This window comes from Psychrobacter sp. TWP2-1-2 (genome assembly GCF_049896785.1).
In the GTDB taxonomy this organism is placed as follows: Bacteria; Pseudomonadota; Gammaproteobacteria; order Pseudomonadales; family Moraxellaceae; genus Psychrobacter.
In genome coordinates this window covers 1-368,655 of record NZ_JAFCVA010000002.1, presented here as the reverse complement: position 1 = coordinate 368,655, position 368,655 = coordinate 1, and the positions used below count along the sequence as shown (strand labels likewise).

At 42.8% G+C, this 368,655-nt stretch carries 314 protein-coding genes, 2 tRNA genes, 1 rRNA gene and 1 pseudogene; 196 read left to right on the top strand and 122 right to left on the bottom strand.

Translation table 11 applies throughout. The features are described from left to right. From rrf to ACP7AE_RS03470, 6 genes are all read left to right on the top strand, one after another. A 5S ribosomal RNA gene (gene rrf, locus ACP7AE_RS03495) occupies positions 1-110 on the top strand; the annotation flags it as partial. Between the two features lie 369 nt (positions 111-479). Then, complete coding sequence (locus ACP7AE_RS03490; protein ID WP_426241351.1) at positions 480-1,541, top strand: TRAP transporter substrate-binding protein; 1,062 nt, start codon at positions 480-482, stop codon at positions 1,539-1,541. Between the two features lie 17 nt (positions 1,542-1,558). After that, on the top strand, positions 1,559-2,086 hold the full coding sequence (locus tag ACP7AE_RS03485) for a TRAP transporter small permease (RefSeq protein ID WP_426241349.1): 528 nt from the start codon (positions 1,559-1,561) through the stop codon (positions 2,084-2,086). Further along, a complete protein-coding gene (locus tag ACP7AE_RS03480) occupies positions 2,083-3,372 on the top strand; it encodes a TRAP transporter large permease (protein WP_045448043.1) in 1,290 nt (429 codons plus the stop codon). The genes ACP7AE_RS03485 and ACP7AE_RS03480 overlap by 4 nt, the downstream gene beginning before the upstream one ends. A 323-nt stretch (positions 3,373-3,695) precedes the next feature. Further along, complete coding sequence (locus tag ACP7AE_RS03475) at positions 3,696-4,745, top strand: 5'-nucleotidase (protein ID WP_055125847.1); 1,050 nt, start codon at positions 3,696-3,698, stop codon at positions 4,743-4,745. A 40-nt stretch (positions 4,746-4,785) separates the two neighbouring features. Further along, a complete protein-coding gene (locus ACP7AE_RS03470) occupies positions 4,786-5,391 on the top strand; it encodes a rhomboid family intramembrane serine protease (protein ID WP_045448040.1) in 606 nt (201 codons plus the stop codon). A gap of 84 nt (positions 5,392-5,475) precedes the next feature. Here ACP7AE_RS03470 and ACP7AE_RS03465 read toward each other — a convergent pair whose 3' ends face one another. The 3 genes from ACP7AE_RS03465 to ACP7AE_RS03455 form a co-directional block, all read right to left on the bottom strand. Beyond that, the gene (locus ACP7AE_RS03465; protein WP_201540772.1) at positions 5,476-6,021 is read right to left on the bottom strand and encodes a hypothetical protein; all 546 of its coding nucleotides are present in this window, start codon (positions 6,019-6,021) and stop codon (positions 5,476-5,478) included. 359 nt (positions 6,022-6,380) lie between these two features. Then, positions 6,381-8,249 (bottom strand): sodium:solute symporter family protein, encoded by a 1,869-nt coding sequence (locus ACP7AE_RS03460; protein ID WP_201540773.1) that lies wholly within the window; start codon positions 8,247-8,249, stop codon positions 6,381-6,383. Positions 8,250-8,253: 4 nt separating this feature from the next. Next, positions 8,254-8,514: a DUF4212 domain-containing protein gene (locus ACP7AE_RS03455; RefSeq protein ID WP_045448034.1), complete on the bottom strand. Its 261-nt coding sequence runs from the start codon at positions 8,512-8,514 to the stop codon at positions 8,254-8,256. Between the two features lie 1,109 nt (positions 8,515-9,623). Between ACP7AE_RS03455 and ACP7AE_RS03450 the strand changes: the two genes are divergently transcribed. Next, entirely contained in the window at positions 9,624-11,120 is a 1,497-nt protein-coding gene (locus ACP7AE_RS03450) for an alanine/glycine:cation symporter family protein (RefSeq protein ID WP_060491926.1), read from the top strand. A 113-nt stretch (positions 11,121-11,233) separates the two neighbouring features. Here the strand turns inward: ACP7AE_RS03450 and ACP7AE_RS03445 are convergent, their stop codons facing one another. Then, on the bottom strand, positions 11,234-12,871 hold the full coding sequence (locus ACP7AE_RS03445) for an electron transfer flavoprotein-ubiquinone oxidoreductase (protein WP_426241374.1): 1,638 nt from the start codon (positions 12,869-12,871) through the stop codon (positions 11,234-11,236). 613 nt (positions 12,872-13,484) lie between these two features. Here ACP7AE_RS03445 and ACP7AE_RS03440 point away from each other — a divergent pair. The 4 genes from ACP7AE_RS03440 (at position 13,485) to ACP7AE_RS03425 (ending at position 17,199) form a co-directional block, all read left to right on the top strand. After that, entirely contained in the window at positions 13,485-14,180 is a 696-nt protein-coding gene (locus ACP7AE_RS03440) for a DUF1285 domain-containing protein (RefSeq protein ID WP_426241345.1), read from the top strand. 267 nt (positions 14,181-14,447) lie between these two features. After that, complete coding sequence (murI, locus tag ACP7AE_RS03435) at positions 14,448-15,455, top strand: glutamate racemase (protein WP_426241343.1); 1,008 nt, start codon at positions 14,448-14,450, stop codon at positions 15,453-15,455. Positions 15,456-15,619: 164 nt separating this feature from the next. Continuing rightward, complete coding sequence (locus tag ACP7AE_RS03430; protein ID WP_426241341.1) at positions 15,620-16,618, top strand: DUF4062 domain-containing protein; 999 nt, start codon at positions 15,620-15,622, stop codon at positions 16,616-16,618. A 281-nt stretch (positions 16,619-16,899) separates the two neighbouring features. Next, complete coding sequence (locus ACP7AE_RS03425) at positions 16,900-17,199, top strand: hypothetical protein (RefSeq protein WP_372815828.1); 300 nt, start codon at positions 16,900-16,902, stop codon at positions 17,197-17,199. 137 nt (positions 17,200-17,336) lie between these two features. Here ACP7AE_RS03425 and ACP7AE_RS03420 read toward each other — a convergent pair whose 3' ends face one another. The 4 genes from ACP7AE_RS03420 to msrA all read right to left on the bottom strand — a co-directional run bounded on the left by ACP7AE_RS03420 (position 17,337) and on the right by msrA (position 21,189). Further along, positions 17,337-18,818, bottom strand: a complete 1,482-nt coding sequence (locus ACP7AE_RS03420) for a lytic murein transglycosylase (protein ID WP_426241339.1) — start codon at positions 18,816-18,818, stop codon at positions 17,337-17,339. A 231-nt stretch (positions 18,819-19,049) separates the two neighbouring features. Continuing rightward, positions 19,050-19,763 (bottom strand): DUF1499 domain-containing protein, encoded by a 714-nt coding sequence (locus ACP7AE_RS03415; RefSeq protein ID WP_426241337.1) that lies wholly within the window; start codon positions 19,761-19,763, stop codon positions 19,050-19,052. An 81-nt stretch (positions 19,764-19,844) separates the two neighbouring features. Next, positions 19,845-20,498, bottom strand: a complete 654-nt coding sequence (tmpT, locus tag ACP7AE_RS03410) for a thiopurine S-methyltransferase (protein WP_426241335.1) — start codon at positions 20,496-20,498, stop codon at positions 19,845-19,847. 169 nt (positions 20,499-20,667) lie between these two features. Continuing rightward, complete coding sequence (gene msrA, locus ACP7AE_RS03405; RefSeq protein WP_426241333.1) at positions 20,668-21,189, bottom strand: peptide-methionine (S)-S-oxide reductase MsrA; 522 nt, start codon at positions 21,187-21,189, stop codon at positions 20,668-20,670. A gap of 203 nt (positions 21,190-21,392) precedes the next feature. On the opposite strand from msrA, the gene cmoA reads away from it, so the two are divergent. From cmoA to ACP7AE_RS03390, 3 genes are read left to right on the top strand one after another with little or no spacing between them, the layout of a single operon-like run. After that, on the top strand, positions 21,393-22,193 hold the full coding sequence (gene cmoA, locus ACP7AE_RS03400; RefSeq protein ID WP_426241331.1) for a carboxy-S-adenosyl-L-methionine synthase CmoA: 801 nt from the start codon (positions 21,393-21,395) through the stop codon (positions 22,191-22,193). Between the two features lie 48 nt (positions 22,194-22,241). Then, entirely contained in the window at positions 22,242-23,303 is a 1,062-nt protein-coding gene (gene cmoB, locus ACP7AE_RS03395) for a tRNA 5-methoxyuridine(34)/uridine 5-oxyacetic acid(34) synthase CmoB (protein ID WP_201540781.1), read from the top strand. 37 nt (positions 23,304-23,340) lie between these two features. Further along, a complete protein-coding gene (locus tag ACP7AE_RS03390; RefSeq protein ID WP_426241328.1) occupies positions 23,341-24,474 on the top strand; it encodes a DUF1176 domain-containing protein in 1,134 nt (377 codons plus the stop codon). 156 nt (positions 24,475-24,630) lie between these two features. Here ACP7AE_RS03390 and ACP7AE_RS03385 read toward each other — a convergent pair whose 3' ends face one another. Next, a complete protein-coding gene (locus ACP7AE_RS03385) occupies positions 24,631-24,849 on the bottom strand; it encodes a DUF2788 domain-containing protein (RefSeq protein WP_045448016.1) in 219 nt (72 codons plus the stop codon). A 723-nt stretch (positions 24,850-25,572) separates the two neighbouring features. Between ACP7AE_RS03385 and argS the strand changes: the two genes are divergently transcribed. The 3 genes from argS to ACP7AE_RS03370 all read left to right on the top strand — a co-directional run bounded on the left by argS (position 25,573) and on the right by ACP7AE_RS03370 (position 29,560). Then, positions 25,573-27,402, top strand: a complete 1,830-nt coding sequence (gene argS / locus ACP7AE_RS03380; protein WP_201540783.1) for an arginine--tRNA ligase — start codon at positions 25,573-25,575, stop codon at positions 27,400-27,402. 102 nt (positions 27,403-27,504) lie between these two features. Beyond that, complete coding sequence (locus ACP7AE_RS03375) at positions 27,505-28,320, top strand: SPOR domain-containing protein (protein WP_109592480.1); 816 nt, start codon at positions 27,505-27,507, stop codon at positions 28,318-28,320. Between the two features lie 145 nt (positions 28,321-28,465). Beyond that, on the top strand, positions 28,466-29,560 hold the full coding sequence (locus ACP7AE_RS03370) for a PTS transporter subunit IIC (protein WP_265089327.1): 1,095 nt from the start codon (positions 28,466-28,468) through the stop codon (positions 29,558-29,560). A 102-nt stretch (positions 29,561-29,662) separates the two neighbouring features. Here the strand turns inward: ACP7AE_RS03370 and ACP7AE_RS03365 are convergent, their stop codons facing one another. From ACP7AE_RS03365 to rdgB, 6 genes are all read right to left on the bottom strand, one after another. Then, complete coding sequence (locus ACP7AE_RS03365; RefSeq protein WP_201540785.1) at positions 29,663-30,613, bottom strand: c-type cytochrome; 951 nt, start codon at positions 30,611-30,613, stop codon at positions 29,663-29,665. Between the two features lie 329 nt (positions 30,614-30,942). Next, on the bottom strand, positions 30,943-31,953 hold the full coding sequence (locus ACP7AE_RS03360; protein ID WP_201540675.1) for an SDR family NAD(P)-dependent oxidoreductase: 1,011 nt from the start codon (positions 31,951-31,953) through the stop codon (positions 30,943-30,945). 225 nt (positions 31,954-32,178) lie between these two features. Then, positions 32,179-33,492, bottom strand: a complete 1,314-nt coding sequence (gene clpX, locus ACP7AE_RS03355) for an ATP-dependent protease ATP-binding subunit ClpX (protein ID WP_087814795.1) — start codon at positions 33,490-33,492, stop codon at positions 32,179-32,181. Between the two features lie 115 nt (positions 33,493-33,607). Then, positions 33,608-34,237, bottom strand: a complete 630-nt coding sequence (clpP, locus tag ACP7AE_RS03350) for an ATP-dependent Clp endopeptidase proteolytic subunit ClpP (protein WP_045448048.1) — start codon at positions 34,235-34,237, stop codon at positions 33,608-33,610. A 523-nt stretch (positions 34,238-34,760) separates the two neighbouring features. Beyond that, entirely contained in the window at positions 34,761-36,104 is a 1,344-nt protein-coding gene (tig, locus tag ACP7AE_RS03345; protein WP_193008522.1) for a trigger factor, read from the bottom strand. Positions 36,105-36,617: 513 nt separating this feature from the next. Then, positions 36,618-37,271, bottom strand: coding sequence for an RdgB/HAM1 family non-canonical purine NTP pyrophosphatase (gene rdgB / locus ACP7AE_RS03340; protein WP_426241324.1), 654 nt, complete (start codon positions 37,269-37,271; stop codon positions 36,618-36,620). Positions 37,272-37,828: 557 nt separating this feature from the next. Between rdgB and ACP7AE_RS03335 the strand changes: the two genes are divergently transcribed. Continuing rightward, positions 37,829-38,458 carry a superoxide dismutase gene (locus ACP7AE_RS03335; protein WP_426241322.1) on the top strand — a complete coding sequence of 210 codons (630 nt, stop codon included), beginning with the start codon at positions 37,829-37,831 and terminating at the stop codon, positions 38,456-38,458. 105 nt (positions 38,459-38,563) lie between these two features. Here the strand turns inward: ACP7AE_RS03335 and ACP7AE_RS03330 are convergent, their stop codons facing one another. The 3 genes from ACP7AE_RS03330 to ACP7AE_RS03320 form a co-directional block, all read right to left on the bottom strand. Next, positions 38,564-39,136: a DUF4145 domain-containing protein gene (locus tag ACP7AE_RS03330; RefSeq protein ID WP_426241372.1), complete on the bottom strand. Its 573-nt coding sequence runs from the start codon at positions 39,134-39,136 to the stop codon at positions 38,564-38,566. 348 nt (positions 39,137-39,484) lie between these two features. Then, positions 39,485-40,303 carry a DUF72 domain-containing protein gene (locus ACP7AE_RS03325; protein WP_426241320.1) on the bottom strand — a complete coding sequence of 273 codons (819 nt, stop codon included), beginning with the start codon at positions 40,301-40,303 and terminating at the stop codon, positions 39,485-39,487. Positions 40,304-40,344: 41 nt separating this feature from the next. Continuing rightward, positions 40,345-41,448 (bottom strand): polyprenyl synthetase family protein, encoded by a 1,104-nt coding sequence (locus ACP7AE_RS03320; protein ID WP_201540671.1) that lies wholly within the window; start codon positions 41,446-41,448, stop codon positions 40,345-40,347. A 772-nt stretch (positions 41,449-42,220) separates the two neighbouring features. On the opposite strand from ACP7AE_RS03320, the gene fadB reads away from it, so the two are divergent. From fadB to ACP7AE_RS03285, 7 genes are all read left to right on the top strand, one after another. Further along, on the top strand, positions 42,221-44,380 hold the full coding sequence (gene fadB, locus ACP7AE_RS03315) for a fatty acid oxidation complex subunit alpha FadB (RefSeq protein WP_426241318.1): 2,160 nt from the start codon (positions 42,221-42,223) through the stop codon (positions 44,378-44,380). A gap of 247 nt (positions 44,381-44,627) precedes the next feature. Then, the gene (fadA, locus tag ACP7AE_RS03310) at positions 44,628-45,800 is read left to right on the top strand and encodes an acetyl-CoA C-acyltransferase FadA (RefSeq protein ID WP_201540669.1); all 1,173 of its coding nucleotides are present in this window, start codon (positions 44,628-44,630) and stop codon (positions 45,798-45,800) included. A 125-nt stretch (positions 45,801-45,925) separates the two neighbouring features. Continuing rightward, positions 45,926-46,855 carry a hypothetical protein gene (locus ACP7AE_RS03305; RefSeq protein ID WP_201540668.1) on the top strand — a complete coding sequence of 310 codons (930 nt, stop codon included), beginning with the start codon at positions 45,926-45,928 and terminating at the stop codon, positions 46,853-46,855. A 17-nt stretch (positions 46,856-46,872) separates the two neighbouring features. After that, positions 46,873-48,573 (top strand): rhomboid family intramembrane serine protease, encoded by a 1,701-nt coding sequence (locus ACP7AE_RS03300; protein WP_426241315.1) that lies wholly within the window; start codon positions 46,873-46,875, stop codon positions 48,571-48,573. A gap of 202 nt (positions 48,574-48,775) precedes the next feature. Further along, on the top strand, positions 48,776-49,351 hold the full coding sequence (locus ACP7AE_RS03295) for an isochorismatase family protein (protein WP_201554866.1): 576 nt from the start codon (positions 48,776-48,778) through the stop codon (positions 49,349-49,351). 181 nt (positions 49,352-49,532) lie between these two features. Then, entirely contained in the window at positions 49,533-50,162 is a 630-nt protein-coding gene (locus ACP7AE_RS03290; RefSeq protein ID WP_426241312.1) for an HD domain-containing protein, read from the top strand. Positions 50,163-50,277: 115 nt separating this feature from the next. Beyond that, positions 50,278-50,883, top strand: a complete 606-nt coding sequence (locus tag ACP7AE_RS03285; RefSeq protein ID WP_426241310.1) for a DUF1287 domain-containing protein — start codon at positions 50,278-50,280, stop codon at positions 50,881-50,883. Between the two features lie 287 nt (positions 50,884-51,170). Here the strand turns inward: ACP7AE_RS03285 and asd are convergent, their stop codons facing one another. Further along, positions 51,171-52,007, bottom strand: a complete 837-nt coding sequence (gene asd, locus ACP7AE_RS03280; RefSeq protein ID WP_201502575.1) for an archaetidylserine decarboxylase — start codon at positions 52,005-52,007, stop codon at positions 51,171-51,173. Between the two features lie 112 nt (positions 52,008-52,119). Between asd and dtd the strand changes: the two genes are divergently transcribed. From dtd to phoR, 3 genes are all read left to right on the top strand, one after another. Then, complete coding sequence (gene dtd / locus ACP7AE_RS03275) at positions 52,120-52,575, top strand: D-aminoacyl-tRNA deacylase (RefSeq protein ID WP_201540665.1); 456 nt, start codon at positions 52,120-52,122, stop codon at positions 52,573-52,575. A 156-nt stretch (positions 52,576-52,731) separates the two neighbouring features. Beyond that, entirely contained in the window at positions 52,732-53,436 is a 705-nt protein-coding gene (phoB, locus tag ACP7AE_RS03270) for a phosphate regulon transcriptional regulator PhoB (RefSeq protein WP_055125876.1), read from the top strand. 80 nt (positions 53,437-53,516) lie between these two features. Continuing rightward, positions 53,517-54,620 carry a phosphate regulon sensor histidine kinase PhoR gene (gene phoR, locus ACP7AE_RS03265; RefSeq protein ID WP_426241307.1) on the top strand — a complete coding sequence of 368 codons (1,104 nt, stop codon included), beginning with the start codon at positions 53,517-53,519 and terminating at the stop codon, positions 54,618-54,620. On the opposite strand, the gene ACP7AE_RS03260 is transcribed toward phoR, so the two are convergent. After that, positions 54,617-55,219, bottom strand: a complete 603-nt coding sequence (locus tag ACP7AE_RS03260; protein WP_426241305.1) for a M23 family metallopeptidase — start codon at positions 55,217-55,219, stop codon at positions 54,617-54,619. The genes phoR and ACP7AE_RS03260 overlap by 4 nt on opposite strands. A gap of 208 nt (positions 55,220-55,427) precedes the next feature. Between ACP7AE_RS03260 and ACP7AE_RS03255 the strand changes: the two genes are divergently transcribed. After that, positions 55,428-56,138 (top strand): putative quorum-sensing-regulated virulence factor, encoded by a 711-nt coding sequence (locus ACP7AE_RS03255; protein WP_426241303.1) that lies wholly within the window; start codon positions 55,428-55,430, stop codon positions 56,136-56,138. 10 nt (positions 56,139-56,148) lie between these two features. On the opposite strand, the gene ACP7AE_RS03250 is transcribed toward ACP7AE_RS03255, so the two are convergent. Then, on the bottom strand, positions 56,149-57,036 hold the full coding sequence (locus ACP7AE_RS03250) for an alpha/beta fold hydrolase (protein ID WP_426241301.1): 888 nt from the start codon (positions 57,034-57,036) through the stop codon (positions 56,149-56,151). A gap of 286 nt (positions 57,037-57,322) precedes the next feature. Here ACP7AE_RS03250 and ACP7AE_RS03245 point away from each other — a divergent pair, with 286 nt between their 5' ends. Continuing rightward, positions 57,323-58,000 carry a TIGR00730 family Rossman fold protein gene (locus ACP7AE_RS03245; RefSeq protein ID WP_426241299.1) on the top strand — a complete coding sequence of 226 codons (678 nt, stop codon included), beginning with the start codon at positions 57,323-57,325 and terminating at the stop codon, positions 57,998-58,000. Between the two features lie 119 nt (positions 58,001-58,119). Here ACP7AE_RS03245 and ACP7AE_RS03240 read toward each other — a convergent pair whose 3' ends face one another. Beyond that, the gene (locus ACP7AE_RS03240) at positions 58,120-59,736 is read right to left on the bottom strand and encodes an FAD-dependent oxidoreductase (RefSeq protein ID WP_426241297.1); all 1,617 of its coding nucleotides are present in this window, start codon (positions 59,734-59,736) and stop codon (positions 58,120-58,122) included. Positions 59,737-60,227: 491 nt separating this feature from the next. Between ACP7AE_RS03240 and ACP7AE_RS03235 the strand changes: the two genes are divergently transcribed. Beyond that, a complete protein-coding gene (locus tag ACP7AE_RS03235; protein ID WP_426241295.1) occupies positions 60,228-60,662 on the top strand; it encodes a COG4315 family predicted lipoprotein in 435 nt (144 codons plus the stop codon). A gap of 109 nt (positions 60,663-60,771) precedes the next feature. Here the strand turns inward: ACP7AE_RS03235 and ACP7AE_RS03230 are convergent, their stop codons facing one another. Continuing rightward, positions 60,772-61,860, bottom strand: coding sequence for a hypothetical protein (locus ACP7AE_RS03230; protein ID WP_426241293.1), 1,089 nt, complete (start codon positions 61,858-61,860; stop codon positions 60,772-60,774). Between the two features lie 218 nt (positions 61,861-62,078). Then, the gene (locus ACP7AE_RS03225) at positions 62,079-62,702 is read right to left on the bottom strand and encodes a YceI family protein (protein WP_193008921.1); all 624 of its coding nucleotides are present in this window, start codon (positions 62,700-62,702) and stop codon (positions 62,079-62,081) included. Positions 62,703-63,181: 479 nt separating this feature from the next. On the opposite strand from ACP7AE_RS03225, the gene ACP7AE_RS03220 reads away from it, so the two are divergent. Continuing rightward, positions 63,182-63,463, top strand: coding sequence for a type B 50S ribosomal protein L31 (locus ACP7AE_RS03220; protein WP_011281173.1), 282 nt, complete (start codon positions 63,182-63,184; stop codon positions 63,461-63,463). A 140-nt stretch (positions 63,464-63,603) separates the two neighbouring features. Here ACP7AE_RS03220 and ACP7AE_RS03215 read toward each other — a convergent pair whose 3' ends face one another. The 4 genes from ACP7AE_RS03215 to ACP7AE_RS03200 all read right to left on the bottom strand — a co-directional run bounded on the left by ACP7AE_RS03215 (position 63,604) and on the right by ACP7AE_RS03200 (position 68,167). Continuing rightward, positions 63,604-64,446: an SGNH/GDSL hydrolase family protein gene (locus tag ACP7AE_RS03215; RefSeq protein ID WP_426241290.1), complete on the bottom strand. Its 843-nt coding sequence runs from the start codon at positions 64,444-64,446 to the stop codon at positions 63,604-63,606. Between the two features lie 4 nt (positions 64,447-64,450). Continuing rightward, positions 64,451-65,848: a nicotinate phosphoribosyltransferase gene (locus ACP7AE_RS03210; protein WP_201540658.1), complete on the bottom strand. Its 1,398-nt coding sequence runs from the start codon at positions 65,846-65,848 to the stop codon at positions 64,451-64,453. 132 nt (positions 65,849-65,980) lie between these two features. Further along, positions 65,981-67,030 carry a bifunctional nicotinamide-nucleotide adenylyltransferase/Nudix hydroxylase gene (locus ACP7AE_RS03205; RefSeq protein WP_426241288.1) on the bottom strand — a complete coding sequence of 350 codons (1,050 nt, stop codon included), beginning with the start codon at positions 67,028-67,030 and terminating at the stop codon, positions 65,981-65,983. Between the two features lie 177 nt (positions 67,031-67,207). After that, positions 67,208-68,167 (bottom strand): alpha/beta fold hydrolase, encoded by a 960-nt coding sequence (locus ACP7AE_RS03200; protein WP_201540656.1) that lies wholly within the window; start codon positions 68,165-68,167, stop codon positions 67,208-67,210. 859 nt (positions 68,168-69,026) lie between these two features. On the opposite strand from ACP7AE_RS03200, the gene nfuA reads away from it, so the two are divergent. Together nfuA and ACP7AE_RS03190 are read left to right on the top strand one after the other, a co-directional pair. Beyond that, entirely contained in the window at positions 69,027-69,710 is a 684-nt protein-coding gene (gene nfuA, locus ACP7AE_RS03195) for a Fe-S biogenesis protein NfuA (protein ID WP_045455268.1), read from the top strand. Between the two features lie 206 nt (positions 69,711-69,916). Beyond that, entirely contained in the window at positions 69,917-71,239 is a 1,323-nt protein-coding gene (locus tag ACP7AE_RS03190; protein ID WP_201540655.1) for an O-acetylhomoserine aminocarboxypropyltransferase/cysteine synthase family protein, read from the top strand. 140 nt (positions 71,240-71,379) lie between these two features. On the opposite strand, the gene ACP7AE_RS03185 is transcribed toward ACP7AE_RS03190, so the two are convergent. Continuing rightward, complete coding sequence (locus tag ACP7AE_RS03185; protein ID WP_198330257.1) at positions 71,380-72,399, bottom strand: adenosine kinase; 1,020 nt, start codon at positions 72,397-72,399, stop codon at positions 71,380-71,382. Positions 72,400-72,453: 54 nt separating this feature from the next. Continuing rightward, positions 72,454-73,422 carry a 16S rRNA (cytidine(1402)-2'-O)-methyltransferase gene (gene rsmI / locus ACP7AE_RS03180; protein WP_201540654.1) on the bottom strand — a complete coding sequence of 323 codons (969 nt, stop codon included), beginning with the start codon at positions 73,420-73,422 and terminating at the stop codon, positions 72,454-72,456. 135 nt (positions 73,423-73,557) lie between these two features. On the opposite strand from rsmI, the gene ACP7AE_RS03175 reads away from it, so the two are divergent. The 8 genes from ACP7AE_RS03175 (at position 73,558) to hisC (ending at position 81,771) form a co-directional block, all read left to right on the top strand. Next, positions 73,558-74,043 carry a YraN family protein gene (locus ACP7AE_RS03175; RefSeq protein ID WP_201540653.1) on the top strand — a complete coding sequence of 162 codons (486 nt, stop codon included), beginning with the start codon at positions 73,558-73,560 and terminating at the stop codon, positions 74,041-74,043. 216 nt (positions 74,044-74,259) lie between these two features. Next, positions 74,260-75,099, top strand: coding sequence for a BON domain-containing protein (locus ACP7AE_RS03170; protein ID WP_201540652.1), 840 nt, complete (start codon positions 74,260-74,262; stop codon positions 75,097-75,099). 275 nt (positions 75,100-75,374) lie between these two features. Continuing rightward, positions 75,375-76,382: an alpha/beta hydrolase gene (locus tag ACP7AE_RS03165; RefSeq protein ID WP_426241287.1), complete on the top strand. Its 1,008-nt coding sequence runs from the start codon at positions 75,375-75,377 to the stop codon at positions 76,380-76,382. Between the two features lie 122 nt (positions 76,383-76,504). Beyond that, positions 76,505-76,756, top strand: a complete 252-nt coding sequence (locus ACP7AE_RS03160) for a BolA family protein (protein WP_010200621.1) — start codon at positions 76,505-76,507, stop codon at positions 76,754-76,756. 105 nt (positions 76,757-76,861) lie between these two features. Continuing rightward, the gene (murA, locus tag ACP7AE_RS03155; RefSeq protein ID WP_201540651.1) at positions 76,862-78,130 is read left to right on the top strand and encodes a UDP-N-acetylglucosamine 1-carboxyvinyltransferase; all 1,269 of its coding nucleotides are present in this window, start codon (positions 76,862-76,864) and stop codon (positions 78,128-78,130) included. A 147-nt stretch (positions 78,131-78,277) separates the two neighbouring features. Further along, positions 78,278-78,973: an ATP phosphoribosyltransferase gene (gene hisG / locus ACP7AE_RS03150; RefSeq protein ID WP_045447985.1), complete on the top strand. Its 696-nt coding sequence runs from the start codon at positions 78,278-78,280 to the stop codon at positions 78,971-78,973. 289 nt (positions 78,974-79,262) lie between these two features. Beyond that, positions 79,263-80,558 (top strand): histidinol dehydrogenase, encoded by a 1,296-nt coding sequence (gene hisD / locus ACP7AE_RS03145; RefSeq protein ID WP_201540650.1) that lies wholly within the window; start codon positions 79,263-79,265, stop codon positions 80,556-80,558. A gap of 79 nt (positions 80,559-80,637) precedes the next feature. After that, complete coding sequence (gene hisC, locus ACP7AE_RS03140) at positions 80,638-81,771, top strand: histidinol-phosphate transaminase (RefSeq protein ID WP_426241286.1); 1,134 nt, start codon at positions 80,638-80,640, stop codon at positions 81,769-81,771. Between the two features lie 124 nt (positions 81,772-81,895). Here the strand turns inward: hisC and ACP7AE_RS03135 are convergent, their stop codons facing one another. Together ACP7AE_RS03135 and ACP7AE_RS03130 are read right to left on the bottom strand one after the other, a co-directional pair. After that, positions 81,896-83,548: an anthranilate synthase component I family protein gene (locus ACP7AE_RS03135; RefSeq protein ID WP_426241285.1), complete on the bottom strand. Its 1,653-nt coding sequence runs from the start codon at positions 83,546-83,548 to the stop codon at positions 81,896-81,898. Positions 83,549-83,586: 38 nt separating this feature from the next. Continuing rightward, a complete protein-coding gene (locus ACP7AE_RS03130; RefSeq protein ID WP_426241284.1) occupies positions 83,587-84,822 on the bottom strand; it encodes a beta-ketoacyl-ACP synthase II in 1,236 nt (411 codons plus the stop codon). A 496-nt stretch (positions 84,823-85,318) separates the two neighbouring features. On the opposite strand from ACP7AE_RS03130, the gene ACP7AE_RS03125 reads away from it, so the two are divergent. From ACP7AE_RS03125 to ACP7AE_RS03055, 15 genes are all read left to right on the top strand, one after another. After that, positions 85,319-86,503, top strand: a complete 1,185-nt coding sequence (locus ACP7AE_RS03125) for an EcsC family protein (protein ID WP_426241283.1) — start codon at positions 85,319-85,321, stop codon at positions 86,501-86,503. Positions 86,504-86,961: 458 nt separating this feature from the next. Then, positions 86,962-87,336 carry a 30S ribosomal protein S12 gene (gene rpsL / locus ACP7AE_RS03120; protein ID WP_011281154.1) on the top strand — a complete coding sequence of 125 codons (375 nt, stop codon included), beginning with the start codon at positions 86,962-86,964 and terminating at the stop codon, positions 87,334-87,336. Positions 87,337-87,542: 206 nt separating this feature from the next. Continuing rightward, the gene (gene rpsG / locus ACP7AE_RS03115) at positions 87,543-88,016 is read left to right on the top strand and encodes a 30S ribosomal protein S7 (RefSeq protein WP_021814163.1); all 474 of its coding nucleotides are present in this window, start codon (positions 87,543-87,545) and stop codon (positions 88,014-88,016) included. A 345-nt stretch (positions 88,017-88,361) separates the two neighbouring features. After that, positions 88,362-90,488, top strand: coding sequence for an elongation factor G (gene fusA, locus ACP7AE_RS03110; protein WP_055125899.1), 2,127 nt, complete (start codon positions 88,362-88,364; stop codon positions 90,486-90,488). A 224-nt stretch (positions 90,489-90,712) separates the two neighbouring features. Then, positions 90,713-91,903 (top strand): elongation factor Tu, encoded by a 1,191-nt coding sequence (gene tuf, locus ACP7AE_RS03105; protein WP_055124836.1) that lies wholly within the window; start codon positions 90,713-90,715, stop codon positions 91,901-91,903. 379 nt (positions 91,904-92,282) lie between these two features. Beyond that, positions 92,283-92,358, top strand: a tRNA-Trp gene (locus tag ACP7AE_RS03100). Between the two features lie 51 nt (positions 92,359-92,409). After that, entirely contained in the window at positions 92,410-92,898 is a 489-nt protein-coding gene (secE, locus tag ACP7AE_RS03095) for a preprotein translocase subunit SecE (RefSeq protein WP_083475710.1), read from the top strand. A gap of 57 nt (positions 92,899-92,955) precedes the next feature. Further along, positions 92,956-93,486: a transcription termination/antitermination protein NusG gene (gene nusG / locus ACP7AE_RS03090; protein WP_045443893.1), complete on the top strand. Its 531-nt coding sequence runs from the start codon at positions 92,956-92,958 to the stop codon at positions 93,484-93,486. A 93-nt stretch (positions 93,487-93,579) separates the two neighbouring features. Further along, positions 93,580-94,011 carry a 50S ribosomal protein L11 gene (rplK, locus tag ACP7AE_RS03085; RefSeq protein WP_010201717.1) on the top strand — a complete coding sequence of 144 codons (432 nt, stop codon included), beginning with the start codon at positions 93,580-93,582 and terminating at the stop codon, positions 94,009-94,011. Next, complete coding sequence (rplA, locus tag ACP7AE_RS03080; protein ID WP_045443901.1) at positions 94,012-94,713, top strand: 50S ribosomal protein L1; 702 nt, start codon at positions 94,012-94,014, stop codon at positions 94,711-94,713. A 446-nt stretch (positions 94,714-95,159) separates the two neighbouring features. Next, the gene (gene rplJ, locus ACP7AE_RS03075) at positions 95,160-95,687 is read left to right on the top strand and encodes a 50S ribosomal protein L10 (RefSeq protein WP_426241282.1); all 528 of its coding nucleotides are present in this window, start codon (positions 95,160-95,162) and stop codon (positions 95,685-95,687) included. Between the two features lie 126 nt (positions 95,688-95,813). Beyond that, complete coding sequence (gene rplL, locus ACP7AE_RS03070; protein WP_011514491.1) at positions 95,814-96,185, top strand: 50S ribosomal protein L7/L12; 372 nt, start codon at positions 95,814-95,816, stop codon at positions 96,183-96,185. A 791-nt stretch (positions 96,186-96,976) separates the two neighbouring features. Next, the gene (rpoB, locus tag ACP7AE_RS03065; protein ID WP_087814768.1) at positions 96,977-101,095 is read left to right on the top strand and encodes a DNA-directed RNA polymerase subunit beta; all 4,119 of its coding nucleotides are present in this window, start codon (positions 96,977-96,979) and stop codon (positions 101,093-101,095) included. Between the two features lie 188 nt (positions 101,096-101,283). Continuing rightward, positions 101,284-105,516, top strand: a complete 4,233-nt coding sequence (gene rpoC, locus ACP7AE_RS03060; protein WP_055124834.1) for a DNA-directed RNA polymerase subunit beta' — start codon at positions 101,284-101,286, stop codon at positions 105,514-105,516. 165 nt (positions 105,517-105,681) lie between these two features. After that, positions 105,682-106,203: a DUF6586 family protein gene (locus ACP7AE_RS03055; protein ID WP_045443911.1), complete on the top strand. Its 522-nt coding sequence runs from the start codon at positions 105,682-105,684 to the stop codon at positions 106,201-106,203. Between the two features lie 185 nt (positions 106,204-106,388). On the opposite strand, the gene ACP7AE_RS03050 is transcribed toward ACP7AE_RS03055, so the two are convergent. Beyond that, positions 106,389-109,046 carry a penicillin-binding protein 1A gene (locus ACP7AE_RS03050; protein ID WP_426241281.1) on the bottom strand — a complete coding sequence of 886 codons (2,658 nt, stop codon included), beginning with the start codon at positions 109,044-109,046 and terminating at the stop codon, positions 106,389-106,391. Positions 109,047-109,239: 193 nt separating this feature from the next. Here ACP7AE_RS03050 and ACP7AE_RS03045 point away from each other — a divergent pair, with 193 nt between their 5' ends. The 10 genes from ACP7AE_RS03045 (at position 109,240) to ACP7AE_RS03000 (ending at position 126,139) form a co-directional block, all read left to right on the top strand. Then, a complete protein-coding gene (locus tag ACP7AE_RS03045; protein ID WP_426241280.1) occupies positions 109,240-110,295 on the top strand; it encodes a pilus assembly protein PilM in 1,056 nt (351 codons plus the stop codon). Next, positions 110,295-110,894 carry a PilN domain-containing protein gene (locus ACP7AE_RS03040; RefSeq protein ID WP_426241279.1) on the top strand — a complete coding sequence of 200 codons (600 nt, stop codon included), beginning with the start codon at positions 110,295-110,297 and terminating at the stop codon, positions 110,892-110,894. The genes ACP7AE_RS03045 and ACP7AE_RS03040 overlap by 1 nt, the downstream gene beginning before the upstream one ends. After that, a complete protein-coding gene (gene pilQ / locus ACP7AE_RS03035; RefSeq protein ID WP_426241278.1) occupies positions 110,878-113,136 on the top strand; it encodes a type IV pilus secretin PilQ in 2,259 nt (752 codons plus the stop codon). Before ACP7AE_RS03040 ends, pilQ begins: the two co-directional genes overlap by 17 nt. A gap of 164 nt (positions 113,137-113,300) precedes the next feature. Beyond that, the gene (gene aroK / locus ACP7AE_RS03030; RefSeq protein WP_045453412.1) at positions 113,301-113,861 is read left to right on the top strand and encodes a shikimate kinase AroK; all 561 of its coding nucleotides are present in this window, start codon (positions 113,301-113,303) and stop codon (positions 113,859-113,861) included. 119 nt (positions 113,862-113,980) lie between these two features. Beyond that, positions 113,981-115,090 (top strand): 3-dehydroquinate synthase, encoded by a 1,110-nt coding sequence (gene aroB, locus ACP7AE_RS03025; protein ID WP_426241277.1) that lies wholly within the window; start codon positions 113,981-113,983, stop codon positions 115,088-115,090. A 129-nt stretch (positions 115,091-115,219) separates the two neighbouring features. Then, a complete protein-coding gene (locus tag ACP7AE_RS03020; protein ID WP_201540161.1) occupies positions 115,220-116,293 on the top strand; it encodes a hypothetical protein in 1,074 nt (357 codons plus the stop codon). 901 nt (positions 116,294-117,194) lie between these two features. Beyond that, on the top strand, positions 117,195-121,658 hold the full coding sequence (gene gltB, locus ACP7AE_RS03015) for a glutamate synthase large subunit (RefSeq protein ID WP_201540160.1): 4,464 nt from the start codon (positions 117,195-117,197) through the stop codon (positions 121,656-121,658). Positions 121,659-121,838: 180 nt separating this feature from the next. Then, positions 121,839-123,260, top strand: coding sequence for a glutamate synthase subunit beta (locus ACP7AE_RS03010; protein WP_060491863.1), 1,422 nt, complete (start codon positions 121,839-121,841; stop codon positions 123,258-123,260). 162 nt (positions 123,261-123,422) lie between these two features. Beyond that, positions 123,423-124,658: an FUSC family protein gene (locus ACP7AE_RS03005; RefSeq protein WP_426241276.1), complete on the top strand. Its 1,236-nt coding sequence runs from the start codon at positions 123,423-123,425 to the stop codon at positions 124,656-124,658. A 245-nt stretch (positions 124,659-124,903) separates the two neighbouring features. Beyond that, on the top strand, positions 124,904-126,139 hold the full coding sequence (locus ACP7AE_RS03000; RefSeq protein ID WP_201540158.1) for an FUSC family protein: 1,236 nt from the start codon (positions 124,904-124,906) through the stop codon (positions 126,137-126,139). Positions 126,140-126,341: 202 nt separating this feature from the next. On the opposite strand, the gene ACP7AE_RS02995 is transcribed toward ACP7AE_RS03000, so the two are convergent. Then, the gene (locus ACP7AE_RS02995; RefSeq protein ID WP_201540157.1) at positions 126,342-127,463 is read right to left on the bottom strand and encodes an ABC transporter substrate-binding protein; all 1,122 of its coding nucleotides are present in this window, start codon (positions 127,461-127,463) and stop codon (positions 126,342-126,344) included. A gap of 425 nt (positions 127,464-127,888) precedes the next feature. On the opposite strand from ACP7AE_RS02995, the gene ACP7AE_RS02990 reads away from it, so the two are divergent. Next, the gene (locus ACP7AE_RS02990; RefSeq protein WP_201540156.1) at positions 127,889-128,152 is read left to right on the top strand and encodes a hypothetical protein; all 264 of its coding nucleotides are present in this window, start codon (positions 127,889-127,891) and stop codon (positions 128,150-128,152) included. A gap of 75 nt (positions 128,153-128,227) precedes the next feature. Here the strand turns inward: ACP7AE_RS02990 and ACP7AE_RS02985 are convergent, their stop codons facing one another. After that, complete coding sequence (locus ACP7AE_RS02985; RefSeq protein ID WP_227676485.1) at positions 128,228-129,058, bottom strand: Cof-type HAD-IIB family hydrolase; 831 nt, start codon at positions 129,056-129,058, stop codon at positions 128,228-128,230. Between the two features lie 300 nt (positions 129,059-129,358). Between ACP7AE_RS02985 and ACP7AE_RS02980 the strand changes: the two genes are divergently transcribed. Both ACP7AE_RS02980 and ACP7AE_RS02975 read left to right on the top strand, forming a co-directional pair. Next, entirely contained in the window at positions 129,359-129,874 is a 516-nt protein-coding gene (locus ACP7AE_RS02980) for a hypothetical protein (protein WP_201540155.1), read from the top strand. Positions 129,875-130,251: 377 nt separating this feature from the next. Then, entirely contained in the window at positions 130,252-130,731 is a 480-nt protein-coding gene (locus ACP7AE_RS02975; protein ID WP_045453424.1) for a BLUF domain-containing protein, read from the top strand. Positions 130,732-130,813: 82 nt separating this feature from the next. Here ACP7AE_RS02975 and ACP7AE_RS02970 read toward each other — a convergent pair whose 3' ends face one another. Then, positions 130,814-131,821, bottom strand: a complete 1,008-nt coding sequence (locus ACP7AE_RS02970; RefSeq protein ID WP_201540154.1) for an NYN domain-containing protein — start codon at positions 131,819-131,821, stop codon at positions 130,814-130,816. A gap of 45 nt (positions 131,822-131,866) precedes the next feature. Beyond that, entirely contained in the window at positions 131,867-134,173 is a 2,307-nt protein-coding gene (parC, locus tag ACP7AE_RS02965) for a DNA topoisomerase IV subunit A (protein ID WP_426241275.1), read from the bottom strand. A 571-nt stretch (positions 134,174-134,744) separates the two neighbouring features. Here parC and ACP7AE_RS02960 point away from each other — a divergent pair. From ACP7AE_RS02960 to ACP7AE_RS02940, 5 genes are all read left to right on the top strand, one after another. Next, positions 134,745-136,472 carry an AMP-binding protein gene (locus ACP7AE_RS02960; protein WP_426241274.1) on the top strand — a complete coding sequence of 576 codons (1,728 nt, stop codon included), beginning with the start codon at positions 134,745-134,747 and terminating at the stop codon, positions 136,470-136,472. Positions 136,473-137,125: 653 nt separating this feature from the next. Beyond that, entirely contained in the window at positions 137,126-138,853 is a 1,728-nt protein-coding gene (locus tag ACP7AE_RS02955; RefSeq protein ID WP_426241370.1) for an AMP-binding protein, read from the top strand. 241 nt (positions 138,854-139,094) lie between these two features. Beyond that, positions 139,095-139,811, top strand: a complete 717-nt coding sequence (gene rph, locus ACP7AE_RS02950) for a ribonuclease PH (RefSeq protein ID WP_201540151.1) — start codon at positions 139,095-139,097, stop codon at positions 139,809-139,811. Positions 139,812-139,888: 77 nt separating this feature from the next. After that, positions 139,889-140,380, top strand: coding sequence for a hypothetical protein (locus tag ACP7AE_RS02945; RefSeq protein ID WP_426241273.1), 492 nt, complete (start codon positions 139,889-139,891; stop codon positions 140,378-140,380). A gap of 365 nt (positions 140,381-140,745) precedes the next feature. Next, positions 140,746-141,516 carry a hypothetical protein gene (locus ACP7AE_RS02940; protein ID WP_045453448.1) on the top strand — a complete coding sequence of 257 codons (771 nt, stop codon included), beginning with the start codon at positions 140,746-140,748 and terminating at the stop codon, positions 141,514-141,516. Between the two features lie 114 nt (positions 141,517-141,630). On the opposite strand, the gene hemJ is transcribed toward ACP7AE_RS02940, so the two are convergent. The 6 genes from hemJ to serB form a co-directional block, all read right to left on the bottom strand. Further along, positions 141,631-142,065, bottom strand: coding sequence for a protoporphyrinogen oxidase HemJ (hemJ, locus tag ACP7AE_RS02935; RefSeq protein WP_045453451.1), 435 nt, complete (start codon positions 142,063-142,065; stop codon positions 141,631-141,633). Between the two features lie 89 nt (positions 142,066-142,154). Then, on the bottom strand, positions 142,155-143,189 hold the full coding sequence (bioB, locus tag ACP7AE_RS02930) for a biotin synthase BioB (RefSeq protein WP_426138235.1): 1,035 nt from the start codon (positions 143,187-143,189) through the stop codon (positions 142,155-142,157). A 356-nt stretch (positions 143,190-143,545) separates the two neighbouring features. Further along, positions 143,546-144,055: an SCP2 sterol-binding domain-containing protein gene (locus ACP7AE_RS02925; RefSeq protein WP_404643401.1), complete on the bottom strand. Its 510-nt coding sequence runs from the start codon at positions 144,053-144,055 to the stop codon at positions 143,546-143,548. A gap of 402 nt (positions 144,056-144,457) precedes the next feature. Further along, positions 144,458-144,859, bottom strand: a complete 402-nt coding sequence (aciT, locus tag ACP7AE_RS02920) for an AciT family ciprofloxacin tolerance protein (protein ID WP_372815566.1) — start codon at positions 144,857-144,859, stop codon at positions 144,458-144,460. Between the two features lie 239 nt (positions 144,860-145,098). Next, positions 145,099-146,094: a DUF368 domain-containing protein gene (locus tag ACP7AE_RS02915; RefSeq protein WP_426241272.1), complete on the bottom strand. Its 996-nt coding sequence runs from the start codon at positions 146,092-146,094 to the stop codon at positions 145,099-145,101. Between the two features lie 176 nt (positions 146,095-146,270). Then, the gene (gene serB / locus ACP7AE_RS02910) at positions 146,271-147,461 is read right to left on the bottom strand and encodes a phosphoserine phosphatase SerB (protein ID WP_426241271.1); all 1,191 of its coding nucleotides are present in this window, start codon (positions 147,459-147,461) and stop codon (positions 146,271-146,273) included. A gap of 494 nt (positions 147,462-147,955) precedes the next feature. Here serB and ACP7AE_RS02905 point away from each other — a divergent pair, with 494 nt between their 5' ends. From ACP7AE_RS02905 to ACP7AE_RS02875, 7 genes are all read left to right on the top strand, one after another. Further along, on the top strand, positions 147,956-149,422 hold the full coding sequence (locus ACP7AE_RS02905; RefSeq protein WP_426241270.1) for a hypothetical protein: 1,467 nt from the start codon (positions 147,956-147,958) through the stop codon (positions 149,420-149,422). A gap of 184 nt (positions 149,423-149,606) precedes the next feature. Further along, a complete protein-coding gene (locus ACP7AE_RS02900) occupies positions 149,607-149,843 on the top strand; it encodes a PA3496 family putative envelope integrity protein (protein ID WP_045443968.1) in 237 nt (78 codons plus the stop codon). 283 nt (positions 149,844-150,126) lie between these two features. Beyond that, positions 150,127-150,684: a YecA family protein gene (locus tag ACP7AE_RS02895; RefSeq protein ID WP_055124803.1), complete on the top strand. Its 558-nt coding sequence runs from the start codon at positions 150,127-150,129 to the stop codon at positions 150,682-150,684. An 85-nt stretch (positions 150,685-150,769) separates the two neighbouring features. Continuing rightward, a complete protein-coding gene (locus ACP7AE_RS02890; RefSeq protein ID WP_426241269.1) occupies positions 150,770-151,216 on the top strand; it encodes a YbjQ family protein in 447 nt (148 codons plus the stop codon). 60 nt (positions 151,217-151,276) lie between these two features. After that, on the top strand, positions 151,277-151,741 hold the full coding sequence (locus ACP7AE_RS02885; protein ID WP_201540143.1) for a YbjQ family protein: 465 nt from the start codon (positions 151,277-151,279) through the stop codon (positions 151,739-151,741). Positions 151,742-151,873: 132 nt separating this feature from the next. Then, positions 151,874-152,068, top strand: coding sequence for a hypothetical protein (locus tag ACP7AE_RS02880; protein ID WP_201540142.1), 195 nt, complete (start codon positions 151,874-151,876; stop codon positions 152,066-152,068). Between the two features lie 288 nt (positions 152,069-152,356). Continuing rightward, positions 152,357-153,280, top strand: a complete 924-nt coding sequence (locus ACP7AE_RS02875) for a bile acid:sodium symporter family protein (protein WP_201540141.1) — start codon at positions 152,357-152,359, stop codon at positions 153,278-153,280. Positions 153,281-153,393: 113 nt separating this feature from the next. On the opposite strand, the gene ACP7AE_RS02870 is transcribed toward ACP7AE_RS02875, so the two are convergent. Further along, positions 153,394-154,497, bottom strand: a complete 1,104-nt coding sequence (locus ACP7AE_RS02870) for a formate/nitrite transporter family protein (protein ID WP_426241268.1) — start codon at positions 154,495-154,497, stop codon at positions 153,394-153,396. A 317-nt stretch (positions 154,498-154,814) separates the two neighbouring features. Here ACP7AE_RS02870 and ACP7AE_RS02865 point away from each other — a divergent pair, with 317 nt between their 5' ends. The 7 genes from ACP7AE_RS02865 to ACP7AE_RS02835 all read left to right on the top strand — a co-directional run bounded on the left by ACP7AE_RS02865 (position 154,815) and on the right by ACP7AE_RS02835 (position 163,775). Continuing rightward, positions 154,815-157,748, top strand: a complete 2,934-nt coding sequence (locus tag ACP7AE_RS02865; RefSeq protein WP_426241267.1) for a valine--tRNA ligase — start codon at positions 154,815-154,817, stop codon at positions 157,746-157,748. A 226-nt stretch (positions 157,749-157,974) separates the two neighbouring features. Further along, entirely contained in the window at positions 157,975-159,033 is a 1,059-nt protein-coding gene (locus ACP7AE_RS02860) for an AAA family ATPase (protein WP_404643383.1), read from the top strand. Then, on the top strand, positions 159,026-160,723 hold the full coding sequence (locus ACP7AE_RS02855) for a hypothetical protein (RefSeq protein ID WP_426241266.1): 1,698 nt from the start codon (positions 159,026-159,028) through the stop codon (positions 160,721-160,723). Before ACP7AE_RS02860 ends, ACP7AE_RS02855 begins: the two co-directional genes overlap by 8 nt. After that, on the top strand, positions 160,716-161,123 hold the full coding sequence (locus ACP7AE_RS02850) for a hypothetical protein (RefSeq protein WP_426241265.1): 408 nt from the start codon (positions 160,716-160,718) through the stop codon (positions 161,121-161,123). The genes ACP7AE_RS02855 and ACP7AE_RS02850 overlap by 8 nt, the downstream gene beginning before the upstream one ends. Positions 161,124-161,305: 182 nt before the next feature. Beyond that, entirely contained in the window at positions 161,306-162,601 is a 1,296-nt protein-coding gene (locus ACP7AE_RS02845; protein WP_426241264.1) for a VWA domain-containing protein, read from the top strand. Between the two features lie 297 nt (positions 162,602-162,898). Further along, positions 162,899-163,321, top strand: coding sequence for a YbaN family protein (locus tag ACP7AE_RS02840; RefSeq protein ID WP_087813547.1), 423 nt, complete (start codon positions 162,899-162,901; stop codon positions 163,319-163,321). Positions 163,322-163,565: 244 nt separating this feature from the next. Then, positions 163,566-163,775 (top strand): cold-shock protein, encoded by a 210-nt coding sequence (locus ACP7AE_RS02835; protein ID WP_045453470.1) that lies wholly within the window; start codon positions 163,566-163,568, stop codon positions 163,773-163,775. Between the two features lie 180 nt (positions 163,776-163,955). Here ACP7AE_RS02835 and ACP7AE_RS02830 read toward each other — a convergent pair whose 3' ends face one another. Beyond that, positions 163,956-165,038 carry a YeiH family protein gene (locus ACP7AE_RS02830; protein WP_426241263.1) on the bottom strand — a complete coding sequence of 361 codons (1,083 nt, stop codon included), beginning with the start codon at positions 165,036-165,038 and terminating at the stop codon, positions 163,956-163,958. 233 nt (positions 165,039-165,271) lie between these two features. Between ACP7AE_RS02830 and ACP7AE_RS02825 the strand changes: the two genes are divergently transcribed. After that, on the top strand, positions 165,272-166,207 hold the full coding sequence (locus ACP7AE_RS02825) for a LysR substrate-binding domain-containing protein (RefSeq protein WP_426241262.1): 936 nt from the start codon (positions 165,272-165,274) through the stop codon (positions 166,205-166,207). 148 nt (positions 166,208-166,355) lie between these two features. On the opposite strand, the gene ACP7AE_RS02820 is transcribed toward ACP7AE_RS02825, so the two are convergent. Further along, positions 166,356-166,817, bottom strand: a complete 462-nt coding sequence (locus ACP7AE_RS02820; protein WP_045453475.1) for a universal stress protein — start codon at positions 166,815-166,817, stop codon at positions 166,356-166,358. A 437-nt stretch (positions 166,818-167,254) separates the two neighbouring features. Here ACP7AE_RS02820 and ACP7AE_RS02815 point away from each other — a divergent pair, with 437 nt between their 5' ends. Then, the gene (locus tag ACP7AE_RS02815) at positions 167,255-170,332 is read left to right on the top strand and encodes an insulinase family protein (RefSeq protein ID WP_426241261.1); all 3,078 of its coding nucleotides are present in this window, start codon (positions 167,255-167,257) and stop codon (positions 170,330-170,332) included. A gap of 101 nt (positions 170,333-170,433) precedes the next feature. Here the strand turns inward: ACP7AE_RS02815 and ACP7AE_RS02810 are convergent, their stop codons facing one another. Then, positions 170,434-171,762, bottom strand: coding sequence for a serine hydrolase (locus ACP7AE_RS02810; RefSeq protein WP_426241260.1), 1,329 nt, complete (start codon positions 171,760-171,762; stop codon positions 170,434-170,436). A 161-nt stretch (positions 171,763-171,923) separates the two neighbouring features. Then, on the bottom strand, positions 171,924-172,487 hold the full coding sequence (locus ACP7AE_RS02805; protein WP_045453478.1) for an NUDIX hydrolase: 564 nt from the start codon (positions 172,485-172,487) through the stop codon (positions 171,924-171,926). Positions 172,488-173,092: 605 nt separating this feature from the next. Here ACP7AE_RS02805 and ACP7AE_RS02800 point away from each other — a divergent pair. Next, a complete protein-coding gene (locus ACP7AE_RS02800) occupies positions 173,093-173,827 on the top strand; it encodes an NUDIX hydrolase (RefSeq protein WP_426241259.1) in 735 nt (244 codons plus the stop codon). 66 nt (positions 173,828-173,893) lie between these two features. Here the strand turns inward: ACP7AE_RS02800 and ACP7AE_RS02795 are convergent, their stop codons facing one another. From ACP7AE_RS02795 to nhaA, 3 genes are all read right to left on the bottom strand, one after another. Beyond that, positions 173,894-175,255, bottom strand: a complete 1,362-nt coding sequence (locus ACP7AE_RS02795) for an oxygenase MpaB family protein (RefSeq protein WP_426241258.1) — start codon at positions 175,253-175,255, stop codon at positions 173,894-173,896. A gap of 92 nt (positions 175,256-175,347) precedes the next feature. Next, the gene (locus ACP7AE_RS02790; RefSeq protein ID WP_426241257.1) at positions 175,348-175,932 is read right to left on the bottom strand and encodes a DUF2799 domain-containing protein; all 585 of its coding nucleotides are present in this window, start codon (positions 175,930-175,932) and stop codon (positions 175,348-175,350) included. 149 nt (positions 175,933-176,081) lie between these two features. Continuing rightward, complete coding sequence (gene nhaA / locus ACP7AE_RS02785) at positions 176,082-177,284, bottom strand: Na+/H+ antiporter NhaA (protein ID WP_045444001.1); 1,203 nt, start codon at positions 177,282-177,284, stop codon at positions 176,082-176,084. A 484-nt stretch (positions 177,285-177,768) separates the two neighbouring features. Between nhaA and ACP7AE_RS02780 the strand changes: the two genes are divergently transcribed. Further along, entirely contained in the window at positions 177,769-178,524 is a 756-nt protein-coding gene (locus tag ACP7AE_RS02780; RefSeq protein ID WP_045453480.1) for a TSUP family transporter, read from the top strand. 105 nt (positions 178,525-178,629) lie between these two features. Here the strand turns inward: ACP7AE_RS02780 and ACP7AE_RS02775 are convergent, their stop codons facing one another. The 3 genes from ACP7AE_RS02775 to radC all read right to left on the bottom strand — a co-directional run bounded on the left by ACP7AE_RS02775 (position 178,630) and on the right by radC (position 184,882). Continuing rightward, on the bottom strand, positions 178,630-180,006 hold the full coding sequence (locus ACP7AE_RS02775) for a dicarboxylate/amino acid:cation symporter (protein ID WP_045444003.1): 1,377 nt from the start codon (positions 180,004-180,006) through the stop codon (positions 178,630-178,632). Between the two features lie 884 nt (positions 180,007-180,890). Next, entirely contained in the window at positions 180,891-183,836 is a 2,946-nt protein-coding gene (locus tag ACP7AE_RS02770) for an acyl-CoA dehydrogenase (protein ID WP_426241256.1), read from the bottom strand. Positions 183,837-184,198: 362 nt separating this feature from the next. Continuing rightward, positions 184,199-184,882 carry a RadC family protein gene (gene radC, locus ACP7AE_RS02765; RefSeq protein WP_426241255.1) on the bottom strand — a complete coding sequence of 228 codons (684 nt, stop codon included), beginning with the start codon at positions 184,880-184,882 and terminating at the stop codon, positions 184,199-184,201. A gap of 130 nt (positions 184,883-185,012) precedes the next feature. Between radC and coaBC the strand changes: the two genes are divergently transcribed. Both coaBC and ACP7AE_RS02755 read left to right on the top strand, forming a co-directional pair. Further along, positions 185,013-186,398: a bifunctional phosphopantothenoylcysteine decarboxylase/phosphopantothenate--cysteine ligase CoaBC gene (gene coaBC / locus ACP7AE_RS02760; RefSeq protein WP_426241254.1), complete on the top strand. Its 1,386-nt coding sequence runs from the start codon at positions 185,013-185,015 to the stop codon at positions 186,396-186,398. Between the two features lie 97 nt (positions 186,399-186,495). Then, a complete protein-coding gene (locus ACP7AE_RS02755; protein WP_426241253.1) occupies positions 186,496-187,284 on the top strand; it encodes a TSUP family transporter in 789 nt (262 codons plus the stop codon). Positions 187,285-187,314: 30 nt separating this feature from the next. Here ACP7AE_RS02755 and ACP7AE_RS02750 read toward each other — a convergent pair whose 3' ends face one another. The 4 genes from ACP7AE_RS02750 to ACP7AE_RS02735 all read right to left on the bottom strand — a co-directional run bounded on the left by ACP7AE_RS02750 (position 187,315) and on the right by ACP7AE_RS02735 (position 190,771). After that, positions 187,315-187,521 carry a DUF2905 domain-containing protein gene (locus ACP7AE_RS02750; RefSeq protein WP_200661771.1) on the bottom strand — a complete coding sequence of 69 codons (207 nt, stop codon included), beginning with the start codon at positions 187,519-187,521 and terminating at the stop codon, positions 187,315-187,317. Positions 187,522-187,587: 66 nt separating this feature from the next. Then, complete coding sequence (locus ACP7AE_RS02745; RefSeq protein WP_426241252.1) at positions 187,588-188,505, bottom strand: histone deacetylase family protein; 918 nt, start codon at positions 188,503-188,505, stop codon at positions 187,588-187,590. Positions 188,506-188,642: 137 nt separating this feature from the next. After that, positions 188,643-189,662 (bottom strand): YbjN domain-containing protein, encoded by a 1,020-nt coding sequence (locus ACP7AE_RS02740; protein ID WP_426241251.1) that lies wholly within the window; start codon positions 189,660-189,662, stop codon positions 188,643-188,645. A gap of 71 nt (positions 189,663-189,733) precedes the next feature. Continuing rightward, a complete protein-coding gene (locus tag ACP7AE_RS02735) occupies positions 189,734-190,771 on the bottom strand; it encodes a hypothetical protein (protein ID WP_426241250.1) in 1,038 nt (345 codons plus the stop codon). Positions 190,772-190,904: 133 nt separating this feature from the next. On the opposite strand from ACP7AE_RS02735, the gene ccmA reads away from it, so the two are divergent. From ccmA to ccmE, 5 genes are all read left to right on the top strand, one after another. After that, positions 190,905-191,534, top strand: coding sequence for a heme ABC exporter ATP-binding protein CcmA (gene ccmA, locus ACP7AE_RS02730; RefSeq protein ID WP_201560535.1), 630 nt, complete (start codon positions 190,905-190,907; stop codon positions 191,532-191,534). A gap of 139 nt (positions 191,535-191,673) precedes the next feature. Next, a complete protein-coding gene (locus tag ACP7AE_RS02725) occupies positions 191,674-192,330 on the top strand; it encodes a heme exporter protein CcmB (RefSeq protein ID WP_426241368.1) in 657 nt (218 codons plus the stop codon). 241 nt (positions 192,331-192,571) lie between these two features. Then, a complete protein-coding gene (gene ccmC, locus ACP7AE_RS02720; RefSeq protein ID WP_201582032.1) occupies positions 192,572-193,360 on the top strand; it encodes a heme ABC transporter permease CcmC in 789 nt (262 codons plus the stop codon). Between the two features lie 44 nt (positions 193,361-193,404). Further along, positions 193,405-193,626: a heme exporter protein CcmD gene (gene ccmD / locus ACP7AE_RS02715; protein ID WP_045444018.1), complete on the top strand. Its 222-nt coding sequence runs from the start codon at positions 193,405-193,407 to the stop codon at positions 193,624-193,626. A gap of 271 nt (positions 193,627-193,897) precedes the next feature. Further along, positions 193,898-194,398, top strand: coding sequence for a cytochrome c maturation protein CcmE (gene ccmE / locus ACP7AE_RS02710; protein ID WP_045453493.1), 501 nt, complete (start codon positions 193,898-193,900; stop codon positions 194,396-194,398). A 105-nt stretch (positions 194,399-194,503) separates the two neighbouring features. On the opposite strand, the gene ACP7AE_RS02705 is transcribed toward ccmE, so the two are convergent. The 7 genes from ACP7AE_RS02705 to ACP7AE_RS02675 all read right to left on the bottom strand — a co-directional run bounded on the left by ACP7AE_RS02705 (position 194,504) and on the right by ACP7AE_RS02675 (position 203,425). Next, on the bottom strand, positions 194,504-195,352 hold the full coding sequence (locus ACP7AE_RS02705) for an aldo/keto reductase (protein ID WP_426241249.1): 849 nt from the start codon (positions 195,350-195,352) through the stop codon (positions 194,504-194,506). A gap of 301 nt (positions 195,353-195,653) precedes the next feature. Continuing rightward, complete coding sequence (locus ACP7AE_RS02700) at positions 195,654-196,613, bottom strand: MetQ/NlpA family ABC transporter substrate-binding protein (protein WP_201540118.1); 960 nt, start codon at positions 196,611-196,613, stop codon at positions 195,654-195,656. A 219-nt stretch (positions 196,614-196,832) separates the two neighbouring features. Continuing rightward, entirely contained in the window at positions 196,833-197,519 is a 687-nt protein-coding gene (locus tag ACP7AE_RS02695; RefSeq protein WP_426241248.1) for a methionine ABC transporter permease, read from the bottom strand. A 19-nt stretch (positions 197,520-197,538) separates the two neighbouring features. Beyond that, positions 197,539-198,309, bottom strand: a complete 771-nt coding sequence (locus ACP7AE_RS02690; RefSeq protein WP_055124775.1) for a methionine ABC transporter ATP-binding protein — start codon at positions 198,307-198,309, stop codon at positions 197,539-197,541. Between the two features lie 511 nt (positions 198,310-198,820). Next, on the bottom strand, positions 198,821-201,010 hold the full coding sequence (locus tag ACP7AE_RS02685) for an ATP-binding protein (protein ID WP_426241247.1): 2,190 nt from the start codon (positions 201,008-201,010) through the stop codon (positions 198,821-198,823). A 102-nt stretch (positions 201,011-201,112) separates the two neighbouring features. After that, on the bottom strand, positions 201,113-201,835 hold the full coding sequence (locus tag ACP7AE_RS02680) for a response regulator transcription factor (protein ID WP_045444030.1): 723 nt from the start codon (positions 201,833-201,835) through the stop codon (positions 201,113-201,115). Between the two features lie 297 nt (positions 201,836-202,132). Continuing rightward, positions 202,133-203,425, bottom strand: a complete 1,293-nt coding sequence (locus tag ACP7AE_RS02675) for an efflux RND transporter periplasmic adaptor subunit (RefSeq protein WP_426241246.1) — start codon at positions 203,423-203,425, stop codon at positions 202,133-202,135. 689 nt (positions 203,426-204,114) lie between these two features. Between ACP7AE_RS02675 and pilG the strand changes: the two genes are divergently transcribed. The 9 genes and pseudogenes from pilG (at position 204,115) to ACP7AE_RS02630 (ending at position 217,488) form a co-directional block, all read left to right on the top strand. Next, complete coding sequence (gene pilG / locus ACP7AE_RS02670) at positions 204,115-204,492, top strand: twitching motility response regulator PilG (RefSeq protein ID WP_045453505.1); 378 nt, start codon at positions 204,115-204,117, stop codon at positions 204,490-204,492. 282 nt (positions 204,493-204,774) lie between these two features. Then, on the top strand, positions 204,775-205,137 hold the full coding sequence (locus ACP7AE_RS02665) for a response regulator (protein WP_045444033.1): 363 nt from the start codon (positions 204,775-204,777) through the stop codon (positions 205,135-205,137). 3 nt (positions 205,138-205,140) lie between these two features. Beyond that, positions 205,141-205,671 carry a chemotaxis protein CheW gene (locus ACP7AE_RS02660; protein ID WP_426241245.1) on the top strand — a complete coding sequence of 177 codons (531 nt, stop codon included), beginning with the start codon at positions 205,141-205,143 and terminating at the stop codon, positions 205,669-205,671. A 516-nt stretch (positions 205,672-206,187) separates the two neighbouring features. Further along, a pseudogene (locus ACP7AE_RS02655) lies at positions 206,188-207,261 on the top strand (methyl-accepting chemotaxis protein); the annotation flags it as partial. Positions 207,262-207,406: 145 nt separating this feature from the next. After that, positions 207,407-208,348 (top strand): CheR family methyltransferase, encoded by a 942-nt coding sequence (locus ACP7AE_RS02650; protein ID WP_426241366.1) that lies wholly within the window; start codon positions 207,407-207,409, stop codon positions 208,346-208,348. A gap of 30 nt (positions 208,349-208,378) precedes the next feature. Continuing rightward, positions 208,379-215,287: an Hpt domain-containing protein gene (locus ACP7AE_RS02645; RefSeq protein WP_426241244.1), complete on the top strand. Its 6,909-nt coding sequence runs from the start codon at positions 208,379-208,381 to the stop codon at positions 215,285-215,287. Next, entirely contained in the window at positions 215,277-216,281 is a 1,005-nt protein-coding gene (locus ACP7AE_RS02640) for a chemotaxis protein CheB (RefSeq protein WP_201540113.1), read from the top strand. The genes ACP7AE_RS02645 and ACP7AE_RS02640 overlap by 11 nt, the downstream gene beginning before the upstream one ends. Positions 216,282-216,298: 17 nt before the next feature. Further along, complete coding sequence (locus tag ACP7AE_RS02635) at positions 216,299-216,814, top strand: hypothetical protein (protein ID WP_426241243.1); 516 nt, start codon at positions 216,299-216,301, stop codon at positions 216,812-216,814. 146 nt (positions 216,815-216,960) lie between these two features. Next, the gene (locus tag ACP7AE_RS02630) at positions 216,961-217,488 is read left to right on the top strand and encodes a cytochrome b (protein ID WP_201614870.1); all 528 of its coding nucleotides are present in this window, start codon (positions 216,961-216,963) and stop codon (positions 217,486-217,488) included. A 109-nt stretch (positions 217,489-217,597) separates the two neighbouring features. On the opposite strand, the gene minE is transcribed toward ACP7AE_RS02630, so the two are convergent. The 5 genes from minE to ACP7AE_RS02605 all read right to left on the bottom strand — a co-directional run bounded on the left by minE (position 217,598) and on the right by ACP7AE_RS02605 (position 222,481). Continuing rightward, entirely contained in the window at positions 217,598-217,888 is a 291-nt protein-coding gene (gene minE / locus ACP7AE_RS02625; RefSeq protein ID WP_055124765.1) for a cell division topological specificity factor MinE, read from the bottom strand. Next, complete coding sequence (gene minD / locus ACP7AE_RS02620) at positions 217,888-218,703, bottom strand: septum site-determining protein MinD (protein WP_045444058.1); 816 nt, start codon at positions 218,701-218,703, stop codon at positions 217,888-217,890. Before minD ends, minE begins: the two co-directional genes overlap by 1 nt. Positions 218,704-219,153: 450 nt before the next feature. After that, positions 219,154-220,002, bottom strand: coding sequence for a septum site-determining protein MinC (gene minC / locus ACP7AE_RS02615; RefSeq protein ID WP_201600631.1), 849 nt, complete (start codon positions 220,000-220,002; stop codon positions 219,154-219,156). 126 nt (positions 220,003-220,128) lie between these two features. After that, the gene (locus tag ACP7AE_RS02610; RefSeq protein ID WP_426241364.1) at positions 220,129-221,157 is read right to left on the bottom strand and encodes a hypothetical protein; all 1,029 of its coding nucleotides are present in this window, start codon (positions 221,155-221,157) and stop codon (positions 220,129-220,131) included. A 361-nt stretch (positions 221,158-221,518) separates the two neighbouring features. After that, on the bottom strand, positions 221,519-222,481 hold the full coding sequence (locus ACP7AE_RS02605) for an acyltransferase (protein ID WP_426241242.1): 963 nt from the start codon (positions 222,479-222,481) through the stop codon (positions 221,519-221,521). 351 nt (positions 222,482-222,832) lie between these two features. Between ACP7AE_RS02605 and ACP7AE_RS02600 the strand changes: the two genes are divergently transcribed. The 7 genes from ACP7AE_RS02600 to ACP7AE_RS02570 all read left to right on the top strand — a co-directional run bounded on the left by ACP7AE_RS02600 (position 222,833) and on the right by ACP7AE_RS02570 (position 231,666). Beyond that, positions 222,833-223,486, top strand: a complete 654-nt coding sequence (locus tag ACP7AE_RS02600) for an OmpA family protein (RefSeq protein WP_055124860.1) — start codon at positions 222,833-222,835, stop codon at positions 223,484-223,486. 490 nt (positions 223,487-223,976) lie between these two features. After that, a complete protein-coding gene (locus tag ACP7AE_RS02595) occupies positions 223,977-225,437 on the top strand; it encodes an imelysin family protein (RefSeq protein WP_426241241.1) in 1,461 nt (486 codons plus the stop codon). Positions 225,438-225,725: 288 nt separating this feature from the next. Next, a complete protein-coding gene (locus ACP7AE_RS02590; RefSeq protein WP_426241240.1) occupies positions 225,726-227,393 on the top strand; it encodes a di-heme oxidoredictase family protein in 1,668 nt (555 codons plus the stop codon). Between the two features lie 148 nt (positions 227,394-227,541). Further along, positions 227,542-228,690 carry an imelysin family protein gene (locus tag ACP7AE_RS02585; RefSeq protein WP_201540108.1) on the top strand — a complete coding sequence of 383 codons (1,149 nt, stop codon included), beginning with the start codon at positions 227,542-227,544 and terminating at the stop codon, positions 228,688-228,690. A 3-nt stretch (positions 228,691-228,693) separates the two neighbouring features. After that, complete coding sequence (locus ACP7AE_RS02580; protein ID WP_201540107.1) at positions 228,694-230,235, top strand: DUF1513 domain-containing protein; 1,542 nt, start codon at positions 228,694-228,696, stop codon at positions 230,233-230,235. A gap of 2 nt (positions 230,236-230,237) precedes the next feature. Further along, positions 230,238-230,906, top strand: coding sequence for a M48 family metallopeptidase (locus ACP7AE_RS02575; RefSeq protein ID WP_201540106.1), 669 nt, complete (start codon positions 230,238-230,240; stop codon positions 230,904-230,906). A gap of 154 nt (positions 230,907-231,060) precedes the next feature. Next, on the top strand, positions 231,061-231,666 hold the full coding sequence (locus ACP7AE_RS02570; RefSeq protein ID WP_201540105.1) for a methyltransferase domain-containing protein: 606 nt from the start codon (positions 231,061-231,063) through the stop codon (positions 231,664-231,666). On the opposite strand, the gene ACP7AE_RS02565 is transcribed toward ACP7AE_RS02570, so the two are convergent. Continuing rightward, positions 231,644-232,327, bottom strand: a complete 684-nt coding sequence (locus tag ACP7AE_RS02565; protein WP_426241239.1) for an HD domain-containing protein — start codon at positions 232,325-232,327, stop codon at positions 231,644-231,646. The genes ACP7AE_RS02570 and ACP7AE_RS02565 overlap by 23 nt on opposite strands. A gap of 45 nt (positions 232,328-232,372) precedes the next feature. Beyond that, positions 232,373-233,281, bottom strand: a complete 909-nt coding sequence (locus ACP7AE_RS02560) for a hydrogen peroxide-inducible genes activator (protein ID WP_426241238.1) — start codon at positions 233,279-233,281, stop codon at positions 232,373-232,375. 352 nt (positions 233,282-233,633) lie between these two features. On the opposite strand from ACP7AE_RS02560, the gene ahpC reads away from it, so the two are divergent. Next, positions 233,634-234,200, top strand: a complete 567-nt coding sequence (gene ahpC / locus ACP7AE_RS02555; protein WP_045453533.1) for an alkyl hydroperoxide reductase subunit C — start codon at positions 233,634-233,636, stop codon at positions 234,198-234,200. A gap of 173 nt (positions 234,201-234,373) precedes the next feature. Here the strand turns inward: ahpC and ACP7AE_RS02550 are convergent, their stop codons facing one another. Then, entirely contained in the window at positions 234,374-234,622 is a 249-nt protein-coding gene (locus ACP7AE_RS02550; RefSeq protein WP_045444089.1) for a YdcH family protein, read from the bottom strand. A gap of 502 nt (positions 234,623-235,124) precedes the next feature. On the opposite strand from ACP7AE_RS02550, the gene ahpF reads away from it, so the two are divergent. The 3 genes from ahpF (at position 235,125) to ACP7AE_RS02535 (ending at position 238,588) form a co-directional block, all read left to right on the top strand. Beyond that, positions 235,125-236,702: an alkyl hydroperoxide reductase subunit F gene (gene ahpF / locus ACP7AE_RS02545; RefSeq protein ID WP_426241237.1), complete on the top strand. Its 1,578-nt coding sequence runs from the start codon at positions 235,125-235,127 to the stop codon at positions 236,700-236,702. Between the two features lie 130 nt (positions 236,703-236,832). Continuing rightward, the gene (locus ACP7AE_RS02540) at positions 236,833-237,678 is read left to right on the top strand and encodes a hypothetical protein (protein WP_426241236.1); all 846 of its coding nucleotides are present in this window, start codon (positions 236,833-236,835) and stop codon (positions 237,676-237,678) included. An 88-nt stretch (positions 237,679-237,766) separates the two neighbouring features. Next, the gene (locus ACP7AE_RS02535) at positions 237,767-238,588 is read left to right on the top strand and encodes a hypothetical protein (protein ID WP_426241235.1); all 822 of its coding nucleotides are present in this window, start codon (positions 237,767-237,769) and stop codon (positions 238,586-238,588) included. Between the two features lie 16 nt (positions 238,589-238,604). Here the strand turns inward: ACP7AE_RS02535 and ACP7AE_RS02530 are convergent, their stop codons facing one another. From ACP7AE_RS02530 to ACP7AE_RS02510, 5 genes are all read right to left on the bottom strand, one after another. Beyond that, entirely contained in the window at positions 238,605-239,351 is a 747-nt protein-coding gene (locus tag ACP7AE_RS02530) for a glutathione S-transferase family protein (RefSeq protein ID WP_426241234.1), read from the bottom strand. 153 nt (positions 239,352-239,504) lie between these two features. Continuing rightward, complete coding sequence (locus ACP7AE_RS02525; RefSeq protein ID WP_198330184.1) at positions 239,505-239,837, bottom strand: TIGR01244 family sulfur transferase; 333 nt, start codon at positions 239,835-239,837, stop codon at positions 239,505-239,507. Positions 239,838-239,918: 81 nt separating this feature from the next. Continuing rightward, a complete protein-coding gene (locus ACP7AE_RS02520) occupies positions 239,919-240,245 on the bottom strand; it encodes a beta-lactamase hydrolase domain-containing protein (RefSeq protein WP_060491797.1) in 327 nt (108 codons plus the stop codon). A 217-nt stretch (positions 240,246-240,462) separates the two neighbouring features. Further along, entirely contained in the window at positions 240,463-242,172 is a 1,710-nt protein-coding gene (locus ACP7AE_RS02515) for a SulP family inorganic anion transporter (RefSeq protein WP_426241233.1), read from the bottom strand. A gap of 238 nt (positions 242,173-242,410) precedes the next feature. After that, positions 242,411-242,779 carry an ArsR/SmtB family transcription factor gene (locus tag ACP7AE_RS02510; RefSeq protein WP_319020723.1) on the bottom strand — a complete coding sequence of 123 codons (369 nt, stop codon included), beginning with the start codon at positions 242,777-242,779 and terminating at the stop codon, positions 242,411-242,413. A gap of 279 nt (positions 242,780-243,058) precedes the next feature. Between ACP7AE_RS02510 and ACP7AE_RS02505 the strand changes: the two genes are divergently transcribed. The 3 genes from ACP7AE_RS02505 to trxC all read left to right on the top strand — a co-directional run bounded on the left by ACP7AE_RS02505 (position 243,059) and on the right by trxC (position 244,987). Continuing rightward, positions 243,059-243,931: an MBL fold metallo-hydrolase gene (locus tag ACP7AE_RS02505; protein ID WP_055124748.1), complete on the top strand. Its 873-nt coding sequence runs from the start codon at positions 243,059-243,061 to the stop codon at positions 243,929-243,931. 344 nt (positions 243,932-244,275) lie between these two features. Next, entirely contained in the window at positions 244,276-244,452 is a 177-nt protein-coding gene (locus ACP7AE_RS02500) for a YgaP family membrane protein (protein ID WP_426241362.1), read from the top strand. Positions 244,453-244,549: 97 nt separating this feature from the next. Then, positions 244,550-244,987, top strand: a complete 438-nt coding sequence (gene trxC, locus ACP7AE_RS02495; protein ID WP_426241232.1) for a thioredoxin TrxC — start codon at positions 244,550-244,552, stop codon at positions 244,985-244,987. 160 nt (positions 244,988-245,147) lie between these two features. Here the strand turns inward: trxC and ACP7AE_RS02490 are convergent, their stop codons facing one another. From ACP7AE_RS02490 to ACP7AE_RS02475, 4 genes are all read right to left on the bottom strand, one after another. Beyond that, positions 245,148-245,549 (bottom strand): hypothetical protein, encoded by a 402-nt coding sequence (locus ACP7AE_RS02490; RefSeq protein WP_201540095.1) that lies wholly within the window; start codon positions 245,547-245,549, stop codon positions 245,148-245,150. Between the two features lie 147 nt (positions 245,550-245,696). After that, positions 245,697-246,056, bottom strand: a complete 360-nt coding sequence (locus ACP7AE_RS02485) for a SirB2 family protein (protein ID WP_060491792.1) — start codon at positions 246,054-246,056, stop codon at positions 245,697-245,699. A gap of 92 nt (positions 246,057-246,148) precedes the next feature. Next, positions 246,149-246,472 carry a BolA family protein gene (locus tag ACP7AE_RS02480; protein ID WP_201540094.1) on the bottom strand — a complete coding sequence of 108 codons (324 nt, stop codon included), beginning with the start codon at positions 246,470-246,472 and terminating at the stop codon, positions 246,149-246,151. A 369-nt stretch (positions 246,473-246,841) separates the two neighbouring features. Then, positions 246,842-247,654, bottom strand: a complete 813-nt coding sequence (locus ACP7AE_RS02475; protein WP_045453551.1) for a M48 family metallopeptidase — start codon at positions 247,652-247,654, stop codon at positions 246,842-246,844. Between the two features lie 671 nt (positions 247,655-248,325). Here ACP7AE_RS02475 and ACP7AE_RS02470 point away from each other — a divergent pair. Beyond that, positions 248,326-248,400: transfer RNA gene (locus ACP7AE_RS02470), tRNA-Gly, on the top strand. Between the two features lie 289 nt (positions 248,401-248,689). After that, positions 248,690-249,481, top strand: coding sequence for a glucose 1-dehydrogenase (locus ACP7AE_RS02465; RefSeq protein WP_201540093.1), 792 nt, complete (start codon positions 248,690-248,692; stop codon positions 249,479-249,481). Between the two features lie 215 nt (positions 249,482-249,696). Here ACP7AE_RS02465 and ACP7AE_RS02460 read toward each other — a convergent pair whose 3' ends face one another. Continuing rightward, a complete protein-coding gene (locus ACP7AE_RS02460) occupies positions 249,697-250,932 on the bottom strand; it encodes an amidohydrolase family protein (RefSeq protein WP_426241231.1) in 1,236 nt (411 codons plus the stop codon). 431 nt (positions 250,933-251,363) lie between these two features. Between ACP7AE_RS02460 and ACP7AE_RS02455 the strand changes: the two genes are divergently transcribed. The 5 genes from ACP7AE_RS02455 to ACP7AE_RS02435 all read left to right on the top strand — a co-directional run bounded on the left by ACP7AE_RS02455 (position 251,364) and on the right by ACP7AE_RS02435 (position 253,603). Next, positions 251,364-251,723 (top strand): roadblock/LC7 domain-containing protein, encoded by a 360-nt coding sequence (locus tag ACP7AE_RS02455; protein ID WP_426241230.1) that lies wholly within the window; start codon positions 251,364-251,366, stop codon positions 251,721-251,723. Positions 251,724-251,911: 188 nt separating this feature from the next. Further along, the gene (locus ACP7AE_RS02450) at positions 251,912-252,289 is read left to right on the top strand and encodes a BLUF domain-containing protein (protein ID WP_426241229.1); all 378 of its coding nucleotides are present in this window, start codon (positions 251,912-251,914) and stop codon (positions 252,287-252,289) included. Positions 252,290-252,367: 78 nt separating this feature from the next. Further along, positions 252,368-252,640, top strand: a complete 273-nt coding sequence (locus ACP7AE_RS02445; protein ID WP_426241228.1) for a hypothetical protein — start codon at positions 252,368-252,370, stop codon at positions 252,638-252,640. Positions 252,641-252,644: 4 nt separating this feature from the next. After that, a complete protein-coding gene (locus tag ACP7AE_RS02440) occupies positions 252,645-253,178 on the top strand; it encodes a GTP-binding protein (protein WP_426241227.1) in 534 nt (177 codons plus the stop codon). A gap of 8 nt (positions 253,179-253,186) precedes the next feature. After that, a complete protein-coding gene (locus ACP7AE_RS02435) occupies positions 253,187-253,603 on the top strand; it encodes a roadblock/LC7 domain-containing protein (RefSeq protein ID WP_140412966.1) in 417 nt (138 codons plus the stop codon). 910 nt (positions 253,604-254,513) lie between these two features. Here ACP7AE_RS02435 and ACP7AE_RS02430 read toward each other — a convergent pair. From ACP7AE_RS02430 to nadR, 3 genes are all read right to left on the bottom strand, one after another. Beyond that, the gene (locus tag ACP7AE_RS02430; protein ID WP_426241226.1) at positions 254,514-254,966 is read right to left on the bottom strand and encodes a DUF962 domain-containing protein; all 453 of its coding nucleotides are present in this window, start codon (positions 254,964-254,966) and stop codon (positions 254,514-254,516) included. 195 nt (positions 254,967-255,161) lie between these two features. Then, positions 255,162-255,893, bottom strand: a complete 732-nt coding sequence (gene pnuC, locus ACP7AE_RS02425) for a nicotinamide riboside transporter PnuC (RefSeq protein ID WP_426241225.1) — start codon at positions 255,891-255,893, stop codon at positions 255,162-255,164. Positions 255,894-255,991: 98 nt separating this feature from the next. Further along, complete coding sequence (gene nadR / locus ACP7AE_RS02420; RefSeq protein ID WP_201540087.1) at positions 255,992-257,032, bottom strand: multifunctional transcriptional regulator/nicotinamide-nucleotide adenylyltransferase/ribosylnicotinamide kinase NadR; 1,041 nt, start codon at positions 257,030-257,032, stop codon at positions 255,992-255,994. A gap of 564 nt (positions 257,033-257,596) precedes the next feature. On the opposite strand from nadR, the gene ACP7AE_RS02415 reads away from it, so the two are divergent. From ACP7AE_RS02415 to ACP7AE_RS02400, 4 genes are all read left to right on the top strand, one after another. After that, the gene (locus tag ACP7AE_RS02415; RefSeq protein ID WP_045454060.1) at positions 257,597-257,809 is read left to right on the top strand and encodes a PspC domain-containing protein; all 213 of its coding nucleotides are present in this window, start codon (positions 257,597-257,599) and stop codon (positions 257,807-257,809) included. Positions 257,810-258,311: 502 nt separating this feature from the next. Then, positions 258,312-259,301 carry a glycine--tRNA ligase subunit alpha gene (gene glyQ / locus ACP7AE_RS02410; RefSeq protein ID WP_426241360.1) on the top strand — a complete coding sequence of 330 codons (990 nt, stop codon included), beginning with the start codon at positions 258,312-258,314 and terminating at the stop codon, positions 259,299-259,301. A gap of 9 nt (positions 259,302-259,310) precedes the next feature. Further along, positions 259,311-261,404, top strand: a complete 2,094-nt coding sequence (gene glyS / locus ACP7AE_RS02405; RefSeq protein WP_426241224.1) for a glycine--tRNA ligase subunit beta — start codon at positions 259,311-259,313, stop codon at positions 261,402-261,404. Positions 261,405-261,761: 357 nt separating this feature from the next. Continuing rightward, the gene (locus ACP7AE_RS02400) at positions 261,762-262,058 is read left to right on the top strand and encodes a hypothetical protein (protein ID WP_227676468.1); all 297 of its coding nucleotides are present in this window, start codon (positions 261,762-261,764) and stop codon (positions 262,056-262,058) included. 82 nt (positions 262,059-262,140) lie between these two features. Here ACP7AE_RS02400 and ACP7AE_RS02395 read toward each other — a convergent pair whose 3' ends face one another. Continuing rightward, the gene (locus ACP7AE_RS02395) at positions 262,141-262,572 is read right to left on the bottom strand and encodes a cell division protein ZapA (RefSeq protein WP_201540086.1); all 432 of its coding nucleotides are present in this window, start codon (positions 262,570-262,572) and stop codon (positions 262,141-262,143) included. A gap of 116 nt (positions 262,573-262,688) precedes the next feature. Then, positions 262,689-263,129, bottom strand: coding sequence for a hypothetical protein (locus tag ACP7AE_RS02390; RefSeq protein ID WP_201540085.1), 441 nt, complete (start codon positions 263,127-263,129; stop codon positions 262,689-262,691). A gap of 232 nt (positions 263,130-263,361) precedes the next feature. Here ACP7AE_RS02390 and ACP7AE_RS02385 point away from each other — a divergent pair, with 232 nt between their 5' ends. From ACP7AE_RS02385 to ACP7AE_RS02365, 5 genes are all read left to right on the top strand, one after another. Further along, positions 263,362-264,015 (top strand): UPF0149 family protein, encoded by a 654-nt coding sequence (locus ACP7AE_RS02385; RefSeq protein WP_055124733.1) that lies wholly within the window; start codon positions 263,362-263,364, stop codon positions 264,013-264,015. 296 nt (positions 264,016-264,311) lie between these two features. Beyond that, entirely contained in the window at positions 264,312-264,797 is a 486-nt protein-coding gene (locus ACP7AE_RS02380; RefSeq protein ID WP_426241223.1) for a nucleoside deaminase, read from the top strand. 135 nt (positions 264,798-264,932) lie between these two features. Further along, the gene (argE, locus tag ACP7AE_RS02375; protein WP_426241222.1) at positions 264,933-266,153 is read left to right on the top strand and encodes an acetylornithine deacetylase; all 1,221 of its coding nucleotides are present in this window, start codon (positions 264,933-264,935) and stop codon (positions 266,151-266,153) included. Positions 266,154-266,275: 122 nt separating this feature from the next. Further along, a complete protein-coding gene (locus ACP7AE_RS02370; RefSeq protein ID WP_426241221.1) occupies positions 266,276-267,010 on the top strand; it encodes a LysE family translocator in 735 nt (244 codons plus the stop codon). 131 nt (positions 267,011-267,141) lie between these two features. Then, complete coding sequence (locus ACP7AE_RS02365; protein ID WP_109591749.1) at positions 267,142-267,639, top strand: GNAT family N-acetyltransferase; 498 nt, start codon at positions 267,142-267,144, stop codon at positions 267,637-267,639. A gap of 185 nt (positions 267,640-267,824) precedes the next feature. Here ACP7AE_RS02365 and miaB read toward each other — a convergent pair whose 3' ends face one another. Beyond that, entirely contained in the window at positions 267,825-269,315 is a 1,491-nt protein-coding gene (gene miaB / locus ACP7AE_RS02360) for a tRNA (N6-isopentenyl adenosine(37)-C2)-methylthiotransferase MiaB (protein ID WP_426241220.1), read from the bottom strand. 387 nt (positions 269,316-269,702) lie between these two features. On the opposite strand from miaB, the gene ACP7AE_RS02355 reads away from it, so the two are divergent. The 5 genes from ACP7AE_RS02355 to ACP7AE_RS02335 all read left to right on the top strand — a co-directional run bounded on the left by ACP7AE_RS02355 (position 269,703) and on the right by ACP7AE_RS02335 (position 274,982). Further along, the gene (locus ACP7AE_RS02355; RefSeq protein ID WP_426241219.1) at positions 269,703-271,841 is read left to right on the top strand and encodes a transglycosylase SLT domain-containing protein; all 2,139 of its coding nucleotides are present in this window, start codon (positions 269,703-269,705) and stop codon (positions 271,839-271,841) included. 519 nt (positions 271,842-272,360) lie between these two features. Further along, complete coding sequence (locus ACP7AE_RS02350) at positions 272,361-272,522, top strand: hypothetical protein (protein ID WP_426241218.1); 162 nt, start codon at positions 272,361-272,363, stop codon at positions 272,520-272,522. A gap of 7 nt (positions 272,523-272,529) precedes the next feature. Continuing rightward, on the top strand, positions 272,530-273,171 hold the full coding sequence (locus ACP7AE_RS02345; RefSeq protein WP_055124727.1) for a hypothetical protein: 642 nt from the start codon (positions 272,530-272,532) through the stop codon (positions 273,169-273,171). Positions 273,172-273,542: 371 nt separating this feature from the next. After that, on the top strand, positions 273,543-274,532 hold the full coding sequence (locus ACP7AE_RS02340; RefSeq protein WP_426241217.1) for a malate dehydrogenase: 990 nt from the start codon (positions 273,543-273,545) through the stop codon (positions 274,530-274,532). Positions 274,533-274,742: 210 nt separating this feature from the next. Next, positions 274,743-274,982, top strand: coding sequence for a DUF2789 domain-containing protein (locus tag ACP7AE_RS02335; RefSeq protein ID WP_045444148.1), 240 nt, complete (start codon positions 274,743-274,745; stop codon positions 274,980-274,982). 114 nt (positions 274,983-275,096) lie between these two features. Here the strand turns inward: ACP7AE_RS02335 and ribF are convergent, their stop codons facing one another. Beyond that, a complete protein-coding gene (gene ribF, locus ACP7AE_RS02330) occupies positions 275,097-276,137 on the bottom strand; it encodes a riboflavin biosynthesis protein RibF (RefSeq protein ID WP_426241216.1) in 1,041 nt (346 codons plus the stop codon). Positions 276,138-276,407: 270 nt separating this feature from the next. Between ribF and ACP7AE_RS02325 the strand changes: the two genes are divergently transcribed. Beyond that, positions 276,408-277,007, top strand: coding sequence for a GNAT family N-acetyltransferase (locus tag ACP7AE_RS02325; RefSeq protein WP_426241215.1), 600 nt, complete (start codon positions 276,408-276,410; stop codon positions 277,005-277,007). A gap of 117 nt (positions 277,008-277,124) precedes the next feature. On the opposite strand, the gene ACP7AE_RS02320 is transcribed toward ACP7AE_RS02325, so the two are convergent. The 3 genes from ACP7AE_RS02320 to ampD form a co-directional block, all read right to left on the bottom strand. After that, complete coding sequence (locus tag ACP7AE_RS02320; RefSeq protein ID WP_426241214.1) at positions 277,125-277,754, bottom strand: hypothetical protein; 630 nt, start codon at positions 277,752-277,754, stop codon at positions 277,125-277,127. A gap of 111 nt (positions 277,755-277,865) precedes the next feature. Further along, the gene (murJ, locus tag ACP7AE_RS02315; protein ID WP_426241213.1) at positions 277,866-279,416 is read right to left on the bottom strand and encodes a murein biosynthesis integral membrane protein MurJ; all 1,551 of its coding nucleotides are present in this window, start codon (positions 279,414-279,416) and stop codon (positions 277,866-277,868) included. Between the two features lie 187 nt (positions 279,417-279,603). Further along, positions 279,604-280,191: a 1,6-anhydro-N-acetylmuramyl-L-alanine amidase AmpD gene (ampD, locus tag ACP7AE_RS02310; RefSeq protein ID WP_426241212.1), complete on the bottom strand. Its 588-nt coding sequence runs from the start codon at positions 280,189-280,191 to the stop codon at positions 279,604-279,606. Between the two features lie 232 nt (positions 280,192-280,423). Between ampD and ACP7AE_RS02305 the strand changes: the two genes are divergently transcribed. The 12 genes from ACP7AE_RS02305 (at position 280,424) to lpxC (ending at position 295,867) form a co-directional block, all read left to right on the top strand. Next, the gene (locus ACP7AE_RS02305) at positions 280,424-282,526 is read left to right on the top strand and encodes a DUF4105 domain-containing protein (protein ID WP_426241211.1); all 2,103 of its coding nucleotides are present in this window, start codon (positions 280,424-280,426) and stop codon (positions 282,524-282,526) included. A gap of 83 nt (positions 282,527-282,609) precedes the next feature. Next, complete coding sequence (locus ACP7AE_RS02300) at positions 282,610-283,461, top strand: SDR family oxidoreductase (RefSeq protein WP_426241210.1); 852 nt, start codon at positions 282,610-282,612, stop codon at positions 283,459-283,461. 57 nt (positions 283,462-283,518) lie between these two features. Continuing rightward, entirely contained in the window at positions 283,519-284,517 is a 999-nt protein-coding gene (locus ACP7AE_RS02295; protein WP_426241209.1) for a hypothetical protein, read from the top strand. A 61-nt stretch (positions 284,518-284,578) separates the two neighbouring features. Continuing rightward, positions 284,579-285,301 carry an orotate phosphoribosyltransferase gene (gene pyrE, locus ACP7AE_RS02290; RefSeq protein ID WP_420825197.1) on the top strand — a complete coding sequence of 241 codons (723 nt, stop codon included), beginning with the start codon at positions 284,579-284,581 and terminating at the stop codon, positions 285,299-285,301. Between the two features lie 58 nt (positions 285,302-285,359). Then, complete coding sequence (gene gshB / locus ACP7AE_RS02285; RefSeq protein ID WP_201540482.1) at positions 285,360-286,343, top strand: glutathione synthase; 984 nt, start codon at positions 285,360-285,362, stop codon at positions 286,341-286,343. 338 nt (positions 286,344-286,681) lie between these two features. Next, entirely contained in the window at positions 286,682-287,767 is a 1,086-nt protein-coding gene (murG, locus tag ACP7AE_RS02280; RefSeq protein ID WP_426241208.1) for an undecaprenyldiphospho-muramoylpentapeptide beta-N-acetylglucosaminyltransferase, read from the top strand. Positions 287,768-287,849: 82 nt separating this feature from the next. After that, entirely contained in the window at positions 287,850-289,289 is a 1,440-nt protein-coding gene (murC, locus tag ACP7AE_RS02275; protein WP_426241207.1) for a UDP-N-acetylmuramate--L-alanine ligase, read from the top strand. A 26-nt stretch (positions 289,290-289,315) separates the two neighbouring features. Beyond that, entirely contained in the window at positions 289,316-290,323 is a 1,008-nt protein-coding gene (locus ACP7AE_RS02270) for a D-alanine--D-alanine ligase (RefSeq protein WP_201540479.1), read from the top strand. A gap of 544 nt (positions 290,324-290,867) precedes the next feature. Further along, positions 290,868-291,662: a cell division protein FtsQ/DivIB gene (locus ACP7AE_RS02265; RefSeq protein WP_426241206.1), complete on the top strand. Its 795-nt coding sequence runs from the start codon at positions 290,868-290,870 to the stop codon at positions 291,660-291,662. A 180-nt stretch (positions 291,663-291,842) separates the two neighbouring features. Next, positions 291,843-293,135, top strand: coding sequence for a cell division protein FtsA (ftsA, locus tag ACP7AE_RS02260; protein WP_426241205.1), 1,293 nt, complete (start codon positions 291,843-291,845; stop codon positions 293,133-293,135). A 235-nt stretch (positions 293,136-293,370) separates the two neighbouring features. Beyond that, positions 293,371-294,576: a cell division protein FtsZ gene (gene ftsZ, locus ACP7AE_RS02255; protein WP_045454113.1), complete on the top strand. Its 1,206-nt coding sequence runs from the start codon at positions 293,371-293,373 to the stop codon at positions 294,574-294,576. A gap of 373 nt (positions 294,577-294,949) precedes the next feature. Beyond that, positions 294,950-295,867 carry a UDP-3-O-acyl-N-acetylglucosamine deacetylase gene (gene lpxC, locus ACP7AE_RS02250; RefSeq protein ID WP_426241204.1) on the top strand — a complete coding sequence of 306 codons (918 nt, stop codon included), beginning with the start codon at positions 294,950-294,952 and terminating at the stop codon, positions 295,865-295,867. Between the two features lie 298 nt (positions 295,868-296,165). On the opposite strand, the gene ACP7AE_RS02245 is transcribed toward lpxC, so the two are convergent. Continuing rightward, complete coding sequence (locus ACP7AE_RS02245) at positions 296,166-296,681, bottom strand: hypothetical protein (RefSeq protein ID WP_426241203.1); 516 nt, start codon at positions 296,679-296,681, stop codon at positions 296,166-296,168. 262 nt (positions 296,682-296,943) lie between these two features. On the opposite strand from ACP7AE_RS02245, the gene ACP7AE_RS02240 reads away from it, so the two are divergent. Next, entirely contained in the window at positions 296,944-297,672 is a 729-nt protein-coding gene (locus ACP7AE_RS02240) for a CHAP domain-containing protein (protein ID WP_045444182.1), read from the top strand. 114 nt (positions 297,673-297,786) lie between these two features. Here the strand turns inward: ACP7AE_RS02240 and ACP7AE_RS02235 are convergent, their stop codons facing one another. Together ACP7AE_RS02235 and ACP7AE_RS02230 are read right to left on the bottom strand one after the other, a co-directional pair. Beyond that, on the bottom strand, positions 297,787-298,515 hold the full coding sequence (locus tag ACP7AE_RS02235; protein WP_426241202.1) for a hypothetical protein: 729 nt from the start codon (positions 298,513-298,515) through the stop codon (positions 297,787-297,789). 223 nt (positions 298,516-298,738) lie between these two features. Further along, complete coding sequence (locus ACP7AE_RS02230) at positions 298,739-299,047, bottom strand: YhbY family RNA-binding protein (protein WP_045444184.1); 309 nt, start codon at positions 299,045-299,047, stop codon at positions 298,739-298,741. Positions 299,048-299,390: 343 nt separating this feature from the next. Here ACP7AE_RS02230 and ACP7AE_RS02225 point away from each other — a divergent pair, with 343 nt between their 5' ends. The 7 genes from ACP7AE_RS02225 to ACP7AE_RS02195 all read left to right on the top strand — a co-directional run bounded on the left by ACP7AE_RS02225 (position 299,391) and on the right by ACP7AE_RS02195 (position 307,053). Continuing rightward, entirely contained in the window at positions 299,391-300,023 is a 633-nt protein-coding gene (locus ACP7AE_RS02225) for an RlmE family RNA methyltransferase (RefSeq protein ID WP_045444188.1), read from the top strand. 401 nt (positions 300,024-300,424) lie between these two features. Further along, positions 300,425-302,320 carry an ATP-dependent zinc metalloprotease FtsH gene (ftsH, locus tag ACP7AE_RS02220; protein WP_320158775.1) on the top strand — a complete coding sequence of 632 codons (1,896 nt, stop codon included), beginning with the start codon at positions 300,425-300,427 and terminating at the stop codon, positions 302,318-302,320. Positions 302,321-302,508: 188 nt separating this feature from the next. Further along, positions 302,509-303,405 carry a dihydropteroate synthase gene (gene folP, locus ACP7AE_RS02215; RefSeq protein WP_426241201.1) on the top strand — a complete coding sequence of 299 codons (897 nt, stop codon included), beginning with the start codon at positions 302,509-302,511 and terminating at the stop codon, positions 303,403-303,405. Positions 303,406-303,434: 29 nt separating this feature from the next. Next, positions 303,435-303,716: a succinate dehydrogenase assembly factor 2 gene (locus ACP7AE_RS02210; RefSeq protein WP_201540475.1), complete on the top strand. Its 282-nt coding sequence runs from the start codon at positions 303,435-303,437 to the stop codon at positions 303,714-303,716. Positions 303,717-303,808: 92 nt separating this feature from the next. Then, entirely contained in the window at positions 303,809-304,252 is a 444-nt protein-coding gene (locus ACP7AE_RS02205; protein ID WP_201540474.1) for a protein YgfX, read from the top strand. A gap of 301 nt (positions 304,253-304,553) precedes the next feature. Further along, positions 304,554-305,288, top strand: coding sequence for a YidB family protein (locus ACP7AE_RS02200; protein ID WP_201540473.1), 735 nt, complete (start codon positions 304,554-304,556; stop codon positions 305,286-305,288). Positions 305,289-305,595: 307 nt separating this feature from the next. Next, complete coding sequence (locus tag ACP7AE_RS02195; protein ID WP_426241200.1) at positions 305,596-307,053, top strand: anion permease; 1,458 nt, start codon at positions 305,596-305,598, stop codon at positions 307,051-307,053. 63 nt (positions 307,054-307,116) lie between these two features. Here the strand turns inward: ACP7AE_RS02195 and ACP7AE_RS02190 are convergent, their stop codons facing one another. The 3 genes from ACP7AE_RS02190 to trmB form a co-directional block, all read right to left on the bottom strand. Continuing rightward, positions 307,117-308,226, bottom strand: a complete 1,110-nt coding sequence (locus ACP7AE_RS02190; RefSeq protein WP_426241199.1) for a regulatory protein RecX — start codon at positions 308,224-308,226, stop codon at positions 307,117-307,119. 57 nt (positions 308,227-308,283) lie between these two features. Then, positions 308,284-309,336 carry a recombinase RecA gene (recA, locus tag ACP7AE_RS02185; RefSeq protein WP_055124705.1) on the bottom strand — a complete coding sequence of 351 codons (1,053 nt, stop codon included), beginning with the start codon at positions 309,334-309,336 and terminating at the stop codon, positions 308,284-308,286. Between the two features lie 1,030 nt (positions 309,337-310,366). Beyond that, on the bottom strand, positions 310,367-311,218 hold the full coding sequence (gene trmB, locus ACP7AE_RS02180; protein ID WP_201540470.1) for a tRNA (guanosine(46)-N7)-methyltransferase TrmB: 852 nt from the start codon (positions 311,216-311,218) through the stop codon (positions 310,367-310,369). Between the two features lie 298 nt (positions 311,219-311,516). On the opposite strand from trmB, the gene ACP7AE_RS02175 reads away from it, so the two are divergent. Further along, positions 311,517-312,446 (top strand): pilin, encoded by a 930-nt coding sequence (locus ACP7AE_RS02175; RefSeq protein WP_201540469.1) that lies wholly within the window; start codon positions 311,517-311,519, stop codon positions 312,444-312,446. Positions 312,447-312,525: 79 nt separating this feature from the next. On the opposite strand, the gene ACP7AE_RS02170 is transcribed toward ACP7AE_RS02175, so the two are convergent. From ACP7AE_RS02170 to gmk, 8 genes are all read right to left on the bottom strand, one after another. Beyond that, a complete protein-coding gene (locus ACP7AE_RS02170) occupies positions 312,526-314,412 on the bottom strand; it encodes a monovalent cation:proton antiporter-2 (CPA2) family protein (RefSeq protein ID WP_055124702.1) in 1,887 nt (628 codons plus the stop codon). Positions 314,413-314,487: 75 nt separating this feature from the next. Beyond that, entirely contained in the window at positions 314,488-315,192 is a 705-nt protein-coding gene (locus ACP7AE_RS02165; protein WP_426241198.1) for a hypothetical protein, read from the bottom strand. A gap of 590 nt (positions 315,193-315,782) precedes the next feature. Further along, the gene (locus ACP7AE_RS02160; protein WP_426241197.1) at positions 315,783-316,973 is read right to left on the bottom strand and encodes a cation diffusion facilitator family transporter; all 1,191 of its coding nucleotides are present in this window, start codon (positions 316,971-316,973) and stop codon (positions 315,783-315,785) included. 258 nt (positions 316,974-317,231) lie between these two features. Next, complete coding sequence (locus ACP7AE_RS02155; RefSeq protein ID WP_426241196.1) at positions 317,232-319,517, bottom strand: primosomal protein N'; 2,286 nt, start codon at positions 319,515-319,517, stop codon at positions 317,232-317,234. A 249-nt stretch (positions 319,518-319,766) separates the two neighbouring features. Continuing rightward, positions 319,767-320,147 (bottom strand): RidA family protein, encoded by a 381-nt coding sequence (locus ACP7AE_RS02150; protein WP_426241195.1) that lies wholly within the window; start codon positions 320,145-320,147, stop codon positions 319,767-319,769. A 238-nt stretch (positions 320,148-320,385) separates the two neighbouring features. Further along, positions 320,386-322,584: a RelA/SpoT family protein gene (locus ACP7AE_RS02145; protein ID WP_045444214.1), complete on the bottom strand. Its 2,199-nt coding sequence runs from the start codon at positions 322,582-322,584 to the stop codon at positions 320,386-320,388. 412 nt (positions 322,585-322,996) lie between these two features. Beyond that, positions 322,997-323,257 carry a DNA-directed RNA polymerase subunit omega gene (gene rpoZ / locus ACP7AE_RS02140; RefSeq protein WP_045444217.1) on the bottom strand — a complete coding sequence of 87 codons (261 nt, stop codon included), beginning with the start codon at positions 323,255-323,257 and terminating at the stop codon, positions 322,997-322,999. 197 nt (positions 323,258-323,454) lie between these two features. Then, positions 323,455-324,081, bottom strand: a complete 627-nt coding sequence (gmk, locus tag ACP7AE_RS02135) for a guanylate kinase (protein ID WP_045454143.1) — start codon at positions 324,079-324,081, stop codon at positions 323,455-323,457. A 482-nt stretch (positions 324,082-324,563) separates the two neighbouring features. On the opposite strand from gmk, the gene ispH reads away from it, so the two are divergent. From ispH to ACP7AE_RS02075, 12 genes are all read left to right on the top strand, one after another. Continuing rightward, positions 324,564-325,520: a 4-hydroxy-3-methylbut-2-enyl diphosphate reductase gene (ispH, locus tag ACP7AE_RS02130; protein WP_045444223.1), complete on the top strand. Its 957-nt coding sequence runs from the start codon at positions 324,564-324,566 to the stop codon at positions 325,518-325,520. A 52-nt stretch (positions 325,521-325,572) separates the two neighbouring features. Continuing rightward, a complete protein-coding gene (locus ACP7AE_RS02125) occupies positions 325,573-325,818 on the top strand; it encodes a hypothetical protein (RefSeq protein WP_087815097.1) in 246 nt (81 codons plus the stop codon). Positions 325,819-325,832: 14 nt separating this feature from the next. Next, positions 325,833-326,651 (top strand): thioesterase family protein, encoded by an 819-nt coding sequence (locus ACP7AE_RS02120; protein ID WP_426241194.1) that lies wholly within the window; start codon positions 325,833-325,835, stop codon positions 326,649-326,651. A gap of 412 nt (positions 326,652-327,063) precedes the next feature. Beyond that, a complete protein-coding gene (locus ACP7AE_RS02115; protein ID WP_426241358.1) occupies positions 327,064-328,584 on the top strand; it encodes a catalase in 1,521 nt (506 codons plus the stop codon). A 257-nt stretch (positions 328,585-328,841) separates the two neighbouring features. Continuing rightward, complete coding sequence (gene htpG, locus ACP7AE_RS02110; RefSeq protein WP_426241193.1) at positions 328,842-330,887, top strand: molecular chaperone HtpG; 2,046 nt, start codon at positions 328,842-328,844, stop codon at positions 330,885-330,887. Between the two features lie 346 nt (positions 330,888-331,233). Continuing rightward, entirely contained in the window at positions 331,234-332,715 is a 1,482-nt protein-coding gene (locus ACP7AE_RS02105; protein ID WP_426241192.1) for a C13 family peptidase, read from the top strand. A gap of 228 nt (positions 332,716-332,943) precedes the next feature. Further along, a complete protein-coding gene (fghA, locus tag ACP7AE_RS02100) occupies positions 332,944-333,834 on the top strand; it encodes an S-formylglutathione hydrolase (RefSeq protein ID WP_426241191.1) in 891 nt (296 codons plus the stop codon). Positions 333,835-334,090: 256 nt separating this feature from the next. Then, positions 334,091-334,372, top strand: a complete 282-nt coding sequence (locus ACP7AE_RS02095) for a TIGR03643 family protein (RefSeq protein WP_426241356.1) — start codon at positions 334,091-334,093, stop codon at positions 334,370-334,372. Between the two features lie 111 nt (positions 334,373-334,483). After that, entirely contained in the window at positions 334,484-335,176 is a 693-nt protein-coding gene (gene rpe / locus ACP7AE_RS02090; RefSeq protein ID WP_055124691.1) for a ribulose-phosphate 3-epimerase, read from the top strand. A 120-nt stretch (positions 335,177-335,296) separates the two neighbouring features. After that, positions 335,297-335,674 carry a hypothetical protein gene (locus tag ACP7AE_RS02085; RefSeq protein ID WP_227676610.1) on the top strand — a complete coding sequence of 126 codons (378 nt, stop codon included), beginning with the start codon at positions 335,297-335,299 and terminating at the stop codon, positions 335,672-335,674. A gap of 120 nt (positions 335,675-335,794) precedes the next feature. Continuing rightward, complete coding sequence (locus ACP7AE_RS02080) at positions 335,795-336,106, top strand: hypothetical protein (RefSeq protein WP_426241190.1); 312 nt, start codon at positions 335,795-335,797, stop codon at positions 336,104-336,106. 185 nt (positions 336,107-336,291) lie between these two features. Continuing rightward, positions 336,292-336,603: a hypothetical protein gene (locus ACP7AE_RS02075; RefSeq protein WP_045444246.1), complete on the top strand. Its 312-nt coding sequence runs from the start codon at positions 336,292-336,294 to the stop codon at positions 336,601-336,603. A gap of 164 nt (positions 336,604-336,767) precedes the next feature. Here the strand turns inward: ACP7AE_RS02075 and rpmG are convergent, their stop codons facing one another. Further along, on the bottom strand, positions 336,768-336,923 hold the full coding sequence (gene rpmG, locus ACP7AE_RS02070) for a 50S ribosomal protein L33 (RefSeq protein WP_045444249.1): 156 nt from the start codon (positions 336,921-336,923) through the stop codon (positions 336,768-336,770). A 133-nt stretch (positions 336,924-337,056) separates the two neighbouring features. Then, positions 337,057-337,293 (bottom strand): 50S ribosomal protein L28, encoded by a 237-nt coding sequence (rpmB, locus tag ACP7AE_RS02065; RefSeq protein WP_010201401.1) that lies wholly within the window; start codon positions 337,291-337,293, stop codon positions 337,057-337,059. 485 nt (positions 337,294-337,778) lie between these two features. On the opposite strand from rpmB, the gene ACP7AE_RS02060 reads away from it, so the two are divergent. Together ACP7AE_RS02060 and purU are read left to right on the top strand one after the other, a co-directional pair. Then, entirely contained in the window at positions 337,779-339,866 is a 2,088-nt protein-coding gene (locus ACP7AE_RS02060; protein WP_201540460.1) for a hypothetical protein, read from the top strand. Between the two features lie 192 nt (positions 339,867-340,058). After that, a complete protein-coding gene (gene purU, locus ACP7AE_RS02055) occupies positions 340,059-340,988 on the top strand; it encodes a formyltetrahydrofolate deformylase (RefSeq protein WP_227676607.1) in 930 nt (309 codons plus the stop codon). Positions 340,989-341,110: 122 nt separating this feature from the next. On the opposite strand, the gene ACP7AE_RS02050 is transcribed toward purU, so the two are convergent. After that, entirely contained in the window at positions 341,111-341,902 is a 792-nt protein-coding gene (locus tag ACP7AE_RS02050; RefSeq protein ID WP_055124689.1) for a cytochrome C assembly family protein, read from the bottom strand. A gap of 473 nt (positions 341,903-342,375) precedes the next feature. Between ACP7AE_RS02050 and ffh the strand changes: the two genes are divergently transcribed. The 7 genes from ffh to ACP7AE_RS02015 all read left to right on the top strand — a co-directional run bounded on the left by ffh (position 342,376) and on the right by ACP7AE_RS02015 (position 348,813). Then, a complete protein-coding gene (gene ffh, locus ACP7AE_RS02045; protein WP_426241189.1) occupies positions 342,376-343,926 on the top strand; it encodes a signal recognition particle protein in 1,551 nt (516 codons plus the stop codon). A 204-nt stretch (positions 343,927-344,130) separates the two neighbouring features. Next, complete coding sequence (gene tsaB / locus ACP7AE_RS02040; protein ID WP_426241354.1) at positions 344,131-344,814, top strand: tRNA (adenosine(37)-N6)-threonylcarbamoyltransferase complex dimerization subunit type 1 TsaB; 684 nt, start codon at positions 344,131-344,133, stop codon at positions 344,812-344,814. A 96-nt stretch (positions 344,815-344,910) separates the two neighbouring features. After that, positions 344,911-345,753, top strand: coding sequence for an undecaprenyl-diphosphate phosphatase (locus ACP7AE_RS02035; protein WP_109589588.1), 843 nt, complete (start codon positions 344,911-344,913; stop codon positions 345,751-345,753). Between the two features lie 46 nt (positions 345,754-345,799). Further along, a complete protein-coding gene (locus ACP7AE_RS02030; protein WP_426241188.1) occupies positions 345,800-346,720 on the top strand; it encodes a class I SAM-dependent methyltransferase in 921 nt (306 codons plus the stop codon). Between the two features lie 158 nt (positions 346,721-346,878). Next, positions 346,879-347,121, top strand: coding sequence for a hypothetical protein (locus tag ACP7AE_RS02025; protein ID WP_045444258.1), 243 nt, complete (start codon positions 346,879-346,881; stop codon positions 347,119-347,121). A gap of 107 nt (positions 347,122-347,228) precedes the next feature. Further along, the gene (ubiA, locus tag ACP7AE_RS02020; RefSeq protein ID WP_426241187.1) at positions 347,229-348,146 is read left to right on the top strand and encodes a 4-hydroxybenzoate octaprenyltransferase; all 918 of its coding nucleotides are present in this window, start codon (positions 347,229-347,231) and stop codon (positions 348,144-348,146) included. Next, the gene (locus tag ACP7AE_RS02015; protein ID WP_426241186.1) at positions 348,139-348,813 is read left to right on the top strand and encodes a DUF4112 domain-containing protein; all 675 of its coding nucleotides are present in this window, start codon (positions 348,139-348,141) and stop codon (positions 348,811-348,813) included. Before ubiA ends, ACP7AE_RS02015 begins: the two co-directional genes overlap by 8 nt. A gap of 119 nt (positions 348,814-348,932) precedes the next feature. On the opposite strand, the gene ACP7AE_RS02010 is transcribed toward ACP7AE_RS02015, so the two are convergent. Continuing rightward, on the bottom strand, positions 348,933-349,556 hold the full coding sequence (locus ACP7AE_RS02010; RefSeq protein ID WP_426241185.1) for a hypothetical protein: 624 nt from the start codon (positions 349,554-349,556) through the stop codon (positions 348,933-348,935). Between the two features lie 135 nt (positions 349,557-349,691). Then, positions 349,692-350,324, bottom strand: a complete 633-nt coding sequence (locus ACP7AE_RS02005; RefSeq protein WP_426241184.1) for a hypothetical protein — start codon at positions 350,322-350,324, stop codon at positions 349,692-349,694. 195 nt (positions 350,325-350,519) lie between these two features. On the opposite strand from ACP7AE_RS02005, the gene yiaA reads away from it, so the two are divergent. Continuing rightward, a complete protein-coding gene (gene yiaA, locus ACP7AE_RS02000) occupies positions 350,520-351,077 on the top strand; it encodes an inner membrane protein YiaA (protein ID WP_055124683.1) in 558 nt (185 codons plus the stop codon). A gap of 17 nt (positions 351,078-351,094) precedes the next feature. On the opposite strand, the gene mnmD is transcribed toward yiaA, so the two are convergent. The 4 genes from mnmD to ispZ all read right to left on the bottom strand — a co-directional run bounded on the left by mnmD (position 351,095) and on the right by ispZ (position 354,767). Then, on the bottom strand, positions 351,095-353,266 hold the full coding sequence (gene mnmD, locus ACP7AE_RS01995) for a tRNA (5-methylaminomethyl-2-thiouridine)(34)-methyltransferase MnmD (RefSeq protein WP_426241183.1): 2,172 nt from the start codon (positions 353,264-353,266) through the stop codon (positions 351,095-351,097). A 44-nt stretch (positions 353,267-353,310) separates the two neighbouring features. Then, positions 353,311-353,685 (bottom strand): hypothetical protein, encoded by a 375-nt coding sequence (locus ACP7AE_RS01990; RefSeq protein WP_426241182.1) that lies wholly within the window; start codon positions 353,683-353,685, stop codon positions 353,311-353,313. Between the two features lie 62 nt (positions 353,686-353,747). Beyond that, positions 353,748-354,077 (bottom strand): YciI family protein, encoded by a 330-nt coding sequence (locus tag ACP7AE_RS01985; protein ID WP_109589571.1) that lies wholly within the window; start codon positions 354,075-354,077, stop codon positions 353,748-353,750. Between the two features lie 138 nt (positions 354,078-354,215). Beyond that, on the bottom strand, positions 354,216-354,767 hold the full coding sequence (gene ispZ / locus ACP7AE_RS01980; protein ID WP_045444273.1) for a septation protein IspZ: 552 nt from the start codon (positions 354,765-354,767) through the stop codon (positions 354,216-354,218). Between the two features lie 214 nt (positions 354,768-354,981). On the opposite strand from ispZ, the gene ACP7AE_RS01975 reads away from it, so the two are divergent. Then, positions 354,982-355,863, top strand: a complete 882-nt coding sequence (locus ACP7AE_RS01975) for a PHP domain-containing protein (RefSeq protein ID WP_426241181.1) — start codon at positions 354,982-354,984, stop codon at positions 355,861-355,863. 362 nt (positions 355,864-356,225) lie between these two features. Beyond that, positions 356,226-357,683, top strand: a complete 1,458-nt coding sequence (locus ACP7AE_RS01970; RefSeq protein WP_426241180.1) for a diguanylate cyclase — start codon at positions 356,226-356,228, stop codon at positions 357,681-357,683. A gap of 32 nt (positions 357,684-357,715) precedes the next feature. Here the strand turns inward: ACP7AE_RS01970 and truD are convergent, their stop codons facing one another. Further along, entirely contained in the window at positions 357,716-358,972 is a 1,257-nt protein-coding gene (gene truD / locus ACP7AE_RS01965; protein ID WP_426241179.1) for a tRNA pseudouridine(13) synthase TruD, read from the bottom strand. A 267-nt stretch (positions 358,973-359,239) separates the two neighbouring features. Between truD and ACP7AE_RS01960 the strand changes: the two genes are divergently transcribed. Continuing rightward, entirely contained in the window at positions 359,240-360,892 is a 1,653-nt protein-coding gene (locus tag ACP7AE_RS01960; protein ID WP_426241178.1) for an FAD-dependent oxidoreductase, read from the top strand. 90 nt (positions 360,893-360,982) lie between these two features. Beyond that, complete coding sequence (locus tag ACP7AE_RS01955; protein ID WP_426241177.1) at positions 360,983-361,594, top strand: GNAT family N-acetyltransferase; 612 nt, start codon at positions 360,983-360,985, stop codon at positions 361,592-361,594. A 30-nt stretch (positions 361,595-361,624) separates the two neighbouring features. On the opposite strand, the gene ACP7AE_RS01950 is transcribed toward ACP7AE_RS01955, so the two are convergent. Then, the gene (locus ACP7AE_RS01950) at positions 361,625-361,822 is read right to left on the bottom strand and encodes a hypothetical protein (protein ID WP_238048556.1); all 198 of its coding nucleotides are present in this window, start codon (positions 361,820-361,822) and stop codon (positions 361,625-361,627) included. Positions 361,823-362,033: 211 nt separating this feature from the next. Here ACP7AE_RS01950 and ACP7AE_RS01945 point away from each other — a divergent pair, with 211 nt between their 5' ends. Together ACP7AE_RS01945 and ACP7AE_RS01940 are read left to right on the top strand one after the other, a co-directional pair. Further along, on the top strand, positions 362,034-362,402 hold the full coding sequence (locus tag ACP7AE_RS01945; RefSeq protein WP_201540452.1) for a hypothetical protein: 369 nt from the start codon (positions 362,034-362,036) through the stop codon (positions 362,400-362,402). Positions 362,403-362,450: 48 nt separating this feature from the next. After that, complete coding sequence (locus ACP7AE_RS01940) at positions 362,451-362,918, top strand: DUF4870 domain-containing protein (protein WP_404643176.1); 468 nt, start codon at positions 362,451-362,453, stop codon at positions 362,916-362,918. 118 nt (positions 362,919-363,036) lie between these two features. On the opposite strand, the gene gorA is transcribed toward ACP7AE_RS01940, so the two are convergent. The 3 genes from gorA to ACP7AE_RS01925 form a co-directional block, all read right to left on the bottom strand. Next, the gene (gorA, locus tag ACP7AE_RS01935; RefSeq protein ID WP_426241176.1) at positions 363,037-364,392 is read right to left on the bottom strand and encodes a glutathione-disulfide reductase; all 1,356 of its coding nucleotides are present in this window, start codon (positions 364,390-364,392) and stop codon (positions 363,037-363,039) included. 231 nt (positions 364,393-364,623) lie between these two features. Further along, complete coding sequence (locus ACP7AE_RS01930; RefSeq protein ID WP_055124673.1) at positions 364,624-365,076, bottom strand: threonine/serine exporter family protein; 453 nt, start codon at positions 365,074-365,076, stop codon at positions 364,624-364,626. 1 nt (position 365,077) lies between these two features. Continuing rightward, positions 365,078-365,866 carry a threonine/serine ThrE exporter family protein gene (locus ACP7AE_RS01925; RefSeq protein ID WP_045444295.1) on the bottom strand — a complete coding sequence of 263 codons (789 nt, stop codon included), beginning with the start codon at positions 365,864-365,866 and terminating at the stop codon, positions 365,078-365,080. 523 nt (positions 365,867-366,389) lie between these two features. Here ACP7AE_RS01925 and ACP7AE_RS01920 point away from each other — a divergent pair. Together ACP7AE_RS01920 and ACP7AE_RS01915 are read left to right on the top strand one after the other, a co-directional pair. Continuing rightward, positions 366,390-367,247, top strand: coding sequence for a M48 family metallopeptidase (locus tag ACP7AE_RS01920; RefSeq protein WP_426241175.1), 858 nt, complete (start codon positions 366,390-366,392; stop codon positions 367,245-367,247). A gap of 81 nt (positions 367,248-367,328) precedes the next feature. Further along, positions 367,329-367,577 carry a DUF503 family protein gene (locus ACP7AE_RS01915; RefSeq protein WP_372860117.1) on the top strand — a complete coding sequence of 83 codons (249 nt, stop codon included), beginning with the start codon at positions 367,329-367,331 and terminating at the stop codon, positions 367,575-367,577. A gap of 95 nt (positions 367,578-367,672) precedes the next feature. Here the strand turns inward: ACP7AE_RS01915 and ACP7AE_RS01910 are convergent. After that, on the bottom strand, positions 367,673-368,655 hold a 983-nt coding region (locus tag ACP7AE_RS01910; protein ID WP_426241174.1), incomplete at its 5' end, for a hypothetical protein.

Here is a 368,655-nt window from a genome sequence, read left to right as displayed (position 1 = left end):
CGACAATAGCATGATGGCACCACCTGATCCCTTCCCGAACTCAGAAGTGAAACATCATTGCGCCAATGGTAGTGTGGATTCGTCCATGTGAGAGTAGGTCATCGTCAGCTCTCTATTCTAAAGAAAAACCCCCTCCGCTTTCGCGGAGGGGGTTTTCTTTGCGCGCGGTTTGAGAAGATAGTATAAAATTATACTTAGTCTAACCTGTTTTTATAATTCACACTCTATAAGTGCGTTTTCTATTTGAATTGACGAGTTTTCTTGTTTAATTGCTATGCAATTTTATGAATATATTTTCTAGCTTTGCCATCAAAATGATTTGACTTATATCATTATAGCTGCTAATTTTAAACTAGATTTTTATTACAGGCATGTAAAAGACATATTTCAAACTTGTAAATTATTACATCTGGTATAGATTGGATTATTTACCAGTGATGTATTACTCCTATTTTCACAATTATCAAAAGGAATTGATAATGGAGCTAGCTCCTCTTTTTTCAATTGGTGCCTTAGCGGCTGTTAGTCTTTTAGGCTGCTCTAACCAATCTGCTAACACGACTGATGACTCATCAGTAAACTCTCAAGAAATCACCGTTTTACGCTTCTCTCACTTTTGGCCAGCAACCTCTTCTATTAGCACGGAGGTTTTTGAACCTTGGGCAAAGCAAATAGAGACAGATTCTAATGGTCGCTTAAAAGTAGAGTTGTATCCTTCCGCGGGTCTTGCTAAAGCAGATGTTACGTACGAATCTGCTGCTAAAGGTACGATAGATATTGGTTCACAAGCACATGGGTATACCAGTGGTCGTTTTCCTTTAACTCAAATCACTGAACTTCCTGGTTTATCAAACTCAGCGACTCAAATGGGTTGTATGCTTCAGACTCTTTATGAGGATGGCACGCTTGCTAGTGAGTATGAAGACTCACATCTACTATTTATGTATGGCGCTGGGCCTGGCTCACTGCATACTACGGATAAGTTGATTCGGACTCCTGAAGACATGAAAGGCATGCGCATCCGCCGCCCTTCTGCGGTCGCGGGTGATATTATCGAAAGTGCTGGGGCGTCACCAGTAGGATTGCCTGCTAATGATATGTATACCTCGCTACAGCGCGGCGTCGTCGATGGGTTGAGTTTTCCCTGGGAGGCCGTAACAGCGTTCAAAATTGATGAAATCACCAAATATCATACCAACATTCCTTTTTATAGTTCGGCGCTGATGGTTACTATGAATAAGGATAAATATAACAACTTACCTGATGATTTAAAGCAAGTGTTGGATAAAAACTCAGGAATGGCATTGGCTAATAAAGTTGGTGAAGTGTTTGATAAGCATGATCAAATGGCCATTCAAGCTGCTAAAGCTAAAGGCGATGAGATCGTTGAAATTCCTGATCCATTGAATGATCCTGATTGGAAAGGACCACTTGAAAAGGGTACTAAAAAATATCTAAGTGATGTCAATGCTTTGGGTTTAGATGCTGATAGTGTCTATGAGAAAGCAAAAGCTGCCAGTGCTGCTTGCAAAGTGGTATAACCCATTGGAGGTGTCACATGGCATTTTTAGTAAAAATCAGTATTCTAATCTCTAGATTATGCCAGTTTATTGGTGGTATCAGTCTTATTATTATTGTTCTCACAACGATGCTCGATGTGACTGCTCGTTATATTTTCAAGCTGACTGGTGGTGAGTTTGGCTTTACTGTTAAAGGCAGTGTAGAGATCGTCTCTTACTTCATGCTCTTTGCTTTACTTGCTGCCTTTGGCTCTTTCGTCGAACGCTCACAAATCATCGTTGATGTCTTTACCCAAAAAATGCCGCAAGCCATTAAAGGTTATATGATGGGCGTCTTTATGATGGGCTTTTTTATCATTGGTATCGTTTTTGTTTGGGGGCTTTATGAGAGTGCTGTTGATGCCATAGAATACGGTAAAGTCACTCAAGATCTTAGATTGTCAATGATGCCCATCTATGCATTTAGTGCATTTTTAAGTCTCTTACTTGCCATTCGCTCATTAATCGAATCCATTAATATCTTTAAAACGGGCGAGTTCTTTGACGCCGAGGAGACAGGCGCATGAGTCCAGAAATTATTGGAGCTATCGGCTTAATCGTCATGATCCTGCTTGTTGTCCTGCGAGTTCCAGTGGCGCTTGCCATGTTAGGTGTTGGATTGGTTGGTTTTGGCGCAGTGACGGCGCCCAGTGGTGCATTACAAATGCTCAAAGACATCCCAGTCGATGTCTTGGCAAAGTATGACTTTAGTGCGATTCCCTTATTTATTTTAATGGGAGTTTTTGCCACTCATTCAGGGATGGCAGGGAAATTATTTGAAGCTACCCGAACTATTTTTGGTGGAGTGAGGGGTAGTTTGGGTATCGCTGGCATAGGATCGTCTGGTATTTTTGCTTCTATCTCAGGCTCATCCTTAGCCACAGCATCCACTATGACCAAGGTTGCGCTGCCACAAATGGAGAAGTATGGTTATCAACCAGGTTTTGCCTGTGGTATTTTAGCAGCGGGTGGCACGTTAGGTATTATGATTCCGCCTAGCATTGCGCTACTGGTTTATGCCATCTTAACCCAGCAGTCAGTCGGTGACATGTTCATCGCTGGTTTCTTGCCTGGGATTTTGGGCATGGTGATGTATTCAATCACTGTTATGATTATGGTACGCTGGAAGCCGCATTTAGCGCGTCGCGGTGAGCCTACTTCTTGGAAAGCCAAGCTGCTGTCATTGACGGGACTCATACCATTTAGCTTTATTTTCATTGTGATTATCGCTGGTATTTTCTTTGGGTTATTTACTCCGACAGAAGGAGCGGCAGTCGGTGCGTTTGTTTCTTGGGCTTATGCTTTTGCCAAAGGCATGCGTATAAAAGGTCTAAAGCAATCTTTGATTGAAACGCTTGCATTATCAGCGGTGGTATTCTTTATGCTGCTGGGTGCAGAAGCCTTGGGTTACTTTATCTCCGTTTCACGCTTGTCTTATACGCTAGCGACTTGGATTGGTACATTAGCAGTTAGCCCGATGATTGTACTGATCTGTATCTTAATCATGTACTTCCTCTTAGGGTTGTTCATGGATGCTTTGGCGATGCTGGTCATTACTATTCCAGTGGTATATCCAATCATTGTGGCGTTAGGGTTTGATCCCGTATGGTTTGGTATCATCGCTGTATTGACAGTAGAGCTTGGACTGATTACGCCGCCGATGGGTATGAATATATTTGTGATTAAGGCAATGGCACCGCATATTAAGCTGTCTGATATGTTTCGCGGGGTCGCACCGTTCATTGTCTCTGATTTGATTAGACTGGTTATTTTGGTCGCCTTTCCAGCGATATCTTTAGTGCTGCTAACGTAAGCGCTATTGATAAAAGTAAGCTTAGAAAATCATAGCTTCGTCGTTCATTTGTATTGTTCATTAATAGAGCCATATTGTTTTCATAGCAATATGGCTTTTTTATGATAAAAGAAAAAATCGGCGTAATAATTCTATGGTTAAATTATTCCACATAAAGTTACATTATGAGACACTTTCTGAGCGGTCATTTTGATTACTTAAAAAGTAGTTTTTATACTAAATGACATTATACGTGGATAACTTTTCTTATCATTCTAAGGGCTTGTGAATGTAGTAAACTGGTTGGCATTTCCGAATAGATAACTTTATAAGTAGAGAAAATCATGGCAGTCGATTTTAGTAATACGCTCATCGTCGCGATTTCTGCAACGGCACTTTTTGATTTAACCGAATCAGAAAATTATTTGCTAGAGCTGCTAGAGCAGAGACCTGTAAGCGCCATAAAAGAGTTTCGAGACTATATGACCAAGCGTGAAAACGATGCTCTCAGTATAGGTGCTGGTTACCCATTAATTAAAGCTCTATTAAATCTGAATAATTATTGCAATGATGGCATGCAAGATTTAGAGGTTGAGACACCTTTGGTGGAAGTGGTCATTGTTTCAAAGAGTAGTCCAGATACGGGCATTCAAGTCCTCAATGCAATTCTTGAACATGAGCTGACTATCTCACGCTCGGCATTTATTTCAGGCAGTCCTGTTGCTCCTTATATTAAAGACTTCAATGTCGATCTATTTTTGACGACCAATCGCGAAGATGCCCAGCAAGTGGCTGATGCCAATATCTGCGCTTGTGCGATACTCGACGCAACCCCCGTCAATACCTATGAGTTAGATACCGATCAGCTACGTATTGCTTTTGATGGTGATGCGGTGCTGTTTGATGATTCAGGTGAACTGCTGTACAAGCAAAAAGGACTGCGTGCTTTTCACGATCGCGAAATACAGATGCGTGATTTACCGATTGAAAAAGGCCCCTATGCTGAACTGTTGATTAAACTATCAAATTTACAGGAACGTCTACCCGCTGGTCTCAAGTATTCTCCCATAAAGATTGCATTGGTGACAGCTCGCAACGCACCCGCTGATCTGCGTGCGATTAAGACATTGCGAGAGTGGGGCGTCAATGTTGATATGGCGTTTTTCTTAGGAGGTTTAGAAAAAACAGCTGTACTTAGAACGTTTGCACCTCATATCTTTTTTGATGATTCTATCAAGCATATCGATGCCGCTCGTCGTTTTGTACCCACCGCTTTAGTGCCTTATCACTCGACGTCGTTATTACATAGTGACAGTTATTTGATGACTGACAAAGAGGCTGCATTGTTAGATTTTACGCCTGTAACACGCTCCACTGCTACGCTGAGTCATTAAAATATCGCTAAAAACATGGATTAAAAGAATAGGGCATTATATGAATTGGCAGCAACTGCTTAGCTTGATTATGATACGAATAAAGCAGGTTATAGGCTTATATGCTTTTGTATTAATACCGATGTGGGGCATGTTTTTTTTAAATGAAGTGGCATTATTTGGCATGTGGAATATCTTTGGAATTGTGCCTCGTGCCTTGGATGTGGGCAGCATGATTGGAGTATTTGCATCATGGACGATGCATGGCAATTTTTCACATTTGCTTGGTAACACCTTGACGTTATTACAAATTTTATTTTTGTTTGGATTGTTTGAAAAGAATGCTTATCGAACAGTGATTAAGCTCATTATCGCATCTGGATTGGTTACTTGGATCATTGGCTCGCCATTGTCAATTCATGTTGGCGCATCAGGGTTATGCTTTGCGATGCTTGGCTATATGATAGGCGGTGCTGTATTTGCGCGGCGTTGGGGTTATTTGATTGCCTGTATTGTCATGGGTACTGGCTATTGGTTGACAATCAAGCAAGGATTGATGCCGCAACAAGGTATCTCGTTTGCGGCGCACTTTGGTGGTCTATGCGCTGGATTGCTGTTAGGCGCTAATTCAAAGCATACTTATACCGCAACTTCTCAGCGCAATTGAATACATGACTATAATATAAGCCGTCTTAAACCCCTTAGTAATCAGATATTTTAGCAGGGTTTTATTTGCATATTTATGAGGAGGTTAGCTTTTACCAGTACAAATACTAATGAACAACGGGTCATCTGTTGCCAACTCTCGCCATGCTGTTGTTTGCTTGACATGTTCATCAATCGTTAGCTTACTGTCTTTTTCGGGTATGACATAATCGGCACGTGCAGGAATACGACAGTCTATAACTTGTGGTACTTTCTGCACACTTCTGCGTCTTTCAAACAGATATAAATTAACCAAATATACATCTGGATTGTCTACCTGTACGCTAGCGTTGGCGGTATCGGCAGCGATAAAACGTAATATTTGCGGCTTGATATAAGACCATGGGCGAAACCACTCGGTGCTTTTTGCTACTTTGACGACTTGCACGCCTGCTGGTAACTTGCTCACTTGCTGACCATACCAGTTATACTCTTGGTGTATTTGAAAGGCAAACATACCAATCGCAGCAAAAAAAGGAATAAGCCACTTTGGTGCACGTTTGCCAGCCAGTTTACTGAGGTGAGTTATAATGAGTGCCAGACCAGCCATGCCAAATGCGGCAGCAATGGTAGCGATAAACTCAAAAAGCATAAAATCTTCCTTAATGCGTTAGGCACTTTTAATTAAGCGCTTTTAACTAGGGCGTGTCCTCATTTTAAAAACGGTCATAAAAATGAGATAAATTGCCGTCAAACAAGGAAAGTAGCGAAAATAATATCGAAATATTGATAAGCTATTGACGATGTTTGGCAAAATTTAGCCATTTTTAGCCCATTTAGAGGGTAATCGATTTAATTGAGAACACGCCCTAAGCATAGTTAATAAAGTATATTCAATAAAGCAAAAATCTAACATTTTTTATAATAAATAAGAGATAAAAAAATCACTCACAAGCAGCTACTGCCTGTGAGTGATATATAGTAACTGAAGATATATTCTCATTTATACACTTAGTGGTCGACTGCACCGCCTGCGCCACGTGGAGAGCGGACACTTTCAACCAACTCTTGAATGTGTAATGGTGGGGGAGCAGTAGCATAAGAGACAGCAAACGCTACGATAAAGTTAAGCAATGCCCCAATCGCACCAAATGATAGTGGTGAGATACCAAACAACCAATACTCTGCCGTATCAGGGAAGTTCGCTGTACCGCTAATGAAGAACCAACCTTTAAAGACAAAGATATAAACAAGGATACTAATCAGACCTGTTAGCATACCAGCGATGGCACCAACATTATTGATCCGTTTAGAGAAAATACCCATCATTAGTGCAGGGAAGAGCGATGCACCAGCGATACCGAATGCTAATGCGACTACCTGTGCGGCAAACCCTGGTGGATTTATTCCTAACCAAGTAGCAACTACAATCGCAACACCCATCGTAATACGCGCAACTCTCAATTCGCCTTTATCAGTAATGTTTGGATTAAGGTTTCGTTTAATCAAGTCATGACTGATCGCTGACGAAATAGCGAGTAGTAGGCCTGCGGCTGTTGAGAGCGCTGCTGCCAAACCACCTGCGGCGATAAGACCAATAACCCATGGTGGAAGATTCGCAATTTCTGGGTTAGCTAATACTAAGATATCGGCATTGACATCCAGCTCATTACCCTTCCAGCCTGCTGCGGTGAAGCGTCCATCAAGTTCTAGATCCTGTGCGACACGTGCAGTCTCTACGGCTGCAGTGGCAGCGGCTACATCGCCACCATCCGCTTGTGCAGCACTCAAGGCAAGCTCAGCGGCACCAAGACCACTGTCGTTGTACATTTGGATACGACCATCATTATTAAGATCATTATATTTAATAAGACCGGTATCTTCCCATGTCTTCATCCAGTCTGGACGTTGATCATAGTTTATAGGTGCTTCTGCTACCCCTTGTGGATAAATCGTATCAATCAGGTTTAAACGTGCCATTGCACCTACGGCAGGAGCAGTGAAGTATAATAGCGAGATAAATACCAATGTCCAACCAGCTGTCCAACGCGCATCAGCGACTTTAGGGACGGTGAAGAAGCGGATAATAACGTGTGGTAGACCTGCTGTACCGATCATGAGTGATAAGGTAAATAGCACCATGTTTAGTTTGTTAGGAACGTCAGCGGTATAAGCCGTGAAACCCAAATCAGTAACCACCTGATCTAGCTTAGTTAAGATAGGAACCCCTGCTTCCACATGGTTTGAAAACAAGCCCAAACCTGGAATTGGATTGCCTGTTAACTCAAGTGAGATGAAAACAGCAGGAATGGTATATGCAATCATTAGAACCACATACTGCGCTACCTGCGTATAAGTAATCCCTTTCATACCACCAAGTACAGCATAGAAGAAGACAACAACCGCAGCAATCAGTAGACCAGTAGTGTTTTCAACTTCCAAGAAGCGTGAGAAGGCAACACCGGCACCTGTCATCTGACCGATAACGTATGTGGTTGAGGCGATAATCAAACAAACTACGGCAATCATTGCTGCCGTTTTTGAATAAAAACGGTCACCGATGAAGTCAGGTACCGTAAATTTACCAAATTTACGTAAATAAGGCGCTAGGAGCATTGCCAGTAGTACATAACCACCTGTCCAACCCATCAAATAAGTTGATGCGCCATAACCGCCAGCGGCAAGAATACCTGCCATCGAAATAAATGACGCAGCACTCATCCAGTCAGCAGCCGTTGCCATACCGTTGACGACAGGGTGAACACCGCCGCCTGCTACGTAGAATTCACTCGTTGTGCCAGCACGTGCCCAAATTGCAATACCGAAGTATAGAGCGAAAGATAGACCTACAAAAATAATATTAATCGTAAATTGACTCATGGGGCTATTCCTCGTCTACGCCGTATTGTTTATCTAACTTATTCATACGCCAAGCGTAGAAGAAAATTAAAACGATAAATACCCCAATGGATCCTTGCTGAGCAAACCAAAAGCCCAAGTCGGTACCACCGATTTTAATACCTGCTAAGAGAGGACGTAACAAAATCCCAAACCCGTATGAGCATAGTGCCCAAATAAATAGGCTACCTAAAATGAGACGGACATTGGCACGCCAATAACCGGATGGATCGTTGTGGTTTTCCATAGGACAACTCCTTTTGCCTAACATAAAAACAAGATTACTGATTTGAGCCTGACAAGTTATTTTGCTTTAGCATGTATCACATGATGGAAGACAGTTCGATACGTTGTCTATAAACGAATCCTAAAATCAGTTTATAGGCTGATAAAGCAGAATGACCAACCAGTAGTAAGTAACCCAATATTATCGAAAAAAAAGCAGATTTCTATCAGTTAAAACACTGCGAAAAATACTTTTCTGTGGTTCGATTTTGCTAAAGATGACATTGTAAAATATGGCTGTGGGTCGACTATAACCTAAACATCTAACAAGATTTATGGGCTATAGAATGACTGGATTTATAGTACATAGAGATGAGGATTTATGGAGGAGGGTCGTTATTGATTGACAGTCCTCTGTCTTATTATGCTCATCATCCCTGATGATATTGTATTAATATTTCAACTTATTATTCATGCCAATAAGTATTGCAAGAAATATTTATGAACTTATTGGGAATATATACAATATTGACTTAATTAACAATAAATAAATTTTATTTACTTTATGTAACTAAATGTTTGCTTTATGGAAACCATGGTCAACTTATGTTAGAGAGACCAGCTAAAAAAAAGGCCGTTGCTCAGGTGCTGTGCTAAAACCTTATTTATATTAAGGATTTAGTTTTATGGAGGTATTAGAGCATTATTAGCAATAAAAGTCATTCATTCTATAAATATAGCCAATACTTTACTCAATAAATATTATGGCAGTGACTATTTTTTTTGGAATGGTGTTTATATGAATACGTTTTAAAATCTATCTGTTATACCTAGTCTCAAAAGTTTTCTTCAATATTTCATATAAAAAATATTTTTTTGATCTTTATCTAAACAACTTACAAAAGTTCGTAATTATTTAATTTTATAATAGAGGTTTGAAATAGTTAAATAATCTTTAGTCAGTTAAAATGTAGCGACAGGATGTTAGTGATTTACTTTGCCAGTATATTGATCAGGTATTCAATGTTTCATGAGTAGGCAGAGGGATTAGTAAGCATTTTTAAATATCATTAATCACATCAATCCATAAAATATACTAGCAGTATAAAATGTAAGTGAGAGGATAGCAGTATGGGTGAAGGGATAGCAGGTTGGTTTAATAGCATCGTCAATTATGGTGTCAGTATTATTTGGGGCAACAATGATTGGCTAATTGCAAGTAACCCTTGGTATGGATTACTGATGTTCGTACTGATTGGTGCGGGTCTTTATTTTACCATTGCCACACGTTTTATTCAGTTTCGCCACTTTGGGCATATGTGGCAGCTATTGCGTGTGTCCAATCAAGGGCGTAAAGATGGCGGTATCAGCTCATTTGAGGCGCTGATGACGTCATTGGCGGCGCGGGTCGGTACAGGTAACTTGGCAGGGGTTGCAATCGCGATTTACCTTGGCGGTCCGGGTGCCGTGTTTTGGATGTGGATGACTGCGATCGTCGGTATGTCGACCAGTTTTATCGAATCAACATTAGCACAAGCCTATAAAGTGCCGCACAATGACAATGTTTACCGCGGTGGACCGGCTTATTATATCGAAAAAGGTCTTGGTCAGCGCTGGCTAGCGATATTTTTCTCATTATGCTTATTAGTAGCGTTCGGCTTAGCCTTTAATGGCGTGCAGTCAAATACCATCGCACAAGCGACCAACGAAGCATTTGGGGTCCCAACGTGGATGACAGGCTTGGTATTGGTTGTATTAGTGGCGCCAGTGGTATTCGGTGGTTTACGCTCGGTTGCTCGTATTGCGGGTAAAATCGTACCCGTGATGGCGATTCTTTATATCCTATTAGCCTTGTTCATTATCGTGACGAATTTTAGTCAATTCCCAGCGGCGATTGTGTTAATTGTTAAATCGGCATTTGGTTTTGAGCAAGCAGCAGGCGGGGTGATTGGTTATGGTATTGCTCAGGCAATGATTAACGGTATCAAGCGCGGTCTGTTTTCAAATGAGGCGGGTATGGGTTCAGCGCCTAATGCGGCGGCAACGGCGAAGAGTCATCCCGATCATCCAGCGGTGCAAGGATTTATGCAAATGCTGGGTGTATTTATGGATACGCTTGTCATTTGTACGGCAACGGCGTCGATTATTATTTTGTCCGGTGTGGTCGATCCTAGTGTTGAGCAAGAAGGTATTCAGCTGACTCAGTTGGCTCTGTCGCAGTATGTGGGTGATATGGGCGTGATTTTCGTTGCGATTGCTATTTTCTTCTTCTCTTTCACCTCTATCATTGCCAATTATAGCTATGGTGAGTCAAATCTTGAATTCATCTCTGGTGCCAAAAACGCCAAAGTCATGATCATGATATTCCGCTTTATGGTACTTGGCATGGTATTTGTGGGTGCTATTGCCAGTCTTCCTGCCATATGGAACTTCGCTGACTTATCAATGGGTCTAATGGCGCTCGTTAACTTAGTGGCTATTTTAATCTTGTCACCCGTAGCACTGCGCATATTGCGTGATTACGAGCGTCAGATTAAAGAAGGTAAAACTGGCGATCAAATTAAGTTTAATCCTGATGACTTTGTGAAGCTGAAAAACGAAGCCAATCGTGATGCATGGACAGATTAATCTCACCTGATTAAAGATAAACTTGTCTCATGTTTCGAAGTTAAAAAAACCGCCCTTATGAATTCATAAGAGCGGTTTTTAGTATCAGCGAGTAATCCTAATATTGTTTATATTTACATATTAGGATAGTTAGGGCCACCGCCACCTTCTGGCGTTACCCAAGTGATATTCTGTGAAGGATCTTTGATATCACAAGTTTTACAATGCACACAGTTTTGCGCATTGATCACAAACTTAGCTCCTTCGGCATCTTTTACTATTTCATATACACCGGCTGGGCAGTATAAACGAGCAGGCTCAGCATATAGCGGTAAGTTAATTGAAACAGGTACCGTTGGATCAGTCAGTTTCAAATGTACCGGCTGGTCTTCTGCATGGTTGGTATTAGAGATAAATACCGATGACAGCTTGTCAAATACCAGTTTACCATCAGGCTTGAGGTAGGTTGGCTGAAAAGCATGATTGGCACGCTCTAACTGATCATAATCTGGCAGGCTGTCATGTAAGGTAAGCGGCATTTTACCTTTTAATAAGTTGTGCTCGATAAAGGTAAAAGCACCGCCCATAAACAGACCCATGCGATGTATTGCAGGCGAGAAGTTGCGTGACTCATAGTTGTCTTGATACAACCACGACTCTTTATACATGGTGGTATAAGCAACGACTTCATCATGCTGACGATCAGCTTGTAGTGCCTCAAAAATGGCTTCGGCGGCTAGCATGCCTGACTTCATCGATGTGTGTGTGCCTTTGATTTTAGCAGGGTTCAAGAATCCAGCATTATCACCAACCAAGACACCACCTGGGAAAGTAAATTTCGGTAGAGAGTTTAAGCCACCCTTGGTCAAAGCACGTGCGCCATAAGAGATACGCTTGCCGCCTTCCAATACGTTTTTGATGACGGGATGGGTCTTTAGGCGCTGCATCTCATCGAATGGCGACATATATGGGTTGTGGTAAGACAAGTCAGCGACAAGACCAAAGCTTACTTGGTTATTTTCATCGAAGTATAACCACCAGCCACCAGTAGAGCCTGTTTCGGTCAATGGCCAGCCAAGACCGTGCATGACCACGCCTTGCTCGTGTTTCTCAGGGGCTACGTCCCACAGCTCTTTTAGACCGATACCATAATGCTGAGGATCTGAGTCTTTATCAAGATCAAAACGGCTGATTAAGCGCTTACCTAAATGACCACGGCTGCCTTCGGCAAAAATAGTGTATTTAGCAAGTAGCTCATAACCTGGCTCAAAGCTAGGCTTGGCTTCGCCATTGGCAGCCACACCCATATCGCCCGTTAAGACACCACGTACAGAACCATCATCGTTATATAAAATATCATCTGCAGGGAAGCCTGGGAACATCATGACTTCAAGCTCTTCAGCTTGTACCGCCAACCAGCGCACCACATTGCCCAATGAGACAATATAGTTGCCATTGTTGTGCATCGGTCCTGGAATCAACGAGTCAGGTACTTTAGTAGAGCGCGTGGCTGAGTTTAAATAATAAAAGCGATCTTCGGTCGCTGGCACATTAAGCGGCGCGCCTTTTTCTTTCCAATCTGGTATCAGCTCGTTCAAAGCGCGCGGTTCGATGACAGCACCTGATAAGGTATGCGCACCAAACTCAGAACCTTTTTCGACCACACAAACCATAAACTCATCATTACCAGCAGCGATAGCGAGCTGACGCAGGCGGATAGCAGCAGATAGCCCAGCAGGTCCACCACCGACGATGATAACGTCAAATTCCATGGACTCACGTTCAATCTCAGGCTCTGCCGCGACAGCTTCTACTACTGGCTCTGGCGCTTTGTCGATAGCGACTGTTTCAGCTGGCACTTCTTGGGTCACAACGGCTGACTCTGCTTTATCTAGATTTGCCGTCTCTGTCGCTACTGATGGGTCAGTATTCACAGTGTCACTATCAATGACTGGCTTTTGATTGTCTTGCTCTTGCATACCTACTCCTAAACTTTTAGTGGCTTATCTCAGGGCATCATTAGCTTAACAATTGAACAATAGACTTGCGGCGCTAACATTACTCAGACATATGGCTGCCCGATAAAAACTGTCTTTGCGACATCAATTGACCATGTTACTGTTGAGATCCATGTATTTAAGGATATCAACACATCACGTAAAATGTGTCATTAACACAACACCCACTTGACCATTTCAATAAAAAATCGTTACTCATTATAAAAGAAAAGTCCTACAAACACGATACGCATTTATGAGTATCGATGTTAAGGTAAGATTGAACTAATGAGGGTGCTAAGATGATATGTTTTCATCATACCCGAAACTAAAATTTATAGTAATAATAGATTTGCCAAACTTTGAATGCTAAGTAAAGGATTATAAGATGAATAACAATAATGAAGACATAATTCAAAACGATGAATCGGCAGCTAAACCGCCAAAAGACGTGCCATCTGAGCTAAGTAATATGGATTCGCTCAGTCAGTATCTAAAGTCTACCGTAGGCAAACGTGAGGGACGTGCCATCCCACCATTGGATAAATGGCACCCAAAAGATGTGGCCGATATGGATCTGGTCATAAAGGCAAATGGCGAGTGGTGGCATGAAGGAGGGCAAATGACCAGAGAGTCATTGGTGAGCTTATTTGCGACTATTTTATGGAAAGAAGACAATAATGGCATCATTGAATATTTTTTGAAGACGCCAGTACAGAAAATCCGTATCCAAGTTGAAGATGCCCCTTTATTAATCAATGACGTCGGTATCGTCAACGAAGGCAATAACCGTTGGTTAGAATTTACCACGACGACTGGCGATGTGGTGCGTTTAGATGATGAGCACACCATCACATTAAAGGCGTATAATCCTACAGACAATGATACGATTGATCGGCAGACAGCAATGGATATGCAGGTACGTCCTTATATGCCCGTTAGAAATGGTTTGGACGCACTTATTGGGCGTAATACTTTTTATCACTTGACCGAAATTGGCGAATTGACAGAGCAAAATGGTGAGACGATACTGACATTACAAAGTGGCGGAAAATCCTATGAGCTGTCGATGCCAGACAGTTAACGCAAGGGCTCAAAACTATGTGTCCGTCAAATAATTTACGGTTTAGATATAGTCAATCCCATATAAATCAGATACGGTATCAGGTTCGCTTAGTCTACTATTTGTAGTACTTTTGCTTGCCCTCATTGTATCCAAATTATATTGAACCGACTATAGCGATAAATCACCAGATAATTACTGTAGTATGCCAAACAGCAAACAGCAAACAGCAAATAGCAAACAGCTTAAAGATGACGATATGTATATAAAAATGGTAGTAGAGTAGTGATGGATATTGCTGCAAGTAATAGCTTAAATAGGGTGAAAATGCGCTTAGATAGCCTTGATGGTAAACATGTTGAGCATGTCGATAGTGCAACTAATGCTAAAGCTGACATCCATAAAACGAATATTGGCACAGTTGTAAATAATAAAAAGCGCAATGCGCCAATTGGATTGTTTGACTCTGGTGTCGGTGGACTGTCTGTTTATCTACATTTGGCACAGCAGTTGCCTGCCGAGCGTTATGTCTATTATGCAGACACCTTAAATGTGCCTTATGGTAATCGTGATAGCGCCGATATTGAAGCGTTGACTTTAACAGCCGTTGATTGGCTGTATGAGCAGGGCTGCAAGCTCATTGTTATTGCTTGTAATAGCGCCTCAGCCTATGCTTTGGGAACAGCCAGACGGCGTTATCCGCAGCTACCTATCGTCGGATTAGTCCCGGCGCTAAAGCCCGCCATATCAGCGAGCAAAATTGGTCGCGTGGTCGTTTTAGCGACTAAGGCTACCTTGAATGGCACATTGCTTAATGAGGTCATCGATCACTTTGCTAAACCCAACAATATGGTAGTGACCAAATATTTTGATCCGCAATTGGTACCTTGGGTCGAGGCAGGAATGCCAGAGCAGGACGATACTGCTTTAAGATTACGCCAGCAGCTCACATTATTTGCTCATGATGGCGTTGATCAATTGGTACTAGGCTGTACGCACTATCCGTTTTTCAAAACGTTTTTGTTAGATGAGATTGCTCAGCAGCAATTGGCGATGCAGGTCGTTGATTCTGGACAAGCGATTGCTGAGCGAGTTAAGCAGCTATTGGCTGCAAACCAGCTGTCTGCATTGGTTGACAATACCTCAGATGGTCATTGTTTAGAAACAACTGACAAAACAAAAGTTGTCACTCGACCGCCATTGATTTTTTATGCGACTAAGTTCGATGATAAACTAGGTACTTTAATAGCGCGTTTGCTTGGCAAAGACGCCATCTTGCAATACTATTCTAAATAGGCACAGCTAAAGGTATTTATACAAACCCATAACCATAATATTGATATAATCAAAATAAATTGAGCTTATTTTTATAAGATTATGCTAGGCTGTGCAAAACAAGATATTTGTGCTCTATTTTATATCATATTATTCTATGTCATGACCTAAGCTTAGAGGTGATTGTGCCAGACCGTCGCTATCATATTCATATCATATGCGCTGACAATGATCAATTGTTGGTCTTGGACAGCTTGGCGATATTTTTTCAGTCGCGGGCTTTCTTGACCTATGATGTGTCGAGCCAATTGCCAAAAGCATCGCTATATGGTCGACAATGTATCGACTCCTGCGATTATGCACTGATGCTCATTGGAGACAGTTATGGCACCGTGCAAAGGAATGGCGTTAGCCAAATGCATTTGAGCTATTTGAATGCCAAAGCCAAGCTCAAACCGTTACTCATCTTAATCAAAAATCATCATCCAGATGCGAGTATCAGTCGTCAACTGCAAGAATTTATTAAGTCGGTGACCCGGCAAGACAACAAAATATATTATTATGATACAGAAACGGATATTGAGCCATTGCTCGTGCAAGCTTACTATAACGCAGTGACCAATCATCAGGTCGTTGGTGGATGGCTGAGAGCTAATGAGGAAATGATTAAATTTAGCAAGCAAACCGTGGCGGAACGGTTTGCAGATCTATTGTCTACTGACAAAACGCTAAAGAAAAATAGCCCACCTGCTGATGAATTCGTCTCTGATGATGTGAGTAAGCCTATTATATTGTTAGAAGCTTTTGATATTCAATATAGTGCTCAAGCTTATGCAGGTGGCAACCTAACCGATGTTACCAGACCCTTGACCTTAACATGGCAAGAGATATTGATCGCCTTGATGAAAATACCAGCGACCTTTTCGAGCTATGGCTTGCAAAATGCTGTGAATCGCTTAATAGCGTCAAAAGCTGAGCAAGACATCAAAAAAGAGATGCCGAATGTCCATGCAGTCTCGCGCTGCCAAATTTCACAAGATGATTTGAACCAGCTACAACGTCAGCTAGTGGGTGCAAACTGGATCCAGCTCACAACCTATGGCACTCGTGTCTCGCAAGAACTTTGGAAGTTGACCTTTCACGCAAAAAATTTATTGAACGAAGTCCATCATAACTCCCAATGATTCGCACTCTACGCTAATAATTAATATTCCTGCCTTCCTCATTTCAAAATAGTCAGTAGCCTATCTGCTGTAAAGAGCAGACGTATGGCTGTGACTACGTTTTGTAATACAAAGCATACGCGTCAACGGTTGTGAATCCATTTAAGACTGGTAATATTGAGACTAATCAGAGATTGATAATAAATACATTATTTATATTAAAATTACTGACGTATATATTGTATACATATAAATCGAATGTATATAAATCGCATAATAATACTGACTAAGGAGAGCACCTGATGAGTAACGCTAAGAACGATGCATTAAAAAAAGAGCTTGATGGCTTAGAAGAATCTATGCATGCTGCCGAGCAGTTTCATACACTAGAAGAGCAAGTAGCGGACATGAAACGTCGCGGTATCGACCCTAGCCAAGCTTACAAAGACTTGGACAGAAAAGAAGAAGATGCTGATTGGGGCGATGCTACTTGGAAAGAAAACGGCAAGTGGGAGCCAAAAACGCCTGCTGATCTAGATGAAAAGGCACGTGAGAACTGGGATGGTGAAAATGGTAAACCGAACCCACCACCGATCGTTTAAGTTAAAAATTGACTAAAAAATAAAGAATACATCCTATGAAAAAAGCCACGTTATTATTAACGTGGCTTTTTTTGTGTGCTTAATCTAGGGCGTGCTTAGTATAGTATGTGTTTAACCTAAGATACATCCGCAGAATACTAAGAACCTTCGTCAACACGAACGAGCTTCACCACACCGTCGCTACCAATGACACGGCGATAGCGTGTGTTACCAGAGGTAGGTGATTGTGCAGAAGGCTGCGTCGAGTAAGTATTAGGAGTACTCGTTTGCTGCTGAATCAGCTGTCCCATGCGATCAGCAGAGGCAGGGTTTAAAGGCTGGCTATTCGACGGCTGTCCGTATTGATTGCCGTATTGCGTGCTTTTCGGGGCTGTGTTTCCAGCATCTCCAATGATTGCACGGTAGAATTTCTGTCCTGCGCGGCCATCCGCTGGCAAGATACCACGACTAGATTGGTATTGCTGAATCGCGATACGGGTATTGTCGCCAATAATGCCATCAACACCACCAATATCGTAACCCGCATTCAATAACGCCTGCTGGATATCTTTGGCTTGCTGGCGACTGATACCAGGGTCATCGGTAGGCCATGCTGTGACAAAGTCAGTTTTGCTGCTGTCCTCTTTGGTGATTAAGTCTGATAAATGGGCGATTGCCAATGCATAATTTTCTGACGCATTATAAGAGTAAAACGTATCAAAGTTTTTACCGACCAAGAAAGCAGGACCATCTTTGCCAGCGGGTAATAATAACCCAGCGCTACTCAAATCGTTTGGCAATGGACTGCCATTGGCGAGCGTGATACCTTGATTGCGCCAGTGGCTAATAGACTTCTTGTTTTTACGATCAGACGCTGCCCAAAATCCACTGGGCAGCTTGACTTCGTAACCCCAAGGCTCGCCCGTGCGATAGCCACGATTGTCCAAGAAGTTGGCGGTAGAGGCTAGCGCGTCAGGCACACTGTTGACCAAGTCGCGGCGACCATCGCCATCAAAATCAACTGCTAGCTCTAAAAAGGTACTTGGCATAAATTGCGTTTGCCCAAAAGCGCCTGCCCATGAGCCGGTCATATCACTTGGCGCGATATCACCGTTTTGGACGATTTTTAGCGCATTGGCATATTCACCTTGGAAGTAGCTCTGACGGCGATCAAAACAAGACAGCGTCGCTAAAGACTCAAACAAAGGTTTTTTGCCCAATGTCTGCCCAAAGTTTGACTCAACGCCCCATACACCTAGTACGTGCTCGGCTTTGACGCCATAGCGTGATTCAATTTGACGGAGCGTATCCGCCCATTGGCGCTTGGCACGGATGCCATCTTCTACACGCTCTTTATCGACCAGTGAAGATAAATAATCCCAAACGTCTTTTTGAAATTCTGGCTGATAATTCAATGACTGAATCACGCTAGGATCAGGCTGGCTAGGGCGATAGTTATTAAAAGTAGAGCTATCGACGCCGCGAAATTTGCTAGAGTTTTTCAAACCGTCTAAGCATTGTTGAAACTCGGCATTAGATAAGTCTGGCGCTGGTGGTTTGGCTGCTTGAGCAGTGCTAGCAAAACTCAGCCCAACAGCAAGGCTAAGTAGCGATAAAGTAGAAACTGGAGTCAAACGCATGAAAATATCCTATAAACGCTGAAATAGTTATTAAAAGAGAAAGCAAAGCGGATTGGTGCAGTATGGACTTAGAGTAACCAATCTCATGGGTAAAGAAAAGGTATCGAAGTAAGCTGTTACTATAAATTGACGGTGGCGTGAGGTTGAGAGAGGGTTTTAAGGTAGATAGGCTAAAATGGATAAAGTGCTAAAAAAATCCAATTAATCACTTTTACTTCTCTCGAAACCTAATCACTCCCCTAAAACCCTATCCAACTCTTCAATCAACTTATGAATCCGCGCCGCATTTTTGCCCAAATCGCTCCCACCAACCCGTGACTTGCTACGAATATCTACTAGACGTTCACTACTGTTATCCGTGATACGCACGACAACATCATCTTTAAAACCGAACCAAGCAGTCGTATCGGTCGCTTCAATGACGCCTTTATCCGCATCGATATTGACAAGCTCCCAACCTAAATTATCGATGGCTTGTTTGGTTGCCCCAACCAACTCAGATTTTGACTGGCTATAGCGTAAAGTTTGTAATTCAGGGTAGGCGGCGCGCTGCTGCGTTGCAGTCTCTACACCTGCATACTCAACTGGGTTTGGTGCATCAGCGCGCAGTGGGGCAATGGCCACAAATGCAGGTGGATTCACTAGGTCGGTTGAAATATCGTGAATGGGCGGTACATTTTTGGCGGTATTCATCATGCTTAGTGGAATAGCAATGGCAGTGATAGCAAGCGCTGCCGATGGTAATGCGCTACCAAGGCTAGCCGTGTCTCGTTTAAATAAAAGCTGTATGCCTAATAGGACCAATGTTGCGATACCGGCAAATACACCAAGCTTAAACCCTGCAAACGCAGTCGCTAAATCGACTAAGCCAAACTTGTACAGCGGACCTGCGAGTGTGACTAGCAAAATAGAGATTAAACTTATCAGCCCAACTAATATTTTCATTCAATTTCTCCATCATAATTTAGTACTGATTAATCACTACGCAAACGGCTCTATTAACGACTCATTTCATTTATTAACCACTCATTTCAACAGCCAAACATGCTCCGTGACCATTAGCTCAGGTGCCGATCCTATAGAAGTAGGTTCACTCGTCAGTTCGCTGATATGATAGTTATCGCCATAATATTGCTGTATTTGCTCGCTACTGATAGAGAACGGCGGTCCCGCTTTTTTGCTTTGGTCATAAGTGAGAGTGATGATAAATTGTGGTGCATTAGCACTGAGCTGGTACATTTGCGCACTATATTGCACACGCATATCAGCCGGTAGCGCAATCAATGCGGCTTTGTCATATACGGCATTTACAGATCCAATATCCTCAGTCGTTAATGCAAAAATATCAGCAACCCATAAGGTAATGATTTGTCCTGACAACTGACCTTGATAGTATTTAATGGCTGGATTATCTAGATACTGGTGCACAGTAGGGGAGATATTCTGCTCAGTAAAGAATTCTTGTACCGCTGTTTCCACCAATTCAACGCCTACAACGTCGTAGCCTTGCGCTGCCAGCCAAGCCATATCAATCGATTTACCGCAAAGAGGGACAAAGACACGGCTACCAGCTGGCACGTTTAATTGTTTAAAGTAGCTCATTAATAAGGGATTCACTGCAGACTGATTAAAGCCAATACGTTTCTCTTGCCAGCGGCTGTGCCAAAATTCAGCGTTCATACCTTAGCCTTTATTCGTTGAGGGTTATATTTGAGTTGTTTCTATCATAACTGTTTGAGTGAGAATGCTAAAGATGTTAAAAAGCCAAACGCTCATACAATAAGCGTTTGGCTATAATGAAATGCTTAGATAATCTTTTTTCAAATGAAAATTATCTTCATTTTGTGGTTTAGCTCACCATATATTGACTAAACTCTTTACGCAATTTGGCAAGCTTTGGTGGTATGGCAAAGTTACAATACCCTTGTCCTGGATTCTTATTAAAGAAATCCTGATGGGTCTCTTCTGCTTGATAAAACTCAACAGCTGGATGTACTTCAGTGACCACATTGACGCCCATATCGCGCAGTTTGTTGATAGTGCGGTCAATCGTTGGTTTCTGATTTTCTTCGGTATAAAAAACCACGCTGCGGTACTGGCTGCCGACGTCATTGCCTTGACGATCCATTGTGGTGGGATCATGGGTGGCAAAGAAAACATCAAGTATCACTTCTAACGGGACGATAGAGTCATCGAACTCAATTTTGATCACTTCAACATGCCCTGTATTGCCACCACAGACCGCTTCGTAATTGGCAGAAACAGCGTCACCGCCCATGTAGCCTGAGACGACAGATTGCACACCTTTTACGGATAAAAATACCGATTCGGTACACCAAAAACAGCCACCGCCTAAAATAATGGTTTGCATAATCTTTCCTATTTTTATAACTATAAAATGCGAGCCAAGTGTTTTTTACTTAGCAATACGTATTTAGCTTAGCAGGGCATCTGACTGCGATAAGTAACAAACAGTAATGTTATAATGGGCTTTTGCTACGTCGTGCCGCTTTCAGCTAATAATGACAAGCAAGACCATCAATTATCTCCTAATTTAAGTTCTATCATCACAAAATGAGTCGCACCATGAGTCAATCTAAGCCTGCTATTGTTAAACACGACACCCTATTTGACAAACCGTTTACCACGCCACTCGATAAAGCGGCACGCTTCTCTTTTGATGAGCAAGTGGTGGCTTGTTTCCCTGATATGATTCGTCGCAGTGTGCCCGGTTATGGTCAGGTGCTAGCGATGCTGCCCATATTTGCCCGACGCCATTGTAAGTATCGTCAACAGAGCGATAGTGGTCAGCGCGTCAGTCGAGTGTATGATTTGGGCTGTTCACTTGGCGCAGCAAGTATGACGTTGGCGGGTGAGTTTGAGCCGCAAGATTTGCAGATTAAAGCGATTGATATCTCACCAGCGATGACGACCGAAGCGACCACGCTACTGAGTGAAAACTATCCTGAGCATGACATCGAAGTGATTACCGCTGATATTCGCGATGTCGAGCTTGAACCGTGCGATATGGTGATTTTGAACTTAACCTTACAATTTTTACCCGCCGCCGATAGAGTCGCAGTATTAGAGAAAATTTATGCAGCGTTAAGTGAAGGCGGGATGCTGGTATTAACTGAAAAAACCCATGCTTTTGATGAGCAATATGATGCGTGGTTGGTTGAGCGTTATTATGATTTTAAACGTGCCAATGGTTATAGCGAGATGGAAATCAGCGGCAAACGTAATGCACTAGAGAACGTGCTTATTACTGATACCTTAGACGAGCATCATGTACGGTTAGATCAAGTTGGCTTTAAACGTCATCTCACGTGGTTTCAGTTTTTAAACTTCGTCTCTATTGTGGCGTTTAAATAATCCTTATTTTTAACACAGTTTTTTTGATCAATACGGTAATCTGCTTTTATGCTTAACGACACTATCACCCACGCCGAACGCGCATTATATTTAACCTTGTTGGAGTTAGCACAGCAGCAGCCGAGTGCTTATGAATGGCTTACGCGCTTGCCAACATGGTTAAATGATATCAAGGACAAAGCCAACTACGCGCATGCACCTGCTTATCAAGCGTCAGTCGCTCGTTTGCCAGAATTAACCGTCAATAATGTCGATCTGAACAGTGATGTCCTGACGATTGAGGCAAATCTTAGTGAGTCTCAGCGCAAACAAACAATGGCACTATTAAAGCAGCTGATGCCATGGCGCAAAGGGCCTTTTCAAATTGGTGGTCAGCTCGAAAATCAAATTGATAGTGGTCAGAATGAAGACCAACAAGCCGCGCCAATATTGATTGATACCGAATGGCACAGTGATTGGAAGTGGCAACGGGTCACACCGCATTTGGGTAATTTAAAAGGTCGTCGCGTATTGGATGTGGGCGGTGGCTCTGGCTATCACGGCTGGCGTATGGCTGGCGCTGGCGCGGATACGGTCATTATCATTGATCCGTCTTGCTTGTTTTATCATCAGTTTATGGCGATTCGTCATTTTGTCGGGGCTGCTGATAGCTATAAAACGCATTATATCCCCGTACCACTTGAAGCATTGCCCGAGCATAGCCAATTATTTGACACCGTATTTAGTATGGGTGTGCTCTATCATCGCCAATCGCCGTTTGAGCATTTACAACAGCTTAAAGGGCAGTTGGTCAAAGGCGGTGAATTGGTGCTTGAAACCTTGGTTATCGAAGGTGATGCCAATACCGTACTGGTGCCACATGACCGCTATGCCCAGATGAATAATGTGTATTTTTTACCATCAGTCGCGGCATTGACAGGCTGGCTAGAAAAAGCAGGATTCTCAGAGGTACGTTGTGTCGATGTGGCAACGACTTATATCGATGAGCAGCGTAAAACGGAATGGATGACTTATCATTCGCTGGCCGACTTCTTAGATCCTAATGATGCTAGCAAAACGCTTGAAGGCTATCCTGCGCCGATGCGTGCGACTTTGATTGCAAAAAAGTAGCGCGTGGGTACTGTATTACTCATAGGGAATATGGACAGTGAAAAAATTAACGATTTTGCTCAGCGCTATGATAGGCTTGCTGCCATTGACGTCCATATCAGCTCATGCTGCCTATGGTACGCCATTTGAAGGGTGGGGCTTTGTGCAGGATGATTGGCAAGTGGTTTGTGATAATACATTGACTTGTCGCGCAGCAGGTTATGCAGATGAGAGTATGTTCGATACGCCAGCTTCTATTTTATTAACTGTCATACCAAAAAAAGCCTTGCCGATTGCCCAAATTCAGTTTTTATCAGAAACCTCAGACAAAACCTACCATAGTGCTGAACTGTGGTTAAATGGCAAAAACCAAGGCGTGCTACAACCAGATGCTGATGGTTCTGCGTACGATTTAACCGCCAAGCAAACGCAACACCTTATTAACCATGCGCGTCAAAATACTAGGATAGAGATAAGAGTAGGTAGTGATCGCTGGACAATTAGTGACAAAGGTATGGGTGCGGTATTGCTCAAACTTGATGAGGTGCAAGGCAGAGTAGGCAAGCCAATAGCATTGGTGAGTAAAAACCACACAAGTAAGCAAACACCGAAATCCGCTAAGCCAAAGCCAATCATCAAAAAGGCATTCTCGTATTCAGAAAAAGACAATAAGAAACTATCTGCATCAAAACAGGCGTACTTTCAGGTCAATATAAACCAGTGGGTAAATATTGATGATGAGCAGTTAATGGGCTCAGATGAGGTGATGGGAGACTGTGAACTTGTAAATTCCAAAAGTGAAGCTTCTATAAACTTTGCAAAATATGCTAGCAACAGTGCTAGTTGGGATTTTACCCCTATTGATGATAATCATACGCTTGCCAGTCATCTTTGTTGGCAAGGTGCCTATAATGAAAGCTATGGATATTGGCTTATAGACAACGCAAACCCTCATATTTCGCAGCTAATCACCACCGCAGGCAATGACTATTCTGATGGCGAGATTTGGGCAACACATAAAGATCGAGGCTTGGGTGATTGCTGGAATCATGCGATATGGGTTTGGAATGGTCAAACATTTGCCAAATCAGAAGATTCCAGCTCAGGAATGTGTCGCGGTTTTGCTGGTGGTGCGTGGGATTTACCAACTTACGTGAGTGAAGTCGTAAAAAATGATAGCAAGGCTCAGTGAGTGATATTTTGGTAGGAATGATTGACACACTGTAAAGTGAAGCCGTCATGAGCCATGTATTTTTTAATTGATTATTTAACCGCTTATTTATCAGTGATAGGCGAGTTATTTATCACCTATCATTGACAGTGAGGACACGGCCTAGTCATATAAAAATTATATCAACCACCTTTTAAAAGCGACTTCCAACAATAGCTTGAGTAAGAAGCCCACAAACCCTGCGCCTAGTGCTAAGAAAATCCAAAATGTACCCGCGCGCCCAGCTTGAGATTCTTTAGAGATGTCCCACATAATAAAAAATAAGAAGGCGATGAATATGGGTAGTAAAACATACAATCCCCAACTGGTAACCGTACTGGCAGCAATAGCAAACATGGCATAATCCTATAAAGTAGTAACGCCGTCTTTATTTATTTCTATTATGGATCTTTTGATAATAATTGCCTTCAAAATGAAGTATTACCATTCATGATATAAGCAGTAATCCATAAAATAAGTCAGAAAAAAGCAGGCAGCAATACAAACCGTTATTATAACGCGGAAGCGAGCAGGTATAAACTGCTGCTAAGTAGGAGACAACAGTAACGCTACAATTTGCAGGGCTGACTGATCGGTGACAGCGCTAAATCCTGATCTATTTAAAATATTTTAATCTGACTTATCGTGAATGAAAGCACAGGCAACGCGTCTGTTAGGGCGTGTCTTCAAATAAATCGATTAACCTCTAAATGGGCTAAAAATGGCTAAATTTTGCCAAACATCGTCAAATAGCTTACCAATATCTCGATATTATTTGCGCTATTTTCCTTACTTTACAGCAATTTATCTCCTTTTTATCACCATTTTTAAAATGAGGGCACGCCCTAGTCACCTAAATTATCAGTGTTAACTGTCATAACCGTAAGATTTTAGTGCTAATTTTGGTGCAAATGGTGCAATGCAGGGCAAAGATTGTTATATTTACAGGTTACTTATCTTTTTTGTATTATTTTATCCCCTGCAATGTCGGTCGCTATTATAATAGGCAGTTATTGGCTGCTCGCATTCGCCACATTTTTATACCGTTTTTGTTGTTTATTTAATTGAGTTCAAATCCTTATGTCACAAGCCCAAATTGATACACTTGCATCACTATTTAACGATGCGATTCAAACCCTACAAGCAGATGGCACGTTACCAAGCGATTGGCAAAATAATAGCCAAATCACCCGTACTAAAGACTTAAGCCATGGTGATTTCGCCAGTAATATCGCGCTGACAGCGGCCAAAGCTGCCAAGGTCAATCCACGACAGCTTGCCGAAAAAATCGTCAATGCGCTGCCTGAAAACCAAGACATTCGCCAAGTGGAAATCGCAGGTCCAGGCTTTATTAACGTGTTCTTAAATGCGGAAGCCAAATTTGCGGTATTAGATGATATCTTTGCCTTGCAAGATCGCTTTGGTTTAAGCGATCAGTTTGACGGGCAAAAAATTCAGGTTGAGTTTGTCTCTGCCAATCCAACGTCAAGTTTGCACGTTGGGCACGGTCGCGGTGCAGCGTTCGGTATGAGCGTGGCAAACCTGCTGGAAGCGATTGGTTATGACGTCACGCGTGAATATTATGTCAATGACGCCGGTCGTCAAATGGATATCTTGGCGACCAGTACCTATTTGCGTTATCTGGAAATCAATGGCGAGCAAATAATCTTCCCAGTCAATGGTTATCAAGGTGATTATGTCAGTGACATCGCCCAAACGTTAAAAGCGCAACATGGTGATCATTACGTTCATAGCTTTGCAGCAATCGCCAAAGATGTGCCAGCAGATGCTGAGTTTGAGATTAATGCGGACGGCGAAAAAACACTGCTATCAGGTGACAAAGAAGCGCATATTGATGGCCTAATTGCCAACAGTAAAGCCTTGCTTGGTGAGGGCTATGAGCTGTTTTTAAATGCGGCATTGAGCAGTATTTTAGCCGATATCAAAGATGACTTAAATGACTTTGGTGTGCGCTACGAGTGCTGGTTTAGCGAACGGTCTATTGACAGCGAGATTGAGCCAGTCTTGCAAACCTTAGATGAAAAAGGCTACCTATACGAAAAAGACGGTAATATTTGGTTCAAATCAACCGATTTTGGTGATGAAAAAGACCGTGTTGTGCGCCGTGCCAATGGTCAATCTACTTATTTTGCTTCTGATATTGCGTATCACAAAAACAAATTTGATCGTGGTTTTGATAAAGTGGTCAATGTTTGGGGTGCCGATCACCATGGTTATGTACCACGCGTAAAAGCCGCTTTATTGGCGCTTGGTATTGATGCTGAGCGTTTAGATGTGGTGCTTGTGCAATTTGTTGCACTATGGCGTGGTAGTGAAAAAGTGCAAATGTCCTCGCGTTCAGGTCAATTTGTCACCCTGCGTGATTTACGTACCGAAGTTGGTAACGACGCCGCGCGTTTTTATTATGTCGCCCGTAAGCCTGAAGTGCATATTGATTTTGATTTGGAGCTGGCTAAATCACAAAGCAAAGACAATCAAGTGTATTACATTCAATACGCGCATGCCCGTGTTTGTCGAGTGTTAGAAAAGCTACAAAACAGTGGTCTTGTGGTAGACGATGCGATTGGTTTAGAACATCAAGACTTACTTAGCGCACCAAACGAAGACGAGCTGATTAAATTATTAGCAGGATATCCAGCGACATTATTACGCGCTGCGACGGGTTATGAGCCACATGTCTTGACCAACTATCTTAAAGAGTTGGCAGCGCTATTTCATGGTTGGTATGACAGCAATCGCATTTTGCCAGTGAGTTTGACGTCAGGTGAGACACCAAGCTCGGATGAGATGGAATTGATGCAAGCCCGTTTGCGTCTGTCTAAAGCCGTACGTCAAGTATTGGCCAATGGTCTTAGTTTGTTAGGGTTGTCGGCACCATCTAGCATGTAGTTTTTTTCTAGTATATAGTAACTTTCTAACATGTAGTATGAGTATAGATGACTGCCAGCCATAATTTGATGATAGTTAGATTCAGTAGGGAGAACCAGATCCATGCTAGCCAAAAAACCTAAAGGTGCGACTGAAAAACGCAAAACAAGTAGCGTATCAGGCTTATTGTGGATGTTTGTCGGGGCTGTATTGACCCTTATGATAGGGGTGTTTATATACTTGTCACCATTATTTGATTTCAGTCCCGCTGACAGCACCGCTGGTAATGATCCTGATCGTCAGGTACAGCCACGTGTCGACACTGATACTGATAATGGTGATTATGAGTTCTATGATATTTTGCCCAATCAAGAGATGGCGACTATTCCTGATGAAGATATTGCTGAGACAGGCAATGATCGCATAGGGGATATCAGTGCCTTTGAGCCTGATGTGGTGGTGACTCAACCTGAAGATGGCTCAGCCAGTCGCAATGATGATACTGGTAACTTTGGTATCTCTGAAAATACGGTTATTGCGCCCAGTCGTGGTAATAACGCTGCTACCAGTAATAGCGGCGATGACATTGTGATCGTTGAAGAAGACGCGACCTATGATGGATCGACGCCTGCTAGTAGCAATAATACGTCCACCAATAATGCAGGCGCAGGTACTGCTAGCGTTCAGGCTGCAAAACCTGCGGCAACTTACATTTTGCAGATCAACAGCTTCGGTGATGCGGATGAAGCAGATCGCCGCCGTGCTCAAGTGTTGATGGCAGGTGTAGACGCTCGCGTGGTCAAGAATACGACGGGTAATGGTTTGCCAATCTATCAAGTTATTTCTCGCCCGATGAATAACCGCCAAGCAGTAACCACTGCTCAGCAGCGCCTACAGAATAATGGTATTGACTCCATCATCGTTGAACAGCGTCGTTAAGTTGCGCTGTTTAATGACAGTTATAGTTCTTTATGAATAATAAAAAAAGCGTCGCAATGACGTTTTTTTTATCTCTGATTTTTAGCAAAGTTATTTTTCTGTTGGTTTATTACCTTTCATCAAAAATTTTATAAAGAGCATGGCTATGACTGTCTCTCATTTAGCAACACCGCCTACTGGCTTCATTAAAGCATTTTTCCAAAAGTATTTTATTGATGCGTTTACTGGCATGGCTTTAGGGCTATTTGTCACATTGATTGCTGGTCTAATCATCTCGCAAATCGGTGGCTGGTTAGATTTGCCCGCATTGGTTGCGGTGGGCAAGCTTGCCTCAGTACTAATGGGTGCGGGTATCGGAGTAGGGATCGCCTATTACCTTAAAGCACCGACGCTCGTCATGCTCAGCTGCTTGGTGGCGGGTATGCTTGGCGCACACTCTGAAGCATTAATAGCAGGGACGTTATTTACGCCCCAAGTAGGTGGACCTGCGACCTTTGCCGCGTTACCGGGCAATCCGATAGGGGCGTATTTGACCTCGGTATTTGCTTATCGTGCTGGTACTTGGGTTGCTGGCAAAACCAAGCTTGATATTCTATTGGTTCCTTTATTGGTATGCGCGGTAGCATTAGCAGTTTGCGCACTATTGAATCCACCTATCGTCGCTACGGTCGCTGCCATTGGTCAAGGTATTCAAGCGGCCACTGAGTTACAGCCTCTGTTAATGGGTATTGTGATTGCAGTGGTGGTGGGTATTTTATTGACATTGCCAACGTCCAGCGCTGCTATTTGTATCGCAATTGGGCTTGGCGGCGTAGCAGGCGGGGCAGCAGTGGTAGGCTGTGCAGCACACATGATTGGCTTTGCCGTTGCAAGCTTTAAAGACAACGGCATTAGTGGCGTGATATCTCAAGGTCTGGGTACCAGTATGCTACAGATTCCTAATGTGTTAAAAAAACCGCTGGTGTTGTTGCCTGCTGTGATTGCCAGCGCCATCGTTGGTCCTATTGCGACAGTAGGTTTTGGACTGGCATGTACGGCAACGGGTGCGGGTATGGGTACCGCCGGATTGGTCGGCGTATTTGGAGTGATTGAAGCGTCACAAGACATCATGAGTACGGGTCAATTATGGACAGCGATTATCCTGTTGATGTTTGTATTACCTGCCCTAATTGCAGGGGTGGTCGCTCATGTGATGCGCCGCATGGGCTGGCTAGTTGATGGTGATATGAAATTGCCTTAAATTAAAGATAAAGGACGCAAATTATCCTAACTATCAATAATAAAAAAGCCCAGCTATTTAAGTAGTTGGGCTTTTTATGGTAACTTTTAAAGGTGCTTAAAACTAGCGGCGTACATCTTTAGGGGCATCACCATTGGGCCAGTCTTTGTCTTTGTTGGCTTTGATAGGTCGCGGCAGATGGGTAAAGTAAGCGGCAATATCGACCGCTTCTTGGTCACTAAGCGAGTTACCTTGACCAAATGGCATTTTGCCTTTGATAAAGGCCGCTGCTGTATAAGTTCGTGCCATACCTGCGCCATCGTTAAAGGACTTGTCTCCGGCTACTGCTGGATAGATATAAGTGCCATCGTCGTTATATTGACCTTCGCCATTTTCACCATGGCAAACGCTACATTTTTCAGCAAACAGCTTTTTGCCATTGTCCGTATTTGGCTCTAAAGTTTTGTCTACCTTAACAAAACCGCGACCTTCAGGCGAGACGCCATAAGGCAAACCCTGTGATAACCAGCTCATATAAGACACCATCGCATTCATATCATCTGAACCTAGGTCAAGCGCTTTGCCATTCATTGAGCGTTCAAAACAGCCATTGATGCGCTCTTGTATTGAATTCACGCGACCAGCACGTGAACGATAAATAGGATAAATGCCCGGCATGCCATTCCAAGGCGCCGCGTAGGCCTCTGAGCCATTACCCAAGTGACAGCTGGTACAGTTCAACTGGTTGCCGACATTGTCAGGCATCTCTCTATAAGTATGATTGGCGATTTGTAAGCCGCGACGTACTGCTGCGCCAAACTCATCATCTGGAATAGTGGATTCATCTGGCATGCTAACGCTCAGTTTGGCGCTTGGATTTGCAGCCATCTCGTCTTTAATTTCTGAGGCACGTGCCTCAAGTGACTTAACGCGGGCTAATGCTTCAGCTTCTGCGACACGGTCGACAGCCTTGGTATCTGATTCACTACAGCCTGACAGGCTAACTGCACCAATAGCAAAGATAGCAGCCAGTAGAACGGAGGAAGAGGGTTTGACCTTTAAAAGTATTTTCATTGGAATATCCTTATTATCAAAAATAATATGTAATAATATATTTTTATGATAATTTAGCTGTCAAAATGACAGAAGTAATCTTAATTTTTGTGCAAAAAATCTGAATGAGTCATCAATCTGTAAGTTGCTAGAAACATAATTGTACCAAATATTAAATAATTAAAGTATATAAATAGATAAAGTGTTTTGGCTTTAGAGGGACATGAATCAATTTCATACCGTATGAAGAACCATATTGAAAGACAGTGTTGAAATACTCGCCACAAAAAAGCGCTTAAATATTATCAATATTTAAGCGCTTTTTTGTGGGCAAATACTCTTAAAACATACTATTTTGGCGTGCTTGATTTTTTATGGCGGCGTGGTTTGAGCTTACGAGAGAGCGTATGGACATCGTTCAATATTTGGCTGTATGTCGCTGGAAAGACACGCTGTACCGCGTCGATTATTTTGGCATCATTGCCAATAAGACAGCGCGGTTGATTGGTCGCGGCAGCCTGCAAAATAATCAAAGCGGCATTGCCTGCATCAAATTTCAGGAATTTATTAAAGCTCTGAATGGCTTTGGGGCCAGTACGCATGCCAATATCATTGATGCTGTCATTGCCACGGGCACTATTGGCAATATTGGTTTTAATCCCGCCGGGATGGATGCAGGTCGCTGACACGCCGCAGCGCTGAATATCTAACTCTTGACGCAAGCTTTCAGTAAAGCCGCGTACAGCAAATTTACTGGCGTTATACGCAGATTGTGACGGCTGTGCGGTCAAGCCAAACAGGCTTGAGATATTAATGATGTGACCATGCTCGTTAAATTGGCGTGTTCTGTTTTTTTTGCTGCCATTCGTCGATTCGCTTTGTTTGACACTATTTTTAATCAATGGCAAAAATGCTTTAGTGCCATAGACCACACCCCAAAAATTGATGTCCATCACCCATTCAAGCTCGCTAATGCTACTGCCTTCTACGGTCGAATATAGCGCAACGCCTGCATTATTAAAGATGAAGTTCACTTTGCCATGGTCTGCCATGACGCTATCTGCCCACGCTTCCACGGCTTTATAGTCTGAGACATCAAGTACTGTCATGGTCGCTTTGATGTCATAACCGACGAGCAATTCTTTGGTCTGTGCCAGTTGCACCGCGTTGATATCAGAGAGCGCCACGTGGCAGCCCATCTTTGCCAAATGAATAGCCAACTCGCGCCCCATACCAGAGCCAGCACCCGTAATAGCCGCGACATGATTATGATAATAAGGGGCAATATCTTGGTCTGTCGTGGTATGAAAAGGCAAGTGTTGACATAATGAGGTTGCGATAGAAGTGACATTGTTAAGCATGATAAACAGTCCTTTGTTTCATCAGTGATAGGTGTTGGTAGCACATTTACCTTAGCATGCTTTGTGGTTTTAGCTATGAACGATTGATAGACGCCGCTGTCACTTTATCCATACATTGGCTGTCATAAAAAGATCATAAGTGAGCAGCCATAAAAAAACGTCTAGCATAAGATATGCTAGACGCCTTTACTTCAATGACAGTTTTAATAAAGCTGATAACAACCGTTAAGCGTCGATTGCTATTTGCTCTGAGTCGTCGGTAGAAAAGATGATTTCAGGTGTTTTACCTTCATTAATCACTTGCTCATCGACGATAACAGTCTTGGCGTTTTTCATCGAAGGCAACTCATACATAGTCTCAAGGAGCGCATTCTCAACGATAGAGCGCAGTCCGCGAGCACCAGTCTTACGCGCCATGGCTTTTTTGGCAATCGCATCGAGCGCTTCTTTGGTAAAGCTAATGTCAGCGCCTTCCATATCGAATAGATACTTATATTGCTTAACCAAGGCGTTTTTTGGTTCCGTCAATATCTGAACTAATGCGTCCTCGTCCAGCTCTGTGAGTGCAGCGAGAACAGGAAGACGACCGATGAGCTCAGGAATAAGCCCAAATTTGATCAAATCTTCAGGCTCTACTTGTTGCAGTAATTCTGAGCTGCGTTTGCTATCATCTTTTGAGCTGACATCCGCATTAAAGCCGATACCGCCTTTTTCTGTACGCTGCTGAATAACCGCATCAAGACCGGCAAACGCCCCGCCGACGATGATTAAGATATTACTCGTATCAACTTGGATCAGCTCTTGCTGTGGATGTTTGCGCCCACCATGTGGCGGAATGGCAGCGACCGTACCTTCGATAAGCTTTAGCAACGCTTGCTGTACGCCTTCGCCTGACACATCACGGGTGATAGACGGGTTGTCGCCTTTTTTACTGATTTTATCAATCTCATCGATATAGATAATACCTTGCTCTGCTTTACTGACATCATAATCTGATGCTTGCAAAAGTTTTTGCACGATGTTTTCGACATCTTCACCGACATAACCTGCTTCGGTCAAGGTCGTCGCATCGGCCATTGCAAAAGGCACATCCAGTAGACGCGCCAAGGTTTGCGCCAGCAAGGTCTTACCAGAACCCGTTGGGCCAATCAGCAAGATATTGCTCTTAGCCAACTCAACCATGGCATCGTCAGCTCCAATCTTCGCTTTTTTGCTGTCATTGGCTAAGGTTTGGCTAACTTTTAGACGCTTATAATGGTTATAGACGGCAACTGCTAGTGCTTTTTTAGCAGCGTCTTGTCCAATGACGTATTCGTCAAGCTTAGCACGCAGCTCTTTTGGCGTTGGTAGTTTTTTATTGACCCAAGACGTATCAATGTCGCTGTCATCATCGCCATCTTCAGCGCTGTCAGCGATTAAATCGGTACATAGCTCAATACATTCATTACAGATATTGGCATCGTCAGCGGCAATCAGCTGCTGTACATCGCTTTTGGCTTTGCCGCAAAACGAGCAATGCGGGGTGTTATCTTCTGCCATAAAAGGCGCTCCTAAAATTTAAAACTTACAAATATTTTGATTTTTTACATCAAAGCCAAAACGTATAACGCTCAGGCTTTTGATGCCCATCAAAGCTTTTGCTCTTATGCGGTAATTATAAAGAAGTAGGGCGGCGCTCTAATACTTCATCAACCAAACCGTACTCTTTGGCTTCTTTCGCATCTAACCAAAAGTCACGCTCAACGTCTTTTTCGATTTTCTCTAATGGTTGACCAGTACGTTCTGCCAAAATCTCATTTAAACGGGCACGCGTTTTTAGAATTTCACGCGCATTAATTTCGATATCGGTTGCTTGACCTTGCGCGCCGCCTGACGGCTGATGAATCATGACACGAGCATTGGCAAGAGAGTAACGCTTGCCTTTTTGACCAGCCGCAAGCAAGAACGAGCCCATGCTATAAGCGCCGCCCATACAGATGGTCGATACCTCAGGTTTGATGAAGTTCATGGTATCAAAGATTGCCAAGCCTGCACTCACTGAGCCGCCTGGTGAATTGATATACAAGTGAATATCTTTGTCTGGGTTTTCTGCTTCTAAAAATAGCAACTGTGCAACAATCAGATTGGCCATGTGGTCTTCGACTTGACCGGTCAAAAAGATAACGCGCTCACGCAATAGACGCGAGAAAATATCAAACGAGCGTTCACCACGAGAGGATTGTTCAACGACCATTGGCACTAATGCTGCATGCGCAGCTTGAGGGGCACTTTGGGTATATTGCATGCCTTGTGCGTCATTGTGCGCACTCATCAGCATATCAAAATGTGGGTTGGCAGTGATGCGATCATAATCTGTCATAAAGATGTCCTGTTTATAAGTACATAAAATAAAGGGATTGAAGCTAGCGAGCGGTTACGCTTGTATGGCTGCTCATCATGCTAGATGTTGCCGCTTTTTAATAATATTCGCTGGCTGAAATAATAAGCGCCAGATATCGCTAAAAATAATTGAGCTAATGGTAACTTTTTTATTGAGGCAATAGTAACTTTTTCATGTGAAAAATAATTTTCTATTTATAACATGAGTGCTATTAATAAAATGATTGACTCACTATTAATAAGGCGTCTGTAACCATTTATCAAGGGGCTTGGTTATAAACTGTCCATAAAGATAGCATATAAATCCCCAATAAAAATGCCCTAACACATATGTTAGAGCATTGCGTTAGAGCATTATGTTAGAGCATGTTTAGATTGAGATTAGCAATTTGCCATTGAATGGCAAATTGCTAAGTTATCTCACTAAATTACATGCCTTGCTGCTGTTGTTGCTGTGCAGCTAATAGGTCTTGGTAGCTAACTTCTTTGTCAGTTACTTTGCCTTGCTCGATTAGATAATCAACTACTTGGTCTTCTAATACCACAGACTCAATGTTCGCGCGCTGCTGCTTGTCATTGGTGTAATACTCGATTACTTCGCTTGGATCTTCGTAGTTTTCAGCGGCTTCTTTGATGAAGGTTTCAACGCGTTCTTGATCGACTTCTAAGCCTTTGGTATCGATAACACGAGCAACGATGATGCCAAGACGGGCAGCACGTAGCGCTTGCTCTTCAAATAGCTCATTTGGTAGCATGTCTTTATCGAAGCTATCAGCATTGGCACCGAACTGCTGAGAAAAACGTTGCATCATCATATTGCGCTGACGCTCGATTTCTTGCTCTAGCATAGCGTTTGGTACGTCAAATTCATTCTTTTCTAGCAATGCATCAAAAGTCGCTTGCTTAACTTGGCTACGAGCCGCGTTTTTGATTTCGCGTTCCATGTTTTTGCGTACGTCTTCTTTCAACTTCTCAACGCCGCCTTCTTTCACACCGAACAGCTCAAGGAACTCTTCGTTGATTTCTGGTAGCTTAGATTTTTCAACCAATTTTACATTGATTTTGAACTGAGCTTCTTTACCCGCTAAGTTTTCAGCTTGGTAGTCTTCTGGGAAAGTGACGTCGATAACTTTCTCTTCGCCAGCTTTCATGCCTTTGATACCCGCTTCAAAACCAGGAATCATCTGGTTGCTACCGATAACCAGTTTGAAGTCTTCAGCAGAACCGCCTTCGAATTTTTCGCCATCGATAGAGCCTTCAAAGTCAAAAGTTACTTGATTGCCTTTGTCCGCTTTACCTTTTTTCTCAACGAATTCCTCACGTTGCTTTTGAAGGTTTTCGATCATAGTGTCGACGTCTTCTTCGCTTACTTTAGCCGTGTGACGCTCAACTTCGATCTCATCGATACCTTGCACGTCTACTTCTGGGAAGATTTCAACAGTGGCTTGATAAACCAAGAAATCGTCTTCAAGTTTTACGTCGTCGATGTTAGGCATACCAACCGCGCGGATGTCTTCAGATTTGATCGCTTCAAAAACGGTATCACGGATCACATCGTTGATGACTTCTTGTTGAATGCCAGCACCGTACTGAGAGCGGATATGTGACATAGGGACGTTACCTTTACGGAAACCGTCAATCTTGGCAGTTTTCGCAACTTGGCGAATACGACCTTCGACTTTGTTTTGAATTTTTTCGACAGGTACTTTAACTGTCAATTGGGTTTCTTTATTAGATAGCTTGTTGGTTGTGACTTGTAAATCTGTAGCCATGTTAATTACACCTTTAGGATTAAATAGTACGTTTGATTAAATAGTACTTAGGGTTAAATGGTAATAGACAAACCGTGCCTCAAATTACGGGCGTGTACCATGGGTTGCCGTTGGAATAAATAGGGGATAGCGATAGCGCGCAATGTCAAAGTCAGTACCTTGAGCAATCGCCTTTGGTCACCACTGGCGCTGACTGGTACTAAAATGTGAAACGGTTATCTTAGTAATAGGCGCTATCAGATATCAATCATAAACCGTTAATGCACCGCATAATAACGCTTTTTGGTGAATTATACAGACAAATAACGGCTTTCAACAAAATTTTAAAAGTAGAACAGTATAATCTATCTGTTTATTAAAGTAAAAATTATCTCTTTATCGTCAATTCACTTTGAATCTGCTACATCGTCAATCTCGCTTAAAGTACGATTTGTACCTCTGCGCTAGACTTTCTTGTATCAGCATTAATAGCTAAAGGGCTAAATTGAATCGACTATAAGATTTAAGGGTTATCTACAACGGCAACTGCGCCAATAATTGCTGAATCGCCTGACCACGATGACTAATGCTATTTTTATCAGCAGCACTTAAGCTCGCGGCGCTAGCTTGTAACTCTGGCAACCAAAATAGCGGGTCATAACCAAAACCGCCGTCACCATGCGTTGTCTCTAAAATCTCACCCTGCCATAGACCTTGCGCGATAATAGGTAGCGGATCATCAGCATGACGAACCATCGCCAGTACGCAAACAAATAACCCTTTAATAGGTTTGTTAGCTTGCGCATCACGGATAGGCTGCAAGTCAGCGATGAGCTTGATGTTGTTTTTACCATCGTTACCATGCTCACCAGCATAGCGAGCAGAGTAGATGCCCGGTGCGTTACCTAATACAGGCACACACAGTCCTGAGTCGTCAGCAATCGCAGGCAGTCCGCTGATACGGCTGGCATGTCGCGCTTTGATAATAGCGTTTTCTACGAAGCTTAGCCCGTCTTCGATGGCGTCGTCAATATTGAGCTGACCTTGCGGGATGATCGTCACACCCAAATCTGCCTCGGCAAACAGCCTTTTAAACTCAGCCAGTTTGCCTTTATTATTACTGGCGAGCACCCATTGATTATCAAGGGTCGATTGGGTAGAGGATCGTGAGGTATTCGTGGTGCTCATAGGGTTATTCCGTTATGTCATTATTAAGAATATGGTTAGTGAAAGTATCATTATTGAAAGTATGGTCAGTTTTTAAATTATAGCGGTATCTTAATGCCAATTTTATCAGTTTATCAGTCAGCTAAGTGCCTAGCACGATTGGCATGGTAAGGCATTCTGCGCTTAGTCTATAGACAACCAAAGGCTATACTAACAGTGTTATCCATAACATTTGGTAACTGATATTTGTCGCCACTGTTGCTATAATACCCGCCAAGCTACCGTGAATGATATCTTATGGCTTGTGAATATTAAGTTAATAAATGCTTATGAAGTCAAGCACTTGGCTTTTGAGCAAACTGTAACAAAAGTAAGTTAATTTTGGATTCATAATAATACGTGATACTGTGTTAAACAATAAACGGTATTAAGCAATAACATTCATTTCAAACAATAAACTCAGCCAATTTAGTCCGCCATTTTATCGTGTTTTTTATCATGTAAAAATAGCGTAAAATTCAGTTTCTATAATGAGTTTTTATCAAATGACGGCTAAAAACAGCAAGGATAAAATAACTATGTCAAACATTACTTTACCAGAGCTACCATACGCAAAAGATGCACTAGAGCCACACATCAGTGCCGAGACGCTAGAATATCATCACGACAAGCATCACAATGCTTACGTGACTAAGCTCAACGAATTGCTACCAGGTTCTGGTCTAGAAGACAAAACATTGCCAGAAATCATCGTGGCAACCGCTAAAGATGACAGCAAGCAAGGTATGTTTAACCAAGCAGCCCAAGTATGGAACCACACGTTCTACTGGAACTGCATGACGCCAACCAATGGCGGCGGCGAACCTACTGGCGATCTAAAAGCTAAAATCGAAGAAGACTTCGGTAGCTACGACAAGTTCCGTGAAGAGTTCAAAAACGCAGCATTGACTCAGTTCGGTTCAGGTTGGGCATGGCTAGTCGCTGATAAAGTCGGTGGCAAATTGTCTATCGCCAAAACTGCTAACGCTGACACGCCACTTGCACATGACCAAATCGCGGTATTGACTTGTGACGTGTGGGAACATGCGTACTATATCGATTATCGTAACCGTCGTCCTGATTATGTCGACACGTTCCTAGACAATCTAGTGAACTGGGACTACGCAAACGCAAAATATAAAGGTCAAGATGCTGGTGTTGAAGAGTAATCTTTAACGACTAAGTATTTGATTAATAAAAAAGGAGGCTGAAAGGCGTCCTTTTTTATTTGGTTAAGTTGATATCTTTTCAAAGTGCTTTCAGTAAATTATTCACTATAATATAAAATGTTGAAGGTCATGTTTTGAGTGTTCGTATTTATCTACCTTTCCCTTCTTAATATTTGTAATTGTGCCAGCATCAATCTGTTTTATAAGTTCAGCTTCCAAGTCAGGCAATGAGTTTTTTATTCGGCGAATATCGCTGCCAAATATACCCATAATTGGCACTTCATCCCCTGAGTTAAAATGTTCAAGTTTCTTGTTCAATATCTTTTCGAATTGCATAAACTCTGTTATTAATGTATCGATATTACCTTGTATTTGTTCTTCAAGAATATAAACACTTAAAAGCATATGTTCGACTATCTTTAAAGCAGCTGATAGTTGAATTGTATTGGGTTTTTTGATCTTATGAGCAGCGTCATTTCCCATAAATCTGATTCCATGTAGTCGTTCAGCATCTCTACGAGAAATATAACCTGCAGTCGCTAACTTAGATATCTTAATTTCGAGGTCTCGGCCAGTAACCTTCAAATCATTACAGACTGCTTCAACTGTTCCTCTTAATCCTAATCCTGCAAGAATAAGAGCTTCTTCCTGAAAAGCTAGGAGTACTTCCTTATATATTTGTCTAACTGTAACTGGCAGATGGTATTCGCCATCTAAAGAACGATGATCTTTGATGAATCGAGGGTAAACAGTAATGGAAGTTGGAACTTCCCATTCATTTTGAGAAATTTGAAAAGCATGTTAAATCTCTTCAAGTACGTCTCTAAAAGATTTAGTGTCACACCCAAGGCACTCAAGAATTTGATAAGTTTGATCATACTCGTAGTCCTCTCGGAAAGAATCTATTTGCTCAGCAAGTATGTTGTGGTTGGTAGATTGCCCACAACTGCGACAATAACTTCTGACTTTTTTATTTGACATTTTTTAAAGACCCATTTAGTAAAATCGTTTTATAGTTTATAAATATCATAGAATCTCAAACCCAAACTTACCCAACGCTTCTCTAAGCATCGCAATATTATAATAAGCATGGGCGTTGACGGTATTCTGAAAAAAAATATATAGCGTATCAAAATGCTGACGCTGATTAGCAATCGCTTGCGCCCAGTCCTGCATTTCTGTCTCGCTATAGCGATAATCATGCCGGTCAGCGGCGCTCATCGCATCCCACCAGTTCAGATTATTACCGTGCATCCGCAGATAGCCAGTACGCTCAGTAAATATCAGCCGTGATGGTGGTAGACCGTTGACTTTCGGATAATCGACGCTACACCAAATCAAACCTTGCTTGACGAAGCTATCGACCACTTGCGGGGTATGCCAGCCGTTATGACGAAGCTCGACCGCTAATGGATAATCTTGAAACCAACTAACGAGATTTGCTAGATAGAGTCGATGCTCACGGGTACGATCAAAGCCATGGGGAAATTGTAATAGTAAAGGCGCTAGAGCATTGGCTTCGATAAGCGGGGATAGGGCATTTAAAAACGCTTGCGCATGTTCAGCAGTGCCCTTACGTGCATGAGTGAAGTCTTGATGCAGCTTGACCGCAAACTTCAATTCACTATTTGCTTGCACATAAGCTTTATCAACCATCCCAGCAAAGGCTTTTTGTCCGATAGGCGCGTAAAAGGTGCTATTAATCTCCACCGCGCCATATTGCTTGGCGTATTCGCGTAAGAAGTCCGTTTTCTTTGTGCCAGTTGGATACAGCGTACCAAGCAAGTCGGTATCGCTATAGCCACCAGTGCCAAGATAAATACGCGGGATAGGGTTACTGTCCATGTTGACCACTCATTACCGTTCTTTGATGGTTAAATTTTTGGCTATTTTTTACGTGCCCATAGCCATTCTATTAATGCCAGTAAAGCATCATTGTTTGCGTCATTACCAAGCTCGCTACTGCTTGGTTTATGATGACTGAGTTCACGAATGATGGCTGCACGTCCATCATTAAATAGTGATTGCGCGTAGCTAGTCGCCTGCTCAACGCCCATCAATTTCACATAGGTAGATTTGTCTAATTTTTCATCGCTGCCAGCAGGTTTGCCAAGGGTATCAGTAGAGGTCGTGACGTCTAAAATATCGTCTTGAACCTGAAAGGCGAGACCAATATGCTGGGCGCACTCCTGCAAGGCCATGCGCTGCGGAGCGGTTGCACCAGCACAGATACCGCCCATAAGCATAGCTGCTTCAATCAATGCGCCTGTTTTATCACGGTGGATAGCTTCTAGATCGCCTTGTGAAATATTAGCACTAGCCTCAGCATTCAGGTCAAGCATTTGACCAGAAACCATACGCCGTGCACGTGGCGCAAATATTGCGATAAGCTGGCTGGCGATGGCTGAATCAAAGGGTGCAAAAGTGGGCAGCTCTGCGGTCAATACTTCAAAGGCGAGCGTCTGTAATACGTCACCAGCGAGTAGGGCGGTCGATTCTTCAAAGACGATATGAGCCGTTGGCTGACCACGGCGCAGCTCATCATCGTCCATACAGGGCAAATCATCATGTACCAATGAATAAGTATGCAGCAGCTCCACCGCTAATGCCGCACGGCGCGCCATATCATAATCGGATTCGTTTTCTAACAGAGCTTCCAAACCATCAGCGTTAGCCATACTGTTTTTATTGTCAGTGCTTTTATCTGTATTTTCATTGGCATTAGCATTGCTTTGATTGACACTATCAAAGGCACTGGCAACCAATAGTGGACGCACCAATTTACCTTGACCGGTCATCACATAACGACAGGCATCAACCAAGGGGCTTGGCAGGTTGGCATACGCAAACAGCACGTCGATATCTTGTGCAAGTTGCGCCCGCACGGCGCTATGAAATTGCTCGGTGTTGTTATTAAAGCTAGTAAAAGATACAAGTCTTGAAGGCATAAGGCTTTCAGGTATAAAGCTTGGCGTAGAGGAAACAGTCATAACCCAACCATTTATCAGGTGAATAATAAAAATATCGCTAGTGTAGCATGATAGATTATATAGCTTATGGGCTGAACATCATCAATGCCATATTTTTGGCAGCTTACTGTTAAAAATTCGATTAAGTACACCGAAATAATGCAACAAGCCCTCGTTACGTATTGGTGATTTAACTTAGTCAGTGGATATGTTTTGATAAAGAATCACGTTAAGCGTGTGACGGCGTGTGACGATAAGCATCTGTCATTATAATCTTTAAAAGACGAATTTTTAGTATACAATTTCAGTATACAAACCGTCACTTAAAGCACATTACTAGTCAGGTAAAGGGCTGCTGCTGATTTAAGAGTGACTTGTGAGTATGGTATTAGCTTGTGACAGTTAGGGGCATAATCCCCTACACTAATTGGCGTAAAAATGATCTGATGATTTAGGGCTAGAGGTTTGCGTGCTTATTTCAGCGAAAAATTTGCTCAAATCTCAGTCCATATTTTTAATGTTAGTATGTTCAATATCAGTACTGGTAACAATATATATAAATGAAGCGCCGTATTCACTTGTGCTAACGCGGTAATATTAAGCATAAAAAATGAATATATAACCATGAGCGCTGGATAATAAAGACATCTTCAATGCTTACTCTATACTGACTTTATAACACAGTATATTGGCAGTGTTATTACTCGTTTTTCTAACAATAACTGGCTATGACCTTTAATTTTAAAACTTTTAATTTTAAAACTAGCTTTCGTTATATAGCAAGGAGTTCCAAATGGTATACCAAGGAAATCGCATCACGGTGACAATGCTAGAGGATGGCATCGCCAATATGCAGTACAACGCCGAAAATGAGAGCGTGAACAAGTTTGATGCTGAAACCAATAAGCAATTTGGTGAAGCGGTTACTGCTTTAGAAAAAGCCGACGACGTCAAAGGTTTAATCGTGACCTCAGGCAAAGGCGTCTTTATCGCTGGTGCTGATATCACAGAATTCGTTGGCTCTTTTAAAAAGCCAGAAAGCGAGATTAAAGATTGGGTCGTAGGTATCAATGACGCCTTTAACCGCTTTGAAGACCTGCCTTTCCCGAAAGTAGCGGCCATCAATGGCGCGGCGCTTGGCGGTGGTTGTGAGATGACTTTGGTTTGTGAATACCGCGTCATGAGCGACAAAGCCATCATCGGTCTACCAGAAACCCAACTGGGTATCTTCCCAGGTTTTGGTGGTACGGTTCGTAGTACGCGTGTGATTGGTATCGATAATGCGCTTGAGCTGATTGCGACTGGTACACCAAAGAAACCACTTGATGCCCTAAAACTGGGCTTGGTTGATGCGACCGTTGCTGCTGATGACTTGCAAGATGCTGCCATTGATTTGGTCAAAAAATGTATCTCAGGTGAGCTTGATTGGAAAGCGAAGCGTGAAGAGAAACTCGTTCCTGTTAAGCTAAATCAGCTTGAGCAAGCGATGGCATTTAACAGCGCAAAAGGTATGATCTTTGCTAAAGCCAATCCTAAGCAATATCCTGCGCCAGCACTTGCTATCGCTGCGATGGAAAAACACGTTAATTTACCACGTGATAAAGCGATTGAAGTAGAAGCGGCTGGTTTTGCAAAAGCGGCGAAAACGCCACAAGCAGAAAGCTTGGTTGGTTTGTTCTTAAGCGATCAGTTGGTTAAAAAATTAGCTAAGCAGCACAGCAAAAAAGCACATGAAATCAATGAAGCCGCAGTATTGGGCGCTGGTATCATGGGTGGTGGTATCGCTTATCAAGCAGCGAGTAAAGGCTTGCCAATCATTATGAAAGACATCAAGTCTGAGCAATTAGACCTTGGTATGGGCGAAGCCAGCAAGTTACTTGGCAAAATGGTCGATCGCGGCAAAATGACCCCAACTAAAATGGGCGAAACGTTAAGCCGTATCCGTCCCACTTTGAATTATGGCGATTTTGCTGAAACTGATATCGTTATCGAAGCGGTCGTAGAAAATCCAAATGTGAAGCGTGCGGTACTAAAAGAAGTAGAAGGTCTAGTAAAAGACGACTGTATCCTAGCGTCAAACACCTCAACCATCTCTATTACTTTCTTGGCTGAAGCACTTGAGCGTCCAGAAAACTTCGTTGGTATGCATTTCTTTAACCCAGTACACCGTATGCCATTGGTTGAAGTTATCCGCGGTGAGAAATCCTCTGAAGAAGCGATTGCGACTACCGTTGCGCTAGCGTCTAAAATGGGTAAAGTGCCTGTTGTGGTTAATGACTGCCCAGGTTTCTTAGTGAACCGTGTGTTGTTCCCATACTTTGGTGCCTTTGATTTGCTCCTCAAGCAAGGCGCTGATTTTGCTCATGTCGATAAAGTCATGGAAAAATTCGGCTGGCCGATGGGTCCTGCTTATCTAATCGACGTGGTTGGTTTGGATACGGGCGTACATGGCGCAGAAGTCATGGCAGAAGGTTTCCCTGATCGCATGAAGCCTGATTATAAAGGCGCAATTGAGCTTTTATATGAAAACAAACGCCTAGGTCAGAAAAACGGCGTTGGTTTCTACAAGTATGAAATGGACAAACGTGGCAAGCCAAAGAAAGTCGCTGATGAAGCCACTTATGAGCTATTAAAAACCACGACTGATAGCGACAAGCAAACGTTTGAAGATCAAGCGATTATTGACCGCACTATGCTGGCCTTCTGTAATGAAACTGTACGTTGCCTAGAAGACAATATCGTCAGCACGCCATCTGAAGCCGATATGGCGATGATTATGGGTGTTGGTTTCCCGCCATTCCGCGGTGGTCCTTGCCGTTATATCGACCAAATGGGTCTAGATAACTACTTGGCACTGTGTGAAAAATACGCATACCTTGGCAAAGCCTATGAAGCCCCGCAAAAGATTCGCGACATGGCAGCAGCAGGCGAGACCTTTTACGCCACCGCGTAATGGGTAGTCATTACTAGGATGAAGTGCCGTACGTTTACTATTTAGGCTGAGAAAAATTAGTTTATCACTACTCTTTAGTAGCAAGGTTCTTTAATAGTAGACGTACGATTATAGTTAGTTTTATTTAATGCTAGTACAAGGAAATCGAGCGCAGAGGTACGTATTGTACTTCAAGTGAGATTGACGAAGTAATAGCATTGAAATGGGCTGACTACACTGACAATAAAAATTGAAAAGGAAGTATAGTATGACAATTTTAAGTCCAAAAGACGTGGTCATCGTAGATGGCGTACGCTCAGCGATGGGTAAAACCAAAAACGGTATGTTCCGTCATGTCCGCGCTGATAGCATGTCTGCTGAATTGGTTCGTGCATTGGTTGAACGTAATGACTTTGACCCACGTGACGTCGAAGACATCATTTGGGGCTGTGTCAATCAGACCTTAGAGCAAGGCTTGAACATCGGTCGTAACATCGGTCTGCTAGCTGGTATTCCAAAAACTGCTGGTGGCCAAACAGTCAACCGTCTGTGTGGTTCTTCTATGCAGGCGCTTCACACTGCAGCGGCTCAAATCATGACCAACCAAGGTGATGTGTTCATCATTGGTGGTGTTGAGCATATGGGTCACGTCGGCATGATGCATGGCGTTGACCTTAATCCTGAAGCATCAAAGCACTATGCAAAAGCCTCAAACATGATGGGCTTGACCGCTGAAATGCTAGGTCGTATGAATAACATCACCCGTGAAGAGCAAGATGCCTTTGGTCTTGAGTCGCATCGCCGTGCATGGGCTGCGACTACTGAAGGTCGTTTTGATAATGAAATTATCGGTATCGAAGGTCATGACGAAGCAGGTCGCCTGCAACTATGTACCGTTGATGAAGTGATTCGCCCTGATGCGACGATGGAGCAAATGCAAAAGCTACGTCCAGCCTTTGATCCAGTAGGTGGTACCGTGACTGCTGCTACCTCATCTGCATTATCTGATGGCGCATCAGCGATGCTAATCATGAGCGCGCAAAAAGCCAAAGAGCTAGGTCTAAAGCCACGTGCGCGTATTCGTAGCATGGCGGTTGCTGGTTGTGATGCTGCTATCATGGGCTATGGTCCAGTACCTGCAACGCAAAAAGCATTGAAGCGCGCTGGCATGAGCATGGATGATATGCAAACTATTGAGCTAAACGAAGCATTTGCAGCGCAGGGCTTATCAGTACTAAAAGCCTTAAACTTGACGGACAAGCAAGACATCGTCAACATTAATGGTGGCGCGATTGCATTAGGTCATCCACTAGGGTGTTCAGGTGCTCGTATCACGGTTACTTTGCTAAACGCCATGGAGCAGTCAGATACTGAAATTGGGCTTGCGACGATGTGTATCGGTCTTGGTCAAGGTATCGCGACTATTATTGAGCGTGTTTAAGTTTCAGCTAAGCTAATATTTGTTGATTAATATGTTTTAATATCTTGTAAGATGAGCGCCTCTAACTTAATGTTGGAGGCGCTTTTTTTTTGGTTTAAGTCATAGTAATGAAAGGTAGAGTATAAATGGCACATCATAAATCGTCAGATAAGAGGCGCTTAGATTTAGAGGTGTTTAAGTTAAAAATGCGCTATATCTTTCTTCCTTTTTTAGGTTTTAGTATTGGCGCCATTTTATTCTACAACATCATAAGATGGATGTTAGACATCTGTCTAGGGATATGGCCTCTAAAAGATACGGTCTGGAACTTAATTATCCCAATAATTATCAGTGTTACTTTAGTGCTTGTCATAATGCGATCAAGGATTAGACTGCTACGATTTGAATTATTTGATGATAATAGCGCTAATGTATTTTACTTGGTGATGATACTTGCTTTATTTCCGCCTATATCAATCAGTCAAGCTTACTTATATGAAGCAGCATATGACATTATTGATATAAGTAATATAAGTGATATTAAATTATATCCAAAACAAAAATACTTCCAATTTGATAATAAAAGTATTGAGAAACAAGGGGTTGTTTCTTACTTCAATGCTAGGGAGATGGGGAAATCTAGACAAGAGTTAAAAATATACTTATATTTTGCCACTCCTTTTTATGGAGATAAAGATATCTGGTGGGGACAGGCTTTTACTAAGGTTATTGATAATGATCTTGAAGAAAAAGAGAAAGTTCAACAAATAGAAAATTTTAAAAAGATTTCTAGACAACAATATGCAAATGAAGAGATATCTACTGCTGATTATTTTGAAAAATTGCAAAACTCAGATACTAAGTATGGTTATTTAGAAGCGATTAGATTGTCAGGTCAGCAACATATTAATGACCCAATAATACTTGTATCTCAGTTGAGCACACTTAACGAAAAAACATATAAAGAGTTAGCAAAATTCTTTAGGTTTTTTATCATTGGCATGTTTATTTGCTTACTATTAGTCTTAAAAGCAACGATTGATAAAAAAGCATTTCAACAGTTTAAGGTACGCTAGATTTGTGGTGATAGGGCATGGATAATAATAAGCAAAGCCAGTACAGGTATAAGAATAAAAACAGAAGCAGAAACAAAAAAAGAGTAAGCAAAAGAGATAAGCAGAAGCGAACGCAAAGCCTAAGCGCTAAAGAATCGATCAAACTAAAACTAAAGCAAGTATTCTTGCCATATTTAGGTCTTAGTATCCTGACCATTCTACTTTTCAGTGCTTTACGTTGGTTGCTAGATATTTATCTAGATATTCTACCTTTAAAGGAAGGCTATTGGGATTTTGGTATTCCTTTTCTCTTATCTGTTTTAGTCGTTAGTATTTGGATGTGGCCGAGGTATGAGCTTCTGACTTTAAAGTGGGTTAAGCGTAGTAGTTTAGGCTACTTTTTTATAACGATGGTTTTAGCATTAGTGATACCGCTCGTTCTCAGCCAAAACTATTTGTCTAAGGCTGCCTACGAAGTCATTGAAGTAAATAGCTTGAATGATATTCGTCATTATCCAAAGCAAAAGTATTTCAGAGTAAATGATTTTGAGCCACTCAAATTAGAGAGCGTTTCTTATATAGAAACACAAGTAATCAGTGGACGAAATTTTGACTCAACATTGCATATTGATTATTACATTGCGACGCCATTTATAGCCGCTGAGAATATTTGGCTAGGTTCTAGCTACCACACGAAATACGATAATCGTGCAGACCAAAGTATTAAAGACAGTCAATATTCAGCGTTTATTAACGACTCGCGCCATAAGTACGAAGCCAAAGACCTCTCTAATATCAGCTACTTTAAGAAACTTAAATCATCAAATGGCAGAAATGCTTACTTACACACGATTTCTACGGCTAATAGGCAATCTAATTTGCCACACTTGGTATTGATGCCTGAAACAGGATTACTTACTGACAGTTTAGATCGTGATTTTGTTTGGGGATTTGGTTCGTTTTTTATTGGTATGGTGCTGTGCTTGTTGCTCGTTCTCGCAGCAGAGTTTGATAGTCAAGAAAAGAAAAGTACGCAAAAACATATACAAAAACAAAAGCCCGTAAAAAAACGAGCACCAGTAAGTGATCTATCAAAGAGCCTAGTAGTTTGGTTTAGAAGTAATAAAGAGCGACCTGCGACGTTAATGTTAATACTGACCTGTATAGGTGCATTTATACTGACCGTATTCATGGGTATGGATATCATTGATTCTTTATCTAGACAGGTAAATAGTGTAGGTGGGTTGACGATGGACGCGCTGCAAGCTGGTAAGTATTGGCGAGTAGTGACAGCACTTTTTGTACACGCAGGGATTATGCATTTAGTAATGAGTCTGGGGATGCTTTTTGCGACAGGTTATATTTTGGAAAAAGTATTGGGTCCTATACGTTTTACGATTACCTTTTTTATATGTGGTATTTTCGCTAATGTTTTAGGGGTGCTATATTTTGATATGGACATGGCAGGTGTTTGGGGTACTACATTTGGCTTGTTTGGTATCGCGATACCGTTGGTGGCCTTTAAGGTTTTTAATAAAAAATATCGAGAGCTATTCGGCGGTACTATCGCTGCGATATTAATCATTACTTTAAACAGCATGTTCTTTGCTTTCATAAACACGCTCAGTTACATGGCGTATTATCTTTTAACCTTATGTTTTGGTATTGTTTTCGGTGTGGTCATGGTTATGACTCAAAAACAGTCTTTATTAAGGAATGCTAGACGCCATAATATATAGTTATTGGCTACTCTTCATTAAGAAACTATATCAAGCAGTATGAATCAAACGTGATGAATTGTTATTAATCATTATTAGAGACTATCTCCATTGACGCCCTCAGCAAACTATGACTAAATAAGAGTAAGGCTCATAAAGACAATATCAATGATAAAATTAACATAGCCTTTAACAATAAAGTCAGCCGTACAAGGAGTGTGCCATGTCTACTATGATTACCGACCGTACCTATCGAATTGCTCGCGAAAATACCCAAGCGATGATAATCGATGTTCAAGAACGCTTAACACCGCATATTTATGACCATGAAAACATCGTCAAAAAAACAGTGACGCTTATTAAAGGTCTGCAAGCACTGAATATTCCTATCATGCTCAATGAACAGTATAAAAAAGGGCTCGGCGACACGCTACCTGAAATACGCGAGGTATTAGAAGGCGATAACGCCAAAAGCTTTGAAAAGGTCACTTTTAGTGCTTGTGATAATGATGATTCGTGGCATTATTTAGCGCAGCAAAATCGAAGTATTGTTTTGCTATTTGGCGTAGAAACACATGTCTGTGTACTACAAACAGCGCTTGATTTGCTAGATAATGGTATGCAGCCCGTCATCATTGGTGATGCGGTCGGCTCACGCTTCCCATATGATAAAAAGCAAGCAATACGCCGTATTCGCCGTGCTGGTGGCGTGATTACCACGGTTGAAACCATTCTGTTTGAGTTATGCCGAAGTAGTAAAGACCCTGCTTTTAAAACCATCAGTAACTTGATTAAATAGTTCTTTTACTCAAGATAAAGCCGATAGCGCTTACTCACATAAGCGCTATTTTTTTATAGTAGTGTTCATTAGCTATAGGTTGGCATGCTCTTTTATAGCGCTCATAAAATGTATAATACTTGCTTATGCGTAAAGATAAAATGAAGCGCTATATCTTCGTAGAAAAATTAAGAGAAAATTTATGCCATCAACCAAACCCCTTTTATTAACCAACCCAACGCTTGCCTCAAACATTGACATAGATCATGTCACTCATTTCTTATTAGAGCTTGATGCGCTTAAACGTATCAGTCGTCGTAGCTATGTGACGCATACCACACGCAAAGAAAACTCTGCCGAACATTCATGGCATTTAGCGATGGCGTGCTGGTCTATCGCTGAACAGTTTGAGCTAGATGTCAATCATGAAAAACTACTCAAGATGGCATTGGTACATGACTTGGGTGAGATTGACGCAGGCGATACGTTTTTATTCGCAAATAGTCGTAGCGAGGCGCACATTGAAGAACGCGCTGGTATTGCCAGGTTACAACGTGAGCGTGGCAATGGCATCATGGATTTAAATGAGATTTGGGAAGAGCAGGAGACGGGTAGCAGCAATGAAAGTCAGCTGCTCAGAGTGGTTGATCGCTTATTGCCGTTTTTATTGAATTTAAATACCAATGGAAAAACGTGGATTGATGCTAACGTCACGTGCTCGCAAGTGACTACAGTACTTGCTTTTATCAAAGACAGCTTTCCTCCCATTCATGATTGGCTATCAAAAAATATCGACTATGCGACCCAGCAAGGGTGGTTGATTGATGCTTAAATAGAGCCATTATTTTGCCGTTTACATGTTTGCAAATATTCATCTTTTTCAACTAGTAAAGCATTTAGAATTAGCTAAATGAGCGATTAAGTACATTATATAGAGAGATTATTAAATGAGAATTACTGGTACTTATAAGGTTTTTGCTAAATCGCTCGTCTTTGTTAGCCTATTAACTTTGGCGCAACTAACTCAGGCCGCCGCACCTATTAGTAATGGTGATAAACTGGCGCACGATGCCAAAAAACAGATCGGCATTACCACCAGCTATGATCCTGCTTACCGCAAGTTGGATTTTCCGCGTGGCGATGTACCGATAGAAACTGGCGTCTGTACCGATGTTATGGTCCGTGCTTATCGCTTGCAAAATATAGATCTACAGCAATTAGTCAACCATGATATGAAGTCAAATTGGTCGGCTTATCCAAAGACTTGGGGGCTGAAATCAACCGATAAGAATATCGATCATCGCCGAGTGCCCAATCTTGAAGTGTTTTTTGCGCGTCACGCAAAGACATTATCGACGACTGATAAAGCCAGTTTTCAAGCAGGCGATGTGGTGACGTGGCGACTACCGAATGGTAATCTGCCGCATACAGGTATCGTCTCTGATAAAGTCGCTGCGGATGGTACACCGCTGATTATTCACAATATCGGACGCGGTACGCAAGAAGAAAATATCTTATTTGCTTATCCTATTCTCAAACACTTTCGTTATTAACTACTTTCATTATTAACTAGAGGGTGTCATCAATTAGATTGTGAGGCTTAAAATGAGAAAAATTGTAGATAAACAAGGAAGAAATTGCCGTTAATATGAATATATTGACAAGATTTCTGACGATGTTTAGCAAAATTTAGCCATTTTAAGACCACTAAATGTATTCATGTGCTAATTGATGACACGCCCTAATATGTTGCGATAAGATAATTACCCACAATAAAAAGCTCAGTTAAGCATAAATTAGGATGCTGAACTGAGCTTTTTTGAGTCGTTAAATCGCTTGCCTATTGAGTATTAGCGACACCCAGTAGTTGTCCCATTTTTACCACACTATCGGCTTTCATACTGTCTTGCCAATCTGCTTTTGCGCCTTTTGGTAGAATGACAATTGCGGTTGAGCCTAAATAAAAACGACCCAGCTCATCGCCTTTTTCAAAGCTCATATTGTGCTCAGCTTCTTGAATATCATCAGTGCGGGCAATTTTACCAGTCGCCACTGTTTCGATACCAGCGACAATCATCGCCCCAACCATCACCACCGCTGCTTTGCCATATGCTGTATCAAACAGACAAACCAAGCGTTCATTACGCGCAAATAAGTCTGGCACGTTCGCCGCTGTAGTATTGTTGACCGAAAACAGCGTACCCGGTACATAACGGGTTTTGGTCAGAGTACCAGCGAAGGGCATATGGACACGGTGATAGTTACTGGGCGCAAGATAAACCGTTGCAAAACTCCCATCCGCAAAATAGCGGCCATCTTCACTGTCAGCAAGCAGTTGACCAACGTCATAATAGCGACCTTTTGCTTGGAGCAATTTATGGTCGTCAATTTGACCCAACTGCGAGATAATACCATCGGCAGGACTGACGATACCATGAGGCGTCATGTCGATAGGGCGCGCGTCTTCTTTTAGCTCACGAGTAAAAAAATCGTTAAAGCTCTCATAGGCGTTGAGACTTTGGCGCTCATACTCGTCCAAGCTGACGTTATAGGCTTTAGCAAAGCTACGGATAAACGTGCGTTTAACATAAGGATGGCGGCTAGCGGCTAGACGCCCAGCAACTTTACTCAGTTGCTGCTGCGGGACAAGCTGTTGTAAAGTAGTGAATACATTCATAATGAGGCTACCAAAATAGGGTGTGATGTAATAATTAATAAGCAAGAGAATGGCCGTATTTTATCATGGACGGCGTATTATTGTATGGGCATAATTGGTAAGGAATCCGTAAATGAAAGCACTTATACAGCGCGTACGCCGTGCTAGTGTCACCGTCGATGCGCAGTGTGTTGGTACGATTGAGCAAGGCATATTGGCTTATATTGGTTTAGGGCCTGATGACGACCTAACAAGCGCCCAGCGCATGGTAGATAAAATCCTCACCTATCGTATTTTTGACAATGATGATGACCCTGCCAAGTACGGCAAACTGGATAAAAATGTCCAGCAAGTTGGTGGCGGACTATTATTGGTATCACAGTTTACGCTAATGGCAAAAACAGACAAGGGTCGTCGCCCTGACTTTGGTGGTGCGATGGTACCTGATGCGGCGCAAGCGTTGTTTGCGCAATTGGTCGCCTATGCCAACACGCAACATCCAAACGTGGCAACGGGTCAGTTTGGTGCCAATATGCAAGTGTCGAGCGTCAATGACGGGCCATTGAATTTCTTGTTAGAAATAAATTGAGTAAACTCAGCATTAGCCGTCACGAGACCTATGAAGCGCTTAAAAGTTGAATGTCATTAAACTGTCATAATTACCCCGTTTAATAGGGAGCAGCAGGCGAGCATTTATCGCCTTTTTTGTCAGCTAAATGTTGTCCTCTAACACTGAGAATGCCGTATGTATAATGAGCAAATTTTGATTGTTGAAGATGAACCTGCGATTCGTGAAATGATCGTCATGACGCTAGAGATGGCGGGATTTGATAGTCTGCAGGCAGCGGATGTATCTGAGGCGCACCAACAAGTGGTCGATCACCGACCTGCGCTGATTTTGCTAGATTGGATGCTACCCGGCGATAAAAGTGGCATTGATTTTTGCCGATTGCTCAAAAACGATGAGCTACTCGCTGAGATACCAGTCATTATGTTGACGGCTAAAAGTGAAGAGGACAGCAAGGTGCATGGCCTCGATGCTGGTGCTGATGATTATATGACCAAGCCTTTTTCGACACGTGAGTTAATATCCAGAATCAAAGCAGTATTGCGGCGTAGTAACGCGCTCAGTAGCGATAAACCTATCGAAATCGGCAATCTGAGCCTTGATCCCAAAAGTCAGCGAGTGACAGCGGCTGGTAAAGTGGTTGATGTCGGGCCTACGGAGTATCGATTACTGGCATTTTTTATGAGTCATCCAGAGCGTGCCTATACGCGGACGCAGCTGCTAGACCAAGTATGGGGCGGTAATGTATATATCGAAGATAGAACCATTGATGTGCATATCAAACGTTTACGGACATTACTACGACCACATCAATGTGATACGTTGATACAGACAGTACGCGGGACAGGCTATCGATTTTCTAGCTTTATTGAACCAATTTAACGGACGGTTTTTATTCGCTATAAAAGCAGTATGTTAATCGCAGCACAGTGAAAAACGGCGAATAGTGATAAGGATGATGGATGAACACCCTAATATCGGCTCAAGGCGACCAACAAAATAAGTCACTGCTAGCAACTCAGCAGAATACAACGGATCAACTCAAAAAAATTAGAAGCGCACTACGCGCATTGCGTGATGCGGTGGTTTTGCTCAATGACGATGATGGGCTTGAATGGTGGAATCAGGCTGCCGAAGATTTAATGTTGTTACAGTTGTCAGATAAAGGTAAGTGCATCTTTGACTTTATCAGTGCGCCTGAATTTCGTCAGTATTATCAGGCGACGACTAACCCTAACGATGGTGCTCAGGATGGTGTACACATTGTCTCGTGGCGCGCGCCCAAGCGTTATTTAAAGTGTGAGCTCACGCCTTTTGGCGATGAGAAGCTGCTCATTATTTATGATGTGACGCGCTTGCATCATTTAGAGGAGATGCGCCGCGATTTTGTGGCGAATGTCTCGCATGAGTTACGCACACCGTTGACCGTCATGATGGGTTATCTAGAAAATTTTTCGGATCAGCCAGATATGCCGCCGCATTGGAAGCGCGGATTTGAGCTGATGAGCCAACAGACTGCGCGTATGAATAGAATTGTGAATGACTTATTGCTGTTATCTCGCATCGAAATCGAAGAAACCCATGAGCTCAGTTATATTGACATGACCAAGCTGCTGACCCATGTTTATGATGATGCGCAAGCGTACAATCAAGAGTATGGGCATACCATTCACTTGCAGATAGATACTTATGACGGACTGTATGGCTCAGAGATGTATCTAAATAGTGCGCTTTCTAATCTGGTGATTAATGCCATCAAATACACGCCCAAGGGCGGTAATATCGCCATTAGCTGGACAAAAACGTCAGAAGGTTGCCGATTTGCCGTCGAAGACAACGGTATTGGTATTGCACCTGAGCATATCGCACGGTTGACGGAGCGCTTTTATCGTATTGATAAAGGTCGTAGTCGGGCGACTGGCGGCACAGGGCTAGGTTTGGCAATCGTTAAACACGTTTTATATCAGCATGAAGCCAATTTGCAAATTGGATCAGTAGAAGGGGTAGGCTCGACGTTCAGCATGGTATTTCCAGCTGCCCACATTAGATCAGCTGCGATACCCTAATTTTTTTGTAAAAGTGGATAGGGGTTCACTGCACTGCCGCTGATATAAATACCATAATGCACATGTGGCGGCGTACCTTTTGCATTGCCACTGTCGCCGACGTAGCCGATGATATCGCCGGCATTAACCCAGTCGTTTGGACTAATATCTGCATAATCTTCTAAATGCGCATAATAATGCCCTGCGCCTCCTGGTCCAACCACGACCACCACACGACCGCCTAACGTATTTTCACCAACTTTGCTGACGATGCCTTGTGTCGTGGCTCGTATTGGTGTGCCTCGTGCGGCAAAGATATCGATACCTTCATGACTGCGACCTTGACTGCGTGCAGCGCCCCACGTATCTGTTAGATGTTGTTCTGGGAGTGGACTGAGTAAGCTATTTTCCGTCGGTAGTTCTTGCTGTAATAAACTGAGCTGTTGCCATTTTGCTATCACAAATGACTGAGTTTGTTGGCTGATACTGGGTAAGAGCCTATCAAATACAAATAATAGCATCAACAATATAGCCGCTTTAATGAGCACACTGAGTACACGGCTTAAAAAAGTTAGCCTTTTCTTTGGCTTTGATTGCGGGTTACTGCTATCTGCTAGCATCGATCTCTCTTTAGTTTTTTAAATTAGTTTTCCTTATTATTATATAAGTGAAGTCGTCTATTCTTTGTATGCCATTGTTATCTCTAGTTTTTATCCCCATAAATATATCGTTTCTTTTAAAGTTTACGTATTTTTAAAACGTTACATAAAATACCAATGTTGCTATCTATTGTTGTTATCTATTATTGTTATCTATGGCTGAATCTTTATGACTGACACTGCGCTGATTATCGATACCGAAACCGATCAAGGTCGTGATCCGCGTCCGATTCAAGTGGCGACTATTAATGTAGTGACGGGTTTTGAGTGGATGAAGTATTTTAATAGTGGTCGCTCGATATCGCCAGTTGTCATTAGAATTCATGGTATCACCGATGAGGATGTCGCTGGTCTTGAGCGCTTTGATTTAGAGGCGTTTGAGTTGCCACAGTATTTGATTGGTCATAACGTCCGCTTTGATTGGCGGGTTATTGGCAGTCCGTCTACTAAGTTGATATGTACGGTTCGGCTGGCACGTGTGGCTTTTCCAGAGTGGAGTGCTTATGGTCAGTCCAAATGTATCGAGCAATTATTAGGCAAAGAGGAAGCAAGCAGGATGACGATTGCCGCTCATGATGCGCTGGGTGATGCACGTATGTGTTATCTGCTTTATCAGGCGTGTTGTGAGCGCCTAGCCATTGCACCGACGGATTTTGCTGCTGTCCATGCTATCGCCAATAAAGCCAATCCAGTGAGCAAAATGCCCTTTGGCAAACATAAAGGCACGCTGATTAAAGACGTGCCTATCAGCTACGTGAAATGGATGCTGGGTAATATCCATAATATGCAGCCGTCGCTTTATTCTGCCTTAACCAAGCGTGTCAAAGTAGAACAGGCAGAAAACATGAAAGAATCAATAAACGAATCCGTAGTTAAATAGGCTCTGAAGTCTATTGATTCTTTAGCCAATCAACTGCCATTTGCCAAAGCTGCGGTGCTTTAGCACTGGTTCTGCTACTAAAATAGCGCATATGACCGATGCTGTTTAGACCAAAGTTTTTGGGATCTAAAAACTGCTTTTCGACTGGCATTTTAGTAAAAACACGAATCATATCATCCATATTTTTGCTATTGGCAATGTCATCATCACTAAACCCCAGCCATAATGATGGCATAGTCATGTCATCATAAAAGTGCGTTTGTATACTTTTGCCAAAGGCTGTTTTGATATAGCCTGCGCCATTACACCATTCGCGCCACTGCCGAGACACGCCCCGTGGTAGCGGTTCGCCCATACCAATTTTATCTGACGGCGTGTACCCTAACGTCAAGTTGGCGAGTGGAATAAAGGCATCCATAAAACCCATCGCCTTGAGTTTATAGGGCATGCTCATATTTTTAATACGACCTGATGAGCAGGCGACATTAAATACCGAAGTAAGCGCCTTATAATTTGGCATCAAACCTAGCAGCTGACCGCCTGCACTATGACCAATTAAATGATAAGTGGCGTCGGCAAATTCATCTTGCAATGCATCAAGGACGGCTGGCATATCATGGCGACCCCAGCTAATCAGCGATGCATCGCATTTAGCCAATGCAGACGACAGCGATTCACCGATGCCTTCATTGTCAAAGGTTAGTACACCAAAGCCATTTTCTGCTAAGTGAGTGGCAAAATTGTGATAAAACTGGCGTTTGATACCGGTCGCTGGCGCGATCATGACCGCTGCTTTCACCTCATTTTTAGGACGATAGACAGTCGCTGCCAATGCCTGATTGCGCTCAGTCATGATACTCAGTGAATAAATATCCGTCTGACACTGTTTATTTTCCATGCTTTAACCTTCATATTGTTAGGGTTCTATGCGGTGTGGAGTGGTTATTTATTTGCAATTATTTATCAATAATCTGCTCTTAAAATGTAGTCATTACGTAGTGATAAACCGCTTAAATTAGCTGATAGCCACCTGATAGCATCGCTTATGTTAAGATAAATGCTGGCAAGCAAGGCGTTCAATTGTGACTTTCAAGTTCTATGCTATTTATCTGGGGTGGTATTATCCATTAGGGTTTTAACGAGTATTTAACAAAAACAATCGATATAAAAATTAAGGAAGCTATATGCAAATGAAAATTAACAATGACACTTATGAAGTCATTACCAGTCAAGACATTACCAATATTGAAAAAGCAGTGGATAAATCAACGTTAACGATGCCGTTGGTAGCGGTTTATTGTGGTTCGCGTTTGGGCAATAATGAAGTCTACGAGCAGGCAGCTCGCGAGCTGGGTAGTGCGCTTGCCGACAATGGCATGGGTTTGGTCTACGGCGGCGCGAGCATCGGGCTGATGGGTGCCGTTGCAGATGAGGTGATTCAAGGCGGCGCGCAAGCGGTCGGTGTGATTCCAACGTTTATGCTCAAACATGAGATTGCTCATGAGCAGCTGACTCGCCTGCATTTGACAGATACCATGCACACTCGCAAAACCGTGATGGCGGAGTATGCAGATGCTTTTATTACCTTGCCGGGCGGGCTTGGTACTTTAGAGGAAATTATGGAAATCGCCACGTGGCGTCAGCTATATCAACATGAAAAACCGATGATTATTCTGAATATCAATGGTTTCTATGATCGTATGATCGAGCACTTAACATATACGGCTGACCAAGGTTTTATGAAGCAAGAAGATTTGGAACGTTTGGTGGTATGTAACACGATTAACGAAGCCATTGACCTATTAAAAACAGTCGTAAAAATAGACGATGCAGTCGATACCGAAAAAATGGCTGGTAGTTAAGAGCACATATTTTTATTTATAAATGCTTTTATCTATAAATGCTTTATCCATAAGAAAGGAGAGAAAGGCTGATTGTTAGCCGTTCTCTCCTTTTTTTTCAATTTTTAATAGAACGTTTGTTAAATCTCAGTAGCACTTGAATCATTATCAACGTTTAAATCATCTAAAGGTGTCTCATCAATACCGTGATTCACATCAGCCATAGCTAATGGAAAGCCGCGTTGCTCAGCGAGTGTGCGCGCGACTTCATCAATTGCCACGCTATCGTGTTTTGTCAAATACGCCCAATTATGAGCATAACGATTGCGGTTGGCTGGCGTGTCATGATCGATTAAGCCAAGTTCAGTCAATTCATCAACGATTTGATCGGCAGCAATCAAAGTCGAGGATGCTTTGACGTTTTCCGCACGAGCATAGCGAATATTAGAGTATAAGCTGACATCAGCCACTCGCAGCGTATCGTCCTCACCGGGAATTTGCTGCCCACCATATAGCGCGTTACCGACCGTACGTGCGCTATGGAAGGTCGGTACAAACTCCGCTACATAATCAATCGCTTGCTGACTACGCGCTTGTAACGGTGCTTTATCCCAGCCATCTTCGATGTAGTGCACATACTGTGGCGGCAGCTTAGGTTGGGCGCTGTCTTTGCTAGAGGCGACCAAGCCATCATCGAATAGCGTGATAAATTTGCTCATGCCATGTATTTGAAAATAACCACCGGGATAAGGCGTGAGTTGAGCCATGCCTTCTGGTGTGCCGCGACTGCCATAAACGATAATCTCCGGTATCTGTCCGCCAGTATCATCCCAATGGGTAATATAAGACGATTTAAACTCGACCATACGCGTGACTTTGACCCCGACCATATCATCGATGACGCCAGTACGAAAACCGCAAGCGTTGATTAAGTAATCCACTTCGATAGATTCGGTTGTATTTTTGGTCTCAGATTCGGTTGCAAGCTTAGTTTCAGAGCTGGCAGCTCGCTGATAATCAATACGCCATTTAGTGACGTGGTGGTCTGCGTTTGAGCAATTTTCACAATCAACAGGCATTACTTGCTTAACTTGTGTATCGGTAAAGACGTGTGCATGCTCATAATCGGCTAATGCCAATTGCGCAGAGGCCGCCAAGCGAAAAATATTCCAGCCGTACTCTTGCACGACAATCAGTGGAAACTTGACTTTATTCAAGTCCAAATACTTAGCGACTGGTATCATCCATTCATCAACTGACCGCGGCACAGTGACTTGTTCACGTTCTGACAGCGCAATGAGTTGCTCATGACTATAAAGCTGATAATAGTTTTCAGGTTCGCCCAACACTTTGTTATTAGCATCTTCGGCGATAAGCTTACGATACGCATCAGTCAAGATATCAAGACGTGGTAGCAAATCTTCTGGCAAGCCCTCATCGCGAGTTGGTACGGCAAATACTGTTGGGCGAACATCGATAGTATAAGGATAAAGGCGCAATATATCGATACATTGTTTTAGGAGAGCCACACAATCTTCATCAGGAATCTCGCGGTATAGATTGCCGCCAGCATGCAAGTGACACATCGGTGGACCATCAATTAGCGATTTGTTTTTTTCAAATACGTAAGTTTCAAGCCCCAATGCCGCTAAGCGGATAGCAATGGTTGCTCCTGCCGTACCACCACCAAGAATACCGACGCGTTTGGCAGAGTGCGCTTGGTTTTCCACTGGGTTTTTAATGAAAGAGTGAGTCATTGTCGTTGTTATATCCTTAATAGCAGTTACAGCAGGTCATGCTCGGTGTATTTGTTAAATGTTTTATTTTAAAATTTTTGTCCTAATGGATGTTGTTCTAAGCCGTTTATAACTATTGATATGCGTGCAAAGGACGTCAAGTTCAATATGCATATGAAGCCGCAAGGGTCATATTTGTCATTGTGTAGTAATTCTTAAGCTGTATAGGGTATTCTACGAAAAATGACAACCAATATGACGGCAAATACGTAAGTAGATAGGTGAGTTTTGTCAATGAATGGCTATGCCAGTTTACCCAATTTGCAAATACATAAGCTTTTGTAAATTTATATATGGATAGAAACGACTGCGCTGTTGCATATGCTATATTAAAACTGCTTGAAGTCAGCGATAGGTTTTTTTGCTGCTTAAATAGTCTGACGATGAGAAAAATCCAAATAGAAATTTATGATGACAATCATAATCACAATCAAAATGACAAGGAAGTTATTATGAAACGTATGCTTATATTATCGGCTCTCACTGGTGTTTTAACGCTTACTGGTTGTACTACGTTAAACAATGTATTCGGCAATGATGATTCTGGCATGCATGATGTACAAGCCACCAATAAAAATACCGCGCCAGTCGCGAGTAAAAACGGCATGTTAGTCGATGCAAGCAATCACATGACCTTATATACCTTTGACAAAGATGGGATCAACAAATCAGAGTGTGGGAGTGCCTGTCTAATTGCTTGGCCAGCATTTATGGCACCGAGTAATGCCAAAGCGTCAGGGCAGTTTGCAGCGTTTCAGCGCGAAGATGGCAAGTATCAATGGGCGGTAAATGGTAAACCGTTATATTTCTATGCAAATGATACCAAGGTCGGCGATAAAGATGGCGACAATAAACTGGGCGTTTGGCATATCGTCAAAACCAAGTAAAGTAACCCTATTACGTAGTGAAGTTAAAGACGATTAGCATCAAAAAAGTAGCCATCGTAATGGCTGCTTTTTTATTGGCTTGACTGATTAGAATAGTAAAATAACGCGATCAAATATCTGCCAAAGCTTCAGCTTGTTCAGTCTCCAAGATAGTTTCTTTAGTAGGCTCTTTTCTATATAAAGGGAAAAAGTCGGAGCGTAAATCATTTTCGGTGAACCAGCTATCAGCGACTAATGCTGCGTATTTTGCTGGATTAACGACGAGTCTATAAGTTTTGAATAATAACTCTTGTGAGCTAAACCCTTTTTTATACTCGTATAAAGAATCGAGATTAGAGCCTACGCCGCCGCCAAGATGCAGTAATTTATAATGATTGGTTCGGCCCCAATCACGAGCCACATGGGTAATGAGTTTGGAAGGTTGTAGATGGGTATAGGCGTTGAGCGTGCCTCCGAGATGAAATTGCATAATGCCCGATTCTTTGCAGATCGTGTAGATAGAGGAACCAATGGCTTTATTATCCTGATAGGCAGTTATCAGTAGTATTCTGTCTTGCAGATTTTCGAGCAAATTAAAAAAGTAATCATCATCAAAGAAGTAGTACTGATCTGCCTTCACCTGCGCCATCGTTTCTTTGTAAATATTGGAAAACATCACTGCATTCTCTCTGGTTAAACGCTCAATTTTTGTCACGACATCCATTTTTAAGGCTTTTTTAATGCCTCTACGATGACGATTTTGAGTCTCGCTCCAGTGCTCCTCTTCAGATTTACCCAAGTCAGACATCAATGTCAATCCATGAGTGAGTGCTTTGCCGACCGTTGGTAGCCACTCTTTATTGATGATTGGATGCAGTCGCATGAATAAAGACACACAGCCTTTTGCTAAGAGAAAACCCCTTACTTCTGCCAATATTATGTCTAATTCGGCATCAGTGAGAGACTTATCCATGACAGGACCGCCGTAACCATAAGTAGAAGTCGCATCCCAATGCTCTGAGTCGAGTTCTCTTATAATAAGAGGTAAAAAGATTTTTTTATTGTTATAAGTGGCAATCACTCCTTGAGGAGTGCCTTTATCGACAATAGCTGACGCAGCAATCCAACCAGATAAGTGATAAATATCAAAGTGATAATCAGCGATGTTTTTATCCCAGTCTTTATTTATCTCGGCAAAGTCTACCTGTACTGTATCCATCTTTCTGCTCCCTCAGTGTTATGTTTTATATTCGTAAATCCGTATATATGAATATAACAATAAAAACTGAGGTTAACAAGCAAATAGAAAGTATTTATGCGATTTATTGAATATATATAAATGTCGAGTGAGTTGATTCATTATTGTCAAAAAAGCAGCCATTATGATGGCTGCTTTTTTTAGAGTATGTAGAGATTTGTGCTTGGCTAAAATTAGACTTATTTAGATTTTTTGTTGGTTTGCGCTTTTTTCTCTATCAACTCACCATCGATTTGGATCGGGACATTGGTGGTAATGCCATCTGCGAAAGCTGTCATACCATAGGCTGCGCGATCAATATTACCCGTTGCACGGAAGCCAATAACTGGCTCTTTGGTAAGAGGGCTGTTGGCGATTTTATTCAAAGTCACATCCAAAGTTAATGGTTTGGTTTGACCCAGCATAGTAAAGTCACCTGTGACCTTGGCTTGTTGCGGATTTATAAATTTTACGCTGGTTGATTTAAAGGTCATGGTTGGATATTTGGCGACGTTAAAAAATTCAGCCTTTTTTAAATGCTCATCACGTGCATCCCAATTGGTGTCAATGCTATCGGTTGCAATGGTGAAGCTCATATTGGTTTTACTGGGTGCTTTAACATCGTAATTTACGACCCCTTTGACGTCGTTAAAATGACCCATGGTGGTCGAAAATCCTAAGTGATTGACAGAAAATCCCACACGGGTATGCGAGTCGTCTAATTGCCATTGATTAGGTAATGCCGCACCTGCAACAGTAGTGAGTGCCAGTGCTGAGCTGATAAGCAGGGCTTTTGCGCTATTCTTCATAACAGTATTTATCATTATATTGTCCTTATTGAGTGTTTATAAATAGTGGGTGCTTGATTAATGAGACGAAATAAGACGGTATCCATCATCATCATCATCATCATTGACAAGTGATGAATATCAAAAATAAATTATTAAATAAATCTAAACTTAAAATGTCTATTGGTTATTTTAATTTATTTAATATTATACTAATATAGCGTATGCCTCTCAACAAAATAGAGATTTTGGTCACAACTTATCACATATATCACTCACAACTGCTGCTTGCGTCTAGCGGTAAAAACCGTTAAAATCGCGGTTTGATTTTCCCGCTGGGGAAAGGCTAAGTGAGCAGAGGAATGGTGTTGGGTGCTGGAATAAGCCAGTGACGCAGCTGCCATACTTATCAATGTCCCTTAGTGCCTCAGTTACGTATGTCATGACTTGTTTGACACATCGTCTAAGATGGTGTTCAAGAGCGCTATACATACATCGGACATAGAGAGTTTATTATGCGTAAAGATATCCATCCTAATTACCAAGAAGTTTTATTCCATGACACTAACGCTGACGTGTTTTTCTTAACTCGTTCAACCGTTAAAACCAAAACCACTCGTGAATACGAAGGGTCAGAATATCCATACTACCCACTTGATATCTCAAGTGCGTCGCATCCATTCTATACTGGCGAACAACGCAAAACTTCTACTGAAGGCCGTGTTGCTAGCTTCAACAAACGCTTTGGTGCATTTGGTGGCCGTAAGAAAGCTGCTGATACTGACGCTGCAGAATAATTCACACGTATTGCGTGATATTATTTTGAGCATGTGTTTTTTCAAACATGCACAGCTATAGTATTAAGAACATAAAAAAACCGCTGACTATTCAGCGGTTTTTTTTATTTAGATTTTTAGAATTAATGGCTCAATGGTTTTTAATCAGTCAACTCAGCATCGGAAGGGTTCAGTAACTGTATAATCAACTCTGACAATTGCTGCGCCCAATAGCCATACATGAGGCTGCTAGGATGAAAACCGTCACTGGCAAACATCACTTTGATATCGATGGGTGACCCGTTTGAATGCTCTGCTATCATTCTTGGAAAGTCAGTGGCCATATAAGTGACACTATCATGAGCGGCGCAAACTTGCTGCAACGTGTTATCAAGGATAGAGGCTTTAGCACCCAAAAAATTACTTAGCGGAGCAGGTATCGCAGGCATTTGTGCCATCGGCGGCAGGCTTAAAAAAATCAACTCTCGCACGCCAAATTTACGCTGAGCGATAGCGATAATACTTTCAATTTGCTGTTGCCATTTATCCACAGAGACTTTAGATGTGGTGTCGTTGACGCCGACACTCAGTACCATCACATCAACAGGCTGGCTAGGCGCGGGTAGAACATAAAGCCTACGCAAGATATCAAAGCTGGTATGCCCCGTCGTCGCTTGCAATGACCAGTTCAGTATATCAAACTGATTTTGGATAGCAGACTGCTGCGTCAAAACAGGAATTAAGTTACCGACAAGCGCCTCTTGCTGCGTCTCACTACCGACGCCAGCCGCCGCCGAATCGCCAACGACCATTAGGTTTAATGTCCGCTTGTGCGCTTCTTTTGGCGACTCAATCGCGTCATTTAATTGAACTTGCCCGTGCCTTTCACCATTTGGCTCAGGTAGACGTACCGTATCACGCTTAATTTTGCGCCCTTGATAAAAATAAATAGGAGCAAGCAGTACATCTCTTGCCACCGAGGCGATTTTATTGCTATTTATCATATTACTACCATCCTGCACGCTCCCGAATAGTGGTGAGATTGTCTTCAATTAATAATTTACCATCGACATAAATATCACGCAGTAGGTTATCTGCGTCTGCAGATAGGTCTTCAGCCTTGATGGTTTTTAGCTGTCCATTGCTGTTTTTGACCAGCGCCAAACGTCCCTTCTTTGAGCGTTTTGAGCGGCTGGTAATAGGGTCTTTATAGATGTCTGTCCATGTGCCATCGATAGAGATAGCACTGGCTTTCATCGCCCAGCTCATGGTGTCGCGGTTGACTTGTTGTAATAGACCACCGCCCATACCAAATGTCACATTCTCTGCGCTAAAGCCTGCTTTCATGATCACCTCAATGATCTTAGTTAAGCTTTGTGGGCTTATGCCATCCCCTTGGATGACACGTACATAATCAGGCAGCACTTTATAGCCTTTACTATTAATTGTTGTTCCAAATTTTACTGCCAAGCGCTCTAAGGCTTCGCGAACCACTTTGGCAGGCTCACCACTATCGGGTCGGATAACCAAAGTCCCGCCCATATTTTTTACATCATCTTTTAAGCTGCCGCCCCAGATATTATCAATGGCGTTCCATAAGTCATAGCTGTCAGAGACCACTGAGAAGCTTTTACCAGCGCCGCCAAACTGCTCAATCATATTGGCAAAAGCAGCGGTTTCGCCATCACGACCCCATGCGGTCATAGTGCTATGCTCAGCGGCAGGAATAGAAAAGGCTGGCATGTCCTTATCCATGTGGTACCAGCGGCTGGCAGCCACCAACGCTGTCATCGAATCGGTACCAGAAAAGTTCACCAAATGCGCTAAGCTGCCGAGCGCGACAGACTCTTGACTAGATGCCCCGCGCGAGCCGAAATCGTGCAAACGAAAAGTGAGTGATTCGGTATTGTCTGCTGATTTTTCTAACGCTTGACGAATGATGCCTTTGCAATAATGCGAGACACTAGCGACGGTTGATGGATACCAGATGGCACGAAGCAAGGCAGTCTCGATATAGCTTGGCAACCAATAAAACTCAGGATCGGTATTGATAACTTGGCAGACGACGTTGGACACGGGTACGATGCTACCCTCAGGTATGGCTTCGATGCGCAGTGGTAAATAACCGCCATGTTTATCAACCAAACGTTCCCAGCCAGCACGGTTAAAAGTCAAACCGTGTGCTTGAATGACCATTTCGGCTTCATCAATGTCTTGATGAGTGATTGGCGTGCTTAGATATTCTTTAATAAAGGCTTGCAAGCCAAAGAACACCACATCGTAGTCACCTTTACGCGCCTCAATGTAGCTGGACAGATACTCACTACCTTTTGGGTATTGCACCCAATGTGAGGTTTTGTAGCTGTCACTATTTAGAATTAAATTATTTAAATTGCTGGTATACATCACAGAACTCCTCTGCTTTGAGTTGCCGTAGCTGCGTTAATGAAAGAACAGTTACGGCGGTTAGCCCTTGCTGTCTATCAGCTTGGGCGTGGAAAATTGTTAATGAAAAATCGGATAATCGTCTGATAAAACCTACAAACCAACCATTTTAGTAATAATTGCATAATGGTCTTCAAACATCATGGTAGCGTCAAGCTCAGCGAGTGGTAACCAAAAAGCCGTGGCTGCATCGTCGCCGCCTTTCACTTTTGGCAAGCCTTTTGGGTCATTTTTAAGTTGAAAATAAAAGGCTTGGGTAATCGTACGACCACGTGCTGAGCGATATGGGTCGTCAAAGGTATGCTGACTATGACAAGAGCCGCGCAATACTGGCTCAGGGACTTTAAGGCGAGTCTCCTCACGGAGCTCACGGATACAGGCGTCAAATAGTGTCTCTTTTGGGTTTAAAAACCCACCCGGCAGTGCCCACAATCCGCGCCCTGGCATACTACGACGCTCAACCAATAGAATATGTCCTGACTGGACAATTAGGGCATCTGCTGTCATAAAGGTTGGTGGATAAGGCGCTGATTCCCACTGTCTTTTATATTTATCAATAAAGTCCGCTTCTTCGTGCAGATTTTGATATTCGTCTGTCTTTTTGAAATCATTCAGAACCTTGCGCGTCGATTCAGGCGTGCGTTCAGGAGTCGGGGTCGCGCCCATTAGATAGCTATCACGAATTGGGGTGGCGGATAGATTGTGATAGCTCGGTACTGAGACGGACGCCCAGTTGGGGAATAGTGATAAATAATATGAGGAGCTGTCTTTGGAATGACCAATCAAGCCGATATCAGTTTGCAAATCACCAGTGATAGACTTCACGCCTGCTTGCACGTACTGTAGCCAGCGTGTGTCGTTGTAGAGTGCATCATCTAGAGCAACGCAGTGAATACGTGCTGCTGCTTCTGCTGAATATGCGCCTTTAATCATGGCAGCACGCTCAGCGACGCTGAATGGATTGCGTAAACTACGCGGTAAGTTAGCAGAGCCGATCAACATAATGACATTATCAGCACGCTTCAATGCTTCGTCAATGACCGCTTTATGTCCACGATGGAAGGGCTGGAAACGCCCGATAAAAACCAAATAACGATAGTGTTTATTATCTTTAGCTGAACTTTGCTCTGATGATTCGCTCATATACGCCACTTTCCTACTACGGATATTTCATTGGTTAAAATTTATTGAGTAAAAAGTAATGACGCCAATACTGACACAGCCTATCACTCGCTGACAAGTATAAAGATGTTTAGAGGTGTGCGGTTTCTGATTATAGTTCGTACCATGCTGTAGTTAGGCTACAACCGCACCGCTATTTTAACGGGCGTGCTGCTCAATCCACGCGGTAACTGTTGGCCAAATCTCTGTCGCCGCATTGCGACTGATCATAATGCGGCTGTGCGTATAATCGTCCAAATCCCCATGGCTGAGCGAGTATTCTCGAAAAATATTGGCAGGGTTTTTAAAGGGTTCAAAAAACAGCTGACAACCACGAGTAGGGGAGATGAAATTGTCGCCTTTTGCGCTGATAGCATAGATAGGTATCGTGATTTTTGGCATCTGTTGCCGGTAGTCTAAAGGTGCATCATCAGCGGCGAATGTATCCATGCTGGCTGTATTAAATGTACGTTGCTTAAGAAAACTGCTGTTAAAGTTTTTTTGTAGATTCCAGTCGTACCACTGGTTCATCATATGATAGCTTTCATTAAAAGGCCCTAGCTTGATTTTTTTAGCAGGGATATAGCCAACCAGCCGCGTGAATAATTTTGCTACAAGAATTTTAGTATGATTTATCGGATTTATTGCAGCGCCATAAGCTTGGCAGGCAAACATGCTGGCGCTATTAATCTTATCGATATAGCAGGGATACTGGATCAAAAACATCGTTAAGCCAACCCCGCCGCCGCTATGGGTGACGCAATGTAGATTATCGAGTTTTAATTCCTCAAAAAGGTAGCGAAAAGTCGCTTCATAGTCATAGGTTGCAACCGTTTCGAAATTGAATTTTTCTTTGGGTATTGAGCTTGCGCCATGACCGCGCCATTCCATGATGTAGCAATGATGACCGAGGCGGGCTAGATACTCAGCGATTTTCAAACAGGTTTGTTTGTCCGAAAACGTGCCGTGCGTCAAAAATATGTTTTGCGATTTTATGGCAAAGGTATTGGTGGTAGGGGTATCGCTCTTTGTTTCGTCTTTTGTATTATCCACAATCTTCCAAACGGCTACTTGTTCATCGTCTTTGGTCGTTACTAGATTCAGTGTTTGTGTCATCATAAGATTGATTCAACTAAAATATGAAATTTCTGCTAGCTCAAATGTAATGTTTAACAATGAAAATTATAGTAATAAATATAAAGATGCTAAAAAATTGCGTTATAAAATAACGTTTGAACATCCTCTTTTCTTCGATATCTAAGCGATCTCTATAGTCAATATAAAAGAATATCAACTGGAGTAATGGATTACGAAAAAATACCAACGCTACATGAATTTTGATATAGCGAGACATAATTTCTTTTACAGCTTTGGTATAGTCAACACCCTCCGGTACTAAAAGCGCGACGACTATAATAAGGGCAACAAGAATGCCTAATATAATAATCAATAAGTAAACCTATAAAAAGATATTTATGACAATACACTTTACCTTGTAAATAGATCTAAAACTAGCGCTAGAAAATAGCAAACATGATAAGTGCTTTGGTTGTATGGTTTCACACAGTGTTAGACATGCCGTAGCATTCGGAAGAAAGTAGGTGGTTAGTTAGTGTTCTAGGTGCTTGATAATCACGGTAGCTGTCTTTATATAGTAGGGGATATATCAATCATTAGATAAGCGCTATTTATCGTAACTATTTCGTCATTGTTAATAAAGCATTGATAAAACCGATAGCAGTCATTTGTGAGCATTTTGGTTTAATTCACAGTAGCGCAGTCGGAATTGTCGTCTGAGTACGTTATAATAGCTGCTATAAATTGAGCAAAATGTTATAACAACGGCAGTCCGTATTTTAAGACAACAGACCGTAATGATTGATAACCCGCATAACTTATACCCGCTACCTAATTTTAAATTCACGACACAGTAGCCATGACAGATATAGCGTTTGTGTCATAACGCATAGGACATATTATGAGTGAGCACAACCAAGCTGAGAGCCAACTAGACCAGTCAGCAGACTATGAATCAGCGCTAGATACTGAGCAAACTGTAGCAAAAAGCAATATTACTATTACTGAGTCAGCCCAAAGCTACTTAGCAGATTTGTTATCCAAGCAGGATACCGATGGTATCGGCGTGCGTATTTTCGTTGAGCATCCAGGTACGCCGCGTGCAGAGTGCTGTATGGCTTATAACCAACCGGGCGAAGAGGATAGCGCTGACCTGCGTTTTACGTATGACAGTTTTTCTGCCTTTATCGAAGCGGCGTCAGTTCCTTATTTAGAAGATGCGGTGATTGATTATAATAAAGACCGTTTTGGTGGTCAGCTGACCTTCCGTGCACCAAATTCTAAAGTGCCTAAAGTGGGTGCGGATGCCAGTGTCGAAGAGCGTATCAACTACGTATTGCAGTCAGAGATTAATCCCGGCTTAGCGGCGCATGGTGGCGACGTACAGTTGCTTGAACTGATTGATGAAGAAGGCGTTGGTCTGACTGCGGTATTGAAGTTTGGTGGTGGTTGCCAAGGCTGTTCAGCCGTTGACATGACCTTACGTCAAGGCGTTGAAGTGCAGCTGAAACAACAAATTCCAGAGCTGACCCAAGTGATTGATGAAACCGATCATACCCGTACCGAAAACGCTTACTATAAATAGAAATCTCAGTAAAAGCAAAAGCGTTAAGTAATATCTGAAGAGTTATTTTAATTAAAAAGCCAAGTTTTGATGAACTTGGCTTTTTTTATTGCTATGATTTGGTAGATTGTTTTTTAGCTGAATTTTCAGTGACATATTGTTGATTAATAATTTGTTGATTAGTCATTTATTGATTAATAGCTTTTATCGAAATAAAGGAATATATGATGAGTGATGAACAAGCAGCCCAGCAAACAGCCCAAAAATCAGCGACTCCTCAACGTCTTGAAACCTTGGCTATTCATGCCGGTTATAGCGTTGAGCCAACGACCAAAGCGGTCGCAGTGCCGATTTATCACACCAGCTCGTACGCCTTTGATAACACTCAGCATGGTGCTGATTTGTTTGATCTAAAAGTTGCAGGTAATATCTATACCCGTATTATGAACCCGACCAATGCCGTGTTAGAGGAACGTGTCGCGGCGCTCGAAGGTGGTATCGGTGCCCTTGCCGTAGCATCTGGCATGGCAGCCATCACTTATGCAATTCAAACCATCTGTGAAGCGGGCGATAATATCGTTGCTGTGTCGACCTTGTATGGTGGTACTTATAATTTATTTGCCCATGCGTTGCCACGTCAAGGCATCGAAGTGCGATTCTTCGATCATAAAGACCCTGAAGCGATTCGTAATCTAATCGATGATAAGACGAAGATGGTCTTTGCCGAAAGCATCGGTAATCCATTGGGCAATATCGTAGATATTCAGGCATTAAGTGATATTGCTCATGAATATGGTGTGCCAGTCGTGATTGATAGTACGGTTGCCACGCCTGCGTTATGTCGTCCTTTTGAGTTTGGTGCGGATATCGTGATTCATTCATTGACCAAATATATGAGTGGTACAGGTACGTCGATTGGTGGGGCGATTGTCGATAGTGGTAAATTCGCATGGGGCGACTATCCTGAGCGTTTTCCGTTATTAAACACGCCAGATCATAGTTATCACGGTGTGAACTTTGTCAAAGACGTGGGCGCAGCGGCATTTATCGCTCGTGCTCGCGTGGCGCCACTACGTAATACGGGCGCGGCACTTAGCCCATTGAATGCCTTTGGTATTTTGCAGGGCATGGAGACATTGAGTCTACGTATGGAGCGTCATGTGCAAAACGCCCAAGCCGTCGCAGAATATCTACGTGACCATAACAAGGTTGCTTGGGTAAAGTATGCGGGTTTACCGGATCATCCTGAGCACGAGCTTGCCAAAAAATACATGAAAGGTACGCCATCTGCTATTTTGACCTTTGGAGTCAAAGGTGGTCTAGAAGCAGGTGCGCGCTTTATCGATGCGCTGCAATTGATTACTCGTTTGGTCAATATAGGTGATGCCAAATCACTAGCCTGTCATCCAGCGACGACCACGCATCGCCAGCTTAATGAGCAAGAGCTCGAAAATGCAGGTGTAAGCACTGATATGGTACGTCTATCAATTGGTATCGAGCACATCGAAGATATCAAAGCGGATCTTGCGCAAGCATTAGCCTCGGCTTAGTATTAAACGCTTTCTATTGAACTGAACCATGTGAACTGAGCAATGTGAACTGAATAATTTGTCTCATTGCCGATAATAAAAAAGCCCATATCAATCGATATGGGCTTTTTTTATTATCGGCAATGACAGATTTTTATAAGTTAAGCAGATAGTACACGCTTTGCAATATCTCTATAATCTTGTGAGGCCAATCGTGGTCCAAACTGTTGAATCACCTGCGCCGCCACTTCGCTGGCAAGACGACCACATTCAGGCAAGCTATAGTGCTGCGACAACGCGTATAAAAATGCTCCTGCGTAATTATCACCGGCACCGTTGGTATCAATGACATTAGTAACGATTGGTGTAGCAACTTCATAAATCTCAATCTCTGATTTGTCATCAGCTTTATGGGCGATCGTTGCACCATTGGCACCATCAGTGACGACTGCCGTCTGGCAATACTCAAGCAGTGCGCGTGCGGCTGCCTTGACTTGTTTTTTGTCCGTAAAGAGTTTGGCTTCCTCACTATTACAGAATATCACTGCCACTTTATTGCCCAGCATATTGAGTAAACCGTCTTTGGCAAACTTCACCACGGCAGGATCAGCAAAACTTACGGCAATTTTTGCAGAATGAATCCCTGCTTGATGACGCAACTGAGTCATGGCAGGCTGAATACTCTCAGTCATGGCCAAGTAGCCTTCTATATATAACCAGTCAGCTTGTGTCAGCGCATCAAAATCGACATTTTCTGCGGTGATTTCGCTTGAAGTACCGAGATAAGTTTGCATGGTGCGCTCGCCATCTTCGGTCACTGCGACCACACATGAACCCGTTACTCCGCCTGCATGGATAGATTTCTCTGAAGTTGCAACACCTGCTTCATGTAAGTCTTTGAGATAAAACTCGCCTTGTTGATCGTCACCGACGCGGCACGCATAAAATGGCTTGCCGCCTAAACTTGCAAAGGTGTACATCGTATTGGCCGCTGAGCCACCACCAGCCTGCTTTGATGGTGCAATTTCTGCCAGTTTAAAATACGCCAATAATTGCTGTTGCTCGTCGATACCGGCCAGCGTCATATTACCTTTGGTCAAATCAGTCTCTTCTAGCGCCGCATCTGACAATACATATTCATGGTCAACCAATGCGTTGCCTATCGCCATTACATTGTACATTGCTCACTTCTCCTCAATAGTTTTATAACTGTCTTTAATATGAATATCCAAAAATTATTCAGCTTGTAGCTCAAGTAAGCGCTGATATAGCGCATTCTTTTTGACGCCAGTAATGTCAGCGCCCAATGCAGCGGCTTTTTTAACCGATAAGTCCTCAAGTAAGCGCTGCAATAATTTATCATGAATACTGATGTCATCCGCATCCTGCGCCACATTCACGCCAGCGACGACCACGACTATCTCACCGCGCTGTTGATTGTCATCAGCTTTGACAAATTCTACCAAATCCCCAAGAGTGCTTTTATGGACAGTCTCAAAGGTCTTAGTCAATTCACGGCAAAAAGTGACTTCACGATCTGCGCCAAATATAGTCGCCATGTCTTCTAAACTGGCGATAATACGGTGCGGTGCTTCATAAAATATCAACGTTTCAGTACGTGAGTTTAATGCTGCTAATTGCTTTTGGCGACCGTGGGTTTTGGCAGGTAAAAACCCAATAAAGCTAAAGCGGTCTGAGGGCAATCCTGCGACTGACAGTGCGGCAATGGCAGCAGAGGCACCAATGATAGGAGAGACTCTAACGCCAGCCGCATGAGCAGCCTGTACCAGTTGATAACCTGGATCACTGATGAGTGGCGTACCGGCATCACTAATCAAAGCAACCGAATGACCTTGCCCGATCATCTCGATAATTTTGGGTGTTTGAATGGCACTATTGTGTTCATGATATGCCCAAAGCTTGTTATGACCTTTTTGCTTGGTCGCGATATCAGCGTCTGTCACGTTACTATCGGTATTATTTTTAGTGTTAGGAGCTTCTGACTCTTTTTCGTCGTCGGCTTTACTGCCTTTGGTATCAATGCCAAAATGCGACAATAGCTTACCTGAGGTACGGGTGTCTTCACAGGCAATGATGGCGACTTGTTTTAAAACATCGATGGCATGCGGCGTCATATCGCTCATATTGCCAATCGGCGTGGCAACGATATATAGACAAGCTGGCATCGCGGTAGGGCTAGACATGAAAACCTCGGAGTATTAAAAGCGGGAATTAAAATATAATGTGGCGCGCTGACTGACAAAACTGGTCAAAAATAGGGCTTAAGCAAAGCATAAAACACCATACCAGCATCTGCACGCGAAAGTGGCTAGTTTAGCATGATGTGCTATGATAATTCTGAAATGTTAACGAGACCCATCGACCTTATGTGCAGTCATAAACCTTTGAACCTCACTTCACCAAAGCAGCGCCAAGGCAGTCTGTTCGAGCAGCAGGCGTGTGAGTTTTTACAATCGCAAGGATTGATTTTGATTGCCCAAAATTGGCAGCAGCCCAAAGTGGGTGAGCTGGATTTGATTATGCTGGAGACAGGTTCAGCATGGTCGACATTGGTATTCATTGAGGTGCGTCAACGGCAGCGTTCAGGTTTTGGTGGTGCTGCACTGAGCGTGACGGCAAGCAAACAACGTAAAGTGATTAAAACGGCGCAATATTTTTTGCAACAGCATCCTGAGTATGAGGATTATGACTGCCGGTTCGATGTTATCGCTTATGATACGGTAGGTACTCATATTAAGACCAGTGGTCAAAACATAGCAAATCAACCACAATGGCTCAAAGGTGCTTTTATAGCAGATACGTGATAATAGGATGTAAAAGCAATCCAACTAGAAGGTAGTAAGTACTTATCATCGAGTGAGCGTTACCAAAAACCTAACCGCTGATAGTAAAAATTAAGTAAAGTAGCTAAGTTGTTATTAACTGAATTAACAGTTGTCAAAACAAACGTTACTAGATTAAAACTGGCTCAATCAATTGACTTTATACTATCGTCACACTCATGTTCTAAGAGGTAAATCATGACACGGATGCATTTGCGCACTGCTATTTTTGGCTCATCAAGCCGCACCGCGATAGGCGTTATGCTAATGACCAGCATCGTCACTACGGGCTGTACCACCAATTATTTGACCAACAGTACAGAAGGTACGTATGGTGTGCCGATGACAGAGCGTACCATTCCGCAGAGACTACTGGATCGCAGTATCGAACATACCGTCAAAATCAATGTTTATGGGTTAAAAGAAGACCTGCAACAAACCAGTCGTATGGGTATTGATAGCTTTAATAGTGAAGTGTTATTGACAGGCGAAGTACCCACTGAGGCCATCAAAGTAGAAGTCGAAAAAGTCGTCAGCTCTATGCCAGATGTGCGTCATGTCTATAATGAGCTAAACGTCAGCGCGTCTAAAGGCTATAGCTCGACGGTTCATGATGGCTATATCACCTCAAAGCTGCTGGCAAAAGTCGCCGCGAGTGATGGCGTCAAAGCCTCACAGATCAAAGCCGTGACCAATGATGGTGTGGTTTATATCATGGGACGTATGACACCGACTCAGCAGAGTCACCTAATCGATATCGCCAATAGCACCGTTGGTGTGACTGAGCTGGTGCTGCTGACGACCGTCGTTGATGACAGGGGCGTAAAGATAAGTAAAGACGACATTATGTCTGAAAATAACTTGGTAAATCCTGCTTCAGCGCCAGTCGTTGTGGACGGGGTAGCTGCTGCTAGCGTTAATAATTCTGAAGCGCCAGCGTCCGTTGCTACATCGACTCCTATCGTCGTGACCGAAGATGGCACAACCGTTGAGCAACCGTCATCAAGCCCATATATAGACCTGTATCAAGATCAGTAAAAAGTATTCTAAAATACAGCTGTTATTTATTAATAAAACAAAAAAACAGTGGCTAAATAGCTTGTAGGGTAAGCTATTTGCCCCGTCAGTTTAAACCGTGTTTAATGACAAGAAACCTAAACACTGTTAACAGGAAAAACACGAGAACGTCTGAGCCAGCCAGTAAGATATAAAAGCGAATAGTAGATAAGACAGGATTAGTGCTTATTTTATAAAAGGGCTATCGCAGTGCTGTTAATTTTGATCCATGTATAAATATAATAGGGATACTGGCAATGAAGGATGCAAATAAGCGCTTAGAATATAATAAAAGCCGTCAAAAAATAAATAATGAAAGCATGATTAATAATACTGCTAGCAAAGTAGGCATTCTAAAATTCACAGGTGTCGCCGCCTTAGCACTGGGTAGCGTTGCCCTAGCCACCCAGAATGCGCAAGCCTTATCGCCACTGGCTATCGTCAATGGCATTACTGCTAGTGGCGGCGTTGGCGTCAGCAAAAACATTCTCTATGGTGATGAGCCCGATCAAGATTTGGATATTTATTATCCCAAGCCATTAGCACAAGCGATGAAAGCCCAAAGCGCTATCAATGATGGTGCGATTAATGATAGCTATCCGATGGTGGTGTTTGTCCACGGTGGCTCGTGGGAGAGTGGTAATAAAGAACAGTATGCCTTTGTTGGTCAGAGTTTGGCGCAAGCAGGTTATGTCACCGCCGTAATTAATTATCGTAAAGCGCCTGAGCATGTGTACCCTGATTATGTCAAAGATACGGCGCAAGCGATTGCTTGGAGTATCAATAATGCTCCGAGCTTACATGCTGATCCTAAACGCTTGGCGGTAATTGGACATTCTGCTGGTGCATTTAACGCAGTTGCAGCGGTCGCCAATGAAGATTTTTTAGCGCCTTATGGTATTAAGCCAGAGGATATTACTGCGGTCGTGGGTATTGCTGGTCCTTATAGTTATGACTTCCGCAAATTTGATAGCGCCACCGCCTTTGCTGCTGATGCTACGCCAGATGACGTCATGCCAGACCGTCAAATCAAAGGCGAGCAGCCCCCGTATTTATTGTTGACTGCCGAAAAAGACAAAGTGGTATATGCGACCAATACGATTAAAATGACCAAAGCGTTGCAAGAGGCGGGCGTCACCGTAGAAAACGGTGAAATAAAAGGTGCCAGTCATGTGACCAGTATTGGTGCGATGGCACCGCCGCTACGTTGGGTCAATGATGTACGCGCGCAAGTACTGACGTACTTGGATAAAATGCTCAAATAATGGATGGCAATCAGAAGTTAGGTGCAGTTGCGTAAGACAGTACTGTAAGATGCTTAAACTCTTGTTATAATGTCGTCACTTTAAATCTATACCCTATCTGACACTTTAAGGCAGAATATTCTATGAGCATGAACGCTGACGATTTGATTGCATTTTTACAGACTCACTTCCCAGACGCTTTTATTCAAGCTGCCAATCAAGGTAATAAGTTTGATGTACGCGTGGTTGATGCCAGTTTTGAAGGTAAGCGTGCCGTGCAACGTCAGCAGGCGATTTATGCATTAGTCAATGATAAGATCGCCAGTGGCGATATTCATGCGCTCAATATTCAAGCGCTGACGCCTGCTGAATGGGATGTTCAATCCAAAGGCTAGACCGTTATACATATGATTGGGCTTATTAGACTGGCTATTATATTGGCTGGGTGTGATTGGTCTGATTTTCACTATTTTAATACTCATCGTTAGGTTGTCACTTCTATGGATCAATTTTTAATCACTGGTAGTAGTCGTATCGCAGGGGAAGTTACTATCTCAGGCGCCAAAAATGCTGCTTTGCCGTTACTTGCCGCTATGATATTGGCCGAGACGCCAACGACATTGCACAATGTGCCATCGTTACAAGATGTGCGGACGTTGATTGAATTGATCGGTGGTATGGGTATCAAAATCCAAAAGCAGGACGATACTGTCACCTGCGATACCAAGAATATCGATAATTTCTATGCACCGTATGATTTAGTAAAGACCATGCGCGCATCGATTTTAGTGCTTGGACCATTGCTGGCACGTTTTGGTGAGGCAGAAGTGTCATTGCCTGGCGGCTGTGCCATTGGTTCACGTCCTGTTGACCAACACCTAAAAGCCTTTGAAGCGATGGGTGCTGAAATTAGTGTCGAAAATGGTTACGTAAAAGCACAAGCGCCAAAAGGTGGTAAGCTGATTGGTTGTAACTACTCTTTTGATATGATTACCGTGGGCGGTACTGAAAACGTCATTATGGCAGCCGCACTTGCCAAAGGTACGACCGTTTTAGGTAATTGTGCCCTTGAGCCAGAAGTCGTTGATTTGGCCAATATGTTGGTCGCGATGGGTGCTAAAATCAGCGGTATCGGCACTTCGATTATGACCATCGAAGGCGTTGAGCGCTTACACGGTTGTGAGTATTCGGTTGTACCGGATCGTATCGAAACAGGCTCATACCTTGCTGGCGCACTCATGACGCGTGGCGATGTGTTGACTAAAAACACCTCTGCGCTATTACTAACACCTGTGTTAGAAAAATTCGAAGATATGGGTGCCATTATTACCACTGGTGATGGTTGGATTCGTGCGCAGATGAAAGGTCGCCCTAAAGCGGTTGATATCCGTACTCAGCCGCATCCAGGTTTCCCGACCGATATGCAAGCGCAGGTCATGGCTATTGCGTGTTTGGCGGATGGTACGAGTACCTTTATCGAAAATATCTTTGAAAACCGCTACATGCATGTCCCTGAGCTTAATCGTCTAGGTGCTTCTATCCAAGTAGATGGTCATACGGCCGTAGTAAAAGGCGTCGAAAACTTCACCGCTGCCCCTGTGATGGCGACTGATTTACGTGCGTCTATGTCATTGGTGATGGCAGCGGCAACTGCTGAAGGTGAAAGTTTAATCGACCGCATTTATCATATCGATCGTGGCTATGAGCATGTCGAAGAAAAGCTGCGTGCGCTTGGGGTCAATATCGAACGTATCAATACTAATGACTAATATCGATTTGCTTATCAAATCCATGACCTAAATGATTGATACGATTGGCATTGATATGAATAGCTTAGCAATCTACCATTATTAGTAACCTACCACTAAAAGCCCCCTTCAGCGGGGGTGTTAACTGCACATGGACATTATGTCATTATGACTGAAGCAAGCAATAGCCTACCAAATGATGGTTTATTAAATGAAGTAAATGATGAGTTTTCAGGTTTAACACTGGCCTTATCAAAAGGTCGTATTCTAGAAGAGACCATGCCACTGCTACGCGCAGCTGGTGTTGAGTTATTAGAAGATCCTGAAGCCTCACGCAAACTTATTTTTCCAACCTCAAACCCCAATGTGCGTGTATTGATTTTGCGTGCCAGTGATGTGCCAACCTACGTTGAACATGGCGCGGCTGACTTTGGGGTGGCGGGTAAAGATGTGTTGCTTGAGCATGGTGCCAACCATGTCTATGAGTTACTTGATTTGCAAATTGCTCAGTGTAAGTTGATGACAGCTGGCGTAAAAGATGCGCCGCTACCCAATCGTCGCCTACGTATTGCGACCAAATACGTCAATGTTGCCCGCGCTTACTTTGCCAGCCAAGGTCAGCAAGTAGATGTGATTAAACTGTATGGCTCTATGGAGCTTGCGCCGTTGGTTGGATTGGGTGATTTGATCGTCGATGTGGTTGATACAGGTAATACGTTGCGCGCCAACGGTCTTGAAGCACGCGATCATATTTGCGATGTGTCCTCACGCCTTATCGTCAATCAAGTGAGCTACAAGCGTAAATTTGCGTTACTTGAGCCGATTTTAGATAGCTTTAAAAACAGTATTGCCAGCGCTTCATAAATTAATTCCTAATGAATCAATGCTTTATCAAACGATACTAATCATTGGTAATCTCAAGCATTGTCATACAAATTTTTAAACCAGTTTAGCGCTATAAGATAGATATAGCGTGCTAAACTGGTTTTGTTGTATTTGCTTGCCAGAAAGTATGAGGTTAGTATAATCTGAACAAACTAAATATATAAAAACTGGTATATCAGCCATCACAATTATTATTAATACTCAAGACCCCTCATTTTTACATCGCTAATTTTCAGCAGTCTTTTATGCTCAGATATAGGATTAAGTCATGCGCCAACTAAGTACCCAAGATGCCGATTTTGACAGTCAATTGACAGAGTTACTTGCCTTTGAAACCGTCAATGATGTCGATTTGTTAAAGACCGTTGATGATATCATCGCGCAAGTTCGGCATGATGGCGATCGCGTCGTACTGGCGTTAACCCAGCAATTCGATCAGCATCCAGCGACGACAATGCAAGAGCTAGAGCTGTCTAAAGAGACGCTTGCTGAAGCGTTTGCGAATCTTGATGATACAGTAAAATCCGCATTGACCACCGCAGCAACGCGTGTGCAGACCTTTCATGAGCGCCAAGTACAAGAGACTTGGCAGTATGAAGATGAGCTTGGTAATCGCTTGGGTCAAAAAGTCACTGCACTTGATCGAGTAGGCATCTATGTCCCTGGTGGTTTGGCCTCTTATCCATCTTCTGTATTGATGAATGCCATTCCTGCCAAAGTGGCGGGTGTTAAAGAGGTCATCATGGTGGTGCCAGCACCAAAAGGCGTGCTCAATCCATTGGTGCTAGCCGCCGCACATTTGGCACAAGTCGACCGTGTCTTTACCATCGGCGGTGCGCAAGCGGTTGCTGCCTTGGCATATGGTACCGAAACGATTCCAGCGGTGGATAAAATCACTGGCCCTGGTAATAAATATGTTGCTGCCGCCAAGCGCGCAGTATTTGGTCAAGTTGGGATTGATATGATTGCTGGTCCTTCTGAAGTATTGGTCTATGCAGAGGGCGAGGCGCAAGATCGCGCCGATTGGTTGGCGATGGATTTATTGTCACAAGCTGAACATGACCGTATCGCTCAAGCTATCTTTGTCACGACCAGTGAACAGCAGCTTGCAGACGTAGCGGCTGAAATTGAAAAAGCGCTGGCAGAGTTGCCAAAAGCCGATATCGCCCGCGATTCGCTAAAAAATCGTGGCGCGCTTATACTGGTTAAAGACCGCGTTGAAGGTATGGCGGTGATTAATAGGGTTGCGCCTGAGCATTTAGAGTTGTCAGTTGATCATCCTGATGCGCTACTCAACGATATTCGTCATGCAGGTGCTATTTTCATGGGACGTCACACGCCTGAGGCGATTGGTGACTACTGTGCAGGACCCAATCACGTGTTGCCAACCTCTGGCACTGCGCGTTTCTCTTCACCGCTTGGCGTTTATGATTTCCAGAAGAAATCCTCTATTATTTATTGTACTGAAGCTGGTAGTAAGCCATTGGCTGAGACCGCAGATATTTTAGCGCAACGTGAGGACTTAGAAGCCCATGCGCGCTCAGCCCGTTATCGTTATCAGTAACGTGGCTTAATGATTACTTTTGAATTGTACTTTTGAGATTTATATTTAATAATTTATGTGGCTAATAGTAGGATAACTTATGAGTGAGTTAAAGATAGACACCAGACTTTGGTCATCTAAAGCGCGTAATTTGTCACCTTACGTTCCTGGTGAGCAGCCTCAGCATGAAAATTTATGCAAATTAAATACCAATGAAAACCCATTCCCACCGTCACCGAAAGTAGGCGAGGCAATCGCAAAAGTCCTAGAGCAGCAAGCGGATGATCTGCGTTTATATCCAGCGCCTGAGTCTGATGATTTGCGTGCCGCATTGGCACAACTCTATGATATTGATATCAACCAAGTGTTTGTTGGCAATGGCTCTGATGAAGTATTGGCGCTAGTATTTGCCAGCTTTTTTCTAAAAGAGCGACCTGTTTTAGCACCCGATATCAGCTATAGTTTCTATCCAGTCTATGCGCAGACCTTTGGTATCGAGCTGGTACAAATCGCCTTGGAAGAAGATTTTAGTATTGATCCTGATGCTTATCGCCAGCCTTGTAGCGGCATCATCATTGCCAATCCAAATGCCCCAACTGGACTGCTATTATCGCTTGCCGATATTCGCAAGCTGGCTAGTGAGCACTCAAATTCAGTGATTGTGATTGATGAGGCTTATATTGATTTTGCGCAGGCAGCTGATGGCAGTTCAGATACAGAAATTTCAGCAGTGAGTTTAATCAATGAGTTTGACAACATTCTTGTGACCCAAACCTTTTCAAAGTCACGTTCGCTTGCTGGATTACGCGTTGGTATGGCTTTTGGTAATGCCTCATTGATTGAAGCCTTAACCCGTATGAAAAACAGCTTTAATAGCTATCCACTGGATAAGCTGGCGCAAGTAGGGGCAACTGCCAGTGTATTGGATGTTGAGTATTTTACCCAGACTTGCCAGCAAGTCATCGACTTACGCCACTCTCTGACAGCAGAGCTGAAAGCGTTAGGTTTTGATGTGTTGCCATCGCATGCCAACTTTGTTTTTGCCCGTCCTAAAGACGGTAATGCTAATACGGTAGCGAATGCGTTACGTGAGCAAGGCATCATCGTCCGTCATTTTGACAAGCCACGCATCAATGAGTATTTGCGTATCACTACCGGTACAGCAGAGCAAAACAACCGTTTGATAGATGCTCTAGAGATGTTGCAAAAAGAGGCTGAAATCATTGCTGATTAATATCTGGTTCGCGATTTAAATCTTTATAATTGCATCACGATGCTTGTATTGATCAAAAAGCCTGCCAACATTGTGTTGAGCAGGCTTTTTGATGGACTTCTTTGGTCGTACTTTTAGAACGACCTTAAGGATATTTATGGATATTTTCTTGAGTTAAAACGCTTAATAGATTACCGACTTTATCCAAACATTCTTGGTATTCAGCATGGCAATCAGAGGCGACAGTGATACCACCGCCTGCCCATAAGCTGATATGTCTTTTTTGATCCAACTCATTATGTGATGAAGTGTTAGCTTGCAGCGTACGAATGAGCACATTCCATTGACCACTACCATCAAAGTTCATATAGCCCAATGTGCCGCAATAAGCACCGCGCGGTGCAGTTTCTAGCTCAGATATAATTTCAACCGCTCGCTTTTTTGGTGTGCCAGTAATCGAGCCAGCAGGCAAACTACCAAACAAAACGGCGAGTGGGTGAGTGTCCGTCTGTAATTCTGCGGTAATGGTGCTGACCATATGGTGCACATTGCTAAAACTCTCAATTGCGAATAACTGCGGCACTTTTACGCTGCCTATCTTGGCATATTTACCCAAGTCATTACGCAATAAATCGACAATCATCACATTTTCGGCGCGATCCTTTTCACTATCAGTCAGTTGCTGTTTATAAGCATGGTCTTGTTGAATATTAGTGCTGCGCGGCATGGTCCCTTTGATGGGCTTAGTGATGATATGGTGCTTGCCAGTATCGATATCCTTGGTAAATGTAAAAAACAACTCAGGCGAGCAGCTCAATAATTCAAACGGATGCTGGGACGTATTATTTTTGATTTCACGGTTAAAGGGATTAACCGCTAAGTATCCAGCAAAAGGTGCTCGGGTATTACGATGTAAAGCAGGTAAGTAATCAATCAGCATCGGCAAAGCGCTATTATCGCTAGGGTTATGATCAAAAAAACCTTGCCATTCTTGGGTTAGGTTGATTTGATAACAGTCGCCTTGCTGTAGATATTTTTGGGTTTGATTGAATGCTTGTTGATAGTCTTGTTTGCGCCATCGTGACTTTAATACTAAAGGAGCAGGCAGTGGTGATGCTGTCAGTTGCGTTTTATTGAGACAGTTATCAGCCAGATTTTTATCTACTATATCTAAATAAGAGACAAGTGCCTTGATAATTTTATTTTTTTGCTGATTATCAGAGTCGTTAGCAGTTGCCTTTATCGTTAATTTCCAACCCGTGTTGCCATGATTTTTCTCAGGTGCTAAGTAAATATCATAATGTCCTAATACGGCACAAGGCTGTGCTGCTCGCTCAATTTTGGCGGCCGGGCTTAGCTCATGAGCCGCAATATCATAACCAATAAAACCTATCAGACCATGATGATAACTTGGTTTTTCATTTAAATCTCTTACTGATTCTGAGTTTTCATTATCAATCTCATAAGTTTGACTATAACTGATTAATTCATCTTGCCAGTCGTTATAACTCATATGAGTGATATCATTGTGGACGGCGTCACGGCAGGTTTTTGTGACTTGATAAAGGGCTGCTTGTTCGTTCGAATTTGACGTGTTTTCAGCGCAATCATAAACAGACCAGCTTACTTTTGGCAATAAGCCAATCACCGGTCGGCCATCATTGTTGAGCCAAACCAATTGCCAGTTTGCCTTAGTATCTTGTGCGATTAAATACTGCTGTAGCAGCGGCATAAGTTCTGCAGCCGATAGGTCACCAAAACGCCAGCTAGGTTTAGTAGCTGGCGATGGATCAGACATTATTTGCTCAGTTTTGAGAGGATGTGCTGCGAGCATAGTTAGGCGTCAAACTTTTTAATGATTAATGTGGCATTAGTACCGCCAAAGCCAAAGCTGTTGCTCATTAGTGTCTCAAGCTTGGCTTCACGCATTTCGGTGACAATATCAAAGCCTTCAGCCGCAGGGTCTAAATTATCAACATTGATACTGGGCGCAATGAAGCCTTCTTGTAGCATCAATAAGCAATAGATTAATTCTTGCGCACCAACGGCACCAAGGCTATGACCTGTCATAGATTTAGTAGAGCTGATCGCAGGTACTTGACTGATATCATCGCCAAATGCTTTAGCAATGGCTTTAAGCTCAGTGATGTCACCAAGTGGCGTACTAGTACCGTGGCTATTGATATAGTCGACAGTTTGCAAACCAGCTTCGGCCAGTGCTTGCTGCATACAGCGCACGGCACCTTCACCACTTGGTGCAACCATTTCAGCACCATCAGAGCTGGCACCATAACCGACGATTTCAGCCAGTATATTGGCACCACGTGCTTGGGCATGCTCTAGACTTTCAACCACGACCATCGCACCACCAGCAGCAATCACAAAGCCATCACGATCTTTATCATAAGCTCTTGAGGCGCGCTGCGGTGTCTCATTATACTGCGTACTGACTGCACCCATGGCATCAAACATACAAGATTGTGTCCAGTGTTCCGCTTCGCTACCACCCGCGAGTATCACATCTGCTTTGCCTAACTGAATAAGTTCAGCCGCATGACCGATGCAATGGGTTGAGGTGGCACAAGCAGAGGTGAGCGAGTATGATACGCCTTGGATTTTTAGACCTGTTGCCAGTGCCGCTGATACTGAGCTGCCCATCGTTTTTGGCACAGCCATCGCGCCGACACCGCGCAGACCTTTGTCCCGCATGGCATCTATGGCATTGACAATATTCTCTGTCGATGCGCCGCCAGAGCTTGCGACCACGCCCACGCGTGGATTATTATTGATGGTTTCAAGCGACAAACCAGACTGCTCAATGGCATTTAAAGCACTGACATAAGCGTATAGACTGGCATCACTAAAAAACCGCTTCAACTTACGATCGATACCACTGGTATCAAGCGTCGACTGGTCGATACTACCGCTAACGTGTGATTTAAACCCATGCTCAGCATAAGCCTCATTAAATGTAAAGCCAGACTGCCCTTGCTTTAGAGCGGTAGTAACCGTGGCTAAATCATGTCCGATACAAGAGACGATCCCTGCTCCAGTGATAACAACGCGGCGCATATTCTATTCCTTATGAGTAACGATTTTTCACAATTATTTTTAATAATCGTTTTTAAGTATGTATTTCTATTATTTAATATTAGGATGTATTGAGCGTTAAAGTCTCATTTTACAATCATTGTGATGATCATAGTAAAACTATACGCTTGGTAACTGATTATCTATAAATAACTGACTACTTATAAATAGAAGTACAAGTGTACTGTGAGTTATGGCACATGATAACGTATCGAGCGTCCAAAATCTTTGTACCAGTGCAAAATAACGACAAAATCGCGCTTGCTATCTAAAGCCATCTAAAAAGACTATTTGATTGAAGACAGCTTATCTGATGGTATCAATCATACATCAAGTGATACTTTTGGATACAAAATTTGTGATTGCGATAACATTGTTCGCACTGACATCGATTCTAGTGATTGACTAGAATGGCACATCTATTATTATAAATCGCTTACAATAAAACAAAATTACTCATCACATTAAGGACATCACGATGGCGAAGCGTAGCACTCTCTCTAAAGGTATCACTACCGTTGGCTCTTTTACTCGCAATAATCTAGAGCGCATGGGCGCTATGATTGATAGTATGAACGCTAAGACGGGAAAACCGCATCAATACAAAGCAGTCAACTTAGGCGATGAAGACTATCAGCAGGACTTGTTCCGTGAGCAAACGTTAAAAGCCACTCAGCAATTGTTAGGGCCACGTTTTGCCACTTATGGTAAATATGCCAAAAAAGTAGTGCCAAACAGTTTTTTTCAGTCGACGGTCGATGGCGCTTTTGCACAAGTGGCAAATCTTGCTTCTAACTGGAGTCAGATTGATTTACCTAATGAGCATCGTTTCGCCAATATCGCAAGCTTAGATGATGAAGAGCGTTATGCATTAGCCACTGATATCGCCAATCAAAATCGTGCATTGGCAACGATAGGGGGCTTAACAGGTTTGGCTGGGCTTCCTGGTCTGCTGGCTGATACGCTTTGGCTTTTATTGGTATCATTACGTACCGTCTATCAGTTGGGTGCTGTCTACAATAAACCACTCACAGGTAAGCAAGGCGTCAAGATGGCTTATGAGCTGCTAGCAAATGCTGATCTGAGCAAGATGCAAGAAAAACAAGCATTGCTAGCAGGTATTGGTATCGGCAAAGGCTTATTGGATAATGCCCAAAGCAGTGGTCTACACAATGAGCTAAAAAACCTAGGTCTAAAGGATAAAAACGTCAACTTTTATGCAGAACAAGTTGACAGCATTGCCAGCCAGGTCGGTATTGACTTGGATAAAATCAATTTAACGTGGATACGCAAATTCTTACCATTTACCGCTGTTATCGTTGGTATGCGCTACAACAGCCAGCTCATTGATGAAGTGATTGGCGTGGCTCAAGCGACTTTTGCCCCAGAAGCCAAACTTGCCAATCGCGCAATCACTGATGATAGCGGTAATGAAGCTAAGGTAAACAAAACAGCTGACAATGACAAGCAGCAAGATGCTGAGAAAGAGTCAAGCAAGGATACCGATAGCAAGAAAGATACTGATGAAGAAAAAAACAACCATCAAGAAACTGATGAAAAGGTCGTAAAAAAAACGCAGAAAGACGACAATGACAAGCAAGGCAGTCAGAACAAATCCTCTGACAGCAAATCAAACAAGACGGCTAACAAGAAAAGCAAATAAGAACGCCTAAATAATCAGACTTACCTGTTTTCTTTCTTCAGCCAGCTTGCATCATAGAAGGATTATGAGCTGGATATCTACTACCAATTTTGGCGATAGTGTCTTCTTTCTCTTGAAAAACAAGATAATATCGCCATTTAGTACTTATAAATTGCTATTTATTTATAGTCAAACACCTTATTTAAATCGTTCGTGACGCTACTTTCGATATACTGTATGACAATCTACTTTTTAGCTGATTTTTAACTAAAAATAGATAAAGTGTTATAGTAGTAGGGTGAATGCATATCTATCAAATGTTGTAAAGTGCAATCACGCATAAGTGGTTGAAATAGCAGCAACAACTCTTTATAATACACTGTCCTAAAAATGGGTGTACCAAAATCTGTCATTAAAGTCAGATGGATGGTGCGTTTCCCCATTTTTTTGTTTTATACCAAACGGGAGAAGGATGCCTCATGGCAACAACTAACCAATTGATTCGTAAAGGTCGCAAAACCATCAAGGAAAAGTCAAAAGTTCCTGCGTTGGAAGCGTGCCCACAACGTCGTGGTGTATGTACTCGCGTATATACTACTACCCCTAAAAAACCTAACTCAGCCATGCGTAAAGTATGTCGTGTACGTTTGACTTCAGGCTATGAAGTATCAAGCTACATCGGCGGCGAAGGTCATAACCTACAAGAGCACAGTGTTGTTCTTATCCGTGGCGGTCGTGTAAAAGATCTACCAGGTGTACGTTATCACACCGTTCGTGGTGCATTAGATTGCGCAGGCGTAAAAGACCGTAAGCAAGGTCGCTCTAAATATGGTGCTAAGAAGCCTAAAGTTTAATAACTAATCGTTATTAGCTAAGCTTTTTTATACCAAACATTAACTGTGCATGGGTCTGGTGTTGACAGTATTATTAAATTAGTAATTCACTGTTAAAACATACCGCCGTGCAGTAAGGCTGACTGACAACTCGATATAACGCCATCCAATATTAATTGGTGCGAGATTGTGAATGTCAGACACTCCTGAAGAAAAGGATTATTATTATGCCAAGACGTCGCGTCGTTGCTACCCGTGAGATCCTACCGGATCCTAAGTTTGGTAGCCAAACTGTTGCAAAATTCATCAACCATGTAATGAGTCATGGTAAAAAATCTACTGCTGAGCGTATCGTTTACGGTGCACTTGAAACAGTAAGCGAAAAACGTAAAATCGAAGATCCAGTATCTTTCTTCGAAGAAGTTTTAGAAAATGTACGCCCAATGGTAGAAGTGAAAGCTCGCCGCGTTGGTGGTGCAACCTACCAAGTACCAATGGAAGTACGCCCCTCCCGTCGTACTGCCTTGGCTATGCGTTGGTTAGCTGAAGCTGCTGCTAAGCGTTCTGAAAAATCAATGGCTTTGCGTTTGGCTGGCGAATTGAATGATGCTGCTGATGGCAAAGGCGCTGCTATGAAAAAGCGTGACGAAGTTCACCGCATGGCAGATGCTAACAAAGCGTTCTCTCATTACCGCTTCTAAGCTACTGTCTATTAGTAGTAGCTTTAGATTAGCTGGCTGAAGTCAGCTAATCTTACATTGTTATTTATTCTATTGATTGCCGCCATCGTTTATCTTGTTGTAAGTAGTTTTTGACTATCAACAGCGAGATGGCGGACATCTATCAAGATGTCTCTCTTAATTAAGCATGCTTGTCACAAGAGAGCATCCCAAATCTGATGCCGCACTATTCTTAGTATTTGCTCTTTTTTTGTCCGTATTAGGCTCAATAATCAGTAAGTAATATGAAGCTGACCGCTTTGTCATAGAGTATGAGGTAGAGACACAATACATTATTATATACACGACTTTTCCTAGGAAAACACTATGGCTCGTAAAACTCCCCTAAAACGCTATCGCAACATTGGTATCTCAGCGCACATCGATGCTGGTAAGACAACCACTACTGAGCGTGTTTTATTTTATACCGGTGTTAGTCACAAACTTGGTGAAGTACATGATGGCGCAGCCACTATGGACTGGATGGAGCAAGAACAAGAGCGCGGTATTACTATTACCTCAGCAGCGACGACTTGTTTTTGGTCAGGTATGGCAAAACAGTTTGACGAACATCGTATCAACATCATTGACACCCCAGGTCACGTTGACTTCACGATCGAAGTTGAACGTTCTATGCGTGTACTTGATGGCGCTTGCATGGTTTACTGTGCAGTAGGCGGCGTTCAGCCACAGTCTGAGACCGTATGGCGTCAGGCTAACAAATATAAGGTTCCACGTCTTGCATTTGTAAACAAAATGGATCGCGTTGGCGCTGATTTCTATCGTGTCATTGAGCAGATCAAAACTCGTCTAGGTGGTAATCCTGTGCCATTGGTTATTCCAATTGGTAAAGAAGATGATTTCGAAGGCGTTATCGATCTAGTTACGATGAAAGCTCTTTATTGGGATGAAGCATCTCAAGGTATGGAGTTTGAAGAGCGCGAAATCCCAGCTGAATTACAAGAAAAAGCAGAAGAGTATCGTGAGATTCTTGTAGAAAATGCGGCTGAAGCAACAGAAGAATTGATGAATGAGTATCTAGAAAATGGCGAGTTGTCTGTGGAGCAGATCAACGTTGCTATTCGTCAATTGACTATTGATAACCAAATCATTCCATTACTTTGTGGTACTGCCTTTAAAAACAAAGGTGTACAAAAGATGTTGGATGCGGTTATTCAGTATCTTCCAGCACCAATGGATGTACCTGCTATTAAAGGTATCCTTGATGACAAAGATGAAACTGAAGGCACTCGTGAAGCGTCAGATGAAGCGCCATTCTCAGCTTTAGCATTTAAAATCATGAATGACAAATTCGTTGGTAACTTAACCTTCGTTCGTGTTTATTCAGGTGTTTTAACGCAAGGTAGCAGCGTTTATAACCCAGTTAAAATGAAGCGTGAGCGCGTTGGTCGTATCGTACAGATGATGGCTAACTCTCAAGAAGAGTTGCAAGAAATCCGTACTGGTGATATCGCTGCATTGGTCGGCATGAAAGATGTAACGACTGGTGACACGCTATGTGATGAGCAAAATGTTATCACGCTTGAGCGCATGGAATTCCCAGATCCAGTTATCAGCCTAGCGGTTGAACCTAAGACCAAAGCTGACCAAGAAAGAATGTCAATCGCTTTAGGTCGTTTGGCGAAAGAAGATCCATCGTTCCGTGTACACACTGACGAAGAATCTGGTCAGACAATCATCAGTGGTATGGGTGAGTTGCATCTAGAGATTCTTGTGGATCGTATGAAGCGTGAGTTTAACGTTGAAGCGAACATCGGTGCGCCGCAGGTTGCTTATCGTGAAACGATCCGTAACACGGTTGAGCAAGAAGGCAAATTCGTACGTCAGACGGGTGGTCGTGGTAAATTCGGTCACGTTTGGTTACGTCTTGAGCCACTTGATCCAGCGGGCGATACTGAATATGAATTCGCTGAAGAAGTTGTTGGTGGTACTGTACCGAAAGAATTCCATGGTGCTGTTGATAAAGGTATCCGAGAACGCATGAAAAATGGCGTACTTGCTGGTTATCCAGTGGTTGGCGTAAAAGCGACCTTGTATGACGGTTCTTACCATGACGTCGACTCGGATGAGCTATCATTTAAGATGGCTGGTTCTATGGCATTCAGAAAAGGCTTCATGGCAGCAGATCCAGCGCTACTTGAGCCAATCATGAAAGTTGAAGTTGAAACGCCTGAAGATTATATGGGCGATATCATGGGCGATCTTAACCGTCGTCGTGGTTTAGTACAGGGCATGGAAGACCTACCTGGCGGTACTAAGCAGATCCGTGCCGAAGTACCATTAGCAGAAATGTTTGGTTATGCCACACAAATGCGCTCAATGTCACAAGGCCGTGCTACTTATTCAATGGAATTCCAAAAGTACGCTGAGATTCCAAAATCAGTTGCTGCTGACATCATCTCTAAATTCAACAATAAAGATGATGACGAGTAAGTAATCGTCTATTAAATATGACAATGTAGCTATTATCTCTATGTTGTCGTAGAAGAATACGCCAATAATTGGTTAAAAGACTTGTTATTGGCGGTGATTTTCTTATAATATCTGCACATTAGTATGTGTACCCTTTTAACAATTATCTTAATGTGGTCAAGATCGTCTTTGTTATCGTATTTATACGAGCTTAGCATTTGACCCCAAAAAAAGAGGAAATACCCATGGCAAAGGCCAAGTTTGAACGCGTAAAGCCACACGTCAACGTCGGTACAATCGGACACGTTGACCACGGTAAAACAACCCTAACAGCTGCCATCGCAACTGTAGCAGCAATCACTTCAGGTGGCGAAGCCAAAGACTACGCGTCTATTGACTCAGCACCAGAAGAAAAAGCACGTGGCATCACCATTAACACCTCACACGTAGAATATGACACTCCAGCACGTCACTACGCTCACGTCGATTGCCCAGGTCACGCCGATTATGTTAAAAACATGATCACTGGTGCTGCTCAGATGGACGGCGCAATCCTAGTCGTATCAGCAACTGACGGCCCAATGCCACAAACCCGTGAGCACATCCTGCTTTCACGTCAGGTTGGCGTACCGTACATCATCGTATTCATGAACAAATGTGATGTTGTTGATGACGAAGAATTGCTAGAACTCGTAGAAATGGAAGTTCGTGAACTTCTTAATGACTACGACTTCCCAGGTGATGATACCCCAATCATCCATGGTTCAGCCACTGAAGCCCTAAAAGGCTCACAAGAAAAATACGGCCAACCAGCGGTTGTAGAACTTCTTAACGTTCTTGACACCTACATCCCAGAGCCAGAGCGTGACGTTGACAAAGCATTCCTAATGCCAATCGAAGACGTATTCTCAATCTCAGGCCGTGGTACTGTAGTAACAGGTCGTGTTGAATCTGGTATCGTACGCGTAGGCGACGAAATCGAAATTGTCGGTATCCGTGACACTCAAAAAACCACCTGTACTGGTGTAGAGATGTTCCGTAAACTGCTTGACGAAGGTCGTGCAGGCGAAAACTGTGGCGTACTACTACGTGGTACTAAGCGTGAAGACGTACAACGTGGCCAAGTACTAGCTAAGCCAGGTTCAATCACGCCTCACACCAAGTTTGACGCTGAAGTTTATGTATTGTCAAAAGAAGAGGGTGGTCGTCATACACCATTCCTAAACGGCTATCGTCCACAGTTCTACTTCCGTACTACTGACGTAACTGGCGCAATCCAATTACAAGACGGAACAGAGATGGTAATGCCTGGTGATAACGTTGAGATGGGCGTAGAGCTTATCCACCCAATCGCTATGGACAAAGGTCTTCGCTTCGCTATTCGTGAAGGCGGCCGTACTGTAGGTGCTGGTGTTGTTGCTAACGTACTAAACTAATCTGTCATTCTCAGTAATGAGATTGTGAGTTAGTCATGAAAAAGCCATCCTTAATCAAGGGTGGCTTTTTTTAGATCAAATGATCAGGAAATATGGTTATTCTTCGATAGTATGAACACACCTTTCGTTGTCTTAGCAACATGATTAGCCAGTTATACCTATAACGTTTATAATTTACTTTCCAATCTATTGTAATTCTAAGCGGAGCTTGCTATATTAACGCTGCTTCTTATTAGCCGCTTATATTTTCACTTTGTTAAAGTAATGATGATTTAGTAGCACATTCAAATAAGAGCAAAACTAGGTAAAAGTAATAATTTTATCGCTAAAGGCTTGCATTTTATATCAAATATTGTATAATGCTGTCCTTTACACCCATAGGCGATTGGCTCAATTGGTAGAGCATCGGTCTCCAAAACCGAGGGTTGTAGGTTCGAGTCCTACATCGCCTGCCATCTTCTTATCACATCTTTGTTATACCTCACCATCTCCGAAGCGAGTTCTTTATGAGCAATGATCAAGATAACCTCGAGACTAAGTTATCTGATGCCAAGGCGGGTGCTGGTGGAATGCTGTCTAAAGGTAAGCACATCTCAGCGGGCAATCAAACAACTGCTGTTGAAGTGGCTAAAACAGGTTCAATAAAAGATGTGGTACTGTGGCTACTTGCCGCAGCAGTATTAATCGGGGCGACGTTAGTTAATCAGTATTTACCTGGCTATTGGCAACCTGCCAATGATGTCTGGGTACGTATTGGTATTATCGTTGCCCTTATTGTATTTGCCTTAGTATGCTTGGCATTAACGCATCAAGGCCGCGCTTTTAAAATATTATTGAAAGACGCTGCTGTTGAATTGCGCCGAGTGACATGGCCAGGTAAAGATGAAACGTTTCAATATACCTGGCAGGTCATTGTCATGATTGCCATTGTTGGTTTTCTGGTTTGGTTATTAGATAACTTTTTCAATTGGTTCGTTGGCATCTTTATTGGTTAGTCGCACGTATTAGTGAGTCTTACCCCAAAATTTACTTATAATGATCAGGAGCGTGATATGCGTTGGTATATTGTCCAAGCGTTTTCAGGATATGAAAAGCAAGTACAGCGTTCATTAACTGATCGTATTAATCGTAGTGACTTTGCTGAATCATTCGGTGACGTATTGGTTCCTACTGAAGAAGTCGTCGAAATGAAAGACGGCAAAAAGCGTAAGAGTGAGCGTAAGTTCTTTCCAGGTTATGTATTGATCCAGATGGAAATGAACGACAATACTTGGCATATCGTTAAAGAGTGCCCACGTATTATGGGTTTCATCGGTGGTACACCTGAAACACCAGCTCCAATTACGCAAGTAGAAGCAGATCGTATTTTAAACCGTTTGAATCAGACTGAAACCGACCCACGTCCTAAGACTCTATTTGAGCCGGGCGAAGAGCTGTTGGTTATCGATGGTCCATTTACTGACTTTAAAGGGTTGGTAGAAAAAGTGGATTACGAGAAGTCTAAACTACATTTAACGGTAAACGTATTTAATCGACCGACTCAGGTCGAGCTTGAATTTAGTAAAGTTGAAAAGCTAGACTAAATCAGCAAAAAAGTTCATCAACCGGGGAGCTGTTAATCAATCACGTATATATACAATATTGATTTGGCGCTATTACCCATTTAGGAGAGAATCATGGCTAAGAAGATTGATGGTTACATCAAACTACAAGTCCCTGCAGGCAAAGCAAATCCTTCACCACCGATTGGTCCAGCATTGGGTCAAAAAGGCGTGAACATCATGGCGTTCTGTAAAGAATTTAACGCTGCGACCTCAAACCAAGAGCCGGGTCTACCGATTCCTACTGAGATCACTGTATATAGCGATAAGTCTTTTACTTTCATCATGAAGTCACCACCAGCTGCATACTTACTACGTAAGGCTGCTGGTATCGCTAAAGGTTCTGGTACACCAAATACCGCTAAAGTCGGTAAAGTTGACCGCGCACAACTAGAAGACATCGTTAAGACCAAAGATGCAGATTTAACTGCTGCTGATCTTGATGCTGCTGTTCGTACCATCGCTGGTACTGCACGTTCAATGGGTATTACCGTGGAGGGTGTGTAAATGAGCAAGCTAACCAAACGTCAAAAAGAAATTCAAAGCCGTATCGTACATGAAAAGCAGTATACAGTTGAAGAAGCGGTTCAAATCCTAAACGATTTACCACCTCTTAAATTCAAAGAGTCAATTGATATTGCGATTAACTTGGGTGTTGACCCACGTAAATCTGATCAAGTGGTTCGTGGCGCTACCAACCTACCTGCTGGTACTGGTAAAACCAAACGCGTTGCTGTATTTGCTCAAGGTGCTGCTGCTGAAGCCGCCAAAGAAGCTGGTGCAGATATCGTTGGTTTTGAAGACCTAGCAGAATCAATCAAAGCTGGTAACATGGACTTTGATATCGTTATTGCTGCTCCTGATGCAATGCGTGTTGTTGGTCAACTAGGTACTATCTTAGGTCCACGTGGTCTAATGCCTAACCCTAAAGTCGGTACGGTTACGCCTAACGTTGCTGAAGCGGTTACTAACGCTAAAGCCGGTCAAGCACAGTATCGTGTAGACAAAGCAGGTATCATCCACACGACTATCGGTCAAGTTGGTTTTACTGCTGAGCAAGTAATCCAGAATGCTGAAGCACTGATTGCAGATTTAAGACGTGCTAAGCCTGCTACTTCTAAAGGTACTTTCATTAAGAAAATTACCTTGTCTAGCACGATGGGTCCTGGTCTAAGTATTGATCCAGTTCCATATCGCACAGCAAAATAATTAGATATGTGCCTTTATTTGACGATTTTAAATAAAGGCTGCAAAAATATTTTACAGAATTAGGTCAGCGTAGCAAACGCTATGCTGTCTAAGACCGTAGGTAGAAAGCGGTTTTACGTTTTTATTAATTGTTTTCGGATCATTAGTAATAACAACGAGCTGCTTTTGTTAATCGACGAAAGATGAAAATCTTAGTTGTCCTACGCAGACGGTGACCCACCCAGTTGTTGATAAGAGCCGATAGTTCAATCTATCACTTGATGTCATTCTGATAACGGTGCCGTAATCAGTCGTTATGAGTAAATTTATTTTTAATAAATATGCTGATAACGTGTCGTATCAAGTCAGTCTAAGCGATTCGTTTAATTATTGAATGCCAATGCTTAAAAGCTTAGGTTTAAATGATTAAATATTCAGCTGATTGATAAGATTAAAGGAGTCAACTTATGGCATTAACGCTAGAGCAAAAACAACAAGTTGTGGCTGAAGTGTCTGAAGTTGCTGCTAATGCTTACTCAGCAGTAGCTGCCGAATATCATGGTATTGGTGTTGCAAAGCTTACTAAGCTGCGCGAACAAGCCCGTGAAAAAGGCGTCGTTTTGAAAGTGGTAAAAAATACCCTAGCAAAACGTGCGTTTGAAGGCACTAAGTTTGAGAGCATGTCAGACCGTATGACTGGTCCATTACTTTTGGCTTTCTCTATGGAAGATTTGGGATCTGCTGCTCGAGTTGTTTTCGAGTTCAGTAAAGATCACAAAGCTTTAGAGACCAAATTGGTATCAGTTGGTGGTGTTGTTTATGGTCCAGAAGAGCTAGAGCGCGTATCGAAGCTACCAACTCGCGACGAAGCAATCTCTATCTTGATGGCTACTATGAATGCACCAGTTACCAAGCTTGTTCAAACTATGAACGCTATTCCTAGTAAGCTTGTTCGCACGGTAGCAGCAATCAAAGACGCAAAAGAAGCTGCTTAATTGCTTGTTTTAACGTAACTTTGACATCGCCGATTGCACTTTATTGCCAACACTATTTGAAAATTTGGCAAGCAATCCAAGCGATTTTAAAATCAATTAATTTTTATCAGATAACGGAGAGTTCTCATGGCACTATCTAAAGATGACGTGTTAAACGCAATCGCTGAAATGTCAGTAATGGATATCGTTGAATTAATCAGCGCTATGGAAGAAAAATTTGGCGTAACAGCTGCTGTTGCTGCTGCACCTGCTGCTGCTGGCCCTGCTGCTGCTGCTGCTGAAGAAAAAGACGAGTTTGACGTAGTTCTTGCCAGCTTTGGCGAGAAGAAAGTTGGCGTAATTAAAGCCGTACGTGAAGCTACTGGTCTTGGCTTGAAAGAAGCGAAAGATTTGGTTGAAAGCGCTCCAGCTCCAATCAAAGAAGGCGTTAACAAAGCTGAAGCTGAAGAGTTGAAAAAGAAACTTGAAGAAGCTGGTGCAACTGTTGAACTAAAATAAGCTTCGCTTATCTTAGTGTTGTACAAAAAAAGCTGGTAATGCCTTGCATTGCCAGCTTTTTTTTACTATAATTCGTAGCTTGACCTTTTGTGTCTGCCAACAGTCGTATGCAACATCACGGTGGATACCCATCAAAAGGACAGACGATATACATGCAAGCACACATGCCAGTTTTTGAAATCAGTTAATTTAAGCTAAACGTCCAGTGATGTTTGGCATTTTTTTGTGTCTGCATGCTTTCCCATTAACACTATAGTTTATACTGATTCTAAAAGTTATAGTTACCCCGATTATTATTAATTCTGAAAAGCTATTAAGTTTAGGTTGTCCGTTTCGCAGGGTATTACTGTCAGTAGTTAGGCTTATAGACGGTACATATCAGCGACGATATTAGTTTTGATAGAATTGTTGGTTTTGAAAGAGCCGGTTTTTTGAAAGAAAAATGACTAAGTACAATCAGTTTTGATAGCAGATAACTTGGAAATACCCTTGAACGAGTCATTTTTTCTTACCTCTATGAGTAAGTTTTGCTTAAAAAGCAATATGTTTTAGATGATGTGATATTGAATTTGGTTGTCTGAGTGGTCATATAGACTGACTTAGATACCGATCATAAAATGAAAGTAAGGGTGCTAAGTAAGCACTGATAGCAGAAGTAGTAATTGACAAAAGATATCAACTGAACACGATTACCTGTTTTATATTATCGTTTACGTCGCCAAGTTTGCATCGTATTTATGCACGCTGGCCACGCTTTTAATTTGTTTCCACGTTTACTGTAAGGACTCTCGATGGCATATTCTTATACTGAAAAAAAGCGTATTCGCAAAAGTTTTGCTGAATTGCCCACTGTAATGGACATTCCCTATTTACTGTCTATTCAAGTAGATTCTTACGAGCAATTTTTGCAAGAGCACAAAAAGCCAAAAGCTCGTGAGAATACTGGTTTGCAAGCTGCGTATTCCTCTATTTTCCCAATTGAGAGTCACTCTGGTAACGCAGAGCTACAATTCGTTGAATATTATTTAGGCACGCCTGAATTTGACGAGCGTGAGTGTATCTTGCGTGGCTCAACATTTGCTGCGCCTATGCGTGTCAAAATCCGTTTGATCATCAAAGACAAAGACAGCAAAGATAAAGACAGCAAAGCGGCTATTAAAGATATCCGTGAGCAAAGCGTCTATATGGGCGAGATGCCGTTGATGACAGCTAACGGTACTTTTATTATCAATGGTACTGAGCGTGTTATCGTATCTCAGCTACATCGTTCACCTGGTGTGTTCTTTGATCATGATAAAGGTAAGTCGCATTCAAGTGGTAAAGTGCTTTATAACGCGCGTATCATTCCTTACCGTGGTTCATGGTTAGATTTTGAATTTGATGCTAAAGACTTAGTTTTTGCTCGTATTGACCGTCGTCGTAAGCTATTGGCTTCAATTATTCTACGTGCGCTTGGTCTAACAACGTCTGAAATCTTAGATTTGTTCTTTGATAAAGTAGCCGTATATAAAGGTGAAGAGCAGTTCGAGATTGATCTGGTTGCTGATCGCTTGCGCGGTGAGATGGCTCAGTTCGACATCGTATCACCAGAAGGTGATGTCATCGTAGAGCAGGGCAAGCGTATTAATGCACGCCGTATTCGTCAGCTTGAAGAAGCAGGTATGACGAAGATTGCGATACCTGATGAATATCTTTATGAGCGTATTTTAGCTGAAGATATCGTGGTGAATGACGAAGTTATCGCTAAAGCGAATACTCTAATTGACCATGAATTATTGGTTAAATTAAGTGCATTTGAAGCCAGCGAGTCTATCAAAGAATTCAGCATTCTATTCACCAATGATATCGATCAAGGCAGTTATATTGCGGACACTTTGCGTGCTGATAGTACGTCAAGCCGTGAAGAAGCATTGATTGAAATCTATAAAGTCATGCGTCCAGGTGAGCCACCAACGGTTGAGACCGCTGAAAAACTATTTGACAGTATGTTCTTCAACGCTGATCGTTATGACTTATCGAACGTCGGTCGTATGAAGTTTAACCGTCGTTTAGGGTTAGAGTTTGATAATACTGATGATCCAGACATTCAACGCGCTCGTAGCGTATTGACCAACGCCGATATCGTTAATGTCCTAAAAGAATTGATTGAGATTCGTAACGGTCGCGGTGAAGTCGATGATATCGATCACTTGGGTAACCGCCGTATTCGTTCGGTCGGCGAGATGGCAGAAAACCAATTCCGTGTTGGTCTAGTACGTGTTGAGCGTGCAGTCAAAGAGCGTTTAAGCTCAGCGGAATCTGATAACTTGTCACCACAAGATTTGATTAACTCAAAGCCAGTAGCGGCTGCGGTTAAAGAATTCTTTGGTTCAAGCCAGTTGTCACAGTTTATGGATCAGAACAATCCATTGTCAGAAGTGACGCATAAACGCCGTGTATCAGCTTTAGGACCCGGTGGTCTGACCCGTGAACGTGCAGGCTTTGAAGTACGTGACGTACATGATACCCATTATGGCCGTGTATGTCCGATTGAAACTCCTGAAGGTCCAAACATTGGTTTGATTAACTCACTAGCAACCTTTGCTAAAACCAACAGCTTTGGCTTCTTAGAAACGCCATATCGCCGTGTGGTTGATGGTAAAGTAACGGATGTCATTGAGTATCTATCAGCGATTGAAGAAGTAGGTACGGTCATTGCACAGGCTGATTCACCAGTAACCGCAGAAGGCGCGTTATCTGATGAAATGGTCAGTGTCCGTAGCTATGGTGAATTCGTGCGTATGCCGCCAGAAAAAGTGACGCATATGGATGTGTCGCCAAGTCAGGTTGTATCGGTAGCTGCTGGTCTAATTCCATTCCTAGAGCATGATGATGCTAACCGAGCGCTTATGGGCTCGAACATGCAGCGTCAGGCAGTTCCTACGCTACGTGCTGATAAGCCGTTAGTAGGTACGGGTATGGAGCGTCACGTTGCGCGTGACTCAGGTGTTTGTGTGATCGCTAAGCGTGGTGGTGTGATCGAAGACGTTGACGCCTCACGTGTTGTGGTTCGTGTCAATGAAGATGAGATGATTGCTGGTGAAGCTGGTATTGATATCTATAACCTCGTTAAATACACGCGTTCTAACCAAAATACTTGTATCAACCAACGTATTATCGTCAACCAAGGTGATGCTATTGCTGTAGGTGATATCTTAGCTGATGGTCCATCAACGGATCTTGGCGAGTTGGCATTGGGTCAGAATATCCGCATCGCATTTATGCCGTGGAATGGTTACAACTTCGAAGATTCAATCTTGTTATCTGAAAAAGTGGTGAAAGAAGATCGTTTTACCACCATTCATATTCAAGAATTGACCTGTGTGGCACGTGATACCAAGCTTGGAACAGAAGAAATTACTGCTGATATTCCAAACGTTGGTGAAGCGGCGCTATCAAGTCTTGATGAAGCAGGTATCGTTTATATCGGTGCTGAAGTTGATGCGGGTGATATCTTAGTTGGTAAAGTGACGCCAAAAGGTGAAACACAACTGACGCCAGAAGAGAAATTGCTCCGGGCTATCTTTGGTGAAAAAGCGGCTGATGTTAAAGACACGTCACTACGTGTACCAACATCAAGCAAAGGTACGGTTATTGACGTACAAGTCTTTACCCGTGATGGTGTGGAAAAAGATGCGCGTGCAAGAGCGATTGAAAAGTCTCAGCTTGATAGCTATCGTAAAGATTTAAAAGAAGAGCTACGTATCTTTGAAGAAGCGGCTCGTGGTCGTATTGGTAATCTGCTAGATGGTCAAAAAGTCAGCGGTGGTTCTGGTCTAAAAGCCGGTACAGTGATGGCATTGGCTGATATGAAAGATATGAGCCTTGAGACTTTGCTTGATATTCAGCCTGTTGAAGAAGAAATCTCTGAGCGTCTAACGCAAATCGCTGAGTATTTGGTTGATAAGCAAAAAGATATCGATGTGAAGTTTGCTGAGAAAAAACGCAAATTAACCGCTGGTGATGACCTACAACATGGCGTACAAAAAATCGTTAAAGTATATCTAGCGGTTAAGCGTCGTATTCAGCCTGGTGATAAAATGGCGGGTCGTCATGGTAACAAAGGTGTGGTATCGCGCATTATGCCAGTTGAAGATATGCCTTATGATGAAAATGGTAATACCGTTGACATCGTCTTGAACCCACTTGGTGTACCATCTCGTATGAACATCGGTCAGGTTCTAGAAACGCATTTGGGTATGGCAGCGAAAGGCTTGGGTGAGAAGATCGATGGTATGCTCAAATCGCAAGCAGCGATCAAAGATTTACGTGACTTCTTAGACAAAATCTATAACCAAGTCGGCGGTGAGCAAGTTGATCTTGATAGCTTGAGTGATGATGACATCATGGCGCTAGCAGATAACTTGCGCGCTGGTGTACCAATGGGCACAGCAGTATTTGACGGCGCAAGAGAAAGCCAAGTTAAAGACCTGCTAGAGCTTGCTGGTATGGATCGCGATGGTCAACAGACGTTGTATGATGGTCGTACTGGTCAGAAGTTTGACCGTAAAGTAACCGTTGGCTACATGTACATGCTGAAACTTAACCATTTGGTTGATGACAAAATGCATGCACGTTCAACTGGTTCTTATTCACTTGTGACACAGCAGCCACTCGGCGGTAAAGCTCAGTTTGGTGGTCAGCGCTTCGGTGAGATGGAAGTCTGGGCACTAGAAGCTTACGGCGCGACTTATACGCTACAAGAGATGCTGACTGTGAAGTCGGATGACGTTGAAGGCCGTACGCGTATGTACAAAAACATCGTTGATGGTGAGCAGTATATGGATCCAGGTATGCCTGAATCGTTTAACGTACTGACCAAAGAAATCAAATCATTGGGTATTAATATTGAGTTAAAACAAACCCATTAAGCACGGCTGATTGAGACTATCGTTAATATGGTCTCAGTTGATTATTATCCTTAGTGGTCAACCTAAAAGCAGTATGCGCATCGCTGCTGCTTTTAGTGATTTGTCTCAACCCTATTCATTGCCTTCATTCATCTTATTTGCGTCAATAATACGCTATCAGATGATTATAAAGATAACGGAGAAGCAACTTGAAAGATTTACTCGATATCATGCAAAGCCCTACCGGCAACGGTAATCAAGAGTTTGATAGCATTCAAATTACTTTAGCCTCACCTGACGTCATTAAGTCATGGTCGCATGGCGAAGTGAAAAAGCCTGAAACTATTAACTATCGTACGTTTAAGCCTGAACGTGATGGTCTATTCTGTGCCAAAATCTTTGGTCCAGTAAAAGACTTTGAATGTTTATGTGGTAAATATAAGCGCCGTAAGTTCCAAGGCGTTATCTGTGAAAAATGTGGCGTAGAAGTGACGACTGCGAAAGTACGTCGTGATCGTATGGGTCATATTGACTTAGCCAGCCCAGTGGCGCACATTTGGTTCTTAAAATCATTACCAAGCCGCATCGGTCTATTGCTAGACATGACGCTACGTGATATCGAGCGCGTTCTGTATTTTGAAAGCTATATTGTTACTGAGCCAGGTTTGACTTCTCTAGAGAAGTATCAACTGCTCGATGATGAAGACTATTATAAAGCCCTTGAAGAATTTGGCGATGAGTTCACTGCCAAAATGGGTGCTGAAGCGGTTCAAGACCTATTGAAAGATATCGATTTAGATCTTGAAATCGATGATTTGCGCGAAGCGATTCCGCAAACTGGTTCTGAAACCAAGCTTAAAAAGATGTCTAAGCGTCTTAAATTATTAGAAGCCTTCCGTGATTCTAATAACAAGCCTGAGTGGATGGTGATGAACATCTTGCCAGTACTACCACCAGATTTGCGTCCGCTAGTACCACTCGAAGGTGGTCGTTTTGCGACGTCAGATCTAAACGATCTATATCGCCGTGTGATCAACCGTAATAACCGTCTAAAGCGTCTGCTTGAGCTGAGCGCCCCTGATATCATCGTACGTAACGAAAAGCGTATGTTGCAAGAATCAGTTGATGCCTTGCTTGATAACGGTCGTCGCGGTCGTGCGATCACTGGTAGTAACAAGCGTCCATTGAAGTCTTTGGCAGATATGATCAAAGGTAAGCAAGGTCGTTTCCGTCAAAACTTACTTGGCAAACGTGTTGACTACTCTGGTCGTTCGGTGATCGTTGTTGGTCCAACGCTACGTCTACATCAGTGCGGTTTACCAAAGAAAATGGCACTTGAATTGTTCAAACCATTTACTTATAACAAATTATTGTCTCATGGTTTAGCGACCACGATTAAAGCTGCCAAAAAGATGGTAGAGCGTGAAGAGCCGCAAGTGTGGGATATGCTGGCCATGGTTATCCGTGAGCATCCAGTGCTTCTTAACCGTGCACCAACGCTTCACCGTTTGGGCTTGCAAGCATTTGAGCCAGTACTAATCGAAGGTAAAGCAATCCAATTGCATCCGCTCGTTTGTACCGCGTTTAACGCCGATTTTGATGGTGACCAAATGGCCGTTCACGTGCCATTGACCCTAGAAGCACAGCTTGAATCACGTGCGCTAATGATGTCTACCAATAACATCTTGTCGCCTGCGAACGGTGATCCAATCATCGTACCGTCACAGGATGTTGTATTGGGCTTGTACTACATCAGTCGCTCGTCTATCAATGCCAAAGGCGAGGGCATGATTTTTGCCACCGTTAATGAAGCATTGCGTGCGATTGGTTCAAACGATTTGCATGTAAACGCTAAAATCAAAGTGCGTGTTACTGAGACGCATATTGATGAAGATGGCAATGAGACTAAAGAAATCAGCTTAAAAGAAACGGTTGCAGGTCGTTTATTGATCTGGAACATCATGCCTAAAGGTATGTCTTTTGATGAATGTAACCAAGAGATGACGAAGAAAAACATCTCTCGTTTGATTAACTCTTGCTACCGTAAAGTTGGCGTTAAAGAAAGTGTCATGTTTGCTGACCAATTGATGTATCTTGGTTTTGCCCAAGCGACATTGTCTGGTGTGTCTATCGGTATTGATGACATGGTCATTCCACCACTGAAAAAGCAAATCATCGAAGTGGCAGAAGGCGAAGTTCGCGAAATCGAAGATCAATTCGAGCAAGGTTTTGTGACCGCTGGTGAGCGCTATAACAAAGTGGTTGATATCTGGTCACGTACCAATGACAAAGTCGCTAAAGCGATGATGGACAATTTGGCGACAGATAAAATCATGAACGCCAAAGGTGAAGAAGAAGAACAGAAGTCATTCAACTCTATCTTTATCATGTCAGATTCTGGTGCTCGTGGTAGTGCGGCTCAGATTCGTCAGTTGGCTGGTATGCGTGGTTTGATGGCTAAGCCAGATGGTTCAATTATCGAAACGCCAATTAAAGCAAACTTCCGTGAAGGCTTGACCGTACTTCAGTACTTTATTTCAACGCATGGTGCACGTAAAGGTCTTGCGGATACGGCACTGAAAACGGCTAACTCAGGTTACTTGACGCGTCGTTTGGTTGATGTGGCACAAGATTTGGTTATTACCAGTGATGACTGTGGTACTGAGCAAGGCTTGCTCATGAAACCACATATTCAAGGTGGTGAAATCATTGAGAAGTTAGGCGAGCTAGTGCTAGGTCGTGTGACGGCTCGTGATGTGACTTATAACGATGATGCTGATAAGGTATTGATTCCAGCAGGTACTTTGATCGATGAGCATTGGGTAAACGTGCTTGATAACAATGCGATTGATGATATCTGGGTACGCTCAGTTATTACTTGTAATGTTGAGCATGGTGTTTGTTCACAGTGTTATGGTCGTGATTTGGCTCGTGGTCATAAAGTGAATATCGGCGAGTCAGTCGGTGTTATGGCGGCACAGTCTATCGGTGAACCAGGTACTCAGTTAACGATGCGTACATTCCACGTGGGCGGGGCAGCAAGCTCAGCATCAGTGGATAACAGCATCTCAGTTCGTAGTGCTGGTCAAGCGCATTTCGAAAACATGAAAACGGTTCAACATACCGATGGTCACTTAGTCATCGTATCGCGTTCAGCTGAAATCGCCTTGACCGATGAGCTTGGTCGTGAGCGTGAACGCTACAAAGTACCTTATGGTTCTAGCGTGCTTGTGAAACACGAAGATCAGGTTGATGCTGGTCAAACCATCGCTAAATGGGATCCGCACACGCATCCTATTATCACAGAATTTGCTGGTACTGCACGCTTCAGTGAGATTACTGATGGCTTAACTGCTACCGTAAAAGTTGATGATGCGACTGGTATGAGCTCATTTGAGATTCTTGCTACTCGTGACCGTTCAAGTTCAGCAAAAGACTTACGTCCTGCGATTATCTTGAACACTGATGAAGGTAAAGAAGTGGTTTACTTCTTACCAGCTGAAACCATCATTCGCGTCAGCGATGGTGAAAAAGTAGCAGCCGGTTCGATTTTGGGTCGTGTACCACAAGCCTCTTCAGGTACCAAAGATATTACCGGTGGTCTACCGCGTGTTGCTGACTTGTTCGAAGCACGTCGTCCAAAAGATCATGCCATCATGGCAGAAATGACAGGTGTGGTTAGCTTTGGTAAAGAGACTAAAGGTAAAAATCGCTTTATTATCACCAATGAAGATGGTGAGATTCATGAAGAGCTAATCCCGAAATGGCGTCAAATTAACGTCTTTGAAAATGAAACGGTAGCACGTGGTGAAGTGATCGCTGATGGTCCACAGAATCCACATGATATCTTGCGTTTGAAAGGTCAGACTGCACTTGCTGATTACATCGTTAACGAAGTACAGGACGTTTATCGCTTGCAGGGTGTAAAAATCAACGATAAGCACATCGAAGTGATTATTCGTCAGATGCTGCGTAAAGTTGAGATTACCGATGGCGGCGATTCAAACCACTTCAAAGGCGATCAGGCAGAGTACTCTGATATCAAAGCATTGAATGCGAAGCTGGAAGCGGAAGATAAATTCCCAGTACAGTTTGAGCGTCAATTACTAGGTATCACCAAAGCAAGTCTGGCAACAGAAAGCTTTATCTCAGCAGCATCGTTCCAGGAGACGACCCGTGTACTAACTGCGGCTGCCGTGACTGGTAAAGTGGATGAGCTACGTGGTCTGAAAGAGAACGTCGTTGTTGGTCGCTTGATTCCTGCTGGTACTGGTCTTGCTTATCATAAAGCACGCAAAGAGAAAGCGGAGCAAAAACTGCTAGATAAAGATCTTAAAGCAGGGTTTGACAATGCAGCATTTGATATGTCAGCGAGCACGGATAGTAAAGACTTTGCAAGCTTTGATGAAGCCTTTGCACAAGAGCTTAATCAGGATAATTAATAGTATTAAGCGTCTTTGATTTATTGCACACACAAAAAAGCCAGCCTAAGTTGCTGGCTTTTTTGTGTGTGCAATAAATTGAGAAATGCATGGTACTGTTATCTAAAAAAATAGTACACTGGAAAATATGCCCTAATTTACACTTCATATAAGGATAAGTCGCAAATGGCAGGTAAAACCCGCGTTGCCAAATATCAAGCAGATCGAACCAATCAAAAACTGTATTTCTGTCGTCTATCCTGCCAAGCAGCGGGAAGTACCGATGATAAGCAGCTATACCAAGCCCATTGTGAAACTGCTATTTTTCATCTATACGGTGCCTTTCTCGCATTCACCCAAGAGCTAGGTTATTTTTATAGTTTAAACATGAGCGCACCAACATTGTCAGATATTGAGCAAGCATTGAGCGAGCGTACCCAAGTATCGCCTGAGATTCAGCGGTTACAGCAGTTACAACAGCAGGGTTTTTTGGCCAATATAGAGCGTGCGTATCAGCGTTGTCTGTACGCCGTGCCACCAGATACTATCGTAGATCAAACACCAAGCAATACTGCCTCACCTGATCTTATTGTTAACGTTGTGACCTTGTCGAATCAATGGCTGCCAGATGAGACGACCATACGAGAATGGCGTCAGCAGTTTTTAGAGCTGATTGAGCAACTACGTGCTGGTATGGTTGAGTTCTAAAAATAGTTATTAAAATTTTATCTCATTTTTATCACCATTTTTAAAATGAAGACATGTCCTAGTTGACTGATGACTGTCCTTTAATAGAGTGGTATTGAGCAAAGTATTGAGTATAAAAAAGGCTTATTTAGCGAGTGCCAAATAAGCCTTTTTTTGCGTCATAAGTTTATATTATTAATGGTTGTCTACTCTGGTATCGGTGGCATGCGCTCAACGGGTGTTACCGATAAAGGGTTTTGCGGCACGCTATCATTACTACGACTGTTACTAGGTTTGGCTGCTTGAGAGCTAGTTTGTGCTTCAACAGGCTCAGCTGGTGGTGATTTACGCTGTTGAGCCTGCGTCTTAACTGGTTTTTCTGATTCGCTGCTATCCGTATCTTCATCATCGGCCAGAATACCATCATCAGTCATTTCTATAGTTTTTTGCTTTTGTTTTTTCGATTTGGCGCGGTTATTGATAGACACCCATTGATGAGGCGTGTCTTTAAGTTGGGCTTTCATAAAATCCATCCAAACGGGTAGAGCTGCCACACCACCATATTCGCGACGACCCATGGTTGATGGTTGATCAAAACCCATCCACACGACAGTTGCATTGGTAGGATGAAAACCTGCAAACCAAGCGTCTTTTGCTTCATTGGTGGTACCTGTCTTGCCACCAATATCATCACGACCTAAAGCCTTTGCTCGTACTGCCGTACCACGCTGTACGACGTCACGTAAGATATCTGCCATCTCAAAAGCGACTCTGGGTTGTAAGATTCGAGGTGCTTGCTTAGCCACTGCATATTGAACCGCTGGCGCTTTTAAGCGATCGGCCTGTGGGCTAGCATCATAAACCTTTAGATTTAGCGCTTTACCGCTTTGTTCAATGTTATCAATATCATCATTGTTCTCTAAATTTTGTTCTTTAACCGTCACTTCATCATCGATAGCACTGTCTTCATTTTCAATTGACTTCTTATAATCTTCGAGGAGATTTCTATTGAGGTCTTCAAGTTTTTCATTGAAGCAGGTGGCACACGCTTGGCGTGGGTTTGCCTGAAAAAGGAGGTTATTATTATAATTATAAATTTGTTCGATAAAATACGGCTGTACACGGTGACCACCATTCGCGAACGTAGCATACGCTGTTGCCATTTGTAACGGTGTTGCTTGTCCTGCACCTAACGCTAACGACAAAGTCGTCGGTAGCTTTTCCTTATCAAGTCCAAATTCATCTAATAGGTCGCGCGTATCAGAGATACCAATGGCTTGTAAGAGACGAATAGAGACTAAGTTACGAGATAAATACAGTCCACGGCGTAAAGTGATTTCGCCTAAAAAACGTTGATCAGAATTTTTCGGTTTCCAGTCACCCACTTGAATCGGTCGATCTGAAACAATGCTATCTGGGCGATAGCCTTTTTCTAGAGCAGCGGTATAGACAAGCGGTTTAATGGTTGAGCCTGGTTGACGCCAGCCTTGTAGAGCACGATTGAATTTACTGTGATTAAAGTCAAAGCCACCGACCAATGCTTTAACAGCGCCAGTTTCTGGATTCAAGGAGACCAGACTTCCTTGTAGTTTGGGAATTTGTCCCAGCTGCCAATTACCATTCGCGGTCGGTATCAAACGAATGATATCGTTTTTATTGACAATTTGGCGGGCGTTGTCAGGAAAGTAACCGATACGATTGGCAGAAATATACTTGCGTGCCCAGCTCATCCCAGACCAACCAACGGTCACATTCTCACCAGAAGGCATTGTCGCCTCAAAACTGCGAGCATTAACCTTGGTGACTTTGGCAGGAGTCATATTGCTATAGCGTCGGAAATTTTCTAGCGGTTCATCATTTGCTTCAGCCCCGCGCCAACCATGACGATGTTCGTAAGCCACTAAACCTGTCAGTACCGCCGCTTCCGCATCTGTTTGTGCTTTGCTATCAACGGTAAGGCGTACCCGCCATCCACTATGCATCACTTGCTCACCATAGCGATCAACTAAGGTAGAGCGTGTCATTTCTGCCAAATACGGCATATTGACGTCGAGCTTCTCTTTATAGAGGTTAATGCCTACTGGTGAGCTGATCGCTTCGTCGCGTTGTGCTTTAGTGATATAGCCTAACTCGTGCATGCGTCCAATGATCCAGTTGCGGCGAGTGAGGGCGCGACTTGGATTGGCAACAGGATTATATTTAGAAGGGGCTTTGGGTAGACCTGCCAACATTGCTGTTTCAGCAATAGTGAGGTTTTCTAGGGATTTACTATAGTACTTTTTGGCCGCGGCGCGGATACCATAAGCGCCTTCGCCTAGATAGATTTTGTTAACATAAAGCGTCAAGATATCATTTTTACTGAGCTCATCTTCTATTTTACGTGCTAAAAATAGCTCGACCAATTTGCGATTTAAGGTGCGCTCTGGACTTAAGAAGTAGTTTTTGGCAACCTGCATGGTAATGGTAGAGCCGCCCGTTTGGCTGTCGTCGTCAGTCACTACTTCTGTCACTGCGCGACCAAGACCTTTAATACTAATACCGCTGTGCTGAAAAAAGGACGCATCTTCTGCTGCTAAAAAAGCATGAGTCAAATTTTCAGGAATATCTTCAAAAGTAACGGGTAAAGATAAACGGTTACCATATTGGCCAATGAGTTTGTCATCACTACTATATATCTGTAATGGCATCTCTAAATTTGCTGTTTTAATCTCTTGAATGCTAGGCAGGGTAGGCGATAAATACATCGCCATCCCATAAAAACCAATGGGCACAGCAAGTGCTAAGATAACTGCCAATGCCAAGCAGGCAATAACAAGCCCCACCAAAAAGTGAATGAGACGGGCGGTAGCATTTTTTTTGGTCATAAGAAGACTTATCAATTAAAATTTGCAACAGATAAAACATTATACCTTGAACAAAATCAGCAGGTCATAATAAATGTGTAAGTTGACCTTAATAACCTGTTTAAATGCTTGAATCTATCTGTTAAGTAAAGTATTGTACTGAATTATTACAAATAACTATCAGATTGTACACTTAATATAAGGTATAGAGTTTGTGAGGCTATTTACTTCCAAAAGTCAGAGTTTAATTGGTGTGGATATCTGTGCCACTTCAGTAAAGTTGGTTGACATACAGCGCCAACAGGGCATGTTTCATCTAAAATCTTATGGTATTGAAAGACTGCCAGAAGGTATAGTCGTCGATAAACTTCTTGTAGATACTGAAGCGGTTGGTCATATTATTGCTAACTTAGCTAAACGTTGTCATGTCGCTGGTAGTAGTGCTGCAACTGCCGTGTCAGGGTCAGCAGTAATCACTAAAATTATTGATATGGATGCTGCGCTAAGCGACGTTGAGCGTGAAGCGCAGATACGTTTAGATGCTGATCAATACATACCTTATCCATTAGAAGACGTCAACCTAGACTTTGAAGTTTTAGGGCCTTCTTTAGCAAGTGATGACATGGTGCAAGTCTTACTTGCCGCATCACGCTCGGAGAATGTTGACCAAAGAGTTGATGCCTTAACCTTTGGTGGTCTTCAAACGAAGGTCATGGATATTGAATCCCATGCGATAGAGCGTGCTTTTGGACTCATGGTAAATAACTTACCAAATGCCCCTGAGTTAGTGGCTTTGATAGATATTGGTCATAATCAAACGACTTTATATATCGCTAAGAACGGTGAGTTTATCTATAGCCGTGAACAACTATTTGGTGGTGTTCAGTTGACAGAAGCGATACAAAATCGTTATGGACTATCTGCTGAAGAAGCGGCTATCAGTAAGCGTGAGCGTACCTTACCAGATGACTACTACTTTGATGTATTGACGCCTTTCATTGAGAATACCATTCAACAAATTACTCGCTCATTGCAATTTTACTTCTCTTCAAGCCAATACAGTAGTATCGATCATGTGGTTCTTGCTGGTGGTAGTAGCTCTATTGCTGGTCTTGCTGGCATGGCACAGCAAAAACTTGGGGTGACTGTTAGTATTGCCAACCCTTTTATCAATATGACTATTGCACCAAATATCGATAATGAGCAACTGGCCATTGATGCACCAAGTTTAATGGCTGCATGCGGTCTTGCGTTAAGGAGCTTCGACTAATGGCTCGTATTAACCTATTACCTTGGCGCCAAGAAGAGCGCGAGCGTCGCAATAAAGAATTTCTCACGTTAGTAGTGGCAGTGACTTTGCTTACTTTATTGGCTGCATTTGCTTCATGGAGCTACTTTAACAACGAGCTTGATGAACAACTTGATGCGAACGCATTGATTGAAAAAGAAAATGCGCTTTTAGATACGGCTTTGACTGAAATTGATAGTCTGGAGCAGCGCCGTGAGGATATTATTTCACGTATGCAAGTCATTCAAGACTTGCAGGGTCGACGTCCTGTGCCTGTTCGTTTATGGGATGATCTAGCTAAAGCCATCCCGCCGGCACTCTATTTGAATAACCTCAAACGTGAAGGCGATGTTTTGACGCTGACAGGTCGAGCTGATAATCCTAATATTGTATCAAGTTTGATTCGTAATCTTGATGATAGTAAATGGATGGGTGATTCAGCCGTTAGTAATATCCAACAAAATATCAGTGCTTATGAATCTGCACCAGTGCTTAATAATACGGTCACCGCTGGCGAACAACCGCGTATCTTCTGCTTTTGCCATTTCAGCATTGGCAATCAGCATGGTAGCAGTGAGTAATAGTGCCCATGCCGCACAGCGCATTAACGAAGTTTCTGTGGTACAAACTGCACCAGCAGTGACGCAAATGCGTTTGGGATTTGACGGTTTACCAGTGTTACCTGCTGCCTATCAGCTTGATAACCCTAGCCGTTTGGTACTAGATTTTGAAAAAGTGCAGAATGGACTTGCTAGTCGCTTTAATGAATACAATATTGGTATGATTGATAAGGTCACGACGTTGAATAGTGACAGTACCACGCGCCTGATTGTTGAGCTAAAACAGGCAGGTAACTATACGACATCGATTGAAGGTAACGATTTACTATTGACCATTACTGATCCTAATCGTCCAGTAATGACCAATGATCCTATCCAAGACGTACTCAATGACAATAATGCGATCACGACGACAGCAGTCGTTACACCGATTGTAGAAACCAGTAGTGCACCGGCAGTCAATATAGCCAGTAAAACGGTAGTTAAAAATCAAGTGCCTGCTGATACCATGGTGGTCAGAGTTAACCCATTATTAAGCCCACAACTTGCTGCATCGCAAGTGAGTAAGCAATATAGCTATGATGGTTTGAGTGCCGTCAATTTTGCCGCAGTAAATGATGGTGGTGGCAACGTTAGCATCGCACTTACCAATGAAGCCATTCCAGTTGATGTCCAACGTCAAGGCAACAAGCTAGTGGTACGCTTAACGGGTAGCACCGTGCCAAGAAATTTATTGCGCCGTTTGAATATTAATAGTGGTCTGGTTGATAGTTTTGATACTAAAAACCAAGGTCAAAATGGTGTAATTACTATTAATGTCAAAGAAGATTATGAGTATCAGGCTTATCAATCAGGAAATCAGCTGAATATTAATATCAGAAAACCTGAGCTACTACGTGAGCCAACACTTGAAGAAAAAGTCTATAGCGGTGAAGCGCTATCTATGGAGTTTCAAGACGTTGAGATTCGCAGTGTCTTAGATATCCTAGCGCAGTTCACAGAAATGAATATTGTGGCTAGTGATTCAGTCGCGGGCAATATCACCTTACGTTTGATTAATGTCCCATGGGATCAAGCGCTAGATATTATTCTAAAGAGTAAAAATCTTGGTAAGCGTGAAAATGGCAATGTCATTTTGGTTGCGCCTTCTACCGAGCTTGCTGAGCAAGAAGCACGTGAGCTTGAAGCACAGCAAGCGGTTGAGTCTTTTGCGCCATTACGCACAGAATATATTCGTCTTAGCTATGCAAAAGCGCCAGATGTTTTGACACTTATTTCTCAAGGCAGTGGCTCATCAGGTGGCAGCAATGCAAATGCTGCTGATAACAATACCTTATTGTCTAATCGTGGAACGGTAACGGTAGATGAGCGTACCAATACCTTAATTATTAAAGATGTGGCTGACAGTATCGAGAATATCCATAAGTTGATTGGTAAAATTGATATTCCAGTCCGTCAGGTCATGATTGAAGCGCGTATTGTGAGTGCCACTGATAGCTTTAGTAAAGAGATTGGGGTTCGTTGGGGTATCTTGTCAAATGGTGCCGCCAACAACCGTAATTTATTGGTCGGTGGTAGTAATCAAACGCTATGGGATTTAAAAGACTTCGATGTAGAAACGACGACGGTAAATGGTCAAACAGTTTCTTATCCTTCATACGATATTACTCGTCCTGATAACTTAAACGTCGATTTAGGGGTTGCCAACCCTGCTGGTAGTATTGCCTTTGGCTTGCTTAGCATGTCAGATGTGATGCTTGATCTTGAATTGTCAGCACTGCAAGCGGATAATCGCGGTGAAGTGATTTCTACCCCGAAGATTCTGACAGCAGACAAGCAAACGGCGAAAGTCTCTTCAGGGACGCAGATTCCTTATCAAGAAGCGTCTGCCAGTGGAGCAACTACCACTAGCTTTAAAGAAGCAGCATTGAGTTTAGAGGCCACACCAAATATCACCCCAGATGGTAAAATCGGCTTGCAATTGTTAATCACTAACGGTACGCCGACCATAATTAACAATCAGGTTGCTATTGCTGAAGATTCTATTTCGACCAATGTTATTGTTGAAGATGGTCAAACGGTTGTGTTGGGTGGTGTCTTTAAGAATCGTACCAGCAATGGTGTCGATAAAGTACCGTTCTTAGGAGACCTGCCTTATATTGGTCGCGCTTTCCGTAAAGACGTGCGTAGTAATTCGAAAGAAGAGTTATTGATATTTATCACGCCAAAATTAATCAATGATGGTATTAGCCGCTTGGATTAATCCTTTATTGATTGGTTTTCGCTCAAAAGAAGCAAGCATCAACGCTTGCTTTTTTTATGGGAAAATTTTCATATTGATTGAATTTTACTAACAATAATCAACGCTCATTACTAGCCAGAATATCAATGACGTTGTATCATAGCTAATTTAGCTGAGTAAGTATTATGGTGGAGGAATTGCCGTCGGTGTTTTTAGTAGGGCCGATGGGAGCAGGGAAGACAACCATCGGTAAATTGCTGGCTAAGCAGTTGGGGCGCACCTTTGTAGACAGCGATTGGTACATTGAATCGCAGACAGGGGCTGACATAGCTTGGATATTCGCTAAAGAAGGCGAGGCGGGCTTCCGTGAGCGTGAAACGCGCGCCATCGATGAGTTGACTCAAAAAGACCAAATCGTCTTAGCGACTGGTGGTGGCGCTGTGATGTGTGCTGAAAACAGAGCGTTTTTGCATCAGCGTGGTATCGTGGTTTATTTGAATGCGCCAGTTGATGTGCAAATGGCTCGCACGGCTAAAGACAAATCACGACCACTGTTACAGCAGCCAAATCCTAGAAAAATCTTGCAAGATTTATATAGTACCCGTGATCCCTTATATCGCCAAGTCGCTCATATTATTATGCCAACTGGTCATACTTATCCCCGTCATATGGTCAATCAGCTCTTACAGCAACTAGAGTCATTTACTGACTCGACTGCTATAGCACCAGAAGATAAAGAAAATTAACCATAATGATAAACTTTATCAAGGCGTGTCCTCATTTAAAAATGGCGATAAAAATCAGGACGCGCCCTAGTTAAGCTCAGCTACTTTTATCTCATTCAAAATTGCTTAGGGAGTGTTTAATGGCAACGCCACTGTTTCATGACGGTTTAACGGTTCATACGCAAAGCCATGACTATCCAATCGTCATTACTGAAAAAGCAGCGATAGAGCACAACAGTATGGCAAAGCTGATCACACCTTATATTCGTGGTCGCCAAGTATTGATTGTCACTAATGATACTGTTGCGCCTTTATACCTAAATGCTTTAGAGAAAGAGTTAACAGATCAGTTCACTGTGCGTGTTTGCGTATTGCCAGATGGTGAGCAATATAAGCATCAGAGCAGTATCAATCAAATTTACGATGTATTGATGGCAGCGCATTTTAATCGTGACGTTACGCTTATTGCTTTAGGTGGTGGCGTTATTGGTGATATGACGGGCTTTGCTGCAGCAAGCTTTATGCGTGGTGTAAATTTTATCCAGATTCCAACCACGCTACTGTCACAAGTGGATTCGAGCGTTGGTGGTAAGACGGGCATCAATCACCCTCAAGGCAAAAACATGATTGGCGCTTTTTGGCAGCCGCAAATGGTACTTGCTGATATGAGTACGCTCAAGACTTTGCCAGCGCGCGAGTTGTCAGCCGGGTTGGCTGAGGTCATTAAATACGCGCTCATTATGGATATCACGTTTTTAGATTGGCTGGAAGTCAATCTGCCAGCGATGATGGATTTGGATTTAGCGGTACTTGGTGATGCCGTAAAACGCTGCTGTCAGTATAAAGCCGATATCGTCGCGCAAGATGAAAGAGAGTCAGGCGTGCGAGCATTGTTAAACTTCGGTCATACTTTTGGTCATGTCATTGAAACACATGAAGGCTATGGTAATTGGCTACATGGTGAGGCAGTCGCTGCTGGCATGGTACAAGCCGCAGAGTTATCGCAAAGAATGGGTTGGTTAACGGCCGAAGACGTTGCTCGTATTAAGCGTATTTTAACATTAGCAAATTTGCCTATCACCCCGCCACGCATTGATACACAAACGGCGCTAAGCTTGATGGGACATGATAAAAAAGTGAAACACGGACAAATCCGCCTGATTTTGTTAAAATCACTAGGTCAGGCCGTATTGACCAATGATTTCGATGAAGATCTTTTGCACGAGGTATTATTACAACACCTCGTATAATCTCTTAAAGCTTTAGTGCTCGTGAATACTCACTGAACGCAACGGTTTAAAGCAGACTTGCTCGCCGCCATTCTACTTACTGCGCATCTCTTGAATGCGGTCAACTTTATTTTCACCAAGGATACTCCCATGGCAGCTTCAAGATCGACGCCGCGTACCGCTAGCCAGTCATATCGCCGTCAAGCATTGATTTGGCTGATAATGACCTTGCTTTTGGGTGTGGTCACGGCTCTGATTTGGATGTTTAGTCAAACGCCAGCGATGGGTGCCAAAATTGAAAATGCCCCCATATCAGCACCGCAACCATTGAGTGCTGAGCTTGAGCAGCCCTTAAAAATAGAGTCGTTACACGAGCTTGATACCGACGTGCAGCCCATTAGTTTTGATACGACGGTACGTGATTTGCGCAATTATCCTGCTGAGTTTAAAGACAAACGTTATTTGTTGGCGAATAAAGGTAAATGGACAGTGCAGGTGATGAATGTCGCCGAAAACGATGTGATTGTCAGTTATCTAGAAGGACGCGCAGACCGTAATAAATTTGCTTATTTCCGTTATCTTGACGATGAAAATCAAGTTCGCTATATGTTAACTTATGGGCTCATGAGTAGTCCACAAGAAGCGGTTGGCGCGGCAAAACTGATAGACTTTAAGTTGCCAGCCAATGTGCGTGTGTTGCCAGAAGAGATCAATCGCTATGTCGGTATCATTGATAATTATGAACGCCCTGATCCAGTTAAAGATTTGAGCACCAGACGCACACGTTCTGTTGATTTAAAACCGACTAAGCGCGAAGTGCCAGTGCGCCAACCACTGCCAGAAACGGATAATGGGGACAATGCTGGTCGTAGCAGTCAAGAAACTGCCAGTAACAGCGACAATGAAAGTATCCGTCAGTCAGCGGACACCTCTGATACTTTATCGGTCACTGAAGAGCGTATTGTTGGCAATGAAGAGGAAGTCTCATCTCTCACCACGCCTAAAAATGAAGGTAGTGGAACTAAGTCTGAACCAGAGAATAAAAAACCAGCGACATCAGGCACTGAAAATACCACTAAAAAACCCCCAGTAGTCGCAACACCAAAGCCGCCAAGTAGTACCAGTAGCACAAATTCTGGCGCAAACGCTACTAGCAAGAATACCAATCCTCCTAAGAGCAATAACGACAGCATAAAAACACTGATAGAAGACAAAAGTAATTAGAGTGTGTTTGTCCTTTGACCATATCGTTGATAGTTATGTTACCACTATGACTAAAAAACCCCACTGACAAGCTGGTTAGTGGGGTTTTTTGTGGAGCATCATAAAGCATATAATTAGTGCTAAAAATACATTTCCAAAAGAAGTTGATCTTAATTAAGTATCTCAACTAAGCCTTGTCACAGATACTATGTATCAAAATTTGCATAGAACATTTAATCATCCTATAACCAATAGTAATAAGTTCTCTTACAAAATATGGTGGGTGAATCGATAGAAAAGACTAGATTTTTTGTCCGTCATTAACTAATATAACTGTGGGCGACGCTCTGTATAGTTATCGTAAAAATTGTTTTTTAACAATGAATTGGTAAACTTCTATCATTTAAAAGATACGTTACTAAAATTTTTTGTCTCAAGCGTTGTCACTTGCTATCTATAATTAAGCTATCGCAAGTGGCGCAACCTCTCTTATTATCGCTCTCTTTAGAGTGAATGAAGCGCTTGATTACAGAGCGTCAGATATTCAAAATTAATCAAATGCACGGTTATTACATGCGTAGTCAATCAGTCTGGATTGCTAGGCATGGTGTGATAACAAGTGACACTCAAGATAGCGACATTGCGTTATTGATGATTAGGTAACGGGTATACAGGGCTGTATGTCATTGCCAAGGGCGACCGTTTACTATCTTTTAACATGTTAATGATCTATTGAAACATCATTCAATGACTGGGAGTGCCAGAGCTTTCACCTTAGTCTCAAAGTATGATGTCTATGAGCGTCACACCATTTATTAATTCGGATATACGAATATTAATTATTAGCCCGTTCTGCTTACGGTCTTCAGTTTATGATCTGCATTGGATGCATAAATTGCCCGTTCACCTAAAAGGACTAGCCATGTCAATGATTTCCTCGCAAACCCACCTGGCCACGCCAGATGATTTTTCTGATAACTGTGGTTTTGGTTTGATCGCTCATATTGAGGGACAAGCCAGCCATGATTTGGTAAAAACTGCTATTCATAGTCTAAGCTGTATGACCCATCGCGGCGGTGTTGCTGCTGATGGTAGAACGGGTGATGGTTGTGGTCTACTACTGGCGACGCCTATTGAGTTTTTTAGAGGCATTGCTGCTGAGCAAGGGTTCACGATTACTGAAAACTTTGCAGTTGGTATGATCTTTGTCAATTTAGATGAGACAAAAGCTCGTGATAGCCAGCAAGTGCTTAGCGATGAGATTGTCGCCCAAGGACTAGAGGTTGCTGGCTGGCGTGATGTGCCGCTTGATTTGAGCATCGTCGGTGACATTGGCCGTGAGACTTTACCTGATTTCAAACAAGTGTTTGTCAACGCACCCGATGATTTGGCAGCGGATGACTTTAACCGTAAACTGTTTGTCGCACGCAAAAAAGCAGAGCAGCGCTTGGCTGATGATGAGCTGTTTTATGTGTGCTCATTAAGCTGTCAGACGATCATTTATAAAGGTTTGGTGATGCCATCAGACTTGCCAGCATTTTTCTTGGATTTACAAGATGCGCGTTTGGCATCGCATATCGTGGTATTTCATCAACGTTTCTCCACCAATACCTTGCCGCGTTGGCCCTTGGCGCAGCCGTTTCGTTATCTTGCCCACAATGGCGAGTTGAACACCATCACAGGCAATCGCAACTGGTCTGAGGCACGGACGCCAAAACTAAAATCAGACAAACTGCCCAATTTGAATGAATTGACGCCACTGGTGAACAGTACGGGCTCTGACTCATCAAGCTTAGATAATATGCTTGAAGTCCTCATGTCAGGTGGTATGAATCTATTCCATGCGATGTCGATTCTCGTGCCACCTGCTTGGCAGAATGTCGATAGCATGGATATGGATTTGCGCGCCTTTTATGAGTTTTATTCGCAGCACATGGAAGCGTGGGATGGTCCAGCAGGTTTGGTGATTCAAGATGGACGCTATGCGGTCTGTATGCTTGATCGTAATGGTCTACGCCCATCGCGCTGGGTGACAACTAAGAACGGCTATATCACCGTTGCTTCTGAAGTTGGTGTGTGGGATTACTCGCCAAAAGATGTGTTGGCAAAAGGACGCGTTGGCCCTGGTCAAATGCTCGTTATTGATACTTTAACGGGTCAAATTTTAGATACTAAAGCGATTGCGACGTTACTGAAAAAAGCCCATCCGTACCGTAAATGGCTGCGTGAAGAAGCAACCCGTATCCGTGATGATGAGCGTTTAGAGGAAGAGTTAGCAGCGCAAACATGCCGTGGTAATGAGCTAAAAACACTGCAAAAAATGTATCACATCACCAATGAAGAGCGTACTGAAATTATCCGCCCCAACGCCGAAAATGGTCAAGAACCTGTCGGTTCAATGGGTGATGATACGCCTATGGCAGTGCTGTCGCAGCAAATCCGCCATGTCGGTGACTTTTTCCGCCAGCAGTTCGCACAGGTGACCAATCCACCGATTGATCCATTGCGTGAATCTATCGTGATGTCATTGCAGACCTGCCTCGGTGCTGAAACTAACGTGTTTGCGCCATCAGCGCGAGATGCACACCGTATTATCTTATCGTCGCCTGTACTGTCAGCCAGCAAGATGCAGCAGCTTGAGACCTTGGGTGATCCAGCCTTTAAAATGGCGCGTATTGATTTAAACTATGATCGCACCCTTGAGTTATCAGAAGCCATCATGGCTATCTGCGAGCAAGTGGCTAACAGCATCCGAGCGGGTCACACTTTGATTGTGTTGTCTGATAAACACATCGATGCCGATAAAGTACCAGCCAACGCCATCATGGTAACGGGTGCGGTGCATCATTATTTGATTGGTCAAGGTATTCGTACTGATGCTAATTTAATCATTGAGACTGGTTTGGCGCGCGACTCGCATCAAGTGGCAGTATTGATTGGTTTTGGTGCGACCTGCATTTATCCTTACTTGGCTTATGATGTTATTGATGACTTAGTAGCGACTGGCGAGCTGCTTGGCGATCCGATTCAAGCGCGGGTTAATTTCCGTAAAGGCTTGGATAAAGGCTTGCTAAAAATCTTATCAAAAATGGGCATCTCGACCATTGTCTCTTATCGCGGTGCGCAGTTATTTGAAGCAGTGGGTCTCTCTGAAGAGGTGGTGAGCCTGTGTTTCAAAGGCGTACAGAGTCGTATTAAAGGTGCGACCTTTGCTGACTTAGCTGCCGATCAAGCACAGCTAGCGGCGAATGCTTTCAAGCGCCGCGCGGCACTCGATCAAGGTGGCTTGCTGAAGTTTGTCTTCAATAAAGAATATCATGCCTTTAATCCAGATGTCATTAATAGCCTACATACCGCAGTTCGTACGGGCGATTATGACAATTATCGTCATTATGCCGATTTGGTTAATAGCCGTCCTGTGGCGACCTTGCGTGATTTATTGCTATTAAAAACAGATAACTCTATCGATGTGAATGACGTAGAGGATATCTCATCCATTCTGACGCGCTTTGACTCGGCGGGCATGTCGTTGGGGGCATTGTCACCCGAAGCCCATGAAGCGATTGCCATGGCGATGAATACCATCGGTGGACGTTCAAACTCTGGTGAGGGCGGTGAAGATCCAGTACGTTATGGCACGCTGCGCAACTCAAAGATCAAACAAATTGCCTCGGGTCGTTTTGGCGTCACCCCAGCGTATTTGCGTTCAGCAGAAGTGATGCAAATCAAAGTTGCACAGGGTGCCAAGCCGGGTGAGGGAGGTCAGCTGCCGGGTGGCAAAGTCAATGCTTTGATTGCGCGCTTACGTTATTCTGTACCGGGTGTGACGTTGATTTCACCGCCGCCGCATCACGATATTTATTCTATCGAAGATTTGGCGCAGCTGATTTTTGATTTAAAACAAGTCAATCCAGATGCCTTGGTATCGGTGAAACTAGTCTCACGTCCGGGCGTTGGTACTATCGCGACTGGCGTGGCAAAAGCCTATGCCGATTTAATCACTATCTCAGGCTATGATGGCGGCACAGCAGCCTCTCCGCTATCGTCTATCCATCATGCAGGCTCACCATGGGAGCTAGGACTGGCTGAGACCCACCAATCACTACGAGTAAATGGCTTGCGTCATAAAGTTCGTATTCAAACTGATGGTGGTCTAAAGACTGGTCTTGATGTGGTAAAAGCCGCTATTCTTGGGGCAGAAAGCTTTGGCTTTGGTACCACGCCAATGATTGCCGTTGGTTGTAAATACCTACGCATTTGCCATCTTAATAATTGCCCGACTGGGGTTGCGACGCAAAAAGCCAAGCTACGTGATGAGCATTTCATTGGTGAAGCAGAGATGCTCATTAACTTCTTTAAATTTGTAGCAACTGAAACGCGCGAATGGCTTGCCGCCCTTGGTGTGCGTAGTATGGAAGAGTTGGTCGGACGGACTGACTTGCTTGAAGTATTAGAAGGCAACACGGATAAGCAGCGTCATTTGGATTTAACGCCATTATTATTTAGCCATCCGGCCAGTAGTGGTAAAGCCCAAACCTGTCAGGTTGAGCGTAATGAGCCGTTTGATAAAGGCTTACTCGCTGAACAGATGATTAGTGATATGCTGCTCAATATTCGTCAAGGTAATGGCGGCGATTATAGCTATTATGTCGGTAACTGTGATCGCTCTATCGGCGCGCGTATCTCTGGTGAGATTGCGCAAGTATGGGGCAACCTTGGCATGAGTGATATGCCAATTAAGCTGCATCTGACTGGTACTGCTGGGCAGAGTTTAGGCGTCTGGAATGCAGGTGGTCTAAATATTGAGCTAGAAGGCGATGCCAATGACTATGTAGGCAAAGGCATGGCTGGCGGTGAGATTGTTATTTATCCACCAAAAGACTCAAGCTTTACGGCGCAAGAGACCGCCATCATTGGTAATACCTGCTTATATGGTGCAACGGGCGGCAAACTATATGCAGCTGGTACTGCTGGCGAACGCTTTGGGGTGCGTAACTCTGGCGCGCACGCAGTCATCGAAGGCACAGGCGATCATTGCTGTGAATATATGACAGGCGGTATTGTCACTATTCTTGGGCGTACGGGTCTCAACTTTGGGGCAGGTATGACAGGTGGCTTCGCTTATGTGCTTGATATGGAAGGTGATTTCTTTGACCGTTGTAACCATGAGCTGATTGATCTTAACCGTATCTCAAGTGAGCAAACCGAAGAGCATCGTATCCATTTGCAGCAAGTGATTGAAGCGCATGTTAATAAAACAGGCAGCGCGTGGGGTCAGACGATATTGGCTGACTTTGAGCACTATGTTCGTAAGTTTTATTTGGTGAAGCCTAAAGCGGCAAACATTGCGAGCCTTCTCAAAACCACCATGGCTGACCCACAATAGCTTTGCTTGGATTATCCAATGTTCCGCTTTTAAAAGCCTTTTAACTCAAAGGTTTTCAGCAGGTAAGTGACGGTCACGATATAAACCTCTTAATTTTGCGATAAATGAGACATCGTTGACTGTCACCGCCCACTTTAAAAAAGCTTGATATAAAAAGCCTCATATTAAAGAGACAATACCATGGCAAAACGCTTAGAAAATAGTTTTCAGTTTTTAGATGTACCACGGCTTGAGCCGACCAAAAAAGACATCGCCACGCGCTCAACGGAATTTGTTGAAATTTATAAACCGTTTGAGAGTGAAGCCGTTGCGCAGCAGTCGCACCGCTGTCTAGAGTGTGGTAACCCTTATTGTGAATGGAAGTGCCCTGTACATAACTACATTCCTAACTGGCTCAAATTGGCCACCGAAGGGCAGATATTTCAAGCGGCTGAATTGTGTCACCGCACCAATACGTTGCCTGAGGTCTGCGGCCGCGTCTGTCCACAAGATCGCTTATGTGAAGGCGCTTGTACCTTAAACGATGGTTTTGGCGCTGTGACCATTGGTAATGTCGAAAAGTACATCAACGATACCGCCTTTGCACTTGGCTGGCGTCCGGATATGTCTGATGTGGTTTGGACAGATAAAAAAGTCGCGATCATCGGTGCAGGGCCAGCAGGTTTGGGCTGTGCGGATATACTCGTTAGAAACGGCGTGAAACCAGTTGTGTTTGATAAGCGTCCTGAAATTGGTGGTTTACTGACTTTTGGTATTCCAGAATTCAAAATGGAAAAGGACGTCATGCGTAACCGCCGTGTCATCTTTGAAGGCATGGGCATGGAGTTTCGTCTTGAGACAGAAATCGGTACTGACATTAGTATTGATGAACTGTTAAGCGAGTACGATGCGGTATTTATGGGCATGGGTACTTACACTTATATGCGTGGCGGCTTTGCTGGTGAAGAGCTTGTCGGTGTTCATGATGCGCTAGATTACCTGATTGCCAACGTCAATCGCTGCAACGATTGGGAAAAAAATCCTGAAGAATATATCGACTTTAAGGGTAAAAGAGTGGTGGTGCTAGGTGGTGGCGATACTGCGATGGATTGTAACCGTACCAGTATTCGCCAAGGCGCTGAGCAAGTAGTCTGTGCCTATCGCCGTGACGAAGAGAACATGCCAGGTTCGCGCCGCGAAGTGGTCAATGCTCGAGAGGAAGGCGTTGAGTTTCTATTCAATCGTCAACCGACAGAAATCATTGGCTTAAATGGTAAAGTGAATGGCGTGAAAGTCGTCACGACTCATTTGGGTGCGCCAGACAACCGTGGTCGTCAGCGTCCTGAGCCAATTCCTAATTCAGAAGAAATTATCCCATGTGATGCTGTGATTATGGCTTTTGGTTTCCGTCCTAGCCCTGCTGACTGGTTTGAGTCTCAGCAAGTGGCAATGGACAGCTCTGGTCGCGTGCTAGCAGCGGAAAAGCAAACCTTTAAATTCCAAACCAAAAACCCCAAGATATTTGCTGGTGGTGATATGGTACGTGGTTCTGATTTGGTCGTGACTGCGATTTGGGAAGGTCGTGAGGCCGCTGAAGGTATTTTGGACTTCTTAGAGGTATAATGGTTTTGGTTTACATCCAATTATTGACCACTCTATTTCGATCTCAAACGTCTTTTGCCTTTTAACAGGTAAGAGACGTTTTTTTTGATATCAGCAGTACATGATGGTTCGATATTACTTTTCATTGACTATATATTCTTCAATTAATAAGAGTACCTGTGCGTGAAACCAAAAATTTGGCAACGATTTACTGCACCATTCATTGAACCTTATGCGCGCTATCAGTACGCTGATATCTTGCATGCCATACGTATCGGTGCAGCCATCGTACTTGCGATGTTAGCCAATCAAATAAGCCGTTTTCCACATGGGGAATGGACGACGATTACTGTCTTTATTATTTTAGGATTGCTACAGTATCAAGGCGCTATTTATACCAAAGCCAAAGAGCGAGTACTAGGGACGGTTTTGGGTATTGTAGTGGCATTTGCAATCTTATGGTTCAATAAAGGGACGGGTGCTTGGTTAGGGATAGAGTACCTGCTTATTGGTATCATTAGTGGGATTATTGGTTATTTTTCGGTCAGGCGGCTAGGGTATACTGGATTACTCACTGGCATTACTATGCTGATGATCGTCTCTAATTTGAATCAAGTTAATATGGCGCAAGATGGTGTCTATCGTGCACTCAATATCTTAATCGGTACAGGTATTGCGGTCATGGTGACAGTGATCTTACCTCTAATGTCGACGTTGATGTGGCGATTTTTATTAGCAAATAATTTAGAAGCCTGTAGTACGCTTTATGCCGGTGTCGGACATCATATCGATGCTGAAATAGTGGCTCCCAAGTCGCTTGTCTATACTAGGGCGACAAGCTCAGCTAGCCTGTCTTATCCTCAAAGTAGCGCTATTGCAGATATGCCTGTTAATAAAGCGTTGATAAAATCGCTGCAGCAAATAAACAAGCGACTACTCGCAGTACGTCCACATATCGCTGCAACAGCAAGCGAGTCCGGCATTCATAAAGAGACGATAGAAACGATTCAGCGTATCCATCGCAATATCATCGGTACCATCGATTTATTGCTCAGTGCAGCACCGCGTTTGGCGAATATCGATATCGATGATGATAATCATACACTACTGATTCACTATCAACACGAGCTCACCCAAGCAATGCAGCATATCGCAGCAGTACTACGCAGTCCAAGCGATCAGACTTTTCGACCGATTACGCGTATTGCGCTATCAGAATATCCTAGCGTACAGTATGCAACGTTTGAGTGGCAGGGATATTTTTGGTTGACGCAAACGTTGCAAGCACAACTGCAACAGTTAAGTGATCTGCTACAAACGACCAAACCGCAGTGGTATGCCGCTTCTGGTCTGCGCTATCAAAGGCGTGAACAGCGTAGAATGAAAGAGCAGGGGGGCGAGTCCGATTTACACTTGTAAATATAGGAGATGCTGGCAAGTATTTGTGAGCACCCTTCAGCATTACCAATAGCCAAATGCGATGTTGTTAGGGTGTTTTTTTGTCGTTATGTGCTAGCATGTTCTGACCTTCAGCGTCTTTTATCTTTTAATAGGTAAAAGGCGTTATTTTTTGGTCATGACTTTATCAGCGCTTTATCAGTGGTTAAGCTAGTAGCTAGAATTTAACCGATTTTTTCTTCCTTCACTTATAAGAGATACCCTGCGTGAAACCGACTTTTTGGCAACGATTTACCGCCCCATTTGTAGAGCCTTATGCCCGTTATCAGCATGCAGATGTTTTGCATGCCATACGTTTGGGTGTGGCTGTACTTATTGCGCTCTTGTTAAATGAGTTTACGCACTTGCCGCATGGTGAGTGGACGACCATTACTGTGTTTGTGATTTTGGGTTTGTTGCAATATCAAGGGGCGATTTATACCAAGGCTAAAGAGCGGATATTGGGTACTTTGCTTGGGGTGGTGGTGGGACTTAGCTTCTTATGGCTGATTAAAGATATCGGTGGCTGGCTGTGGTTGTATTATGGGCTGATTGGCATTATCAGTGGCATCATCGGTTATGTGGCGGTCAAGCAATTGGGCTATATCGGTCTGCTGACAGGTATTACCATGCTGATGATTGTGTCGAGTCCTGACCACAGCAATATTGCCCAAGATGGCTTATATCGCGCGTTCAATATTTTGCTTGGTGCAGGAGTAGCGGTGGCCGCGACGTTAATTTTACCGCTTAAATCGACGTTGATGTGGCGGTTTTTGTTGGCCAGTAATCTTGAGACGTGCAGCAATTTGTATGCAGGGGTTGGCAATCATATTGATGCGGAAGTGTTAGTGCCCAAGCCGTTTAAGTATAGTCAGGCGACCAGTTCGGCCAGTATTATTTATCCATCGAACAGTTCTATACCAGATACACCCGTCAACAAGTCCTTGGTGAAAGCATTACAAAAAATTAATAAGCGTTTGCTTGCCGTGCGTCCGCATATCGCAGCGACAGCTAGCGAATCGGGTATTGAAAAGGAAACACTAGAGACTATTCAGCGTACCCATCGTAATATTATTGGTACGATTGATTTACTGTTAAGTGCCGCACCGCGTTTGGCTAATATTGAGATTGATGATGAAAACCATATTCTGCTTATTCATTATCAGCACGAATTGACGCAAGCGATGCAGCATATGGCGGCGGTATTACGTAGTCCAAATGATGAAGTATTTCGACCGATTACGCGTATCGCGGTATCAGAATATCCAAGTGTAGAAAACTTAGGCTTTGAGTGGCAAGGCTATTTTTGGCTGACCCAAACCTTACAAGTACAGTTGCAGCGGCTCAGTGATTTATTGCAAACGACTAAGCCGCAATGGTTTGCCGCCTCCGGTCTGCGCTATCAACGCCGCGAGCAGCGCCGTATCGAGCATAAAGGTAGTGAAACCGATTTGCACTTATAAATTAGTAAATCCTATATAAATCAGATACGGTGTCAGGCTCGCTTAGTCTACTATTTGTAGTAATTTTGCTCGCCTTCCTTGTATCCAAATTGTATTGAACCGACTATAAAAGTTAAATAACAGCCAAATAAAGAATAAATAAAAAACGCTGACGTTATTAAGTCAACGTTTTCTTGCGGTAACAGCTATCAACAAACAGTGATTAACGACCAGTTTTTAGCTTATCCCAATACTGCTGATAGACTTGCAATGCTTCATCGCCCACATCTTCTTGGAATTCCGCTTTTGCCAGTACGTCTTTGCTCGGATAGATGGTTGGATTGTTGCGCACTTCTTCTGGCATCATCTCACGCGCAGCCATATTAGGCGACGCATAACCAATCTCTTCGCTGACGATTTTAGAGTTCTCAGGACGCAGCAAGTAGTCAATAAACTTATGGGCTGCATCGACTTGTTTGGCGTTTTTCGGAATCACAAAATTATCCATCCACAAGATAGCGCCTTCAGTTGGATATTTATAAACCAAGCTGGTCAAGCCTTCGTTGTTGGCGATAATTGCCTCGCCATTCCAACTCATACCAACCGTGGTTTCGCCTTCCATATAAGGCATACGCGAGGCATCCGAGTTAAAGGTCTTCACATTTGGCATCAAGGTCGTGAGCTTCTCATAAGCGGCTTTGATTTCGTCAGGATTTTTACTATTACCTGAATGCCCAAGGGTCAATAGCGCCATGCCAAACACTTCGCGCATATCGTTCATCAGCATCACTTGCCCTTTATACTCAGGACGCCATAAATCGTTCCAGCTATTTACGGTTGCAGGATCGACCTTGTCACCATTAATGGCAAGACCGGTGCTGCCCCACATATAAGGAATCGAATATTTGTTCTCTGGATCGACCTTGGTATTGGTAAAAGACGTATCAAGATTCTTAAAATTGCTCAATTTGGATTTATCGAGCTCTTGCAGCAAGTCTTCTTTGGCCATTTTTTCGACATAATATGTTGATGGGATGGCTAAGTCATATTGGCTAGAGTCATCGAGCAATTTAAGCTTGGCGTACATAGCTTCGTTAGAATCAAAGGTGGTGTAATTGACCCGAATGCCTGTCTCTTCAGTAAAGCCATCGAGAATCTCTTGCGGCATATACTCTGACCAGTTATACAGATTGAGCGTTTCAGCACTCGCCGCTGTACCATCAGCCGCCGTATTGTCTGACTTACTACAGCTAGCAAGTGCTAGCCCAACAGCCATGGCTAATAGTGCTTTTGGTAGTATATGAGCGCGACGAGCAATGTTGTGGGGCGATGATAAATGAGTCAAAATATCTCTCCTAAATAAGAATGATGCAAATGAGTAAAAAGTTAAATGATAGATAATGGAAGCTAAATACTAAATACTAAATACTAAATACTAAATACTAAATACTGAATATAAGTTATCGAGCCAGTTGTGAAACTATTATGGCTATGATTGTTAAGAATTTAAAGGGCAAGGAAGAAGTTCGTTCTTCATAATATTGCTAAAAGTGGCACTGATAAATGGCTGAAGAATCTATAAAAGCACAAATATGAGATTTACTGCTGAATTTGAGTAAGATAATAAGCGTAAATAATCATGCTATGATGAGAGCTGCTTTACCCTTAAGGCATGAGTTTACAACGTGGTTTTTATAAGATGCAAAGATTACTGATAAAATAAAAACAATCGAATGTTAATTAAATGGTTCGAATTAAAAGAGGCAAAAGATGAATAATCGTAAACGTGCTGGACTGATTACTGCTGTGCTTGGCATCGTCGCCTTTATGGCTATGTTTAACGCTGGCTCGCCGACACCTATCGTTAATTGGCCGGTTGAAACGTACATGGGTTTGGCATTTACGATTGGCTGGTTGAGTAATGTGCCTGTTTGGTTGGCCTATGTGCTGGCAGCGGTGGTGCTTATTTTGATTGTTGTCGGATTTTATAAAATCGGTAGTTGGGTTTATAGTTTAATGACGAAGCGTGGTTAGATTTTGCTAGGACGTGTCCTTATTTTAAAAATGAGGACACGTCCTAGAGAAATAGCAATTTGCAAAGTCTGATTATTAAGACGCAATATGAAATTGCTCAAGCACCGACTGAATACCGCGCTCCTCAATCGTACCCGTGACGAAGTCTGCACGCGCAATCAATTCTTGCTTGGCATCACCCATCGCCACCGCATAGCCGACCAAGTCAAACATCTCTAAATCATTCATTCCATCACCGAACGCCATACACTCACTGGCATCTACCCCATAATATTGACAGACATCTTTAATGCCTCGCGCCTTGGATGCCTCTATCGGTAAGATATCTGCGCCGATCTGATGCCAATGGACGAGCTTTAACTCGTACTGGGCAAAATCGACGTCCTGCATTTTCTCTTGTTGATTGTTAAAAAATACTGAGCATTGATAGACGGTATTCCCTTTATGGTATTCAGGGTCAACGATAGAGTTTGGCGTGATGGCATTAAACTCGCGCAAGCGCTCATTTTCACCTGACCATGCGATATGGGTGGCAGAGTCAAACTTATGAATCAACTCGCTCTGTTGGCACAGACGCACGATGGTATCCGTTTGCTCAGCGGACAACGGATAGTGGCTAATCCGACCCTTTTTATCAAAACTATACTGTCCATTCATACAAATAATCGCATCTAAGACATCAGCTTCGAGCAAGGCTAAAATATCTGCTGGCAATATGGCTTTGGAGCGTCCCGTTGAAATCACCAGCTTAATATCAGTACCTGCAAGCTGCTCAAGGGTCGCTTTGTTGTGTTCGGCAATGATGCCATTGCGGCTCAAGGTATCATCGATGTCAAAAAAGATGATCTTGGGTGTCGGAGTCTTGATAGTCATACTTTCTTTGGCGATTTTGTCTTCGATAAACATGATGATCCTATTGTTTTTTAGTCGTTTCAATACCAATGATTTAGATACTACTACAACACACCCAAAGAGATAAATACCTATAGAGTAACCTGCGATGATGCAAATTTTGCTACGAATGCAGTATTCGCTTTGCTAGCGGTGCGATTGATTTGCGCTTATTCGAAGGGTTAACAAAAATCTTAAACGATATAATTAACTTAAGAGTGGCTATTTATTATAAGGTTAAGATTAACGATCAATATCAGTTAACAAAATGATGAACGGTTTCTATCAGTGTATCCGCTATCTAAAGGAGCTAGTATGAAAATTTTTATCTTAAAATCAGTCACCACTTTGACGGCATTGGCAACATTGGCACTATCTTCCAATGCCTTTGCAATAGATGTTAAGTTTAACGATGCTGCTTGGAATGGCAAAAAAATACCTGAAGGGCAGCAGTGTCTAAACTATGATGGCAAAAATCCAGCCACGCCGAGCATGACGGTCTCAAACATTCCGATGGGTGCGGAGAGCTTGGTTTTCGTTTACAGCGATGTGAGCAATAAACGTATGCAACATGGTGGACATGGCATTGTAGAGTTTGCCCTACCAGAAGGTGCTACGAGTGCTGAGATTCCACGTGTGTTTGGGCACACTTATGAAGTGCCAGTCGGGCTTGAGATGATCGCGGAATATCGTAGCCGTGCAGGGGAAGCGGGAGGGGCGTATAAACCACCTTGTTCAGGTGGCAAAAACCATCTGTATACGGTAGATGTGCAGGCATGGCAAGGCGATAGTGTGCTTGCTGAGACAACGGTTGAGATGGGTCGGTATTGATGCCTTGGTCGTTTTAATGAGCGTAAAAAATCCGTCTATACCGCGTGTATAGACGGATTTTTGGTAAGAGTAATTGATGTTTGCAACGTCTGAGCCATGAGTAAGCGTGGGTCAGTCGTATGTTAGGGTTGAGACCGTGCTATAGGAAAATAAAGATTAGGCTTGTTAATTATTAGAATAATGATATCGCAGTCATTGTGCCAAGTTTTATAGTACAATTGTACTCCGAGAAGTGTCAGCGTCCTAACTCATTAAAATTCCAATGCTTATTTATAGAAATACAATGATGCTAGATGACAAAAAACCACTAAGAAAAAATTTTTTATTGATTATACTTTATCTTAAATTAGATCAGGTTTTTATAAATAAGGTTTCTCATGACTATAGCGACAAGCCATACTCCAGAAAGCAAAAAAATAAATGGCGAGCATATTCTTATCAACATGATATATATCGCCAAAAATGTCGACCTAGATTCGGGAATCGAGCTAACTCGCGCACTTGAGTATTGGCGAAGGTATTTTGAAGAAAACAATATAGCTTCAGCTTTAGTCATTAGTGAAGGTTATTTCGTTCAAAGTTTTCAAGGGACAAGGCCCGCTATCAATATTGCCTTAGAAAAAATACTTGACGAGCATTCAACCATTTTTCCCAATATTGTTAATATAGAGGAAATAGAGTCGCGTCAATGGAATGGGTTTTTAGTGAAACATCTAACATCAAGCGCTGAAGATGAAGAGTATGCCCTCAAAAGCTTCTCAGCAGGTTCTGACTATAATCCCTATCTAATGACAAGTGCTCAGATTAAAAGCTTTTTGTCAGCGATTTTTAAAGATGCTGAATCCAATAAGCCTTAGATAAGTTCTCTATTCTGATTAACGTAAAGAAGCTGTCTATACCTTGTGTATAGGCGGCTTCTTTATAGGAAGCAGCTTTGTTTCATGCACTGATACTGACAAGACTTTTATCACGGTTGAAGTTAATGTACTTTGGGTCAATGACCAAAATCTTCTGTTCAATTTCATGTTCTGAAAGATGGATTAGTATTTTATGGTGAATAATCTGAGATTTTAGCTGCTCAGTAAGCTCAGATAGATTAACCCAGTTTTTATTCACACCTTGCTTCCTAACCATCTTATCAACGGTTGTGCGAACTATTTCAATGAAGATGGGAAAGTTGAATTTTCTGACAAACATATGACTATCTTCAACCTTGCATTCAAACTTTATCAGTTTTTTTAATAAACCTGATAAAGTTGTACGTCCGTAAGTTCGGGTATCAAAATCCGGTCTGACATTGTTGATGTATTTTCCTACTACTGCTAAACTTGCCCAACCTTCATCATCAGAATTATCTTTAATGGCTTTATAAATTAAATTGAGAGTAGGTATGTCAATCTCGGTATTTTCGTTATCAATGGAGTTTGCTTGTAAAGTTGCTGTCTTCCTATCGATTTTGATTGTATCCGAATGAACTTGATAGGATGAATTATCTGCGATTAAAGTTTTACTTTCAGGCTCAGGTAATAAGTTTTCGACGTAAATGAATTTATCACAGGCATTTACAAATGACTTAACCGTACTTTGTCTGCCAAATCCATACACCAATAAACCGCTTTCACGGATACGAGATGCGAGTGGGGTAAAGTCGCTATCACTTGATACGATACAAAAACCATCTAAATCTCCTGCATATAATATATCCATAGCATCAATCACCAACCTCATGTCTGTAGCATCTTTTTGAGTTACATAGGCAAACTGCTGTACAGGCGTAATAGCGTTAGGTAAAAGCTTATCCCTCCATGATAGTAGTGCCTCGATACTCCAGTCCCCATAAATACGCTTCACACTAGCAATACCATATTTAGCAATTTCTTCTAGGATAGGTTCAATATGACGATGTGATGAATTATCAGCGTCAATTAGCACGGCAAATTTTTTCATTCTTACTTTCTCATTTCAATATATATTCAATGGTCTTTATGCGTCTCAACCAACCTCAACACTCGTCACATTCTGAAAGCCTCTTGGTAGCTGACCACCACGATTGCCGCGCACACCCGTATAGTTAGCCAAATCATTTGGCTTGAGTGTCACATGGCGTTTGCCAGCGGTAATAATTAGGCTGTCTTGCTGACTGAGTGGCGTGATTGTAAGCACTTCTTCGCCGTCTTTTAATTTGATAAGTTTATTACCTTTACCGCGTGCCTGTTCAGGCAAATCATCGAGGGAAAATATCAGTAAGTATCCAGCATTGGTCACGACGGCGATATGGTCAGGCGCTACCTTTGCATGGGTATTGTCACCGTCAGTATTGGCAGTCGTTTCTACTGGCGCATCGATACGCGCAACAGGGAGCAAACGACTATCAGCCGCTAGGTTAATGATGTTTTTACCTGCTTTTTGATTGCTATCGAGATTGCCGATGGTGTTGATAAAGCCATAACCTGCGGAGCTAGCGAGGATGATGCGCTGATTGTCAGCACCCGTTAATAGCTGCTCAAAGCTGGCACCTGCTGGTGGTTTTAACACACTGGTCAGAGGATCGCCTTGACCACGAGCCGATGCGAGATTGTGCGCATCAATACTATAGCTGCGTCCAGTGCTATCGAGCACGTAGATTTTCTCATTGGATTTGCCACGGACGTGCGCTTGATAGCTGTCACCTGAACGATAACTCATGCCAGCGGCATCGACGTCATGACCTTTGGCAGCACGAATCCAACCTGCCCTTGATAGGATGGCAGTGATCGGTTCGCTCGGTACGAGATCAGACTCTTTTAACGCTTGGGCTTCCTCGCGTTCTGCCAATGGTGACACGCGCTCATTACCATGCTCCTTCATATCGGCTGTCAGCTCATCGATCATAAGCGCGGTCAAGCTATCCGGATTATCGAGATACTCTTGTAATATCGCGCGTTCAGCAGCCAGCTCATCTTGCTCGCGGCGCAGTTCAATCTCCTCTAACTTTGCCAATTGGCGCAAGCGAATGTCCAAGATAGCGTTCGCTTGAATATCAGTGAGGTCATAATCTTGCATTAACGATAATTTTGGATCGTCCTCTTCGCGAATAATGCGAATGACTTCATCGATATTAAGATAAGCAATCAGCAAACCTGCGAGGATATGTAAGCGCTTGTCGATTTTATCAAGGCGATATTGCAGACGACGGGTGACAACTGAGCGGCGACAGACCAGCCATTCATCAAGAATTTCTTTTAGGTTTTTAACCTGCGGCTTACCGTTTAGGCCAATCATATTCATATTGACGCGGTAATTGCTTTCTAGATCCGTACTGGCAAACAGATGGCTCATGACGCGAGCCACATCGACTCGAGTTGATTTGAGCTCAAGTACGATACGGCAAGCGTTTTCATGATCTGACTCATCATGGATATCAGTAATCCACGGCAACTTTTTGTCCGTCATCAGCTTGGCGATCTGCTCTTGAATTTTGTTGCCGGATACTTGGTAAGGCAGCGCATCGATGATGACGAGATTTTTCTCTTTCGGGTCGACATGATAGGTGGCACGCATTTTATAGCTACCGCGTCCAGTCTCATACATCGCTTGTAAGTCTTTCTTACTGGTTATGATTTCAGCAGGGGTTGGCAGATCAGGTGCTGGTATTGATTGCGTGAGCTGCTTCACCGACAGCTCGGGATTTTTGAGCAAACGAATCGCTGCACGTACCACCTCATTAAGATTATGTGGCGGAATGTCTGTTGCCATACCGACTGCGATACCCGTTGTACCATTTAATAGTATGTTAGGCAGGCGGGCAGGGAGGGTGGTTGGCTCTTGCATCGTACCGTCAAAGTTGTCTTGCCAATCGACCGTGCCTTGTCCTAACTCTGCAAGTAAAGTATTGGCATAAGCCGACATTTTGGCTTCGGTATAACGCATGGCGGCAAAGGATTTTGGATCATCAGGACTACCCCAGTTACCTTGACCCGTAATGAGCGGATAGCGATAGCTGAACGGCTGTGCCATTAGAACCATCGCCTCATAACAAGCACTATCACCATGCGGATGGTATTTACCCAACACATCACCAACGGTACGCGCAGATTTTTTCGCCTTTGCCGTTGATTTTAGCCCCAGCTCACTCATGGCGTAAATAATGCGGCGCTGTACAGGCTTTAGACCGTCAGCGATATTTGGCAGCGCCCGATCCATGATGACGTACATCGCATAGTTGAGATAGGCCTGCTCAGTGAACTCTGCGACTGAGCGAGTATCCATCGGTTCAGTGGGAATAATAGGGTCAATCGTATGATCAATAACATCGGACATAAAATAGGGTTCACTTATCAGTTTTAATAGGTATATATAATTGGTGCAAGCGTACAAATAGGATAGCGCTATCGTAAAGGATATTGGCAAAATTAAAAAGGCATAAGTCAGAATAGACGACAGGTCGTGACGTGCTAAATAATGATAAAAAGGGTACACAGCGTAACTTTGTGACCTTAACAGAACTTGCTACTGCCCTTGATAGTAAAGGTAAAAAATAGTTAACGATAAAACACTATAAAGAGTATTAATGAATAAATGTTCGCTAATAAATCGCTGAAAAATTATCGATTATCGATACTAAGGTTCTGATAACTATGACATTATTGACCGTCAAGACAGTTTGCGAACTCAAGTAGCAATCTTTTATATTGAGTAGTCTGTATAAAGTGTGTATGTTAATGAACAGAGGGCTATTTACCGCTATATTGTTTGCTCATCACCATATGATTGCCTCACAGCCAAGCTTGCCATTACGATGACAAGCCTGCGCTCTGAGTTTTTATATTTTTATCACACTGTGATTCGCATGGGTTGACGGTAGCGTACTATTACTAGGAGAGAAAAGATTATGGAAAATCACAGTAACCTAATTCGTCGTAACGATAAAGTATGGGTCAAAACTTACGAAAAGCTTGGTATTCAATACGACATTGATATGCCAGCCGCTAATACTTCTTTAATCGATATATTTGAGCAGAATTTTACGAAGCACGCTGGCAAGACAGCGTTTGTCTGTATGGATGCAAAACTCTCCTACGAAGATTTAGATCGTTATAGCAAACAAATTGCTGCCTACTTGCAATCACTTGGGTTAAAAAAAGGCGATAAAGTCGGCGTCATGATGCCAAATATTTTGCAGCTACCAGTTGCCGTATTGGGTGTGCTGCGTGCTGGCATGACCTTGGTTAACGTTAACCCGCTTTACACCTCAAAAGAGCTTGAGCATCAGCTAACCGACTCTGATACCAAAGCGCTATTTATTTTAGAGAACTTCGCTAAAACATATGAAGACATTGGTAAAGACTTGGTTGACCATGTCGTCGTGACGTCGATGGGTGATTTGATGAGTCCATTGAAAGGCTTTATCGTCAATATGGTCGTGCGTCACGTGAAGAAGCTTGTACCTGACTATAACCTTAAAACCAGCACCAACTTCAAAACAGCGCTGAATCGCTTCCCAGCCAAAAATTACAAACGTCCAGATAACATCTGCCTTGATGACATTGCCGTTTTGCAATATACCGGTGGTACGACCGGTGTCGCTAAAGGCGCAATGCTCACGCATGGTAATTTAGTTGCCAACCTGATTCAATGTGATACCTATCTTGGCGATGCTTTTGATAAGTTTGAAGGTATGGATGAGCAGCCAGTTATCATGACCGCCTTGCCGCTATATCATATTTTCTCGTTTACCGTTTGCGGCATGTTTGGTTTATATCGTGGTTGTATTGGGTTACTGGTACCAAACCCACGTGACGGTGCAAGCTTAATCAAAGCTTACAAAGATTATCCACCAGCATTTTTCCCAGCAGTTAATACGCTGTTTAATGCGTTGGCAAATAGTGATCCATTTAAAGCCTTAGATCATAGCAAGCTTGAGATGTCGATGGGTGGCGGCATGGCAGTATTAAAAGACACCGCTGACAAATGGCAAAAAATTACTGGTAATGTGATCGTACAAGGCTATGGTCTGTCAGAGACGTCTCCTGTGGCGTCAGCAAACCCAGAAGGTACGGGTGAATTCTCAGGCAATATTGGTCTGCCGATGCCAGCGACAGACATGGCTATCTTGGATGAAGAAGGTAATGAGGTCGCACTGGGTGAGCGCGGCGAGATTTGTGTTCGTGGTCCGCAGGTTATGAAGGGCTACTGGAAACGTGATGATGCCACCGCTGAAGTTATGACGTCTGACGGTTATTTCCGTACGGGTGATATCGGCGTGATGGATGAAGAAGGCTACTTTAAAATCGTTGATCGTAAAAAGAATATGATTTTGGTATCAGGCTTTAACGTCTATCCAAACGAAGTAGAAGATGTGATGTCAGGTCATCCAAAGATTTTGGAGTGCGGCGTCATTGGTATCGAAGATGAAAAGAGCGGTGAAGTACCAAAGATTTATGTCGTGCGTAGTGATGACAGTTTGACTAAAGAAGAAGTGCTTGCTTATAGCAAAGAGAATTTAACTGGTTATAAGCGTCCTCGTTATGTTGAGTTCATCGATGAATTACCAAAATCAAATGTCGGTAAGATTTTGCACAAAGATTTGCGCGTGCTGGAAGAAAAGAACCACGGTTAATCAGCTAGCTTTCAGCGCCAGAGTATTTTTATGAGTGTCTGCTACTGTTTGTTAGGCACTCGTAAAGCCATCATGATAAGTCACTACGATACTAATGATAAAAATGAACGCTACAAACTAACGCTACGAACTAAATCTGAAAGAAACTATCAAGATGCTAAGTCGTCGTGATAGTGGTGGTTGTGATACTGGGTGTCGTGATCCAAAAATGGTAAGGTTGCTGGTATGCTGCCTTATCATTTTTTGTATTTATTGCTTTTTTTGTCGCTATGACCCAGTCAGGTAGAGATAGAGAATTTTTAGCAAAACTGCTATAGTGCTTACCGACATACTTGTCTATTTATCGACGAGATGACGTTAGTTTTGCGCTATATCTCTGATAAAACTATCAGGGATAAAGGGGTTTTTAATTCGGAAATGACGAGTTATTGTGCTATTTATTAAGGACTTAACGTTGCGCTTTGATTGACAAAGCTTGTGAATGATAAACATTTTTTGTTACCACGTTTTTTATTCACAAGCTTCTGCTGTCATTGATCAATCACAAAAAATAATGGTGTTTTCATTAGATTATTCTACGTTTTTAACGGTAACATTTAGGGAAAATTATGACCGACAGTATCAATAAAGAGACCACAAACGATAACGCTGCAATGAATAATAAAGACAGCGTATTTCCTACTATGCCGACGATAGATAGTGACAGCCCATGGTTGAAAACTTATGAGCGTTATGGCATTGATGCGACTATCGATATGCCTGATGACAATACCTCTTTACTTGATGTGTTTGAGCGTAACTTTAGCCGTTATGGGAAAAAAACGGCCTATATTTGTATGGGTGCATCGATTAGTTTTAAGGAATTGGATTTATACAGTCGCCAAATTGCCAGTTACTTACAATCATTAGGCTTGGTAACAGGTGATAAAGTTGGGGTGATGATGCCCAACCTCCTGCAATATCCAGTGGTTGCTTTGGGGATCATCCGTGCAGGTATGGTGTTGGTCAACGTCAACCCTTTATATACCAGCCGAGAATTATCGCATCAGCTGCATGATAGTGGCACCAAAGCCCTATTCATCGTAGAGAACTTTGCGAACACCTATCAAGAGGCAGAAGACAAAGGTCAGGTTGAGCATGTCATCGTTTGTAAGATTGGCGATATGCTAGGAACAGTGAAAGGAGCCGTCGTTAACCTCGTTGCGCGCCATGTCAAAAAAATGATACCGGCTTATAGTCTGCCAAACAGCGTGAGTTTTAAGCACGCTTTAAATGCAGTATCAGCCAGCAAATATAAGCGCCCTGATTTGAATTTAAGCGACGTGGCATTGTTGCAATATACTGGCGGTACGACAGGGGTTGCCAAAGGTGCAATGCTGTCCCACGGTAACTTAGTTGCCAATATGCTACAGATTAGTGCATTGATGGACAGTGCATTTGATGATGATGTTGATGCCAATGATGTCATCCTGACGGCACTACCGCTATATCATGTATTCTCATTTATGGTCTGCGGCATGTATGGCATGTACCGAGGTTATGCAGGCTTGCTTATCCCAAACCCTCGTGATTTGGATGGTTTGATTAAAGAGATGGCCAAATACAAACCCGCCTTTATCCCTGCGGTGAATACTTTGTTCAACGGTCTAGTACACAAAGACGGCTTTGCAGACTTAGATTTCTCTAACCTAAAAGCGTCTATCGGTGGCGGTATGTCTGTCTTGCCAAGCGTGGCAAAAGAGTGGCATAAAATCACTGGTCTGCCTATCGTGGAAGGTTATGGTTTGTCAGAAACTTCACCAGTGGCTGCTTTTAACCCGATGACCATTGCTGAATTCACGGGTAAAATTGGTATCCCTGCCTCTAGCACCGATATAATACTAATCGATGATGATGAAAATGAAGTCGCATTGGGTGATCGCGGCGAGATTTGTGTCAAAGGGCCGCAGGTGATGATAGGTTATCAAAATCGTCCAGAGGAAACAGCTGAAACGTTTACTGCCAATGGCTTTCTGAAAACTGGCGATATCGGTATTATGGACGAAAAAGGATTTATCAAAATCGTTGATCGCAAAAAAGACATGATTTTGGTCTCTGGTTTTAACGTTTATCCGAACGAAATTGAAGAAGCCATGAGCGAGCATCCAGCTGTGGTAGAATGCGGCGCTATCGGTATTCCAAACGATGACCGCGGTGAAGAGCCCAAGTTGTTTGTGGTCAAAAAAGGCGATGTGACTGAGCAAGAGTTGCTTGATTTTGGCAAAAAGCAACTGACTGGTTACAAGCGTCCGCGTCACATACAGTTCGTCGATGAATTACCAAAATCAAACGTGGGTAAAATCCTGCGTAAAGAATTGCGTAAGATGGAAGGGTTAGAATAAAGTTGGTGCTATTTCTTTGTTAAGCCAATGACTGGCTCAAGTAGCGGCGCAATAGCTCGAACGAATCTTGCTATTGCGCCGCTGCCACGTTAGGATATCTCAATATTTACGTCTGCTATGGCATCCAATCATTATTTATTTTAGCTTGTTAATAGTTTGCTAGATAAATGGTGGTTAGCCACATAATGACAGACACCTCATTTTATGACACCGCCTTTAAAACATTGTACTAGGGATTTTTATGCGTATTGACAATCGTGAGCTTGACCAACTTCGCTCGATCAGCTTTGAGCGCCATTATACTAAGCATGCCGAAGGGTCAGTGTTAGTCAGCTTTGGTGATACCAAAGTATTGTGTACCGCTAGTGTTGAATCTGGCGTACCGCGTTGGCTCAAAGGTAAAGGCAAAGGTTGGATCACTGCTGAGTATGGCATGCTGCCACGCGCGACCAATACTCGTAACCAACGTGAAGCGGCACGTGGTAAACAATCAGGTCGTACCCAAGAAATCCAGCGTTTGATTGGTCGTAGCTTACGAGCGATGATTGACCTGAGTAAGCTGGGTGAAAATACCATTTATCTTGATTGTGATGTTTTGCAAGCCGATGGCGGTACTCGTACTGCTAGTGTGACGGGGGCTGCTATTGCGCTTATCGATGCATTAGAAAGTATCCAAAAAAGCAAAAAACTCAAGGCAGATCCACTGATTGGTTTGGTCGCTGCGGTCTCTGTTGGTATGAAAGACGGCAAAGCGTATCTAGATTTAAACTACGAAGAAGATGCCAGCTGTGATACCGATTTGAATGTGGTTATGACCCAAAAAAGCGAATTTATTGAGCTACAAGGAACAGCGGAAGAAAAGCCATTTACTCGTGCTCAAGCCGACGATATGCTAATTCTTGCCGAAAAAGGCATCGCTGAGCTGATTGCTATGCAAAAAACAGCCTTGGGTTGGTAGTCCTATTGATGACTACTTGCTCATCGTATTTTCAGTAAACTTTTACTTTCTTATTACTCTGTAACAGGTAGTCATGCATGCTCAAGCTGACCGACGATGGTGCCAAAATCACGCTACAAGATCAGCCAAAAACGACTGATGATGGCATGTTTTGGTTTGGCTCAGCATTATTAATAGGAGCAGTGGCGGTTGCTTTGGCAATGAGTCTGCTGCCTGAGCGCTTGGCTATAGGGGCATTGGCGCTACTGATTATTGGTAGCTTTATCTTTAATCGAAAACGCCAACAACATAAAAAAGCCATGGCTGGCGTTATCAGTAGCGGCATCTTGTGGCTGCGTGCGGGTGAGCTGGTGCATGACAATCAAGGTAAGCGTCAGCATATTCAGTTCACCGACGGTGATAAAATCATGCTTATTGGTGAGCAATTACAGATTGTTGATTGTGATGATATACGCAAATACCATATTAGCGGCTTTGATAGTATCCAAGAGGCAACCGCTGCCAAAGCTATTTTGCAAGGTCAAGCATTGGGCAAGCGCCATGTGAATATCAAAATGAGTAACGATTAGCTTATTTCTTAGCCGATTATCTACTGGATTGGGCTATAAAAAACCTAAGTGGCTTTCTCTGAGCAGTATTTTATTTCAGCAATCTTCTATCTCAGATAATATTTTATCTGCTCAGTACTCTATCTACGCAGTATTTAATCTAAACACTGCTTATTCTATTTCCTTTTTATTTAGCGCCAGCTCTTTATCTTTCTTCTACGTGCTCTTCTTATCTAACCATTAGTCTGCGTTTTTATACCTTTTATCGGCTATTTGAGCCGAATAATGCTTGCAGCGTCATGTCTAAATGGTTTATAAGTAAGATTAGAACATCCTATTATTATGGTTTATGTTGTCATTTATATTTTATTGACAAGGAGTTGGTCATGTCGCGTTTGCCTGTGTCATTGTCTATGTCGTCGTCGGTCACCGCGTCGTGCAGTCTTTTATTGTTTACCGTTGGCTTAGTAGGTCAGGCCCATGCCGATAGTATGAGTGCGCTGATCGCCCAAAAATCTGTGCAATCTGATTTTAGTGCTCGCTATACACCTTCATACTCAGCGGTGCCCTCTGCGAAAGTCAGTACACGTTCTACCATTCAACGTGCAGGAACTTATCGCTCAAATTCTTCCAGTACTCCACCAGCGACTCAGACATCCTATCGTTATCCTGAAGTAGCACGTCAAGCGCCTGCGGTACTCCCTGCATTTTTATCGGGTAATTATGATAATGTCGATAGTGAGTATTTACCGTTACTAAGCAGTGCGGAGATGCAGAGCAGTCTGGCCGCCCGTGAAGTGGTTAGCACCGCACGCAAGATGGCGCTGAACGAGCGCGCGATCATTCAAGGTGGCTGCTGGGACTATCTCAATGCCGTGTTTAAACGCGCCGGAGTGACACGCGATACCATTCATAAAGGTACTTATGGTCAAGGTCCTTATGCCAATAGTGGCGAGATTGAAGTTGGGGATTGGCTCTATTATATCAATCATGGCTATAATGGCGTCGAGCATAGTGGACTGTTCGTCGGCTGGGTTGATGAGCGCGCAAAGCAAGCACTGATCCTCAGCTATGCGGGCGAAAACCGCCGCGAACCTGCGCGTTACCGTGTTTATGATTTGAGTAATGTCTATCAAATCATGCGTCCTAGTGTTTAAGCTTTCATATTTATGATGTCCTAAAAAAGCGTCCGTTATTTTAATAAATAACGGACGCTTTTAGTTTAGAGGTATTCAGATTTAAAAATTAGTTATGAACATATTTATTGGAATTTAGAAGGGCTTTACTACTACTAAGATGACGATAATGACCAAAGCAAACACTGGTACTTCGTTAAACCAGCGCCAAAATTTATGCGTCTTATAATGCGGATTATCCATTAGCTTTTTACGATAAAAGCCACAAGCACCGTGATAGCCAGAGAGTAGCACCACTAATAATAGCTTGACGTGCAACCAGCCTTGGGTTTTATACACCTCCCAGCCTAGCCCCAACATCCATAGACCGAAGACCCATGTGGCTATCATCGATGGCGTCATAATACCGCGATAGAGCTTGCGCTCCATAATAGCAAAGCGTTCGTGGCTGATGCTGTCGTCACTCATCGCATGATAGACAAACAAGCGTGGTAAATAAAATATCGCAGCAAACCAGCAGACCATCGATATAATATGCGCCGCTTTAATCCAATTGAAATAATCTGCCATCACATTCTCTCTTACGATTTAATATTTTATCATCAATAATGTCGGCAAGCTTAGCGCAGATTATCCAATAATGGTAGCGATAAAAAACGCTACTCTGCCATCACCACTTGCGATTGATGACCGCTCATCGCATCCATTACAGGCAATACTTTGGGCGCTCTTGGCGCGGCAAATTGCTTTGTTAGACCAAGCTCACGCATGAGTCTGTCATCGCCTGATTGGCTTGCATTGCCAGTAGTCAGCAGTTTATCGCCATAAAAAAATGAGTTGGCACCTGCCATAAAGGCCAAGGCTTGCTCAGAGTCGGATAGGCTTTCGCGGCCAGCAGACAAACGCACGTAGCTGGTCGGGCAGCAAATACGTGCTACGGCAATAGTACGAATCCACTCAATCACTGACAGTTGACCTTCTGCCAATACTTTATCACCAATTGGTGTACCTGCAATAGGGACGAGCAAGTTGACCGGAATTGACTCTGGCGCTTTGGGCATTTTTAGCAGCTCATGTACCCAATCAATACGGTCATCACGGCTTTCGCCCATACCGACGATATTGCCACTACAAACATTGATGCCTGAGTTGCGCACGTTGTCTATTGTATCTAAGCGCTCGTCATAGCTTCGCGTGCTGACGACTTGCTCATAATAACGACGTGAGGTATCTAGATTATGATTGTAATAATCGAGTCCAGCATCCGCCAGTTGAGTCGCTTGATTGGTATCTAGCATACCAAGGGTCATACAGGTTTCAAGTCCCAAGGCCTTGACTTCTTTAATCAGCTCAACCACATAGGGCATGTCTTTGGCGCTTGGATGTTTCCATGCTGCACCCATACAAAAGCGTGACGAGCCACTGGCTTTGGCACGTTTGGCCGCAGCAATGACTTTATCGACCTCTATGCGCTTCTCTGCTTGTAATTTAGTCGTGTCGCGGTGGTGACCTGACTGTGAGCAATAGCCACAATCTTCGGGGCAGTTACCTGTTTTGATCGACAACAAAGTACTGATTTGTACTTCATTGGCAGTGAAGTGCGCCCGATGTATCGTTTGCGCTTGCAACAACAAATCCATCAATGGCAAATCAAACAGTTCGGCGATTTCTTCGCGGCTATGCTTACGGGTCATTTGTTGGCTGGCGGTGGCATACGTTGTTAAGTTGTTTAAAAAGTCATTGTTCAAGCCGCTGTGGCTGTTATTTTTATTATTGAACGTGTCAGTGGGGCTACTGGCATTAGGCTCTGAGATGTTAAGTAATCCTGCCATCATATAATTCCTTTTATAATAGTTTTTGAAACAATCATTTTGAAGAGAATAGTGGTTAAAAGAGTTGTGTGTAAAGCCATAAAATTTTAGATAATAAAAAAGGCTGCGATATAGTATACCGCAACCTTTTTAGAAAATCAGAACACTGCGAAAGAGTAAAGTAACTGAGCGCTAAACAATCGTGATCTGTTTTCTTTATTTACGTCGCTCTATTTACGTTATGACTTACCAAGTTTGTGCTTAGCAACCCCAATCCAATGATTGGCAAGTTTTTGTGCTTTATAAGCATAAGGCTTGGCTTTTTGGATATAAGGTTTACATTCTTCTGGAACAGCTGGCACGATATGCTTAGCAAGCTTATTGAACCACATCATTAGGCTGTAATCGCCTTCGATGCTGAGGTTACCTTCTTGTACAGCAGTCATAAAGGCAGGAAGATTGCCTTTGGTCAAAAGCTTAACACCTGTCATCGAATCTTTGAAATTGATGGTGAGGTCTGCTTTTTCAGCATGACCACTGTATTGGCTGAAGCTACCATTATCAAAGACAAAATAACGGGCGATATCCGCTTCAGTGCTGGCAAGCTCAATCGTCACATTGCGATCAGCGAATAGTGCTTTCACATCTTCGTTATCACTATCAGCAAGCATGGACAAACGATAGCCAATCACAGCCAATAGCACATCTAACGGATCAGATTTAATATCTAATACAGGAACAGTAAACATAATCGAACTCCTAAAGAATGAGACGCAAAATAATGCGTACTTTATAACAATTTTTGTGACAAATATATAACTAGATTATAAACGATAGAGAGGTTGCTATTCTTTAGGAGTTACGTAGAGAGCGTTAAGTATCTTGTAACATCCAATGACGTCATCTTGATTAAAACCAGTTGTTAATATTTATAAAAATGACAGTAGAAAAGAGAATAGCAACGAAAATGAATGCTCGCACTACCTATGCTAGATTGAGCGAATTTGACGGCAGGTTAATCGTAATTTTTGGACGAGATACAGTCGGATAAAGATAATGTAATACAGGTTATATACAAGGCAAGTGAAAGGACCGTAAGTAGAAAATGAGCCAACCTAACAGCGTCGCTCATTGATATAGACGCGACTCTATCAGTGGAAGCGCGGTTGGTAGTCGTCATCATAAACAGGCGTGTGCTCGATATAGCGTGCTGCTTCCAATTGACGCTGCTGCTGAACGGATTGACTGACATCCTCGTAACGTAGTGCCCGATACAGCACCCAGCCCGCTAAAGGCAACCAACTGATGCCCATGGCGATGATATAGCTGTGCCATTCTGACAGCTCTGATAGCATGGGACGACCCGCCACAATGCTTTGAATCGCCTCAACCGCTAGCCAATATGCCATACCACCAAATAGATACCAGAGCAGCCAGCGCTGTGAGGATAAGGCAAGCGCTAAAATCAAGCCTGCCAGCAAGCTATAACCAAGCAGTGCCGCCGTGCTCCACGTTTCTATACCAATAACTGAAAATATAGTCAGTAACATCATTCATCTCGCTATTCATAAGGTGAATTCCAATAGGGTCATTATGAAAGTTTGGGGAACAAAGCTAAAGAGGGGACAGGCGACTTTGCGACAACCGTTGACGTTTGGTTTTTTAGCACATTTTGATGGTTTTGTATGGCAGAATTTGAGCTTAAGCGCCGCAAGGATGGGCGCTTATTATTAAGAGTGTATAGGAGGGTTTTTGGGTTTTAAAAAGAGACTGATGCAGGTTTAAGGTAGGGTTAAGCGCGATTGCTACGAGTGCCCCACCAAGACAATAGTGAGACTAAAATCGCGCCTAGCAGCATCAGTCCTACAGTGGTTAGCCAATGTGGACCGGTAGGATATTGCCATGGCATCACGTTGTTGATCGCGTTACTATTAAGCGCGCCTAACGCATCTACTTTCCATGGCCATACTTTCACAAGCGAGCCTGCGATAAAACCTGTGAGCAAGGCCAAAGTTGCCTGATAGTAGCGAGACAATAGCCATTTAAGTGCGCGAGTAAATAATAACAATCCCGTTGCCATACCCGCAATGACCGTGAAGATTATCGTAAAGTTAAGGCTATGTACGGCTTCTAATACTGCGTCATAAGCACCTAATAGTAATAAGATAAAAGACCCAGATATACCGGGCAGTATCATGGCACAAATAGCGACTGCGCCAGCAAAAAACAAATAAGGCAAGCTTGGTGTGGTCGTGAGCAATGGTAAGCTGCTAATGACCACAGCGGCAACAAGACCAGTCACGAATAGTGCTACCCGCCCTATATTCCAACGCTGAATCTCACTCAATAATATAAATACCGTTGCGACAACCAGTCCAAAAAAGAACGACCAAATAAATAACGGTTGATTATCCAATAGATGCTTGATAATACCTGCTAAAGTAGTAAAACTGGTGGCGATTCCCAATAACAAGAACAACAAAAAAGTGGCATCAACTTGTCGCCACACCGCAACCAAACCTTTGATTCCGCCTTCCTGTCGAAATATCTGCCAGAGATTGGGGCCGATGCTACTCAGGGCGTTAATCAAGCGCTCATAAATACCAGCAATCAGCGCAATGGTGCCACCAGAGACACCCGGTACGATATCCGCTGCCCCCATGGCCATTCCTCTGATATAAACGCCAAATAGCTGCTTTGGACTATCGGAGGATGCAGCAGTGCTGCTCTTATCCAGTGGTTGTGGCGCTGACGGCTCATTTTGCCGCGGTGATGGTGATGCCGTCATGGACAATCCTTTTTTATTTAAAAACACAGTGAAAGTTAATGCGATGCTGCTAAGTATGCTAGGACAGTGATACGAAAATTGAATGTCGCAATGTCGCAATGTAATAAGACATAAAAGCCAGATTAATGTTAAAAACACTAACCTAGCTCCATGATATGGTGTTACGAGTGTAGTCGTTACTCCGTGGGCGCAAGTGCTGGATAGCCAAGGGCATAAAATATGCCTTCAAGCCCTGTGACATTGATGGCGGCATCAGCACGTGCTTGCACAATGGGCTTGGCGTGATAGGCGACGCCTAGGTCAGCAATGGCCATCATCGGTAAATCATTGGCGCCGTCACCGATACAGACCACTTGTGACATCTCGATGCCTAAGCGCTCCGCAGTATGCTCAACGATCGCTGCTTTTTTGGCACCATTGACGATGGGCAGCTGTACATGGCCAGTGACTTCCCCTTCATCGATATCTAGGGCGTTGGCGTGAACTTCGTCAATGCCTAATTGCTCAGCGATGTAGCGCGCAAAGTAGGTAAAGCCGCCTGATACCAGTACGGTATGGTAGCCCAAGGCTTTTAGTGCACTGATGGTAGTGCGAGCGCCCATTGATAGCGTTAGGCGGCTGCAGATATCATCTAGCACATCGGTCGAGATGCCTTTTAGTAACGCTACACGCTGGGCAAAAGATTCATCAAAATCCATTTCACCGCGCATTGCCGCTTCCGTAATGGCTTCGACTTCTTCGCCGATCCCCGCTGTTTTTGCCAACTCAACGATGACTTCTTGCTCGATTAAGGTGGAATCCATATCAAAGCAGGCAAGCTTGTGGGTACGTAGCATATGACCGACTGATAAAATGTGGCAATCAACAATATCCAAGCGTTTAGCACTACTCGCTTGATGACTATCGTTATAAGCTTCGGTTAAGTCATGACGCAAGCGCGTGGTCAGCTGATCATCAATGATGTGAGCTGCTGCGGTCTTTTTGCCAGGATGCATGAGCGTATCAGTGACTGGTACCAACAAATAGCGGAATACTTGGGCTTGGGTAAAAGGCAAGCGCTGTGCGTTTGCTGCTGTTGGCTCTGTATCAGAAACGGTAATATTGACAAAACTGGCATCAGTATCTTCAGCGACGGTGACCAAATGCCAGCTTGGCTGTTCATCGACCCATGATTGCACATACTGGTGGATATCAAGCGTCGATACTTTGGTCGGTAGCACAACAATAAGAGCAAAAACTGGAAGGGACTGTAGCGCATCAAAATCTTGTAAGTTCGTGTTATCTGGTAACAGTGACGCAATAGAGTCAACGGCTTGTTGCCATGCTTTGCTGTCTTTTGGTAACGAGTAAGATGTATTGTGTGGCATGGCTCAATGGTCCCTTGTATGCTCATATAAGATTGGGAATAATAGCAGCTTTACTCGGCAGCGCCTATAGATGACGCGCAAAGTATCACCGTCGATTAAAGATGGCAGCAATCGTTGAAAAATCATTTGAAATTGAATGTGATTATTATGATAAATTTATAAATCAACTAACGCTATAAGACTTATTATGGTGATATAGTAGATAAGATAAGCGGACTGTATTGATGATGATATCTACAACAATGCTCTCAGTCGCCGCTTACCAAATGTGCCGTAGATTATCCTGAGTATTAGTATTTGAGACAGCAGTTTTTAAGTAACCAAATCTTGTTGTAAATGCTATTTTAGGCAACAACAGAGGTGTCGGGTTATGGTACTTAAATTCAATACATACTTATTAAGATGCGTACTATTATAGTTTTTTTAAATTCGCCAAAAAATGAGGGATAGCCTTGTTTTTTTAATTTCTCTTATCCAAAAAAGTTTACCATATCATGACGTATTTAGCGCCGCGGCAAGGGTTGTTTGCCATTATTCTTCTGGTTAGTTTTTGTTTGCAGACGTTGTTATTGGTCATCAGCACCGATCAACAGCTGAGCAAAAGTCGTGCGTTAAAAGGCGAGCAGATGGTCGCCCAGCTGATTGATGAAGCAAGGTTGTCTTTAGAAAATAAAGACCGTGTCAGCTTAAGTGTCATTGCCAATCGCTATACCAGCGAGCAAGACGTGACGCGCATATTGATTAAAGACAATAACGACGACATCTTGGTGCCTGTTGGCAATGCGCCCATGCAGCAAGGTGATACCATTCGTCAGATTGCCACCAATGGCGATTCGGTGATTGGCAGTGTGTCGTTGACATTAAAAGATATTAGCAAAGGCGAGATTATCGCTATGCAATGGCCGTTCGTCATCGGTACGATGCTGCTGCATTTGTTGCTTTGGCTGGTTTATGGTTACCTTGCCCGTCCAACCAAAGAGCAAATTAACGCGCTTAGCCGCGATATTCAAGATTTGCATCGTGAGCAGTATATGCAAATCGATCAGCGCAGTTATGATCGGGAGTTTGAACGCCGTACCACGAATACGGATAGAGAAACATCGGAGCATTCTGGAGAGAGTGCAACGGACAGTCAGCCAGCCAATGCACACAAATTGGATGTACATAGTGAAGTAAACCAGTATTTAAGAACGCAACAAAATCAAGCGGCAACTGATACCACTGGCTCTGATAGTCAGCCTATCGATAGTACGACTGAAGAGCGAGCGGAGCATGATGCAGCAAATGGTGCTGCCCAAGATGAGATAAGCCGCGCTCCTAAATCTGGTAGCGCCTCTCGGTTGTCTGCCACCCGCTCATTTGACAGTGTGAGAGTTCAGATTGTATTCCATGACGAGTTCAATATGCTTGAGCGTCTGGCACCGGCTCAGCGTTTACCTTATTTGGCATTATGTACGCAGCTATTAAACCAAGCGGTGACCGAGTTACTCAAGCAGCCATTGTTGTTGGGTGTCAGCGCGATGAACGAGCCGCGTTTCGATGACACGGGTGCTAGCGTGTTGTTAAAGGCGGACAATAGCCATGCCAAAGTGGCGTTAGCAGGTGTGATGCTTGGCAAGCTGTATCTGATGCTTAACAAAATCATCCATGACAAGCACATTGAGCTAAGTCGCTTTGCACTACCTGCTAAAGCAGGTGTCAGCGATGATGCACAGGCGCAAGCAATGACGCAATTATTACACAGCGTCGGCAAAAAAGAGCAAATGCTGATTTTGTTACCCAATGCAGGTCTCAAGCAAATCAGCCACCATGTGCAGGTGCAGAGTATCATGCGCCCAACCACGGTTTATGAGCGTGAATGTGCGGTGTTCGATGGTGGCAACGATTCGATGATTCAACGCTTAGCAGATGTGCGCAATGCGGTATTGATGATTGAAAGCGCAGATGAGTCGGCTATTTAATGCTGCTTATATTCGCTTATTACTATACAATTGTCTGAGATATTGTCTCTGTCGTTACCTTTAAACAGCCTAAAAATAAGGCAGTAATAATAAAAAGCATTGACAACGTGAAGTAGAGACTTTATAAGGCATATATATATTAATGTATTCTTAATACCCTTGCTAAAAATTATAGGAGTTTGTCATGAGTGACGCTGATATTGACGACGATTTTGATGATGATTTTGTCGACGATGATGATGCAAAGATGGTGGAAGAGGCCGAGACGAGCGTGCGTACGCGCTTAAGTAGTCTTGAGAAGCGTCGACTGATCGATAATCTGCTAGAAGAGAAGCGTTTGGCCAAAGAGCTAAAGGATGATCTAGACGATATAGACAATTTCGATGAAGATGGCGATGATTGGGATGATGACGATCTTTAGTTTTTAAACTTAAGTCATAGCCTAATGTGAAAGTGCTCAGTCATTTAAGCCGACTAAAGCCTTTTAATAACGGCATATTAGCTGACAGTGTAATGCTAATGATATCGCGATCGTTACTTTTTGACGGTTGCTCGCCACCCGCTCTATGCAATGATTCTTATTTTATAAAGATGGTTTGGGTGCTTTACCGAAACCATTTTTACCTTCAAATTATCCACTATTCTGCACTTAACCGATCGTTTATGGCGACAGCCGCACTCTATCTTTCAAGGACAATTACATCATGAGTAACCAATTAAGCTTCGATGAATTACTAGACTATTTGGACAATCAAGAGAGCCCATTTGTGCTTGATAGTGTCGCCGCGCATGGTTTTTTGACAGCGACAGTTATTGGGCGTCCATTACCGAATTGGCTGGATGCACTGTTTGAAGGCCATGTTAGTGAAATCCCAGAAAACGTCATCGACGGTATCCAGCGCTGGCGCGATTCTATTATCGCTGAGCTAAAAAACGAGACGCCTATTGAGCTACCGTTTGGTGAAGATGCGGGTGATGAAGAAGTGGCTGTCGATTTTTCAGATGAATCAGATATCGTTGCTTGGTCAATTGGCTTTGTTGATGCGATGTATGGCGATGAAGCCAGCGATTGGTTTGAAGATGAAGAAACGGCTGAAGATGTGGCTGTCTTGACCTTACCAATGATTTTGCTAAGCGGTATCGATGATGAAGATCCAGAGCTTGCAGAGATGCGTAAAGATGAAGACAAGCTGGCACAAATGGCCAATAGCATCGAAGGCAATTTGACTGAGTTATTTTTATTGTTCCATACCAACGATTAGCCTTTTTTATCAATATAGGGACAGCGTGGTTTGGTCTATATCCAAGTTGACGCTGTCTATATAACGTCACCGATAAGGTCGTATTATGACTGTGCAACTCTCCAATCTTGAGCATTTGCCCAACTATCAAATCACCGAACGTTTGGATGTGGTGTACGGCAGCACCGTGCGCTCAAAACACGTCGGCAAAGACTTGTTTGCTGGACTAAAAAATATTGTCGGTGGTGAGTTAACGGCTTATACCGAGCTGTTAGAAGAGTCACGCCAAGAGGCGATCGATCGGATGATTGTCAAAGCAGAAGCTTTGGGTGCAGATGCAGTTGTGGGCTTGCGCTTTTCGACCTCTAGCATCGCGCAGGGAGCCTCTGAATTGTTTGTCTATGGCACTGCTGTCAAAGCCATACCGATGCCGCAGCAAGTTTATCAAACCCCACCAAGCGACTCTTATCATCAGTCTGGTCAACAGCCAAATCTACAAAATTCTGCACTGACAGCGACCGATGACTTGCCACGTTTCAACCCTTTTGGTTAGCTAACCAAATCTTAAAGCATCGATGCTTTTTTCTGATAAGTTTATGACAAGAGACGTGCCATGAATAATTCCCTTACCCAAATGCTTATCAATTACGCACCGTTTATTTTATTATTCGCTGCTGGTTGGTTTTTTGGGTCGCGTCATGAGCGCCAACATCTCGCGCAGTTAAGCATTGCAGAGCAAGAATTAAGCCATATTATGGTCTCAAGCGAGCGCTTTTATGTGCCAAAACTTGTTGCCAATACTGAAGGCGAGCTGGTGCTTGGCAGCGTGGTTATTGCCCAAGATTATTTCAAAATGATTATCGCTCGGGTATTGAGCATTTTTGGCAAAAACTTGACCACTTACGAGACCTTACTCGACCGTGCCCGCCGCGAAGCTCTGGTACGTATGCGTACCGAAGCACAAGCCAAAGGCTATAACCATATCTACGGCTTACGTCTAGAAGTTAGCAATATCAATCAATTGGGCAGCATGGTTGAAGCCATCGCTTATGGCACTGCAGTGAAAAGCCGTGAGTAACTCTAAAGCGCAATGAATCACTCAGAATTAATATAATCAATATCTATGATTGAATGCTAGTCATGCGTTTTGATTGTCCCTCATCTATACCGTTTCTTACTTACCTCACCTGTTATTTATAAAGAATAAACCATGCTTCTTCTACAGATTATCGCTGGATTTATAATCCTTTATATCGTCATAAAAGTCGCCAGTTGGTTTGGAAGTAGCGACAATTCGCCAGTTTCTTTGGATTCTTCTTGGGATCAGGATAATCTTGACGATAGCGATGGTAGTGATTCAAGCAGCAGCGACTCAAGTAGCGGTGATTCAGGTGGTGGTGATTGAAGGTTGTTGTTCAATGATATTTCATCGTTCTCTAAACCCAAAAACCATATTTGACTGATGAGTCGTTGAATAAAGCAAATAAGGGCGACTTTACCCCTATATACTTGCCTTTATCATGTCTTATTTTTTGCTGTTTTTTAGTTGATTGTCGGTGCTCAACGGCTATTGATTATGAGGACACGCCTTAGCAAGGATTGCTAATCAGGCGTCATTTAATCAGCATGCTCGGTCTAAAAATTCATCTATAAAATGAACCTATAAACAGCTCTTATCTACAAGGATGTAGTTATGGAAGGTCTTGCAATAGTCACGTTAGTCAATTCAGTTATCATTCCTATTTGTCTGTTTTTAATCATGATGGGCATGGGTCTGACCCTCGTCACCAACGATTTTAAACGGGTTTTAAAATATCCAAAAGCAGTCGGCATTGGCTTGACCAATCAGTTGATACTGTTACCTATCATTGGCTTTGCCTTGGCCAATATCATGCCATTACGCCCAGAGTATGCCGTCGGGGTTATGCTCCTCGTATTGTGTCCGGGTGGCACTACCTCAAATTTATTTACCTATTTAGCTAAAGGCGATGTGGCGCTGTCGGTGACGATGACCGCGATTGCGAGCGTGATTACCGTCTTTACCATTCCCATTGTGCTGAGCTTTTCATTGATTTATTTTATGGGCAGCGGTAGTGAGTTTGAGTTACCGGTAGTAAAAACGATGCTGACTTTGGTGGTGCTGACGATAGTGCCTATTAGTGTCGGTATGCTGATTAAACGCTATGCACCAACCGTTGCCGATCGTTCACAAGTCTATGTGTCTCGATTTGGGGTGATATTTTTAACGTTTTTAGTGCTATTTTTGGGCTATGTGCAACGCGATATCATTGTCGACGCCTTTATCGCTACTGGTCCCGTATCGGTATTATTAAACCTCTCAACCATGGCGCTCGGTTTTTATAGTAGTAAATGGTTCGGTCTCAACTGGGCGCAAAGAACCTCGGTGACGCTAGAAGTCGGTCTACAAAACAGTACCTTATCGATATTTATGGCATTGACGCTATTGTCTAACTACGACATGTCGATGATGCCAGCCATTTATACCTTGGTGATGTTCTTAAGCGCGGGAATTTTGGTGCGTATATTTAGTGCTCAACACGATAAGCTGAGAAAATCTGAAATAGAAAATAGCGTGTTGGCAGCGCGTATGCTGTAGATGCTGAAAACCCATAACAGGTTTAAACATTGAACCTTGTTATGGGGAATAGGTGAGTTATCTATTTATAGCATTTAGCATTTAGCATTAACCAATACCAATACCAATACCAATCAAGGTCGGTGGGTATTTATACTGCTTCTAGCTTCCGCTTGTTCACTAGCCGTTTGTTCTTTTACTTTTTCGATTTGAAATAAGAAGGTACGGTTTTTGAGTACCGCCACAAACACCACGCCGCCGACGGTATTGCCCACCAATATCACTACTAAAAACAGTAAATAACGCCCCAAGCTGACGGTATTGCCATATAGCAAGGCAGAAAAAATCTCAATGTTGCCCACGATACTGTGGTGCAATCCTAAAAAACCAATACTGCCAGTAATAAGCGTTACCAAAACGATGCGGCTAAGGGTGTCGCGTGCTGAGGTCACAAGCCAAGCGGTGACGCCCATCATCCAGCCTGCCAAGATGGCACTACCAAATATGACCCACCACCTAAACCCTAAAATGTGTTCGGCATAAGTGTCGATGTCGCTCACGCTAAACAGCTGCATATTTAAACCCAAACCTATCATCAATGCGGCAAACAAACAGCCGCCAACGATGTTACCAGCGATGACAATGCCCCAAAGGCGTAGTAATTTATGCAGCGGTTCAATTTTGTTAAGCACAGGTAGGCTTAATAGTGAGGTTTGTTCGGTGAATAATAGCGACTGACCAATGACGACGATGATAAAGCCAATTGGGTAAAGTAGGGAGGCGAGCACGATTGCGTATTGGCTTGGTAGTACGCCACTCAACAGTGCAAAAGCCGATAACATCATAAAGAAGCTAATGCCAATCTCAAGCCCAGCGGTAAAGGCACTGGTAAATAGCGAGCCAAGTGAGCGCTCAAAGGTTTCTTTGGCATCCATCACTTGCTCAACCAAGATACTGGCATAGCTTTTTGCTTGACTCAAGTTATCATCATTGGCGACTTTTTTGATGGTTTCTTTATCTGCTTCGCTCATATCTTCAGAGAAATCTTCGTCTTCTAAACTTTCTGTCGCCTCGGTATCATCTGGAATCGCAGTCTTGCTAACGTCTTTATCTTCAGTAACAGATGGTTGATAAACGCTATCATCAATCAAGAGCTTATCGTCTCTATCATTAGCGTCAGATTCATCAGCTTGAGAGTGGCTGCTATTGTGATAGGTGTGCTCGGTATCTTTGGACACGGTCGGCTCGCTGTTTATAAGATCATGATTTTAGGATAAAGACGCCATTTATATGCTAGTGATGTTATAGAATATACCTCATAGCATGAACCATATTTTATAACATCACTAGCATTTATTTTGTTGGAGTCTCATTCGATTGGGGACGTTTATGGACTTTTGCGTTTATTAATGGGGCAATGCCACTCTGCAAGTCTGATAAATTGCCTTAGCATCTAACAAAATCTGCCTATCTGCGTTAAAATCACTCTATTCATGATTTTCCTAATTTTTATATTCGCTTTAATCACATTCAATCAATAAAAGATAATGCCATTATGAGTAACCACAACCTCACTACATCTATTCAAGCGGCCCTAAGCCAGTTAGAGAATGCTTACAACCCTGCAGAAGTCGAAGCGGGTATGTATCAAGGCTGGGAAGAAAGCGGCTATTTTAAGCCGACCTTTGATAAAGAAGAGTCGTTCTCTATCGCCTTGCCACCACCGAATGTCACTGGCTCGCTGCACATGGGTCATGGCTTTAACAACGCAATCATGGATGCGCTGACCCGTTATCACCGCATGGATGGTGACAATACGCTATGGCAACCGGGTACGGATCATGCCGGTATCGCGACCCAAATGGTTGTTGAGCGTCGTTTGGAGGCGCAAGGTATTAAGCGCCGTGACATGACGCGTGAAGATTTCGTCGATAAAGTGTGGGAATGGAAAGAAGAGTCGGGCGGCAATATCACCAGCCAAATTCGCCGTTTGGGCAGCTCGGTTGATTGGTCGCGTGAGCGCTTTACCATGGATGATGGTCTGTCCAACGCGGTAAAAGAAGTGTTCGTACGCCTGTTTGATGATGGACTTATCTATCGCGGTAAGCGTTTGGTGAATTGGGATCCAAAATTCCAAACCGCGCTGTCTGATTTAGAAGTTGAAAACCATGACGAAAAAGGCAGCTTGTGGCATTTCCGCTATCATTTCACGGATAAAGACCTAACGACTCAAGATGGTAAAAACTATCTGGTGGTAGCGACTACGCGTCCTGAGACTTTGCTTGGTGATACTGCTGTTGCGGTCAATCCTAGCGATGAGCGTTATGCACATTTAGTTGGTAAAACCATTACTCTGCCAATTACGGGTCGCGTCGTGCCTATCGTCGCTGATGATTATGTCGAAAAAGACTTTGGTACGGGCTGCGTAAAAATCACCCCAGCACATGATTTCAACGATTACGAATTGGGTCGTCGTCATAGCTTGCCATTGATTAATATCCTTGATGAGCGCGCCAATATTTTGCCAGCGATGGAAGTTTATCCTGATCTGCAAACACGTGAGCCAGAGCTAGAAACTACACCTAGTGAGTATGCTGGTTTAGAACGTTTTGCCGCGCGTAAGTTCCTCGTGGCGCAAGCAGGCGAGCAGGGCTGGCTAGAAGACATCGAGGACTACGCACTCAAAGCCCCACGTGCTGAGCGTGGCGGTACGATCGTTGAGCCATGGTTGACCGATCAGTGGTATGTCGCTGTGAAAGAATTGGCCAAGCCTGCGATTGACGCAGTAGAAGACGGTAGCATCGAGTTCGTCCCTGCGCAGTATAAAAACATGTATATGGCGTGGATGACCGATCTACAAGACTGGTGTATCAGCCGTCAACTGTGGTGGGGACATCGTATCCCTGCGTGGTATGACGATGCGACAGGTGAGGTTTATGTCGCCCGTGATGAAGCTGAAGTACGTAGCAAGTACAATCTAAGCGATGATGTCGTACTACGCCAAGATGATGACGTACTCGATACATGGTTCAGCTCAGGTCTATGGACGTTCAGTACGCTTGACTGGGCAGACGTCAACGCCGATCCACGCGTGATGGACACCTTCCACCCAACCAGCGTGCTCGTGACAGGTTTTGACATTATCTTCTTTTGGGTGGCCCGCATGATCATGATGACCATGCACTTCGTGAAAAACGAAGACGGTACGCCGCAAGTACCGTTTAAGACCGTCTATGTGCATGGTCTGGTCCGTGATGGTAATGGTCAAAAAATGTCAAAATCAAAAGGTAACGTTTTAGATCCGATTGACCTAATCGACGGTATTGATCTGGAAGCTTTGGTCGAAAAACGCACCAGCAATATGATGAATCCGAAAGACGCGGCCAAAATCGAAAAGCAAACGCGTAAAGAGTTCCCAGAAGGCATCCCAGCCTTTGGTACGGATGCATTGCGCTTTACCTTCACGTCCTTAGCCAGTACCGGTCGCGATATCAACTTTGATCTAAAGCGTGTCGAGGGCTATCGCAACTTCTGTAATAAAATTTGGAACGCCAGCCGTTTTGTACTTATGAACTGCGTCGATAGCGAAGGTGATGCCAAGCCTATCGATCAAGCGGCAAACCCTGACGTTTGGGAATTACCAGAAAAATGGATCATGAGCCGTCTGAACTCTACCGTTGCCGATATCCATCAGCATTTTGCCCAGTATCGTCTCGATATGGTCAGCCAAGATATCTATGAGTTCATCTGGAATGAGTACTGTGATTGGTATGTTGAGCTTGCCAAAGCCAGTCTAAATGATGACTCGGTATCGGATGAGCGTAAAGCGCAAATCCGCTATGTACTGCTGCACGTGCTAGAGACGGCGCTACGCTTTAGCCATCCAATCATGCCGTATCTGACGGAGCAAATCTGGCAGACAGTGGCACCGCTACTGGGTCGAAAAAACACCGACAGCATCGTGGTCGCTGACTATCCAAAAACGGATGCCGCACAAATCAGTGAGCAGGTTGAGGCGGATATGGCGTGGCTACAAGAGCTAATCGCTAGCGTCCGTAACATCCGTGGTGAGATGAAACTGGGCAACGCGGTACGTCTGCCCGTACTACTACAAAATATCTCTGCTGATGAAGATGCGCGTCTATCACGCATCAAAAACCAGTTCAAAGCGCTGGCCAAAGTCGAGAGCTTAGAGATCGTCAAAGAAGGCGATGAGGTGCCACTGTCATCATCAAGTATGGTCGGTCAGCTACGGGTACTCGTACCGATGAAAGGTCTGATCGATCCAACGGCTGAGCTAGCACGTCTGGGTAAGTCATATGATAAGTTGAAAGGTCAAGCCGAAGGCATCGCGCGTAAGCTAGGTAATGAAGGTTTTGTCAGTAAAGCGCCTGCGGAAGTGGTCGATGCTGAAAAAGCGAAACTGGCTGAGCTAGAAGGGCAGTTGACGGCGATGACAGCGCAGATGGAGCAGTTAAAGGCGTTGTAGCATTACCTAGATAGTAGCTCTATTTTTTATTTTGCGTCTACTCTATTAGTTAGTTTATACGCATAGAGCAAAACAAAAGTTTATGATACATTAGATCTCTTGGCAAAAGTACCAGTTTATTGACTTCCACTATCGGAGTTATGAGGGCTGCAATGACTTATGCAAGAGGTCTATTAATATACACCTTATTCTTAAAAATATTACTATGCAATTTAGAGAAAATACCATGAGTTCTAAACCTATTCAAAAAATTATATTTGGCAGTCCTGGTACTGGCAAGAGTCATATGATTGATAAAGAAATTATACCTAATGAATTGAAAATTAATATTGATAAGAATCCTGAGAACGTAGTAAAAGCTGTTTTTCATCCAGAATATACCCATGGTGACTTTATGGGAAAGTTGCTACCAATGACCAAATCAGGTCAAGTAGAATACAATTTTTATGAAGGACACTTTTTAAGAGCCCTAAGTCAAGCATATAAGAATATCCTCAAGGTATATAATAAACAAGGTGATAGAATAGAAGATACAGAAGTAGAAAATGTTGTATTGGTAATCGATGAAATTAACAGAGGTAATTCATCATCTATTTTTGGCTCAGTCTTTCAACTTCTTGATAGAGACGATGAGGGTTGGTCAAACTATAACACCAATATCAATGGTGTAATGTTTTTCAAGCTACTTGAGCTTATAGGTTTCACGTTCTCATATGACAAAAATCAAGAGATTGATGAGTACAAATTAAGGCCGTACGATGGCGTAAAAAAATTAGAAACGTTGCAAGAAAAAATATCATTCCTAAATTTTGATTTAATTAATAAAACAATAAGGATTCCACCGAACCTTTCCATTGTTGCTACTATGAATACGTCAGATAGTTCCATATATTATATGGACACCGCTTTTAAAAGACGTTGGGATTGGGAGTTTATCAATATTGACTCAAACTCGATAAAAGTCTCAGGAGTAGCTTTTAGCAATAGAACCGATTGGGATAGATTTATAACAAAATTAAATAATTTTATTAAATCTAATCACAACTATATTAGAGGAATAGAAGATAAGCAAGTTGGAAAGTATTTTATAAAAGATGAGGTGATACTCAAGTCTAGCATCCAAACTAAACTCATGTTCTTTATTTGGGATAGTGTTTTTACAAGAGATAAAAAACCCCTTTTGGAACTTTTAAATATTAAAAATAAAGATGATCTTGTAACGTTTGGAGATTTTGCAGAAAGAGTAGATGATTTTATTAAAGAGATTGAGAAACCTAATGTTTAACTTCAATGAGCTGAAGGTAATCAAAGGCAATGAGTCTGAAAATCGTAATTATGGCTCATTCGTCGGAATAAGGAAAGATAGCTGTACTCAAGAAATGATTTTTAATCTACCGAGAGGTTTCGATGATTTCGATATAAACTACGAAAATATTAAAAAAATATTTTTCGGCATGTACAAAACTTTTAAAAAGTTCATAAAAAGTAGAAAAAATTTATATAATATCTCTGATTATAAGCCACAATCGAAAGACAACATGAACACGGATAGAAATAATTCCTATCGGTTTACTGATACAAATAATAATGAAATTATAATGTATAGTAAGATTGACATGATTGATAAGATAATGTCTGTTCAGAACCTATTGGATTTAGATGCTTTAATTCAGGAGGTTGGTTTGTTAGAGGACATAGATTATTCGGATATAGATAATCTAGTTAATAATGGAGTGTTTTTAAAGAACAATAGTATCATAATTGATTTTATGCATGGTACAAGAAATGCTATACATAGTATACCAAGCGAGATTATTGAGATATATTGTTATATTTATAATGAGGTTTTAGTCGAGTTAGAATACGAAGTTGACGAAAAAGTAAAGGATATTTCATATAATTTCTCTTATCAATATCTAACTAGCGAGCAAAGTTTATTTAATGAAAATAATTATGAGTCTACAATAAAAATACTTAAAGATCGTTTGGATATAACTCATAGAAATACTTCATATAAAAATAATTCCTATTGGATTGTATATGAGGCCGTAGAAAACTTCTTATATGGCAGCCTAGAATTTGACGAAAATGAAGGGCAAGGATTTTGGGGTATTAATAATTTTTATCAAATATGGGAGGATATGTGTAATTCATTTTTTATTAAAAATATTGAAAAGGATAAAATACTATATTGTGACTCTGCTCTCAGATTGGAAAATAAAGTTGATAATTTAAAAAGAGAAAATTTCGGCGGTTTTAATATACTAATAGATAGTAATTTTGACAATAATTTCAATATCAAATTCAATAAAAACGAAAGATGGATGAGACCTGACCTTATTGTTCATAAGAGCAATAATTCAATTATAAAGTCATTAATTGATAATGGCATTATTTCATACGAATTTGAAAAATCGAAAAACTTGCTCATGAATAGTCTTATAAAAGTTAGACTGAATCATAAGAAAGTATATGATGATGTTCCAAGCTATGAGTTTCAGAATAAAGTTTTTGACTATATAATAAATAAATTTCAAGGTATGAGTCATAGAAACCCTAGAAAAGGAATATCTAAAAAATATCATAGCTTAGCAGTAAAGAAAGTAAATTCTAAACTATATTATTTTAATGGAATAACGGAAAAAGACTTCTTATTAGAATGGAATGGTATTGTAGAAGATACTATTAGAAAAGAGTCTAATCATGACATATATTGTATAGATTGGAAATATCTGCCAATAAGTTTCTTTGATAAAGATTCTAAAGATTTAAAATCAAACATAGTAAAGCAACTAACATATGAGTTCTGCTTAAAAAATAATGCCTACTGCAAAGATAAGAAGATAAAAAGCCAATTTATACTACCTTCCTATAAAACTACTGAATCAGTAATTGATATCTATAGCGAGATTGATGAAATTGAAGTATGTATGTTGAATTTTGATAAAGTCCAGAGTGTATACCTCTATGAGTAAAAAAGAATTTCGAAGTGACTATATTATAGATTTTAAATCTAATTTAAAAGATATTAAGATCAAAAAATATATAGAAAAATCAGTTAAGAGCTTCTTAAAAAAACATGAGATTTATGACTATTTACTTATTAGTCCTGAGAATCAAATAACTCATAAAGACTTCAAAGTAGTAGATTTTAGTTATTTCTATGAAAGTATAGTATTTGATTTTTCAAAAGAAAATGACATACTAAATATGAAGACTAAGGTTTGTATTACTTTTGACAAACGCTTATGTAATATTTATGATGACCATACAAATAGGTATTATAATACACTTTCAATTGGTGGTTCTAACGTTGCCTACTATATTCTATTTACTTTAGATGAGATTTATGACTATATTTATTATGATGTTTGAAATATTTTCATAATTATATATTTACAGCTAATTTATAACTTACGCTTAACCTTAGAACTCTGAAAAAATTAACAATAGTTCTAGAGTTAAAAAATCGCCGCAGCAAACACTATGGCGGTTTTTTATTGCCAGTAATTAGTCTATTATCTTTAAAAGAATAAAACTCTCATGTAAGGAACACCATGAACCATCTCACCGTCGGACAACGCGCGCCTTTAGGCAATCTTGCTATTGACGACACCGCACCCATCACGCTCAAGTTCACTCGCCAAAGCCCAATCGAGATGGACATCAGCTGCTTTGCCTTAGACGCAGCGGGCAAACTGATCAATGATGATTATATGGTGTTTTATAATCAGCCAACCTCACCATGCGGGCAAATCAAGCTCACTCATTACGAGTCACAGCCAACGGCGAGTAAGGGCATCCAAGCCGAGTTTGAAGTTGATTTATCCAAACTGGCTGCGAATATAGACAGCTTGTTTTTTGTATTATCAGCTGACACGCCGCTCAATCAAATTCAATCGTTAGAGATTGGCATTTGGCAGCAGTCACAAAAGGCACAGGCAGCGTATCAAGCAGCAGACTTTGCCCAGCAGCAAGCCAGTATGCTGATGCAGCTTTATCGCAAGGGTGGCGTTTGGCGAGTATCTAACGTCGCGCAAGGCTTTAATGGTGGACTTGCCGCCATCGTGCAACATTTCGGTGGTGACGTAGAAGAGAGCAGCTCGACAACAGCTGACGTAACCGCTACGCCAGTCCAAGCAAAACCGTCGTTAGAGAAGGTCATGCTAGACAAAGCCCCCAAACTGGTCAATCTAGCCAAAAAAGCCACCATATCACTTGAGAAACGCCAATTGCAGCAATTAACCGCAAAAGTAGCACTGGTGTTAGACGCGTCAGGCTCAATGAACAGACAGTACAAAAAAGGTCGCGTGCAAGAGGTGGTCAATCGCATATTGCCATTGGCAGTGAACTTCGATGACGACCAAGCGCTAGACTGTTGGGCGTTTGCCCGAGACCCGCAGTATTTGGGCGAGATTGGGCTGAGCAACTATGACGGTTTCATTAACAACGCTCATGGCGGCTGGCGCAAATGGGCACTTGGCCCACGCATCAACAATGAAGCAGAGGTCATGAAAGCCGTGACGGAATTTTACCAAAAAGACGGCTTGGATGTGCCTGTATACGTGCTATTTATCAGTGATGGTGGGGTGAATGATAATCGCGGTATCACGAGAGTCATGACGGAAGCCGCGAAACTGCCGATATTTTGGCAATTTGTGGGCTTAGGTGGTCGTGGTTATGGCATTCTCAAAAAACTAGACGACATGACAGGGCGCGTGATTGATAATTGCGACTTTTTTGAACTCGATGACTTGGACGATATCAGCGAAGAAGCCTTGTATGAAAATATGCTAGAAGAGTTTCCAATGTGGCTAAAAGAAGCCAAGCAACTTGGTATCGTAACGAAATAAACCAATCAGACACTTGTCACTAAAACTAAAAGCCGCCCATAGTCTAGACTGTGAGCGGTTTTTTAGTGCTAAAAATTCAGTCAAAGATTGTCAACGCACTTACCCAACCACTAACCAAACATACCTATTGATAGCAAAAACCTCGTAAAAATAGCCTTGTACCGTTTTAAGTGATATTGCATGCTTAGCTACCTATATAGGTAGGCAGTTCTATAAATGATTATCTGGTTTAACAATCTAGCTGTCTAATCTTTATTAAATATTAGCCTCTACATATCATTCAATGACAGTATTTTTATGAGCCAACACAAAAAAGCTTTTTATTATCGACCCAAAACCAATCAGCATAACAGCCCAACGGTGCGTTGGACGTTTGTCATATTGGGTTGGCTATTTTTTGTATTAGGGATTATCGGCGTGTTACTGCCAGTCATGCCGACTGCGCCTTTTATATTACTGGCGGCAGGTTGCTGGGCACGTAGTTCCAGGCGCTTTCATTTTTGGCTGATCAATCATAAATACTTTGGGAAATTTGTCCGCGATTGGGAAAATAATCATGCGGTGCCACTCTATGCCAAGTGGTTAGCGACAATAATGATGACTATTTCAACAACGATGTTATTTTTTAATATTCCCGCCGATATGATATGGATGGCATGGCTGGTAGCCGTGGTCTGTACTGGGGTAGCGGTCTATTTGTTCCGTTTGCCAAATGCCTAAAATACGTTGATTTTCAGGTCAAAAATCATAAAAAACGGGCTTTAGTTACATGAAAGCTAAGATAAGACTTGCGAAATCAGGATGTTCCCCCTATAATACGTCCAAGCTTAAGAGCAGTTCTGCACCAAATCATTACCTCGTAGTATTAGTTATAATCCTTCGTTTTAATATTTATCGTTCAGTAGCTATTTGCAAGCGTTATCGGTCACTAGGCCATTAATAAATTTAAAAGTAGGATTATATTATGTCAGACGTTCAAAAAGGTACAGTTAAGTGGTTCAACGAAGCTAAAGGCTTTGGTTTTATCGCTCCAGAAACTGGCGCAGACGTTTTTGCTCATTACAGCGAAATCACTGGTTCAGGCTTCAAAACTTTAGCTGAAGGCCAAGAAGTTGAGTTCACTGTAACTCAAGGTCAAAAAGGCCCACAAGCCCATAACATCGTTGCTATCTAATTTGTCTTTATAGACACTTAGAGCAAGATGAAAAAAAAGCGAACCTTCGGGTTCGTTTTTTTTCGTCTAAAATTTGGTGTAGATTACTCATAAAAAAGCCTACTTACTATGTTAATAGTCGTAGGCTTTGTTGATTCTGCATAAATTTATAGTGGGCAAGCTATCATAGGAATGAGCGTCTTATAAAAAACTGATACCTATATTTATTAGACCACCGCCAACGATCAACCAAGCAAACATAATCGCCCCCAAGATAAGGGGTTTAACGCCAGCTTGTTTAATAGCGCCCAAATGCGTGGTTAGACCTAGCGCAAACATCGCCATGGTAAGCAGCACGTCGTCTAGCATCACCATACTACGCTCAAAGCTTGCGGTCATCGGTACCCAAGTGTGTAGTAAGACGATGGCAATAAATATAAAGGCAAACCAAGGCACTTTGACTTGTTGGACGCGATTCATAAACGATGGTTTTTTGCCATTGTCGCTGCTACCTTTGGTTAGGGCAAACGATAAAATAAGTAAAAAAGGAGCAAGCATCATGACGCGTATCATCTTGGTAACAACCGCTGTGTCACCCACTTCGGGACTGACGGCGTTACCAGCGACGACGACTTGCGCCACTTCATGAATGGTGGAACCCGTATAAATCCCGTACTGCTGAGCATTTAGCCAAGGTTGCAACCAACCAAGATGGTATAAAAACGGATAGAGCAGCATCGCAACCGTACCAAAGACCACCACTGTCGCCACGGCAATAGTGACTTTGTGTGCTTCCGCTTTGACCACAGGCTCTGCTGCAATAACCGCGGCGGCACCGCAAATACTCGCACCTGACCCAATTAATAGCGTCGTTTGTTTATCGACTTTTAACCATCGGATACCTATCCAATAGGTGAGTAAAAAGGTCGATGTCAATACTAAGGCATCGCTCATCACCGCAGACAGTCCGACACTTGATACTTGCGTTAAGGTCAGCTTAAAGCCATAAAACATGATGGCGAGGCGCAATATTTGACCTTTGGCAAATGCCACGCCGACATTTAAGCGCTCAGCAAGGTTAGGATAGACCGTATTGCCCAATACCATACCAAGGAGAATGGCTAAAGTGAGAGAAGATAAGCCAACGATACGTCCATTTGTCCATGTGTTGACACTAGTATTGAGCCACAAACAAAACAAGCTGCCAATCAGCACGACGATGAGCCCTGCTAAATGGCGGCTGCGCGGGAGATAGTTATTTACTGATTGGGTCAAGGCGTACATGACTGACTGTCCTATTATGTATTATCTATAATCGAAATAAGCATAAGCTTATGAATAGACATTATAAGGCAGACCAATCTATAATAAAAACAGATTAATTAGATAAAAACTATCGATTTTTTAGGTTAGTAAAAGTCTTTGGGCTAAAAAGATGGGTTTTTAGATCAGGGAAGATTTTAAAAATAACAGGTGGTTTTTAGATTGTATCAATAAGATGGGGTATCAGAGAAATTATGAAGAAAGCCATGCAGGTATTACCAAAGATTACCCTCAAGCAATTATCAGTGTTTGTCAGTATTTATCAAACGGGTAGTACCAGCCGTGCCAGTGAAGCGCTGCATTTGTCGCAGTCGGCGGTCAGTAGTGCGCTGACAGAATTAGAAGCAAGGCTACAAATGCCATTGTTTGAGCGCGTCGGGCGTAGGCTTAATCAGCACCCCAATGCCCATCCTATTTATATACAGGCACAAGCTATCCTAGGGCAGGCCTTAACTCTAGAGCATTATCATAAGCATCAAGCAGGGCAGATTCATATCGGTGCTAGTACCACGATCGGCAATTATGTGCTGCCACCGCTGCTTGCCAAGCTATATGCGACGCTACCCGATGCCCATATCGATATGTATATCGCCAATACTCAAGAAGTGGTCAGCGAAGTTGAGCAATTAAATATTGATATTGCGCTCGTAGAGGGTATGCCGCGTCCAACAGATATGAAGGTGATCGAGCAGCGTGCGTGGCGGACAGATACCTTGATGATCTTTACCAAGCGCGATAGCAAATGGTTGACAGACATGGCAGCGTATAACGATGCGGATAATTGCTACGAGCTTAGCATTGCACAACTTGCAAAGCTGCCGTTATTGGTACGAGAAGCAGGGTCAGGTACACGGCAAATTATCGACGAGCAGCTGCTCAAGCATTTGTCTGATGCAGAAATCGTGATGGCGATTCAGCAGTCGGAAGCTATTAAGCATATGGTGAGTGCAGATATTGGTCTTGGCTGTTTATCACAGCATGTCATTCAGGCAGAGCTGACAGCAGGAGCGCTGGTACAGGTGAAAGTCGCGGGCATCGATTTGTCACGAACTTGGTGGCTAGTGTGGCATAAAGCCCGCCATCAAAGCCCGATTTGGCAAAGCTTTATTGATATTTTGACAGCAGATTAATTTTAGTGATAAATATAGAGGTCTTAGCGAGAATATGTACTATTTTAGTTAGTAATAAAAAAGCGCAATGTCAGACAATGCGCTTTTTTTAATGAGCTTTTTTAATAGCTTTAACTAACTTGGAAACAACGTTAAGTCTTTTTTTAAACTACTTATTAACGGGCTTATCCAGTCTCACGACTAAGCTATCGCATGGGACATTAGGCAAGATATTATCTGCCGTCGCGCCACTGAGCCACGCTGCGATACCATGGCGTTCGTGACGACCAATGACTAGTAAATCAACATCATGCTTATGACAATAGTTGACGATACCTTCACTGTTAGAGATGGCAGTGGTCACTTCAGAATTCACCGCATGTAGGTCATTACGCTCCAAAAACTGTGCCAGTTTGGCACGCGCTTCTTGACAGCGTTCATCATCAATTTCGTCATATAAGCTGGAGGCTGGCACCAATTCATAGCCGAAGCCGACCATGGTATCTTTGACGATATGTAATACCGATAACTTGGCGTTAGGACGATTCTCGACGATACGTTTGGCCTTTTGGGCGACCACATCAGCATCGGACATTAAGTCGGTGACCAATAAAATATGTTCGTAACTCATGAGCGGCTCCTTGTGACAGATGATTCTAACTATAGCATTACTGATGGCTGCTGTTAAGTAAGCTTTGAGTTCGCTTTGTGAAAATCCGACATTCTGCCATATTGGTCATCTTTATCACTACAGTATCTTGACTTATGAAGGTGCGAACCCCATCTAATTCCGTTAGGCAAATTCTTTTTAATTTATACCAGTGCATTGCTGTCACTTAAAATGATGCACGGGTACATGCCATTAAATTTGAATATTACTCATAGGTTAATCACAATAATACTCACAATATTTTTATATAAATAGCATATAAAAAACACCCTACGATAAGTATTACATATACTATTTATCTATTGTTTACTCCGATTTTATTTTATCGCCACTGGCTAGATTTAGTCATTAATCGCATATTATTCTAAATAAAATTAGAGCAATCCATAAGGAAAATTATGACCGACACGTTATCTACTACTGATCTAACTTTGCATCCTGCCTTTGAGCTGATTGAGCATCGCCATATCGATGCATTGTCGATGGACGTATTGATAAGCCAGCACGTCAAAACAGGCGCGATGCATTACCACTTGGCACATCCGAGTGACGAAAATGCCTTTTTGGTGGGCTTTCGAACTCAGCCAATGGATTCAAAAGGCGAGGCGCATATTTTAGAGCACGTGGCTTTATGTGGCTCTGAGAAGTTCCCCGTCCGTGACCCGTTTTTCTCAATGATTAAGCGTTCGCTCAATACTTTTATGAATGCGATGACCGCTGCCGATTGGACGGCATATCCGTATGCGACGCAAAATAAAAACGACTACTTTAATTTGCTAGCCGTTTATCTGGATGCATCGTTTTTTCCGAATATTCATCCGCTGGATTTTGCCCAAGAAGGTATCCGTGTTGAGTTAGACGAAAATGACAAGCCGCAATTTAAGGGTATCGTTTTTAATGAAATGAAAGGCGCAATGAGTGGCGAGATTGACCAGTTGTATCATACGGTCGCCCATCATTTATTCCCAACGACGACCTATCACTATAATTCGGGCGGCGATCCTGCCGATATCCCTGACTTGACCCATACTGAGCTGGTTGAGTTTCATCAGAGCCATTATCATCCGTCAAACAGCGTGATTATGAGCTTTGGTAATATTCCAGTCGCTGAAACCCAAGCCAAAATCCATGAAGATGCCTTGATTCAGTTTGAAGCGGGTAAAAAACACGTCTCACGTCCTGAAAAACGCCTGTCTGCACCGATTAGTGCGGTTGATACTTATACGGCTGACGAAGCAGGGCCTGACCAAACGCATCATGTGATTGCATGGTTATTACCATCGATTACTGATCCCAAGCAGCGTTTGGCATTGCGTTTATTAGAAGGCGTGTTGGTTGAGCATGCTGGTTCGCCGCTGCGTGCGTATCTAGATAGCCATCCACTCGGTAAAGCGCCAAGTCCGCTACTAGGGCTGGATGACAGTCATTATGAAATGGTCTTTTATACCGGTCTGCGCGGTTCAAACCCTGAACACGCCGAAGCGGTAGAGCAGGGCATTATTGATTTGCTTAAAGAGGTCGCGAGCCAACCGATTGATGATGAAACCATTGAGACGATTCTGCACCAAATCGAGATTGATCAGCGCCATATCGGCGGCGATAGCATGCCCTATGGTCTAAATCTCATGCTAGAAGGCTTTAGCACTGCTATTCATGACGGTAATCCTATCGATGTATGGGAAGTTGATGAGCATTTACAATGGCTGCGTGAACAAGTAAAAGATGCGCAATGGTTACCGAATTTAATCAAGCAGCATTTGCTTGATAATCAGCACCGTGTCCGTGTCACTCTGACGCCTGATAGTGAAAAAACCGCCCGTTTGGCAGCAGCTGAGCAGGCTCGTCTTGATACCATCGAAATGGATTTGACCGCTGATGATAAAGCTATCTTAAAACAACAAGCGTTAGATTTGACAGCGCGCCAAGCAGCGCCTGATGATTTAAGCTTATTACCAAAAGTGGGTTTAGAAGACGTACCGACTGATATTAGCTTTAAGCAAGGCACGCAAAAGCAGATTAATTTGAGCGGCAAAGAAAGTACGTTATTTGAATATGAAGCAGGCACCAACGGCTTATATTATTATCAAATAATTGTACCGTTGACTGATGCGATTGGTAATGAGAATACAAGCGAGCTGCCCGTTAATGAAGTCATTAATCATCCGCTATTGCCTATTTATTTAAGCTTATTGTCAGAGCTAGGTACAGATTCTCTTAGTGCCCATGAAATGCAGGCCAAACAAGCGGCGCATTCATCAGGGGTGACGGCGCGTATCAGCCAACGTACCAATGTCGATGACAGCCAAGCGATTAGCAGCTATTTCGTCGTGGCAACGCGCGCGCTGAATCGTAAACCTGAAGCGATTGATTTGCTCAAAGAAGTCATGGAACACAGTATCTTTAGTGAGCATGATCGTATCAAAGAAATCTTGCAGCAGCGTCAAGCAGGCTGGCAGTCAAACCTTGCCGGTTCTGGACATTCTTATGCCATGCAAACCGCCAGCCGTGGTATGAGTCGTCAAGCGCAATTAGAGTACGTGCGCAGTGGTCTGCCAGCATTGAACGCGCTAAAAGATTTCTTAACCCATGCCAGTAGCGATGATTCACAGTGGGATAAATTAGCAACCAGTTTGATGGACTTACATCAGCGTTTGATCAGCTTGCCTAAATACGCAGTCATTATTTGCGAAGCGGAGCAAACTGAACGCTTAAGCAATTTAATCGTTGATAGCTGGAAAGACAGCCAAGCGCCAAAAATTGCAGCGCAGTTAAAAAATTCTGATGCGAGCATCGACGCCAATATCCCAAGCGAGTTTGCTGAATTGCAACTTGATACGGCGTTAAATGGTGAGAAAGACGCGGTCGAAGCGCTAGAAAGTGATGTGGCGCTCGATGTTGAAGACTTAGCGTGGCTAGTGCCAACCAACGTCTATCATAATGCCAGCGCTTATACCGTACCAGCGGCTGATCATCCAGATACGGCAGCCTTGATGGTATTAGCGCCTTATCTACGCAATGGTTATCTGCATAGCGCTATTCGTGAGCGCGGCGGTGCTTATGGCGGCGGTGCGGGCTACGATGCCAATGCCTGTGCCTTTAAGTTCTTTAGCTACCGTGACCCGCAGTGTGCTGAAACTTTTGCGCACTTCGATGCCAGTATCGAGTGGCTATTGAATGGGCCGCAAACGGACGAGCAGTTAGAAGAAGCCATCTTAGGTATTATCTCAGGAATGGATAAGCCAGGCTCTCCAGCAGGGGAGGCGGTTAAAGCCTGCTTTGCAGATTTGCATCATCGCGGCGTCGACTGGCAACGTAAAATGCGTGCCTCAATACTGGCCGTGACTGTGGCTGACTTGCAGCGCGTTGCTAAGCAATACCTGCAAGGTCAAAAGCATGTACGTGCAGTACTCGCGCCTTATGATAAAGAAGCAGCAGTACAAGAGTTAGGCTTTAACGTTTGTAAAATTAAAAGTTAATCTTCTTCAAGTCTGCTGATTTAATCGTTATATAAAAAACAGCCGCTTTCACTAAAACTGGAAGCGGCTGTTCTTATTGCTTGATAGTGTTTTTTACAGGTTTACTTTCTAATTAAGTAATTTGCCACCGCTTTATAAGCTGGTAGCGAGGTAGGGTCGATTTTACCGTTACTAGCATCCGGATATGACGCAAAACGAACGATGACCATATCGGCTGCTGGATCCACATAGACCGTTTGACCGTGGACGCCGCGTGCCGCATAGATGGGCGTGGGGTTATTAAATAACCACCACATACTTGTGTAGCTACCGTTAGTCAGCTGCTTATAATCGGCTTTCGCAAAAGCTTCTTTATCGCCACCCGCTTCGATATTATCAACGACCGCAGCTGGGAATAAGCGCTCACCATTAATCTCGCCTTTATTGAGCATCAAGCTACCAATGCGTGCCATATCATGCAAGCCTGCACTAAGACCGCCGCCAGCAAACGGCGTACCTTTAGCATCGACCGTCATATAGGCGCTTTGTTCAGCGCCGATTTTTTGCCAGATGCGCTCCGAGAGTAATTCATTCACCGCTTTACCAGTCGTACGCGAAATAATCCAACCTAGCGCGTCGCTATTAATGGTTCGATAGTTGAAAGCTTCCCCATGTTCGCCGTTCTTCTTAACTGTTTGCAGGTACTCAAAGTAACCATTGGGTCCGTTATAATCTTTTGGTTTTGGTAATGGGCTTGCCGCTTCTGAATACTTCCAGATATCGGCATTAGGATCGGCATAGTCTTCGCTATAATCGAGCGCTGTGGTCATGTCCATGACTTGGCGTACGGTTGCATCACCAAAACCACTGTTCTTGAGCTCTGGAATGATAGACGCCACCAAAGCTTTATCGTCAAGCTTACCTTCGGTCACGAGGATTTCTGCTAACAGCCCAGTCATTGATTTGGTCATCGACATCGCCGCATGATTGCCCAGCTCATTGAGGCAGCCGTTTTGGCGCTCGTATACCACCTTGCCATGATGCATGACCATAATGCCGTCAGTATAATTGGCATCCAGTGATTGCTTCCAAGTCATCGGGCGCTTACTGTCAGTAGGCATAAAGGTGATGGCATCGATATTTTTATCTAACGCATAGCTGAGCTTGGAAGGCGCACCGATACCGCGACTGACGTCAGTGGTGGGCATCAATTCACGGATATGACAGACCGTCCAGCGCAGCTTGGGAAAACTAAAAAAATTAGAGGAAGGTTGAGTAATCAGTTTATCGGCAGGCGGCGGAAAACCTTGCATCCAGCCAAGCGTTTGTGGGTCGGATTGTTTGGCGGTTAACCGTGCATCTTCCGCATGGCTGGTAATACTTATACTGGTTAGAGTCATGGCGATGGTCAGTGGTAGTAGCGGTAAAGAGCGTTGCAATAAAGTCAGCATAATATTCTCGCAAGTCGGCTTAAACGATTGACTTCAGACAATAAAAAACCATTGATAGGTGGCTATATTCAAAACTTAGCATAAGACTTATCAATGGTTTTTACCAACCACTTTTGTAAAGCAGTCAATTTTTTATAAGGTTATTTTTTATATGCTTAGGGCTAGTAGCGCTTGATCGCTTGGTCTTTACCGATGATATCCTGATGAATAGGGAAATTTTCATGATTATCGTATTGCTTGCGGTCAGCAAAGTAGCTTTTTAGGGTGCGACGTACCGCTTCAAAGGCAAGTTTGTCCCATGGAATGTCTTCTTCGGTAAATAACGCACAATCAAGACTTTCAGAGCCGATGCCATAAGCACCGTCTTTTAACTCAGTGATATAGATGCTATAGATTTGCCCGATATCAGGAATATCATATAAGCAATATAAATGCGGATTGATGACGACCGCTTCGGCTTCTTCAAAGCTTTCACGAGCGGCCCCTTCTGCCATGGTTTCGCCATTTTCCATAAAGCCAGCTGGTAGTGTCCATAAGCCATACTGTGGCTCGATCGCGCGGCGACATAGCAGTACCCGATGCTTATGCACAACGAGTGAGCCACAAATCACTTTTGGATTTTCATAGTGAATATAGTGGCAATTGGGGCATACCAAGCGTGGGATATTATCAGTGGCTGGTATTTTACGTTCTGCTTCATGACCGCATTGTAAACAATAGCGCATATCAACTGCCTTATTTAATGATAAATCTACATGATAAATAGAAATGAGAAAAAGGATTGTCGTTCTTTGAAGAATTATGATTCTTATTTTATAAAATAGTATGACTTTAGCTTATCAGATGTTAGGTGATCATAGTTGTTAATCCTAAGATAACACAAATTCTCATCACACTGGCAGTGATAATAACAAGCACACAGGTTTGCGCAACTGCTTACGGCTACGGTTGCTATTAATGAATGTATCAGCAGGCAAAGCAGGACAGTCACATAAAGTATATGCAGTCACGATAAGATTGCGCTAGGCTAGACTCACGCTAACTATTGAATGATAGCTTTACCAACAACAAGAGTAATGGCTGCCGCGACTGGTGTTGTTGTAAGTAAGGGCAACCAGGTAAGGGCAACCAGCAAAGCGAGCGCATCTATCAGAGTAAGGGGTATTAAAAAATGCCACTTTACGTCGCCAAGCATGACGATGAATGAATGGAGGCCAGCATGTAGATGCGATACGCGTAGCAATAACTCTGGCGCAAGCGTTGTACACATTGCGAGAGATAAGCTCCACTATCCGATGCTTAATTCTAATAAAAATATAGGGCAATAATCATGTTACTTCCCCCGCAGTCGCTACGTTTTGATGAGTTTTCAGTTGCTGTGCCGGACTTTATTCGTTATCCCACCATTAGAACGTTGGCGGAACGGGTGCAGCATGAGACCTTAAATGCCGTCACCAGTCCTGCGCTGTATGATGCTAGCACTTCTCGTAGCACTCGCATTCTAGATAGCTTGTATCAAACACCCATTGCCGATGCCTCGGTATTGGTTGCCATTACCCATGAACGCCATCCAAAACTGCTACTGACACGCCGCGCTGCGCACATGAACAGCCATGCTGGCGAGGTCTCTTGCGTTGGTGGTAAACATGACGCAGGCGACGGTAATAATGTCGTCACCGCTTTGCGTGAAGCCTGTGAAGAGACGGCACTACAACCTAATAAAGTCCAGCTAATTGGTCAATTGCCCATTCAAACCTCTAAAAGTGGTATGAGTGTGCGTCCTATTGTGGCGCTGATTGCGCCAGATTTATTATTAGTCCCTGAGCTTGGCGAAATCTCGCGCATTTTTTGGGCAGATTTTGAAACCTTGCTGACTCAGCCTACTGTCGAGTATACGGTAGAATATGCAATGCAAGATAAGATCGCGACCATTCTCACGCCTAGCTGGCAAGTGGATGGTGAAACGGTTTGGGGTCTGACAGGACGAGTCATTGCCAGTCTGTTAGAAACAGGCTTTGATCGCCAGCTTGAGTGGTATTATCGTATCCAAAATACGCGAAATTAATCCGTAAGGCGACTGACGTCTAATCCTTATTCATTTTTTTATCTACTATGCTTTATTTATAATCCCCTACTTATAATATTCGTCATTTTTCTTCAGCCACCAGTTCATATTATCTTGGCGTTTGGCGCGGAAGGCTTCTAGTTTTTCAGCCACACTTTGATTGTGCTGACGTGCCGTATCGAGCGCAAAGAGAATCGGCACTGACGATAAGACACCAAAGCGGATTTTTGATTTTGGCAAATCCAGCCCGTCGCCGATATCATCGCCGACCAAAGTACGGGTCACGCTAGCATTGACCATCTCAACAAAACGCCCCCGTCGATTGTCTTCGCCCATCAGCTGACGTGGCAAATCATGCAGAGCCTTGGCTAATGGTTGCCCCATTTTAAAATCAAGTTGCTGAATTGACAAATAGGTATAAAGCCATTCCCAACAGGCGGTTTCATCTTTTGGCAGGCGATCTAAGTCAACCCCCATCCAATAACTGGCAAGATTCCATAGATGCAGAATACCTGCCGCTTCTTCAGTGCTGATGCGTGCGCCAAGCAGCCGTAACCCGCGCATAATCAACAATGAAAACTGCAAATGAGTAGCAATCATATCGGTTTGATTGATAGGAAGACCCCAATAATCAGTATTCCAGCTGCCATCTGAGTTGTGATGTTGGTCGGCATCTGGTATGACGCCTTTAGCAGCATTGCCTTTACCTTTGAGCAAGTTTTGCCGTACTAAGGTATGAATTTGCCGCACTTTGATTGATTGCCGCCAACCTTCTGAGCCAATCGCCAATACTTGCTCGATAGACTGACGTTGATTATGGGCGTTTGTATTCGGCTTATGTAATGGGGGATGTTCAGAGACGGCTAGGATATAAGCGTAAGTACGCATCAGGCGCGGCAGGGCATCGTGCATCAATGCGCCTGTCTGAATGAGCGGCAGGGAGAGGGCAGGAATGCTGTAGCCTGCCATCAGGGCAACATTACGTAGTAGCCAAATCAGCATCAGAGGATAGCGTCGATAGGCAACCGCACCGATTTGGGCAAGCTTGGGATCGAACCAAGTAGGATGACTGCTAAATTGCTCGGTTAAGGCATTAAATGCAGGGTTATTTGTGAGATTAGCATCGAATTTACTGCTATCGCTGATAATAAATTGCTGTAGGGGCTTTGCAAAACGAATGCCGTCAGCGGCCAATGTATCTGCCAGTGAATCGCCAATATCGTAGCCTGCGACTATTTCATTTAATAAATCTTGCGAGATAACGAAGTCTTTTGGCAATAAATAACGCTTGATGCGCTTTAAGACTTGCAAGTCGCTATGGTCATCAATCGCGGTCGTCCGTCCGTGACGCTGATAAGGTTTTATTGAGGATTGTTGGTGATTCAAAGTATCAGCCGTCTGTTTATCAGTTATGTTGATTGAATCCATATTTATTAAATGCCTCTTTACCAAATGCCTTCTTACCAAATGCTTTCTTACCAAATATTTTCCTATTAGATTATTTCACAAGGCCAATAGTATTAATAGCTATTTGACTGGTTTAGAGCTTCTAATTGTCTTTGCGTGGTGTTCATACGGCGCTTGGCTTTACGCAGCTCGTCGGCTAATGACAGTAGGCGCGCGCGTGCTTCTTTTTCATTAGCAAAGTTTAACATCGCCCCACTTTCTAGCTTATCAAATTCTTCTTGGTAGGTTTCTATGAGGCGCTTGTCTTTGTCTAACTGACTTTCTAATGCGTAATAGTCTAAGCCTTTTTGATTAGCAGTTTGTAGTGTATTCGCCAAGGTTAAGGGGCAGACATTATTGAGCTGACGTCCGCGCCGACCGACATTGTAAGCATTACTGGTCGTGCAGTATTGCTTAAGCCCCAGCTGGCGACCGCGCTCCCATGCCAGATAGTTGGGGGCAACACTGGCCTTGGCACAGGCTTTGGCATGTGATGCAAGGCGGTCTGATGGGTAACCTGCCACGCCATCGTTGTAGCCAATAGCCTGCCAGTCACCAACAAGGCACTCCTGCTTAGAGAGCGTGGCACAGCTTGATAGTAAAACAATGCTACCAAGGAGCGCTAAGCTTAACGAAGGCCGCGGTACAAACTGTCGCATGATTATCTCTTCTATGGCTATTGATGCAAGTGCTGATATAGTTAATGCAAAATACTTTTAATGAACCATGCTCGGCTGCCAAAGTACGTGAACTATAAAATAATAAGCCACTGATAAGCTAAATCGCCTTTAAGTAGCTTATCTTCTTATTAATGAGGGCGAGTCAGATCGACTGAGGTGCCGCTTACATTGTCTTTCAAGCTGACTTTGAGCATGAGATAACCTGCGATACCAGAGACGATTGAGCCCATAATAATACCTAAGCGCTCATCAAATAAGGCTGTTTCACCAGCAAATGCCAGACCGCCAATGAACAGACTCATGGTAAAACCAACACCACAGAGTAAGGCTGCACCGTAAATCTGCTTATAATTCATGCCTCTTGGCATGGTTGAGATACCAAGCTTAAAGATTAACCAGCACATGATCATCACGCCCAGTTGCTTACCGATGAATAGACCGGCCGCAATACCAAGCGGTACTGAATGGAACAGCTCAGCGAAGCCTGCACCTTTGAGAGATATGCCTGAGTTGGCAAATGCGAATAATGGCAAGATACCGAAGGCAACGGTGTTATGTAAATCGTGCTCTAGCTCTTCTAGCGGTGAGTGCTCAGGATCAGTACGGTCAAACATAGGAATAAATAGTGCTAAGACCACGCCAGCCAAGGTGGCATGGATGCCAGATTTGAGTACCGCAATCCACATGATCACACCGATCAGCAGATAAGGCGTGATGCTAGTGACGTTGCGACGATTAAGAAGATATAAGAAGGGTAGACATAGACCTGCCACTGCCAATGACTCTAATGACAAATCACTGGTATAGAATAAAGCGATGATTAAAATGGCGCCAATATCATCAAAAATAGCAATTGATACTAAAAATACTTTTAAAGAGTTGGGAACGCGGTTGCCTAATAAGCTCAAAATACCTAGGGCAAAAGCAATATCGGTCGCGGCTGGAATTGCCCATCCTTTCCAAAACTCAGGCTCGTTATAGTTAAAGAGTAGATAGACAATCGCTGGCATTATCATGCCACCGAGTGCCGCACCAGCTGGCAAGATGATTTGCTTAACGTTAGACAGCTCACCGATCAACACTTCACGCTTTAGCTCAAGTCCCACTAAGAAAAAGAAAATCGCCATCAAACCGTCATTAATCCAGTGATGAGCGTCTTTAGCGATAGCGAACTCACCGATTTGAATGGCAACGGGTGCGTGAATAAAGCCCTCATACCACACATTGAGAGGGGAGTTGGCAATAATCATTGCAGCAATGGCAGCCAATGCTAGGACGATACCGCCCGCTGCCTCAAATTCAAAAAATGCTTTAATCCTGCGTATTGCCATATCATCCTCATTTGCTAAACACGAATTACAAATTAATCCAATAACCTCAAATATCTATGACACGACTCATAAAGACATGATAGACAGCAACAGTTTCTCATACTCTTATTGATATAGACAACCAAAAGTTATAAGTACCGCCTGTCACATTAATAATAGCGATACTATAAAGTCGATAGAGCAGACAAAAGCGTGATCAGTCGTTACATACTTTTAATCAATCGCTGTTTATTTTAGATACTTATTAGGCCGTTAGACAAATCTAGCAGACTTTTTTACGTTTTTGGCTTTTTTTAGCGTTTTATCTTTATAATGATTGGCATTTTGTGATGTTCTGTCACAGCTTTAATACATATCAGCAGTACTATCAGCTACTGAATAGCAAATTTGATAGCAACATTGCTACTAATATCTTATTTCCAGTTCTTAAAGCCAGTTTTTAGAACTTCCTCATTTTCCATCATAAAATTTACAGGTCAGCGTCATGGACTTATCGCTTTCGTTAGAGGTTATATTAATGCTTACCGCTGTGGCAGCGTTGGCAGGCTTTATTGATGCTATCGCTGGTGGTGGCGGTTTATTGACCATCCCCGCCATGTTACTTGCCAATATCCCACCAGTGCTAACGCTCGGTACCAATAAGCTACAAGCTGCTTCAGGTGCGCTAGCAGCCTCTATTACGATGATTAGAAAAGGGGTGGTCAAACCGCAACGTATCAAAGTAGCTATCGTTGGCGCTTTTATCGGTTCTGTTCTCGGCACTATCGCTGTACAGATGTCGCCGCCGGATCTGCTTGAGACACTGATTCCGTTTTTGATTGCGGCTATCGGGATTTATACCTTGTTTGCGCCTCGACTTGGCGAAGTAGAAGCTGCGCCGCGTATCTCAGAAGGCAAATGGCAAAAAGTGGTTGCACCATTAATTGGTTTTTATGATGGCTATATTGGACCAGGCACAGGGATGTTTTTTGCGCTCGGCAACGTGGCGTTGCGTGGTCGGCAAATTATCGAAGCGACAGGGGCAGCAAAGGTATTGAATTTATCGACCAATATTGGTTCGTTAATATTCTTTATTTTGGGCGGTAATGTCTTGTGGAAAGTAGGGCTTGCCATGATGGTAGGACAAACGATAGGCGCGTATTTTGGCTCTCATATGGTGGTCAAGGGCGGTAGTAAGCTGATTCGTCCAATGATTGTAGTGGTATGCTTGGCGATGGTAACCAAATACGTTTTTGGTTGATTGCTTTTCATTAAGTAAATGTGTTTAGTAAAGCAAAAAAACCTCAGCCAATATGACTGAGGTTTTTTATGTATCGTGAATAAATTATCAAAATCTATTCAATGCCTAGCGGCGACGATCGATATCATCGTACTCACTGCCCATGATCCCATCACTAAAGACTTCAGAGAATTCACGCTCATTGTCTTCATCAATGTGACCATCAAACACGTCTTTTGCCCCAGCGTTAGGATCGTTATAAATAGCCAAATCCATTTTGCCTTCTGATTTTGCCACAATAGCCGTCACAGCAGCATCGCCACCGACGTTCACTGCGGTACGTAACATATCGAGGATACGATCCACGCCTAAGATAAGACCGATGCCTTCGATAGGTAGACCGACTTGGGCAAATACCATTGATAGCATAATCAGACCAACACCCGGTACACCAGCAGTACCGACGGAAGCCAAAACGGACATTAGAATGACAGTTAGATACTCAGTCACGCCCAAGTCAATACCATAGATATTGGCAATGAAGATGGTCGCAGTACCTTGCATGATGGCGGTACCATCCATGTTGATGGTCGCACCAAAAGGCACCGTAAACGAAGCAACTGAGTTATTAACGCCCATGCGCTTGGTGACCGTACGCAAGGTAATAGGAATCGTCGCGTTCGAGCTTGACGTACTAAAAGCAAAAATCTGAACTTCACGCATTTTTGCCAAAAAGGTTTTGATGGATAAGCCTGAAGAGACTTTGAGTACAATCATCATAGTGACAAAGAAATGGAATGCCAATGAGCCGACCAATACCGCCACATAACCCAGCAGTGACCAAATCAAGTCTAAACCCAGCTCTGCCATTGCTTTGGTCAATAGCGCAAATACACCATAAGGTGCAAGATTCATAATGATGGTCACCATTTTTAAGATGACTTCATTGATTAATTCTAAGCTCTGCACTAAGCCTTTGGCAGGTTTACCCACCATCAAGATACTAACACCGATCAAAATAGCAAAGAAAATAATCGATAACATATCACCATTTGCCATCGCGCTGATGGGGTTTGATGGGATAATATTAGAGAACACATCAAGCAGTGGCGGTGCTGATGCTGCTTCAAATGCCGCTTCGGTTTCGATATTCATGCCTTTACCGATACCAAATAGCACGCCAAGCCCAATCGCTGTTGCGATAGCCAGAGCTGTTGTCATCATATAAATAAGAAATGTCTTGGTGCCGATGCGACCAAGCAAACGAATATCCCCAATACCGCAAACACCGCAAATCAGTGAGATCAGCACCAAAGGCACGACTAGCATTTTGAGTGAGTTGACAAATAGCTTGCCGACAATGGCGAGGAAGCCATTGGTAATGTACGTATGAATGAAACCGCCTTCAGCGTTCAGTCCTGAATAGTTTATAAACAATCCCAGTATGATACCGAGTACCATAGCGACAATAATCTTGCCGGTCAGTCCCATATTTTTCCACATAACTTATATCCTTTGTGTACGTGCCCCAGTAGCGAATAGATAGGCTGCTCACATCAATGTGATTGTTGCCATTATTATCACCGCTCTTGCTACGTCTATTAAATTCTTTCAACTTCCACTTAGTGTCACGTTTTCGGGGCACAATATAAAATAATTGTTAAGGATACTGCAACGTTTTTTTATGACTAAGGTAATATAAATCAATAGTTAAGTTGTCTGCGCCGAATTTTTCGCGAGTAAAGTAGGTAAATGACAAGGCATATTGACCAATATTAAGGCGTGTTGAACATTCAAAAATAGATACTGCTGATCGCCAAAACTGTTTCAGACAAGGCGTAAAACAACGGTAATGCTCATGCCTTAATTAGTTTTATAACATATTTTTTATATGGAGCTGGGAGAATTTAGTATTATTTCCAATCTTAATAGAGGGAGACAGGGCTGTTTTTTGCCATTTCATTGTTAAAAGTAGACGCTTAGAATAACTAAACTGACTATTTTTAATGTTGAGCTGCCTAAAAAACAGTCTCTGTCAGTGCCATGGTTGAATCATCAAACATGCCTTAATGGTTAAAAACGGCGATTTATAACTAAAAAAAGACTGCTCAAATTGGGCAGTCTTTTCTAAGTGAATGATCAGAATGTATCGTGCAAGGCTTCTATAGTCATTCCACTATAAAAGTATTACTGCGTTAACCTCGCTTGAAGTATTAAATATACATCTACACTCGGTTGCCTTGTACTACTTTTAAATTGAATCGACTATAGCAGCCTTAACATCTATTGTTTTTTAAATATTTTAAGCCTGATTCTTTTGTGCCTTGTTATTTCAAAGCCTATTGTTTCAAAGCTTGTCATTTCGAGAATTATCAAAGCTTTTGACTTTAGACTTTGTCACTTTCATCACGGCGTAGACCATCCTGCCATTTAGGATCAGTAGCGGCAGGTTTGTCTATATCATCCTTCACATTTTCTGCATCTTCAGATATTTCAGAAGGCTCTAGGTCGTCAGCATTATGTTGATTCAGACGATGGTTGTTACTCATGCGTTCACTTAAGTGTGACTCTGCATCACGGTGGCGATGATCTAGTGCTTCCACCTCAGGCTCAGACTCATCAAAGTCGGTCTGTGCACGTACCTCCTCAATGGTATCTTGCTCTTTGACCATTTCTACATCACCGTCACTCTCATAACCATGATTGGGGTTGGCATCGCCAGTGGGTTTGTCTGTACTGACGGGCGTAGCCAAATCATTAGAGTCTACATCATTTTCAGCTGTCATATTTGTCGCAATACCATTTCTGGCTTGCGCGTCATTTTTCAATTGCGCATAATCCGTTAGCTTATAAACTGCATTCTCTAAACTGTGCGGATTGGTGCGTTCTTGCGCTTTAGATAAATGCTTATCGAAGACATCGGTCAATAACGAATCAAAGCGGATGGCGTTATATTGAATAAGGACTTCAGCCTCTTCTTCGGTAATGTCACCATTTTGGCTGGCATAGACCACATGATCTTCAAAGGTAAGACCTTCAAAGCTATCTTTATGCTCAGCCTTTTTAAATTTCTGCCATAAAGGTTCAACGTCAAGCAGCGTTTGATAAGCGTGTTCCATGCGTCCGGTGACATCATCAGGCTCAGTATTGTAATACACCATGGTTTTAAGATAATCGCGGAATGGATTGGCTTCAAAATCATCCATAAAGGTATCGCCCAATTGGCGTTTTAGCTCATCGCTGACCGGCGCAAAGATACGCCCACTTGGGAAAGTGACAAAGCTGACTAAGCTTGCCGCCATACGATTTGGGAAGTTGGCAAATAAAGACAAGAACGCTTCTTGAATGGTATAAAGGCTATTTTTTAGGGCCACTTCTGCATGTAAACGTTCGGCTTTAGATTTAGAGCCATATTCATAAAATTGTAAAATCGCTGTACAGATAAATAGATGCGAATGGATATCGGCTAAGCGCCCAGAGAGCATCTCTTTACGTTTTAAATCGCCGGCTAATAAGCCTAAAGACATATCGGCGGTTAGGGCAAAGCCTGCGCTTAAACGGTTGATGTCTTTATAATAAGGACGAGTAAAGCCATCGGCAAAACTTGGCGCATGATTGCTGCCACCGACATAACCTGCGACAAAGGCCTTGGCACCGCGATTAAAGGTATAGCCTAAATGTTTAAAGAATAAATTATCAAACTGCTTGAGCGCACCTTCTTTATCATCACTTTGCAATAATTGCAGCTCATCAAATAGATAAGGATGACAACGCATTGCCCCTTGACCAAAAATCATCAATGAGCGCGTTAAGATATTCGCCCCTTCAACAGTGATAGAGACGGGAATGGCTTGATAGGGAATCGCTAAAAAGTTACGTGGTCCCATCTGCACCGCACGACCGCCAACCACATCCATGCCATCATTGACCACCATACGCATGGTTTCGGTGGCATAGTATTTTGCCATTGCCGTCATCACCGATGGCGTACCACCTTGGTTCAAGCCACAGGTGACTAGATGACGAAAGGCCTCGAGCATATAAGTGTTACTGGCCATGCGACTGGTGGCATCTTGCACGCCTTCAAATTTACCGACAGATATTTTAAATTGCTCACGTACTTTCGCAAATGCGCCAACGGTCAAATAGGTGACTTCACTGGCAGAGGTCGATAGCGCTGGCAAGGAGATACCGCGTCCAACGCCCAAGCATTCCATCAGCATACGCCAACCGCGACCGGCATTTTCAACGCCGCCGATAATATAATCTAGCGGGATAAAGACGTCTTTACCATCGACTGTACCATTCATAAATGGCGAGCCGATTGGATTATGACGCGGACCGGTAACAACCCCTTTATGGCTAGCAGGAACGAGCGCACAAGTGATACCGTAATCGGTCTTATCAGGATTGCCAAGCAAACCTTCAGGATCGTGCATCTTGAATGCTAACCCCACGACCGTGGCGATAGGTGCAAGGGTAATCCAGCGCTTAGAAAAGTTCATACGCAAACCGAGCACTTGCTCGCCCTCATGCGCACCATAACAAACCACCCCTGTATCTGGAATCGCACCAGCATCGGAGCCCGCTTCAGAACCCGTCAAACCAAAGCAAGGGATTTCCTCGCCTTTGGCAAGACCTGGTAGCCAGCGTTGTTTTTGCTCATCGGTACCGTAATGCATCAGCAGCTCACCGGGGCCGAGCGAGTTTGGCACCATGCAAGTAACGGCGGCGGTTGGTGAGCGCGAAGCAATTTTACTCATCACCCGACTTTGAGCATACGAGCTAAATTCTAAACCGCCATATTCTTTCGGAATGATTAAACCCAAAAAGCCATTGGCTTTGATAAATTGCCACGCTTCAGGCGACAGCTCTTTGTCTTCATGCTGAATCTTCCATTCATCAAGCATGGCGCAAAGTACTTCTACTTCATTATCAATAAAGCTTTGCTCTTCTGCCGACAGCTCTGGATAGGGATATTGAGCAAAAGTATCCCAGTCAGGCGCACCCATGAATAGCTCTTTTTCCCACCAGCTGGTACCGGCATCGAGGGCTTCACGTTCAGTGTCGCTCATGCTTGGCATCGCACCGCCCAAGGCTTTATAAACAGGCTTAGTAATCAATGATTGGCGCAGCGGCGCGATGAGCAATACTAAGCATAGTAGCGCTAACGGTATGCCTAAGATGAGCGACCATGGACTGATAAAGGCGGTGACAAGGACGGTCACTAGGGCGACGATACTACCGGTGACACGGGATAAAGATAATAAAAAGATGGCCAAGACCATGGCTAACTGAATGATTACTGCCAAAATAAATAAGCCGATGGCCATGACTGTCTCCTTTATAACGCTGAATGCACAAGCGTAAAATTTAAATGAATAAAAACTGATGGAATAATTCTAATTGTTATTTTATTTTTCCATCAGATTTGTTATGCGATAAGTTAATGTATACGACAAAATAAATGCCTATTTTGTACTTCTTTTCTAGCAGTTTTTAAAATTAATAAGGGTAAACCCACTATCAAATAAATCTATCAATAGTAGGTCTATCAAGAACTGCCACAGCAAAAATAAAGTTAACTACCAATATGAAACAGTTGTTTATAACTATCAAGAGCCAAAATGCTACGCTGTGTCGATTATATGTATCAAGATTTTCTCATATAGGCAAAAACAACAGTCGTAATTAATTATCCAAAAGGCGCTAAGCCGCTTTCTGCATAAGATAGTGTCTCATTGCGTCCAACAATGATGTGGTCTACCAAGGATAAATCGATTAAATCGCAGGCTTTCTTTAGCTCGTAGGTTAATAAGTTGTCGGCCGTTGAAGGGGTTGCATTGGTATGCGGGTGGTTATGAGCGACGATAAGCTGACTGGCAGCATGGCTCAACGCATGACGTAAGACGTGTTTGATACAAACCGAGCAAGAAGAAATGCCGCCGGTAAACAGTATCTCAAAATTGATTAGGTTTAACGCATTATCCAGACACAGCACGGCAAAGACTTCACGATGCTCACCGCGCAGCTGGGTGCTGATATAGTCTTTGACCATTTGCGAGCGTCCAAGGGCGTGACCTGTCTTAAGTTGACTGTCCAAATAGCGCGTGCCCATCTCAAGCGATGCCAGTATCTGGGCGTATTTTGCAGGACCAATACCATGACAAGCAAGTACCGTCTCTTGCGGCGCGGCCAACAGCTCAGCTAAGCTGCCAAAATGGTCTATCAAATGGCGGGCAAGCTCAATGGCCGATTGCGACTGGGTGCCTGTGCGCAAAAATATCGCTAATATCTCAGCATCAGATAAATGAGCCGCACCAAATTTCAGCAGTTTTTCACGCGGTCTATCATCTTCATGCCAGTCTTTAATTGCCATTGTCACTCCTTGAGAATGGGGATAAGTGTCAGATAACTGAGATAAATCTACAAAACTTCCCCTAACTTATCGCATAATTGTTACTATAAGCGCAATTTTTATCTTTCATTTTTTTATTGATGCCATGCTTATGTCAAATATTGTGCTTGCTATCACCGGCGGTATCGCCGCTTATAAATCTGCTATGTTTGCCCGTCTACTCATCAAGGCGGGCTTTGATGTGCGCGTCATTATGACCTCGGGCGCACAAGCGTTTATCACGCCTCTTACCTTGCAGGCTTTGACGGGCAATGAGGTACATATCTCATTACTTGATGAGCAAGCAGAAGCGGGGATGGGTCATATCGAGCTTGCTAAATGGGCAGATTTAATTATCATTGCACCTGCCTCAGCCAATACTTTGGCACGGCTTGCGATGGGTATGGCAGATGATTTATTGACCACCGTATGCCTTGCAACGACAGCGCCGGTCATTATTGCGCCAGCGATGAACCAGCAAATGTGGGCGCATCCAGCAGTGAATCTAAATGTGCAGACTCTGCGCGATATGAATTACCAAATTATCCAACCAGCCAGCGGCGAGCAGGCGTGCGGTGATGTCGGAGCAGGGCGCTTGCCTGAGCCTGAAGAGTTATTAGCCGAAGTGCTACTGTTTAATGCCATGCAAACCACGCCGCAGTTATTGGCAGGTAAACGCGTGGTGATTACTGCAGGTCCGACGGTAGAAGCCATCGATCCGGTGCGTTATTTATCCAATCATTCTTCAGGGAAAATGGGCTTTGCCTTAGCGCGTGCTTGTGTGGTCGCTGGTGCAGAGGTTGTTTTGATTGCTGGTGGCAAAGTTGCGCTGCCAACACCGCTCAATGTCACGCGCATTGATGTCCTGTCAGCTAAAGACATGCTTGTAGCAGCGCAGCAATGTGTCGATGGTACGCATATCGCGCTACAGTATCTGACTGAAGAAGATCATGACCATTCTCACGATCATTCTCATGAACACAGCCACGACCATGCTCATCAGCATGGCGATTGTGATTGCGGTGAAGCGCATCAACATGAACATGCTGAGATTATCACCAATGACAGCGTAAAAGTTGCTGATATCTTTATTGCTACCGCCGCAGTTGCTGATTATCGTACTGAAGAAGCGGCGCCGCAAAAAATCAAAAAAACGCAAGATGCCATGACGCTAAGCTTGGTTAAAAACCCTGATATCCTAGCGACGATTTCGCTTGCCCATCCTGAGCTGTTTGTCGTTGGTTTTGCAGCAGAAACGCAAGATGTCGAGCACTATGCGCGTGGCAAGCTAGTATCTAAAGATTTGGATTTAATCGCTTGTAATGACGTCTCACGCGCAGATATTGGTTTTGCCAGTGATGATAATGCCATGCAAGTGTTTTTCTCAGAGCGTTATGAGCACGATAGCGTGATACTTGAGAAAGCGAGCAAAGATGAGATAGCCAAGCAGTTGGCTACTATTATTGGCGAAATAATTTGGCAACGTCATCAATCATAACCAATCATAAGAAACCGCCTCGTTATGCTGTTTCTACTGTCGTCGATATCTGTCGTCGATATCTGTTGTCAATATCGCTATTAGGTCGTAAGTTTCTATGACGAATATGATGGATAACGATAGCACCCAGACGTTATTACTGATAGCAATCTTTGCGCTAGCATCATTGCTGCATGGTATTAGCGGACTGGGTGTGACGTTAGTAACCACCACCGCGCTTGCCAGTATCTATCCGTTACCCCATGCTATCGTTCTAGTGATTTTTCCCTCATTATTACTTAATGCCATGACTTGGCTAGCGGGTGGCGGGCGTACTATTTGGCAAAATTTCATCTATTACGGCAGGCGCTATTGGTTGTTGGCACTCACCAGCCTGCTCGGTAGTATGCTTGGTGCAAAATTGTTGCTGTGGGTCGATAGCGCTTATATATTATTGGTATTGGCAGCGGTTATTGGCTTTTATGTCGTCAGTAGCTTGCTCGGTAAGCAAATTCGTCTGCCCAATACCAAGCCTGTGCTGATTATCGTTGGTCTGAGTGCTGGGATTATTGGCGGTGCGACCAATGCCATGTCGACCATATTAATGATGTATTTACTGTCCGCAAGTGACGATAAGCATACCATCGCTAAAGTCGGCAACATGTGCTATTTCTTGGGTAAAATTGCCCAGATTATTGTCTTGCGTGAGCCTATCATGGCGCTCAGTCACGGTGAGTGGCAGCTGATTACTCTGCTTAGTGTTCTATCTATCGCCGCGCTGTTAGTTGGTATTCGCTTGCGCCGCTACTTGCCACAAGCACGCTTTCGCCAGCTTATTTTACTGATTCTCATCGTGCTAGGTATTCGTGTGGGTTGGCAGGGGATAACGGCGTTGCTATCAATCTAGCGATCGAATAAGTTTACCGATCGAATAAATTTACCGATTAAACAAATTTAACAGTATGGTGGCAACGATACTGATGATAATCATGGTGACGACTGGAAAATATATTCTGGTATTGCCTGAAGTGTGTTTGATATCGCCTGGCATATTGCCTATCCATGAAAACGCATTTGGAAACAGCAGCCAAATAACGCCGATAATAACCAGCAAAATGCCTATACCTATCAATATTTTTGCCATCTACACTCTCGCTAATCTCTCTAATTTTCTTACGTTATTTTGTCGCGCCTTTTTCTCAGTTGCACATTACTCAATCAATTCTGCAAAAAACAGCTGTTGTGCCAAACGAAATGTATTGCAGTGCGCTTCGACCACATCTTCGATATCTTCTGAATAGCCGCCGCCCATGACGATAGCCACGGGAATATTGGCCGCTTTAGCTTGTTGTAGGACAAACTCATCACGCGCTTTACAACCCTCTATCGTCAGACTAAGTTTGCCCAATTTATCAGTTGCAAGTACATCGACCGCAGATTGGTAAAAGATCATATCTGGCGCAAATTCATTGATTAAGCGCGGCAGCGTATCCTCTAATATCTGTAAGTATTCTACATCACCCGTATCATTATCCAGTTCGATATCTAAGTCTGATACTTGTTTGCGAAATGGGTAGTTTTTCGCGCCATGCATACTAAAGACAAAAACGCGCGGCTCATCCGCCATGATACTGGCATTGCCGTTACCTTGATGGACGTCTAAATCAACTATTAAGATTCTTTGCGCCTGTCCACGATTTAATAATAAATTGCTGGCGATACAAACATCATTAAAAACACAAAATCTCTCACCATGATTGGCAAAGGCATGATGGGTGCCACCAGCGACATTCATCGCCACGCCATATTGCTGGGCGAATAACGCACATTCATAAGTGGCATGGGCAATATAACGCCCGCGCTCTACCAATTCTGGCGTCATCTCAAAGCCAATGGCGCGCGCCTCTTTGCGTGGTAAGGTCTGGGTCTTAAGCTGCTGCCAATAGTCCGCTGTATGGGTGGTTAAAATCTCCTCTTCACTTAGACGTTTCGGAGCAAAAAAATTCTCATTATTGATAGTTCCTTCAGCCAATAAGCGCTCAGGAATCATGGTGTATTTTTGCATGGGAAAGCGGTGCTTTTCGGGTACGGAATAACGAAAAATGTCAGAGTAAGCAATTTTTAGCATAATATTAAATGGTTTCTATTTGAGAGAGTTTTTAAGACTAAAGGGTTTTCATGGCTTTGAAAGTAAGATTTTGAAAATAGGCTTTTGAAAATAGGATACTAATAAGAAACTTTAAAAGCTGCAGATATCCAATTTGATTATTGAACAAATTGCGTGGGTAAGAAAAAAGTTCGCGCATCCTCTTGTTGATGTAGCGTCATCAGTAAGTCTTGCAATTCTGTAGCAGGATTTTGATTGTTGACCAAGTCACTAAATATCTCGTAAGTAACCGTGGTCATCGCGATGACGCTTTGTAGTAAATGCTCAATGGTGTTTTCATCCATGCCGACCGCTTCGACATCGATGGCGTTTTTGTAGCGTATCTCGCCATCATTGATATCCATCTCAAGATTGCCAATTAGCATGTCGTAATTGATCTGGGTAATCAGTAGCATGGCGGCGCTTTGATGGCTTTCGGGTATCAAAAACGGCAAAATACCGTAGACTGCCAGTAAGTTGCTTTTTTCTTGCACACGAAACAGATAGCCACAGTCAAGCTTTTTATTACGCATCCTCAAAGACAAATGGTGTGATTGCTGGCTGTCAATATTTTTATTGCCACTCGTTCTAGGTCGATAATGGTTATAGTGCCATTGTTGCTCGTCAAAATACTGCTTAAGATAATTGACAATCGGGGTGTCATCATCACTATTTTGCTTTGTCATACCTTCGATATCATTATCAAAATAAGCATCAGTATCAGTATCAGTATCAGTATCAGTATCAGTGCTGCTATCTAACCTACTATCAATGTTGCTACTAAGGCTGTTATAAATGACGTCATCGAAACGGTCATCAAAGCTGTGGTTTATGTTGTGATTTGAATTACGGTTTAAGTCAGGGTTAGAGCCGCTGACATCCGTATTCTCATTGTCATTATGATCATTGTCATTATGATCATTGTCATTATTATCACTGTCTTTAGGACGAGTTTGAATACTATCTTTCTCATTTTTTGAAGGATGAGAGTTATTGTTATCCTGTTCTGTTATGTCTAAATCTGAACCCAAATCTAAGTCTTTAGCCGCCTTGATATCATCAATGACAGCCTGCACAGCCGATATGTTAAGCAGCTGTTTAATTCTTTGCCATAAGCTGAGTTTAGGAGATTGGCTCATAGGATAGTAGGCTAACTAATAAAAGGTGAAATTTAAAAACTAAATCATAAATCGTACGTTACAACAGCAGATTAATCGCTGCCAAATACCAATCCTGCTTTGATACTAGGCTGGGCGTAAAACGCCTGCAGCATATCTGTTATATGCGCCGTAACCCATGAGCTTTCAAGGGCGTCAGTGACGACAGGGAGCAGGGCAGTACTCAATTGCGTTATTGCCTGCTCATCGATATGTAGGCTTGCCGCGATATTGGCCATGCTATCGGCTTGATGGTTGGTATACCAGGTATCGACGCCCGCTGCCACAAGGCTGTGCAAATAAGGCGATAGGCGCAAACGGTTATAGCTTTGTTGGATGCTGTTTTCAATATGCTTAATACTGCTATCGTTAGGCTCATCACGTAAATAAGTTTGGATTTCGCTAATCGGCTTCTCTTTGATGCGCCCCCAACCGGTGACCAATAAGCGCGCAACCTCTTCGTTGGTTAAATGCGCTTGGGCGTTGGCTTCTGCTTTATGCGCTAAATCTTTAATATTGCGATGCAGGTACGTCTGCAATTTTTCATCAAGATTGCGATTGGTTGCTTTTTCAAACGAGCTACGTCCAAACTTCATCAGTTTACCGGCAGCACCGGCTTTATCTAGCGTGGATTCCATAAAGTCATTAATGGCATGATATAGCGTTTGGGTTAGCAAATCGGCAAAAGTCTCGTTGCCGACCAATGTATGAATCAAGATATTGCGTTGCTGATCGTGGCTACCAACATAATTGGCAAGGGTTTCAACTTGAGTGTCATCCACCAGCTCAGACAACGGCACATTGTCATTGACTGGATGATAAATAATCGTATGCAGGATATCGCGAATATCTTTACGTATCACATCAGTCATCGGTTTATTGAGTAGCCAGTCATTAATCAGCTGTTGCAAATTATCGGCGCTGACATATTTATTTAATGGCTGTGCAGCAAACCATTGCCATGCCTGCATAGACAGCGGTTCAGCTTGCATGCGTAGCCATTGCTGCATAAAGGCAACTTGTGCCTCGATTAAGCCATCTATGGTTAGCGCTGGCATATCTAAATTTTGGTTATCTTTTGAAGTCTGCATAGGTTTTGAGGTCATAATAATCGACAATTTGTTATACTGTGTGGGTGGGGTAAGCATAAAGTATTATGCCATGAACGTCATCTGTGTTTGTGATGAATATTGACTGCCGCTTAATAAATAATGAGAGGTTTTGATGACAGCTCTGAATACCGCCTTACTTGCGCTTGATGAGCTGACCGTTCAGCGCGGCGAAACCCCTCTATGTGAAGGGGTAGTACTCAATCTGGCAGCTGGTAGCATTTGCCATTTAATTGGTGCCAATGGTACTGGTAAGACCACTTTACTGATGCAGCTGGCTGGGTTATTGCCAGTGTTAAGCGGTGAGGTTTATTATCAAGGAGCAGCGAATTTACCTATTCAGCCTTTGTACGTGTCGCACCAGTTGGGTATACATCCAAATCTAACGGTCGCGCAAAACCTGACCTTTCTGCTAAATTTATATGGGATTAGCCCAAGCGTTACTGATATTGATGATGCCCTCACTTGGGTAGGATTACAAGGCTTTGAGACGATTAGCTCAAGCCATTTATCTGCTGGGCAAACCCGCCGCATTACCCTTGCAAGGTTATATTTATTGACCCCTGAGGTAACACCATTATGGCTACTTGATGAGCCTTTTACTGCCCTTGATGTCGATATGGTAGCGCGAATGGAAGACAGATTGCGCGATTTTGCCCATGAAGGCGGCGCTATATTAATGACCAGTCATCAGGCCGTTGGTGTTGCCAATCAAGTGCTCGATTTGTCCGATTATATGGTTTGAATACTAGTTTGCATACTCTCAGTATAAGTGTTCCAAGCATCCGTAGAAGAGCAAATAAATGATAGAAATAGACGGTTCAGTACAAACAGTGAATAAAAGCTCAAATACTGACTTAGCTGCGGTGCGCGGTATCAGCTTTATGCAGTTATGGCGGCGCGAGTGGCAAGTCAAACAGCAAGGCGCCGTGCAGTGGCTTTATCCGCTAGTGCTGTTTTTGGTCATTATCACCTTATTTCCGCTAGCAGTGGGTAGCGAGCCTGCGCTATTGCAACGCCTTGGCGTGTCGGCGGTGTGGATTGCCGCTCTGTTGTCACTGGTCATGGGTGTCGATGGTTTGTTTAAGCCTGCCCTTGATAATGGCACGCTGGCGCAATTGGTCGTTGCCAAAGCGTCATTGCCCTTATGGGTGTTGATCCGTTTGGTTATCCATTGGATTTTTAGTAGTGGTATTGTGGCAGCGCTTAGTTTACTTGCCGTGCCATTGTTTCAGCTTAGTTGGTTTGAGGCGTGGATATTGATGGCTTCTATTGTGATGGGCAGTCCGATGTTGTTGATGCTGTCAGCGGTCGCGAGTAGTTTGACGCTGTCATTAAAGAATGGTGCGGTGCTAGTGCCTTTGATTGCTTTGCCGATGCAGTTACCAGTGTTGATTTTTGCCACAGGAGCGGTTGATTTATTTGCCACTGGTCTCAATGGCTTACCGATACTGGCTTTATTATTAGCAGGTAGTATTATCTCGGTTTTGGTGATGCCATGGGTGATTGCCATGACGTTAAAAATGGCGTGGCTGAATTAGAAACGACATAATTTATGTACAACTCTCTGTATTGAGAGTTTGTAATAGAAAAGGCTATAAAAAACCTTTGTATTAACAGCATGTTGAAAACTGGCAATTTTGCTATAATAGTCAGTTAACTAAGCAAACAATCACTTGTAGATTCTATCCAGTGTTTAACGCCGGCAGGTTAACAGGTAGTCGCGCCCATGATGCGCTATATCGGTTACAACCAATACGCTGTGCCAATAGGTTTATTCCCATGCCCAACTTGAATAACGTCTCATCTCCTAGCTTGTGGCAGCGCATCTGGCAAGGCTTTTTGACCACTGTGGGTACCAAGCAGTTTTTTCGCATTTTTTCGCCTTGGGTCAAGTGGTTAGCCATATTAGCCAGTATTTGCCTGTTGATCGGTAGTATCTGGGGTCTCGCTTTTGCGCCGCCTGATTATCTGCAGGGCAATAGCTACCGCATTATCTTTATTCACGTACCCGCTGCCAGTATCGCTATTTCCATCTATTTTGCCTTAGCAGTGCTCGGAGTCATTTTTTTAGTTTGGAAAATAAAAACGGCTAGCTTAGTGGCACAAGCGCTTGCTCCGCTAGGATTCTTGCTCTGTGTGATTAGCTTAATCACGGGCTCTATTTGGGCGAAACCCACTTGGGGTACTTACTGGGTTTGGGATGCACGTTTGACCTCTATGCTCATCTTGGCGTTTCTGTATGCGGGCGTGATGGCGTTATTTGCCGCGTTTGAGCATACTGCCAATCGTGGTAAAGCCGCCGCCATTTTGTCTATTGTTGGCGCAGTAAATCTGCCCATTATCAAGTATTCGGTACAGTGGTGGAACACCTTGCATCAAGGCTCGACCTTTACTTTGACCGCCGCACCTAAAATGTCTGCAGATATGTGGATGCCGTTACTACTAATGATTATCGGTAGTTACTTATTAGTGGCAACATTAGCGATTTATCGTACCAATACCCTTATCTTGTATCGTGATCAAGGCAAAGCGTGGGTCAAAGAATATATTCGCGGGCAAGCTAAATGATGGTCATGACTGTCGCCAAAAGAAATCACGGCTAGGAAAATATTATGCAGCCTTACTTTTATAGCGTATCTGAATTTCTTGCCATGGGTAAGCATGGCGTGTTCGTTTGGTCATGCTGGGCAATTACCGTTGGCATGATGCTGGCTTTTGTTATTTATAGTCGTAGACAACGACAGGCTTTAATCAAGCAGTTGACCATTCAGCAAGCGCGGCAAGCACAGCGTACTGCTAAAACAACCATGCCTGTCACCAAGCAGCCTAATTAGCTAGTAGGTTCGTCCTATCTAGCGTTAGCCGTTAATTTTTAGCCACTCAATCTGCAACTTAGCACCTGATAAAGAGGTGACTGCCACAGAGGTTATAGGGCTTATTGATTTGTCCGAAAAATGCTACCATATAGCCATTAGAAGAGTACGATTAGAAAGACATTTTTAGAACGTTTTTCTAATGGTAGTTTCTTCAAATTTTTCTGTTTTATATATTTGTATGGCATTGACTATAGTTTATAAAACAGTGACTCATTAATGAGGTAGTGGTATGAACGCAGTTCGTCGCAAAAAACTGATGTGGGTTATGTTTACGCTTGCAGGAGCGGCGATAGCCGTGGTATTGGTTCTTTATGCCATTGGGCAACAGACCGATTACTACTTTGATGCTACCGCGATTGCACAAGGTGAAGCACCACAAGATAAGCGTATTCGAGCAGGCGGTATGGTCGTTGCGGGTAGTGTCCAGCGCGCAGAAGACAATCCACTAAACGTTGAGTTTGCCATTACTGACTTTCAATCGACCGTACCTGTGACTTATCAAGGTATTTTGCCAGATTTATTTGCTGAAAACTCAGGTGTCGTCGCGACAGGTAAGATGCAGGGTGATACTTTTGTCGCTGGAGAAGTCTTGGCGAAACATGATGAAAATTACATGCCGCCAGAAGTGGCCAAATCGATGAAAGAAAACAACCGTAGCGGTGTAGTGCCTCCTTCTGAGCAATATAATCCTGCTGAAAAGGTACATGAGACGGATACTCTACAGCAGTAATTATATAGTCCATACCATAGTAAAAGAGCCGCTAATAATATATTAGCGGCTCTTTTTTTACACGAATTTTGGTACTAGTAAGTTTTGGTAGTTATTTCCAAGCATTTAGTCGTCCCATTCAGGAGAGTAATCTGGATGCTTAATTTTGCGCCCATCAGCACGTGCTAAGCTGCTGATTTTCTCAATATCATCCGCACTTAATTGTACTTTTATAGCGTCTAAGTTGCCTTGCAAATGATCAGGGTTAGACGTTTTCGGAATAGCGATACGATGCTTGTCTGCCAGAATCCAAGCCAATGATATCTGTGCTGGCGTGACATTATGTTTGTCAGCGATTTCTTTAATAATCTCATTATCGAATACATCCCCGCGTGCAAGTGGTGAATAAGCTTCGAGTAGAATGTGGTGATTGTTCAAAAAAGTCTGCAAGGTTTTTTGCTTGATGAAAGGATGAAACTCAACCTGATTGACCACAATCGGTACATCAGCATATTTCTCAGCTTCAATGATATTGGCAATATTAAAGTTAGATACACCGATATGGCGCGTCAAACCTTGTTTTTGTAGTTCGCACAAGGCAGGAATGGTTTCAGATAAAGGAACACGGTCATCAGGCCAGTGCAATAGTAGCAAATCAATATAATCAGTATCTAAGTCTGCTAAAGAGCGTTTGGCGGCGGCAATCAATTCCTCAGGCTCAAACTTCATGTCATCAGGAAAAATCTTTGTGGTCAAAAAGAACTTATCACGAGATACCCCTGATTGTTTGATACCTTGACCCACTTCTTTTTCATTACCATAAGCTTGAGCGGTATCGATATGCTCGTAACCCATTTTCAACGCTTGACTGACGACATCAACACAATCTTGACCGGTCGATTGCCATGTACCAAGCCCTAGTACAGGAATATTTGCTTGTCCAGCGGTACGAATATTATAAGTTTTAGCACGCATCTTATTATCCTTGTTATTTATGTATTTATTGATAGAGCATCGAATCATCAATATTCTGATCACCCTCTCTATTTGACCTACCCACTATAGAAAAAATTGGCAGCAAGTAAAAGGGCACGTGACGCTTTCCTACAAAGGACAAACAGGCTGTAACGTCATTTTTAGTAACTGATAGACAGCAGCGCGCGGTTAAAAAATAAAAATCGTAAAATCGAGCCCATAAAAAACGCCCATCACTATCTAGCAATGGGCGTTTACAAGCGGGACGAAGACGATATTTAAGTGTTTTTGGCTTAAGAGCTTATTGAGCAGCCGCTTCTACAGGTGCAGGTTTTGTTGCGGTATCCGTGTGCGCACTGTGATCAGAGCCCCAGATTTTTGGGTACTTATAACCAGGGAAAGTTTCATGAGCATACTTTTTAAAGGCTTCTGAATTATATGCATTGGTCACATCTTCGACCCATTTTTTGCCAGCATCTGCTGATTTGATGGCTGACCAGTTGACATAAGCAAAGCTAGGCTCTTGAAATAGTGCTTCAGTCAGCTTGATACCAGCATCCGTGGCATAGTTGCCATTGATGACGGCAAAGTCGACTTCATCACGAGCACGTGGCAATTGAGCGGCTTCTAACTCAATGATTTCAATGTCGTATTTGCTGTTATCAGCGATGTCAGTTTTTGATGCCGTTAGTGGGTCAATATTGTCTTTTAGCTTGATCCAGCCAAGATCATCCATCATCACCAGCGCACGAGCAAAGTTACTTGGATCATTTGGTGCAGAGACTCTCATGCCTTTATAGACATCATCAAGCGTGGTCTTTTTACCTGAGTAAATGCCAAGTGGGGCAGTAGGTACTTGGAAAACTTCTACTAGATCAAGATTGTTTTCTTTTTTGAAGGTATCAAGATAAGGCTTATGCTGGAAGATGTTGATGTCCAAATCACCTTCAGCCAAGGCAAGGTTTGGGCGTACATAGTCAGTAAAAGCAATCAGCTCAACTTCGTAACCTTGCGCTTCCAGTGAGCTTTTCACTTGGTTGCGCACCATATCGGCGAAGTCACCTTCGGTGGTACCGATGACGATTTTGGTATGCTCAGGATCGATATCGCTAGCGGCAGTTTCTGCTGTTGAGCCTTCAGTAACAGGCTCTTTAGTCGCTTCTGGTGCTGATGAGTTGTTGCAACCAACCAAGACTAGGCTTGATACGCCAACGGCCGCAAATGCAGTCGCTAACTGACGGCTGATATCTGTTAATTTCATGGAACTTCCTTAATAAGAGGGATGGGATGGAGGGCAAACGCTGGCCATTAAAAAAGCAACATTAGGGATAGTAATGCTGCTAAGTTAACGACTGTTAAGTTAGTATCAAAATTAAAGGGTCTCAGTAACAAAGTCAAGCATTTTGCTTAGGATGAATCGGCATTAAACCTTGAGTATTATTCATATTAGCGTTGACTGGCTTTGTCTAAGTCTTTTTTTCTATCGTTTATCCAAACGGTTAGCCAACCAATTACCTGATGCTTGAATGGAGACAACCATGACTGATAGGACAATAACGATAAAAATCATCACCTCCGTTTGATAGCGATAGTAGCCATAACGAATGGCCAAATCCCCCAGACCACCGCCGCCAATCATGCCCGCCGCTGCTGAATAAGAGAGCAGGCTGATACAGAGAATCGTCACGGACAATACCAGTCCTGAGCGTGCTTCATTGAGTAAGACTGTAATAATGGTCAAGGGACGTGCGCCCATAGACTCGGTCGCCTCAATGATACCGCGTGGCACTTCACGTAAGTTTTGCTCGACCAAACGGGCAAAATAAAACGAACCTGCAATGGCGAGTACCAATGAGGCCGCAATCGGTCCAATACCCGTGCCAACGATAGCCTTCGTAAATGGGCTCATGGCAATCATCAAAATGACAAATGGGAAAGCGCGCATAAAGTTGGTGATACCACCAAGCAGACCATACAATGTTTTGTTTTGCAAAAACTGTCGATCACTGGATAAAAACAAAAATACGCCAAACAACCCACCGATGACAATCGCCACCGTCGTTGAGATGCCAAGCATAATAAATGTATCAATAAACGCGTTTACAATCTCTTTGCGCAGGGCAAACAGCTTGTCTATCGAGGCGGATAATTCACTACCAGTTAACATATTTATTTCTCCTGCCTCATTAGTCTTCGTGCACTAAGCCTTTGCCAATCGGGGTGGTCGCTTGAATCAGACCGTCTCTCACATCTGCAACTTCCAAGAGTTGACCTTGATGCAGTAATGCGGCGCGATCACATAGCCTACGGATGACACTCATCTCATGAGTCACAATCACAATGGTGACGCCAAGTTGTTCGTTGATATCGCGTAGACAAGTCAACAAGCTGCGGGTCGTCGCAGGATCAAGCGCACTGGTTGGCTCATCAGCCAATAATACTTTAGGACTGGGGGCAATCGCTCGGGCAATACCGACACGCTGTTTTTGTCCGCCTGACAGCTGCGCAGGGTAGTGACCAGCGCGGTCTGTTAGATCAACAATCTCTAGGCAATCCATGACTCGTTTATGAATGTCGCGGCTCGGATATCCTGAAACAGTTAAATTAAAGGCCACGTTGTCAAAAACAGTACGATTGGACATCAGATTAAACTGCTGAAAAATCATACCAATATTATGCCGAGCGATACGCAATTCACTGGCAGACAAAGTGGTCAAGTCAGTGCCATCAACGATGACTTGACCAGCATCTGGACGCTCAAGCATATTGATTAGGCGTAGCAAAGTAGACTTACCGGCACCCGAGTATCCCATTAGGCCGAAGATTTCGCCTTGCTGGACAGATAACGAGGTCGGTTCAACGGCAGTAAACCAATGTGGTTTGCCATCTTTGTCTTTGATTGATCGGTCGCTTAAAAAACTCTTGGTCACATTGTTTAAGACAATCATGTCATTCATGGAGGGCTCAAAATTCAATAATTTTTTTAATAGTCACAAACGCGCTGTCGGGCCTCTTTAACAATGTAAGAAGCCAATTAAGAAACAACCGTTAATAACCCTATAATAAGGGGCGCTAATATAGCATATTATCGAGCACTTTGGATATGAACATCCGTGACAGGCTTATGATTAATAGCTATTAGTAAGAGGGGTTTTGTAGAATGTGAGTCGAGACGATCCAGTAGAATGAAGTGTCTGTTCATAGCACCTTATATAGTCATTCCACTATAAAAGTATTACGGCGTTAACCTCGCTTGAAGTATTAAATATACATCTATACTCGGTTGCCTTGTACTACTTTTAAATTGAATCGACTATAGCATCGCTGACTAGGTCGTGTCCTCATTTTAAAAATAGTGATAAAAATGAGATAAATTGCCGTCGAATAAGGAAAATAGCGCAAATAATATCGAGACATTGATACGCTATTTGACGATGTTTGGCAAAATTTAGCCATTTTTAGCCCATTCTAGTCATGCTGGTGATAATGTGGGTCGTGCTTGACTGGTATAACAACTAAAAACCTAGTATGTCCATTCAACGTATCAGTAATAATGCGCCCCTGATGGGCGGTAACGATTTGTGATACTAGCGATAAGCCTAGTCCAGAGCCTTTATTTTTTTGTTGCAATCGCACAAATGGGCTAAATACTTCTTCACGTTTGTCTTCTGGAATACCCGTGCCTTCATCAATCACTGCCAATACTGCATATTTCGGTAATGGGCGTACAGGATCGGTCTTGGCTTTTTTTAGATGCTTGGCAAACAAGCCTTCTTTGCGCGGTGTACTGAGTACTTCCGTAGGATTTTGAGTGTTATTTTGAGCATCACCCTTGTCGCGTGTATTGCCACCTTTATTTATTATGGCACCTTTGGATTTAGGAATTGCATCATTCAAGGCAGTACTCTTAGCGTCATTGATAACTGCAGACGGCTCTTCAGTGTCAGGAACTGCTTTCCAAACCATCTTTTTAATTTTGTCAGTCAAATCATTGGTAAAGTTATGATAATTAGCAATCAATGAGGATGCGCTGGTGCTTCCAACGGTATCGTTACTGTTGACTAAGTTTGTCGAAGTGCTTGAGTCCGTTTGAACACTATCCACATCAGTAGATTCTGTTAAGGTTGCACAGGTCTCAATAGAGTCAATGTCGCTGTTGGTATTAATATCAGCCTTATCGATTTTAGTCTCTATATTTACATTGGTATCGGTATCGGTATCAGTATCAGAATTGAGATCATGCTCAACCGCAATATTTTCTCCGTTTCTATATATCGGTGGGGCTGGCAACACGATAATGGCATCCGTTGCTTCAGATTTAACTTTACCAGTACTATGAGAAGAATCGTTTGAGTGTGTATGACTATGCGCAATATGATTGTGCGTATTGTCTTCATTAACCTCGATTGGTTCGTGATAGGAGTCAAAATCAGAGCTATTATAATCGGCAAAGCTACTGCAGAGTATCGTTTGTAGCAGGTAATCAGGTATGGTATCTGCTTCATCAATAGTTTGCACGCCATACAATAGTACCGTCACGGGTGGCTTGCCGTGTAGCATGGCATTGGTTAACAAGTTGCGAATCAAATGGGTCAACATCGATGATTGACCATCGATCACAATATGTTCACCAATGAGCGTCGCTTCAGGATAATGTTGCCGCTCTTGATTCACCAGATCATATAAGTCTAAGCTTTCAACTTGCTGCAAGGCATGACCGGCGTCTAAACGACTCACCAATAAGATACTCTCTACCAAATCATTGAGCCCCGACAAATCGCGGTTAATCGCTTGCGCACGTTTATCAAACTTTGCTTTGGTATCAGCTGGTAGCGCCCCTGCGAGCATATCCATCATCTCAATCTGTAAGCGAATACGAGTAATGGGGGTACGTAGCTCATGAGAAGCATGTGCTAAGAGCAGGTTATTGGCATCGATAAGGTGTTCGATTTTTTGTGCTGCTTGATTAAATCCACGCGCTAGTGAGGCGATCTCATCGTTACCACGAGCATTCACCCGTACGGTAAAATCACCATCACCCAGTTGCGCCATCTGCTGGCTCATCTGATTGATGCGCCAAGTGATGGTACGAGCAATCCACCATAGGACACCTGCCATAATAAGTAACAATAGTAGTGTGCCAGTAAATAAATTCAGCGCAGAGGAGAGTACTGGTTTTTTAGGCGGTAAGCGTGATTCATACAAAAGCGTATAGCCGGTGCTGCTATAAACCTGAGCTTGCTTGGTAGGGGAGGTGTCTGCTAGAGAGGGAAAAACGCGTGAAAATAAAGAGGGCGGTGCGGGCAACTCCAACGGCAAATCGCTGTTATCCGTTTGCATTAGCAATCGACCTTCGCTGTCATACAAGCCCATCTTTGCCTGTAACGACTCATCAAAGATATCAAAGCTCTTTTTGACCACTGCTAGCATAAAGCGCGCTTGCAAGCGATTGTCCTCGCTAACAGAGATATTCAGCTCATGCAAGAAAGGGTCTATTTGTCCTAAAATCTGAGTGGCCAATACTTCTGATCGAATACTTGCATCTTTATCGTGCACAAGTTGCGTCAACAGCACCATCGCCACTGCAAATAAAATAAGTGCCAGCATGACACTGGCAAATAACTTGGCAAATACCGAACGAAATCCCAACTGCTGCATTAAACCATCTCTACTATCAGCCGTTTATATCGACTCATGCTTCTAATTTGCATAAACAAATCAAAAGTATGGTTTTTATCGATTAATTTGCCGCTTTTGTGATCAAACCTGATCAGTGGCAAATTGATAACCAACACCGCGTACCGTAATAATACGTTTTGGCTGGCGTGGGTTGTCTTCAATTAAAGCACGCAGACGCGAGATGTGAACATCAATGGCGCGATCGATATTATCTGAGCTGTCATCATTGGGCATGGCTTGCCACAGTTGCTCGCGATTCAATACTTTACCAGAATGGGTGGCAAAGTAATGCAATAATTGAAACTGATGCGTCGTTAAACGAACAGGCTCATCGTCGATGGTCACTTCATGGCTGTCAGGGAACACGCTCAAACGACCAAAGGTCAAGCTGTCAGACTGGCTATCTGCTTGATTGGGCTGCTCATGACGGCGAATAACAGCACGGATTCGAGCGAGAAGCTCACGTGGCTCAAAAGGCTTAGATATATAATCGTCAGCACCCATCTCAAGACCTAGCACGCGATCGGTGGTATCACCTTTCGCGGTCAACATGATAATTGGCACTTTATTGGTCATGTTGTTTTTATTGCCGCGAATTTTTTGACAAACTTGCATACCATCCATGTCAGGCAGCATTAAGTCAAGTACGACCAAATCAATGTCACGCTCTTTGGCATCCAATAAATCAAGCCCTTCTTGACCAAGCCCTGCATGATGGACGTCATAATAATTCATGGTCAGGTAATCGCTGATTAACTCAGCTAGATCAGGATCATCTTCGATTAATAAAATCTGCTTGCTCATGGGTTATCCTCTAGTTGTTGTTATGGTTGGCCAAACGTTTCATCTGTTTTGATATTTTATATCACGATAAATACATCGCTGATTTTAGGATCTTAAACAGTTAAACGATTAAGCCTCTAGGTTCTCAAACTTTCTAAGATTTCTCAAACTTTCAAGATATCGAGTCATTTAATACCAATGATTCAGAATACTCGGTTAATGCTATATATCATACGGCCATATTGCCTAATTACGCAGTTACAAAACAAGAGAGGCTTTGTTAATGTTTCTACACAATGTAACTGTCGGCATGCATAGCTATGAGACATTGACTTTTTTACCTTTAGCATCAGCCGGTAAATCAGCCAAACAAATCAAACTGTCGTTGCTAATACCTGCAATTAAATACTGCTTTGTGATAGGGTCATATTCGACTACTTCAATAGGCTGGCGTGTCAGGCGCTGATCCTGTCCAATAATCCACACGTTAGCAGTCAACGGTGACAGAGGCTTATATGGTGACGTTTGTAATTCTGTCAAGTCAACATCGTGCAACGCGCGCTTAGGTACGATAGTGCCCACATCTATTTGACCATAATTAACCCGCCCCGTGACTTTCATATCTGGCAATAACTTGTCTCGACTTGCTTCATTGTCAATGACGTTAACATAGACCAACAGCTTTTTCGGCTGGCTGGTCGCTGTCAGTTTACTGACTTGTCCTGTGAACTGTTCCGACATACCTTCAGCTGTGAAATTGACAGTCTGACCAACCGAAAGTTGCGGTTCTGCTTGAATAGGTAGGGTCGCGATAAAGTGTAATTTAGTTTCATCGCTAATCTGTAATAAAGGCGTGCGCGCCTCTAGTCTTTGACCTGCTTTGATATATAAGTTTTTTACACGGCCAGAAAAACTGGCACGCACAGTGATCAAATTATACTGATTCTGCTGCGGTTTTGAGCTCGCCGTGCTATTAGCGCTGGTTTGGTCATTGTTTTTAGGATTGCCGACTGCGTTTTTAGGAGCGCCCACTGTGGCTTTTGCTGCTGCCTCTTCTTTGTTAGCAATTGGATCGTTTTTAGTGGTTGTTGCACCATTTTCTGCTGTAGGTTGATTGGGTTTTGAGCTAGCGTCCGTTTTTTGTGAGTGTGTTTGTTTTACATCAACCGCATCGTTCGTCATCTCAGAATCTGGGGCAACGCTGTTCGATGCCGAAGATTGCTCCTTGGCTGGGTTGGATGTATCTGCTGTTTTGCTTTCTGATTGCACGCGTCGAACAATAAGCAGCGGCATATCTTTTTCTACCCATTGACCCTCAGTAACCAGTATTTCTTCGACGTTAATGGGGTATGCAGCGATAAGCTTAGTCTGTTTGATAGGTTCGATCTTACCTTGTAAACCAAGACTGGGCTGATAACGTGAAGGTTTTATGCTTAATATATGATCTGGCGTCATGGTCACACTATCGTCGGTAATGACAATAGGGGTATCTACAGTCTCACTGTTTTCTGCAGTCACAGGCTCATTGGTAGGCGGTGATGGCTGACAGGCAGCAAGAAGAAAAGCACTCAGTAGATAGGTGCTATTTTTTAAAAATTTAGAAGCCGTCATAGCAGTCACCATAGTAGTCATCGTTTTATTATATAGTGAATTGCAACTGGGTGAAATAAGTGCAGAAAACTTAATAAACCGCTGACATTAAGGCTGATAAATCCAGTCATTAGCTAAGCTAGGAGTGATAGCAAGTCTGAACAAATTTTTATATTACTGACCAGTTCGAATATTGGCTCACTCATAACTGGAAATTAGTCGATAACTGTGCTAAAACAAACATAACAAAATACAATGATACATTTTTATTACAAAATAAAATTATTCAGCAATGTGCCAAGCGTTTCTATATAATGCAGAAATATCATAAGGTTGATGGTTCTTCTACTTCGGGCTTACCTCTTTTATCGTCAAGGTCATCAGTAATAAAAGGTACTTTACCTTGTTTTAGACCAAATACGGTTGCAGTGGACGATAATAAAAGCAAAATAAGTCGTCTAAAAAGCCATAGATTTGGCGCAATTTAGTAAGCTTATTAATTAGAAAGTGCGTATAGTAGCCCATGTTGACGCTCTGTTTGACAGGCAGATACTGGCAGATGATATGTTGACTGTCATAACATATGGTAATGCAAATTTAGCGTCTCATATCAGTCCAACAATGAATGATATGACAAGTTGAAATAACCGTTAAATTTTTGCATTGATGGATAGTATTAAGAATAAATAGTCGTTTATAGGACACTGATAATGGAAAATAATTTTGATGGTTTAAAAGTAATGGTGATTGATGATTCAAAAACCATTCGCCGTACCGCAGAGACTTTATTACAAAAAGCGGGTTGCGAAGTTGTGACCGCCATTGATGGTTTTGATGCTTTAGCAAAAATTGTCGATAACAATCCAGATATTATTTTTGTCGACATCATGATGCCGCGTTTGGATGGCTATCAGACTTGTGCGCTAATAAAAAACAACCCTGATTATGCCAGCAAACCTGTGATTATGTTGTCGTCTAAAGATGGCTTATTTGATAAAGCGCGTGGTCGTATCGTGGGTTCAGATGAGTATCTGACCAAGCCATTTAGTAAAGATGAGCTGTTCGAGGCAATTAATCAGTACCGCTAATATAAATAAGTCCACTTGTAGACATATCATTAAATATTGTCTTACAAGTTGGTATGATTTATGCATTGCTATGCTTTATATAGAATCAGATAAATTAGGCTAGGCATTACGGTTAAGAGATTTAGTATTGATAAAATATTACTAATAACTGCTCAATATTTAATCGAAACTGTTAAGAGAATTGCCCTGCCATTCATGGTTGGCGTGCTACTTTCAGTCGGATTGTCTCAATAATATAACAACATATCCTTATGGATACTTTCGAAAATAAAGGAAATTCCTATGACTACAGTTTTAGTCATTGACGACTCACCATCTGAGATGGCGAAATTTCGCGACATGCTTGCCAGACATAATTTTAAAGTATTAGAGGCGATAAATGGTGAGCAAGGTTGCCAGATGGCCATTGATCACTTACCAGATGTCATTTTAATGGACGTGGTTATGCCTGAGATGAACGGTTTTCAGGCCACTCGCAAAATTACTCGAGGTAAGACCACCGCGCATATTCCAGTGATTATGATCAGTACCAAAAATCAGGAAACCGATCGAGTTTGGGGAAAACGCCAAGGCGCTAAAGAGTATATGGCAAAGCCCGTTGACGAAAATGGATTGGTTAATATCATTCGTAAAGTAATGGAGTAGATTGTGGCTTCCAGAGGGTTTATTGAGCTTCTGCGTTTAGCAGACTTGGCACGCGCGCGCAAAAGTGGTCGCCGCGGTGGACAAGAGTATGACTGGCAAGGTGTGGTATTCGAGATTGGCGGACAGCGGTTAGTTTCACCGATGGGTCAAGTATCAGAAGTATTGGCCATGCCAGAGTATACCAGCTTGCCTCTAGTGAAGCCTTGGATGCTAGGCATCGCCAATATTCGCGGACGCCTATTGCCAATCACCGATTTGTCTCAGTTTCTACAGGTTCCTAGTCGTTTAACGCAAATGAGCCAACGAAAAGTCATTGTCATTGAACATGACAATCTCTTTTCAGGACTGTTAGTGGATCAAGTTATTGGGATTGAACAATTTACGCATGATCAATACCGTGCAGAAGCTATAGAGCCTAATTCGCCCTTTGCTCCTTATAATCACGGTAAGTTCTTTAAAAATGAGCAAGATTGGTATGTTTTTATGCCAAGCCTGCTCGCACAAGACCTGCAGTATACCGATGCTGCAATATAGCAGTCGATAACAGCTATCTGGCTGCTATAACGATGACGAAATAATAGCGAATGACATGATACGGTTGGGTGTCAGTATTCATACAGGCTTTGCTAATCACTGTTGTTTTTATAACAATAAGATTGTCAAAGTCAGTCACGATGAGACTTTGATGATTGTTTGAAAGGAATACGTACGATGAGTGATGTTATAAAGAAACCTGTAGCTGGTACGACCAATACAACAGATGGCAAGGACGCTAATAGCAAGTGGAAGTTATTGTTAGGGTTTTTTGTGCTAATAAGTGTGGCCTGCCTGATTTGGCTGGTCAATTCGTTATCGTCAGTAAGTCAGTACTTGGCTGATTTTAATCAATCCGTTACTTTACCAGCGATTATATTTGTCGTAGGGGTATTAGGCATCCTCTTTGCTCTGTATCAGTTACTGAAGCAGCGTGGGGGATCAGAGCGTCTACTCATTGAAAAAGAAACCTTGCGTCGTCGTCAGGAAGCAGAAGCGGAATCTGAGCGAGCGCGTCAAATTCAAGAAGAAAACGAACGTAACCAGATTGCTATTCTACGTCTACTTGATGAATTGGGTGATTTAGCAGAAGGTGATTTGACGGTTAATGCCACCGTATCAGAAGATTTTACTGGGGCAATTGCTGACTCAGTGAACTTTGCGATTGACCAATTACGTCAATTGGTTTTGGTTATTAACAACACGGCTGACCGCGTTTCGCAGTCTTCAGACCAAACACAGATGAATGCAGTCGAACTTGCTGAAGCATCTGAGCACCAAGCACAAGAAATTGCTGGTGTATCAGCGGCTATTAATGAGATGACAGTATCGATTGACCAAGTTTCGAACAACGCTTCAGAATCGGCGACTGTTGCTCAGCGCTCAGTAGCCATCTCTCATAATGGAGCGGAAGTTGTACAGCGCTCTATTGAAGGTATGAACGTGATTCGTGATCAGATTCAAGAGACCTCAAAACGTATTAAGCGTCTGGGTGAGTCTTCGCAAGAAATTGGTGATATCGTTGGTTTAATTAATGATATTGCTGACCAGACCAACGTTTTGGCATTGAATGCTGCTATTCAGGCATCGATGGCAGGTGAGGCCGGTCGAGGCTTTGCGGTCGTTGCTGATGAAGTCCAACGTCTTGCTGAGCGTTCAGCTAACGCTACCAAACAGATTGAAACCTTGGTGAAAACCATTCAGGCAGATACCAACGAAGCAGTTATGTCAATGGAATCGACGACCTCTGAAGTTGTGCGCGGTGCACGCTTGGCAAAAGATGCTGGTGAAGCCCTAGAAGAAGTGCAGAGCGTTTCTAATACCTTGGCTGACTTGATTCAAAACATCTCAAACGCCGCTTTGCAGCAGGCCGAGTCAGCTGGCCACATCTCTCATACGATGAATATTATTCAAGATATTACCTCACAGACCTCTTCTGGCACAATGGCAACCGCGCGCTCTATTGGTGAGCTGAGCGAAATGGCTGCAGCATTGCAAGAGTCAGTCACTGGTTTTAAAGTATCGAACGATGATGAGCTACTAGAAAACGAGATGTTGGATAGCGAAGAAGCGTTATCAGCAAGTGTGTAATGACAAGTGTTAACGTCAAGTAGGTGTGAGACCACTGACCGTTTTTAAATTAATGTGTTAATAATATACTGTGCAGATACGATGATTTGCAGCAGTGACTATAGCAGGTGACGTGAATAATTTTACTCAACCAGACAGCAATTCTATCAAAGCAATCAAGCCCTCGTTGATTAAAGGTTTGCTGCAGGCAGACAGTTTTGATGTGCAGCAGTGGCAGCGATATATAGAACAAGAGATTGGTTTCGTTCTACCCAATGTCCAGCTGCAATGGTTGATAAATGCGATTGAACACACGGCATTATCACATGGATTGACAGTTGAAAAGCTGTGGTGTCAACTACCAAAAAACGATGAAGTACGCCAGCAGTTATTGGATAAAGTACTGATTCACGAAAGTCGTTTTTTTCGTCATATGCCTTCTATCGATTTTGTCACAAAGTGTGCATTACAGCATCAGCGCCAGCAGCTTACTGCCACTAGTACTGATCGTGGTCACGACAATGATGCTAATGATTTATTTCGCATTTGGAGTGTTGGTTGTGCCAGTGGACAAGAAACATGGTCATTGGCGATGAGCTTGGCTTCTGAACAATTGATTAATTATACGATATTGGGTACAGATGTCAGCCAACAAGCCATTACAAAAGCACGACTAGGGCAGTATGATAAGCGGCAGCAGTCGTTAATTCCAGACCTGTGCCAGCAGTTCGTTCAGCCATGGCGAGCTAAGTGTGATATCAGTCAATCGCATTTTTATAAGGTGTCTACCGCAAAAAAGGCGATGACTGGCACTCAGACCGACTGGCAGATTGCGCCAACGTTACGACGCTATGTTAGCTTCGCTTTACACAATATTATTGAGCAAAAACCACCCACTTCGCACCTTCAGCATGTCATTATCTGTCAAAATATGCTGCTATATTTTCGCAAGTTTGATCAGCGTGATATTTTGGCAAGGCTATCAGAGCAGTGTGCGTTAGGTGGATATATTATATTGGCTCCAGGTGAGGCGTTGTTTTGGCGTCCTTCAAATATGCGCCGTATTGCGCACCCACAGGTTAATGTGTGGCAAAAAATTAATGTCTAGATTAGTGCCTAGACAAGTTAGGATAACCCTATGAAAAACCAGCCCAATGACATAGTGACGCTTGAGTGGTTATTACCACTGTTTAATCAGCAATTATCACAGATATCTGATGGCTGGCAGTTAGACGCTGATAGCACTGATTACGAGCAGATGGTGCAACATTATCATCAGGTTGGCGGCGCGCTAACGATGATTCGCCTTAATTTATTAGCAGATCTTGCCAATAAACTGAGCTTGCTGGCAGACGTTAGCAGTCGCGATCGTATTTCTGCTAACGACCGCCGCATTGGTCAGTTTTCTCATCGCTTGCTACAGCGTGAGTTGAATCAATACGCAGGTATGGGTAATCACAACACCGTTTTAATTGATAATGCTGCTGACGAGCTTACTCAAGCACTATCGAAACTGGGGGTAGCGCCAGATATCTCGGTCAGCTTGGCGAATACTCAGCATAAGAATCTAAATAATCATGCTATCGATGATCATATTATCGATGGTATCAATAGCATCGAAGTGATGATGCCGGCGAATAGAACGGCGACTCATTTAGCTGATTATCACTATCAACAATTATTACTGGTTTGGCGACAGCAAGTACAAGCGTTATTGAGTGCCAATACCAATCAACCGTCCTTATTGACTACACTAGAAAGAGTCAGCCAATACTTATGGCAGACCACTCAACATGATGACTTACAACGCCTTTGGTACTTAACGGAACTGTGGCTAAATGACCTTGCTCATAATGACACCCCATTACCTGAGCATTATGCGTCATTGCTAAGTCAGCTGGATCAAGTAATAGAGTCTCGCACTCAGCAAGCTGAGTTGTCATCAAGCGTTATTCGAAGCTTAATCATAAGGGTGTATATCGAACTAAATAGCCTTGCTCAAAGTAGCAAGCGCACTCTGTCACTTCTAAATAATTTGTCGCAAACGTCGTCAACGGGATCACGCTTTTTACCACGTATACTCAGTGAGCTTGAGACACTTATCTTTACTTTGGATAAGCCAGACACGCTTCTTGTTCCTTTACAGAAAATACAAAGTCAACTCGAAGGTCGAGGTTGGACTTATTACGTGTCGCAAATACATGAAATTGTTACAGACATAGAGCAGGCTCTATCATCAGAAACAGGATTTGCACAAGAACAATGGCAGATTGAGCGCCAGCTTCAAGAGCTATATAACGCTATCTATCATACTGAACAGACGATATCTCTCAAGATAGGGGATGCCGCTTCTTTTACGACATTGTCTGCAACGTTTGAAGATATTGACACGCAGTCGGAAGAAAGTCCTGCGACGGCTTCTGTTGGTGGAAGTTTACGTGAGCTGCGCATCGCGGTAGAAGATGTCAAACAAAGCTTCCATGAATATGTACAGCGTCAAGACACTGACTTACTGCCCATTGCTGCTGATTTTACCGATATTGGCGATGCTTTTGCCGACATGGGATTGCCATCAATTCGTCAAACCATGAATGATATGGCAAGTATATTTACACAATTGACCATTCATGAGATTGACGTACTCAGTTGGGATGTGACTCAGGCATTGGCTGAAGGACTAACGTCTATTGAATTGTTGCTTGACTACCTTGCGCAGCAGGTTTTTGACCCGCAGCTATTAATGCGGGCAAATGAGTATACTGCGACTGCCGCCCAACTTCTGACTCATTATATTGCATCGCCAGAGACCATTAAAGACACTTTCCTTACCCAAAAATCCGTAGCGACCAACGTATTGCGTTACGATGATAGTGGCGAGATTACTCCTGCTAATAGTCAAAATGATGTTGCTAACCAAGCTTTGACTGATGTAGATAATGAGCGTGTGGTAGGGCAAGATACGGCTGATGATGATAGTACCGAGAGTGAACCATTAACGCTTGCTCGTGAGCAAGTTAAGCCTGATAATTTTGAGATGGACGCAGAGATTCGTGACATCTTTATCGAAGAGGTGACGGAAGTCATTGCTGATTTAGAAGACTTTCTACATATCTGGCAGCAAGACTCAAAGGATTTAACCCCACTCACTGAAGTGCGTAGAGGGTTCCATACTTTAAAAGGCTCAGGACGTATGGTTGGGGCTTTTAGCATCAGCGAGATGGCATGGTCGATCGAAAATCTGCTCAATCGCCTGTTAGATAAAACGCTGCCTGTCACAGATGAAGTTGTAAGTCTGGTGATGAATACGGCAAAACGTCTACCAGCATTAGTGGTAGATTTTGAAGCACAACAATCTCCAAGCTTTGATCCTGCTGTCACTATTCTACAAAGCCATAACCTCATGACACAGCAACCTATCAATGCTGGGCTGACCATATTAGATGCTGTCACTGCTGATTCAGACTCAGCATTAGAACTATCGCCTCCATTTGATGATGATGCTGAATTGCTAAGTGCTCTCGACATGAGCAATGAGTCAAACGAGACAACTGCTGATAGTACAAAGAGCACTGCTGTTGCTTCCTTATCTGCTATTGATATTCCAGCGATACTCAAACCCTTTATGCAAGAAACTGAGCAGCTAGCGGCAGATGCTCATGATGCCGATCCTGATATTAAAGAGATATTTTTAGAAGAAGCTGATGAAGTATTGGCTGAGATTGTACCTTTATATGAAGATTGGCGATTATTGCCAGCTGACTTAAGCGGATTGGTGGATATTCGTCGAGGGTTCCATACCTTAAAAGGTTCCGGTCGTATGGTCGGTGCAAATTATACGGCTGAGCTGGCTTGGGCTATAGAAAATATGCTTAATCGCATTTTGGATCATAGTGTGACTGTCTCAGCAGATATGCGTCAGCTTATTGCTGATGTGCTAGCTGCCTATCCTGCGATGCTAACAGTATTTGAAAATGACAGCCAAAATTATCCAGCGATGGTGCCTTTATGGATCGCATGCGCTAATGCTTATAGCAAACAGCAAGGGGATGCATTTAGCTATTCTGCCTTGTATGAGCAAGCATCAAATAGTTCTGAGGATGAGACCATCCAAGCGTCAGTACTGTCGCCTGCTATTGATGAGCATAGCCCGACCCAAGATAATCTTAATACAGAGATAGATACCACGCTGCAGACGATTAATTCTGTCAATGAAATGATAGCAGAAGCGCCTATTTATTTAGCACCGCAAAGCGAAGAAGAAAAAATGTTTTGTGAGATTTTTATCGACGAAGCAGAAGGACTATTGCAAGATATTGACCAATTCGTTGATGAGCATCAAGATCAGTCTTATATTGAAGTGACGGATGAGATTGTACGCGCATTTCATACCTTGCGAGGGGCTTCAGGTTCTAGCGCTTTAGCAGCGATCAGCGAGGTTAGCGCAACGATAGAGCATAGCTTAGAGCTACTACAGCAGCAAGATACTGCCATGAATGCTCAACATCTAGAAGCATTGGCGAAGTCTGCTACGCTAATGGACGGTTATTTAAACAACTACAAGCAAAACGTTCAGCCGCAAAATATATCGATCGAAGACGCGCAAAGTCAGCAAGATATAGCCTCATTGCAAGCCATGCTTGGTGAGCAATACGTCATTAGCGATGATAAGGTCACGGCTGATAACAAACCAACGATAGAGCAGTTGTTAGATAATAATATTGATGAACTATTGGATGCTGAGTGGGAGTTAGATGACGCACTTAATCATTCTGAGACAGCACATGTTCAGGGCTATATATCGCAGCAAATATCGCAAATAGCTTACTTAGCCAATAAAGCAGAAGCGTTTCCAAAATTCACCTATATTCTCAATGAGTTGGGTCACGCTTATGCCTATTTGAAAGATAATATTGATACAGCAAGAAATATCGATACCCAAGCGGTTTTACACGCTGGTCATGCTCAATTGGTTGGTTTGTTCGACGCATTGGCTGGTAGCACGTCATTGAAGATTGACCAACAAGTTATTGAAGATCTACAACGTATTTACCAGGACGATGATAGCAATGGTGATGAGGGTATCTTTGTCGTGAGAGCCGTTGCAGCACCTGAGCTACAGCTTGAATCTATTGATACTGATGCTGAGCTATTAGAGATATTTTTAGAAGAAGCTCAAGAGCTCGATGCCGCGCTGGATGAGAGTTTTAATAAGTGGCGTGCTGATATCAGCAATATAAATGCACTAAAAGTTTTACAGCGCCATCTGCACACTATCAAAGGTGGTGCGCGAATGGCAGGTATTCGTAGTATTGGTGATCTGACCCATGAAGCTGAAAGTGTCTATGAAGCATTTGTAGAGAATAGAAGAATACCGACAGCACAATGGCTTGAAATAATGCAAATAGTGCAAGACACCATGTCGTTGCAAGTACTGCATATCGTAAATCATAAAAAATCATTTTTTGCCTCAGCGTTGATTGAGCAACTACAACAGTTTGTAAAAGCCCAAGCCTTGCCAGAAACGGTAGAGCTAATCATACCTATACCGAAAACCCACTTCGAACCTGAAATACAAAGTAGGGTGGCTAACAACGCTCACCTCAGCGCTGACGTATCGGATACCTTGAGCCTAGACATGATGATTAAACAGTCATGGGCGAATGGTTTGCCAGATCCTGATATATTGTCGGTGTTTTTAGAAGAAGCTGAGGAGCTCACCAATCGTAATAAGTATCTGCAACTGTTCTTAAAAGATACCAATAATACGACAGCATTACAGGCATTGCAGCGTGATTTGCATACCATCAAAGGTGGCGCACGAATGGTCACCGCAGCTGGTATCGCTGATCTGGCACATGAAATGGAATCGGTTTATACAGATTTTGTAGATAATCGTCGTCCTGCTACCAAAAAAGTATTGGAGTTGCTGGTTGCCAGTCATGACTGGCTTGCTGATGCGATCTCTATCCTTAGACAACATGTCAATCCACCGACGCCTGCGCTATTGATTGAGGCATTGCAGCAATTTAGTAAAAATCCTGACAGCCTAAAGCAAATCCCTAAAGAATCCCTACAATCGCAGCATGAAGCGCTCTTTATTGCTAGAGAACAGCAAGACTCACAGTATCTGGCAAAAGATATTAGTGAGATGCCTTCTATGCTCAGCAGTACGGGTGAGGAAGATCAGAGTGCCAATAATAACGAGATGATTCGTATCTCAGGTGGTTTGATCGAGCATATGATTAATCTGTCTGGTGAGTCAGCCATCAACCGTGCTCGTATCGATATGGGCATGAGTAGCTTGACCAATAGTATCGAAGATATGGGTATTACGGTACAGCGCTTGGCTGATCAGTTACGTCGAATGGAAATCGAGCTTGAGGCGCAGATCTTGTCGCAGATAGACGATGAGCTGATTAATCATGAAGGGTTTGACCCTCTAGAGATGGATCAATATTCTTCTTTAAATCAGTTATCCAAATCTTTGACAGAGTCAGCCTCAGATTTGATTGATATTAATCATACTCTATTAGAAAAAACACGAGACAGTGAAAGCCTTTTATTACAGCTGTCTCGTACACAGACCGAGTTACAAGATGGGCTTATGAATTCACGTATGGTGCCGTTTACGCGCTTAACGCCACGTCTTGAGCGTATCGTACGACAAACTGCCAATGAGCTGAATAAATCTGTTGAATTAACGATCATCAATGCCGATGATGAGATGGATAGAACCATTCTAGAGCGCATCACTTCACCGCTTGAACATATGCTCCGTAACGCCGTCGATCATGGTATCGAAAATACCTCAACGCGTTTAAAAGCAGGTAAAGAGCGTAGTGGTCGCATTACTCTTGAGGTAAATCGAGAAGGTAGTGAGATTGTCATTCAGTTAATAGATGACGGTCGCGGCATCGATGTAGAAGCCGTTCGTAATAAAGCCATTTCTCAAGGCTTGATTGATGCAAATGATAACAGCCTAACTGATCTTGATATCATGCAGTATATTTTCCATGCTGGATTGAGTACCAGTAAGCAAGTAACGCAGATTTCTGGACGTGGCGTGGGCATGGACGTGGTCATCAGCGAGATTCGTCAATTAGGTGGCGCTGTATCAGTTGTTTCAGAGCTGGGTAAAGGCTCACGCTTTACGATGCGTTTACCACTGACGGTTGCGGTATCTGATGCATTGGTTGTGCGTGCCGCGGATCGCTATTATGCGATACCTTTGGTACAGATTGAGCGTGTGGTACGGATTAATCCAGAGAAGCTTTATGACTATTATCAGTCAGGTGATGCAACGTTAAACTTTGAAGATGTTGATTATCGAGTGCGTTATTTAAATGAGATTTTGTCAGGCAATGAACTGAATGAACTGGTCGTTAATACCAATACCAGTTTGCCACTTATTATCATTAAGAATCGTAGCGGACAGAATATTGCATTGCAGGTTGATCAGATTGCAGGGTCACGTATTGAAGTCGTGGTCAAACCTCTAGGACAACAGTTATCGAATCTACCAGGTATTTCAGCAGCGACTATCATGGGCGATGGTTCAGTAATGCTTATCTTAGACTTGATTGCTTTGATGCGTAATGCGCAGTTGGTCAAAAATATCTCACAATCTGCTGATTCTAAACGAAGTCGTTTAGAGTTTAAGTCTACTATTTTAGTGGTTGATGACTCTGTTACCGTACGTAAAGTGACGTCACGTTTCTTAGAGCGCCAAGGGTTTACTGTGGCGGTGGCAAAAGATGGTATCGATGCAATTGAAATATTACAAGACATGATACCAGACATGATATTGCTCGACATTGAAATGCCACGCATGGATGGTTTCGAGGTGGCTACTCAAGTGAGACACAGGAAGCGCTTACAACATATCCCAATCATGATGATCACATCACGTACAGGTGAAAAGCATCGTGAGCGTGCACTAGAGATTGGTGTGAATGATTACATGGGTAAGCCATTCCAAGAACAAGAGCTACTTAATAAAATCCAGCACATACTGGGTCAAAAGGTCAGCGTAACTTATGAAGGATAATGCACGTGTCTTGGCGCTAAGAGGAAAAAACAAGGACGATATTAAGGTGATGGTAGTGGCAGAAGACCATCATCAGCGTATGGCCTTTTCAGATACTGTACGCAGTTGTGGTTTTAGCCTTGTTGGCTGTATGTCACGGGCGCAACTGCAAGAAAAACAGGGGAGCTCTGATACCTCGATTGACATCTGGCTAATAGATAGTGATTACGACGACAGTGTGGTAGCCGCGACTACGGCATCTAAACCTGCTGCGGTGTTAGTGGGTTTTAGTCAAGCACCTTATCTAAATGAAGCGCCGCAATATGCCAAATGGCAGCGCAAATTAAAGCGTAAGCTGGCACATATGTTGGCATTACCCGTTTTAATGGATGCACCCGTGCACAAACCTGATAATGCTGATGCAGACTGGCGCTACGTAGTATTTTTGGGTGCTTCTATGGGCGGGCCGAGTGCTATAAAAGAATTTTTGGATAACTTGTCGGCGACGCTACCGGTATGTATTTTACTGGCGCACCATTTTAATAAAACGATGATTGGCACACTGCCACGCATCCTGAATCGCCATAATGACTGGCATTGTCAGGTGATTACTTCTTCGCAGCGTTTAAGAGCAGGCCAGTGTCTTATAGCTCCTATTGATAAACAGATTGTTTGTGACTCTACCGGTCGAGTCATATTGCTAGAGCAAGCTTGGGAGGGTGAGTATAAGCCCGCGATTGGTCAGATTCTCAAAAACACCAGTGACGTTTATGGTAGCGAGCTTATCAATATTATATTTTCTGGTATGGGTAATGATGGCTCGCAGTATCTGGATCTCATTCAAGAAAACAACAGTCAATTGTGGGTGCAAGATCCCAGCTTAAGCGCTTGCCCAAGTCAACCTCAGGCGATTATTGATTCAGGGTATTGTGGTTTTATTGGCAGTCCAGCGGATTTAGCACAAAAACTAACAGACTATATTGATGAAAGATTAGTAGTAGCCTCTTTGCATTAACTGATTGTGAGCGATGTATGAAACAAATTTTGAAACATTCGTTTGAGGCAGTGAGCTTACTGACCACAAATAACGGTATGCTTGATGTCACTATTGTGCCAGCATTTGACCAACCTGATTGGCTTATTCCAAGCAGCCTAATTTTGAGTGTGGATGATTATAATGAGCGCACGGCAACCTATGAATGGCAGCAGCAAAAGGTAGTGGTATGTCATCTGCTACCACAGGATCAAATGCCAGATACCATGATTGTATTAGAGGGCAATACTACCGATCATCGCTTAGCTTTACAAACGGCAGGCGAGCTGCACCACCGACAAGTGCGTATTTCTGAGGTTAAAGATATTGAAGTTCCTGAGCAATTTAACAGCCCTAAGCATGCCGATAATATAGACAGCGACAAAACAGCCCTACCTTTTGATGAAAACGTTATGCTATCCTATCTTTTCCAAACGGTTATGATTGATGATAAGGCTTATTTGGTGCCCGACTTAGACAAAATTGCGCATCAATTGGTCGATTTAGACAGATAGCATCTCGCTTATATCAGGGTTTATTTCTACTATCAGAGAAATAGGGTTACCCAATTACTTTGATAATTGCTAATCGTTGAATGAGTGGTTATTTTGTCTATAACATTGATGATAGATAATTAGTGATGAGGGTAATAGGACAGCTCATGAATAGTAGCAATTCAAATGTGTCAAAGTGGCCAGTCAGCAGCCGGATATTTCACTGGATCAGTGCAGTTTTACTGTTGGTTACGTGGATAATGATTCTGTTGTACGATAATCTGGATAACAATCTTTATATTGGTTTGCATAAAGCGTTTGGTATTAGTTTGTTATGTTGGATGATAGCACGGGTGCTTAATCGTGTATTTATTAAGGCGCCGCCACCTGTACCGATGCCAAAGTGGCAGTTATTAGTCTCTAAACTGTCGCATTTTGGCTTATATGCCTTATTAATTGCAATGCCAATAGCTGGTTTGCTGATGTCCGTTTATGGTGGACGCTCCGTCGATATTTTTGGCTTGTTTCAAATCCCTGTATTTGTCACACCAGATAGAGGGTTGGCACGCTTTTATAATGACCTGCATACTGATATTATTTGGCCGACCATTATTGCCTTTACACTTATTCATATCGGTGCTGCTCTATATCATCAGTTTGTCAAAAAAGACAATTTGATAGCGCGTATAAAATAATAGTATCAAAATAATCGTAGGCTGCTATAGGTAAACCTACTATTTCATGCAATATAAAAAAGCCCTAAGTTATGATACTTAGGGCTTTTTTGTTTTTCTAAGACAGCGCTTATTTTTTGTGTTCAGGTAGACTGATATTCATCTCTAATACGTCTAGGCTGTCCTCAGAACGATGATTGATATTCACATCATCAATCTGTACGCCATTGACGTATTTGTTGACCACTTCTAAAATCTCACGTTTCATTTTTTCGATACGATCAGCTGTTAAGCGGTTGTTTAAGCGATTTTCGCTCGCAACGATAACCTTAAGACGCTCAGTAGCCATATTAGCGCTACCTGCGCTACCACTGTCGTCAGTACCAAATAGGCTACTCCAAAATCCTTTTTTCTTCGTCATCATTGACCTCCAAACCAGCGCTGTAATAGACTCTTTTTCTTCACGTCAATATGACGTAGTGGGCGTTCTTCACCTAAAAAGCGGGCGACGATGTCATCATAACATTGACCGGCAACTGAATCGGTATAATGAATGACAGGCTCACCATGGTTAGATGCTTCAAGCACTGAGTGACTTTCAGGAACAACCCCAAGTAACGGAACTTTTAGGATATCATTTGAGATGGTATCAATGTCCATCATCTCGTTGGCTGCTGCACGCTCAGCATTATAACGAGTAATAATCAAATGCTCACGTACAGAGCCTTGGTTTTCTTCAACCTTTTTGGTCTGGCTTTGCAAGATACCGATAATACGGTCTGAGTCACGCACTGAAGAAATCTCAGGGTTGGTGACGATGATCGCTTCATCAGCATGATACATGGCGAGTTGTGCACCGCGCTCAATACCAGCTGGTGAATCACAGATAATATAGTCGAACTGCTTAGACAGCTCAGACATAACCTCTGCCACCCCTTCGTCTGTCAGGGCGTCTTTATCACGCGTTTGACTGGCGGGTAGGATATACAAGTTTTCAAGCTGTTTGTCTTTGACCAGTGCTTGCGACAAGCGTGCGCTACCAGTGATGACATCAACAAAATCATAAACAATTCGGTTTTCACAACCCATGATTAAGTCTAGATTACGTAGACCCACATCAAAATCGATAACGACTGTCTTATAGCCACGCAATGCTAAACCTGCGGCAAAAGAGGCACTTGTCGTGGTTTTGCCCACACCGCCTTTACCTGAAGTGATTACAACTATCTTCGCCACAATGGCACACTCCTATGAATCAATGGGATATCTTTTATATAAAAAAATAGCGCAATTGCACATTATTCACATGCTATATATACACTACCTGCGAAGGTAGCCTAGCATAAATAAACAAAAATTTATAGCACGTCCATAGTAAAGCAGAAAAACAGCTTATATATGGATCACAAAGCGCTGCTACCTAGAATTTGCTGGTCAATATTGCCTATTGTGAATAATAAAATAGACGCTGACGAGTAGTGTAGATAGTGGCAGAGCTAGCGATTCATCATAGAACAATTTTGTTAAATAAACTTACTATAATATTAAGTGCGCTGTCTAAACGTCTACTATTGAGATTCTCTAATAAACGTTTTTTGATAAGCGTCATGTATGATGAAAATCGGCTTAGCCTGTCTACATTTATAAAAATCACGGACGCATCTATTGTTGTTAACGGCAAAAGATTTAAGCGTCATCCATTACCGTAAATACTAAGCCTTCACCTTCTACAAATCTTACTTGTACAGATTTGTCAATCACGTGCTCAGGTAAGTTGTCTCGTAAGCAATAAGTTCCCGCTACTGACACCAAAGAAGGGTTAAAAACTTGACAAAAAATACGAGCATCTTTGTCACCAGTAGCGCCAGCAACCAAGCGACCTTGGGCACGACCGTAAACGTGCAAGCTATTATCGGTAATCGCTTCCGCCCCGCTATTGACACTATTGGTCAAAATCAAATCACCGCCCACGTGATTCAGGCTTTGTCCTGAACGTAGCATTTGATCGTAAATTAGGCTGGTAATATGCTCAGCGCTCACCAATGTCTCTGCTGTGGCGTGTGCTATCGTTGTTTCTGTGTTTGACTCGCTGATGGCTGCAGTATCATTGGTACTGTCTGAATTGGTGCTGGCTGATTCTGTATGCTTATGATCGGGAGCTTTACTTACTTGCGTTGCAGCTTTCTTGCTAGGTAATATACGCTCAATACGTTTGCCATCAGCAGGGAAGATGGCCAATCGCTGCTCACGGGCTTGCGCATCTAGTGTACCGGTCACGACGCCAATAGGCTGTAAGCCCCACGACCATAAAAGCTCTACCAATGCTGAGAGATCTTGTTCAACCTCGCTATCGATAAGGATGGGGATGTTACTAGATTTATTACTAAGCGTTGCGGCAAGCTGGGCGTCTATCGCGCTTAAATCATCTGTGCTAAATTGTAAACGTGAAAAAGTCAGCATCTTGCCATAAAATGCCAATGCTGGTAATGCTGGTGCGGCGCTCGAGCCTTGGCTGTCGTTGTCTGAAACTGTCATATATAAATCCTCAAGAGATAATTCTGTCGCTGTATCCACGGTGTTGTTTTTATTATCAAGTCATACCATTCATTTGCTTGCCAAGCCTAATGTTTTGTAGGCAGGGCGTGCTATTAGCAGTATGGATTATAGATGAAGCATCTCTTGATGCTTCCACTGCTGCACTTTTACCTGCGCTTCAAATTCAGTCAAACTGTCATCAATGATACTCGAAATCAAGGTATCTAACGCAGTATTATCCGTATCGATACTGGCAATGCCGTTGGCAATTGCTACCATCAATGAATCGAGGCGTTCGGGGTCTAGAAGGCGTTTATTCAGTGCGTAAACGACGTTTTCACCTATATTGTGACCGACGTGTTGCAGCTGTGATTCAATCAAGCTACCGGCAATCGGTATCATGCGTAGGTAGCGACGCAGCTCAGGCGTATTGGCCAAACCCTCTTCAATAGCATTGCCCATCTCGCTGGCTAATATACTGCCGCCACCTGATGTTGCCGTCAACTCCTGTAGTTTTGGTGCTAGCTCTGTGCGCAGTATCGACAGTACTGCTGCCTCAATCTCGTTACGATTACGAGTTATCGTTGATTCAATAAAAGATTTATGCGTTTTAGGATCGGTCAGTTGCTGCCGAAAGTTTTGAATAGTCGTCAATATGACGCGGTCGGATAGCTCTTCTAATAATAAGTCGATATAGAACCTAATCCGATTGATCCATGGCTGCGGCAGCACTTGGTAACCAAGCTGGTATAAGCGTCGCCCAATGATAACCGCTCGGAATAAACGTAAGGCACGCAGCTGCGGAAAGCACCCCAATACCTCATACCAATGGACAAAAGGAAAAAAGAACCAGCGATAGTAGACGTTTTGTTTTATCGCAATCGACCAACGTAGCAGTAGCTCAAAGATCAAAAATAGGGTAAAAAACCCACCAGCGGTACGTAAAGGCTCATGTAAGGTATTTTGATACCAGTTGAGAGCATCGCTAATACTGAGCCATCCTGCGGCATTGCTACTAAAGCTACTCATCAAGATAGCATCAATACTAATCAATAATAGATCGATACTGATGGCAATAATCATCACGATATCGTAAGTGAGTTTTAAGCGATTTGGCGTTGGTCGGTTTGGCGTTGGTCGGTTTGGCGGTGGCAGCGTATTATTAGGCGGCTGATTGGATACAGGCGCTGAGTCTAGAGGCAGGCTAGTAGAAGAGGAAGCGGGCACAGTCAAACCTTATAAATGATAAATAGCACGAAAAATAAGCGGCTCAAATAGTACAGGGCTATCAAGTCACTAACGGTCAAAAAGTCATGGGCTCATGACTATTCACATTATCAATGAATAGAGCCAAAAAACAACCCATCTTTCATTATAATTACGCATTATCATTTACGAGTTAGCATTTACGAATTGACATCTAGCATTCGCATTTTAAACAACAGCGCTCAATCGTGTTTATAAAACGACTTAAAGTAATTCACTGTTGTATGCCGTTGCTCTGTTAACGATGTCTCTAAGCATTCGGAGCTTTAGGGTTTGTTTCAAACTCAGCCAACATATCGGTAATACGCTGATCTTTTTGCTGCCAAATTTGCTCTACCCAATCAAACATTTGAGATTTTACCGTGTCATCATTTTCGTAACCACCATTTTTAATACCGTTAAATAATGCATCAGGCATCTCAATATAACGCACATCGACGCCCAAACGCTTGATGTTACCTTTCCACAAATCACTATAACTTGGTACACCATCAGGATAAACGATGGTCATATCTAGCATGCCATCGATGTCTTCGCTTAGCGCGTTAATGGCTAAAGATAGGCCGCCTGCCCGTGGCTTCAATAAATGAGTATAAGGAGACTGTTGCTTTGCATGTTTGGCTTTGGTGAAACGCGTACCTTCTAAGTAATTCAGTAAAGTAAAAGGTTTGTCTTTTAACAGGGCACAGGCGCGTTTGGCTTCTTCGATGTCTTTGCCTTGTAGAGCAGGATTTTTAGCGACGGCTTCTTTAGAATGCCGACGCATCATTGGGAAGTCTAAAAAGTAAAAGGCTTGACCCACAATCGGAATGTAAATCAGTTCAAATTTGGTAAAAAACCGTGTCAATGGCAAGCGTTTTTCACTAATGTACTGCACGATACTGGTATCGACCCAAGACTGATGGTTGCTGACCAGCAAATATTTACCATTGATGTGAACGTCATCGGGTAAGCTGATGCGCCAATCTTTACGTGGCAACATGTCATCGATCAAGGCACTGTTGCTACTGATCCAATAAGTCGCGATTTTGATGACCGCTTTGTCTGCGATAGGAGCACCAGTGATGACTTTGCCGACACCCATTAACCATAAGGGAATACTACCACCGAAGCTGTTGGCTGCAATAACCCCAGTCGCTGTCGCAAGTGAAACGGCTTTGCCTAACTTAGGGTTGCGTTCGTGTATTTTTCGAATAGTAGATGTCAATCGCATGCTAAATCCTTTTCGGTCAGTCTTATTAGTATATAAATGATTCATTGCCAGTTTTATTGCACAATTTTAGCAGAAACGGTTCAGAGTGTACGAGTGTAAACGTGACTTGTGATAACACCTTGCGCTAATGGGTAGTTAAAAGTGAGAACACAAACGTATCCAATCACTGTGAAAGTCTCATTAAATCATTCTGCACTTCTCATACACAGGTGTGACAAAATATTACACATGATTAGATTGTAATTGCCATAATAATGACGAGTGTATATTCAGCATTTAGATGGAATTAACAGAAAATATTTATAAAAAGCACACTTTGTCTATAATTTTTTAAACTTAAGAGGAAATATTATGCGTAATACATTAATGATTGCAGCAGTAGCGTCAGGTCTAGCTCTTAGCGGTTGTGCTACTGATCCAAACACTGGACAACAACGCTTGAACAAAACTGCCATTGGTACATTGGCAGGTGCTTTAGGCGGCGGCGCAATTTCAAAAGCAACAGGTGGTGATAACACAGGTCGTGATGCCGCGATTGGCGCAGCTTTGGGTGCTGGTGTTGGTTACTACATGGAGCGTCAAGCCAAGCAGCTTGAGCAGCAAATGGCTGGTACAGGTGTAACCGTTACGCCAAATGCGAACGGTAATATTGACCTAGTAATGCCAGGCAACATCACGTTCTCATTTGATGATGCGTCTTTAAACCCATCATTTAGACCAACGCTTGATAAGCTTGCATCAACGCTAAATGAATATAACCAAAACACGATAACGGTTGCTGGTCATACTGATAGCAAAGGTTCTGATGCTTATAACATGAAACTGTCACGCGATCGTGCTTATGCAGTAGCCAACTATTTAAGCGCACGCGGTGTGGCTTCTAGCCGTATCAATGTCGTCGCTTATGGTGAATCTCGTCCAGTTGCTGATAACAGCACCGAGTATGGTCGTCAGCAAAACCGCCGTGTTGAATTAACCATCAATGCGCCAAACAACGTACGTTAATTCATACGATGGTTTAGCTGTCATTATAGTGTTAAAAAAGGTCAGTGATAAACTGGCCTTTTTTTATGCCTGATATTTAGATTTCAAATTCAAAATGATTTTAGGTATCAGGATTCCGTTAGCTTCGAATCAATATAGAATATTTCTGATGCTTTCATTTATAAAACAATCGTTAGCTAAATGGTTATATTAATATTAATTAAATATTGATAATGATTATCAATAACACTATAATTTACAAAGCTTTGTTATTGTGGCGATACTAGGGTAGGTTCTCAGTTCATTTGAGGCTTTTCTAAATGTACTAAAAATAGCTAAATTTTGTCTAATAGTATCAAATTCTGGTCAATATCTTGATATTATGGGTGCTGTTTTTCTCATTTGACTGTCATTCATCTCATTTTTATTAGCATTATTTAAAATGAGGATATGCCCTAATGCTCTTTATTCAAAGCCCATTTTTCTTTTGCGATACTTTTTGAGGATATGTATGACGATTACCACAGTAACGAGCCGTAAGATTTTACCAACTACTTTAGCTGCTGCGCTTGCAGGGTTGTTAATGGTGTCGGGTTGTACCAAGCAAGCCAAGGAAGACACGGACACTACCGCCGATACGCAAACAGCGGTGCAAGACACAACCGCTGCAGATACGACGAAACTATCAGCGGTTGATCAAGCTTATACCGATAGACTGATGATCAGCTATGCAAACATGGCGCATGCGGCTTATAAAGATTCGCTAGATACTGCTAAAGCCTTGCAAACGGCAGTAGAGACATATGTGACAACACCAACCCAAGCAAACCTTGATGCGGCAAAAGCGGCGTATAAAGCCGCGCGCCAGCCGTATTCGCAAACTGAGATTTTCCGTTTTGATGAAAGCTTTGTGACAGCCAATGATAAACGAGCTCTCGGTAGTATCGATGGTTGGGAAGGACAGGTAAATGCTTGGCCACTTGATGAGGCGCTGATTGATTACGTTAGTGATGGCTATGAAGGTGAATACAATAGCCAAGACAATATCATCAATAGCGATAGCATTACGGTCGGTAGTATCAAACAAGATACCAGTACTATCACTCCTGAGCTATTAGCAGAAATGAATGAGATAGGTGGCAGTGAAGCCAATGTGACGACCGGCTACCATGCGATTGAGTTTATGCTGTGGGGACAAGATACCAACGGCGTTGGCGAGGGTGCAGGCAATCGTCCAGTGACTGATTATGTAACTGAAGCAGGTCAATGTACCAGCGGTGAGACGGTCAATGCAGATGCTGGTATATGTGAGCGTCGTGGCGCATTCTTAAAAGCAGCGACTCAATTACTGGTTGATGATTTGACTGCAATGGAAGCTGAGTGGCAGCCTGAGAGTGAGAATACCTTACGTAGCGACCTGATGGCTCGCAAATACGATAATGGTCTACGCCAAATCATGTATCAGATGGGCAGCTTAGCATTGGGTGAGCTTGCTTCTGAGCGTATACAGGTTGCGTTTGTAACGGGCTCTACCGAAGATGAGCACGAATGCTTCAGTGATTTGACCCATCTAAGCTATGCCAACAATGCCCGTGGTATCCAAAATGTCTTTAACGGCAACTATAAGACAGTCGCTGGTAAGAGCGTTGGTGGCTATGGTGTTAAAAACTATCTAGTCGATACCAACAACAAAGAAGCGGCTGATAAATTGGCGACTGACTTTGCTAAGGTAGAAGCCGCCTTTAATGTGATTGTTGAAAAAGGTGAAAAAGAAGGCATCAAAGTTGATCAAATGATTGCCACCGCTGGTCAAGTAAGCAAACAAGGTATTTCAGCTGAAGAGCAAAATACCCGTCGTAGCTGGATTGAAAATAGTATCACTAGCTTACAAGAGCTGACTGCTGGTATCGAAAATGCGGCAAAAGCGGTCGGTATTGACAATTTAGATGCTGACGCAGGTTCGCAGTTTTAATTGCTCACTAATCTACTGGCTTCACAGCAAGCATAGCAGTGATTGACATAGCATTGATAGATAATGCCTGACAAGTCGTTATAAGCTAATGAGAATTATTTTCATGGAAAAATAATTTAGGTATAATACACACGTTGTCGACTACCGTTGGCGGCGTGTTTTTTTTACCATATTAAAATAGCCTGATAGGTCAGTACGTCATTACATTGCTGTACCTTATCTACTAGAAGTGAAACACTTTATAGCATGCGATTTTAATGGTTCTAGATTAGAACTAAGGTACTCTTTATGAACACCACAAATATCTTCAAAGCCAAAACCCCTACCTCTTTTTATGCGTCTTTTGTCAGCAAAACCACCTTGTTAAAGCCAATGCTTGGTATTCTATGTGTGCTCTCCCTTAGTGCTTGTCAGCCAACGGACGGTGTGTCTGATGACGTTTCTGAAAACGAAAAATCTGCCATTAATAATGCTGACAACCCAACGCTAACCCCTGAACGCCTCCAAACCATCGAAACGCTCGCTGGCGTACCAATGCAGCAATTGGCAAGCTTTGATCCGCAAGAGGTCAAGCAAGGTGGCGATACAGGAATCAGTATTAGCAGCGCTGAGAGTTACTCTAAACCTTCATCAAACCTGACGGCATCACGAAAAGGGCATTTTTTTATTGGTAATGCGTTCTTTCGGCAACCGTGGGTGGTTGCCCCTGCCAGTACCGACAGCCGCGATGGTCTGGGCGCATTGTTCAATGTTGCTGCCTGTCAGTCGTGCCATGTCAAGGACGGTCGCGGTCATGCACCTATGACCAGTGATGACTATGCCGATAGCTTGCTTATTCGCCTTGCGATGCCAGCGACCACCGATGAGCAGCGTCAGCAACTGCAAAACTCACTTATCGAAAAAGTCGTTCATCCTATGTATGGTGGTCAGCTACAAGATCGAGGCATCCAAGGTGTGCCTGCTGAAGCCAGAATTGCGGTGCAATGGACAGACAAGCCCGTTACTTTTGCAGATGGTCATATCGAAACATTGCGTGCGCCCACCTTTAATTTAACCAAACCGGGTTATGGTGCATTTGATGATGACTTGATGGTGTCGCCGCGAGTGGCTTTACCGATGATTGGGCTTGGGTTACTCGAGCAAATACCGGATGAAGCGATTAAAAAACAAGCGGTTGATAATAAAAACAGTACGAATGGCGATATCAGTGGCAAGTTCAATTGGGTCATGGATCCACAGACTGGCAAGCATGCCCTTGGACGCTTTGGCTGGAAAGCTGGGCAAACCAAGCTGATTACTCAAAACCAAAGTGCTTTTAATGAAGACATGGGCTTGACCTCAAATATACGTCCTCATGAATCCTGTATGCCGACACAGACGGCTTGTATGAATGCGACGACTGGGGCTGATGAGCAAGGCAATGGTAAGTCGCCCGTCGAAGTCAATGATGAAGTGGCTAAGTTTGTAGAGTTTTATACGCGCAATTTAGCCGTACCACATCGGCGTGATGCTGACGATACGCTAGTGCTAGCGGGCAAAAAACGCTTTTATGATATGGGTTGCCAAAGTTGCCATACGCCAAGATATCAGTTGCCAAAAACCGATGATGACCATCTCGAGCAGCATGGACAAGTGATTTATCCTTATACGGATTTGCTATTACATGACATGGGTGATGATCTTGCCGACCGCACGATTGCTGGGAAATTACCCGCAAAAAATATCCAAGTTGAGTTTTTAGCCAATTCTTATGAATGGCGTACGCCTGCTTTATGGGGCATTGGTCTGGCGCAAACGGTCGATCCACAAGCAACATTTTTGCATGATGGTCGCGCCCGTACGTTGATGGAAGCGGTGCTATGGCACGGCGGTGAAGCCCAGAAGCAACAGCAAAAAGTACTCAAACTCGACAAACAAGGTCGTTCTGAATTGAATGCGTTCTTACAGTCATTATAGAGATAAGGTCATTTATCTATGCTAAATGACTGAGCAATAACTGAGAAAATAAGTAAGTGTTGATAAGGTTATCCGCCCAATCAAACACTAGAGACTAGAGCTTGTAAAGATTAGAATTTAAACCATTATTGATAATATTGAGAAATTTATGAAAATAAACCATGCTTTAGCGATGGCCTTATCGGCCTTAAGCGCAGGCTTGCTGATCAGCTGTGTTAAACCGGCTGATGACAATAAAGCGCCAGAAGTAGATAGCCAAAAAGTTGCGCAAGACAGTGCGGCATCTACCAGCGCTGCAGAAAAAGATAGTAGTGGAGATAAAATTACCGCTGTTGATATTAGTGCTGAGACTGAAAAGACCTATTTGACCCATGTGGCAAATGACATTGTCATTCCAGCCTATGCGGATGCCGCAAAACAGAGTGATTTATTGCATGATTTGGCACAAAAGCATTGTCAGCAAGCACCAGTCAGCGGTGATGAGCTGCATGCACTGCGCGATCAATGGCTAGTGCTCGCACAAGCATGGGCAGGCGCTGAGATGATTAACTTTGGTCCAGCGACCGCCAGCATGAGTAATTTATATATCAATTACTATCCTGATGAGCGCGGTCTGGTACACAGTGGCGTTGCCGAGCTAATCGCTGCCAATCCTAAGCTCACCGCCGAGCAATTGGCTAACGAGAGTGCCATCGTGCAAGGGGTGCCAGGATTAGAAGAAGCGTTATATGCCAATGACAGTCTGGATGCTGCTCAATGTGCTTATGTGATGAGTGCAAGCAGTGCTTTGAGCACGCGCCTCAAAGATATTGAGAAAAACTGGCAGCAAAATGCGACTAATCTATTAGCCATTGATAAAACGGCTGACAGCGATCAAGGATTGAATCAATGGTTTAATTCTTTACTCTCGTTGGTTGAGACCATGAAGTCTAATGCCATCGATCAACCGTTAGGTTTAACAGGAAAGGCAAAAGGTCATTTGCCAGCCGCTACCGCAGAGCAAAGCCGTGCCATTATCAATGCTAAATTGGCGACATTGAATGAAGCACTGACAGATCCCGTTTTGACCGCTATTTTGGGCAGCAATAATGAAAATGAAGTAGCAGATAATTTATCGACCGCGCTTGCTGATGCCACCACACTATTAGCGCAAATGCCAGAAGACTTAGGGACTGCCGATAAAGCTACTCAACAAGAGCTGTATGATCACCTCACGACTATTACACGTATTATTAAGCGCCAATTGATTCCGGCGCTGGGTATCCGTGTGGGCTTTAACAGTACTGATGGCGATTAAAAAATGCACTCTATCGATACTAAGACAGCAAATAAATTACCGCCGCAGCCAGAAGATAAGCAGTCTAATAATGAGCTGCTGGCAACATCAGCATTGACGATGCTTTCTACTATAATGGGTACCGTAGCGTTTGTCGGTATTCATCATCGTTATCGCAAGCAGCGTCAGCCTGATGCCCGCTTGCAGGATTATGTCGTAGGCATACGTTCGCAGTTGCAGTCGTTAACCTCTACACCAACACCCCAGCTAGCACGGTTTAGTTACGCTTGTCAGCAAGCCGCTACTGCATGGCAGCACGCTTATTATTTATCGCTAGATGATAGGAATAATACCAGCCATCATAGCGTCGCTGACTTTAGCGCGGCACATACCACCACCGTACTGACGCGACCCATTTGTTGGGTTAGCGGCGTGGCGTCTATGCCAAAAAATAGCGCATTAGCAAATGATGAGCAGCGTGATGATAATGATTTTGGTGTGGTCGGTATTGATGCTGAGCGACAAATTGTTTGGCAAACGACCATGCCTGAACGTGTCCATGATATTGTCGTTCAGCCTGTGCTTAGTGATCAAGATAGTACGGTGAAGAATCATAGCAGTCGTGACGTCGTGGTTATGGGTCGTCGTCCGAGCGAAAAGTTTTGGGTATTAGACACAGCAACTGGAGAAGTAAAATTCGCCATTAACGCTGCAAACAACCGTCATTTTTATGGACACGCTTGTTATAGTTTAGACGGTGAATTGCTGTATGTGACCGAGAATGACACCATAAGTTTGGATGGTAAAATCGGTATCTACGATGCTTACGATAATTATAAGAAAATAGCAGAGTACAACTCGCATGGTATCGGTCCGCACGAGCTGATTATGCATCCTGATAGCGAGACGTTAGTGATCGCTAATGGTGGTATCAAAACCGAGCAAGCGTCGCGTGAAGAGCTCAATTTAGACAGTATGCGTCCATCATTGGTTTACCTTAATCGTCATACTGGCGCTTTACTTGAGCAGATTATGCCTGAGCACAATCAAATGAGCGTGCGTCACCTAGCCATGCATGACGATGGAACGGTGATGATAGGCATTCAATTCCAAGGCGAAAAGCATATTAATGTACCGTTAGTATTGACCCATAAGCGCGGTGATACTGATTTTAAAGCGCTCATGATGCCCAATGATCAATGGCAGCGCTTTCATCAGTATATCGCCAGTGTAGCGGTCGATAGTGCGCGTAACCTACTATGCGTGACCACACCAATTGGCGGTTGTGCAGCGATTTACGATTTAAATACTCGTACATTGATTGATGATGTTAGCCTGCCAGATTGTGCAGGTGCAGCAGTATTGTCTAATAATAATACTGAAAAAGCAGAAGATAATAATGAGCAATCAGGTTTTATCGTTAGTGATGGTCAAGGTCAGTTAGCGGCGTTAACTGTTAATAGCTTGGCAGCTGCTGAACTTGCTACTATAGATCAAGGTGAGCGTATTTTTATCAACAGTAAATATCATATGATGTCCTTTGATAATCATCTGCAAGCGCTCTGAGCATGAATGTGCCGCCAATATATCAGTCTCCCTTATTAGAAAAATCGATACAGTATTTGGCGCAAGCAGATATCGAACTGCATATCAGCAAAAAGCGGGTAAAAAATATCAATTTCCGCTTAAAGCCGCATCAATTACTGGTATCTGTACCACTATTTATTAGCCCAGCCCAAGCTGCGCAGGCTGTGATGAAACGCGTGTCATGGGCGATAGCAAACCATCCGCAAGTATTAGAGCAGTATAAACGGCAACAACTTCCCTTAGCGGAAGCTTCAACTGCTGATAGTACTTTTCCATTGTGGGGTGTAGAGCAACCGTTCACTTTAAATCATGATGAAAAACTTGCCTATTATCGGCAACATCTCGCCGAAGCGATACCTGCATTATTTGCAAAGTGGCAACCGATTATCGGTGCGACAGCCAATGAGATACGCCTAAAAAAAATGCATACGCGCTGGGGCAGTTGTAACACGCGTGCGCGCCGAATTTGGTTGTCTGTGTATCTGCCTGCTTATCCTATTGCGTGCACCGAATACGTCATTGTCCATGAGCTGTGTCATTTGCACCATGCCAATCATAGCCGTGCCTTTTGGCAAACGGTCGCAACCGCAATGCCAGATTATCAGCATTGGCACGATATGCTGGCGGGGAAGACTGGAAAATTAGATTAAACGATTTATCTAAATAATATGCATAATCGTAAGGCATGTCCTCATTTTCATCACCATCTTTAAAATGAGACACGCTCTAATAAGCCTGATATGATTAGACATAACGATATAAATCGTGTCGTTTAAATAATAATTTTGTCTACAGGGATGTCGTATGGAAAACGTCAATCAAGCGGAGTTTTGGCAGCAGCGTTATGAGCAAGACAGTATCGGCTGGGATATGGGACAGGTATCGCCACCGCTCAAAGCCTATATTGACCAACTGCCCGAATCTGCCAAAGAGCAATCGATTCTGGTGCCGGGTGCGGGCAATGCTTACGAGGTAGGTTATTTACATGAGCAAGGATTTACCAATGTCACCTTGGTTGATTTTGCCCCAGCGCCGATTGCAGCGTTTGCTGAGCGTTATCCTGACTTTCCAGTTGAGCATTTAATCTGTGCCGACTTTTTTGAGTTATCGCCTGAGCAGTATCAGTTTGATTGGGTGCTTGAGCAGACGTTTTTTTGTGCGATAAATCCATCACGCCGTGACGAGTATGTGCAGCAGATGGCAGCGTTACTGAGACCGCATGGTAAGCTGATTGGTTTGCTCTTTGATAAAGACTTTGGACGAGAAGAGCCACCGTTCGGCGGCACAAAAGCTGAATATCAGCGGCGTTTTGAGCAGCACTTTGATATTGAAATCATGGCACCAAGCTATAATTCACATCCTGCACGGCAGGGCAGTGAGCTGTTTATTAAGATGCGTGTAAAAGCGTAATTTCGTGCTCAATATTTTTTCGAGCCTGTATTTCTAACCGTTCATAGTAATAATCTGTCAGATAAAGCGTTGGATGTGCCAGCAATTTTTTTAATACGGCCATGCGTCCGACGCGATAATCGCCATCTGAGACATGCGCATACTCTTGGCGTACAGCGTGAGCATACTGTTCATACTCTGACCAAGATGACCCTAAAATACTTAAGTCCATATCTAGTAAATAAGCGGCATCGCTGTATTTTTCTCTCTCTTTAGCTTTGTTTGACCATTTGTCAATTTGATGACTAGCCGTCATCATAATCAACGCGTAGATATGTTGGCATTGCTTCGCATTTAAATAACCAGTTAATGACTCTACTGCATACTCTGCACTTTTAAGCTCGTTATCTGAGCGCGTCGGTTCATATATCACATCATGATACAACAGTGCTAACGCAATGATATGCGGCTCATGCAAATTATCCTTAACCTGATCGAACTGCCGAAACAACTGCTGAATATGCTGCAAGCTATGATAAGCACGCTGCGGCTCGTTATAACGCATGCCGATATCCTGCCAAAGTATGCTCACTTGCTCTGGCGTGATATGGCTACTCATAGCGGATAAATGCCACGTGAAAATCGTACTAAGCTCAGTATTGATTTTTGAAAAATCGTCCATCGTTAACCTTCATTTGATAACTGCTGGCAATTTACAACCAACAGATTATTCTTTATTAGCAGCATCTTCAAAGGCTTGCTTAAACACTTTACCCAATAAATTGACATCATCGACACGGGCATAATTTAGACGGGTGACAAAAGCAATATGGCGGTGTGGCCCTTTTTCTGCTAATGGTACGGCTACCGCATTTTGGTTCTGCAGATGCAGCTGATCCAATGCCATTTCTGGCACCAATGTCGTCCCCATATTGGCAAGTGCCATCTGTATAAGGGTGTTTAGACTAGCATCTGAAAAGCTTGATTTCATCTGTGCACGGTCAAAATGACAGACAGAAAGGGTTTGATCGGTCAAGCAATGCCCTTCGCCGAGCAGCATGAGGTTGGCGGTTGCCAGCTCATCAGCGTTGATGTTTTCAAGCTTGGCATGCACATCATCTTTTGGGAATACGGCAAAGAAATCCTCGCTCCAAAACTCAAAGCTGTGCAAACCATCGACCGCATAAGGCAGCGCAATAATAGCGGTATCAATATGACCGTAACGCACTTGCTCTAGCAAACGCTCCGTTTGTTGCTCAACGATGGTCATACGAAATTCTGGATAATTTGCTCGCAGGGCAGGTAAGACTTTTGGCAGTAGATAAGGCGCAATCGTTGGAATGATACCGACAGTCATCGGATATGCCAGCGGCGATTGATGGCTATGGGCGCGTGTGGTCAAATCATTGACTTCAGAAAAAACTCGCTGAGCCCGCGTTAAAATATCTTCACCGATAGGGGTAATCAATACTTGCTTATTATTACGCTCAAAAATCTGCGTATCCAGTTGCTTTTCTAACTCGGCGATACCCAAGCTCAGTGCCGATTGCGAGATATTACAGTCTTCTGCTGCACGTTTGAAGTGGCGGTGTTTGGCCACTGCTAAAGCAAACTCAAGTTGACGTAAAGTAATCATAAAACCTCTCTATTAATGGGTTTTTAACGTGATATATTATGCTGATTCATTTGGTGTACCAATTCGATATCCAAACTCGATGTCATCTTAACGTAACCTAACGGCTGTATAGTGACTGACGCATGCTCTATAGTGGCTGATGCATAATGCACTGATGATAAAAAGTAGAGAGAATAGTTTAACAAGTTTAATAAAACAAAACATCACATTAAAAACTTTTAACTGGATTAACGATAGAATTCGCGTATAGTTTGTCAGGTAGCCCAAAGCAGTAAAGGCTTAATAGAAACAATCATACCAAGAAATTTCAATTAACTTGACTATCAATCAATCAACTATAAAGGAGCCAATCATGGCGTCTATTATCAATCAAGAAATCCCAGAATTTTCAGCTGATGCGTACGTTAATGGTGAATTCAAAACCATCACTTCTGAAGATGTAAAAGGCAACTGGGCAATCTTTTTGTTCTACCCAGCTGACTTTACCTTTGTTTGCCCAACTGAACTTGAAGACATGGCAGCTCATTACGACGAGCTTAAAGGTTTGGGCGTAGAAGTATACTCAGTATCTACTGATACTCATTTCACGCATAAAGCATGGCATGATTCTTCAGAAGCGATCGGTAAAGTACAATACCCAATGATCGGTGATCCTACTGGCCGTATCACTCGTGGCTTTAACGTCATGATCGAAGAAGCAGGTTTGGCTGAACGTGGTACATTCCTAGTTGATCCAGACGGCTTGATTCAAGTTGCTGAGATTCATGCTGGTGGTATTGGCCGTAGTGCAAAAGACATGCTACGTAAAGTGAAAGCAGCTCAATATGTTCGTGAAAACGATGGCGAAGTTTGCCCAGCAGCTTGGGAAGCTGGTCAAGAAACGCTAAAACCAAGTCTTGATCTTGTTGGTAAAATCTAACTCTTGATTTAACGAACTGGCTCAATACTTTAGATATTTGTAGTGCTGTATATCCTACTTTGAGTTAAATCAGCATTATAAATGAAGACCCCATCAGCATAAGTTGATGGGGTCTTTTTATGTCATTTATCAATAAATGTTTTTATTCATGCATCGTGATAATAAGTGAAGCGCTAAGCATGAGATTGTAGTTTATTTTTATCAATTATCTTATAAATCTCATCTTTTAAATGCAGTTTTCGTCGTTTCATCAGTTCAATTTCTTCATCGCGACTGGTGTGTGTCACCAAGTTTTTATCCAACTGATTAATCTGCTGATCTAGCTGGGTATGCTCATCAAAGATCGTCGCAAAATGACTGTCTTTTAGCTTAAGCTCAGCAATAATGTCTTTGTTATCTTGCCATGTATCAGTCTTTCTCATGTTGTCATCCTTGTTATGAAGCGCAAGCTTGTAGTAAGCATCCGCGCATGGTCGTAAGATTGTTTTGATGAATTGCTATGATTTTGAGACTTGATTTTATTAAGCCAAAACACTATTTAGCTCAATATGGATAAGACCTAATAGTAGCAGAAAGCTTCTTTGATAAACTTGCATAAAAGACAATCTGCAACGAGGAAAATAAGAGTTTTTCCTATTAACCTCATTTGATTGTAGCGAAAAAACAGCCTTGTTACCATGAGAATAATCTACATATAGATTAAAATTTAATTATAAATAATAATTAATGATTGGTTTTATAAAACATAAGGTTTGAGTTTCTCAGCTTGCCGAAACCCTCACAACCTATGATAATAGAGACATCAAAGGGCATAAACTTATGGCCTATAATATTTTAGATAAAATTATTAATACCAAATAGTCTATATTTGAACGAGCAACTTGACAGTTGCCGTTACATATCCAGTAATGATGAGGAACAAACATGATAGATAAAAGTTTATTAGATGCCATCAAAAGTTATAGCGAAAAAATGACTCGTCCAATTACCTTTGTATTGGGTAGTGGCGAACATAGCAAGCGTGCTGAATTGATTGATTTTTTGACTAAAATCGCTGGCACCACAGATAAAATCAATTTTGATGCAACAGCAGCTGATGATAGCTTACCAAGTCCAATTAGCTTTAAAGTAGTCAGTCATGTCGATGGTGCATTGACTGATACGGGTATTGTTTTTAGTGGTATCCCCGGTGGTCATGAATTTACCTCGCTGATTTTGGCTATTTTGCAAGCCGGTGGTCATACGCTAAAATTGGATGAAAGTATTCAAAAGCTGATTAAGCGTTTTAATAAGCCACTACAGTTTCAAACTTACGTGTCGCTATCTTGCCACAGTTGCCCAGAAGTGGTACAAGCGCTCAACCAGTTTGCACTATTGAATGATGGTATTAGCAACGAGATGATTGATGGTGCTCTATTCCAAGAGCAGGTTGATGCTAATAACATCCAAGGTGTACCAGCGGTATTCTTAAATGGTAAACCGTTTGCCAATGGTCTCATCGACACGGCCAAATTGATTGGAAAGTTGCAAGAGCAATTTCCTGACTTGTTAGCAGAAGCTGATGACGATGCTGAGCAGTTAGAGCAGCAAGATGTGACGATTATTGGTGCAGGTCCAGCTGGCGTTGCCGCTGCGATTTATACCGCTCGTAAAGGCTTAAAAGTGACGATGGTTGCTGATCGTATCGGCGGACAGGTGAAAGACACGCAGGATATCGAAAACTTAATTTCTGTGCCTTTAACCACGGGTACTGAGCTATCAGCGAACTTTGAAAAGCATTTACGCGAATACGATATTACTTTAAAAGAGCACGTCAGCGTCAAAGAAATCAGTGAGACAGAAGATGAAAACTATCGCATTCATCTAAACACGGGTGAGACGTTTGAGACACGCAGTATTATCTTAGCGACGGGTGCTCAGTGGCGTAAACTTGGTGTTCCGGGTGAAGAAGAGAACATCGGTAAAGGTGTGGCTTTCTGTGCTCACTGTGATGGCCCATTCTTTAAGGGTAAAGACATTGCTGTCGTCGGTGGTGGTAACTCTGGTATCGAAGCGGCATTAGATCTTGCTGGTATCGTGAAGCATGTGACCGTGCTTGAGTTCGCGGATGATTTAAAAGCGGATCAGGTATTGATTAACAAAGCCAAAGAGAAAGCCAATATCGAATTTATCACTGGCGCAGCGACGCAAGAAATTAAAGCGACTGATGGTAAAGTGACTTCGATCGTTTATCAAGATCGCAGTACAGGTGATACTCATGAGCGTGACTTGGCAGGGGTGTTTGTACAGATCGGCTTAGTACCGAACTCTACGTTTGTCAAAGGCTTTGTTGATTTGAACCGTTTTGGCGAGATTGAGATTGATGAGCGCTGCCGTACTGATCGCAAAGGTATCTTTGCTTGTGGTGACGTGACCACTGTGCCATTTAAGCAAATTAATATTGCGATGGGTGAGGGTAGTAAAGCGGCGTTATCAGCGTTCGAGTACTTGGTTATGCAGTAAGTTATTTCACGCTAAATTTAGTCTAATAAGCCACCTCTTTTGAGGTGGCTTTTTTATGGGTGCTGATATACTACTTGTAAAAATTTATCAATTAACATATGTTCGTTAATATTTTATGAGAGCCTTAATAGTGAAAAATAAATATGCAGTTCGCAAAAATAGTCATTGGGTTAAATGTCTGGTTTTTATATCGTTTATATTTAGTGTAACCAGTGCTTATGCAGGGCAAACCGTCGATGAGATTATTAAAGAATACTATCCTATCTATAATGAGGCTAAGCAGTGTCGAGGTATTATGGCTAATAATGGCTCATCAGATGGTGAAGGCGCACTTTATCAAAACGGTTACTGTATTAAAATTGATAGACAATTGAAGGTAGAAACTAGACAAGGCACAAGATTGTATGTATCGGTAACTGGCGACATAGGTTTTAATGAAGATGGTAGCGAAGCGTATGGAGCACACGTCTTTTCTGGTCTAGTAGGCATGTTTGTTCTAAAGCCACAAGGTTCAGGCTGGGAAGTAGAATCTGCCAATCCAGCGATGAATGCAGGTGCTTCTGGTAAAGGTTTAAAAGACTGGAAGCTGATACAAGTTGCCCCTGATAAGTGGGGATTTATTAATATTCATAGTGACTCGCATTGGGTTCATTCAGGGTCAGCTTTTATTTTACTTACTCCAGACAAGAGTAATATTAGAAGAAGCTGGGTAGAAGCCAAGTATGAACATTCTAATGGAGGATCTGGGTCAGCAGGAGGTTGTAGCAATCCTGATGCCAGTACTTGTACACTTTTAAAGGCTAAGCTAGGCGTTGACGAGAAGACGATAATTAATGGTTTTTATCCATTAGAGATTACTCTAAACGGTTTTGAAGATGATAAGGTATATAAAAATCAAGTCTATCTTATTAAGTATCAACCCCGATTAGGGTATCAAGTACCTAATGATTATCCAATGAAAGATGTCAGTTTTTAAGTGTCGACTTTATTGTTTATATCGTAATGTACATCACGCTGCAGCTGTCGCAAAAAATAACCGTTAATCGTTTAGGAAAAGATAAAGTATGACAAACTTCAAACTATCACAAATAACTTTAAGCGTTGTTGGTGCGATTACGCTTATGAGCTTATCAAATGTTGCATCGGCAAAAAGCGTTAATGAGATTATTAAAGAATACTATCCTATCTATAATAAGGCTCAACAGTGCCAAGGTATCATTGCACCCTCAGGGCCTTATAATGGTTTAACTGGAGAACGGGAGTTTACGGGCTATTGTATTGAAATCGATAGACAACGAGTATTAGAGACTGATAAAGGTAAACGTTTATATATAGTGGTGAAAGGTAACGCTAGTTTTAATGAGGATGGTGAAGCGTTGGAGTATACCGACACTCGCTTTGACAGTGGTTTGGTCGGTATGCTTGTATTGAAACCACAAGGTAGTAGCTGGCAAGTAGAATCAGCAAATCCTACCATTAACGCTGGAAGTTTTGGTTTTGGTCTTTCTAAATGGCGTTTACAGAAGTTCGGACCGAATGCGTGGGGGTTTTTAAATAAGCATAGCAATGTAATCCAAGGGTACTACAACGATTACCTAGTCATATTAATACCCGATGGAGGAGGTATCAAAGAGAGTTGGATAGGCATGGATCATAACAACGAAGACGTTGGGAAATGTGAAGAGAATATGTCAGAGTGCGATAATACCAAAACTACTTTTGCCATCGATAGTCGTAAAACGGTTAATGGATTTTATCCTTTAGAAATAACACTCAATGGATTTGTGAAAGGCAAGAAATATCATAACGCTACTTATCGTATTCATTATCAAAAAAACAAAGGCTATATAGAGCCTAATGAATATCCTTTAAAAGATAATTATTAAGCTCGTTTTCAATGATTCATTTTTGGTCAGCCAACACCCCAACCACCGACAGTATCTCACCTGCTTCATCTTCTTTAATTACGCGAGTTTCTTTAAGTGCTGCCTCTCGCCAAGCTTGTATGTGAGGATTGTTTAACATCGTCTCACAATACTGTTTGGTCGTTGATTTCAATGCTATGTCAGAGGCATCGGCATACGTTTGCAAACGTAGAATAACTGGTGCAAAAAAAGCATCAGCAGCCGTAAATGAGCCAAACAAGTAGCTGTCCTTTGAGCGCTCTTTCAGGCAATCTTCGAATATTGTTTCTATACGCGCGATATAATTTAAGCAGGCATTGCTAGGTTGTATTTTTGCTTTAGCTCGAATGTTCATCGGCATCTCACTACGAATACCTATGAACCCTGAGTGCATCTCAGCGACGATGCTTTGGCAATAAGCGCTGTTTATTCTGTTGCTGGTATTGTTCTTAGCATCAGACTTCTTAAATCCTGTCCAAAGATCTAATTCTGTCAAATAATCATTGGCGTGAATGGCTATCGCTAAAGTATCCCAGACCGTGACTTTTTCATCACCTTCACCATAGACCAAAACTGGCACTTTGCCTGTTGGCGCATGCTCATTGAGAATGGGTGTCGCTGATGGATGAAACAGCTCAATCAGTTGCTCATTGAAGTCAACATTAAAGGCTTTGAGTAATAGCCAAGCTCGTAATGACCAAGAGGAATAGTTTTTATTACCGATGATGAGTAGCAGTTTTTGCATCATGAAATCCTATCAAATTATATAAATAAAATTTGATTATGTACCCAATGCTGAAAATTGACCAGTCTATAGTTTAGTAATTCCAATAAAAAACGCCCATCCAAAATTTGGACGGGCGTTTTTTCAGCAGTAGCGATTATATTTAAACCACTATCAGTCGTCTAATAAATCCATACGCTTAGCCGCTTCGTAGATACCCGTTGAGCGGTTGCCAGTACGGCAAAAAATTAGCATTGGCTGTTCAGCTTGATTGAAGAAATCAGCAAATTCTTCGACATGGTTTTGATTAAGCTCACTACCAGCGAAAGACACTTCTTTATAAGCAAGACCTGCTTTTTTAGCAGCAGCTTCAATCTCGGCGCTAGTCGGCTGGTTTAGTTCTTCACCATCTGGACGGTTGTTAATAATGGTTTTAAAACCATTTTCAGCAATCATAGGTACTTGATCAGGGGTGATTTGTCCGGTAATACTAATTTGATGGCTCATAAGAGCTCCTTTTTATTTTTTAGCGTAAAAACGAAACTTTTGCGCTTGGATTAAAATATTTCAATAAGGTATAGCGGTTTTTTATAACAAACCTTGCATCAATGCGCTTTGATACAACAATTTAGCACGTGCACCTGTCCCGCAAAACATCAATATTGGTTTAGGCATCGAGCGATAAAATGCTGCAAATTGCTCGACAGTCGCCATGCTCAAGCGCTCATCATCAAAGGGTAAATGATGATAAGTAAGGTTGGCTTTTGCCGTCGCACTGGTAAAGTCGCCGCTATTGGGCTGCGTTTCTGTCTCGGCATCAGGACGAATATTGAGCACGGAGCGGTAGCCAAGCTCAGCAATCTTGGTGCATTGGCTTGGATAAATTTGCTTATAAATGGTTAAATTATCGGTCATAAGTCGTTTCGGTCGCGTATATTAAAAGACGTTTGGAGGTATAGTATTGTAGCTAAGAGCCATTGTATAAAGGCTGTACTTTAGGTATCTCTTCTAAAGGCTGTATTTTTTAGGGGCTTATACCAATTTAGCATAACACAGCTTTTATCATATCTATATTTTGTCACAGCATAATAATAATTATGCTTGATTGAGCAACATATGTCTCACACACCGATTAGACATCTTTTAGCGCATTTACTGCATCCATCGTGCTTAAATAAACTTGACCTGAGAGGGTGGTAATGACCGGAGTATGCTCGATGATGTCCATTACTGGCCCTTTAATAAAGCTAAAGTTTAAATGTTTATTTTGGTTCAACAGCTCTTGATTGAGGCTAATCAGCATCTCTTGTCCGGTCAGGTCAATGTGATTGACTGCTGACATGATGAGTATGACCTCATGCGCTTCTGGATATTGCTGAGTGGCTTGTATAACCCTACGATGGACGGATTCACTATTGCCAAAAAATAAGCTCTCATCGATACGCAGCATTAGTAAATTGCTAAATGTCACCACATCGTGACGGTTTATATTGCGAAAATGCCCTGTGCCAGCTAGCTGCCCAACCACAGCGACGTGCGGTTTACTCGATTGCCAAATGAGGCTAGCAAACGACACCATCAAACCAATTACCAAGCCAGTATTTAATCCAAATATCAATACGCCGATGAATGCCGCCAAAAAGCTGGCCGCATCTAGACGGTCGCGTTGCCATGCCGATTTCAAGGTTGCCATATCAATGAGACCGATGATCGATGCCATGATGGTTGCACCCAATAAAGCATAGGGAAGTGGTGCGAGTACATTGCCAAAAGCGATTAAAGCAGCAATCATGACCAGCACGGTTACTAAACTTGCAACTGGTGTTTTGGCACCTGAGTCGGCATTGATAGCGGTGCGCGAAAAGCCACCAGCGACGGTAAAGCTTTGAAAGAAGCCACCCGCCATATTGGCAAGTCCAAGTCCAGTCAGCTCACTATTGGCGTTAAAAGCCTCACCGCGCAGGCGTGCATAGTTGCTGGCGACGGAGCTGCTAGAGACAAAGATAATCAATGCCATCAAACCTGCGCTAGGTAATAGATACAGTGCTTCATCGAAGTCTGGTACATAGGGCAGGGTAAAGCTTGGCAAGCCTTGTGGAATACTACCAATCGTGGCCACGCCGTTCGTTGTCCAGTTTAAGCTTATGCTCAAAACAATCGCAATACAAAGCAAAATGAGCGGAAATAGCCGCTCAGCCCATTTGGCATAAGACGCTGATAACCAAGATTTCCATAGCCATTTGCTACCGTAGCGATTGGCCACCAACAGTGCAAAAGCAATGACGCCAATAACTAAGGTTAGCAGATGTAGCTGGCGTGCATACATTTGCATGCTTGATAGATAACCGATTAAGTTATTTCCAGCAATCGGAATCGCAGTCAAATATTTAAGCTGACTGACAAAAATCAATACGGCTGCACCACTGATAAAGCCTGCTGAAACGCCGCGACTGATAAACTGCATAATCCAGCCAAGCTTGAGCCGCCCTGCTAGCCATAACATCGTACCAACCATCAATGACAGCAAACTTGCCATCAATATATACTGCTGAGTACCCTCTGTAGCATAAGGATGCAGGCTGCTGGCTGTCATAATCGCAGTAATAGCGACAGACCCTACTGCTTGCACATTACTCGAGCCTATCCATGCATAGACCAACACGGGAACGATGGCCGCGTAGAGTCCATAGACGGGTGGTAATCCTGCCAATACCGCATAACCTAAGCTTTGTGGAATGACGAGCACCCCCACCACTAACCCAGCAACAACGTCAGTTGGCAGGGCAGATAGCTGGTATTGACGCAACCAAGCAGGAATCAGACGAGCGGCGATAGAAGGCATAGCAATATGTCATCACAATATATAGTCAATCCTATATAAATCAGATACGGTGTCAGGCTCGCTTAGTCTACTATTTGTAGTACTTTCGCTTGCCTTCCTTGTATCTAAACTATATTGAACCGACTATAGTAGAAAAAATTGAATAAAAGAAAAGGTTAAATACAGCTAAGCGCTAAATTCACAAGGTAATGCTGAAAAATGACGCTAAATATTGATGCTCAAAACTCAAGCCAACAAACTAGCTGTCAGTTTTGGCACAAAAGCGTTCATACAACAAATGTAACACCGCCAAGGCATCGTCGCTGGCAATACTATAATAAATTTGCTTACCTTCACGGCGGGTCGTCACCAGCGCATCTTTGCGTAGAATACCAAGCTGCTGTGACAAGCTTGGCTGACCAACACCGACTAAGCTTTCAAGCTCGCTGACGCAATACTCTCCTTGAGTCAACTGACATAAGAGTAATAAGCGATCCGGATGTGAAAGCGACTTTAATAATTGGCTGGCTTGCATGGACGCTTGCTGCATTTGCTCAGCAAGGTCTTTAGGTGCAAAGTCTGCTACGCTAGATGACGCATCATCAATGCTGGTAGTCGAGGTGCTCAATGCTGAAGTAGAAGTAGTCAGAGCAAGCTCCTTATATAAGACATAATAAAAAATTTAGGATTAATAGCTAAGGTAAGATTAATTATCAATGATATTGCCACGGATAGCAAGTTATCATTATTTACATTATATAAATTGATAAAATGTTAAATCGTTGCTATATTGGTATGCATCGTTGATAAATATGTGGCGGTCAATACGATAAGCTGAAGCCGGTGCATATTATACTGAACAATTTATCAAAAAATAAAATATTCATCTAAAAGCCAAGAGGTAGCCATGCAAGTTCATTCATTCTTACATAGCGACACAGAAACTTATACTCACGTACTCGCGGACGTTCAACAACAAGTCTGTGCCATCATCGATCCTGTATTGGATTTTGATGCTAAGTCAGGGCGCACGAGTACTACTAGCGTCGATGAGGTGATAGGGTTCGTCCGCGAGCATGGCTGGGAGCTGGTTTACATCATAGAGACTCATGCGCACGCTGATCATATATCCGCCGCGATACATGTCAAAGACACACTTGGCGGGCAGTTGGTAATCGGTCAACATATCACCGAAGTGCAAAAAATATTTAAGCAAATATTCAACTTTGATACCAGCTTTCGCACCGATGCCAGCCAGTTCGATATTCTAACGGATGAGGGCGATACTTTGGCGCTTGGCAATATTACTATTACGGTCATGTATGTACCAGGTCATACGCCCGCAGATATGGCCTATATTGCGACTGATGATGAAAAGACCGTGGTCTTTGTTGGTGATACTTTATTTGCTCCTGATGTCGGGACGGCTCGCTGTGACTTTCCAGGTGGGGATGCCAAGACGCTGTACCACTCAATCAAGAAGCTCCTTGCGCTCCCTGAAGATACGATAATATATCTGTGCCATGATTATCCAAGCAAGGGTCGTCAGCACTGTCCAACCACGACTGTCGCTGCACAGAAACTGGGCAATATCCATGTCAAAGATGGCATCAATGAAGCAGAGTTTGTGCAAATGCGTGAGCGCCGCGATGCCACTCTTGACATGCCGCGTCTCATTATTCCATCGGTACAAGTAAACATCGATGCAGGTCATTTCCCAGAGCCAGAAGACAATGGTACCCGTTATCTCAAAGTACCGATTAATGTACTTGGGCAATAAGACAGATATCAGGATAAGTAGACATCAGAAGAAGCAAACATTATAAACATGCATAACGTTACGTAAGCACAATACGAGTATAAGCCATCATAATGCTAGGGCGTGTCTTCAATTCACTCAATAGTCATCTAAATGGGCTAAAAATGGATAAATATTGCCAAACATCGTCAAATAGCTTGTTAATATCCCGATATTATCTACGCTATTTTTCTTGTTTGACGGCAATTTATCTCATTTTTATCTCCATTTTTGAAATGAAGACACGCCCTAGTCTTTACCGTAAACACATGGCTATATTACTCCTCTACCATTAAGCCTTCACACTTAAGGATTGAACCACGGAAATTAATATCGGCAGTACTGAGCGTTTACTACGTATTATCGCGGGTGTCGTGATTATCGGCTTGGGTTTGTATTTTCAAAGCTGGTGGGGTGTGATTGGCTTAGTGCCTTTACTCACAGGACTCTTCCGCTTTTGCCCTTTGTATAAAATGCTTGGGATGAATACCTGCAAGCGTTAAATAGTCGCTAGATTTATTGTCATAAATACATAATCAGGCATGGGTATTGGATACTTTGATTGACCAATACCCATGCTACTTGTATAGGAGTCTTATAATGAGTGAGCAAAACTCTCATCTGGTCTGCCCACATTGTCAGGCAACCAACCGCATACCAGCAGCCAAACTTAGTGCTGCGCCAAATTGCGGCAAATGTGGTCAGCCGTTATTAACGGGGAGTCCTCATGAACTAAATGCCCAAACGGTTCGTAAAGTCATTCAAAAAAATGAGGTCTTGACCATCGTTGATTTTTGGGCGAGTTGGTGCCAGCCGTGTCTAATGATGGCACCGCAGTTCAAAGCCGCAGCGGCGCAACTGCCACAAGTGGTTTTTGCCAAAATACAAACCGATAAATATGAGCAAGCGGCGGCACCTTATAATATTCGCAGTTTGCCAACCATGGTGGCTTTCAAAAATGGTATAGAGATAGCACGGCAGTCAGGTGCGTTACCTAATGATCAAATTGTTCAGTGGGTACAAAGCTTACATTCTTGAGTTTTAACGGATTATGATTATAAAAAAGCCAGTATGCTTATTGCATGCTGGCTTTTTTATAACAAATACTATCTAAAGTCATCAAAGGATTGAACAGTTAAATATTACTTATCAAACTTAACTTATTAAATATAATCTATTAAACATAACCTATCATACATTACTCGCCATAAATCTTGACACCATTGGCAAAGCTACAACGCTGAATGCGGGCGGATTGAATGATGGCATCACGCTCGCCATAGAGTCGTGATAATTTTGCATCGCGCGCCTTAGTATTGTTGCTTTTGCCAACGCCAAAACTAATATTAGGGGAGATGCCCCAACGTCCCGCAGAAACCCCAACCCCGACACCTGAGGCGGATAAAGTTGATTGCTCGTTGCGCGCCGCATCGACATAGCGATTGACGCGGGTATATTCTTGACTAAGGGCTTGGCAATCGTAACTTTGATACGTGCTTGGCGGCACATATTGTGGCGTGACATTGCCCGTCGAGGCACAGCCTGAGAGACCAAAAAAGCCAGCTGTCGCCAGTAGTGTCGCTGCAGTAAGAGTTTTCATAGTGGCTCCATTAGGCTAGGTTAAGGCGATTGTATTTATGTAAGATAGCAAAAATAATGGGATTAAGATATTGAAAATGTAGCAATTATTAAATATTTTCAATGCTAGTAATATAAGTATTTGTGCAATCAAAATGTTATATGTTTATTAAAATAAGTTACCAGGTTTAGCAAAGGCTAGTACCACAATGCCCACATATGCCGCTCCAGCAATAAGAATACCGGTCTTTCTTTGGCTAGATGTGGCGTTATTATTGAACGCTTTAATACTGGCACTGATAGCCGCAACGAGTAAGATTACTTTTGCAAACACCCATTGTATGGGTGCATTGGCACTCATCAGCTGCATTAGCATGACTGCCCCTGACACAATAATGAGGGCATAGAGAATGTGCGAAGAGATTTTGACCACGCGTGGCGCTTGCTTGTTTGAGCTTAATACCAAATAGCTCTGATATAAAAACAGGGCAATGAGCAATACAGCCATGAGCATGTGTAGATGTTTCATGAGATATTATTTCCTTTAAAGGTGCAGTTTCAGCGCTTACTGGTTACATATAATGATGGTATGGAAAACACTATCTTCGCAATAGTTTGTTATTAGCTCTTGTTTTGTCCAGCACATAACGGACTATCAGGGCTTTGACCTTGCCATTCTATTGGGGTGTAAGCATGAATCGCTAAAGCATGGATTTGACCACCTTGCGAGGTTAATAAGGAGTTTGCCAGTCCATATACAAGCTGATGCCGTGCGACCAATCTTTTGCCTTCAAAAGCATCACTAACAATCGTAAGCTTAAAATGGCTTTCTTTACCATCAAAATAACCAGAATGATTCATTGACTCATTCAACAATTCTATATGTTGCGGCTGCAACGCTTGTAGCTCAGCATTGAGCGCATCAGCAGTCGGTGTTTTACTCATAATAATCTTTCCATATATTTTGCCTAATAGTACTTGGCGGTATCATACTTAGCAATTTGTGAATTGCAAATAATGCCCATTATAGCAGACGCTATTAGCGGTAAAGCCTGCTATTAAGTTGCGTGTGCCTGTAAGCGATTACACTTTTGAGCTATCCTGTTTTTAAAAAATATAGCAATGAAAGATATTCTTTTTAACATACTGTCTTTAATGACGATACATAATAGCTGGTCATGGCAAGTAGCGGTACCTGTTAGCTATCAGCATAAAAAAAGCAGAGCACGATTGATAACCTGTACTCTGCTTTTATAAGTAACAATTATTATAAGTAATAGCCATTTACTCAAAGCATGAAATCTAACAATCTCGTTAGCGGCGCGCTTTTTGATAAAGCGGCATCACTTTAGGCATTAACGATTGCAATTGAGCAATACGATTGCTGCTGGTCGGGTGAGTGCTTAAGAACTGCGGTGGCTCACCTTGGCTTGCGCTTTGCATTTTCTGCCATAAGGTAACCGCTGCTTGCGGATTATAGCCAGCACGTGCCATTAACTCTAGACCAATCTGATCGGCTTCAGCTTCTTGTGTGCGACTGTGTGGACGGCTCAGCCCCAAATCCCCAGCAACGTTTGCTAGTTCAGCTTGACCTTGTGACAGTCCAAAGATGCTAGCAGCCACGCCGATACCAGTCTGCGTCGCATACTGACGCGATAGGCGCTCACGTGAGTGCTCACGCAGCGCATGTGACATCTCATGACCCATAATAGCCGCAATCTCGTCATCGGTGAGATTCAGGCGGTCAATGATACCCGAGTAAAACATGATTTTGCCACCCGGCACCACAAAGGCATTCAGCTCATTAGATTTGATCGTATGAACTTCCCATTGCCATTTCGCCGCATCTGGACGGTAGACGCCGACCTGACCGACCAAACGATTAGCGATGTTCTTTAAGCGATTAAGCTGAGCTTTATTGGTATCTAGTACGCCGCGCGCTTTTGCTTCTTGCAACGTTTTGGCATAACTCTGTGCAGACAGCTGCAAAACTTGCTCACTAGAAACCAGTAATAGCTGCTGACGGTCAACGCCAACGGCCCCAGTACTGGTGGTGCTAGTACAGCCTGTCAGGGCTAGTGCCGACAATGAAGCGGCCATCACGGTGCTGGTCAGTAATTTTTTCATAATAAACATCCTCGCTGTAAATGATAAAAAGTAAAATAGAACAAAGTGGCGGTTAATAACAAAGCGGCTGTTATCAAAGCGGCTATTAATAGCAAAGCGACTATCGTTGAAACAATTATCGTTCAAATGACTCGAATTAAATTTTTTGTGGAATAAAGAGTCAAAGCAGCAAGTAAGGCAATTTTTTATTAATGTTCTACCTATGCTTGCTACGTGACCTCAACAGTAAAATTTTACCCGAACTGTCATTAGGCATAAGTATAATAATGTTACTAAGGCAAAACCAATGCAGGAAAAGTAACAATACAGCGTAGGATTGTAAGTGAGAGGGACGTTGACACCAACAAATCTATTTTTCGCTATTAACGTCTATAAACTTGATAGGCGGCATAAATCTCAGTCAAAAAATAGTCTCATAGGTAATGAGATACTACCTACAAGGACAGAGCTTTAGATTTTTAACATTATTGTGAAAAATAATTGATATTATTTAAAATAAATAATTATTTCTAAATCAATTATTTATGATAATTACATCAATAAATAGCGAGTTAAAGACATAATATTGGAAATAAACGTTAAAAATGAGGTTGACAGGGTTAGAATATCTGATAGAATAGCCAGCCTATCGAGACGGAGTTGTTGTTAACAACACTACAATTCGATAATCAGCGGGAATAGCTCAGTGGTAGAGCATAACCTTGCCAAGGTTGGGGTCGAGAGTTCGAATCTCTTTTCCCGCTCCAAATATGGCTTGAAAAAGCATCAAAGCCTCACTTTATTGTGAGGCTTTTTTTTGTCCTGATTTTAAGGATTGTCATTATTTCTTAAGAACATTTCGATGACATGCCAAGTTACTATCGACGGAATTCACGACATAGATTACTAAAAGTTGCAGCGCCAAAACTAAGTTACAAAAGGTGGTCAATTTGACACATTAGCCTCAGTTTAATCACGCATAATTATATAGATCGTTTAAACGAATATAACAACAAATAATCCATCTATAGACCATGATGATAATAAGGAATAATTATGCAAGAATTCAAACATAGAGCATTTAATGAATTATTTGATCTGTCAGGAAAAACCGCAATTGTGACAGGTGGTGCAAATGGTATTGGTAAAGCAACGGCGTTACGTCTAGCACAAGCTGGGGCAAATATCGCTATCGCTGATTTAAAACTAGAAGATGCAAAGGCTGCGGTCAAGGATATCGAAGTGTATGGTGTCAGAGGCTTGGCAGTCGAATGTAATATCTTAAAAGATGAAGATTTGGTCGCTATGGTAGATAAGGTCGTCGCTGAATTTGGCACTGTCAATATTTTAATCAATAATGCTGGTGGCGGCGGCGGTGGTCGTGAAAACCCAGCCACAGCATCGGTCGATGATATTCGCCGTGACTTTGAGTTGAATGTTTTTAGTGGCTGGCGCTTGTCGCAGTTATGCGTGCCACACATGAAAGCGTCGGGTTATGGCTCGATTGTATTTACCACTTCGATGTCGAGTATCAATAAAAGCCCGAACATGAGTGGTTATGCAGGATCAAAAGCGGCTGTCAATCATATGGTGGCGAACTTGGCACATGATTTTGGCCCTGAGGTACGTGTCAATGCGGTTGGCCCTGGTGCCACGCGTACTGATGCGTTAAAAACTGTACTAACACCAGAAATCGAAAAGAAAATGCTAGAGCATACGCCGATTCAACGTTTGGGTGAAGCCGATGATATCGCTGGTGCTATGCTGTATTTTGCCGCACCACTATCTGAGTGGGTCAGTGGTCAAACCATATTTGTGAATGGCGGCGGTGTGCAGACCTTAGACTAAGTTTATCTGCATATGAAAGTATTTAAACCATGATGTTAAAGCTATAGTAAATAGTAAAAAAGCCGTTATGAAAAGCGTCATCCAATGTATAGTTGGGTGACGCTTTTATCGTTTTAGACCTATGTTTTATGATAAAGATGCTGGCGCATTGATAGGCTGTATCTTTCAGTTGACTGAATGTGCTCAATTAAAGAGTATTCAAGTAACTCAAGTTATTAAAAGCAAATATGAGCGACCTCATTGCAAAAGGTTTGCTTGCCATTTTTAAAGCCTGCGATGGCTTGTGAATTGATTCTAATCGCTTCTACCGCGTCTTTCGCTTCTAATATGACTAGGGTAGCCGGTGCTCCTACTTTAATCTCCGTTTGCCGTGACAAAAGCTTCGCTGCATTTTTGCTAATCATATCGAATACCTCCGCTATCTGCTCATCTTTTGCTAATTGAGTGATATTGGCATACATATTTGCCATTCTAATCAGTGAGGCATCACCGTAAGGCGTGAAAGCATTTAAAATATTATTGCTAGAAATAGTCGTATTGATGCCCATTGCTAATAGCTCATTGGCGTTGACCATGCCTCTAGGAATGAGCGCATCATAATCACGCCCATTCAAAAATATATCGGTGGCTGGTAACACCGTCAAGGTAATGTCAGCGAATTTCAGTAATGCAGCCATTTCCATACGTTTGTCTTTGTCCATCGCCGACAGTTTAGTCACATGACCAATAGACACGCGACCTTGATAATGGCGCCTGATGGTTTCTTCAACCAATTTTGGAATGCTCGAGCCTTGTGGATCCAGATCAAAATCTAAATGAAAATCAACATCGACGTCAAACTGCTCAGCCAAGTCAAACACCATTTCAATATGCTTGTGAGGATTCTCATCTTTGTATGGGCAACCACCAACCAAATCAGCGCCTTGTGACAATGCCAGTTTTAGTAGCTCATGAGTATGCAGGTCATTGGTCAATCCTGATTGTGCAAAGGCGCAAATCTCTATATCGATGGCAAATGCATAGGTGTCGCGGGCTTTTTTGATGGCATTGAAGGCACGCATCTCTGTTTTTGAATCTGTTTCAACAAAAGTGCGCAGACCAACGGTTCCTTTTTTAATCGCCATCTCAATCACTCGTGAAGCACGATTAAACACATCTATTTCCGTAAAATCCTTTTTAGCCTTACCTGTTTCTTCAACAGCCTCGTTTAAATCACCTTGCTCTATAGTACAGCGATCAAGGATGCAGGCTTTATCAAGGTGAATGTGGCTCTCATAGAATCCTGCACAGACAAAATAACCTTTAGCATCGTAAATTGCTCTTGGCGCATCATCATGTTCAGTTTTTTTTGGAACGTCGTCAATACTCTCGATATAAGCGCCGTTTATACTGATATTGACCAAGTTTTTATGATTTGGTAATTGGGCATTTTTTATAAGTAAATCAAACATCGTTTTTCCTTAGTGGTTTGCTTGGAGTGATTCAACGATCAATGGCATTTTAGTGTCAAGAGTGGGGGTTTTAAACTTTAAATCCGCATGACTATTCGATGTTTTTATTTTTTCCTACTCAACGGTCGTTTTTTGTTCATGAGTGGTTAGGGGCAAGCGTCATCGAGTCTAATATATGGAATATAATGACCACCGCTACGGTATGTAGACTTTGTTTATAAATAGACTATATCGTTTTTACCAAAAAACATACTTAGTTATTGATATTTTATTGTTATAATTATCTTATAAGTTTTGATTGTAAGTTAAGATATACTAATAATACAAAGAGTAAATAATAAGCTGAATTTAGCTTCATACCTTGAAACTACGAAGGCATTTCTGTGATGGAATGACTTCATGTAAATACAATCAGATAAACAGGAAAAAGTATGTCAAATATCGATGAGTCATTACAAGAATTAATGAATCTTGATGGTGCAATGGGTGGCTGTATCGTCGACTATATGTCAGGCATGGTACTTGGTATGGCTGGCGGCGGCGTTGACTTAGAACTTGCAGCAGCAGGTAACTCGCAAGTGGTAAAGGCGAAAGTAGCAACGATGAAATCATTAGATATCAAAGGTGAAATCGAAGATATGTTGATCACCTTGGAGTCTCAACTGCACATCATTCGTCCTACAGCCAAGCATGAAGACTTGTTTATTTATTTGGTGCTTGATAAATCAAAAGCCAATCTTGCATTAGTCCGCCGTAAGGTACAAGCGGTAGAAAATAAACTAGAGGTATAACTCGGTTGGTCGTGTTCAACAAATGAGTGATTTATCAAACTCTCCTTGTTGCTTATCGCGCCTTAAATAAGACAAGACTGGCAACAAGGTCAAATTCGTTATGTACGTACTGTACATAGCGAATTATTATTTTATAAGCAGTAGGAATAACTTAACGAGCGTGAGCCGTTTTATCAAGTGGTGGCAAAATGAAGTGTATTGCATACGTCAGTAGAGTGCCAATCAGTGATCGTACTATTCGAATGCCTACTGGGTTATCAGACATCGTTAGCGTCTCTCGTAAGCATAATCCAAAATCGCAAATTACGGGTATCATCTCTTACCGTGACGGTCAGTATCTGCAAGTGCTAGAAGGCCCCTATCTTGAAGTAGACAAGTTAATGAGTAAGATAGCTTCTGATCCTAGACATGAAGATCTTTGGGTGTTTTTGGATGTGCGCGTGATCAAACGCAGCTTTAATAATTGGGCTGTGAGCGTGTTTGATTTTGTGGATCAAGGCAACTTTTTTAATGCGTTCATTGAGAATAATAGCGCTGTGTTAAACAGCTTTAATGAGTCTCAATAAAGACGTATTCAACCGTTTATTGATATAAAAAACTCTGATACGGTGCCTGAAAAGTATTATGAAGGTAAGGATTTAAGATTGCTGGCATGGCCTGATCTCAACAATGAAAGCCAGCCGCAAATGATGATGAACCTGTGTATCAAATTGACTAAAAAGCCTTATTCGTTTAATGCACTAGCGGATAGTGGTGATTTTGGCAGCCATCATCAAGTCACACAGATTATCAGAGAGTTTGATCGTTTAGGTTTATTGAGTGTCACAGAGGCAGCACCGATACATGAGCAAACCGTAAATGAGAAAAAGCCTAATAAATTTTATGGTGCGATCAAAAAATTCTTAGGAATGAGGTAAAAAATTGAATTATCAGAAGCTAGCAATCATTGGTGAAGTAGGTGCTGGAAAAACTCGGTTGGTCAAAACCCTAAGCGAGATAAGCCCCATCGAAACAGAAGCAAAATCTAGTATCGATATCGGTAAAGAGTACACGACGGTCGGTATCGATTATGGGCGCATCACTCTGTCTGACGATATGGCGCTAGGTATTTACGGTGTGCCAGGTCAAGAGCGGTTTTCTTTTTTATGGGAGTTTGTCAATCAGTCGCTATGGGGATTGCTCATTTTGATTAGATATGACGAGATACCCGATTATGCCAATTTAGATAAGCTATTACACTTTTTTGCACCAGAAAAAAATCAGACCACGTGTATCATTGGTATCACTCATTGCGAGGATGCTGACAAAGATAGCCTTTCAGCACTGGGACAAGAAATAAGAGTGATGTTGATGCAGCATAACGTGGTGGCACCCGTGCTCCATACAGATCCTAGAAATAGAGAGTCCGCCGTGTCTCTGTTGTCATTATTTAATACCCTTAACAATCAAGACTAATGCCAGATATGACTATGTTAAAAGAAAAATTAGACGAAAAATCACCAGCAAAAATAGCGTTATTAAGCCACATGAAAGCATTGTGTGATGCCAATAGAGAAGTCATATTGGTTAGCTTATGCACCACAGATGGCTTTCCCATTAGTTGCTTTTCGATCAGTGAATTGAGCAATCAAACGGACAAGTTTGCAGCGATGAGTAGTACGCTATCAGCGCTGAGCGATTCATCCGCGAGTCAAATGAAGCAGGGCAAGTGCGACATCACTATCGTCGAAGCCACTGCTGGAAATATGCTATTTGTCAAAACTGACTATATCGGTAAACCTTGTGTATTGACTGTGGTAGCGCAGAATAAGATGGCACTAGCAGAAGCAAGATATAAAACCAAAAAACTGATTGGTGTCATTTCTGCTATCACTGAGTAAGGCGCACAAGTAACCAAGATTGCTGGATTCGGTAGGGCTATAAGCGATAATTTGACTGTGATAGACATGTGATATTATTTGCGTGAGCAAATATCGACACTGTATTCAGATATCGACCTTGTATAAAGGTAATGCCTTGACCTTTGACGGCCATATCTACCAAAAACTCAGCATTAGCGGTATTAATTTTGGCATAAATAGTGTGCTTATGCTTTCTGTCTTCTTCATCGGTCAGCTATAGGTTGCTTCTTTTGCCCAGACCATATTGTAAAAACTCATGATTTCTCAAATCTGCTAGCGTCTCAAGTAATCCCATTCTGCTCAGATAATCGGGACTGGTACAGAGCGAATAACGAGTCAGCGCCATCCGTTTTGCTTGGTCGCTGGAATCTTGCAGCTCTTAATACTCGACCAGCTCATACCCTTCTTCGATCAAGTCAATGTGTCGATCAGAAAAATCCAACTCAACGTTTAGGACGGGACAGCAGTGCTGTATCTATCGGTGATGGCGCGTAATGAAGAATTTATATAGTACACTGCGTAGAGGCTAGAGGCTTGTCGCGTATTAACTATCGGGCGAATAGATTGAATTTATGCTGTTGGCTCTATTCTAAAATGAATGGTTCTATTTTGAAGTAAACGGTTCTGCTGTGGCTATTTGACGCTATATTTACAGTGTTATTGTCCTGAAAGTTAGAGTAGTTAATTACAGTCAATAAATTTTTTTGATAGCTTATTTTTTATAACTTGTTCTTTGCTAGCTTAATATACAAAGCACCACTTAACGGATTGTTGAGCGGTGCTTTTTTGAGTCAAAATATCAGTTTTAGATAGTGGTTTTTTAGGTGCTAATTCTAACGGTACTGAGCTTAAAGATACTAAGCTTAAATATACTATCAAGGATAAATGGTTAGGCTTGGCTTTTGTTACGACCTATCAAGCTATTAGCTACCCATGCTGGACCAATTAATAAAAATTGTAAGTCTTCAAAAAACGAGGGTTTTTTACCTTCAATTTTATGACCGATGAACTGTCCAATCCAAGCAACCACAAAAACAGCTGCCCAAACCTTAAAGCCCCATGGTAATAATGCCATTACTGACAAACAGATAAGAATAAACATCCCCATCGCCAAGAATAACGGCGTGGATAGACGCATATAAAACAACAATACCAACGCGCTAAGTACCAAGGTAAACCAAACTGATAGCGACATGCCCATGCCTAACAGGCTGACAAATATCGTGGGAACGCATAGCCAATGGATTTTTTTATTGACTAGGTTTTGATGACTGACAGAATATTCACTAAGCCATTGCTCAAGTGTGCGTTTAGACAGGCGCTTTTGCTGAGTACGAGACATACTAACCTCCATGTTAGTAGATGAATTGAAAAATCTCTCCTATCAGTTGTAGCACTAATTGAGCCAGTCCACCACATTATCTGATAGACGCCACAGTCAAAACCTATAGCGTTATCAACATATTTGCCAATATCTGCGAGCTCTTTGGTTTTATTCTTTTGAGATATCAGCGCTTATGACCATACAAGATAACCGTTAACCTTGTTCACTGCGCTGCCATTCATACAAACCAATAAAAGCGTTTATTTGATATATCATGGTTTGAATGGCAAAAATGTAATTGCCCGACATTAGATTGACGATGAGCCAGACAAAGTTAACGATAATCCATAACCACCAGTTAAATGAATAGCGCAAAATCATTGCGGCTTGTGCAGTAATGGAGAGGACAAAAGCAATGACGTTGATCCAAAAGAAGGAGATAAATCCTAGGAATTTACTATTATCATCTTCAACCACTGCATAGCCATAGCTGGCTAGTAAATTATTTACCGTGGGAAAAAGTGCGAGACCAATAATAATAAAGGCGGCGGTAATCAACCAAACCGCTTTGCTCGCCGCCTTTGGTATCATGTCGCCATCAGGATCGGTATGTTTTGACCAATAAAAAATACCGTAGACATGGGTGAAAAAGTTAAAGAGCGGCGCGAGCATCAAACCGACTGCACCAGACGTCGCCTGCACGACGATTTCTCCCGCAGTCGCTGCCATTCCCAACCCGTTGCCCATGACGTTTTTGCGAAATGATAGCGAAACCACACAGACCAAACCAACGAAAGACACGCCCAAATAAAACATATCAAGTGTGGTGTGTTCTGTCGTGAGCCAAAAACCTGCGGATAAGGCTATCACCCCGCAAATGAACCAAGTGACAATCCATTGCATCGCCCACTTTCCAGTAATATTATCTAATAGCTGAATACGCATAAAGCCTTTTTCCTTAAAGTATTAAAACTACAATGAGTTCTTATTTTATTTTTTAGTATCATATTATTTTTGTATTATCGCTATTTTTACCATCTCCTCTATCTGCCATAAACATACTGATCGATAAGCAGCAGCGCTTGCTGATAGCGCGCATCGTAATCTGGCTGATCAACCATGTGCGGTTTGATATCATGACGAGCAAAAATATCGACGAGACGTCGCTCAAAGCGTCCACGCGCCTCAGGCGTGCCCAATGAGCGCATGCCATCATCAATCCACGGCGTATTGTTATCCAGCATAATGGTATGATCCAAGCGAAACTCATCGATACAAGCCGCCACAAAAGGATGGCTGCGACCTTCATATTCTTCACAAAATGCTTGAGTGGTCACAAAATCGGTATCAACGATGGTGACAGGAGCGGTCGCATTAGCCGCCGCATCTCTTATAGCTTGAGCATGCTGAAGGGCAATCGGACCATAGTCATTGTATTGTAGACCGACTTCACTACCGCCCAAATCTGTGCCGACATATAAGCGTCCCATCTCTAAAGCAAAGCTGGCGCCATAATAATTGGCCAGTTTATGTACCAATGTGGTCTTACCCGAACTTTCACCGCCAACAATCGCCACCGTTTTGGTATAGTCGCCGCGCGCTTGGGGATGAATAGCTGACCAATGCGCGACTGGGTTACGAGCGATGGCATAAGAATCAAACTCAGGCTGTAACGGGGTCGTGACGACTGGCATCGATAATCGCTCATAGACATCACTCTGCGCCAATGGGTGGTTTTCTGCGACAAACAAGACTGTATCTGCTGGTAAGTCGAGCGCTGTCGTCAAACGTTGTAGTTTGGCATTGCTGGTAGGAATGTCGATTGTCACATCAACGAAGCTATCATGTAGCGGCAGCTCAATCTCATGAGTGGTATGAATCTGGATAAATGGCAAATCAGCACACGCCATCTGTAGCCAACGTGCTTTGTCTTGCAAAGTAATCTCAAAGTCTGGATGCGGTGCTGGATGCGCCATAATGATAATATGCAAGGTTTTCACTTGTCCTGCCGCAGCCAATATACTGCGCATTTGACCTAAATGTAGTGGCTCAAAATGTCCAATCATCAATCCTGACTCGTACATAGCTTTCCTTAATTTTTAGTCATGCTTCATCACACTAATTTTATAGATAGACTGCTGGAATATCTGTTATTTACCAGCATGTTATAAAGGTTTAAGGCGATTTACAGGTAGGTTATTGTAAAGGGGTATCTTTTTATACGACTTTATACGACTTTTTTCTGATAAAAATATGACCAAGTTATTAATTTAACTGTAAGTGTTTGAGTATCTCACCATTTCTGAAGGTCCATCTACACAATATCTATGTGCTGAAAATGGCTAAATATTGGATTTGTAACAACATGTGTAATATGGCAGCAATAAAGCTAATCTTGAAACATTTTGAAATAACTATTTAAAATCAGCAGTTTATGAGGTTTTATGACAGATTAGGGCAAGCTTGCTTAGCATAAACTCACAAAGTACGTCTATACGTTCAACAGATAAATATTAAATAGTTGCTATACTTATCCATAAGTTAAGAAGGCTAAGCAGCTTCCTAACTACAATCGGAAAAAAGCATAAAAACAGAAGAAAAAAAGCAGAATTTCAAATAACAATAGAAATGATAGAGAGGTATTTGATTTGGCTAAACTAGCAAAACTACATCGCTCACAGAACAATCGCATGATAGCAGGTGTGATGGGCGGCATTGCCGAATACGTTGGCTGGTCACCGACTTGGGTGAGAGTATTATTCGTGATTATCTCATCCTTGAGTGCAGCAGTACCTGGCATCTTAATTTATATAATTTTATGGATAATCATGCCAAAAGCGACTAGTGCGTCTTACCAATAAGATTTTTTTATATTTGCTCGTATCTTTTTAATAGCTTAATAGCAGTACTATTTTAATATTATCGTTTTGATAGCATCACTATCGAGATTAGCTCAGATAGATTTTTACCAAAAAAAGAGAATAGCAGTTCGACTAAAAAACAAAAAGCCTGACTCATCAGGATACCAAAGACATACCTTTCCTCCTGCCCAGATGCTCGCGCATTTGGGTATTTTTTTATCTGCTACTTTTGTGCCTCCTATATTGCAGCAGTTTGATTATAAATGAGCCTTATAACGACTCGTTTAGGTCTGCAGCATAAATTTAATTGATGTAAATATAGATAAAACAGTCAATTTTTAGTAAGGTGAGCAGGCAAATAGAGTCGTTGCCGAATAGGCTATATGAGTGCTATCAAAACTTTATTTATAAATATCCATTCCACAGTGGCTTTACTATGAAAACCCAAACTATGACATCCCAAGCGACAACTCCGATGATAGAAAATACAGACCCTCAACCGATGACGTTTCAGGATTTAATCCTAACCCTACAGAATTATTGGGCAGATAAGGGCTGCGTTATTTTGCAGCCTTATGATATGGAAGTCGGCGCGGGTACTTTTCACACCGCGACATTTTTACGCTCGTTAGGTCCTGAGCGTTGGAATGCTGCTTATGTGCAGCCATCACGTCGTCCAACTGATGGTCGCTACGGTGACAACCCCAACCGTTTGCAGCATTACTATCAGTTTCAAGTGGTGCTAAAGCCAAATCCACCCAATATCCAAGAGCTGTATTTGGACTCGCTAAGAGCCATTGGTATCGATCCATTAGTGCACGATGTGCGTTTCGTTGAAGATAACTGGGAGTCGCCAACGCTGGGTGCGTGGGGACTAGGCTGGGAGATTTGGCTCAACGGCATGGAAGTGACGCAGTTTACGTATTTCCAGCAAGTAGGCGGTCTTGAGTGCTTCCCGGTGACTGGTGAAATCACTTATGGACTTGAGCGCTTGGCAATGTATGTGCAGGGTGTTGACAGCGTTTACGATTTGGTCTGGGCAGATGGTGAGTTTGGTCGCGTCACTTATGGCGATGTCTTCCATCAAAACGAAGTTGAGCAGTCGACTTATAACTTTGAGCACGCTGATGTGCCAATGATGGGCGAGATGTTTGACTTTTATGAGCAGCAAGCAGATAAGTTGGTTGCCGAAGGTTTGCCATTACCTGCCTATGAGATGGTACTAAAAGCCTCACATGCTTTTAATTTACTCGATGCTCGTGGTGCGATTTCAGTGACCGAACGTCAGCGTTTTATCCTACGTGTGCGTACGCTTGCCCGTAAGGTTGCCATTGGTTACGTTGAAGCACGCGCTAAGTTAGGCTTTCCATTAGCGGATGAGGCACATCGTCAAGCGGCGCTCGATAAGTATTTGCCAAAAGAAGAAGCCGCTGAGAATACAGAAATCAATCAAGCTATTGATAACAACCAATCTACTAATAACAATAAATAGGAGCATCCCATGAGTACTATTCTATTTGAACTGGGGTGTGAAGAGCTACCTCCAAAAAGCCTAAAACCTCTACGTGATGCGCTACAAGCGAGTGTCACTGAACAATTGAATGAAGCAGAAATTAGCTTCGATAGTATCAAAGCCTTTGCTGCCCCGCGTCGTTTAGCGCTTCAAATTCAGGGCATTAGCGATAAGCAGCCGGATCGTAGCGAGCAAAAGCGCGGTCCTGCGATTAAAGCTGCCTTTGATGCGGAAGGTAATCCAACACGTGCAGCGATGGGTTTTGCCAAGGGTTTAGGCATTGAAGCCAGTGAGCTGATAACGATTAACACCGACAAAGGTAATTATGTTGGTTATGAGCAAGTCATTCATGGTCAAGCAACTACTGAACTGTTAGCTACCATTTTTCAGACTGCACTAGACAATCTACCGATTGCTAAGCGTATGCGTTCAGGTGCCAGCCGCAATGAATTTGTGCGTCCAGTCCAGTGGGCGGTATTGATGCAAGATAGTACTGTCATTGATGCGACTATCCAAGGCCATCAAACAGGCACGCAAACTCGTGGCCACCGCTTCCATAGTCCTAACTATCATGAGATTGCGCACGCCAATGACTACGAAGAATTACTAGGCGGTTTAAAAGTCGTGGCTGATTTTGATAAGCGTCAAATGCTGATCAAAAACCAAGTCAAAGCACTAGCAGATGAGGTCAATGCTGATGCTATCGTGCCGCAAGATTTGTTGGATGAAGTCACCGCATTGGTTGATTTTCCGATTGCACTGCGAGCAAGCTTTGAGCCACGTTTTTTACAGGTACCGCAAGAAGCGCTTATTTCTACCATGCAAGCGGATCAGAAGTATTTTTGCTTAACTGATAAAGCAGGCAAGTTGCAGCCTTACTTTATTTTTATTACCAACATTGAGTCAAAAGATCCCAATCAAATTATCGAAGGTAATGAGAAAGTCGTACGTCCGCGTTTAGCCGATGCCGAGTTTTTCTTCTTGCAAGACCAGAAGCAGCCATTGTTTGCGTTGACAGAAAGCCTCAAAACTCGCGTTTTCCAAGACAAGCTGGGTACGATTTGGGAAAAATCTGAGCGTATTGCCAAGCTTGCCGCCTTTATTGCCGCCTTGATGCAACAGCAAGGTCAGCAGATTGATATCGATGAAACGGTGCGTGCGGGTATTTTATCCAAAGCAGATTTAGCTAGCTCGCTCGTAGGTGAATATCCTGAATTACAAGGCATTGCAGGCACTTATTATGCGCGTTTGAATAATGAGCCTGAAGCAGTCGCGGCAAGTTTAGAAGAGCAATATTTACCTAAGTTCAGCGGTGATGTATTACCACAGACGCCAATTGGTATTTGCTTAGCATTAGCTGACCGTTTAGATACGCTTGTTGGTATTTTTGCCATTGACCAAGCACCGACGGGTTCAAAAGATCCGTTCAGTCTACGTCGCTCAGCCATCGGTATCTTGCGTATTTTGATCGAAAAGCAATTGCCAATTAATTTGGTAGCGCTCGTTGAACAAGCGATCAAAGGCTATAGTGACGCTGAAGGCAGCAAGATTGAAAAAATGGGCGATACGTTTACTCAGGTCATGGCATTCTTAAACTCGCGCTATCGTGCGATGTATACCGAGCAGGGCGTGAGCGTCGATACCATTCAGGCAGTGCAAGCGATTAACCCGCATATGCCGCTCGATTTTGATCAGCGTATTCGCGCGGTACAAGACTTTAGCGAATTGTCACAAGCTTCAATGCTTGCTGATTCAAACAAGCGTGTCGCCAATATATTGGCCAAATCAGAAGTGAGTGTCGCTGATACTGTCGATGAAGCGCTATTGTCTGAGCCTGCGGAGCAAAGCTTATATGCAAGTGTGCTGCAAGCGCAGACGGCGGTTAAACCGATGCTAGAACAAGCGGATTACACACAAGTGTTGCAAACGCTTGCCAGCTTAGATAAGCCGCTGACGCAATTCTTTGATAATGTGATGGTCAACAGTGAAGACGCCGCCCTTAAAAACAACCGCTTAGCGCTGCTTAAGCAAGTACGCGCATTGTTTTTAACCGTCGCTGATATCAGTGAGTTGCAGCTATAGTTTCACTAATATAGATCGCTCACTTTATTTTCTGTTTAATACAAAAACTGGCCCGCTATGGCCAGTTTTTTACACCGTATCATGGCATTTATTGATAAATTACCATGATAAATGGATGGACAATTAACTCGCTAAAGCATAGCACTATAGTCAAGGAGTTTTAGAATCGCTACAAGGCGACCGACCGCAGATAGTACACTGAGTACATCTAGGGCGGGTAACACCGTAGCGGTTTAAAAATGCTCTGACTATATCGTCAGTATTGCTGGTTAAGTTATACTGTTCAGACGTATTGAATAATCCGCCAAGCGGCTTTTATCATTCATAGCGCTTACTCATATTCAAAGGAGCACTGCCATGTTTGCTGTTATCATTATCATCATCGTTATTTGGATAGTAATGTGGGGGTTTTATAAATTTATGTACCCGCGTGCGCCCAAAAGCATGATGCCAAAAAAAGGGGATGTGATTACACCGCGTCAGTGCAATTTTTGTGGCAACAGCTTGGCTGAATACCGAGGCGTCCTTGAAACCAAGCCCAACTTGGCTGCAAATAGTGAGAGTGCTATTGGCGAAAACCAAGCATTGTTTTTTTGCAATTATGAGCATCAAGCAGATTTTCATGCAGGTAAGGTTTATAACCCTGACGTATAAATAATTAGATTATGGCTTGGGCATAAAAAAGCGCTTGGCTCATCAGAGCGAAGCGCTTATTGTTTCGTCGCGTAATATGCGCTTATAAAACAGACTGTGCGTCTTTCATAATTTTATTTAATAGCGCTTCAGATTGTTTGTCTTGCTGTAGTCGATCTTCATCGCTTCTTTGATTGGTGTGTATTTTTTCATACAAATTCAAGCAGCACAGTACCAAGATACTTTCTTGACTGAGGCTTGGCGCATCTCGTTTGAGATCTAGTGCATGGTTATTGATATACGAGACAGCTGAGAGCAGCTCTTCTTGTTCGTGTACTGGGCAATAAATAGGATAGGTGACACCCGCAATTGCAATATCAACCTTTTTGATTTGTGGTTCAGGGATAGTGGTTTTCACAGTAGCACTCGACGTATTTGAACCAGTTGCAGCGACTGGTTGTGGTTTAGAAGAAATATTCTGCTGTTGGCCATTTTGTGGCTTTTCTTCTATAGAGTTTTTATGGTCATCGGTCATGATAAATCCTACAATGTCTGGTCAGTAAAATGAGTAATATAAAATATTACCGTTTTGATTTTGTCGGTTTCATTAGCAAGTAGTGATGATCGGTCATCGTTTATTACCATCACTGATCAGCCTTCTACTTGATCGATGTGGGTTAAGCGTTTTAATACAACTTGTGTACGCTCTGCTGCCAATTGATTCTTTTTCTGCAGCTCACTGTTTTGCTGTTTAATATCGCTATATTGCTGCTTTAATTCATTATTTTGTTGCTGTAACTGGCTGTTTTGTTGTTGCAATTGGCTGACCTGTTTTTGCAATTTATCTTGCTCTTCGCCTATCATATGATGCGCTTCAGCCAAGCTTTGGTAGCGCTTGTCGAGATCGTTCAATTGTTTTTTGGCACCGTCGCGTTCGCTATGACTAGTGTTGAGCTTGGTCGTTAATGTTGCAAGCTCTTGAGGGTCGCTAACAGGATGCTGTTTGAGGCTGCTAAGTTCAGCACTGACAAGCTGATACTGTTTTTTTATGTCGAGTATCATTTTTTCTAATATTCTAAGTTGATCATACATAGTCAGTTTTTATCCTTAACAAGTAAGCGTGAATGAATTTTGTTCTCTGCGTTTAATAATGCCATAGGTGACCGCATAATATCTATATCAACAAAGTAATTACCTATATTAGGCGTTGTTTGTTTATTTTTATTAGCCATGGTTTGATTGATAATATCAAGCGATGTCTCAAACCTATTTTATCCGTCTGTTTTTATTTTTTAAGCAATAATCAATCACTAGGACCTCTATTATGAATGACAATATATCTGGCTGGAATACATGGCTGACTGCTTTTGATGACTGGACTGACGTATCTATCAGCGAGGTGCACGGCTTGATGACAGGGCTTATGACTGCTTGTAATGCGCCTGATGAGCAAGTATGGGCTAAGGTATTTGAGGAGCTCAGTTTTGCGCCTTTACCTGATGAGGCATTGACACTGTTAACAGAAGAAGCGGAAGACACGGTTTTTCAGCTTAAAGACAAAGACGATGCTTATTCTTACACGCCATTAGTACCAGATGATGAACATGATTTGTACGAGCGCGTGATGGCATTGAAACAGTGGGCAAATGGTTTTATGACGGGTTTTGGGATTACCGACTGTGGTCTAAGTGGTGACGAAAATGAGATGTTGTCTGATTTGGCTAAAATCGGTGGTATTCGCTTAGAAGATGACGAAAACTTTGAAGGTGGCGAAGAGTCTTATCTGCATATTTATGAGTTTGCGCGCATGGTGCCAGTGAGCTTTGCCACCCGCACGCGTAAACCTGTCAAAGATATTGCCCTGATTGCTGGACTGGCTATCGATGCAAAAACCACCAAAGAGCTGCAGGCAGAAGGCAAGTTACCAAAGCCAATGCCACCAGTCGTTGATGCGATGAATCAAAACCGTCCTTCATAATAAAGACGCTATCGTAAGAAGCAATCTGTCGTAAAAGCCAACTTAGCATCCATGCTAGGGCGTATCCTTAATCTAAGAGAAAGCGACTAAATGGGATAAAAATAGTTAAATCTTGCAAAACTACGTCAAATAGCTGGTTAATGTCCCGATATTATCTGCGCTATTTTTCTGATTTGGCTGCCATTTATCTCATTTTTATCACCATTTTCAAAATGAGAACACACCCGAGTATTTTCTAAAAAGATATGAGAGATTTTAAGAGTCATTAATGGCGCTTAGGTAATAGAAGGGAGATTATGATGATCACCGACAATGATATGATGTATTTGCGCCGCTGCGTAGAGCTTGCTACTGAAGCTTTAGAGGCGGGCGATGAGCCATTTGGTAGCGTATTGGTCGACGGCGACGGTCATGTGCTGCATGAAGATCGTAACCGAGCCAATTCTGTCGATGCTACTTATCATCCTGAGATTGCCGTTGCTAAATGGGCAGCAGCAAATATGACAGCGGAGGCGCGCGCTAACGCTGTGGTTTATACCTCAGGCGAGCATTGTGCCATGTGTTCGGCCGCGCATGCGTGGGCAGGGCTTGGTCGTATCGTTTATGTGAGCTCATCAAAACAGTTGGATGAATGGATGGAGGAGATGGGCGTAAAATCCTCATCACCAATCAATTCATTAAGTATTCAAGAAGTGGCTCCGAACATACCAGTACAAGGTCCGATTGCTGGATTAGATGCAGAAGTAAAGGCGCTGCAACATCGCGCATTTCAAAGGCGCTAACGCTTTCTATTTTTACCATTCCAGAAATTACAGTAGCGAAAAATGAGTGCGAGTACTACATCTAGTAGGCTTGGAAAATTTAACATCGCTAACCGTCTTTCTAAAATCGGTATTATATCGTGATAAGGATATTTCATGATTTCGAACAATAATAATCAGCTCAAAAATACGTCTTACCCTGCGCATAGTATCAATTGGCTGACGCGTCTTATCGCCTTTGATACGGTCAGTCGGCATTCTAATCTGGCTTTGATTGAAGATATAGAATCCTACTGTGAGCAGTTAGGCTTAATGGTAGATTTGACCTTTAACGATGCCAAAACCAAGGCAAATTTATTTTTGACAGTACCTGCTGGCAAAAACTCTGATGAAGTCAATCACGGTCTGGTGCTGTCTGGTCATACTGACGTAGTACCAGTTGATGGTCAAGATTGGACGTCAGATCCATTCACTGCGACGATACGTGGCGATAAGCTATATGGACGCGGTGCGTGTGATATGAAAGGCTTTATCGCTTGTGCATTGACATTATTACCACGCGCTGTGCAGTTATCAAATAGCGGCCAGTTACGTCGTCCACTGCATTTAGCATTGTCATTCGATGAAGAAGTGGGCTGTTTGGGTGCGCCATTGATACTGGCAGATTTGAAAGCGCGTGGTATCACACCTGATTATTGTATCGTCGGTGAGCCAACCAATATGACGATGGTTGTGGCACATAAAGGCATTGCCGTTTATCGTTGCCGCGTCCATGGTAAGTCTGCGCATTCGTCATTGACCGCCCAAGGTGTCAATGCTATCAGCTATGCCAGTCGTTTGATTGGTTATGTTGATGAGTTGGCAGAAGAGATTAGTCATCGCAGTGATAATGATGCGCTGTTCGATGTGCCTTATTCGACATTGTCTGTAGGCACGATAAAAGGTGGCACGGCGACCAATATTGTCCCCAATCTATGTGAGTTTACCTTTGACTATCGTAACCTGCCGCATATGACACAAGAGGATATTCTTGCACCGATTCAAGCGAAAGTGACAGAATTAAATGCCCAGATGCAAGCACGTGCTGCCGATACCGGTATTGAGCTGATGCAGGAAGAAAGCGTACCGGCAATGACTGATAATGACAGTGCTGAATTGCAATCGTTAATAGCCGCACTGACTGGAGATAACGAGCGTCATAAAGTGGCTTATGCGACTGAGGGTGGTCAGTTTACCAATGCAGGCATCCCAACGATCATCTGCGGTCCCGGTAGTATTGAGCAGGCGCATAAAGCTGATGAATACGTTAAGCTGAGTGAAATTGAGCGCTGTGATGGTTTTTTACAGAAGTTATTAGACAGCTGTACGATCAATTGATGGATTAAATCAGCAAGTGACGAGTTAGCAGAAGAGACACCGTCGTTATGGCGGTGTTTATTTTTTAGCAGTTTGGCATTATTACGATAAATTTTTATAAATAACAAAGTAGGGGTTGGTCGATGTCTTGGCATCTGTTTGCAGTATTCTTTGCAAGTACGTTTTTTATTTCAGCGACCCCAGGTCCCAATATGCTACTGGCATTTCAGTATGGCATGAACTATGGCGTAAAGCGCACATTGTGGACGCTGGCAGGACTGAGCCTTGGGTTGTTTATTTTGCTGCTATCGACACTACTTGGACTCGATGTGATCAGTCGCCAGTCGCCTTGGTTGTTGACAGTCATTAAAGCAGTGGGTGCGGCTTATTTAATCTATCTGGGTATTAGCTCTTGGCGCGATGCAGGCGATGGCAGCTTGATGAGTGATGCTCGTGAAATGAGCGAAGAAGTCGCGGCTGAATATTCTATTTCTGGCAGTAAAGATACAGCTGGTACACCGCAGCCGCGTTCGCTCTCAAGCGCAGCGGTGAGAATCTCGCCAAGCAATGTGACCTTGTTCCGTACAGGTGTTTGGGTATCGCTATCTAACCCCAAAGCCATCTTATTTTTTGCAGCTTTTTTCCCCAAATTTATCAATTTTAGTGCGCCGTTATGGCCGCAATATTTTTTATTAACGATAGGGTTATTCTTAAGTGAAACAATTTGGCAAATCGTTTATACCTTGGGTGGTACAAAACTGGCAAGTTGGCTCGATGTTGGCAATCGTTTAGCGTGGCTCAATCGTGGTTGCGGCGTCATATTTATCATTATTGCAGCCGCTTTATTGGTTGAAGTCATAAATAGCTTTATGGTTTAAAAAACGAATCTAGTGGGTTACGTTTTATCGGCGCTTTCTACGTGAGTTTGACAAAAGTAATTCACCCTGCACACTGAGACAGGTAGCTTAGTTTGATCTATTAGGTATTTTATGATTGGGCAGATGATCGTATGTTAAATATTGAGATAAAAATTTTAAGTGTTAATGAGCTTAACGATTTCAGAACTATCAGACTTTCAGCTCTAGAAAAATCTCCAAGAATTTTTGGATCCACATATGTAGCAGAAGTAGCAAAACCTCCAATTTTTTTTGAAAATTGCTTATCAAGTTCAACTGTATTTGGCGCCTATCATAAAAATAAAATCATAGGTTTAGCCACCTTCACACAAGAGACTGGAATAAAGTTTTCTCATAAAGCGTATCTATCCAGTGTATTCATTGAACCTGAATTCCGAGAAAAAGGCATAGCAAGTCAATTGCTTAGGGAAGTTATGGAGTATAGTAAAAAATATGTGGAACAAATTTTACTTACTGTAGCTGATAATAATAAGCCTGCTATTAATTTCTATAAAAATTTTGGTTTTCAAGCTTATGGGTTAGAACCAATGGCATTGAAAGATAATGAGGAATATATTAACGAGATCTTAATGAAGTGTTTTGTGTTATAGCACTTTTACTGTGTTCAAAAGTCAATATCTCAATATGTCTTTACAGCAATCATTTAGAAAGTTAAGTATCGTTTGCACTCTCTTTGAGAGCTTGATAAAACTAATCCACTTTATCAATAAAAAAGCCGCTCACTATTGATAGTGAACGGCTATTTTTATTTTTGCTCAAACTTATAATTTAACAGTTACGCCAATACTTCGATTAGCTCACCTTTTACCATGTGTGGACTGACGAAATCAGTAATACGTACGCTCACGAGTTTACCCAACATCTCATCCATTTTGTCTTCGTCATAAGGGAACATGACCGTACGGGTATTATCTGCCGTACCGATTAAGCAATCAGGATGACGGTTGGCAACTTGTTCCACCAAGACACGTGTCGTGGTGCCGACCATCTCATGCGTTTTCGCTAGCGTTGAATCAATGATGACTTTTTGGAATTCTGCTAAGCGCTCTTTTTTAGTTTTGAAACTCACATCATCTGGCAACTCAGCGGCTGGCGTGCCCGGACGCTTAGAGTAGATAAAGCTGTAAGAATGATCGAAATTCAATTCTTTTGCCAAGTTCAACGTATCTTGGAAGTCTTGATCGGTCTCACCAGGGAAACCAATAATAAAGTCGCTCGATAAGTGAATATCAGGACGAATGGCTTTGAGCTTATTAATCTGATTGATATAGACATCAATCGTGTGATTGCGTTTCATCGCCGCCAATATCGCGTTTGAGCCACTCTGTACAGGTAGATGCAAGTGTGATACTAACTCTGGCAATTGTGCATAAGCATCAATGATGTCATCGGTGAACTCTAGTGGATGGCTGGTCGTATAGCGAATACGTTCAACGCCATCGACATGCGAGACATAATGTAATAGCTCAGCGAAACGGCAAATGCTGCCGTCGTCTTTTTCACCGCGATAGCCGTTGACGTTTTGACCCAATAGATTGATTTCACGCACGCCTTGCGCCGCCAAGCTATCAATTTCAGCCAATACGTCGTCGAGTGGGCGCGACAATTCTTCACCGCGGGTATAAGGCACCACGCAAAATGAGCAATATTTTGAGCAGCCTTCCATAATAGAGACAAAGGCTTTAAAGCCTTCTACTCTTGGCTCAGGTAAAAAGTCGAATTTTTCAATACTTGGGAAGGATACGTCAACTGTGCCGATGCGATTTTTTGGTGCGATTTCACGCTGCTCATGTGATTGATCATACAGCTCTGGCAAACGGTGTAATGTCTGCGGGCCAAATACCATATCGACATAAGGCGCGCGTTTTTGAATGTTATCGCCTTCTTGAGAGGCTACGCAACCACCGACACCAATGACGAGATCAGGGCGCTTTTCTTTTAGCTTGCGCCAGCGACCCAATTCTGAAAACACCTTTTCTTGCGCTTTTTCGCGGATAGAGCAAGTATTCATCAGCAATACATCGGCTTCATCGATATCGTGTGTGACTTCCATACCGTGGGAATCACCGAGCACGTCCAGCATTTTGCCGGAATCATAGACGTTCATCTGACAGCCCTGTGTGGTGACAAAGACTTTCTTAGTCGCTGTTTTGACAGGTGCTTGGGCTGAACTTGATTCTTTGAGTGCAGTGACAGCAGGCGCAGTAGCGGTTGTTTCAGCGCCAGCAGTGTCATCGATGCGGGGATTAAATACAGTAACACTCATAAGGATAAGTCCATGATTGACTAAAAATATAGCGTGATAGGTGATTAACAGGTGGCGTATTTTATCACAACCCTATGACAATGTGAAAAATTAGCAGGGTCAATTGTTGGTCGTCATGATAAATTATTTATAACAGTATCAATTGTTTACTGCTACTAGTAACGCGTTTGGCAAAAATTATGGCTTGCTATCACTTCTATGTTACACCGTGCTATCGTATTTATTAACAAAAGGTAAAGGTGATGGTTGAAAGTGCAACGAGTATAGTATGATGAATGCGACCATACTAGCGCGATTGATTAAATCGCGATTTACGCCGTTTTGGCATTGTTATTCTAAACATATTATTTAGCCAAATCATTTGGACACATTACAAAGAGAGTCAGTATGACAAAGCCGCAGGTTGCTCATAGCATCAAGGATAGAGAATCTATTAAGCAAAATGAAGATGCAAAACGAATGAAAGCAAGGACGCTACGAGTCAGTGCGTTAAGTTTGGCGACAGCAATGAGTGCGCTAGGATTGTCACAGGTGGCTTGTGCTGAGCTGACGTGGGGTGAAGAGGACAGTTATCAGCAAGAAGGCAGCTATCAACAAAACAGTGGCTATCAGTCAGACAATGGTGTGAGCTCATTTACAGCAGCGGCAATTGCGGCAGAACGCGGTGATGTCAGTGCTTTATACAATTATGAGCAAGCGATGAGTGGGGGTTTGTTTGCCATGTATCCCACTTATTGGCGGATGAATTTGGATCTTAATTCGCAAAGTTCGGCGGCAGTGTCACAGTTTGTGCGTCAATATCCAAATACGGTGATGGCAGAAAAGCTGGTGGCGGATTTTGCTGAGACTAAAGCAGGCTCCAATGATTACGCCTCAGTACGCCAAGTTGCGAATTTGATTACCAATGCGGATGCCAGTGAGCGCTGTGCGGTGGCGCTTGGGTTCAATAATGGCGGCGATACTATGCGGGCTATGGCAGCCAAGTCTGAAGTTTGGTTGACGACCAAAAAGCAGCCAGCCTTGTGTGACCAGCTCGCGATGGAGATGAATAATAACGCGCTGATTAGCAATCAGGATCGCGCGGCGCGGCTCAAGCGTATGCTACGCAAAGGCAAAACGGGTGACATTATGGCATTGTCATCACGTTTAGGAACGCCTATTGCTTATTCAGCATTGAGTGAGATTCAACTGAATCCGTCTGCTTTTTTTAGCCGTTTTAGTCGAGAGCCTGCCAGTCAAAACAATCAATACTTATATCTATATGCCATGGGACGTGTTGCTGACAAGTCTTACCGTGAAGCTGCATTACAGTTGGATTTTGATGTTAAACAAGACAATCAGCGTTCAGTTAAATTGTTGAATGCGGCGACTCGTCGCTATGCGTATCGTATCCTTGGGGTGCAACGTATGAATCATAATACGGATGATGGTTTTAATGCTGAGGCGGTTGACTGGTTCCGCAATAGCCTAGACGAAGATTTTAATTTTGAAGAAGCTGAAGATTATGCCATGGCAGCGATTCGCTTTAGCCGCTGGGATGATGTGGTCGAGGCCATCTCAAAAATGGAGGCTGAAACCCAAAAAAGTGACCAGTGGCAATATTGGCTGGCTCGCGCTTATGAGCAATCAAGCGATGCTAACAAGCGTAATACTGCTAAAAAAATGTATCAAAACTTGGCAAAAAATAATGACTATTATGGCTTAATGGCAAAGGATAAAGTGGGTCAGCGTTTTGATGCCAGTCGTTTAGGTGGTAATAACTTACCAAATGTCAGTACCGCTGATCGCGCACGGGTTATGCAAGATGCCAACTTTGCGCGTGCTTTTGCTCTATATAATGCTGACGCCAGCCGTGCCTATGCCAATCGTGAATGGAACTGGGCGGTAAAGCAGGCGCGCGACAAGCGTGATGATAACTTGATTATTGCCGCTGCTCGTCAAGCCTATGATATGGGCTGGCTCGACCGAGCAATTTATGCCGTTGATAATACTGATAGAGTAGACAGCTTAGCGTTATCACATCCGATGCCGCATCAAGATGCAGTCGTACGTTATAGTCAGTCTGCTGGTATCGATCCTGCTTGGGCTTATGGCATTATGCGTCAAGAAAGTCGCTTTGTTGCATCAGCACGCTCAAATGTTGGTGCCAGTGGTTTGATGCAGGTGATGCCTGACACGGCAAAATACATTGCTCGTAACTTAGGTGAGACCTATAGCGCCAGCCGTGCCAATAGTGGCGATACCAATATTCGTTACGGCACATGGTATATGGGTGATATTTTCGGTAAGCTAAACCGTCAACCTGTGTTGGCAACGGCTGGCTATAATGCGGGTCCGAACAATGCCAAGCGTTGGCAACCAGTATATGGTTCGCTCGCAGCCGACCAGTACGTCGAGTCGATTGCCTTTCCTGAAACCCGTAATTACGTTAAACACGTGATGGAAAATGCCACCATTTATAGCAGTCTATTAGGTCGTAGTCAGCCTATTAGCCAGCGCATGGGCACGATACCTGCCGCGCTCTAAAATGCTAGGGCGTGTCTTCAATTCACTCGATAGTCCTCTAAATGGGCTAAAAATGGCTAAATCTTGCCAAACATCGTCAAATAGCTGGTTAATATCCCGATATTATCTGCACTATTTTCCTTGTTTGACGGCAATTTATCTCATTTTTATCACCATTTTTGAAATGAAGACACGCCCTAATGTATAAACCAAAAAAACCATTCGTGAGCAATCATTAATGGTTTTTTTATGTCACTTTTGATCGTGCAATCAAAGCTAGTTTTGTCTTGACGATATGCCTAATTCGACGCCCAACCTCGCTGATGATGACATGCTAACGTTGCAATATTTTTGTACTATTGATGCTATCATTAGCTTATGTTTACGTTTCTGCTATAGATTAAAAAAAATGTTTTGCTACCATTGCATCAATTAGTGTCTTTTATACGTGCTTATCAATCAACGCACACATTTTTGTTAGCTCTATTCTTAGTTTTATCAGTGTTCATACGTCGAACACTATGAGCTAAACGATAGCCCATGTTTTTATCATTGCTAGATGCCTTCAGCCCCTATGATCAAAAAATATTTCAATCTGTCCCTGTTATCCAAAGTTCGGCATCAGTCATCTATTCAGCAGATGCAGGTACGCTCGCTATCTACTCTGACGCCAGATTTAAACCAATCAAGCTCGATAACTAATACATCTATGGATAAACTAAATACGACGCTAAGTATCGGTGCATTAGTGATGTTGCAAGGCATTATGATGATGCCGGTACATGCCGCGAGCGCTGTTAAGAGCGGACAGCGGGTGTTGATGATTGAGATGACGCCAGCATTGTGTAGCATACAGCCGACACGTGCCCGCATGCGTCAATGCTTGGAGGGTTATTCGTTGACAGTATCAGGTCTGGATATGGGATATGGTGAGCGCTGCGGACGTGGTAGTGAGCCACGTCTGACACCGTTACAGTTAAAAGTCGTCAACCGTATCATGCCTGATACGACAGTACGTAGCCAAGCTTGGCAGCGTTATGGGGCGTGTAGTCCACTCAGTGCCAGTAGTTATTTCCGCCAGATTACCAATTACGCTGGCGCATTAAAGCTGCCTAACGAGCTTAATACAGGTAATAGCTATACGGTTTCTAAATCTCGATTTATCAGTCAAATGACCCAGCTTAACAGTGGCATGTCCTCAAACAGTATTGACTTGATTTGCCAAGCGGGCAGTCGTCGTCAATCAACATTGACAGATATCCATATTTGTTATGAAGGGAGCGAATTTGGCACATGTCATAATGTTGTGAATAATTGTGGCAGTAAGTTCGTCATTTCGGGTGGAAAATAGTTTTTTTAGCCTATTTAAATGCTTATTGTTTGAATTGAGGACACGCCCTAATAATATTCGTTTATCTTAAGTGTTATATCACTATATATAACGCTTCTCAATGCTGTTATCAGCTGCCTTTTATTGCTTTATAGCACTGTATCCGTATAGGTTTACAGTAGGTATAAAAATCCTCCCGTATAAAATGTAACAATATAATCGGTGGTCGACGTCTTATTGTCTCTAGACGATTTGCTGAACGAAGTGCTACACTAGCTCTCGGTTTATGACTGCTATATTCAGTAGGCAAGTCGCTATTTACAACGATAGTCATCCATTAGAACCATCAATCAGAATCATGAATTATCTAATCTATAATTAGGGAGTATTCAATGTCAATGAAACAGCCTTTACGTGTTGCCGTCACTGGTGCCGCTGGTAATATCAGCTATGCTATGTTATTTCGTATTGCATCTGGCGAGATGCTAGGTAAAGATCAGCCAGTTATTTTGCAATTGCTTGAAATCGCTCCAGCACTTGACGCCCTAAAGGGTGTGGTCATGGAATTGGAAGATTGTGCATTCCCTTTATTAGCAGGTATTGTGCAGACTGATGATGCGACCGTTGCATTCAAAGATGTTGACTATGCTCTGCTTGTAGGTTCACGTCCGCGTGGTCCAGGTATGGAACGTAAAGATTTACTAGAAGCCAACGCTGCGATTTTCTCAGCACAAGGTAAAGCATTGAATGACGTTGCAAGCCGTGACGTAAAAGTATTGGTTGTCGGTAACCCTGCCAACACCAACGCCCTTATCGCTCAGCGTAATGCACCAGATCTTGATCCACGCAACTTTACTGCGATGACTCGTTTAGACCACAACCGTGCCATGGCGCAGTTGGCTGGCAAAACTGAAAGCACAGTAAATGACGTGAAAAAAATGATCATCTGGGGCAACCATTCATCAACGCAGTATCCTGATCTGACTGCTGCTACTGTCAACGGTAAGCCTGCATTAGATTTGGTTGATCGCGAATGGTACGAAGCGACTTATATCCCAGAAGTACAACAACGCGGTGCTGCAATCATTAAAGCACGCGGTGCATCATCTGCCGCTTCTGCTGCCAATGCTGCTATTGCACACGTACGTACATGGGCATTGGGTACTGATGAGAACGATTGGGTATCAATGGGCGTTTATTCAAACGGCGAATACGGTATCGCAAAAGGCTTAATCTACTCATTCCCATGCACATGTACTAACGGCGATTGGTCTATCGTAGATGGCGTTGATGTGTCATCAGATTTCTCTAAAGAGAAAATGGCAGCGACTGAGCAAGAGCTTAGCGAAGAACGTGATGCAGTAGCACACCTGCTTCCATAAGTCATCATGTCATAAAACTGTTATATAGAAATTGATCTAAAAAAGCCCTCTACATTAGAGGGCTTTTTTGTGTCTTGTCTGCCTATCAAAATACAATTGATAACGTTAGATACACGTTGATTAACAGCTATTAAAATAAAGCTTGCTACAATAAATGTGTCAATTTAGATAATAAACACAAAGACACTCGTACCATTTAAGGAGAAAACCATGTTGGGTGAACCAGAATACAATATGAATGAATTATTTGCACAGTTGGGACTTGATAGCTCAGATGCAGCGATTGATAGTTTTATTGAAAATAATCAGTTGGATAAAGAAGAGAAGTTGATAGAAGCGAGCATTTGGACAGACAATCAGCGTGCTTTTCTACAAGAAGAATGGGAAAAAGATGCGGAATGGGTAGAGGTCATCGATGACTTAAACGTACGTATGCATCCAGATGCTTAGAAAAAAGAACTATTAAAAAACGAATTATTAAATAAAAACCCACAAATGTTCTAAGCACTGTGGGTTTTTTATAAATTACAAATATCGACGCCCGCATTTAAGCCTACTAGTTATCTAACTGGGCTGCTGCTCTCGCCACTCAATTAATGCTTTCACATCATTATGGATGCCTGTTTTTAATGCTTCTAAGCCATCATAATGTCGTTCACCATGTAAATAATGCAAAAATCGAACCTGTAAAGTTAATCCATATAAATCGGCATTTAATTCTGGGAAATGCACTTCCAAACGCCAATCATGTTGTTTATCGACAGAGGGTCTGGTGCCGATATTGGCTGTCCCAAAGAGGCTGTTGGAACGTAATCCTGAGATACCTGATTTGCCATCTATAGCAAGTGCCGATAAGCCATCAGCAATCACTTGCCCATCCTCGTCGAGGCTGACGACATCAACAGCAAAGATACCATGCAGGGCAGGTTTTAAACGCTGTAGGTCAATATTCGCAGTAGGAAAGTCCATGGTGCGACCTATTTTATCACCACCAACGACCATTCCTGTAATCGCATAATCGCGACCAAGTAGCGCATTAGCAGCGTCAATATCACCAGCCAATAGTAAGTCCCGAACGCGAGTAGAGCTGATACGTGCCGCTTTACCACTATTATCGATGACGGTATGTAGATTGGTCACATCTAAGCCATAATTCCGCAAAAACTGACTGTCGCCAGTACGGTCATGACCAAATTTGAAGTCATCACCCAATACCAACGCTTTGACATTTAAGCGCAGGGCTAAAAGATCCGCAAATGCTTGGGCGGATAGAGAGCGAAACTCTGCATCAAATCCTGCCACAATCAAGGTCTCAACGCCATATTCTGCTAACAAAGCTTGTTTTTCAGCGAGATTGGTGAGGCGAGCAGGCGCGGTGGCTGGCGCAAAAAATTCACGAGGCTGTGGCTCAAATATCATGACAGCAGAACCAAGATTTTGTGCATGCGCAATATCACGGACTTGTTCAAGCATTGCTTGATGACCAAGATGGACACCATCGAAGTTACCGATAGTGAGCACACAGGGCGCTAAATCTACTGGACTAGTATTTGCAGTCAAATTACTTGGCGAGGCAATCAGTTGCTCAAGAAAATAGGTGTTCATAAATTTTCAGCTATGATAGATAAGACCGGATAAAAAAGAAAAAACACACCCGTACCAAAATCAATGTGTTTAAAATCAGCCATTATAAAGTAAAATGACCACACTAACATCCTATAGTCTACTGACAATAAAAGTATGGCGCTATCCGCTCTGTCATCTTAAAATACCGTGATGTTTGTCCACATGCTTTTGTAATGACCCTCTGTATAGATGGATCATCTTGCAACAATTATCACTCATAGACTATTAATTAATAATTACGGAGACCTTATGCCCGTTGCTGCCTTAAATGCTGTGCCAGCTGTTTTGTCAGAACACTATCTCACTGATGAGTTTGTCGTGCAGCGTGCAAGTAGAGACGACTTGTCAGAGATTTTGGAGATTTACAATCAGACTATTGCAGGTAAGCAAGCCACTGCTAATCTCACCCCAGTGACTTGTGAAGAGCGTGCAGATTGGTTTGATGAGCATATAAATAGTCCGACGCGTCCTATTTATGTGGTAAAAGCGATGCATAAGACCACGCAGAATGCAGCGAAAACAGAGACAGCAACAATCGTCGCTTGGGGTAGCTTTAGCGATTTATATGCACGACCGGCTTATCATATCAGCACTGAGATTAGTATCTACTTGCATCAGGATTATCACGGTCAAGGATTGGGCAGTTTATTGACATGCTGGATGTTGACACAAGCGCCAAACCTAGGTATTCATAATGTAATCGCGCTTATTTTTGCGCACAATCAGCCAAGCTTAGGATTGTTCCGTAAGCTTGGTTTTGAGCAATGGGGATATATGCCAAAAGTGTGTGATATGCAAGGCTTTATCGCTGATGTTGTGATGCTTGGCAAGGCAGTGTCGTCAGATTAATATCAAATTTTGATTGGTATCAAATAAAATTATTGAAGATAAGATAGCTCAAGTTCGAGTGACTTAAGCTAAAATAACTTAAGCTAAAGTGATTTTAAATGAGGACAGCAAGGCGTCTTATCCTAGGATTTTCCATTGACCTTCAATTTTTTGCAGCTCATATGTCAACGGTGCAGGCGCACTTTGTCCTTTTAGCATCAGCTCCCCAATGATGGTGGCACGGGTTTTATCATCACTGTATTGAGTATCGGTGATAGTGACGCCATCGACGGTTTGCTGAAAGGCATACTGGGTTTTAGCCAGCTCTTCTTCGAAGTTTGCCATATCTACTTTATAATATTTAACAGCTTCCTTTACCTCGCCATAATACAAGCTATCTAGTGCTTGCTTGACAGTATCTTCCGGCGTACCAGCTTGGGTGGGATTGGTTACGAGGCTTTTTTGCTTGGTCGCAGAAGTGACTGGGTTAATATTATCACTATCAATAGCCGTTTCATCTTTACTATTGTCAGTCATCTGCTTGCTGTCAACTGTGCTATTCGCATCCACTGCTGACGTTTGATTAGCAGCGCTATTTTCAGCATCAATGCTTTCATCAGCACTGCCTTCAGCGATGGCTGCCGTATCTTCGGCACTGTTAGCTGTCTTATCGTTATCGCTACAAGCACTTAAAAGCAGTCCAGTGCTAAGGACACCAGCAGTCAGGATAGTTGGTAAGCGTAGCAAGGTTACTCGTTTGGTTATCATTATTAGCCCTCAGATTTCATTTATTCGTTAATGGTTAATTATGGCAACTATCCGCGTCATTCACTATCCATTCTCTTACTAAGCTTGTTTTGGTTTCGTAAGTGAAGCTGCTTAACCATGCTTTAGCTGGCGTGGACGGAAACCAGTGGCTAGTAATACCACGCCATAAACCAGTGCTCCCACGGCACACATAATGAGCAAAGCGGCGATACGTCGCCACTGCGCATCATCGCTAGGGAAGTAAGGCAGCATGACATAAAGTACGCCAATCATAGCGCTGGTCGCAATCGCAAACTGGGTGAATAGTTTTCTCCAATGGCTGCCAAAGCGGAAAATATCACGTTTATGTAAGAAGTAATATAATAAGCCTGCGTTAACAAAGGCCGCGCCCGTGGTTGCTAAGGCCAAGCCGCCATGTAGCGGAATCTCTAAGAAATAAAATATACCGATGAAAATGACACTAAAAACCATGTTGGCAAAGACAGAAATGATACCGATTTTTACGGGTGTTCTGGTATCTTGACGAGCAAAAAAAGCAGGGGCAAAGATTTTAATAAGCATAAAGCCTAAAATACCACCAGCCATACTACGTAGTGCTAAAGAACTCATCTGAGCATCGCGTAAGGTAAACTCACCGCGCAAAAACAGTGCTTGCATCAGTACATCGGCAAGTATAAACAACGCTGCTGATGCAGGGACACCGACTAAAATGATTAAGCGTGCCGCCCAATCGATGGTCTTTTTAAAGCTAACATCATCTTTTTGGGCTTCGCTTTTCGATAAACTGGGCAAAATGACTGTACCGATTGCCACGCCAATCAAGCCTAATGGCAGCTCACTCATACGCTCTGCGGCATACAGCCAAGAAACCGAGCCGCCAATCATCAATGACGCAAAAATGGTATTGAGCAGCAGATTAATCTGAGTGACAGAGACCCCAAAGATGGCAGGCAGCATGAGTTTTAAAATACGGCGAACGCCTTCATGCTGAAAGTCAACCTTGGGTGCGACCAGCAGCTTTTGTTGCCATAGCTGCGGCAGCTGCAGTAAGAATTGCAACAATCCTGCGATAGCGACCGCGTAGCCTAGCGCCATGATAGGAACATCGAACATAGGGGCAAAAATTAGCGCGCCACCAATCATACATAGGTTCAATAACACGGGTGCAAAGGCAGGCGCAGCAAAGCGTCCGTAGCTTTGTAAAATGCCACTGGCAAAGGCGGTCATAGAAATAAATAGCAAATAAGGAAAGGTCAGACGCAGTAATTCAGCGGTAATAGCAAACTTACCTGGTTGATCCGCAAAACCAGGCGCGAATAAAGTCACGACCCACGGTGCCATTAAAATAACAACCACAGTAAGCATCGACAAAATTAACAACAGAGCGCCTGAAGTACGACTGACTAAGATTTGTACCTGCTGCAAACTATATTTTTCTTTGTATTCGGACAGTACAGGGACAAAGGCTTGACTAAAAGCGCCTTCTGCAAATAAACGCCGCAAAAAGTTTGGGATTTTGAAGGCGACTAAAAAGGCATCCATCAGACCACCAGCGCCAAAGACGCCTAACAATACGACATCGCGTACCAGACCTAAGATACGAGACAGCATGGTCATACTACTGACCACCATGGTTGAACGAAATAACCGACTTTTTGCCATGAGAACCTATTGTGCTAATTTGTTTAATGAAGGTTGTTTACTGATGGTTGTTTACTAAGTTGCTGCTATCAAAAAGCTGACGAATTATAGCATTTTCATAATCGAGATAAATGGATTGGATGTGGAATATGATGCGTACAGTTAATAGAGCTTCTAGCATGATTGACAAAATAATTATCCATACGACTTAACCCTTAAGAATGTTGGCGACCATCTCACGCAATCTTGCCCATTCAAAATAATCGCCGGGATCTGTTTTGCGCCCAGGGGCAATATCGCTATGACCTGTTAGATGACGACGAGTTTTGGAGTAGGCGGCATAAATGGCACAGACCACTTTTGCAAGTACCTCATATTGTGCGGCGGTGAAGGACACAAAATCAGACCCTTCAAGCTCAATACCGATGCTATAATCATTACATTCAGGGCGACCCAAGTAGCTAGAGCGTCCAGCATGCCACGCGCGCTCATTAAAATTAACAAACTGAGTTATCGCGCCATCACGCTCGATAAATAAGTGAGCCGAAACCTCCGCGCCTTTAATCGTTTGAAAATAGGGATGCGCCGCCCAGTCTAGCTGATTGGTAAATAATGCTTTAACGTAATGAATGCCGTCAGCATCAGACGCTCCGAACTCGTTCGGCGGTAGGCTGATATTATGAATAACAATAGTATCAATACTCATATCTGTTGGTCGCAGATTGCAGTTTGGTGATGCAAGGTATGTGGCGGCAGATAATCTGCCATCGTTAATCGTTATTGGTGTTATGGACATAATATTCTCTTTTATCATGATATTAATAAGTGGGTATTGACCGCTGGTTGCTAGCCATTTTTATCAATCAATAGCCATTCTGATAATAGCTACCTTGATAACAGCCACTTTGACTAAGATATTTCAATGATATGGCTTTTAAGGTTATTTTAGTGAACGATTCAATCAGCATTATCAACTAGCCATCAATCACGCTATCGGCGTATGAATAGTAACGTGCGAGGTTTACCCCATGTCTCTAAAGCCTAATTTTTTATCTGTAGATTGTACCCTAACTACTATGAGTCAACGAGCGCGTTTACCACTTGCTATTGCAGGATTGCTACTCTCTGCACAAACGCAAGCTTTTTTGCCAACCCCAGCATCATTAGTAACGACAGAGGCATTAGCGACTACGCCACAAGCTACTGCAATCGTTAGTAATACGCCAAATAATGATGCTCCAGAAGATACCCAAGGGCTAGAAAAAAGCAACGTTGAGCAATTATTAGCCAAGTGGCGTGAGCAAGTAGCAACACAAAACTTAGCCCAACATACGACATGGCGACGTTTATTATATTTCTTTGATGATCAAAAGAATTTGATTGGTAAGAAAAAAGACACCAGCATGGTTGATGAGGCTGACTTTTTTTTAAGTGAGCATGGTCGGCAAGATTCGAATGCCGAGCTTGATGCGTTACTCGTCGCCCTCGCTAATGAGATAGCGACAACGAATAACCGTACTGTCAAAAAAAATACTGCCAACAATTCGGTATTATGCCGTTTACCAGCCCGCGTACAATGGTTGACCGATACATTAAACATTGATAAAACGACGCTACAAGTTGACTGTCCCGAATTGAATGAATGGATGCAGAAGATTGCCCCTGAGCAGCTCTCTATCATGTTTGCCCAAGAGTATTTAGACAATCCTTTATCAGCCTTTGCTCATACCTTATTGCGTATCGACTCAAAAGCGAGCGTGGCTGATCCGAGCCAGATTCATCACGCGGTTGCGCTGAATTATACGGTTGGTGGTAATCCAAAAGACAATTTTGTGGTGTATGCCATCAAATCAATGACCGGCGGTTATGACAATCTCATTGAAATTGACCCTTATCCAGAGAAGCTGGCGAAATATCTGCAAGAAGACGAGCGTGATGCATGGACGTATCAATTGGATTTGACTCCAGCGGAAGTGCAACAGATTATGTTGCACGTTTGGGAAACCAAAGATTTAAAATTGCCGTATTACTTCACCACAGATAACTGTGCGTCTGAGATTTTACGCTTAATTGATGTGGTGCGTCCGCAGCAGCACTTATTGAGTCAGCTGCCTTATGCGGTTATTCCCTCAGATGTCGTGCAATTACTTGATGATGAGGGCTTACTTGCCAGCACCAACTATACCCCTGCTGATAGCACTTTACGCCAAGCGCAGTTGAATAAGGTCAAAGAGCAGCGCGAGCAATTCGGCTATCATAACAGCGCAAAACAGACGATCAATGAGATTAAATCTGCCCAACTCAATGCGGTTTCGAGCATGTCAGCCGATGGACAGACGTTATTGCAGCCTAATATAGCAGTATCAGATAACAATCCAATAGACAGACATCCGCTGCAACTGGCTCATATGGGACTAGGGCAGCGCGGTGATAATAACTATATCGATTTGGGCTTACGAGCGGGCTATCATGATATTCTCGATCGTCCCTCAGGATTCCCACAGTTTTTTGACTTAGAAGGTGCATCTGCGACTTTGCGCCTGTACGACACCGATAATGACAAAGCCAATCAGCCAAACAGTGTGGTTTTGCAAAATGTGACATTGATTCGTGGGCGGTCATTTAATCCGGTCAATTCTGCCAAAAAAGGCAAAACGTGGGGCGCTAGCATCGAGGCGATGCGTGTGAATGATGGCTCCCAGCAAGACGGTCGCGATCATTTAGTTGGGAGCTTGGGCTATGAATCGGGTTGGTCATGGGCATTTGGTACGCCTCGCACAGGTACAGGCGAGATGCCGCCGCAGCTATGCTATACCTTTTTGTCCGGCACAGCGCAGGCAGGGCGCGGTATCAATAAAGGCTTTCGCGTTGGTGCTGGCGTCAATGCAGGCTGTCGTTATCAGATTAACAATCAGTTACGCGCGCAGGCTGAATTGCAACTGCCATATTGGTATCATGGCAGCAGCGATGAGTCTAATGTCCGTGGTCATTATTGGCAGCCGATATCGACATTAGGGCTGCAGTACGATATCGATAAAAAACAAGCGTTACGCATTAATGCTAATTATGATTGGCAAGATCGTGTTGATGCTAATGAAGACGTACAGCTGTCGTACAGACGCTATTTTTAACACTTATTACTGAAAAGATGTATAGATTATTGAAAAGATGTATGGGCAGTCATTAGAAATGGCGTTCGAATAGAGGATAAATGATGAGTACGCAAAATTTATTGATTATTGGTCAAGGTGATATTGGTTTGCCAGTCAGCAACCAGCTGGCACAGGATGGCTTGAATGTCACAGGTTTGGCTCGTGGTGAGCGCCATCATTACTCTTTGGATGATCACGCTGAATTTATGCAAGCCGATGCATTGACTCTGACGGCTGAGCAGCTGCGAGATTTTACGGCGATAGCAATTATCGTTACCCCCGATGATTATTCGACCAGTGGCTATCATAATAGCTACTTAGCAATTAGCCAGCATTTGGCAACGCTTGCGGACAAACTCACCAACCTTTCACGCATTGTTTTTATTTCGTCAACGGGTGTTTATGGGCAAGATAATGGCGAATGGATTGATGACAATACTGCACCTGTGACGCCAGAGCGTGAAGCATCGCAGGTGATATTGCAAGCAGAACAAGTCCTGCAACAAGGTTTTGGGGATAAAGCCATTATCATTCGTCCAAGCGGTATTTATGGACGCGCGCGTCTCATGCGTTTGCGTAAAGCCCGCGAGCCACAAAAGGAAGCAGTGGCAGCCGCGCATTGGAGCAATCGGATTATGGATCGCGATTTGGTCGTTATCATCGCTAACGTACTGACTATCGATGCGCCCAAGCCCCTTTATATTGCTACTGATTATGCGCCAGTCACGACTTTTGAGTTGGGTATCTGGTTAAGTCAGCAGATAAATGAAACGCCTCCTGCTCTTGACGATAAAAAAGTAGCGGTTACGGGAAAACGCTTGCACAGTAATATTCCATTAGCTTGGTTGGCATATCCTGATTGGCAAGTTGGTTACCGTGATATTTTGCGCCATCAAGAACAACATCAAGAATAATATGCCAGTTTGATTTAATTAGAATTGTTTTTATATTTTATAGCTTATGGAGATTTCATGACCCAGCCTTCTACTTCTGACACTCATTTACCCAGTGCTGATCTTACAGCAGCAGGCGGTACAATTTCAGAAGGCAATGCTGAGCAGTCGTCTATTTTGCCAGATAGTACCCAACCTGCGATTGTACATCCTAATTTCGACCCGAGTCGCTTGGCACTTGATCCTGCCAGACCCTTGAGCGATATTCCAGAGCCTGCTAGGCGATTAAATGGTCAATTGCAACGACTTTATGGTCGCTCTGCGCGTTTTTATCAGCCTAAAGAACACAGCTTGTCAAAATGGGCGCTGATTGCTTCAGAAGTATTGGGCGAGCATCTGTCATTACTGAGGGCAGCAGAGCTTGTCGATTTTCCAGACAGCTTTTATCACAATCACAGCACGCAACCATTATTATCATCATTACATGGTATGACTTTGCTCGACATGGCTGATATTCAGCAGGCGCTTCGTGCTTATCCAAAACTGCATCGTTACGGTTTTGCACTGAATGGCTCTTCTGTAAGTACCGATACGAGCGTTAGTAGTAATGCTAAAAACAAACAGGCTTCTTTCCGTGCATTGACCAAACGTTATAACCCAGATGAGTTGCTCAATAGTGTTTATGCCGAAGATTGGCAGGTAGTGTTGCAGCCGCAGCAATTTGAGACAGGCGAGGGCAGTTTGGCTACTGACATTATGGCGTGTAGCGTCGCTGTCCATGCATTGAGGCAGTGCGAGACACGCAAAAGTATCAATCACCGCTACAGCGCCGCGCAAATCTGTCAGCACATTCGCAGTTATCTGCTGAGTCAAATCATTTGTGAGCCATCGCAGCGCCATGCCTACCGTCAAATACGCATTTTCACAGGACATGTTATTGTTGCCGCGTATCATTTAGGCTGGGACATTCAAGTACGTGCCGATGATCAGTGTTATTTTAATATATCGTCGCGTAGTGGCCTATTGACTCGTTATCCTAACATGCAGGATTACGACATCAATGGTTGGTCAAGTTGATCAATAATGCGTACAATAACGCCAATTTTTTGCTCTTCTTTTTGTCAATAGGAACGCTTCCATGCTTAATGCCTCAATGCCTAATGCGCAACACCCTTCTTTTTCCTCACATCAATTTATCCAACTGGCTTTAGACAATCAAGTTCTCAAATTTGGCGAGTTTGTCCTCAAGTCTGGTCGCATCAGTCCGTATTTTTTTAATGCAGGCTTGCTGGCATCGGGTGAGATGTTGTCGTTGCTCGCGTGTGGTTATGCTGATGCCTTGGCTGAGCAAGTGGCTGCTAGTCATAACGGTACAGATGAGCAGGAGCTGGTGATCTTTGGGGCAGCGTATAAGGGTATTCCTTTTGTGGCAGCAACCGCGCAAGCTTTATGGATTCATCATGGTATCAATGCCAAGTGGGGCTATAATCGTAAAGAAGCCAAAACTCATGGCGAAGGTGGCAACTTAGTAGGCGCTGACGTTAGTGGTAAAGCAGTCTGGGTACTCGATGATGTCATTACCGCTGGTACGGCGATGCGTGAAGTGGTTGAGATTTTAGAGCAAGCGGGCGCTAGCGTTGCTGGTATTATCGTTGCCCTTGACCGTAAAGAAAAAGGGCAGGCTGAGCATTCTGCTATTCAAGAGTTAGCGTCGACATTAGAGGTACCAGTGCGTGCACTCGTCGATATCGATGATTTAATCAGTTATTTGGCAGATGACCATGGCGTACAAAGCGGTCAGCATAAAGATGCGACCCAACTTGCCAAGATGCAACATTATCGCGCGCAGTACGGCGTATAGTTGGGCACTGAGTTCGAAGCTTTTCTATATTAATAATATAACGTAAGTGAGCCTTATTATGAGCCAAGCAAATCAAAAAAAATCGTTAAATATACTCGTTATTATGGATCCTATCGAGCAAGTTAATTATAAAAAAGACACGACCCTTGCGATGATGTGGTCGGCACAAGACCGTGGGCACAGCCTTGGCTATTGTCAGATTCATGATTTGTGGTTGAATCGTGGGCAACTGATGGTTGATACGCAGTCAGTGACCGTCAAGCGCGATCCTAAAGATTTTTATACATTAGGGGGTAAAGCGACAGCGCCAATCAGCGACTATGACGTGGTGTTGATGCGTAAAGATCCGCCGTTTGACATGCGTTTTATTTATGCCACTTATATGCTTGATCATGCCAAAGCGGCTGGTGTGCTAGTGGTCAATGACCCACAAGCGATACGTGATTGTAATGAAAAGCTATTTGCCACGTGGTTTAGCGATTATATGAGCCCAACGATTGTGACCAGTAAACAGGCGCATATTCGCAAGTTTATCGCTGAGCAGCAAGACGTCATTGTTAAGCCATTAGATGGTATGGGCGGTACGGGGATTTTCCGTTTGACCACAGATAGTCCAAATATTGGCGTCACGCTTGAGATTTTAACTGAGCTTGAGACACTACCCATTATGGCGCAGCGCTATTTGCCAGAGATTAAGGAAGGTGATAAGCGCGTGTTGATCGTCGATGGAGAAGTGGTCGATTATAGCTTGGCGCGTATTCCTACCAAAGGCGAAACCCGTGGTAATCTTGCTGCGGGTGGTAGCGGTGTTGCGATGCCGCTCACCGATATCGAACGTCAAGTGGCAGAAGTAGTCGCACCGATTGTTAAAGAAAAAGGTCTAATGTTTGTCGGGCTAGATTTAATCGGTGGTCGTATTACTGAGATTAATGTCACCAGCCCAACCTGTGTTCGTGAGATTGACGACCAATGTGGTACGGACATCGCGACAGACTTTATCATCGCCATTGAAAATAAATTAGCAGTTTGCGCAACGCTGTAAGGATAGAGTGATTTATCACTAAGCTATGCGCACAATACTTAAAAAACAGTGTGCTAAGATAGATTGATAAACAGCATCTTTTAATAGCCCATAAAAAGGCGATAAAACGTCATTTATAAACGATGCTTTTATGATTTTTCGATAGTATTTATAAAAGCCAAGTCGTGATTGCTCGCGGCTTGGATTTTTGTTATTGACAGTGCATAAAGTGCTATATATCAGCCAACGATTTACACTATACTATGCGAGATTTTATAGGGTCATTATTGGCTGATGACTAAGATGATCATAGGATAATAAGTCCTTCATATAAATAAAGAAAAGATAGGCAGGCGTTCATGAAAGCACCGCATATATTAATGATGGCCGCGGGTACTGGCGGGCATGTGTTCCCAGCGCTGGCAGTGGCTGAGGAATTGACTCAGCGTGGTGCGGTTATTCATTGGCTAGGAACGCCAAATGGTATGGAAAATGGCTTGGTGGCACCGACTGGTTATCCTTTTCATGCGATTGAGATGCAGGGTTTACGCGGTAAAGGAATCGGGCGTTTATTGAAGTTGCCAGTGACTTTATTGTCAGCGACGATGGCCGCTATAAAGGTGATTCGTAGTAATCAAATTGACATAGTTGTCGGTTTTGGTGGTTATGTGACAGCGCCTGGCGGTATCGCCGCACGTCTGACCAATACGCCTCTGATTATCCATGAACAAAATGCCATTGCAGGCATGAGTAATCGCTACCTATCCAAGATTGCAACCAAGGTGCTGCAAGCATTTGAAGATACCTTTGCCAATAGTGCACAGGATGCTAAGCTTGAAACGGTGGGTAACCCAGTACGCAATGCCATCACTGGTGTCTCTGAACCGACGGTGCGTTATGATGTTAATGACAACTCACCGCTCAAATTGTTGGTCGTGGGTGGCTCACTTGGTGCACAAGCCTTAAACGACACTGTGCCAAAAGCGCTGGCATTGCTCAATCAGCCTTTTGAAGTGCGTCATCAATGCGGGCGTAACAATGAGGCTGCCACACAAGCAGCTTACGATGAGCAAGACTTGAGTATGCACAAGTTTGTGGTACAGCCTTTTATCGACGATATGGCCGCCGCTTATAATTGGGCAGATGTTATTGTTTGCCGAGCAGGCGCATTGACGGTTACGGAAATCCAGAACGTTGGTATTGCCGCAATTTTTGTACCGCTGCCGCATGCGGTAGATGACCATCAGACTGCTAATGCCCGCACTTTAACCTCACACGATGCGGCGATTTTGTTACCGCAGTCTGAGTTGACAGCACAGCGTTTGAGCAATGAGCTTGCTGCCCTTAATCGAGAGAAGTGCCTAGCGATGGCCAAAAAAGGCCATGCCCTTGCTAATCGAAGTGCGAGCAAGCAAGTTGCTGATATTATCCGGCAAACGCTGTAGCCTAATTCGTATAGCTGACTGTTTTTATTGCCAATTATTTTGATACACTAAATTTTATTAGCCTTTAATAAAGAGAAGCCCTATGTCTAACCCTGCGAAAGCTCTACCTAAGCGTTTGATTGAAATACCAGAAATGCGTCGTATTCAGCATCTGCATTTTGTCGGTGTTGGTGGGTCGGGGATGTGCGGTATCGCGGAGGTGATGAACAATCAAGGTTATCAAGTAAGTGGTTCTGATATTGCTGAGAGCTTAGTGACCAAACGTTTGGCGCAGATTGGTATTGATATTGCGATCGGTCATGACTCCAAAAATATTGCCAATGCTGATGTCATCGTTGTATCGTCAGCAATTGATCGCAGCAACCCTGAAGTAAAAGCGGCATTAGAAGCACGTTTGCCAGTGGTACGCCGTGCCGATATGCTAGGCGAGTTGATGCGTTATCGTCACGGTATCGCTGTTGCTGGCGCTCATGGCAAAACCACGACGACCAGTTTGTTGACTACCATGATGGCAGAAGGGCAACTCGATCCTACCTATGTGATCGGCGGTAAGCTGAATGCATCTGGTAAAAATGCTGCACTGGGTAGCAGTCGTTTCTTGGTGGCAGAAGCTGATGAATCTGATGCGTCATTTTTATCGTTACATCCGATGGCCGCGATTGTCACCAATATCGATCAAGACCATATGGAAACGTATGAGAATAGTTTTGATAAATTAAAAGCCGCTTATATCCAGTTTTTACAAAACATGCCATTCTATGGTTTGGCGGTGGTCTGCGGTGACGACCCAGAATTGTATGCCATGATTGATGATATAGGTCGTCCAGTATTGACCTTTGGACTTGAGCCTTTTAACGACGTTCAAGCCATCGACTTGGTGACGGAAGGCACGAAAACTCACTTCACGGTACTGCGCCGTGACCGTGAACCTTTACGTTTGACCCTCAACATTCCTGGTACTCACAACGTTTATAACGCACTTGCCGCTATCACCATGGCGACCGATGAAGGGGTGGATGACGAAGCGATCAAACGCGCTCTGCAAAAATTTGAAGGCGTTGGTCGCCGTTTTGAGCAGCATGCCTCTGTCAGTCTTGATGATGGTAATGTTTTATTGATTGACGATTATGGTCATCACCCAAAAGAAGTCGATGCCACCATTAAAGCGGCACGTCAAAGCTTCCCTGAACGTCGTTTAGTAATGATGTTTCAGCCGCACCGTTATAGTCGTACCCGCGATTGCTTCGATGATTTTGTCGAAGTACTCTCCAGCGTTGATGAATTATTATTATTAGACGTATATTCAGCAGGTGAAAGCCCAATTACTGGTGCTGATACCAAGTCATTGGCACGCAGTATTCGGTTGCGCGGTGAAGTTGAACCGACGATTATTGACAAGGACAATTTAGCTCCTGTCATGCAGCGTTTATTAAAAGCCAATGACATGCTCATTACTCAAGGTGCAGGTAATGTAGGGCAGATCGCTGTCGACTTGGCTGCCAATAACCTTTACATTAAGTAAGCTAAAAAATTCTAGGAACGATCTTCATGACGACTGATACTAAAGAAAATACCAGCACTCAAAATTCAGATAATTTAGATAGCAATGATGCCACTCTAAACACGACGACCAGTGATGCAAAAGATGCCAGACAGTTTGGTAAAGTGGCGGTTGTCTATGGCGGCAGTAGCAATGAACGCAGCGTGTCGTTAGACAGTGGTGCTGCCGTATTGCAGGCGCTACAAAACCAAGGCGTTGATGCCACTCATTTCGACCCTAAGCATCAAGACATCACGGAGCTACGCAAGTATGACCGCGTGTTCAATGTGTTGCATGGTCGCGGCGGCGAGGATGGTTTGTTGCAAGGTGTGCTGCAATGGTTTGATATTCCGCAGACGGGTTCAGGCATTCTGGCATCAGCGCTGGGTATGGATAAGGTTCGTACCAAGCAATTGTGGCAAGGTTGTGGGTTAGCAACCGCGCCATTTTCATTGTTAACAGCTGAGACTGACTGGCAGCAAGTGGTCAACATGCTAGGTCTACCACTTATTATTAAGCCCGTTCATGAAGGCTCGAGTATTGGTATGACTAAGGTCCACAATCTTGACGAGTTGCCAGCGGCTTATGCAACGGCGGTACAGTGCGGTGATGCAGTTATGGCTGAGCGCTGGATTACTGGTCGCGAGTTTACAATCGTCATTATCGACGATGAAGCCTATCCAGTCATTCGTCTTGAACCTGCTGATATTACCAACTTCTACGATTTTGAAGCCAAGTACAATCGTAATGATACCAGCTACTACATTCCCTGTGGTCTGAGCGCTGCTGACGAAAAGCATTTACAAGATCTGAGCCTTTCAGCGTTCCGTGCCGTTGATGCTAAAGGCTGGGGACGCATCGATGCTATGCAAGATGAAGCAGGTCACTTCTGGTTGCTTGAAATCAATACAGTGCCAGGCATGACCAGCCATAGCTTGGTTCCGATGGCAGCCAAGGCTCGAGGTATGGACTTTGATGCATTGTGCTGGCATATTTTAGCGCAGACATTAGAGTGACTGGTATAGCAGTTATTGCTTAAACAGTGATTTAGCAATGCTACTTTTTAACATTGCTCATTTTTTAGTATTGTTCATAATGCTATTGATATTTATTAAGGCAGTTGTCATTGATAAGCTGTCTTAATAAACCAGTGATAAAACTTATGAATGATTAGAGTTAAATTTTTCTTATAGCCTGAGAATACTACTAGACGAGAACGGGTTAATGTATCACTAGAGCTGCTATACCACAGCGTCATGTAAACTTGTGTAAATTCGTTGTCACTAGTAGGGGTTAAGCTATTGTTTAACCATAAAATACGTTAATATTGTAATTATAGGTCTGTTTTAGTGATATTTCTGTTTTCTATGAACATAGCCCATAAGTTATTCATAAATTAAGAAAAATGTTACGTTTAAATGAGCATAATGTCATCCTATAAATCGTTTTAGTAAAATATTTTGATAATATGTCAACTTAATAGGCTTCTGCAAAAATATGCAGAGTTACATTTATAAATAGCATGATCAGTTTTATGCAAATATAGGGACAAAGGTCGTTATGGCTCAAACTGTCAACGAGGTAACTGACTTGATGAGTGATAAAACCCGTCGCCCAAACTCTAAGTTCCAAGTACCGACTTCGCTCAAATATTTTTTTATGGTATTGGTACTAGGGTTGCTCGTACTGATATTGATAATGGGTGGAAAAGCGTTGCGTGATGCACCGCCAGCTTCTATCCATGTGAATAATCAGGGTTTGACAGTTACCCAATATCGCGCATTGCAACAGGTTATGAATCAACAAAAGGTAAGCAGCTTTTTTACCTCTGATTTGCAAGCGTTAAGAGATATTACGACGGGTCTGGCTTGGGTTGATCAGGTCAGTATTTCTCGTGATTGGCAACGGGGCATAGTCGTTACCGCATTACCTAAGCAAGCGGTTGCTAATTTTGGTACAGAGCGTTTGGTGGATGCAAAAGGTGCGGTTTTTGTCCCTGCTGATAGTAAAGAACTAACGCAAGAACGCTTCGCCACCTTACAAGGTGAGATAACGCAAGCCCCAGTTATCATGCAGCAGATGCAGCAAGTTAACGACTGGTATGCGCCACTTGGTATGCAAGTCGAAGATATTATCCTGTCACCAAGAATGACTTGGCTGATTCGTTTTGACAATGGACTGCGTGTGATTGTTGATAACGAGAATACTGCGCAAAAGCTGCTGAGTTTAAGTCAGCTGCTCGGCAATCAGTTAAGTGAGCGTCGAGGCGAAATACAGTCTGTAGATTTGCGCTATAAAAATGGCTTTACCATCGCTTGGGATATAGCACAGCCAAAAATTGATGAAGCAAAATAACGATAGATAGAAAATAACGATAGATAGCATAAGCAAAAACTGGTTAGCATTTTAGTTTGAGCTATTTTGATAGTTTGTAGCACAGAATATACAACATCATAGCGTGTTGATAACGCTTTTTTTAATGATCTAATGGAGACGTCATTTGGTCTCCTGTTTAGCGATAATTTGTCTGGTACCATGAAAAATACTGAAAATCTGGTTGTTGTCCATCTAAGTGCCACGGCAGTCTATGTCGTCATTGGTAACGTTGTCTCTGCAAAAGACATCCGTATTCTGGGCGTGGGACAAGTCAAAAATAGCGATTTTTACCAAGGTCAAATAAAACACCGTGAACGTCTACAAGGTGCTATCAAGCAAGCCATTCAAGAAGCAGAAGATACTGCCAATTGCCGCGTGCACAGTGTGTGGTTGACCTTAGCGACACCGGAATTATCGAGCAAAAATAGTGCAGGCGAGGTACGTGTAGAAGATGAGGCGGTACGTGCCAAAGATATGGTGCAGGCGTTGTCTAATGCCAAGTCACGCGATCTATCATCAGACTACTATCTAATGCATTGCTGTCAGCAGGGTATCTATGTTGATGATCAAGATTTCATGGTGGATGATGCGATCGAAATGATGGCGCATAATATTACTGTGATGTATCACATGATGATGATGCCCGTTGCTAGTCGTCAGAATATCCAAAAATTACTGCAAAGTTGTGATGTTGGTATTGACCACATTGTATTTAATGCAGTGACGAGTGCTGAATACAGTTTGATGAGTGACGAGCGCCAGCAAGGGGTTTGTTTGGTAGATATTGGTGCTAGTACGACCAGTATTTGCGTTTATAAAGAAAACAAGCTCATATTTACCCATTGTATCGCGACAGGCAGCCACGAAGTGACGATGGATATCTCAGCTGATTTTGGTATTTCCATGATTGAAGCTGAAAAGCTGAAAAAAACCCATGGTACTGTCGATGTCAATAGTGTCGATCCTAGCTCGTTCTTTATCTTTAAACCGCAAGGAACAGGTGACGAGATTAATATTGGTATCTATAATCTAGCCCGCATTATAGAGGCGCGCTATGTGCAGATATTTACGGAAGTTGCTCGTCAATTGCATGAGGCTGATCTCATCGGCTATATCGACAAAGGTATCGTACTCACAGGTGGCGGTACAGCGATTAAAGGTATGATACCCTTTACCAAAAAATTGCTCAAAATGCCCGTAGTATTAACCAACACTCATCCTGCTATTAGTGCTCATAATCATTTTGATAATGACGAGTCATTTAAGCAGCTAAACAGTCAAGTAAATGATCGTGCTTATCAAACGGCATTTGGTACACTATTATATAGTCAAAGCGAGCAGTTTCGCCGTAGTGAAAAAAGTGAGCCTGAAGCGATTCAAAAAAATCGAGTCACTGGTGTTTTTCAAAGTGCAGGGCAGCGTTTTGCTAGTGTACTCAAAAAGATATTATAATCTGTTAGCAAAACATACTTATATTAAGCAGCATAAGAGTATACAGCTATATAATAGGCAAGAATACGAAAAGTAACACCCTGTACCATACTGGCATATTTTGGCTAGCACAATTATCTAAGCCATTGCCCTGTTTTATTTAAATACAATTATATATAGTAAGTCGATAGCGCGCCATATAAGTGTGTTACCAAGTATCGACCATTACGCTATCTGCAACTGGAGAAACCTTTTTATGTCAAAATACACCATGCCAGATGATAACCAGCCTCAAAATAACGGCCAAGCAAGCTTCACTGTATTCGGTGTTGGTGGTGGTGGCGGTAATGCGGTTGAACATATGGTACAACAAGGGATTAGAGGTGTAACGTTCGTCTGTGCTAATACGGATAAACAAGCGCTTGATCGTTTAACTGCACCGCATAAATTGCAACTTGGCGCAAAAACGAATCGCGGTTTGGGCGCAGGGGCGAACCCAGAAGTTGGGCGTGAAGCAGCAGAAAGCGAAGAAGAAGCCATCCGTGCATTACTCGAGCATTCAGACATGGTGTTCATTACTGCTGGTATGGGTGGTGGTACGGGTACAGGTGCAGCGCCTGTGGTTGCTCGTATTGCTAAAGAAATGGAAGTGTTGACAGTTGCCGTCGTGACTACGCCATTTAAGTTTGAAGGTGGCAAACGTATCAAGGCTGCTAAAGCTGGTATTGAACAATTGACTAACTTTGTTGATTCTATCATTACGATTCCGAATGATAAGTTGATGAGTGTCTATGGCAATATCTCTATGCAAGATGCCTTTAAAAAAGCGGATGATGTGTTATTACATGCGGTTCAAGGTATTGCTGAAACTATCGCTAGTGAAGGTATGATCAATATCGACTTTAACGATATCCGCACTGCTATGACTGCCAAAGGTCATGCGATGATGGGTATCGGCCGTGCTAGCGGTGATGATCGTGCGCGTCAAGCAACTGAGAAAGCCATCAGATCACCATTACTTGATGACTTGCGTTTAGAAAATGCAAAAGGTCTATTGGTTAACGTAATTTCTTCTGAATCACTCTCATTGGATGAGATGAGCAAAATCAGTGTTATTGTCGAAGAAATTACAGATATTGACGATGCACATATTTTCTATGGTTCAGTGATTGATGAAAAAATGGGTGATGACTTACATGTCACTGTTATTGCAACGGGTCTGACTTTAGATGAAAACGCTGGACAAGAGCCAGAAGTAGTCGAGGCACCAGTTCCTTCTGTCAATAGCACTCAGCCTGTTGACCCTAACGTGCATACCAGTGCTTTAAACAGCCAGAAGCAATCGCAAGCTCAGATGTATCAAGAAACGGCTAGTGCTACTCGCTCAAGCGCGCCTCAAGAGCAGGCGAAAACCAAAACCAATAGCATTCAAGACTATCTAAAACGTCAACAAAATAAATAATATTTTCAGATTTTTAGATCCAAAAAAAGCCAGTACTAAGTTGCTGGCTTTTTTGTGCCTATAGAAAATGTCCATATATTAGCAAACTGATTCAGCTATGAGCGCGCTCTATTTATAAGAATCGCCTCTCGATGCGAAAATCATCATTAATAAATAGGCGTATAAAACAATTTATGATTGTAACATTTGGCTGTTATTTCCCTGTGTTAACGGAGGCAGTGTGATCAATGAGACATGAAAACCATCAAAATTTATTGACGATAAGTGTTATCAATCAAGGAGATAAGGAAATTAGCAAGTTTTAACTATGGCGAACTAGGGGCGGGTAATGATACACTATGGCAATTGTAACAAAATATGTGAGAAGACAGCCATGAACCAAAGAACCATAAAAACTGCGATTGCTGTTACAGGTATTGGTCTCCATAGTGGTCAGCCTGTTGACTTAGAGTTTCATCCGCAACCTATTGATACGGGTATTGTTTTCGAGCGTTCTGATATCGAAGGCAGCCAGCCGATTCCAGCCAGTGCTTTTTTAGTACAAGATACTATGATGTCGTCAAACCTAGTGTTTGGTGGCATACGTGTGGGGACGGTCGAGCATTTGCTTAGTGCCATTGCAGGACTTGGCGTGGATAACCTTTTAATCCGTGTGTCGGCCTCAGAGATACCGATTATGGATGGTAGTGCCGCTCCTTTTGTAGCGTTGCTGCTTGACGCAGGATTCTGCGAGCAAGACGCTTCAAAGAAGTTTATAAAAATCGTCAGACCTGTAAGAGTAAAAGTAGACGATAAATGGGCAGAACTGCGTCCTTATGAAGGGTTTGAGCTAAATTTTGAGATTGATTTTGATCATCCTGCTATCGACAAAGATTTTCAGCATGCACAGCTGCAGTTTTCGACGCAAAACTTCATTGAGCAATTGAGTTCAGCCCGTACTTTTGGATTTTTACGAGACATAGAAGCCTTACGTCAGAATAATTTGGCATTAGGAGGCAGTATGGATAATGCTATTGTTATTGATGAGGCAAATATTCTTAACGAAGAAGGTCTGCGTTTTAATGATGAGTTCGTTCGCCATAAAATTTTGGATGCTTTAGGTGATTTATATTTGATTGGCTATCCGATTTTGGGTCGCTTTAATGCTTATAAATCTGGTCACGCATTAAACAATTTATTGGTACGTGAGATACTATCTGATCATAATAATTTTGAAATTGTAACTTTTGATGACAATGTAACCTGTCCAATTCAGTATTTACCTCTCGAAGGTTTGACTGTTGAAGGATGAATACAGGAATATACACGAAGTATCGAAACATTTACGCAATATTACATAATCCGGCAGTAATTACATTCTAATAATATTCGTTTTTTTGAATGTATTGTTTAGATTATTTTAACAATTCTGCTCTAGAGTAGAGAATATCAAAGCTGTGGATAGTTTTTCAATCATCTGTTGGTGACGTTCATAATGTGAACGGAGCTAGCAGGTGATTTTTTTTGTTTGCGTCATTACAAAATCGCAGCGTTATCAGCTGATTTTTACGGTTTTGTTTACACAACTTTACATAGTAACATTAATAATTTCAATGATTTGCCAGACGTAAAAGTGCTTTTTTGAGATTTTCATCAGTGGTGACATGCTCTGCGGCCTGTGATATAGTCCGCTTTGTGTTTTGGCTAAGAGCCTGATTTTCATTGGCTTTACTAGATTTTGACAAAGTTGCTGATACTGCTAATAGTTGTTTAGATGAATGATTATCAGCTGAATTTTTAGCGACGACGACGCGAATTTGCTTGAGTTGTTTAAATGTAATTGACTGCTCTGTTAAGACTTGCAAATAAGCGCTCTGCAAATAGCGAATATGATTGGCAGCAGTCATTGAGCCCACACTGAGTATTAATTGCCCGGAGGTGAGGCCTACGACCCAACAGGTATTAAGAATTTCTTCAGGTAGACAATCTACCAATAGCTCTTTTACCTCATTGGTCGCTTCTATGTATAGCCGCATATTGTCAGCAAGCGTTCGGGGTAGTGCGCTACCAGCAAAAGCTTGATGGTCGATAAGTTGGGCAAGCCGATTTGGCTGTTTTTTTGACATCGTGATGACTCATCTAATAGGTGACAAAATCGATATTCATAATTGACATGCTAAAAGCAATTGATACTGAACGATTTGCGAGACAGTGAACTAAGCGGAATATGGTATTAACAGATAATACCAGCATTAGTCACTACAGAAGAAATAGCGGGCTGTTTTAATAAGGATTTTATCATGTTTTGTAATGATCATCTCCTCTAAACTAATTGATGCTTTGTCACGGATGACGAGCGGTCTTGTATTAACAATAGGTAGTAAATTTATGAAACAAGCTTTATTAATTTTGTCAGTATTGGGAATGGGTATAGCACAGACAAGTGGTGCTGTCGAAACAACCTTTCAACCAAATAATACCTTGAGTCATACCATCACTAACATCTCTGCTTCTGCGAACTACGGTTCTAGCCGCAATATCTATAGCACTAACAGTGGTGCTCATGTATATAGCAATGATGAGATCAGTCAAGCCATTGATAATTTAAGTGCGCATGCCAAGCAAAAAGAATACCAGCTTGCTTCGCTTACCAGTCGTTTGTCTTATGAGCAGCGTCAGCAGCAATCAAGCCGCGCTCCTGATCGCAATTCTGCTCCTGCTATCGCAGCGGCAAGTGCATCGCGAGTAGCACTGTCTAGAAGCTCTGGCTACTGTGCTCGCTATGTACGTAAAGCGCTACAATCAGCAGGTTACGAATTTACGCCTAACCCTTCAGCTTATCAGTATGCCTCTCGCGGCACACTTGCTCAAGCAGGTTTTACCAAGATCAGTAATGATATGCAGCCACAAGTGGGTGACGTCGTTGTCTATAATCGTACGTCAAACCGTCCACATGGTCATATCCAGATCTTTGATGGTAACGATTGGGTATCTGATTTCCGCCAAAACAGCATTAGCCCATACAGTGGCACTTACAGCTATACGACATGGCGTGATTCGCAATATGTCGATGATGCATCAGACCGCGGTATTTACCTCGCGATGGCTGACAAATAGTAGCCAGTTAGATGTAACCTAAGTTAAAAGTTTTCTCCAAATCCAGTAATGCTCTTTATGGCGTTGCTGGTTTTTTTTGCGCTTTGAGTTGTGATGCTTAAGTTAAAAGTAGAGTTAAAGCTCAAATCTCGACCAGTGGCTACGATTGTGAAAGTCAGGCGGGGAGGCGTGGTTTGGGGCAAAATATAAAGCAATCTCACCAAACCATAAAATAACGCAAGGATGTATTTGCTCAATCACAGTATTAGCGATGGTGTACTGCTGATTGGGTCGTTGGATTACTGGTACATTAAAGCTGCGCTCATAATGATGAGGTTTATTTGCAATTGATGGATCATTAGATAAAGGGTTTCTCACGTACCTTAATGTTGGCGTTACATTGTTTATCCAATTAATAAACGCGCGCGCTTGTCCATCAGCTGCATGTAAGGGGGTTGGTGGTAAGGTGGCAGGATTACGATAGCTTGCAAATTGATATAGCGCGTAACGACCGTCTGGATTGGCATTAATCTCGATATAGGGCGTTGCCTTTTGAGCCTCCGTTAGATTTTCATCATTTATCAGACGACCAGCGATAAAACACTCAAGGCAAGTCTCTTCCCACAAGTAATCATCGAATTTTACTTGTGCTTGCTGCCACATTGACCAGTTTAGCTGCTTTGCTAGCATTTGGTTGGGTAGGGTGAGTTGATAGGTTAGCTGTAAGTGGAGTGATGGCTGTCGAATAATCTGAGCACTCACATTTATACAGATGCGCTGTAACTCATCCACTGTTACACCCAGTTGCTGCGCATCATTTACTATGGTTTCGGTGGCCACACAGAGATTGAATGATTGATTCATAAGTTAAGACCCGACAATAAAAATATAGAAGTAACCATAAGAAAAGTTGTACCGACTAAGTGAGCTAATATTACACGCTAAGTAAATCTAAAACGAGCAGACAACATAAAAGCCGCGAGCAAGATGCATCGCGGCTTTTACATTTATCGTCACCATTCGGCTATGATTTGAGTTGATATGGCATATCATCACATCACTCAAACCAGCTGGTCATCACATATTATTATGCATGACGTGCTAAGTTAGACAATTTTGGATTGGCGTTTGGATTTTTACGTAGTAACAATGCCATACGACCAATAGAATGAACCAAAGACGCGTTAGCCGCTTTGGCAAGTTCCGCACCGATGACATCGCGCTCTTCTTTTGTGCCAGCAGGCAATTTTACTTTGATGAGCTCATGATCTGATAGCGCGCGATCAATCTCTTCAGTAATGGTTGGGGTAATACCTTTATTGCCAATCATGACGATAGGTTTGAGGTCGTGACCAATGCCTCTTAGGCGTTTGATGGTAGCGTTATCGAGTTGCATAGAATTCCTAGGTGTTGGTAAAAATAAAAGACAGTGCTATTAAGAGCAGTTGACGACCATTATAGATAATCTGTGGTCATCTTGCATGAGATCAGCAGGATTTTGCACGATTTTACGTGATGAAAATGTTAAACTGAATGTTTGGGCACATTATAAACGCTACTGTCTGATAAATCAGTGTTTTAACCAATAGAATTTAGTCAGTTTAAGACTGCAAATGTAGAAAAATCTTGATTGATAGCATATTCGAATGAATTTAACCCATATCGCATGTGCTTCATAAATCTTTTAGCTACTTCAGTAATATGTATGAATGTTTTGCAAAGCAATAGGAGCAGGTATTTTGGCCACGCGTATCGAAAATAAAAAACTGTCAAAGAGTAGTAGCGCTTGGATGAAAGAGCATATTGACGATCATTATGTGCAAAAAGCGCAAAAAGATGGCTATCGTGCCCGTGCCGCCTATAAGCTATTAGAAATTAATGAAAAGACCAATATTATTAAAAAAGGCATGACAGTTGTAGATTTGGGTAGTGCTCCAGGCAGTTGGTCTCAAGTGGCAGGTCAGCTAGTAGGCGAAAAAGGCATTTTGATTGCTTCTGATATTCTGCCGATGGATACATTGCCTGATGTGACCTTTATTCAAGGCGACTTTCGCGAAGCAGAAGTGTTTGATGCGATCATGGCAGAGGTTGGTGATAGACAGGTCGATGTAGTGCTGTCCGATATGGCACCAAATACGGCAGGAAACAGCGCAATCGATCAGCCACGTATGATGTATTTATGCGAGCTGGCAGTGGACTTCGCGCTTGCAACCTTACCAGAAGGTGGCGCACTTATTATGAAAGTGTTTCAAGGTGAAGGCACACAAGAATTACGCAAGCAGATGCAGCAGGATTTTAGTAAAATCCGTAGTATCAAACCAGGTGCGTCACGACCACGGTCAAAAGAGATGTTTTGGATAGCGATTAAATAATCATAACGTCGTTGTGTCACAGCCATTGTAAGCGAGATAATGTGTCACCATAACATAGTCTCATGAGCGCATTGAACCCGCTACAATCGTTAACTGAATAATAGCGAAACCTGCTTGAATTATGCAGGTTAGCACCACATATCATGGTATATTAACTTTGTTTCAAGCATATGTTTTAGGCAAAGTCGTCTGACAATAAGCGCCTGATGTGCTCATCTACGATAGATATATAGGTCATTGATATTTATAACTTGTGAAAACAGTCCCCATGCAGCATTTGAGTTGTGTGAGTCTGACTCATAAATTTTGGCTATGAATATATCTACTAAAAAATGAGCGATACGTTTATAGACGTCACGTGTTTAATAAACACACCAATAAGTAAGGGATGGGAATAACTAGTGAGCGACATGGTAAAAAATACCTTATTGTGGCTGGTGGTAATCGGCGTTTTGGTGCTGGTGTTTAGCGGCTTTGATCAATCATCCGAGCCGGATAGCCTTAACTACTCTGAGTTTGTGACCGCTGTGTCAGAAAACCAAGTAGCCAGCGTTGAAATCGATGGCGAGCAAATCACCGGCGAAAAGAAAAATGGTTCATCATTTGAGACCATTAGACCAGCTGTGTCAGATGATGAGCTCATGCCATTGCTGCGTGAGAACCAAGTCGAAGTCCAAGGGACTGCCCCAAAACGCCAAAGCGTCTTGATGCAATTACTGATAGCCAGTTTCCCAATTCTATTGATTATTGGTCTGTTTTTATTCTTCATGCGTAACATGCAAGGCGGCGCTGGCGGTAAAGGCGGCGGCCCTATGAGCTTTGGTAAGTCAAAAGCTAAAATGCTGACTGAAGACCAAATCAAGGTGAACTTTGAAGATGTGGCTGGTTGTGAAGAGGCCAAAGAAGAAGTGGTTGAAGTGGTCGAGTTTTTACGCGACCCTGATAAATTTACCAAACTGGGCGCGACGATTCCACGTGGTATCTTAATGGTAGGTCCTCCAGGTACCGGTAAAACCTTGTTAGCCAGAGCCATTGCTGGTGAAGCTAAAGTGCCGTTCTTCTCAATCTCAGGTTCTGATTTTGTTGAAATGTTTGTCGGTGTCGGTGCCTCACGTGTACGCGATATGTTCGAACAGGCTAAAAAGAGCGCGCCTTGCATCATCTTTATTGATGAAATTGATGCGGTCGGTCGTCATCGTGGCTCTGGTATGGGCGGTGGTAATGATGAGCGTGAGCAGACACTGAACCAATTATTGGTTGAAATGGATGGTTTTGAAGGCAATGAAGGCGTGATCGTCATTGCAGCGACCAACCGTGCGGATGTGCTTGATAAAGCGCTACTGCGTCCAGGTCGTTTTGACCGTCAGGTACAAGTGGGATTGCCAGATATTAAAGGCCGTGAACAAATTCTTAAAGTGCACTTGAGAAAGCTGCCGAATACTATCGGTGTGGATGCCAATGCATTGGCTCGCGGTACACCAGGTTTCAGTGGTGCGCAGCTGGCCAACCTCGTCAACGAAGCGGCATTGTTTGCAGCACGTCGCAACAAGACTAGCGTTGATATGAATGACTTTGAAGATGCAAAAGACAAGCTATATATGGGTCCTGAGCGTAAATCAATGGTCATCCGTGAAGAGGAGCGCCGTGCTACTGCTTATCATGAAGCAGGTCACGCCTTAGTCGCTGAGCTACTACCAGGTACCGATCCTGTGCATAAAGTAACGATCATGCCGCGTGGTTTTGCGCTTGGTGTTACTTGGCAGTTGCCAGAGCATGACCAAACCAGTATGTATAAATCAAAAATGCTGAGCGATATTGCTATCTTATTCGGCGGTCGTATCGCTGAAGAAGTCTTTATCAATCAAATGTCGACAGGTGCTTCTAACGACTTCGAACGTGCAACCAAGATGGCTCGCGCTATGGTGACGAAGTACGGTATGTCTGATGCGCTTGGTATTATGGTTTATGAAGATGAAGACAGCTCGCAAGGCTATTTTGGCTCTAGCAGTCGTACGATTTCAGAAGCCACGCAGCAAAAGGTTGATGAAGAAGTTCGCCGTATGTTAGAGGAGCAATATGATATCGCGCGTGAATTGATTGAAGGCAATCAAGAAAAAATGCATGCGATGGTAGATGCTCTAATGAAGTGGGAAACGATTGACCGTGATCAGTTGCAAGATATCCTAGCAGGTGAAGACCCACGTCCACCTAGAGTTTATCAGCACAATGAAGTCAACTTATCGAAAAGTGATATTAAAACAACCAACTCAACACCGCCACCGTTACCAGCGATGTAGTTGTCAGTTGATTCATATCCAATAGAAGAAGCCCTTTATCATAAAGGGCTTTTTTTGTTGTACATATTTCGTGAAGGGTTTAGTACAGAATAGAGTTTACTGGTATCATAAGCACAACGCATAACAAGCACAGTGCATAACAAGCAGTCTGCAATAATTAGAATGTTTTGATGAGAGATAATTTGGTTATGTCCTTATTTCAGCCCTTACCCAGCTATAAGATATCAAGTCGTGATAAAACACTAGATTTATCGCAGCCTCATATTATGGGTATTCTTAATGTCACACCCGATTCGTTTTCAGACGGTGGACAGTTCAATGTGATAGATAAGGCTGTTGCGCATTGTCAGCAAATGATAGAAGAAGGTGCGACTATTATCGACATTGGCGGTGAGTCTACTCGCCCCAATGCGGATGCTGTGGGCACTGTTGAAGAGATGCAGCGTGTTGTGCCAGTGGTTCGAGCCATTAGGCAGCAATGCGGGGAGAATATTTGGCTATCCATTGATACCAGTAATCCAGAGGTTATGAAAGCGGCTTTTGACGCTGGTGCTGATATTTGGAATGATGTACGCGCACTCAAACGCGAGGGTGCAGCAGTACTAGCGGCTGAGCTTGATATACCCATCATGCTGATGCACATGCGCGGTGAGCCAACAACGATGAATAATTTGGCACACTATGACGATGTCATTAGTGACGTAAGGGCTGAGCTATTATCGCGTATTGACGAAGTAACAAGAATCGGTGTTAAGCGTGAGAAAATTATTATCGACCCAGGCTTTGGTTTTGCGAAAGATTATGAGCATCATTGCGCACTATTAAGCCAGCTTAGCAGGCTACAAGTGCTTGGTTTACCGATGATGTTTGGCATTTCACGCAAGCGTTTTTTAGCGGAAGTATTGAGCAAGAGTTGCGTCGAAGTCGTTGCTACTACCAACGCGGTAGATCGTGATGTGGTAGGTACGGCAGCTGGTATCTTTGCCCTACAGCAAGGCGCTGGCATTATACGCACCCATAATGTGGCGATGATGCAGCAAGCAGTCGCCTTGTGGCGTCAATTATCTGCGCATAATTATCCTTAACCGTAATTTAAAATAATGAGAGTACTTTTATGACCACCTCAATTCAGCCAGAACCAACCAATGAACAGCGCCGCATTATCTATCAAGCACGCCGCGGATTAAAAGAGTTAGACTTTTACATTGACCTTTATGTCAAAGAGATTTACTTAACGGCAGAGCCTGCTGAACAAGAGACATTTGCAGAAATGCTGACTCATGAAGACCCTGATTTGTTGGATTATTTCACCAATCAAAATCGTCCAGAAAATGAAGAAATATGGGCATTGGTCAATAAAATTAAGACATGGCGTCATACCAAAGATTTGACTTAAAGACTGATTTAGATATAAAAAATGGTTGTTCAGAGCTGGCATAGCTGGGTCTAAGTAACATAATGGTCTGCCGTTTTTTTTGGTGATAAAATATGACCTTGGCAAATTCGTTGCGTATTGATACGGCTATTCGTCCTGCCAGCTATTTGCGTTTGCTACTTTATAGTGGGTTGACCGCCGTCATGGTTGTACTGGCGTGGCTTGCTTCTTTACTGTTATGGCAATATGTGCTTATTTTAATCGTTACCGCCGTGGTGATTATTTATTTGACATTATCACGACCCATACTGCTGCATCTGAGCCAGCCACCACTTAGCTATCGTGTTGATCAACATTGGCAGCTACTGCTCCGTACGGGTCGCGGTGATGAGCTATGGCAGGCACAGTTAAGCAATGTCTCTGGATATCGATGGGCGATAAGCTTTGAATTCAATGTTATAGAGCCTTATCAGCGCTCTTTATCAGTGACCATCTTTCGAGATCAAGTGAGCCCTGAACAATGGCGAGAGTTGAATATTTTGGCTAGATTGTATTGAATACTTATAAATAGTGCTTATCAGTGCCATGGTCGAATGTTTAATATGTCTAAAATACACGCCGGAAATACGAGTTAAGGCAGTATTTTTTATAGCGCCCAATGAGAGGTTTTTTCCACGAATTTACGAACGCCTACATGTCATAACAAAACACCTATCTGGATAGCGAAAGAGATTTGTTATATTGCAAGAGAATTGTGAATCGCATAAGTAAATCAAGCTGTTGCTTAATATATTAAATTAGCAGCGAAGTTTTTAGCGGTTTATAGATAATAAATAATATGACAAAAAGGAATCGAGAATGAGCTTATTAGGGAATTTGGTTAGTCAGGTGGCCCGTCGTGCGATGGATCCTGAAGATGCGCAGCGTAATCCCGTAAATCAACGCATTGATCCACGTCGTACAGGTGGTCTTGGGGATATATTGGGTAGCGTGCTAGGCGGTGCTAGTCAAACTGGTGGCTATAATCCACGCCAGTATGATCATCAGCCAGACAATGGTTTTGGCTTAGATGATATTCTCGGTGGGTTAACAGGCGGTGGACTCAATGGTGGCAATCAACGTGGCGGCGTCAATTCTAATGCCAGTGCTGGTGGTTTGGGCGATATTTTAGGCAGCGTATTGGGTGGTCAGCGTACCAAAGGCGGATTCGGTGGTAAAGGTATGCTAATCGCTGCACTTATGCCAATGGTACTAAGCTGGATCAAACGCAATGGCGGCTTGAGTGGTGCATTATCGAAAATCACAGGCATGGGTTATGAAAACCAAGCGCGTTCTTGGATGAGTAACCAGCAAGACAATGACAATCTTGATCCAAATGATATCAGTCAGTTATTCGATGACAATGAGATTCAGCAGGTTGCAGCACATACTGGTGCTAATGACGTAGAAGTCCGTCAAGGTCTTGCTGAGTTGCTGCCAGAAGTAATGAATCAGCTGACACCAAGTGGTAATTTGGATAATGAATCTGAAGCCAATGAAGAGATTGATCAAATCATTAATCAACTATCTAGTCGACTAGGTGCGCTAAAATAAATTTATTTTTTAAAGAAAGTCGCAATCGTTAATGCCACAAAGTGAATACTATAAAAAAGAGTACGTTATCCAACGTGCTCTTTTTTATGGCTGTTAGTTTAACCCTACTATTGGTGCTCAATTACTGAATATTTACTCTTTATTCTAAATAGATATGTTAAAAATGGTGAATAATAGAAAAATAATTCTATAAATCTTATAAGATGGTCATATGATTCATTGAGTCTTTTGTCGCAGTGGCTACTTTGATGATCCTTTATATAATATGACTGCGTGATGGTATAAGCATTTATAAGGATACTTAATCATGCCATTTAAGCCTATTCAAGCAGCGGTTGCCATTTTGGTCGGCTTGATCATTTGGTTTGTGATACCAGTGCCTACTGGCGTTACGCCTGAAGCATGGCACATGCTGGCGTTATTCATCGCCACTATTGTCGCCATCATCGGCAAAGTATTACCCATTGGCGCCATTGCTATCATTGCCGTCACCCTAGTCGCACTGACAGGCGTGACTAGTGATAGCCCAGCACAAGCCATTAGTGATGCACTATCAAGCTACTCAAGTCCGTTGATTTGGCTAATTGGTATTGCAATCATGATATCGCGTGGCTTGATAAAAACGGGTTTGGGTCGACGTATTGCCTATTATTTTATTTCTATTTTTGGTAAAAAAACCATCGGCGTGGCTTATTCTTTGACTGCGGCTGAATTGATGATAGCACCCATTACGCCTTCTAATACGGCGCGTGGCGGCGGTATTATTCATCCTATTATGAAGTCTATCGCGCAAAGCTTTCATTCGACGCCAGAAGAAGGTACTCAAAACAAAATTGGTCGCTATTTGGCGATGGTGAACTACCACGCCAATCCTATTACCTCTGGGATGTTTATCACGGCTACTGCGCCCAACCCTCTGGTTGTAGATTTAGTGAATAAAGCCACAGGCGGTGATATTCAGCTGTCATGGACCACTTGGGCAGTGGCGATGTTTGTACCTGGTATGCTATGCCTGCTTGTGATGCCGTTAGTCATTTATATAATTTATCCACCTGATGTTAAAATCACGCCCGATGCAAAAGGTTTTGCCAAGGAAAATTTGGCAGAAATGGGAAAAATAAGTAGCCAAGAAAAAATCATGCTCGGAGTATTTGCTCTGATGCTGTTATTGTGGGCGAATATTCCCGTATTGATGTTAGGTGAGCAATATAGCGTTGATGCTACCACCACAGCATTTATTGGTTTGACGACCTTAATATTGACTGGGGTACTGACTTGGGACGATATTTTAAAAGAGAAGTCAGCATGGGATACCATTATTTGGTTTGGCGCCCTTATTATGATGGCCGCTTATCTTAATAAGCTTGGACTGATAAGCTGGTTTTCTGGCAATATCGAATCGATGATTGGCACGACTGGGCTTGGCTGGATAGGCGCTGTGACTATTTTGACCCTAGTGTACTTATATATTCATTATTTCTTTGCTAGTACCACGGCTCATATTACTGCACTATTTGCAGCATTTTATGCGGTGGGTTTAAGCTTGGGCGCACCGCCGATGTTATATGCACTTATCTTAGCCGCAGCGGGCAATATCATGATGACGCTTACGCATTATGCAACTGGTACTGCGCCAGTCATTTTTAACTCTGGCTATGTGACGTTAAGAGAGTGGTGGAGTATTGGCGCAATAATGAGTGTGGTCAATTTGGTCATCTGGATCGGTGCTGGTTTGATTTGGTGGAAAGTGCTCGGCTATTATTAATAGATCGCTCAAGTCATATTGTCTTATGTGCAGATGGGTGTTTTTAAAAAAGGTGAGGGTGGCTTAAAAGCGCTCATCTAATGTGTCTAAAGTATAATTGAGCGCGGCAAAACAGATATCGCTCTGAAAGCCTCGATATTGCAAAAACCGTAGCTGCTTTGCTTTGTCTTTTTGTTCAGTGGGGATGTCATCGCCGTACTTTTTAGTGCGCGCTGTGACCGCCAGTTTGAGCCAATCGATACCATCTACCAGATTATCTGCGCTATCATCTACAAACTCCCTAAACTCTTCTGACTCTGCATTTGCCATATCGATTAACTCATCGATATTACTGGGCAGGGCAATTTTTTTACGATAAAACTCCTGCTTGATACGTCCGCGTCCCCGACCTTTACGGATATTTTCACGAATGAGCATGAGCGTCGTGCGATAATCACTTTGGTAGCCTTTTTCTTCAAACTCATCAAGTAGCGCATCAATTTTATCTGGGGCTTGCTCTTTATCAATAAGCTTTTGCTTAAGCTCAGCCTTGCCGTACTCACGGCGCGATAAATAATAAAACGCCAACCAACGCAAGCGACTTTCGGCTTTGACCTCATCTATTTCTGCTTGTCGTTGTTCAGGCGTGCGCAAATAGGCTTTAAGAGCAGCGGGTAGGTTATCCATCTGACTGTCGAATGTGCTATGCACAGAAGTGTTCGTAATGGCAGCATCGGTTGTATACTGTGATTCTTTGTTAAATTCATCATCAGTAGCCGCACTATTATCTGGTTCACTATGAATATTTTGTTTAACTTCAGCCAGCATCTCTTTGATACTTTGCGCTTCTGGTTGCTGATAAGCAGGCACGTCACTAGGCTCAGGGCTAAAGTTAGCCGCTGGGTGAAAACGTTTTTTACGTTTCTTGGTTTGAGCAGAATTTTTATTGGTAGAAGAGTAAGCCTCAACGGATTCTACTGCAAATTCAGCATCGTCAGATAATGAGTGGTCTTCATGATAGTAAGTTGAATGCTTGCGCGTCTTAGTTGTTTTTTTAGGATCGCCTTGATAGGAATGCCGAGAAAATTTGGAGGATTCAGAGTGTTTGGACGGTTTTTTTGATTTGATAGTAGGACTACTCGCTGAATCGGCATCGGATTCAGCGAGTATTTCAGCTAAGGTTTTAATGTTCATAACAATTTAATTTTCATAACAAGTCATGATTATTGATAAAGATTAATAATTGTGCCGTTATTGTACAGGGTCAGAGACCAACGCTTCATTGGCTTTATCTTCGGCTTTGGTCTCTTTCTTTGATCCAAGCTTTTCTTCACGGATTTTAGCTTCGATTTCTTGCGCAATCGCAGGGTTTTCTTTTAAGAACAGCACAGAATTGGCTTTACCTTGACCAATTTTTTCGTCGCCATAGCTATACCAAGAGCCTGCTTTGCCAACTGCTCCAATTTCAACACCCAAGTCAATCACTTCGGCTAAGTGGTTGGTACCTTCACCATAAGTAATTTCAAACTCTGCTTGGCGGAAAGGCGGTGCCATTTTGTTTTTGATGACTTTGACACGGGTTTGGTTACCGATGATTTCATCACCATTTTTGACCGCACCAATACGGCGAATGTCCATACGCACTGAGGCGTAGAATTTGAGCGCATTACCACCAGTCGTGGTCTCAGGGCTACCAAACATCACACCAATTTTCATACGAATTTGGTTGATAAATACCACCATACAGTTAGAGCGTTTGGCGTTACCTGTGATTTTACGTAGTGCTTGGCTCATCAGACGTGCTTGCAAACCCATATGTGAGTCGCCCATCTCGCCTTCAATCTCTGCGCGCGGCGTTAGGGCGGCAACTGAGTCAATGACGATCATATCGATAGCACCAGAGCGCACCAACATGTCGGTGATTTCAAGTGCTTGCTCACCATTATCAGGCTGAGAAAGTAATAGCTCGTCAGTGTTTACGCCAAGTTTGCGCGCATAAACTGGATCTAGTGCATGCTCAGCATCAATAAAGGCGCAGGTGCCGCCCTGTTTTTGACATTCTGCAATAGCTTGTAGCGTCATGGTCGTTTTACCTGAGCTTTCTGGACCATAAATCTCTACGATACGGCCTTTTGGTAGACCACCAATGCCAAGTGCAATGTCCAGACCCAAAGAACCTGTTGATACTACATCGACATCCATAATAGCTGAGTCGTCACCTAAATGCATGATGGTATTCTTACCAAACTGCTTTTCGATTTGACCGAGTGCTGCTTTAAGGGCTTTGGCTTTATTATCGTCCATACTGGATTCCTTGTCTTCAATCATTGGTTAAAACTATAAATTTGGTATGATAAATAAAATGTTTGTAGCTATGAAGGTTAACGGCTCAATAGTGCTGATGGCTATCTACATAATAAGCAGCGTTCGTTCAATGTCTATCTAGGATGAATGGGTTAGGGTATCGATGGTGTAGACAGTAATATAGGATATATCACTCTACTATACAGTAAAATCAAATAACGATAAAAGTAAAATTAAGTTCATAATTAGCGCCAACAGATATAATTTGTAGGTAACATTATGCTCGTTGAGCCTTAACTGTTTTCTAAAGTACGGTTGATTAGATAAGGTGATTATAACAAAAACCAAGGAGCATATAGAGGATTCAATGATGCTAAACGACACTAACTGTCGCATTGTATATAAGTGATAACTTGTGTAGTCTAGTTGCTGAATACATCCTAATTTTGGATAGGATAATGTCGCCCTTTGTCAATAGCATTAAAAGTTGTCCACAAGAAATAAAGCGTCTAAATTTAGCTTTTGTGAAACATCAGTGAGGATTAATTTAATTTAAAAATATATTAAAAATAAATTACAGTATTATGAAATACCGTTTAACCTGCTGATTTAAAAGGTTTTTTAAATTGTATAAAAAATGAACGATTTTACCTCATCCTTTGATCTATCTAGGGAAATTGTTGTCAAGTGCGTACTTATGCACAGGGTTATCCACAGCTTATGGGGAGAACTCATGAATCCCTTATACTATCAATGTTTGAGTAGGTAGGTGACCTGTGAGTGTGGCGCTGGAATATATTTTTTACCGCTATATGTAGCGTTATTTATTTAAAAATTCTATGAAAATAGACGATGTTTCACGTATTAAAAAAAATTTATTATTTTTAATAAAAATACTTATAGCTTGTCTATTAAGGGTTGTAGCTGAAAAAAATCAAATAATATTGTCATTAGATAATTTGCAAGCACAAAAAAGCGGCTAAATAATTTAGCCGCTATGCAGAAGTCATCGAAGATAAGTGACCCAAATCTAGTCTTTGATATAGATTAAATCCCAAACGCCATGTCCACTATTTATACCGCGGCGCTCAAATTTGGTCATTGGACGAAAGTCAGGGCGGTCGGTGAAGTTACCTGCGCCTGCTTGATTGGTTAAACCAGTAAAACCGTCTAAAACTTCAACCATCCAAAAGGCGTAATGCTCCCAGTCGGTTGCGGTATGGAACCAGCCGCCTTGCTTTAGACTACGAGTCACAATCGCCATGCGTTCAGCACTGACGAAGCGGCGTTTGTGATGGCGTTTTTTTTGCCATGGGTCAGGGAAGTAAAGCTGGATACGATCGATATGGTTTTCTGGTAGTTGCTTGAGCAATTGGATGGCATCACCGTTGATGATTTTGACATTGGTTAGTGCTTGAGTACCTGCCATATAGGCGCATTTACCGATACCTGGTTCGTGCACTTCGATACCAACGAAATTGCGGCTAGGTTCTGCTGCTGCCATCTCAATGAACGAATCACCCAGTCCAAAACCGATCTCTAAGGTAAGCGGTGCTTCACTACCGTTAGGGCTATCAGCGAATAGTGTTCGTAGATTGTCAATACTATCAAGATTGCCATCACCGAAACTGTTATTGACCAGATACTCAGCAAATTCTGGCGCGGTCAGTGCCAGTTCGGCATTTTTATTCATGTGCGTACGTCGTTTCATAAAGGTATTGACGATACGTAGATGTTTGCTTTCTTCAGGCTCACTCTCATTACTAATACGGGCTTCAATGTCAGTATTAGTATTGCTTTCGGTGTTAGTACTGAGGACTTTTTGCTCATCAGTAGTACTCGTACTATCGATGTTATCATTAATATCAGGATGTTGACTCATAGGATTGACAAGGCTTCATAAAATGGGTGATGTACGCTTATTATAAGTTAAATCTATACAGCTGTGAACGGACAATGCTTTTTTAATATTGTTATCGTTTATTCAGCATAAAAAAGTGAAAGTGTTGATCTTGTTTGACGTATCACATATAGATTGGCATTCGGCTGCCTTGACGCTCTTTTACATTGAATTAGCGGTATTTATCTGTCGTTTTACTGTTCTGCACATCGGTTTTGGCGTTATCATATAAAGTGAGTAATGGATTTAAATTTTTCTTCATCGTTAATAGGGGTCATCTATGCTATTTATCGAGACGGATTCGCCGCCCCCTTTTTATCAAGAACAGCTGACTCCTGCTAAGCGTACACAACTTGATAAATGGTTTATCGGTCACCGTAGCCAGCATTATTATCTAAAACGCTTTGAGCAGTTCGATGCGCAAGGTTATCTGTCGCCAAAATGGCATTGGGCAGCATTTTTTGTGACGTTTCCTTGGCTCCTCTATCGCAAACGCTATATGGATGCGATTGTCTATAGCGTAGCAGGCTGGTCGTTTATCCAGCTCAATGTGGCACTGGTATTGGTTGCGTTTGAATTTTTGGCGATGTCCTTCATCCCTGATGCTTACCAGATGGCGACACGCATAGGCATTGCCGCGATCATTTGGTTATTTTGGTCGTTCATGGTGGCGCGTTGGACGGATGCGTATTATTACCGCATGGCGCGACGTGAGATTGCAGATGCTATCGATGATTATCCGCGTGATGAAGCAGCGCAAAAGGTGCATCTGCGCCGAGAAGGTGGGGTCAGTTTATTTGGGTTAGGATTGGGGTTTGGTATTTTTGCCTTTGCTTTAATGGTTATTAAGATACAGTTTTTACCAATTATTGCCAAGCCAAAAGCCAATGAAGTGCTATTCGATGCGTATGATACAGCCAAAACGGCACAAAATCGTGTGGCACTGATTTATCAACAGACAGGGCAATGTCCGATTCATTTGCCTATCGATACAGGCACTCAGCAGATACGAATTGATATCGATAAAAAGGCCGCTGGCATAGTAGAAACGGATTGTGCAGTCATTGCGACCATACAAAATGTTCAGTTCCCTATCCGCTATCTAAATCAACAGACACTGGTTTTTTACCATGTGCCAGACAGCGATAGTTGGAGCTGTACGAGTTCGCTAAATAAAAATCTGGCACCTGCAAGCTGTATGCCTGATTAGGGCATGTTGAATGATTTAACGATGACACTGACAGTGCCTATTTGTGAATCATCAAACACGCTTTAAAATATATAAATATTTAGGTGTTAGAGTCAGTTGCAACGTCGTCCTTTTTATCAACGGGTGTTGCTTTACTTTTCAACGCGTCATAAAAATCCGTTAAGTCCATTTTTCGGGCTTTATCAATGTCTTCATCAAACAAGCTTTCTAGCTCTGCCATCGCTGATTGTGCGGATTCAATCATGCTGGCTTCATCATCATAGATCGCTTGCTGACGTTCAATCAAGTCATCGTCGTAATCACGGAAAGTTTGCACCGTCTCACGCGCTTTTTCTGGTGAGATGCCAAGCAGTTGTAGAGACTCACGTGACATATCCAAGGATGATAGGTAAGTCTCACGCCAAATATGACGCACACCGACCTCACGCAATCGATAATAATGCTGACGGTCACGTGCCCGTGCCAAGACAATCAAGTCTGGATAGTTTTTACGTAAGTATTGAGCCGTGGTGATAGAGCGCTCTAAATCATCGATGGCCAAAATAAACACACGGGCTTTTTTGATACCAGCCGCGCGCAATATCTCAGGGTTTTTTGGGTCGCCGTAATAGACTTGGTTACCAAATTTACGAACGAAATCGACACGATTTGCTGAGCGTTCAATGGCGGTAAATTCGATGTTATGCATGCGTAGTACACGACCGATAATCTGACCGACGCGCCCAAAGCCAGCAATAATGACTTGATGTTCATGATCGGGAATGGCATCGTATTCTCGGCTGGGTTTGCTTTTGGCAAATAACGGCTCACCGATTTTCTCAAGTAACAAAAATGCCAGCGGTGTGAGCGCCATGGAGATAGTGACGATAAGGTTCAGGGTGTTGGCAAGCTCAGGTCGCAAGACATTTTGAGCAGTAGCGACACTGAATAAAACAAAGGCAAATTCACCACCTTGAGCGAGTGTCACACCCAGTCTGATGCTGGTTGGCCAGCGATTGCCTGATATCTTTGCAATGGCGGTAATGACACCAAATTTGATAGCCATCAATGCCATTGCACAGCCGATGATAAAGATAGGTTTTGCCAAGATAAGTTTGACATCAGTCAGCATACCGACCGACATAAAAAATAAGCCAAGTAGCAACCCTTTAAATGGCTCAATACTGGCTTCTAGCTCATGGCGATACTCAGAATCTGCGAGTAGTACCCCTGTTAAAAAAGCACCTAATGCCATCGATAAACCAATTTGACCCATCAAAATCGATACACCCATCACGATAAATAGCGCAACGGCGGTCAGAAGTTCTGATGCGCCACTAGAGGCTACAAACTTAAAGAAGGGACGAACGACATAACGACTAGCAAAAATCAGTCCAGCAAAAACCGCAAAAACTTTGCCAAAATAAATCAAATCATAACTTTGTTCGCGCACCCCTGATAGGAAAGGAATGACGGCTAGCAAAGGGATAACCGCAATATCTTGGAATAATAAAATCGTGAACGCCTCACGACCGTGGGTGCTAGAAAGCTGCTGTTTTTCCGTCAGTATTTGTAGTACAAAAGCTGTGGACGACAAGGCAAGGCCAAAACCGACGATAAAAGCAGTATCGAGCTGTAAGCCAAAAATTTGATGTAACAGCCCCATTAATAATGTGCCAGTCAGACCGACTTGCAAACCACCGAGTACAAATATCGAACGCCGCAGTGCCCATAATCGTGAGGGTTGCAGCTCAAGCCCGATAATGAACAGCAGCATGACCACGCCAAACTCAGAGAAGTGCAACAAGCTCTCAGCATCGCCTGCGACGTCCAGACCACTGGGCCCCAATATCAATCCTGTAATGAGATAACCTAAGACCGTCGCAATGCCAAAACGTTTACCAAGGGGTACAAAGAGCAGGGCTGCTCCTAAGAAGATTGTAGCTTGTAACATTAAATTTGGTGAGCCGGTGGCGGCAGCGAACATCTGGAATCCTTAGCAATCATGATAAAATAAGCGGTACAATATGGGCATGGTAAAAATAAAAAATCTTAGCATACGTTATTTTTTACGATAAATCTTCCACACACCATTATCGGCAAGTGGATTGTTATAAGCATCGTTACGGCGTTTACGCGGGGTCTGGCGACTGTCTACGATTTTGAAATCGGGCAGAGCATGGACGATAAGACCCGTTCGATAAAAACGTACGCGTTCAGGCTCCAGCATCTCGCCCTTGCTATCACGACAAAATACATAGGCGCGCAAATCAATAAATTCACGATGCGCCACCAAACGCGCCTCATCATCATTATCAAATACTGCACTCATACGCGCAATTTCATCAGCACTATAGTCACCACACTTATCAGTAAGCGCACCGACCGAACCGAAGCTTTTTGATTCTTTTGCACGGGTCTTGGTCAAATGTAGCCTTTGCACATGATAGATAAATTGCGGTATCTCAAGGCTGGCTGGTAGCGGCAGATGATCGGGCGGTAGGTTGGCCGCAGGATAAAACGCCATGGCGCGCTCAAGCAGATTATGCCAACGCTGCTGATAGGCTTGGACTTCGGCGATATTGCCTTCATAAATTGGCATATCACGAATTTGACGCAAAATATCAGGTGGAAACTGCTCATCTCGAAAGCTAGTAATGTCTTCTTGCAATGTCGATAACAATGCTTTGGCATGCTTTTTACCCTCTGCTGAGATAGGGTTATCAATGTAGCTTGGAGCAACAAAAGGAGCTGAGCGTCTCGACATGGCAGAAAATAATCCATTAATGGTAAATTGGTTGTTTCAGCTTTAAGTATACAGAATTTATATGAAAAATATGGCGGCGAGGCTAAATTTCCCATCATTTTTAACATGCTATTACAATGCTAAAAATCGGCGTGATATAAGCTTATTTAAAATAAAGCCTGTTTATGTCGGCGCATAAGAAGTTAAATTCATGCACGATGATTAGCCAACTTATAGTAAGTTGCGCGGATTATTGAAGATTTTTAGCAAAATAATTTTAAGGGTTTTCGGGGCAGGACTGGCGCTGTTATTTGGATTTTGGTTGCTGCTTGCGTTATATATGGCATCTGATTATTTGACATAGGATTATGTAACGCACATCAGGACTGACGCATGAGATTTTTGGATTCGAATCATATTCTTATCGTTGGGGTTGGGTATTTGGTCAATAACAACGCTTTGGCTAATTTGGTGCATATGACGTTATGATTTCCACCACTTGATAAAACGTCGCCAACCATAGGCAACGTTTAAATTGATATTTGAATAAAGAATGGTCTTTTCAATGTTTAATTTCTGACTTTCAAAGTCTGATTTTCCATGTTTCATGCTTAGTGGTTGTGACCAATATGATTATTACCCTCTGTTTGTTGTTCTGAGATATCGCAGACCAGCGCATCGCTATGTGCCTCAGTTTGCGGATGTGATGCGCTTTCTACCTGAATGGTCGCATGATGGATACCAAGCGTAAGCAAGCTTTGTTCTAAATTGGCAATCAATATGCTGGATTCATGAATACTCATTTCACCATCGACAACGGCGTGACAAGATAAGGCATTTAGACCACTGGTAATACTCCAAACATGCAAATCATGGACTTCTTGTACTTGCGGATGGGTAAGCAGTTTTTTTTCGACATCCACTAAGGATATACCTTCTGGTGTGCCTTCCATCAAAATATGTACGGAATCACGCACGACGCGATAACCACTAAATAATATCAGTATCGCGACAATCACCGAGGCCGCTGCATCCGCCCAAACCCAGCCGAAGCTCATCATCAAAAGCGCGGCAATAATAGCGGCAACCGAACCCATTAAGTCACTCAATACATGCAGGTAAGCACTTTGCATATTAAGGTTGACTGGAGCTTTACTCTCATTTTTTCCTTGAGTGTCTTCAAGACTGTCTTTATGACTACCAGCATGACTGTGTCCATGTGCATCTCCACCACGACTGCCTCGATGCATCAGCCAAGCGACCAAAATATTGACGAACATACCGATAGTAGCAACGATAAGCATGCCTTGGGTAGCAATTTCAGGCGGTGAATTGAAGCGCTTAATCGCCTCATAAAAAATCATTAGCGCAATAATGACTAGCGTCGCACCATTGACTGTTGCGACTAAAATCTCAAAGCGTTTATAACCAAACGTCTTTTGATGAGTGGCTGCTTTTTCTCCAATTTTAAATGCCATTAACGTCGCGCCAAGTGCGATTGCATCACTGAGCATGTGACCTGCATCAGATAATAGCGCCAAACTGCCAGTCAGCCACCCACCGATGGCTTCAATAAACATATAGCCTGTGATAATGATAAAGCTGAACAGCAAAGTACGCTGATAGCCCTTGGTATCTCGCGGTGCTATTGTTTGCTCTAAGTGTTCATCGTGATCGTGAGAGGCTTGATTGTCATGAGTGTAGTTGCTCTCATCATCTTTATGCAGATGGTTAGCCACATCAACAGTATCATTCTGATGAGAATGATTGCCTTGTTCAGCGTTTGATTTATTTTGACTCATAACAACACTCAGAATGACAGAAGAGGAAATTTGATTGCTTATAAGGCTGGGCTTGCTGTACGCGGACTAGCCAGATATAAAGAATTTAGCATATTTAATAAATGCTTGCTGTATCTAGGCAGTAAACCATTGGTTACTATTTAGAATAACGTTCTTGAGGGCGTATCCTCAGTTCAATCGATTATCCTCTAAATAGGGACACGGCCTAGTAGCGGACAGAATAATCTGAGTTAAAAAGTGATGGTTAGTAATTGGCGGCTACCAACCAACAGGGTCGATATCCAAAGTGAGTTTAAGGTACTTGGTACTTGGCAAGGTCAATACGGGCTGCCACCATTGATTTAATACATGGTGTAATTGTTGTCGATTTTTGCCTAAAAGTAGCAGTTGTACGTGGTAACGGCTATTCTTTTTGCTCATTGGTGCATCGATAGGCCCGAGTACGGCGAGATTATGTCCATTTGGTAGAATGGCAATGGCATCTTTAAGGGCTTGCGTCGTGGCAGCAAGGGTTTTGCCCTCACAGCGTATCAGGGCAGCATGACTGTGTGGCGGTAAACCCATCATTTTACGCTCTTGCAATAGCTCGCGAGCAAAAGACAAATAACCGTCTTTGACCAGTTTTAATAGTAATTCATTATCTGGTTGCAGCGTTTGAATGAGTACACGACCAGATTTATCACCGCGACCGGCACGTCCTGCGACCTGAATCATCAATTGCGCAGTATGTTCTGGCGAGCGAAAGTCGGCGGACAAGAAACCACGATCGGCGTTTGGCAAGCAGACAAGCGTAACATTGGGGAAATGATGACCTTTGGCGACCATCTGCGTGCCAACCAAGATGGCAGGATTGCCTTGATTGATACGCTGATAGATATTCTCCCAGCTGTCTTTACGCCTGGTGGTATCGCGATCGATTTGGATAATGGGGTAAAGCTCTTTGCTGGTTTGCGGATTGGCAAAAATCGCATGCAGGTTTTCGCTGAGCCTTGTCGTGCCCATCCCTTTGGCATCCAAATTTTGACTGCCACAATCAGGGCAAACTTTTGGAATATAAGCTTGCCAGTCGCAGTGGTGGCATTTTAAATAGGAGCTACTATAAGCGTTGTGTTGGGAATGGCTATTATAATGAACGGTTAAATGCGCGTCGCAGCGCGGACAATCTGCCTGCCAACCGCAAGCTTCGCATAGCAAAACTGGCGCATAGCCGCGACGGTTTAAAAATATTAATACTTGATCGCCCGCTTCTAGCGTTTGCCGTATCGCCCCAATAAGCGCATCGGTCAGCCCAGTATCATAGCGCGCACCGTCGTCCGTCGTTTGCTGATGAGTACTTTGCAGGCGCGCATCAATCAGCTGCATGGTTGCAAGCTTCGCATTACCGGGACGAGTTTGCAGTTGGCACTCCACCAGCTTACCGTCATCGACCAGTTTTAAATGCTCAAGAGATGGCGTCGCCGTACCGAGTACGACAGGGATATTGGCTTGTAGTCCACGATACAGCGCGACGTCAGCGGCATGATAGCGCAAGGTATCTTGCTGCTTATAAGAACCATCATGCGCTTCATCCACGACAATTAAGCCCAGATCTGCAAAAGGATATAGCACCGCTGAGCGCGTGCCAATAATGATTTGAGCATGACCGGTACGGCAGTCTTGCCAGCCGTGCAGGCGATGGGTATTATTCATGCTAGAATGTAGCAGGACAATATGAGCGGCAAAGCGACTGGCAAAACGCGCGCGCGTCTGCGGCGTCAATCCAATCTCAGGTACTAAAATCAATACCTGCTTGCCAGCTTCCAATACGGCTTGCATCGCTTGCAGATAGACTTCTGTCTTGCCACTACCAGTGATGCCATTTAATAAAAACCCCGTGTAGCGATTGGCTTCATGAGCCGCAATAATGGCGGTAACGGCGAGTTTTTGCTCGTCATTGAGATCAAGGGGCATTTTTGCTAATTTAACAGGCGCAGGTGATTGTTTGGTCTGAATATAGCGCTCGATTAAACCTTTGTCTTCGAGCGCCTTTAAAAAACTCCTTTCCATGCCCTCTAGCAATAAAACATCTTCACTCGCGCCACGCTCACCATGCAGCTTAAGCATATCGAATTGTTGTTTTTGTTTTTTGGCATTGGCACGAAAGTCATTGTCGCTTACATGTGGCAAAATTCGCCAATGGGTAATCAGTAAATCCAGCGGCTTACCTTGACGAACGAGAGTTGGCAGCATGACTGCTAAAACGTCACCAAGCGGGTAGTGGTAATAACGCGCTAGCCAATGTGCCAGCTTTAGCATACTGGTCTCTAAAATAGGTTCAGCATCCAAGCATTTATTGATAGGTTTTAGCTTATTAAGTGGCACGCTGCTATTTGCTTCTGGAATATGAGCGACGACGATACCGATTAAAGTTTGACGACCAAAGGATACTTCGACACGGCAGCCAATAGGGGGTAAAGAAGGGCTTGATAAGGTGTTTATATCTGCTGGTACGCTATAGTCAAATACCCGATAAAGGGGCACGGGTAGAGCAACTTGTACCAACATAAAATGCGTTCCCAGTTTCAGGTAGATGGTTTATTGGATAAACAGTCTTTAGGTAAATGGACTTTAGATAATCAGCTTTTGGATAACTGGGTTGTAATATTGATAAGAATAATAGCAGTAAGCCCAAATAGTGATATTTGGGCTTACTCTGGCATGCGTTTTTAGCAGTGGCTTTTTTGACGTAACGACTTGAGAATTAAGTACGTCTATGTATTAAGCCTTACCATTTAAATGATGATATGGCTTAAGTTACTTAATATATAAAATTGACTCAATCTCGACCACACCGCCTTTAGGTAACGCCGCTACTTGGACAGCTGCACGGGCAGGATATGGCTCGCTCAAATTGGCAACAAACACGTCGTTTAGTGCCGCAAAATCACTCAAATCAGTCAATGACACGTTAAATTTAACTACGTCATTTAAGCTGCCACCAGCCGCTTCACAGATGGCTTTGATGTTTTCGAACACTTGCTCAGCCTGTGCTTTAAAACCTTCTTTTAATTCCATGGTATCAGGGTCAAAACCCAATTGTCCTGAAATATAGACGGTGTTACCGACTTTGACGGCTTGTGAATAAGTACCAACGGCAGCAGGTGCTTTATCAGTTTGAATGGTTTGACGAGTCATATTATATATCCTTTTTATCTTTTTCTGGTTTGGTAGGTAAGGGCGCATTATTCATCATTTACATTTCATTTTTCACCGTGCAAATGATGACACGCTCTACGTTTATTTGCTAAAAATCAAAAAACACAGTTTATCATTATTTCAGGTCTTTCTAAAATTTTCTAAATCCATTATTCAATGTTCTATTGAGTGAGTGTTGGTGGCAATGTATCACGTGCACTACACCTTATTACCAGCACTACAGCTGATACAGCCTGATGATATTTGGAAAACCTAGCAAGGAGCGTAGCTCGCGAATGCCTTGTGCTAGATGATTGCGACTGCGAACGATGATATGGATGATGGTGTCACTACTGCGCACGTCTACTTTTTCTACCCCTATATTTAGTTGGCGTAAATGATAGATGACTTCAGTAATCTGTTCGTCGCTGAGGGCAATAGATAGTTTTAAATAGGCTGGAAAGCGAATCTTTCCGGTATTTTTTATGTCATGTTCGCCAGCGTCACCTTGTTTTACAGCCTTGTCATTACGCCAGCGCAGTTGTATAACCTGATAAGGATTGTCTTTACGAATATCGTCAAGTGAAAAGCACTTGTGTCGATGAACAACCAGACCGTGACGGGACAAATGACCGACGATAGGATCACCATAAATAGGATGACAACAATTGGCAAAATCAAGCTCAACCCCAGACGCATTGACTATCAGCTGCTGTGGTTGGGTCATATCATCGCTGTGTTCTTGTGCTTGTAAATCATTGACTTCATCGCTAAACAAGCGAGTTACCACCAGCTGTGGTAGTAACGTACCAGAGCTTATTTGCTCAAATAGTTCGGATTTTTCGGTCAAGCCACGCCATTCAGTGAGATTTTTCCAATCACTATCAGTTAAGTCATCGAGACTTTTTTGATAGGTTTTTAGCGCCCGATCTAAGGCTTGTTGACCATGGTGTTGCTTATCAGCAGGAGACAAGTCTTTAAACCAACGCAAAATCTCTTCACGCGCTTTATTGGTCACGACAAATCCCAGCCATTCTGCTTTTGGTTCTGAGTGGCTATTGACTTCTATTTCAACCAGCTGCCCATTCTTAACGACTGTGCCAAGTTTGGCTTTTTTACCATCGATATTGGCGCCAACGGCTACATTGCCGACCATCGGTCCGACAGCGTAAGCAAAGTCTAGCGCGGTTGCGCCTTGTGGTAGCTCATAAGCGCGACCCTTTGGACTATAGCAGATGATTTTACTGGAGTGTAGGTAATCCATCAGCTCATTAATGGTAGAGACTGCCGCTGAAAAGTCTGGGCTATTTTCATCTAAGCTGTCTTCATCGACTAAGTCTTTCATATTGCGTAATGACGCTTGGATAACCGATTGGCTAACGTCTGAGGCATGCTCTGCACCGATGACACCAAGCCGCGCTGCGCTTTGCATTTGCTTGGTCAAAATCGTCACTTTGACGACATCGTTATCGCGCTCATAGATAAGCGTGAGTGATTGATTGCCACCCGGTAGCGGACGACGAATATTATCAGCGATATGAGAGTCATCAATCTGGTATTTTTTAATTAAGTAATAGGCCAATTTGTCACAGGCTTCGACATTATCGAGGACAATCTCAAAGGCATAATGACGGAGTAGAGCATTGATTTCACCGCGATTGCGAAAAAACTGACGGTAGATGACCACGCGATTGTCTAAAACTTTGACCAGACCATTCAACCCCAAATTATTGAGGACAATACTCAAGTAGCGATGGATGGCCTCTCTTTGAAAGTTACGCCCAAGCCCGTGCTGTAGTAGCTTGTCAGAAAGTTTGTTGTACATGTCAGAATCAAGGTTACGGTAACAGAGCACCTCAATATAATCGGCAATATCATTAAGCCCCATCAGCCGTGCAAACGGTACATAAAAATCCAACGTTTCTTGTGCTGTAGTGCGTTGTTTTTCCGGGCGTACCGCATCTAGTGTCGACATATTATGTAAGCGGTCAGCAAGCTTAATAATCAATACGCGTGGGTCAGCAAGGGTGGCTGTCAAAATTTTATGAAAGGTGGCTGCTTTATTTTGCTGTTTATTATGTGAGGACGACTTTAGCTTAGTCACACCGTCGACCAGTCTCGCCACTATTTTGCCATAGCGCTGCTCAATCTGCTCATCGCTAACCTCGGTGTCTTCGACCGTATCATGCAAAATCGCTGCAATAATCGTATCTCGATCCAAACGAAAACCTGCCAGTATCTCGGCCACCGCAATCGGGTGGGTGATATAAGGCTCTCCTGATTTACGCTTATCTTTGATGTGCGCAATATCACCGAACTCACAGGCATCAATAATATCACGGCGTTCAGCAGCAGTGAGGTAACCTACTGAGCGCAGTAAATTATATTGAGCCTCATCGACTAAATGATGGCTGAGTTTGGGTAAGGTTTGACTCATAAAGTAACGATCCTATTTTCCATTACCTGTTTGCCTGACTGTCTATCGGGTAAATGGTGACTGAATGAATGCTGGAATACTATAAATATAAAAAATCTCGAGAAAAAAGATAAAAATAGGTAGACCATCCTCTAATTAATCGTAAATCGCATTCAATGTCAACTGCTAAGCGAACAGGTGCTATAAAAATTTAGAAATTCTAACTCAATGGTAGTTTTTCAGGTATAAATGGTGACTAAAACAATCAAAGCAATATCACAGCAACAAGCTATTACAACCAAAAAACCACAGCCTATGCTGTGGTCTCTCGTCAATATGTCATCACTGTGTAGATTTGTCTTATAAGGCAGTGGTTAGCTTTATAGGCTTCATACGACAAACCTTCAATGCTGTATCTTAATAATACAGTGTCTTAAAAACCATGATCGCCTGACAGTGCCAAATCTAATGAACTGGTGGCAAAGTTGTGCTCTGGCTGATTTAGGATATCGCGAGTGATTTTACCAGCAGCGATTTCACGCAATGCCAATACCGTAGGCTTGTCATTATCCACATCAACCAATGGTTCAGCGATACCTTTAGCCAATTGACGTGCACGTTTGCTTGCCACTAAAATCAGTTCAAAGCGATTATCAACATTATCCAAACAATCTTCAATCGTCACTCGTGCCATATGTAGCTACCTCGGTTGTTTTTATTAGTCACGGAGCTTGCCCGCCACTCAATAAAAATAATATCAAAATATAAAGGGGGATAGCGAGACATTATAGCATTTTTTGCCCAGCCGCGTAGTTGCTTTTTGCGTGTCTATTAACGTATCTATTAATAAGCGCTCATTGACTGAGTTAACAGTCGCATCTCGTTCTTGCTTTACTCTTCTACTTTATTGCTAAGTAAATTGCTGATGGTGCGATGATACCGCTGCTGTTGACGCTTAAGCGTCTGCCTGTCTGCCACGATAATGGCTTTTAGCTCAGTCAAAGCGACCTCAAAATTGTCATTAATAATCACAAAATCAAAATGGACATATTGCGCCATCTCAGTCACTGCGCCAGCCAGACGTTGCTCTATTACCTCCATAGTATCTTGCCCACGCGTCGATAAGCGCTGACGTAAAGTGGCAATACTTGGCGGTAAAATAAAAATCATAATGGCGTCAGTAAAGATTTTTTTGACTTGTAGTGCGCCCTGCCAATCAATCTCTAAAATAACATCGACGCCTGCTTCTAACTGCGTCCGCACACTTTGCTCCGAGGTACCATAGTAATTACCAAAGACCTCAGCATGTTCTAAAAACTTGTTTTCACCGATGGCAGTCACAAAGTTTTCGACGTCGGTAAAATGATAATGGTGACCATCAATCTCGCCGGGACGTGGCGTGCGCGTGGTGTGTGATACGCTGACGGTTAAGTCATTAGTCGTGGCAAGTAGCTGCTTTACCAGTGAGGTTTTGCCCGTACCTGAGGCGGCGGTAATAATAAATAATGAACCTGTCATACAATGTGTCCTAATGGAGTGTGTGCTAGTCAAATCTGTGCGAGTAAAAGAGCCAAAGCTTTTTTAGTAAACAATTCAAAACTGGTAAAAAGAAAAATCGCCATCATTTATGGCGATAGACATTGTCATCGATGCACTATTATAAACTGCTTTTGTGGTTTTTATTTTAATTAAAGCCGCCTTTGACCAGTCGTTATCATCGAAGCGGTGTAAAGATGGTATAGGGCGACTTAGTATAAATCACATTTTTGGTGCATTAAGTGCAGTTAACGCTGCCACTATGGATAAATACTTTGAACGTATGAATATGTGTGTGCTTCTAGTTAAAACAGCCTCTAGTACCTTGCTATTTTCAAAGGCAATAAAAGTAAATTATGCTAAAGTAGCGTAATGAATTCATCCCAATTTTTGAATTAAAGCTTTTGACAGTAATGTTGTGTATTTAAGCTTTAATAATAAATTATCTAATGATAGGCCCTCTTATGCAAATTTATCTTGCCAATCCACGTGGATTTTGTGCTGGTGTGGATCGCGCGATTGCGATTGTGAACGAAGCATTGACACGTTTTGAACCGCCCATTTATGTCCGTCACGAGGTGGTGCATAATAAATTTGTCGTCTCTGATTTGGCCAATCGCGGTGCAGTCTTTGTGGAAGAACTTCATGAAGTGCCAGATGGCTCTATCGTTATTTTTTCTGCTCATGGTGTATCAAAAGCTGTCGAAGATGAGGCTGAACGCCGCGATTTGACCGTATTTGATGCCACTTGTCCGCTGGTCACTAAGGTACATATCGAAGTCGCTAAATTTGCGCAAGAGGGTATGGATGCGGTATTGATTGGGCACGCTGGACATCCCGAAGTGGAAGGCACGATGGGGCGCTTTAACCGTCGCCACGGCGGTCACATTCATTTGGTTGAAAACGAAGCCGATGTGGCAGCATTGAGCGTACAAAATGCCGAACGTTTGGCATTTGTTACCCAAACGACCTTATCTATGGATGACACAGCGCGCGTCATCGATGCACTGCGTGAAAAATTCCCTAGTATCCAAGGTCCGCGCAAAGACGATATCTGTTATGCCACGCAAAACCGCCAAGATGCGGTAAAAGACTTAGCCAGTCGCTGTGAGGTGGTCTTGGTGGTTGGCTCGCCCAATTCATCCAATTCTAATCGTCTGCGTGAGCTGGCTGAGCGGATGAATTGCCGTGCGTATTTAATCGACAATGCCAGTGAGATGGATAAAAGCTGGTTGGATGGTGTGCAGAGTATCGGCGTCACCGCTGGCGCATCAGCACCCGAAGTACTGATTCAAGAAGTGCTACAGCAGCTGCAAGATTGGGGTGGCGATTTACCGAGTGAGCTATCAGGCATCGAAGAAAATGTCACTTTCAGTCTGCCTAAAGCCTTGCGTATCCCAGTCACCCAAGTGGGTAAATAGATAAGGCTCTGTACAAGACATCTAATAGGTAACGTATAGTAGGTAACGCAAAATGAAAAAGCAAAAAAAAGGATTTGTATTGGCAGAAGCCACTCTCGCTGAGGTTAACAAACAATTGAAAGTGAATTTGTTTGTCATCGTGGTGGTGGGATTCGTGTTAGGCAGTAATATTCTGCATTTTATGCGAGAAAAGAATGTTTTTTATGGCGTATTAATTGCCGCGATGGTCGTTGCATTATTTTTTGTCATTAAGAGTCGACAGGTTCTTAAATTAAAACAACAAGAGCTTATCAAATAAATCATAGGACAGTCATGTCAGCTTATTATAATTTTATCAAACGCGAACAGCGAGAAGACGGCGTCAACGTCGCACATTATCAGCCAACCAAACATGCCCAAGGGGCTTGGAATGAGCATGAACAGCATATGGCGCCAGCGACAGGATTGCTCACGGCTGAGCTAAACGGTTATGCGCCGCAAGAAAACATGCGTATCGCTCGTATCAGCCTAGATATCTTAGGATTGATTCCACTGGATGACTTTACCATTACCACGCGTTGTATTCGTCCGGGCAAGACCATTGAGCTGATTGAAGCAGTCATGAGCAGTCGAGGTCGTGATGCGATTATTGCGCGGGCATGGCGTCTAATGACCCAAGATACCAGCGAGATTGCAGGCATTGAAGACCAAAAAGCGGTACATAAGCCCGAAGAGTTGCCCATTTGGGAAGACATGAAAGGCTGGCCGGGCGGGTTTATTGAAAGTGTGCGCTTGGTCGCTGATGATACGCAGCGTCGCCCAGGACGCGGTATGGTCTGGATTACTAATGATGTGGATATGATCGAGGGCAAGCCAACTGATGACTTGGTGCATCTATTGGGCATGGTCGACACGGCCAATGGCGTTGTGCCGCGCCTTGGGCTTGGCTTGTCAGAATTAGAATGGATGTTTCCCAATACGGATTTGCAAATTCATATGCACCGCGCGCCGCAAGGTCGCTGGCTTGGCATCGAAGCGGTGCAGCAGTATGGCAATGATGGCATTGGCTTAACGAGCGCCGTGTTACATGACATCAATGGCCCTTTTGGTCGTAGTGAGCAAATTTTGACCATTCGTCCGATGCCGAGTTAATGGCTCTGTGGTATTTAATTAAGCTCTATTTAATATGGTCAATTCGCTTTAAAAAAGTGATAGCAAGGCTGATAGAGAGTAGTTGCACTGTTAATATTTATCGTTGTTAATAACAATCATCCTAAGGAATAAAGTATTTGGATGAGTAGAAAACAAGTTAAGTGGTTCTGAAAAACAAAACGAAATAATGTAATTAATTAATTATACAAATCAATGGTAATGGGTTGTAATAGTATCTAACCACAGAACATGACTGTCATTAGACATTACTATGAAAAAAACAAACCGTTTTTCGAACAAGCTGACAACTATTCTGGAACTATTAATAGAAGCGTATTCAGAATAGGTTTTGTACTTTAATCCATTTGCTATTCACAGGAGTATGACTATGAGCAACGACATAAACAACGATATGAGCGATAAAAAATGTCCTTACGCACCGACCCAATTGACCATGGGCAATGGCGCACCAGTGGCAGACAATCAAAACAGCATGACGGCAGGCAAACGCGGCCCATTATTGGCGCAAGATGTTTGGCTCAATGAAAAGTTAGGAAATTTCGTCCGTGAAGTGATTCCAGAGCGCCGTATGCACGCCAAAGGCTCTGGCGCATTTGGTACTTTTACCGTGACCAATGATATTACTAAATATACCCGTGCGGATATTTTTAGCGAAGTGGGTAAACAGACTGAGATGTTTGCGCGCTTTAGTACCGTCGCAGGTGAGCGCGGCGCAGCTGATGCCGAGCGTGACATTCGCGGCTTTGCTTTGAAATTCTACACCGAAGAAGGTAACTGGGATATGGTGGGAAATAATACACCTGTGTTCTTTTTACGTGATCCGCGCAAATTCCCAGACCTAAACAAAGCCGTCAAACGTGATCCACGTACCAATATGCGTTCGGCGACCAACAACTGGGACTTTTGGACTTTATTACCTGAAGCCTTACATCAAGTTACCATCGTTATGAGTGATCGCGGTCTGCCAGCCTCGTACAGAAATATGCATGGTTTTGGCTCGCACACATATAGTTTTTGGAACGAAGCCAAAGAACGTTTTTGGGTAAAATTCCATTTCCGTACGCAACAAGGCATCAAGAACTTGACCGATGCAGAAGCGGCAGAAGTCGTTAGTATGGATCGTGAAAGTCATCAAAAAGACTTGTACGATGCCATCGAAAATGGCGATTTCCCAAAATGGAAAATGTATGTGCAAATCATGCCAGAAGCTGAGGCGGATACCGTTCCTTATCATCCGTTTGACTTGACCAAGGTATGGCCAAAAGGGGATTATCCGCTGATTGAAGTGGGTGAGTTTGAATTAAATAAAAACTCTGACAACTACTTTGTTGATGTGGAACAAGCTGCATTTGCCCCAAGTAATTTGGTACCGGGTATCAGCGTTTCACCAGATAAAATGCTACAAAACCGCTTGGTTAACTATGCTGATGCTCAGCGTTATCGTGTCGGTGTCAATCATCAACAGATTCCGGTAAATAAGCCGCGTTGCCCTGTGATGAGCAATCATCGTGATGGTCAAGGCCGTGTCGATGATAACTATGGCAGTCGCCCGCATTATGAACCAAACAGCTTTAGCCAGTGGCAAGAGCAGCCTGATTATGCTGAGCCACCATTAAAAATTGACGGCTATGCGGCGCATTATGACTTCCGTGAAGACGATAGCGATTATTTTAGCCAACCTCGTGCATTGTTTAATTTGATGAGTGCTGAGCAACAACAAGTGCTATTTGAAAACACAGCGAATAACATGGCTGGTGTGCCGGACTTTATTCAGTATCGCCACATTCGCAACTGTAACTGGTGTGATGCTGCTTATGGCGCAGGCGTTGCCAAAGCGCTAGGCTTAACGGTTGAAGATGCGATGAATGCTCGTGAGTCAGATCCAGCGCTGCATTTGCCTAGCTGCTTATAGTTGATAGGTCTATCTAAAAACGTATTACTAAATCTATTTGCTAAACCTATTATCGATATAACGACACCGCCTTAGGAAACTAGGGCGGTGTTTTTGTTGAATTGTACTTTTTAGCTTGAAATTTTCTGCTGCGCCCCTATTAGTATAAACAGCTTAGCGATATTCGAAATTGACCTGCTTAATTTGTACCTGAGTAAAGACAGTTGAATGCTTGCTATTTTATGATACGTTTTTGACATAAATTAAAGGAGTTTTTTATGAGTGAACAGACCCCAGCAGACAATAAAAATGTTGATGACATTGTTGATGATATTAATGTTAATAAAGACACTGCTAATGACAGTGCCGCTAATGAAAGCACCCCTGAATTAAAAAAACATACCTTTGAGGCGGAAGTGGCGCAACTGCTGCATCTAGTCACCCATTCGCTTTACTCTAATTCGGATATCTTTGTGCGTGAGCTGGTTTCAAACGCCTCTGATGCTTGTGATAAATTGCGCTTTGAAGCGACCAATGATGACAGCCTTTATGAAGACGATGGTGAGCTGCGCATTCGCATTGCGGTCGACGAAGACGCCAAAACCATCACCTTTACCGATAATGGTATTGGCATGAATGAAGCCGATGCCATCGAAAACTTGGGTACGATTGCCAAGTCCGGTACCAAAGCATTTTTAAACAAGCTGTCTGAATCACAAAAGCAAGATGGTCAATTAATCGGACAGTTTGGGGTTGGCTTCTATTCAGGTTTTATCGTTGCTGACACGATCAGCGTCGAATCACGCAAAGCGGGCGAACCTGCGGATAAGGGCGTGCGCTGGGTATCAGATGGTACGGGTAGCTTTACGGTTGAACCTATCACGAAAGAAACTCGTGGCACCGCCATTACTTTGCATTTAAAAGAGCAATATAGTGAGGGCGAAGACAGCTATTTAGACCGTGGCAAAATTAAGCAGTTGGTTAATAAATACTCAGACCATATCAGCTTGCCGATTCAGATGCGTAAAGAAGTTTGGCAAGAAGATGTCAAAGAAGATGAGAACGACGACGCACCTGCTGGTGGCGAGATGGTATTGACCGATGAATGGGAAACTATCAATAAAGCCAGCGCGCTATGGACACGTACGGCATCTGAGATTGAAGATGAAGAGTATATTGATTTTTATAAAAATATCACCTATGACATGGACGCGCCACTAGCATGGACGCATAACCGTGTCGAAGGTCGCGTTCAGTATACTCAGCTGCTATATATTCCTAAAAAAGCCCCTGTAGATTTGTATACTCGTGACCAGCAGCATGGTCTAAAGCTTTATGTTAAGCGCGTCTTTATTATGGACGAGGCAGAGCAGCTGTTGCCAATGTACCTGCGTTTCGTCAAAGGGGTCATTGATTCAGCAGACTTGCCATTGAACGTGAGCCGCGAGCTATTACAAGAGTCGCGTGATGTGAAGTCTATTCGTGATGGTAACGCCCGTCGCATTTTGACTTTGCTAGCCAGTCTTGCCAACAGTGAAGACAGTGATAAGCAAGAAAAATTCGCGCAGTTCTACGCTGAATTTGGTGATGTCATCAAAGAAGGCGTTGGCGAAGACATGGGCAATCAAGAACGTATTGCCAAATTGCTGCGTTATGCAACCAGTACTCAGGATAGTGTGACCACCAGCTTTGAAGACTATAAAGCGCGTATGAAAGAGGGTCAAAAAGCTATCTATTATCTAACGGCTGATAATCTAGCGGCTGCTAAAAATAGCCCACAATTAGAGCTGTTTAAAAAGAAAGGTATCGAAGTTATTTTGATGACCAGCCGTGTTGATGAGTGGGCGATGAATTTCTTGACCTCATTTGATGAGACACCGCTACAAAATATCGCGAAAGGTGCCGTTGATTTGGGCGATTTGCAAGACGAAGCTGAAAAGGCGGAAGCAGAAAAAGCGCAAGAAACCATGAAGCCAGTCGTTGATAAACTTAAAGCAGCGTTAGGCGAACGTGCCAAAGATGTGAAAGTATCGACGCGTTTGGTTGATAGTCCTGCCTGCTTGGTCGTTGGAGAAGGCGAGCTATCACCACAAATGATTCAGATGCTTAAACAAATGGGTCAAGATGTGCCAGAAAGCAAGCCGACGTTAGAGGTCAACCCTGATCATCCATTGATTAAAAAATTAGAGACTAGCGAGCAATCTGACGTCGATTTTGATAAATTGGCGCAAGTAATTTTTGACCAAGCATTGTTAGCAGATGGCGGTCAGTTAGATGATCCAGCCGCTTATCTAAAACGTGTGAATGAGCTTTTGATGAGATAGTAGTGAGTCTTTGATACAGTCATTATTGAGAAAAAAGGAGGTCTTGGATTCAAGATCTCCTTTTTTATATATTCTTAGCCAAATTTAAGCGAATTTTACAAATCAGCCTTATCCTCTTGACCGACAATCCGTTACAATCGCGTTATATTAGCGAGCTAAACTGTTTAGTCATATTTTTAGTCTTTGCTATTCGTCTCTTAAAATCATCTCATTGTGAATTGCATGTAATCTTGATGTCCATATGCTATATAAAAAATGTGAATTAATGACATTTCGTAGGTAGCTGCCACACCAAAAATCATCATCAACTCACTTTCTTTTCTCGACTGGCTAGAGGTCTAAGTCTTTGTCACTTGCGTCGTTAAAAACCGTATCGCTTCAGCGTTTTTCACTCAATTTCGCTGCCAATATTATTGCAACCTTGTGGATGCTAGTAGGGTCGACGCGCGCGTTTTCTTGGGTAAAACCTACCTTTATCCAGTTTGCCGTATTTGCACTATTGGCACTCGGTAGTAATGTACTGTTTTCTTGGTTAGCCGCGGAAAATGGCAGTATCTTTAATGAGCAAGGGTTGGTCAGCTACTTGATTTGGCCGATGATAATTTTATTGGGCGGCATCATTTTGGCACGGCGTTCTAGCAATCAAACGTTGGTGTTTGTGCCCGTGGTATTGTGGTTAGTGGCTGATACCTTATCTGCACTACTACAAAGTTTGGTGCAGTTTTTGGGCAGTTATGGTTGGTTGCCAGATTGGAGCTATTCACTTTTACCCATACTGTTTTTGGTGCTGTTTTTATGGCAGACGCTCGCGTTATTATGGATTTTTTCTCGTCGTCTACGTATACCGTGGTGGGAGCGGGTCATTGTATTGGTAGGTGCAGTCGCACTGTTGACGATTTGGCAGCGTAATGTCGCGGACCAGCCTATATTTAAGCAGATTCCTGTAGAGCCTGTTTTAGCAGAAGCGGCATTATATGAGCAGCCTCGTTTGTTACAGCAAGCATTAAGTAGCATCGATCCTAGCAATTCGGGCAAGACCGACTGGTATTTTATGGGTGTGGCAGGATTCTCTGGTCAAGACGTTTTTCGCTCTGAGATTAATAAAGTGCGTGAGCTATTCGATGTGCGTTTTGGCACTAGTGGACATTCACTCTCGTTGATCAACAATACTTATAGTTGGCTTGATGAGCCAATCGCTACCAAAACCAGTATTCTGCGCGGATTAAAGAAAATTGGTCAGCAGATGAATGCCGATGAGGATGTGTTATTCCTAACCTTGTCTTCACACGGCAACGAAAATATCATTCAATTAGCAAATCCACCATTAGCAATGGAGAATCTAGACGCCGCATGGTTACGGGAGGCGCTAGACGCTTCAGGTATTCGCTGGCGGGTGATTGTGGTATCTGCTTGCTATTCAGGCTCATTTATCGATGAATTGGCCTCTCCAACCACGGTGGTGATTACCGCATCAGCGGTGGATAAGGCATCGTTTGGCTGTACCAATACTGCTGAGATGACCTATTTTGGGCAAGCGTTTTTTTCTGAAAGCCTGCGTAGCAATACCAGTTTTGAATCTGCCTTTAAAGATGCCCGTTTGCGTGTGAATGAGCGTGAAAGTGCGATGGGTTTTGAACCCTCAGAGCCGCAGATGGTGATTGGTAGTCTGATGGAGACTGCTTTGCCAGCATTCGAACAAGTATTGTTTGATAAAACTCGACCACCAGTCGCCAGCATTATTAATGATAGTGATTCTATCGCCATTAATATCGTAGAGGATAGTGCTTCTGGTCAGCCAGTGGCTAATACTGCGATCACTGCCAATTAACAACTAACAGTAAATCCAAAACCCGCAACCCAAAAATCACGATGAGCCGTATTAAGCTCGTTCAGTCTAGAATCTGTAATACTGACACTCGCTTTCCTTACTACTTTAATTCTTGTGAATGGTATAATGATTGAGTACTAAGTGAGTTTGGAGAAGTACTAGTATTACTTTACCAATGCTTTTTATAAGTCATCGTGTACTTTACTTTGGATAAAAAGGATGTCGCTTATGAACAACTCTTATAAACACAGTTTATCTACCAACTCAAAAATCACGCAGATCAGCGTCAACCGCTGTTTCGATGGTGAGCAGCATTACTATAGGCATCAATCATCATCGACCAAAACGCCGATGACCTTTAGCATTTATCTGCCAGATGAAGCGCTTGCTGGTCGCCGTTGTCCTGCGATTCTATATTTATCAGGTCTCACTTGCGATGCTGATAATGTCACCCACAAAGCGCACTTTCAGCAAAAATGCAGCGAGCTTGGCATGATACTTATCGCGCCTGATACATCACCTCGAAGTAGTGATGACAGCGATGTGCCAAACGACGACCGCTATTTTGTCGGTCAGGGTGCCAGCTATTATGTCGATGCGACGCAAGCACCTTGGTCAGAGCATTTTAATATGCAAAGCTATATTGTTGATGAGTTATATGACTTGTTACGCTCAGAGTTTCCTATTGACAGTATCGGCGTGACAGGGCATTCGATGGGCGGTCACGGAGCATTACTATTGGGCTTTAAGTTTCCAGGCAAGTTTGTGAGTGTCTCAGCTTTATCGCCTGTGTGCGCGGCCAGTGAGTCAGCATGGGGGCAAGCCGCTTATACAGAATACTTCGGCGATGATAAGTCACGATGGGCGCAGGCAGATGCTGCGCAGATGATTGAAAAATCAGGGCAGCAGTATGCAAGTATCTTGGTGGATCAAGGCGCGGCTGATAATTTTTTAGCAGAGGGTCAACTGCAAACCACCAAATTGCAACATGCTTGTAACAAAGCCAATCAGCCCTTAACCTTGCGTTATCAGGCGGGTCACGATCATAGCTACTATTTTATTCAAACGGTGATTAACGATCATATCGAACATCATTGGCGTATGGCACAGCTTGGCTAATCCATAATATTACCGTGTTTTTCGTTATACTGCTTAAGATTAAAAGGGTATTTTTATGGCAAGTTGTCAAGATTTAATCGCAGCTAAATCACGTGAGCAGTCAGAGCCTGACTATCAGTTATACGTTACTAGTTCCCAGTCGGCATTAGCAATGATGCAAGCTGATATGGATTCCGCGATAAAGAATAAGCAGCACAATAATACTCATGCGAGCGCAAATGGCGAGCAATCAAACGCTGATAAATCCGATGAGCTTATCGCAACCGTAGTCAATGAATCGGGTGATAAAGTGCTAGATGAGGCGCAAATTTCACGAGTGATAGAAATGGCGTGGGAGGACAGAACACCGTTTGCGGCGATAGAGCATAGCTATGGTCTCAATGAAGCAGGCGTGATTAAGCTGATGCGCCAAACGCTAAAGCCGTCATCTTTTCGCTTATGGCGTCAGCGTGTCAGTAATCGCGCTACCAAACATCAAGCTAAGCGAGGCTTCGATGTCGGTCGTGCTTATTGCAAAACCCAGTATAAGCAGCGCTAGTAGTTTGAGTTCTTAATATTATTGCTTTAAAGGCAAAGTTTTTTTAAGCCAGTCCTTAGTTTCTTTTTATTTTATTCGTATTTTATTTCAACAGAATCAGGTAGCTCAACTATGATTATTCCTTCTAAACCTTATCTTATCGCCCCATCAATACTCTCAGCTGATTTTGCACGTCTAGGTGAAGAAGTTGAAAGGGTGTTGGAATCAGGTGCTGATGTGATTCATTTTGATGTAATGGACAACCATTATGTACCCAATCTCACCTTTGGCAGTATGATTTGTAAGGCGCTGCGTGATTATGGGATTGATGCACCAATCGATGTGCATTTGATGGTCTCACCAGTTGACGGCATGATTGAGCAGTTTTTGGAAGCAGGTGCGAGTGTTATCACTTTTCATCCAGAAGCCAGTGGGCATATTGATCGCTCTTTACAGCTGATCAAAGATGGCGGTGCTGAATGTGGTTTAGTATTGAATCCCGCAACGCCATTACATTATTTAGACTATGTGATGGACAAGGTAGATCAAATTTTATTGATGAGCGTCAACCCAGGTTTTGGCGGTCAGTCATTTATTGAAGGGACGCTAGAAAAAGTGCGCCAAGTTCGTCAGCGCATCATCACCAGTGGTCGTGATATCAGATTAGAAGTAGATGGCGGTATCAAAGCCAGTAATATTCGAGCCATTGCCGAAGCGGGTGCGGATATGTTTGTGGCAGGGTCGGCGATCTTTAACCAAGATGACTATAAAGTGGCTATTGATGCTATGCGTGCTGAGCTGGCTTTGGCTAATGGTAACGAATAACCACGGTCTTATGTGACTGGTAAATACGTTCGTCAGTCATTTTCGTCATAAAAGAATAGTAGCAAAAAGTGCTGTATAACGGATAACGATGCATAATGGCAAGTTACGTAAAGGTGAAATATGGACACAAAAAACTCAATCAATTCGTCAGAATCACCTGAGTCAGAGCAAAGCACTGAGCAGCCAATTCAGAATGAGACACAGCAACGCAGCTTGGTGCCAAAGGGTATTACTATTGGCTTGGCTGTATTTGCCTTGGTTCTAAGTCTGGCGGGTTATGGCTTTCGGCTAATGGTGGGTGATGATACTGGTGAAGTATTACGTCATGCTGCGGTCATTGTGCCTGCATTTATGCTGGGCATTCCCCTGTTTTTTTGGCTAGGTTCGAAGATACTTAACAAAGTTAAAGGCATGCATATAGAGAGCTGGAATGCCATTAGCTTGGGTTATTTAACCTCTTGTATATCGATGCTTTGGTTAATGGGTACTTACAGTTAGAGTCTTATGAGCAGAGATAAAGCTGTTTAGTAAATAGTGCACTGCAATATTTATGATAGGCTGTTTTTATACAATTTTTAATTATTAAGTCACGCGCTGCAAGCGTGACTGGAATTTTACATGAGAATCATACCGACCAAGATTGCCAATATCATCTATCCAAAAGACCTACCCAATGGCTTATTCACGAGCTTAATTATCGCCTGTTTGCTGCTAGGGCTGGCATCATTACGTAACGGTACTGATTTACAAGGCTGGCTCGATGTCATCGAAAACTGGCTGCTTATGCTGTTGATATTTCCGACCGCCACCGCCACTGTAGCCTTACCGTTTAAATATCGAGATCCGACATTAGAGTTAAAGCTTATGTACTATCTCGGTATGTTTGTTGCCTTCTTATTTACTGTGGCAAAATTACGCTACTGGCGCTAATACTATCAGTGATAGCACACCCAAAAAGCCTTTATGTAGAAGACTTATGTGACAAGCCTTGAATTTCAAGACCAAAGCGTCCATTGTATGACTAAGATAGTTTTACCCGTATTACTGTAAAACAATAATGTTGCGACGCGTGATTTTTCTTGCAAGTATTAGACGGGACAATGAGGAAGCAATTCATGCCATACGATATCGATAATGATATAGAAGTAGATAACGAAAGTACGGATCAATTTGCAGGATTTGCCAAAGAGACTACCCTTGAGTTGGTAGAGGCAGAAGATGGTCGCTTATTGTTACGTGACGCGGAACAAGACGAAGCGCCGCTGATGACCATTGATTTTTCTGAAAAGCTGAAAGAGCTGCTCGGTAGTGACACCCAAGCAATAGGTCAGCATATGATTCATGCCGCGATTCAGGTGATTATGCAAAAGCAGATGAGCCAATGGCATGCGCATGTTTATGACAAAGAGCCGACGCACTATAGTTAGTGATGAGATGAGTTGCTGTTAGGATGGCCAGTAGTCGTTAATTAAAATAATAATCATGAAAAGTAGTAAGCATAAAAAAGGGTATATCAATTGATATACCCTTTTTCTCAAATAACTTATTTATAGAAAGTATATATGAAAATATATTCTATAAATTATAGCAATTATTTGATTTTAGCTTCTTTAAACATCACGTGCTGGCGAATTTTTGGATCGAATTTCTTCATTTCCATTTTGCCAGGCATAGTGCGTTTGTTTTTAGTAGTGGTGTAGTAATACCCAGTACCAGCTGTTGATACTAATTTAATTTTATCTCTCATGATAGCTTTCCTGTAAATGAGGGGTCTTCAAACGATAGGTACGGATCTAAAATATTAAGTAGCTACATAAGATGCAGCAGAAAAGCAGCTTAAATGACGAAAATTATCGAGATATTAAGCTGCCAGTCTTAACTTATACTTTTTGACCTTGTGCGCGCATATCTGCTAACACTTTATCGATACCAAGTTTGTCAATAGTGCGCATACCTTTGGTAGACACACGTAGACGTACAAAACGATTTTCAGACTCTACCCAAAAACGATGGTTATGAAGGTTTGGTAGAAAGCGACGACGGGTTTTGTTGTTTGCGTGCGAAACATTATTACCCACCATAGGGCGCTTTCCAGTCACTTGGCAAACTCGAGACATGGCGAACTCCTAATCTATGAGGTATGAGTTTTTCTCATACCAGTCTGGGCAAGTTGCACGTTTTTGCGGCATGGACACAGCAAGCGGCAGCTTTGCACCAAACAAAACTATATGAATGTTGAGTTGATATTGCTGTTATCTAAAGGCAAATAACAAGCTTACCAATTCAGAAAATTTTAAAGCCGACATTTATACCATAAAAGTGATGAATACTCAAATATTTTTATGATTATTGTCGATCTAAAGGATGGCTATTATACCCTGAAATTCACTGGCTATGTTGTTGATTATTTAATAGTAAAAATTAATTTTTAGTTGTAAGTTATGACAAAAGTCAGTAAAGTTGCTGTTATATATTTAATACAATCTGTTAATACAACGGGTGTTAATGTAAATCTATGTATCATTACCAATCTATTATGATTCTGTGTAATGATTTTCGCTTATTTGCTCGAATAAATTACTGCTGACGCGGAGTCCAAAACATGTCATATAGCTCATTACCTTTTACCTCTAAATTATTTCAGCTTACGGCGTTATCAATATCACTAACTCTAGCTGGATGTGGTGGTGGTGACGGTGATACTGTAGATTCTGTTGCACCTGCACCTGATTTGGGTGTAGAGCAGCCGGGTACGGGTACGGGTGATGGTGGTATAGGCAATGGTGATATTGGAAATGTGCTGAAGATCAGCCCTATGTCACTATTAGACGCTAATGGTAATCTAACTCGTACTCTTTCAATGTCAGGCGCAACTGCAAAAGCAACTGTTACCGATGCTCAAGGGAATGGAGTTAGTGGAGCTTTAGTTACCTTCAATGGTGAAGGCGTTAAGTTTGGAACAACTAACGGCGCAGTATTGACTAATGCTGAAGGAGTTGCAACAACTTCTGTAGTGCCATTATCCCCTAATGACACTGGTAGCTATAGTTTATCTGCCACAGCTAAATATGAGGATATGACTGATACTACTGCTGAATATAACTACTCTTTACAAGCTGTTGATATTAGTTTAATTAATTTAAAAACAGGGGAAACAGTTTTAGAGTCAGGTGCATCAACCGTAGTTACTTTACAGACAAAAGATATTAGTACTGGCAAATTTCAGAATGATGTTACTGTAAATTTTTCAGCCACCTGTGGTTCATTTGATCCTGCCAGTGTTGTTTCCTCAAATCAGGGCAATGTTACTGCAACTTATAAGGCAATAGATAGTAATGGTAATTTATGTGAAGATAAACAAACCATTACTGCAGTAACAGCGAATAATACATCTTCTTCTCAAAGTGTTGAAGTTAATATTAAAGCTATAAAGGCTAGTAATATTATATACACCACCAGCGAATCAGTGGTACTAGGTGCAAAAGATAGTGGTTCTTCATCTTCTGGTCAGATTGAATTTACAGTGTACTCTAACGGTGTGCCAGCAGCTAACCAAGAAGTAATACTTGATTTGATTAAATCGCCAGTCGATTTTAATTTTATTTCACTAGGTAATAGAGATTCCGATACCTTATACAGCGACTCATCAGGAAAGGTTACTGTAAACCTATATCCAGGTAACATTCCTGGACCAGTAGAGATTCAAGCCACACTAAAAGCAGATGAGACTATCTCTGCTTCCGCTAAGAATATAGCCGTTGCTACAGGTAGACCTACGCAGAAAGGCATTACTCTAGCACTTGAAAAAAATGTTCTAGCTGATAACGCTATTGATACTTCAGGTGTTTCAGTTTATTTGACTGATCGTCAAGGCAACTTTGTTCCCGATGGTACAGTGGTTAGTTTTGTGGCTGAGGGTGGTACAATTACTCCAAATTGCGCAACAGTTGGAGGAAATTGTTCTGTAACATTTACTTCGCAGAATCCGAGACCTGCAAATGGTCGAGTTAGTGTAATTGCATACGTAGAAGGTGATAAAGCGTATTCAGATTTGAATGGGGATAACGTTTATACGGCAGGCATAGATAGTCTGTTAGATAATATTGGTAATTTCTTTCGTGATGACAATGAGGATCTGAAATATAATCCCGGTGAATTTGTTTACAAAAGAGGAGCGCTCCCACAGGATGCTAAACAAGCCTCTTGTGCTGCAAGTACTCTATCTCAACCTAACCTACCAAATTTTGTACTTGAAAATATGAGTACTCCGACTGTATGTGATAATGCATTGGCAACAGTATTACGTAAACAAATTATCATGGGTTTCGCTAATGATACGCCGACCTTCTACAATTATAAAATAATACCAGGTGCTGTATCTTTTGAGATGTATGGTAATAACGTCAGAACTGTATCTATGCCATCTGGAACAGCTTTAAGTCTTACGGCTAAGGATAATACAGAGAATGATGTTAGTTGTGAGCCAGAAATTAGCAGTGGTAATATAACAGTACCTAAACTTGTAAATCTAAATCGGGTAGATGGTACTACAAATCAAAACTTCTTTGAAGGTAGTAACGATATTCTATACACAGTGTCAACTTCTGGCTGCGCAAGTGGTGACAGTATTAAGTTATCAGTTACGACACCAGCGCCAACTTCAAAAACAACCACAGTACAAATTTTTTAAAAGTTAGTTTATATATTTTATAATGTAAGCCCCCAACCACGCGTTGGGGGTTTTTGTATTTATAATCTCAATAACGAAATACAACCAACTCAATCAGCAAAGTTAGGTAAAAGCGATTAGAATAGTCGGTTTCCTATGCTAATGACCGTATTGAAAGTCAGTAGCAAGTTTCATTTTTTGATTGGGCGCACTATGTCAGACACTGTAACGATTACTTCAGCAAAAAACTCATCTCATAAACTATCTAATAACCTGCCTAACAAGACGACAATCGATACTGCCACGCTATTGATTAAATGCCGTGACCAAGCCGGTATCGTGCAAGCGGTATCTGAGTTTATTCATCGCTATGGCGCTAATATTATCACTCTCGATCAGTATTCAACTGCTCATGAGGGTGGTCAATATTTTATGCGTTTAGAGTTTGCTTTGGCAGGATTGAGCGAGATCATTGAGAATTTTGAAGCCAGTTTTGCGCATACGGTAGCCAAGCGCCATAACATGGCTTGGCGTTTACATGATAATGCGATTAAGACGAAAGTTGGTATTTTAGTATCAAAGTTTGATCATGCATTGTTGGATTTATTATGGCGGCATCAGCGAGGTTTACTTGATTGCGAGATTACCTCTGTCGTCAGTAATCACGAAGACTTACGCCAATCGGTAGAGAACTTCGGTATTACTTTCCATCATGTGCCAGTGACCAAAGACAATAAATCAGAGGCAGAAGAGCAAATTCATGAGTTGATGGAAGGTAATGATTTGCTAGTGTTGGCGCGTTATATGCAGATATTGTCGTCAGATTTTGTCAAGCGTTGGCCGATGCAAGTTATTAATATTCACCATTCATTTTTGCCTGCATTTGTGGGGGCTGACCCTTATCGTCAGGCTTATGATAAAGGTGTGAAACTCATCGGCGCTACCGCGCATTACGTCACCGCTGAGCTTGATCAAGGCCCTATCATTGAGCAAGATGTACACCGAGTCACTCACCGTCAAGGTGTGACCGAGCTGCGCGCTATTGGTCGTGATATCGAGCGCAATGTCTTAGCACGCGCCGTGAACTGGCATGTACAAAACCGCGTGATTGTAGCGGGTAATAAAACCGTGGTTTTTAATTAGCCTTTAATTAGAGCGATTTCAAATTGAGAAGTGCTCGTTAACAGAAGGTTAAAAAAGCCGTGAGTATTATTCATTAATACTCACGGCTTTTTTCTGGACCTATTGCTATTGCAGCGCTGATTTTATATCAGCATCTCTAACACAAACTTGCTGCCCACAAAGCCAATGGCTAATAGGATAAAAGCATAGATAGTCATATTGGCGGCACGTTTGCCCCGCCATCCAGCACGCCAATTACCGACTAGTAGCGCCCCAAACAATAACCAAGACAGCAGGCTAAATACGGTCTTATGCACAATATGCTGCGCCATCAAATCCTCTACATAGATAAAGCCAATGCCCAATGCGATACTTAGTAGGACAAAACCGACCAATAGCATATCGAATAATAGACTCTCCATACTTTGTAGTGACGGTAGTTTATTCACCCAAAAACGATGAATAGAGTGGTGCTTGAGTTCGCGTATTTGTAGGCGCAAAAATAGCGCTTGCACCGCTGCCATCAGCAGCACACAATAGGCGGCAAGTGACAGTAATATATGAGCTTCAAGCCCAATACTGATATTTGTAATAGGTTGATAAGGCGCACGGCCAATATAGCCAATTGTCAACCCTACCAATGCTGTTGGCGCTGCCAGTATGCCCAGACTAACAATGGGGCGATACAAGCAAAATAAAAAATAGAAGAACAAAAAGAACAAGCTGATTAGGCTGATGATATTAAAAAGATTAAAGTTTAGCCCGTAAAGTGTCACAACATAAGGATAAAGTAGCGCCGCATGCGCGAGCATGCCGACCATCAATAATCCCAAACTGATTCCTTTATGGATAGGCTTATCCCGAGTCAGCGCCCAACTAAGGTAAGCGCTGACTAAGATATAGGCTAGGCTAGCAAGTAAGAATGCAAAGTGCACAGATAGAATGCCTCATCTCATACTGAGCGTAAAATAGCCGCTCAATTTAATGCTAAAGTGGTATTATCGGAATGATTAGAATAATCGTCCAATTTATCATAAAATGGGTGCCAATTGAGCACCAACTTGCTTATTCCTTATAAATGCTTGGCCAAGTTTGCTTGAATAAGCGCTCATATGCCTAGCTTATAAAGTGATTGTCTATAAGTCATAAAGTGTCGCGCCAAGCTTTGGTAATGCTGTATTTGCAAAATCATTATAATTTTGGCGTCTTCTTGGTGCTATAGTGTTGATAATAGACTGTTTTTTATCATTGTTTTTATGAAGATACGATTAAATACTTTACAGTATTCCCTAATAATATTTATCCGCCATTTAAGCTGAAGCCAGTTTTAGCTAAGTATTGTTTTAAGTAAGCATTATTTTAAGTAAATATTGTTTTCACCAAGAATTATTTTAACTGAGAGTTATTTATGTTTGATACCTTAACAGAACGCTTATCGTCGAGCCTGCGTAATATCGCAGGAACTGGGCAGTTGACCGAAGACAACATCAAAGATACCCTGCGTGAAGTGCGTATGGCGCTACTAGAAGCCGACGTCGCGCTACCCGTCACCCGTGACTTTGTAAAGCGCGTCAAAGAGCAAGCGCTTGGCGCGGAAGTGCTGAAAGAATTGGCACCGGGGCAAGCCTTTGTCAAAATCGTCCATGACGAGCTGACCGAAATGATGGGCAGTGCCAATCAGCAGCTTGAGATGACGGGTAAGCCACCAGTTGTTTATTTACTGGCTGGTTTGCAAGGGGCAGGTAAAACCACCACGGCCGGTAAATTGGCAAAGTTTTTACAAGAGCGTCATAAGAAAAAGGTGATGCTAGTATCCGCTGACGTCTATCGTCCAGCGGCGATTGCTCAGCTTGAGCAAGTGGCAGGTCAAGTGAATGCCAAGTTTGTTAATTCAAGTAGCGACGAAAACCCGATAGACATCGCGCTGCGTGCTATCGAAGAAGCTAAAATTCAATATCAAGATATTTTGATTATTGATACCGCTGGTCGTCTGGCTATCGATGAGACTATGATGGCTGAGATTAAGGCGTTAACTGCAGCGGTCAATCCTTCTGAAACGCTATTTGTCGTTGATGCGATGACGGGTCAGGATGCGGCAAATACTGCCAAAGCCTTTAATGATGCGCTGCCATTAACCGGTGTTATCTTAACCAAGACCGATGGTGATGCGCGCGGCGGTGCGGCACTTTCTGTACGTGCGATTACTGGCAAACCGATTAAGTTTTTAGGTCGCGGTGAAAAACTAGACGCGTTAGAGCTTTTCCATCCTGAACGTATCGCTCAGCGTATTCTTGGTATGGGTGACGTACTGAGTTTGGTCGAAGAAGTTGAACAAAAAATCGACCGTGATAAAGCCGAAAAAATGGCGAAAAAGATGCAAAAGGGCGGTGATTTCGACCTTGAGGATCTATTGACCCAGTTTCAGCAAATGAAAAGCATGGGCGGCATGGCAGGCTTCTTAGATAAGATGCCAGGTATGGGCGGCTCGGATATGCAAAAAGCGGTCGAAGATGCTAAGCCAGAAGAAAAAGTACGTGAGATGGAAGCGTTGATTAATTCGATGACGCCATTTGAGCGCAAAAATCCCGATAAAATTAATCCAAGCCGTAAGCGCCGTATTGCCGCAGGTTCTGGACGTGAGATTCAAGACGTCAATCGTTTGCTCAAACAACATAAGCAAATGGCAAAAATGATGAAAATGATCTCTAAGCCTGAAGGCATCAGTAAAATGATGAAATCGATGCAAGGGCTAATGGGTGGTGGCGGTGCTGGTGGCGGCGGTGGCGGTCCTTTATTTGGTGGCGGCGGTCAGCAAGGCGGCGTCAAGGATGTGAATCCACAACAAATGGCTAAGCAGATGGGTCTAGATCCAAACAACATGCCAAGCACCGAAGAGATGCAAAAACAAATGCAGGAAATGCAGAATCAAGCGCCAAAAAAGTTTAAAACCCGTTTTTAATTGATAGATGCTTAGATTGCTATAGTATTCAATTCTTAATGAAAACCCCAAGGTGCAAGTCACTTTGGGGTTTTTTATGCCTGTCATGTTCCCATAAATATTGATGGATTAAGTATGAAAATTTATAAATTAATAAAATTTGCCTATCCTAAATGCTATGATAGGCGCTGTTTTATAATGCTAAGTCAATAGGTCGAGGTTATGATGTTTTTAGCAATGGATACCGTGTTTGATCAGTGTTCGATCGCGATTTTAGATGTCAGTGGTCAAGTGCTATCGAGTCATACGGAGACGGGTAAACGCCAGCAAACCCAGCAAATTCTGCCAATGATTGACGCCGCTTTGTCCGAGGCTAAGCTCAACCTTGCTGATTTACAAGCCTTGATATTTAACCGTGGTCCTGGTGCCTTTAGTGGCATACGGATTAATACGGCAGTAGTACAAGCATTGTCTGTCGCCCATGATATTCCTTGTGTCGGAGTCTCAAGCTTACAAGCGATTGCGCAAGCAGCGTATCAAAAATATGGTGTGACCGAAGTGTATAGCGCCCTTGATGCGCGTATGCAGCAAGTGTATTTTGGGCAATATGTGCTAATAGACAACCTTATGCAGGCGGTTAATCAAGAAAATGGCGAAGATACCGAGCAGTTGCTCGATTATGACAGCCAGACGGTGCTTAATATTCCCATTGCTGGCAATGGTGCACCGTTATTAACATTACACGACGGTCAGATCATTCAGGCAGATATTCACCCTGATGCTACTGTGATAGGGCAGCTTGGTATTGCTCAATTTAGGGCGACAGGCGGCACAGAAGCCTCGCAAGCTTTACCAAAGTATCTGCGCAATCAAGCGTGGAAAACACTTAAAGAACAAGGTAAAGCGTAGCCATCATATTAATGCCAGCCATTATCAGCGCTATATAAAATATAAAAATACTCTAAAACACTATTAGCCAATAGATCCATATTTAGGAAAGCCATCGTGGATATCATTTTATTAATTCAAGCTGTTATCATGGGTATCGTTGAAGGTATCACTGAATTTTTACCCATCTCTAGCACTGGCTACTTGATTTTATCAGCGGATTTGATGGGCTTTTGGACCAAAGAAAAAGTCGATTTATTTGTGGTAGTGGTGCAGCTTGGCGCTATCTTAGCGGTCATTTATGATTACTGGGACAGACTATGGCAAGCGCTGATGGGTCTGCTGACAGGCAAAGCTGAAGGCATGAGTAATCCACGCCAGCTTGGACTTAGCTTGATTGTGGCGACTATTCCGGTGATGATCGTTGGCTTTACCTTCGCGGATGAGATTAAATCATATTTATTTAATCCCATCGTCGTGGCAATTATGCTGATTATCGGTGGCTTATTGATATTCTATGTAGAAAATCGCCCTAAAACGATTATTGCGCAAGAAGCAGAAGACGTCAGTCTAAAAACAGCGTTGATGATTGGTCTGCTGCAATGTCTGGCATTGATACCAGGAACATCACGCTCAGGCGCGACAATTATCGGCGCGCTATGGCTCGGCGTTTCACGTAAAGCTTCCGCTGAATTTTCTTTCTTTTTGGGTATTCCAGTCATCGTGGGCGCGGCATTATTGGATTTGCTGAAGCATCATGATGTATTGACCAATAGCGAGGATTGGCTGGTATTAGGTATAGGGACGGTGGTGTCATTTATCGTCGCCTTACTCTGTATCCGTTTGCTAGTAGAATGGGTCAGTCGTCGTGATTTTAAAATATTTGCGTGGTTACGCATTATTACTGGCATCATTGTATTAATAGCTGCTTGGGGTTTTGGTTATCAAATGGCAGGCTAGAGTCGATTGTGGGATGAGTCTATAAGCCGCGAATAGGAAAGTAGAGATGACCGCTTCACGCCAAGGGTTCAAAGAGAGTAGTAACATTATGCACTGCCAACTATACTATGTCAGCGAGTCGCAGCATAGTCAGGTTGCAGATATACAAGCGTTGATAATCGGACATCAGCTGCCCATTATTTTACACCTTGAGCTGTTTACCGATAAGCTTAGTCAAAAACGTCGCCAGCAGTTAAGCCAGACAGCTACCCAACCTATTTTGTTATTGGATGAAAAAAATAAGCTATCATGGCTGAGTGACGGGTTAAGCGTTGCACCAGAATGGGATAAGCTGCAACGCCGTGTGGTGAGCGCGGGGCGTAAGTCTGAGTTATTATTACAAGCAGTCAAAATCACATCTGACAGTCAGGTTATCGATGCTACAGCAGGCTTTGGTCATGACAGTCTGATATTAGCCAGTACGGGCGCACAGGTCATTATGCTCGAGCAGCAGCCCTTAATGGCATTGTTATTGTTAGTAGAGCAGCAGCGTATGAGTGGGCTAGCAAATTGGCAAAAGCTGATGAGCCGTCTGCATATTATCAATACCAATGCGCTTGGCTATTTTGCAAGTCTAGCAGCGGATGCGATAGATGACACTAAAGAAATCGATAAGAAAGTAATCGATGTGGTGTATCTGGATCCTATGTTTCCGGAAGACAGTTATCAAGATAGCAAAACGGGTAAAGGCGCTAAAGTGGGCAAGCACATGCAAGCCTTACACCAATTGGCTAGCCCCCCAACGCTAGAACAAGAAGAACAGTTGCTACAAAGTGCGCAAGTAGTCGTCCGTCAAAAGGGACAAAAAACAAACACACAGGGGCGCGTGGTCGTTAAGCGTCCGCAATTTGCGCCGTTACTTGCGCATCAACAACCAAATGAGAGCTGGCATAACGAAGCCGTACGCTTTGATGGTTATTTTGTTTAATAGCCGTTTCTCATCATAATAAATGCGCCTAGCGATTGAACTTAGCTGTTGAACTAAGTTATTTGACTCAGTTATTGAACTTAGCTATTGAACTTAGAGCGCGCAGTTAGCAACTCCATATTTGCAAAATTAAGAGTGATTGGATTTAGGAGCAGGGAATGTCGACGTTAATTATTTGGATCATGGGTGCAGGATTATTATTAATAAACATTATTTTGCGCACCCGAATATTAAGGCTAGAAGCCCGTTTAAAAGAGTTCAGTCGTCCTGAAGATTATGTGGCATTTTTGCGTCAACAAGCCGCACAAAAAGACAAAATCCCTGCCATTAAAGCTTTACGTAAACAATATCCTGAGCTGTCGCTCATCGAGGCCAACAAATTGTGGCAGCAAATTCAGTAGCTCGCCAATGTATTAATAATTCAATGTAATAGCACTTCATATAAGAGCTGCCGAAAAAGTAGGCAAACACGCACAAAAAAACCTTCTATTAATGATAATAAAAAGCCATGACATTTAACGACAAACTACAAGCTTACCTGCAGCTGACGCGCTTTGATAAACCAGTAGGTATTGAGCTATTATTATGGCCAACGCTATGGGGCGTAATGCTGGCGGCGATGGGTCAAGCGCAACAGCAAGGTGCAAGTGCAGGTCTACCAAGTCTTAAGATGTTGGTGATTTTTGCGCTTGGCGCAATTTTTATGCGGGCGGCAGGTTGCGCGATCAATGATTTTGCCGATCGTAAGGTCGATGGTCATGTGACCCGCACCAAAGGCCGTCCATTAGCTGATGGGCGTCTGTCTGCTAAAGAAGCAATCGCTGCTTTTTTAGTATTGGTATTACTCAGTGCCAGTTTGCTGTTCTTTTTGCCGATAACCGTATTTTACTGGTCGCTTGGGGCAGTGTTATTGGCATTCATTTATCCATTTATGAAGCGTTTTACCCATTTGCCGCAAGTGTTTTTAGCAGCGGCTTTTGGTTGGGCGATACCGATGGCGTATGTGGCGATACAAGGCGCGCCTGATATCTGGTGTTGGTTGTTGTTTATTGCTTATATGTGTTGGACCGTGGCTTATGATACCCAATATGCTATGGCTGACCGTGAAGATGATTTAAAAATCGGGGTAAAATCAACGGCGATATTATTTGGTCGCTATGATGTGATTATTATCTCGCTGCTACAAACATTGTTTTTGCTTATCATGGGCGCGGTCATTTGGCATTACTTTGCACCGACAAGCTTAGGCCTGACGCCAGTATTTGGCTTGGCGTTAGTGGCAATGATGTTTGCTAAGCAAAATAGCGCTTGTGCTACTCGTAATGCAAGAGCCTGTTTTCAGGCGTTTTTAGCCAATATATGGGTAGGGCGTTACGTCTTTGCTCTCATTGCAATCGCTTGTCTATGGACGACTTTTAATGGATAACTTCAAAAAGCTCTCAAAGTCAAAAGCGAAAAAATCTTCTGATGCCAATGCACCTGTCATCGATTATCAATCAAAGCTAGCTGAGCATGGGCTAACACGCGAACAAGTGATCGCCACCGAGCGTAAATTGGCTAAGTTTGCTAATACGATGGATTCGCTGGTACGTGTGCCTTTTACCAAACAAGGCATGGGTGCAGATGCAGCGCTTTCGACGATTCCGCTGGCAGGAGATTTAGCGGGACTGGCTTTAACCAGCTATGCTTTTGTATTAGGGCGTCAGCTGGGTGTGCCAGCGCATAAAATGACGCCTGCTGTCAGACTGGCACTCATTGATATGGTCGTTGGTATCGTACCGGGTATTGGCACGCTGCTTGATATTTTTATTCGACCCAGTCGTAAGACTTTAGGCATCGTGCATGAGCATCTGCACAATGAATATGGTATTACTGAAACCATGCACATGGATCGGCCGTTTTTGCATCAATCGCTAGAACATAAGCAGCGTAGCCGTCTTGGCGCTTTTTGGCATAATCCTATCATTGCATGGCTGTATTTGCACATTCCTGATCTGTTGGGACTAATCGTTATTGTGGTGGTTGGTTGGGGATTGTGGGCAGTAATCAGTTGGCTGGTCAGTCTGTTTGGCAAGGTAACTGGATTTGGTTAGAGAAAAGTTAATAGCATTAAAAAGGCGGCAAATATAATAAATATTTACCGCCTTTTTAATGCTCAAGAGATTTCTTTTATGTAACCTTTTAAAGGTTCTAAGCTGTATTTTTTAATCAATTACTCAGTGATGACTTCTGCTTCGGCACTGACTGCATCAAAGCTAGTGACTTTATTATTTTTAATAAAATCAATACTGCCGCCGCCTGCATGACTGACCAGTTGGATGCTGCCATCGCTTGATTGATAAGTCGGGTTATTGCCTTGACCTTCAGGTGCACTTAGTGTCATTTTTGGTTTGTTCGGTAGGCTAATGATAGCGTTGAGTACGCCTGCTGCTGAGGTTTCAAAAATGACCGAGAGTGATTCACCAGCTGCATTTTTATAACGGACATCAGTAATTTGCGCGCCTTTAATGGCTTGTTCTGGATTTGGTGCTAGGGCAGTATTGTTTGCTGCCGAGTCTGTTGCACCAAGGTCATTCTCTAGCTCAGTTAAGCTTACATCTTGTTTTGAGCTTACTTCAGAATTTGCGATATCATCACCATTATCAGCGGTCGTATCAACATTAATATTGCTAGTCACGGGTGTGGTTTGTACCACCGCTTCAGAGATTGTTTCGTTATCTGTCTCAGGCTCTGGTGTTTTTTGGCAAGCACTCAATAGTGAGAGACTTAAAAAAATAGCAGAAATTGCCTGAAAATAGGGCTTTGATTTTGCAATTGTAAGAGCATCGATTTTCATGATAATACGGCTATCCATTGGCAGAGTTTTTGTTTAAATATAGTGAACGACGTAGACTTATTTATCCCTCACAAGTCAAATATGACCGTCATTTGCTATTACTATCAATTTCTTGCTTACTATTTACAGGCATTATTATTTCAGTTTTAGATTGTCGGCTGCCATACCGCTTTCTTTATACACGTCATCTAAGTATCGACGGTTGGCAAGTAGCTTGTCTACAACGCCACTTTGGCTTTGGATATTGAGCTTTTGAGAAAAGTCTAAAATCGAGTTTAATTGATCTAATACCATGTCATAGCTGGTATTTTTTTTGTCGGTATCAATAATGACTGTTTTGGCATAATGTTTATCGAGGCTAAGGTAGTCGCCAATCAATTCTGGAACACGTGTGGTGATGAGTTTATTGAGGGTAAATAGCTGTGATTCAGTGATTTCTTCATGATGGGTAGACTCATATTGTTGTCCAATATCATCCATCACAGATCGAAACGCCTTAGGTACTTGCTCGTCATAAAGTAGCTTGATAAAAGGATGTCGAGCTGAAAAATTAATCATGCTGAGCCCGTTAGCTCGCTCATGATTTACCTCGTTGTTTACAGCCATATCTGCTTTAGACTGGGTAGCGACAAGATTCGCAGAAGCCAAGTATTCTTGATGCCGCTGTATAGAAGCAATCTGTGTGTGCTTAGACTTTTCTTTCATCACAAAAAATATGGGCACAATAACAATTAGGCTAAGCAAAATGAGTAGGGTAAAAAAAGACATGTCGGGACTCTGTCATAAAAAATGCTATTTATTAAAAAAAAGTTTTTAGATTACAATATAACATGCTTGTGTTATGTTAAGGCAAAATAGCGGTCGATAAAAGTTGTATCTCGCTACTGTTTATCTCGCTATTATGTATCTTACCACTATATATTTTACGACTAAGTGTTTGCCTATTTCTAATTAAGGAAGATGATGAATAATGACACGATTACGAAGAGTCAGCTAGCCGCTTATAAACCAACTACTGCTTATGTCGGGACTTCTTGGGCGGTGATGTTGGTGGGTGTCCTAGCGTATTTACTTGGCTTATGGAATGCACAGAGTATGTTATTAAATGAAAAAGGCTATTATATAGCGGTGCTGGCGCTAGGTCTTTATTCAGCAATTAGTTTGCAAAAAACCCTTCGTGATCGTAGTGAAGGTATCCCAACAACCAATATGTATTATCTAATCAGCTGGGCGGCTCTTGGATTGTCCATTGCGCTAATTGCTATTGGTTTGATGAATGCGGGAAGTTTAAGCTTAAGTGAAAAAGGCTTTTATATGATGGCATTTACCATGAGTTTATTTGCTGCAGTGACCATTCAAAAAAACACCCGTGACGAAGCACAGATTCGCACTTTAACTGCACCAATGATTACGACTGATACTCAAAGTAGTACTAAAATTGGTCATCAAGAGTCCCGCGACTCTGACACTGGAAAATCACTTTTTGGTGCGGTTAAATCTAGAATGGAAGGCAGTGATTAAACCTTTGACTAAAAATCTCAAGTAAGCGGTGTTTGTAAACGCGTACGATTTGGCGACAGGCGCGCAAGCATCGCTGTTGATAAGGGGGCAAATGTTCCTAACATCATATCTGTTAGCGCATCAGCACATATTGGTGCAATGGCATACCCCTTAGCTCCCATGGCACTCATTACCCAAATTCTTTTGCTTTCTGCTAGTACGCCAACGATAGGATGGTAATCAGGTGTTTGTGTACGAATACCCGCCCGTCCTTGCCACAAACTAATATCTGTTGGAATAATCGAGTCCATCTCAGGAATGGCAGTCACTAGTTTGTCGCGGCTAATCTGATGCTCTTCTGTGCGGATATCTATGTCGGTATCATTACGTATAAAGCTTGCGCCTAATAAAAACTGAGATTGCTGTTCTACAACATCGTTCAATTGTGCATCATCTGTTTGCGCGGTAAATAACGCACAGTAACCGCTGTATTTAAGCGGTATTTTGGGTAATATGGTGAGCTGTTCGGTTGTGGGCGTAAACCAAGAAAGCTGACCACGAATTTTACGACAATCAAAAATACGCTTGTCCAGTTGATGACTCTCAAAAGCTGCGCAAATGACCACATTATCAGCGCTAATGGATATCGTCTGCTTATCCTGATTACTGCCTGCGACACAAATACTTTCTTCTGTTTCGCTAATACTCTTAACGTCTACTTGCTGAAAGTGGATGAGCGGATGCATTAGGATAGTATCTTTTAATGCTTGTGGATTGACCAAGCCAGACTGTGGTAAATATAGATTCTCTGATAAATCTTGTGTTTTTAACCCGCTGACAGTTTGCGCCTGCTCATGGGATAGTGTGGTGGCCATCTCATCGGGATAATCAGCGATTTGCTCTGTGCCAATATTGGCTTTCATAAGCAGATCAAGAGCGCCCGTTGGTTCAAGTATTGGCACTAATCCTAATTTTTCAGCGTCTACATTTAAGCATCGATATAGCCTGCTGCTATAGAGATAGCCTATAGTATGCAAATGTTCATCGACATGATGAATGGGCGTCATCTTAGGGGCAAGTAGGGCGCGAGGGTTGCCTGATGCGCCCGCCAACGGTGCTGATTTATCTAGCAAAGTCACTTGAATACCACGATTGGCCAATGACCAAGCCGTTAATAGCCCTGAAACGCCAGCGCCAATGACAATGCTATGGGCGGGCAGGTTGTCATTGGGTTTGGCAGATTGGCTATCGTTGTCGGGCGCGGCGATGCTAGTATTATTGTAAGAGATTATGTCTTTACTATTTATGTCTTTACTATTGTTGCCATTATTATTATTATTGTCAGTTAAATTTACGGTATCTAGCATGACCGCCGTTAGCATTTCGTTCTTACGACCAAAGCCTTTCACTTTTTTAATCTGAAAGCCACAATCTTGCAGTGCACGTTTGACGATACCGGCACAGCTATAGGTGGCGGCAGTTGTATTGGGGCGTGATGAACGCTGCATTTGTGCAAAAATACTATCCGCCCACAATGTACTATTGCAAGAGGGCGCAAAACCATCTAAAAACCAAGCGTCAACATAAGGTGCATGCGAGCTAGAAGAGTTACTTGATAGTTTGGCTAAGCTCTCAGCTGCGTCACCCAACCATATATCAGCGGTCAAATTATCATCAAAGAAGCTCAAACGATGACAGCCCGCGATAAGAGGCGGATAGGCCGCTAATAATAGCTCTATTAGTGTTGTCAATTCAGGCGCGCGCTGTCCCCACAAGGCAAGTATTTGGGTAAGGTCGGTACGAGGTATCGGGAACTTTTCAGTGGTAATAAAATGCAGTTTTGCAGTTGCTAATCGAGGGTGTATATCTCGCAGCTGTCGCCATAGCTGCCATGTAGCGAGAAAATTCAGTCCAGTACCAAAGCCCAATTCAGCAACCGTAAAGCATTGCTTTGGTGCAAGATTGGTCAGTCGTTCAGGCAATTGATTGTGCGCCAAAAACACATGACGCGATTCCGCTAAACCATCAGCATTTGAGAAGTAAACATCACCAAACTCACCCGATACAGGCACTTTATTACCCGTATCATCCATCTGCCAATCAATCTTGGCAGGGGTGATACTTGATGAGTGAATGCTTAGTGACTGAGTGTTTTTGGAGGGTGTCGACGATGTATCAGTATCTTTTGATTCGAACGTGGATTTAGACATAGACAGTCACATAAGATAAATCAATAAAAAGCGCGTGGTACTAGTTACCAGCGTTCACGGCGGACAAACACCAACCAAGAAACAAAAATACCGACCAGTAAGCTAATTAACACAGTAAATGCACCGTATAAAAAAAGCTGACCTTTGCTCTCGTAGACCAAAACATTTACTTGAGTTTGCAAGTCATTCAACTCGCGCTGCAACTGTGCATTACGGCTTAATAGCTGCTGATTGGCATCGGATAACGCCTTATCAGATGGTTGTAATTGCGCCGCCAATGTATCGCTGATATTCATCACTGAGTTTTTTGTTGGTTGAGCGGTCGATATTGGTTGCGCTGGCACGGGTGCCATGAGTGTTGGATCAGCCACATCGATAGCCGTCACCGTCGGCGCAGCCTGTGCTGAAACAGTAGCCATAAAAATCATACTAACAATGCTACGCTGATAAGAGCGACTTTTTAACAAAGATAGGCACTGAATCACGATTTTGCTACTTTAACTGATGCGCTGTCATCCGCTTTTGGCAATGTATGGATAAAGGGTTTGATATCTACGTGACTGTACACGCCATCACGTAAGTAAGGCTCATCGTTTGCCCATGATTGCGCTGCTTCTGCAGAGTCAAAGTCAGCAATAATTAGGCTGCCTGACATCTCGCCTTTGCCATGCTCGATAGGTGTTGGACCAGCGATAATCAGTCGATTGTCATGATCTAAAGCTTGCAAGCGTTCGACATGTTCAGCGCGGGTAATCTGACGTTGTGCGCTGCTATTGGCCACGTCATGACCAATAATGGCAAATAAGGACATGAGACTTCCTCGATTAATAAAAATTATGATTGATTTAAAGTGTTTTGCTTAATGCGCCCGAGCTAATTGCGATTAATGATTGTCACTATTGGCATTTAGAAATAGCATTGGCTCTATTATAAAATGATAAATTGAGTATTATTTGACGGTTTTATCCGTGAGCGCAGGGTTGAGGTGCTTTTTTAATACGGCAAACTGGGCGATGACGAATACCAACATAATCGGAATCCAGCCATAAGTTTTAAAGTTAATCCATGCCTCATCTGACATCGTAAACGCTGTGATATAATGCAGTATGCCCATAAAGGCGAAGAATAGTGCCCAAGCGAGAGTGAGTTTTTTCCAGCCACTCATCGTCAGCAAAAAAACATCTTTCATCGCCAGTTGCATCAGTGGCTTATTAATCGCAGCACTCACCAGAAGTGTTAGTGCAAAGATACCGTTGATAATAGGTGACTTCCAGCGCAGATAGATATCATCACGCAATAATAAAGTACCACCACAAAACAAAATGGTTAATAGTAAGACAACCCATTGCTGTTTATCAAACGTGCCTTTTTGGCGAATAAAATGAATGGCATAAACAATGATAGTGGCGATGAGCAACGCACCTGCCCCCGCTAGGATACCACTGTAGCGAGCAGCAATAAAAAAGGCAATTAAGGGAATAAAGTCTAATAAAGCTTTCATAGCAAAGGGGATGTCCGACAAAAACGTATGGGGTAGTTTACACGTCTACTGCGCCAAAAAAAAGCAATCAACACGATAATCATGCTATATCACAGGCCTGCGTAGCAATATCTGATGATTATGACTCATAATCATGACAACTGCCAAATATAACGGATTATTGCCAATGTGCTCATTTTCTACACTTTTAATTTTTAATGCTAAGGCTTCTCTTATGAAATTCGATTTACATTGTCACAGCACTTGCTCTGATGGTACTTATGCACCAACGGAAGTAGTGCAGCGCGCCCATGCGGCCGGCGTCAATGTATTGGCATTGACCGATCATGATACGCTGGCAGGAATTGATGAGGCGCGTGCGGCTGCCATTGCCTGCGATATGCAACTGATTAATGGGGTCGAGATAAGCTGTGAGCATACACTTATTGGTGGTTATGGCAAAAATAAATCAACCAATAAAATCATCCATGTGCTGGGGTTAGATTTTACCGATCGCGAAAAAATGCATGCAACGCTGCAACAATTACAGGATAGCCGTGCCACGCGTGGTCAGCGAATCACTGAAAAGCTCAGCGCGCTATTAGATATTAACTATGACGAGCTGTGGCAAGCCGTACTTGATAAAGCAGGCGGCAATCCACAAGCGGTCGGGCGTGCGCATATTGGTCAAGTATTGTTTGAGCGCGGTGAAGTCAAGACAGTACAAAAAGCCTTTGATAAGTATTTGGCAGATAATAAACCTGCTTATGTGGCGATTGATGCACTGAGTATGGCTGACGGCATTGAGCTGATCCATGCTTGTGGTGGCAAGGCGGTGTTGGCGCATCCCACGCGTTATCAGCTTTCAGCAACACGAGTCCGTAAACTGATTGAAGAGTTTGCTGGTCTTGGTGGCGATGCTTGTGAGCTGCCGTCGTATAGCGAACCGGTTAGTACTCGCAGAATGGTTGATCGCAGTATCGCTGCGCGCAATCTTGTCGCCTCGATCGGTAGTGACTTTCATGGTAGCAATATGCCGTGGCGTCGTTTGGGTGATGTACCGACAATGAACCCTGATCAGCAGGGAGTTTGGCAGTCTTTTGCAATGTTTTCTTAGCCAAAAATTCATTGCTGAGGACAGTTTTGAATGTTGATTAAGCTGCAATATAAATTGACAGGTTATCCAAAAAACATGCGTCATATATTGACGCATGAAGGCACTAAATAGATTGATAACTGCGACAGAAATTGCCAGACTAGATAAGTGGTATTCATTTGCAAAAATAAAATTGTCGATGTTAACTCCCATTTAGTTTACAAAATGTAGTACCGAAACTCGCATTCTTATCTACTTAAGTTTTTGGGAATGGTATAAGGTAAAAAGTCATATCATTTATTATTGTTGATTCAGGCTTTTTATTTTTATTTAATGGTTTTAATGTCGACTTAATTACTTTCAATATTTGCGGTAGCCCTACTATGGCTGTATCGATATCTCATCTAGGCTACACCAAGCTATCTCAAGCAATTTTCGAGTGGCAAGCTGCTGATAAAACGTCATTACTGGCTTTATTTATGGTGATGGAGGTATCTTTACACTGGCTATGGTGCTTATTTGTTTGGTGGCGCCGCGATATTTATGACACCTATGTCGATATAGCCCTGCTGTATCCACTATGGTTCGGCGTGACACTGGTAGCTTTGTTTTTATTATGGATGACCAGTCGTTTTTCACCTGTCAAAAAAGCCAATAGCAATTTGTATAAGTGGCAAGGCATACTAATTACGGTCTATAGTGCCTATATTGCAATGGTTATTTTAGTTCTAGGACATAGTAGCTTGGTCGCGGGCGTCTCTTTAGTCGGCGGTGCGATATTGGGGATGATGCTTATACGTCGGCGCTATGTATGGAGAGCATTTTTAGGGCACGCAGCCGTCATTCTGGCTGTCACATTTATTCCTTATCTTGGCGTTACTTTACCCAATCTGCGTCAAATGACGCTCACGGTCATTCCTCTTGATACCTATTATAGTTATATCAATTATAGTGAAATTACGACAATCGAAAACGCCATCTCTGCCTCTATTTTTCAAAATGGCACGCTAAATTGGGACAGTGTTGATCAATTGCGCCGATCTTCCGCTTTTTTTTGGCGTTCTACACATATTTATATGGCGCTACCAAAAGCTATTTTTATTATCTATATGTTTCGTACTTTGTTACTAATATTAGATGACAGTAAAAAGGAAATTCTGCAGCATGCCAATCAAGATGAGCTAACTCAACTCAAAAGTCGCCGTTACGGGATGATGCAAATGAAGCAGGTGCTGAAGTCAGTAGAAGACCATCAAGATATCAGCGTTATTTTATTGGATTTGGATTGGTTTAAAGAGGTCAATGACAGTTACGGTCATGAGATCGGGGATCGAGTATTGGTAGAGGTCGCACAGACGCTCTTGCAGTCTTTAACTGATGAAACAATCGTGAGTCGCTATGGCGGTGAGGAGTTTTTGATTGTATTGCCAGATACGAAGCACGACACAGCTATGATAATTGCTGAACAATTACGGCGCGTTATCGCTAAACACGTCATCATTCTCGATGACGATACAGCCTTTAGTGTGACTGCCAGCTTGGGGCTATATACACTGACTCATGGTGAGCGTAATTGTATACAACAAGCCTGCGAAACTCTGAATAAAAAGGATGCATCGCAGTCGCTTGCTAAACCGCAGAGAATCCCCTCGTATAGTAGCAAACGCGTGAATCGTAAAATTCCCGCAGTGCAGCTACCTCACGATATTTGCCAGCGCTTAATTTGTATGGCAGATAAGGCTTTGTATGAAGCCAAAGGCTGTGGCCGTGATCAAGTGGTGAGTGCCAACGAGATGTTGGCAGCAAAAAATAATAATATTGAGGCGCTCTATGGCACATAGCTGGCTGCCATAGTCGAAGGTTTAATTATGCTTTAGTGTATTAATTGTTTTACTAAGCTTGCCAAGACACTGGTGGCAAAGCTACCTGTCGTTAACGTAAAGCTGAGCACCAATGTCTGTTCATTATCTTTATTCTGCCATTCCCAAGACAGCGCTTCAATAGGTAGGCGCAGCGCGCGGCGCTGTGCTTTTACATCGCGCTGCTCTAAGCCATCGGCTAAGCGAGCCAGTAGCAGATTTTGCTGAATCACATTTTTCTCAATATTTGCCGCCATGCCGCTGACTTTATCATTATCCTTGCCCCATAATGCAGCAGTGGGATGGATGTCACCCGTCTCAAGGCGTGAACGCAACGTGTCGTCTATGGCTTCGCTAGTAAATATTGACCCTGAACCCTCTAAGTTAAACACTTCGCCTGCCAGCCCAGTATTCCAGCTGCCATCACGCACTCGTACTGCCAATATCTCATTGAAAATTAAGCTACGTGCGGCAGACAGCTCCATCGTATTCTGCTCACGTGGCGCGTGCTTGCGTTTGCTCTTTTTGGGTTGTGCTCGACTTTGCTGTAGTGGGCGCGCAAACAGCGATAATGCTTCTCTAATATTATTGCCATTACGTCCAAAACGCTGAGGGCCGAAATAATTGGGCACGCCAGCTATAGCGATGCTTGCTAAATGCTGCTCGACATCTTGTTTCGCCGACAATAATTGCTCAGGTGCTGGCAATGCTGTGTCAAAATCAGCAAATTGGATATCACGCAAGGTAATGATGAATTGATTAGCGCGATGCGTGCCGCGATTGAGCTTTTTGTTGTGCCATTGCTGGTCGAGGATAGTGACCGATTCATCAGCTCCGATATCGACTGGTGCAAACTCAGCAGCTGGCAGTTGTTTTTTTGGGATTCGCAAGCTAAACCACTGGGTTGTCAATGCATGGCGATCTTTAAGACCTGAATAACCAACATCACGCAGAGGAATCTCTGCCCACTCTGACAGCAGTTTGGCAAGATAAGCGGTATTCATCCCTAATTTTTGGATATGCAGCCATAAATGCTCACCTTCACCGGTGAATTCGAGCGGCAATAGCTCATTAACGATAAAGTCTGTTGCGTGGGCTTTATAGGTTGCTTGCTGCACAGGTGGTTGAAGAGGCTGCGGTAACTGCGCAGTATCCGTCGCTACGGTAATATCGATACTTGCCGTATCAAACTGCTCATTATCAAATTGATTGTTTTCAAGAGCGGATTGAGGGCTAGCATTAATATCGGTCATGTCATCACGAGAAGTCATAAAGTTATCTTTTATTTTGAGGATAAGATTTAAAAAAATAGGTAAGCATAGGGATTAACAGTTAACGATTACGTTTTGCAACGCAGGAAACATACAAAAAAAACAGCGTGTGCGAAAGTGTCTTGTTACTATCAATGGATAGCGTTTTAAAAAAGCATTTAAACAAACGTATCGAGAATGGTATTTTTCGTTGAAACTGGCTGATGCAATAGGGTTATTTTCAACACGTTTGATTCAGGGAACCATTATAACTGTTAAGGAAGACTTATGACCAATGCAACGATTGATACAGTAACTATTAATAAGGCTGATATTGCCAGTGGCGGAATGAAATCTTACAAGCAAGATGATGATAGTATCATTTTGATTACCCGCGACGACGATGAATTTCAGGCGTTCGATGGCAAATGCCCGCACGCAGGCGCAGATTTAGGCACAGGCTTACGTTGTGGCAATCGCGTGGTCTGTCCTTGGCATCATGCGACTTTTGATAGCCGTGATGGCACGCTGTTAGAGCCAGTAGCGATAGCAGGATTGACTCAATATGAAGTGACCGATAATGGCGACAGCTTGACGGTAAATACTTCAGCGAAGATAGACAAAAAGATTGCAAATGATAAGCTGATCGATACGCATACGCTCATCGTGGGCGGCGGCGCAGCAGGTTTTATGACAGCGCATCAGCTTCGTAACACTGGCTATGGCGGCAAAATCACCTTGATTAGTGCTGATGATAAAGCTCCTTATAACCGTTCATTATTGTCCAAAGCGTTTTTAGCGGGCAATATGCCTGAAGAGAAGCTTCTACTAGGCGGCGCAGATTGGGCGAGCAAATACGATATTAATTTGCGCTTGAATCAAACTGTCAGCGAAGTATCGCCCAATGAACGTACCATTATCATTAAAGATAAAAATGGTCATAGTGACAGACAAACCGCTGATTTTTTAGTGGTTGCAACAGGCGCTGAGCCAAAGATACCGCCTTTTAAAGGGGCTGAGCTTGATGGCGTTTATACGCTACGCAGTATGGATGATGCCAAATTGATAAAAGCGGCCAGTCACGATCAGCGTGTGGTGATTGTTGGTACAGGCTTTATCGGTATGGAAGTCGCTTCCGCATTGGCACAAGCAGGCACGACGGCTTCTATTACGGTCATCGGACAAGACCATCGCGTCATGGGAAATATTGTCTCCGAAACCGTCAGTAATGCGCTGATCAAGCTGCATAAAGAAAAAGGCATTCAGTTTGTTTTTGATGCCACGGTCAATGAAATCGCTGAGGTCAAAAGGGTTGTTAATCAGTCTGAGAATGAAGAAGAAAACCAAACCTTTTCACAAGTGGGCGGTGTCACGCTGGCGAATGGTGAGCAAGTTGATGCAGATATTGTGATTTTGGGGACTGGCGTAGCACCACGTATAGAACTATTCGAAGAAGTAAACGCGCCAGATGGCGTGCAAGTGGATGAGTATTTACAGCTGCGTGATGGGGTTTATGCATTGGGTGATATTGCAAAAGCTTCTGGGCAAATGGGGCGCATGCGCATTGAACATTGGCGCGTGGCCTTGCAACATGGCTTAGTGACTGCGGCTGCGATATTAAATGATGATAGTGTCAGCTCGCTCGCCGCGCGCATCCCTTTCTTTTGGACGATGCAATATGGTAAAAGCCTACGCTATAGTGGACATGCGGCGACACCCGATCATAATATCTTATTTGGTTCGCCAGATACATTAGATTATATCGAATACTACTTTGATGGTGATGGGGAAGACACACGTGCTAGTGCGGCTAGCACTTTAGGGCGTGATAAAGAATTGGTTGCCTTTTCTGAGCTGCTCCGCCGTGGTCATGCGCCAACGCGTGCACAGCTTAAGGCAGGATTTAATATTATCGATCAAGCACAGGCTTTATCGCCCTAGCACTCAAGATGGATACATATTACTATTAAGGCTGACCTATCGATTTGGGTCAGTTTTTTTAATACAAACAAGGAAAGGAAAAATTATAATATGAATGATAAAAACTACTTGGATAGAGAGTCTGTGTTTTTACGACAAGCGCAAGCCGATGATATTAGTGCACTTGAGCAATTATTAAATCGCTGTTATCGCGAGACCGCAGGTTGGACCAATGAGGCGGATTTAATTGGCGGTATTCGAACCACGTCAGCCGAGCTCGCTGCCGTGATTAATGACCCTAATCACTATTACTTTGTCTATCCAAAAACGACAACGGGCGACCGTGATGGAGAGGAAACGGGTGAGATACTTGGTTGTATCGCTGTCGATATCAAAACCGATGCTGACTCAAATAACAAAGCCTACATCGGTATGTTTGCGGTAGATCCAGAGCTGCAGGGGCATGGCGTTGGCAATGTGATTTTGCAAGCGGCAGAAACCTTTGCTACTCGTCATCTACAGTCAGATGGGCAAGCAGCAGCTAAAAATACTGCGCGTTTGACCATGTCCATTTTGAGTCATCGTCCTGAGCTGTTGGCTTACTATCAGCGCCGAGGTTATGAGCTAAATGGTAATAAAATGCCATTTCCAAATGACGGCAATAATGGTGAGCCAAAGCGTGAAGATTTAGAATTATTGGAGTTAGAAAAAATGGTTCATTAAAGAATATTGAATGTTTAAAGGCTGATTTTATTAACCCCAAAAATGACCAAAGGTCATAAACAGCCCAACACTTAGCAGTATAAATGCCACGATAATTAAGCGCTTGAACCAGTTAAAAGCGGGCAAGCGCGTGGCATTATCATCAGACATCAGATAAGCAAACAAAAATAACAAACTTGCTGCCAAGGTCATAATTCCCAGACCAATCGGTAATATAAAAAAGTACACCTGCCACACAGTTATCTCGCAACGGTTTTGAATACCACATCATAGCAGTATCGTGAAGGTACTGTCAGTATGCCCCGCACGTTAATTTCTTCATCTCATTAAATTATAAAAGCTATTCATCATAAATCTAAACTTGTATTCTAAAATTAAGTTGGGTATTTAGAAGTAATTCTGTATAGTGAAGTAACATTATAGATACATTGAGATTGAGATGATTAATCTGAAAAAACTGGCAGTCATAGCATTACTAACACCGCTATTTGTCGCATGCTCTAATGCACCTTCTGAAAGCACAGTTGAAGCGTTAATCGAGGCACAATACGAGCAAGCGAATAGTATGATGGACGATGCGATGGCGAACGCAGGCAATGATGAGATGGCAAAGGCGATGAGCGGCATGATGGAGGGTATGATGCCAAAGCTTGAACGCGTCGAGAATATCAACTGTGACACTGTCGAGGGCGACAATACTTATATGTGTACCGCTGATATCACTCAGACAATCGCGGGGGAGAGCCGCACTAACAAGACCAATTTCAAAGTTTATCAAGTGAACGATGAATGGGTATTAGGCAATTAGAACCAAAACTTAATATTTAAATAATTTTATAAAGGAATATATCCAGATATGCCTAATAGTACGCAACAACCCCACGTAAATATCAATAAAGACGCTAGCAATAACGATATTAATAATGTTCAAGCAAGCAGCCATAGAACAGATATGCAAGCTGCTAGTACCAAGCAGGACTCTACAAACATAGCTCTCCTAAACTGGTTAGGCTGTTTGTTCTTTGGATTTATTCCACCACTCATTATTATGCTAGTCAAAAAAGATGATGCTTATGTGCAAACACAAGCTAAAGAGGCGCTGAACTGGTCGATCACTTTCGTTATCGGCTATATTGGCTTATGGATTGTGGCAATGATACTTGGCTTTATTCTAGCCTTTATATTTGCGCCTTTAGCGATGATTCCAATGCTAGCGCTGGTATTATTTGGCTTCTCGCACTTAGTGTTTTGCGTAATGGGAGCAATCAAGTGCTCTTCTGGTAAAGATTTTAGAGTGCCTTTTAATATTCGTCTGATCAAGTAACATCAATTTAGTGGTGAACGTTAAAAAAGTATACTGATATAAAACAACCCCATAAGTTGCTTAACACTTATGGGGTTGTTTTATAGAGTAGGCTTTCTATTAATACTACCTAATCAAACTAACGCATTGTCACAAACTCTTCTGAGCCAGTTGGATGAATGGCAACCGTATTGTCAAAGTCCGCTTTAGTCGCTCCCATTTTGATGGCGACGGCAAAGCCCTGAATCATCTCATCGACACCAAAGCCAAGACCGTGTAGACCAATGACTTTTTCCTCATCGCCCAAGCACACCAGTTTCATCATACATTTCTGACGATGCTGGGTCACCGCGCTATACATAGAGGTAAATGTTGAGTTATAGCATTTGATATTGTCCTTGCCATAGCGCTCAACCGCGTCGATTTCAGACAAGCCAATCGTACCAATAGCAGGATGGGTAAAGATAACCGTTGGTATCAACGTATAGTCCAAATGCTCATTAGGTTTGTTGTTAAACAAGCGCTCGGATAAACGGCGACCGGCGGCAATCGCTACTGGCGTCAAATCAACACTGTTTTCGATGATATCGCCTACTGCATAGATGTTCTTAACATTGGTATTTTGGAACTTATCGACTTTGATTTTGCCAATTTCGTTCGTTTCCACACCCGTCACTTGCAGGTTGATATTGTCTGTCGATGGCGCACGACCAATCGCCCAAATCAAGCAATCTGTCGTGTCTAGGCTGCCATTTTCGGTACACAAAGTCAGGCTACCATCTTCGTTTTTATTGACTTCCGTGAGCGTGGTATTGGTATGCAATTGAATACCGTCTTGCTCCATCTCTATCAGCAATGCCTCTACTACACTGTGGTCAAAGGAGCGTAGCGGTGAGTGTTGGCGTACGTATAAATGCACCTCAGCGCCCAAACTGTTTAACACGCCTGCGATTTCAACAGCGATATATCCAGCTCCCACAATCGCCACGCGTTTTGGCAAATGATTCAACGCAAAAAAGCCATCAGAGTCGATGCCGTATTCTGCGCCTTTGATATCTGGCTGAATCGGGTGACCGCCGGTGGCAATCAAAATATGGTCAGCGGTAATCAGCTCACCATTTACTTCTACCGTATTGGTATCGACAAATTTGGCAAAGCCTTTGATCACTTCTACGCCATTTTTGGCCAAGTTATTGTCATAAGAGCGATGAATATTTTCGATATATTGTTGACGGCTCTGCACCAGTTTTTGAAAGTCAAAACCTTTAACATCCACATCAAAGCCATAGTCTGGTGCATATTTATGAATAGCCTCGGCAATTTGCGCGCCGTACCACATCACTTTCTTAGGTACACAGCCCAAATTCACACAAGTGCCGCCCAACTGGTTGGCTTCGATAATGGCGCATTTTTTGCCATAGCTCGCCGCACGGTTGATGGAAGCAATGCCACCGCTACCGCCGCCAATGGCGATATAGTCATAATGTTTTGTCATGGTTAAGTCTCTTTATTCAGGAAGTATTGATGCGTATTGGTGCAATTTTGCCGTCTATTATTTTTTAATTCTGTTGTTTTGAACTCTATTGTGATGGGTATCATTATTAATCTTACAAGGTTTTGCTTATAAGGATATGCCAGCTAGCATCAGAATATAAAAGCATTTAGGCAAAAATAGCCTGACATCTAATCATCCTATCTAAACCCAACTGGACTCATCTAAACTTACTTAAACAATGGCACGTCGTCTATAAAATAACAGTCCCGGAATAGATAAGCCAAGCACCAATCCTGAGGTGACAAATAAAGCTTCGAACAAGTACACCATCATTTGGCTAAATAACTCGTCTGAAAAGCCAAAATAACCAATCTGTACCATACTAACCATCGCCTTATAAGCGGCGATACCAGGCATCATACAAATGACACTAGGCGAGATAAGTGCTTTGGGCGGTAGGGTATACTTTTTAGAAAAGTAGACACCCAAAAAGCTAGCAAGCATCGCCCCAAAAAAGCTAGCAACCACGATATGTACATGTTGATAAACCAGAGCAGTCTTTAATCCAAAGCCAAACGCAGTCATCAGCAAACAAGGCAGAATATAGCGTTTGGGTACGCTGAACATCAGCGTCCAACCAAGGGTAATAATACATGAAAGCACAACAGTTTCAATGAACCACATCTCAAAACCCCCAATGCTGTATGCGTAGTAAAACCAACGCCATCACGATACCAACGCACGCGGATAGGGTGAGCATATAGGTAAATACCGCACGCCCAACGCCAATATTGACATAGCCTTTTAAGATATCTGAGAAAGAATTGATCAAAGGAAAGCTAGGCACCAGTAGCAAGACGCTAGAGGCAACCGCAATATCGGCATTATTACCAATATCAAAATAGTAGGTCGTCGCTCCAATTAAAGAAGCAATAAAAGCGGTCACAATGACGGTGATAAAAGGATTAAAGTGGTGTTTGGACAGATAAATACGGGTGAACATCGCTACCATACCCGCAATAAATGTCACGGCGGTAATCGACCAACTGCCCCCATTCAAATACGCAAACGCTGCGCAAGACGCACCAACAAATATGCCCACCAGCCACGTTGGGTATACTGTCTTATCTAACTCATCAAAGGCAAGGGTCGTGCGGTCAATCAAATCGGTACTATCGACGGTAGCTTCAGTTTTATTGATAATTTGCTGGATTTGTACCAATAAATTGACATTGATGCTCTGATTGATCGTGTCTCTGGTGGTGGTGATACAGCGCTCGTCACAGATGGTCGTCAGGGTGATGGCGTTAAAATTCAGTGAACATTCGACGCTGTTCATCCCCAAAGCAAGCCCTAAACGTTTAGACAAGTCCACGACTACGGCAGACTCAGCGCCATACTGCATGAGGAGTAAGCCGCAGCGCACGCATAGTCGAGTAATGCGTTGCTGCTTTACGTAACTGATAGAGGTCATGGGTGAGATACGCAGGTTGGTATTGATACGCTATTATAAAGGGTCTGGGAGCTGACGCGCAGACATTATTGGACATTATGTTTGATGCTACGATAAATTATAAACTTTTTGGCAAAGAGAAAATAGAACGTACGGTAGCTGCGCGAGTGATAAATGTGATACGAGCATTTATTTAGGTGGGATCTATTGCAGGATGCTCTCTGAGCAGCGATTCTAATTAAAGGAATAAAGTTGTAGGCGTCAAATGGAGGTTGGCTGGGGCTTGTGATATCAAACAAATAATAGATTATAAAATTAATAGACTTTTGTTTTCTATAGTGATAATCTCTTCCTCGATAATTTAGACACATTACTTACATGATAATTACATATTAATTGAATTTTAGTTACGTTATCAATTATATGTCGCTCTCAATTAATGTGTGGCAAGATATGAATTTCGATAGTGGAATGTTAAGCCTATCAATTCATTGCCTTTAGCTCAGCTATTTAACTCAATTGCATCTCTCAACCAGGACGTCTAATGACCACTTTTAATAACATAAAGAATGCTCTATTACTGACTACTATCACTACTTTAGCAGGGTGTACTACGGTCGCCGATATGGCAGGGTACGATACGGCTACATTAAATACTGATGCGGCTAAAAGTTACTCTCAAGTGGTCTCTAAAGCCAGTAGTCAAGGCGCGGTAGATAATACTTCTGCTACCGCCATTCGAGTTAAAAACGTCTTTAATCGTATGAAGCCCTACGCCGTTCGCGCTAATACAACAGGGGTCCCTTTTGATTGGCAGGTCACGGTTATACGTTCACCTGAATTAAACGCTTGGGCAATGCCGGGTGGTAAGATGGCTTTTTATACCGGTATTGTAGAAAAGTTACAGTTAACAGATGCAGAGATCGCTGCGATCATGGGACATGAAATGACCCATGCGTTATCTGAGCACAGTAAAAAAGATGCTGGGCAAAAAATTCTGACAGGCTTAGCGCTGCAGTTAGGTGGTGCCGAACTACAGTCAAGAACAGGGTTAAGTGATGATGCGTTGGGTTTGATTAGTGACTACGGACTTGATAAGCCATTTTCTCGTAGTCAAGAGTCACAAGCCGATGCGGGTGGTTTACGCTTAATGGCGCAGGCAGGCTACAATCCAGAAGCTGCCGTTGCAGTATGGCAAAAAATGGAGGCTGCCAATGGTCGTAGCAACACCATAGCTACTTTAATGTCTACGCATCCAAACTCTGGGCAGCGTATCGCTAAAATTCAGGCACTCTTACCTGAGGTTACGCCAGTTTATCAAGCGGCTGCTAAAGCACCTGCTAACGCAACTAGTGGGGCAACGACTGGAGTAACTACTAGTAGAACCATTAAACGTAAATAATTCAGTAAATGTTATCAAGAAAGGTAAGTCTTTTGACTTACCTTTTTTCTTGCAGAAAAATTTTGAAAATTGGCTGATTTGATTTTTATCTTACTTTGTGATTTTGGATGTCGCGAGCTGCGCCCGATTCAACCTACAGGCTTTGGCAATACGCCAAGCGTTGCGGTCTGTGAGAGTGGCGAGCGTGATCGTCATGATGCCGGCGAGTGGACGTTTGTAATAGTCGGGCTATCTAAACGTGAGGTTGAATCTCAATGTAGCCAAATGGAAGAGAAGATAGAACGCATTGTAGATGCGCGGATAATGAATGTTGAAAGAGAGTTTATTTAATTGAGAGCGTTTTTGTAGGTAGCTAATCCCACTTTTCTTCTAATCCATGAGTTGGTAAGCAGGTTTTTGATTGAATAAAATCTATATTCGTAGACTTAAGAATTTAGGTTTTTCAGGTTGTTTGAATATTCTAACCAGTTTTCAATAGCAGCTTTAGTACTAGGCTTCTCAACAATTCTTTCTCGTAATAACTTTATTATCCAACCTCTCAATTCCTCACTCTTAAGGAGTAATATAGAAGGTTGAAAAGGACTGAAAAGTATGTTTTTCCGATAGTTAATATCTACTAATATCCAAGTTCTATCACTTAGTATAGTTTCATTAGTAAATATAATCTGCACTATTTTTCTAAACCTAAAGACAGGATGCTGTAGTATTTTACGGATATACTGTTTTCTGTCTCTTTCGTTATCAATAGGTTGCCAAAGGACTGCTTTCAAGTCATCTTCTTGAATATCTCTCATAGCTTCATATAACTCTTCACTATTATAGCCACTTTGATAAAAGCGTTTAAAAGCTTCACAAATTAAATTTATATCATTTCTCTGCTTTATTTCTAATTTTCTATCTTTGACTACCTGAACCAGATAATCATAAAATATATCGTATGACTCTATACCAAAAAAGTACCACTTCTCTTTATGCCAGTAGTCGGAGCTCTCAGAGACTTTTCTTCTTATATAGTCTTTTACCAAGCCTTCTAAATGAATCGATAATGCAATCTCACCATTTTGCTTAAGAGTGTTGCAGTAAAAGCTTAAGTTAGTTAAATTTTCTCTACCAATCTGCTTTAGACTACTTTCAAAAAGCCTCTTGTCGAAATTCTCTCCTGCATTTAGACTATGATGTTCAGTAATTAAGATTTCTTTTTCTCTATCATTCTCAAGATCTTGTTCATTTATCAAATCTTGGTTAAGAGTTTTTTCGAATTTTTCACTATCTATATCAATATTTGTAATGGTAATCATCCCAACCATAAGACACTTATCAAATAGAATTAAGCTGCGTGGTTTAGTTTCTGCATTGGCGTAAAACCGCCATTGCCCATATTCGGGCGCTCGTGGTTGTAGTGATATAA

Bases quoted from the DNA above. Each gene is read 5' to 3' on its own strand.
- ACP7AE_RS03490 (WP_426241351.1), top strand. From the start codon at position 480: ATGGAGCTAGCTCCTCTTTTTTCAATTGGTGCCTTAGCGGCTGTTAGT.
- ACP7AE_RS03485 (WP_426241349.1), top strand. From the start codon at position 1,559: ATGGCATTTTTAGTAAAAATCAGTATTCTAATCTCTAGATTATGCCAG.
- ACP7AE_RS03480 (WP_045448043.1), top strand. From the start codon at position 2,083: ATGAGTCCAGAAATTATTGGAGCTATCGGCTTAATCGTCATGATCCTG.
- ACP7AE_RS03475 (WP_055125847.1), top strand. From the start codon at position 3,696: ATGGCAGTCGATTTTAGTAATACGCTCATCGTCGCGATTTCTGCAACG.
- ACP7AE_RS03470 (WP_045448040.1), top strand. From the start codon at position 4,786: ATGAATTGGCAGCAACTGCTTAGCTTGATTATGATACGAATAAAGCAG.
- ACP7AE_RS03465 (WP_201540772.1), bottom strand. From the start codon at position 6,021: ATGCTTTTTGAGTTTATCGCTACCATTGCTGCCGCATTTGGCATGGCT.
- ACP7AE_RS03460 (WP_201540773.1), bottom strand. From the start codon at position 8,249: ATGAGTCAATTTACGATTAATATTATTTTTGTAGGTCTATCTTTCGCT.
- ACP7AE_RS03455 (WP_045448034.1), bottom strand. From the start codon at position 8,514: ATGGAAAACCACAACGATCCATCCGGTTATTGGCGTGCCAATGTCCGT.
- ACP7AE_RS03450 (WP_060491926.1), top strand. From the start codon at position 9,624: ATGGGTGAAGGGATAGCAGGTTGGTTTAATAGCATCGTCAATTATGGT.
- ACP7AE_RS03445 (WP_426241374.1), bottom strand. From the start codon at position 12,871: ATGGAATTTGACGTTATCATCGTCGGTGGTGGACCTGCTGGGCTATCT.
- ACP7AE_RS03440 (WP_426241345.1), top strand. From the start codon at position 13,485: ATGAATAACAATAATGAAGACATAATTCAAAACGATGAATCGGCAGCT.
- murI (WP_426241343.1), top strand. From the start codon at position 14,448: ATGGATATTGCTGCAAGTAATAGCTTAAATAGGGTGAAAATGCGCTTA.
- ACP7AE_RS03425 (WP_372815828.1), top strand. From the start codon at position 16,900: ATGAGTAACGCTAAGAACGATGCATTAAAAAAAGAGCTTGATGGCTTA.
- ACP7AE_RS03420 (WP_426241339.1), bottom strand. From the start codon at position 18,818: ATGCGTTTGACTCCAGTTTCTACTTTATCGCTACTTAGCCTTGCTGTT.
- ACP7AE_RS03415 (WP_426241337.1), bottom strand. From the start codon at position 19,763: ATGAAAATATTAGTTGGGCTGATAAGTTTAATCTCTATTTTGCTAGTC.
- tmpT (WP_426241335.1), bottom strand. From the start codon at position 20,498: ATGAACGCTGAATTTTGGCACAGCCGCTGGCAAGAGAAACGTATTGGC.
- msrA (WP_426241333.1), bottom strand. From the start codon at position 21,189: ATGCAAACCATTATTTTAGGCGGTGGCTGTTTTTGGTGTACCGAATCG.
- cmoA (WP_426241331.1), top strand. From the start codon at position 21,393: ATGAGTCGCACCATGAGTCAATCTAAGCCTGCTATTGTTAAACACGAC.
- cmoB (WP_201540781.1), top strand. From the start codon at position 22,242: ATGCTTAACGACACTATCACCCACGCCGAACGCGCATTATATTTAACC.
- ACP7AE_RS03385 (WP_045448016.1), bottom strand. From the start codon at position 24,849: ATGTTTGCTATTGCTGCCAGTACGGTTACCAGTTGGGGATTGTATGTT.
- argS (WP_201540783.1), top strand. From the start codon at position 25,573: ATGTCACAAGCCCAAATTGATACACTTGCATCACTATTTAACGATGCG.
- ACP7AE_RS03375 (WP_109592480.1), top strand. From the start codon at position 27,505: ATGCTAGCCAAAAAACCTAAAGGTGCGACTGAAAAACGCAAAACAAGT.
- ACP7AE_RS03370 (WP_265089327.1), top strand. From the start codon at position 28,466: ATGACTGTCTCTCATTTAGCAACACCGCCTACTGGCTTCATTAAAGCA.
- ACP7AE_RS03365 (WP_201540785.1), bottom strand. From the start codon at position 30,613: ATGAAAATACTTTTAAAGGTCAAACCCTCTTCCTCCGTTCTACTGGCT.
- ACP7AE_RS03360 (WP_201540675.1), bottom strand. From the start codon at position 31,953: ATGCTTAACAATGTCACTTCTATCGCAACCTCATTATGTCAACACTTG.
- clpX (WP_087814795.1), bottom strand. From the start codon at position 33,492: ATGGCAGAAGATAACACCCCGCATTGCTCGTTTTGCGGCAAAGCCAAA.
- clpP (WP_045448048.1), bottom strand. From the start codon at position 34,237: ATGCAATATACCCAAAGTGCCCCTCAAGCTGCGCATGCAGCATTAGTG.
- tig (WP_193008522.1), bottom strand. From the start codon at position 36,104: ATGGCTACAGATTTACAAGTCACAACCAACAAGCTATCTAATAAAGAA.
- rdgB (WP_426241324.1), bottom strand. From the start codon at position 37,271: ATGAGCACCACGAATACCTCACGATCCTCTACCCAATCGACCCTTGAT.
- ACP7AE_RS03335 (WP_426241322.1), top strand. From the start codon at position 37,829: ATGTCAAACATTACTTTACCAGAGCTACCATACGCAAAAGATGCACTA.
- ACP7AE_RS03325 (WP_426241320.1), bottom strand. From the start codon at position 40,303: ATGGACAGTAACCCTATCCCGCGTATTTATCTTGGCACTGGTGGCTAT.
- ACP7AE_RS03320 (WP_201540671.1), bottom strand. From the start codon at position 41,448: ATGACTGTTTCCTCTACGCCAAGCTTTATACCTGAAAGCCTTATGCCT.
- fadB (WP_426241318.1), top strand. From the start codon at position 42,221: ATGGTATACCAAGGAAATCGCATCACGGTGACAATGCTAGAGGATGGC.
- fadA (WP_201540669.1), top strand. From the start codon at position 44,628: ATGACAATTTTAAGTCCAAAAGACGTGGTCATCGTAGATGGCGTACGC.
- ACP7AE_RS03305 (WP_201540668.1), top strand. From the start codon at position 45,926: ATGGCACATCATAAATCGTCAGATAAGAGGCGCTTAGATTTAGAGGTG.
- ACP7AE_RS03300 (WP_426241315.1), top strand. From the start codon at position 46,873: ATGGATAATAATAAGCAAAGCCAGTACAGGTATAAGAATAAAAACAGA.
- ACP7AE_RS03295 (WP_201554866.1), top strand. From the start codon at position 48,776: ATGTCTACTATGATTACCGACCGTACCTATCGAATTGCTCGCGAAAAT.
- ACP7AE_RS03290 (WP_426241312.1), top strand. From the start codon at position 49,533: ATGCCATCAACCAAACCCCTTTTATTAACCAACCCAACGCTTGCCTCA.
- ACP7AE_RS03285 (WP_426241310.1), top strand. From the start codon at position 50,278: ATGAGAATTACTGGTACTTATAAGGTTTTTGCTAAATCGCTCGTCTTT.
- asd (WP_201502575.1), bottom strand. From the start codon at position 52,007: ATGAATGTATTCACTACTTTACAACAGCTTGTCCCGCAGCAGCAACTG.
- dtd (WP_201540665.1), top strand. From the start codon at position 52,120: ATGAAAGCACTTATACAGCGCGTACGCCGTGCTAGTGTCACCGTCGAT.
- phoB (WP_055125876.1), top strand. From the start codon at position 52,732: ATGTATAATGAGCAAATTTTGATTGTTGAAGATGAACCTGCGATTCGT.
- phoR (WP_426241307.1), top strand. From the start codon at position 53,517: ATGAACACCCTAATATCGGCTCAAGGCGACCAACAAAATAAGTCACTG.
- ACP7AE_RS03260 (WP_426241305.1), bottom strand. From the start codon at position 55,219: ATGCTAGCAGATAGCAGTAACCCGCAATCAAAGCCAAAGAAAAGGCTA.
- ACP7AE_RS03255 (WP_426241303.1), top strand. From the start codon at position 55,428: ATGACTGACACTGCGCTGATTATCGATACCGAAACCGATCAAGGTCGT.
- ACP7AE_RS03250 (WP_426241301.1), bottom strand. From the start codon at position 57,036: ATGGAAAATAAACAGTGTCAGACGGATATTTATTCACTGAGTATCATG.
- ACP7AE_RS03245 (WP_426241299.1), top strand. From the start codon at position 57,323: ATGCAAATGAAAATTAACAATGACACTTATGAAGTCATTACCAGTCAA.
- ACP7AE_RS03240 (WP_426241297.1), bottom strand. From the start codon at position 59,736: ATGACTCACTCTTTCATTAAAAACCCAGTGGAAAACCAAGCGCACTCT.
- ACP7AE_RS03235 (WP_426241295.1), top strand. From the start codon at position 60,228: ATGAAACGTATGCTTATATTATCGGCTCTCACTGGTGTTTTAACGCTT.
- ACP7AE_RS03230 (WP_426241293.1), bottom strand. From the start codon at position 61,860: ATGGATACAGTACAGGTAGACTTTGCCGAGATAAATAAAGACTGGGAT.
- ACP7AE_RS03225 (WP_193008921.1), bottom strand. From the start codon at position 62,702: ATGATAAATACTGTTATGAAGAATAGCGCAAAAGCCCTGCTTATCAGC.
- ACP7AE_RS03220 (WP_011281173.1), top strand. From the start codon at position 63,182: ATGCGTAAAGATATCCATCCTAATTACCAAGAAGTTTTATTCCATGAC.
- ACP7AE_RS03215 (WP_426241290.1), bottom strand. From the start codon at position 64,446: ATGATAAATAGCAATAAAATCGCCTCGGTGGCAAGAGATGTACTGCTT.
- ACP7AE_RS03210 (WP_201540658.1), bottom strand. From the start codon at position 65,848: ATGTATACCAGCAATTTAAATAATTTAATTCTAAATAGTGACAGCTAC.
- ACP7AE_RS03205 (WP_426241288.1), bottom strand. From the start codon at position 67,030: ATGAGCGAATCATCAGAGCAAAGTTCAGCTAAAGATAATAAACACTAT.
- ACP7AE_RS03200 (WP_201540656.1), bottom strand. From the start codon at position 68,167: ATGATGACACAAACACTGAATCTAGTAACGACCAAAGACGATGAACAA.
- nfuA (WP_045455268.1), top strand. From the start codon at position 69,027: ATGAGTGAGCACAACCAAGCTGAGAGCCAACTAGACCAGTCAGCAGAC.
- ACP7AE_RS03190 (WP_201540655.1), top strand. From the start codon at position 69,917: ATGAGTGATGAACAAGCAGCCCAGCAAACAGCCCAAAAATCAGCGACT.
- ACP7AE_RS03185 (WP_198330257.1), bottom strand. From the start codon at position 72,399: ATGTACAATGTAATGGCGATAGGCAACGCATTGGTTGACCATGAATAT.
- rsmI (WP_201540654.1), bottom strand. From the start codon at position 73,422: ATGTCTAGCCCTACCGCGATGCCAGCTTGTCTATATATCGTTGCCACG.
- ACP7AE_RS03175 (WP_201540653.1), top strand. From the start codon at position 73,558: ATGATGTGCTATGATAATTCTGAAATGTTAACGAGACCCATCGACCTT.
- ACP7AE_RS03170 (WP_201540652.1), top strand. From the start codon at position 74,260: ATGACACGGATGCATTTGCGCACTGCTATTTTTGGCTCATCAAGCCGC.
- ACP7AE_RS03165 (WP_426241287.1), top strand. From the start codon at position 75,375: ATGAAGGATGCAAATAAGCGCTTAGAATATAATAAAAGCCGTCAAAAA.
- ACP7AE_RS03160 (WP_010200621.1), top strand. From the start codon at position 76,505: ATGAGCATGAACGCTGACGATTTGATTGCATTTTTACAGACTCACTTC.
- murA (WP_201540651.1), top strand. From the start codon at position 76,862: ATGGATCAATTTTTAATCACTGGTAGTAGTCGTATCGCAGGGGAAGTT.
- hisG (WP_045447985.1), top strand. From the start codon at position 78,278: ATGACTGAAGCAAGCAATAGCCTACCAAATGATGGTTTATTAAATGAA.
- hisD (WP_201540650.1), top strand. From the start codon at position 79,263: ATGCGCCAACTAAGTACCCAAGATGCCGATTTTGACAGTCAATTGACA.
- hisC (WP_426241286.1), top strand. From the start codon at position 80,638: ATGAGTGAGTTAAAGATAGACACCAGACTTTGGTCATCTAAAGCGCGT.
- ACP7AE_RS03135 (WP_426241285.1), bottom strand. From the start codon at position 83,548: ATGTCTGATCCATCGCCAGCTACTAAACCTAGCTGGCGTTTTGGTGAC.
- ACP7AE_RS03130 (WP_426241284.1), bottom strand. From the start codon at position 84,822: ATGCGCCGCGTTGTTATCACTGGAGCAGGGATCGTCTCTTGTATCGGA.
- ACP7AE_RS03125 (WP_426241283.1), top strand. From the start codon at position 85,319: ATGGCGAAGCGTAGCACTCTCTCTAAAGGTATCACTACCGTTGGCTCT.
- rpsL (WP_011281154.1), top strand. From the start codon at position 86,962: ATGGCAACAACTAACCAATTGATTCGTAAAGGTCGCAAAACCATCAAG.
- rpsG (WP_021814163.1), top strand. From the start codon at position 87,543: ATGCCAAGACGTCGCGTCGTTGCTACCCGTGAGATCCTACCGGATCCT.
- fusA (WP_055125899.1), top strand. From the start codon at position 88,362: ATGGCTCGTAAAACTCCCCTAAAACGCTATCGCAACATTGGTATCTCA.
- tuf (WP_055124836.1), top strand. From the start codon at position 90,713: ATGGCAAAGGCCAAGTTTGAACGCGTAAAGCCACACGTCAACGTCGGT.
- secE (WP_083475710.1), top strand. From the start codon at position 92,410: ATGAGCAATGATCAAGATAACCTCGAGACTAAGTTATCTGATGCCAAG.
- nusG (WP_045443893.1), top strand. From the start codon at position 92,956: ATGCGTTGGTATATTGTCCAAGCGTTTTCAGGATATGAAAAGCAAGTA.
- rplK (WP_010201717.1), top strand. From the start codon at position 93,580: ATGGCTAAGAAGATTGATGGTTACATCAAACTACAAGTCCCTGCAGGC.
- rplA (WP_045443901.1), top strand. From the start codon at position 94,012: ATGAGCAAGCTAACCAAACGTCAAAAAGAAATTCAAAGCCGTATCGTA.
- rplJ (WP_426241282.1), top strand. From the start codon at position 95,160: ATGGCATTAACGCTAGAGCAAAAACAACAAGTTGTGGCTGAAGTGTCT.
- rplL (WP_011514491.1), top strand. From the start codon at position 95,814: ATGGCACTATCTAAAGATGACGTGTTAAACGCAATCGCTGAAATGTCA.
- rpoB (WP_087814768.1), top strand. From the start codon at position 96,977: ATGGCATATTCTTATACTGAAAAAAAGCGTATTCGCAAAAGTTTTGCT.
- ACP7AE_RS03055 (WP_045443911.1), top strand. From the start codon at position 105,682: ATGGCAGGTAAAACCCGCGTTGCCAAATATCAAGCAGATCGAACCAAT.
- ACP7AE_RS03050 (WP_426241281.1), bottom strand. From the start codon at position 109,046: ATGACCAAAAAAAATGCTACCGCCCGTCTCATTCACTTTTTGGTGGGG.
- ACP7AE_RS03040 (WP_426241279.1), top strand. From the start codon at position 110,295: ATGGCTCGTATTAACCTATTACCTTGGCGCCAAGAAGAGCGCGAGCGT.
- pilQ (WP_426241278.1), top strand. From the start codon at position 110,878: ATGGTAGCAGTGAGTAATAGTGCCCATGCCGCACAGCGCATTAACGAA.
- aroK (WP_045453412.1), top strand. From the start codon at position 113,301: ATGGTGGAGGAATTGCCGTCGGTGTTTTTAGTAGGGCCGATGGGAGCA.
- aroB (WP_426241277.1), top strand. From the start codon at position 113,981: ATGGCAACGCCACTGTTTCATGACGGTTTAACGGTTCATACGCAAAGC.
- ACP7AE_RS03020 (WP_201540161.1), top strand. From the start codon at position 115,220: ATGGCAGCTTCAAGATCGACGCCGCGTACCGCTAGCCAGTCATATCGC.
- gltB (WP_201540160.1), top strand. From the start codon at position 117,195: ATGTCAATGATTTCCTCGCAAACCCACCTGGCCACGCCAGATGATTTT.
- ACP7AE_RS03010 (WP_060491863.1), top strand. From the start codon at position 121,839: ATGGCAAAACGCTTAGAAAATAGTTTTCAGTTTTTAGATGTACCACGG.
- ACP7AE_RS02990 (WP_201540156.1), top strand. From the start codon at position 127,889: ATGAATAATCGTAAACGTGCTGGACTGATTACTGCTGTGCTTGGCATC.
- ACP7AE_RS02985 (WP_227676485.1), bottom strand. From the start codon at position 129,058: ATGTTTATCGAAGACAAAATCGCCAAAGAAAGTATGACTATCAAGACT.
- ACP7AE_RS02980 (WP_201540155.1), top strand. From the start codon at position 129,359: ATGAAAATTTTTATCTTAAAATCAGTCACCACTTTGACGGCATTGGCA.
- ACP7AE_RS02975 (WP_045453424.1), top strand. From the start codon at position 130,252: ATGACTATAGCGACAAGCCATACTCCAGAAAGCAAAAAAATAAATGGC.
- ACP7AE_RS02970 (WP_201540154.1), bottom strand. From the start codon at position 131,821: ATGAAAAAATTTGCCGTGCTAATTGACGCTGATAATTCATCACATCGT.
- parC (WP_426241275.1), bottom strand. From the start codon at position 134,173: ATGTCCGATGTTATTGATCATACGATTGACCCTATTATTCCCACTGAA.
- ACP7AE_RS02960 (WP_426241274.1), top strand. From the start codon at position 134,745: ATGGAAAATCACAGTAACCTAATTCGTCGTAACGATAAAGTATGGGTC.
- ACP7AE_RS02955 (WP_426241370.1), top strand. From the start codon at position 137,126: ATGAATAATAAAGACAGCGTATTTCCTACTATGCCGACGATAGATAGT.
- rph (WP_201540151.1), top strand. From the start codon at position 139,095: ATGCGTATTGACAATCGTGAGCTTGACCAACTTCGCTCGATCAGCTTT.
- ACP7AE_RS02945 (WP_426241273.1), top strand. From the start codon at position 139,889: ATGCTCAAGCTGACCGACGATGGTGCCAAAATCACGCTACAAGATCAG.
- ACP7AE_RS02940 (WP_045453448.1), top strand. From the start codon at position 140,746: ATGTCGCGTTTGCCTGTGTCATTGTCTATGTCGTCGTCGGTCACCGCG.
- hemJ (WP_045453451.1), bottom strand. From the start codon at position 142,065: ATGGCAGATTATTTCAATTGGATTAAAGCGGCGCATATTATATCGATG.
- bioB (WP_426138235.1), bottom strand. From the start codon at position 143,189: ATGACCCGTAAGCATAGCCGCGAAGAAATCGCCGAACTGTTTGATTTG.
- ACP7AE_RS02925 (WP_404643401.1), bottom strand. From the start codon at position 144,055: ATGTTTACTGTTCCTGTATTAGATATTAAATCTGATCCGTTAGATGTG.
- aciT (WP_372815566.1), bottom strand. From the start codon at position 144,859: ATGATGTTACTGACTATATTTTCAGTTATTGGTATAGAAACGTGGAGC.
- ACP7AE_RS02915 (WP_426241272.1), bottom strand. From the start codon at position 146,094: ATGACGGCATCACCATCACCGCGGCAAAATGAGCCGTCAGCGCCACAA.
- serB (WP_426241271.1), bottom strand. From the start codon at position 147,461: ATGCCACACAATACATCTTACTCGTTACCAAAAGACAGCAAAGCATGG.
- ACP7AE_RS02905 (WP_426241270.1), top strand. From the start codon at position 147,956: ATGACGTATTTAGCGCCGCGGCAAGGGTTGTTTGCCATTATTCTTCTG.
- ACP7AE_RS02900 (WP_045443968.1), top strand. From the start codon at position 149,607: ATGAGTGACGCTGATATTGACGACGATTTTGATGATGATTTTGTCGAC.
- ACP7AE_RS02895 (WP_055124803.1), top strand. From the start codon at position 150,127: ATGAGTAACCAATTAAGCTTCGATGAATTACTAGACTATTTGGACAAT.
- ACP7AE_RS02890 (WP_426241269.1), top strand. From the start codon at position 150,770: ATGACTGTGCAACTCTCCAATCTTGAGCATTTGCCCAACTATCAAATC.
- ACP7AE_RS02885 (WP_201540143.1), top strand. From the start codon at position 151,277: ATGAATAATTCCCTTACCCAAATGCTTATCAATTACGCACCGTTTATT.
- ACP7AE_RS02880 (WP_201540142.1), top strand. From the start codon at position 151,874: ATGCTTCTTCTACAGATTATCGCTGGATTTATAATCCTTTATATCGTC.
- ACP7AE_RS02875 (WP_201540141.1), top strand. From the start codon at position 152,357: ATGGAAGGTCTTGCAATAGTCACGTTAGTCAATTCAGTTATCATTCCT.
- ACP7AE_RS02865 (WP_426241267.1), top strand. From the start codon at position 154,815: ATGAGTAACCACAACCTCACTACATCTATTCAAGCGGCCCTAAGCCAG.
- ACP7AE_RS02860 (WP_404643383.1), top strand. From the start codon at position 157,975: ATGAGTTCTAAACCTATTCAAAAAATTATATTTGGCAGTCCTGGTACT.
- ACP7AE_RS02855 (WP_426241266.1), top strand. From the start codon at position 159,026: ATGTTTAACTTCAATGAGCTGAAGGTAATCAAAGGCAATGAGTCTGAA.
- ACP7AE_RS02850 (WP_426241265.1), top strand. From the start codon at position 160,716: ATGAGTAAAAAAGAATTTCGAAGTGACTATATTATAGATTTTAAATCT.
- ACP7AE_RS02845 (WP_426241264.1), top strand. From the start codon at position 161,306: ATGAACCATCTCACCGTCGGACAACGCGCGCCTTTAGGCAATCTTGCT.
- ACP7AE_RS02840 (WP_087813547.1), top strand. From the start codon at position 162,899: ATGAGCCAACACAAAAAAGCTTTTTATTATCGACCCAAAACCAATCAG.
- ACP7AE_RS02835 (WP_045453470.1), top strand. From the start codon at position 163,566: ATGTCAGACGTTCAAAAAGGTACAGTTAAGTGGTTCAACGAAGCTAAA.
- ACP7AE_RS02830 (WP_426241263.1), bottom strand. From the start codon at position 165,038: ATGTACGCCTTGACCCAATCAGTAAATAACTATCTCCCGCGCAGCCGC.
- ACP7AE_RS02825 (WP_426241262.1), top strand. From the start codon at position 165,272: ATGAAGAAAGCCATGCAGGTATTACCAAAGATTACCCTCAAGCAATTA.
- ACP7AE_RS02820 (WP_045453475.1), bottom strand. From the start codon at position 166,817: ATGAGTTACGAACATATTTTATTGGTCACCGACTTAATGTCCGATGCT.
- ACP7AE_RS02815 (WP_426241261.1), top strand. From the start codon at position 167,255: ATGACCGACACGTTATCTACTACTGATCTAACTTTGCATCCTGCCTTT.
- ACP7AE_RS02810 (WP_426241260.1), bottom strand. From the start codon at position 171,762: ATGCTGACTTTATTGCAACGCTCTTTACCGCTACTACCACTGACCATC.
- ACP7AE_RS02805 (WP_045453478.1), bottom strand. From the start codon at position 172,487: ATGCGCTATTGTTTACAATGCGGTCATGAAGCAGAACGTAAAATACCA.
- ACP7AE_RS02800 (WP_426241259.1), top strand. From the start codon at position 173,093: ATGTTACTTCCCCCGCAGTCGCTACGTTTTGATGAGTTTTCAGTTGCT.
- ACP7AE_RS02795 (WP_426241258.1), bottom strand. From the start codon at position 175,255: ATGGATTCAATCAACATAACTGATAAACAGACGGCTGATACTTTGAAT.
- ACP7AE_RS02790 (WP_426241257.1), bottom strand. From the start codon at position 175,932: ATGCGACAGTTTGTACCGCGGCCTTCGTTAAGCTTAGCGCTCCTTGGT.
- nhaA (WP_045444001.1), bottom strand. From the start codon at position 177,284: ATGGCAATACGCAGGATTAAAGCATTTTTTGAATTTGAGGCAGCGGGC.
- ACP7AE_RS02780 (WP_045453480.1), top strand. From the start codon at position 177,769: ATGGACTTATCGCTTTCGTTAGAGGTTATATTAATGCTTACCGCTGTG.
- ACP7AE_RS02775 (WP_045444003.1), bottom strand. From the start codon at position 180,006: ATGTGGAAAAATATGGGACTGACCGGCAAGATTATTGTCGCTATGGTA.
- ACP7AE_RS02770 (WP_426241256.1), bottom strand. From the start codon at position 183,836: ATGGCCATCGGCTTATTTATTTTGGCAGTAATCATTCAGTTAGCCATG.
- radC (WP_426241255.1), bottom strand. From the start codon at position 184,882: ATGGCAATTAAAGACTGGCATGAAGATGATAGACCGCGTGAAAAACTG.
- coaBC (WP_426241254.1), top strand. From the start codon at position 185,013: ATGTCAAATATTGTGCTTGCTATCACCGGCGGTATCGCCGCTTATAAA.
- ACP7AE_RS02755 (WP_426241253.1), top strand. From the start codon at position 186,496: ATGACGAATATGATGGATAACGATAGCACCCAGACGTTATTACTGATA.
- ACP7AE_RS02750 (WP_200661771.1), bottom strand. From the start codon at position 187,521: ATGGCAAAAATATTGATAGGTATAGGCATTTTGCTGGTTATTATCGGC.
- ACP7AE_RS02745 (WP_426241252.1), bottom strand. From the start codon at position 188,505: ATGCTAAAAATTGCTTACTCTGACATTTTTCGTTATTCCGTACCCGAA.
- ACP7AE_RS02740 (WP_426241251.1), bottom strand. From the start codon at position 189,662: ATGAGCCAATCTCCTAAACTCAGCTTATGGCAAAGAATTAAACAGCTG.
- ACP7AE_RS02735 (WP_426241250.1), bottom strand. From the start codon at position 190,771: ATGCAGACTTCAAAAGATAACCAAAATTTAGATATGCCAGCGCTAACC.
- ccmA (WP_201560535.1), top strand. From the start codon at position 190,905: ATGACAGCTCTGAATACCGCCTTACTTGCGCTTGATGAGCTGACCGTT.
- ACP7AE_RS02725 (WP_426241368.1), top strand. From the start codon at position 191,674: ATGCAGTTATGGCGGCGCGAGTGGCAAGTCAAACAGCAAGGCGCCGTG.
- ccmC (WP_201582032.1), top strand. From the start codon at position 192,572: ATGCCCAACTTGAATAACGTCTCATCTCCTAGCTTGTGGCAGCGCATC.
- ccmD (WP_045444018.1), top strand. From the start codon at position 193,405: ATGCAGCCTTACTTTTATAGCGTATCTGAATTTCTTGCCATGGGTAAG.
- ccmE (WP_045453493.1), top strand. From the start codon at position 193,898: ATGAACGCAGTTCGTCGCAAAAAACTGATGTGGGTTATGTTTACGCTT.
- ACP7AE_RS02705 (WP_426241249.1), bottom strand. From the start codon at position 195,352: ATGCGTGCTAAAACTTATAATATTCGTACCGCTGGACAAGCAAATATT.
- ACP7AE_RS02700 (WP_201540118.1), bottom strand. From the start codon at position 196,613: ATGAAATTAACAGATATCAGCCGTCAGTTAGCGACTGCATTTGCGGCC.
- ACP7AE_RS02695 (WP_426241248.1), bottom strand. From the start codon at position 197,519: ATGTTAACTGGTAGTGAATTATCCGCCTCGATAGACAAGCTGTTTGCC.
- ACP7AE_RS02690 (WP_055124775.1), bottom strand. From the start codon at position 198,309: ATGAATGACATGATTGTCTTAAACAATGTGACCAAGAGTTTTTTAAGC.
- ACP7AE_RS02685 (WP_426241247.1), bottom strand. From the start codon at position 201,010: ATGCAGCAGTTGGGATTTCGTTCGGTATTTGCCAAGTTATTTGCCAGT.
- ACP7AE_RS02680 (WP_045444030.1), bottom strand. From the start codon at position 201,835: ATGAGCAAGCAGATTTTATTAATCGAAGATGATCCTGATCTAGCTGAG.
- ACP7AE_RS02675 (WP_426241246.1), bottom strand. From the start codon at position 203,425: ATGACGGCTTCTAAATTTTTAAAAAATAGCACCTATCTACTGAGTGCT.
- pilG (WP_045453505.1), top strand. From the start codon at position 204,115: ATGGAAAATAATTTTGATGGTTTAAAAGTAATGGTGATTGATGATTCA.
- ACP7AE_RS02665 (WP_045444033.1), top strand. From the start codon at position 204,775: ATGACTACAGTTTTAGTCATTGACGACTCACCATCTGAGATGGCGAAA.
- ACP7AE_RS02645 (WP_426241244.1), top strand. From the start codon at position 208,379: ATGAAAAACCAGCCCAATGACATAGTGACGCTTGAGTGGTTATTACCA.
- ACP7AE_RS02640 (WP_201540113.1), top strand. From the start codon at position 215,277: ATGAAGGATAATGCACGTGTCTTGGCGCTAAGAGGAAAAAACAAGGAC.
- ACP7AE_RS02635 (WP_426241243.1), top strand. From the start codon at position 216,299: ATGAAACAAATTTTGAAACATTCGTTTGAGGCAGTGAGCTTACTGACC.
- ACP7AE_RS02630 (WP_201614870.1), top strand. From the start codon at position 216,961: ATGAATAGTAGCAATTCAAATGTGTCAAAGTGGCCAGTCAGCAGCCGG.
- minE (WP_055124765.1), bottom strand. From the start codon at position 217,888: ATGACGAAGAAAAAAGGATTTTGGAGTAGCCTATTTGGTACTGACGAC.
- minC (WP_201600631.1), bottom strand. From the start codon at position 220,002: ATGACAGTTTCAGACAACGACAGCCAAGGCTCGAGCGCCGCACCAGCA.
- ACP7AE_RS02605 (WP_426241242.1), bottom strand. From the start codon at position 222,481: ATGCGATTGACATCTACTATTCGAAAAATACACGAACGCAACCCTAAG.
- ACP7AE_RS02600 (WP_055124860.1), top strand. From the start codon at position 222,833: ATGCGTAATACATTAATGATTGCAGCAGTAGCGTCAGGTCTAGCTCTT.
- ACP7AE_RS02595 (WP_426241241.1), top strand. From the start codon at position 223,977: ATGACGATTACCACAGTAACGAGCCGTAAGATTTTACCAACTACTTTA.
- ACP7AE_RS02590 (WP_426241240.1), top strand. From the start codon at position 225,726: ATGAACACCACAAATATCTTCAAAGCCAAAACCCCTACCTCTTTTTAT.
- ACP7AE_RS02585 (WP_201540108.1), top strand. From the start codon at position 227,542: ATGAAAATAAACCATGCTTTAGCGATGGCCTTATCGGCCTTAAGCGCA.
- ACP7AE_RS02580 (WP_201540107.1), top strand. From the start codon at position 228,694: ATGCACTCTATCGATACTAAGACAGCAAATAAATTACCGCCGCAGCCA.
- ACP7AE_RS02575 (WP_201540106.1), top strand. From the start codon at position 230,238: ATGAATGTGCCGCCAATATATCAGTCTCCCTTATTAGAAAAATCGATA.
- ACP7AE_RS02570 (WP_201540105.1), top strand. From the start codon at position 231,061: ATGGAAAACGTCAATCAAGCGGAGTTTTGGCAGCAGCGTTATGAGCAA.
- ACP7AE_RS02565 (WP_426241239.1), bottom strand. From the start codon at position 232,327: ATGGACGATTTTTCAAAAATCAATACTGAGCTTAGTACGATTTTCACG.
- ACP7AE_RS02560 (WP_426241238.1), bottom strand. From the start codon at position 233,281: ATGATTACTTTACGTCAACTTGAGTTTGCTTTAGCAGTGGCCAAACAC.
- ahpC (WP_045453533.1), top strand. From the start codon at position 233,634: ATGGCGTCTATTATCAATCAAGAAATCCCAGAATTTTCAGCTGATGCG.
- ACP7AE_RS02550 (WP_045444089.1), bottom strand. From the start codon at position 234,622: ATGAGAAAGACTGATACATGGCAAGATAACAAAGACATTATTGCTGAG.
- ahpF (WP_426241237.1), top strand. From the start codon at position 235,125: ATGATAGATAAAAGTTTATTAGATGCCATCAAAAGTTATAGCGAAAAA.
- ACP7AE_RS02535 (WP_426241235.1), top strand. From the start codon at position 237,767: ATGACAAACTTCAAACTATCACAAATAACTTTAAGCGTTGTTGGTGCG.
- ACP7AE_RS02530 (WP_426241234.1), bottom strand. From the start codon at position 239,351: ATGCAAAAACTGCTACTCATCATCGGTAATAAAAACTATTCCTCTTGG.
- ACP7AE_RS02525 (WP_198330184.1), bottom strand. From the start codon at position 239,837: ATGAGCCATCAAATTAGTATTACCGGACAAATCACCCCTGATCAAGTA.
- ACP7AE_RS02520 (WP_060491797.1), bottom strand. From the start codon at position 240,245: ATGACCGATAATTTAACCATTTATAAGCAAATTTATCCAAGCCAATGC.
- ACP7AE_RS02515 (WP_426241233.1), bottom strand. From the start codon at position 242,172: ATGCCTTCTATCGCCGCTCGTCTGATTCCTGCTTGGTTGCGTCAATAC.
- ACP7AE_RS02505 (WP_055124748.1), top strand. From the start codon at position 243,059: ATGCAAGTTCATTCATTCTTACATAGCGACACAGAAACTTATACTCAC.
- trxC (WP_426241232.1), top strand. From the start codon at position 244,550: ATGAGTGAGCAAAACTCTCATCTGGTCTGCCCACATTGTCAGGCAACC.
- ACP7AE_RS02490 (WP_201540095.1), bottom strand. From the start codon at position 245,549: ATGAAAACTCTTACTGCAGCGACACTACTGGCGACAGCTGGCTTTTTT.
- ACP7AE_RS02485 (WP_060491792.1), bottom strand. From the start codon at position 246,056: ATGAAACATCTACACATGCTCATGGCTGTATTGCTCATTGCCCTGTTT.
- ACP7AE_RS02480 (WP_201540094.1), bottom strand. From the start codon at position 246,472: ATGAGTAAAACACCGACTGCTGATGCGCTCAATGCTGAGCTACAAGCG.
- ACP7AE_RS02475 (WP_045453551.1), bottom strand. From the start codon at position 247,654: ATGAAAAAATTACTGACCAGCACCGTGATGGCCGCTTCATTGTCGGCA.
- ACP7AE_RS02465 (WP_201540093.1), top strand. From the start codon at position 248,690: ATGCAAGAATTCAAACATAGAGCATTTAATGAATTATTTGATCTGTCA.
- ACP7AE_RS02460 (WP_426241231.1), bottom strand. From the start codon at position 250,932: ATGTTTGATTTACTTATAAAAAATGCCCAATTACCAAATCATAAAAAC.
- ACP7AE_RS02455 (WP_426241230.1), top strand. From the start codon at position 251,364: ATGTCAAATATCGATGAGTCATTACAAGAATTAATGAATCTTGATGGT.
- ACP7AE_RS02450 (WP_426241229.1), top strand. From the start codon at position 251,912: ATGAAGTGTATTGCATACGTCAGTAGAGTGCCAATCAGTGATCGTACT.
- ACP7AE_RS02435 (WP_140412966.1), top strand. From the start codon at position 253,187: ATGACTATGTTAAAAGAAAAATTAGACGAAAAATCACCAGCAAAAATA.
- ACP7AE_RS02430 (WP_426241226.1), bottom strand. From the start codon at position 254,966: ATGTCTCGTACTCAGCAAAAGCGCCTGTCTAAACGCACACTTGAGCAA.
- pnuC (WP_426241225.1), bottom strand. From the start codon at position 255,893: ATGCGTATTCAGCTATTAGATAATATTACTGGAAAGTGGGCGATGCAA.
- nadR (WP_201540087.1), bottom strand. From the start codon at position 257,032: ATGTACGAGTCAGGATTGATGATTGGACATTTTGAGCCACTACATTTA.
- glyQ (WP_426241360.1), top strand. From the start codon at position 258,312: ATGACGTTTCAGGATTTAATCCTAACCCTACAGAATTATTGGGCAGAT.
- glyS (WP_426241224.1), top strand. From the start codon at position 259,311: ATGAGTACTATTCTATTTGAACTGGGGTGTGAAGAGCTACCTCCAAAA.
- ACP7AE_RS02400 (WP_227676468.1), top strand. From the start codon at position 261,762: ATGTTTGCTGTTATCATTATCATCATCGTTATTTGGATAGTAATGTGG.
- ACP7AE_RS02395 (WP_201540086.1), bottom strand. From the start codon at position 262,572: ATGACCGATGACCATAAAAACTCTATAGAAGAAAAGCCACAAAATGGC.
- ACP7AE_RS02390 (WP_201540085.1), bottom strand. From the start codon at position 263,129: ATGTATGATCAACTTAGAATATTAGAAAAAATGATACTCGACATAAAA.
- ACP7AE_RS02385 (WP_055124733.1), top strand. From the start codon at position 263,362: ATGAATGACAATATATCTGGCTGGAATACATGGCTGACTGCTTTTGAT.
- ACP7AE_RS02380 (WP_426241223.1), top strand. From the start codon at position 264,312: ATGATGATCACCGACAATGATATGATGTATTTGCGCCGCTGCGTAGAG.
- argE (WP_426241222.1), top strand. From the start codon at position 264,933: ATGATTTCGAACAATAATAATCAGCTCAAAAATACGTCTTACCCTGCG.
- ACP7AE_RS02370 (WP_426241221.1), top strand. From the start codon at position 266,276: ATGTCTTGGCATCTGTTTGCAGTATTCTTTGCAAGTACGTTTTTTATT.
- ACP7AE_RS02365 (WP_109591749.1), top strand. From the start codon at position 267,142: ATGTTAAATATTGAGATAAAAATTTTAAGTGTTAATGAGCTTAACGAT.
- miaB (WP_426241220.1), bottom strand. From the start codon at position 269,315: ATGAGTGTTACTGTATTTAATCCCCGCATCGATGACACTGCTGGCGCT.
- ACP7AE_RS02355 (WP_426241219.1), top strand. From the start codon at position 269,703: ATGACAAAGCCGCAGGTTGCTCATAGCATCAAGGATAGAGAATCTATT.
- ACP7AE_RS02350 (WP_426241218.1), top strand. From the start codon at position 272,361: ATGTTTTTATCATTGCTAGATGCCTTCAGCCCCTATGATCAAAAAATA.
- ACP7AE_RS02345 (WP_055124727.1), top strand. From the start codon at position 272,530: ATGGATAAACTAAATACGACGCTAAGTATCGGTGCATTAGTGATGTTG.
- ACP7AE_RS02340 (WP_426241217.1), top strand. From the start codon at position 273,543: ATGTCAATGAAACAGCCTTTACGTGTTGCCGTCACTGGTGCCGCTGGT.
- ACP7AE_RS02335 (WP_045444148.1), top strand. From the start codon at position 274,743: ATGTTGGGTGAACCAGAATACAATATGAATGAATTATTTGCACAGTTG.
- ribF (WP_426241216.1), bottom strand. From the start codon at position 276,137: ATGAACACCTATTTTCTTGAGCAACTGATTGCCTCGCCAAGTAATTTG.
- ACP7AE_RS02325 (WP_426241215.1), top strand. From the start codon at position 276,408: ATGCCCGTTGCTGCCTTAAATGCTGTGCCAGCTGTTTTGTCAGAACAC.
- ACP7AE_RS02320 (WP_426241214.1), bottom strand. From the start codon at position 277,754: ATGATAACCAAACGAGTAACCTTGCTACGCTTACCAACTATCCTGACT.
- murJ (WP_426241213.1), bottom strand. From the start codon at position 279,416: ATGGCAAAAAGTCGGTTATTTCGTTCAACCATGGTGGTCAGTAGTATG.
- ampD (WP_426241212.1), bottom strand. From the start codon at position 280,191: ATGTCCATAACACCAATAACGATTAACGATGGCAGATTATCTGCCGCC.
- ACP7AE_RS02305 (WP_426241211.1), top strand. From the start codon at position 280,424: ATGTCTCTAAAGCCTAATTTTTTATCTGTAGATTGTACCCTAACTACT.
- ACP7AE_RS02300 (WP_426241210.1), top strand. From the start codon at position 282,610: ATGAGTACGCAAAATTTATTGATTATTGGTCAAGGTGATATTGGTTTG.
- ACP7AE_RS02295 (WP_426241209.1), top strand. From the start codon at position 283,519: ATGACCCAGCCTTCTACTTCTGACACTCATTTACCCAGTGCTGATCTT.
- pyrE (WP_420825197.1), top strand. From the start codon at position 284,579: ATGCTTAATGCCTCAATGCCTAATGCGCAACACCCTTCTTTTTCCTCA.
- gshB (WP_201540482.1), top strand. From the start codon at position 285,360: ATGAGCCAAGCAAATCAAAAAAAATCGTTAAATATACTCGTTATTATG.
- murG (WP_426241208.1), top strand. From the start codon at position 286,682: ATGAAAGCACCGCATATATTAATGATGGCCGCGGGTACTGGCGGGCAT.
- murC (WP_426241207.1), top strand. From the start codon at position 287,850: ATGTCTAACCCTGCGAAAGCTCTACCTAAGCGTTTGATTGAAATACCA.
- ACP7AE_RS02270 (WP_201540479.1), top strand. From the start codon at position 289,316: ATGACGACTGATACTAAAGAAAATACCAGCACTCAAAATTCAGATAAT.
- ACP7AE_RS02265 (WP_426241206.1), top strand. From the start codon at position 290,868: ATGGCTCAAACTGTCAACGAGGTAACTGACTTGATGAGTGATAAAACC.
- ftsA (WP_426241205.1), top strand. From the start codon at position 291,843: ATGAAAAATACTGAAAATCTGGTTGTTGTCCATCTAAGTGCCACGGCA.
- ftsZ (WP_045454113.1), top strand. From the start codon at position 293,371: ATGTCAAAATACACCATGCCAGATGATAACCAGCCTCAAAATAACGGC.
- lpxC (WP_426241204.1), top strand. From the start codon at position 294,950: ATGAACCAAAGAACCATAAAAACTGCGATTGCTGTTACAGGTATTGGT.
- ACP7AE_RS02245 (WP_426241203.1), bottom strand. From the start codon at position 296,681: ATGTCAAAAAAACAGCCAAATCGGCTTGCCCAACTTATCGACCATCAA.
- ACP7AE_RS02240 (WP_045444182.1), top strand. From the start codon at position 296,944: ATGAAACAAGCTTTATTAATTTTGTCAGTATTGGGAATGGGTATAGCA.
- ACP7AE_RS02235 (WP_426241202.1), bottom strand. From the start codon at position 298,515: ATGAATCAATCATTCAATCTCTGTGTGGCCACCGAAACCATAGTAAAT.
- ACP7AE_RS02230 (WP_045444184.1), bottom strand. From the start codon at position 299,047: ATGCAACTCGATAACGCTACCATCAAACGCCTAAGAGGCATTGGTCAC.
- folP (WP_426241201.1), top strand. From the start codon at position 302,509: ATGTCCTTATTTCAGCCCTTACCCAGCTATAAGATATCAAGTCGTGAT.
- ACP7AE_RS02210 (WP_201540475.1), top strand. From the start codon at position 303,435: ATGACCACCTCAATTCAGCCAGAACCAACCAATGAACAGCGCCGCATT.
- ACP7AE_RS02205 (WP_201540474.1), top strand. From the start codon at position 303,809: ATGACCTTGGCAAATTCGTTGCGTATTGATACGGCTATTCGTCCTGCC.
- ACP7AE_RS02200 (WP_201540473.1), top strand. From the start codon at position 304,554: ATGAGCTTATTAGGGAATTTGGTTAGTCAGGTGGCCCGTCGTGCGATG.
- ACP7AE_RS02195 (WP_426241200.1), top strand. From the start codon at position 305,596: ATGCCATTTAAGCCTATTCAAGCAGCGGTTGCCATTTTGGTCGGCTTG.
- ACP7AE_RS02190 (WP_426241199.1), bottom strand. From the start codon at position 308,226: ATGAACATTAAAACCTTAGCTGAAATACTCGCTGAATCCGATGCCGAT.
- recA (WP_055124705.1), bottom strand. From the start codon at position 309,336: ATGGACGATAATAAAGCCAAAGCCCTTAAAGCAGCACTCGGTCAAATC.
- trmB (WP_201540470.1), bottom strand. From the start codon at position 311,218: ATGAGTCAACATCCTGATATTAATGATAACATCGATAGTACGAGTACT.
- ACP7AE_RS02175 (WP_201540469.1), top strand. From the start codon at position 311,517: ATGCTATTTATCGAGACGGATTCGCCGCCCCCTTTTTATCAAGAACAG.
- ACP7AE_RS02170 (WP_055124702.1), bottom strand. From the start codon at position 314,412: ATGTTCGCTGCCGCCACCGGCTCACCAAATTTAATGTTACAAGCTACA.
- ACP7AE_RS02165 (WP_426241198.1), bottom strand. From the start codon at position 315,192: ATGTCGAGACGCTCAGCTCCTTTTGTTGCTCCAAGCTACATTGATAAC.
- ACP7AE_RS02160 (WP_426241197.1), bottom strand. From the start codon at position 316,973: ATGAGTCAAAATAAATCAAACGCTGAACAAGGCAATCATTCTCATCAG.
- ACP7AE_RS02155 (WP_426241196.1), bottom strand. From the start codon at position 319,517: ATGTTGGTACAAGTTGCTCTACCCGTGCCCCTTTATCGGGTATTTGAC.
- ACP7AE_RS02150 (WP_426241195.1), bottom strand. From the start codon at position 320,147: ATGACTCGTCAAACCATTCAAACTGATAAAGCACCTGCTGCCGTTGGT.
- ACP7AE_RS02145 (WP_045444214.1), bottom strand. From the start codon at position 322,584: ATGAGTCAAACCTTACCCAAACTCAGCCATCATTTAGTCGATGAGGCT.
- rpoZ (WP_045444217.1), bottom strand. From the start codon at position 323,257: ATGGCACGAGTGACGATTGAAGATTGTTTGGATAATGTTGATAATCGC.
- gmk (WP_045454143.1), bottom strand. From the start codon at position 324,081: ATGACAGGTTCATTATTTATTATTACCGCCGCCTCAGGTACGGGCAAA.
- ispH (WP_045444223.1), top strand. From the start codon at position 324,564: ATGCAAATTTATCTTGCCAATCCACGTGGATTTTGTGCTGGTGTGGAT.
- ACP7AE_RS02125 (WP_087815097.1), top strand. From the start codon at position 325,573: ATGAAAAAGCAAAAAAAAGGATTTGTATTGGCAGAAGCCACTCTCGCT.
- ACP7AE_RS02120 (WP_426241194.1), top strand. From the start codon at position 325,833: ATGTCAGCTTATTATAATTTTATCAAACGCGAACAGCGAGAAGACGGC.
- ACP7AE_RS02115 (WP_426241358.1), top strand. From the start codon at position 327,064: ATGAGCGATAAAAAATGTCCTTACGCACCGACCCAATTGACCATGGGC.
- htpG (WP_426241193.1), top strand. From the start codon at position 328,842: ATGAGTGAACAGACCCCAGCAGACAATAAAAATGTTGATGACATTGTT.
- fghA (WP_426241191.1), top strand. From the start codon at position 332,944: ATGAACAACTCTTATAAACACAGTTTATCTACCAACTCAAAAATCACG.
- rpe (WP_055124691.1), top strand. From the start codon at position 334,484: ATGATTATTCCTTCTAAACCTTATCTTATCGCCCCATCAATACTCTCA.
- ACP7AE_RS02085 (WP_227676610.1), top strand. From the start codon at position 335,297: ATGGACACAAAAAACTCAATCAATTCGTCAGAATCACCTGAGTCAGAG.
- ACP7AE_RS02080 (WP_426241190.1), top strand. From the start codon at position 335,795: ATGAGAATCATACCGACCAAGATTGCCAATATCATCTATCCAAAAGAC.
- ACP7AE_RS02075 (WP_045444246.1), top strand. From the start codon at position 336,292: ATGCCATACGATATCGATAATGATATAGAAGTAGATAACGAAAGTACG.
- rpmG (WP_045444249.1), bottom strand. From the start codon at position 336,923: ATGAGAGATAAAATTAAATTAGTATCAACAGCTGGTACTGGGTATTAC.
- rpmB (WP_010201401.1), bottom strand. From the start codon at position 337,293: ATGTCTCGAGTTTGCCAAGTGACTGGAAAGCGCCCTATGGTGGGTAAT.
- ACP7AE_RS02060 (WP_201540460.1), top strand. From the start codon at position 337,779: ATGTCATATAGCTCATTACCTTTTACCTCTAAATTATTTCAGCTTACG.
- purU (WP_227676607.1), top strand. From the start codon at position 340,059: ATGTCAGACACTGTAACGATTACTTCAGCAAAAAACTCATCTCATAAA.
- ffh (WP_426241189.1), top strand. From the start codon at position 342,376: ATGTTTGATACCTTAACAGAACGCTTATCGTCGAGCCTGCGTAATATC.
- tsaB (WP_426241354.1), top strand. From the start codon at position 344,131: ATGTTTTTAGCAATGGATACCGTGTTTGATCAGTGTTCGATCGCGATT.
- ACP7AE_RS02030 (WP_426241188.1), top strand. From the start codon at position 345,800: ATGACCGCTTCACGCCAAGGGTTCAAAGAGAGTAGTAACATTATGCAC.
- ACP7AE_RS02025 (WP_045444258.1), top strand. From the start codon at position 346,879: ATGTCGACGTTAATTATTTGGATCATGGGTGCAGGATTATTATTAATA.
- ubiA (WP_426241187.1), top strand. From the start codon at position 347,229: ATGACATTTAACGACAAACTACAAGCTTACCTGCAGCTGACGCGCTTT.
- ACP7AE_RS02015 (WP_426241186.1), top strand. From the start codon at position 348,139: ATGGATAACTTCAAAAAGCTCTCAAAGTCAAAAGCGAAAAAATCTTCT.
- ACP7AE_RS02010 (WP_426241185.1), bottom strand. From the start codon at position 349,556: ATGAAAATCGATGCTCTTACAATTGCAAAATCAAAGCCCTATTTTCAG.
- ACP7AE_RS02005 (WP_426241184.1), bottom strand. From the start codon at position 350,324: ATGTCTTTTTTTACCCTACTCATTTTGCTTAGCCTAATTGTTATTGTG.
- yiaA (WP_055124683.1), top strand. From the start codon at position 350,520: ATGAATAATGACACGATTACGAAGAGTCAGCTAGCCGCTTATAAACCA.
- mnmD (WP_426241183.1), bottom strand. From the start codon at position 353,266: ATGTCTAAATCCACGTTCGAATCAAAAGATACTGATACATCGTCGACA.
- ACP7AE_RS01990 (WP_426241182.1), bottom strand. From the start codon at position 353,685: ATGGCTACTGTTTCAGCACAGGCTGCGCCGACGGTGACGGCTATCGAT.
- ACP7AE_RS01985 (WP_109589571.1), bottom strand. From the start codon at position 354,077: ATGTCCTTATTTGCCATTATTGGTCATGACGTGGCCAATAGCAGCGCA.
- ispZ (WP_045444273.1), bottom strand. From the start codon at position 354,767: ATGAAAGCTTTATTAGACTTTATTCCCTTAATTGCCTTTTTTATTGCT.
- ACP7AE_RS01975 (WP_426241181.1), top strand. From the start codon at position 354,982: ATGAAATTCGATTTACATTGTCACAGCACTTGCTCTGATGGTACTTAT.
- ACP7AE_RS01970 (WP_426241180.1), top strand. From the start codon at position 356,226: ATGGCTGTATCGATATCTCATCTAGGCTACACCAAGCTATCTCAAGCA.
- truD (WP_426241179.1), bottom strand. From the start codon at position 358,972: ATGACTTCTCGTGATGACATGACCGATATTAATGCTAGCCCTCAATCC.
- ACP7AE_RS01960 (WP_426241178.1), top strand. From the start codon at position 359,240: ATGACCAATGCAACGATTGATACAGTAACTATTAATAAGGCTGATATT.
- ACP7AE_RS01955 (WP_426241177.1), top strand. From the start codon at position 360,983: ATGAATGATAAAAACTACTTGGATAGAGAGTCTGTGTTTTTACGACAA.
- ACP7AE_RS01945 (WP_201540452.1), top strand. From the start codon at position 362,034: ATGATTAATCTGAAAAAACTGGCAGTCATAGCATTACTAACACCGCTA.
- ACP7AE_RS01940 (WP_404643176.1), top strand. From the start codon at position 362,451: ATGCCTAATAGTACGCAACAACCCCACGTAAATATCAATAAAGACGCT.
- gorA (WP_426241176.1), bottom strand. From the start codon at position 364,392: ATGACAAAACATTATGACTATATCGCCATTGGCGGCGGTAGCGGTGGC.
- ACP7AE_RS01930 (WP_055124673.1), bottom strand. From the start codon at position 365,076: ATGTGGTTCATTGAAACTGTTGTGCTTTCATGTATTATTACCCTTGGT.
- ACP7AE_RS01925 (WP_045444295.1), bottom strand. From the start codon at position 365,866: ATGACCTCTATCAGTTACGTAAAGCAGCAACGCATTACTCGACTATGC.
- ACP7AE_RS01920 (WP_426241175.1), top strand. From the start codon at position 366,390: ATGACCACTTTTAATAACATAAAGAATGCTCTATTACTGACTACTATC.